This window comes from Streptomyces sp. C1-1, assembly GCF_050214755.1.
Lineage (GTDB): Bacteria > Actinomycetota > Actinomycetes > Streptomycetales > Streptomycetaceae > Streptomyces.
On record NZ_CP189826.1, the window covers coordinates 7037063 to 7493115 of the forward strand.

A 456053-nucleotide genomic window follows, 5' to 3' on the forward strand; every position below is an offset into this window, starting at 1 on the left:
GCAGCTGATCGTGACCGCACTGTACGTCGGCAAGGGCCTGCTTCATACGAAGTGATGGTTGGATTGCGGACCGACTGCCCCAGAAGCGAGAAAGCCCCCGCTGGGCGCTTCAGTGCCGGACAGGGTCCTCCTGCTGCGGGATGAGGCAGGGCGAATCCGTGCTTGCGTAGCCGTCAAAGTAGCCACGCTGGTGAACACTATGCCCGTCTGCGCAGGTCATAGCACTGCCAGGATCCTCCCGGCGTGCAGCCCGACTCGTCTGCCGCTTCCAATCCGGTTGGAAGCAAGGGCGGCAACTCCCTGCCCCCGGCCGGTTCCAGCGCTGCTGGGAGTCCGCTTCGACCAGAGCTTTCGCACAGCGAGTTCTGCCCACCGGAGGCTGGACAGTACAGGGTTTATCCTGAGCAAATCGGGACAAAAGGTTCCGATGTGTCCATCGTTGCGGCAAGGCTGCACGGCCCCATCGGTGATGGCCTGCGCCCGGGAAGCGCGTCTAGACGTCGAGGTAGCGGGCCCGTTACGGGGTCGGTGCCGCCCCTTCGCTTCTCCGGAGAAGCGAAGGGGCGGGCGCAGTCGGGTTCGTGAGCGCCGTGGAAGCTGTTTGTAGTTAACACTTCACGCATTGGTGTGCTGACCGTAGAATTCCGGATTCAGGGGGGATCAGCGGGACTTGTGCGGCCACCAGGACAGCATGGACGCCTGTGGCCGCGCTTTGCGTTGGCGGCAGTGGGGACTGCTGTACGACGTCGGTGCTCCGTTGGCCCAGAGGCGACAACATCAGGGGCTCAACGTGACGAACGCGGGTGGCCACGACGGCAGTCAGGAAGTCGACCGCCTCAAGGCGATGCTTGAGAGCTGGCGCACCTCACTCGTGGATCTGAGTGGCCGTAACCGGCTGCTCAATTTCCGCCACACCAAGTCGGCGACACTGGAGATCTCGACCCCGTCTGCGCAGCAGCTTGTCCAGGGCTTGTCCCGTGGCTGGGACTTCGCGCCTCTCCCGGACGACGAATCGGAAGCCGGCGAGGGAGTGCGCCCCCGAGACGTTGTCCTGGCAAAGAAGGGGGACCGCTCCGACGGCATCGTCACTCAAAAGACCACCGCGCCTTCTCTCCAGCGCGCGTTGAACAGTCTGCGCGGTAAAGCGACGCAGATTTTCAATGACTACGGCCTGTGGACGCTCAACCTCGGCGTCGGCATGCTGCGCTGGCGGGAGGACGGAGCCGAGGCAGGCAGCGATGCCCCTCTGGTTCTGAGGCCGGCGGTCATCGAGCGCACGCGTAACGGCCGGGTGCGCCTCAGAGCGAGTGACGACGAAGAACCCCGCCTGAATCCGGCCCTGAGAGTGAAGCTGCAGCAGTTCCACATCGACTGGACGCCGGTCGCCGAACAGGACCCGTCGGACCCGCAGGCGGTCCTGTCCGCCGCTGCTCGCGTGGTGGCGGACAAGTCCGGATGGCAGGTCTCCGACCGTGTGGTTCTCGCGCTCTTCGCTTCCCACAAGGAGTCGATGTATCAGGACCTGCTGGAGAACGAGGGGCGGGTCCTCGACAGTGATCTCGTGCGTGCGATCGCGCTCGGACCGGGTTCCGGACTCGCTTCTGACCGTTTCGACTTCGAGGAGATCGAGCTCGACCGGATCGATGATCTGAACCCGCCCGAGGACAGCCCGTTGGTGCTCGACGCCGACGCCTCGCAGCGGCAGGCTGTCGCCGCGGCCGTGGCCGGGCAGTCGTTCGTCCTGGACGGCCCGCCCGGAACAGGCAAGAGCCAGACGATCACCAACATGATCGCCGGGCTCATGCACGCGGGCCGCAGCGTGCTGTTCGTCAGTGAGAAGGCGGCGGCCCTCGATGTCGTCCTCGACCGGCTGAGATCGGTGGGACTCGACTCATTCGCCCTGGCCCTCCACAGCCACAACACCAGCCGAAAAGCGGTGGCCCAGGAGCTGGGCCGGGCGCTCGGGGAGAAGCTGCTCGCACCGCAACTGTCGCAGCAGACGCTTGCGCAGGCCAAGGAGCTCCGCCTGGCCCTCAGCGCCTACGCCGAAGCAATGAACGAGGTCCGCGACCCTCTGGGACTAACCCTGCACGACGTGCTCGGCCGAGTCGGCCAGCTCTCCGAGGCCCCGGTGGCGTACCTGAGTCACGGTGACGCCACCACTACGGTTGGAGAGGCGACGTTTCGCGCCGAGACGCTGGAAGGGGAAGACCTACGCCTGATCATCGAGGCGACGAAAGCCATCTCCAACGCTTGGGAGGCGGTCGCCGACCCGTCGTTCCCCTGGCGTGATCTGCGGGGCGACCTGCCGCACCCACGTCCTGTACTGGAGCAGGCGATGGCGGCGCGGGATTCGCTCGCGGCAGCCGTCGACCGGTATCGGGATCTCACCCCCGCGGGTCTGCCTGCGGCTGGCCAGAGCGGCGTCGACCGCCTGATTGCGCTTTTGCGCCTGCTCGACGTGCGAAGTCCCGTGCCAGAAGCCTGGCTGACCACCGACGCCTTCGCCGACGAGGTGGACGACCGGGTCGACGCCTTCCTCAAGGAACTGCGCACGGTTCAGCGTACGAGTTCCGCCGTCCTCGCGACCGTGGGGGAGCGCTGGCAGGAGCTGTCGACCAGGCTGAAGGCCGAGCCCGGTGAAGCCGAGAAGATGCTCTCCCGGATGGCGCCGCGCGGCCTCGACCTCGCCGGACTGACCGAGGGACAAGCGCGAGAGCTCGCCGGCGAGTTCGACGCAACTGCTGATGTGCTGGAGCGGGCCCTGCGAAGCCTCACCCAGGTCAGTCATATCACCGGTCTCGCGAATCCTGACGGCCTTGAAGAAGCACGTCATCTGTGTGACGTGATCGCTGTCGCCGGCACGGAACACCGTCCCCTCGAGCAGTGGTTGGTTCCTGAGGGCCCCGCGCTCGTGGAGGCGGCGGCGGTCGGAGTTGCTGCCGACGCACTGAGCGACTTCTTCTCTCGGCGGGACCACGTGATAGCCGCTCAGGCCCTCGCCACGGAGCACGCCGGCCCGGGGTGGGCCGAACTGCGGCCAGAAGTGAGCACGGAGCGGCCGGCGAACGAACAGGCCCTTGCCACACTGGAACCGCCAGGGATCGACATCGCCTCTTTGACCAGCCGCGAGGCCGCGGATCTGGCCAGGCGGTTCGACGCCCTCGCCGACGTTCTTGAGACAGCCGCAGGGGACGCCGACTCGGTGGCCGAGCGCCTGGGATGCGGCAGGCCGAAAGCGACGCCTGAGGCCGAGGACTTGGCCATGCTCGTGGACCTGACCACAGCCTCGGACCGTGCCCTCGAAGCTTGGTTCGATCCCCGCGCGCTGCTCGGTGTCCAGGCTGCCGTCGCGGAGATCTCCGCTGCCGCCGAGGAACTGAGAGTCGCCGAGGAAGCGGCCGGTGGCACCTTTGTGCCCGAGGCCGTCTCCACGCCCGAACTGCCCGAAGCCGTCCACCGGCTCATGGCGGGCCGGCAAGGACTCGCCGGCATGTTGTCCAGCGGCATCCGGGCCGTGGCTGCGCAAACGCGTCTTCGTCGAGCCGGCCGACGGCGGCGGAATCGCCAAGTGGATGAACGGCGGCGTCGCCGGACTGTCGTACGCCCTGACGCGCGCCATGCGCGAGGTGCTGCTCGGCACGAACCCGCCCGTTTCCCTCACCCGGCGGGCGGAGGCGTGCCTGGCCGAGCAGCGCGAGACCGACGCACCTGGCACCGTCCACCCGGGCGGCACGTTGATCACGCGCGTCGGCTCCGATGTCCGTTGGTGGACCTGGGCCGGCTACCGCGCCAACGCCACCCTGGCGGCCACCCTCCAGTCGGTCACTGACCCCCTGCAACGGCCCACCGACAGCTGGCTGCGCCTGCGTGAGAACCTCACCCCGGCCGCCTGGCGTGTGGCCCGAGAGGACGTCGGCGAGAACCTCGTCCTGCCCGACGTGGACCGTCGGGCCGTACGCGGCCTGAAGTTCTCCGCCGCCCTCCCGGAACGCCTCGCCGTGGCCACGGTGGCGGCCCGCTTGGCCGACTTCGAGAGCGCCCGCTCTGTGCTAGACGAGTCGGCGCGCTTTCAGTACGACGGCTGAATCGGAAAGCCGCCAAGGCCGCTTCGCTCTGGAGGTGGGACTTACGCCCGCCCAACTGCTCCGTCACTACTGAAACGCGGAGGCGTTTTGACGGCAGGAGAAGGAGCATCAAACGAGGGTTACACCGAACTCGCGGCTTTGGAGCCGGTTGGCAGTGTCCACCGTGGTGGCCTTGAGGCCGCGTGCGGCGAGTCGGGATCGGATCGCGTCCGCCTGTCGAGACCGCGCCCTGACCCCAATAGCGACGAAGCCTCCGTCTGGACCGCTCCAGTGCAGGATGTCGTCTTGTGCAGCCATCAAGGTAGCCACACAAGAGTCCTCCTTATATGTTTGCCCAGGTCATAGCGCCGCGGTGGCACTCCCCTGCGTACAGCCCGACTCGTCTGCCGCCCTCTCGTTTCGCAGGCCAGATGGCATGTCTACTGTCCAAACAAACCCTCGGGGTCGGGTCCGGCGGTCACCGGAACGTCGGGGGCCGGGCGCCCGTGGTGCTGCATGGCGGACACACCCGGGCCGGCGGTGGGTGAGGAGACGTGTACCGAGGCCGGCGGGGACTGCGCTTCGTCGAGGTGATGGTGGTTGTCCGCCGCTGTCAGCGCGGGGGCTGGGACGGGAGGGAGTCGGGGGAGGCATGGTCGGCCCTGGCCGCGTCGGCGAGGGCGGCGGCTGCGGCTTCCGCGGCCTGAGCCGTGTCACTGGCCGCTTCGGCAGCCATGTCGTCCGACGGTTTCTCGCGGGTGGCCGGCGACTGCGGCAGCGCCTCGCTGAAGGCGCGGGACACGCCCTGGAGTGCCGAGGTGACCTCGCTGGGGATCACCCAGAAGGTACTGCCCGCGCCCTGCGCGAGTTGAGGCAGCGTCTGGAGGTATTGCCAGGCGAGCAGCTTGGGGTCGGGGTCGTTGCGATGCACGGCCTGGAACACCTCGTCGATGGCGCGTGACTGGCCCTCGGCCTGGAGGATCGCGGCGGTGCGGTTGCCCTCGGCGCGCAGGACGGCGGCCTGCTTGTCGCCTTCGGCGGTGAGGATCTGCGACTGGCGTTGCCCCTCGGCGGTGAGAATCGCGGCCCGCTTGTCCCGCTCGGCCCGCATCTGCTTCTCCATCGCGTCCTTGATGGTCTTCGGGGGATCGATGGCCTTGATCTCCACACGGTTGACCCTCAGCCCCCACTTGCCCGTTGCCTCGTCCAGCACGCCCCGCAGCTGGCTGTTGATGGTGTCCCGCGAGGTGAGCGTCTTCTCCAGGTCCATGGAGCCCACGACATTACGCAAAGTCGTGACGGTCAGCTGCTCGACCGCCTGAAGGAAACTGGCGATCTCGTAGAAAGCCGCTCGTGGGTCGGTGACCTGGAAATAGAGGACGGTGTCGATCTCGACGACCAGGTTGTCCTCGGTGATGACCGGCTGCGGCTTGAAGGAGACTACCTGTTCGCGCAGGTCGATCAGCGGATGAACGCGGTCGATGTACGGGATGACGAGGCTGAGCCCAGGAGTCAGGGTCCGATGGTAGCGGCCGAGGCGCTCGACATTACGAGCGCGTGCCTGGGGCACGATACGGACCGCCCGCACCACGGTGAAAATCGCGAACAGTGCGACGATCAGGCCGACAATCAAGAACGCAGAGTTTTCCATGGTTTCAGTCCCGGGGGTAGACGATCGCGGTGGCGCCACTGATCTCTATGACGTCGACGGTCTTTCCGGCAGGAATGACCAGCGTCTCGTCGTAGGCGCGGGCCGTCCATTCCTCGCCGTCGATACGGATCCTGCCGCCCAGACCCGTCACCTCTGAGACGACATAGGCAGCCTTGCCGACCAGCGCGTCCACGCCGAAGCGCGCCGCTTGGGGCTGGATCAGGTGGCGCAGCGCGATGGGGCGCACGAACAGTACGGTGACCGTGGCGACGGCGGCGAACACCAGGAACTGGAAGGGTGCCGGCAACCCGACCGCGGCGGACCCTGCCGTGACCACCGCGGCCGCGCTCAGCATTCCGAGCGCGGCAGTCAGGGTGAGGATCTCCGCGACAGCCAGCACGGCTGCGATGATCAACCAGATCAGCCATAGATCCATTGCGTGCCTCTTCTGACCGGTGCGGGGCGGAGGGCCTTGATGCCCGCCAGTGGATCGCGACATGGGGTAGCCGCGATACCCCTGAGCAAGAAAATCCTGCCGCCCCATCGAAGCGGGCCAAGCCGACGCACCTCCCAACAGGCGGCGAATCCCTTTGCCTTCACTTTACCCACGGAAGGAAGATCACTACCCTCCTCGTGGACGAATCGAGGGCCGTCAATACGGTTCCTTGCGTGACCCATTGATCGAATGCGGATGGTGCGCCGTCCTTCAGGGGCGACGCCGCTCTTCGTCACCTGGGGAGGATGCGTCCGGCCCCCTTCGGAGGGCGGCCCCGGTCCTCCTGCGGTCGCCGTGATCGGAGGCGTACGACGCGAAGACACCGGCCGTGGCCGCCCCTGTGCGCAGGAAACGCTCGTCCAGGATGGCCGCCAGGTCGTCCAGTGCCCTGCGCAGCACCGAGGCGGAGAGCCGGACGTCGGGATGGCGGGAGTGCACCGCCAGTTCCGCGAGGCCGACGGCGTGACCGATCTGCCGGGGCAGCGAGGTGTTCTCGTCGCCGTCGTAGAAGTAGTACGACTCCGCGTACTGGAGGAAGTCGACCGTGATGACCGAGACGGCCGACGCCAGGCCGTCCAGCAGGGAGGCGCCCCCGTCCGAGTCGAGTTCCCGGGAGGTCGCCCCGCCGCGCACGTGGGAAAGGCGCAGCGCGAGCGTGCGGCGGCGGGCCAGAGCGGGGTAGATGCCGAGAATCCATGCCACGGTCGCCGACAGGAGGGCGAAGCCGACGAGCGCCTCCAGCGGGCCGACGACGCGCAGCCAGCCCACGGCCGGCGCAATGTCCCCGAGGCCGAGGGTGGCGAGCGTCACCAGGGAAACGTACAGCGCGTCCACCGGTCCCGCGTGCTCGGCCGGGACGAGACCGGCGGAGTAGGAGAAGCTCTGCGGCATGTGCGGCCAGTAGACCAGGGCCCACCCGACGGCCACGGCCAGCGCCCACACCGAGACGACGCAGACCATGCCCAGGGGGCCGGCGAGCCCGGCCGCGCGCCTTCGGGCGCTCAGGCGCGAGGACAAGCGCCACATCCCCGTCATCACCAGCCTGCTCAGGCCGCCGTGGCGGGTCGGGTGCCAGATCGTGTGAAACACGTCCCGGAGAATGGCTATCACGATGGCGGCACCGAGAAACGTCACAAACCACGTCATGCCCTGGCCCTTCCCACCGGGGGCGGCGGCCTCCCACGTGCTGACGTGGTCTCAACCCTGTGGGAGCGGCCGAGCACCCCGATGGGTGAGCGCGGCGCACCCCCCCGGGCCGCTCACCTGGCCGCGCCACTGGGGGCGTGGTGGCCGGGAGGGCGGGGCAGGAGCCATGGCACCCAGGCAGGGGGTCGGGCAACAGTGTTGCCGAGGTCGGGTTGTGAGGAGAACGGCATCACAGCTGCACAAAGATTGCCGGAAGCGGCCAATGTCAGGGTCGATGCCTGCATGTGAAGTTGCGTTCTACGACGGGGGAGAGCAAGGAGAGGCGGTGTATGCGGATGGCCTGGTTTCTCGGTCTCGGCACAACGGGGGCCGCCCTCCTTGCATTGTCGCTCGTCTTCGACGGCGTCCTGGAGGGGCTCTTCGACGGCGTTGGAGTGCCGGGCGGCATGTTCCAGGAGTGGCTGTCGCTTCCGGTCGTCGCCGGATTCGTGTCGATGCTCGGTTTCTCCGGCGCGATCGTGATGGGCGCCACAGGCTGGGAGCGGGGGCGCCACGGCGGTCGGCGTACCGGCCGGCCTCGCCATCGGCCGGCTCGCGTACCCGCTTCGGCCGTGCGCTGGTGAGCGACCGGTCCGGGGCGGCCCATGGCGTCGAACTCCGCATCTCCACCAAGGGAGTCGACCTCGCCGAGCTGCTGGAGGGCGTCACCCGGCGGGTCTGCGGCACACAGCCCGCGACCACGGCTTTTGTCGCGGCCAACGGAAAGATCGGAAGCGGCGGCTGATATCACCTCTGCGGCGACGACCCGCGTCCGGAGGCGTACACATGAACGATGCCCCTGGGCCCGGCCGCGACTGCTCCGGCGGCCTTCGTTCTGCTGAAGGTGTCCGAGAGGCTCGGGTGGGCCGCAATGACCTTGGTCGACGTTTCCCGGGGCGTCGGCGGCCGGACAGGACGTCAGCCCCGGGCCTCGACGGCCGTCACGTCTGGGCCGTCATGCGCGGGACGACGCCGGGGACTGTCGCTCACGCGTGACGCCCACCTCGACAAGAACCCCCTCGGCCGGTCTGACCAGGACATCGACGTCCACTGCGCCCTCGCCCGGTGCGATGGGCCGACGGCGGAAGCGTGAGACGGGTGGCGCAGGCTCCGTGTCGTTATCGCGGCCGTTACACGCGTTTGGCCCCTTCTTTGCAGGATGCAAAATATGATGGCGCTTCGTCGCGCGACCGTTACTTTGAGTGGTCGCTGACCGCTACTGCACCCATTCCGGGGGGGATGTGGGTATGAGTTCCGCACGTGATTTCGGCGCGCGCCGTCGCGCCCGCCGTCTCGCTGTCAGCACCGTGGTGGTGCTGGCGCTGGCCGGGCTGAACGGGCCCTGGCTGTACCGATTCGGGAGCGAGAAGTACCACACTTACAAGATCAACAGGCCCGAGTACAAGGCCGAGAACGGTCACTGGGACCTGGTGGACGTGCCGGAGGAGTTCCGGCAGAACACCATCCACGGGGCGCTGCTGCAGACCGGCAAGGTGCTGCTGGTCGCCGGCTCCGGCAACAACCTCGACAACTTCGACGCGAAGAACTTCCGTTCGGTGGTCTGGGATCCCGTCAAGAACACGTACGACGAGGTCAAGACCCCGGCCGACCTGTTCTGCACCGGCCACATCCATCTCGCCAACGGCAACCTGCTGTTCGCGGGCGGCACCAAACGCTACGAGAAGCTCAAGGGCGACGTCACCAAGGCCGGCGGCCTGATGGTCGTCCACAACGAGAACCCGGACAAGCCGATCACCCTGCCCGCCGGGACCCACTTCACCGGCAAGGAGAACCACAAGACGTTCGTCTCCAAGGACCCGGTCACCGTCAAGCCGGCGAAGAAGGTCTTCGACAGGAAGACCGGCAGGTTCCTGCGCACCGAGGCGAGCCTGGGCCGTACCTACGTCGAGGCGCAGAGGAAGGGCACCAAGTACGAGACCGGCGCCCAGGAGAACTACCGCATCCAGGGCCTGACCGGCTCCGACACCCACAACGTGTACGGCATCGCCAACAAACTCGGCCTCGACAAGAAGGACTTCCAGGGCATCCGGCAGGCGTACGAGTTCAACCCGTACACCGAGAAGTTCACCAAGGTCGCCCCGATGAACGAGGCGCGCTGGTACCCGACCCTGACCCGGCTCGCCGACGGCCGGGTGCTGGCCCTGTCCGGCCTGGACGACATCGGCCAGGTCGTGCCCGGCAAGAGCGAGATCTACGACCCGAAGACCAAGACCTGGCACTACAGCGGAAAGATCCGCCAGTTCCCCACCTACCCGGCCGTCTTCCAGCTGCCCGACGGCACCTTCTTCTACTCCGGCTCCAACGCCGGCTACGGGCCGAGCAACGTGGGCCGCACGCCGGGAATCTGGCAGTTCGACACCAACAAGTTCACCGAGCTGCCCGGTCTCGACGACGCGAACCTGATGGAGACCTCCGGCACGGTGATGCTGCCGCCCGCCCAGGACGAGAAGTTCATGGTGGTCGGCGGCGGGGGTATCGGGGAGTCGCCCAGATCGTCGAGGAAGACCCGGGTCATCGACCTCAAGGCGAACAGCCCGCACTTCACGGACGGGCCCCGGCTGGAGGAAGGCACCCGCTACCCGGAACTGTCGATCCTGCCCGACGACACCGTTCTGATCACCGGCGGCTCCCAGGACTACCGGGGCCCCTCCTCCGAGAACATCCACCAGGCACGCATCTACGACGCCAAGACCGGCAGGATGCGCCGCGTCGCCGACCCCGAGGTGGGCCGCAACTACCACTCCGGCTCCATCCTGCTGCCCGACGGCCGGGTCATCACCTTCGGGGGCGACTCGCTCTTCGCCGACAAGGCCAAGTCCAAGCCCGGGGTCTTCGAACAGCGTCTGGAGATCTACACCCCGCCGTACCTGTACCGCGTCTCGCGTCCCTCACTCACGAGCGGGCCGAGCACCGTCAGGCTCGGCCAGACCGCGACCTTCGCCACCAAGTACGCCTCGGTCGTCAAGACGGCGCGGCTGATCCACCCCAGCTCCACCACCCACGTCACCGACGTCGAACAGCGCTCCATCGCCCTCGACTTCAAGAAGACGAAGGACGGCAAGGGCATCCAGGTCACCGTCCCGAAGAACCGCGATCTGGTCCCGGCCGGCTGGTACATGCTCTTCGTCACCGACGACCAGGGCACACCGTCCAAGGCGCGGTGGGTGCGCGTGCCCTAGGCGCCCTGTCCCTTACCTCGGTCGCAGCTACCGCCCATCGTCTTGTCTCCGACGACCGGCTACCGGACTCGATTCCCAGCCTCCGTGGAGGCCATGGATGCCAGTCACGACATGGTTGCTCGACTGTACGACTGCTGGGGTGCGTCACGGGATCCGGATTCCGTTCGGGGACGGCTCCGCCTTGCCGGTCGCCTCAATCGGCATCCTGCCTGCGACGCGGGCCATGTGTCCGTGACCGGACGTACGCGACGTGCCTGGCACTCGTTCATGTGTACGCAGTTAGGCGGGAGTTGTACGCTGCAAAGGTGGAGGGAGATAAGTACCGCTTCGGTGAGTACGAGCTGGACATGGCTCGGCACCAGCTCCGGCGGGGCAGCGAACCGGTCCATGTCGAGCCCCGGGCCCTGGACCTGCTGCGACATCTGGTCGAGCACCGTGACCGCGTGGTGCCGAAGAACGAGCTGCTCGACGAGGTGTGGGGGGACCGCTTCGTCAGCGAGGCCGCGCTCACCACGGCGCTGCGGACCGCACGGCTGGCCGTGGATGACACGGGCAGCCGGCAACAGGTGATCAGAACGGTGCACCGGCGGGGTTACCAGTTCGTGGCTGAGGCGACGGTCATCGGGCCGGGGGCGCCGCCCGTCGAGCCCGGCAGAGAGGCCAGTGTGCAGCCGGCGGTGGTCGGTGGGCCGCTCGGCGCCGATCGTCAAACCATCCGGTTCTGCCGGGCAGGTGACGGCACGCGCATCGCCTATGCCGCCGTCGGCTCGGGCCCGCCCCTGCTCAAGGCGGCCAACTGGATGTCCCATCTCGACCTGGAGTGGACGACTCCGGTGTGGTCGCACTGGCTGAGAGGCCTCGCCCGTAACCGTCGGCTGATCCGCTACGACGAGCGCGGGTGCGGCCTCTCCGACTGGGCGGTGCCCGGCTTCACGTTCGACGACTGGGTCGACGACCTGGAGACCGTCGTCGAGGCCGCGGGGCTCGACAGATTCCCTCTGCTCGGGGTGTCACAGGGCGGGGCGGTGGCGGTCGCTTATGCCGTACGCCATCCGGAGCGGGTCAGTCGGCTGATCCTCGCCGGAGCCTACGCCCGAGGACGGCAGGTCCGGGCCCGAAGCGAGACCGAGGGTGCGGAGGCGGCCCTCGACCTGGATGTGGCCCGGGTGGGATGGATGCACCAGAACCCCAGATTCCTGCGGGTCTTCGCCTCTCAGTTCCTGCCCGATGGCACACCGGAGGACTGGGACGAGTTCACGACCTTCCAGCAGCAGACGACTTCGCCGGCCAACGGGGTTCGTTTCCTTGAGCAGTTCGCCCGGATCGACGTGTCCGACATCGCCCACGAGGTGGCGTGTCCGACGCTGATCCTCCACTCCCGGGATGACGAGCGGGTGCCGGTCTCGGAGGCCAATGAGCTGGCCGCTCTCATTCCCGACAGCCGGCTGGTGCTGCTCAAGAGCCGCAGTCACCTGCTCACCGCGTTCGAACCGGCCTGGGACGAGTTCCTGTCACACATCGACGCCTTCCTGACCGAGTGAGCCGCGTGGCCTCGGAATCCGGCAGCCAAGGCGTCGCCGGGCGGCGAAGAAGTCAGCGGCCGCGATCTTCCCCTGCGGCGCCTGCGTCCGAATCTTCTTGACGGAGCCTGCCTGGGCTGCTCCCGGAGCTGCTCGCCCTGATTCCCCGGGCGGGCCCCGCGCCGCCTACGTACGCGTCGGCGGTCTTTGGCCGTCTGCTGGTGCCGGTGCTCGGCGTCGTGGATTGCGGTGCGCGGAGCGAACATCCCGGCAGCCGTACCCACCCCGCTGGCGTCCGGCTCGCCGGACGTGGTGCTCACATGACTCCCCGTCAAACCGGCTCGCCCACTGAGAGAAGCACCCTCAGTCCGTCCTCAGCCCACCCTCAGAGGAGTCTCAGACCTCCACCAAGCCTGGGCCCTGCGGCGAACCCGATGCTTGAGCGGTGCCGGGCCAAGGAGCAGTCGGGGGCATCTCCCCCTGGTCCGGCACTCACCTCAGACACCGAAGACACATGAGAGAGAAGGACAGAAGATGCGACTCGACAACACCAGGACGTCCGGCCGCGACCGGACTCGCCGGGGGCTGGCGCTGCTGATCGCGACGGGGGCCGGGCTGGGCTCCCTGCTGCTGGGAACGCTTCCGGCGCAGGCCAACGACACCACCAAGACGGTGGCGGCGGACGGCCAGTCGATCACGTTCACCACGAGCGACAGCAGCCGCGACGTCAGTGGCAGCGTCACCTTCGTGGTCAAGGCGGACGGCAACTGGTCGATCGCGGGAAGCGGGCACAACTCGCACCTGCTCGTCCGCACCTTCCACTGGACCTGTGACCTGACGTGGGATGCGGCGAGCGTCTCGCACTCCACCGGCAAGAAGGCCGTACCCGGCAAGAAGACCCGCAGCATCAGCTCGGCTGCGTACGACCCCAACGTCCAGGCGGACTTCGCCGACATCGCCGCCCGGGGCAGGGCGGACTGCGACATCGTCATCGGCTAGTCGCACACCGTTCACAGGCCGGCACGCCGGCCCGGCAAGACCATCGGCGTCCGTGAAGCCGTCCGCCGGCCTCACGGACGCCGTATCGGTCAGTACGATCTCGTCCGCCGCGTCGACTTCAGGAGGCCGGGCGGCGGAACGATCCTTGACGAGATCCAGCAGGGCGTTTCGGAGGAGAGGGGGCAGGAGTTCTCGCAGAACGTCGGGATCTCCGTCGGCGTGGAGGTGTCGTGAAGCCCTTCGGCCTGGGGGCCGGCGCCTACGCGGAAAACACGATGAGCACGTCCCTCGAACTCGGCTACACCTCGCGCTACGGCGTGTCCACCTTCGAGAACGAGACGGTGAGCGACGCCTTCCAGCGACTCGGCGCTTCCGAGACCCGGCAGTGACTGCCCTCGCCCGTCGCTCATCTCCTCCCGTCGCCGCCGCGATGAAGCCGGACTGGCCGCGGCGGCACCGGTGTGTCTGCCCGGACCCCCTTCGGGGAGCCTCGCCTGCTTGCCCCGGCGGCATGGCCACGGATCGTGCGCGACCGAGGCCCCCGGCATTGCGGACCGGCTCCGCACGCGGGCGCCGATACAGCCGTGCACCGCGTCCTGCGGAGCTCTCCCGCTGCTGCGGGCGTTCCGTCTGCCGGACTACTCGGAAAGAAATGTGTAGAGGTGGGTGAGGAAGGTGGGCCAGGCCGGTTCGTCGGCGGTGAAGAGGTGGTTGCGGCTGTCGAGCAGGACCAGGCGGCTGTCGGGGATGAGCGTGGCCAGTTCCAGGGCCTGTGCGACGGGGACTCGCGCGTCGTCGCGGGCGTGGATGATCAGCGTGGGGCAGGCCACGTCGTGAGCGATGCCCGAGACGTCGGTGCGGGTGAACTCCTCCAGGAATCGCAGGCCGTTGGCGGACGAAGTCGTCTGCCGCTGGTAGACGGCGAACGCATCCCACTGCGCGGGAGTGGCGTCGGCGAGGAACTGGGAGGCGGAGTGGCGCAGGAAGCTGTTGTCCTGCGAACGCCATCCGGCACGGGCGATGTTGAGGTCGACCTCGGCGGCATCACGCTCGGCGTCGCTGCCCGCACGGATCTGCTGTCCCCGGGCATAGGCGGAGGTGAGGACGAGATGGCTGACCCGCTCGGGGCGAGCAGCGGCGTAGGCGACGGCCACCGCGCCGCCCTGTGACACCCCGAGCAGGGGGAAGCGGTCGAGCCCGACGGCGTCGGCCACGGCGTCGAGGTCGGCGACCAGGTTGTCGAGGGTGAAGCTGCTCATGTCCCATGAGGACAGCCCGCAGCCGCGCTCGTCGTAGCGGATGAGCTGTCGGCCGCGGGTGAGTCCGTCGAACCAGTGGGCCCACATCGGGTTGGTCCGGTCGAGGTCGAGGTGGGTCAGCCAGTTGGCGGTCTTCACCAGGGGCGGGCCCTCGCCGGTGCGGGCGTAGGCGATGCGGGTGCCGTCGGCGGACCGGCAGAAGCGGATGACCTCGTGGTCCGCCTCCGCCCCTGCCGGGATGCCGGGGGCCGTGGCCGTGGAGGCCGGAGGAGCGGGAGCCACCGTCGTCTGCGCGACGAACCGATAGCCGTGCGGGTGCATCGTGCGGATCATCTGCTGTCGTGTGTCGCTGTCACCGATGGCGAGACGGGCCGCGTGCAGCGAGGTGGTGAGTGCGGCCTCGCTGACCGCCTGTCCGCGTCCCATCCTGTCGCGCAGCTCCTTGTCGGGCACGACGCGGCCCCGGTGCTCGACCAGATGGCACAGGAGCTCCAGAGCCTGGGGCTCCACGTCGACCCGCTGTCCGTCGAGGCTGAGGCAGTGGCGGTCCGCGTCCAACGCGTACTGCCCGAACCGGTATACCGCGCTGTCCACACGAAAACTTTACAACGTCCCTGCAATCTACGGCAGTTGGGCACCCGCCTGGGCGCCCCCAGCACCGGGCCCCCGGGCACGGGCACCGCTCAGGAGCGCGCCGGCTCCCGTTCCCGCAGCCGGCGCCGGAGGATCTTCCCGGAGGCCGCCTTCGGTATCGCCTGGATGAACTCGACTCGGCGGATCTTCTTGTACGGGGCGACGTGGCCTTCGACGTGGGCCATCACCTCGGCGGCGGATATCGGCACCCCGGTCATGGGCACCACGAACGCCTTGGGTATCTCGTTGCCCTCCTCGTCGTCGACGCCGATCACGGCCGCATCGGCGATGCCGGGGTGCTGCACCAGGATGGCTTCGAGTTCGGCCGGCGCCACCTGATATCCCTTGTACTTGATGAGTTCTTTGACCCGGTCGACGATGAACCAGTTCCCGTCCTCGTCGACGCGGCCGATGTCACCGGTGTGCAGCCAGCCGTCGGCGTCGACGGTCGCGTCGGTGTCCTCCGGGCGGCCGAAGTATCCCTTCATCACCTGTGGTCCGCGAATCCACACCTCGCCCGGCTCGCCCGCCGCCACGTCCTGCCCGGTGTCGGGATCGACCAGGCGTGCCTGTGTCGACGGGAGCAGATGCCCCACGCAGGCCGTGGGCTCGTCGAGATTGCCGTCGGCGTGGATGTGCGAGGCGGGGGACAGCTCGGTCATGCCGTACGCCTGCCCGACCTCCACCCCCAGCCGGTCGGCCACCGCCGCCTGCAGTCCGGCGTCGAGCGGCGCCGCGGCGCAGATGATGCGTCGCAGGTGCGACAGGTCCAGGTTCCCGACCGCGGGGTGCTTGGCCAGCGCGAGCATCACCGGCGGGGCGAGATACGCGTGGGTGATCCGGTCGCGCTCCAGGCTGGTCAGGAACGCTTCGAGATCGAACCGCGCGTGCACGTACACCGTTGCGCCACGGCGCAGCGCGCTGTTGACCAGCGCGGTCAGCCCGAAGATGTGGAAGAAGGGCAGGATCGCGATGACGCGGTCGTTCTCGCCGACCTGGTGCAGGCCGTTCAACTGCTCCAAATTGGTGCACAGGTTGCGGTGGGTCAGCATCACCCCCTTCGGCACGCCGGTCGTGCCGCTCGAATACGGCAGTACGGCGACGTCCACGGCGGGATCGAGGTCGAACGCCGGCACGTCGCTTTCGTTCAGCAGCTCAAGCACCGAACGGTGACCGTCCACCTTGTCGCAGACCAGGATCTCGATGTCCCGGCCGGTCTGTCGTCGGGCCAGCTCGACCGCGGCCCGCGCGGTCTCGATCAGCACCGACACACTCACCATCAGTCGCGCCTCGGCGTCGATCAGTTGCTTGGCGATCTCGTCGGGTGTCGCCAGCGGCGACAGCGTGGTCACCGTCCCGCCCGCGGTGGTGGTGGCGTAGAGGACCACCGGGAACAGCACCGTGTTCGGCGAGTGCAGCGCGACCACGTCGCCCTTGCCGATACCCTCGGCCGCAAGGCCCGCCGCGATTCCCCGGACCAGCGCGGCCAGTTCGCCGTAGCTGAGCGTCCGTCCGCCGGCCGTGTCCACCAAGGCCGGCCGCGTTCCGCGCCGCGACGCCTCGCCGAGCACCCACTCGTGGAGGGGGCGATCGGTGACAGGGACATCCGGGTACTTGCTCGTGTAGATCATCGAAACTCCGTTTCTCGGTTTACCGTGCTGGTCACCACGGCAAGGGCACCGGCCTGTTGGCATGCCCCTGCTGTCTCCAGGAGGTGCTACGGCGAGATCTCGTTGACGTCGGCCAAGGTCTCGGGGTCGATGCCCTTCTCCTCCGCGGCCTTGACTTCCACGTCGGAGACCTCGCGGACGACGGACACCTTGGCGCGTGCGGTCTCTGGGAAGGTGCGGCCCACGTAGGAGCCGGAGCCCCCGGCGTTCAGCCTCAGGTTCGCGTTGGTGACCAGGGTGCCGTCATGGCGGATGGGGATCAGCTGGTGGGTGTCGGTCCACAGTGCGCCGGCGTGGTCGGTGGGCACATCGAACGTCACGCTCACGCTCTTGTTCTCGAAGGTGGACACGCCGTAGCGCGTGGTGTAGCCCAGCTCGACGGACGCGCTCACGGAGGTTTCCACGGAGACGCTCGCACCCACGCCGAAGGGCTTGGCCGATGCCTCCACGTCCGCCGTGACGCCGACGGTGATCCCGGTCGTGAGGGCGAACTCCTGGGCCCTCGCCTGCGAGACGCCTTCCTCGACCGTCTCGGCGATCTGTCCGCCGCCTGCGCTGCGGAAGCCGACGTGGCGGATGAGGTCGTACTGGCGCTTGCGCTGGATCTTGTAGAAGGGGGAGTCGGCCACCTTCCACGCCTCGGAGCGTGCATCGTCCATGACCATGAAGTAGGGCACGGTCACGGCCCGGTCGGTGACGATCGCCTGGGCCGGGGGCGCGTTGTAGGACTCCAGCCGCAGTTCGGGGGCGTAGTCGGTACGAAGCCGCCCCCGAAGGGCGCTGCCCAGCGTGCGCCACGCCCTGGTCCTGGAAGCGGTTCCGGCATGGAGCGTGCCGTTCCATCGGGTGGTGCAGCCGATCTCCAGGTCGCCGTAGCGTTGAGTGATCATCTGATGGTCCCCCTGTGGGTCATCCGGCAGGCTTCCGTCACGTGTGTCCGGCTCTTGCCGGCCCGGTCGTCGGTGTGCGGGCGGGCCGGCGGCGCCGCCCCTGCGTGAAATGGCCGGAGAGGACTGCCGCATCGCGTGTGTTCCGATGGTCGGGCCGGCCGTCGGGCCACCGCTTGGCGGAACTCTGTGGCTTTTCTGAGGAGAGGCTGAGGACAGGTGAAGAAGAGGGATGTAAGAGTTCCGTCATCTCTCCGGACGCCTGTGACGGCCGTACCTCCCCTTGAATGAGGGCGGACAGGAAACTCTCAAGGGGTGAGGCGCGTGCGGAAGTTGCCGGGCAGGTCCTGGTTCATCGGGGCGCTGGTGATGGCCGTCGCCGGGGTCGGCTTCGGGCTGTACTGGTTCCAGCCGTGGAAGCTGTGGCAGGACGAGACGGTGCAAGAGGCGCTGCCCGAGGCCGCGGGGACATTCGCTCCTCCCGCTGCGGCGTCTTCCGGGGCGCCTTCCCCTGCGCCGTCCGGGCCGCAGACGCTCGCGAGCGGTGAGCTGATCAGCCATGAGCACGCGACATCGGGCACGGTGAAACTCGTACGGCTGGCCGACGGCTCCCATACGGTCCGGCTGGAGAATCTCGACACCAGCAACGGGCCGGACCTGCGGGTGTGGCTGACCGACGCGCCGGTGAAGGAGGGCACGGCCGGCTGGCGTGTCTTCGACGACGGGCAGTACGTCAGTCTCGGCAAGCTGAAGGGCAACAAGGGCAGCCAGAACTACGCCGTCCCCAAGGACGTCGACCTGTCCCGGTACAGCAGCGTCAGCATTTGGTGCGACCGCTTCGACGTCTCCTTCGGCGCCGCCGAACTCGCCTCTGCTTGAAGGCGCGCGGTCCGCTCGTCATGCTCCGGTCATGGGTGAGCAAGCGCGGCCGAGAGGCGTTCCCCGGCGCTCCTACAACAGGCCCCCGATCCGCTGAAGTTCTTGGCGTGCGGTGTCCGGTTCGGCACGCTCACGGTCCAGGACCAGCAGGAGGAAGAGCCCTTCATGGGCCCGGCGGGTCAGCGGGCGGATGAGGCGGATTCGCTGTCGAGGGTGATCAGGATGTCTTCGAGCTGTTCCGGCTTGCGGCCGATCAGCTCCAGCGCGGACAGGTGGGCGCGTACCACGTCAGTGCCGCCTTGTGCGGCCCGGTCCAGGTCAAGCTCCTTGCTGACGCCGGCGGTGCCCGGCGCCATGCGGCTGACGTAGTGGACGATTGCGACGCCGAGCGCTCCGTCGAGACGCATCGCCCGGTTGAGCGCGACCCTGATGGTGAGCACGGTCCGTCCCCCTCGCGGCATACGGCGACCTCCGTGCCGACCGGGCTTCCCGGCGCTTCAGCCCCGATTGGCGCCCCTTTCCGGGCCATCGTGCGGGCATGGAGTGTGGCCACGACGGCCGAACCTATGGTCACCGCTCACCCCTCAGCCGCATCTGACATCGACCTCACTGACGGGGCCGTGATCGACCGGCCGTCTATGCGACTCGTCATCACGTATTGAGATGGGTGGGTCAGGTTGTCGGCACGGAAACGTGCACGTTGTTGAGGCTCCTCGTGTGCGAACACAGCGGCTCCCCACACGCTGCGCAGCTGATGAAACGATGCCTGCGCACGCGTCTGGTGGGTCGTTTGGGCGGGGGACCACAAGCCCAACCACCTCGAGTTCATGGGCCAATGCGCAGGCCCCGAAGGGCCGGCGCAGATTGCGCAACGGACTGCGTCGCCGTGCGCACACCACGCGACGCGTCGGGGCGCAGCTCGCTGCGCACCTCTGTGGTAGGAGCGATGTGGAGTTTGCGCAGCCGTGGTCGGGCCTGTGGTCGGGGTTGCGCAGCCGCTGCACCCCGCGTTGCTGCGCACCGTCTGCGCGGTCCATCTAATCGTACGGCGACCAGTGCCAGACCACCGTGCGGTCTGGCTCCCGAACGGGATGCCACACGGGCTGGGAAGGCCCGTGGGTGCGCAGGTCCGCCAGTGCCGCGGCCAGGACGGGCACCGTGCGCAAGAACATGGCCATCGCCGGGTCCTCGGCGGCCGCGTGCAGGGCGCGGATCCGGGTGGTGACGCCGGCGGGGCCCGTTCCGTCCAGGATGAACAACAGGCGCGGGAAGATCGGGTAGTACCGCCGCCATGCCTCCCGCGACGGTTCCTGGCCGAAGGGCGGACGGCGCTGACCCGGGGTGGTGGGGATGTAGTTGTGCAGGCGGTGATAGTTGGTGATTTTCGCGGCGAGGCGTTCGGGACCCATGGTCGCCCGGTCGACTTCGACGAACGCCCGCAGCAGCGGCCCGTCCTCGCCGTCACGGCCGCGCCGGTAGTACAGGAGGGCGTCGGGGATGACGGCCTCACCGCTGCCGAGGGAGTGGTAGACCTCGGGTATCCAGTCCAGCGGCCGGCACAGTTCGCCGCGGCGGCGCGCTTCGTCGACGAAGACGAGCGCGGTCTCGGTCACGGTCAGCGTGTGTCCCATCCGCAGACGTGCGGCTGTTGGATCGGAGACTGTCCTCGGTGATCGTCTTCCTCGCAGCTCCGGCCACTCCGACGCGATCTGCACGCCGTAGGAGGTGGGGAACCACACCCGCAGTCGTCCGGCCCGGGGCAGGGTGATGCGGTCGATGAGCCCCTCGTCGCGGAGTTTGGCCAGCCTCCGCCGGGTCTGCTCCGGGCGCACCTCCGGGGCGATCAGCCGGTGCATCTGTTCGGTGGTGGCCATGCGGTACTGCGTCAGCACGGCCAGCGCCAACCGGTCGCCGCCGCCGGTGTCCACATCGGTCATCGTCGGGCCCGCCTCTCTGCGTACGGGCGGCGCCGTCCCATCCGGCGCCGCGCATACGGCTACGGCAGCAGCCGCCCCCGACCACACCCGCGACCACGACGACCCGACCACGGTCACGATGCGACAACACCGCCCATGACCAGGCCGACATCCCCGCCGACAACCGACCGCCCGCCGGTGCGCCCACTACGGCGAATCCGCAGGTCACCACGGGCCATATGGCGTGGTCGGCAGCCCGACATCCCCCTCTGCACACCCCTGCGCTCGCCCTGAACAGAAAGAGAAGGTGACGGGGACGGCGGGCGGACGGGCGGGCGCGTGCCGCCGGGGGATCGGGGCGGGTGCATCTCATGTTGCGCGTCGGCGGGCGCCTCCGCGCTCCCGCGCCGCACGAAGCGACGCCCACGGGAAGCACCTTGCCGGGTGCGGGCGGCGGCTTCGATCATCACTACCAGCACCGTTGTGCTGTGGAGTGCAGCAGCCCCTCACGGTTGAGCCCTCGTCGCCACACCAGGTGGTAGAGGCCGTCCGTGGACTCGTCCCGGAATGGGGGATATCAACGGTGGGGAGGCCTCCTTGAGGCTCTACGGCGCAAGGTCGGCGAGCAGGACCTCCAGGACCGCCTCCTCCTCGACCCGCACCCCCAGTGCGGTCAGTGTCCTCGCCAGGTCGGCATCCCATGCCGCCTCGGCCGGTGTACCCGTCAACGGCGGGGCCAGGGGCGTGGCGGCTGCCGCGGCGCGGTAGTCGGCGGCGGTGTAGTGCCATGGCTGCCATGGCACGTGGCGCAGCAGCGTGCCGGCGATGCGTAGCCCGCCCCAGTCGAAGTCGCCGTGGTAGCGGAGCGTGGATCCCTGGCTGTGCAGGTGGCGCAGGAGGGTGAGGGCGGCGGCCGAGGGCTGGCCCTGGAGGCAGATCAAGGGCGCGCAGCCAGCGCCGTGGGTGTCGGCCGTGGTGGCCAGGACGGCCGGGTTCTCGCACACGGACACCACCTTGGGCGCCGTCCGCGGCGGTGCGTGGGTGAGCTGGCGCAGCGTCAGGACCACCGGTTCGCCCGCGTCCGCCAGCCAGTCCAGGGCGGGCGTGCCGCGCAGGCCCAGAGTCAGGACGGTGGAGGACAGGGCGTCTTTGAGCAGGCCGGCCGAGGCCCAGGCTTCCCGGCGCCACTCGGCTCCGCTGCCGTCCCGGAAGCCCGTCAGGGCGCGCACACCGGAGAGGACGACGGTGGCGAGCGGGGTGCCGTCGTCGAGGGCGTGGGCGTCGCCGAGTACGGCGTTCGCGAAGGCGGGCAAGGACACGGCCGGGTCGGCCGGTAGCGCCTGCAGTGCCGCCGCAGTGCCGGTGAGCAAGGTCTTCGCCGCCTCGGGGCTGCGGGCGAGACGGCGTACGAGGCCGTCCTGGCGCAACCGTTCGGTCCAGGCGGACAGTTCGGGCCCTAGCTCAGCCAGAGGGGTGTAGGCGTCCTGCCAAGCCCGCACCTCTCGTTCACGTACCTCGGCGAGGCGGGCGATCGGGCCGGTGAGGGCCGTCACGGCCGGGGCGAGACCTTTGGAGCTGATGGTGGAACGGCGCAGGACCTCGTCCACTGCTTCCAGGCGCACGCTCAGCGAGCGGCCGGTGCCCGGGCTGCGGCCCAGCAGGCGTTCGGCGGCCGCGCGCTGGGCGGGGGTGGGGGCCGCCAGGGTCACCGGGCCGGTGAGGGGCTCGTCGCGCTCCATGCGGCGGCGTACGCGCTCGACCAGCCAGCTCAGATCGGGGTCGCCGAGCAGGCGGTGGAGGCGGTCTCGGTCGATGGGCCGGCCGGGCTCCTCGGCGGGGCCGCTCATGGCCACAGCCCACCCTGGTCGTAGCCCGTACCGTCGGCGGGTGCGGAGGCAGGTGTCGGCTCCGCGACGGGGGCGGTGGCGGCCGGGGGGCCCGCCTGAGGGGGGAGTACCGCAAGGCCCTGCTCCGGTTCGCCGCCCCGCACGCGTTCGGCGCCGTCCCACTCCCACCGCGTCACCAGCACCGCCGCGATCTCGTCGACACGCGAGAGCTGGGCGATGGCGATGCCGGGGACTTGCGGGTAGCAGGCCCATTCGCGTTCGGAGGTCATCACCACGTCCAGGTCGAAGGCGTGCAGCAGGCCCAGGCACTTGGCGCGCGAGTCGTCGTCCACGCCCGCGAACGCCTCGTCCAGGGTGACCAGACGTGGCGCGTCGGGGGCGGCCGTGGCGTAGTGCGAGGAGGCGGCGGCGAAGAGGGGGACGGAGACGGCCAGGACGCGTTCGCCGCCGGAGGCGGGGCCGGTGGCCGAGACCCAGGTGCCGTGCTGGCGGCGTTCGATGCCGAACTCGTGCCAGGAGCGGTAGTCCAGGGCGGCGGTGAGGACCTCCAGCCAGCTGCCCGCCGCGTCGTCGGACTGCCTGCGGGCGATCTCGGCCTGCAGGAACTCGCCGACCGCCGCCCGGTCCTCGCCCGTCCAGGCGTCCGCGGACTGGCGCAGGCGTTCGCGGGCCTGGGTCAGTCCGGTCGGCGCCTTGCGCGAGGGGCGCCACACCAGGCGCAGCTTCATGCCGGTGGAGGTGGGCCGCTGCTGCAGTTCGGCGTTCATGGCCCCCACCTGGCGTTCGGCGGCCGCGATCAGCTCCTGCAGGGTGCCGGCGACCTCGGTCAGCAGGTGGGTCTCGAGGATCTCGCGTTCGTGTGCGGACAGGATCCGCGCCAGTTCACCCACCTCGGTGGCCAGGGCCGCGGCGAGTTCGGGGACGCTTCGGCGACGGCCCTGGTAGACGATGTCGACGACCATCGCGTCCTCGCCCATGTGGGCGGTGGCGGTGTGTCCGTCGCGGGAGAGGGCGTCCTGGAGTTTCTTGTACTCCTCGCTGAGCCGTTTCTGTACGCGCTCCCAGGCGCCGTCGGAGTCGTCGGTGCCGGACGGGCCCGACAGCTGCGCCTCGACGGCGCGGGCGAGTGCGATGGCCGGGGTGGCCGCCCACCCTCCCTCGTCCAGGGGTGGCAGGACCACCTCGGGCAGGGCGACCGTGAGCAGACCGGTGGCCGCGAACCGCTGCAACGCGGCGATCGCCTCACCGCGCGAGGCGGCGGCCTCCTCCACGTCCTTCTCCAACTGCTCGATACGGCCCTCCGCGCGACCGACCCGCCGGCCGGCATCGGCGTGCTCCTGGCGGCGACGGCGTTGCTCGTGCTCGCACGCCGTCAGCTCCTGCGCCGTGACGGCCAGGAGCCTCTCCAGTTCCGCCACGGCAGCGCCGACGGTGGAACGCAAGGTCGTGTGACGTTCCTCGGCGGCGACCGCGTAGCGGGCCGCGTCCTCGGCACGCAAGGCCAGTTCCGCCACCCGGACGCCGGCCTGCTCGGCTTCCGTGCGCTCTTCGGCCAGCACACGCCTGGCATCGGCGCGCTCGCGCAGGGCCGGCCACATGGCGGCCAGGACAGCGGTGTACTCGGCCAGCGCCTGACGGACCGCGGTCAGCGCGGGCCGGTCGGCGGGCAGGTTCACGGCGGCCGCGGTGTCGGTGAGTTCGGAGGCCGCCTCGGCCTCCTGACCGGCTGCCGCCACCAGGGCTGCGGAGTATTCGGCCTGTCGGGCGCGGGCCCGGTGAGCGGCGTCCGCGGCGGCCGCGGCCAGCGCGTGCGCATGGCGCAGGCCGGCCTCGTCGGGGACGGCGGCCAGTTCCGCGTCCAGCGTGCGCCGGCTGCGGGCCACCCTGGCCTGCTCGGCCTCGAGCCTCTCCACCTGGCCGGCCAAGGCGTCGAGTTCACCGCGTACGACGGTGATGCGGGCCCGGCGGGCCTCCTCTTGGGCGCCCTCGCCCACGTACACGGCCGCCTGCTTCGACCAGCTGCCGGTCAGGGCCCCGACGCGGAAGCGGCCGTCCACCGAGACCCAGGTGTCACCCGAACCGTCGGCGCCCAGGCCCACCGCGGCCAAAAGGCGGACCACCGTCTTCTCGCCCACCGCCACCGCCTGCGCGTCCCCGTGGTCCACGGCGGGCCGTAGCACGTCCCCGAGTGTGCTCCCGGTGAGAGGGGCCCCCGGCGACAGCAGGACGTCATGGCCGTCGGCGTGCAGGGCGGTGCCGTCGGGGAACACCCAGGCATCCAGCAGACCGGAGGCCTCCAACGCCGCCTCCAGAGCGGCGCGTTCACCGGAGGTGACGTGGTCGTGGAAGTCGACCAGGCGCCACAGCGGCGCCCCGGGTGCCTGCTCGCGCCTGCCGGGCGTTCGCGTGTGCGGCGCAGTGGGGCCGCGCTGGCCGCCTGCCTCCAGCTCGGCCAACTCCCGCGTCATCTCGGCGCGTCGGTCTGCCAGTTCCGTCAGCTGCCGGCCGAGGACCGCCGTCCGGTCGGCCAGTAGTGCGGCGCGTGTGCGATGGGCGTCGGCGGTGTGCACGCGCGCGGGGGAGGGTCCCTGCAGGTGAGTGACCCAGTCCTGCAGACCGTCCAGCAGGCCCGCCAGGTTCTGGATCCGCAGCTCCTCGCATCCGTCGATGTGCTCGCGTACAGCGGCAACCAGCTGCCGGCCTGCCTCGCCTGCGACGGTCTCGGCCTGCGCCTGCCGGTCGGCGGTGTGCACGGCCTCGGTCTGCGCCTCGTCCATCCGGCGGGCGGCGGCGCGCCGTTCGGCGGCGGCCTGTTCGGCGCGCGCGGCCAGCCGTTCTACGTGATCGAGGGTGCGGCGCCTGCGCGCCACCGACTCCTCGGCCACGCGACGCAGTTCGGCCTCCGGCGCGCTGTCGGTGTGCAGTTCGTCGTCGACGCGGGCGGCCGAGGCCGCCTCCCGCTCGCGGGTGAGCGTGTCCGCGACCTGCTGTTCGGCCCGCGCGAGCCTCTTGTCGGCGCTCTGCAGCCGGCTCACGGCGCGGGTGTGGGCCTGGGCGGCCTGTTCCCGGTCCGCCTCGGCGCGGGCCAGGTCCGATGCGGTGCGGCGGGCGTCGGCGGCGGCCTGCTCCAACTCGCGGGCGCTGCGCATCTCGGGGCCCTCGCGCAGCGCCGCCTCCTGCGCCTTCAGCCGTGCGACGGTCTCCTCCAGCCGCGCGATGCGTTCGGCGATGTGCTCGCGGTCCTCCTCGGCCTGTGATCGTTCGCCCCGGGCCTGCGCGAGGTCGCGGTTGAGTTGTTCGTAACGGGCGTGCTCGTGGCGTGGCAGCCGGGCTCGGCGGCGGGTGGCGACGCGGGCGTAGCGGCGGTAGTGGTCCAGGAAGGCGGAGGCGGCTCGCTCAGCCTCGGCGGCCGCCCGGAGTTCCTCCTTCTCCTCGTCCAGGGACCGGAACGCCTCGGCCGCATCGGCGATCACCGCCTGGTCCATGGGAGGCAGGGCCTCGGTCAGCGCACGTGACAGAGCCGCCTCGTTGGGCCGCTTCGACAACTGCGGCTGGCGCAGTTGAATGAGCAGGTCCACCAGGGCCGCATACCGCCGCTCACCCAGGCCGAACAGTGCCTCGTCCACCGCCCGGCGATAGGCGGTGGCCGTGTCGTACACCATGCCGTGCCCGGCCAGGGCCTCGGCGAGCCGGTCGCGCGACAGCGCGGTGCCGGTGGCGTCCAGCAGAGCGAGCTCCACCCCGATGCGCTGGTCGGTCACGGCGTACCAGTGACGGGCGATGCCTCGCCCGGCGACCGCCTTCAGCCCGCAGATGAGGGTGAGGAAGCGGTCCTGCCCGGTGGTCTCGTCATGACGGCCGAACTCGATCCACGTGTAGCCCAGCCGCTCGGGGTGCGGGTGCTGCCCGCCCAGCAGCAGGTTCCATTCCATGCGCTTGCCCGGGTCGGCGTCGGGCTCCACACGTCGCGGCGACAGGTCGCCGTCCAGGAGGAAGGGCAGGGTCAGGGCTAGGACCTTGGACTTACCGGTGCCGTTGTTGCCGCGCAGCAGCAGCCGGCCGTCGCGGAACCAGAACTCCTCGGTGTCGTAGTAAAAGAGGTCCACCAGGCCGATGCGCAGCGGGCGCCACCGGCCGGGCGCGGGTGCGGGCGGGGCGTGAAAGGCCGAATCATGGGCAGGCACGGTGCTCACGCCTTTCGCAGCGAGGTACGGGGAGCGGGGATGCCCGGTTGCCGCACGACGGTCTCACCGACCGCGTAGCGGGCCAGTGCGGGAAGGGGGACGATGCCGCCCGGCGCGGCGCTGACCAGGCCCAGCGCGAGCAGCTTGGCCAACGCCTGCTCGACCAGTTCACCCTCCGCGCCGGGCTGCTTGGCGCTCTTGGACCAGAATCCGCCGTGCTCCAGGGCCAGTTCCCGCACCCTGTCCTCCAGCTCGGCTCGGCTGACCGCGCCGGAGGAGGCCGCGAGGTGTTCGGCGAGCAACAGCGTGACGTGCCCGTGGGTGCCCTGCTCGGGCATCCGTACGTCGGTGAGGTCATCCTGCGGATCGACCATGGCGATGCCTTCGGCGCGCACCTCGGCAACCAGGCCGGTCAGTTCGGTGATGCGGGCGGTGATGAAGGCACGCTGACGGGTGAGGTAGGCAAGCTCCTCGTCGCTCAGCTCGGCGTAGTACAGCACCGGATCGTCCAGCAGGCGCCGGGTCAGCCGCTGGCGGACGGCACGGAAGCGCAGTTCGTCGCTGTCCAGGGCGCTTTCGGCGGTCAGTTCGGCCAGCCGTTCCTCGAAACCGCCGGCAGTGATCATCGATGGGCCGCGGCGGGCGGCCAGCAGGCCGGCCAGGACTCGACGCTGGACGTCGTAGAGGACATCGCCCGCCCCGGCGACGTAGGCCTCCTCGTCCCCGGCCACCCGCCGCAGTACCCCGTAGCGCATGAGCAGCCGCACCACCGCCGCCAGATCCAGGCGTTCCGCGCGCCGCTCCAGGGTGAACTCGATACCGGCGGCGACGAGATGGGGATCAGCGGCGTCCAGGACGACCTGCTCGGCGAGCCGGCCGAGCGCGACCTGCGCCTCGCCCCGCTCCAGCGCGGCCAGCGCCAGGCACAGCAGCACGTATCGGCGGCGGGTGAAGGGCGCGCGGGAGCGGGAGGCTTCGCGCGCCGGATGGGTGGCATCCGCCAAGGTGCCCGGTGTCCGGCCCAGGCGAGCCGCCTCCGCATCCACCCGCAGCGGCCAGCCGGTATTGCGATCGAACCAGTCACGCAAGTCACCTGCGTGCCGGCGCACCTGGCGGAACTCCTCGGCATGAGGGCCGTGGGCGAGCAGCAGGGGTTCCTTGAGCAGGGCGCGAGCGGCCTGGTGGAACTCGGCGGTGCGCCGGCCGTCCAGCACTTCGCCCAGCGGTGTGCTCATCGCTGCCCTCCCGGGTCGGTGTCGTCGGCGCGCACCAGGCCGGTCCGGGTCAGATCGGTGATCTCGACCAGGTGGTCGGGCCCGCTGAAGATGCCGCCGGGGGTGCGGATCTCGGCCCTCGTGCCGTCCGCCAGAGCGGTGAGCCGGATCTCCATGGTGCCGTCGTTGCTGGTGGCGACGGTGGCTGTCATGCCGGGGCGCCAGGTGGCCAGTGCGTCGCCGAGGAGGTGCAGGAACAGACCGAAGGCGAGCGGGTCGAGCCCGCCGAGCGCGGACAGCCGCGTCGTGCCGTCGGTCGCCAGACGGGCGCGAGCGGCCGTGATCTCCTGCGTCTGCCGGGCGGCGATCTCGGACAGGCGCCTGCGCTGCGCGGAGCGGTCCTGCACCCGGCGGGTCCTGCCGCGCCGCTCGTAGCTGCCGGTACGACGCAACTGGGGGCTGATGCGCAGGGGCTCGGCTTCCGCCCACGAGGTCGACGCGGTCACCGGGTGGGCCGCGCGCCGGTCCAGGGTGTCGGCGTCGACGGTGAGGTGACGTGCCGGATACAGCCCGAACGCCGCCCGCCACAGCCGGTGCCGTGCCTGATCGTCGGGAGCCTCGGCGAACCAGCGGGCCAGAGTGCGGAAGTCCGCCGAACGGTCCGAGCGCCCGGCACGCCGCTCGTTCAACTGCCGCACCACAGCCAGCAGCTGCGGAATCGCCCCCAGAGCGCGCCCGCGCAGCAGGCGTGCCTGCGACTCACGGCCGTCCGCCGATACGAACCAGGCGGCCAGACCCGACCATTTCGCCCCCCAGCGTTCGTACGCCAGCGTCTCCGCGCCCTGGGCCTCCTCCGGCGCGGCATCGGCCGACTCCCGGGTCGCCGCCAGCCGCAACAGCCCTTCGACCCGGCCTTGATCTTCCAACTCGCCGATGAGCAGCGCGATCCGTCCGCCCAGGGTGATCAGGTCCTGGATGAACCGCTCCAGGTACTGAATCAGACGGTCCTTGTAGGCGAGGAACACCTCCACCTCGACGTCGTGCAGGTCGATGGTGCGCTGCAAGGAGCCCATGAACGCCCGCGCGTTCTCCGCCAGTGCCTCGAACCGGCTCGTCAGCGCCGTCAGCGCCAGATGTGCCCTGGCCGCATCCGGCTCACCTTCTTCCATCTCGACGGCAATGACGAGCAGGGCCCGCAGCTGGGTGACGATGTCGTGCAGGGCCACCGCCTGCAGTGCGCCGCGCCGCCCCAACGCCTCGTCGTAGGTGGCCAGCGCCTGCTCGGCGGCCTCACCGGCCCGGGTGAGCTGGTAGATGAAGCGCTTGCGGTAGAAGTCCTCGACCGCGGTGACCCGGGAGGTATCGGGATCGGCCCGTAGATTGCCCCACTCCACGAGGCTGTCAAGCGCCTTGACCACGGTCTCCAACTCGGCGGGCCGATGCTCCGGCGTTAGCGCCGCGGACACGTCCTCGGGCCGCAGATGGATCGCGAAACGCTCCTTGGCGGCCAGAAATGCGCCCATCACCCGGCGGTACAGCACTGCGTTCGGCACGGTGAGGTGAGCGAAGGGCGAGTACCCCGCCCGCGGTCCGGAAGGCGTCGACATCATCGTCGTGCATTCTCCCCGACGAGGGCCCTGCTTCGGCACGCTTCGCCCGAGCTTCACCCACCGTCACGCCATGGTCGGCTGTGCCTCCGAAGCCGGACGTTAGCCTGAGGCTCCACCACACATTCTCAACCGCCGAAGGGCTGTGGGAGCGGAGGACCATGAACGGCGACCTCACCCGGGCGACGCTCAAGGAACTGGCCGGGCACCGTTCCTTCGAGCGCGGCCAGGGATACCTGAACGCGGTGACCGGCGTGGAGGTCGGGGACGGGTGGGTCACCGCGACCGTCCACGGCACGGAACGCTACGCCGTCGAGCTGAACCTGGACAGCTCTCAAGGGGTCCGGGGCGCGTGTGACTGCCCCTACGGACTGGAGGGCAACTTCTGCAAGCATCTCGTCGCCCTGGGACTCACCGTCCTCGCCCAGCGGGACGGCCTGCCGCGGCAGCGCGAGGCGGCCCGGCAACGGGAACAGACCCTCAACACCTGGCTGTCCACCTTCTCGAAGGACGAGCTGCTCGCCCTGGTGCACGAACAAATCGACCAGGACCGGCAGTTGCGCCGCCGCCTGGAACTGCGGGCCGCCAGCGCCCACGGGGACCTCGCCGGAGTCCGATCCCGCATACGGGAACTGCTCGACATCGGCCCGTTCGCCCAGTACGGCTACGTCGAGTATGCCGACGCCCGCGCCTACGCCGAACAGGCCATGCAGGTGGCAGCCGCGATCGACGCGGTGACCGAAGCCGGCCATGGTGATGAGGCGATCACCATGGCCGTGGAAGCCATGCAGCTGCTGACCCAGGCGGCGGACAGCGTCGACGACTCCGACGGCGGACTCGGGCAGGTCGGTGCCTGCCTCGCCGAGGCTCATCTCAACGCCTGCCGCATCGCCCGCCCCGACCCCGAGAAACTTGCGCGCTGGCTCATACAACAGGCCCTCGGCGACATCGACGGCGTCACCGACATCGACCCGCTCGACTACGAAGACGTGCTCGGCGAGCGAGGCATGTCCACCTTGCGGGAGCTGGCGATCGAGGCGTGGCGCAGAAGGCGCACCGGCTGGGCCGAGAGATCGCTGATGCAGCACCTGGCCAGGGCTGGTGGCGACGTCGACCTGGTGATCGCCGTACACGCGGCCGACCTGACGGCCAACGGGCACACGCATCTGCTCATCGCGCACGAGCTGGACGCCGCAGGACGCTCCGAGGAGGCCGTCGACTGGGCCGAACGCGGCGTTCGGGACGCGCCGGATCTCGGCGCGGTGGACACCGCCCTCGTCGACTACCTATGTGAGCGCTACCTACGATCCGCCCGGCTCGCACAGGCCGTCGCCCTGCGCCGCGCGCACTTCGGCGCCCGGCGCTCTCTGCTGACCTACCAGCAGTTGCGTGCCGTGGCTCGCGCCGCCGAGTGCTGGCAGGGCGAACGCCCCCAGGCACTCGCCCTGTTGCGCGGCGAGGCGGAACAGTCGACCGGGATTCGGTACGCCGGCCCGGTTCTGGTCGACGCCCTGATCGACGACCAGGACGACGAAGCCGCCTGGGAGGCCGCCCATGGCATCGGCGCCGACGGCCGACAGTGGCGCACCCTCGCCGATCGCGTCCGTGTCAGCCGTCCCGCCGACGCGCTCGGCGTGTACCTGCGCCTGGCCGAACCGCTCCTCGGGCAGACCGGCAACACGATCTACGAACAGCTCGTCGGCCTGCTGGTGAACGTCCGCGACTGCCACCGCCTGCTCGGCACGCAGGAGGACTTCACGGCGTACGTGACTGCCCTGCGCGGTGCCCACCGGCGAAAGCGGAACCTGATGCGCTTGATGGACGCGCACGGATTGTGAGCCCGATGGCGCTGCGGCAGCTCCGCCGCCCCGTCTCCCGCACAGCGGCTGGAGGTGGGTGTGCGGCGGAGCTGCCCGGTGACCTGCGGAGCCTTGCTCTTCCGGTCGGCTGCCTCTACGAGCGGCGGGTGCGGCGGGTCATGTAGAGCGCGCCTGCGCCGAGGGCGATCACCGCGGCGGCGCCGCCGGCTATCGGGCCGACCGGGGCGCTTGAGCCGGTCTCGGCCAGCGGCGGAGTGCTGTCGCTGGGCGAGGGGGTCGGCGTGGTGGGCGGTGTCGACTGCAGCGGCGGGACGTCCGGAGTGGTCGGCGGCGTGGTGGCCGAGGACGGCTTCGTCGGGGTGGCCGGCGGGGTCGTCTCCTTCGCGGGCGGCTGGCTCGCGGGAGGCGTGCTCGGGGTGGCCGGGGTCGACTCCGACGGCGTGGGCGAGCCGGGCTTGTCCGGGGTGCAGGGCTTGTCACCGCCGTTCCACGCGGCGATCAGGTGGTACGGGGTGACGATGTTGTCGGGCTCGTACGGGGCGGGGCCGTGCCCGTCCCCCGACTTGCCGTCGTAGATGATGTCGTCGCCGTACAGGTCGATCTGCCCGTAGCAGTCGGGCGTCTTCACGGCCAGCTTCTGCCAGGTCCGCTTGGCGTCGCCGCTGTTGTCGGCGACGTCGGCGGCCGTGAGGTACACCGTCGCGTGGTCGACGAGGGTCTGGTGGCCGGAGGTGTACCAGTTGGAGCCCTCGGTGGTGTACTCGGCCAGCGAGACCGGGTACTTGCAGCCGTCGCCGACGGTCTGCCCCGGGGCCAGGCGCACTTCTACGGTGCCGGGGACGGCGGTCCACTGGTGGAAGCCGCCCTGCGAGGTCCAGTCGGCGCCGACCGGCTTTCCGTCGGCGTCGACGATGCGGTACTGCACGGTGGCGGACTGGCAGTCGCCGGCCGTCGTGGCGCTCGCTGCGGTTGCCCCGAGCAGGGGAGTGGCGGCGGCGAGGAAAGCGGTTGCGGCGAGAGCGGCCGAGGTTCTGGAGCGAGGGGAGCGCGTCAAGATCTGCCTCTGTGGAATCAGGGGTGTGGGAGGTGAGTGGGCGCGCGGCCGACAGGCACGAAGACGAGGAGTTCGTGGCGGGGCCACTCGCGTCACTTCGCTCACTTCAGAAACAGTGAGTCAGCCGGATTCTCGCCGGTCCTCACAGCTCCCGTCAATCTCTCAACCATCCATAGGGTCGTTCATGGCGAGAACGCGTCGGGCCGCCCGCTGGGGCAGGAGGCGGACGGCCGCTATTGAGACGAAGTGGTGGTCGCCACGGGCGGTTACGGGCCCCCTCCATCTCGGACTTATCTGACTTCACACGCCCTGCATTCATCATCCGGGACTGGCAGAACTACCGGGCAAGCGCACCCACACGCATCGACGCTCTCCAAGTCGTCATCGACATGGGTGCGGAAACGTGCCCCATCCTCGGTCTCGGCTCGCACGTCGATCCTCATGCTTTTTTGAACTCCTTCCGGGCTCTGCTCCGTTGTGCGGGCGTGGGCCGGCGATGTCGGTCCGTCGGCGGGTTCGGGAGGTTGTACCTGTGTTCACGTCGTCCGTTCCGTCTGTGGAGACACCCGTCCGTCCTCGCCTCGGCCCGCAGGGGCTGCTGTGTCGGCGTAGGGCTGGTACCGACGCGGAGGGGAGGTCGGAGCGGGACGCAGGGGGCGTGCCACCCCGACTCCGGGCGCTCCCGGAGCCTCCCTGCTCCCCCCTGCCACCCGCCCTCCTGCCCCTGCCGGAAGGGTTCGAGCTGAACCGTCCCGCGTCCGCATCCGTCGTGCCTCCGCAGGCGGCGTCCGATCGTCTGCGATCCGGCGCAAGCGCGATCTGAGAGGCATGTTTTATGCGCTTTATGCGTTCTATGCGCAGACGCTCCATCTTGTTGGTCCTGTTACTTGTCGTCGTCGGGGCGACGGCCGCGACCGCCGTCGGGCTCAGCGGGCGGTACTCCGACGCCGACCGGCTCCATGGGGCGCCGGCCGCCGACGTGGGGAACGCGGAGCACACCATCACGCTGCAGAACAGGACCGACAGTCGTATCTGGGTGGGCAGTAATGTCAACGCCGATGGGTCGGCCGCGTTGACCGGGCTGCCCCTTCTCGAGCCGGGGCAGTCCGCCACCCTCACCGTTCCCGAGCGTGAGGGCGCCGGGCACTGGCGCGGGACCTTCTTCGCCCGGCAGGGGTGCTCCGGTGACGACGGCAGCACCTTCCACTGCGCGGTGGGTGACTGTGGGCCGTATGTGGATCACTGTTCTACTGGGCAACAGCCCACCAGCCTGGCCGAGTTCAACTTCGATCCCAGTGACTCGCTCGCACCCTGGTACGACGTCAGTTACGTCGACGCCGTCTCCGCCGCCGTCACCATCACCCCGAACGACATGACCCCGCCCGAGACGGGGGAGTGCGCGGCGGCGGGCTGTGCCGTCGATCTGCTGTCCGCCTGTCCGGCCGAGGATCTGGTCAAGGACCCGGCGTCGGGGAAGTCCTTGGTGTGCGTCAACCCCGATCGGGATGCCAAGACCTCCTACAGCGACTTCATCAACCAGAAGTGCCCTACCGCCTATGCGTGGTCGAAGCAGGACGCGGAGCCCGGGAACCGGACGATGTACCAGTGCACCAAGTGCAGCGGTATGACCGTCACCTTCAACGGGGCGAACACTCCGAGTACTTCTGATCCCGGTACCACCACGACCAACCCGGCCACCTCCACCCGCAAGGGCGTCAGCCTCAACCCCGTCGACGGGGCCTCGCAGGCGCTCGTCGACTCCGGGGCCTCCTGGTACTTCAACTGGGCATCGTCGACCGGGAGTGTGACCAAGCCGAGCGGTGTCGAGTACGTTCCCATGATCTGGGGGCCCGGCTCCGTCACCGACGAGCAGCTCGGCAGTGCCAAGAGCGAGGGCAGTGAGCTGCTCGGCTTCAACGAGCCCGACTCCGGCTCGCAGGCCAACATGACCGTCGAACAGGCGCTGGATCTGTGGCCCCGGCTGCAGAGCACCGGGCTGCGCCTGGGCGCCCCCGCCGTCGCCTCCGGCGCCGACACGCCCGGCGGCTGGCTGGACCGCTTCATGCAGGGAGCCGAACAGCGCGGCCTGCGCGTCGACTTCATCCCCCTGCACTGGTACGGCGCCGACTTCGGCCCCGACGCGGCGAACCAGCTCAGCCAGTACCTCCAGCGCGTCCACGACCGCTACCACAAGCCGATCTGGCTGACCGAGTACGGCCTGATCGACTTCTCCCAGGCCACCCCCCGTTACCCCAGCCGGCAGGAGGAGACGGCCTTCATCAACTCGTCCACGCGGATGCTGGACGGCCTGGACTACGTCGAGCGCTACGCCTGGTTCACGCTGTCCACCACGACCAGTCCGACCGGCCTGTACGACGGTGCGACCGCGAATGCCGCCGGTCAGGCCTACCGCGAGGCCGGCTGAAGGGAGCGGAGCTTCTCCTGGATCTTCGCGGCGTCCGGATGGTCGAACTCCGCGAAGATCCCCAGGGCCTGACGCCAGCTGCCGTCGGCCGCCTCCGGTTCGCCGGCGGCCAGTTGGACGTCACCGAGGTGGCCCAGGGTGTGGCCCTCTCCCCACCGGTTGCCGATGTCCCGATGGGCGGCGAGCGCCTGCCGGTAGTACGCGACCGCGCGGTCACGGGCCCCAAGCCGGTGGTGGACCGTGCCGAGCACGTCGAGGGCGACCCCCTCGACCCACCGGTTACCGCTCTCGCGCAGGACGGTCAGGGCCTGTTCCAGGCAGTCGACGGCGTCGTCGAACCGGCCCAGTCGCTGGTAGGCGTCTCCCAGGTTGCTCAGGGCGATGCCCTCGCCCCAGATGTCACCGACGACCCGGTCGAGGGCCAGGCCCCGGCGGCTGTACTCGACGGCCTTGTCCAGCCGGCCGGTCTGGAGGTAGGCGTCCCCGAGGTTGCCCACGGCGCGCAACCTGCCGTCCATGTCGCCGAGTTCGCGGCAGACGGCGATCGACCGGTGGAAGAGCTCGATGGCCTCGTCGAAGCGGCCGTTGCTGCGCAGCGCCGCGGCCGCGTCCGCGAGAGCCTGCGCTTCGCCCCGGCTGTCCTGCGCGGCGCGGGCCGCGGACAGGCCCGTGCGGGTGGTGTCGAGCCAGTCGCCGAGGTGGCTGCGGAGGTAGAAGAAGCCCCACAGGACGGCGGGCAGGCGCCAGGCGATGCCCGGCTGTCCGGAGCCGGCGGCCTGGTGGACCGCGCCGACCAGGTTGGACCGTTCGGTCTCGCACCAGTCCACCGCCTGGTCGAGGGTCGTGAACGACAGGGGGCGGCAGGAGGCCGGCGGTGGATCGAGGGGGATGGGGTTGCGGTTCGGGGTGATCAGGGGATAGGCCGCGGCCGCCGTATGCAGGTACCAGGACAGCAGCCGCTCCACCGCCAGGTCCCGGTCCCGCGGAGTCTCCTCGGCGCGGACGCGCTCGGCGGCGTACACCCGCAGCAGGTCGTGCAGGGTGTACCGGCCCGGGAAGTGCTCGGTGAGCAGGTGGGCCCGGGTCAGTTCGACGAGCAGGCCGCGGGTCTCGCGCGGGGTGAGCCCGGCGAGGGCGGCCGCCGCGGGAGAGGACAGATCCGGGCCGGCGTGCAGACCCAGCAGCCGGAACAGCCGTGCGGCCGGCGCGGACAGGGCCTCGTACGACAGGGAGAAGACCGTTCGTACGTCGATGGTGATGTCGTCGCCCGCGAACGCGTCCAGGCTGTCGTCGCTGTCCCGCAGCTCCTCGGCGATGGCGCTGAGCGGGAAGTCCGGGTGGGTGGCGGCGCGGGCGGCGACCACGGCGAGGGCCAGTGGCAGCAGGGCGCAGCGCGCGATGATCTCGTCCACCGCCTGCGGTTCCCGCTCCAGGCGTGCAGTGCCGAGCCGGCGGGCCAGGAACTCGTGGGCCTCGGCGGGCGTCAGCTGGTTCAGCGTCAGCGGGTGCGCCCCCTCACCGGCGACCAGGCCGGTGAGCTGGTTGCGGCTGGTGACGATGACGAAGCAGCCGGGGGAGCCGGGCAGCAGCGGGCGGACCTGTTCGGCGTCGCGGGCGTTGTCGAGCAGGATCAGGACGCGACGCTCCGCGAGCACGCTGCGGTACAGCGCCGTCTGGGCTTCCAGGCCGGCGGGCAGCCGCTGCGGGGGGACGCCCAGGGCGTCGAGCAGTACGCGGATCGCTTCCTGCGAGCACATCACCGAGCCGCTCGGGTCGAAGCCGCGCAGATTGATGCAGAGTTGTCCGTCCGGGAAGCGGTCGGCGACCCGGTGCGCCAGGTGCACCGCCAAGGTCGTCTTGCCCACGCCGGCCATGCCGCCGATCGCGCTGATGACGAGGGTGGCGGGAGCGCTCCCGTCCAGCGGCAACATGCCTAGTGTCGCCTTAAGTTCGGCCTCGCGTCCGGTGAAGGTGGGCAGGTCGGCCGGGAGTTGGGCGAGGCGCGGGGCGTAGGCGGGGCGTCGGGCGGGGGGCTCGGGGGTCTTCGTCTGCGGGGCGGGTGAAGCCTGTGCGGTGGCCTCGGTGGCCGATGCGGAAGACGGTTGCGTCTCCCGGTGCCGAGGCAACTCGGAGACCGGTGATTCCTGCGGGGAACTCTCGCCCGCCGTCGACCACGGAGAAGCCCCGACGCTCAGGCTCGCGTCCGTCGCCAGTATCCGTGCGTGCAACTCCCGCAGCGGCTCCCCAGGTTCGATGCCCAGTTCCGTCACCAGCGTGGCACGTGTCCTGCGGTACGCGGCGAGGGCCTCGGCCTGCCTCCCGGACCGGTACAGGGCCAGCATGAGCAGCCGGCACAGCTCCTCCCGCAGCGGATGCTCACCGGTCAGCGACATCAGCTCCGCGATCACCTGGCCGTGGCGGCCGAGCCGGACGTCGAGGTCCAGCCGGGTCTCCAGCGCGCTCAGCCGCTCCTCGGCCAGCCGGGCCCGTTCCGACTCTGCCAGCGGGCCGGGCAGGCCCGCCAGTGCCGCGCCCGGCCATCCGTCGAGGGCGTCGTGCAGCAGCTGCGCGGCGGTGGTTTCCTCGCCTTCGGCGGCCGCCTTCGCCGCGTCCGCCGTACGGCGTTCGAACACGGCCAGGTCCAGGGCCTGTTCCAGGATGCAGGCCCGGTAGCCGTCCCCGACCGAGACGATCGTCCGGGGCGGCTCCTCCGGGCCGCGGCCGGGTTCCAGGACCTTGCGCAGCCGCGAGACATAGGTCCGCAGGACGGACACGGCGGCCGTCGGCGGCTCGACGCCCCAGACGGCGTCGACGAGTTCGGCGAGCGAGACGGGGTGCCCGCGCCTCAGGAGCAGCGCGGCCAGCACGGCGCGCTGCTGCGGCGAACCGAGATCCAGCTCCCGGTCCGCGTGCCAGGCCCTGACGGGTCCCAGCACGGAGAAGCGTAAGTCAGTCGAGTTCGCTGCGTTCACCTTGCGGACTCTAGTGACACTTCATGTGCTCAGTGTTGCCCGGGTGTTGAACTGTTTCCTTCCGGGGACGTCACGAGGCGTGACATTCAGTACGTCGTGCCTGTGACCTGTCTCACACGGTGAACTTGACCGCCTCCAGCCACACGTCGTTGGTGAGGGTGCCGCCGAAGACGTACTCGGGCCGCGGTCCGACACAACCCCACTGTCCCCAGTCGGAGTTGTGGACGCGGGCGGACTGGCAGACCTGGCCGCCGCTGCCGACGTTGATGGCGAAGCCGAGCATGTTCGGCGCGCTCTTCCTGGCGTGGCCGATGTAGATGTCCTTGCCGTCGGCGGTGTTGGCCGTCCAGTGCGGCATCCACACGCCCTTGCCGTCGGTCGAACCGGGCTTGTGGACGAAGGCGTTGGCGGCCGTACCGCCCGTTCCTCGCACCGCAATGTTGAGCGCCTTGATCGACCGGTTCTGACCCGTCGTACCGGCCACCGTGCCGTCGCACACGGGCTTCTGCCAGCCCTGCCCGGACACGTACGCGCGATAGCAGATGTGCCGTCCGGGGTCGTTCCTGGCGAGCCGGTTCACGGCGCCGGCGGCGGTGTCCGCGGCGGGCTTGGCGGTCACGGTCGCCGTGGCCGCCGGGGGCCGTACCGTCACCGTGGACGTCACGCCGGTGGCGCCGTCGGTGTGCTTCTTCCCCTTCGCCCCGCGTTTGCCCTTCCCCGACGGCGAGGCGCTGGGCGAGGGGGACAGCAGGCTGGGCGAGACGGACACGGTCGGCGTCGGCGTCGGTGAAGGGCCGTGGCTCGACGGCGACTTGGTCAGCTCGTCGCTGGCGCCGGCGGCCTTGTTCTGTCCGCCGCCCGACCCTCCGCTGCCCAGCAGCACCAGCGGTACGACGACGAGCGCGGCCACACCGAGCGCCACCGGCCCCACGACCAGGGGGCGGTGGAGCAGGCCGGCCGCCCGGTACTCGTCGTCGGACTGGCGGGCGGCGTTGGTGCCGTCGGGCTTTTGGCGGCGCAGCAGGGCGCCGCCGACGGGCGGCGCCGGCGAGGCCTGCGGCCGACCGTATGGCTCCTCGTCGTCGAGGTCGTCGTCAGCCGCATCGACGGGTGCTTCGTCGAAGTCAGTGAGTCCAGGGCCGTGTTCCAGGCCATAGCCCGCGGCATCCTCCGGTTCGCCCAGTACACCGGCAGGGCCCTGTGGGCTGCCCGGTGCCGGCGTCGGCAGCTGATCCACCAGGCTGCTCGAACCGTCGGGGGCCACCTCGACAAAGGTGACCTGTTCGACCGAGGGGTCGGAAATGGCCGCAGTCACCGCGGAGTTGCGGCTGACGGCGTGCGCGTGCAGGGCGTCGAGGATCGCCGCGTCGACGGATTCCCCGTCCGTCGCCGACACGGAGACGCCGTCGATGGTGGCCGAACCGTCGGCGCTGATGACCACCGAAAGGTACGGCGCCGGTCCCGACGCCTCCGCGAAGGGCCCGCGCTTGCTGATGTCCACCGGATGCCCGGGCGCGGCGTGCTCGTGCACCGCGCCGGGGTCGTCCTTCTCTTCGTCCCGGCTCATGCCCATCCCTTCCTGGCGTCCCGGCTTGCGAGCTACAACGGCCGCCACTGGGTGCGCGGTTCAATCCCTGTGTCAGATGGGGGCGGTGTCGCCGGGTGGCCGGTCAGCGGACTGCCCGGGAGGGAGAAGTCGTCGACCGGGTCTGTGTGACCGCGGGGCGGGTTGCGCTCCCTGAGTTCGAGAGAGGCGCCTCCTGCGTCACATTGACGGTGAGGTTGAACGTCAGCGCTCGCATGTCGGATACGGGGTTCGACGGGGCGGAGTTGACGTCAGTGCTTGCGGTGGGCGGGGAAAAAGGGTTCTGTGACACCGCTGCCTGCTGGTGGTCACTGGGCGGCACGGCGGGATGGGCGGTGCTTTCCGCGAAGTTCACCGTGGCAGAGGGGCGGTCAGAGGGCGCCGGCGGGTGGGCCGTCGTCACGAAGTCCCCCATCGTGGAGGACTGCTGGGCGTCGTCGGAGAACTCGGTTGTGGAGAACGGGGCTTCAAGACGCGAGGTCGTAGCCTCGGACTGCCGGCCCGGGGCGTCCTGTGAGTGAGTCCCCGTCCGGTCGTGATCGGTACGGCTGCCTTCGGTCGTCTGCTTGCCGGTCGAGGGCCGGTCCACCGGACGCTGCTGCGTCGTGGCCGAAGCCGGGTTCGTCTGTGACGAGGCGTCCCTGCGCGAGGGCTCGGTCCTCCGGAGGAGGGCCTCCACGATCGGCAGTTTTCCGTCTTTGTACGCTTGCCGCAGCCGAGGGTCCTGCGAGATCCGTTCCAGGGCGGCGTGCAGGACTTGCTGGAGCTCCGGGACAGAGAACCCGGCCACCTTCTCGCGTGCCGACTTCCCGGCCTCGGAGGCGCCGACGCCGCGTCCGGGCGGCGGCTGCTTCGTCAACCGGGTGCGACCGGCCGAATCTGCTGCGCGGGGGGCGCTCCTGTCAGGGGAGTACGGGCCAGGATCCCCTTTTCGGCCCTGGTGGTTCGCCTGCTCCGGCCGGCTCCCGGCGGGCGCCGCCCCACCCGAGGAGAACCTCCTTCGCAGCCACTCCCGTAGTCGGGCCAAGGCACCTGACCGGTTGGGCTGCGGCTGTGCCGCACTCGCGCGCAGATCCTCGTCGATCAGTTCCCCTGCCAGTTGCTGCGCGGGCGTCGCGGGCGGAGGCCTGGTCCACCTCGACTCGGGACGCGCCGGCCGGGGGCCCGGACTGTCGATGGCCATGCTGGCCTCCCTCTCGCCTTTCGTGAACGACACCCTTTGGGGCATGGGTTCTGGCAGGAGACACGACGGGAGGCGCAGGCGAACGGTTCAATACGGGAGGGACCCCCCGGCGGGTGGCATGCCTACGGGGTCGATATGTTCGGTACGCCCCGCCTGTCTCAGCCTTGCGCAGGCGGAGGCGGCGGCCCGAAGGGGTCGAGGACGTCCACCGCGGGCTTCTCCTTGGCCCGGTGAGCGCCGGGCTTGCAGCCGGCGAAGGGCCCCATCGGGTCCCGCAGGGAGTTCATCGCCGGTACCAGGTAGTCACGGTGCCAGTTCGCGGGCCCGCACATCCCGGAGCCGGGACCGGTCAACTCGTTCCAGGCAAGCCGAAGTCCGTGAAGCTGGGCGACCGCTTCGGGATGTTCCCACCAGCGGGAGCACCAAGGGGCTGTGGACGTGACCTCTCTGCCGTACACCGGGAGCAGCACGTGGTGGGTCCACAGGGTCAGCTCCCGCAGTGCGTGGACGTATGCGGGCCCGTCCAGGTAGAGGATGAAGTTCGGTGGGTTCGCAGGCTCCTCCCGGGGAACCGCCTTCGTCTCGGGAGCGGTTCCCCGCTCGTCGGCGGGAACCGCGACAGTCTCGGTGGCCATGGCCGTCCTGCTTCCTCTCGTCCGCTTCGGCTGGGTCGGTACATGGTCGAAACGTGCGCCCATCGCATGCGGTTCATCCGACGATCGTGACTTCGAATTTTTGAACCCTTGCCGCGTCGGGTCCGTTATGCCCCCTGACCCCACGACGGAGTCCTCGGCGACGACAAGGGAAAGGGGCGCCAGTTTGCGGAGGGGAAGCGCCGGGACGCCATGTGGGACCTGGCACTGGAGACGCGGTGGTCGCTGCGCTCCATGAGCAAACAGGAAGAGTGATATGTCAGACAGCGATTCGAGCGGGCCGTACTACTCCGCCCACAGTCAGCAGAGCACCGCAAGCCATCACAGCGCTTCCTCGTCGGGGTATCCGTCCTCCACGGGAAACAGCGGTCAGAGCTATGCCGGATACGACGCCAGTGCGTCCGGCTACGCGAGTGATTCCGAAGGGTCCGACGTCGAGGACGCCCCGTCGCACGTGGGATCCTCCACGTCGTCGAGCTCCTACGCGCACGCGAGTCAGCAGGCCGCCAGCGCGAGGGCCCAGCAGTGGAACACCGCCGCGGTGGCAGTGCCTCTGGCGGGTCAGTCCATCGCGCAGGGCATGGTGGCGCACTATGCCGGCCAGGGCAACGACCCCGCGACCGTGAGGGCCGGAAACGCCTACGGCGGCACGATCGGCGCGACCGCGATGGCACCCATGGGGGCGGTGGCGCAACAGGCCTACTACGCAGTCCAGACGCATCGGCACCCGGAAGTGACGCAACCTGCCTTCAGCCCGGGCATTGCCGCCGGAAACGCCATCGCCACGGCCGGCTGGGGAGCCTACGGGTACGGTGCCTCGGGCGACGCCGCCCAGAACGGAACCGCGCCGTACTGGCAAGCGGGTGGTGCGGCGACCGCGGCCGTCGGGCACGCGATTGCGGGGCTGTCGACCCAGCAGATGCATTACCCCAGCGCCGAGCAGCAGAACTACGGCCCCGGCCTGCCCCAGTACAACCAGCAGGTCGACCCGCGATACCTCGCGCGCCAGGCGGCACAGCAGCAGGGCGGCGGATACGGCAACTCGGCCACTCAGGCCACCCAGCACTCCGGTCGCCACCAGGGCCAAGCCGCGCAGCGGCGCGGTCGTGGCGGTGGCGGCGGTGGTGGCGGGGCGGCGTGATCCGTCCGTGCCCGGGGGCCTGCCAGTCGTGCAGAACGGCTGGCAGGCGTCCAGGCGGCAGCGCGGTCTGTGAAGTCGTGACCGCCCGCCGCCGAGCGTAGGGAGCGGCAGAGGGCCGTTCCACGGTGCTCCACCCCGGACCGGGTGGGGCACCGACCCTTTGCGCGTCCTTCGCGCCGAGCGGCTGTGCGCACCACGTGCACAGCCGCTCTTCGTGCGCTCGGCCCCCGCCAACCCTCACGCGTCCGGCCGCACCACCCCCAGAATCTCCATCGACCCCGCCGGCGACACATACACCCACCGCCCCGGACGCGGGGCCGAGATGATCTTGCCGTCGCCGATGTAGAGGGCGACGTGGCTGGCGTCGGAGAAGTAGATGATGAGGTCGCCTGGGCGCATCTGGGAGACGGGGACGTGGGGCAGCCGGGCCCACTGCTCCTCGGAGGTGCGGGGGATGACGACGCCCGCGTGCAGCCAGGCCTGGGAGGTGAGGCCGGAGCAGTCGAAGGAGTCGGGGCCCTCGGCGCCCCAGACGTAGGGCTTGCCCAGCTGCTTCGTCGCGTAGGCGATGGCCTTTTGGCCGGCCGGGGTCGCCTTGGTGGAGACCTTGTCGAGGACGCCGGTGTCCTCCCACTTCGCCTGCGCCTTGTCCTGCGCCTGCTTCTCCAACTGGGCCAGCTTGCGAAGTTGTTCGGCCCGCAGCTGTGACTCCAGGGCGCGGGCGGTCGCGATGCGTTTCTCGATCCTGTCGCGGTTGTCGTCCATCGCGCGCCGGCTCGCCCGCAGGCCCTTCAGTTCGGCGGTGGCCTCGTCCGTACGGGTGCGCAGCTCCTTGCGGGTCGCCTCCAGCGCCGTCAGCCGGTCCTGCGTGCCCTGCTGTGCCCGCTCGGCCAACGCGGCGTCGTCCAGGGCGTGTTCGGGGTCGGCAGCCAGCGCGAACTGCATCTCGGCCGGCAGCCCGCCGCCCCGGTACTGGGCCCGGGCCGCGGCACCGAGCAGCGCCTTCAGCCGGGCCTCCTGCTGCTCGGCCTGTTTGATCCGGCCGTGCAGCGCGTCGACCTTCTTCCGCTGGGCGGTGGCCTTCTCGTCGGCGGCGTTGTACTTCTCGGTGGCCACCTCCGCCTGGTGGTAGAGGTCGTCGAGCTGTGCGCGCACCTCTTCGAGGGTGGCGGGGCCGGGGGCCGCGAGGGCCGCCGACTGCGTCGTCGCCGTCAGGGCGCACAACAGGGTGAGGGCCGCCGCCGTCCGGTGGCGGTGCCCGCGCGGAATCCGTCTCATGCCGTCCGAAACTCCCTTCACAGCCGACGTGGTGACGGCTTCGTCCACACAACGGGGGTGCCGTGCACCGTGGTTCAAGGCGTCGGGGACCGCGTGAACCGGGGTGGGCCGCGGTCCGTTGTGCCCTGTCGTGGGGGCCCACGCCGATGTCGAGGACAAGGGGACGCGATGGACGCGGAGTTGGTGCTGACAGCCCTGTGCACGGGGTTCGGACTCGGCTGTCTGCTGCTCGCCGCCCGCGGGCTCCTGACGGCCGGCCGGCTGTGGGCGCGCGGTCTGCGCGTGATGGGCGTCGTCACCGCGCGTACGGCGGCCGACCGGCGGCGCGGCGGACTCGTCGCCTTCTCCGACCACCTCGGGCGCGACCTCGTCCTCGATCCGGGGGCGTACGCGCCGCTGTGCGGGCTGCCGCAGCTCGGCCGTACCGTGCCCGTGGTCTTCGTACGCGAGCGGCCCGCGACGGCCAGGCTGTGGACGGTACGGCATCTGCTCGCCCCGTCGTTCGGCTGGTTCCTGTCCTCGACCGTCGCCTTCGGCACGGCGGTGGCGGTGTCCCCGTGACACCGCCACCCACACCGACCGCCTGACCGCCGTCCTCACGCCGGTGTCGCGTCCCGCTCCCAGCGGCTCTTCTTCGCCAGCGGCACCCCGCCGGTCGCGCGGGCCGCGGCGCGGGCCGTGATGGCGTTCGCCTCGGCCTTCGCCTGCGCCGAGATGGCATCGGCGCCCGGCTCCTTGTACCAGGGGCGCAGCCGGATGAGGGCCGGCCGGATGCCGGTGGCGAGCAGGAGGGCGGTGCCCTTGGGCAGGGCACGGATCTTGTCGGGCGGCAGGATCGACTCCTGCCGGTAGGAGTACGAGCGTTGCGTGCCGTCCTTGCTGCGGGACAGGCTCGGCGTGCGCACGTCGTGTTGGCCGACCAGCGTCGAGATCTTCTGCACGAAGTCGGCGTCGTCCAGGCCCGCGCCGAGGAGCTTGACGGTCGCCGCGCTCCACAGCGCGTCCATCCCCACCTCGCCCCACACCCGGGCGCCCTGCCGGTAACTCTGCAGCAGCGTCACCACGTTGATGCCGCGGGAGCCGAAGTGCGAGTAGAGGTCGGGCAGATCGGAGATGCGGCACACGTTGGCGGCCTCGTCGAGGACCGCGGTCAGCGGCGGGTCCAGGCGTCCGCCCATGCGCTCCGCGGCCACCACGCCCGCCCGCATCGTCGCGTCCGCGAGGCCCGCGATGACCCCGGCCGCCGAGCCGCCGCCGTCCTTGGACAGCAGGTAGAGGGTGTCCGTGCCGACGACATGCCGGTCCGGGCGGAACTCGGGGAGATACGGATCCGGGGTGACCCAGGCGAGGATCTCCGGGTCCAGGAGACAGGACACGGTCTGCCGGGCGGTCTCGTAGATGCCGTCCCGGGTCTCCACGGCGCCGCGCACCGTGCCCTGCAACTGCTCGGCCATCGCGATCAGCCCGGCGTCGCGCAGCAGGTCGATCGGGGTGCGGTCGGCGGGGTCGGCGAGCCAGCCCAGCAGGGCGGTGACCGGGGCGCCGCCGCGCGCCGAGGCCAGGAAGAGCGCGGTGAGCGTGTTCTGCGCGGCCGAGATCCAGAAGTCCTTCTTCGCGCTGTCGTCGTTGACGGACGCGACGAAGTGCCCGGCCAGCCGGCGGGCGCCCTCGATGGTGTGGCAGTCGCCGAGCAGGTTCCACCACATGGCGCGCTCGGTGTGGGCGATGCCCTGCGGGTCGAACGTCCACACCCGGCCGGCCTTCGCGCGTTCGGCGCGGGTGACGGCGTAGACGTCGGACTTGTTGGAGGTCAGCAGGACGGCGCCCTGGGCGCGCAGGACGCGGGGGACGGCGATGCCGGTCGACTTGCCGGCCCGCGGGGCCATCAGGTCGAGTTCGACGTCCTCGTAACTGCTGCGCAGCTCGGGCCCCTTGGGGTCGAGGTCGCCGAGCAGGTTGCCGGTCTCGTCGGGGTGGAGTTCGTCCCGGCCCTTGAGGCCGGGGCGCAGTTCGCGGGCCCGGGCCTCGATGCCCTTGGGGCACATGCTCGCCAGCTCGCGCCGGCCGGCCAGGCCCTTGGTGCGGCCCGCCCGCGCCAGCAGCAGTCGTACGACGACGACCGCGGGAACCGCGATCAGGGCGAGCAGGCCGAACATCCCGCCGTAGACCGCGGCCGGCGGGGTGCCCGGCCACAGGTTCCCGGGTCCGTCGCCGACGAGGTGCGAGGCCGTGGAGAGGGCGAACGGCGGCGCGTCCCAACCGTGTCCGGTGATCCCGGCGCCCAGCGTGCCGCCGGCCCAGCCCACGGTGAACACGGTGAGGGAGGCCGCGGCGACGGCCGCGATCGCCCACGGGGCGAGGTCGTGGACGCCGCTGGTCGAGGGCGCTCCGCCGGTCATGCGGTCCACCTCCCGGGCAGCTGCCGGGGTTCCTCCTGGGCGGCCCGCGCGACCTGCGCCGCGGTGTGCGCGACGGCCTGTTCCACGGCCGTCTCGTTGGGTGTCCAGCGGGTGTTGGTGTTGTGCAACCGGCGTTCGGCGTCGGTGATGGCGACCTTGATGGGGATGCCGGGCCGGCCGCCGACCTTGATCAGGAAACGGCCCCGGCCGGGCGGTTCCTCGTGCTCGCCGGAGACGCCCCAGCCGGGCGGCGAGGACCAGGACGACACCAGCTCGATCTCGCGCCGGGACAGGCCCACCACCTTGCCGAGGTCCTCCATCTCGGCCTTCGGCAGCCCCGCGCAGACCACCATCCCGGCCCGTTCGACGAAGCCGCGGGCCTTGGCGCGGTCGGAGTCGGTGCCGAGGGCCTCGGCGTCCTTCAGGGTGTGGGTGATCTTGGCGTCGCCGAGGCCCAGGGACCGGTTGAGGCGGGTCAGCGCGTCGATGCGGTCGACGATGCCGGAGGCGGCCCGCAGCGGGCGCCACAGTTCGTCGAGGACGGTGAAGAACCAGCGCCGGGGCGCCAGCCCGGCGTCCGCCAGGGCGTGCGAGGCGGCCACCGTGCCCAGCCCGTCCGACCAGGCGGCGAGCATCGCGGCCGCGGTCAGCTGGGTGTCGGCCTCGCCGATGCCGGAGATGTCGATGCACACCGCCGGCGCGTCCGGGTCGATCCGGGTCGAGGTCTCGGAGGCGAAGGTGTCGCCCAGCGGGCCGTCGAGGATGCCGAGCAGCGAGCGGTGCAACGGGTCGACGGCATCCCGGTAACGGGTGTCGTCGCCGCGGTCGAGGGTCACCGCCCGCACCCGGTCGGGCCCTTCGGTGAGCACCCGCAGCAGGTCCGGCAGCAGCGCCGGGCGACCCTCCGGGGTGCGCTCGCGGATGTGGTGCAGCACGGCGGAGAGCACGGACTGCTCGTGGTCGTCCATGGGGCGGCCGCGCACGATGGTGACCAGCGCGGCCACCATGTTCAGCACGCGGCCGTGCGTCTCGGCCTTCAGGACCTCGCCCGCCTCGCCGCCGATCCGCGCCGCTGCCGCGCCCATCGCGCCCGGGTCCAGGACGTTGATGCCGCCCCGGCCGCGCCCGATGGAGATCACCTGGCCGCCCAGCGCGCGCACGGTGTCGGCGTAGTCGGGCTTGAGGTCGCCGAGCACCAGCGGTACGACACCGGTGGCGCTGAGCCCGATCAGCATCCGGTTGACCAGCGTGGACTTGCCCAGGCCCGGCATGCCGAGCATGAACAGCGACGGGTTGGAGATGTAGCGGGCCCGCGTGAACCAGTTCAGCGGGTCTCCGCACACGGTGGCGCCGGTGAACAGGTGCTGCCCGAGCGGCACTCCGGTCATCGGCGACCCCGAACCGGCGGCGAACGGCCACATGCCGCAGGCCTGCACGGTGGTGGCCCGCCACATGGTCGGCGGATCCATGTAGCCGACCCGGCCGCCGCCGGGGCCGTACCAGCCGCGCGGCGGGATGTAGAGCTCCTTGGGGCGGGCGGTCTTCTTACCGCTGTCGGCCTTCTTTCCCCCCGGCTTCTTCTCCGCCCAGGACGGGTCGAGTTCCGCCAATGACGCCGCCGAAGCCGCCCCCGCCGGTGACCGCCACGCCGTCTCCTCGGCGAGCCGGTCCGCCCGCTCCGCCTTCTTCTCCTGGCTCCGGCGGCTCACAGCGCCTCCTGCAGCTCGTGCGGGATCAGGGTCTGCTCCCACGGAAGGATCCCGGCGGGCAGCGTGCAGGCGAACGCGGCCGCCTGCATCCGGTCCGCCGGCCGCATCAGCACCCGCGAGGCAGCGGTCAGGTTCCGTACGGCGACGGTCGCGTCCGCCAGCTGGTCGATGTCGTCGACGGTGACCGTCAGCATCAGCGAGAACTCCACGAGGCCGGCGCCCGACGCCTCCTCCGCAGCGGTCTGCTCGGCCGCCCGCATCTCCGAGGCGGCCCGCGCCTGCACCATGCCCCGCCCCGACGTGGCCATGAACTGGGCCGCGCGCCGGTCCGCCTCGACGATCCGCGCCGAGGTGGCCGGGTCGATGGGCCGGTAGACCAGCGCGACCCGCTTGCGGCGGGTGCCGGGCGACGCCTCCAGTAGACCCCGCAGCACCGAGGACCGTACGGTGCCGCGCGGCGCCAGCGTCAGCAGCCAGGTCCGGGACACCCCGGAGTCGTGCTGGTAGCTGCCCACGGTCTCCACGGCGGCGGCCGGCCCGGCGTCGTCCCACTCCAGGCCCGTACCGCCGTACGTGGCGCGGGCGTCGAGGACGTCGGCGGCGACCGCGGGGTCGTAGGCGACCCGCACGACCTCGGCGATCCGCTCCGCCGACAGCGGGTACGCGGCCCCGCCGCCGGCCGCGACGAGCCCGCTGAGCAGGCCGGGGATCCGGATGGCGAGGTCGGTGATCACGTCCTCCTTGCTGCGCTTCTGGCCCGCGGGCATGCCGTAGGTGAGGGTGACGTAGGTGTGCATCTCCGAGGAGGCGGTCGGATAGCGCTCGACGACCTCCTCCATCACCGCGCGGGCCGCGGGCGGTGCGTCGGGGCGGATGCGCGGCAGTACCTCGTGGGCGAGGGTGGTGCCCGGGTCGGGCGCGGTCTCCACGATCAGGGAGGCGCCGCGCAGCCCGGGCTCGTGGGACAGCCGGGCCAGCCACTCGCCCCACAGGGCGACCCACACGTCCACCTGGTCGGGGTCGACCAGCGAACCGCCGTCGGGATCGCAGCCCAGCACGATCGTGTACAGGTTGCGCGCCGGGTGGTGCAGGACGCCGAAAGGACGGTCGTAGGCGTCCCGGCCCTCGATGGCAGCCACCTTGTTCAGCAGCCCCGGCGGGCGGAACCGGCCGCCCGGCCGGGCGGACAGCGGCCCGGACACGTACAGGTGGGCGCCCTTGGCCTTGCGGCTGCGCCAGCCGATGCGCAGGGCGAGCAACTGGTAGACGTTGCGCCCGTCCTGGGTGCGCAGGGCCAGCGGCGTCAGGAACAGCACGACCGGGACGAGCACGACCAGCGCCGCGTACAGCGAGATCAGGGAGGCGAGCAGGGTGACGACGAGCCCACCGAAGACACCGAACGTGCCGACGAGCCCGAGCGGTCCGAGCCCCGGCCGCCGTGGCCGGCGCCAGTTCCCGTAGGTCGGATGAGTCACGGCTTCCGTGGACATGGGGTCCGGACTTCCCTTCATGAGGTGAGGTGATGGGGCTACGGCGCTGGGCCGGGGGAGTCGGTGACGGGGAGGGCCGCCGGACTCTCCGGGGGGAGCGGGAGTCCGGCGGCCCGTTCAGGGGACGGCACGCCCGGGGGGCGGGCCGCCGCCGGGTCAGCGGTGCGGGCTCGGGTTGTGGCCCTGGTCGCCGTCGGCACCGTCCAGGGAACCGGAGGCGGCTCTGCCGAGAACCTGCGCCGCGGTCACCGCCGCGGCGACCGCCACACCGGCCGGTCCTCCGGCAGCCGCCGCGGCCCGGCCGGCCCCGCTCGCCGCGCCTCCGCCGCCGGCAGCGGACCCGCCGCCACCGGCCGGGCCGGACTTGCCGCCGCCGGAGGATCCGCCCGCGCCGTTGGCGCCGGACGAACCGGAGCCGCCCGACGCGCCGGACGCGCCGCTCGGACCCGACTGGCCCCGGCTGCCGGAACCGCCCCCGGCGCCGCCGAGCGACCGGGCGCCGCTGGCCAGGCCGCCGCCCACCGACTGCATCGCCCCGGAGTACGCCGAACTGCCGCCGAGGGCCGCGGTGGCGGGCACCACGAGCTTCAGCAGCGCGGGCAGGGCGACCGCGGACAGAAGCATTACGCCGATACCGGCGATGCGTTGGTTGACGGCTGTCTCGACGGCGTCCTTGGAACCGGCCTGCCCCTGGTTGATCATCGCTGATCCGGCGTAGAGCACGAGCGCCGCCGCGGGCTTGTACAGGAGCCAGGCGATCATCCAGCCGATGTGCTTGCGCCACCAGCCGGCCCCCCAGTCGGTCATCGAGGCCGCCGCGGCCAACGGGAGGGTGCCGAGGAGCAGGATCATGACGCCGAGCCTGATGTACATCAGGATCGTCTGGATGATCCCTGCGATCAGCAGCAGGAAGGCGAGGACGAGGAGCAGGAACGGCTCGATCCCGGCCTGGTCGGAGCAGTAGCCGACCGAGTTCAGCGTGCCCTGCGTGCTCTGGTTGAACAGGTGGCTGGAGTAGCTGTCCGCGACATCGGCGGCGGCCATGACGATGGTGGTGGCCGCGCCCGAGACGAGGATGACCCGCAGGATGCCCTTCAGGGCGGTCGTACCCGCGGTGCCGCGCCGTTCCACGGCCATGCGGGCGGAGGCGAAGAGCAGCGAGCCGACGGCGAGGTAGACCACCAGCCACTGGGTCTGGCCGTTGACGTCCTTCGAGACGGTCGTCCCGGTCAGGGTGGGCACCCTGGTGATCAGGGCCGCGTACACGGAGACGGCGCCGTTGAGGATGGTCTTGGCGATCAGGGTGACGATGGTGCCGATCGGGTCGCCAAGGAAGTCGAAGAAGCCCTTGGCGAAATCGAGGAGCGGGCTTCCGGTCGAACAGCCCATGTCACACCCCCCACAGGACGAAGCCGTTGGTGTTGCCCTGGATGGTCGTCACCTGTGAGTGCAGTGAACCGTCGGCGTTCGGCACGACCTTCCAGTCCCCGTTGCTCCAGCGCACGAGGACGGCGGTCGCCGCGTAACCCTGCCCGGTCCGGAGCAGCAGCCTGACGTTCGCCGCGTCTGCGGTGTACGAGGTCACGGAGAAACCGGCGTACGAGGCGACGGCGGTGTTACCGGCCTGCTCGGCGCTGTCTATGTCCGCGACGGTCTGGCGCTGGATGGAGAACAGGTCCCGGCCGTGCCCCGCCACGACCTGCTGCCGCGCGACGGCCCGCCAGTCGGACCCGCTCATCCGGGAGGGGATGACGGTGGCGGCCAGCACCGCGCCGATGGGCGTGTGCGCGAAGCACCAGCGCAGGGACCCCGTCGTCCGGGTGGGCCCGGCCGAGCCGGAGACCGGCACGCGCGCGATGCCGAGCGTGTGCCAGCTGATGTCCTTCGGCGCCGACTCGGGCAAGGCGTCACCCCCGCTGTCATCGGTGTGGCAGCCCAGGGGCCGGCCGCCCCGCGAGGCGGAGGTGCCGGACAGCGGGCCGTCGGAGACCGCCGCGCCCATGCGGTCGCCGCCGGTGTCGTGCTCCGAGGTCAGAGCAGTGAACCCGCCCGCCAGCACCACGACGGCGAGGAACCCCGCCGACAACTGCCAGTTGCGTTGCTTCCAGTACGGCCCGGACTCCTCGGTCCGACGCTGCCTGCGCATGAGCATCACGACGTCCGCCGGCTCAGTTGAAGACGAAGCCGACCAGCGGCCCGGCAGTGGAGACCAGCACGCAGCCGCCCAGCACCATGCCGAGGCGGCTCATGTGCTCCGAGCTCTCGCCGCGCTTGAGGGAGACGGCCATCATCGCGCCGGTGATGAGCACGCCCAGCACGCCGGCCGCGGTGCCCGCCCAGGCGACGATGCCGAGGACGGTGTTGACCTTGGCAGCCAGGTCACCGGGAGCGTTGCTCGTCGGCTGGGGCACGGTGGAGGCACCGGGCGAGGGCGCGGCGACGATGACGTTGGCGGCTTCGACAAGCAATGAGGACATTCGGATCTCCGAGGAATCGGTGCCCCGCGTGAGCGGTGGGCGAAGGGATGGCTGTCGATCGGAAAGGTGCGGGACAGGCCTACGGCCCGAGGAGGGACAGGTCGCCGAGGAACGCGACGAGCGGACCGGCCGTCGTGGCGACCAGACAGGCCAGTGCGACGTAGAAGACACCGCGGAAGTGCGCGCCGCCCTCGCCCGGTTCACCCCGGTTGAGCTGCACCGCCATGTTGATGCCGACGACCATCAGCCCGAAGACACCGGCGGCCGAGACGCACCAGGCGAGGGCGTTGATGATCGTGTGCGCACCCTCGGGCGGGGTGTACGTGTCGGCCAGGAACCGGGCGACCGGCAGGGCACGCGTCATGACGCGGCCCCCTCGGCGTACAGCTCGCTTCCCACCAGCTCGGCGAGCCTGTCGAACTGCCGGGGCAGGACCTTCGGGCTGCCGCCGGTGCGCCACGCCGGTATCCACGGCACGCGCTGCACCCGTGCGGCCGATCGCAGCACACGGACCCGGCGCAGCAGGCCGAGCGGCAGCCGGCCGGGGGCGTCCGCGACGAGGACCACTGCCAGCAGTTCCAGCCCCTGCGGGGCGCGGCCGTCCTGCAGCGAACCCAACGCCTGGGACACCGACCGCAGTCCGCGCGCGCTGGTCCGCCCGACCAGGACGACCCGACGCGGCTCACCCCGGGACGGGTCGGGCCAGCGCGCCCCCACGTCCACACCGCCGAGCACCTCGACCAGCGAGGTCACCCCGGCGCCGCCGTGGGCCTTGACCCAGCCGACCTCGTTCCGCGACCGGCCCCGGGCCGCCCTCGGCCGCCGGGGCTCACTCCAGGCGTGCTCGGCGGCGGGGGCGGCGGAGAGGCGCCGGGTGCGGGGCTGGACGGCGGGCTGACCGCCGGTGCGGGTGGAGGCGGGGGTGGTGGCAGGAGGCGGGGCCGCCGCAGTCGCGGGGGCTGCAGTCGGCTGCGCGACGGCGGCCGCCGGCTGTACGGCAGTGGTGGCCGCGGCGTGGACGGGGACCGCGGACACGGTGGCCGGTACCGGGACCGGCGCCGGTGCGACGCCGACGCCGTGGCCGACGTGCGGGGGCTGCACCGCCGGACCGGCGCCCTCGCTCTGGGGTGCGGAAGGCGGGGGAGCGGGCTGCGGGGACCTCGGCCCCCGCACCCAACCTCCCCGGCCCGACGGCGTCGCCGAAGGTGTGCCCATGTGTGCCCCGCCCCCCTCTTGCCTCGTACGTCCGCTGCTCTGACTCATTTGGTTTCCACCGTTTTGAACTTATTTGTTCTGGAGCCCGTTTCGATCTGCCGAGCCCGACGGACAGCACAACGGGCCGTCCAGGCACAGCGGTTCAAGGCGAGGGGAAGAAGGCGGACACCCATGGGCGTGGAGACGGGCGAGAAGGGCGGCCCCGCGGCACCGGCACCGGTTCAGCCGGACGAGGAGGGCCAGTCGAAGGCCGTCAGGAACACGGCGATCGCGGCCGGCGGCGCGGGCTGCCTGCTGTTCCCGCTCGGTCTGGCCGGCGGGACCGTCATCGTCATCGTGTTCTGCGGGTTCGGGGTCCTGCTGGCCCCGCTGATCGCGATCTACCTGCTCTTCCACGGCATCTTCGGCGGCGGTGGCGGGGGCGGCGACGTACCCGGCCCCAGCGACGCGAGTTCGGTGCTGGCCGTCTTCCAGGGGGACGGCCACGGCGACCTGGACACCTCCACGGTCCCCGAGGACCTCGTCGACCCGATCCAGAAGGCCGGCCAACTGTGCAGCGCCATCGGGCCGATCGTGATCGCCTCCCAGATCGAGAAGGCGTCCGGCTTCAACGCCTCCCTGGTCGGCCCCGACGGCAGGCAGGGCATCTCGCAGCTGCCGCCCGACGTCTTCACGAAGTACGGCAAGGACGACGACGACAACGGCAAGACCTCCGCGCTGGACGCGAAGGACTCGATCATGGCGCAAGGGCGCTACATCTGCGCCATGGCCGACGAGGCCCAGAAGATGATCGACGCCAACGAGGCCACCGGCAGCGTCCTCGATCTCGCCCTCGCCGGCTACGACGTCGGGATCGACGCCGTCCGCGCCGCCAAGGGCGTGCCCAGGACCGCGGAGGCCCAGGGCTATGTCGCGGCCGTACGCGCCCAGTTCGCCAAGTACGCGGGGGTCGCCGCCATCCCGTCCGGGACGCCCACCCCCACCGGCATCCAGACCTCCCTGCCCACCGCCGTCCCCACCGAGTCCCTCACCCCCACGTCCACTCCCTGAGGAGGAACGCCATGGACCGCTACGAGGTGTACATCTCCGACGAGGGACTCGCCGCGATCGACGGCGAACCCCTGGTCCCCGAGCCGGGCCAGTCCGTGCACGAGGCCGTCCTGGACCGGCTGCAGCGGTACGCCGCCGAACGCGCCGAAGCCGTCGAGGCAACCGTGAACGACAGCCCCGATACCGGCCACTTCGTCCTGGAGGTCGCCCCGGACGGCTCCAGCCGGGTCCTCGCCTCCGCGGGAACACCGGAGCTCGATGAGGGGGCCGAGGACGAGCCGGACAAGGATCCCGAAGCGGGATCCCGGGTCGAGTTCGGGCCGGTTGCCGAGCCGGATTCCGCGACCGGGCTTGAAGCCGGCTACGAGCCCGAGCCGGAGGGCAAGGCTCATGCCGGAGCCGGAGCCGGAGCCGGAGCCGGAGCCGGAGCCGGAGCCGGGGCTGGGGGCGATGTCCGCGAGCTGAAGACGGAGTTCGGCGCCGAGGCCGGAGGCGGGGCCGCGGCCGGAGACGGCCCCGAGCCGGAGTCCGAGATCGCACCCCACGACGACTTCGCCCTCCCCGCCCGCCGGCCCAGGCCCGCCTCCCCCCTGGGCTCGGCTGTCGCGACCGCCGTCGCCCGTGCCACCGCCGCCGCGCGGGCGGCCGCCGAGGGCCGGGCGGCCATCCCGAGCCCGGCCATCCCGAGCCCGGCCATCCCGAGCCCGGTCGGCCCGAACCCAACCGCCCCGAACCCAACCGCCCCGAACCCAACCGCCCCGAACCTGGCCACCACCTCCGTGCCCGCCGTCGTACTTCCCGCGGAACTCGCCGGACCCGTCGGTCGTATCCACGCTCTCGCGACCGTCGGCCGGCTGGACGAGGCGCACCTGCTCGCCAACCGGCTGCGTGAGAGCCTCACCGAGGAGGCGGGCGCCGAGGATCCGCGCGCGGTGGAGGCGCGGGCCGTGGAGGCCTACATCGCCCACCTGCGCGGCGACCACCGGGAGGCCACCGTGCTGGCCCTGGCCGTGGCGAGGATCCGGTGCCGGGCCGGGGACCGGCGGGCGTCGGAGGAGGTGGCCCGGGCGGCGGCCGCCTGGCAGCGGATCGACGACGACCGCGCCGCCGTGGCGCACGGCCGCGAACTGCTGCACATGTGGGACCGGTTGCACCGCCGCGGTCTGCTGGCGTCCGAGGACGCGGAACTCGCCGACCGGGTCCGCAGACGCGTCGACGCTCTGGAGGCCGCCTACGTCTGACCACGCCCGCGCCCTCCCTTGACGCCCGCGACCTGCGCGTATATCGCCCCGTCCATCGTGTGGACCGATCGTCAATCACCGTGTGGCCCGCTCGTCGAACGAATGTGCATCGACCGTCGCGACACTCCGAGCTCCAGGCGGCCTTCGCCCCCGTCCGCGGACCGGGGCAGGCCGCCCCGAGGAGCAGGAGCACACCATGAACGTGACGGTCATCGGATCCGCGAGCGCGGTCTCCCCCGAGGAACGGGCGCTGCGGGACCTCTACCTGGAACACGGCCCGGCGCTCTACTCGTACGTACTGCGCATGCTGGGCGGAGACACCCACCGCACGGAGGACATCCTCCAGGAGACCCTGCTGCGCTGCTGGAACAAGCAGACCCTCGCCGACAGCGAGGGCATGGCGGTACGCCCGTGGATGTTCCGGGTCGCCCGCAACCTCGTCATCGACGCGCACCGGACGAGGACGGCGCGGCCGACGGAGATCAGCGGCAACTCCTGGCTGAGCGACATGTCCGCCGAGGTCGACGACATCGAACGGATGCTGTCGTCGATCGTGGTGCAGGACGCCTTGCGGTCGCTGACGCCGGCCCACCGCGAGGCGCTGCGGGCGACGATCTTCGCGGACCGCACCACGCAGCAGGCGGCCGAGGCACTGGGCGTCCCGCAGGGCACGGTGAAGTCGCGGGTCTACTACGCCCTGCGCAGCCTGAAGGCGGCACTCGAGGACAGCGGGGTGCGCTGAGCGCCCGCGCCTCAGACGGCCGGTCCCCCCGGTGCCGGTTCGGCCGGCTCGCCCAGCTCGCGCAGTTCGCGCCGTACCTCGTCCGCCTCCGCGTGGCCGAGTTCCTCCAGCAGGGCCAGCGCGGCCCGGCGTGCCGCGCGGGCGGCGTCCCGGTCGCCGAGGGCGAGACGGGCGTCGCCGAGATGACGCAGCACGTCGGACTCCAGATAGCGGTCGCCGATCCCGTGGAACAGCCGCGCCGACCTCTCGAAGTGCCCGATGGCCTCCGCGTGGTGGGCGAGATGGTGCAGGGCGTAGCCGAGCGTGTCCTGTGTCGAGGCCTCGCCGTAGGGGTCGCCGAGCTCCTGGTAGAACAGGACGGCCTCCTCACAGCGTTCGAGGGCCTTCTCGTGCTCCCCCAGCAGGATGTACGTCCACGCGACCTGGTTGAGCACACCGGCCTCGCCGCTGCGGTCGTCCTCGCACCGGTACAGCTCGATGGCCCGCGCGTAGTGGTCGAGTGCGGCGTGGCGGCGGTCCGTCCGGTTGCACAGATAGGCGAGGCCGCGATGCACCCGGGCCTGGCCGCCGGCGTGGTCCGCCGACCGGAACAGTTCCAGCGCGTCCTCGAGGTGACGCCGCGCCTGCGCGGCGTGGTCGAGCTGGGAGTGCGCGACGCCGAGCCCGCACAGCGAGTACGCCTCACCGATCACGGAACCGAGCGCCCGGGCCGACCGCAGCGCCGCGCCGTTGATCTCGAGGAGATCGTGCCAGTAGCCGAGCCGGTTGAAGTAGACGTCCAGGGCCGCCGCGGTGCGCCACGCGTGCGTGTCGAACCCGTGCGTGGCGGCGTGCGCGACGATCTCGCGCAGCACGTACCGCTCCGTGCGCAGCCACGCGGTCGCCTCCGCCCGGTCGTTGAACCGCAGTGGCGTGGCGTCCGTTGTGCTCGCCGGAAGGGGGATGGTCTCCCGGAAGGGGTCGAGGACCATGGAGGCGTCGTGCGCGGTGAACAGGAAGTGATCGTGCATCCGCAGCAGCGCCGCCCGGCACACCGCCTCGCCGTCCTCGTCCTCGGTGAGCTCCGCCGCGTAGGCGCGCAGCAGATCGTGGAAGACGTACCGGCCCGGAGCGCGTTCGATGAGCAGGCTGGCCCCGGTCAGCTCGGTCAGCAGGGTGCGGACCCTGCGCCGGTCCACGCCGGCCAGTGCGGCGGCCGCGGCGACGGTGATGTCCGGACCGGGGTGCAGGGCGAGCCGCCGGAAGAGACCGGCCGTCTCCGGCGACAGGGCGTGGTACGACCAGGAGAAGACGGCGCGTGCGTCGGTGCCGGCGTCGCCGCCGGCGAAGGCGTCCAGACTGCCGTGGTCCTGACGGAGTTCCTCGGCGATGCCGGCGAGCCGGAAGCCGGGGTTGAGGGCGGCCCGCGCCGCCACGATCGACAGGGCCAGGGGCAGCCCGGCGCACAGGCCGACGATGGCCCGGGCGGCCTCCGGCTCGGCGTCGACGCGGGCGTCGCCCAGCCGCCGGGCGAGCAGTTCGAGGGACTCCTCGGCGGACAGCGGGTTCAGCGCGAGCGGATGGGCGCCGTGCCGGGCGACCAGGCCGCTGAGCCGGCTGCGGCTGGTGACGATGACGAGGCAGCCGGGGGCGGCGGGCAGCAGCGGCGTCACCTGCTCGCTGTCGGCGGCGTTGTCCAGCACGATCAGCACACGCCGGTCGGCGAGAACACCGCGGTAGAGGGCCGCCCGCGCCTCCAGCTCCTCGGGGACCGCCTGCTGGGCGACCCCGAGCGCGACGAGGAACGTCTCGATCGCCTCGCCGGGGTTCATCCGCGAACCGGACGGGTCGTAGCCGCGCAGGTTGACGTAGAGGCTGCCGTCGGGGAAGCGGTGGGCGATCCGGTGCGCCCAGTGCACGGCGAGGGTCGTCTTGCCCGCGCCGGCCATCCCGCTGATCAGGCCGATCACGCTGGTCTGCGGATGCCCCTGGTCGGGCAGCAGCGCGGCGGCCCCGTCCAGTTGTGCCCGGCGGCCGGTGAACGTCGCGAGGTCGGTGGGGAGTTGAGACGGCCGTACGGCACTCACCCCATGACCGGGTCCGCCCGGCCCGTCATCGGTGCGGTCCGCGCCCCCCGCGTCCGTCGGCCCGCTCCCGCCCTCAACGAAGGGCACTTCGCCCGGCCCACCGGCTTCGGCCACCGCGCCGAAGCCGGCCCCCGCCGCACCGAAGAGATCGCCGGAACCGGTGGTCGGGCCGGAGCGGTGGCCGGCACCCGGCGCCGTGTCCGGGAGGCCGCCGCCGGCCGGAGCCTCCCGCCGGGAAGGCGGTGGCGTCGAACCGGAACCCCCGTCCGTGAGCAGCCCGGCGCGTACGGCGAGCAGCGACGGGCCGGGCTCGATGCCGAGTTCGTCGACGAGGGTGCGCCGGGTGCGGTCGTACACGGCGAGGGCCTCCGCCCGGCGTCCGCCGCGGTACAGGGCGAGGACGAGGAGTTCGCACAGCGCCTCCCGCAGGGGGTGCGCCTCGTACAGGGCGGTCAGTTCGGGCAGCACCCGGGCGTGCTGCCCGAGGTCGAGCTCGATGCGCAGCCGCGTCTCCAGGGCGGCCAGCCGCCGTTCCTCCAGCCTGCGCCGCTCGGCCTCGGCACGCGGTCCGGGCACCCCGGCCAGCGGGGTGCCCTCCCACAATCCGAGCGCACTGCGCAGCAGTTGTACGGCGGTACGGTCGTCGCCCCCGGTGTGCCGCGCCCCGGCCCGGGCGACGAGGTCCTCGAACCGGTCGACATCGCTGACGACGGCGTCGGCACGCAGGGCGTACCCGTCGCCCAGGGACACCACGAGGCGCGGCGCCCCGTCCGCGGGCCGGTCGGGTTCGAGGAGTCTGCGCAGCCGGGAGACGTAGGTGCGCAGCACGGAGACGGCGGCCGTCGGCGGGTCGGCGCCCCATATCCCGTCCACGAGTTCGCCGACGCCGACCGCCCGGCCCCGGCGCAACAGCAACAGTGCGAGGACGGCACGCTGTTGAGGGGGGCCGAGCGTCAGTTCCGTCTCCTGACGCCAGCCGCGCGGCGGACCCAGCAGAGAGAACCGGAACGACACCATTGCACTTGTGTCCACGCCGGGGACAGTAGCCGCAGAAACCGTGGCTCGTAACTTCGAACAGCTATTCCCGGACAGGCGTCAGGACAGCGCCGCCCCCGACACCGCCGTGGCCGTCACGGTGTTGTCGCACTCGGCGAACACCCCGTCGTCCAGGGCGACCTGGTGGAAGCCGGCACCCGGCAGGCCGATCACCATCGTCGGGTACGTCGTCGGCGTGGCGCCGGACTTGCAGTAGCCGTCGGCCTCGCCCTGGACCTGCACGAAGGTCAGCTTGAGCCAGGCCTTGCCACCGGGGGCCAGCTTGACCTGGCCGGCGGTGCCGGTGGGCGTCACCTTCAGCGGGGCGTTGTGCTGCGGGGAGCCGTTGCCGGCACCGGCCACCGTGGGGTGGCCCTGCAGGACGCAGGTCTGCTTGGAGGTGTTGGTGAACTCGAAGACCGCCGCGCCGGTTCCGGTGCCGACCGGACGGTTGGCGGCCTGGTGGGCGGTGACGTCCAGGGCGGTCGCCGCACAGGTCTTCACGGCCGTACCCGAAGAGCCGGAGCCCGAACCGGAGCCGGAGCCGGAGCTGGAGTGGGAGACGGGGGAGGCGGTCGCGGGCGGCGCCGACGGAGCGGAGCTCGGAGCCGAGGAGCCCGCCGTGGAGGAGGACGAGGCGGACGCCGAGGCGCTGGGCGTCTGCGAGGAGCCGCCGGTGCCGGACGCGGAGTCGCTCGACTGGCAGGCGGTCACCGCCAGCGCCGCGGAGAGCGCGGCCACCGCCAGCGCGGCCTTGCGGACAGTGTCGACGTGATGCATGAGGTTCCCCCGAAGTCGGTTCGCACGAGCCGGTCCCCGCCGGCTTTCGCCGAGGGAGACCGATCTCGGGCACCACGGGTTTCCCCTGTGCGTCACCTGTGACGCAGCGGTGACAGAACGCCGGTCAGGCCGCCGTCGCCGCCGCTTCCTCCTCCTTGGCGATGCCCACCGTCGCGTCCTGGTCGCCCTTGCCGCCCAGCGCGATCACGCTGAGCAGACAGCAGGCCAGGGCGGCGATGCCGCAGACGACGTACCCGATCGCGTAGCCGTTGCCGAGGGCCTCCAGGGCGATGGGCACCCCGCCGCCCGGCGGGGACGCCGGCGGGACCGAGTTGGAGGCGAGCGGGCCGCCCTCCGCCGCGACCTGCGCCGCCGCGGCCTTGGCCTGGGCGGACAGGTCGGAGGCGGCGAGCTTCTGGGTGAACTCGTCGGCGGCGCGGCTGAGCGCGATCGCGCCGATGACCGCCGGGCCGAGCGTGAAGCCGAAGTCGCGCAGCAGGCTGGTGGAGGCGCTGGCCATGCCCGCGTAGCGGACCTCGACCGTGTTCACGGCGGTCGCCGTGATCGAGGAGACGGTCAGCGCGAAACCGATGCCGACCAGGCCGATGGGCAGGATCAGCGAGGTCAGGGCGCGGTCGTGGACCGAGAGGGTGGCGGCCACGAAGTCGCCCGCCGCCATCAGGCCCAGACCGGAGCCGAGCACCCAGCGCGCGCTGACCCGCTCCAGCAGCCGGGAGATCAGCGGCATCAGCAGCAGCGTCCAGGCGTTGAGCAGAATGAACGCGAACGAGCCGCGCAGTGGGCTCTGGTGCTGGATCGGACCGAGCCGGATGCTGGTGGCGTACGCGGTGCCGAGGTAGCTGAACATGCCGACCACCGCGACGAACGACGCCACCGCGAACGCCCTGTTGCGGAACAGGTCCAGGCGCAACAGCGGTGCCTCGGCGCGCAGTTCGGCCACGACGAACAGGCCGACGAACACCACGGCGACGACGTAGGCGATCACCACCGGTGTCGCGGTCCAGCCGTCCGCCGGGCCCTGGATCACCGCGTAGAGCAGGGCGAACATGCCGACGCCGATGGTGATCTGGCCGGCCAGGTCGAGCGAACGGCCCTCCGGGGCGCTGGAGTTCTGGGCGAAGAGCTGGCTGAGCAGCGTGCTGACCAGCGCCAGGCCCGTGACCACGATGAACGCCCAGCGCCAGGAACCGTAGTTGCCGGTGATGCCGCCCAGTACGGGGGCGACGAAACCGCCGCTGGACAGGGCGGCGGCCCAGATGGTGATGGTGCGGGCCCGGTCCCGGGCCGAGTGGGTCCCGGCGGCGATCATCGCGAGCGACGTCGGGAACAGCGCCGCCGCGCCCAGGCCGGCGATGGCCTGACCCAACCAGAGAACGTGGATGCCGGTGCTGGCGGCGGCCAGCGCCTCGCCGAGCACGAGCAGCCCGCCGCCGCCGACCAGCAGCCGTTTGCGGCCGAACAGGTCACCGAGGACGCCGAACGTCAGCTCCAGCACCGACACCGGCAGCAGGAACGCGTCCGAGATCCAGGTCAGCTGCGAGCCGACGGGGTGCAGGTCCTCCTGGAAGAGACCGTTGAGGGTGGCCGGCATGGCCAGGGCGATCTGCGCCAGACAGACCGCGAAGCAGCCGGCCACCAGCGTGCCGACGGGCAGCCCGCCGGACGCCGGTTTCGTGGCGGTGCCGTCGGGGTGGGTGCGGGTTTCGGTGGACACGTGGGGCTCCCCTTCGAGCGGAGGACGGGGACGGGGGCGGCGCCGGGAACGCTGCGAATGTAGGGCAGTTTTTCAACACCGGTCAATGAGTTGCCCAATATCCGCGCACACGGGTGCCCACAGAGGAAGCCCAGCACGCCGTTCAGCTGCGCAAACCCCCGTCAGAGGGGATCACCACCCCGTCACTCGCCCCCGGTCGACTCCGTCAGCCGCCCCGCGACGTACTCCTCCCGCAGCGCGGTCTTGCGGATCTTGCCCGAGCCCGTCAGCGGGAAGCTGTCGACGAACACCCAGGTGCGGGGCGTCTTGTGGGGCGCCAGCTGGGCGCGGACGTGGTCGAAGAGTTCCTTCTCGCTCACCCGGCCCCCCGGGGAGCGGCGGACGAAGGCGGCGACCCGCTCGCCCCAGACCGGGTCCGGCAGCCCGACGACGGCGATCTCGGCCACCTCGGGATGAGCGGCGAGGACCTGTTCGATCTCGCGCGGGTAGATGTTCTCGCCACCTCGGATGATCATGTCCTTGAGCCGGCCCTCGATGCGGCAGTACCCGCGGTCGTCCATCGAGGCGAGGTCGCCGGTGTGCAGCCAGCCGTCTGCGTCCACGGCGGCGGCCGTGTGGTCCGGGGCGTCCAGATAGCCGGTCATGACGTGGTAGCCGCGGGTGCACAGCTCGCCGGTGACGCCGGCCGGCACGACCGCGCCCGACGCGTCCACGATCTTCACCTCGGTCCGCGGCAGCGGCCTGCCGACGGTGTGGGCGCGGTCGTACGGGGTGTCGTCGAGGCGGGTGATGGTGATGCCCGGGGAGGCCTCGGTCTGGGCGTAGACGACCGCCATCGGCACGCCGAAGGCCTGCTCAGCCCGGCGGACCAGCTCGGGCGGGACGGTGGCGCCGCCGGACAGCACGTACCGCAGCGAGGAGAGGTCGGTGTCGGGGAACGCCGGGTGCTCCAGCATGGCGAGGAGCATGGTCGGCACACCGCCGGTCATGATTGGGCGTTCGGACGCGGTGAGTTCCAGCATCAGCCCCGGGTCGAAGTATGGCGGCAGCACCTGCGTGCCGAGGCCGGCGATCGCCGAGAGGGTGGCCAGCACGCAGCCCGCGGTGTGGAACAGCGGCATCGGGTTGAGCGCGGCCTCGCCGGGCCGCAGACCGAAGGTACGGACGTAGGCCAGGCGGGCGTTGTTGGTGATGCCCCGGTGATGCAGGACCACGCCCTTGGGCACACCGGTCGTACCCGAGGTGTACTGGATCTGGGCCGGCGACGAGGCCGCGACCTCGGGCAGCGCCACGCCGGGGGAGCCCTCGGCGCAGAACTTCCCCCAGTCCTCGAACAGCACGCTCGTGCGCAGGTCGGGCAGGTCGGCGCGGATCTCGTCCAGGGTTCCCGCCATCGGGTTCCCGCGGAACTCCCGGCGCAGGAAGACACCGCTCGCGCGGGAGTGGCCCAGCACGTGCCGCAACTCAGCGGCTTTCAGCGCCGGGTTGACCGTGACCAGCGTGATGTCCGCGAGGGCCGCGGCGAGTTCGAGGATCACCCACTCCGGGATGTTGTTCGCCCACACCGCCACCCGCTCGCCGGGCGAGAACCGGCCCAGCAGGGCCCGTGCGGCGCGTTCGGCCTCGTCGAGCAGTGCGGCGTACGTCCACCGGCGCCGTTCGGCGGGCTCCGGGACGCCCTCGACCAGGGCGACCGTGTCCGGTGCCGACCCGGCCGCCCGGCGCAGCAGCGCCCCGACGGTCTCGTCGAGCAGTTCCTCGTCGGATGCGCCCTGCCGGTACGACGTCGTCACCATGGCGTCAGTATCCGGCGGGAAGCCGCGCCGAAGACAGCCCTTTTGACGCCTCGTCACTCCGGCGCGGACGGTTCGAGGGAGCGTGCCGTGACCTTCTCCAGGTGCCTGGTGAACACCTCACGGGTGTCCGGGGTGAGCGTGCGCAGGGCCACCAGTGCCGTGATCACCACGTCGCACAGCTCGCCCTGGACGTCCTCCCAGGTGTGGGTCACGCCCTTGCGGGGGTTCTGGCCGGTCACGCCGATCACCGCCTGAGCGACCTCGCCGACCTCCTCGGAGAGCTTGAGGACGCGCAGGAGGAGCCCCTCCGTGCCGCCGTGCGGGCGGTCGCCGTCCAGCCAGGTCCACAGGGCGTCGACGGAGGACCAGACGTCGGGGGAGGAGGTACAGGATGCGGAAGGGGAGTGCTGATCGGTCATGGGACCCACCCTGTCACCCGTCCGCCGAAGGGAGAGGTCACTCCCCGGACAGCGACTCCTGTGCGTCGAACCCCGCCGCCGCCTCCTCCCGCTCCGGCTTCTTCAGCCTGCGGTTCCGCGCGCCCACGACCATCGCCGTGACCGCGGCCGTCGCACCGAGCGCCGCCGGGACCATCCAGCCGCGGTCCAGGACGTGACCGAGGGCGTGGTCGAGGGAGAGCCGGCCGGGGCCGGTGACCGCGAGGCCGGTGGCGGCCAGGCCCAGGGTGGCCGCGTACTCGTAGCCGCCCTCCTGGTTGAAGAAGCCGTTCGGGGCGTGTACGGCGGCCGCACCGGCCATCGCGCCGGCCGCCGCCGCACCGGCCGCGGGCGTCGCCAGGCCCAGCGCCAGCAGCGTGCCGCCGCCCGCCTCCGCCAGGCCCGCCGCCGTCGCGCTCGCCCTGCCCGGGGCATAGCCGACGGACTCCATGAACTGGCCGGTCCCCTCGATGCCGTGGCCGCCGAACCAGCCCAGCAGTTTCTGCGCGCCGTGCGCCGCCAGCACACCTCCGGCCCCCAGCCGGAGCAGCAGCAGGCCCACATCACGTCGGTCGAAAGCAGTCACGATGACTCCCGGGAAGGACAGGAACGGACAACGGCAGCAGACACAGGACAGTCCCCTCCGCGTATCCACCGTCGCATCGCCGACACCCGGCGGACTTCCGCGCGCCGCCGTTCGGGTGGCGGCGGCAGGAGAGCGGTGTGAGTCTGGCTGCCATGACGATTCAACCGGCCAAACTCAGCGACCCGGTCGTGCGCGCCTTCGTCACCGCTGTCAACGCCCACGACCGCGACGCGTTCATGGCCCTGCTGACCGACGACGCGACCATGTCGGACGACGGCTCCGACCGCGACCTCGGCGACTGGATCGACCGGGAGATCTTCTCCTCCCACGGTCATCTGGACGTCGACAACGAGTCCCGGGGCGGTCGGGCGCTCGTCGCCCACTACCGCAACGACACCTGGGGCGAGATGCGCACCCGCTGGAGTTTCGACGTCACCGACGACGGCAGGATCGCCCGGTTCGAGACCGGGCAGGCGTGACACCTCCGGTGAAAGGGCTTGCCCTGGTGTGCACTCCAACTCCTAGCGTCTGTGTCCATGGAGACCAACAGGACTTTGGGACGCGGCGGGATCGAGGTCAGCGCCCTCGGCTTCGGCTGCTGGGCGATCGGCGGTGAGTGGTCCGACCTGGGCGGCCGGCCTCTCGGCTGGGGAAAGGTCGACGACGAGGAGTCCGTACGGGCGATCCACCGTGCCCTCGACCTCGGCGTGACCTTCTTCGACACGGCCGACGTGTACGGCACCGGGCACAGTGAGCGCGTGCTGGGCCGGGCACTCGGCAAGCGGCGCGGGGACGTGGTTCTCGCCACCAAGTGGGGCAACCTCTTCGACGAGACCACCCGCACTCTGAAAGGCGCGGACGTCTCGCCGGAGTACGTCCGCGAGGCGCTCACCGCCTCGCTCGCCCGCCTCGGCACCGACTATGTGGACCTGTACCAGCTCCACATCTCCGACGCCCACCCCGAACAGGGCGCCCGACTCCGCGCCGCCTGCGAGGAGTTGGTGCGGGAGGGCCTGATCCGCGCCTACGCCTGGAGCACCGACGACCCCGCCCGCGCCGCCGTCTTCGCCGAAGGCGACCACTGCGCCGCCGTACAGCACGCGCTGAACGTGTTCCAGGACGCCCCCGGCATGCTCGCCCTGTGCGAGGAGTCGGGCCTGGCGAGCATCAACCGCAGCCCCCTGGCGATGGGGTTGCTGGCGGGCAGGCGCCAGGGCGAGCTGCAGGCGGGCGACATCCGCAGCAGGCCGCCGGCCTGGCTGCCGGGCTTCGAGGAGGGCTCAGGAGCCGCGTCCGACTGGCTCTCCCGCGTCGACGCGATCAGGGAGATCCTCACCAGCGACGGCCGTACGCTAGCCCAGGGCGCCCTCGGCTGGATCTGGGCCCGCAGCCCCCGCACGGTCCCCATTCCCGGCTTCCGCTCGGTCGCCCAGGCCGAGCAGAACGCCGGCGCCATCGCCAAGGGGCCGCTCACCGCAGGGCAGTTGGCCGAGATCGACCGGATCCTGGGGAGGTGAGCGGCCCCGACGGGCCCGCCGGACAGGGTCAGCGGGCGACCTGACCGTCGTACGCCCCCACGCCGTACGGCTGTTGCTCCGTCAGTGTCAGCTGCCCCGCCTTGATGGTGGCCAGGCGCGGGGCGCGGCGGGCGATGGAGGAGTCGTGGGTGACCATGACGAACGTCAGCCCGTGCTCGCGCCACAGCCCCTCCAGCAGGGCCATGATGTCGTCCCGGGTGCCCTCGTCGAGGTTGCCGGTGGGCTCGTCGGCCAGCAGCACCTTCGGCTTCTTCACCAGCGCGCGGGCGATGGCGACGCGCTGCTGCTGGCCGCCGGACATCTCCGACGGGGCATGGCCCAGGCGCTCGCCGAGACCGACCGAGTGCAGCGCCTCGGCGGCGCGCTCCCGGCGCTCGGCGGGCTTCACGCCCAGCGGCACCAGCGCCGTCTCGACGTTCTCCTGCGCGGTCAGCGTCGGGATGAGGTTGAACGACTGGAAGATGATGCCGATGTTCTCGGCGCGCACCCGGGTCAGCTTGGTCTCGCTGATGCGGGCCAGGTCGACGCCGTCCAGCTCGACACTGCCCTCGGTCGGCCGGTCCAGGGCGCCGATCATCTGCAGCAGCGTGGACTTGCCGCCGCCGGTGGGGCCCTGGATGACGAGCTGGTCGCCGTCGGCGATGGTGAGGTCTACGCCGCGCAGCGCCTCCACCGTCTCCTTGCCCCGCGTGTAGCGCTTGGTGACGCCGGTGAGTCTGTACATGGAGTTCTCCACAGGAAGGTATGGGGTGGGGCGCCGCCTCCCGGGGGATGTACGGAGGCGGCGCCCGGTTCGGGGGCGGGGCTGTTACGAGACGCTGCGCAGGGCGTCCGCCGGACGCATACGGGAGGCACGCCAGCCGCCCATCGCGCCGGCGATCAGGCCGCCGGTGACCGCGAGACCCACCGCGAGCGCGATGGTGGTCAGGGAGACCGGGGCGGACAGGGCGATCTCCATGGAGCTGGAGGCCGACTGCTGACCCGGGCCGCCGCCGGGGCCACCGGGGCCGCCCATGCCGCCACCGCCGCCGGTGCTGCCGAGCTGCGCGGTCAGCTTCGGGCTGATCGCGGTGACCGCGTAGGCGGCGGCGAGGCCGAGCGCGATACCGAGAGCGCCGCCGATCAGACCGTTGACCATGGACTCGCCGACGACCTGCCGGGTCACCTTGCGGCTCGGCCAGCCCAGCGCCTTCAGGGTGCCGAACTCACGCACCCGGCGGGAGACGGCGGAGGAGGTCAACAGCGCCGCCACCAGGAAGGCCGCGGCCAGCACCGCGATCGACAGCCACTTGCCGACGCTGGTGGCCAGGTCGGAGGCGGTGGACAGGGAGCCGGAGACGGTGGACGCCAGGTCGGCGGAGGTGGTGACCGTCGTACCGGAGATGTTGGACTGGATGGCCTTCTTCACGGCCGAGATCTGCTGGGAGTCGGTCGCCTTGACGTAGATCGTGGTGACCTTGTTCTTCGCGTCGCCCAGCGTCTGCGCCCGCTTGAGCGGGACGAACACGTCGGTGGTCGACTCGCTGCTGTCGGGCGTCGCGATACCGATGACGGTGAACTTGGTGCCGGAGATCTTGAAGGTCGAACCGACCTTGTACTTCTTGGTCTTGGCGTAGGACTTGCCGACCACGGCGACCTTCGCGTTGGTCTGCGCGGAGGTGAAGGTCCTGCCCGAGGTGATCTTGGAGGTGGCCAGCGGGCCCAGATCCTGGTTCGTGACGTCGATGCCGGCCACGGAGTAGGAGTTGACGCTGAAGTTCGCGCCGCCGCCCTGGACCTGTGGCTGACCGCCGCCGCTGCTCGTGCCGCCGCCCGGTCCGCCCTGCTGCTGGGAGCCCGAGGAGGACGACGTGGAGGACTTGGCCTTGCCCTGGGTGAAGGAGCCGTCGACCTTGGTGACGTTCAGCGTGAGCGCGCCGACCGCGCTCGCCACGCCCTTCTGGGCGCCCACCTTGGTGACGAGGGAGGACGACAGGGCCTGACCGCCCTGGGTCATGACGCGGTCCGAACTCTGCTTGTTGCTGCTGCTCGACTTCGCGTCGAACTTGAAGTCCGGGCCCTGCGAGCTGCCCGCCTTGGGGGCCGACTGCGCCTTGGTCACGGTCATGTCCGTGCCGAGGCCGTAGAGCGATTTGAGGACCTTGTCCTGTGCCTGCGTCATACCGGCCGACACCGAGTCGACGGTGATGACCAGCGCGATACCGAGCGCCAGACCCAGTGCGATGACCAGGGCCGCCTTCTTTCTGCGGCCCAGTTCGCGCTTGAGATAGATGCCAAACATCCCGTTCCTCGAAGGTTCTTGGCGCCCGCTGTGGGCGCTGCCACAAGCTAGGGAGAAACCTTTGAGCCGGACTGAGTAAAGGATGTGTCGCAGCTGAGAAAACGGGGTATGACTTCAAATTTTCGTCAGACAGGTGATTCCTGAGCAGGAGAGAGGCTGCTGCCAGGAAAGCCCAGTTGAGTGGCCGGGGGTCCGGGGATTGCCCCTCAGAAGGATGCAGTACGGTCCCCGGATGCATGGTTCCTCTCCGCTCTCCCGGCGTGCCGTTCTCGGCTTGGCCGCCACCGCGTTCCCGCTTGCCGCGGCGACCCCCGCACATGCCGCGACCGTCGTCGGCGGGGCGCGTCTCGCCCGCCCCGGAGTCCAGGGCACGGGTCTGCCGAAGAAGCTCACCGCCGCCGCCTGGCTCGTGGCCGACGGCGACACCGGAGAGGTCCTCGCCTCCCGCGACGCGCACAAGCGGCTCGCTCCCGCCTCCACGCTGAAGATGCTGTTCGCCGACACGGTCCTGAAGAAGTTCGACCGCGCCGAGCGCTACAAGGTGACCGACGCGGACCTCGCCGACGTCCCGTCCGGATCCAGCCTGGTCGGTATCAAGCCCGGGATCACCTACACCGTCGAGCAGTTGTGGCAGGGCGTCTTCCTGCGCTCCGGCAACGACGCCGTGCACGTGCTCTCCCACATGAACGGCGGCATAGCGAAGACCGTCGCCGAAATGCAGGCCAGGGCCGAGGACCTGCAGGCCCTCGACACCCATGTCGTCAGCCCCGACGGCTTCGACCACAAGGGCCAGCTCTCCTCCGCCTACGACCTCACCCTCTTCGCCCGGCACGGCCTGAAGAACCCCGACTTCCGCGCCTACTGCCACACCAGGACCGCGGACTTCCCGGCCGGCGGCAAGAAGACCTTCCAGATCCAGAACACCGACCGCCTGCTGACGGGCGCGTGGGGCGTGAAGACGTACGACGGGCTGATCGGCGTCAAGAACGGCTACACCAGCCATGCCGGCAACACCTTCACCGGTGCCGCGACCCGCGGCGGCCGTACCCTGCTGGTGACGGTGATGCACCCCACCAGCGGCTACAACGCGGTCTACGAGGAGACGGCCGCGCTGCTCGACTGGGGCTTCAAGAAGAGCAGTTCAGTGGAAGCGGTGGGCAGACTGGTCGAGCCGCTGAGCGAGGGCGGGGCACGGGCGACGCCGAGCCACAAGACGGTGCGGGCGGCGGCCGGCGCTCCGGGCGCGGGCTCCGGCTCGCCCTCGGGCTGGCGGCTGCTGGAAGGTGCGGGCGGCACGGCCGCGCTGCTGGCCGGTGGGGCGTGGGCGCTGCGCAGGCGGCGCAAGAACGAGGGCGAGCACGCCGGTTGAGATGCGTGCGGCAGCCGTTCCGCGCACCGGTGCGTAACCCGCGGTCCCACGCGGGATCCACCCCCACCCGGTGCGGCGGAACGACTGCCGACTCCCCCCTCGGTTTGGCCTTGCGAGGCGTGCGAGCAGCCTGCGCCTACGGAACCTCACTGCTCCAAGTGTGAAGCTCTTGTGTAGGAGATTTGAGCATAGATCCACGACCGGTCGCAATGGTCCGGACGCTTCAATTCCGTTTGTGCAAGTTGACGAGTTGACGGTTCTTCCGTGCGCCAGGAACGCGCTCAGCCGCGCCCGATGTACGGCATCGTGGTCGCCAACACCGTCGCGAACTGCACGTTCGCCTCCAGCGGCAGCTCCGCCATGTGCCGCACGGTGCGCGCCACATCGGCGACGTCCATCACCGGCTCGGGCGCCACGGAACCGTTCGCCTGCACCACCCCCGCCTGCATCCGTTGCGTCATGTCGGTGGCCGCGTTGCCGATGTCGATCTGCCCGACGGCGATGCGATACGGCCGCCCGTCCAGGGACAGCGACTTGGTCAGGCCGGTCAGGGCGTGCTTGGTCGCCGTGTAGGCCACCGACAGCGGCCGGGGCGTGTGCGCGGAGATGGACCCGTTGTTGATGATCCGTCCACCCTGCGGCCGCTGCTCCTTCATCTGCCGGAACGCCGCCTGCGCGCACAGGAACGCCCCGTTGAGGTTGGTGTCCACCACATGCCGCCACGCGTCGTACGACAGCTCCTCCACCGGCACACCGCCCGGCCCGAACGTCCCCGCGTTGTTGAACAGCAGATCCACCCGCCCGAACCGCTCCACGGCGGCCGCGAACAGCGCCTCGACCTCCTCCGGCCGCGAGACGTCCGTGCGTACGGCGACGCAGGCGCCCCCGGGCACCAGCTCCGCCGTCCGCTGAAGCGTCTCCGGCCGCCGCCCCGCCAGCGCCACGGACCAGCCCGCCCGCAGCAGTTCCACCGCGACCGCCCGGCCGATCCCCGACCCGGCACCGGTCACCACCGCGGTCCTCGATTCCGTCTCAGTCATGCCCGGCAGCGTAGGCGAGCGTCCGGCATGCGGGACCGCCGCGTCCGCCATCCGGGTGTTGTGCACCCGACAAGGTGGGTCGGCGTCGGACTCCCGCGGACCCGCTCCCTCAACTGTGACGGGAGGACTGGATGACCATCACCACACGCCGTTCGCGGTGGCACACACCGGAGCTCCGCGCCGCCGCCCGGCAGCTCGGCCGCCGCGCATGACCACGACCGGCGTGCCGATCTCCACGGCCGCCTCCTTCGTGACGGAGGTGGGCAGCCAGGGGCTCAAGCCGGCGTGACGGCCGCCACCGGGTCGAGGGGGCCTTCCGGTGCCGGGTCCTCGCCGGGGTAGCGGACGCCGATCCGCTCCCGGATCGCGTCCAGCGTCCGCATCACCGCGAGCGTGCCGTCGAGCGGGACGAGCGGCGACTCGGTCTCGCCGGCGCGCAGGGCCCGCATGACCTCCGCGGCCTCGTGCCGGAGGCTGTTGCGCGGGCCGTCGGCCGGGTCGGCGGCGAAGTCCTCGGGGTCGCGGCCGTCCCGGTGCAGCACGAAGCGGTCCGGGAAGAAGAAGCCGTGCGGGATGTCGATACGGCCCTGCGAGCCGGTGATCGACGCCGAGGTCGCCGTACCGCCGACGATGGAGCAGTGCACCGAAGCAAGAGCGCCGCTCTCCCAGGAGAGCAGTGCTCCCGTCTGGAGATCGACGCCCTCCTCCGAGAGCACCGCTCTCGCCGTGACGTCCGACGGCTCACCGAGCAGCAGGTGCGCGAACGACACCGGATACACCCCGAGATCCAGCAGCGAACCGCCGCCCTGCAGCGGGTCGCGCAGCCGGTGCGCGGGAGGGAAGGGCCCGGCCAGCCCGAAGTCCGCCTGCACATGGCGCACCTCGCCGACGGCGCCGTCGTCGACCAGCGCCTTCAGCCGCCGCACCAGCGGATTGCAGTACATCCACATCGCTTCCATCAGGAAGCTCCCGCGCCCCCGCGCCAGCGCGACCAGTTCCTCCGCCTCGCGCGCGTTCAGGGTGAACGCCTTCTCGCACAGCACGTTCCGTCCGGCCTCCAGGCACAGGCCGGCGGCCGCACGGTGCGCCGAGTGCGGGGTGGCGACGTACACGACATCGATGTCCGTGTCCTCGGCGAGCGCGCCCCACTCGCCGTAGGCCCTCCCGATCCCGAACCGTTCCGCGAACGCGTCCGCCGACGCCTGCGACCGCGAGGCCACCGCGACGACCTCCGCGTCCGGCAGGTCCACCAGGTCCGCCGCGAACGCGGCGGCGATCCCGCCGGTCGCCAGAATCCCCCACCGCACGTTTTCCGCGGTCATGCCCACCCTCGCTCAAGTGACGTCCGGCACTGTGTACGAGCTGAGAGCATAGGTGCCGGAGCAATCGGAAAGGGAGGGGCCCATGCCCGAGCAGGGCGTACCGACATCCCCCATACAGCGGGCGGCCGGACCGGAGACGGAACCGGCCGCCGGTGCCGAGGCGCGCCGCACCGGCCTGCTCGTCGTCCTCGTCCTGGGCGGCCTCACCGCCACGCCCCCGCTGGCGATGGACATGTACCTCCCCTCCCTGCCCGAGGTCACCCGCTCCCTGCACGCCCCCGCCGCCACCGTCCAGCTCACCCTCACCGCCTGCCTGCTCGGCATGGCGCTCGGGCAGCTCGTGGTCGGCCCGATGAGCGACAAGTGGGGGCGCAGGCGGCCGCTGCTGACCGGCCTCGCCGTGTACGTCCTCGCCACCGCCCTGTGCGCCCTGGCGCCGACCGTCGGGGCCCTGGTCGCCTTCCGGCTGGCGCAGGGCCTGGCCGGCGCGGCCGGGATCGTCATCGCCCGGGCCGTCGTACGCGACCTGTACGACGGCGTGGCCATGGCCCGCTTCTTCTCCACCCTGATGCTGGTCTCCGGGGTCGCGCCGATCGTGGCGCCGCTGATCGGCGGGCAGCTCCTGCGGGTGACGGACTGGCGGGGCGTGTTCGTCGTCCTCACCGTCGTCGGGCTGCTGCTGGGCGGGCTGGTGTGGGCGAAGCTGCCCGAGACCCTGCCGGGCCCGGAGCGGCACGGCGGGGGAGTGGGCGAGGCGCTGCACTCCATGCGACGGCTGCTGGCGGACCTGCCGTTCAGCGGGTTCATGCTGGCCGGCGGCTTCGCCTTCGCGGCGCTGTTCGCCTACATCTCGGCCTCTCCGTTCGTGATCCAGGAGATCTACGGCGCCTCCCCGCAGACCTTCAGCCTGCTGTTCGGCCTGAACTCCGTCGGGCTGGTCGCGGTCGGCCAGATCAACGGCAAGGTGCTGGTGGGACGGGTGAGCCTGGAGAAGGTGCTCGGGGTCGGCCTCGCGGTCGTCATCGCGGCCGCCACCGCCCTCCTGCTCATGTCGGCGGGCGTCTTCGGCGAGACGGGACTCGTGCCGGTCGCCGCCGCGCTGTTCGTGCTCATGTCGGCCATGGGCGTCACCCTTCCCAACGCCCAGGCCCTCGCGCTGATGCGCACCAGGCACTCCGCCGGGTCCGCGTCCGCGCTGCTCGGCACGTCCTCCTTCCTCATCGGCGCGGTCGCCTCCCCGCTGGTCGGCATCGCCGGCGAGCACACCGCCGTCCCGATGGCCGTCGTCCAACTGGCGGCCGCACTGGTGGCACTGGCCTGCTTCATGGGAATGTGCCGTCCCTGGAACAGACGTGCGACGGCAGAGGGAGCAGAGAACTGAGCGCGCCGAGACTGCGGGCCGACACCCCCGAACGGGCCGGACTCGACCCCGGGGAACTGCGTCGCCTCGTCCGGGAGGTCCACGACCTCACCACCGGGGAGCACCCCTGGGCCGCCGGGGTCGTGGTGGTCGCCGGGCGCGGACCGGTGATCGCCGTCGAGGAGGCGGCGGGCTGGGCCGTGCGGTACTCCGCCTACGACCCGGACACCGACACCGGTATCGAACTGCCGAAGCGGGACCGGGTGCCGATGACCGTCGGTACCCCCTTCGACCTGGCCTCCCTCACCAAGCTGTTCACCTCCGTCGCCGCCGTGCAGCAGATCGAGCGCGGCACCCTCGGCATCGACGCGCGGGTCGGCGCGTACCTGCCGGAGTTCCGGGCGGCGGCCCGGCACGGGATCACCGTGCGGGAACTGCTGACGCACACGTCCGGGCTGCGGCCCGAACTCCCCCTGTACGACTGTGCCGACGACGCCGAACGGATGGCGATGCTGCGCGCCGAGGCTCCCGTCGGGGTGCCCGGCGCCTACACCTACTCCGACCTCAACATGCTGCTCCTGCAGTACCTCCTGGAGCGCCTCACCGGCCGGACCCTCGACGTCCTGATCCACGAGGGCATCACCCGCCCCCTCGGCATGACCGCGACCGACTTCGGGCCCTGCCCCGGCGCGGCCGCCACCGAGGACCAGCGGCGGCCGTGGGCCAAGGCGGACCGGGGAATGCTGCGGGGTGTCGTCCACGACGAGAACGCGTGGGCGCTGGGCGGGGTCGCCGGACACGCCGGGCTGTTCTCCACGGGAAGGGACCTGGCGGTCTTCTGCCGGACCCTGCTCGCCGGAGGGTCGTACGGGCCCGCGCGCATCCTCGGACCGGACTTCGTGGAGCTGCTGCTGAAACCTCCCGGGCTGGGGTTCGCGGTGGACCAGCCGTGGTTCATGGGGGAGTTGGCGGGGCGGGGGGCGGCGGGCCACACCGGGTTCACGGGGACGTCGCTGGTGCTGGATCCGGCTACGGACACGTTCGTGGTGCTGCTGGGGAACGCGGTGCACCCGAGGAGGCGGCCGGGGGACAGCGGGCCGCGGGCGGCTGCGGGGACGCGGGTGGCGCGGGCCGTCCTGGGGGCGCTGCCCCCAGAACCCCGCCGGCCCTGAACGGGCCTCGTCCTCACAAGCCGGACGGGCTGAGATGCCCGAACGGCGTCGGGAGGGGACGCCTTAGAATCTCCCGGTGAACGCCCCCGCATCCCCGGCCGAGACCCTCCGCGGCACCCTCGCCGACCTGCTCGACGGTCTGCCGCCCAAGCAGGCCGCGCAGGCCGTCGAGCGGCTGATCGCCAACTACCGGGGCGCCACCCCCACCGACGCCCCCATCCTCCGCGACCGGGCCGACGTCGCCGCCTACGCCGCCTACCGGATGCCGGCCACCTTCGAGGCCGTGCGGTCGGCGCTCGCCGCGTTCGCCGCGGCCGTGCCCGACTGGGAGCCCGGCAGCCACGTGGACCTCGGCGGCGGGACCGGCGCCGCCACCTGGGCCGTCACCGACATCTGGCCCGGCGGACGCGGCGTCACCGTCCTCGACTGGGCCGAACCCGCCCTCGCCCTCGGCAGGGAACTCGCCGCGGCCAACCCCGACCTGCGCGACGCCAGGTGGCAGCGCTCTCGGATCGGAGCGGCGCTCACCGTCGAGAGCACTGATCTCGTCACGGTCTCCTACGTCCTCAACGAGCTGACCGAGGCCGACCGCGCCGCCCTCGTCGACGCCGCCGCCTCCGCCGCCCAGGCCGTCGTGATCGTCGAGGCCGGCACACCCGCCGGCTACGCCCGCGTCATCGAGGCCCGCGGCCGGCTGATCGCCGCCGGCTTCCAGGTCGCCGCCCCCTGCCCGCACAGCGCCGCCTGCCCGATCGTCCCCGGCGAGGACTGGTGCCACTTCTCGGCCCGGGTCAGCCGCTCCTCCCTGCACCGCCAGGTCAAGGGCGGATCGCTGGCGTACGAGGACGAGAAGTTCAGCTACGTCGCCGCCGCCCGCTTCCCCGTCGCCCCCGCCCCCTCCCGCGTCGTGCGCCGCCCGCAGATCCGCAAGGGCCAGGTCCTGCTCGACCTGTGCGAGACCGAGGAACGGCTGCGCCGCACGACCGTCACCAAGCGGCACGGCGACCTGTACAAGGCCGCGCGGGACGCCGACTGGGGCGACTCCTGGCCGCCGCGCGCGGCACGGCCGTAGGCGCCGAGCCGATACCGTCGACCCATGGTCAAGAAGCCGGCCCCGGACGCCACCCGCCGCAGCGAGAGCTCCCGTCGCGCGATCCACGACGCCGCCCTCGCACTGGTCGGCGAGGTCGGCTACCCCAGGACGACCATCGAGGCCATCGCCGCACGGGCCGGTGTCGGCAAGCAGACGATCTACCGGTGGTGGGGGTCGAAGGCGGACGTCCTGCTGGAAGCGTTCCTCGACCTCAGCGCGCAGGCGGCGCGCGAGGCCGGCGGGGAGCCGTACGTCATCCCGGACACCGGTGACCTCGCCGCCGACCTCAAGGCCGTGCTGCGGGCCACCGTCGACCAGCTCACGGACCCCCGGTTCGAGGTGCCGTCCCGGGCACTGGCCGCCGAGGGCCTGGTCAACGAGCAGGTCGGCCGGGAGTTCGTCGCCAAGCTCCTCGAGCCCAGCCTCCAGCTGTACGTCGACCGGCTGCGCGCCGCCCAGGAGGCGGGCCAGGTGCGCCCGGAGATCGACCCGCGCATCGCCCTCGAACTGTTCGTCTCACCCCTGGCCCAGCGCTGGCTGCAGCACACGGGCCCGATCTCCTACGACTACACCGACACCCTCGTCGACTACGCCCTGCACGGCCTCGCGCCGCGCTGACCCGGTGGTCGCCTCGTCCCGCTCGTCCCGCCTGCCCCGATTCACGGCTCCCGACCCCCGATGCGCCAGATGGTGGGACCATAGGGCATGCTGAATCGCACGACGGCGAGGCGAGGGGATAGATGAGCGGGGACGTAGGCGGCCGGACCGGCCTGCAGGGCAAACTCTCCCAGTGGCTGCGCGGACGCCGCCCGAAGGAGGCCGCCGCGGAGGACCGCGGCCGGGAGGCCCTGCTGCTGGCCGCCGCCGAAGCGGGCCTGCCGCTCGCGCCCGCCGCCCACCCCGCGGCCGACTACCGCTGCTCCTGCGACCGCGTGGGCTGTCCCACCCCGGCCCGGCACCCGGTGTCCTTCGCCTGGCAGACGCAGTCCACCACCGACCGCGCGCAGATCGAACGCTGGGCCCGGCACCAGCCCCAGGCCAACTTCATCACCGCCACCGGCATGGTCCACGACGTCCTCGACGTCCCCGTGGAGGCGGGCCGGGAGGCGCTGGAGCGGCTGCTCGGCGCCGGGATCGAGGTCGGGCCGGTCGCCGAGAGCGACGACGGCCGCATGCTCTTCTTCACCCTCACCCGCGGCACCCCCGAGGACGAGGACGAGTGGTGGCCCTGCGAGCTGGACTGCCACCCCGAGACCATGGACGAGCACCCCGGCCTGCGCTGGCACTGCCGCGGCTCCTACGTCCTGGTGCCGCCCGCCCGGCTCCCCGGCGACCAGAGCGTGCACTGGGTGCGCGGCCCGGAGCACCCCCTGCCCGACCCGCTGAGCCTGCTCGAGGTCCTCACCGACGCCGGCGCCCGCCACGCCGGCGAGGAGGCCGACCACACGGGCGCGGCCTGGCCCCTGCGCCGCTGACGGGACCGACGGGCCCTAGCTGCCCTCGGCCGAGGTCATGCCCTCCAGCCGGGACAGGATGGTGACCTGGCCGTCGCCGGCCGGAACCAGGGCCACCTCGTTCGACATGAACTGCATGGTGAGGGACTGCTTGACCTCGCCCGTCGTCAGCGCCCGCACGGCCGCGTTCTGTGCGGGGATCGAGGAGTTCGGGGCCGCGGTCATCTTCTGGAAGCGGCGGTGGGCGAAGAACACCAGAGCGCCGCCGTCCTCGGTGCGCAGCGCGAGCGGGGCGTAGTCGCCGTCGCTCAGCGGCTGGTCGATGAACTGTGTGGCCAGGCCCGGCTTCTTGGCGTTCTTGGCGCGGGCCGTCCGCCACTCGCTGGTGTGCGGGCCGTCGGCGAAGGTCTTGCCGCCGCGCTTGAGGTAGGTCGCGTAGTCCTTGCTCAGGGCCTCGGGCGCGACGGCCAGCCCGGTGGAGTTCGCGGGCACGGCCTCGGCCCGGCCGTCCCCGTCGGTCTTGATCCGCGGCAGCGTACCGGGCTTGACCAGCGTCAGATACGCCACCTGCCACGGCCGGCCCAGTCCGTCGCGGGTGAACACCAGCAGCCAGCGCAGACTGCCGCCCTTGTTGCCCCGTGCCTCTGCCACGAACCAGCGCGGCCAGCCGGCCTTCTTCGGGATCGTGAACGTCGCGTCGGTCAGCTTCAGCGGCGAGTACGCCGGATTGCCGCCCGGGGCGGTCGTGTGGCCGGCCTTCAGCCTGGCCGCGTCGATGTCGCCGAGAGCGCCGGTCACATGGTCGGCGTCGAGCGAACTGTCGTACGCCTTGTCCGCCTTGTTGTACGCGGTCGTGAACGCCGTCAGTGCCTTGGCGGCCTCGGCCCGGGTGGCGGAGGGGAGCACCTCGCGCTCCCCGTGCACCACCACGCAACCGCTCGCCGTCAACGACAAAGCGGTCAACGAGGCCGCTATCAGTACGCGTCGGTCAAGCCTTGGACGCCTCAGACGGCTGCGATCCCTGCTCATCGCGATCCTTCACCTTCCCCTTCCCGGAGGCGAACCCTACCGGGGCGAAGAACAGCGCGAGCGTCGGGATCAAGTACAGCAGCCACACCGTGACCTGAAGCACCGTCGGGTCGGGCTGGAAGTTGAACACGCCCTTCAGCAGCGTGCCGTACCAGCTGTCCGGCGGGATGGTGCTGGAGATGTCGAAGGCCAGGTGCGTCAGACCGGGGATGATGTCGGCCTCCTGCAGGTCGTGGAAGCCGTACGCGAGCACGCCCGCCGCGACCACCACCAGCATGCCGCCGGTCCAGGTGAAGAACTTGGCCAGGTTGATCTTCAGGGCGCCGCGGTAGAACAGCCAGCCCAGCAGGACGGCCGTCGCCAGGCCCAGGGCCACGCCGATCAGGGGGCGCGGGGTGCCGTCGCTGGCCGCGTGGACGGACGCCCACACGAACAGGGCGGTCTCCAGGCCCTCGCGGCCGACGGCGAGGAACGCGGTGGCGACCAGCGCGCCCGTGCCCATCGCGAGGGCCGCGTCCAGCTTGCCGTGCAGTTCGGACTTCAGGTGCCGGGCCGTTCGGCGCATCCAGAAGACCATCCACGTCACCAGGCCGACCGCGACGACCGACAGGGTGCCGCCGAGGCCCTCCTGCGCCTGGAACGTCAGCTCCTGGGAGCCGAACTCCAGGACGCAGCCGAAGCCCATCGCGATCAGGACGGCGATGGAGATGCCGATCCAGATGGGCCGGATGGCGTCCCGGCGCCCGGTCTTGACCAGGTAGGCGATCAGGATGCAGACGACGAGGCTGGCTTCCAGGCCCTCGCGCAGGCCGATCAGGTAGTTGGAGAACACGGGCTACGCCTCCTTGGAGAACAGCGTGCTGCCCCACCAGTCGCCCTTGTCGCGGACGCCCGGCGGGACGGCGAAGACCGCCGAACCCACGTGCTGGATGTACTCGTTGAGCGCGTCCTGCGCCGACAGCCTGCGCTGGAGCGGGATGAACCCCTTGCGCACGTCGCGCTGGTAGGCCAGGAAGAACAGGCCCGCGTCGAGACGGCCGAGGCCGTCGGTGCCGTCGGTGAAGGAGTAGCCCCGGCGCAGGATCGTGATCCCGCCGTTGGAGTCGGGGTGCGCGAGCCGCACGTGCGCGGTGGGCTTCATCGCCTTCAGGAACGGCGCGTCGTGCTCCTTCGCCCTGCCGACCGGGGCGCCCTCGCCCTTGTCGCGGCCGAAGACGTCCTCCTGCTCCTGCAGGGAGGTGCGGTCCCAGGTCTCGATGTGCATCCGGATGCGGCGGGCGACCAGGTAGGAGCCGCCGGTCATCCAGTCCGGCCCGTCCTTCTCGCCGACCCACACGAACTTCTTCAGCCGGTCCGTCTCGGTGCCCGCGATGTTGCGGGTGCCGTCCTTGAAGCCCATCAGGTTGCGCGGGGTCTGCGCGTCGGGGGTCGTGGAGGAGGTCTTGCCGAAGCCGAGCTGCGACCAGCGGATGTTGACCGTGCCCATGCCGATGCGGGCCAGGTTGCGGATCGCGTGCACCGCGACCTGCGGGTCGTCGGCGCAGGCCTGGATGCACAGGTCGCCGCCCGTGCGGGTCTTGTCGAGGTTGTCGCCGGCGAACTGCGGGAGGTCGACCAGGGCCTCGGGCCGCTTGTCCTTGATCCCGAACTTGTCGCCGAACCTCTCGAACAGCGACGGACCGAAGCCGATGGTGAGCGTCAGGCGGGAGGGCTTGAGGCCCAGTGCCTCGCCGGTGTCGTCCGGCGGGGCCTCGGCCAGACCGCCGTACGCGCCCTCGCCGACCGCCTTGCCCGCCGTCATCCGGCGCGCCGCCTCGGTCCAGTCCTTGAGCATCCGCACGAACTCGGCGCGGTCGTCGGTCTGTACGTCGAACGCGGCGAAGTGCAGCCTGTCCTGCACCGGGGTGGCGATACCCGCCTGGTGGGCGCCGTGGAAGGAGACCGCGGCGCCCGTCTCGGCGGCGGCCGGGTCCACGTCGTTGCCGACGCGGGTCATCGCGACCGCGCCGCCGGCCGCGGCGGCGCCGAGCGCGAGCCCGGCCCCGCCCCAGCCGATCAGCGAGCGCCGGCTGGGCGCCTTGATGTCGCCCGCGTCGGCGGCGGTGGCTTCCTGCGTGTCCGTCATGGTCAGTCGTCCCCTACTTCACGACGGCGGCGGCGAGCTTGGACAGCGGCTCCGCGAGCGCGTTCACCGCGTCCGAGAGCTCCTTGCGCTGGGCCTCGGTCACGGTGTCGTACGAGACGAAACCGTCCGAGGTCTTGGTCGAGCGGTACTTGTCGAGCGTCGTGTCGAGTGCGGCGAACCGCTTGTCCAGCTCGGCGGTCAGCGCCTTGTCGTTCTTCTGGGCGACCGGCTTGAGCAGCTCGTACGCCTTCTGCGCGCCCTCGACGTTGGCCCTGAAGTCGCTGAGGTCGGTGTGCGAGTAGCGGTCCTCCTCGCCGGTGACCTTGCCGGTGGAGACCTCGTCCAGCAGCTCCTTGGCGCCGTTGGCCATGGAGGTCGGGGTGATCTCGGCCTTGCCGATCCGCTCCTGCCAGTCCTTGAGGTCGGTGACCAGCTGGTCGGCCAGGGCCTTCTGGTCGGCGCCGATCTTCTTGTCCTGCCACAGCGCCTTCTCCAGCGCGTGCCAGCCGGTCCACTTCTGGCCCTTCTCCAGGCCGTCGGCGCGGGTGTCGGTCTTGGGATCGATGTCGCCGAAGGACTCGGCGATCGGCTCGGTGCGCTCCCAGCCGACGCGGGAGGGGGCGTAGGCGTTCTGGGCGGCCTTCAGGTCGCCGGCCTTGATCGCCTTGGCGAAGACCCCGACCTTGGGGATGGTCGCGTCGGCCTGCTCCTGCGCGTACTCGCGGTAGGCGGCGACGGCCTTGTCGAGCTGCGGGTCGCGCTTGGCGGCGGCGCCCGAGCCGGTGACGGTGAGCTTCTGCCGGACGCCGTGGCCCTTCATGCCCGGACGGCACGCGATCTCGTACGAGCCCGCCTTCACCTCGGCGGTCAGCGTGTACTTGGTGCCCGGCCCGATGTTCTCCTTCTCCGACACGATCCGGTCGTCCGGGAAGAGGATCTCGACCTCGGTCGCCTGGGAGCCGGTGTTCTGGATGCTGAGCGTGACCTGGCCGGCCGGGATCGACGTGGCGGAGGTGTCGCACTTGGAGTCGGCGGCGGTCACCTTGATCGCCCCGTCACCGTCGGCCTCGCTCTTCTGCGTGCAGCCGGTGACGGCGGTCAGGGCCGCGGCCGTGGCTACGGCGGTGACGACGGAGAGTCTGGCGGCTCGCATGCAGGCTCCAAGTGATGGCGAAAAATCGCGTGTCCGGACCCACCAAGGGATGGTGAGGCTCGCCTAACTTATCTAAGGCTTGCCTGCGTGATACCCACCCATGCGGTGATTCAGCTCTCATGGACGCTGTATGAGCACGCCCCGGTCACGGTGGCCAAAAGCAGACCCCATGGAATGGTCAAGGAATGTTCAAGGGCCCGAGTGGTGCCGAGACCTGCCGTGCGCACCTCGCCGTGCGAGCGGTGTTTCAATTTCCTCGTGACTGACTACGACGTGCTGCGCGTCTTCTGCGCGGCCAACGGCGGCTACGGCAACGAGCTCGGTGTCGTCCGGGAGGGCTCGGTGATGCCCGAGCGGGCGGAGCGGCAGGCCTTCGCCGGGAAGCTGGGGTTCAGCGAGACCGTGTTCGTCGACGACCCCGAGCGCGGCGTGATCGACATCTACACGCCGACCCTGCGGCTGCCCTTCGCCGGTCACCCCTGTGTCGGCGTGGCCTGGCTCCTCGACGTGGAGGAGCTGGTGACGCCGGCCGGTGTGGTCGGGGCCCGCCAGGACGGGGAGTTCAGCTGGATCGAGGCACGGGCGGAGTGGGCCCCGCCGCGCACGCTGCGCCAGTACGCCACGGCCGCCGAGGTCGACGAGCTGCCCGTGCCGCCCAAGGGCGAGCGAAGCGAGATGGGGGTGCCCCCGGACGAAGTCTGGGGCGGGATCTACGCCTGGGCGTGGGAGGACGAGGCGGCCGGGCGGGTGCGGGCGCGTGCCTTCCCCGGCCGGGACGACGGGATCGACGAGGACGAGGCGACCGGCGCGGCGGCACTGCTGCTGACCGACCGGCTCGGGCGCGCGCTCAACATCACCCAGGGGGCCGGGTCGCAGATACTCACCGCCCCGCAGCCGTACGGATGGGTGGAGATCGGCGGACGCGTGTTCCTGGAGCGCCAGCCGGAGCGCTGAGGGCCCGTCAGGGCAGGGTGAGGACGTCCGCGCCCGTCTCCGTCACCACCAGCGTGTGCTCGAACTGCGCCGTGCGCCTGCGGTCCTTGGTGACGACCGTCCAGCCGTCGTCCCACATGTCGTACTCGTGCGTCCCGAGCGTCAGCATCGGTTCGATGGTGAAGGTCATCCCGGGCTGCATCACGGTCGTCGCGTGCGGGCTGTCGTAGTGCGGGACGATCAGGCCGCTGTGGAACGACGAGTTGATGCCGTGGCCGGTGAAGTCGCGGACCACGCCGTAGCCGAAGCGCTTGGCGTACGACTCGATCACCCGGCCGATGATGTTGATCTGCCGGCCCGGCTTGACCGCCTTGATCGCACGGTTGAGGGACTCGCGGGTGCGCTCCACCAGCAGACGGCTCTCCTCGTCGACGTCCCCGACCAGGTACGTGGCGTTGTTGTCGCCGTGCACCCCGCCGATGTACGCCGTCACGTCGAGGTTGACGATGTCGCCGTCGCGCAGCACCGTCGAGTCCGGAATGCCGTGGCAGATCACCTCGTTGACGCTGGTGCACAGGGACTTGGGGAAGCCGCGATAGCCGAGCGTCGAGGGGTAGGCGCCGTGGTCGCACATGTACTCGTGCGCCACCTTGTCCAGTTCGTCGGTGGTCACCCCCGGCGCGATCAGCTTCGCGGCCTCCTCCATCGCCCGCGCGGCGATCCGGCCGGCGACCCGCATCGCCTCGACCGTCTCGGGTGTCTGCACCTCCGGTCCGGTGTACGGCGCCGGCGCGGGCTTGCCGACGTACTCGGGACGGCGGATGTTTCCGGGCACGGAACGGATGGGGGACAGCTCCCCTGGTACGAGCAGCGACTGGCCAGACATGCCAGCGAGTCTAACGAGCCGGGACGGGGGAACATGTGGGAGGCGAGAGGAGCAGGTCATGGCGTTGTTCAAGAAGCGTACGGTCGGCAAGCCGGGTGAGTGGTTCTACTGCCTGGAGCACAAGAAGGTCGAGGAGGGGCCGGAATGCCCCGCCAAAGACCGGTTCGGGCCATACGCCTCCCGGCAGGAGGCCCAGCACGCGATGGAGACCGCCCGCGAACGCAATCTCCAGTGGGAGAACGACCCCAAGTGGCACGACGCCCCCGCGGGGAGCGCCGAGGAGGACTGATCAGGCCTGCGCCTGAGCCGGTGCGGCTGCGGTGCGGCCGTCACGCAGCCGCACCGCGTGCTCGTTCGTACGGACGTCGTACGTCATCAGCTTCGGCAGGCACAGGGCGAGCAGGCCCACCGCGCCCGCGCACAGCAGACCGCCCGACCACACGGACGCCCGCACGCCCCACCAGGCGGCGAACCCGCCGGAGCGGACCTGGCCTACGGTCGGGCCGACCGAGTACGACAGCAGTTCGATCCCGGCGAGCCGGCCACGCAGCTCGTCCGGGATCGTCTGGTTCCACATGGCCCCGCGGAAGATCCCGCTGACCATGTCGCAGCCCCCGGCCACGGTCAGGAACAGCAGGACGAGCCACACGTTGCCGACGACGCCCGCGCCCGCGATCGCCAGGCCCCACAGCGCCGCCGCCAGCACCACCGTCCGGCCGTGCCGGTGCACCCGCGAGGTCCAGCCGCTGGTCAGGCTGACCAGCATGGACCCCAGCGGGAGGGTGGCGTACATCAGGCCCAGCGACCAGTTCGCGTGCAGTTCGTCCGCGAGGAACGGCAGGACGGCCAGCGGCATCGCCAGGAACATCGCCGCGAGGTCGACGGCATAGGTGCCCAGCAGCTCCTTGCGGCTCCAGGCGTACCGGGCGCCCTCCGCGATCGCCCTGAGGGACGGCTTCGCGGCCTCGTGCGAGGCGGGCGAGGCGGCGATGGGGAGCATCATGGCCACCGACACGAGGAACGTCAGCAGGTCCGCGCCGTACGCCCAGCCGAGGCCCGCGTAGGCGACCACCACGCCCGCCAGCGCCGGGCCCGCCACACCGCCGACCGTCCAGCGCAGCGAGTTCAGCGCGGTCGCGGCCGGCATGTGCTCGTGGGCCACGATCCGCGGCCACAGGGAGTCGATCGCCGGACGCTGGACCGAGACCAGCGCCGAGGACAGGGCGGCCACCACGTACAGCGGCCACACGGCGGGCGACGGCAGCAGGGCGTTGAGCAGCAGCACGGCCGACAGCAGGCCCTGACCGACCTCCGTGCGGATGATGAGTTTCCGCTTGTCCAGGGCGTCGGCCAGCGCGCCGCCGTACAGCCCGAACACCAGCAGCGGCAGCAGCTCCACCGCCCCGATCGCGCCCACCGCCGCCGCGGAACCGGTCAGTTCCTTGAGCTGCACCGGCAGCGCGACGAACGTCAGAAAGCTCCCGAAGTTCGAGATCAGGCCCGACACCCACAGCCGCCGGAAGTCGACGGAGGCCCGCCAGGGGGCGAGGTCGGGGAGAAGCGCGCGCAGGCGGGAGGGGGGTTCAGGGGCGTCGTCGGTCACGTCGGCTCATGGTGGGCGCGCGGACCGCGGCGGGCAAACGGTTTTCGCGCCGGGCCACCAGCGCCCCACTGCCAGCGCCCCGCTACCACCGCGCCGGCGGCTCGGTCAGCGTCTCCGCCAGCCTCGACAGCCGGTCCCGGAAGCGGCGGCCGCCCCGCGGGACCGGCACCGCGTTCTCCCCGGCCGCCGCGCTGACCAGGTGCTGCACGGTGTCCAGGTCGAGCTCGGAGCCGTCCGGCACGGCCAGCGACTCGTGCGCCATCGACGTGAGGTCCCCCTCGCCGGGGCCGAGCGCCAGCACGGTCGCCCCCGCCCGCCGCGCGTCGTGCACCCGCTCCAGCAACGGCGCGGCCGGCTCTCCCGGACCCGCCGCCACCGACGGCCACGGCGACACCACCAGCAGCGTCTCGCCGCGCCGCGCCGCCGCCAACCGGCCCAGCCCGACGGCCAGATGAGCCGGATCCGAGGTGCGCGCGGCGTGCCGTACGAGCGTCGGCGCCAGCTCCGGCGTCCCCGACCACGCGGCCTCGTCGACGAGATGGGCCGCCAGATGCCACGGCTCGTACGCGGGCGTGCCCACCAGCAGCAGCCCGCCCCCGTGCGACACCACCGACCCGCGCAGCGCCCCCGCGAACCGGCGCGTGGCCCCCAACCACTCGGTCCCGGCGAGCACTTCGCGCAACAAGGCGACCCGTACGGCGTCCATGCGTCCGCATCCTGCCCCAACCGGTCACTCGTGACCCGCCGTTCACCGTGAATTCGCCCGCTTTGGGGACAGTGCCCGGATGACCGAAGCCTCCGTTCCGTTCCGCGCCGGCCGCGAGGGATACGCCAGTTACCGCATCCCCGCGGTGGTCGCCACCGCCGCCGGCACCCTGCTCGCCTTCTGCGAGGGCCGGGTGGCGTCCGCGAGCGACCACGGCCGCATCGACATCGTGCTCAAGAGCTCGACGGACGGCGGCCGCACCTGGGGCCCGCTGCGGGTGGCCGCAGCGAACGGCACCGGCCTCGCCGGCAACCCCGCCCCGGTGGTCCTCGACACCGGCCGCGTCCTCCTCGTCCACGTCCGCGCTGCCGCCACGGCCACCGAGGAACTCATCCGGCTGGGCAAGGTGAAGGACGCCGACGGCCGCCGGGTCTGGGTGCAGCACAGCGACGACGACGGCGTCACCTGGTCGGAGCCGGCCGAGATCACCGCGTCGGTGAAGCGACCGGACTGGCGCTGGTACGCCACCACGCCCGGCCACGCCCTGCAACTGAGCGCCGGCCGCGTCGTCGTCCCCGCCAACCACAGCCTCCCGCCCACCGGCACCGACCTCGGCACCGAGGCCAGGTACAACGGCGGCCACTGCCTGCTCAGCGACGACCGCGGCGAGACCTGGTCGATCGGCTACGTCGACGACAACACCGACGGCTACATCAACGTCAACGAGACCACCGCCGCCGAACTCCCCGACGGCAGCGTCTACTTCAACACCCGCAACGACTCACCGTCCCCCGGCAACCGCGCCGACGCCCACTCCGAGGACGGCGGCGAAACCCTGCGCACACCCTTCCGCCCGCAGGCCGGCCTCGACGGTCCGGTGTGCGAGGGCAGCCTGCTCCAGCTCCGCGACCCGGACGTGCTGCTCTTCTCCGGCCCCGCGTACCCCGACGCGCGCGCCCTGATGACCGTCCGCGCCTCCACGAACAACGGCACGACCTGGCGGCCGGTGTACACCATGGACGGCCTGCCCGCCGCCTACTCCGACCTCGTCCGGATCGACGCCTCGACCGTCGGAGTCCTCTACGAGACGGGGGACTTCGGCGCCTACGAGCGGATCGTCCTCCGGCGGCTGCCGGTGACGCGGCTCACCTGACCGGCGGGGCCGCCCGGGGCGGACGTAAGGTCGGCCCATGACCTCTAGCGACAGTGCTGCACAGACCCCGGCCAAGGCCCCCGCGAAGGACCCCTGGGACCTCCCCGACGTCTCCGGGCTCGTCGTCGGCGTCCTCGGCGGGACCGGGCCCCAGGGCAAGGGCCTGGCCTACCGGCTGGCCAGGGCCGGCCAGAAGGTGATCATCGGCTCGCGCGCCGCCGAGCGGGCGCGGGCCGCCGCCGAGGAGATCGGCCACGGCGTCGAGGGCGCGGACAACGCCGAGTGCGCGCGGCGCAGCGACCTCGTGATCGTCGCCGTACCGTGGGACGGACACGGCAAGACGCTGGAGTCCCTGCGCGCGGAACTGGCCGGCAAGCTGGTCGTCGACTGCGTGAACCCGCTCGGCTTCGACAAGAAGGGCGCCTACGCGATCAAGCCGGAGGAGGGCAGCGCCGCCGAGCAGGCCGCCGCCCTGCTGCCGGACTCCCGGGTCACCGCCGCCTTCCACCACCTGTCGGCCGTCCTGCTGCAGGACCCCGAGATCGAGGAGATCGACACCGACGTGATGGTGCTGGGGGAGGAGCGGGCCGACGTGGAGGCCGTCCAGGCGCTCGCCGGCCGCATTCCGGGCATGCGCGGCATCTTCGCGGGCCGGCTGCGCAACGCCCACCAGGTGGAGTCGCTGGTGGCGAACCTGATCTCGGTGAACCGGCGGTACAAGGCGCACGCCGGGCTCCGCGTCACGGACGTATAGGCCGATGGGGGACACTGGTCGCCGTAGCAGTGTCCCCCGAAGGAGCCGACTGAAATGCCCCGCCTTGGTGTCTACGCCCTGATCGTCTTCGTGCTCGCCGTGGCCGCGGCCGTCGTCGCCTTCGCACAGGGCAGCTGGCTGGGGATCGTGTGGGTGCTGCTGGCGGGTCTGTCCAGCAACATGTGCTGGTACTACATCAAGCAGGGCCGGGCGGCTCAGTCCCAGAAGCGGTAGAGGCCGTATCCGTTCGAGGTGTCCAAGTCGCTGACCCCGAGACCCCGCAGGATCGCGTCGATCACGTCGAAGAACTCCCGGTTGACCGACGGCACCCACAGCAGCGCGAACACGAACAGCAGGCCGAACGGCGCGAACGGCTCCACCTGCCGCTTCACCTTGTACGACAGCCACGGCTCGATCACGCCGTAGCCGTCCAGGCCCGGGACGGGCAGGAAGTTCAGCAGCGCGGCCGTGACCTGGAGCAGCGCGAGGAAGGCCAGCGCGTACCGGAACTGCGTCGGCACCCCGTCCAGGGCGTGCAGCCAGAACGGGGCGGTGCACACGGCGGCGAACACGACGTTGGTCAGCGGGCCCGCGGCCGAGATCAGACTGTGCCGCCAGCGGCCCCTGATCCGCTGGCGCTCGATGAACACCGCGCCGCCCGGCAGCCCGATCCCGCCCATGATCACGAACACCACCGGCAGCACGATGCTGAGCAGGGCGTGCGTGTACTTCATGGGGTTGAGCGTCAGGTAGCCCTTGCTGCCCACCGTGATGTCGCCGCTGTGCAGGGCGGTACGGGCGTGCGCGTACTCGTGCAGGCACAGCGACACCACCCACGCGGCCGTCACGAACAGGAACACGGCCACGCCCGGCTGCTCGGCGAACCCGGACCAGGTGGCCCAGCCGGTCACCGCCGTCACGGCCAGGATGCCGACGAAGACGGGACTGACCCGCCGGTCGCTGTGGCGGGTGGTCGCGGTGGTCATGGGGCTCCCTGGACTGGACGAGCACGGGGTGGGACTGCCCGACGGTACCGGGCACACCGGGAAAACGTCTCGCGGTGCGACTTCGGTTCCGGGAAAGGTGGGGCACGCGGCCCCGGCACATGTCCGACGAGGTCCGACGGCCGCCGCCACGCCACCCCTTCGCCCTCGAACCCGTGACCGCCCCCGAACCCGTGACCGCCGCCGATCCGACCGGAGACAATGGACCCCGTGCGCTATCGCATCCTCGGCACAGCTCAGGCACTCCGCCCCGACGGCAGCCCCGTTCCGGTCGGCGGGGCGCGGCTGCGCGCGCTGCTGACCGTGCTCGCGCTGCGACCCGGCCGGACCGTGCCGGTGCGGCTGCTCGTCGACGAGGTGTGGGACGGCGATCCGCCCGCCGACGCGCCGGGCGCGCTGCAGGCGCTGGTCGGCCGCCTGCGCCGGGCCCTCGGCGCGGACACCGTCGCCTCGGCGGAGGGCGGTTACCGCCTCGCCGCCGCGCCCGACGACGTCGACCTGCACCGTTTCGAGCGGCTGACCGGCGAGGGCACACGCGCGCTCGCCGACGGCGACCCCGCCAAGGCGGCCGTCGTCCTCGACGACGCCCTCGCCCTGTGGCACGGCCCCGCCCTCGCCGACCTCCCCGACCGCACCGCCGAGGCGGCCCGCTGGGAGGCCCGGCGCCTGGACGCCCTGCGCGCCCGCCACACCGCCGCGCTCGCCCTGGGCCACGCCGAGCAGTCGCTGCCCGAGCTGACCGGCCTGTGCGACGCGCACCCCCTCGACGAGCCCCTCCAGGCCCTGCGCCTGCGCGCGTTGCGCGACGCGGGCCGCACGGCGCAGGCGCTGGCCGCCTTCGAGGACGTACGACAGCTCCTCGCGGACCGCCTGGGCACCGACCCGGGGCCCGAACTGCGTGCCCTCTACGGCGAGTTGCTCCGGCCGGAGGAGCCTGGCCGGGAAGGAGACGGAGGTGGGGGGTCGGCCGACCCCGCTGGCCGGCCGACTCGTCCGCGGGCCTCCGCGAGCCGCGTGCCGGGGGAGACGGGCTCCCCTGACGCCGTACCCCACACCGCCGCCGCCCCGCCCCGCGGCAACCTCCGGGCCCGTCTCACCTCCTTCGTCGGCCGTGAGGCCGACATCGAGACCATCCGGGGGGACCTGGCCTCGGCGCGGCTCGTCACCCTGCTCGGCCCCGGCGGGGCCGGGAAGACGCGGCTGTCGCAGGAGGCCGCCGAGACCGTGCGGGACGTACGCGACGGCGTGTGGCTGGCCGAACTCGCGCCGGTCGACGACCCGGAGGCCGTACCGGAAGCCGTACTGACCGCGCTGGGGGCCCGGGAGACCGTGCTGTACGGCGCGGGAGCGGAGGCGATGCGGGCCGCCGCGAACGAGCGGCACGGCGACCCCGTGGAGCGCCTCGCCGAGCACTGCGGCCGGCGCCGGATGCTGATCGTCCTCGACAACTGCGAGCACGTCGTCGACGCCGCCGCGCGGCTGGTGGAGGAGCTGCTGGAGCGTTGCCCCGGGCTGACGGTACTGGCCACCAGCCGTGAACCCCTCGGTGTGCCGGGGGAGTTGCTGCGGCCCGTGGAGCCGCTGCCCGAACCCGTCGCGCTGCGGCTGCTCGCCGACCGGGGGGCCGCCGCACGTCCCGGGTTCCGGGTGGCGGACGACCCCGAGGCCTGCGCCGAGATCTGCCGACGGCTCGACGGTCTGCCGCTCGCCATCGAACTCGCCGCCGCCCGGCTGCGGATGCTGACGCCACGGCAGATCGCCGACCGGCTGGACGACCGCTTTCGCCTCCTCACCTCCGGCAGCCGCACCGTCCTGCCCCGCCAGCAGACCCTGCGCGCGGTCGTCGACTGGTCCTGGGACCTGCTCGACGAGGAGGAACGGGACGTGCTGCGACGGCTGTCCGTCTTCGCCGGCGGCTGCGACCTCGCCGCCGCCGAGGCCGTCTGCGGGCCGTGGGCCCTCGACGTGCTCGGCTCACTCGTCGACAAGTCCCTGGTGGTGGCGGCCCCTTCGGGCGAGGGCGGCATGCGCTACCGGCTGCTGGAAACCGTCGCCGAGTACGCCGGCGAGCGGCTCGACGAGGTGGGCCGGCGCCGGGAGACCGAGCGCGCGCATCTGACGTACTACCGCGAACTCGCCCGCACCACCGACCCGTTGCTGCGCGGCCCCGGCCAGCTCGACGCCATCGCCCTGCTGGAACGCGAGTACGAGAACCTGCGCACGGCCCTGCGGCACGCCGTCAACGAACGCGACGAGCAGGAAGGCCTGTGCCTGATCCTCTCCCTGGCCTGGTACTGGCAGATGCGCGACGTGCGGATCGAGACCCGCAACTGGTGCGTCGAGGTCATGGCCCTGGGCCCCGACCCCTTCACCACCCCCGTCCGGCGCGCCGAACCGGTCTGGCAGCGCTGCACCGAAACTCCGCCGCCCTGGTCCGGCGAACTGCTCACCGAGGCCCGGCGCGGCGTTCACCTGGCCCATCTGGCCTGCATGGACACCGAGTTGGAGGCCTGGGAGTCCCCGGCGGCGAAGGAGAAACTGCGCGTCATCACCGCGGTGTACGAGCCGGGCCTGCCGCAGACCTGCCGGGCACCGGGCATGCTCTGGTTCTACGCCGTGATGCTGAGCGGCAGCGTGGACATGCTGCCCGGCATCCTGGACGCCTGTGTCGAGACCTGCCGTGCCACCCCGGGCATGGAGTGGGACCTCGCGGCCACCCTGCAGATGCGGGCCAACCTCCTCGCCAACCGCAGCGACTGGGCGGGCGACGCGGCCCGCGACGCCGACGAGTCGCTGGAGATCTACCGGCGGATCGGCGACCTGTGGGGCACCGCCGAGGCGCTGTCCGCGCGCGGCGAGTCCCTGGAGCGCACCGGCGAGTACCGCCTGGCCGCCGCCGACTACGAGGCCGCGATCGAGCTCGCCCGGCGCCTCGGCGTCCGTTCCCACCGGGCCGCGCTCGGCGCCCGGCTCGGCAGCGCCCTGCTGGAGGCCGGCGACGCCGAGCGGGGCGAGCGGATCCTGCGCGAGGTGATCGACAGCCGGGACGGCGCCGGCAACGAGGCGATGCCGGCCGCCCGGATGTTCCTCGCCGGCCGTCTCGCCATGACCGGCAGGGTCGCCGAAGCGCGGGAGCAACTGCGGCTGCTGCGCGAGGAGTTCAAGGTCGCCCACTTCGTCGTCTTCGACGCCTTCATCCTCGGCTCGGAGGCCTGGGTCGAGGCGGTCGACGGCAACTACGACCTCTCCCTCGCCAAGACCCGGCAGACCCTTCAGCGGGCCGCCGACCCGCTGACCAAGGCCATCGCCCCGCACATGCACCCGCTCTACCTGGCCCTGGCCGCGATCGGTCTCGCCGAGACCGACGGCGGGCGCCGGGCCCGCGACGGCGCCCGGGTCCTCGGTGCCGCGGAGGCGTCCCTGCCGCCGCGCCACGCGGCGACGTCGCTGGAGCGCGAGGTGTACGCACGGGCCCGGCGGCACACCCGCGCCGCGCTCGGCGACGACGCCTACGAGGCCGCACACGCCGAGGGCGGTGGCCTCTCCCTCGCGGAGGCCACCGCCCTGGTGTGAACCGGCCGGACGAACGTCAGTTCTTCGTACGGAACTTGTGAATCGCGTACGGTGCCGCGATCGCGGTGATCGCCACCGACCAGCCCAGCGTCACCCACAGGTCGTGCGCGACCGGGCCGCCGACCATCAGCCCGCGCGCCGCGTCGGCGAGCGTGGACAGCGGGTTGTAGTCGGTGAAGGTCTGCAGCCAGCCCGGCATCGACTGCGTCGGCGCGAAGATGGACGAGCCGAACTGCAGGGGGAAGAGCACCAGGAAGCCCATCGCCTGCACGGACTGGGCGTTCTTCAGCACCACGCCCAGCGTGAGGAACACCCACATGATCGAGGAGGCGAACACCGCGGACAGGCCGACGGCGGCGAACAGACCGGCCCAGTGGTGGATGTCGAACCCGACCAGCACGGCGACGATCATCAGCACGGTGGTCGCGAACAGCATCCGCACGAGCTCCACCGAGATCTTCGCGAAGAGCACCGATCCGCGGCCGATCGGCAGGGACCGGAAGCGGTCCATGACACCGGAGTTGAAGTCCTGGCTGAAGCCGGTGCCGACGCCCTGGGACAGCGTCATGCTCATCATCGCGATCATGCCGGGGATGACGTACTGCACGTACCCGTCCTGACCGCCGCCCAGGGCCTGCCCGATGGAGCCGCCGAAGACGTACACGAACAGCAGGGTGAAGACGACGGGCATCAGCAGCGCGTCGAACATCGACTCCGGATCTTGCTTGATCCACAGCAGGTTGCGGCGGATCAGGGCGCCGGTGTGGCGCAGGTGGCCGCGCAGCGTGATACGGGCGTCGGCCACGGCGGCCGGAGCGGTTGCGGTTGCGGTTGCGGCGCTCATACGGCGACCTCCTCGCGGGTCTCGGCGGGCACGGTGTCCTGCGGGGCACTGGCACGGTGGCCGGTGAGGGACAGGAACACCTCGTCCAGGCTGGGCAGTTCGGTGGTGATGGAGGACAGGGTGATGCCCCGGGCGGTGACGGCCGCGACGACGGCGGTCAGCTGCTCGTCGCTGAGGATCGGCACGAGCACCGCGCCGCTCTCGGTGTCGACCGTGGTGGCGGCGAGCCCGGTGATGCCGAGTTCGTCGAGCGCGGCGGCGAGCGGGCGCAGCTGCAGCGGATCGGCCGGCCGCACCCGCAGGGCGCGTCCTCCGACCTTGGCCTTCAGTTCGTCGATGGCGCCGCCGGCGATGACCTTGCCCCGGTCCACCACGGTCAGCTCGGAGGCGAGCTGCTCGGCCTCCTCCATGTACTGGGTGGTCAGCAGGACGGTCACCCCGTCACCGACCATGGCCTTGACCTCGTCCCACACCTCGTTGCGGGTGCGCGGGTCGAGACCGGTGGTCGGCTCGTCCAGGAACAGCACCTGGGGCCGCCCGATCATGGAGGCCGCGAGGTCGAGCCGCCGCCGCATGCCGCCGGAGTAGGTGCTCGCGGGCCGCTTGGCGGCGTCCGTGAGCGAGAACCGCTCGAGCAGCTCGTCGGCGCGGGCGCGGGCCTCCTTGCGGGGCAGGTCGAGCAGCCGCCCGATCATGTACAGGTTCTCCCAGCCGGGCAGCTTCTCGTCGACCGAGGCGTACTGCCCGGTGAGGCCGATCACCCGGCGCAGCTGGCGGGGCTGGCGCAGGACGTCGTAACCGGCGACGGTCGCCTCGCCCGCGTCGGGGGAGAGCAGCGTGGAAAGTATCCGTACGAGGGTGGTCTTGCCGGCCCCGTTCGGCCCGAGCACACCCATCACGGTGCCCTCGCGCACGTCCAGGTCGACGCCGTCCAGCGCCTTGGTCTCGCCGTAGTGCTTGACCATCCCCCGTACGGTGACGGCGTTGCCGCCGCCGCTGGAGTTCTTGTCGATTCGCGTCATGCAGAAGACGCTCCCAGCCCCCACCGACAAACGACCGACAGGTCACCTACAGCGGCTGACGAACCGCTGACACCACCGACAAATCCCCGACGAGCACCGCAACCATCAATTGGGGAACCACGATGGCGAGCAACCAGGTCCGCGAGAGCGGCGCCGGTTCAGGCGCAAAAGGGGGCAGCCCGCCGACGGGGGAAGATCGGCGGGCTGCCTCTGTGCCGCAGTGGCTCTAGTGGACGCTGTGCTCCTCCAGCGGGAACGCCCCGCCGACCACGTCCTGCGCGAACTCCTTCACCGCGTCGCCCATGACCTCACGCAGGTTGGCGTACTTCTTGACGAACTTCGGCACCCGGCCCGAGGTCAGGCCCAGCATGTCCGTCCACACCAGCACCTGCGCGTCCGTCTCCGGACCCGCGCCGATGCCGACCGTGGGGATGTGCAGCACGCGTGTGACCTCGGCCGCCAGCTCCGCCGGTACCAGCTCCAGCACCACGGCGAAGGCGCCCGCGTCCTGGACGGCCTTGGCGTCCCGCAGCAGCTGCTGGGCCGCCTCCTCGCCGCGCCCCTGGACGCGGTAGCCCATCGCGTTCACGGACTGCGGGGTCAGGCCGATGTGGGCCATCACCGGGATGCCGGACTCCACCAGCAGCCGGATCTGCTCGTGCGAGCGCTCGCCGCCCTCCAGCTTCACGGCGCCCACCCCTGCGTCCTTCACCAGCCGGGTCGCCGAGCGCAGCGCCTGCACCGGCCCCTCCTGGTAGGAGCCGAAGGGCAGGTCGCCGACGATCAGAGCGCGCCGGGTGCCGCGCACGACGGCGGCCGACAGCATGGTCATCTCGTCCATGGTGACGGGCACGGTGGTCTCGTACCCGAGGTGACAGTTGCCCGCCGAGTCGCCGACGAGGAGTACCGGGATGCCGGCCTCGTCGAAGACGGACGCGGTCATCGCGTCGTAGGCGGTGAGCATGGGCCACTTCTCGCCCCGCTCCTTGGCGAGGGCGATGTCGCGGACCGTGATGCGGCGGGTGCCCTTCCCCCCGTACAGCGCCTTGCTGCCGTCGGAGGGGGTGTGCTGCGCGGTCTGGGCAGCCGAAAGCTGCGTCATGGCAACGGCTCCTTCAGTCATCTCGAGGCGCCCTGACGGCGTCCCCGGATCACCCCCATGGTGGCACCTCGTGGCGGGCCCGGCCAAGAGGACCTGCGTCACGTGACGGCGATCCTCGTGCCGGGCCCGGCCAAGAGGACCTGCGTCACGTGACGGAGATGGGTAAGGGCTGGGTAAGAATATTTTCGATACGGCACCGTCTCGTATCGGAATTGCTTAACGTAGGGGACATGACCACTCCTGCCGCCCCAGCTCCTCGCATACCCGAAGCGGTGCACCGGCGCCGCTGGGCGATCCTCGGCGTGCTGATGCTGAGCCTGCTGATCGTCGTCCTGGACAACTCCATCCTGAACGTCGCCATCAAGACCATCTCCACTCCGGCCCCCACCGGCCTGGGTGCCACGCAGAGCGAGCTGGAGTGGGCGATCAACGCCTACACCCTCGTCTTCGCGGGCCTGCTGTTCACCGCGGGGCTCATCGGCGACCGGATCGGCCGCAAGAAGGTGCTGCTCGGCGGTCTGGTCGTGTTCGGCGTCGGCTCCGCGCTCGCCGCCGAGTCCGGTTCACCCGGGCAGCTCATCGCCTTCCGCGCGCTGATGGCGCTCGGCGCCGCGTTCGTCATGCCGGCCACCCTCGCCGTCCTGATGAACGTCTTCGAGCGCGAGGAGCAGCCCAAGGCCATCGGCATCTGGGCCGGCGGTGTCGGCCTCGCCATCGCCATCGGCCCGATCACCGGCGGAGTGCTCCTGGACCACTTCTGGTGGGGCTCGGTCTTCCTGATCAACGTGCCGATCGTGCTCCTCGCCCTCGCGCTGATGGTCTGGCTGGTGCCGGACTCCCGCGACCCCAGGCCCGGCCGCCTCGACCCGGTCGGTGTGGTGCTGTCCGTCGTCGGTCTCGTCCTGCTCGTCTACGGCATCATCAAGGGCGGCGAGCTCGCCGACTTCACCGACCCGCAGGTGCTGGCGACCATCGGCGCCGGTGTCCTGATCCTCGCCGCGTTCGTGGTGTTCGAGAAGCGCAGCGACCACCCCTCCCTGGACGTTTCCTACTTCAAGAACAAGGTGTTCTCGGCCGCCATGGCCGCCATCGCGCTGGTCTTCTTCGCTCTGATGGGCGTTACCTTCTTCTCGGTCTTCTACACCCAGAGCGTGCGCGGCTACTCGCCGCTGCAGTCCGGTCTGCTGATGCTGCCGCTGGCCGCCGCGCAGATGATCTTCGCGCCGCGGGCCCGGCTCGTCGTCGACCGGTTCGGCCACAAGGCCACGACCGGGGGCGGCCTGCTGCTGCTCGCGGGCATGCTGGCCGCGTTCGCCGGATTCGAGGCGGACACCCCGATCTGGGTCCTGGAGGTCGTGTTCTTCCTCATGGGCACCGGCATGGCCCACGTCATGACCCCGACGTCCGTCGTCATCATGCAGGCCCTGCCGCGCGAGAAGGCCGGCTCCGCGTCCGCGCTGAGCAACACCTTCCGCCAGGTCGGCGGCGCCCTCGGCATCGCCGTCCTCGGCTCGGTGCTGTCGACGGCGTACCGCAACGGCATCGAGGGCAAGCTCTCCCTCCTGCCGGCCGGCCTCAGGGACGCGGCCGGCGAGTCCATCGAGGCCACGCTCGGCGTCGCCGCCAAGCTCGGCCCGCGCGGCAAGGGGCTCGTCGGACCGGCCAACGACGCCTTCCTGCACGCCATGCACGTCACCGCCCTGTGCGGCACGGTCGTCGCCCTGCTCGGCGCGCTGGTGGTGTTCCTGTTCCTGCCCGGCAAGCCGCCGGCCAGCCAGCAGGGCGAGGAGGAGCAGCAGTTGGTGGCGGCGGCGGAATAACACCTTCCGCGGCACCGGGTGGCAGCGGAGAGAATCGCTCCAGTACGAGGAAGGGACGCAGAAGTGAGTCTTGCCGACAGTCCAGCCGCTTCCGGGGCACCCGCACGGGGTCGCCCCCGCAGCGAGGCGGTCGAACGCGCCGTCATAGAGGGCGTGCTGAAGCTCCTGGAGGAGGGCGTGCCGCTCTCCGACCTCTCCATCGAGCGCATCGCCCGCACGGCCGGCGTCGGCAAGGCCACCATCTACCGCCGCTGGAGCGGCAAGGAGGAGCTCTTCGTCGACGTCGTACGAGCCGCCGAGCCGCCGGACCCCGAACTGCCCGGCACCTCCATGCGCGACGACCTGGTTGCCCTGCTGGAGCCGCTGCGCCAGCGCGGAGTCATGACCCGCAGCTCGGCGCTGCTGCACAACGTGTTCGCACAGATGAAGAGCAGCCCCAAGGTCTGGGCGGCCTACCACGCCTCCGTCGTCGCGCCGCGGCGCAGGGTGCAGATCGAGATCCTGCGGCGCGGACAGCAGAGCGGCGAACTGCGCGACGACGTCGACATCGACCTGCTGCACGACCTGTTCGTCGCCCCGATGCTGGTGCGCACCGTCATGCGCCCGCAGGCCGCGACGGAGCCCGACCTCTCCGAGGGCCTGTCGGAACAGATCGTGGACACGCTCCTCGAAGGACTACGGCCCGTCAGTTCGCCGTCCGCGTAAAGCCGAATGTGCGCGTTGTGTCACAGAGCACGCTTTCCGTCCGCACCTGCGGAACCCGTGACGTCGGACCCTTCGTCCCACTGCCCGTACGGCCGCCGCACGGCGGCAGGAACGACGCCGATCATCCCCTAGGGTCTTAAGGGGCCTCCCCCTTCTCGGGGGACGAACGGTGTGCACGGCAGGCAGTGAGGCGACGCGGTATGGCGCAGCAGGCATACATGACGGAGACGGACAACGGCGGCTCGGGGCCCGAGCGTCGAGGAGCCCGGTTCCGGCGCCTGATGCACCGTCTGATCTCCGGCTGGCGCGGCGACCCGAGAATCTGGCGCCGCGGCATCGTCCTCGCCGCGCTCGCGGTGGTCCTGGCCCTGGTCATGCTGCTGCACGCGCGGGTCCCCAACACCATCGGCAACCTGGGCAGTCTCACCGAGACCTTCCTGCCCTGGCTGGGCCTGCTGATCCCGGTGCTGCTCCTGCTCGCCCTGGTGCGCAGGTCGGCCACGGCCCTGATCGCCCTCGTCCTGCCGGTCGCCGTGTGGCTGAACCTCTTCGGCGGCCTGCTCACCGACAAGACCGGCAGCGGCGGCGACCTCACCGTGGCCACGCACAACGTCAACGCCGACAACCCCGACCCGTCCGGCACCGCCCGGGACGTGGCCGCCTCCGGCGCGGACGTGCTGGCCCTGGAGGAGCTGAAGGCCTCGGTCGTCCCGGTCTACGAGAAGGCGCTGGCGCCGACGTACAAGTACCACTCCGTGCAGGGCACCGTCGGCCTGTGGAGCAAGTACCCGATGAGCGGCGTCGAGGCCGTCGACATCAAGCTCGGCTGGACGCGAGCGATGCGGGCCACGGTCACCACCCCGCAGGGACCGGTCGCCTTCTACGTCGCCCACATGCCGTCGGTCCGCGTGAAGCTGAACGCCGGGTTCACCGCCCGCCAGCGGGACACCAGCGCCGACGCGCTGGGCGAGGCCATCGCCGACGAGAAGCTGCCGCGCAAGGTGCTGCTCGGCGACCTCAACGGCACCATGAACGACCGCTCCCTCAACGGCGTCACCTCCCAGATGCGCTCCACGCAGGGCGCTGCGGGCAACGGGTTCGGGTTCAGCTGGCCGGCCTCGTTTCCGATGGCGCGGATCGACCAGATCATGGTCCAGGACGTCGAACCGGTGAGCTCGTGGACGCTGCCGGCGACGGGCAGCGACCACCTGCCGGTGGCGGCCCGTGTGAACCTCGACACCAGTTCTTGACCCGCCGGAACAGTGGGCCTGAGAGGCTTTGTTCCGCCAGTGAACATACACTGGCGGAACACGCGTCCCTCTGACTTCCCGATCTCGGAAAGGAACAGGCCCCTTCATGCCCCTGGCCCTGCTCGCTCTGGCCGTCGGCGCTTTCGGTATAGGCACCACCGAGTTCGTGATGATGGGCCTGCTGCCCGACGTCGCGACCGACCTGCACGTCTCCATCCCCACCGCCGGTCATCTGGTCTCGGCGTACGCGCTGGGCGTGGTGATCGGCGCCCCGCTGCTCGCCGCGCTGACCGCGCGGATGTCCCGGCGCACGGTCCTGATCGGCCTGATGGCGCTGTTCGTGGCGGGCAACGCGCTCTCCGCGTTCGCCCCGGGCTACGACTCCCTGCTCGCGGCCCGCTTCCTGAGCGGCCTGCCGCACGGCGCCTTCTTCGGCGTGGGCGCGGTCGTGGCGACGAACATGGTCGCGCCGGAACGCAAGGCCCGCTCCGTCTCGCTGATGTTCCTCGGCCTGACGGTCGCCAACATCGCGGGCGTGCCGGTCGCCACACTCATGGGCCAGCACCTGGGGTGGCGGGCCACCTTCCTCGGCGTCAGCGCCATCGGCCTCGCGGCGATCGCCGCACTGGCCCTGCTGATCCCGCACGACCACACGCAGGCGCCGGCCGCCGGGCTGCGCCGTGAGCTGACCGCCCTGAAGTCGCTGCCGGTGTGGCTGGCCCTGGGCACGACGGTCGCCGGCTTCGGCGCGCTGTTCTCCGCGTACAGCTACATCACCCCGATGCTGACGGACGCCGCCGGATACGCCGAGACCAGCGTCACCCTGCTCCTCGCCCTCTTCGGCGTCGGCGCGACGATCGGCAACCTGCTCGGCGGACGCCTGGCGGACCACTCCCTGCGCGGCACGCTCTTCGGCGGCCTGCTGGCCCTGGCGGCCGTCCTGGCCCTGTTCCCGCTGCTGATGTCCGCCCGGTGGAGCGCGGCCCTCGCGGTCGCCCTGCTCGGCGCGGCGGCGTTCATCACCGGCTCCCCGCTGCAGCTGATGGTCATGGAGAAGGCCTCGGCGGCCCCGTCCCTGGCGTCCTCGGCCAACCAGGCCGCCTTCAACCTGGCGAACGCCGGCGGAGCCTGGATCGGCGGCGCAGCCCTGGCCGCGGGCCTCGGAGTCACGTCCCCCGCCCCGGCGGGCGCGATGCTGGCGGTGCTGGGGCTGGGCGTCGCGGGGGTGGCGTACGCGGTGGACCGGCGCCGGACCGTTCCGGCAGCGGGACGCGAACGCGTGGTCGCCTCCCACGTGCCGCAGCGTTCATCCAGCCCGTCCGGCGTTTGAGGACGAGGCCCGAAGGGCCGACGGGGGTCCGGGGGCGCAGCCGCGCCCCCACCCACCCGCACCGGCCTACTCGGCCTGAGCCCCCCGCAACTCCTCGAACCGCTCCAGATCCCGCAGCCAGGCCCGCGCGGAACTGTCGCTCGGCGCCCGCCAGTCCCCCCGCGGCGACAGCGAACCGCCCGCCGACACCTTCGGCCCGTTCGGCATCGCCGACCGCTTGAACTGCGCGAACCCGAAGAACCGCCGGCAGAACACCTCCAGCCACCGCCGGATCTCCGCCAGGTCGTAGGCGACCCGCTTGGCGTCGGGGAAGTTCGGCGGCCAGTCGCCGGCCTCCGGGTCGTGCCAGGCGTGCCAGGCCAGGAACGCGATCTTCGAGGGCCGGAAGCCGTAGCGCAGCACATGGAAGAGCGTGAAGTCGTGCAGCGCGTACGGCCCGATCTTCGACTCCGTCGACTGCATCTCCTCGCCCGGCACCAGCTCCGGGCTGATCTCGGTGTCGAGGATCGCGGCGAGGGTCTTGCCGGTCTCCTCGTCGAACTGGCCGCTGCTGATGACCCACCGGATCAGATGCTGGATCAGCGTCTTCGGCACCCCGCCGTTGACGTTGTAGTGGCTCATCTGGTCGCCCACGCCGTACGTCGACCAGCCCAGCGCCAGCTCGGAGAGGTCACCGGTGCCGAGCACGATGCCGCCGCGCTGGTTCGCCAGCCGGAACAGGTAGTCGGTGCGCAGACCGGCCTGCACGTTCTCGAAGGTGACGTCGTACACCGGCTCGCCCGCTGCGAACGGGTGGTCCATCTCCCGCAGCATCAGCCGCGCGGTCGGCGTGATGTCGAGCTCGGCCGAGGTGACGCCCAGCGAGTTCATCAGCTTGTGGGCGTTGTCCTTGGTGTGGTCGCTGGTGGCGAACCCGGGCAGGGTCCAGGCCAGGATGTCGCTGCGCGGCCGGCCCGCGCGGTCCATCGCGCGGGCGGCGACGATCAGCGCGTGCGTGGAGTCCAGACCGCCGGACACGCCGATGACGACCTTCGGGCCGCCGATCGACGCGAGGCGCTGCTGAAGGCCCGCGACCTGGATGTTGTACGCCTCGTAGCAGTCCAGGGCGAGCCGTTCGGCGTCGGCCGGCACGAACGGGAAGCGTTCGAGACGGCGCTTGAGGCCCAGGTCGCCCATGGGCGGCTCGAGTTCGAACGCCACCGTCCGGAAGTCACCGGTGCGGGCCCGGTGCGTACGGCGGTTCTCGTCGAACGTGCCCGTCCGCAGCCGTTCCTGCCGCAGCAGGTCGAGGTCCACGTCGGCCACCGCGTACTCGTCGCCCAGCGGGAAGCGCTCGGTCTCGGCCAGCAGCACGCCGTTCTCGTAGACCATGGCCTGACCGTCCCAGGACAGGTCGGTGGTCGACTCGCCGAGACCGGCCGCCGCGTAGACGTACGCGGCCAGACAGCGGGAGGACGCCGAGCGGCACAGCAGCTTGCGGTCCTCGGCGCGGCCCACCGTGATCGGGCTGCCCGAGAGGTTGACCAGGACGGTCGCACCGGCCAGGGCCGCCTCCGCGCTGGGCGGCACCGGCACCCACATGTCCTCGCAGATCTCCGCGTGCAGCACCAGACCGGGCACGTCCTCGGCCGCGAACAGCAGGTCCACGCCGAACGGCACCGTCTCACCGGCGACGCGGATCGACCCGCCGCGCTCGTCGGCGCCGTCGCCGATCTGCCGGCGCTCGTAGAACTCGCGGTAGTTCGGCGGATACGACTTGGGCACGACGCCCAGGACGCGGCCGCGGTGCACGATGACCGCGCAGTTGTAGACCCGGTTGCGGTGGCGCAGCGGCGCGCCGACGACCAGGACCGGCAGCAGCCCGGCCGTGCCGGCCACCACCTCCCGCAGCGCGCCCTCGACCTCGTCGAGCAGCGCGTCCTGCAGCAGCAGGTCCTCGATCGAGTAGCCGCACAGCACCATCTCCGGGAAGACGGCGACCGCGACACCCTCCTCTGCACACCTGCGCGCGTGACGCAGGACCGCCTCGGCGTTGGCGGGCGGGTCGGCGATGACGGTGTGGCCCGTGCACGCGGCGACGCGTGCGAAGCCGTGCTGATAGATCGACCAGAAGTTCAACGGTGCTTCCTCGGGTGAAGGCGGAGTCGAGGCAGGCGCCCAGTGTAATCGTCAAAGCGACGCGATGGGGGTGCGGGGGGTGGCTCGCACCACTCCCCGCACCCCCGGGCGCCTCGCGTCCTCAGCTCCGGTACCCCAACACCGTCATCATTCCCGCGTCCGCGTGGTAGACGTTGTGGCAGTGGAGCATCCACAGGCCCGGATTGTCGGCGTCGAAGTCGACCGTGAGCGTGCGCTTCGGCAGCACCAGCGCCGTGTCCTTGCGCACCCCGTCCTGCTGCCCCTTGGCCAGGGCGAAGGTGTGGCCGTGCAGATGGAGCGGGTGCCACATGGAGGTCCGGTTGTGGAACTCCAGCCGGACCCGTTCCCCGGCGCGCACGGGGTGGCGCTGCGAGGCGTCGTAGGGCTTGCCGTCGAAGGCCCAGTCGTAGTGCATCATCGTGCCGGTCAGCTGCAGCCTGATCGTCCGGTCCGGCGTCCTGGGCTTCAGCGCCACCGACTCGTCCACGGTGAGCTTGTGCGCGGCCAGGAGCCTTCCGTCGAGCTCCTGCGGGCGGGCCTTGGCGGTGGGCGCCGCGCCGCCGCCGGTGCGCAGGACGGCCATGGTGGAGGCCTCCTTGCCCTCGGCCAGCGCGGTCAGCGGGAACGCACCGTCGCCGGCCGTCACCACCACGTCGTACCGCTCGCCCATGCCGATCAGCAGCGCGTCCCCCTTCGCATGCCGCACGGGGTAGCCGTCGGTGTGCGTCACCGTCAGCTCGTGGCCGCCGAGGGCGACGCGGAAGGCGGTGTCCCCGCCGGCGTTGATGAACCGGATGCGGATCCGGTCCCCGGGGCGGGCCCGGAAGACCGAAGGCGCCTTCGCCGTACGCCCGTTGACGAGGTAATACGCATACGCCACATCGCCGGGGTCACCGCCCAGCAGGTCGCTGTGGGCGCCCATCAGCCTTCGGGAGGGGCCGGACCCGCCCGAGGACGCCGACGGCGACGCCTCCCCCCGCATCGACATGCCCGACATCCCTGACATGCCGTGGCCGGTGGACCCGGAGCCCGACCCCGAGCTGCCCATGTCCATGCCGCCCATGCCGCCGCGCAGTTCGTCGAGCACGGCGTCCGGCGTGGAGCCGTCCACCCCGTCGACCCAGTCGTCCAGCAGCACGATCCACTCCCGGTCGTACGACAGGGGCTCCCTGGGGTCGTCGACGATCAGCGGGGCGTACAGCCCCCGGTCCTGCTGGACTCCGGTGTGCGGGTGGAACCAGTACGTGCCCGGATGCTGCACGGTGAAGCGGTAGTCGAACTGCGCGCCGGACTTGATCGGACCCTGGGTCAGGCCGGGGACGCCGTCCATGTCGTTGCGCAGGGCGATGCCGTGCCAGTGCAGGGAGGTGCAGTCCGGGAGGTGGTTGGCCAGGGTCAGGGCGAGGGTGTCGCCCGCGGTGACACGGATCTCCTTGCCGGGCAGGTCACCGCCGTAGGACCAGGACCTGACCGTGCGCTCGCCGAGGTCCAGCCGGGTCTCGGCGGCGGTGAGGCGGACCCTGCGGACGGTGCCGCCGCTTCCGGCGCGCTTCTTCTCGGCGGCGGTCACCTCCTTGCCGTCCGGGGTGACATAGCCCTTGGGGGCGTTCACGGCGGAGCCGCCCCCGCTGAAAACGTTCGCGACCGAGTCCGAGCAGGCGGCGGCCAGGACTCCCGTCCCGGCGAGAGCGACGGACGCGCCGAGAACGGAGCGGCGTGTGGGAGTACGCATGATGTGCTGACACCTCGTCTGAAGGGTGCTGAAGATGGGCCGGACACGTCTGCCGCTTCGGGGTGCTCCTCGATGAGGGCATGCCGAGGCGGCCGGTGCGAGGCCTATATGCGCAGCACCGACAGACCGTCGAACGACGGTCTGCCGGGAGGTGGGTTCGGCCACAGGGCCCGTAGCAGGCGGGCGGGCCGGGGCGGGGAGAGCGGCGCGGGCAGGGTGCTGCCGAACGCCGCCGCCAGCAACAGGACGAGCGTGAAGGCGCCGAGGACGGCCAGGCACACGGACCCGGGGTCCATGCCGCCCATGGCGGCGGAGTCGGAACCCGTCACCGGCACGTGCGCGGACCCGGGCGCCGGCGCCGCCGCCGTCCGGTGACTGTGGTGCGTCCCGATGGGTGACGGGGACCCCGTCACCTGCTCCGCGGGATGTCCCAGGGTGTGCATGGTCACGATGCCGAGGAGCAGCACGGCGAGCAGCAGCAGCCGCCCGTACGTCCCGCTTCTCGATCCGGTCATGTGCGCACCCTACCCCCGCCGGGTATGCGAGCGCGCCCGCTCCCCGGAGGGAACGGGCGCGCGGTGGCCGCTGGTGTCGCGAGGACCTCAGTGGCGCTTGTACGAGTCCACGTAGCCGTTCGCGGGCGAGCCCACGCCGGTGACGTCGTCGTAACCCTTGACCGCGGACAGCGAGCTGTCCTTGCCGAGGCTGCGGACCGAGGTGACCAGGCCGTTGGTGGCGTCGTAGCCGTTGACGAAGTCCACGCGGGCCTCCGCCAGGCCGGAGCCCGTCGGGTTGTCGGTCACGTCGTGGTACACGCCCTTGCCGTAACGGGCGTAGATCTCCGGGTTGGCGAAGCCGATCGCCTTGCCGCCACGCGCCTCCTGGGCCAGGGCCTGGACGGCGGCGATGACCGGGGCCGCGAGCGAGGTGCCGCCGATGCGGTACTCGTCGTAGGCCTGGGTCTTCCCGTCGGGCATGGTCTGGGTCTGGCCGACCAGGAAGCCGGTGTTCGGGTCGGCGATGGCCGCGATGTCCGGAACGACGCGGTTGCCCTCGGCGTTGTTCGCCGTGGCGAGCGCGTCCGGGACGACGCCCTTCTGGTAGTACGGCTCGGCGACCGTCTTGCTGGTGCCGCCGCCCGCGCCCGAGGTGAAGGCGCCGGGGAAGTTGGTCCAGCTCTTGCCGTCGGCCGACAGCACGGCCTTCTCGGTGCCCCAGCCGGTTTCCCACTGGTAGTTGTTGCTCTTGCCCACCGCGAGGGAGGTACCGCCGACCGCCGTCACCCAGGCCGAGTTGGCCGGGGTGTCGACCTGCTTCGTCCCGGTGTTGGCGACCTCGTCGCCGTTGTCACCGGAGGAGAAGTAGAAGCCGATGCCCTCGACCGCGCCGAACTGGAACACCTGGTCGTAGGCGGCCGCGAGGTCCGGCGTCTGGTTGGCCTCGATGTCGCCCCACGAGTTGGAGACGATGTCGGCGAGGTGGTTGTCGACCACCTTGCTCAGCGAGTCCAGCAGGTCGGCGTCCATGCACGAGGCCGAGCCCACGTAGGTGACGTCCGCGGCCGGCGCGACCGCGTGCACGGCCTCGACGTCCAGCGTCTCCTCGCCGTACCAGCCGGCGGCGGAGCAGTCCTTGGTGTTCGTGTACTTCGTGGGCAGCACCTGGTGCAGCTGACCGGTCGTCCACTTGGCGTCGCCGTGCTTCGTCGCGTACGTCTGCGCGTCGAGGGCGATGGTCGGCGAGGCGTACGCGTCCGTGATGGCGACGCGGACTCCCTTGCCGGTGTAGCTGCCCGCGCCGTACGCGGCGCGCAGCTGCTTGCCGGTGTAGCCCTTGATGGCGTACGGGATCTTCGAACCGTACGCGTCGGGCAGCGTGCTCGCGATGTTCGAGCCGTAGTACGACGAGAACGGCCCGGAGTTGCGGAACACGGTCTCCGGCGGCGGCAGCTGGTCGTCGTGGCGCGACATGTGCGGCGCGTTGTCCAGGCCGGTGACGGTCAGGACGGCGCCCTTGAGGCTGTCCGGCACCGAGGCCGTCTTCGACGGCGCGCGGTAGGTCTTCGAGCCCTTGGTGAAGTTGTGCAGCTGGGTGCCGAACGCCTTCTCGGCGGCGGCCACGTCACCGGAGACGGAGACGTAGTGCCGCGTGACGCCGGTGACCTTCAGGCCGTTCGACGTCAGCCACGACTTGACCGCGGCCACCTGGGCCTTGGTCGCGCCGAAGCGGGTCTGCGCCTTCTTGGAGCTGAGGTACTTGCCGTAGAGCGGCGAGCTCGGGTCGGACACGGCCCTTGCGTAGGCCGCGAGGCCCGCCGCGTCCTTGCCGGCCAGATAGACCCGGAGGGAGAGCTGGGTGCCGTCGGAGGCATTGCCCTTGTCCGCCTTGGCCGTCGCCCACGCGGGCTTGGTGCCCACGAGCGCGTCCCTGGCCGGGTTGTCCGCGGCGTGCGCCGCGGGTATGCCGAGCGCCAACGCACCGGCGAGCATGGGCAGAGTTGCCGCCATGCTCGTGGCGCGCAGTCTGGCGCGGTTGGATCTCATGGAACCCCCTGCGATGCGGTTCTTCGCATGTGTGGTCGTCTCGTCGCGTGATCCGCGTAGACATCCCGCTCCGCGGCGGAGGCGCGGGCTGTGGATCAAGCGATGGGGGCCACTCTTTCGATGAACCGTTCATGCCAGGGGAAATCGGAGGCCAAGAGAACCCCAAGGAACCGTCATGAAGGGCGATTTGGTGCTTTCGTCCCTGCGGGAACGGGGCGAAACCGCTAGGAACGAGCTTTCGCGCCCCGCTCCTTGAGCATGTCCGCCATCAACTGGATCTCCGACTGCTGCGCGTCGACCATGCCCTGCGCGAGCCGCTTCTCCACCCCGACCGTGCACTTGGCGACACAGCCCTCGGCCATGTGGATACCGCCCTTGTGATGGTCCGTCATGAGCTGCAGGTACAGCACCTCGGCCTGCTTGCCGCTGAGGGTCTGCAGCTTCTTCAGCTCGGTGTTGGTGGCCATCCCGGGCATCAGCGCGCCGTCCTTGCCGGACGCCATGTCCCCCATGCCCATCCAGGTCATCGGCGGATCCGCCGACACCTTCGGCAGCTCCCACAGGTCCAGCCAGCCGAGCAGCATGCCGCGCTGGTTGGCCTGCGTCTGGGCGATGTCGTAGGCGAGCCGCCGCACTTCCTCGTTCTTCGTGCGGTCCCGCACGATGTACGACATCTCCACGGCCTGCTGGTGGTGCACCGCCATGTCCCGCGCGAACCCGGCGTCCGCGGAGTCGGCGGACGGCGTGCTCGGGCCGGAGCCGTCGTCCTCGGCGACCGCGTAGGTGACCGCGCCGGCCGCGACGAGCACCGCGGCGGCGGCCCCCGTGATCCAGCCGATGTGCCGCTTCACGTCACATCGTCCCGCCGGTGCAGGAGGCACCCGGCTCGGGCGTCTGCTTGCCCTGCACGTACGTCTGGAAGAACTTGGCGACCTTCGGGTCGCTCGCGCTCGTCACACCGAGCTGGTGCCCCCAGGCCGACAGCTCGATCGGCGAGGTCTGGTTCTCGTACGGGCTCATCAGCGAGTACGGCGTCTGCTTCACCTTCGACGCGAGCGTGTCCACGTCCGCCTTCTTCGCCTTGCTCGTGTACGTCACCCACACGGCGCCGTGCTCCAGCGCGTGCACGGCGTTCTCGTCGTGCACGGCCTTGGTGTAGACGTCGCCGTTGCAGTTGAGCCACACCTGGTTGTGGTTGCCGCCGACCGGCGGGCGCATCGGGTAGTTCACGGTCCCGGTGACATGCGTGCGCGACAGCTTGCCCGTCCAGGTCCGCACGCCGTCCTTGCCGGTGACGAAGTGGCCGGAGTCCCCGGAGTTGCCGCCCTTGCCGTCGCTCGCGGTGTCCTTCTTGCCGTTGTCGCCGCTCTGCGACTTCACGACGAAGACGCCGCCGACGATCAGACCCGCGACCACGACCACGCTCGCGCCGATCGTCAGGATCCGGTTGCGCTTCTCACGGGCCTGCTCGGCGCGCCGCATCTCTTCTATGCGCGCTCTGCGTGCCGCGCCGCTGCTCTTGTTGCCGGAAGCCATCGCGGTGTCCTTCTGGGGAAAGGGACGGTCGAGTGACTGATCGTAGTGGGGCGGGGGAGTGATCTCGTAGACGGGTCACAGCCAATCGATTCCGACCGATGCCGACCGATAATTTGAACCGCAGATGCGCATTATCTACGCTGGTTTCATGCGGCTGCTGCGCTCCACCGACCTCGCCCTGCGTTTCCTGATGCGGCTCGCCGTCGCGGGCGACTGCAGCCCCACGACCCGCGAGGTCGCCGCCGGCGTGGACGTGCCCTACACCCACGCGGCCAAGGTCGTCGCCGAACTGCAGCACATGGGGCTGGTCGACGCCCGGCGCGGCCGGGGCGGCGGCCTCTCCCTCACCGAACAGGGGCGTACGGCGTCCGTCGGCGCCGTCGTGCGCGCCTTCGAGGGCGACGGCGACGTCGTCGACTGCGAGGGATCGACGCCCTGCCCCCTGAACTCCGCCTGCCGCCTGCGTGGCGCACTGCGACGGGCCCAGGAGGCGTTCTTCGCCACCCTGGACCCGCTCACCGTGACGGACATCGTCGCGGAGCCGACGGGGCCGCTGCTGCTGGGGATCTCCCGGGCGTCGTGAGCTCTCAGGCCCGGCTCAGCCACAGGTCGGGGCCGAAGACCTCGTAGTGGATGTCGGCGGCGGCGACGCCCTTCTCGATCAGGCCGGCGCGCACCGCCCGCATGAAGGGCAGCGGTCCGCACAGGTACGCGCGCGTGCCCGCCGGTACGTCGACCGTGTCGAGGTCGACCAGGCCGGTGCGGGTGCCCCGCGTCGCGTCCCGCTCGTACCAGAAGTGCACGGCCGCGTCGGGGAGCTTTTCGGCGTACGCCTCGTGGTCGGCGCGCAGGGCGTGGTCGGCGGGGGAGCGGTCGCCGTGGACGACCGTGACCGGGGCGTGGTGACCGGTCTCCGCGAGCCGCGCCAGCATGGCGACCATCGGGGTCACGCCGATGCCGGCGGAGGCGAGCAGCAGGGGCGTGTCGGCGGCGTCCTCCAGGACGAGGTCGCCGTACGGGGCGGACAGCTCCAGGACGTCGCCCTCGCGCACGCGCGCGTGGAGGTGGTTCGACACCTCGCCGTCGGGCGCGTCCCCGCCGTGCCGGACCCGCTTGACGCTGATCTGCCGGAGGGTCGAGCCGGGCGCCCCGGAGAGGCTGTACTGGCGTATCTGGCGGGCGCCGTCGGGGAGGTCGGTGCGTACGGAGACGTACTGGCCGGCGCGGAAGTCGGCGACCGGCCCGCCGTCGGCCGGCCGCAGCCGGAAGGTGACGACGTCCGCGGTCTCGGCGAGGCGCTCGACGACCTCCCAGTTCCGCCAGCCCGGCTCCCCGGACTCCTCGTACAGGCGCTTCTCGATCGCGACGAGGGCGTTGGCCATCAGCCAGTAGACCTCGTCCCAGGCGGCCGCGACCTCGGGGGTCACGGCCTCGCCGAGGACGCCGGCGATGGCGGCGAAGAGGTGCTCGTGGACGAGCGCGTACTGCTCGGGCGTGACGCCCAGGGAGGCGTGCTTGTGGGCGATGCGGGCCAGCATCGCGTCCGGGCGCGTGTCCGGGTGCTCCAGGAGATGCGTCGCGAAGGCCGCGATCGAACCGGCGAGCGCCTGGCGCTGCGTGCCGGCCGCCTGGTTGCCGCGGTTGAACAGGTCGCGCAGCAGCTCGGGGCGGGCGGTGAACAGGCCGGCGTAGAAGCGCTCGGTGATCTCGTCGAGGTGCGCGCCGACGGCGGGGAGGGTGGCGCGAACGGTGGCGGCGGCTTGCTCGGACAGCATCGGGACTCCTCTTGGTCGTCCGAGCCCGGTCCTGCGAACTCGGCTGATCGGAACCGTAGTTAAACTTGCATTTGAGATGCAAATTATCGGGGAGTGGCGTCGCTCACGGATGGAGCGGGTCCGGGCGTTACGGATGTCGGTCCGAGCAGGCAAGATGGGCTGCGGAGCCGTACACCCGCCGCCGTGTGTGAGGCGTTCAGGCCGAGGCCGTCTCGACGATCAAGGTCGGCAACGCGCACGAAATGCTGTTGTGGTGTGATGCTCAGGTGCCCGACCGCCTCCTGTGGGACAGGGAGACAGGCGGCCTGACCAGCAAGGATGGGGAAGCGGAAGATGGACAAGCAGCAGGAGTTCGTACTCCGGACCTTGGAGGAGCGCGACATCCGGTTCGTACGCCTGTGGTTCACGGACGTGCTGGGCTTCCTCAAGTCCGTCGCCGTGGCCCCGGCCGAGCTGGAACAGGCCTTCGACGAGGGCATCGGCTTCGACGGCTCGGCCATCGAGGGCTTCGCCCGCGTATACGAGTCCGACATGATCGCCAAGCCGGACCCGTCCACCTTCCAGATCCTGCCCTGGCGCGCCGAGGCCCCCGGCACCGCCCGCATGTTCTGCGACATCCTCATGCCGGACGGCTCCCCGTCCTTCGCCGACCCGCGCTACGTCCTCAAGCGTGCCCTCACGCGCGGCTCCGACCTGGGCTTCACCTTCTACACCCACCCCGAGATCGAGTTCTTCCTGCTGAAGGACCGCCCCCTCGACGGCACCCGCCCCACCCCCGCCGACAACTCCGGCTACTTCGACCACACCCCGCAGAACATCGGCATGGACTTCCGCCGCCAGGCGATCACCATGCTGGAGTCGATGGGCATCTCGGTCGAGTTCTCCCACCACGAGGGCGCACCCGGCCAGCAGGAGATCGACCTGCGCTACGCCGACGCCCTCTCGACGGCCGACAACATCATGACCTTCCGCCTGGTCATGAAGCAGGTGGCGCTGGAGCAGGGCGTCCAGGCGACGTTCATGCCGAAGCCGTTCTCGGAGCACCCGGGGTCCGGCATGCACACCCACCTCTCGCTCTTCGAGGGCGACCGCAACGCCTTCTACGAGTCCGGCTCGGAGTACCAGCTCTCCAAGGTCGGCCGCTCCTTCATCGCGGGCCTGCTGCGCCACGCGGCGGAGATCTCGGCGGTCACCAACCAGTGGGTCAACTCCTACAAGCGCATCTGGGGCGGCTCCGAGCGCACCGCCGGCGCCGGCGGTGAGGCACCCTCCTACATCTGCTGGGGCCACAACAACCGCAGCGCCCTGGTCCGCGTGCCCATGTACAAGCCCGGCAAGACCGGCTCCGCGCGCGTGGAGGTCCGCTCCCTGGACTCCGGCGCCAACCCGTACCTGTCCTACGCGGTCCTGCTCGCCGCCGGCCTCAAGGGCATCGAGGAGGGCTACGAACTCCCGCCGGGCGCGGAGGACGACGTCTGGGCCCTCTCCGACGCCGAGCGCCGCGCGATGGGCATCGAGCCGCTCCCGCAGAACCTGGGCGAGGCCCTGACCCTGATGGAACGCAGCGACCTGGTGGCAGAAACCCTGGGCGAACACGTCTTCGACTTCTTCCTGCGCAACAAGCGGCAGGAGTGGGAGGAGTACCGGTCCGAGGTGACGGCTTTCGAGCTGCGGAAGAACCTGCCGGTGCTGTAAGGCAGGTCAGGGGGCGGTACCTGCCCTTTGGGTGTATGGGGCTGACGGTCGCAGACCGGCAGCCTCACCACGTCTCGCGAGCCCTGGGCCGTCAGGCGGATCTCACAGCGTCGTATTTGCAGATTTCACTGCATCGATCAAGGCCCGCGCACGGCGCGGGCGCGCCGCCTCTGCGGCGCGGCCTGCCTCCTAATGGCGCCGTAAGACGCTTGGCGGTGTCTCATGGCCGAGCGTCTTGAGCGGGTGGGCATGTGGTGATCCGTAGTCGCTCCTGAGGCCTGACCTCTCAAGACAGAGCCGGCCCCACATGCCTTCCCGCTCCGTGAAGCAGCGCCGGGGGTGGCGGTGCCGGTCCGCGCTCCTGCCTTCGTCCCGCGCGGACAGGCCCCGCCGCCCCCGGCTCGCACTCTCGTGGTCCAAGATCGGACATTAACAGGCAGGCTCACAAACCTGCCCGATCCGCGGGCCAGCGTAATGGGCGATAATCACTCGCGCCAAAGCAGCTCCGTAAGTTGTTCGGTGGCCCGGGAGGGCCGGATGTGGCTTCAAAGCAGCTTGCCGACCGTGGCTCGGCTGGAGTGGCCGTCCGGTCCTTCGGGGCGCCCTGGTCGCTGATTGAAATGCGCGGAACGCGTCGCTGTTTACGGAGCTGACGACGGGGTGTCCTACGGGCCCGACGGAAGGAAACTCGGCTGCGGGAGGGACGCGTGAGCAAACAGCGGGCCCGGATATGGGTCGGTATCGACGCGGGCAAGGGCCACCACTGGGCCGCGGTGGTCGACGAAACCGGCGCGACTCTGTGGTCGAAGAAGATCGAAAATGATGAGTCGGCGATCCTGACCGCACTCGGCGAGATTCTGGACCTGGCCGATGAGGTGCACTGGGCGGTGGACATCGCCAGCAGGTCCTCCGCACTGCTGCTGGCGCTGCTGACAGCCCACGGGCAGCAGGCTGTCTATGTGCCCGGCCGGACGGTCAACCGCATGGCCGGCGCCTATCGGGGCGAGGCCAAGACGGATGCCCGCGACGCCTATGTCATCGCCGAAACCGCCCGCCACCGCAGGGACTTCGCCACCCTCGACGTTCCCGCACAACTGGCCGCCGACCTCGCGCTCCTGACCGCTCACCGCACCGACCTGGTCACCGACCGGGTGCGGACGGTCAACCGGCTCCGCGATGTGCTCACGGGCATGTTCCCCGCTCTGGAGCGAGCCTTCGACTACTCGGCCCGCAAGGGCGCGCTGGTGCTGCTGACCGGCTACCAGACCCCGGCCGCCCTGCGCCGACGCGGCCTGGCCCGCCTGACCTCTTGGCTGGTCAATCGAGGTGTTCGCGACGCGGACAGCGTGGCCGCCACGGCGATGGAAGCCGCCCGGGCCCAGCAGACCACGCTGCCCGGCGAGGACTCCGCTGCACAGATCATCGCTGACCTGGCCACTCAGATCCTGGCCCTGGACGACCGGCTCAAGCGCATCGACCGGCAGATCCGCGACGCCTTCCGCACCCACCCACAGGCCGGGATCATCGAGTCGCTGCCCGGCATGGGGCCCATCCTCGGAGCCGAGTTCGTCGTCGCCGCGGGCGACATGACCGCCTACACCGACGCCGGCCACCTTGCCTCGGCCGCCGGGCTGGTCCCAGTCCCACGCGATTCCGGCCGCCGAACCGGCAACCTGCACCGGCCCAAGCGCTACAGCCGCCGCCTGCGCAGGGTCTTCTACCTGTCCGCGCAGACCAGCATCATCCGCGACGGCCCCAACCGGGAGTACTACCTCAAGAAGCGCGGAGAGGGCTGCAAGCACGTCCAGGCCGTCATCGCTCTCGCGCGACGCCGCACCAGCGTGTTGTGGGCTCTGCTACGCGACAACAGGGCCTTCACCCCTGTCCCGCCCACCGTGCAGGCGGCTTGACCCGTCACTGAAACTCCGCCGAACCCGTCGCGGATGATGAGGAGTCGCATCCCGCTACCGCTCACAGGGGACAAATGATCAAAATCGAATACCGGCAGACCGGCCCCTACGTGGACCAAGGCCAGGAGAACCGCGAAGGAGTGGACCTCGCCGTCGTCAGCCGTGCTGACCTGCGCTGGTACTACTTCCTGTCGGACCTTACGTTCACGATCGACGAGGCCGAGCTGAGCCCGCCGTGGTCGTGGACGCCCGTTTTCGACTTCATGTGGTCGATGAAGGGTGCACTCGAACACTTGGAGCGGGGCGAGCGGACGACGATCGGCTTCACGGAGAACGCTGAGCTGATCAGCTTCCTCCCGGAAGGCGAGGAGGTACGGGTCTCATGCACATACGCAGCCACAGAGGCTGTCTGTGGACTCGTCGATCTCAAGGACGCCTGGGTGGCCCTCCGAGAAGCCGTGCTGACGCAGCTCAGTGTTGAGTACCCAAGACTCGCGGCCAACCCAGTACTCGCGGAGCTCCGGCCCTGACTGCCTAACCCCGAGGCGGCCGGCACCTTGCTCTGGAGGACACAGAGCAAGGCAGCGTGGTTGAGGCCGGTGGGGGTGCAGCGAGGCACACGCGCGCCTCATCAGTCGGCATAGCCGCCGTCGTGGCTGACTTTCGTCGGCTGAGGCACGGACGATCCCCGACAGGAGGCGCCGTCCTCACAAGCGGAGGTCGCCCCATGGGCTTGACTCGGTCATTGAAACTCCAGCCCAAAGTTCACGGCCTGGAACAGCAGGTCCTCCCACTCAGCGTCGAGCAAAGCTTCGCTTCCTCTTCATTCCTTGTTGTGGACACGGAACACATTGTCTTTGCAATCCGCTGCAAGGTCCCACGCGCCCATGCTGTTCCCTCTCAGATCATTGTCCTCGACCACACCACCACCCCCCTCGTAGATCCATATCGCCTCATATCCGTTGCCCTTAATCCGGTTGGTGCGCAGGGTGGGGTTGCCACCCTCGCTGATCGCCACGCCCGCCCCAGTGTTGCCGGTGATGTCGTTGTCCTCCAGCGTCCCCAGACCGCTGTCATAGACGTAGACGCCGGCCTGCTTGTTGTCATGGATCTGGTTGTGGCGCAGGGTGGGGTTGCCACCCTCGCTGATCGTCACACCCTGCGTGGTGTTGCCGGTGATGTCGTTGTCCTCCAGCGTCCCCAGACCGCTGTCAAAGACATAGACGCCGGACTGCTTGTTGTCATGGATCTGGTTGTGGCGCAGGGTGGGGTTGCCACCCTTGCCGATCGCCACGCCCTGCGTGGTGTTGCCGGTGATGTCGTTGTCCTCCAGCGTCCCCAGACCGCTGTCAAAGACATAGACGCCGGACTGCTTGTTGTCATGGATCTGGTTGCGGCGCAGGGTGGGGTTGCCACCCTTGCCGATCGCCACGCCCTGCAGGGTGTTGCCGGTGATGTCGTTGTCCTCCAGCGTCCCCAGACCGCTGTCAAAGACATAGACGCCGGACTGCTTGCTGTCGTGGATCTGGTTGCGGCGCAGGCGTGGGTCGGCTCCGTTGCGGATGGCGACGCACGCGAGCCCCTGGCTGCTGATGTCGCAGCCTTCGAGTTCCAGCCGCCCCTGGGTGATGTCCACGCCGAACCAGTGCCCCGCCGCTGTCTGACGCAAGGTCAGGTTGGTGACCCGGCCGATGCTGGCCTGGAACATCAGTGCGTCGGCGTCGGCGGCGCGGATTTGGATCTCGGCGGCCGGGCCGTCGCCGAGGACCTCCAGCGGTTTGTCGATCACCAGGCCTTCCTCGTAGAGGCCTGGCCGGACCAGTATCCGGTCACCTGCTTGCGCGGCCTTGATCGCCGCACCGATGGTCGTGAAGTCTCCCCGGTGGTAGGGGTCGACCACATGGGTCGGCGGTTCGGACTTGGCCGTGCTCCTCTTGGCATCCGCTCCCATCCGTTCCGAAACCCCAGGTCCTTCTTCATGGGCCTCCGCGCGGCGGGCGGTGGGCGCCCGGGGGGCAGTGGGCGGCTTCCAGAAGGTGTCTCGCATGCGTGACGCCAACTGTGCGGTGGCCTTGCGGACCACTGGTGAGGTGAACGGCTCGAACCGCAGCTCACGCCAGTCGGCGTACTGGCGTGAGTACAGCACCCGGGCCATCTCGTCGGTTTCGCGCAGCTCGGGATCGTCCAACTCTTGGGCGCTGATGTAGTACACCGGCAGGATCAGGTCCTTGCGGCCCAAGTCGCGCTCCCGCTCCAGGAACCGTGTCACCTCCGACCGACAAGCGGGGCTACGGAACAGGCTCGGCGTAACAATCACCAGCAACAGTGTCACCGCGTCCAGCGCTTCGTCGATGCGCTGCTGCCAGTTCTGGCCCCAGGCGACATCGTTGCGATCCTGGAAGATCGCGAACTCCTCGCCCGTCTGTGCCCGCACCTCGGCACCAAGCCGTTCTCTGAACTGGCTGAGCAGGCCGTCATCATGCTGATCGTTGAAACGGACATAACTCATGAAAGCTGCAGGCTGACCGGACATGACATCCCTCCCCCACCACAACGTGCAAATACTGACACACAGGGAGTTGTGAGGTGTCCGATTCCTAAGGGCCGGGATCTCCAAGCGATGTACAGCAGCGCAGTACCGCAACCCCAGCAACTGTCCCCGTCAGGTAGCGCCTCTCCGGGGCTTCGTAACGGCCGATGTGACCGTCGCTGACCTATCTGGCTAGAGCTACGGATCAGAAGGCGTCTGACATCCACGGCTGACATCAACGACACCGCACGGAGGCGCACACCAACGACTCTGTTTGGCCGTCGCACCAGTCGACGGCAGCAGTCGGAGCGGGCTCGGATCGAACTCCTAAAGCGGTGGTCAGAGCGCCATGGATACATCCTGTCCGTTTAGCGCGAGGTGACGTAGGAGCTCCGATATTAACGGAGCTCCCGTGAGAGGCGGTCAGGAAGCGTTTGGCGCCGAAAGGGTGCGCTCGTACAGGGTGTTGACGGCCTTCCGTGTCCGGGAGTCACTGCTCGGCATGAGGTGCGTGTAAACCGGGAGTGTGAACCCCGGATCGTTGTGCCGGACGGCCTCACGGATTCCTTCGGCCATCCAGGTGTCCGGGTCCTGTTCGTGCATCAGCGACACGTACCCGGCGACCGAGAAGAGGGAGTCGAAGACGTCGTCGGCCTTGCGGGCGTCGGTCTGCCTCGCCTTCTCGTCCAGCACGCCGCGCAGTGCCGTCTCCATCTCCTCCCCGCAACGGATCAGCTCGTCGAACGCGTCGGGCGAGGACTCCACTGCGGCCATGGAGGCGTCGGGCTCGTAGGGCGGGAACGCCTCGCCGTTCACCGCGGCCGTGGCGCCGTGCAGGCAGTGCTCCAGCCGGGCCGCTTGTTCGAGGCGAGAGAGTCCCTCTGCGCGCAGGGTCTGCGACAGCGCGGACAGCCAGGCGTCGAGTTCGTCTGTCCGCACGCGTTCGAGTGCGCTCTCTGTCACGCCGTGCCCCCTGCCGCATTCAGCCCGGATGCCGGGCATACCGATGTGGTTCCCGTCCACGCCTCCCCCCAAGCGGGACTCCGCGACTATCGACCGATGTAGGCCGCAGACACCGCCGCCGTGCTGATGCGCTGTGGCGTTCCCGTGCCGTTCGCCGGGACGGTGTACAGGTCCGCGCCGTAGTCGCCCGGGAGGGCGTAGACCAGGGTGTGGGCGTCGCGCCAGACCGGCTGGTCGTCGACGCTGCGGGGTTCGGCCAGCGGGGTTTCCCGCATGGTGCGCAGGTCCAGGACGTACAGGCGCCAAGGGGCGTCCTTCGGGAGGCCCTCCACCCGTTTCTTGAAGGCGATCCGGGTGCCGTCGGGGGACAGGGACGGGCATTCGACATTGGGGTGGAGCGCGGTGAGCGTGCGGGCGCGGAGGTCGCCCCGGACCAGGTAGGTCCGGCCCTTCGTCGCCATGGTGGCGTAGAACGTACGGTCGTCCGGCGCGAACGTCACGCCCCAGAAGTTCAGGTCCGCCGCGCGGTAGACGCGGCCGCCCTTCAGGACCCGGTAGGCCTCCAGTGACGGGGTCAGCTTCCCGGTGCGGACGTCCACGATCGCCGCGCGGGTCGAGAAGTTCGTACCGGCGTACGAGTCGCCGCCCACGAAGGCCGTCCACGCCGCGAAGTGGCCCGTGGGGGAGACGCGGGCGCGGGACGGGATGCCGGGGACGTCGTACCTCGCCCGCTCCTTCAGGTGCGCGTCGAGGATGACCGCCCGGTAGGTGTCGGAGACCGCGCCGTGCACCGCCTGGAGGCACACTCCGGTGCCCGACGCGGCGTAGAAGCGCAGGCACTTGACGCCGGAGGCGGTGCGCGGGCCGGAGGGGTCGGTCGCCGGGACGCTCGTCAGCTCGTCGCGGTGCGGGCCCCACGCCATGTTGCGGAACACCATCCGGCCGGGGGTGGTCAGGGTGACGGTCCCCGACGTCACCCTGGGGCCGCCCGGCTGGGCCCGGTCACGGCGATCCGCGCGCGCCGAGGCGTGCAGGACCGAGGCCACGGCGACCGCCGCGAGCGCGGCCAGGGCCGCCAGCAGGACGAGGATGCGGTTGCGCAGGATCATGCGGGGACCTTCCGGGCGGCGGCGGGTCGTGGAGAGCGTGGGGCGGGGGCGCGGTCGGTGTCCGGGTCGGCAGGGGTCATGCGGGGGCCTTCCGGGCCCGTGGCGGGTCGTGGAGAGCGTGGGGCGGGGGCGCGGTCGGTGTCCGGGTCGGCAGGGGTCATGCGGGGACCTTCCGGGCCGTGGCGGGTCGTAGGAAGGCGACCGAGACCGCCGCGCACAGCGCCAGTGCCGCCGTCGACGCCAGCAGCGCCGTACGGTCGCCCCACAGCGACCACGCGGCGCCGAACCCCAGTGAGCAGGCGAAACGGGCGAGTGCCTGGCCGGTCTGCACGACCGCCAGCCCCGACGACCGCAGGTGCTCCGGCACGCCGTCCGAGGCCGCCGCCATCAGCACGCCGTCGGTCGCCGCGTAGAAGGCGCCGTGCAGGAGGAGGACGGCGTAGGGGAGCGCGGGGCCGTGCCAGGCGGTGAGCAGGAGCGCGTACGCGCCCAGCAGGGCGCCGTGGCCGGCGAGGAAGACCCGCCACCGGCCCACCCGGTCCGCCAGCCTCCCGAGCGGTACCGCGAGCAGCAGGAACGCTGCGGCCGTGCCGAGGGGGAGCAGGGCGAACCAGCGGTCGGGGACGCCCAGCCGGCGCTGGAGCAGCAGGTAGACGAAGGAGTCGCCGATCGTCGCCAGGCCCAGCAGGAGCGCGCAGATCGTGACTCGGCGGACGTCGCGGCGGCGCAGCAGGGCGAGAGCGGCGCGCAGGGTGGGACGCGGAGCGAGTTCGGCCGGCGGAGCCGGGTGCGCGTGCGGCGTGGGATCGACGTCCACTGTCGGTGGAACCGCCGGTCCCCCCGGCACGAACAGCACCAGGACCAGCACCCCCACCGCCGCCACGCAGAAGCTGACCGTGAACACCGCGTCGTAGCCGTCCACCGTCGCCCGCAGGATCAGGAACGCCGCCAGCGGGCCCAGCAGCGCGCCCGCCGTGTCCATCGCCCGGTGCACGCCGAAGGAACGGCCCCGCGTCTCCGGCGTCGACGACAGGGAGATGAGCGCGTCCCGCGGGGCCGTGCGCAGGCCCTTGCCGGTGCGGTCGGCGGCCAGGACGAGGCCGATGGGGGTGAGGGAGTGGGCCAGGAGCAGGAGCGGCTTGCACAGGGCCGAGATGCCGTAGCCCAGGCCCGCCACCCACTTGTGGCGGCCGCCGCCGCGGTCGGCCAGATGGCCCCCGGCCAGGCGTACGAGCGCCGAGAAGCCGTTGTAGATGCCGTCCAGGAGCCCGAAGCCCAGCGGGGACAGGCCGAGGCCCGTCACCAGGTACAGGGGGAGCACCGCCGTCACCATCTCCGACGAGACGTCGGTGATCAGGCTGACGGTGCCGAGCGCGAGGACCGTGGGAGCGACCGCGGCGCGGCGCCGCCCGGCGCGAGGAGGCCGGGCGGCGCCTTCCGCGGACGCCGGGGTCGTCGCCCGGCTGTCCGCTACGTACACGTCAGGACGCCCAGATACCGGTGATGTCCGTCGCGGAGGCCGCGTTGCCCGCGTGCGTGGACAGGCCCTGCGTGTCCTCCAGGGTGCGCAGCAGGTCGTAGTGGTTGTACGTGGTGGACGACGACGAGCCCGCCGTCACCGGCTGGCCGTACAGGACCGTCGGGATGCGGTTGCCCGACAGCCGGTTGTCCTCGTCGAAGGTGATGACGAGCAGGCTGTTGTGGGTCTTGGCCCAGGTGGCGTAGCCGCCCAGGTTGTTCTTCAGCCAGGTGTCCCCGGTGGACACCGAGCAGTCGTGCATGTCGCTGCACAGGTTGGGGGTGACGAAGGAGATCTGCGGCAGCGTCGAGTAGTCCGTGGGGAACTGCGCGAACGTCTTGGCGCTGGATGTCGGCACGTTCTTGAAGCCGAACCACGGGTCGTGCTTCTGGGCGTAGTTGCCGCTGCTGCAGGTGGTCGAGCCCTGGCTGGGCAGCGACTCGTTGTAGCTGGCCCACGTGCGGCCCGCCGCGATGGCCTCCGAGGCGAGGTTGGCGGCCGAGGAGAACCCCGGGGTGACGCAGCTGTCGTCGGTGACGCCCTGGGTGGAGCCGGAGAACAGGGCGTAGTAGTTCGGCTGGCTCGGGTGGGTGATTCCGTACGACTGGGTCAGGTTCGCACCGCCGGTCTTCAACGAGTTGATGTACGGCGCGCTGGAGGAGCCGATGACCTGGCTGTAGGCGTGGTTCTCCATGACCACGACGACCACGTGGTCCGGGGTCGGCACGGCCGAGGCCGCGGACGAGGAGCCGCCGAGACCGGTCCACAGACCGACGGCCGCGGCCGTGAAGGCGAGCGTGGACGCGAGTGCGGCGCGGCCGCGGCGGGCCCTCGGACGGGCAGGACTTGCGGTACTGCCGGACACATCAACCTCCGGAGGGGGGAAGGGCGGGGCTGGCGGTGCGGACAGAGCATGCACACGCCAACATTCCCGTACCCCACGGTGCCCAACCGGACGGATGAAGAGCGGGTGAACTAAAGCCGCTCGGCGGCCTGCCGCGCCAGCACCTCGTGCAGCGGTTCGAGCGCCCGGCGCCGGTACTCCTGGATCGCCCATCCGTTGCCGTCCGGGTCCTTGAAGTACAGGAACGTCGCCCCGTCCTGGTCGGCGAACCGCTGCGGCTCGCTGACCTCGAGACCACGTGAGGTCAGCTCCTCGTACGCGGCCTTCGCGTCCGTCACACAGAGCTGCATCCCGTGGTACGTACCAGGCTGCGGCATGCCGGTCGGCACCTGCAACCCGTCGACCAGCGCGATGGAACACCCCGAGCCGGGCGGGGTGAGCTGGACGATCCGCACCCCCTCCATCACCTCGCCGTCGAGGTCGACGTGGAAGCCGACCTTGTCCCGGTAGAACTCCTTGGCCCGGTCCACGTCCGAGACCGGCAGCAGGATCACTTCAAGACTCATGTCCATGGAAACGACTCCCTCGTCGTCGTACGGCTGCTCCTCACCGAAGCCGAAAACCGCCCGGGGCGCCACCGAATAGCGTGCCGAAAGCCGCCCGGGGCGCCGCCGAATAGCGTCCTGGGGCCACCGAATGGTGTCCGGGCGCCACCGATCAACGTCGGGGCGCGCGCCGCCGAATCGCCTCCTGAGGCCACCGAACAGCCCGAAGGCAGGGTCTCCGCCCGGGCGCTCGTGTCGGTGCCTGCGGTTAGGCTCGGGCCAGTACGACCTTGATCCGAGGGGAGGCCGCGGATGACGGCGCCGGGGCGCAGGAGCAGTACCTTCACACGGCTGCTGCGGCACGGCTTCACCGATGCCTCGGCCGCCGAGCGACTGCTGGACAGCGTCGAGCTGATGCCCGTGCGCGACGACCCGGTGCTGCTGGAGGCCCTGGGCGCCACCGCCGACCCGGACCAGGCGCTGCTCGGTCTCGTACGGCTGCTGGAGGCGCAGCCCGACCCGACCGCGCGCCGCGAGCTGCTCGACACCCTGATAGCGGCCAAGCCGCTGCGCGACCGCCTCCTCGGCGTGCTCGGCGCCTCCGCCGCGCTCGCCGACCACCTGGCCCGGCACCCCCGGGACTGGCACGCGCTCGTGACGTACGAGCCGCGCGACCTGCACCCGGGCGTGGAGGAGTTCGAGCGGGGCCTCGCCGAGGCCGGCGACCCGGTCTCCCTGCGGGTCGCCTACCGCCGCTGTCTGCTGTCCATCGCCGCCCGTGACGTCTGCGGCACCACGAACGTCGCCGAGACCGCCGCCGAGCTCGCCGACCTCGCCACCGCGACCCTGCGCGCCGCCCTCGCCCTCGCCCGCGCCGCCGCGCCCGAGGACGCCGCGCTGTGCCGGCTCGCGGTGATCGCGATGGGCAAGTGCGGCGGCCACGAGCTCAACTACGTCTCCGACGTCGACGTCATCTTCGTGGGCGAGGCGGTGGACGGCGCCGACGAGGGCAAGGCGCTCAGGGCCGCCACCAAGCTGGCCTCGCACATGATGCGGGTCTGCTCGGAGACCACCGTCGAGGGCTCCATCTGGCCCGTCGACGCCAACCTCCGCCCCGAGGGCAGGAACGGCCCCCTGGTGCGCACCCTCTCCAGCCATCTCGCCTACTACCAGCGCTGGGCCAAGACCTGGGAGTTCCAGGCGCTGCTCAAGGCCCGCCCGGTGGCCGGCGACATCGAGCTCGGCGAGGAGTACGTCACCGCCCTCGAACCCCTCGTCTGGCAGGCCGCCGAGCGCGAGAACTTCGTCGCGGACGTGCAGAAGATGCGCCGCCGGGTCGTCGAGAACATCCCCGCCGCCGAGGTCGACCGCGAGCTGAAGCTCGGCCCGGGCGGCCTTCGGGACGTCGAATTCGCCGTCCAACTGCTGCAGTTGGTGCACGGGCGGGCGGACGCGTCGCTGCGCAGCGGGACCACGCTGGACGCGCTGCAGGCGCTCGCCGCCGGTGGGTACGTGGGGCGGCAGGACGCCGTGCAGCTCGACGACGCCTACCGGTTCCTGCGGTCCATGGAGCACCGCATCCAGCTGTACCGGCTGCGGCGCACGCACCTCGTCCCCGAGGACGACGCCGACCTGCGCCGCATCGGCCGCTCCCTCGGCCTGCGCGTCGATCCCGTCGCCGAGCTGACCCGCGAGTGGCGGCGGCACGCGGCCGTCGTACGCCGTCTGCACGAGAAGCTCTTCTACCGTCCGCTGCTCGACGCCGTGGCCCAACTCGCGCCGGGGGAGTCCAGGTTGAGCCCCGAGGCCGCGCGGGAGCGGCTGGTCGCGCTCGGGTACGCCGACCCGGCCGCCGCCCTGCGCCACCTGGAGGCGCTGGCGTCGGGAGTGACGCGCAAGGCCGCGATCCAGCGGACCCTGCTGCCCGTGCTGCTGGGCTGGTTCGCGGACTCCGCCGACCCGGACGCGGGTCTGCTCAACTTCCGCAAGGTGTCGGACGCGTTGGGCAAGACGCCCTGGTACCTGCGGCTGCTGCGGGACGAGGGCGCCGCCGCGGAGAACCTCGCGCGCGTGCTGTCCGCCGGCCGGCTCGCCCCCGATCTGCTGATGCGCGCCCCGGAGGCGGTGGCGCTGCTCGGCGACGGCGACGGCGGGGGGCTGGAGCCGCGCGGGCGGGACCATCTGGAGCAGGAGATCCTCGCCGCGGTCGGCCGCGCTGACGGCGCGGTCCAGGCGGTCACGGCGGCGCGTGGCGTACGGCGGCGGGAGCTGTTCCGCACGGCCGCCGCGGACATCGTGGGTTCGTACGGCACCGAGACGCACCCCGCCGAGGCCGATCAGGGCGCCCTCGTGGACCGGGTCGGCGCGGCGGTGTCCGACCTGACCGCGGCGACCATCGCGGGCACGCTGCGCGCGGTGGTGCGGGACGGCTGGGGGGATGAGCTGCTGACCCGGTTCGCCGTCATCGGCATGGGCCGCTTCGGCGGCCACGAACTGGGCTACGGCTCCGACGCCGACGTCGTCTTCGTGCACGAGCCGCGCGAGGGCGTGGCCGAGCGGGAGGCCTCCGACGCGGCGAACAAGGTCGTCTCCGAGATGCGGCGGCTGCTGCAGATCCCCAGCGCCGACCCGCCGCTGCTGATCGACGCGGACCTGCGGCCCGAGGGCAAGTCGGGCCCGCTCGTGCGGACGCTGAACTCGTACGAGGCGTACTACCGCCGCTGGTCGCTGGGGTGGGAGTCGCAGGCGCTGCTGCGGGCCGAACCGGTCGCGGGCGACGAGGACCTGGGCCGCCGCTTCGTCGACCTGATCGATCCGCTGCGGTACCCGGCGCGGGGGCTCGGGGACGAGGCCGTACGGGAGATCCGGCGGCTGAAGGCCCGGATGGAGGCCGAGCGGATGCCGCGCGGCGCCGACCCCAAGCTGCACACGAAGCTCGGCCCCGGCGGCCTGTCCGACGTCGAGTGGACCGTGCAGCTGCTGCAGCTGCGGCACGGGTACGCGGAGCCGGGGCTGCGTACGACGCGGACGCGCGCGGCACTGGCGGCGGCGCATGCCGCCGGGCTGATCTCGGCCGAGGACGCGGAGATCCTGGACGAGGCGTGGGTCCTGGCCACGCGCGTGCGCAACGCCGTGATGCTGGTGCGCGGACGGGCCGGGGACACCTTCCCGTCGGACGGCCGCGAGGTGGCCGCCGTGGGGCGCTACCTGGGCTACGGCGACGGAAGGGTCGGCGACATGCTCGACGCCTACCGCCGCACGGCGCGCAGAGCACGGGCGGTGGTGGAGGAGCTGTTCTACGGGGGCTGAGGGAAGTCCGACGAGCCTCTGCGAGGGCCACAGGGCTCCGCGAAGGCTGAGCCAGGCCCGGGGATCACCTACCCAGCAGAGCCCGCGCGTGCCCCAGGAACCCCGCCAGCCCCACGTCGAACGCCCGGTCCGCCCGTCCCTCGCCCACCGCCGCGAGCACCTCCGCCAGCCGGGGCGTCGGGGTCCGATCCGTCAGCTCCCACATCGTCTCCGGGGCCGCGAGGTCCAGGGCCGAGCCCAGGACCAGGTTCTCCAGGGCGATGATCAGCGGCATCACCTCGGCCGGGGCGAAGCCCGCCGCCAGCAGGAGGGTCACCGCGCGCTCGTACTGCTCCAGGACCCGGGGCGCCCGCACGGGTGAGGTCATCAGCAGCGGGATCGCCTTCGGGTGGGCGGCGAAGGCCGCGCGGTAGGAGCGGGCCCAGGACTCCAGCGCCGTGTCCCAGGGGGCGAGGTCCAGCGTCCCGGGGTCGATCGCCTCGGCCACCCGCTCCCGCAGCAGCTCCACGATCCCTTCCCGGCCGTCCACATGGTGATACACCGAACCGGTCTGCGCCCCCAGCCGCTTCGCGATCTGCGGAACGCTGAACTCCCCCTGCTCGTCGACCAGTTGCAGCGCCGTCGTGGTGATGCGCTCGCGGTCGAGGAGCGGTGTGCGCGGCCGTCCCATGGTCTGCGGTCCCCCTTGAGGTCTTCCCGGATGCCCAGGAGGAGGCTACATTGCCGAAACCGAAACCCTTTAGGTTTACGGTCCCGGGTGCCATCCTTCCGCCCAGGGGCCGTCGGCCGACCCGCACGCCCGGAACCCTCCCCGTCCGCCGCGCCCGAAGGGCTTGCCCATGTCCGTCACCACCCCCGAGGAGAGAACGCCGGCCGCCACGGCGACTCTCCGCTCCGGTTCCCTCGGCAGCGCCGACATCGCGTTCTTCGTGGTGTCCGCCGCCGCCCCGCTCACCGTCATGGCCGGCGTCGCCCCGCTCGCGATCCTGCTCGGCGGCATCGGCGCCCCGGCCGGCTACCTCATCGCCGGTATCACCCTCGCGGTCTTCGCGGTCGGCTTCACCACCATGAGCCGCCATGTGAAGAGCGGCGGCGCCTTCTACGCCTACATCACCCGCGGCCTCGGCCGCCCCGCCGGCATCGGCGCCGCCCTGCTCGCCCTGATCGGCTACAACGGCATGGAGATCGGCGTCTACGGCCTCCTCGCCTCCGCCACCAGGGACACCCTGCACGCCGTGTTCGGCACCGGCGTCCCCTGGCTGCCGATCTCCCTCGTGGGCCTGCTCCTCATCGGCTACGGCGGCTTCCGCTCGATCGACTTCGGCGCCAGGCTGCTGGGCGTACTGCTCCTCGCCGAGACCGGCATCCTGGTGCTCCTCGCGGGAGGGGTGCTGGCCAAGGGCGGTGCGCACGGCCTGTCGGGCGCCTCCTTCGCCCCGGGCCACGTCCTGGTCTCCGGTACCGCGGTCGTCCTGGCCTTCGCCTTCGCCGCGTTCACCGGCTTCGAGTCGACCGTCATCTACCGCCGCGAGGCCCGCGACCCCAACCGCACCATCCCGCGTGCCACCTACGTGGCCGTGGCGTTCCTCGGTCTCTTCTACGCCTTCATCGTCTGGATCGTCATCCAGGCCTTCGGCAACGCCGACGTGATCGCGGCGGCCGCCAAGGACCCCGGCGGCCTGTTCTTCTCCGCCATCACCACCTACGTCGGCGGCTGGGCGGCCGACCTGATGCACGTCTTCATCGTCACCAGCGTCATCGCCTCGCTCCTCGCCTTCCACAACGCGATCAACCGGTACGCCCTCGCCCTCGCCGAGGAGGGCGTCCTGCCGAAGGCGCTGGGCCGCGTCCACGCCCGCCACCGCTCCCCGTACGTCGCCGGGATCGCCCAGACCGCCCTCGGCGCGGCCGTCGTCGTCGCCTTCTGGGCGGCCGGAGCCGACCCCTACCAGCAGCTGCTCCTATGGGTGAACACCCCCGGAATGATCGGTCTGTTCCTGCTTCAGCTGCTCGCCGCGATCGCCGTGCCCTGCTACTTCCGGCGGGTGAGCCACCAGGAGGGCGCCCTGCGCACGATCGTCGCGCCGGTGGTCGCGGCGGTGCTGCTCGCCACCGCGATAGGGCTCGTCATCACCCACATCGACCTGTTCACCGGCGCCTCGTCCACCGTCGACACCGTCCTGATCGTCACGGCCCCCGCCGTGTTCGTCGCGGGCCTGGTCCTGGCCTGGTGGCTGCGCCGCGAACGGCCCGAGGTGTACCGGGACTTCGCCGCCGAGCCCGCCGAATAGCCGTACGAGAAAAGGGAGTCCACCTCAGCCATGCTCGCCCCCGATCTGATCCTCACCGGCGCCGAGATCCGCACCCTCGACCCCGAACGTCCCTACGCCGGCGCCGTCGCCGTCCGTGACGGGGTGATCGCGGCGGTCGGCGACGAGGCGGACGTACCCGCGTGGCGCGGGCCCGGTACCGAGGTCGTGGCCCTGGAGGGGGCGCATCTCGTGCCCGGGCTCGTGGACGCGCACAGCCATCCCGTGTGGGGGCTGGACATGGCCACCGGGGTGGACCTGACGGGCGTGCGGGACCTGGCGGGACTGCGGGCCGCGCTCGCGGGGGCCGAGCGGATCGACGGGTGGGTCGTCGGATTCGGCCTCGACCACAACGCCTTCGAGGGGCGGCCGGTCGACCGGGCCCTCGTCGAGGACGTGACCGGCGCCGAGACCCCGGTCTTCCTCCGCCTCTACGACGGCCACTCCGCCCTCGCGACCGGCGCCGCGCTGGCCGCGGCGGGCGTCACCGGCCCGCGGGTCTTCGCCCAGCGCTCGGAGGTGGTCTGCGACGCCTCCGGGCGGCCCACCGGGCACCTCGTCGAGCACGCGGCGATGGACCTGCTCACGCGGGTGCTGCCCCGGCCCTCCTACGCGGCCCGCCGCGCCCGCTTGGTCGAACTGCTCACGGCGATGGCCACGACCGGCCTGACCGGGGCGCACGTCATGGACGCGGGGGACATGGAGCTGGTCGGCTCGGTCGCCCGGGAGACGGTGCTGCCCGTGCGGCTGCGGTTCGCCCCCTGGTGCATGCCCGGGGCGGACGCGGCCGCCCTGGAGGAACTGGTCGCGGTGCAGGGGCGCGGGGGCCGGCACTGGCGGGTCGACGGGGTGAAGTTCTTCATGGACGGCACCGTGGAGGGCGGCACCGCGTGGCTGGAGCACGCGGACTGCCACGGCCAGGGCACCGAGGCCTTCTGGCCGGACCCCGAGGCGTACGCGGCCGCCGTACGGCACCTGCACACCGCGGGCGTCCGCACCGCCACGCACGCCATCGGGGACGCCGCGGTACGGCATGTCCTGGACGTGGTGGCGGGGCTCGGCCCCGACGCCCGGGGCCGGCACCGCGTCGAGCACATCGAGACCGCGCCGGACGCGCTGCTGCCGCGGTTCGCCGAGCTCGGGGTGGCGGCCTCCCTGCAGCCGCCGCACACCGCGTACACCCGGGCCGACGGCACCGACGAGTGGTCCCGCCGCCTGGGCACCGCCCGCGCCGGGCACGCCTGGCGGCTGCGGGACCTGCGGGACGCGGGCGCGACGGTCGCCCTGGGCTCGGACTGGCCGATCGCCCACTACGATGTGCGGGCCGTCCTGGCGACGGCACGGGCGCCGAGGGGAGCGGCCTCCGCGCGGGTCGGCCTGACGGGTCTGGAAGCGCTGGAGGGCTGCACCAGCCACGCGGCGCGGGCGGCGGGGGAGGCGCGAGCGGCGGGGCGGATCGCCGTCGGGTACCGGGCCGACCTCACGGCCCTGGCCCTGGACCCCGTGAAGGCACCGGCGGACGAGGTGGCCGAGGCACCGGTACGACTGACGGTGACCGGAGGCCATGTGGTGCACCGAGCGAGCTGAACTACGCCTTCGCGGGCACTGGCCCGCTCTCCTCCGGCTTCGCCGGCACCGTCCTCGGCAGGGCGTACGGCAGCCTCCCGTACCACAGCCACGCCACCGCGAACCCGAACGCCAGGCAGAGCAGGCCGCCCACCGCGTCGAGCCAGAAGTGGTTCGCCGTCGCGACGATCACGATGAGCGTGGCCACCGGGTACAGCAGGCCCAGCACCCGCACCCACGGCACCTTGGCCAGCGCGAAGACGGTCAGTCCGCACCACAGGGACCAGCCGATGTGCATGGACGGCATCGCGGCGTACTGGTTGGACATGTGCTTGAGGTCGCCGGAGGCCATCGAACCCCAGGTCCGGTGGATCACGACGGTGTCGATGAAATGGCTGCCGTTCATCAGTCGCGGGGGCGCCAGCGGATACAGGTAGTAGCCGACCAGGGCCACACCCGTCGTCGCGAACAGCACCAGCCGGGTCGCCGCGTAGCGGCCGGGATGACTGCGGAACAGCCACACCAGCACACTCAGGGTCACGATGAAGTGCAGGGTGGCGTAGTAGTAGTTCATGCCGACGATCAGCCAGGACACCGAGTTCACCGTGTGGTTGACCGACTGTTCCATGGCGACGCCCAGCTCGTGCTCGGTCCTCCAGATCCAGTCGGCGTTGCGCAGCGCCTTGCCGCGCTGCTCCGGGACCGCGTTGCGGATGAGCGAGTACGTCCAGTAACTCACCGCGATCAGAAGGATCTCGAACCACAGGCGGGGCCGGCGGGGAGTGCGCAGCCGGCCCAGGAGGCGCGGGCTCGCGGGAGCCCCTTCTGCGGCCGTGGGGCAGTCCGGAACGGCCGCCTGCTCACGGTCTCCCAGACTGGTCACGGTCGAGTCACCCATGGGCACAGAGTCTGCCAGAAATGCCTTCCGCCACCGATCATCCCCCGGTTGGGTTCAGGTCGCACTTCCTACAACGCACGGACCCCCGCGCCTACTCCCGGAGTACCGACGAAACCCCGGATTCTCCGCCCTAGGGACGATTCCGGTCCCCAGGGGCCGAAGCGGTCGAACCCCGTACCACCAGCTCCGGCATGAACACGAACTCACTGTGGGGCGCGGGCGTTCCGCCGATCTCCTCCAGCAACGTGCGCACCGCCGCCTGCCCCATCGCGGGGACCGGCTTGCGGATCGTGGTCAGCGGCGGGTCCGTGAAGGCGATCAGCGGGGAGTCGTCGAAGCCGACCACCGAGATGTCCTTCGGAACGTCCAGACCGTGTTGCCGCGCCGCGCGTATCGCGCCGAGCGCCATCATGTCGCTGGCACACACGATCGCCGTGCAGTCACGGCCGATCAGCGCGGTGGCGGCGGCCTGACCGCCCTCCAGGGTGTAGAGCGAGTGCTGGACGAGGTCGTTCTCGATGGTCTCCGCGTTCAGACCGAGCTGGTCCTGCATCGCGCGCACGAACCCCTCGATCTTGCGCTGCACGGGCACGAACCGCTTCGGGCCGAGGGCGAGACCGATGCGCGTGTGCCCCAGCGACGCCAGATGCGTCACCGCCAGCGTCATCGCCGCGCGGTCGTCGGGGGAGATGAAGGGCGCCTGCACCTTGGGCGAGAAGCCGTCCACCAGGACGTACGGCACGCCCTGCGCGCGCAGGCGCTCGTAGCGCTCCATGTCGGCGGTGGTGTCGGCGTGCAGCCCCGAGACGTAGATGATGCCGGCGACCCCCCGGTCGACGAGCATCTCGGTCAGCTCGTCCTCGGTCGAGCCGCCCGGCGTCTGCGTGGCCAGCACCGGGGTGTAGCCCTGGCGGGTCAGCGCCTGCCCGATCACCTGTGCCAGGGCGGGGAATATCGGGTTCTCCAGCTCAGGGGTTATCAGCCCCACCAGACCCTCGCTGCGTTGCCGCAGCCGCACCGGACGCTCGTAGCCGAGCACGTCCAGTGCGGCCAGCACGGACTGGCGGGTGGTGGCGGCGACGCCGGGCTTCCCGTTGAGGACGCGGCTGACGGTCGCTTCGCTCACCCCCGCCTGAGCAGCGATGTCGGCAAGCCGTGTGGTCACGGCACCGGACTGTACCGGCCGTATCGTCATCGCGGTCCCTCTGTTCTGGTCGGTGCCCCTTGTCCCGCAAGGGGATGATTCCCGCGCCGGAGCCGGATGGCAAGAGCTTGCAGAGTCTTGCACAACCCGGCCGCGTCCCGCTCAGGCCTGGCGAACAAGGGTCTCGTGACGGTCGACACGGGGTCACGGCGGAGTAACTTCCGCATCCTCTTGCACTTTTTTTCTGCAAGGTCTTTCGCAACGCTTACAACGCTGTTACGTTCCCTGACGCCCGGCCGCCGCAACGGCGCAGTCGGCAACACAGCGGGAACGGCGGACGGGGCCGCTCCCGCACCACACGGGCTTAACCCTCAAGGAGAACTCATGCGGCGTGGCATAGCGGCCACCGCGCTGGTGGCGTCCCTCGCCCTCGCGGCGACGGCCTGCGGCGGAAGCGACAGCGGCAGCGACAAGAGCAGCGGGCCGGTCACCATCACCTGGTGGGACACCTCCAACGCCACCAATGAGGCGCCGACGTACAAGGCCCTGGTCAAGGAGTTCGAGGCCGCCAACAAGGACATCAAGGTCAAGTACGTCAACGTCCCCTTCGACCAGGCGCAGAACAAGTTCGACACCGCCGCCGGTTCCAAGGGCGCCCCGGACATCCTGCGTTCCGAGGTCGGCTGGACCCCCGCCTTCGCCAAGAAGGGCTACTTCCTGCCGCTGGACGGCACCGCGGCCCTCGCCGACAAGGACAAGTTCCAGTCCAGCCTGATCACGCAGGCCCAGTACCAGGGCAAGACCTACGGCGTCCCGCTGGTCACCGACACCCTCGCCCTCGTCTACAACAAGGCGCTGTTCAAGAAGGCCGGCATCACCGAGGCCCCCAAGACCTGGGACGAGCTCAAGGCCGACGCCGCCAAGGTCCAGGACAAGGCCAAGGTCGACGGCTACTGGGGCTCCACCCAGGCCTACTACGCCCAGAGCTTCCTCTACGGCGAGGGCACCGACACCGTCGACGCCTCCGCCAAGAAGATCACCGTGAACTCGCCCGCCGCGAAGAAGGCCTACGGCACCTGGCTGAGCCTCTTCTCCGGCAAGGGCCTGCACAAGGCCGACACCACCGCCGACGCCTACGCCCACATCCAGGACGCGTTCGTCAACGGCAAGGTCGCCTCGATCGTCCAGGGCCCCTGGGAGATCACGAACTTCTACAAGGGCTCGGCCTTCAAGGACAAGTCCAACCTCGGCATCGCCACCGTCCCGGCCGGCTCCACCGGCAAGGCGGGCGCCCCGACCGGCGGCCACAACCTGTCCGTCTACGCGGGCTCGGACTCGGCGCACCAGAAGGCGGCCCTGAAGTTCGTCAACTTCATGACCTCCGCCAAGTCGCAGACGGAGATCGCCCTGAAGAACTCCACGCTGCCCACCCGCGCCGACGCCTACACCTCCGAGGTCAAGGCCGACCCGGGCATCGCCGGCTACCAGGGCGTGCTGTCCGCCGCCCAGCCGCGGCCCGCGCTGCCCGAGTACAGCTCCCTGTGGGGTCCGCTGGACACCGAGCTGCCGAAGATCGCCGGTGGCAAGGAGTCCCTGGACAAGGGCCTGAGCAACGCCGAACTGGCCATCGCCAAGCTCGTGCCGGACTTCAGCAAGTAATGCCGAGCGGCCGTCGGATCCTCCTCCCCGGGGACGGATCCGACGGCCACCGGTCTGCGCCCAGCCTCTTCTCAGAGCCGTAGAACTTCCAGAAGGTGTCGAACATGACAGTCGCCATCGACCGCGCCACCGGCAAGCGCCGTGGCGAGCGCGGGCCGCGGCCCGGGCTGGGCCAGCGCCTCAAGCACAGCTACCAGAAGTACTGGTACGCGTACGCGATGATCACCCCGGTGGTGATCGTCCTCGGCGTCCTCGTGCTCTATCCCCTGGTATACGGCCTCTACCTGACGCTCACGGACGCCAACAGCCTCAACACCGCGCGCACGATCGGCGTCAACCACATCGACGCCACCTACAAGTTCATCGGCCTGGACAACTACAAGGACATCCTGTTCGGCCCGCTGTCCTACGACCGCTTCTGGTCGCACTTCATCTGGACGGTCGTGTGGACCGCCCTGTGCGTCGCCCTGCACTACAGCATCGGCCTCGGCTTCGCGCTGCTGCTCAACCAGAAGCTGCGCGGCCGCACCCTCTACCGGCTGCTGCTCATCGTGCCCTGGGCCGTGCCGACCTTCGTCACCGTCTTCGGCTGGCGGATCATGCTCTCCGACGGCGGCATCATCAACACCGCCCTCCACACACTGCACCTGCCGCAGCCGTCCTGGCTGGAGGACACCTTCTGGCAGCGCTTCGCCGCCATCGCGGTCAACACCTGGTGCGGTGTGCCGTTCATGATGGTCTCGCTGCTCGGCGGCCTGCAGTCCATCGACGCCTCACTGTACGAGGCCGCCGAGATGGACGGCGCGAGCGCCTGGCAGCGCTTCCGCTACGTCACCCTCCCGGGCCTGCGCTCGGTCAGCTCCACGGTCGTCCTGCTCGGCATCATCTGGACCTTCAACCAGTTCGCCGTCATCTTCCTGCTGTTCGGCCCGACCTCGGCCCCGGACGCTCAGATCCTCGTCACCTGGGCCTACTTCCTCGGCTTCGGACAGCAGCCGCGTGACTTCGCACAGTCGGCCGCCTACGGCATCCTGCTGCTGGCCATCCTGATCGTCTTCACCTCGTTCTACCGCCGCTGGCTGAACCGCAATGAGCAGCAGCTCGCGATCTGAGACAGGAGTTCCCATGAGTACGACCACTGTCCAGACCTCGTCCGCGGCGACCGACGACGGCCCGGCGCCGGCGGCCCCCCGCAAGATCCGCGGCCGCGGCGAGCGCGGCCTCGGCGCCTCGCTCGCCTCCCACGGCATCCTGATCGCCGGAAGCGTCGTCGCGCTCTTCCCGATCGCCTGGCTCGTCTTCCTCTCCCTCGGCCCCGACAAGGACGACTACCTCCACCCGGGTGGCATCTGGAAGAAGATGACGCTCGACAACTACTCGTTCGTCCTGAACCACACGAGCTTCTTCGACTGGCTGAAGAGCTCCCTGATCGTCTCGCTCGGCACCACCGTGCTCGGCGTCCTGGTCGCCGCCACCACCGGATACGCGGTCTCCCGCATGCGCTTCCCGGGCTACCGCAAGTTCATGTGGGTGCTTCTGCTCACCCAGATGTTCCCGGTCGCCGTCCTCATGGTGCCGATGTACCAGATCCTGGGCGACCTGGGACTCATCGACAGCTACCTCGGTCTCGTCCTCGTCTACTGCTCGACGGCGGTGCCGTACTGCGCCTGGCTGCTCAAGGGCTACTTCGACACCATCCCCTTCGAGATCGACGAGGCCGGCCGCGTCGACGGACTCAGCCCCTTCGGCACCTTCGCCCGGCTGATCCTGCCGCTCGCCAAGCCGGGCCTGGCGGTCGCCGCCTTCTACAGCTTCATCACCGCCTTCGGCGAGGTCGCCTTCGCCACCACGTTCATGCTGGACGACCAGAAGTACACGCTCGCCGTCGGCCTGCAGACCTTCATCAGCGAACACGACGCCCAGCGCAACCTGATGGCCGCGACCGCGGTACTGATCGCCATACCGGTCTCGGCGTTCTTCTACCTCGTGCAGAAGAACCTGGTGACCGGCCTCACCGCCGGCGGAACGAAGGGCTAGAACGCCGGTTCGGCAGCGCCCCGACAAAGGGTGCGAGGAACTGCGCGATCAGCCACGACGCCGCCGCACGCGACCCGAGACGGTCGCGGTGCCCATCCGACCCCGCAGTCACCGCGACCGTCTCGCCCCACCGGTGTAAGCACACCTGACCCCATGACCCTCCCCCACTCTCGAATCGGCTCGAGCGGGGGACCCCCACCCGTACCAAGGACGCCATGAGCCAGCAGCAATCCGTCATTGCCCCGGCCCCGTACCCCGCCGAAGCCAAGCGCACCGACTGGTGGCGCGACGCGGTGATCTACCAGGTCTACCCGCGCAGCTTCGCCGACAGCAACGGCGACGGCATGGGCGACCTGCAAGGCGTACGTTCCCGACTCCCGTACCTGCGCGACCTCGGCGTGGACGCCGTGTGGCTCAGCCCCTTCTACGCCTCCCCGCAGGCCGACGCCGGCTACGATGTGGCCGACTACCGCGCCGTGGACCCCATGTTCGGCAACCTCCTGGACGCCGACGCGCTGATCCGCGACGCCCGCGAGCTGGGCCTGCGGATCATCGTCGACCTGGTCCCGAACCACTCCTCCGACCAGCACGAGTGGTTCAAGCGAGCCCTGCGCGAGGGCCCCGGCTCCTCGCTGCGCGACCGCTACCACTTCCGCCCCGGCAAGGGTGCGAGCGGCGAACTCCCGCCCAACGACTGGGAGTCCATCTTCGGCGGCCCGGCGTGGACCCGCGTCACCGAGCCCGACGGCACCCCCGGCGAGTGGTACCTGCACCTCTTCGCCCCCGAGCAGCCCGACTTCAACTGGGACCACCCGGCGGTCGGCGACGAGTTCCGCTCCATCCTGCGGTTCTGGCTCGACATGGGCGTCGACGGCTTCCGTATCGACGTCGCGCACGGCCTGGTCAAGGCTGCGGGTCTGCCCGACCTCGGCGCCCACGACCAGCTGAAGCTGCTGGGCAACGATGTCATGCCGTTCTTCGACCAGGACGGCGTCCACGAGATCTACCGCCAGTGGCGCCTGATCCTGGACGAGTACAGCGGCGAGCGCATCTTCGTCGCGGAGGCCTGGACGCCGACCGTCGAGCGCACCGCCAACTACGTCCGCCCGGACGAGCTGCACCAGGCCTTCAACTTCCAGTACCTGGCCACCGCCTGGGACGCGGCCGAGCTCCGGGAGGTCATCGACCGCACCCTGGAGGCGATGCGGCCCGTGGGGGCTCCGTCCACCTGGGTGCTGTCCAACCACGACGTCACCCGGCACGCCACCCGCTTCGCCAACCCGCCCGGCCTCGGCACCCAGATCCGCCTGGCCGGCGACCGCGAACTCGGCCTGCGCCGGGCCCGGGCGGCGTCCCTGCTGATGCTGGCGCTGCCCGGATCGGCGTACGTCTACCAGGGCGAGGAACTCGGCCTCCCGGACGTCGTCGACCTCCCGGACGAGGTCCGCCAGGACCCCGCGTACTTCCGCGGCGCCGGCCAGGACGGCTTCCGTGACGGCTGCCGGGTGCCGATCCCGTGGACGCGGGAGGGATCGTCGTACGGCTTCGGCAGCGCCGGCAGCTGGCTCCCGCAGCCGGCCGGCTGGGGCGACCTGAGCGTGGAGGCGCAGACCGGCACCCCCGGCTCCACCCTGGAGCTCTACCGCGCCGCCCTCGCCACCCGCAGCGCCCACCCCGACCTCGGCGCGGGCGACTCGGTGGAGTGGCTCCGGGCCCCCGAGGGCGTCCTCGCCTTCCGGCGCGGCGAGTTCGTGTGCGTGGCCAACACGACCGGCGAGTCGGTGACCACCCCCACCTACGGCCGCGTCCTCCTCACCAGCGACGAGGTCACGAAGGCGGACGACGAGACGAAGATCCCGCCGGACACGACAACCTGGTTCACCACGGCCTGACCCGGCCCGGCGCCCGGCGCTGAAATTTCTTGCATCAACTTCACACGGCCCGCTGCCTTTTCAGGCAGCGGGCCTTTAACATCTCCGTCATCGCAAGTTGATTGAAAGTTTGCAGCAAAAACCTTCAACGGTGAAGGAACCCCACATGGCAGCACGCAGAATCGTTTCCACGGCCGTCGCCCTCTCCATGGGCGCCCTTGTCATGACCACGTCTACCGCGCAGGCCTCCCCGCCCGGCACCAAGGACGTCACCGCCGTCCTCTTCGAGTGGAACTTCGCCTCCGTCGCCAAGGAGTGCACCAACACCCTCGGTCCCGCGGGGTACGGCTACGTCCAGGTCTCCCCGCCCGCCGAGCACATACAGGGCTCGCAGTGGTGGACCTCGTACCAGCCGGTGAGCTACAAGATCGCGGGCCGGCTCGGCGACGCCACCGCCTTCAAGAACATGATCAACACCTGTCACGCGGCCGGTGTGAAGGTCGTAGTCGACACCGTCGTCAACCACATGGCCGCGGGCAGCGGCACCGGCACCGGCGGATCGTCGTACACGAAGTACAACTACCCCGGGCTGTACTCCTCGTACGACTTCGACGACTGCACCTCCCAGGTCTCCAACTACCAGGACCGCTGGAACGTCCAGCACTGCGAACTCGTCGGCCTGGCCGACCTGGACACGGGCGAGGAGTACGTCCGCGCCACCATCGCCGGCTATATGAACTCCCTCCTCGGCTACGGCGCCGACGGCTTCCGCATCGACGCCGCCAAGCACATCGACGCCGCCGACCTCGCCAACATCAAGTCCCGCCTGACCAACCCGAACGCCTACTGGAAGCAGGAGGTCATCTACGGCGCCGGTGAGGCCGTCCAGCCCACGGAGTACACGGGCAACGGGGACGTGCAGGAGTTCCGTTACGCCTACGACCTCAAGCGGGTCTTCAACAACGAGAACCTCGCCTACCTGAAGAACTACGGCGAGGGCTGGGGGTACATGAGCAGCTCGGTGGCGGGCGTCTTCGTGGACAACCACGACACCGAGCGCAACGGCTCGACCCTCAACTACAAGGACGGCGCCAACTACACCCTCGCCAACGTCTTCATGCTCGCCTGGCCCTACGGCGCCCCGGACATCAACTCCGGCTACGAGTGGTCGGACGCCGACGCCGGACCGCCCAACGGCGGCCAGGTGAACGCCTGCTGGCAGGACGGCTGGAAGTGCCAGCACGCCTGGCCCGAGATCATCCGCATGGTCGCCTTCCGCAACGCCACCCGCGGGCAGGCCGTCACGAACTGGTGGGACGACGGCAACGACGCCATCGCCTTCGGGCGCGGCGCCAAGGGCTTCGTGGCCATCAACCACGAGTCCGGCTCACTGAGCCGCACGTACCAGACCTCGCTGCCCGCCGGGACGTACTGCAACGTGCAGAACAACACGAGCGTGACGGTGAACTCCAGCGGACAGTTCACGGCGACGCTGGGCTCGAACACCGCCCTGGCGATCTACGCGGGCAAGTCGACCTGCTGACCGCACCCCGTACGACCGTCGCGGTCAGCGGGGGCGCGCTGACCGCGACGGTTCCGGCGAGGTCACTGGTGACCTACACCATCAGGCGGTGATCCCTCACTTCCAGGTGTCGCTGGTGGAGTACCCGGACGAACCGCCGGTTGTGTACGAGCGGTTCGTCCCGGACTCCCAGGTCACGTTCCCGGAGCCGTCCTTCTTGATGTACTTGTACGTGAAGGCCGTGCTCTTGGGCACGATCACCAGCTTGCTCCACGTCGGGTAGGACTCCGACGACAGCGGGATCGCGTCGGCGGTGTTCCAGGAGCCGAGGGAGGCGACGGAGCCGACGACGTAGACGTTGGTGCCCCAGTCGGTCGTGGCGTACTCGTTGAAGGTGACGTCGGTGGCGTCCGCGTCGGCCACGTTCCAGGAGTTGTTCAGGGAGATCGCCGAAGTCGTGGTCGTGGCCGACCTGTTGGCGTTGGACTCCCAGGTGACGTTCCCGGACGCGTCCTTCTTGATGTACTTGAAGGTGAACGACGTGTTGATCGGCACGCTCACCTCGCCCGACCACAGCGGGTACCCGGACGACGACAGCTTGACCGCCTTCGAGGTGTCCCAGCCGCCCAGCGCGGCGATCGAGCCGACGACGTAGACGTCGGAGCCGCTGGTCGTGGGGGCGTACTCCTTGAAGGTCGCGTTGACGGTGGAGCCGGAGGAGCCGGAGCCGCCGCCCGTGTCGCCGCAGCCCACCGTGCAGGTGTAGGAGGAGTTGTAGAAGGCGACCGCGCTCTTGGCGGGGACGGTGATCGAGGCGCTGCCGCCGGAGACGGTGACCTTGGTCGCCCCGCCGTCGACGACGTTGCTGTAGGTGCCGTCGGCCATGCCGGTGGTGAAGGTGTAAGTGGCGGACGAGGAGCCGTTGTTGAGAGCGAAGAAGCCCGCGCCCGAGCGGCCGAAGCCGATCACGTTCGACGACTTGGTCTGCCAGTCGGAGACCGCGGCCGTGGCCACCGCGTTGTGCCAGGCCACCATGCCGACCACGCCCGTGTCGCGGTCCAGGCAGTACCAGGAGCCGCTCGAGCAGTCCGTGTTGGTCACGAAGCCGGAGGAGTTGGGCGGGGCCTGGTCGCTCTGGGTCCACTCCCAGCTGGCGTAGACCGTGGGGGTCGACCACTTGTAGGCGAGCTGGAAGAGGTTGGCGAGCTTGTAGGTGCCGCCGTCCTTGTACGACATGTGCAGGCCGTTGCGCTCGGTGTCGTGGTTGGTCACGAAGGACACCGAGTCGGCCGCGGGGAGGATGCCGCTGCTCGCCAGGGAGGACAGGTCGCTCACGTTCCCCTGGAAGGCGGACTTCATCTTGCTCGCGTAGGTGAAGTCCAGGACGTCGCCGGAGGCGTAGTAGTCCGAGGGCTGCGGGGTCGAGCCCGGGTAGATCTCCTGGAAGACGTACGGCGCCGAACCCGCCGTGGTGCTGGTCAGCTTGGACTCGATGGCCGCAAGGTCGGCCTCGGGGATGTGCTTGGCCGCGTCCACCCGGAAGCCGTCGACGCCGAGCGCGAGCTGGGAGTTGAGGTAGTCGGCCAGGCCGGTGCGGACCGTGTCCGAGCCGGTCCTGAGGTCGGGCAGGCCGAGCAGTTCGCAGTTCTGGACCTGGGTGAGGTTGGAGTAGTCCTGGATGGTGAGGTCGGAGGTGGGGCAGTCCGAGGAGTCGTGGTAGTCGGCGCGGTTCCACTCCGGGGTGTCGTACTTGTTGGTGACCGTCGCGCCGTTGTAGCCGGTGCCGGTCTGGGCGGCGGTGTGGTTGATCACCGCGTCCGTGTAGACCTTGACGCCGGCCGCGTGGCAGGCGCTGATCATCGACGCGAACTTCGCCCGCGAGCCGAAGCGGCTGTTGAGGTCGTAGGAGTACGGCTGGTAGACGTCCCACCAGTAGTACGAGGACTGCTTGAGGGACTCGGCGGGCGGGGCCACCTGGACGGCGCCGTAGCCGGCCGGTCCCAGGACGTTCGTGCACTCCGAGGCGATGGAGTCCCAGTTCCATTCCCAGAGGTTGGCGATGACATCGCCCTTGGCGGTGGTGTCGGCGTGCGCGTCGGCGGCGGGCAGGGCGACGGCACCCGCGAGGGCCAGCGTGCCGGCGGCGACGGCCGTGGCCGTGCGCCGGAGGACACCCGGGGGTCGGTGTCTGCTCATGTGCGGCTCCGTTGAGGGGGTGTTGGTGTTTCAACCAGTGGTGAGCGTGGGGGAGTTGAGAAGGGCACGTCAAGATTGCAGTTGAAACTTCTTGCTGTGAATTTCAAGCCTCTTGCTGTAAACCTTTCGTCGGCGGTACGGTCACGCGGGGTCGGACCCACCAGAGCCGTCATCGCAAGGAGTTTCCGCCTGTGATACCGAGAGCGAGACGGGTCGCGGCCGTCACTGTCGTGGCCGTTGCCGCCGCCCTGATCCAGCCACTGGCCGCGCAGGCGGCCTCCCCGCCGCCGCCTCCCTCGGACGCGAAGCTCGCGGCCGAGCCCGCCCGGCACGACGACACCCGGGAGCAGTTCTACTTCGTCATGCCGGACCGTTTCGCCAACGGGGACACCGGCAACGACAAGGGTGGCCTGACGGGCTCACGGCTGAGCACCGGCTACGACCCCACCGACAAGGGCTTCTACCAGGGCGGCGACCTCAAGGGCCTGACGAAGAAGCTGGACTACATCAAGGGCCTGGGCACCACCGCCATCTGGATGGCCCCGATCTTCAAGAACCAGCCCGTGCAGGGCACCGGCTCCAACGCCTCGGCCGGCTACCACGGCTACTGGATCACCGACTTCACCAAGGTCGACCCGCACTTCGGCACCAACAAGGACCTCGCGACCCTCATCTCCAAGGCGCACGCCAAGGGCATGAAGGTCTTCTTCGACGTCATCACCAACCACACCGCCGACGTCGTCGATTACGAGGGCAAGTCCTACGACTACCTCTCCAAGGGTGCCTTCCCCTACCTGACCAAGGACGGGCGGCCGTTCGACGACGCCGACTACGCGGACGGCCGCAAGACGTTCCCGGCCGTCGACACCGACTCCTTCCCGCGCACGCCGACCGTGCCCGCCGGGAAGAAGAACATCAAGGTCCCGTCGTGGCTCAACGACCCGACGATGTACCACAACCGCGGCGACTCCACCTACGCCGGTGAGAACGCCACCTACGGCGACTTCTCCGGCCTCGACGACCTGTGGACCGAGCGCCCCGAGGTCGTCAGCGGGATGGAGAAGATCTACGAGCGCTGGGTCAGGGACTTCGGCGTCGACGGCTTCCGCATCGACACCGTGAAGCACGTGAACACGGAGTTCTGGACCCAGTGGGCGACCGCGCTCGACAAGTACGCGGCCGAGCACGGCCGGAAGAACTTCTTCATGTTCGGCGAGGTCTACTCGGCCGACACCTCCATCACCTCGCCGTACGTCACCCAGGGCCGTCTCGACGCCACCCTCGACTTCCCCTTCCAGGACGCGGCCCGGACCTACGCCTCGCAGGGCGGCAGCGCCCAGAAGCTCGCCTCGGTCTTCGGTGACGACTACAAGTACACGACCGACAAGGCCAACGCGTACGAGCAGGTCACCTTCCTCGGCAACCACGACATGGGCCGGATCGGGTACTTCCTGAAGCAGGACAACCCGAAGGCCACGGACGCCGAACTGCTCGCCAAGGACCGCCTCGCCAACGAGGTCATGTTCCTCAGCCGCGGCAACCCCGTCGTCTACTACGGCGACGAACAGGGCTTCACCGGCTCCGGCGGCGACAAGGACGCCCGCCAGACGATGTTCGCCTCCAAGGTCGCCGACTACCTCGACGACGACGAGATCGGCACCGACCGGACCGCCGCGAGCGACGCCTACGACACGAAAGCACCGCTCTACAAGCAGATCAGTGCTCTCAGCAAGCTGCGCGAGGCCAACCCCGCCCTGACGGACGGCGTCCAGACCGAGCGCTACGCGGCCGACGGCCCCGGCGTCTACGCGTTCTCCCGCACGGACGCCAAGTCCGGCCAGGAGTACGTCGTCGCCTTCAACAACGCCGGCGAGGCGAAGAGCGCCACCTTCACGACCGGCTCGGCCGACATGAAGTACCGCGCCATCTACGGCACTTCGGCCACCGTCACCTCCGGCGCCGACAACAAGGTCACCGTCACCGTCCCGGCCGGGTCCGCCGTCGTCCTCAAGGCGGCCGGCAGGCTCGCCCCGCCGGCCACGGCACCCACCGTCACCCTCAAGGCCCCCGACGCCGGCGCCACCGGCACGGTCGAGGTGTCCGCGGGTGTGGACGGCGGCAGGCTCGACCGGGTCGTCTTCGCCGCCCAGGTCGGCAACGGCAAGTGGCGCGTGCTCGGCTCCGCCGACCACGCCCCGTACAAGGTCACCCAGACCCTCGGCAAGGACGTACCGGCCGGAACGGCCCTGCGCTACAAGGCGGTGGTCGTCGACTCGGCCGGACACACGGCGTCCGCCACGGCGGCCTCCACCACCGGCACCCTGCCCGCCCCGGAGATCCCCACCGCCTCCTCCCGCGACTACGCGATCGTCCACTACAAGCGCACTGACGGCGACTACGACAACTGGGGCCTGTACGCCTGGGGCGACCTCGCCGACGGTGAGTCGACGAACTGGCCGGCCAGTCACCCGTTCGTCGGCCGCGACGCCTACGGGGCCTTCGCCTACGTCAAGCTGAAGCCGGGCGCCTCCAACGTCGGGTTCCTCGTCATCGACAAGGACGGCAACAAGGACGTCTCCGCGGACCGCTCCATCGACGTCACCAAGACCGGTGAGGTGTGGATCGAGCAGGGCAAGGACACCGTGCAGACCACCCGCCCGGACTACCCGGCGCAGGACAAGTCCAAGGCGGTCATCCACTACCACCGGGCCGACGGGAACTACGACGGCTGGGCTCTGCACGTGTGGACCGGCGCCGCGAACCCCACCGACTGGTCGAGCCCGCTGAAGCCGGTGCGGACCGACGCCTACGGCGCCGTCTTCGAGGTGCCGCTCACCGACGGCGCGACCAGCCTCAGCTACATCATCCACAAGGGCGACGACAAGGACCTGCCCGCCGACCAGTCACTGGACCTCAAGTCCAACGGCTACGAGGTGTGGCTGCTGAACGGCCAGGAGAAGTATCTGCTGCCGCAGCCCGCCGGCTCGGCCGCCGCCCTCGACCTGACCACCTCCAAGGCGGTCTGGATCGACCGCGACACCGTCGCCTGGAACGGCTCCGACGCCGCCGCCTCCACCCAGCTGCTGTACTCCCACGACGGCTCGATCGCCGTCAGGGACGGGACGCTGACCAGCGACGACGAGCGCTGGCTGCGCCTTGAGAAGACCACGCTCAGCGACGCCCAGAAGGCGAAGTTCCCGTACCTGAAGGACTACACCGCCTGGTCGGTCGACCCGCGCGACCGGGACCGGGTGCGCGGTGCCCTCGACGGCCAGATCGTCGCCTCGCAACGGGCGGCCAACGGCGCCGTGCTGGCCGCCACGGGCGTCCAGATCGCCGGCGTCCTCGACGACGAGTACGCCGACGCCACCCGGGCCGACCTGGGCCCGACGTTCCACAAGGGCCGCCCCACACTGTCCGTGTGGGCGCCGACCGCGCAGAACGTCTCGCTGGAACTCGACGGCTCCCGCAAGCGGATGCACCGGGACGACGCCACCGGCGTCTGGTCCGTCACCGGCCCCGCGTCCTGGAAGGGCAAGGAGTACCGGTACGTGGTGAAGGTGTGGGCGCCCAGCGTCCGCAAGGTCGTCACCAACAAGGTCACCGACCCCTACTCGGTCGCCCTCACCGCGGACTCCGGGCGCAGCGTCGTCGCCGACCTGGCCGACAAGTCCCTGGCACCCAAGGGCTGGTCGGCCCTCTCCAAGCCCAAGGCCGTGCCGCTCAGGGACGCCCAGATCCAGGAGCTGCACGTCCGGGACTTCTCCGTCGCGGACAAGACCGTGCCGGCCAAGGACCAGGGCAGCTACCTCGCCTTCACCGACAAGGGCAGCGACGGCTCGAAGCACCTGCGTCAGCTGGCGAAGTCGGGCACCTCGTACGTCCACCTGCTGCCCGTCTTCGACTTCGCGACCGTGCCGGAGAAGAAGGCCGGCCAGGCGAGCCCCGACTGCGACCTCGCCTCCTACGCGGCCGACTCCGACAAGCAGCAGGAGTGCGTGGCCAAGGCTGCCGCCAAGGACGCCTACAACTGGGGCTACGACCCGTACCACTTCACGGTCCCCGAGGGCTCCTACGCCACCGACCCGGACGGCACCGCGCGCACGGTCGAGTTCCGCAGGATGGTCGAGGCGATCAACCAGGACGGGCTCAGGGTCGTCATGGACGTCGTCTACAACCACACCTCGGCGAGCGGCGAGGCCGACACCAGCGTCCTGGACCAGATCGTGCCCGGCTACTACCAGCGCCTCCTGGCCGACGGCTCGGTCGCCAACAGCACCTGCTGCGCCAACACGGCCACCGAGAACGCCATGATGGGCAAGCTGGTCGTGGACTCCGTGGTCACCTGGGCCAAGGAGTACAAGGTCGACGGCTTCCGCTTCGACCTCATGGGGCACCAGCCCAAGGCGAACATCCTGGCCGTGCGCAAGGCCCTCGACGCGCTGACCCTCAAGAAGGACGGCGTCGACGGCAAGAAGATCATCATGTACGGCGAGGGGTGGAACTTCGGCGAGGTCGCCGACGACGCCCGCTTCGTCCAGGCCACGCAGAAGAACATGGCGGGGACCGGCGTCGCGACCTTCTCCGACCGGGCCCGGGACGCGGTGCGCGGCGGCGGCCCCTTCGACTCCGACCCCGGCGTCCAGGGCTTCGCCTCCGGCCTCTACACCGACCCGAACTCCTCGACGGCCAACGGCACTTCGGCCGAGCAGAAGGCCCGCCTCCTGCACTACCAGGATCTGATCAAGGTGGGCCTGTCCGGCAACCTCAGGTCCTTCGCCTTCACCGACACCGACGGCAAGGAGGTCAAGGGCTCCGAGGTCGACTACAACGGCCGGCCCGCCGGATACGCGGACGCCCCCGGCGACGCCCTCGCCTACGCGGACGCGCACGACAACGAGTCCCTGTTCGACGCGCTGACGTACAAGCTGCCCAAGGACACCTCCGCGGCCGACCGGGCCCGGATGCAGGTGCTGGCGATGGCGACGGCCACCCTCTCGCAGGGCCCGTCCCTCTCCCAGGCCGGTTCCGACCTGCTGCGCTCGAAATCCCTGGACCGCAACTCCTACGACAGCGGCGACTGGTTCAACGCCATCCACTGGAACTGCGCCGACGGCAACGGGTTCGGCCGCGGACTGCCCATGGCGGCCGACAACGAGTCCAAGTGGCCGTACGCGAAGCCCCTGTTGAGCACGGTGAAGGTGGGTTGCCCGCAGATCGAGGGCACCTCGGCCGCCTACCGTGACCTGCTGAGGATCCGTACGACCGAGAAGCTGTTCTCGCTCGACACGGCCGGACAGGTGCAGTCGAAGCTCTCGTTCCCCCTGTCGGGCAAGGACGAGACGCCCGGAGTGATCACCATGGAGCTGGGCGACCTGGTCGTCGTCTTCAACGCGACGCCGACCGAGCAGGAGCAGAGAATCGGTTCTCTGGCCGGTACGGCCTACCACCTGCACCCGGTGCAGGCGTCCGGCGCGGACCCTATCGTCAAGTCCTCGTCCTACGAGCGGGTATCGGGCACCTTCGCCGTTCCGGGGCGTACTGTCGCCGTCTTCTCCCGTACTGACTGACACGGCACTACTTTGGTGGGACAGGCCCCGAACCCCGGGGTCTGTCCCACCGGTGCTGTCCAGGGGCGGAGGATGGACGACAACGGCAACCTGACAGGTGCGACCGTGCTGGTCGTGGACGACGCGGCCGCCAGCCGGTACGCCATGGGCACGGTGCTGCGCCGGGCCGGCCATGAGGTCGTCCCGGTCGCCAGCGGCGGCGAGGCGCTGGTCGAGCTCGACGTACGGCTGCGCAAGGGCACCATGCCCGACGTGGCCCTCGTCGACGTGCACCTGCCGGACATGAGCGGCTTCGAACTGTGCCGGCGGCTCAGGGAGCGCCCGCACATGTCCGGCCTGCCCGTGGTGCACTTCTCCGCGCTCGCCGCGCCGCCCGCCGGGCGCTGCCAGGGCCTCCTCGCGGGTGCCGAGGCGTATCTGACGGTGCCGGCCGAGCCGGAGGAGATCGAGGCGGCGGTGCGGGCCGCGGTGCGCGCGGCCCGGCTGCGCGCCGACGACCAGGCGCTGGTGAAGCGGCTGCGGCTGCTGTCGGAGACGATCGTCACCATCCAGGCGGCCCGCTCGCTGCAGGAGCTCGCCGACGCGGCCGCCGACGGCACCGCGCGGCTCCTGGGCTGCCCGGCCGCGGTGTTCGTGCTCGACCGGGACGACGAGCTGTACCGAGGGCTGTACCGGGCGCGCACCCGGCTGTCCCTGCCGGACGAGGGCGCGCACCGGGCCGTGGCCGCGCTGCTGCGGCGCCTGACCCGCGGCCAGGCCGGCGTGCAGATCACCACCGTGCCGTCGCCGCTGTGGCCCGCCGGGTTCTTCCGGCCCGGCGTGCAGCACGACGCCCGCCTCGCGCTCGTCCTCACCCAGGAGGGCCGGGCGCCGGTGTGCCTGGCCACGCCCACCCGCGGCCTGCGCCGGGTCAGCCCCGAGGGCGAGGCCCTGCTGGCCCAGCTGGCCCAGGCCACCGCGCTGGCCGCCGAGCCGCTGCTGATGTACCAGGCCGAGCGCCATGTCGCCCTCACCCTCCAGCACAGCTTCCTGCCCGAGCCGCACCGGCTGCCGGAGCTGCCCGGCATCGACCTCGCCGTGCGCTACGTGCCCGCGTCCCGGGAGACCGAGATCGGCGGCGACTTCTATGCCGCGCTGCGCCTGGACGACGGTGTGCTCACCGCGGTCGGTGACGTCGTCGGGCACTCGCTTGACGCGGCCACGGTCATGGTGGAGATCCGGCACGCGCTGCGCGCCTACTGCGTCGACGAGAGCGACCCGGCGATCCTCGCCGAACGGCTGGACCGGATGCTCCAGCGCTTCCACCCAGACGTCACGGCCACCGTGTGCCTCGTGCTGATCGACCCCGCCACCGGGCGCACCCGCATCGCCAACGCGGGCCACATCCCGCCGCTGATCCTGCGGGACTCCGGGGAGGCCGAGTACGTCGAGGCGGCCGGCCCGCTGATCGGCGTGGGCCTGCCGCACCCGGCACCCACCGAGCTGCTCCTGAAGCCCGCCGACCGGCTCCTGATGGTCACCGACGGCCTGATCGAGACCCGCGGCGTCGACCTCTCGGCCTCCATGGAACAGCTGCGCGCCGCCGCCGTCGGCGCCCTGCCCGGCCTGGACGCCCTGTGCGACACGCTCCTCGCCTCCTTCGGCAGCGACCACGAGGACGACATCGCCATGCTGGCCCTGCAGCTCGGGAACTAGGGTGGACCTGTCGCCGCCGTAGAACAGGAGTGCCCATGCCGCAGATCACCGTCGACCACTCGAAGTACATCGACTTCGACCGGGAGGGCTTCGCGCGGGAGATGCACACCGCGCTCGTCGAGATCGCGGCCGCCAAGCCGGAGGCGTGCAAGACGCAGTTCCGCGCCTCGGAGGTCACCGCGTTCGGCTACGAAGACCCGGACGAACTCGGCCACACCGTCGTGCACGTCATGATCGGGCTGCTCGCCGGCCGCACGGAGGAGACGAAGGCGAAGCTGACCGAGACCGTGCTGGAGCTGCTGAAGAAGCATGTGACCGACGACGGCCACGCCGTCCTGCACGCCTCCGCCGAGGTGCGCGATCTGGACCCGTCGTACCGCAAGTTCGAACGCTGAGGGTGCGGACCCGGTTCAGGACCCGAGCGCGATCAGCCGGGCGGCGAGGTCCGCGAAGGCCCCGTCCGGCGGTTCGTCCTTGACCATGCGGCGCACGATCCCCGCCATCTCCTCGTCGTAGGCGGCGCTCACCGCGACCAGCGCGGCGAAGTCGTGCACCAGCTGTTTCTCCAGCTCGGCGCGCGGGATGCGCCGCCCGTCCAGCCAGATCAGCGCGGTCGACTCGGCGAGCGAGATCCAGGAGCGCACGACCAGCTCCAGCCGCGCGGGCGGGTCGTCGACGTCCAGGTGCGAAAGGATCTGGACATAGGCGGCCTGCCGCACGGCGTCGACGAGCGCGTTGGTCGCCGAGGAGCCGACCGCCGGGCCGCCGCGCATCAGCGCCGAGAAACCGGGGCCGTGCTCGTCGACGAAGTCGAAGAACCGGCGCATCACGCGCCGCAGCCGGTTACCGAGCGGTCCCTCGTGCGGCTCGTCGAAACGGCCCGCGAGATCCTGTGCGGCACGCTTCAACGCGGCCTCGTACAGGCTGAGTTTGCCGGGGAAGTAGTGGTAGACCAGCGGCCGGGAGATGCCCGCGGCGGCTGCTATCTCGTCGATCGAGACCTCGTCGGGAGAGCGTTGGCTGAACAGTTCGAGGGCGACGCCGATCAACTGCTGCCGCCGCTCCTCGACTCCCATCCTGCGGCGTACCCCGGTAGTCATGCGAACACCTTACCGATCGGATCCGGCCCCGAACGGGCCGGTCCGGCCATCGGCGTTCACATGTCCAACACAATTCGATCACTTCGTGCCCGCGACACGCAGATCAGCATCGAGTCGTCACGCTCCGCGTCCGTGAGCAGCTCGTCCCGGTGCTCCACCTCTCCCTCCAGCACCCGCTGTTGGCAGGTACCGCAGAACCCCTGCTCACAGGAGTACAGCGTGTCCGGCAGCTCGGCCCGCACCGCGGCCAGCACACTCGAGTCGGCCGGCACCGTCAACGTCCGCCCGCTGCGCCGGAGTTCGACCTCGAAGGCGGCGCCGCCGGACGTGCGTGGCGCGAACCGCTCGAGGTGCACCCGCCCGAAGCGCTCCGCCACGGCGGCCATCAGCCCTTCCGGGCCGCAGCAGTAGACAACCGCGTCCTCCGGCACCTCGAGCGCGTCGAGGTCCGGCACCCCGGTGACCACCGTGACCCGGTCCGGGCCGAGCTTCTCGACCGTCTCCACGTACGGCATCGACTCCCGCGACCGCCCGCAGTACAGCAGCCGCCACTCGGCGCCGTCCGGCAGCGCCCGCAGCATGGGCAGGATCGGTGTGATCCCGATGCCGCCGGCGACGAAGACGTAGGAGGGGGCCTCGACGAGCGGGAACCGGTTCCTCGGCCCGCGCACCTCCAGCTCCATCCCCTCCGCCAGCTGCTCGTGCACCTCGCGCGAACCCCCTCGCCCGTCCGCGACCAGCCGCGTGGCCACCGTGTACGAGGAGGTGTCCGCCGGGTCCCCGCACAGCGAGTACTGCCGCACCAGCCCCGACGGCAGCACCAGGTCGAGATGCGCGCCGGGCTCCCAGCGCGGGAGATCCTCGCCCTCCAGGCGCAGTTGTACGACGCCGTCGGCGACCGTCTCGTGCGAGGCGACCAGCAGCCGCAGGGCCCGGGAGCGGGGCCGGCCGGAGACGGGCGGGTCCAGCGCGGGCATCGGCCAGAGCGGGGAGGCCCGCACGCGGCGGCGCAGCGCGCGCCGGGTGAGCAGCGCGGCGGTGGCGAGGGCGGCGACGGTGAGCGGCTTGGGCATCAGGCGGCGCCCCTGTCTGCGGCCGTGGCGGCGGGGGAGGAGGCCAGATAGGCGACGGCCTGCTCGGTGGACCCCTCCTGGGAGGGGTGGTAGGCGCGGCTCAGGTAGCGCGGGACGGACCTGAGCAGGTCGCCGGTCGCGGGCAGGGTGCCCTTCCTGCCGCTGGCGTAGAAGTCCTTGAAGGAGGCCCTGCCGTCGACGAGTGTCGGGTCGTTCGCCATGAAGAAGCGGGAGCCGCGCTGCCACAGGAAGACCAGCGCGGTGAACGCGGTGGCCCAGGTGCGCACGCGCCGCCGGTAGCTGCCGTCGACGTGCATGAACAGGTCGAAGGCGACCGACCGGTGCTCGACCTCCTCGGCGCCGTGCCAGCGCAGCAGGTCCAGCATGGTCGGATCGGCGCCCCGCCGGTCCAACTCCTCGGCGTTCAGCACCCAGTCGCCAAGGAAGGCGGTGTAGTGCTCGATCGCCGCGATCAGCGCGACCCGCTCCAGCAGCCACCACCGGCGCGCCCGGCCGGGCGGCAGGGTCCGGTCGCCGAGCAGCTTCTCGAAGAACCAGTCGACCTGCGCGGTGTACGGCGTCGGATCGAGCCCCTGTTCCCTGAGGTGCGGCAGCACCTCGTCGTGGGCCTGCGAGTGCATCGCCTCCTGCCCGATGAACCCGATGACGTCCGCGCGCAGCCGCTCGTCCCGGATCAACGGCAGGACCTGCTTGTAGACGTGTACGAACCACCGCTCACCGGCCGGCAGCAGCAGATGCAGCACATTGATGGTGTGCGTGGTGAACGGGTCCCCGGGCACCCAGTGCAGCGGGGTGTCCTCCCAGGAGAAGGACACCTTCCGCGCCTTGAGGTCGACCCGCTCCGAGGCCTGCTTATGAGACATGGCGTCAATGTACTGACGAGTAAGTCCCGGCGGAACCCTCCTGCGCCGACTTGTTGACGCCAGTGTCAACTAGGGGACTTCCGTCAGCGCAGCCCGCCGATCACCCGGCCGTCGTCGAGGGTGCCCTTCAGTTCGGCCTGCTGCCCCTGCTTCGCCGGAGCCGCCAGCTCGTTGCCACGGGCCGAGGCCGTGATGCCGCCCGTCACGGCGACCGACGACGTCCCCGGACCCCCGGCCGCCAGCAGGTACCAGCCCCTGGTCTCCGACTTCCACAGCACCCCGGCCAGCACGTGCGGGTCCTTCGGGCCGCAGTCCGCGACGTTCTCGGCCTTCGCGGCCACCGCCCCGTATGTGCTGCCCGGGGTGCGGAACTGCGCCAGCACGCGCGTGCCGCCGCCCCGCCAGGTCTCCGCGCGCGTGCACACCCACTCCGCCGCCCCGCTTCCGTCCGGCAGCGGCTGCGCGGCGTACGCCCAGGCGTTGACGTCACGCACACCCGCCGAGCGCACCGCCGCCAGCGAGCAGGCGTACGGCGCCCAGGCCCGCAGCGTCCGGGCCGCGGACGCCTGCTCGGACGAGCCGGGGCGGCCGGTGGTGAGCCGGGCCGGGACCAGCTCACCGAGGTCGGTCAGCAGCCAGGTGCCCGTGCCGTCGGTCAGCTCCAGCGCGTTCCACGACGTACAGGCGCCGGTCTGCTGGGCCGGCCCCGCCAGCGGCGCCGTGATCCCCTTGGCGAGCGCGAGGTCCGTCGGCCCGGCGTCCGGCCTGAGCAGGTCCCGCGCTGCGGCCTTCGTCACCCAGGGCGCCGTCAGATAGCGGACGTTGCCGTCGGCCCGGCCCAGCACCACCGCGCTCGCCCCCGCCCGGTCGGCGCCGTCGACCCGCGCGAAGTCGAGGGCGGCGCCCTGGGTGCCGTCGGTCGGCTCGGCGTAGCGGACGACGCGCAGACCGTCGTAGAAGATGACCACCCGCGCGTTGTCGACCGTCCCCGCGTACAGGAGCTGCGGCGGGCCGGACGGGCCGCCGGACGGGGTGCCCGGCGTCGCGGAGACCCGGACGCGCTCGCCGGGGCGGGCCCAGACGGCGAGTGCGCGGCGCAACAGGGCCCGGTCGCCGGTGAGTTCGCCACGGGCGGGCCAGACGGAGAAGTCGGTGCGCGCCGAGGCCTCCCACGCGGTGGGGGCGACCTTGGTCAGCTCGGCCGGGTTCAGGGCGGCCTCGGCGGCCGGGTTCTGCGCGTAGGCGGGGGCGGCGGCGCCGTCGGGACCCCAGCCGTCGCCGGGCATACCGAGCAGCGCGCCCGTCACGGCCAGCGCGGCGGCGGCCACGAGCGCGGCCTTGGTGTGCTGTCGGCGCCGCATCAGATCGGTGGGCCGGGCCTGCAGCGAGCACGGGTCGAACTCGGGCGACTCCAGCAGGGGATGGTGGGCCGCCGGCACCTCGTCGGCCTCGCGCAGCGCCTCCTTCACGTCCTCGCAGCCGGTGGCCGCGAGGATCTCGCGTACCTCGGCGTCGGGCAGCCTCTCCAGGCCGCGCAGCACATAGGCCGCGCGGGCCGGGCCCGACAGGGCGGACAGGCGCTGGTCCAGGGCGAGTTCGTCGGCGCCGCCCGAGCGGGGGAACAGCCGCAGACCCCACACCTGGGGGAGCAGCGGCGGCAGTTGGGAGCGCTTGGGCAGCGCCGTGAACCGCAGCGGGAGCCCCGCCTCCAGCGCGTTGCGCAGCACCTGGAGACGGACCAGGGCGTACGCGGGGCCGCCGTCGCGGCCCTTCGACTGGGCCGGGATCACGGGGGCCTGGGTGCGGCCCTTGGGCAGGGCGCGCTGGGTGAGGGCGTGTGCGGTCACCACGCGCCGGTTGCGGCCGAGGCTCGGCGGCAGCACGAGGTAGGCGAGCCGGACCAGCCGGGGGTAGTGCTCGACGAGCGCGGCCTCGGCCCGCTCTACGTCGACGACCGGGTCGCTGGGGGAGGCGGTGGGGCGCGGGGCGACATCCTGTGACTGCACGTTCAGCAGAACGAGCGAATCGTCGGATGGTCACCGCCGCCCCGCCCGGCCGGCCGTCGCCGCGCCGCCCGCTCAGGCCTCCGGGTCGACCAGCGCCCGCGCGTAGTTGGCCATCGACCGCTGGTAGCGCGGCAGATGGGGCGCCAGGGCGCCCAAAACGAGGGACAGGCCCTCGCGGTCCCGGCCGAGATCGGACAGGCACAGCGCCAGACACGCTCGTACCGCGTCGTCCAACTCGTCCGACGGCGCGTCCAGTTCGGGCGTCAGCAGCTTGACGCCCTCCTCCGCCCGCCCGATGTTGCGCAGCGAACTGGACAGCTGGATCTTCGCCCGTCGGCCCTTGTAGCCGCTGGCCTCGCTCAGCCCGAGCGCCAGCGCCTCCCGGTACAGCGGAACCGCCTTGTCGGAGTGGCCCGTGGAGTCCCATGCGCAGGCCCGCTCGAAGGGGCCGAGCGGGCTGCCCTCCGGAAGTCCGGCGACGAGGGCGTCGATCACCGCCCGGAACTCTGCCGCCCGCTCCTCCGGATACTCGTCGAAAGTGGCCCAGGCTGCGGCCACGCGATCTTCCCAGTCCTGATTCACCGGCATACCCTCGCACACCTGTACCCGCTTCCCCAGCGGATTTGAGTGCCCCGCGCCCCGCAGCCGTATCGAAGGGGACGGGCCCTTGGGGGGCCTGGCCGGCGGCCAGGCCCCGGGCCACCAGAGCGACCCGGAGGAACAGATGAGGTTGACCCGACCGATGCTCGCCGCGGCCGGTGCCGTGGCCGTCCTGGCGCTGGCGGGCTGTGGATCCGGAGACAGCGACGCGGCCGCCAAGATCCCCACGGCCGCCACCGGCAGTCTGGAGAGCCTGGCGGCCAAGGTGAAGTGCAAGCCGAACATGCAGATCGACTCCGACGAGGTGCGCCAGGCCATCTGCGAGACCTCCCACGGCAAGTACGTCTTCGCCACCTTCGCCACCGACCGCGGCCAGCGCGAGTGGATCAACGTTGCCAAGGACTACGGCGGTTTCTACCTCGTCGGCCGCAAGTGGGTCGCGGTCGGCGACGACAAGGTCGTCAAGGCGCTGCAGACCACGCTGGGCGGCGAGGAGGAGATCGGCACCGACCACAGCGCGCACAGCGGTTGACCGGTCCGTGCGACATGAGAAGGCCGGTGGCGGGAGATCCCGCCACCGGCCTTCTTCGGTGGGTCAGCCGCTCAGGGCGTCACTGGCAACGCTGGCCCCGGTTGATGCAGTTGGCGATCTTGTTCGCGAGACCGCCGGTCGTGATGCTGATGAAGTCGTCGTGGTCCGTGGCCGCCTTGTGCAGCTGCTCCGGGAATCCGTCGACCGCGAAGGCGTTCTTGACCTGACCGTTCTGGATGGTCGGTGTCGGAACGTTGTAGACCAGGCGCATCGTCAGCTGCGGGATCGCCTTGAAGCCGTTGCCGCAGGCGCCGCTCGCGGGGTCCGCGAAGGCGACGTGCGTGCGGTGGTTGGCGCTGTCGATGTTCTGGCCGTCCCAGCAGCTCTGGAAGGCGAAGGTGCGGACCACCTTGCTGCCCTGCGGGCACAGCGGGTACTGCTCGGTGAGCTGGACCTTGTTCTCGAAGCCGGTGCAGCTCCAGTGCGCGTTGGCGTTGGCCAAACCGTTGGTGGTGGTCTTGGCGTCACCGGTGATGATGCGCAGGAACTGCGGCATCGCGACGACCTTGCTCGTCGGGTTGCCGACGTACTTGATCTGCACCGACTCGGCCTGCAAGATCTTGCCGACGTTGCCTTCCTTGCCACCGCCGAGCTGGTTCTGGTCGGCTTCCTGCGTCCCGTCCTGCAGACGCAGCACTGGCCAGTAGTAGGCCGACAGGTCGCTCTTGTTCTGGCAGCTGGTCCCGCCCTGCAGGAAGTTGTTGTTGTTGGAGAGGGCGTTGATCTTCTGGTTGCCGATGTAGTCGTGAGTGTGGTGGGCGCCGTTGTTCACGCCGGGCGCCACGATCACGTTGTCGGTGTTGCGGTTCTTGTTGGCGTTCACACCACACCGGGTGACGAACGTACCGGTGGAGGCGTTGGCGCCCTTCTGCGGCTTGGCCTGGACGTTCGCAGCGGCCTTCGTGATGTCCACGAAGTCGGCCGCGACCGGGCCGTTGCCGGCCTGACCGCCGATGTTCTGGCCTGCGCCGGCCTGCCCGTTGCCCTGCTGCTGGCCGCCATTGTTCTGCTGGCCGCCGTTGTTCTGGCCGCCATTGTTCTGCTGGCCGCCGTTGTTCTGCTGGCCACCGGCAGTGGTCTGGTTGGCGGTCTGCGTGGTGCAGGCGGCGAGTGCGCTCAGTCCCGCCGCGTCGACCTGGCCGCCCACTCGCTGGATGTCGATGCGGATCCGGTCGAGGGTCGCGGTCCGCTTGGCCTTGAGGGGGCCGACGATCGCGTTCTGCACGAAGCCGGCGTCCTGCGTCTGCGCCTGGCGCGTGGAGGCGAGCCGGGAGTAGGCCTCGGTGATCTGCTTGTCGAGGTTCGCGAGCTCCGTCGCCACACCCTGACGGGCCTTCTCGGGCACGTTCGTCAGCTTCTGCTGGACGTCCGGGCAGGCGATCGTGGCCACCTGGCCGGCGGCGGCCTTGGTCTGGTTCTGCCCCGAGTTGTTGGACTCGTGCGCCGAGGCGTAGAAGTTCGCCCAGATCAGCCCGCCCCCACCGAGCGCTAGGGCCGCCGATGCGGCTATGGCCTTGGTGGCCAGCGGCGTACGGCGTTTGCGTGTGTTGCGTCCCATGGAACTCCTCTGACTTCCTTGCGGGCTTGGCGGGGCATCGAGGCGCCCGACAGGAGTGAAGCGGCTCCCACTCATACGGGCGTGGTCCCAGAGGTGTTCAGCAGCCTCACGAACAAATCAGAGGTTTACTCGGCTTTTGCTTCCCAACCGCACTCTGAGCAGGGGAAGTTACGGAAAATCAGCGGCTGTTCACCGGCCCTGGTCCAGGTAGGCGAGGACGGCCAGAACGCGGCGATTGTCATCGTCCGACACCTCCAGGTCCAGTTTGGCGAAGATGTTGGAGGTGTGCTTGGCGATCGCCCGTTCCGTCACCACCAGCTGCCCGGCGATCGCCGCGTTGGAGCGGCCCTGCGCCATCAGTTCCAGAACCTCCCGCTCCCGGGGGGTCAGCCGGGCCAGCGGCCGGTCGTCGGCGGCCCGCCGGGACAGCAGCTGCTGGATCACCTGCGGGTCCATCGCCGTACCGCCCGCCGCCACCCTGCGCACGGCGTCCACGAACTGCTCCGCGTCGAACACCCGGTCCTTGAGCAGATAGCCCACCCCGCCGCTGCCGTCGGCCAGCAGCTCACGCGCGTACAACTGCTCCACGTGCTGGGACAGCACCAGCACCGGAAAACCGGGTCTTTCCCGGCGCGCCCGGAGCGCGCACTGCAGCCCCTCGTCGGTGTGCGTCGGCGGCAGTCGTACGTCGACCACGGCGACGTCCGGCGCCAGCTCGGCCAGGGCGCGGGCGAGCTCGGGGCCGGACTCGACGGCGGCCGCGATCTCGAAGCCGTACGCCTCGAGCAGCCGGACCAGTCCGTCGCGCAGCAGGAAGAGGTCTTCGGCTAGGACAACGCGCAAGGGATCTCCATGGTGACCATGGTGGGGCCGCCCGCGGGCGAGCCGACGGCCAGGACGCCGTCGAATGTACCGAGCCGCCGCTCGACCCCGGCCAGCCCCGAACCGGCCCCGATCACCGCGCCACCCCTGCCGTTGTCCGTGACGGTGACCCGCAGCCGGTTCCCGGTGTGGTGCAGGTCGATCCAGATCCGGTCCGCGCCGGAGTGCTTGACGGCGTTGGTCAGTACCTCGCTGACCGCGAAGTAGGCGGCCGACTCCACCGGCGCCTCCGCCCGCCCGCCCAACTCCACGGTCACCTCGGTGGGAATCGGCAGCCTGAGCGCCAACGCCTTCACGGCGTCGCCCAGTCCGCGTTCGGCGAGCACCGGCGGATGGATGCCGCGCACGAGTTCGCGCAGCTCGGCCAGGGCGTCCACGGAGGACTGCCGGGCCTGCGAGAGGAGCTGCTTGGCCTTCGCGGGGTCCTTGTCCATGAGCATCTCGATGGTGCCCAGGTCCATCCCCATCGCCACCAGCCGGGCCTGCGCGCCGTCGTGCAGGTCCCGTTCGATCCGCCGCAGTTCGGCGGCGGAGGTGTCGACGGCGTCCCGCCGGGTCTCGGTCAGCACCCGCACCCGCTCGGCCAACTCGGCCTGACTCGCGCCCAGTACGGCCCGGGTCAGCCTGAAGTGGGCGGTCAGCAGGCGTGGGGCGAAGGGCGTGAGGGTCAGGAGCACGACGGCCAGGGCGCCGGCGCCGAGGGCGGAGGACTGGTCGGTGACGTGCACGAAGCCGTACCAGTACCCGCCCCACGTCGACAGCGGCCGCCACAGCCCGGCGGCGACCGCGAGGCCCTCCAGCGGGTAGACGAGCAGCACCACCGGCAGCAGCGCGGTGACGTACCCCGCGGTCATGTCCACCTGCAGCCATCGCAGGTCCCGCCAGGTCGCCGGGTCCCGCAGCATCGCGTACGTCCGTGACCAGGCGTTGGCCCCGTCCGGGACGGGCCGGTAGGCGGACGGGATCTGTATGTCGCACCACCGCGCCGCCAGCGCGCGCCGACGGTCGGCGAACGCCCGTACCCGGGTGAGGATCCAGGGTGTGGTGACCACCCCGATGCCGAGGGGGACGAGCGCGATGGACAGCAGCGAGAGCGTGAAGCCCAGCACCGCCCCCGGAAGGCTCACCAGAGCCAGCACGAACCCCCGCCCCGCCGCGATCGCCACGGCCTGGGCCCTCGTGGAGAGAGAGCCGCTCTTCGTGTTGGTGTTCATCAGAGTCCTCTCGGGATACCCCCGGCTTCAGCCGGGGGAGGAACGAGACCCCTGCGGAGCAGGGCAGGTAAAGGGGCTGCGCCTCCGGGGCGAAGAACCGTCCACCATGGGACGGGGTGAGGTAGCCCACAACGATCAAGAGCTCTCAACTGTCAGTCCCAGGTACGTTCGGATGCATGACGACAGAAGCGACCACGGAGGCGGCCGGGCATTGCCGGTACACCTACCGTCTGCGCCTGTCGCCCACGGCCCGGAGTGCGCTTGAGGCCGAGTGGGACCGCTTGCGCTGGGTTTGGAATGAGTGCGTCGCCAAGTCCAAGCAGGTGCACCAGCACAACCGGGCGACCGGCGAGAAAGCGACGTGCGGGCCAGTGCAGCTCGCGGCGATGCTGACCGAGGCCCGCGCCCGCACGCCCTGGCTGGCCGAGGGTGCGTGTGTGCCTCAGCAGCAGCTGATACGCGACTTCGGCAAGTCCCGCGCCAAAGCCCTCAAGGACATCAAGGCAGGGTTGCCGATGCGGCAGCGGGCCGGGATGCCGACGTACAAGAAGAAGCGCGAAGCGCTTCCCACCCTCGAATACACCAGGCGCGGTTTCCGCCTCAAAGACGGCCGCCTGCATCTCGCCGGCGGGATCGTGGTGCGGCCCGTGTGGTCGCGGGAACTGCCCAAGCCGCCCAGCTCGGTGCGCGTGTACCGGGACAGTGTCGGGCACTGGTGGGCGTCGTTCGTGACGGCCGCCGTGATCGAGGAACTGCCCGCGACCGGCCGCGTGATCGGAATCGACTGGGGCGTCAAGGAGATCGCGACCACCACATCGGACGACCACGACCTTCCCCACCCGCAGCACGGCCGCACGGCCGCGCAGAAACTCGCCCGCTATCAGCGGATGATGGCCCGACGACGGCCGCCGAAGGGGCAGGCCGGATCGAAGGGCTACCGCGAGGCGCAGCGGCAGACCGCCAAACTCCACAAGAAGGTCGCGAACCAGCGGCAGGACACCGGCCGCAAGTGGGCCAAGTCCGTTGTCCGCGACCATGACGCGCTCGCGGTGGAGGACTTCCACCCCAAGTTCCTGGCGAAGTCGACCATGGCCCGCAAGGCTGCCGATGCCGCGATCAGCGCCACCAAAGCCGCCCTGGTCGAGATGGGACGCAAGCACGGCCGCGCCGTGCACCTGGTACACCCCGCGCACACCACCATGGACTGCGCGCAGTGCGGAGCGAGAACCAAGCACGCGCTACCTCTTTCGATGCGAACGTATGCCTGCACCGCGTGCGGCGCCGTGTCCCCGAGGGACAAGAACAGCGCCCGCGTGATGCTGGTCCGGGCTGGTCTTCAACCCGGCTAGTGCTGATCGTGTAAGACCTGCACCCCCGCCGGGGGGCAGGCAACGTGAGCTAGGAATCCCCCTCGTTTACGAGGGGGAGGAGTCAAGGCAGAGAGTCTGGCCGAGCGGGCGGGCAGGGGCACGGGGCCGGGCCCCCGGGTTCGGGGGTGGTGCCAGGTACACCCCGGGCCCGCAGCCGGATCACCGACCCAGCACCTTCGCCTCCACCTCCGGATCCAGCCCCTTGACCGCCTCGGTCGAACGCAAGGGGGCGGTCCCTCCGACGGACCGCAGCCAGTCCCAGGTGTCCGCGACCGTCTCACTCACCGGCCGGCACACCAGTCCCGTCCCCACCGCGCGGGACACGTCCGCCGCGTGCAGGGCGTCGTGCATGTCGGTCCCCGGCGGCACCCACACCGGCAACTCGGTCCACGGCGCGATGCCGGCGTCGAGGATCGCCTCGGGCGCCGTCCAGATGAGCTCCGCGGTGGAGCCGGTGGCCGCGACGCACGCGTCCAGCAACTCACCCATCGTGGCGTGCCCTTGCTCGCTCATCAGGTTGAACGGCCCGCTGAGCTCCTGCTCGACCGCGCCGAGGATCCACTCGGCCAGGTCGCGGACGTCGACGTACTGCAGCGGCAGCTCACGCGGGCCCGGCGCCAGCACGGGGCCGCCCCGGGCCATCCGGGTCAGCCACCACGGCAGCCGTCCGACGTTCTCGTGCGGACCGAGGATCAGCCCGGCCCGCACGAGCACGGAGCGCTCCGCGCCGAAGGCGTCCAGCACGGCCAGTTCACCGCCCCGCTTGTCGCGGGCGTAGTCGGTCTGTTCCGCGTCCGGCTCGGCGCCCTCGACCACGGCCGCGTCCTCGGTGTACCCGGCGGGCGGCGCCCACGTGTACACCGAGCAGCTGGACACGTACACGTACCGCCGCGCGCGGTCCCGCAGCAGCCGCGCCGCGTCCCGCACCGCGCGGGGCGCCAGCCGCCAGGTGTCGACGACCGCGTCCCACTCGCCGTCCGCGAGGGCGGCGAGTCCGCCGGGCGCGGTGCGGTCGCCCCGCAGCTCCCGTACGCCGGCCGGGGGCCGGTGCCGCCCCCGGTTGAGGACGGTCACCTCCCAGCCGCGCCCGAGGGCCGCCTCCACGACGGCCCGTCCCGCGAACTCCGTACCACCGAGCACCAGAAGTCTCATGCGGGTGACTCTGCCCGGTCGGGGCGCGGGACGGAACGGCGCTCTGCCGTCAGCAGAGGATCAGCCCGGCACCGGCCGGCCTCAACGGCTGGTCGGCGGGGTGTACTTGTAGCCGACCCGGCGCACGGTCTGGATCGCCTGCCGGTGTTCGGCGCCCAGCTTGCGGCGCAGCCGGGCGATGTGGACGTCGACGGTGCGGCCGTCGCCCACGTGCCCGTAGCCCCACACGGTGGTGACCAGCTGGTCGCGGGTGTGCACCCGGTTCGGGTGCGTGACGAGGTGGGCGAGCAGCTCGAACTCCAGGTAGGTGAGGTCGAGTTCGCGTCCGTCGACGGAGGCGGTGCGCTGCACGCCGTCGATGCGCACGAGCGGGTCGCCGGCCGTCTCGGGCAGGCCGGAGGCGGCGTCGGCGGGGGCGAGGTGCGGGCGGTCGGCCGGGATGAGGACGATGTAGCCGACCATCGGCGGCTGTCCCGGCAGGGTGGGCAGGGCGTGCTGCGGCGCGGGCAGCCAGGTGGCGCCCGGCGGCAGGAACTCCGCGACGTCGATCACCTCGTCGGGGTCGACGGCGCGCAGCCGGTGCCGGGCGGGAGCGGTGAGGGGGGTGACGGGGGCGGGGGACAGCGGACGGGTGGTCGCCATGAGAGGTCAGCTCTTTCGCGCGAGAGGTTCGGCGGGAAGGACGTACGCCGTTGCGCGCTGGCCGGAGGCCGGGTGAGGTACGGCTTCAGAGGGCCGGCGCGTGGGTCGCGCGGCAACACACCCGGTCGAAGTCGTGGTGCTGACGGGAAGGCCAGAAGGGCTCGAGGTCATGGCGACCCGTCGCGGTGTGCTTCTGGAAGCTGGCCATGGGCCCATTGAAGCAGACGGCGGCCCTCACGAGGAGCCGCCTCTCACTGCTTGGACGCCTTCTTGACGCGAGGGGGCGCCCACCGCGAACGGTGGGCGCCCCTGGAAGGCCTTGTGCGGGTGCGGGTCAGACCTGGCCGGCCTTCTCCAGCGCCGAGCAGCAGGTGTCGACGAGCAGACGCGTCACGACGTACGGGTCGACGTTGGCGTTGGGGCGGCGGTCCTCGATGTAGCCCTTGCCGTCCTTCTCGACCTGCCACGGGATGCGCACGGACGCGCCGCGGTTGGAGACGCCGTAGGAGTACTTGTCCCAGGGGGCGGTCTCGTGCAGGCCGGTCAGGCGGTCGTCGATGCCGGCGCCGTAGTTCTTGACGTGGTCCAGCGGCTTGGAGCCCTCGCCGAGCGACTCGCACGCGGTGATGATCGCGTCGTAGCCCTCGCGCATCGCCTTGGTGGAGAAGTTGGTGTGCGCGCCGGCGCCGTTCCAGTCGCCCTTCACCGGCTTCGGGTCCAGCGTCGCGGAGACGCCGAAGTCCTCGGCGGTGCGGTACAGCAGCCAGCGGGCCACCCACAGCTGGTCGGAGACCGTCAGCGGGGCCAGCGGGCCGACCTGGAACTCCCACTGGCCGGGCATGACCTCGGCGTTGATGCCGGAGATGCCGAGACCGGCGGCCAGGCAGTTCTCCAGGTGCGCCTCGACGACGTCACGGCCGAAGATCTCGTCCGCGCCGACACCGCAGTAGTAGCCGCCCTGCGGGGCCGGGAAGCCGCCCTTGGGGAAGCCGAGCGGGTAGCCGTCCTTGAAGAAGGTGTACTCCTGCTCGATGCCGAAGATCGGCTCCTGCGCGGCGAACTTCTCCGCCACCTCGACGAGCGCGGCACGGGTGTTGGTCTCGTGCGGCGTCATGTCGATGTTGTAGACCTCGCACAGGACGAGGATGTCGTCGCCGCCGCGGATCGGGTCCGGGCAGGAGAAGACCGGCTTGAGCACGCAGTCCGAGGCGTGGCCCTCGGCCTGGTTGGTGGAGGACCCGTCGAAGCCCCAGATCGGCAGCTCGGCACCCTTTGCGTCGTCGGCGAGGATCTTCGTCTTGGAACGCAGCTTGGCCGTCGGCTCGGTGCCGTCGATCCAGATGTACTCAGCCTTGAAGCTCACGGGCCACATCCTTCGGGGTATGTCCAGGCGCACTTGCGGGTGCTGCGGCGCTGCGGCACTGGGGCGCCGCTCTCGATGCCCGCGAGCCTGTCAACAGGCGATTTCCCGACCATTGCTCGAATGTGAACCCCGTGTTACCTGGCGCTGGTGTGGCGCGATTCACGGTGTGAGGACGCGTGCGACGGCCGAGCCGGTCACCCCTGCCCGGCCGCCGCCTCCCGTACGCCCTCCAGGAACCCCCTGATCGCGGCCAGTTCCCGTTCGTCGTACCCGCGCAGCAGCTCCGCCGTCCGCCCGATCAGCGGCCCGAAGAAGGCCCACCCGAGCGCCACCGCCTGCTCCTCCACCTCGATCACGACCCTGCGCCGGTCCCGCTCCGAGCGGACCCGCCGCACGTGCCCGGCCCGTTCCAGCCGGTCCACCAGGGCCGTCGTGCCGGCCGAGTTCAGGCCGAGCGCGGCGCCGAGCCGCCCGGCGGTCGTCTCCTCGCCCGCCCGTGCGGCGTCCATCAGCGCGATCAGCGCGCGTACGTCGGTCGGATGCATGTGGTTTCGGCTCGCGAACCTGCCGCTGAGCAGACCGAGTTCGACGGTCACCGCGCGCAGCAGATGGACGACGTCCAGTTCCGGGCCCTGGGGCTGCATGTCCTTCTCCGGTATCGTCTCGCTCACCGAGTATCTCGCTCGACGAGATAATAGAGGAGGCGGAGGCGATGGGCACCGCGTTCGACATGGACGGTTTCCTGGTCTCGTACGACAAGGTCATGGCGAAGTGGCCCGCCGAGCGCGAGGCGGTGATCGTTCCCACGCCCTTCGGGACGGCGTACGTCAACAGGTGCGGCCCGCTCCACGCACCCGCGGTCGTCCTGCTGCCCGGCGGCGGGGGAGCCACCTCGGCCTCCTGGTACGCCCAGGCCGCCGAACTCGCCCGCACCCACCGCGTCCACGCCGTGGACCTCCCCGCCTGCGCGGGCCGCGGCACCGAGGTTCGCGGCCGTCACCCCCGTACGGCCGCGGACCTGGTGGACTGGCTGGACGCGGTCCTGGACGGCCTGGGCCTGGAGGAGACCGACCTGGGCGGGCACTCCTACGGCGGCTGGATCGCCCTGCACCACGCCCTGCGCGCACGCGGGCGGGTGCGCCGACTCTTCCTCCTGGACCCCACCATGTGCTTCGCCGGATTCCGGCCGGCGTACCTGCTGCACGCCCTGCCGTCGCTGCTGCGGCCCTCGCCCCCGAGGGCCCGGGCCTTCCTGGAGTGGGAGACCGGGGGAGTTCCCCTCGACCCCGACTGGCTCCGCCTCCAGGAGACGGCCGCCGGCTTCCCCTCCGTGTCGAAGCCGGTGACCGGTCCGCGCCCGGCGCCCGAGGCGCTGCGCGGCCTTGACATGCCGGTCCTGCTGCTCCTGGCCGGGAGCAGCAGGACACAGGACCCGCACGAGGTGGCGGCGCGGGCGGCCGGACTGCTGCCGCGCGTCGAGACGGTCGTGGTCCCCGGCGTCTCTCATCACGCGCTGCCGCAGTCCGCGCCCCCCGGACTGGGCCGCCTCCTCACGGAGTTCCTGAATTCCTGACCCTCACCCCACCTTCTCGATCACTGCCCGCCGGATCAGGAACTTGCCGGGCTCACGGACCTGTTCGAAGGCCGCGTTGTTCAGCAGGACGCAGCTGCCGGAGACCGAAGTGACCTTCACCGTCGTGGACTTGTTGTTGTCCAGGTTGGTGACCTTCAGCGTCGTCCCCGCCGGGAACTGGTTGCTGGACGCGGCAGGCGCGCCGGCCTCGCCCGACAGCGTCACGGTGGAGCCCTTGCAGACCTGCTGGGCGGAGCCGGACGCGGCAGCGCCGCCCGCGTTCGCGTTTCCCGCGGGCGCCGAGGCGGCCTGCGAGGGCGGCGCGGACTGCGCGGGTGGGGCCGACTGCGCGGGCTGAGTGGACTGGGAGCCCTGAGCCGACTCCCCAACCACGCAACCGGACGCCTTCTGCTGCACCTTGATCTGCGCGATGACCGCCTCGCGGTTGGCGATCCGGGCCGCGGACTGGGCGTCGGGGTTGGCCCGCTGCCCGTCGATGAACTTCTGGTTGTTGCCGAGGGCGGTGGCGAGTCCCTGGCAGACGTTGGAGTCCGCGGCCGACAGAGTCCTCGGACTCTGCGCGGCGTTGGAGGTGCTCGCCATGACGAAGGCACCGCCGCCCGCCACCGCCGCCGCGCTCACCAGCAGCGCGATCTTCTTCTTCGTACCGAGAGTTCTCCTGCGCGACATGCGCGCCTCCTGAGAGGTAGGGGAGCGTACGCCGCTATGTACGAGATACCGAACAGACTTACTCAGCGGTTGCGGGAGTCACTGAAGTAACGTACGTCACAGGAGACTTGGAGGCGGCTCACAGGTTGCCGTCCTTGCCCTCCTCGTAGGCCACCACCGTGTCGTTCACGCGCTTGAGCAGCCCGTCCGTCTCCTTCGTCAGCGCGGCCTCCCCGGTCTCCGAGCCGTCGCCCCACTGCCCGTTGGCGAACACCACGGACCGTACGGTCATCAGCCGACGGAACACGCCCGCCGACCCTGGCGGCACGGTCGGCAGCCCCGCCTGCGGGGGCGGGTCGAGGGAGACCACCTGATACGTCAACGGATCCATGACGGCCATCCCGAACACCATTCCCGAGTCCTCCGCCCGCCGGAAACTCACCACGGTGACGGTGATCTGCGAGCGGCGGTCGGCGTCCGTGAACAGCGCCGCGGTCAACCGCAGGCACCCCTTGCCCTGTTGGACCACCGCCGCCAGCTGCTGCGACATCCCGCGGGCGCACTCCGTGGTGGTGGCCAGGTCCACCCGCTCGTAACGGGAGCCGTCCTTCAGGCGGACGCTCTTCGAGGGGAACGCCTGCTCGGGCCGGATCACGGGGCGGGCGAGCAGGGAGGGGAGGGAGGAAGGGGCGTCGGAGGGCAGGGCGGCGGAGACGGAGGGTGCGGCCGCCGCCCGGGGGCTCGCCGATGTCTTCGCGACGGCCCCGCCGCCCTTGCCGTCGCCGCCGGAGTACAGCACCATGCCCGCGCCGGCGGCGGCGACGAGCAGGACGCCCACCGCGGCGGCGGCCGCCGACCGTGCCCGTCGCGCCTTGCGCACGCGCTCCCGCTCCGCGGCCCACGGGTCGTACGGCTCGTACGGCGTTCCTTGATCACCGAAGGTCATGGCGGCGGAGGGTAACAGCAGTCGCGGCCCACGATCCCGTCGCCGGAGATACCGTCGGCTAACGGGACAGAGCGTCCCGAACGGCCTCCTCGGAACGTCCGACGACCGCCGTGCCGTCGTCCGCGGTGATGATCGGACGCTGGATCAGCCCGGGATGCCGGGACAGCGCCGTGATCCACCGCTCGCGCGAGGACGCGTCCCGCGCCCAGTCCTTGAGCCCCAGCTCCTTCGCCACGTCCTCCTGGGTGCGGGTGATGTCCCACGGTTCCAGCCCCAGGCGGTCGAGTACGTCCCTGATCTCGTCCTCGCTCGGCACGTCCTCCAGGTAGCGGCGGACGGTGTAGTCGGCTCCCTCGGCGTCGAGCAGGCCGATCGCGCTGCGGCACTTCGAACAGGCCGGGTTGATCCAGATCTCCATGGGGTCCACGGTACGTCAGAGGGTGGCCGAAAGCCCTTGTGGCCAGGGGCTTTTGTCAGTGGCGGGCAGTACACTAGAAGAAGTGTTCGAGGGTGTCGGGGGGTTGCCGGAACCCCCGTACCGACCCCCTCACCGCGACAGGAGGATGCCTGTGCCCGCTGCCGCACTGAAGCCGAAGCCGAAGCCGACCCAGTCCACCGTGACGCGCCCCGTCCTGCTCGACCTGCCGTACGAACCCCTGGAGAAGCGCCCGTTGCCGCCCGGGCGGCCGCGCGAGTGGTACATCACGCACAACCGCCGCCTCAAGGCGATGCGGTTGGCCATCGCCCTGCTCGACTCGGGCGTGTACGTACCGAACCAGGCCCGCAACGAGACGATCCGCAGCACGGCGGAGACGATCGGCGTACACCCGCCGTCGGACACGACGTGCCACATGGTGCGGGCACTGATGCGTTACTCGAGGTGAACCCACGGTGCCGGGCGCCGCTTTCCCGAGGGCGCCCGGCACGCCGCCTGCCAGGGCCGGCTACGCCGAGCCGATCCGAACGACAGACCCTAGGACGCCAGTTCCTTCTCCAACGGGGTCCGGAAGCGCGGGGTCACCCGGGCCGGTCCCAACCAGCCGCGCAGTCGGTCCACTTCGGCCGCGATCGCCGCCTCGCCCTCGCGGCCCACACCCCGGTCGTCGAGCAGGCGCCAGGCGATCTCCCCGTCGGCGCGCTGCGCCCAGCCGCCCACCACCCGGCCGTTCCACCACACCGTCGGCCCGACGTTCCCGCTGCCGTCGAACAGCGGCGGCCGCAGCTCCGGCGCCAGATACCAGTCCCGCGCCTGCCAGCCCATCGCCGTCGGGTCCAGCCCCGGCAGCAGCGCCGCCCAGGGCCCGACGGGGTCGGCCACCGGATCGACGTCGCCCTCGACGACGTACCCCGTGCCCTCGTCCAGGGACACCGGCCGCGCGCCGATCGCCGCCAGCGCGCGCCGTACGTCGGTCACCTTCCAGCCCGTCCACCACTTCAGGTCCGCCTCGGTGGCCGGCCCGCACGCCGCCAGCCAGCGTCCCAGGAGCTCCGCCTGGGCAGCCGCCAGGTCGAGTTCGGGATGGGCGGGGGCGAGCGCCCAGCGGAACTGGGTCGACGTCCAGGAGCCCAGTGGCCGGCCCCGCACCACCTTGCCCTCCACGCCCAGCACCCGCAGCAGCCGCGACGAGACGGTGTGCACGCCCTCGTAGCCCTTCCCGGCCGCGTACGCGAACCGCTCCCGCAACCGCGGCTCGTCCTCGGCCAGTTCGGTCGCCGTCGCCTGGCTGCGGCGGGCCAGCGCGGCCAGCGTCGACTCCTCGACCTCCTTCAGCCAGGCCGCGTCCGGCGCTCCGGCCGTCGCCATGTCCTTCACCAGCTTGGCCCGCTCGCGCGCGGCCACCGCGAGGCCCGTCGAGGCGTGGACGACCGCGGTGAGCGGAGTGGGGAAGACGAACACCGTGTGGCGCATGCCGTGCATCCGGACCAGTGAGCGGTCCTCGTACAGCGCCCGGTCCGTCTCGGGCACCGTCCTGGCCGGGTCCGCCAGGCGCGCGCCGACCGCCAGGTACACCGTCGCCGGGTCCGTGCCGTGCAGCGCGACGAGCGCGTCCGCGACCTCCTCCGGCGCCGTGCCCCGCGCCGGCCCCGCCAGCCGGTGCCGCAGCGCCAGCCGCGCCCGCCGCTCCGTCACACCGACGTACCGCTCCCTGCCGCCCATGCACCCTCCACCCCGTCGAAACCACCACCGAGCCGCACCCGACCCTGAACGCATCATCCCGAACCCCACTGACAACGACCCGGTCGTCCCGCATGACCCGCCCGCACCTGGACTCCCGCCCGTTACCCGCGACGCCCGCGCGCCCGCGTCCCGTCACCCGATTGCCGGACCCGGCATGCGCACCACCCGGCTGCCGCCTTCACTGCGATCAAGAGGCGACGAGCCGAGGTGATCACCGGAACCGTCCCTGGCGGACACGGCGGCGGGAGGCGAGATGGACGGCAGTCACGGCACACGGCGTCACGGCGCGCGGCGCGGGATGGGTGGGGCCACGTGGAGACGGCCACCGGCACCGGCACCCCTGCCCCACGACCGCACCGCACCTCCCCGGTCCGTCGGCACGCCCCCGGCCGGTCCCGGTCCCGCCGCACCCGCCCGGTCCGCCCCATGAGCACCTCCATCGCCCCCGCCGCCCCGGCCGACCGCGCGCAGCGCGGCAGGGCCGCCCGCAAGCGGGTGCCGCGCTCCGGTCACGCCGGCTGGCTCGCGCCCGTCGACCGGCCCGACCCCGTCGCCGTACTGGAGCGGCAGGGCCGGGACCGGCTGTCCGAGCTGCTGCCCATCCGGTACGGCAGGATGGCCGCCTCGCCGCTCGCCTTCCTGCGCGGGTCGGCCGCCGTGATGGCCGCCGACCTCGCCTCCCGGCCGCACACCGGTCTCACCGTGCAGCTGTGCGGCGACGCCCACCTGCTCAACTTCGGCCTGTACGCCTCCCCGGAACGCACGCTGCTGTTCGACCTCAACGACTTCGACGAGACCTTCCCCGGTCCCTTCGAGTGGGACGTCCAGCGGCTCGCGGCGAGCGTGGCCGTCGCCGCCCGTGAGAACGGGCACGCCGACGACAAGGCCCGCCGGGCGGCCCTGGCGGCGACCGCCGCCTACCGGACCACCATCGGGCGGCTGGCCCGGCGCGGCGAGCTGGAGGTCTGGTACGAGCGCATCGACGCCGACAGCCTGCGCTCGCTGGCCCGCTCCGCGCGCCGCCGCCGGCAGGTGGGCGCCAGCCTCACCCGCGCCCGCCGCCGCACCAGCCTCCAGGCCGTCGGCAAGCTCACGGAGGTCGTCGACGGCCGTCGTCGGATCGTGCTCGACCCGCCGCTGCTGGATTCCGCCGGCGTCTCCGACCTGGCCGCGGTCCGCAAGATGTTCAGCGACTACCGCTCCACCCTGTCCGAGGAACGCCGTCTGCTCCTGGACCGCTACCGCTTCGTGGACGCCGCCCGCAAGGTCGTCGGCGTGGGCAGCGTCGGCATGCGCTGCTTCGTCGTGCTGCTCGCCGGACGGGACCCCGACGACCTGCTGTTCCTGCAGATCAAGGAGGCACGCAACTCCGTACTGGAGGAGCACCTGCCGCACGGCCCGTACGTCCACCCCGGACACCGTGTGGTGTCCGGGCAGCGGCTGACGCAGGCCGCGAGCGACATCTTCCTGGGGTGGATGAGCGGACCCCAGGGCCGCGCCTTCTACTGGCGTCAGCTGCGGGACATGAAGGGCTCCGCGGACGTCGCCGGCATGAGCCCGTCCGAGCTGCTCGCCTACGCCCGCCTGTGCGGCACCGCCCTGGCCCGCGCCCACGCCCGCTCCGGCGACCGCATCGCCATCGCCGCCTATCTGGGCGAGGCCGACACCTTCGACCGGGCCGTGGCCGACTTCGCTCTCGCCTACGCCGCCCAGAGTTGCGACGACCACGCCGCCCTGGGCGCGGCGATCGCCGCAGGCGTGGTCAGGGCGGCGCCCGACGTGTGACGTCCGGCCTACGCTGGCCACGTGCAGCCTTCCGCAGACCAGTCCGACCACTACGAGGTCATCGCCCTCGCCTCCTCGGCCGGTGGTGTGAACGGCCTGCTCACCCTGCTCAGCGGCCTGGACGCCGACCTGCCGGTGCCGGTCCTGGCCGTGCAGCACCTGGACCCGCGCCACCGCACCGTCATCGCGGAGGTTTTGGGCCGCCGTACGAAACTGCCCGTGAAGCTGGCCGAGGACGAGGAGCACGTCCGGCCGGGCCACGTCTACCTCGCACCGCCCGACCGGCACCTCCTGGTCCGCCCCGGCGGCCGGCTCGCCCTCAGCGACAGCGAACTGGTGCACTTCGTCCGCCCCTCCGCCGACCTGCTGTTCGAGTCGGTCGCGGGGGCCTACGGACCGCGGGCCATCGCCTGCGTGCTCACCGGCACCGGACGGGACGGCGCCATGGGGGTGGACGCGGTCAAGTCGCGCGGCGGCACCGTCATCGTGCAGGATCCCGCGACCGCCGAGTTCAGGGGCATGCCAGAGGCGGCACTGGGTACGGGCACAGTGGACTTCGTGCTACCTCTGGACGAGATCGCCGCGGTGATCCGCGGACTGGTCGAGACCAAGAGGCAGTAACAGAGAAGTGGCGGACGCGACGATGGGCGACGGACAGCCGGACCTGGAGACCGACGAGGAACTGGAAGGACTCCTCGGCTTCCTCAGGGACGCCCGCGGCTTCGACTTCACCGGATACAAGCGCTCCTCGCTGGGCCGCCGCATCCGCAAGCGCATGGCGGACGTCCAGGTGGACACGTACACGGACTACCGCGACCGCCTGGAGGCGAATGCGGAGGAGTTCAACGCGCTGTTCAACACCATCCTGATCAACGTCACCTCCTTCTTCCGCGACCCCGACGCCTGGACCTTCCTGCAGCGCGAGGTGCTGCCCGAACTGCTCGCCCGGAGACGGGCCGACGACGAGATCCGGGTGTGGAGCGCCGGCTGCTCCAGCGGCGAGGAGGCCTACTCGCTCGCGATCATGTTCGCCGAGGCGATCGGCCTGGACGAGACCCTGGAACGCGTCAAGATCTACGGCACCGACGTCGACGACGAGGCGCTGCGCGACGCCCGCTCCGGCCTGTACCCGGCCAAGGTGCTGGCCACGCTGGGCCCGGAACTGCGCGACAAGTACTTCGAGCCGAACGGCGTCCGCTTCGGCTTCCGCCCGGACCTGCGCCGCCGGGTGATCTTCGGACGGCACGACGTCACCCGCGACGCCCCCATCTCCCGCCTCGATCTGCTGGTGTGCCGCAACACGATGATGTACTTCAACGTGGAGGCCCAGACCCAGATCGTCGACCGCTTCCACTTCGCCCTGCGCGAGGGAGGTTTCCTCTTCCTCGGCAAGGCCGAGATGCTGCTGAACGACGCCGAGCGTTTCGATGTGATGAGCATGCGGCAACGTGTCTTCCGGCGCCGGCCGGGCGAGGCCTCGGCGCCGTACCTGCCCGCCCCGGTGAAGATCAGGTCCGGGACGAGCAGCGAGCTGCACACCGTGGCCCGGCACCGCCAGATGCGCGACCTCATCCTCGACGCCACCCCCAGCGCCACCGTGGCGGTCGACGCCGAGGGCACCGTCATCCTCGTCAACAACAACGCGCGCGTGCAGTTCGGCCTCACCCCGAACGACATCGGGCGGCCCTTCCAGGACCTGGAGGTCTCCTACCGCCCCGTCGAACTGCGTTCGCTGATCGAGCAGGCCGCCCACGAGCGGCGCCCCCTGCGCGTCAACGGAGCCGAACGCAGGGTCGGCGAGGACCTGCAGTACTTCGACATCCTCGTCCAGCCCCTGGCCGGCCCCGACGGCCTGACCGCCGCCACCAACATCACCTTCACCGACGTCACCGTGGCCACTCGGCTCAAGTCCGAGATCAAACGGGTCCGCGAGGACCTGGAGACCGCGTACGAGGAACTCCAGTCCACCAACGAGGAACTGGAGACCACCAACGAGGAACTCCAGTCGAGCATCGAGGAACTGGAGACCACCAACGAGGAACTCCAGTCCACCAACGAGGAACTGGAGACCACCAACGAAGAACTCCAGTCCGGCAACGAGGAACTGGAGACCATGAACGAGGAGATGCGGGTCCGCACCGAGGAACTGGACGAGGCCCGCACCTTCCTGGAGGCCGTGCTGACCTCCATCGCCGCCGGAGTCGTCGTCCTCGACCAGAAACTGAAGGTCAAGAGCTGGAACCGCGGCGCCGTCGACCTGTGGGGCCTGCGCCCCGACGAGGTCGTCGACCAGCCCTTCTACGGCCTGGAATTCGGGCTGCCCACCGAGAAGCTGCGGGAGGCCGTCCAGACCTGCCTCGACAGCGGCGGGCGCGGCGAGCCGCTGGCCGTGCCGGCCGTGAACCGTCTCGGCAGGACGATCACCTGCCTGGTGCAGTGCAGCCCGTTCGACGGACACAACGGCGGGGTGGTCCTGCTCATGGAGGAGGAGCGGACGACGGGCTCCACGCCGGGAGCCCGGGCGTAGGACTCCAGCTCGGCCAGGCGCTGACCATCCGGCTCCCGCTCCCGGCGCCGCCGTCCGACCGACGTGGCCCAGGACGTCGTGGACCGCCGTCTGAGGCTGCCCGCGGAGGAGGAGGCGGCGAAAACCGGATGCACGCGCAGTGACCGGCTTCCTACGCTGGACACGCATAGCGGAGCCGCTCACCACCGGTTCCCGCAGGACGGGCATCACCCTGCGGACTCAGGGCTACTCTCTACGCACCGACGGCCGGGCGCACGTCCCCAGCGCCCCGTCGGGATCCAGATCGCTCCATCGACCCACGTTCACGGAGGCCCGTCATGGGCACCATCTTGATCGCCGGGACCGTAGTACTGGTCCTCTTAGGATTCGGAAACCACGTCTGGTGGCTGGCCGCGGCCGGCGCGCTGTTCCTGTACCTGCAGTACGGCCGCGACGCGTCGTCGTCGACGTCGTCGGGCGGGGGCGGCTCGTCCGGATCGGTGCCGGCCACCTACCAGGCCTACCGCAAGCGCCGTGACCAGCAGGCCAAGTGGGAACGCCGCTACCGTCGCGAGCGCCCCCTGGAGTCGCGCCGACAGGATCGCGACAAGTAACACCCAGGAGCCCACGGGCCCGGTGCGCCAGGTGGGACCTACAGGCCGGGCGCGCCCCACACCGGGAACCACCGGCTCAGGTCCTGCTCCATCCGCAGGTCGCCGCCGAGCGCAGCCTTCACCTGCAGCTCCAGCGCGTTGTCGCGCCGCTGCCCACCACCGGGCAGCGGCGCGAACGGGTAGAAGGTGCCGCGCTTGTAGAGGTAGACCAGCGCGAGCCGCTTGCCGCCCTCGCCCTCGAACGCGGCCAGGGAGCAAAGCAGTTGCGGCCCGAAGCCGTTGACCTCCATCGAACTGTTCACCGCGTGCAGGTCGTTGACCAGGTCGGACAGCTGGTCGGGGGAGCGGCGCGAGACCAGCCAGGAGTAGCCGAACTCGTCCTGGCTCAGTTCCACCGGGGGCCCGTCCCGGTCGGCGTCCGCGTCCAGCAGGGCCTGGACCTCCCGGTGCGTCTGCTCGAAGGCGGCGCCCTCGACCGTCGCGAAGCACACCGCCCCGGTGCCGGTCGGGGTGAAACCGGCCGCGGCCTCCAGCGTGACGGCCGCCGACGGCAGCGCGAAGAGCCGGTCCAGATCGGGCAGGACCGGCTTCGTGCGGCCGAGCAGGATGTCCAGGAGCCCCATGCATCACGCCTTTCCGGGGGTTTCGGAGGTGCCGGGGGTCGCCGCCTCGCCCAGCTCGGCGGAGATCCGGCCCAGTTGGTCGAGACGCTGTTCCAGCGACGGGTGGGTGGAGAAGAACCGCTCGAAGCCCGGCTCCTTGCCGGTGGCCGGCGTGAAGTAGAAGGCGTTGAAGGCCTGTGCGGTGCGCAGGTCCTTCGTCGGGATCCGGGCGATGTCGCCGGAGACCTTGGTCAGCGCCGACGCCAGCACCGAGGGCCGACCGGTGAGCAGCGCCGCCGCCCGGTCCGCGGCCAGCTCCCGGTACCTGGAGAGCGCCCTGATCAGCAGGAAGCTGATCGCGTACACCGCGGCGGACACCGCCATCACGGCGGCGAAGACGGCGGCGGTGTTCTGGTCCCGGCGCCCTCCGCCGAACAGCTGCGAGTAGAAGGCGAACCGCACGATCAGCCCGGCGATCACACCGAGGAACGACGCGATCGTGATCACGGCGACGTCCTTGTGTGCCACGTGCGACAGCTCGTGCGCGAGGACGCCCTCCAGCTCGGCCGGCTCCAGCCGCCGCAGCAGCCCGGTGGTCACGCAGACCACCGCGTGATCCGGATTCCGGCCGGTCGCGAACGCGTTGGGCATGTCCATCTCGGACACGGCGACGACCGGCTTCGGCATGTCGGCGATCGCGCACAGGCGGTCGACCACCGCGTGCAGCTCGGGATACTCCTCGCGTTCCACGACCCGCCCGCGCATGGCGAACATGGCGATCCGGTCGGAGAACCAGAACTGTGCGACGAACATCGCCGCGACCAGCACCACGACGAGCAGCCAGGACTTGAGCAGCACGATCAGTGCGGCCACGAAGCCCACGTACAGCAATCCGAGCAGGAACATCGTGACCGTCATCCGCACGGTCAGTCGCCGGTCGCTCCGGAAGCGGCTCTGCATCTGCCTCACCCCGCAGTCAGGCACTCGTCCCGCTGTCCAGTGTGCACCCGCCCACTCCCATGAAGTGGTCCCGAACGGCCCTAGGTGCTGCAAAAGGTCCCTGTGAGAGCCCTCTGCGGTCCCTCCCTAGTACGGAGCCCGGAACCGCACCCACCCCAGCAGCACGATCACCGCCGCCACGCACCCGAACACGATCGCCGTCGACACCCAGGACGAGCGGCGCGGCTCCACCGGCCCCGGGTCGGCGCGGAACGGCTGCGGCTCGGGCGGGTTCTCCCGCCACCGAGCGGCCAGCATCCGGGCCCGCGCCGAGGGCTCCTTGAACTCCGCACGGTCGGCCCACTTGATGTCGAACTCCCGCTCGTCATCCCCCGTTTGGGACATCCCCGTATCTCCCCGTCGATTCCGCGACCACTGTCGAACAGCCGTGCAGGAAACCATACGACGACGCTCCCGCCCCGGGAAACGGGACGACAACCCGTCCCGAACGCCCCCTGCGCCCTGACCACGGCTGACCTGCGCGGATGACGTATTCTCGCCCCACCCGCCTTGCCCGCGGCCGGGGGGATTCACGGCTGGGGCAGGCCCGAACCAATTGGGGATTCATGCGCATGAAATCCATGGGCGCCGTCGTCGTCGGCGCCCTGGCGCTTTCCGCCTCCGCCGTCGTCGCCCCGGCCGCCTATGCGACGGAGACCGGCGTGGTGATCCAGAAGCTGTCCGTGAACGGTGGCAAGCCGATCGTCCTCGGCACCTCCCAGAGCGAGTCGTTCACCCTCTCGGTGACCGCCTCGGACGACTCGGGGATCAGCAAGGACCTCGCGTTCCTCGGGATCGACCGGGAGGTCGGCGACGACTACTGGTCGTACCACGGCACCCCGACCTGCACCGCGGTCAATGCCACCACCTCCACCTGCAAGCTCACCTTCAAGCTCGACTCGGGCTGGGGCGTGCCCCGCAACACCCTCGCGGGCAAGTGGGACGTGACCGTCCAACTCCAGTCCAAGGACGGCGACCTCTACAACAACGGCGGCACCGACAAGCACCCGGTCCTGCGCCGGGGCACGCTCAGTGTCAACGCCGGCCCCGAGCCGGTCACCAAGGGCAGGCCGATCACGGTCACGGGCAAGCTGGCCCGCGCCAACTGGGACAAGCGCGTCTACGCGGGCTACACCGACCAGCCGGTGAAGCTGCAGTTCCGCAAGGCGGGCACCAGCACGTACACGACCCTCAAGACCGTCTACAGCAACTCGACGGGCAACCTCTCGACCACAGTCACGGCAGCGGCGGACGGATACTGGCGCTGGTCCTTCGCCGGTACGTCCACCACGTCGCCGGCCAACGCCACGGGCGACTACGTCGACGTGCGCTGACCCAAACGGCCGTCGGCCGTGCCCCTCCGGCGAGGAAGGACACGGCCGACGGCCCAGACCCGGCCCAGGGGAGCGGAAACCCGCTCTGACCTGGGGCGATATCACACGTCGAAGTACAGCTCGAACTCGTGCGGGTGTGGGCGGAGCTGCAGCGGGGCGATCTCGTTCGCGCGCTTGAAGTCGATCCAGGTCTCGATCAGGTCGGCCGTGAAGACGTCACCGGCGAGCAGGAACTCGTGGTCGCGCTCCAGGGAGTCGAGGACGGCCGGGAGCGAGGTCGGGACCTGCGCGACGTTGGCGTGCTCCTCGGGGGCCAGCTCGTAGAGGTCCTTGTCGATCGGCTCGGCCGGCTCGATCTTGTTCTTGATGCCGTCCAGGCCCGCGAGCAGCAGCGCGGAGAAGGCCAGGTACGGGTTGCCGGAGGAGTCGGGCGCGCGGAACTCGACGCGCTTGGCCTTCGGGTTGGAGCCGGTGATCGGGATACGCATGGCCGCGGAGCGGTTGCGCTGCGAGTACACCAGGTTGATCGGGGCCTCGAAGCCCGGCACCAGGCGGTGGTACGAGTTCACCGTCGGGTTGGTGAAGGCCAGCAGCGACGGGGCGTGCTTGAGGATGCCGCCGATGTAGTAGCGGGCGGTGTCCGACAGGCCCGCGTAGCCGGCCTCGTCGTAGAACAGCGGGTCGCCGTTGCTCCACAGCGACTGGTGCACGTGCATGCCCGAGCCGTTGTCACCGAAGATCGGCTTCGGCATGAAGGTCGCGGTCTTGCCGTTGCGCCAGGCCACGTTCTTCACGATGTACTTGAAGAGCTGCAGGTCGTCGGCGGCGGCGAGCAGCGTGTTGAACTTGTAGTTGATCTCGGCCTGGCCGGCGGTGCCCACCTCGTGGTGCTGGCGCTCGACCTTCAGGCCGGACCGCTCCAGCTCCAGGGAGATCTCGGCGCGCAGGTCGGCGAAGTGGTCGACCGGGGCCACCGGGAAGTAACCGCCCTTGTAGCGGACCTTGTAACCACGGTTGTTCTCGACGGCGCCGGTGTTCCAGGCGCCCGCCTCGGAGTCGATGTGGTAGAAGCTCTCGTTCGCCGAGGTGGCGAAGCGCACGCTGTCGAAGACGTAGAACTCGGCCTCGGGACCGAAGTACGCGGTGTCCGCGATACCGGTGGAGGCGAGGTAGGCCTCGGCCTTCTTCGCCACGTTGCGCGGGTCACGGGAGTACTGCTCGCCCGTGATCGGGTCGTGGATGAAGAAGTTGATGTTGAGCGTCTTGTCACGGCGGAAGGGGTCGACCCGGGCGGTCGACAGGTCCGCGCGCAGCGCCATGTCGGACTCGTGGATCGCCTGGAAACCACGGATCGACGATCCGTCGAAGGCGAGCTCCTCGTCCGGGTCGAACGCCTCGACGGGCACCGTGAAGTGCTGCATGACGCCCGGCAGGTCGCAGAAGCGGACGTCGACGAACTTGACGTCCTCGTCCGCGATGAACTTCTTGGCCTCGTCGGCGTTCTGGAACATCCAGCTCCTCCTACTCCCGACCGCCTGCCGGGGTGGTAGTTCGTTCGTGCGGCCAGTGCGGTGGCACACGCTGCCCTCGACACTAGGGATGGGTGATTTCTCGGGCGTGACCCATTTGTTTCGCACAAGTTAACCGGACGCCGTCCGGTTGACCCCACCTGTCCGTATCCCGAAACGCTGGCAGTACCGTGGACGCGTGGACAAGAGGGAAGCAGTTGGATCGTGGCTCTCCGGCCCCCGCGCGGCCGCCGAGGAAGCCGGTGTGGACTTCGGATACCGCGGTGAGCAGCTGGGCCTGCCGCAGGAGGGGCCGGGCTCGATCGCCCGCCCCGGCCGCAGGTTCGCCGCCCTGGCCGTCGACTGGGGGCTGTGCCTCTTGATCGCATACGGTCTCATCACGCACGGCTACCACCCCCAGTCGACCGGGAACTGGGCGCTTCTGGTCTTCTTCGTCCTGGGCGTGCTGACCGTCGGCACCATCGGCTTCACGCCCGGCAAGCGCCTGTTCGGCCTGCGCGTTGTCGCCCTCGGCACGGGCCTGCCCAGCTTCCCGCGCGGCCTGATCCGCACGGCCCTGCTGTGCGTCGCGATCCCGGCCCTGATCTGGGACCGCGACGGCCGGGGCCTGCACGACAAGCTGGCCGGCACCGTCGAGGTCCGCCTCTGAACCGCCGTACATGCGAAGGGGCGCCCGCGGCATCCGCGGGCGCCCCTTCGAGGTAGGAGGAGATCAACGGGCCTTGGGCCCGCCCTTCGGCAGCTTCATGCCCTTCGGCATCGGCCCCTTCGGCAGCGGCATGTTGCTCATCAGGTCGCCCATCGCGCGCAGCCGGTCGGTGGTGGCCGTCACCTGCGCTCCGGTCAGCACGCGCGGCAGCTTCAGCATGGCCGTTCGCAGCTTCTTCAGCTCGACCTGGCCCTCGCCCGTGCCGACGATGAGGTCGTGCACCGGCACGTCCGCGACGATGCGGTTCATCTTCCGCTTCTCGGCGGCCAGCAGGGTCTTGACCCGGTTGGGGTTGCCCTCGGCGACCAGGACGATGCCGGCCTTGCCGACGGCCCGGTGCACGACGTCCTGGCTGCGGTTCATCGCCACCGCCGGAGTCGTCGTCCAGCCCCGGCCGATGTTGTCCAGCACGGCCGCTGCGGCGCCCGGCTGGCCCTCCATCTGCCCGAAGGCGGCACGCTCGGCCCGTCGCCCGAACACGATGGCCATCGTGAGGAGGGCGAGGAACAGACCCAGGATGCCGAGATAGATGGGGTGACCGATCAAGAAACCGATCGCGAGGAAGACACCGAGGATGCTGATGCCGACAGCCGCGAGTACAAGACCGATCTTCTTGTCGGCCTTGCGGGTCATCTTGTAGGTCAGGGCGATCTGCTTCAGTCGCCCGGAGTTCGCAGCATCTGCTGCCGTGTCCTTCCTCGCCATGCCACGAAGTCTACGTGGCCCCGGGAGCGCCGACGACGGCGGTGCCCGGCGGGAAGGCCTCGTGAGGTGTCAGGGACGGATGGTCGTGGTCTGGTCGAGGACGCGCTGCGCCTCGACACGGTCCTTGGCGCGGCGGCGGTCCTCCAGCACGGAGGTCCAGGCGTTGCGCCGGGCGGTGCGCTGGCCGCTGCTCATCAGCAGCGATTCGACGGCACGGAGTGCATCGGTGAACGACGGGATGGCGGTGGCGCGAACGGGCGCGGCCTGCATGATGGAGGTCCCCTCGAGACTGACGGCTCTGGTGAGTGGTGCACGGGGTGTACAGCCAGGGTCACTGATTGGTGTTACCAGGGCGTGACCGACCGGTCAAACACCGATGAAACCCCGATTCGCGCCAGTTAAACGCCGACGCGGCCCCGATGCCGTCCTCAACTGCGAGGACGTCCGGGACCGCGTCAATCGGCCACTACTCAGCGGTAGTTGCTTGTGCGCAGATTCACACGTTTAGCCTGGCACTGCGTGCCATCACACCGCCTGCGAGGCGATGTAGGCGCCGCGCTTCTCGACGGCCATCCGGTAGAGCCGCCCGGCGCGGTAGGAGGACCGGACCAGCGGGCCGGACATCACGCCGGAGAAGCCGATCTGCTCGGCCTCCTCCTTCAGTTCCACGAACTCGTGCGGCTTGACCCAGCGCTCCACGGGGTGGTGGCGCACCGAAGGACGCAGGTACTGCGTGATGGTGACCAGCTCGCAGCCGGCCTCGTGCAGCTGCCGCAGCGCGTCGCTGACCTCCTCGCGGGTCTCGCCCATGCCGAGGATGAGGTTCGACTTGGTGACCAGGCCGAAGTCGCGGGCCTCGGTGATGACCTTCAGGGAGCGCTCGTAGCGGAAGCCGGGGCGGATGCGCTTGAAGATCCTGGGCACGGTCTCGACGTTGTGCGCGAACACCTCGGGGCGGGAGGAGAAGACCTCGGCGAGCTGCTCGGGGACCGCGTTGAAGTCGGGGGCGAGGAGCTCGACCTTGGTGTGCCCGCCCTCGCGGCCGGCGGTCTGGGCGTGGATCTGGCGCACCGTCTCCGCGTACAGCCAGGCGCCGCCGTCCTCCAGGTCGTCGCGGGCGACGCCGGTGATGGTGGCGTAGTTCAGGTCCATCGTGACCACGGACTCGCCGACGCGGCGCGGCTCGTCACGGTCGAGCGCCTCGGGCTTGCCGGTGTCGATCTGGCAGAAGTCACAGCGTCGGGTGCACTGGTCGCCGCCGATGAGGAAGGTCGCCTCGCGGTCCTCCCAGCACTCGTAGATGTTGGGACAGCCCGCTTCCTGGCAAACGGTGTGCAGCCCCTCGCTCTTCACGAGGTTCTGCATCTTCGTGTACTCGGGGCCCATTTTCGCCCGGGTCTTGATCCACTCGGGCTTGCGCTCGATGGGGGTCTGGCTGTTGCGGACCTCCAGGCGCAGCATCTTGCGTCCGTCGGGTGCGACTGCGGACACGACCGGCTCCCTAGCGATTGATTCTTCGGCGTGCTCAAGGGTACGCCCGTGGATTTGAAAGCCCGGCGGCGGTGCCGGCCCCTGGGGCTGCCGCCCCGGACCCCGCTTCGGCCTGAACGGCCTCGACCTCCAACGCCGGACGGGCTGGATTTATGCCGGCGTCTTCTCGACCGCTCGCGGCCTCAACTCGGCGTTCTCCAGGACGTCCCTGAGGTGCCGTTCAACGACGGGCAGTACCTCGGCGATCGTCACGTCCCGGCCCAGCTCGTCCGCCAGGGAGGCGACTCCGGCGTCGCGGATGCCGCAGGGGATGATCCGGTCGAACCACTTGTTGTCGGGGTTCACGTTCAGCGCGAAGCCGTGCATCGTGACGCCCTTGGCCACGCGGATGCCGATCGCGGCGATCTTGCGGTCCTCGCGGCGCTGGCCGGCGTTCGACGGGGCGTACTCGGGGCCGTTCAGCCGCGGGTCGAACTCCTCGTCGGTCAGACGGGGGTCGAAGTCGAGGGACAGCCCGCCGAGCGAGGGCCGCTGCTCGACGGGGTCGCCGAGCACCCACACCCCGCTGCGGCCCTCGACCCGCGTGGTCACGACGCCGAACTCCGCGCACGTGCGGATCAGCGCCTCCTCCAGGCGTCGTACGTGCGCGACGACGTCCACCGGGCGCGGCAGCTTCTGGATGGGGTAGCCGACCAGCTGGCCCGGTCCGTGCCAGGTGATCTTGCCGCCGCGGTCGACGTCGATGACGGGGGTGCCGTCGAGGGGCCGCTCGTTGTCCGCCGTGCGCCGGCCCGCCGTGTAGACCGGCGGGTGCTCCAGCAGGATCACGGTGTCGGGGACCTCGTCCGCGAACCGCGCCGCGTGCACCCGGCGCTGCTCGTCCCACGCCACCTGGTAGTCCACGGCCTCGGTACCGAACCCCATGCGGACGAACCGCAGCTCACTCACGGCAAGCGCCTCCCTAGAAGGTCGTAAGGCACGAAACGTGCCTACGCCACTGTACGACTGGCCGTCCCGCGTCAGCCGCGCGGCTAATCCTCACACGATCGGATGAACGAACGTGGAAGTGTGCGACCCCATGCTCACTCTCCGCTACATTCGCGCCGTTCCCAGAGGCCATAAGGGCTGCTCACAGGCAATCCGGGCACCTCGGCGGCCAGATCGGCCCCGTTGGTAGGCCCGAAAGGCAGGAGACCGCACCGCAGATGACGGAACGACCCGCGCAGCGCACTCCCAACCGACAGCTCGCCGCGCTCATCGCAGAAGCGGGGTTCTCCAACGCGGGGCTCGCCCGACGCGTGGACCAGCTCGGTCTCGAACACGGGCTTGACCTGAGATACGACAAGACGTCCGTGACCAGGTGGCTGCGTGGACAGCAGCCCCGCGGCACCACTCCCGCCCTCATCGCCGAGGTCTTCACCCGGCGTCTGGGGCGCCGGCTCACCGCCCAGGACCTCGGACTCGACGCCTGTGCGCCGGTGTACGCCGGCCTGGAGTTCGCCTCGACCCCCGAGGAGGCCGTCGACATCGTCAGCGGCCTGTGGCGCAAGGACTCCGGCTCGCACGCCGAACTGCGCAAGATCGCGTTCACGCCGGCCGGCCTGGTGGTGCCCAGCCGGGACTGGCTGATCGGCCGGGCCGACGACCGTGTCGCCCGCGGCGAACAGCCGCCGCCCGCCCCCGGCGCCGCCCGGACAGCGCCGGTCCCCAAGATCCCGGTGCAGGGCCGCCCGGTCGTCCCGCGCCAGCGCGGCCAGGGCGAGCGCGGGCCCGGCCAGCGGGTCACCGCCGGCGACATCGCCGCACTGCGTTCGGTCGGCGAGCTGTTCCGCACCCTCGACAACATGTACGGCGGCGGCCACGCCCGCCAGGCCCTCGTGCGCTACCTGGAGCACGAGTGCGAGCCGATGCTGCGCGGCGGCTACGGCGAGCAGACCGGCCGCAAGCTGTTCGCCGCGGCCGCCGATCTGACCCGGCTCGCGGGCTGGACCTCGTACGACATCGCCGCGCACGGGCTGGCCCAGCGGTACTTCGTGCAGTCGCTGCGGCTCGCACAGGCGGCGGGCGACCGGGCGTACGGGGCGTACGTGCTGGTCACCATGAGCCGGCAGGCCGTCTATCTCGGGCACGGGCGCGAGGCCGTGCAACTGGCGCGGGTGGCCCAGCAGGGCGTGGGCACCAACGCCCCGCCGGTCGTGCAGGCGCTGCTGCACGCGGCCGAGGCGCGCGCACACGGAGTGCTCGGCGAGGTGCGCAACTGCACCGCCTCGCTGGTACGGGCCGAGCGCGCGCTGGAGGCGGCGCGCTCGGGAGACGAAGTGCCGTACTGGGCGCGGTTCTTCGACGAGGCGCAGCTCGCCGACGAGTTCGGGCACGCCCACCGGGACCTGCAGCAGTTCCGGGCGGCGGCGCTGCACGCCGAACGCTCGCTGCAGCTGCGGGCGCCCGCGTACGCCCGCAGCCGGCTGTTCTGCCGCGTGGTGCTGGCCTCCGCCCGGCTGGGCCTGGGTGAGCTGGACCAGGCCTGTGCGCTCGGGGCGGAGGCGGCGGGCGCGGCGGCCGATATGCGGTCGGTGCGGGCGACGGAGTACGTCAGGGACTTCGAGCGCAGGCTGGAGCCGTACAAGGACTCGGCGCCGGTGCGCGGGTATCGCGACAAGGTCGCTGCGCTGGGCTGAAGGGGGGCGGGGGTCGCGCCGTGGCGGCGTGGGCGGTGTGCCGGGTGCGGCGCCGTCGGGGCTGGTCGCGCGGTTCCCCGCGCCCCTTTCGGGGCGCGTGCTAGGCGGCCTGTGTTGTGGGGAGGGGGTCGGACCTGTGCATCGAGCCCGCCGCTCCCAGGTCCGCCAGGATCGCCGTCGAAGCCCGGTGGGCCGAGTGCAGGGCTCCCTGGACGGTGCTGGTGTCCCGGTGGTCGCCGCACACGTACAGGCCGGCCATCAGGCGCACCGGACGGCGCAGGTCGTGGGGCGGGCGCATGGCGGGGACGGCCTCCGCGGTGTGGTGGACGGCGAGGGTCTCCCAGCGGCGGGTCGAGGTGCCGTAGAGGCGCGAGAGGTGCATGCGGACGGCGGTGTCGAGGTCGGCCGGGGGCGGCCCCAGGACCGTGGAGGAGACCAGGACCCGGCCCGCGGGGGCCCGGCTCGGGTCCACCGCGCTGACCACCGCCGTGTGGGCGACCGGGCCGCCGCGGTCGGCGTCCAGGAGCAGCGAGGCGCCCGTCGCCGGCGCCTCGTCCGCCGAGTGGTGGACCACCGTCAGCTGGTGGAAGTCCGGGACGCGCAGGCCCGGCAGCAGCTCGGCGGCTGCCCGCGCGTCGGTCGCCAGCAGCACCGCCCGGCAGCGGATCTCGCCGTGCTCGGCCGTGGTCACCGCGTTGGTGGACACGGAGGTGACCCGGACCCCGGTGTGCACGGTGCCCGGCGGCAGCGCGCGCCGCAGCAGCTCCGGCAGCGTCTCGGCGCCGCCCTCGGGCACGCACAGCCGCCCGGCCGCGAACGAGCGCAGCGCGAGATCCGCGCACCGGCTGGACGTCGTCAGCTCCGGGTCGCACAGCAGGGCCGCGAGCAGCGGACGGAGGAAGCCGTCCACGGTGCGGGCCGGCACACCGCGCGCGGCGAGGGCCTGACGGGCGGGCGACTCGGGCCGGGACAGCAGCCGCTCCACGGGCATGGCCGCGAGCCGGGTGAGCGCCGCGCCGAGCCGGGCCTGGTCGACGGCGTTGCCCAGCGGGGCGCTCGCCCGTGGCGCGGCCGTAGCGCGAGGGGCGCTTGCCAGGGCGCGTACGGCGTGGAGTGCGCCCCGTGCGCCCCCTGCGCCGGCCACTGCCCCCGCCCGGTGGTGCCGCCCGTCGCTGTGCAGCAGGACGCCCGGCGCGAACGGTCGCAGCACGAGGGCGTCGAGGCCGGGGGTCAGCCGTAGTTCCGGATACGCCGTCGACAGCAGTTGCCCGATGCGGTCGAGCCGGAACCCGTCGACCTTCTCGGTCGACATCCGGCCCCCCGCACCCGGGGCGGCCTCCAGAACCGTGGTCGTCACTCCTGCGCTGGTCAGCCGATGCGCCGCCGAGAGGCCGGCCACCCCGGCCCCCACGATCACGACGTCGGCCTGGTACGCGGGCTCAAGCACGTGCCCCTCCTCGAGGTTGCGCGGCCGGTGGAGACGTCATGCCCCCAACAGGCTCCAGGGATACCCGAGTTCGGGTCGAGGTTAGGGCCGCGATCGGTCAGGGGCAGTCGCGCATGCACAGGGCACGGTCGCACAACGGTCGCATGCGGTCACACGGTGGCTGCGCAGGGTGGCCCTCACAAGGCGGCGCGGATCGCCTGTTCGATCTCCGGGTACGTGAACGTGAAGCCCGACTCCAGCAGCCGCGTCGGCAGCACCCGCGCACTGCCCAGCACGTCCCCGGCCATCTCGCCGAGCACGGTCCGCAACACCTGCGCCGGCACGGCGAACAGTGTCGGCCGGTGCAGCACGCGCCCCATGGCCGCGGTGATCTCACGGTTCGTCAGCGGGTTCGGGGCCGTCAGGTTGAACGGCCCGGACAGCCCGTCGGTGTCGATGAGGTACCGGATCGCGGCCACCTCGTCGTGCAGCGAGATGTACGACCAGTACTGCCGCCCGTCGCCCATCCGCCCCCCGAGCCCCGCCTTGAACAGCGGGAACAGCCGCCCCCAGGCCCCGCCCTCCCCGGACACCACCAGACCCGTCCGCGTGAACACGGTCCGCACGCCCGCCTCCTGCGCGGGCGCCGCGGCCGCCTCCCACTCCACGCACAGCTCGGGCAGGAACCCGCGGCCGGGCGGCGCGCTCTCGTCGACGGCCCGGTCGCCGGTCTCGCCGTAGATCCCCATCGCGCTGCCGTTCACGAACACCCGCGGCCCGTCCTCCAGCCCGGCGATCGCCTCGGCCAGCGCCGCCGTGCCGAGCACCCGGCCGTTGCGGATCCGCTCCTTGTACTCGTCCGTCCAGCGCCGGTCGCCGACCCCGGCGCCGGCGAGGTTGACCAGGACGTCGCACCCGGCCAGGCCGGCCGCGTCCACGTACCGCCCCTCGGGGTCCCAGCACACCTCGTCCGCGGCACGGGCCGCCCGCCGCACCAGCCGCACCACCTCGTGACCGTCCGCCTTCAGGGACCGCGCCAGGGCGCCGCCGATCAGTCCGGACGCACCGGCCACCGCGATTCGAGATCGTTGCATGGACTCATTCTCCTCAGAGGACTCATAAGGTGGCCGTTATGGTCGTTCCCCACATACGTCACGCCACGCTCGACGACGAGGAGACACTGGGCCGCCTCGACCGCGTCACCTGGTCCCCGCTGCACTCCGTACAGCCGCGGCCCCGGCCGCCGTACGAGGCCTTCTACAACGAGCGGTTCGGCCCCCGCGACCACCTGGTCGCCGAACTCGACGGCACCGTCGTCGGCTATGTCCGGCTGGCCTATCCGACCCCGCTGGCCTGCAACTCCCACGTCCGGCAGATCCAGGGGCTCGTCGTCGCCGAGGAGGCGCGTGGAGCCGGCGTCGGGCGGGCGCTGCTGCGCGCCGTGCGGGAGGAGGCCCGCAGACAGGGCGCCCGCCGGCTCACCCTGCGCGTCCTCGGGCACAACGCCCCGGCCCGGAAGCTCTACGAGACCGAGGGCTTCGTGGTGGAGGGCGTGCTGCCCGGCGAGTTCCTGCTGGAGGGCGCGTACGTGGACGACGTCCTCATGGGGTGCAGTCTCTGACCTGGTCGCGGTTGGCCGCCTCGCGGCGCCTGCGGACGACCAGGAACAGCGCGCCTCCCGCCACCAGCAGGGAGATCAGGAAGAAGACGGGCACGGCAGCCTCCGGCGAGCGTGGGGGACCGGCCCTCCATCATCGGACAGCGGACCGCGCTACGACGTGACCAGATCGCCCGTGTCCACCGCCGCCGTCGATCCGGCCGCGCGCCGGGCGTCGGAGGAGACCTCGGCCGCCGTCAGGACGTAGCCGGTCTCGTTGTCGGACGTCGAGCGGGCGAAGACCACCCCGAACACCCGGCCGTCCGTGGTCAGCAGGGGGCCGCCGGAGTTGCCGGGGCGGACCGTGGAGCGGATCGAGTAGATCTCGCGGGTCACCGTGGCGTCGCCGTAGATGTTCTGCCCGGTGGCGTCGACACGGCTCGCGACCGTCGCCGCCTGCAGGTCGAGGTCGCCGTCCTGCGGATAGCCGGCGACGACCGCCGAGTCGCCGCGCCCGGCACCGCCGTCGAACCTCAGCACCGGCGCCCTGAGGCCGGGCACGTACAGCACGGCCACGTCCCTGTCCGGATCGAAGAGCACCACCTGGGCGTCGTACGACTGCCCGACCCCGCCGATGCGCACGGTCGGGTGGTCGATCCCGGCCACCACGTGCGCGTTCGTCATCACGTGCTCGCGGGCGTACACGAACCCGCTGCCCTCGCGGCCCTGGTTGCCGGAGACACCCTCGATCTTCACCGTGCTGAGCTTGGCGGCGCTGGTCGCGGCCGCCGTGACGCTGTCGCCGGTCGGCTTGGCCACCCGGGCCGTCGACTCGTTCTCGAACGGGTTGAAGACCTGCGGGAAGCCCGCCTGGGTCAGCGCGGAGGTGGCCCGGGAGAACCAGGTCGGGGTGGTGTCCGGCATGAGGTTCTGCACGGCGCCCAGCAGGGTCGAGTCCCGGATCGCGGTGGTGACCAGCGGCGACGAGGAGACGCCGACCACGCTCGCGGCGACCCACGCCACGATCAGGACGGCGACCGAGTTGGCCGCGGCCCCGCCGATGCCGTCGGCCACCCGCAGCGGCCCCCGGTCCAGCTCCCGCCGCAGCCTGAGCGCCAGCCGTCCGGCCAGCTCGTGTCCCACCACCGCCGGGACCAGCACGGTCAGCACCGCGGTGACCGTCGCCCGGGTCGTCCCCGCCGTCACCAGGTCCATCATCCAGGGCAGCACCCACACACCGACGACGGCTCCGCCGACGAACCCGGCGAGCGAGACGCAGCCGGCGACCAGGCCGCGCCGGTAGCCGGACGCCGCGTAGGCCAGAACCACCAGCATCAGCAGGATGTCGAGCAGGTCCACAGAGCCGCCTTTCTCTCAGACCCCTTAGTACGCGCGGGACGGTCCCGATGATCAGTCGTGCGCGTGCGTGTCTCCCCCCGCCCCCCTCCACCCGGAAAAACGTCACGGACCAGGAGGATGGTTCCACCGGGTGGCACAGCACACATCGCGGGCGAAGCCTTTCCGGCCGAGAGTGGACCCATGCGGGTCCGAAGATCGCGGGGGCCTCGAAGCCGACGCACCGCACGCATACGAGCCAGGCTGCGCCGAACACGGGCACTGAGCCCGCGGCGGGCGCTGCGCCTGCTGGGCGCGCCGCGCACGGGCACGACGCCTGCACAGGCCGCGCCGCCCGGAGACGACGGTCCGGCGGTGGAGGCGGCCGCGCCCAGGACCCCGGTCGGGTGTCGTGGCGTGCGGCGGGGGGTCCGGCTGCCGCGGGCCGCGCGGGTGGGGGCCGCCTGTTTCCTCGGGCTCGCCGGGGTTCTCGGGCTGGTGCTGTGCGTGGACGGGGTCCAGCACGCCGACGCGCGGCGTCCCGTCCCGCTCGCCCCGGCCCGCCCGGTGCCCGCCGCGCACACCGCCGCCAGGCCCCGCATCGTGCCCCGCTCGGTCTGGCTCGACGACCTCGCCCGGCACGCGCAGCCGCCCCCGCGCTACGACGACAAGGTCGTCGCCGTCTTCGTCCACCACACCGACTCGCCCAACGGCTACGACTGCGCCGACGCGCCCCGCATCATCCGCTACCTCTACGCCGGCCAGACCGGCGCCCGCCGCTGGGACGACATCGGCTACAACTTCCTCGTCGACCGCTGCGGCACCGTCTACGAGGGCCGCGCGGGCGGCGTCGACCGCCCCGTCACCGGCGCCCACACCCAGGGCTTCAACCACCGCACCGCCGGTATCGCCGCCCTCGGCACGTTCACCGCGGGCGTCCCCGTCCCCAAGGCCATGACCGACGCGATCGCCGCCCTCGCCGCCTGGAAACTGGGCCTCGCCGACATCGACCCCCGCTCCCGGGTCCGGCTGACCTCCAGCAACAGCCTCAGCCGCTACAGGGCCGGCACCACGGCCACCCTCCCCGCCCTCGCCGGCCACGACGACGGCTACATGACCTCATGCCCCGGCGCCGCCCTCACCGCCCGCCTCCCGGAGATCAGAGCCCTGGCGGCCCGGCTCCAGGGCAGGACGCCGTAACGTCACCGCCGCCCGAGGTACACCCGCACGGCCCGCTGCAGCACCTTCCCCTGGCCGCCGACCGGCCGTTCCCACTCGCCGAGGTACTCCACGGCCCGCCCACCGGTGCCCGACTTGAAGCGCAGCCGCCCCAGCAGCCGGTTCGGGGTGAGGACGGGGGTGATGGAGCGCAGGTCGTAGACGTCGGCGCCCGCCGCCCGCGCGTCGCACAGCATGCGCCACAGCAGGGCGCTGCTGGGCCGCAGTTCACGGCCCTGGCGGCCGGAGGCGGGATAGGAGTGCCAGGAGCGGGGACCGACGTTGATCATGAGGGCCGCGGAGAGCACGAAACCGTCGTGCTCGGCGAGGTAGATGCGCAGCCGGTCGTCGTCCTCGGCGTTGAGCGCCTTCCACATGCGCCGGAAGTACTCCGGCGGACGGGCCCTGAAGCCGTCGCGGGCGGCCGTGGCCGCATACAGGCGGTGGAAGTCGGACAGGTCGGCCGCCGAGCCCCAGGAGACCCGCACGCCCGCCCGCTCCGCCGTGCCCAACGCCTGCTCGAAGTGCGGGGCGAGGCCCTCCCGCAGATCCTGCGTCGACCGCCCGGCGAGCGGGATCCGGAAGCCGTAGCGGGGCTGCCCCAGCCCGAACCCGCCGCCGTCGCCCTCCTCGCACCGCCGCCACCCCAGCCGCTCCAGCCGCTCGGCCGCGTCCAGCGCGAACCCGTCGATACCGGCGGCCGGCAGATCGCGCAGATGCCGTACGCCCGGGTCGGCGATCCCCGCGGTGACGGTGTCCGCCTCCCAGTGCCGTACGACGAGCGGCGGTCCGATCCGCACCGCGAACGCCCCGCGCTCCTCCAGGTGGGCGACGAGCGGATCCAGCCGGCGCTCCAGCCGCGGGTCCGACCAGTCGATCGCGGGCCCGTCGGGGAGGTAGGCGAGGAAACGGCGCGTCCCGGGCAGCGGGCGGTACAGCACCAGTGCCGCCGCGACGAGCAGTTCGTCCTCGAACCAGCCGACGCTCTCCGCCACCCAGTCGGGCTTCACGTCGCCCCACTCGGGGATCTGCAGATGGCTCGCGTCCGGGTGCGTCCGCAGATGCGCGAGATGCTCCTCGCGCGTCAGCTCCCTCACGTACGGGCTGCTCATGGCCTCACAGGTTTCTCCCAGCCGCCTCACGGATCGTCCTGAGGCACGGTCCCTATCGTCATGCACACGCACTGACCGAAGGTGGGGAAGAAGTGAACAGTCACAGCATCGCCACGCACAAGACCGAGGGCCGGACCAGGGGCATGTTCGGCCCCTGGGCGGCGCTCTGCGCGGCCGCCGCCGTCGTCCTCGGCCCGGCGGCCGTCACCGCGTCCGCGCTCGACCGGGCCAACGCGGCCCCGATGCACCACGCGGTCGCCGACCAGACGCACGCCTACATCCCGTCGGACTCCACCCGCAGGCGCACCGCCGCGGTCTGAGCCGCTACCGCGGCCGGTCGTCCCCGGCGAGCCCCAGGAACCGCTCCCCGGACGGATCGACGTCCACCCCGAGCCCGTTCATCAGGCCCGCCAGCATGACGTAGTAGCCGGTCGTCGTGACGATCTCGACGACCTGACGGTCGGTGAAGCGGGCGCGCAGCGCGGTCAGCGTGGCCTCGGACAGGGTGTGCCGGGACACCAGCTCGAAGGCCGCGGTCAGGGCCGCCGACTCCGTCTCGTCGAACTCCCGGCCCGCGGAGCGCCGTTCGGAGATCGCCGCCAGCTGCTCGGGCGTCACACCCGAGGCGAGCGCGACCGGACCGTGCTGGACGGCCTCGTACTCGCACTCCGTGCCGGCCGCCACCGCCAGCACCACCAGCTCGCGCAGCCGGACCGGCAGCGTCGACTCGCGCAGCACGGCCAGGCCCATCTCGATCGCCGTGTCCGTCAGCGGCGGGGCGTGCGAGAGCATGCGGAAGGCGTTCAGCGGCACGGGCAGCTTCGCGACGCCGTCGGCCGGACGCTCCGGGTACGGGATGCGGGCCATGGTCCCCCTCGTCGAACGGATGGCGGGTCCCGGACGTCGGTCCCGGACCGTTCCCACATTTACGTCAGTCCCTGAACCGTTCCCACAGTTTCGGATACCGCTCCGCCAGCGCCGGGTCGCTCTCCAGGTCGACCGGCGTCCCCTCCGGCTCGGCAGGCGCCGGCGCGATGCCCAGGTCGGGCGCCACCGTCGCGGTGAGCTGCTCGTACGCCTCGTCGGCCGCGTACCCCAGCTCCTCCCCGTCGCCGTCGAGCTCCTCGTCGAAGTCGTCCAGGAGGTCGGCCAGCGCGTCGGGGTGGTGCACGGCGCTCTCGTACACCTCCCGGCCCTGTCCGATCAGCCAGCAGCGGAAGAAGTCGAAGGTGTCGTCTCCGGCCCCGTTCAGCAGCACGGCGGCCGCGCCCCACAGGTCCCAGGTGTAGGCGCGGTTGTAGCGGGCCTCGAAGTGACGGGCGAAGTCGAGGACCATCTCGGGCTCCAGCTGGAGCAACCGGTCCACGAGCAGGTCCGCCTGCTCCTCGGGGTCGCCCTCGGCGGCCTCGCGGGTGGCGTCCACCAGCTCCCAGAACTCCGTCTCGTCCATCACGGGTACAGCATCGGCCCTGGGCGGGTGGGGCGCACGTGGAGTGCGGCGGATTGTTATGTCCCGTACAGGGCGGCGAGCCGCGCGGCGTCGCTCGCGAACCGCTCCCGCAGGCTCGGCGGCGCCAGCACCTCCACCTCCGGGCCCAGCCCCGCGAGCTGCGCGTGGGCGACCTCCTCGGACTCCACGGGCAGGGTCACCGTGACCCGGCCGTCCGCACCGGGGGAGCCGGCGGCCGCCAGCGCCTCCCGCGCGGACGCGGGGTCGACGACGTGGGGAAGTCCTCGCACCCCGGCCGCCGACAGCCGTACGACGACCTCGGCCCGCAGGATCGACCGTGCGAACTGCTCCGCCCGCTCGTCCCAGAAGGCCGGCAGGTCGAACTCCTCGTCGCGCTCGAAGCGCTCCCCGCCGCCGTCGACGGCCGTGAAGCGGTCGATCCGGTACACCCGGTACGTCTCCCGCTCCGCGACCCGCGCGCACAGGTACCAGACCCCGGCCTTGAGCACGAGCCCGTACGGCTCCAGAGTCCGCTCGACCTCGGCGTCCCGGCCGCGGTAGCGCGCGGTGATCGTGCGGTCGTCCCACACCGCCTCCGCCACGGCGGGCAGCAGGGCGGGCGCCTTCGGCTCGGTGAACCAGTTCGGGGCGTCCAGGTGGAAACGCTGGGCCGCGGCGCGGGAGGCGTCCCGCAGCGACGGCAGGAGGGCCGCCGAGACCTTCAGCCGGGCGGCGGAGGCGGCGTCCTCCAGCCCCATCTCGCGCAGCGCGCCCGGCACCCCGGACAGGAACAGCGCCTCGGCCTCCGAGCGGGCCAGCCCGGTCAGCCGGGTCCGGTACCCGCCGATCAGCCGGTAGCCGCCCGCCCGCCCCCGGTCCGCGTACACCGGCACCCCCGCCTCCGACAGCGCCTGCGCGTCCCGCGTGACGGTCCGCTCCGACACCTCCAGCTCCCGCGCGAGCTCGGCGGCGGTCATGGAGGGCCGGGACTGCAGAAGCAGCACCATCTTGATCAGGCGGGCAGCGCGCATAGGGTCATCATTGTGCGTGTTCGGGTGCGGGTGGGTGGGGGCTGATCGCGCAGTTCCCCGCGCCCCTTAGAAGCAGGCCCGCTCAGGCACGCCTGTCTTCAGGGGCGCGGGGAACTGCGCGACCGGCCCCCACCGGCCCGCAGTCGACTTACAACCCGTACTTCTCCCGGGCCTCCTTCACGGCCGTCGCCTTCACCTCGCCGCGCCGCGCCAGCTGGGCGAGCGCCGCGACGACGATCGACTCGGCGTCGACACCGAAGTGCCGGCGAGCGCCCTCGCGGGTGTCGGAGAGGCCGAAGCCGTCCGCGCCCAGCGAGGACCAGTCCTGCTCGACCCACTGCGCGATCTGGTCCGGGACCTGGCGCATGTAGTCGGACACCGCGAGGACCGGGCCCTCGGCGCCGTGCAGCGCCTGACGGACGTAGGGGACGCGCTCCTCGCCCCGCAGCAGGGCCTCGTCGGCCTCCAGCGCGTCACGGCGCAGCTCCGTCCAGGAGGTGGCGGACCAGACGTCGGCCGCGACGCCCCACTCCTCGGCCAGCAGCTTCTGCGCCTGGAGCGTCCAGTGGATCGCGGTGCCGGAGCCCAGCAGCTGGATGCGCGGGGCGTTGGCCACCGGCGACAGGCCCGCCGACTCCGCCGTGTTGAAGCGGTACAGGCCCTTGACGATGCCCTCGTCGACACCGAGGCCCTGCGGCTTCGCCGGCTGCGGGAGCGGCTCGTTGTAGACGGTCAGGTAGTAGAAGACGTTCTGGTCCTCGCCCGGGGCGGCCTCGCCGTACATGCGGCGCAGACCGTCCTTGACGATCGTCGCCACCTCGTACGCGAACGCCGGGTCGTAGGTGAGGGCGGCCGGGTTGGTCGCCGCGATCACCGGGGAGTGGCCGTCGGCGTGCTGCAGGCCCTCGCCGGTCAGGGTGGTCCGGCCCGCCGTGGCGCCGACCAGGAAGCCGCGGCCGAGCTGGTCGCCGAGCTGCCACATCTGGTCGGCGGTGCGCTGCCAGCCGAACATCGAGTAGAAGATGTAGAACGGGATCATCGCCTCGCCGTGCGTCGCGTACGCGGTGGACGCGGCGATGAAGTCGGCCATCGAACCGGCCTCGGTGATCCCCTCGTTGAGGATCTGGCCGTTCTTGGCCTCCTTGTAGTACATCAACTGGTCGCGGTCGACCGGCTCGTACGTCTGGCCCTTGGGGGAGTAGATCCCGAGGGACGGGAAGAGCGACTCCATGCCGAAGGTGCGCGCCTCGTCCGGCACGATCGGCACCCAGCGCCGGCCCGTCTCCTTGTCCCTGACCAGGTCCTTGACCAGACGGACGAAGGCCATGGTGGTGGCGACGTTCTGGGAGCCGGAGCCCTTGTCGAAGGCGGTGAAGGCCTTCTCCGCGGGGGCCGGCAGCGGGGCCACCGGGTGCACCCGGCGGGCCGGGGCCGGGCCGCCGAGGGCCGCGCGGCGCTCCTGGAGGTAGCGCACCTCGGGGGAGTCGGCTCCGGGGTGGCCGTAGGGGACCACGCCGTCGACGAACTGGCTGTCGGAGATGGGCAGTTCGAGCAGATCCCGCATCGCCTTGAACTCGTCCACCGACAGCTTCTTCATCTGGTGGTTGGCGTTCTTCGACGCGAAGCCCTCACCGAGGGTGTACCCCTTGACGGTCTGGGCCAGGATCACGGTCGGGGCGCCCTTGAACTCGACGGCCGCCTTGTACGCCGCGTACACCTTGCGGGCCTCGTGGCCGCCGCGGGAGAGGTGGAAGCACTCGAGGATCTTGTCGTCGCTCAGCAGTTTCGCCATCTCGACGAGCGCCGGGTCCTTGCCGAAGAAGTCCTCGCGGATGTAGGCGGCGTCCCGCGTCTGGTACGTCTGCACCTGGGCGTCCGGTACCTCGCGCAGCCGGCGTACGAGCGCGCCGGTGGTGTCCAGCTGGAACAGCTCGTCCCAGGCGGAGCCCCACAGCGACTTGACCACGTTCCAGCCGGCGCCGCGGAACTGGGCCTCCAGCTCCTGCACGATCTTGAAGTTGGCGCGGACCGGGCCGTCGAGGCGCTGCAGGTTGCAGTTGATGACGAAGGTCAGGTTGTCCAGGCCCTCGCGGGAGGCGAGCGCGAGCGCCGCCGTCGACTCGGGCTCGTCCATCTCGCCGTCGCCGAGGAAGGCCCAGACGTGCGAGTCGGAGACGTCCTTGATGCCGCGCGCGGTCAGGTACCGGTTGAAGCGGGCCTGGTAGATGGCGGAGAGGGGGCCCAGGCCCATGCTCACCGTCGGGAACTCCCACAGCCAGGGCAGACGGCGGGGGTGCGGGTAGGAGGGCAGGCCGTTGCCGCCCGACTCGCGGCGGAAGTTGTCCAGGTGCGACTCGTTCAGCCGGCCGTCGAGGAAGGCGCGGGCGTAGATGCCGGGGGAGGCGTGGCCCTGGATGTAGAGCTGGTCGCCCGAGCCGTCGGCCTCCTTGCCGCGGAAGAAGTGGTTGAAGCCGGTCTCGTAGAGCCAGGCCGCGGAGGCGAAGGTGGCGATGTGGCCGCCGACGCCGTATTTGCTGCCCCGGGTCACCATCGCGGCCGCGTTCCAGCGGTTCCACGCGGTGATACGGCGCTCCATCGCCTCGTCACCGGGCACGGCCGGCTCGGCGGCGGTGGGGATGGTGTTGACGTAGTCGGTCTCGAGGAGCTTGGGCAGCGCGATGCCGGTGCCCTCGGCCCTCTCCAGCGTGCGGCGCATCAGGTACGCGGCGCGGTGCGGGCCGGCCGCCTTGGCGACCGCGTCCAGGGAGGCCTGCCATTCGGCGGTCTCCTCCGGGTCCCGGTCGGGGAGCTGGTCGAGCTCGCTCGGCTGGATGGCGTTGGGGTCGGTCATGTCGCCGCCTTCCTCAGTCGAAGGGGGTGCCCTCATCGGTAAGGGTTCGGGGGTGCCCTTTGTCTTTGGCAGGACAGGGCGCGGGGCCTCGGTTCAGGCCCGTCGGCGACAATAACTCCCTGATCGATGATCGATCAAAGGGTTCATGGGCAAAACTTCCCGATTCCGGGAAAGTAGGCACGGGGTGTCTTTCGGGCAGGCACCCGGTGCCGCGCTTTTTTCGGGGTTTTCGCAGGTGAGCGGTGCTGCGCTCAGGCTCGCGGAGCGCAGCCCAGCACGTGCGCCTTGACCAGTTCGGCGATCCTCGGATCCCGCCTGCGGAACGCCTGCACCAGCTCCTCGTGCTCCTCCGCGTACGACTGCTGAACGGTCCCCAGCCAGCGGATCGACAGTGCCGTGAAGACCTCGATGCCCAGGCCCTCCCAGGTGTGCAGCAGCACCGAGTTCCCCGCGGCCCGCACCAGCTCGCGGTGGAAGGCCACCGTGTGGCGCACCTGGCCCGTGCCGTCGGCATTCCGGTCCGCCTCGTACAGCGCGGCCACGTGCGGCTCCAGCGCCGAGCAGTCCTGCGCCAGCTTCTCCGCCGCCAGCTCCGCCGCGATCGCCTCCAGGCCGGCCCGGACCGGGTAGCTCTCCTCCAGGTCGGCCGCCGTCAGGTTCCGCACCCGGACGCCCTTGTTCGGCGCGGACTCGATCAGCCGCAGCGACTCCAGCTCGCGCAGCGCCTCCCGCACCGGCGTCTGGCTGACCTCCAGCTCGGTGGCGATACGGCGCTCCACGATCCGCTCGCCCGGCTTCCAGCGCCCGCTGACGATCCCCTCCACGATGTGCTCGCGGATCTGTTCGCGCAGCGAGTGGACGACGGGCGCGGTCATGAGAGCTCCTTAAGGGCGTTCGACGTTTAGACAATAAGGCCGTGAGCGCTTTCGGGAGAGGCGCACGGGGGCGCTTTCGTGCAGGTGAGACGAGACTTACACGCCGGGCCCCAGGCCGTCCGCGGCGGCGCCCCGCCGGTACGACGGCGCCCCCGCCCGGGAAGCTCCGGGCGGGGGCGCCGTCGTACGGACCCTGTGCCTTACAGACCGAGCTCGACCTCGAACTCGCCCGCCTCCAGGATCGCCTTGACCGCGGTCAGGTAACGGGCCGCGTCGGCGCCGTCCACCAGACGGTGGTCGTAGGAGAGGGTCAGGTAGGTCATGTCGCGGACGCCGATGACCGTGCCCTCCTCGGTCTCGATGACCGCCGGGCGCTTGACCGTGGCACCGATGCCGAGGATCGCGACCTGGCCCGGCGGCACGATGATCGTGTCGAAGAGCGCGCCGCGCGAACCGGTGTTGGAGATGGTGAAGGTCGCGCCGGACAGCTCGTCCGGGGTGATCTTGTTGCCGCGGACCTTGCCCGCCAGCTCCGCCGTGGCCTTGGCGATGCCCGCGATGTTGAGGTCGCCGGCGTGCTTGATGACCGGGGTCATCAGGCCCTTCTCGGAGTCCACCGCGATACCGATGTTCTCGGTGTCGAAGTAGGTGATCGTGCCCTCGGCCTCGTTGATCTTGGCGTTGATCGGCGCGTGCGCCTTCAGCGCCTGAGCCGCCGCCTTCACGAAGAACGGCATCGGGGAGAGCTTCACGCCCTCGCGGGCCGCGAACGCGTCCTTGGCCCGGGCGCGCAGCTTCATCAGACGCGTGACGTCGACCTCGACGACCGACGACAGCTGCGCCTGCTCGTGCAGCGCCTTGACCATGTTGTCGCCGATGACCTTGCGGATGCGCGGCATCTTGACGGTCTGGCCACGGAGGGGGGAGGCCTCCAGGCTCGGGGCCTTCCTGGCGGCCGGAGCGGCAGCGGCGGCGGGCGCCGGAGCCGCGGCGGCGGCCTTCGCGGCCTCGGCGGCGGCCATGACGTCCTGCTTGCGGATGCGGCCGCCGACGCCGGTGCCCTTGACGCCGGCCAGGTCGACGCCATGCTCGGCGGCGAGCTTGCGCACCAGCGGGGTGACGTAGGCGCCCTCGTCGGTCGCCTGGGCGGCGGCCGGAGCGGCAGCGGCGGCGGGCGCCGCGGCCGGGGCGGGAGCCGGAGCGGCCGGGACCGGCTGGGGAGCCGGGGTCGTGACCTGCTGCGGGGCCGGAGCCGTCGGGGCCTGCGGCGCCGGGGCGGCCGGAGCGGGCGCCGGAGCCGCGGGAGCGGCCGGGGCCGGAGCAGCGGCGGCGGGGGCCGGGGCCGGAGCGGCGGGGGCCGGGGCAGCGGCCGGAGCCGCACCCGGGGCGCCGATGACGGCGAGCTTGGCGCCGACCTCGGCGGTCTCGTCCTCGCCGACCGTGATCTCCAGCAGCACACCGGAGGTGGGCGCCGGGATCTCGGTGTCGACCTTGTCCGTGGAGACCTCGAGCAGCGGCTCGTCGGCCTCGACGGAGTCGCCGACCGACTTCAGCCAGCGGGTGACGGTGCCCTCGGTGACGGACTCGCCGAGCGCGGGCAGGACGACGTCCGTGCCCTCGGCGGAGCCACCGCCGGACGCGGCCTCGGCGGTGGGGGCCGGGGCCGGGGCGGCCTGCTCGGTGGAGGGGGCGGCAGCGGCCGGCTCCGGAGCCGCGGCGGGCTCGGGGGCGGGCTCGGCGGCCGGGGCGGCGGCGGGCGCGCCGGTGCCGTCGTCGATGACGGCCAGCTCGGCGCCGACCTCGACGGTCTCGTCCTCGGCGACCTTGATGGAGGCGAGGACACCGGCGGCGGGCGAGGGGATCTCGGTGTCGACCTTGTCGGTCGAGACCTCGAGCAGCGGCTCGTCGGCCTCGACGCGCTCACCCTCGGCCTTCAGCCAGCGGGTGACAGTGCCCTCGGTGACGCTCTCGCCGAGCGCCGGAAGGGTTACGGAAACCGCCATGGTTTCGGTTGCTCCTTACGAATTGCGGAAGTCTGAGTCGTCGCTTCGTCGACCGAGGGTCAGTCGTGCGAGTGCAGGGGCTTGCCGGCCAGGGCCAGGTGGGCCTCGCCCATCGCCTCGTTCTGCGTCGGGTGGGCGTGGATGAGCTGGGCGACCTCGGCCGGCAGCGCCTCCCAGTTGTAGATCAGCTGGGCCTCGCCGACCTGCTCGCCCATGCGGTCGCCGACCATGTGGACGCCGACCACGGCACCGTCCTTGACCTGGACGAGCTTGATCTCGCCCGCGGTGTTCAGGATCTTGCTCTTGCCGTTGCCCGCCAGGTTGTACTTCAGAGCGACGACCTTGTCCGCACCGTAGATCTCCTTGGCCTTGGCCTCGGTGATGCCCACGGAGGCGACCTCCGGGTGGCAGTAGGTCACGCGGGGGACACCGTCGTAGTCGATCGGGACGGTCTTCAGACCGGCCAGACGCTCCGCCACCAGGATGCCCTCGGCGAAGCCGACGTGCGCGAGCTGGAGCGTCGGGACGAGGTCACCGACGGCGGAGATCGTCGGGACGTTGGTGCGCATGTACTCGTCGACCAGGACGTAGCCGCGGTCCATCGCGACGCCCTGCTCCTCGTAGCCCAGGCCCTGCGAGACGGGCCCGCGGCCGACGGCGACGAGCAGGTACTCGGCCTCGAACTCCTTGCCGTCGGCGAGGGTGACCTTGACGCCGTCCTGGGTGTACTCGGCCTTCTGGAAGAAGGTGCCGAGGTTGAACTTGATGCCGCGCTTGCGGAACGCGCGCTCAAGAAGCTTCGAGGAGTTCTCGTCCTCGACCGGGACGAGGTGCTTGAGGCCCTCGATGACGGTGACGTCCGTACCGAAGGACTTCCAGGCGGAGGCGAACTCGACGCCGATGACACCGCCGCCGAGGACGATCGCGGACTTCGGTACGCGGTCCAGGACGAGGGCGTGGTCGGAGGAGATGATCCGGTTGCCGTCGATCTCCAGGCCCGGCAGCGACTTCGGCACGGAGCCGGTCGCCAGCAGGACGTGGCGGCCCTGGACACGACGGCCGTTCACGTCGACCGAGGTGGGGGAGGACAGGCGGCCCTCGCCCTCGATGTACGTCACCTTCCGGGAGGCGATGAGTCCCTGCAGGCCCTTGTACAGGCCGGCGATGACACCGTCCTTGTACTTGTGGACGGCGGGGACGTCGATGCCCTCGAAGGTGGCCTTGACGCCGAACTGCTCGCTCTCGCGGGCCTGGTCGGCGATCTCGCCCGCGTGCAGCAGGGCCTTGGTGGGGATGCAACCCCGGTGCAGGCAGGTACCGCCGACCTTGTCCTTCTCGATCAGGGCGACGTCCAGGCCCAGCTGCGCTCCGCGCAGGGCCGCGGCGTAACCGCCACTACCACCGCCGAGGATCACTAGGTCGAAAACGGTGCTGGCGTCGTTCGCCACGTCACGTCCTCCATGCATGTGCGCCACGCCGGTCAGCGGTGACCGGTCGGCGGCTGGTGTCCGGCCGCTCTTGTCTTCGGCCCTGTGGTGGGGGCCCTGTCCTGCCGTGGCCCATCTTCGCACTTGTCGGAGGTGAACGAGACGCCGGGCCGGTGTGTGAGACGTCCCACGTTCGTTTGAGCGCCCGTGGGAAAGGGGGCTCCGCCCTACCCGCGCGCGGAGCCCCCTTCCCTCACAGTGACATCAGCCCAGGTCGCCGGAGGCCGTCAGCTCCGCGAGCCGGACCAGGGTGCGCACCGCCGTGCCCGTGCCGCCCTTCGGCGTGTACCCGAACGGGCCGCCCTCGTTGAAGGCCGGGCCCGCGATGTCCAGGTGGGCCCAGGTGATGCCCTCGCCGATGAACTCGCGCAGGAACAGACCGGCGACCAGGCCGCCGCCCATCCGCTCGCCCATGTTGGCGATGTCGGCGGTGGGGGAGTCCATGCCCTTGCGCAGGTGCTCCGGCAGCGGCATCGGCCACGCCGGCTCGCCGACCTCCTCGGCGGCCTCGTGCACCGCCGTGCGGAAGGCGTCGTCGTTGGCCATGATCCCGAAGGTCCGGCTGCCCAGCGCCAGCACCATCGCGCCGGTGAGGGTCGCGACGTCCACGATGGCGTCCGGCTTCTCCTGCGAGGCCGCCCACAGCGCGTCGGCGAGGACCAGGCGGCCCTCGGCGTCGGTGTTGAGGACCTCCACCGTCTTGCCGCTGAACATGCGCAGCACGTCACCGGGGCGGGTGGCGGAACCCGAGGGCATGTTCTCCGCCAGCGCCAGCCAGCCGGTGACGTTCACCTCGAGGCCCAGACGTGCGGCGGCGACCACGGCGGCGAAGACCGCCGCCGCACCGCTCATGTCGCACTTCATCGTCTCGTTGTGACCGGCCGGCTTCAGCGAGATGCCGCCCGAGTCGTAGGTGATGCCCTTGCCGACGAGCGCCAGGTGCTTCTTCGCCTTGGAGGAGGTGTACGACAGCTTCACCAGCCGCGGCCCCGCGGCGGAGCCCGCGCCGACGCCGAGGATGCCGCCGTAGCCGCCCTTCTCCAGCGCCTTCACGTCGAGCACCTGCACCTTGATGCCGTGCTCCTTGGCCGCGGCCTGCGCGATCGCGGCGAACGCCTCGGGGTTGAGGTCGTTCGGCGGGGTGTTGATGAGGTCCCGGGCGCGGTTGAGCTCCTCGGAGACGGCGACGGCGCGGGCGAGCGCCGCCTTGTGCGCGGCGTCCCGCGGCTTGCCGCCGAGCAGCGTGGCCTCGGCGAGCGGCGCCTTGCCGTTCTTGTCCTTGGCGGCCTTGCCGTTCTCCTTGTAGGAGTCGAAGGAGTACGCGCCCAGCAGCACGCCCTCGCCGATCGCGCCCAGGTCGGAGGCGTCCCCGACCGGCAGCGCGAAGGCGGCCTTCTTGGTGCCGGCCAGCGCGCGGGCGGCGGCGCCGGCGGCCTTGCGCAGGGCCTCCCCGTCGTAGCCGGAGTCCTTCTCGGGCTCGGTGCCCAGGCCGACCGCCACGACCAGTGGGGCCTTGAAGCCCGACGGGGCGGGCAGCTTCGTCACCTCGCCCTCGGCGCCGGAGGCACCGAGGGTTTCCAGGACGCCGGCGAGCCTGCCGTCGTAGGCCTTGTCCACGGCCTCGGCGCCGGGGGCGACGACGAGGTCCCCGGACCTGGACACAGCGCCCTTGGCGACACCGACGACGATCGCGTCGGCCCGCAGGCCGGGCGCCGCGGCGGTGCTGAGAGTGAGAGCAGTCACGGTGGTGAAATCTCGCTTCCGATGTGAAGTTCCAGTGGCCGATACGTGTGGGTCGACCGGGCCCGACAGCCGACCCTAAATGCGGCGGCAGGGTGCGGTTTCCGCGGGGCCTTCCCCGGTGCGTCGAACACTGCGGACGAGCCTACGCGCGTGGCGCGGGTTCGCTCATGCCCGTGCGCATTCACCTGTGGGTCGCGCCGGGGTCATTTCCCCGTTCCGGCACCCGGTCGCCCCCGCCGTGCCCGTGGTGTTCATCCTTGGGGAGACGCCGTCCCCCACCCTGGAGCCAGTCCGTTGAGACGCCCGATCCTCCTGCTCGCCCTGCTCCTGCTGTCGGTGGGCTGCGCCACCCACTCCGACTCCGACTCCCCGGCGTCCGCCCCGCGTTGGCGGCCGCACCCCGGGGTGGCCTGGCAGTGGCAGCTCAGCGGCCGGATCGACACCTCCGTCGACGTCCCGGTCTACGACATCGACGGCTTCGACCAGTCCCGGGCCACGGTCGCCGCCCTGCACCGCAAGGGCCGCAAGGTCATCTGCTACCTGTCCACCGGTGCCTGGGAGGACTGGCGGCCCGACGCGAAGAAGTTCCCCCGCTCGGTGATCGGCAGGGGCAACGGCTGGAAGGGCGAGCGCTGGCTGGACATCCGCCGCACGGACGTACTGGCGCCGCTCATGGCGGCCCGCCTCGACATGTGCCGCGACAAGGGCTTCGACGCGGTGGAGCCGGACAACATGGACGGCTACCGCAACACCACCGGCTTCCACCTCACCGCCGCCGACCAGCTCCGCTACAACCGGCTGCTCGCGAAGCTGGCCCACGACCGGGGCATGGCGGTCGGGTTGAAGAACGACCTGGACCAGATCCCGCTGCTGGTGAAGGACTTCGACTTCGCGGTCGACGAACAGTGCGCCCAGTACGGCGAGTGCGCGGCCCTCAAACCCTTCATCGAGGCGGACAAGGCCGTCTTCCACGTGGAGTACGAACTGCCGACCAGCCGCTTCTGCGCGCAGTCCCGCCGCCTGAAGCTGAGTTCGATGCTCAAGAAGTACGAACTGGGACCGTGGCGGCGGGCGTGCTGATCCCGAACCCGGTCACCGTCGTGCCGGCCACGCGGTCGGCGAAGGAGCGGCGCGTGGGGGCGAGCACGGGAAGGGCGTTGAGGAGGAAGACGAGGACCGCGAGCGCCCACACCGTCACCGACGCCACGAAGTACCCCTCGACCAGCAGCACGCAGGCCACGGCGTAGATCGCGATGTCCGCCGCCGTGGTGACGGCGGCGCGCACCGCCGCCCGGCGCGCGGCGACCGGAGCGATCCGCAGCCCGAGCAGCCCCTTGCCGACGGTCCGGCCGGCGAAGGCGAGGCAGCCCCACTGGTAGAGGAAGGTCGCCACGATCAGCGCCCCGAAGGCCTCCTCCACGTCGAGAACCGCCTGGTTCCACAGCGAAAGGCCCAGGTGCTCCGAGGCGCCGACGACGTCGCCGCGCGAGGTCAGCAGATCGAGGCCGCCGTGGGTGGCCAGGTCGGGCACGTCGGTCACGAGCGCGGTCAGACGGTGGAAGGTGAGCACCGCCAGCCCGGTCGCCAGCGCCAGCACCAGCGAGAAGTCGATGAACCAGGCCACGGCACGACGAAGCTTCGGCACGAACGCCCCCCGATCACGATCACTTGTCCGTGTACGGCGGAAGAGACTACTGCCCCAGCGACAGCACCAGCAGCGACACCGTTGCCGCCGTCTCGGCCAGGCCCCCGAACACATCGCCGGTCACCCCGCCGAAACGGCGCGTGCAGTGCCGCAGGAGGAGTTCGGCGACGGCGAGCGCGGCGAGCACCGCGACCGCCGTGCGCACCGCGTCGTACGTCCCGAGCAGTGCCCCCGCGGCGGCCGCCGCCACGGTCACGACGGCCGCCGCGGCCACCGCGCCCCGCACCGGCACCACGCCCGCGACCGCCGCCCCCAGCCCCTCCGGACGCGCGGCCGGCACCCCGGCCCGCGCCGCCAGGGTGAGCGCCAGCCGGGCCGCGGCCGCCGAGACGACGGCGGCCAGCGCACCCCGCCCCCACGAGCCGCCGTACGCCTGGGCCAGCGCGGCCACCTGGGCGAACAGCACGAAGATGAGGGTGACGACCCCGAACGGCCCGATGTCCGACCGCTTCATGATGCGCAGCGCGTCCTCGGCGGGCTTCCCGCTGCCCAGGCCGTCCGCGGTGTCCGCGAGACCGTCGAGATGCAGCCCCCGGGTCAGTACGGCGGGTACGGCGGCGGAGGCGACGGCGGCGAGCAGGGCCCCCGCGCCGAGCGCCAGCAGCAGGAGGCCGGCCAGGGCGGCGCAGCCGCCGACGACCAGGCCGGCCACCGGGGCGCACAGCATGCCGGCGCGGGCCGCCTCCCGGTCCCAGCGCGTCACCTTCACCGGGAGCACGGTGAGGGTGCCGAAGGCGAAGCGGAGGCCGTCGAGGGGTGGGGTCTTGGACACCGGCGCAGGTTACCCGGCGGTCGGGAGAGCGACCGAGGCACCTGCGAATAAAGTGCGCGTATGGGACATTGGTTGCAGCGCAACATCATCGAGCCGGGCAAACTGCCGCTGCTTCTCGCGCTCACCGCGTTCGTGCTGACGTTCCTGGTCACCCGGCTCATCACCCGCCTCATCCGGGCGGGCAAGGGGCCCTTCGGCAACGTCAAGGCGGGCGGGATGCACATCCACCACGTCGTTCCCGGGGTCGTGCTCACGATCATCGGCGGCTTCGGGGCGGTCGCCAGCGACCGGCACGGGTTCGGGACGGCCGTCTGCGCGGTGCTCTTCGGCGTCGGCGCCGGGCTGGTCCTGGACGAGTTCGCGCTGATCCTGCACCTCGACGACGTCTACTGGAGCGAGGAGGGCCGCAAGAGCGTCGAGGTCGTGGCCCTCACGGCGGCCCTGGTCGGACTGGTCCTCGCCGGCTTCTCGCCGTTCGGGGTCAACGACATGAGCCAGCAGGAACTGCACGACCGCGGCGGCGTCATCTCGACCGTCGCCGTCAACTTCCTGTTCGCGCTGGCCGTCCTCAGCAAGGGCAAGGCCCGCATGGCGATCTTCAGCGTGATCGTGCCGCTCATCGGCCTGATCGGCCTCGTCCGCCTGGCCCGCCCCGGCTCCCCCTGGGCCCGCCGCTTCTACCGGCGCCGCCCCAAGGCGCGGGCCAGAGCCACCCTGCGCGCCTACCGCCACGACCGCCGCTGGGCGGGCCCCCGCCGCAGATTCCAGGACCTGATCGGCGGAAAGCCCGACGTCCAGGCACTGCCGCCGCACTGATGCCACCGCACCCCTCCGGCGTCAGCGCCTGACGCGAGCCATCACCCCGACGGGCGCCGACCGGTGCGGGCCGGAAGCGGGCAGGGGACCACCCGGCCGGCCCAGGAGCGCCCGCGACCGCCGGCGACGGCGGTGCCGCAGGCGCGAGACGACGATCGGCACGACCACCGCCACGATCGCCGCGAGATGCTCCTTGCCCGCGAGGTTGCCCTTGAGCATCACCTCCACCGCCATCGCCGCGGCCACCGCACCGGCCGTGCGGCGGGCGCCGTGGCGCCAGCCGACGTACACGGCGAGGCCGACCACGGCCGCCGAGGGACCGGTGTCCACGACACGGGCGTCCGAGGCGGGCAGGCCCAGCAGACTGTCGAAGCCCAGCCGGATGCCCACGCGCGCGTACAGCGTCCCGGCGAGGGTCGCGGCGTACGCGATGACGAGGGTGCGCGGACGGCCGAGGCAGATCTCCGCGATGCCGAACACGAAGAGGACCTGGACCAGGGCGCCCCACACGGGCAGGTCCAGCGCCGGCACGAACAGCGACAGCGGAGTGCGCAGCAGCGCAGGCCAGAGCGGATCCTCGGCCCGCACGCCCCCGAGGTACTGCACCGGCCCATAGCCCCAGGACTGGTTCTGCACGATCTGCACGACCGCCGTCAGCATGACCGCCCCGAGGGTCATCGGGATCGCCCGCAGACGCCGCCCGACCAGCGCCTCGCGCACGGTGACGTACAGGAGCCCCCATTCGGCACGGGCCCAGCGGGCGAGCCTGTTCATCCGGATGGTCCTCATCTGTGCGCTTTCCGGTGCTTATCTATGTGTTTCCAGATGCTTACGATGCATCCACTTCGGCAGCCCCGGCGCCTCCAGGAAGCCCTCGGCCCGCGCCGAGGCGATGCCGATGCGGGGCAGGTCCGCGCTCTTCTCGAACAGCAGGAAGCGCGGCTCCCAGATCGGCCGGTACTTGGCGTTCGCGCGGTACAGCGACTCGATCTGCCACCAGCGCGAGAAGAAGCTGAGCAGCGACCGCCACAGCCGCAGCACCGGCCCGGCGCCCAGCCGCGCACCGCGTTCGAAGACCGAGCGGAACATCGCGAAGTTCAGCGAGACCTGGGTGACCCCGATCTCCCCGGCGCGGCGCAGGAGTTCGAGGACCATGAACTCCATCAGCCCGTTGTCGGAGTCCCGGTCGCGCCGCATGAGGTCGAGGGAGAGCCCGTGCGGCCCCCACGGCACGAAGGAGAGCAGGGCCCGCAGCTCTCCGTCGCCGTCGGTGCACTCGAGCATCACGCACTGCCCGTCCTCGGGGTCCCCGAGCCGCCCCAGCGCCATGCTGAACCCGCGCTCGGTCGCCCCGTCACGCCAGTCGTCGGCCCGCTTCAGCAGGTACGTCATCTCGTCGGCCGGAATGTCCTCGTGCCGCCGGACACGGACGCCGTAGCCGGCCCGCTTCACCCGGTTGTAGGCCTGCCGCACGGTCCGCATGGCCCGCCCCTCCAGGGTGAAGTCGGCGACCTCGACCAGGGCCTCGTCCCCGAGCTCCAGCGCGTCGAGACCGTGCCGCGCGTACACGCACCCGGCCTCCTCGCTCGCGCCCATCACGGCCGGGATCCACCCGTGCGCGCGTGCCTCGGCGAGCCAGGGCTCGATGGCGCCGGGCCATGCCTCGGGATCGCCGATCGGATCGCCGGAGGCCAGCGAGACGCCGCCCACCACCCGGTAGGCCACGGCCGCCTTCCCGCTCGGCGACCAGACCACGCTCTTCTCCCGGCGCAGTGCGAAGTACCCGAGCGAGTCGCGCTCACCGTGCCTGTCGAGCAGTTCCCGCAGCCGCTTCTCGTCGTCCTCGGTGAGCGGGTCGACGGCGCGCCGGGAGCGGAAGGCGGCGTAGAGCACGGCGAGGACGAGGACCGTGCTGAGCACGTTGATGGCGACGTTCACCCAGTTCGGGACGTCGACGCCGGGGAAGCGGGACTCGTCCACGGCGACGGAGATCAGCCGGAAGGTGCCGTAGTGCCAGCGCTCCAGGAACGTCGAACGCGCCGCGTCCGGTGCCTGGTTGGTGACCGTCACCAGCAGTCCGGCGAGCAGGGAGGCGACCAGGGTGCCGCCGACGGCCACGGCGACGGCGAGCCTCGGGTTCGACCGGTCGCCCTTGGCGTAGAACTCCTTGCGCCCCACCAGCAGTGCGGCCACGAAGGCGGCGGTCAGGCCCAGGGAGATCCAGTTCTGGGCGTACTGGCGGATCTCCGCGAAGGTCAGGGCGAACGAGAACAGCGCCAGGAACGGCCCGGCCAGCGCCAGGTTGAGGATCCACGCGGCCCGCTTGCGGCGCCGCATGGTGATGGCGAGGAACGCCGTGAAGACACCGGAGGCGAAGCCGGCGGTCAGCAGGTACGGCGTGAAGAAGTTCTCCTGGTTGTGCCGCCGCACGTCCTGCCCCAGGGAGACCCACACGGCACTGAGGAAGTTGACGAACGCGACGGCCCGCAGGTACCAGACGGCGAAAGCGGCGGCCCGCCGCGAGGCAATTCGGGCATCTCCCATGGATGAGGATCATATGGGCGATGCCCGCCACAATCGTCCAACCTTGGTCTGCGACGGCACAACTTTCGACTGCTCTCGAACCCACTTCCGACGAAGTGCCACTCCGTACGCGCAGCCCCTACTCCGCCTTCTCCTCCGCCTTCTCCTCCGCCGTCTCCAGAACCTCTGGCCTCTCCGGCAGTTCCGCGGCCAGCGCCGCCGCGGCCTGGACCAGGGGCAGCGCGAGCAGCGCGCCCGCTCCCTCGCCCACCGTCACCCCGTGCGACAGCAGCGGCTCCAGCGCCATCCGGTCCAGCGCCTTCGCCTGCCCCGGCTCCCCGCTGTCGTGCGCGGCCAGCCACCAGTCCGGCGCCCGGAACGCGACCCGCTGCGCCACCAGTGCGCACGCGGCCACCACGACCCCGTCCAGGATCACCGGCAGCTTGCGCACCGCGCTCTGCAGCAGGAACCCGGTGATCGCGGCGAGGTCGGCCCCGCCCACCGTCGCCAGCAGCTGCAACTGGTCCCCGAGCACCGGCCGGGCCCGCCGCAGCGCGTCCCGGATCGCGGCGCACTTGCGCATCCACGCCAGGTCGTCGATCGCCTCGCCGCCCCGCCCGGTCACCACCGAGGCGTCGGTCCCGCACAGCGCCGCGACCAGCACGCCCGCCGCCGTGGTCCCGCCGACGCTCACATCGCCGAGCACCACCAGGTCCGTACCGGAGTCCGCCTCCTCGTCGGCCACCGCGACCCCCGCCCGGAAGGCCGCCTCGGCCTCCTCCAGGGTCAGCGCGTCCTCGATGTCGATACGTCCGCTGCCCCGCCGCACCCGGTGCCTGACCACCTCGTCGGGAAGGGACTCGGGGTCGCAGTCCAGCGCCATGTCGACGATCCGCACCGGCACGCCGAGCCGCCGGGCCAGCACCGACACCGGCCGGCCGCCCTCCAGGACGTCCCGCACCAGCCGATCGGCACCGCCCGCCGGCCGCGCCGAGACGCCCAGCTCGGCGATCCCGTGGTCACCGGCGAAGAGCACCACCCGCGGCTGTTCGATCGGCCGCACCGGCACCGCCGACTGCGCCGCGGACAGCCACTCACCCAGGTCGTCGAGACGGCCCAGCGACCCGGGCGGCACGATCTGACGCTCCCGGCGCGCCTCGGCGTCGCGGCGCACCCCGCCGTCGGGGCGCTCGATCAGATCGGTGAAGTCGTCGAGATTAAGCGAGCTCATTCGCCGAACAGTACCGGCACCGGTCGAACAGGGCGCCGCCACATGGCCACCACGAGCCCCCGGCGTCGTTGCCCCCCGGACCGGTATCCCCTACGTTCCCTGTTGTGTCCCTTTTGTGGGCAATTGCCGATCGGGGAATGCCGATCGGGGAATGCCGATCGGGGAATGCCGCACGGGAAATGCCGCAGGGGAAATGCCGCACGTCTTCGGGAGCCGCCGTGAACCGCCTCCGTACCCGCGTCAGCGACCTCGACCGACAACGACGCCATCGCTCGACGGCCCGCGCCGTCTTCCGCCTGCACCCCGAACCGGAGAGCTGGCTGGACATCGGGACCGGCGAGGCGCACTTCCCCGACACCGCGCGGGAGCTGTTCCCGTACACCGCCTTCGACGGTGTCGACCCCGACCCCCGCGTCCTGTGGGCCCGCGCGGTCGAGCGTCTGGAGGAGGCGCACGTCGGAGCCCTGACGGACCCTCATGTCGCGGCGCCCCTGCGCGCCCGCTACGACGTCGTCACCCTGCTCCGCGCCCCGGACTCCCGCGAGGAACTCCACGCGGCCCTCACGGTCCTGCGCCCGGCGGGCCTGCTCCTCCTGGAGATCCCGCACCCGCAGAGCGACGTGGTGCGCGCCGAACTGGAGTCACACGGCTGCGACATCGTCGCGACGACCCGGCTGGTCCTGGACCGCTTCGCCACCAACGCCCACCGCCTGATCGCCCGCGGCCCTTCCGGGAGACCCTGAACACCGGCCCCAAGGGGCGCGGGGGACCGCGGGGACCAGCTCCCACCGGCCCGCACCCGGAACCCGGTCCTCACCCCCGCAGCACCACGGCCTGCCCGGCCACCACCAGCACCACCTGCTCGCACTCACCCGCGAACGCCGCGTTGAGCCGCCCGAGTTCGTCCCGGTACCGCCTCCCCGACGCGGTGGCGGGCACGATGCCGGACCCCACCTCGTTGGACACGGCGACCACCGTCCGCCGCGCCCCCCGCACCGCCTCCACCAACTCCCGCACCCGCTCCCGCAGATCCCGCTCACCGGCGTCCGCCCACACCGCGTCGTCCCACGCCCCGACGGAGTCCATGGCGTCCGTCAGCCACAGCGACAGACAGTCGATCAGCAACGGCGGCCCGTCCTCGGTCAGCAGCGGCACCAGGTCGCACGTCTCCGCCGTACGCCACGAACCCGGCCGCCGCTCCCGGTGCGCGGCGACCCGGGACGCCCACTCGGTGTCCCCGCCGCGCGCCCCGCCCGTCGCCACGTACAGCACGTCGGGGAAGGCCTCCAGCCGTCGCTCGGCCTCCACCGACTTGCCCGAGCGCGCCCCGCCCAGCACCAGCGTCCGCCGCGGCACGTCGGGCACGTCCTCGTACACCCCCACCGTCAGCGTCGCCCCGTCCGGCACGGCCCGTGCCCCCGCCGTCGCGAGCCGCCGCCCCAACTCGGCGCCGGGGGGCACGTCGTGGTCGAGGTGCACGGCGACGACGTCCGTGGTCGGACCGACGGCGCCGACCGCGCGCAGCCTGGCCAGCGCGTCGGGCCGGCCCACGACATCGGCGAGCACCATGTCGTACGACTCCGCCGTCCCGTTCTCCAGCCCGGCCGGCGACCCCCCGGGCGGCAGGTACAGCAGCCGCTGCCCCTGTGGTCCGGTCACCGCGTACCCGGTCCCCGGCGCGTCCAGCGCCACCGCCCGCACCCCGTGCCCGGTCGGCAGCGTCGACTCCTGCCCGTCCGGCACCCGCCCCGGCTGCGGCAGGCCCGCCGGCACCTCCACGGGCGGCCCGTCGTGCGGATGCGACAGCAGCACCTGCCGCACCCCGCCGAGCGAATGCCCGGCCCGCGCGGCGGCGAACGCGGCACCGGGCGTCAGGTCGAGCAGCAGGGTGCCGTCCACCAGCACGGCGGTGGCCGCCCGCGCGTCGTCGCCGAGGGCCACCGCGCAGGCGGCACAAGGGCAGTTCGGGCGGGGGAGTCCCGCGGGGGCGCCGGTACCGAGCAAAGTCACTTCCACAGAAGTGATTTTCGCGTGTCTGCGCAGGTGCTGCCCGTCCGACTAGGCTTCTGGCTGGAGCCGGACCAAGATCCGGCTTCCGCTTTGCAGGTGATCGGAGACGGGAGGCGTACATGGTGGCATGGACGTGGCGGTTCGAGAAGGCCGACGGCGGGGAGGTCCAGCCCGCGGTGCAGCCCGAGGAGTTCACCACGCAGGGAGACGCCGAGTCCTGGATCGGGGAGCACTGGAAGGCGCTCCTGGAGGGCGGCGCGGACCAGGTCCGGCTGTTCGAGGACTCCACGGAGATCTACGGCCCGATGAGCCTGCACTCCGCGGAGGCCTAGGTCTCCGCGGGCAGGGGGCGGCCCGCTCGTGGTCGACGGCCGTCCCCTGCCGTCACTGTTCGCCCAGGGTGACGTCGGCCTTCGTCGCGCTTCCGTTCCGGGTGAACGTCACCGACGTCCTGTCCCCCGGGTTCTGTGCCGCCAGCGCCTCGGTCAGGGACGCGATCGTGGTGATGTCCGTGTCACCGAGCCCGGTGATGACGTCCCCCGGCTCGATCCCGGCCTTGTCGGCCGCCCCACCGCTCTTCACGTCGACCACGGCGACCCCGGCGGGCTGAAGACTGTCGTTGACGACCGTCCGGCCCGTGATGCCGAGCGCGGCCCGGCCCGAGTTGGTGACCTTGCCGCTCTTGATGATCTGGTCGGCGACCGTCCTCACCATCGAGGCGGGGATGGCGAACCCGATGCCGGGCGCCGCGCTGTTGCCGAAGCTCGGGTCGACCGCGGCCAGTGTCGGGATGCCGATGACCTTGCTGTTCAGGTCGACCAGGGCGCCGCCGCTGTTGCCGGGGTTGATGGCCGCGGACGTCTGCACCATGTTGGCGATCGTGGCGCCCGAGCCGCTGCCCTCGCTGACGGTCCGCCCGGTCGCCGAGACGATGCCCTGCGTCACGCTGGACGACAGCCCGAGCGGCGAGCCCATGGCCAGCGTGATCTGCCCGACCTGCACCTTCGAGGAGTCCCCGAACTCCGCCGCCTGCAGCCCGCTGGGCACCTCGTCCAGCTTGATGACGGCGAGATCCTGCTCCGGGTACGCGTACACCAGCCGCGCGCTCAGAGTGTCCTGGCTGTGGGCGGTGGTCACCTTGAACGTCTTCCCGTCGCCGACCACGTGCGCGTTGGTGACGATGTGCCCCTTGTCGTCGTACACGACCCCCGACCCCAGATCGCCTGCGGCCTGGATCTGCACCACCGACGGCAGCACGTCCTTGATCACCCGCTGGTAGTCGCTCTGCAGATCACTGCCCGACTTCTGTACGACGGCCTGCGCGGCCTGCGTACTCGACGCCTCGCGCGCCCCGGACGAACCTCCGCCGGAGCACCCGCCGACCAGAACCAGAACGGCGAGGGGGCCGAGCAGACGAAGGGCACGGGCACGGGTGGTCTCCACGCCCCGAGTCTCTCCACGGGGTGAACGTCCGGTTTGCCCTGCACACCCGAACGGGTTCAGTCACGCACTCCGCACAGATGCAGCAACGCGGCCACCCGGCGGTAGGGGTCCGTCCGTCCGGCCCGCTCCTCCACAGCCAGCAGCGTCTCCACGTCGGCCGACGGTTCCGCGTCGTCCGCCGCCGTGTCGGTGAACACCCGCACCCCGTACCAGGTGTGCAGCGGGGCCCCGATGCCGGCCAGCGTCGCGGTCAGGGTCTCCAGCCGGTCGGCCCGCACGTCGAGCCCCAGCCGGTTGCGGTACGCCACGGTGTCGAAGGCGGCCAGCGCCCCGCCCCAGTCGCCGTACAGCCCGGGCCGCATCGCCAGCGCGTCGCCGTTGCGCACGAGCAGCGACAGCAGCCCGCCGTGGGCCAGCATCCGCGCCACCCCCGCGAGCAGCGCGTCCGGCTCCTCCACGTACATGAGCACGCCGTGGCACAGCACCACGTCGAAGCTGCCCGGCAGGAAGTGCACCCCGGTGTCCCGGCCGTCGCCCTCGATGATCCGCACCCGCTCCCGGATGCCCTCCGGCTCGGCGGCCAGGGCCGCACGGGCGGCCGCGACCATCGTGGGGTCCTGTTCCAGACCCGTCACCTGGTGCCCGGCCCGGGCCAGCCGCAGCGCCTGGGTGCCCTGGCCCATCCCGACGTCGAGCACCCGCAGCCGCTGCCCGACCGGGAACCGCCCGGCTATCTGCTCGTCGAGCTGCCGGGCCACCAGCTCCTGTCGTACGACGTCACGCAGCCCGCCCAGTCTGCTGAGCCAGGCATCGGCCGCACCCCCGGTGAACGCCTCCGTGGTCAGGGCCGCGCTCCGCGCTTGACCTGCGGCTTGGGCAGCCGGAGCCGGCGCATCTGCAGGGAGCGCATGAGGCCGTAGGCGAGGGCACCCTTGCGGTTGTGGTCCGGGAACCGCTCGCCGAGCGCCTTGCGCAGCCGGATGCCGCTGACGAAGGAGTCGAGCACGATGAGCACGATCACGACCAGCCACAGCAGCAGCGCGATGTTCTGCAGCGAGGCCACCCGCACCACGCTCAGCACCAGGATCACCACGGCCATGGGCAGGAAGAACTCCGCCACGTTGAACCGGGAGTCGATCCAGTCGCGCGCGAACTTGCGGACCGGGCCCTTGTCACGGGCCGGCAGGTACCGCTCGTCACCGCCGGCCAGCGCCTGACGCTGCCGCTCCAGCGCGGCACGGCGGTCCTCGCGCTGGCGCTTGGCCGCGTCCTTGCGGGACGTCGAGGTGTTGGCCACGCTGCGGCGCTGGGACTGGGCCTCACTGCGCTTGGGCGTGGGGCGGCCCTTGGGGGCCTGCGGATCACGGGTCTGCTTGGAGTCGGTCAAGCCCGCCCTGTCGGCGGGGGCCTTCTCTTCCTTGGCACGGCTACGGAACACAAAACCCAAGGGTACGGGGTGCCCGGGGTTGGACCCCAGCCCCGCGGGGAACGATCCGGCAACACCAGTCGTCATGTAAGGGACAGAGGGGGCAGTTTCCCCAGGGGGACACCTACTCCCTACGCCGGAGCGGGAGGGGAAGCAGTCGTCCTTGGGGATGAGCGCATCCGTCCCCGAACAGTGCGTCAATGGATGCAGGGCCCGTACTGTGGGTTCTGTCGCAGAGCTGGAGCTGGAAGTCCGTCAGAAGGGGGCGCGCGAAGCCCATGAGCGGTGTCATGAAGCGTATGGGGATGATCTTCCGCGCGAAGGCGAACAAGGCCCTTGACCGGGCCGAGGACCCGCGCGAGACCCTCGATTACTCGTACCAGAAGCAGCTGGAGCTGCTCCAGAAGGTCCGCCGTGGCGTCGCCGACGTGGCGACCTCCCGCAAGCGCCTCGAGCTCCAGCTGAACCAGCTGCAGCAGCAGTCGTCCAAGCTGGAGGACCAGGGCCGCAAGGCGCTCGCGCTGGGCCGCGAGGACCTGGCCCGCGAGGCCCTGTCCCGCAAGTCCGCGCTCCAGCAGCAGGTGACGGACCTGGAGACGCAGCACGCGACGCTTCAGGGCGAGGAGGAGAAGCTCACTCTGGCGGCCCAGCGGCTGCAGGCCAAGGTCGACGCCTTCCGTACGAAGAAGGAGACCATCAAGGCCACCTACACCGCCGCCCAGGCCCAGACCCGCATCGGCGAGGCCTTCTCCGGCATCTCGGAGGAGATGGGCGACGTCGGCCTGGCGATCCAGCGCGCCGAGGACAAGACGGCACAGCTCCAGGCCCGCGCCGGCGCCATCGACGAACTCCTCGCCTCCGGCGCCCTGGACGACCCCACGGGCATGCACAAGGACGACATCACCGCCGAGCTGGACCGGATCTCCGGTGGTACGGATGTAGAGCTGGAACTGCAGCGCATGAAGGCCGAGCTCGCCGGAGGTTCGCCCCAGCAGGCCATCGAGGGCGGCACGGGCCAGTCGCAGTCCCAGCAGCAGCCGCAGGACACCCCGCGCTTCGACAAGCAGTAGGGGCCACATCCAGGAGGCCTACATGGGCGACATGGTCGTACGGATCATGGGGGAGGGCCAGGTGAGGCTGGCGGACAGCCATCTCACCGAGCTCAACAAACTGGACGACGAGCTCCTGCGGGAAATGGAGAACGGCGACGGCCCGGGCTTCCGCGCCACCCTGCAGGCCCTGCTGTCCAAGGTCAGGGAACTGGGCACCCCGCTGCCCGACGACTCCCTGGAACCCTCCGAACTGATCCTCCCTTCCCCGGACGCGACGCTGGAGGAAGTACGGGAACTGCTGAGCGACGACGGACTGATCCCGGGCTGAAGCTCCCCCTCGAGCGCCGGGCGACCGTGTTCAGCCCGTCCGGCGTTCGAGGACGAGGCCCGCAAGGGCCGAAGCGGGGGTCTGGGGGCTGCAAGCCCCCAGAGACGGTCACCCCAGGGACCCGCACCTGACGTTCCGGCCAGGACAACCCACCCGTACTGTTCAAGCGTGGGCACCCTGGAACGAACCCGATGCCGGCTCGCGGCGCACCCCCTCGCGCTGGACGCGGCCCTCGCGGCCGGCGTACTGGCCTGCATGGTCGTCGGCTCCTTCGTCGACCCGCGCGGCGACAACGGCGTCAGCTGGGGCGTGCGCACCCCCGACCCGCTCGCCCTGGTCCTGATGACCCTCGGGGCCCTCGCCCTGGTCTTCCGCCGCCGCGCCCCCAGAACGGTCCTCGCCCTCACGGGCGCCGTCTCCGCGATCGAGTGCGTCGTCGGCGACCCCCGCGCCCCCGTCGCCATGTCCGCGGTCATCGCCCTCTACACCGTCGCCTCCACCACGGACCGCCCCACCACCTGGCGCCTGGGCCTGCTCACCATGACCGTCCTGACCGGCGCCGCGATGCTCGGCGGCCCCCTGCCCTGGTACGCCCAGGAGAACCTGGCGATCTTCGCCTGGACCGGCATCGGCGCGACCGCCGGTGACGCCGTACGCAGCCGCAGAGCCGTCGTCCAGGCCATCCGCGACCGCGCCGAGCGGGCCGAACGCACCCGTGAGGAGGAGGCCCGCCGCCGGGTCGCCGAGGAACGCCTCCGTATCGCCCGCGACCTGCACGACGTCGTCGCCCACCACATCGCCCTGGTCAACGTCCAGGCGGGCGTCGCCGCGCACGTCATGGACAAGCGACCCGACCAGGCCAAGGAGGCGCTGGCCCACGTCCGCGAGGCGAGCCGCTCCGCGCTCAACGAACTGCGCGCCACCGTCGGTCTGCTGCGGCAGTCCGGCGACCCCGAGGCCCCCACCGAACCGGCCCCGGGCCTCGACCGCCTCGACGAACTCGTCGGCACCTTCCGCAGCGCGGGGCTGCACGTCGAGGTCGCCCGCGCCGACAACGGCACGGCCCTCCCCGCGGCCGTCGACCTCGCCGCCTACCGAGTCATCCAGGAAGCCCTCACCAACGTCCGCAAGCACGCGGGGGGTGAGGCGAAGGCCGAGGTCAGCGTCGTCCGCGTGGGCCCGAACATCGAGATCACGGTCCTCGACAACGGCAGCGGAGAGGACCAGGACCCCTCCGACGGCGGCGGCCACGGACTGCTCGGCATGCGCGAACGCGTCACCGCCCTGCGCGGCACCCTCACCACCGGCCCCCGCTACGGCGGCGGATTCCGCGTCCATGCGATCCTGCCGGTCAAGACCCGTACCGCCACCACCGGGGGAAGTGCATGACGATCCGTGTCCTGCTCGCCGACGACCAGGCCCTGCTGCGCAGCGCCTTCCGGGTGCTCGTCGACTCCGAGCCCGACATGGAGGTCGTCGGCGAGGCGTCCGACGGCGCGGAGGCGGTGCGGCTGGCGAAGGAGCGGCGGGCCGACGTCGTCCTCATGGACATCCGCATGCCGGGCACGGACGGCCTCGCCGCCACCCGAATGATCAGCACCGACGCTTCCCTCGCTCACGTCCGCATCGTCATCCTCACCACCTTCGAGGTCGACGACTACGTCGTGCAGTCGCTGCGCGCCGGCGCCTCAGGCTTCCTCGGCAAGGGCAGCGAACCCGAGGAGCTGCTCGCCGCCATCCGCGTCGCGGCGGGCGGCGAGGCGCTGCTCTCCCCGGCCGCCACCAAGGGCCTGATCGCCCGCTTCCTCGCCCAGGGCGAACCGGGCGACGACGACCGCGACCCGGCTCGCGCCGAACGCCTCGAGGCCCTCACCGTCCGCGAACGCGAGGTCCTCGTCCAGGTCGCCGGCGGCCACTCCAACGACGAGATCGCCGAACGCCTCGAGGTCAGCCCCCTCACCGTCAAAACCCACGTCAACCGAGCCATGTCCAAACTCGGCGCCCGCGACCGCGCCCAACTGGTGGTGATCGCCTACGAAACGGGCCTGGTGCGGCCGAGGGTGGACTGAGTGAAATTCTGGTCGCTTTCAGCGGTCAAAATCATGCACGACCACCCAGTAGTCGTCCTCCTCGACTGAAATGGCACACAGATGGCGGCCGTCGAGTGAAATGGCTACGAACTCGCGGGAGCCTGTCACGGAGGCGATCCGGGACGGAAGTCTGTTTCCCTCGACGAGGTCTCTCACCTGCACCCAGCCGATCTTGCTTCCACCTGATATCGGCGGAAGAATGAGAAACTCGTTCGTCTCGCTGTAGAGCGAAACCTGCGAGGCGAGACGATGCCATTCGGAGTCCAGCTCGTCGATTGCCCTGGGTGATGCGATCGGGATGGCCGATTCAGGTTCGACCTCGAATCCCGTTACGGCATAGATCGCGGTTTGCACCGGTGTCACGTTCCGTGATGCGTCGCCTTGAATCACCTGAAGGCCGCAGCGTTCCAACGTGTGGTGCCACTCTGGGCGGCCTGAATTCTCCATCTCGCAAATCCTGTTCAGCGTCCATAGAAAAGGTGGTGATCGCCGCCGTCTTTATTTATCTTGGCGTACCGCTCCATGTGCTCAGGGTAACCCAACTTGCCGTCGGCGCGTCTCGTCGGTGAGTTGTCCCAGCCGAAGTTGACGAAGTTCCTGGTGTCGTCGATCTTCGGTTTCCCGGCATGAAAATGTGGTCCCGCTGGATCGTGTGTGTGTTCTACCACGACGCGCGAACCATTTTCTGTCTCGAATTGCCGGAAGTTACCCCAATGGGCTGGTTCTGATGAGTATGTGAACCCGTGTGAATACTTCAAGGTCTCGTCGCCGGTGACGGTCCACTGGGCAATGGGCTCTTCGTCGTAAGGGACACCTGCGAGATCGAATGCCGCTCTCTCCGCGTCCTCCCGACGTTCGAAGGGGTTCCCTCTCTCCCCCTTCGGGACGCAAGGGGTCAGCCCGAGCGGGTCGATCGAGGTGTGAGGGTTCTGGACGTACGAGACCGGATTGGGTCCGGGAATGAGCCCAAGAGGGTCGGGGGCGGTGTAGCGGGCTGTTTCTGGGTCGTAGTGGCGGAAGTAGTTGTAGTGGAGGCCCGTTTCGGAGTCGGCGTACTGGCCTGGGAAGCGCAGCGGTGTGGCGGTGTTGTTCCAGGTCGTGGTGCCCCAGAGGGTGGTCCGGGCGTGCCCGGCGATCGTGCCGGCCTCGTCGACGAGTTCGGTGGGGGTGCCGATCAGGTCGGTGACGATGGCGTAGAAGCGGGCGTCGATCTCCTCCCGGGACGCGTCCGGCAGGAGTCTGCGTTCGGTCTGGGCCAGGGGGCGCAGGCCGTCGTGGTCCCAGGTGAGCGTCACGGCGGGCTCGGTGGAGCCCGGGACGTGGGTGACCTGTTCGCACAGGGTTGTGCCGTCCCACGTGAAGTCCACCTGCTCCAGGACCGTCTCGCCGTCCGCGGCCAGGCGCTGTTTGGCCGTGCGGCGGCCCAGGGGGTCGTAGCGGTAGCGCCAGGTCGTGCCGTCCGGCGTGACCACCGAGGTGAGGCGGTCCTCGGCGTCCCACGTGTAGCGCCAGGTGTCCGGCTTGCGGGACAGACGGGTCTTCTGGCGCAGCGTGACGCGGCCCGCGGCGTCGTGCTCGTAACGGACCTTGCCCGCGCGGGTGATGCGCGTGCCCGTGTAGGCGCGCTCCCCGGTGGCCTCCTGGCCCGGCATGGAGTCCGGCCACCTCGCGTGGGTCTGGTTGCCCGCGACGTCGTAGGCGTAGGACTCCGTCCAGCCGGCCGCCCGGACCGCCGTGACCCGGCCGGCCGCGTCCAGGGCGAAACGGCGGCTGCCGTTCAGGTCGTCGTCGACGCCGATCAGGTTGCCGTCGGCCCGGTAGCTGTAGACGCGGTGCTGGAGGCGCCGGTCGGCGGGGCCGGTGAGTTCCTGTTTCGTCAGGCGGCCCAGCGGGTCGAAGGTGTTCTCCAGCGTGGCCAGTTCGCCCATGTGCCGGGTCAGTTCGCGGCCGGCCGCGTCATGGGTGAAGGCCAGCGTGTGGCCCGCGGTGGTCAGCGCCGTGCGGTTGCCGGCCGCGTCGTACGTCCAGGTGCTCGTCGCCCCCGTGGGCGTCGTCCGGCTCGTGCGGCGGCCCAGACCGTCGTAGGTGTGGGTGAGGGTGCGGCCGTCGACCGTCTCGGACATCAGGCGGCCCGTCGCGTCCCGTCGAAGTTCCAGGACGGCATCGGGGTTGGCCGCGCGAGCCAGACCCCCCGCCGTGTCGTACGCGTACGTCGTGACCGCGCCCGCCGCGTCCTTGCGCACCACGCGCCCCAGCACGTCCCGCTCGAAGCGGACGACCTCGCCGGAAGCCGTCGTGGTGGCGGTCAACTGGCCCGCCGCGTCATGGTCGTACGAGACCGCACGGTCGTCGAAGTCCGTCTCCGTGACCAGGCGTCCGGCCGTGTCGTAGCCGTAACTCCACGTCAGGCCCTGCGGGTTGGTGACCTTCGTCAGGCGCAGTTCCGTGTCGTGGTCGAACTCGTACCGCACGCCGTCCGGGCCGGTGCGGGCCGACATCAGGTCGAAGTGCGTGTACTCGTACCGGGTGACCCCGCCCGCCGCGTCGGTGTGGCTCGTGCAGTTGCCCTCGCCGTCGTACGTCCACGACTCCGTCGTACCGTCCGGGGCGGTACGACGGGACAGCCGGCCCTCCACCGTCCACTCCAGGCGGGTGACGGCTCCGAGCGGGTCGGTGATCGTCGTGGGGCGGCCGAAAGCGTCCCGTTCCCAGCGGGTGACCGCACCCAGCGGGTCCGTGACCTCCAGCGGCAGGCCGGCGGCGTTGCAGCGGACCGTGGTCGTCGCGCCCAGCGCGTCCGTGATGGCCGCCAGGTTGCCGAGGGCGTCGTATGCGAAGCGGGTCGTCGCGCCGGAGGTGTCCGTCACCGCGGTGCGGTTGCCGAACTCGTCGAACTGCCTGCTGGTGTACGTCCCGTCGGCACCGCGCACCGAGACGGGCAGGCCCCGGTCGTCGTAGCCGACGCTGATGTAACCGCCGTCCGGGCGTACGGCCATCACGACGCGCCCGGCCTCGTCGTAGGCGTGGCTCACCGTCCGGCCCAGCGGGTCCGTCTCGGTCAGCGGGCGGTCGTGCCGGTCGTACGTGGTGCGGGTGACGGCGCCGTCCGCGGCCGTCACGGCCACCACCCGCAGATCGCCGTCGACCTGGTAACGCGTGATGTGATCCAGGGAGTCGGTCGCCGAGACGGTCCGGTGACCGGTGTCCGGATCGGGGTCGCCGTAGGCGAAGGTGTTGCGCAGGTGCCCCGCCTCGCCCGACTGGGAGACGCAGCGGTCCTGGTCGTCGTAGACGTACGCGTACGAAGAGTCGTTGGTGTCCTTCCAGGCGGTGATCCGGCCCGCGGGGTCGTTCGTGAACCGGGTCGGGATTCCGCACGAGTTCGTGACCGTGGCGAGGTGGCCGTGATCGTCGTAGCCGAAGCGGACCAGTTCGATGTCCCGGTCCGCGTCCGCCAGGTGCAGGGCGGTGATGCGATCGCCGGTGTGTTCGATACCGAGGCGGTAGCCGGCCGAGTGGACGATCGCCGTGGGGGCGGCCTCGTCGTCGTACTCGAAGGCGAGCCACTGGCCCGAGCGGTCGGAGATCTGGGCCAGGAGCGCGATGCCGTTGCCGTCGCCGCCCGGTGCGGCGAAGAACCAAGTGCGGCCCGACGCCGGGTCGGTGATGGTGTAGTCGCCCCACGTGTCGATCGTCAGCGGGTGGCTTTCGCCGGCCACGGGCAGGACCGGAACACCTGGAGCCGGATGCGGGTAGGCAAGGAGCGAGCCGTCCTCGCGGACGAAGACGACGCCCTCGGCGTCGATCTCCAGTCGCTGGTCGGCCGTCGAGGCCCACGCCGGGCCGAACCAGCGGCCCGCCCGGTACGACGACTCGAACTGCCGTGAGAAGACCAGAGGCAGCTTGGCGGGGAGCGTCACGTCCGTCTGCGGCAGCGACACACGGCCGGTTGCCATGTCGACGGGATCGCCGCCGAACACCTTGCACTTGATGCTCCGGGCGGTGTCCGCGAGCCGTTCGCTCACGCTCCGCCGTGCCGTCGCCGTCATGGCGTCCCTGGCGGCCGCCCTGCTGCTCGCCCCGATCGCGCCCCTCTCCAGCCCGCCGGCCCCCTTGCCGCCGACCAGGTTGGATATCAGATACCCGCCCGCGTCGGCCGGATCGCTGCTCCAGCCGCTGCCCAGGATCGCCTTCGGCAGGCGCTCGGGATGGGCGGCGGTGCCCACCAGCCCGGCCAGCAGCATGTTGCTGTTCGCCATGAACTGGGCCGGGTGGGTGAGGTTGTAGGGGTCCATGGGGTTGACCGAGCGGGCCAGCTTCACCGCGTCCACGCCACCCCTGACGAGACCGCCCATGCCGTGCAGCATGTTCAGCTCGGTAGCTGCCAGGGCGTCTTTCGCGTCGGCTCCCACCCGGTCGGTGAACTCCGGCTTCGCCGGGGCCTTTTCCAGCGCTGCCGCGATCAGTCGTTGGGCGTCACGGGCCGCGTCGGTGCGCTGACGGCGGGCCTCGGCCAGGATGCTCTCGGCCGTCTCGCGACCGGCCGCTCCGGTGTCGACGAACTTGCCCGGCTCGGTCGGCCTCTGCCCGGGGTCCTGCCCGTTCAATGCCTTCGCGTTGTACTGCTCGGCTGCCTGGTTGTACGCCCTGACCTCGGAGTTGTACGCGTCCGCCGCCTGTTTGCTGAGTCGCTGCGCATCCCGCCAGGCGTCGATCGCCAGCCGCGCCTGCCCCTGAGCCCAGCGCACGGTGCTCGCATACGCCTCCAGCGCCCGCGCCGCCGAGTCGCAGGCGTCGGCCGCCGTCAGCCACTGCTTGGGGTGCGGCTCGAACTTCGCGCGGAACGCGTCGGCGGCCTCGCCCTGCCAACTGCCGGCGTCCAGCGACCGCAGCCCCTGGCCGACGTTCTCGAACGCCCGGGAGAATCTCCCCAGGTGCCGGGCCCGGTCCTCCAACGCATCGGGACTGCCGTGGACCAGCTCCTTCGGGTCCTCGGTCTCGCCCAGGCGCCGCTCGGCGACCTCGCCGCCCAGCCGGTTGTCCACGCCCTCGCCGAAGTCGCGTACGCCCTCGGCCATTCCGTCCGCGCCGACCGCCGACAGGCCGTCCGCCGCCTTGTCCGCACCCCAGTCGACGGCCTCGCCGACACCCCGCTTCACACTGCCGGCGGCGCTCTCCAGGCCGTCCCCGAGATCGTCGACGAAACCCCCGATGCCCATCAGCCCTCACCTTCGCCGGACTCGGCGTCCGCAGCCGGCGTCCCGCCCCACTGCCATTCGGTCCGCGGGTCGAACGGCGCGTCCGGCGTCACCGTCGAGGTGTCCAGGTCCTTCGCGGTCTGCGCCCAGGCCGCCGCCACTTCCCGGTCGCCCTCGACGAAGGACCCCGGGCTGTCGTCCGCGTTCGCGGTCTGCGAGTAGCTGTTGTCCTCGAACGTCTCCGACCAGGAACGCTGTTCGGCCTGCTCGGCGGTCAGGTTCGGGTTGCCCGCCGCAGCCGTCCAGACGTTCTTCAAGGTGCCGGAGACGTACTGCTCCTGGTCGTGGTAGAGGCCCGCCGACAGGCCCAGACCCTCCGCGAACTCGTTGGCGTCCTGCATCAGTGAACGCAGACCCCAGCCCCACCGCTCGCAGAAGTCCGCGAACACCTGCCGCAGGCTGCCGTCCCCCACTTCCAGACCGCTCAGCTCAAGGTCACCGAAGCCGCGCCCGAGGTTCGCCTCGACGTCGAAGCCCTGCGTCTTCAGTTCGTCCATCGCCTGGTCGATGCCCTTGGTGATCCGCCGCAGAGCTTCGGGATCGACCTGGTAGCCGCCGCCGTCGCTCACCGCGTCACCCCCGCCGCGTCCACGGCGGCCTCGTCCGGAACGACCCCTCTCACCGGGGGCAGCACCATCCCGGTCGGACTTCCCGCGTCCACCGCGATCCCGGCCGGCCCGCCCAACCGCGGGATGACCTGATCCAGCAACCGCGCCCCGTACACCGGCACCCGCTCGGGCACCGCCTCACCGCGCGCCCGGGCGAAGCGCTCCAGGGCCGCGTCGTCCGTGAACGCGAACAGCCAGCGGATGCCGCCGGCCTCGACCGACAGCACCGAGTCGTCCACGACCGGTACCAGCACCTCGCTGCGCCGGAACTCTCCGACCGCCGCACGTGGATCGCCCTGCTGGTTCGCCGTCAGGTCCGTCAACCGCAGCCGCAGGGCATCGGCTCCCACGTCAGCCTCCGTCGTCCAGGTGATCGGTCATGTCATCGGTAGTCATATGAATGATCGATTCTGATAGTGGTGCGGTTCCAGGAGGCGCCCGGTCTCCGCGTTTCGGCCAAGGGACGGTTCCTTCGACCCTTTCCGTATCCTGTGACCTCGAACTGCTCTTCGGGGGAGAGGAACGGGGCGGTGACACTGCGCGAGGGCGATCCCGGGACGTTGGGTGAGTACCGGATCGTCGACCGGCTCGGGGCCGGTGGCATGGGCGTCGTCTACCGGGCGAGATCCCGGTCCGGACGCGAGGTCGCCGTCAAGGTGGTGCACGCCCAGTACGCCGCGGACCCGGTGTTCCGCGCCCGCTTCCGGCAGGAGATCGCGGCCGTCCGCAAGGTCAGCGGAGCCTTCACCGCACCGGTCGTGGACGCCGACCCGGAGGCCGAACTGCCCTGGATGGCCACCCAGTACGTGCCCGGGCGCTCGCTCGCCGACCACCTGCGGACGCACGGTCCGATGGTGGGCGCGGAGCTGCGGAATCTGGTCCTCGGACTGGTGGAGGCGCTGCGCGACATCCACCGCACCGGGGTCGTGCACCGCGATCTGAAACCGGCCAACGTCCTGATGGCCGAGGACGGCCCCCGGGTCATCGACTTCGGCATCTCGCGCGCGGCGGAGAACCAGACGCTGACCGAGACCGGGCACATGATGGGCACCCCGCCCTTCATGTCTCCCGAACAGCTCTCGGACGCCCGCTCGGTGGGACCCCCGTCTGACGTCTTCTCGCTCGGCTCCCTGGTGGTGTTCGCCGCCACCGGCCGCGGCCCCTTCGACACCGACAGCCCCTATCTGACGGCGTACCGCGTGATGAGCGAGGAACCGGCGCTGGACGCCGTGTCCCCGCCGCTGCGCGAGGTCGTCTCCCGCTGTCTGGCCAAGGAGCCGGGCGCCCGCCCCGGACTGGACGAGCTCTCCCACGCCTTCACCACCGCCCTGCCGGACGTGGCGCCGGGCGAGCTGCCCACGGTGCCCCATCGGCGGCCGGATCCGCAGCCGACGCTTCCGCCGGCCGGCGGCCCCGCCGCCGACCCCGTCGAGGAAGCCGACGAGGAGCCCAGGCCGGCCGCGGCGCAGGCCGCTCCGCGCGCTCCGCGTACCGGCAGACGGCGGCTGACGGTGCTGGTCGCGGCGGCCGGCGTGCTGGCGGTGGCGCTCACGGCCTACCTGCTGGGGCCGCTCAAGGGGAGTGCCGGCACGGTCGAGGAGGGGGCCTCGCCCAGTCCCTCCGCCACCCGCTGGGCCGCTTACCCGGCCGGATGGCGGCCGTGGCGGACGACGGTGTACGCGCCCGCCGACCAGGGGGTGAAGAAGAGCCGGGCGCCGGAGACCGGCGGCTTCGGCTCCGGGCCGAACCCGGTGTGCGTGCCGGGCGGCGGATCTTTCTACTGCGCGGGGGAAAACGCCCTGCCGATGCGTGTGGACGCCGCGACCGGCCGGACCCTCTGGCGGGCCGCCGCCCGGCCCGAGAACACCCCGCTCGACCGCTACGGGGCCCACGTCCTCGGCGTGCGCGACGGCGTGCTGCTCGTGCGGGAGACCATCGGGAACGCCGCCGGCGACGACGACACGACCACCGTCTCCGCCCTCGCCGTCGACAGCGGCAGGCGGCTGTGGTCCCGGCAGGTCCAGAACCAGTACGTCGAGACGGCAGTCGTCGGCGGCCTGGTCCTCACCCCGGACGGCTCCGCCGTCACCGCCCGCTCCCCGCGTGACGGCGCCGCACGGTGGAGCATCACGCTGCCCGCCGGCTACAACTGCACGTTCGTCCTCGACGGCGACCGCCCCTTCGCGGACTGCGCCGACTACCACACCCCGTCCGGCGCGCGGCGGCTGCTGTTCGCCCTCGATCCCGCCGACGGTGGGCTACGACGGCTGGGGTCCGCGCCCTCGGTCGCCGCGACCTACGCCGGGATGCTGGACGGACGCCTGGTGTTCCTCGAACGGCGCAGCACCGATCCGAACGCGGAGGACAACGCCTTCGTCCGAGCGGTGCTGATCGACCCCGCAGGCGGCCGGGCCCGCACCGTCAAGCTGTCCCAGCGGCAGGACGGGCACGTCGGTCTGGTGCAGGGCGTGTTGTGCTTCGTCACTTCCAACGGCCGGCTGACGGCCGTCTCGCCGCTGACCGGCAAGCCCCTGTGGAGCACCGCGACGACGCTGGAGCAGCCGGGCCCGCCGACCACCGACGGGCGCCGCAGCCTGTTCGTGGCCAGCGCGAGCGGACGGGTAGCCGCCCTGGACGCCCGCGCGGGCACGCTGCTGTGGGAGTCGTACCCGCGCGCGGGCCGCGTGGACAGTGTGAGCGGCTCGCTCGCGGACCCGGTCGCGCACAGGGGCACTCTGCTGGTGCCGACCCCCGACGGCACCCTCTTCACCCTCGACCCCGCGCACCCCGAGCGGAAACCCGCCTCGGGGTGACACGAAAGGCACTGCCTACGGCAGCGCCAGCATCCGCTCCAGCGCCAGCTTCGCGAACTTCTCGGTCTCCTTGTCGACCTCGATCCGGTTGACCAGGTTGCCCTCGGCCAGGGACTCCAGGGTCCAGACCAGGTGGGGCAGGTCGATGCGGTTCATGGTCGAGCAGAAGCAGACCGTCTTGTCGAGGAAGACGATCTCCTTGCCCTCGGGGGCGAAACGGTTCGCGAGGCGGCGGACCAGGTTCAGCTCGGTGCCGATGGCCCACTTCGAACCGGCCGGGGCGGCCTCCAGCGCCTTGATGATGTACTCGGTCGAGCCGACGTAGTCCGCGGCGGCGACGACCTCGTGCCGGCACTCGGGGTGCACCAGGACGTTCACGCCCGGGATGCGCTCGCGCACGTCGTTCACCGAGTCCAGCGAGAACCGGCCGTGCACCGAGCAGTGACCGCGCCACAGGATCATCTTCGCGGCGCGCAGCTCCTCGGCGGTCAGCCCGCCGTTCGGCTTGTGCGGGTTGTAGACGACGCAGTCGTCCAGGGACATGCCCATGTCCCGGACGGCGGTGTTGCGGCCCAGGTGCTGGTCGGGCAGGAACAGGACCTTCTCGCCCTGCTGGAACGCCCACTCCAGGGCCCGCTGGGCGTTGGAGGAGGTGCAGATCGTGCCGCCGTGCCTGCCGGTGAACGCCTTGATGTCCGCGGAGGAGTTCATGTACGACACCGGTACGACCTGCTCGGCGACGCCGGCCTCGGTCAGCACGTCCCAGCACTCGGCGACCTGCTCGGCGGTCGCCATGTCGGCCATCGAGCAGCCGGCCGCGAGGTCGGGCAGGACGACCTTCTGGTCGTCGGAGGTCAGGATGTCGGCCGACTCGGCCATGAAGTGCACACCGCAGAAGACGATGTACTCGGCCTCCGGGCGGGCGGCCGCGTCCCGGGCCAGCTTGAAGGAGTCGCCGGTGACGTCCGCGAACTGGATGACCTCGTCGCGCTGGTAGTGGTGGCCGAGCACGAAGACCTTGTCGCCGAGCTTCTCCTTGGCCGCGCGGGCACGCTCCACCAGGTCGGGGTCGGAGGGCGAGGGGAGGTCGCCGGGGCACTCGACACCCCGCTCGCTCTTCGGGTCGGCCTCGCGGCCGAGCAGCAGCAGGGCGAGCGGAGTCGGCTGTACGTCGAGCTCCGGGGTCTGGGCGGTGGTCACGACACGCACCCTTTCTGTTCTGCGGATGTTCTCTGCGGGAGTGCTTTTCGTCGAACTGACGCTATCTATCATAACCCGGTTCACGTCACTTTGACGATGGTCATAGCGTCGATGTGACATGAATCCTGGTGCCGCGGCGGCGGTGGCACTTCGGGTCGCTGTTCGCTTCCTCGCGGGTGTGCGAGCATGAAAGGACAGGGCGAACAACGAAGTAGTCGCTCGGCCCGGAATGAATCCGCGGCCCCGACGGTTACAACCGTCGGCAAGCAGTCTCCGTACAACCCGGGAGAGATGTAGATGTCCGTATCGGACGAGACCGGCACCGTCACCGACGGCATCATCCTGTCCGACGCCGCCGCGGCGAAGGTCAAGGCCCTGCTCGACCAGGAAGGCCGTGACGACCTGGCCCTGCGCGTCGCCGTTCAGCCCGGTGGCTGCTCCGGCCTGCGTTACCAGCTGTTCTTCGACGAGCGTTCCCTCGACGGCGACGTCGTCAAGGACTTCGGTGGCGTCAAGGTCGTCACCGACCGCATGAGCGCCCCGTACCTGGGCGGCGCGTCCATCGACTTCGTCGACACCATCGAGAAGCAGGGCTTCACGATCGACAACCCGAACGCGACGGGTTCCTGCGCCTGCGGCGACTCCTTCAGCTGAGCCGTCGCGCACGGCAGACGAACAAACACCGCGAAGGCGGCGGCCCCCTCCGACCGGGCCGCCGCCTTCGCGCGCTTCCGCGGCGTTCTCCGCTCCGCCGCGGCGCTTCCGCCCTACCGCACCCCGGCCGACGTCCGCGGCAGCCGCGCGCCGGGCTTCGCCTGCGGGATCTCCTGGCCGTCCGAGCCCACGACCTTCCGATCGCCCAGCGGCTCCTTCAGCTGCACCGTCCTCACCATCTCCTTGGCGATCATGATGCAGACCCTGTTCTTGTACGGCGTCTCGGTCACCGTCACGGTCACCTCGTCGGAACTCTCGCTCGCCGTCGCCGCGTAGTCGCCGCACACCCCGCCCGTGAAGGACACGGTCAGCGTCCTGCCGTCGGCGATGTAGCCCTCGACCTTCACGTCCCGGGTGGCCGGGGCGGAGGTCGAGGACGGGGTCGGCTCCGCTGAGGACGCGCCCGAGCCCAGGTACTTCGGGTCGATCGCCGGATACGTCACCGTGAAGGCGTCCGGCGCGCCCGCCGCCCGTACCTCGAACAGCCAGGACGGCACCAGCGCCGGCCGCCCGGACACGGTGTGCGAGGCCAGCCCGAAGACCGCCTTCTCGACGGTGACCGTGGTCTTCGCAGGCGTCGCCGTCGCCCCCGGGGTCCCCTGCCCGCAGGGCGCCTCCAGCCGGTCCTTCAGCGGTACGGGACTCGCGCAGCCGCCGATGCCCATGCGGTGGTCGGTGACGGGCGCCGAGTTCATCAGATCCAGCGTTTCGCGCGCCCCCAGCACGGGGTACGTGTCCCCCTTCACCGGCGCCTTCAACTGGCCGCTTCCGCCGACCACCTCGCCCTGCGCGCTCACCGTCAGCGCGGTGGTCCAGCCGTACGTGGGCAGTCCGCCGACCACCGGATCGGCGTTCACCATCCGCTGGGCGCCCATCACCCGGCTCGCGTCCACCTTCGCGTCGTCCTGACCCGCCGCCTTCAGCACCGGCGCCGCCGCCTTCTTCGCGGCCGCCTCGCTCACGGTGTCGACGGCCGGGTTGGCCGGGTCCTTGTGGCACACGGCGACATCGCGGCAGTCGTCGGTCCCGGCGGCGTACCGGTGGTAGGTCCACGTCCCGGGCGCCTGCTTGTCGACGACGAGACCGGGCCCGGACGGGTCCTTGCCGGGGCCGACCCGCCAGGCCTGCCCCTGCGCCACCGGCGCCCCGTCCAGCCCGAGCGCCTTCGCCAGCCGGGCGACCTCCTCCTCGGTGACCTCGCCGCCCGCCCGGTACACGGGCGCCGAGCCCGGTCCGCCGGGCAGAGTGCCGACGACCTTGTACGTCGCCCCGTACGGATTGGGCTCCCCGGGCGCGATCCCGTTCGAACCGCTGTCGCCGTAGCCGTCGAGGGCGAGCGGCGGGGGAGGGGTGCCGTCCCCGGAGGCCCCGGAGCCCGTACGGCCACCGGATCCGCCGGAGGCCGACGCGGCGAGGTAGGCCCCGCCACCGCCGACGAGCAGCACGGCGGCGGCGACGGACGCGACGAGCGCGGGGGAGCGGCGACGGGACGGACGCGGATGCTCGGCACCGGGATCGGGGGTGGCGTCCGGCACCGCGTCGTCCCCACCGTCGGCCGCGCCGCCTTCGCCTGCCGCGTCGGCAGCGCTGCCCTCATCGGCCCCCTCGGCCGTACCGTTCCCGGCAGCCGAGTCGGCAGCGCTGCCCTCATCGGCCGCGGAGGCCTCGCTCTCCTCGGCGGCCTCCTCTTTCTCAGCCGCCTCGGTGCCGCCGTCCGCCGGTTCCGCCGCCTCCGTGCCCTCAGAAGCGGCGTCCGGAGTCCCAGTGCCCTGCTCCGCCACGGCGCCCTGCTCCTCGGCGTCCTTGTCGGGTCGCTCCGTAGTCACCGCATCGCTCCTTCACGTGCTGTCCCAAAACCCTGACCCGGCCCTGTCAAAACGGCCGGAGAAGGGTCGTATCGCGCATCCCCTCGAAGGGGGACGGCGATGGGACGCGCCGGGGGAGCGCACGGTTCCCTCGCACGCGCCGATCCGGACCACCGCGCCGGTATCCGGACCACCGCACCGGCTCAGTCGCCGTAGTCGGACATCGCCTCCAGCAGCCTGGCCGAGGTGGAGGGCACCGTGACACCGTGGATGCGGGACGGGGAGACCGGAAGCGGAAGGACCCGGTCGGGAGCGGCCCAGTGCGGGACCATCCGGGCGCAGTCGCCCCACAGCGACGCCATGTCGCCTTCGAGGTCGACCGGGGCCGGTGCGTGGACCTTGAGGTTCGTCATACCGGAACCGTAAGCACCGATCCGCCCGTCGAGAAAGATCTACTATCGGGTAGTTCTGGCCACTTCGCAGCCTCGTCCCGGCCTGCTGGAGAGCTCCGCTACGACCCGGTAGCGTGAAGCGTCAACCCGCCTCCGACTCCCGCCACCGCACTTCCAACCAGCGCTATCGCGCACCCCCTTTAATTCACAGGAGAGTCAACGCCGTGCGCATCGCAGTCACCGGCTCCATCGCCACCGACCACCTCATGACCTTCCCCGGCCGCTTCGCCGACCAGTTCGTCGCGGACCAGCTGCACACGGTCTCGCTCTCCTTCCTGGTCGACAACCTGGACGTACGCCGGGGCGGCGTCGGCGCGAACATCGCCTTCGGGATGGGGCAGCTCGGCACGACCCCGATCCTGGTCGGCGCCGCCGGCTTCGACTTCGACGAGTACCGGGCCTGGCTGGACCGGCACGGCGTCGACACCGACTCGGTCCGTATCTCCGAGACCCTGCACACCGCGCGCTTCGTGTGCACCACCGACGCCGACCACAACCAGATCGGCTCCTTCTACACCGGCGCGATGAGCGAGGCCCGCCAGATCGAGCTGAAGACCGTCGCGGACCGCGTGGGCGGCCTCGACCTCGTCCTGATCGGCGCCGACGACCCCGAGGCGATGCTCCGGCACACCGAGGAGTGCCGCTCCCGGTCCATCCCCTTCGCCGCCGACTTCTCCCAGCAGATCGCCCGGATGAACGGCGACGAGATCCGGATACTGCTGGAGGGCGCCACGTACCTCTTCTCCAACGAGTACGAGAAGGGGCTCATCGAGACCAAGACGGGCTGGTCCGACGCCGAGATCCTGGCCAAGGTCGGCCACCGCGTCACCACCCTCGGCGCGCGCGGCGTCCGCATCGAGCGGATCGGCGAGGACCCGATCGAGGTCGGCTGCCCGGACGAGGAGCGCAAGGCCGACCCCACGGGCGTCGGCGACGCCTTCCGCGCCGGCTTCCTCTCCGGCCTCGCCTGGGGCGTCTCCCTGGAGCGCGCCGCCCAGGTCGGCTGCATGCTCGCCACCCTCGTCATCGAGACGGTCGGCACCCAGGAGTACCAGCTGCGCCGCGCCCACTTCATGGACCGCTTCACCAAGGCCTACGGCGACGACGCCGCCACCGAGGTCCGCAAGCACCTGGCCTGACTAGGACACCCGGCGGACCACGTAAGCGGCACCGCGGTCCGCCGGCTCCTCGCCCACGTACTCCTGCCCGCGCATCTCGCACCACGCCGGGATGTCCAGCCTGGCCGCCTCGTCGTCCGCCAGGACCCGTACGGTTCCGCCGACCGGGACCTCGCCCATGACCTTGGCCAGCTCGATGACGGGCAGGGGGCACAGCTTGCCCAGGGCGTCCACGACCAGGGCATCCCGGTGCCGCACGGTCGTGGGGGTCGGCGCCCCCAGCTTCTCCCGCACCGCCGCCACCGCGCCCGGCAGCACCTCGAGGAACCGCTCCACGTCCTCCGCCGCCGCCTCCGGCGGCAGGGAAACCCGCACATTCCCCTCACTCAGCACGCCCATCGCCTTCAGCACATGGCTGGGCGTCAGCGTGCTGCTCGTGCAGGACGATCCGGACGAGACGGAGAAACCCTGCCGGTCCAGCTCGTGCAGCAATGTCTCCCCGTCGACATAGAGACAGGAGAAGGTGACGATCCCCGGCAGGCGCCGTACGGCATCGCCCACCACCTCCACGTCCGGCACCAGTTCGGGCACCCGCACCCGGATCCGCTCCGTCAGCTCCCGCAGTCGTACCGCCTCCTGTGCGGCCTCGTCCCGTACCGCCCGCAGCGAGGCGGCCGCCGCCACGATCGCCGGAAGGTTCTCGAACCCGGCGGCCCGCCCGGACTCCCGCTCGTCGGCGGGCCCTTGGACGGCGAAACGCACACCTTTCCGGACGGCCAGCAGTCCGACTCCGGCCGGCCCACCCCATTTGTGGGCGCTCGCGGTCAGCAGCGACCAGTCACCCTCGACGGGCCCCCACCCCAGCGACTGCGCCGCGTCCACCAGCAGCGGCACCCCAGCCGCCCGGCACGCCTCGGCCACCTCCGCCACCGGCTGCACGGTCCCCACCTCGTGGTTGGCCGACTGCAGACACGCCAGCGCGGTGTCCTGCCGGAGCGCGGCGGCGTAGGCCACCGGATCCACGGCCCCCGCCCGGTCCACCGCCATGTGGGTGACGGTTCCGCCGCCGGCCTCATGCGTGTCGGCGGCATGGAGCACCGAGGAATGTTCGACGGCGGACACGATCAGGTGATGCCCGACCCGCCGCCGCCCCGCCAACACGCCCGCGACACCGGTGTGTACGGCCGCCGTGCCGGAGGAGGTGAAGACCAGCTCGTCGGCCCGGCATCCCACGGCCTCGGCGGCGGCCTCCCGCGCGGCGTCCAGCAGCAGCCGCGCCCGGCGCCCCTCCCGGTAGAGCCGGGAGGGATCGGCCCACCCCTCGTCCAACGAGGCCAACAACGCCTGACGAGCAACGGGATGGAGCGGAGCACTGGAGGCGGCATCGAAGTAGGGCACCCGCCAACGCTAACTCCCAGGGGCCGCGAGGCTGTGCCATCAGCGGCTCCGCCGCGGGCCCGACCAGCCACAACCGGCCCGCAGCCGCCAAACCAGCGAACCCCCACCCCACTAGGCACCCCTCCCCGCGAACCCTCGGAGAGCGTCGGCTAGGGTTTGGTCCGCATAAACATCCAAACCCCTGCCCGACGCAGGGCGGCGACCGACCACCGAAGAAGGCAGGCCGCAGCCAATACGCGCGGGCGAGACTCTCGGGAAGGCGCTACGTGAGTCCCAACGGCTCCGACCGCTCGCCGCGGCGCCCGATGCGGCGGAAGCTGCTGCAGGCAATGACCGCGGGCCTGGTCCTGGCGACCGCCACCGGTTGCACATACAAGGACTTCCCCCGCCTTGGTATGCCCACCCCGACCACGGAAGAGGCTCCGCGGATCCTCTCCCTGTGGCAGGGCTCCTGGGCTGCCGCGCTCGCCGTCGGCGTGCTGGTGTGGGGTCTGATCATCTGGAGCGCGATCTTCCACCGGCGCAGCCGGACCAAGGTCGAGGTTCCCCCGCAGACCCGGTACAACATGCCGATCGAGGCGCTGTACACGGTCGTCCCGCTCATCATCGTCTCGGTGCTCTTCTACTTCACGGCCCGTGACGAGTCGAAGCTCCTGAGCCTCACGGACAAGAAGCCCGACGTGACGGTCAACGTCGTCGGCTACCAGTGGAGCTGGGGCTTCAACTACATCACGCCGGTTCCCGGCGTGGCCGGCGACGCGAAGACCGACAAGAACCTCGCGGCGATCCCGGACCGGTTCAAGAACGAGTTCCCGGCGAACGCGGGCGGTGTCTACGACACCGGTACCCCCGGCACCCGGAACCCGCAGACCGGCAACCCGGGTCCGACCCTGTGGCTGCCCAAGGGCAAGACGGTCCGCTTCGTCCTCACCTCGCGTGACGTCATCCACTCCTTCTGGGTGGTGCCGTTCCTGATGAAGATGGACGTCATCCCCGGCCACACCAACTCCTTCCAGGTGACCCCCAACAAGGAGGGCACCTTCCTGGGCAAGTGCGCCGAGCTGTGCGGCGTCGACCACTCCCGGATGCTGTTCAACGTGAAGGTCGTCTCCCCGGACCGCTACGAGCAGCACCTCAAGGACCTCGCCAAGAAGGGGCAGACCGGTTACGTTCCCGCCGGCATCGCGCAGACGAGCCACGAGAAGAACCGGGAGACGAACAACCTGTGAGCATCCTCAACGAACCCCAGGGTGCCGCGGCAGCAGGGTCCCACTACGCGGACGAGCTGCCGGTCCGGCGCCAGAACCGCGGCGGTGTCGTGATCAAGTGGCTGACGACCACTGACCACAAGACGATCGGCACGCTGTACCTGGTCACGTCGTTCGCGTTCTTCCTGATCGGTGGTGTGATGGCGCTGCTGATGCGCGCCGAGCTCGCCCGCCCCGGTCTGCAGATCATGACGAACGAGCAGTTCAACCAGGCGTTCACGATGCACGGCACGATCATGCTGCTGATGTTCGCGACGCCGCTGTTCGCCGGTTTCACGAACTGGATCATGCCGCTGCAGATCGGCGCCCCGGACGTGGCCTTCCCCCGGCTGAACATGTTCGCCTACTGGCTGTACCTGTTCGGCTCGACCATCGCGGTGGGCGGCTTCCTGACCCCGCAGGGCGCGGCCGACTTCGGCTGGTTCGCCTACTCCCCGCTGTCGGACGCGGTCCGCTCGCCGGGCGTCGGCGCCGACATGTGGATCATGGGTCTGGCCTTCTCCGGCTTCGGCACCATCCTCGGCGCGGTCAACTTCATCACCACGATCATCTGCATGCGCGCGCCCGGCATGACGATGTTCCGCATGCCGATCTTCGTGTGGAACGTGCTGCTGACCGCGGTGCTGGTCCTGCTCGCCTTCCCCGTCCTGGCCGCCGCGCTGTTCGCGCTGGAGGCGGATCGGAAATTCGGGGCACACGTCTTCGACTCGGCCAACGGCGGAGCCCTGTTGTGGCAGCACCTCTTCTGGTTCTTCGGCCATCCAGAGGTGTACATCATCGCGCTGCCGTTCTTCGGCATCATCTCCGAGGTCATCCCGGTCTTCTCCCGCAAGCCGATGTTCGGCTACATGGGCCTGATCGGCGCGACCATCGCGATCGCGGGTCTGTCCGTGACGGTGTGGGCCCACCACATGTACGTCACCGGCGGTGTGCTGCTGCCGTTCTTCTCCTTCATGACGTTCCTCATCGCGGTCCCGACCGGTGTGAAGTTCTTCAACTGGATCGGCACCATGTGGAAGGGGTCCTTGAGTTTCGAGACACCGATGCTCTGGGCGACCGGCTTCCTGATCACCTTCACCTTCGGCGGCCTGACCGGCGTCATCCTGGCCTCGCCGCCGATGGACTTCCACGTGTCCGACTCGTACTTCGTGGTGGCGCACTTCCACTACGTCGTCTTCGGCACCGTCGTCTTCGCGATGTTCTCCGGCTTCCACTTCTGGTGGCCGAAGATGACCGGCAAGATGCTCGACGAGCGCCTCGGCAAGATCACGTTCTGGACGCTGTTCATCGGCTTCCACACCACGTTCCTGGTGCAGCACTGGCTGGGCGCCGAGGGTATGCCGCGCCGGTACGCCGACTACCTGGCGGCCGACGGCTTCACCGCCCTGAACACGGTGTCGACGATCGGCTCGTTCCTGCTCGGCATGTCGATCCTGCCGTTCCTCTACAACGTGTGGAAGACCGCCAAGTACGGCAAGCCGGTCGGCGTCGACGACCCGTGGGGCTACGGCCGTTCGCTGGAGTGGGCGACGTCCTGCCCGCCCCCGCGGCACAACTTCCTCACCCTGCCGCGGATCCGCAGCGAATCCCCGGCGTTCGACCTGCACCACCCGGAGATCGCCGCTCTCGACCAGCTCGAGAACGCACCTCGCGGTGAGAAGGCTCTGGCTGGTGGCAAGGAGGCCGGCAAGTGAAGATCCAGGGCAAGATGTTCATGTGGCTGAGCGTCTTCCTGCTCGTCATGGCGGTCGTCTATGGCGTGTGGTCGAAGGAGCCGGCCGGCACCACGGCCCTTTTCCTGGCCTTCGGTCTGAGCATCATGGTCGGCTTCTACCTGGGCTTCACCGCCCGGCGGGTCGACGTGGGCGCGCAGGACAACAGGGATGCCGACGTCGCGGACGACGCCGGCGAGGTCGGGTTCTTCAGCCCGCACAGCTGGCAGCCGCTGGCCCTCGGCGTGGGCGGCGCGCTGGCCTTCCTGTCGGTCGCGATCGGCTGGTGGCTGCTGTACTTCTCGGCGCCGGTCATCCTGATCGGCCTGTACGGCTGGGTCTTCGAGTACTACCGCGGTGAGAACCGCACCCAGTAGCACGCGAGGAACGCGTCGGGAGCCCGGACACTCCGTCAGGAGCGTCCGGGCTCCCTCGTTTGCAGCAACACCGTTCCCCCATACGCGTCACCCGGCGCGCCGTGCCCGACCCCGCTCCCTAGCGTCGGGGTCATGAACACATCTCCGCGCACCCGCACCGTCGTCAGCTGCACGATGCTGGTGATCGCCCTCGGCGCGGGCGTCACCGCTTGCGGCAGCGGCGGCAACCCGCTGACCTCGAAGCCGTACGACGCGTCGGACGAGATCTCCTTCAACGGGCCCTCCGGCGACCGGAAGAAGGCCGACCCGGACAAGCCCCTGGAGGTCACCACCGACGGCGACGGCCGCATCACCGACGTGACCGCCGTGGACGCCACAGGGCGCTACGTGACAGGCGAACTCTCTGCCGACGGCAGCCGGTGGCACAGCACCTCCCCGCTGGCCGCCAACGCCCACTACACGCTCCGCGTGAGCACCGAGGACGGCGACGGGGCACCCGGCCGCAAGGTCCTCGCCTTCGACACCAGTCAGCCGACCACCAAGAAGCGGCTGACGGTCGCCTTCGGCCCGGACTCGGGCACGTACGGCGTGGGCCAGCCGATCACCGCCAAGCTGGACAAGCCGGTCGCGGACAAGGCGCAGCGGGCCGTCGTCGAACGGGCCCTCAGGGTCGACTCCGTGCCCGCCGTGCAGGGCGCCTGGCACTGGGTGGACGACAAGGAGCTCCACTACCGCCCCAAGGACTACTGGCCCGCCCACGCCACCGTCTCGGTCCGCAGCGACCTCGACGGCGTCAAGATCGGCGACCGGCTGTGGGGCGGCAAGTCCAAGCCCCTGAAGCTCACCATCGGCGACCGCGTCATCGCCGTCACGGACGCCGCGTCGCACTCCCTGACGTTCTACAAGAACGACGAGGAGGTCAGGCAGATCCCGGTCACCACCGGCAAGCCGGGCTTCGACACCCGCAACGGCGTCAAGGTCGTGCTGGAGAAGCAACAGTACGTACGCATGCGCGGTACCACGGTGGGCATCGCCGAGGGCTCGGCGGACTCGTACGACCTGCCCGTCTACTACGCCACCCGGGTCACCTGGAGCGGCGAGTACGTCCACGCCGCCCCCTGGTCGGTGGGCTCCCAGGGGAACGCGAACGTCTCCCACGGCTGCACCGGCATGAGCACGGACAACGCCGAGTGGTTCTTCGACCACGTCCGCCAGGGCGACGTCGTCAAGGTCGTCAACTCCGAGGGCCACACGATGGAGCCCTTCGGCAACGGCTTCGGCGACTGGAACCTGGCCTGGAAGTCCTGGCGCAACGGCAGCGCGCTGGTCGCCGGGACACCGGACGGGCCGAGCCCGGCGGAGCGGGCCCGGCTGCGGCCGGAGAACGTCTGAGGAGGACCGGCTTCCTACGCGCTCTGACGAAGGTTCCTGCCGCGCATCAGGGAGGCCAGTGAGGACGCGAACTCCACGGGATCCACGGGCAGCGTCACCGCCGCGTCCGCGCGGCTCCACGTGGCCAGCCAGGCGTCCTGCGGCCGGCCGATCAGCAGCAGCACCGGCGGGCAGTCGAAGACCTCGTCCTTGATCTGCCGGCACAGGCCCATGCCGCCCATCGGCACGGCCTCGCCGTCCAGGACGCAGACGTCGATCCCGCCCTTGTCCAGCTCCTTGACGACGGCGGCCGGAGTCGCGCACTCCACGAACTCCACCACCGGGACGTCCGGCGCGGGCCTGCGCCCGGTCGCCAGCCGAACCTGCTCGCGAGTGTTGGAGTCGTCGCTGTAGACCAGCACCGTGGCGGTCGGCTGCATTGTTCCTCCGAGACGTCTGCGTCGTACGGAAAGGCCCGTTGCGGCGGATGTTACTCCGTTCAACACCACGTCAACACCGGTATGGACAGGAGCAACACTCCGAACGGCACCCCCCGGAGTGAGGGCGGGATAAGCGACCGACATAATGTCGGTCGTGGCGACAGCAACGACAGTAGAAACCGGGCACGCGCACCCGTCGGTCAACCGGCCGAACCTCACCAGCGTCGGAACCATCATCTGGCTGAGTTCCGAGCTGATGTTCTTCGCGGCCCTCTTCGCGATGTACTTCACCCTTCGATCGGTGACCGGTCCGGATCACTGGAAGGAGATGGCGAGCCATCTCAACCTTCCGTTCTCCGCGACGAACACCACGATCCTGGTGCTCTCCTCACTCACCTGCCAGCTCGGCGTCTTCGCCGCCGAGCGCGGGGACGTGAAGAAGCTCCGGGGCTGGTTCATCATCACCTTCGTCATGGGTGCGATCTTCATCGGCGGTCAGATCTACGAGTACACGGAGCTGGTGAAGAAGGACGGGCTCTCCCTGTCCTCCGACCCGTACGGCTCGGTGTTCTACCTGACCACCGGCTTCCACGGCATGCACGTGACAGGCGGCCTCATCGCCTTCCTGTTCGTCCTCGGCCGCACCTACGCGGCCAAGAGGTTCACCCACGAGCAGGCGACCGCGGCCATCGTCGTGTCCTACTACTGGCACTTCGTCGATGTCGTGTGGATCGGCCTCTTCGCCACGATCTACCTGATCAAGTAGCCGGGCCCGTCCCGCGTGCGCCCGCGCGGCGCACATCCAAAAGCATCGACGCAGAAGATCCTGACACCGGGGTAATCCGTGAAAAAGCTCTCCGCACGACGACGCCATCCGATGGCGGCGCTCGTCGTCCTACTCCTCGCGCTGGCATGCACCGGGGGGCTGTACGCCGTGTTCGCACCCGCGAGCAAGGCGCAGGCCGATGACACCGCCCAGTCCCTTGCCATCGACGAGGGCAAGAAGCTCTACGCCGTGGGCTGCGCAACCTGCCACGGAACCGGCGGTCAGGGCACCACCGACGGTCCGAGCCTGGTGGGTGTGGGCGCCGCGGCCGTCGACTTCCAGGTCGGCACCGGCCGTATGCCGGCCCAGCAGCCGGGTGCGCAGGTCCCGAAGAAGAAGGTCATCTACACGCAGGCCGAGATCGACCAGCTCGCCGCGTACATCTCCTCCCTGGGCGCCGGCCCGTCCGTCCCCACGAAGGCGCAGTACGGCCCCGACGGTGCCGACATCGCCAAGGGCGGCGAGCTGTTCCGCACCAACTGCGCGCAGTGCCACAACTTCACCGGCAAGGGCGGTGCGCTCACGCACGGCAAGTTCGCGCCGAACCTCGACGGTGTCGCGCCGAAGCACATCTACGAGGCCATGCAGACCGGCCCGCAGAACATGCCGTCGTTCCCCGACACCACGCTGTCGGAGCAGAACAAGAAGGACATCATCGCGTACCTGAACGCGGTCAACGGAGACGACACCGAGAGCCCCGGCGGCCTTGAGCTGGGCGGACTCGGCCCGGTCTCCGAAGGCCTGTTCGCCTGGATCTTCGGACTCGGCGCGCTGATCGCGGTCGCCGTCTGGGTCGCCGCTCGGACCGCAAAGGCCAAGAAGTCATGAGTAGCCAAGACATTCCAGAAGAGAACCTGCCCGCTGAGCAGGATGCGCACGGCGCCGTAGGCATCGCGGACGAGAAGGACCCGTTCGCCGACCCCGGCCTGCCGCCCCACGAGCACCGGATCCAGGACATCGACGAGCGGGCCGCCAGGCGGTCCGAGCGCACGGTGGCCATGCTGTTCACGGTGTCGATGCTGGCCACGATCGGCTTCATCGCCTCCTACGTGGCGATCCCGCACGACAAGGCCATCTACGTCTTCCCGATCGGCCACATCAACGCGCTGAACTTCGCGCTCGGCCTGACCCTCGGTCTGGCCCTGTTCGCGATCGGCGCGGGCGCGGTCCACTGGGCCCGCACCCTGATGTCCGACGTGGAGGTCGCGGACGAGCGGCACCCGATCGAGGCCTCGCCCGAGGTCAAGGCCAAGGTCATGGCCGACTTCAGGCAGGGCGCCAAGGAGTCCGCGCTCGGCCGCCGCAAGCTGATCCGCAACACGATGTTCGGCGCGCTGGCCCTGTTCCCGCTCTCCGGCGTCATGCTGCTGCGCGACCTCGGTCCGCTGCCGGGCACCAAGCTCCGCCACACGCTCTGGTCCAAGGGCAAGCTTCTCGTCAACATGAACACCAACGAGCCGCTGCGTCCCTCCGACGTCGCCGTCGGCTCGCTCACCTTCGCCAAGCCCGAGGGCCTGGAGGAGAAGGACGAGGACTTCCAGACCGAGATCGCCAAGGCGGCCCTGATGATCGTCCGGCTGCAGCCGGAGAACATCAAGGACAAGCAGGAGCTCGACTGGTCCTACCAGGGCATCGTCGCGTACTCGAAGATCTGCACCCACGTCGGTTGCCCGATCTCCCTGTACGAGCAGCAGACGCACCACGTGCTGTGCCCCTGCCACCAGTCCACCTTCGACCTCTCCGACGGTGCCCGGGTGATCTTCGGCCCCGCCGGTCACGCCCTGCCGCAGCTGCGCATCGGCGTGAACAGTGACGGTTACCTCGAAGCGCTCGGCGACTTCGAGGAGCCCGTCGGTCCTGCCTTCTGGGAGCGCGGATGAGCACCAACCAAAACACCGAGGCCCGGCGCGGCAAATCGCCGGCCGGCGAGCGCGTCGCCGACTGGGCCGACGGCCGACTGGGGATCTACTCCCTGGCCAAGACCAACATGCGCAAGATCTTCCCCGACCACTGGTCGTTCATGTTGGGCGAAGTGTGCATGTACAGCTTCATCATCCTCATCCTCACGGGTGTGTACCTGACGCTGTTCTTCCACCCGTCGATGAACGAGGTGGTGTACCACGGCAGCTACATCCCGCTGCAGGGCCAGATGATGTCCGAGGCGTTCAACTCGACCCTGCACATCTCCTTCGACGTGCGCGGTGGTCTGCTGATCCGGCAGATCCACCACTGGGCCGCGCTGATCTTCCTCGCGGGCATGTTCGTGCACATGATGCGCGTGTTCTTCACCGGCGCGTTCCGCAAGCCGCGTGAGGTCAACTGGCTGTTCGGCTTCCTGCTGCTGGTCCTGGGCATGTTCACCGGCTTCACCGGTTACTCGCTCCCGGACGACCTGCTCTCCGGCACCGGTGTCCGCTTCATGGAGGGCGCGATCCTGTCCGTGCCGGTCGTCGGCACGTACCTGTCGATGTTCCTCTTCGGCGGCGAGTTCCCGGGCGGCGACTTCGTGGCCCGGTTCTACTCGGTCCACATCCTGCTGCTGCCGGGCCTGATGCTGGGCCTGATGGTGGGCCACCTGATCCTGGTCTTCTACCACAAGCACACGCAGTTCGCGGGCCCCGGAAAGACGAACAACAACGTCGTCGGCATGCCGCTGCTGCCGGTGTACATGGCGAAGGCCGGCGGTTTCTTCTTCCTGGTCTTCGGCGTCATCACCGCCATCGCGGCGATCGCCTCGATCAACCCGATCTGGGCCATGGGCCCCTACCGTCCGGACCAGGTGTCCACCGGCGCCCAGCCCGACTGGTACATGGGCTTCTCCGAGGGCCTGATCCGTACGATGCCGGGCTGGGAGATCAACCTCTGGGGCCACACCCTCGTCCTGGGCGTGTTCATCCCGCTGGTGGTCTTCCCGCTGGTCCTGGTCGCGATCGCGGTCTACCCGTTCATCGAGTCCTGGGTCACCGGCGACAAGCGCGAGCACCACATCCTGGACCGTCCGCGCAACGCCCCGACGCGTACCGCGTTCGGTGCCGCGTGGATCTCCTGGTACTTCGTGCTGATGGTCGGTGGCGGCAACGACCTGTGGGCCACGCACTTCCACCTGTCGATCAACGCGATCACCTGGTTCGTGCGCGTCGGCTTCTTCGTGGTGCCGGTGCTCACCTTCGTCGCCACCAAGCGGATCTGCCTCGGCCTGCAGCGCCGGGACAGGGACAAGGTGCTGCACGGCCGCGAGTCCGGCATCATCAAGCGCCTGCCGCACGGTGAGTTCATCGAGGTGCACGAGCCGCTCAGCCAGGAGGCGCTGCACACCCTCACGGCGCACGACCAGTACAAGCCGGTCGAACTCGGCCCGACGGTCGACGCCAACGGCGTCGAGCGCAAGGTGAAGGGCTCCCAGAAGCTGCGCGCCAAGCTCAGCGAGGCGTACTTCGGCGAGGAGTCCCAGATCCCGAAGCCGACCGTCGAGGAGTACAAGGAGATCACGAGCGGCCACGGCCACCACTGATCGCTGCGCTCGCCACGCGCACACCAAGGGCCCCCGTCCGATCTTCGGACGGGGGCCCTTCCCCGTGCCCCGACCTGGATAGGGTGGGCACACACTGCGTTACGTCCACGACACGTCTACGACCATCAGGAGCGGCCCCATGAGCGCTGTGACCCCCGCTGGAGGCGACACCGCGGCGGGCCGCTCCTGGCCCCTGCTGCTGAACGGCCTGCTGAACGGCAAGGACCTGTCCACCGACGACACCGCCTGGGCGATGGACCTCATGATGCGCGGCGAGGCGACCGACGCGCAGATCGCAGGCTTCGTGGTGGCGATGCGGGCCAAGGGCGAGACGGTCGAGGAGATCAACGGCCTGGTCCGCACGATGTACGAGCACGCGAACGTCATCGAGGTGCCGGGCCCGACCGTCGACATCGTCGGCACGGGCGGCGACGGCGCGAAGACGGTGAACATCTCCACGATGTCGTCGATCGTCGTCGCGGGCACCGGGGCGCGGGTGGTCAAGCACGGCAACCGGGCCGCGTCCTCGGCGTCCGGGGCGTCCGACGTCCTGGAGAAGCTGGGCGTCAACCTGGAGCTGCCCGTGAAGCGGGTTCCCGAGGTGGCCCAGGAGGCCGGGATCACCTTCTGCTTCGCCATCAAGTTCCATCCGGCGCTGCGTCATGTGGGCGCCGCCCGGGGCCAGTTGGGCATCCGCACGGTGTTCAACGCGCTGGGCCCGCTGACCAACCCGGCGAAGGTGCGGGCGCAGGCGGTGGGCGTGGCCGATCCGCGCATGGCGCCGATCGTGGCCGGCGTCTTCGCCGAGCGCGGCAACTCCTCCCTGGTCTTCCGCGGCGACGACGGCCTCGACGAGCTGACGACGACGGCCACGTCGCGCGTCTGGATCGTCCGGGACGGCAAGGTCGCCGAGGAGTCCTTCGACCCCCGTGACGTCGGCATCGACCTGGTGCCGGTCGAGGCGCTGCGGGGCGGGGACCCGTCGTACAACGCGGAAGTCGCACGGCGGCTCCTGGACGGCGAGAGGGGCCCCGTGCGGGACGCCGTCCTGCTGAACTCGGCGGCCGCCCTGGTGGCCCTCGAGCCGACGGGGGCGTCCCTCGCCGACCAGTTGCGGGCCGGCATGGCGAAGGCCGCCGAGTCCGTCGACTCCGGCGCGGCCAAGCGCGTGCTGGAGCGCTGGGTGGCCGCCAGCAACGCGTAGCGGCAGTCGAGCGCGGTCCCGTCATCCGGACACGGGTTGCGGGACCGCGATCACTTCACGTACGTTCCTGTACCAGGTCATGAGTGACAGTCATGAGGCCCCGGCCGACTGTCCGGCAACCCTCCGTCCGTGGCGGGGTGCCCCGGGTGAAGACCAGGCCGTAGGCAGCGAGGTCTACGGCAAGCGCGGATCCCTCACGAACCGGGGATCCTGGTCGTCGAGGAGTCTTCCGTGAGCAAGCGAATGCGATAGGGCCGCAGAGCCCCGCCTCCGCGCACCCCTTTTCTCTTTCCGGCCCGCACGCGCGTGCCCTTTCACGGGAGTTCCCCCATGTCTGTCTCCACCGCTGCCTCCGCCCAGACCGTTTGCGCCCCTCTGTCCGTTCTGGGCAGGGATGTCACCGTCCCGCTCGTCACCGGTGGCGAGGTGACCTACGCGGCGCTCGACTACGCGGCCAGCGCGCCCGCCCTGCAGCGCGTCTGGGACGACGTCGCGGCCTACGCCCCGTACTACGGCAGTGTCCACCGCGGTGCCGGCTACCTCTCCCAGCTGTCCACCGACCTCTTCGAGAACGCCCGCGGGACGGTCGCCGAGTTCCTCGACTGCCGCGCCGACGACCAGCTGGTCTTCACCCGCTCGACGACGGACTCCCTCAACCTCCTCGCCCGCGCCCTGCCCGCCGACTGCCGGGTCTTCGTCTTCGAGACCGAGCACCACGCGAGCCTGCTGCCCTGGCAGGACGCCCACGTCAGCTACCTCGACGCCCCGCGCACCCCGCGGCAGGCGGTCGAGACCCTGGAGCGCGCCCTCGCCGAGCGGGACCCCCACGGCCCGGCCCTGGTCTGCGTCACCGGCGCCTCGAACGTCACCGGCGAGCTGTGGCCGGTGCGCGAGCTGGCCGCGGCGGCGCACGCGCACGGCGCCCGCATCGTCCTGGACGCCGCCCAGCTCGCCCCGCACCACCCCGTCTCCGTCCGTGACCTGGACGTCGACTGGATCGCCTTCTCCGGCCACAAGCTGTACGCCCCGTTCGGGGCCGGAGTCCTGGCCGGTCGCGCCGACTGGCTGCGCGAGGCCGACCCCTACCTCGCGGGCGGCGGCGCCAGCCGCAAGGTAACCCGGCGCGAGGACGGGGGAGTGGACGTGGAGTGGCACGAGAGCGCGGCCCGTCACGAGGCCGGCTCCCCGAACGTCATCGGCGCCTACGCCGTCGCGTCGGCCTGCAAGGCCCTCACGGAGGCCGGCTTCGACACCCTGGTGGCCCGCGAGCGGTACCTGATCGGCAAGGTTCGGGCGGGGCTGGCGGAGGTCCCGCAGGTGAAGGTGCTGTCCCTCTTCGGCGATGACGCCGACCGGGTCGGCGTCATCTCCTTCGTCGTCGAGGGCTGGAACAGCTCCCACTTCGCCGCGGCCCTCTCCGCCGAGTACGGCATCGGCGTCCGCGACGGCCTCTTCTGCGCCCACCCGCTGGTCCGCACCCTGCTCGGCTCCGACCCGCAGACCCAGGGCGAGTGCGGCGCCCCCGAGGCCGCGCCGGGCGAGAAGTCCCTGAACGCGATCCGGGTGAGCTTCGGCGCGGGCACTCCGGACGAGCACGTCGAGCGCTTCGTCGGCGCCGTGAAGGAACTGGTGAGCGCCGGCGCGAAGTGGACCTACCGCACGGAGGACGGCCGCTGCGTGCCGGCGGTCTGACCGGACGGTGTCAGGAGGCGGCGGTCAGGAGTCGAGACCGATCGCGAACGCCGCCTCCAGGTCGTGCTGGGAGTAGGTGCGGAACGCGACGTGCGTGTCCGTGGCCTCGACACCGGGGATCTTGCTGATCGAACCCGGGATGACCTCCGCCAGGTCCTCGTGCTGCTTCACCCGCACCATCGCGATCAGGTCGTAGGTGCCGGTCACGGAGAAGACCTCGCTGACGGAGTCCAGCGCGGCGATCCGCTCCGCGATCTCGGGGATCCGGTCCACGCTGGTCTTGATCAGGACGATCGCGGTGATCACGGCTGGTTCTCTCCCTCGGGGGCCGGAGCTGGGGCGGCCTTCACTTTAGTCGTACGTCGCAAACCCGCCCACGCGCCGACGAAGCCCAGCCCGAAGCCCACCAGGTGCGCCAGGTACGCCACCCCCGGCCCGTCCGGCGCCCGCCCCGCCGCCAGCCACTGCAGGCTCGCCCAGAACGGCAGCACGACCCACGCGGGGAAGCGCAGCGGGAGGAAGAAGAGGAACGGGAGCAGGCTTGTGACCCTGGCCCCCGGGAAGAGGTACAGAAAGGCGCCCAGGACCGCCGAGACCGCCCCGGACGCGCCGACCAGCGACTGCCCCGAGGTGGAATTGGCCGCCGCGTACCCCAGCAGGGCCAGGTAGCCGCAGCCGACGTAGAAGACGGTGAACCGCACGCGGCCCATGCGTTCCTCGGTCATCACACCGAAGACGAACAGGAAGAGCATGTTGCCCAGCAGGTGCACCCAGCTGCCGTGCACGAAGAGGGCCGTCGCGGGGGTCAGGGCGGCCCTGGGGGAGCCCGCGAAGAGCTCGGCGGGCACCACGCCCCAGCGGTGGAAATAGGCGCGCTGCGCGGCGAGGAGCGCGTCGCCGGAGCCGTAGGCGGGATTCAGGCCCGCCGCCGGGCCGGCCACGAAGACCAGGCAGCACAGCGCGATCAGCGCGTAGGTCACGGGCGCCGAGGGACGCCGGATCGATCTGCTGACGGTCGCGCTCCAGGTGCCGATCATGAACACAGAGCATGACGTAACAGGACGCAGCCGCACAGACCGCCTCGCCGCCGTGGACGCACCAGCGGCAGGTTGCCGCCAGGCCGTAGGGTTACGGCCACACGCTCCAGGGAAACTGGCGCGTCACGGACACTAGAAGGAAGAGCACAGTCACGATGACGGTTCCCCTGCCGACCGCCACGACGCGGTGGCGCTGCACCCTCTGCGGCAACCTCACGCGCTTCGACGTGACCCGCTCGTCGAAGGTCGTCGAGTACGTCCACCTCGACCTCGCCGGTGAGCCGAAGGTCGAGGAGCGCGAGGTGGTCAGTGAGACCATCGAGTCGGTGCGCTGCCGCTGGTGCAACGCGGTGGATCAGGTGGAACTCGTGGACAGGCCGGGCGCCGACTCCTGACGGGAGCGGCCCCGCACAGCTGATGGGGTGTGACGGATGGTGGAGACACAAGGCGGGGGGCCGGGCGACGGCGCCGCCGAGGTGCTCGACCGTCCGCTGCCCGACGGTGTGCGCCGCAGAGTCGTGCAGATCGTCTCCGACGGGTTCGGCGGCCTGACCGTCGCCGAACTGCCCGCCCAGCTCAGGCAGTACGCCCGGTTCGCCCCGAACCGGCGGGCCAAGTTCGCGGGCAACGCCATGGCGGCCGCGCTGGAGACCGATCCGCTGTTCCGGCAGCGCATCGGGGAGAAGCTGAGAGAGGTCCAGCCGGAGCTCGCCGGCGCCCTCGACTCCGGCTCGCCGCCCCCGGCCGCGGATCCGCTCGACGTGGCGGCCGCGGCCTATGTTCTGCGGCCCACCGGCTGGGTCAAGCTCGTCACCGCGGCCGGCGAGGAGGCCCAGCGGGCCGACGCCGAGCGCGCCGACGAGGAGAGCCGCGCCGAGCTGGAGCGGCTGCGCGAGGAGCTCGCCGCCGCCCGCGACCAGACGCGCGCCGAGACCGAGCGGCTGCGCCTGGAGCTGGAGTCCGCCAAGAAGGAAGCGGAATCGCTTCACCGCAAGCTGCGCGCCGCCCTCAGCGACGTCAAACGCGGCGAGGCCGCCCTGCGCAAGGTCCAGGGCGAGATCGAGGCCGTGCGCGCCGAGGCGCAGGCGCAGGTGTCCCTCGCCGAGACCGAGAGCCGGCGGCTCAAGGGGCGGCTCGGGGAGGCGGAGGCGGCCCTGGAGGCCACGCGCAAAGCAGCGCGGGAGGGGCGCAGTGTCGAGGACATGCGCGTCCGTCTGCTTCTGGACACCGTTCTCGACGCGGCGCAGGGACTCCGGCGGGAACTCGCCCTGCCTCCCGTGTCCGTGAGACCCGCGGAAACCGTGGATGCGGTGGAACCGGGACGAATGACCCCGAAGGACATCGCCGCTCGCGCCCTGTCCGAGCACGATCCGGCCGTTCTCGACCAGCTGCTGGCCCTGCCGCAGGCGCACTTGGTGGTCGACGGCTACAACGTGACCAAGACCGGCTATCCCCAGATGCCGCTGGAGAAGCAGCGCCTCAGGCTGCTGGGGCAGCTCTCGCAGCTCGCCGCGCAGACCGGCGCCGAGGTCACCTGCGTCTTCGACGGGGCCGAGCTGGCCGCTCCCGTGCTGCTCGCGCCGCCGCGGGGCGTGCGGGTGCTGTTCTCCAAGCCGGGTGTCACCGCCGACGAGTTGATCCGGCAGCTGGTGCGCGCCGAGCCGCCGGGGCGGCCCGTCATCGTCGCCTCCACCGACCGGGAGGTCGCCGACGGGGTGGCCCGGGCGGGCGCCCGGCCGGTCGCGTCTGCCATGCTTCTGCGGCGGCTGTCCTGAAGGTCGAATTTGCGGGCCCGATGCCCGAATTGGCGGTATCGTCACGCAACGTAGTGTCAACCGCGCATCACTGCATGTGAGTTGTGTGTAAAGAATGCATGCCGTGACGAGATTTTGCTCCTGAGGATTTGAACTGATCACGAGTAGGTCACTAGGGTCTGGCCTCGAACCTCCGAGCGGGTGATCACTCAAAAGAAGGAGTTCACCTCCGTGGCGTCCCACCGTCGACCCAAGCAGCCGAGCCGAGCGCGTGTGACCGTGCTCACCACAGCAGCCGCTGCAGCCGTTGCCTTCAGCGCGAACGCCGCCAACGCGGCGCCGAGCGAGAAGCCCTCCAAGGACGAGGTCAAGGCGAAGGTCGACAAGCTCTACGAGCAGGCCGAGCAGGCCACCGAGAAGCTCAACGGCGCCAAGGAGAAGCAGGAGAAGCTCCAGAAGGAGATCTCCACCATCCAGGACAACGTGGCGCGTGGCCAGGAGGAGCTCAACGAGCTCCGTGACTCCATAGGCCTGGCGGCCGCCGCGCAGTACCGCACCGGCACCATCGACTCCTCCGTCCAGCTGTTCCTGTCGTCGAACCCCGACGACTACCTGGACAAGGCGTCCACCATGGACCAGCTCAGCGCCCAGCAGGTGGATGCGCTGAAGAAGATCCAGGAGAAGCAGCGCGAGCTCGCGCAGCAGCGCTCCGAGGCCTCCGACAAGCTCAAGGACCTCGCCGCCACCCGTGCCGCGTTCGCCGCGCAGAAGAAGGACGTCCAGGGCAAGCTCGCCCAGGCGCAGAAGCTGCTCAACTCCCTGACCGCCGCCGAGCGCGCCGCCCTCGCCGCCGCGGACCAGCGGGCCAGCCGCAGCGCGAGCCAGCGGGTGGACCTCGGCAACACGACGGCCTCCTCCAACTGGGCCCTCGCCGCCTTCCACGCCGCTCAGACCCAGATCGGCAAGCCCTACTCCTACGGCGCCACCGGCACCGCCTCCTACGACTGCTCGGGCCTGACCTCCTGGGCCTACGCCCAGGCCGGCGTCACCATCCCCCGCACCTCCCAGGAACAGGCCAACGCGGGCACGAGGATCTACAGCCAGAGCCAGCTCAAGGTCGGCGACCTCGTGCTCTTCTACGGCGACCTGCACCACGTCGGCCTCTACGCCGGCAACGGCATGGTCCTGCACGCCCCCCGCACCGGCACCAACGTGCGCTACGAGTCGATGGGCAACATGCCGTTCCAGTTCGGCGTGCGGATCTGACGCCGGCACCCCGTCGACCCGGTCACAACACGACCCCCGAACGGGCGAATTACGACAACTCGCGCTGACCCCGCGCCCCGCCGATGACCTGCGTCAGAGGCGGGGCGTCACTGTGTGTGGCCGTGGAGGTCTTTGGCCGGGGCCCTTCCGCGCGGCTACTGTCTGCCGCGTTTCCCCGCCACGGCGGAGAGGCAGTTCCTGTCGCCAACGGAAGGAGCGCGGGTCGCGTGGGGTCCCATCGCAGCCTTGCACCGTCGTCCGGGTTCAACCGGGGCGCCGGCGCCGCCCTGTGTGTTCTGTCCGCCGCGGCCGCCGCCCTCGGTGCCGTGCCGGCGAACGCCGCGCCGCACGGCGACACCAAGGCCGAGGTGGACCGTCTCTACGAGGAGGCCGAGAAGGCCACCCAGGCCTACGACAAGGCCGACGAGACCGCCGGCACCCTGCGCCGAGAGGTGCGCGACGCCCAGGACAAGATCGCCCGCCGGCAGCTGCGCGTCAACTCCATGCGGGAGACGCTCGGTTCGCTGGCCGGCGCCCAGTACCGCTCCGGCGGCATCGACCCGACCGTCGCCCTGCTCTTCTCCGACGACCCGGCCGACTACCTCGACAAGGCCTCCGTCCTCGACCGGATCAGCGTCCGCCAGGCCGACCAGCTGAAGGACCTGCAGTCCGCGATGCGCGAACTCGCCCAGGAGCGCACGGAGGCCGCCCGCAAGCTCGCCGAACTGGAGCGCAGCCGCAAGGCGGTCATCTCGCACAAGCGGACCGTCGAGCACAAGCTCGCCCGGGCCCGCGAACTGCTCAACTCCCTGCCGTACGCCGAGCGCGCCGCCTACGACCGGGCCTCCCGCTCCGGCCGCGACGGCATCCCCGACCTCAGCGGTGTCGTCCCGCCCGACAGCCGTGCGGCCGCCGCCATCGCCGCGGCCCGCTCCGCGCTCGGCAAGCCGTACGTCTGGGGCGCCGCCGGTCCCTCCGGCTTCGACTGCTCGGGCCTGATGCAGTGGTCGTACGCGCACGCCGGCATCCATCTGCCGCGCACCTCGCAGGAACAGCGGTACGCCGGACACCAGGTCCCGCTCTCCCAGGCGCAGCCCGGTGACCTGGTCGTCTACCGGTCCGACGCCAGCCATGTGGCGATGTACGTGGGCAACGGCCAGGTGATCCACGCGCCCTATCCGGGCGCCCCCGTGCGCTACGACCCCGTCGACATGATGCCGGTGTCGTCCGTCACCAGGGTCTGACCACGGCGCCGAATCCGCCTTACGATCGGGAAGTGGCTGGTCGTGGGCGGGTGTCGAGGTGGCGGGCGGTGGCGCTCGCGCTGCTGCTCGTCTGCCTGACGGCCTGCGCCGGGCAGTCGGCCGGCGACAGCGGCCGGGCGGACCTGCAGCGTGTCCTCGACCGGCGGTCCACCGCCGTCCTCGACCGCGACCGCGCGGCCTTCCTGAGGACGGGCGCGCTCGGCTGGTTCGAGAACCTCCGCGGGGTGCCCCTGGCCTCCTGGTCGTACCGGGTGACCGGCCTGCACCGCAGCGGCGACGAAGCCACAGCCGACGCCGAGTTGCGCTACCGCATCCTCGGCTACGACAACGCCCCCGTCACCGTCGGCCGCACCCTCACCCTGTCCCGGCGGCCGGGCGGGCAGTGGTCCGTGAGCGCGGACGTCCCCGCCACGAAGGCCCCCCAACAGCTGTGGGACCAGGGCGAGGTGACCGTCGTCCGCGGCAGGCGCAGCCTCGTCCTGGGCACCGGCCAGTCCAGCGAGCAGCTGCACATGTACGCGGACCTCGCGGACCACGCCGTACCGGCGGTGTCGGGGGCGTGGGGCACCGACTGGACCCGGCGCGTCGTCGTCGAGGCGCCGAAGTCGCTGCAGGGCATGGCGGGCCTGCTCGGCTCGCCCGCATCCCAGTACCGGGGGATCGCGGCGGTGACCACGGGCGAGGTGGGCGGCCCGCCGACCGCGCCCGCGGACCGCGTCATCGTCAACCCGGACGCGTACGCCCTCCTCGGCCCCCTGGGCAAGCAGGTCGTGCTCACCCACGAGACCACCCATGTCGCCACCCGCGCCCACACCACCCCCGCCACGCCGCTGTGGCTGTCCGAGGGGTACGCCGACTGGATCGGCTACCTCGGCACCGGCCGCACCCCGGCCCAGGCGGCGCCCGAGCTGGCGCACGCGGTCGAGGACGGGCGGGTGCCGTCGGCGCTGCCGACCGACAAGGACTTCGGCTTCAGCGGCGACGCGACGAAGCTCGCCCAGGCCTACGAGGGCGGCTGGCTGGCCTGCCGGCTGATCGCCGCCCGGTGGGGCGAGGCGCGGCTCGGGGAGTTCTACCGAGCGGTCGGCGACCACAAGGTGCGGGATGGGTCGGTCGAGGGCGCGATGAAGAAGGTGCTCGGGACGACGCCGGAGAAGTTCACCGCGCAGTGGCGGGACTATCTGCGGGTCGAGCTCGGCTGAGCCGGGGCGGCCTCAACCGCCTTGCTCCAGGCGGTCGATGGCCTCCCGCAGCCAGGCCCGCTCCGCCTCGCCCGTGGCCCGCGCCACCCGCAGCATGCCCTCCCGGAAGAGGTCGCCCGTCTGCTCCGCGCGCACCGGTCTGCCGTCGTCGTAGAAGAAGCTGGACGGGGTCTCGAGGAACTCCAGCCGGCGGCGCAGGACGGCCGCCTGCTCGCCCCGGTCGGGGAGGTGGCGCAGGAAGGCCAGGACCGTGTTGAAGCGGACCTGGTCGGTGATCTCCGCCTGCTTGGGGTGGCGCAGGCGTTCCAGCAGGTCCTCGCGGCCCCTCCCGGTGAGGGAGAGCATGCGGCGCGGAGCCGCGCTCGCGCCGGGCTCGGTGTGCTGGTCGAGCTTGCCGGCGGCGACGAGGCGGGTGAGGGCCGGGTAGAGGGCGCCGTCGCTGACCGGGCGGACGTGGCCGCTGAGCCCCTTGATGCGCTCCTTCAACTCGTAGCCGTGCAGCGGCTGTTCGGCCAGGAAGCCGAGGATCGACAACTCCAGCAACGTTCTTCCCTCCTTGCGGGCGCGATGACCCCATGGTACCTCTTATCGAGCTACCTCTAATCGAGGTAGCTCATATCGAGGGGATCGTCTCATGAACGCTCATCGCAGGCAGCTCGTCACGCTCGCCCGCCCGGTCTACCTCTCGCTCCTCGCCACGGTCGCCGCCGGGATCATCAACACCGTCTGGGTCTCCCGGCTCGGCGGCGCGGCCGTGGCCGCCGTGGCCGTCGCGACCAACACCGAGAACGTCCTGCTCGGCGTTTCGCTGGTGTTCGCCTCCGGTACGACCGTGCTGGTCGCGCACGCCAGAGGCGCCCGGGACGCGGGGGCGGTGCGGGCGGCCGTGCGCGGCGGCTGGGCGCTGTGCGCGCTGGTGACGCCGGCGGTCGTCGCGGCCGGGCTGCCGCTGCGCGAGCCGCTGGCCCGGCTGGTGCTGGGCGGGGGCGACGGAGCGGCCGTCCCGCTCGCCGTCGCCTACTTCGCGATCTCCCTGCCGGGCATCGCCGTCTTCTTCGCGCAGAACCTCGTCGACGGCATCCTCAAGGGCGCCGGGGACACCAGGACCCCGATGCGGCTGGCGCTGCTCGCCAACGGGCTGATCCTGGTCTGCGACCCGTTCCTGATCCAGCTGTACGGGGTGCGGGGCGCCGCCGCCTCGACGGTGCTGTGCCGGTGCGTGGCGCTGGGGGCGGGCCTGGGCGTGCTGCGGCGCAACGCCCTGCTGTGCGCGGCCGCGGGGGCCCGGCCCGCCGAGGGGACCGGCAGGGCCCTGCGCCGGACGCTCACCACCGGGCTGCCGATGTCCGCCGACTTCACCGTCCGGCAGGGTGGGGCGCTGGTGCTGGTCGCCATCGTGGCGCGGCTCGGGGTGACGGCGGTGGCCGCCTACGCGATCGCGTACAAGGTCATGTACGTCGCCACCATGGCGTTCTACTCCGTGCGGCAGGCGGCGTCGATCCACACCGCCCACACGCGGGGAGCGGGGAAGGACGAGCGGCGGGCCATCGGGCGGGAAGCCGTGCTGCTCTCCGGGGCGGTCGCGGTGGCGGCGGTCGTGCTGCTGGGGGTCGCGGGACCCTGGGTCATGGCCGCCTTCGGCGCCGGCCCCGAGGTCGCCCACGCCGGCGTGCTCTTCCTGCGCTGCGTCGGACCGTACCTGCTGCTGATGGCCTGCTTCATCGCGCTGGGCGGCGTCTTCGAGGGCAGCGGGGGAGCGCCGGTGCTGCTGCGCGTGACACTGCTCGGCACGGCACTGCAACTCCCGCTCGCCTATGGGCTGTCGGGGCTCGGCCTGCCCGGCGTGTGCCTGGCGCTGGCGCTCGCGATGGCGGTGCAGTGCGCGGTGGCGGGGGCACTGTTCGTACGGGCCGCACGACGCCCCGGCGGCGGATCCGGGCGACTGCGAGAACCCTCTTCCGGCCCGGTCGAGCCGGGGAAGCCGACGGCGCCCTCGCGAGGGGCCGCCGCGTGACGGAGCGGGCTGTGGCATCGGCGCGAGAACGTGCCGGGGTCCGTGCGCCGATCCGTCGGGCCGCCCCGCGTCAGGCGGGGGTGGAGGGCTGCTTCGTGCGGGTCGCCTGAGCCGGCAGGGCGGGCACGGGCTCATGGGAGACCGTGGAGCGCCACAGCTCCCGCGCGCCCAGCACGGCGGCCACGACCAGCAGGCCGTTGCGCAGGAACAGCAGGGTGATGCCCCGGGTGTCGCTCGCGACGACGTGCTGGAACCACAACGGGAACTCCAGCACCGTCACGAAGCACGCGGCGAGCGCGAGGTAGGCGGGCGCCCGCATCCGGCTGTCGCGGAAGCACAGGCAGACGGCGGCCGTGCCGACGAGCCACACCATGTACTGCGGGCTGATCACCCGGCTGGTGACGGTGAACATCAGCACCGCAACGAAGGCCGCGTCGGCGAGCGTGTTCGGCAGGAAGCGGGTCGCCATCAGCCGCCACAGCAGCAGCCAGCCGAAGGCGACGCCCGTGAGGAACAGGGCGCCCGTGCTGACGGCCGTCACCCACGGGCCGAGGAACTCGATGGAGCCGTAGTTGAGCAGCACCTGGCCGTCCCAGCCGCCGAAGTGGCGGGCGACGTGGATGACCAGCGAGCCGAGCGACTCGACCTCGGTGCCCCGGTTCTTCTGGAAGGTCAGGAACTCGAACGCACCCGGCATGAACATCGCGAACAGTCCCGCCACCGCGGCGACGGTCCCCGCGGCCCAGCCCCACGTGCTCCGCCTGCGGACGCCGAGCAGCAGCACCGCCGGCCACACCTTCAGCATGGCCCCGACGCCCACCAGCACGCCCGCCGCCCGCGGATGCCGGGCCGCGGCGAGCAGCCCGGCCACGGCCACCGCGGTCACCATCACGTCGTAGCGGGCGTACACGGTCGGCCCGAGCAGCGGCACGCCCACCACCCACACCCAGGCCCCGCGCAGCGTCCTGCCGGGGCGCGGGCCCGCGTACATCAGCAGGGACAGGACCACCAGGTCGGCGAGGCAGGCCAGGACGAAGAAGGCCTGTGCGTACTGCAGGAACGGCAGCAGCGCGGGGGAGAGGATCGCCAGGGCGGCGGCGGGCGGGTACTGCCAGGTGACGTCGCCCACGGGGAACGTTCCGGTGCGCAGGACGTCGTACCAGCCCTGGTAGATCACCGAGACGTCGCTCGTGACGTCGGGGCCCGGGAAGACCCACACCTTGAACACCCACAACAGCAGCACCAGCCTGGTCAGACCCCAGGTCATCAGCAGGCCCGTGAAAGACCGCCTCGCACCCGCACCGTCCACCTGAGCCCCTGCCTGTCCGCATCGTCTTGAGGGGAACATGATGTCCTGCCCGGCTGTGTGCTTGCCATAAACGTGGCCGGACGCGGCTGTGCGGACGGGCCGGACCCGCCGGCGCCACGGCGTTTGGATAGGGTCGTCGGCGTGCGCAAGACCCTGATCGTGACGAACGACTTCCCGCCCCGCCCCGGCGGCATCCAGGCGTTCCTGCACAACATGGCGCTGCGGCTCGACCCCGAGCGCCTCGTCGTCTACGCGTCCACGTGGAAGCGGAGCAGGGAGGGTGTCGAGGCGACCGCCGCCTTCGACGCCGAGCAGCCCTTCACCGTCGTACGCGACCGTACGACGATGCTGCTGCCGACGCCGGCGGCGACGCGTACGGCGGTCGGGCTGCTGCGCGAGCACGGCTGTACGTCGGTGTGGTTCGGGGCGGCGGCGCCGCTCGGGCTGATGGCGCCGGCGCTGCGCAGGGCCGGCGCCGAGCGGCTGGTGGCCACGACCCACGGGCACGAGGCGGGCTGGGCCCAGCTGCCCGCCGCACGGCAGCTGCTGCGCCGGATCGGCGAGGCGACGGACACCGTCACCTACCTCGGCGAGTACACGCGCTCGCGGATCGCCTCCGCCCTGACGCCGGCGGCGGCCGGGCGGATGGTGCAGCTGCCGCCGGGCGTCGACGAGAAGGTGTTCCACCCGGCTTCGGGCGGCGACGCCGTCCGGGCCCGGCTGGGGCTGACCGACCGGCCGGTGGTCGTGTGCGTGTCCCGGCTGGTGCCGCGCAAGGGGCAGGACACCCTCATCCTCGCGATGCCGCGTGTCCTGGCCGCCGAGCCGGACGCGGTACTGCTGATCGTCGGCGGCGGGCCCTACGAGAAGGACCTGCGCAAGCTGGCCGAGGAGACCGGTGTCGCCGGCTCCGTGCGGTTCACGGGCGCCGTGCCCTGGTCCGAGCTGCCCGCGCACTACGGCGCCGGCGACGTGTTCGCCATGCCGTGCCGGACGCGGCGCGGCGGTCTCGACGTCGAGGGGCTCGGGATCGTCTACCTGGAGGCGTCGGCTACCGGGCTGCCGGTGGTCGCCGGCGACTCGGGCGGCGCTCCCGACGCCGTGCTGGACGGCGAGACCGGCTGGGTGGTGCGCGGCGGCTCGGCGGAGGAGGCGGCCGAGCGGATCGTCGTCCTCCTCGGGGACGCGGAACTCAGGCGCCGGATGGGGGAGCGGGGGCGCGAGTGGGTGGAGGAGAAGTGGCGCTGGGACCTGCTGGCGGAAAAGTTGAAGACGCTGCTATAGAGGCCTAGCCGGAACCCGATAATCCGCCCATGCTGCGCGCATGACAGCAAAACTGATGCAGCGTCAGCTGACTAGACGTCACATACTGGGCATGGCAGCCCTCCAGGCCGCGGCCGCGGCCGGTCTCACCCGCATCGGTCTTCAGTCCGCTCAGGCCGCCGAAGAGGCGGCGGCCGTCGACAACGCACCCGCCATCGTGATCGGTTCGGGCTACGGAGGCGCCGTCGCCGCCCTCCGCCTCGCCCAGGCCGGCATCCGCACCCTGGTCCTGGAGATGGGCCGCCTGTGGAACACCCCCGGCGCCGACGGCAAGGTGTTCTGCTCCACCGCCAACCCCGACCAGCGCTCCATGTGGTTCCGCACCCGCACCGAGGCCCCGCTGGCCACCTTCCTGTGGCTGGACGTCGTCAACAAGGACATCAGCCCCTACCCCGGCGCCCTGGACCGCGTGCACTACGACAACATGTCCGTCTACGTCGGCCGGGGGGTGGGCGGCGGCTCGCTGGTCAACGGCTCGATGGCCGTGACGCCCCTGAAGTCGTACTTCGCGGAGCAGTTCCCCACCGTCGACGCGGACGAGATGTACCGCACGTACTACCCGCGCGCCAACTCCATGCTCGGCGTCAACACCGTCGACCCCACGTGGTTCGAGTCGACGGAGTGGTACCGGTTCACGCGCGTGTCCCGCAAGCACGCCCAGAACACCGGTCTGAAGACCACGTTCGTGTCGAGCGTCTACGACTTCGCCTACATGCAGCGCGAGGCGGCCGGCACGGCCACGAAGTCCGCGCTCGGGCAGGAGGTCATCTACGGCAACAACTACGGCAAGCGCAGCCTGGACAAGACGTATCTCGCCGCCGCGCTCGGCACCGGGAACGTCACCATCAACACCCTGGAGAAGGTGCGCTCCATCAGCCGGGCGAGCGACGGCAGCTGGGTGCTGACCGCCGACCGCATCGACCTGACCGGCGCGGTCGTGGAGACCAAGCAGTACGGCTGCACGTATCTCTTCCTCGGCGGCGGCAGCCTCGGCACCACCGAACTCCTCGTCCGGGCCCGGGACACGGGGGCGCTGCCCGCGCTGAACTCCAGCGTCGGGGCCGGCTGGGGCCCCAACGGCAACACCATGGTGGGCCGCGCCAACCACCTCTGGGACACCACCGGCGCCAACCAGTCGACCATGCCCGTCATGGGCATCGACGACTGGGCCAACGCCGACAACCCCGTCTTCGCCGAGATCGCCCCGCTGCCGACGGGGCTGGAGACCTGGGTCAGCCTCTATCTGGCGATCACCAAGAACCCGGAGCGGGCGAGCTTCACCTACGACTCCGCGAGCGGCGGGGTCAAGCTGGGCTGGACGGCGGCACAGAGCGCCGTCTCGGTCGCCATGGCCAAGAAGCTGTTCGACCGGATCAACGCGGCCAACGCGACCATCTACCGCTACGACCTGTTCGGCTCCGGCAGCAAGGTCTTCGCCGACGACTTCTGCTACCACCCGCTCGGCGGCTGCGTGCTCGGCAGGGCCACCGACGACTACGGGAGGGTGAAGGGGTATCCGAAGCTGTACGTCACCGACGGCTCGCTCGTGCCGGGCAACATCGGCGTGAACCCGTTCGTCACCATCACCGCGCTCGCCGAGCGCACGATGGCACGGGTCCTCGCCGAGGACACCTGAACCGGCCGGCGCTCTACTTCGCGTAGATCGCCTCGATCTCGCCCGCGTAGTCCTTCGCCACCACGTTCCGCTTCAGCTTCAGCGAGGGCGTCAGGTGGCCCGACTCCTCCGTGAACTGGGAGGACAGAATGCGGAACTTCCGCACCGATTCCGCCTTCGACACCGCGGCGTTGCCGTCGTCGACAGCGTCCTGGATCGCCGCGAGCAGATCCGGGTCCTCGCGCAGCGACGCCGCGGTCACACCCTCGGGCTTGCCGTGCTCGGCGGCCCAACGGCCCAGGAACTCCTCGTCGATGGTGACCAGCGCGCCCACGAACGGCCGCCCGTCGCCCACCACCATGCACTCCGCGACCAGCGCGTGCGCCCGGATGCGGTCCTCGATCACGGCGGGGGCGACGTTCTTGCCGCCCGCGGTCACGATGATCTCCTTCTTGCGGCCGGTGATCCTCAGGTAGCCGTCCTCGTCGAGGGTGCCGATGTCACCGGTGTGGAACCAGCCGTCGGTCAGCGCCTCGGCCGTGGCGGCCTCGTTGTTCCAGTACCCCTTGAACAGGTGCTCGCCGTGCAGCAGCACCTCGCCGTCGTCCGCGATCCGGATCACCGAGCCCGGCAGCGGCTGGCCGACCGTGCCGATCTTCGTACGGTCCCAGGGGTTGAAGGCGGTCGCCGCACAGGACTCGGTCAGGCCGTAGCCCTCCAGGACCGTGAAGCCGATACCGCGGAAGAAGTGGCCCAGCCGCTCGCCCAGCGGGGCGCCGCCGGAGATGGCGTACTCGCCGCGCCCGCCGAGCACGGCCCGCAGCTTGCTGTAGACCAGCTTGTCGAACGTCTTGTGCTTGATCTTCAGACCGAGCGACGGGCCCGACGGGGTGTCCAGCGCCTTGCTGTAGGCGATCGCGGTGTCCGCGGCCTTGTCGAAGATCTTGCCCTTGCCGTCCGCCTGCGCCTTGGCGCGCGCCGAGTTGTAGACCTTCTCGAAGACGCGCGGGACGCCCAGGATCAACGTCGGCCGGAAGGACGCCAGTTCGTCGGTGAGGTTCTTGATGTCCGGGACGCAGCCGAGCTTGATCGGCGCCATCATCGGGGCGATCTGGACCAGCCGGCCGAAGACGTGCGCGAGGGGCAGGAACAGCAGCACGGAGCACTCGCCGGTGCGGAACAGGGGCCGCAGGCGCTCGACGATGTTGCCGCACTCGGCGAAGAAGCTGCGGTGGGTGAGCACACAGCCCTTGGGCCGGCCGGTGGTGCCCGAGGTGTAGACGATCGTCGCCGGGTCGTCGGCTCTCGCCAGCGAGCTGCGGTCCTCGACCATCGCGTCCGTGACGCCCTTGCCGAGCTCGCCCAGCTCCTCGACCGCGCCGGCCTCGATCTGCCAGACGTGCTTGAGGGCGGGCAGCCCGTCGCGCACCGACTCGACCGCGGCCGCGTGGTTGTCCAGCTCGACGACGACCGCGGTGGCGCCCGAGTCCGAGAGGATCCACTGCACCTGCTCCGGCGAGCTGGTCTCGTACACCGGCACGGTGACCGCGCCCGCGCTCCAGATCGCGAAGTCCAGCAGCGTCCACTCGTAGCGTGTGCGCGACATCAGGCCCACCCGGTCGCCGGGCTGCACGCCCGAGGCGATGAGGCCCTTGGCGGCGGCGTGTACCTCGGCCTGGAAGGCCGTGGCCGTCACGTCCTGCCACACACCGTCCACCTTGCGGGCGATGACGGCGACATCGGGGTGCTGCGCGGCGTTTCTACGGACGATGTCGGTGAGATTGCCGTCCGCAGGGACCTCGTACAAAGCCGGAAGGCTGAACTCGCGCAAGACTGCTGCTCCTCATAGGGCGCCGGCGCCACGACGTTGTGTGATGCGACGGTCGGTCCAAGGCTCGGGCAGGTACTCAGGCGATCACTGGTTGAAATCCTGAGCACGACTGGACTGCCCGGACGTTACCCGCCGGTATGGCTTCTTCGACAGGGGGTCCCGGCGAGATGTTCGCTGCGTCACACGGTTTGGTGTTCCTTCGCGTACGGTAGTCCACCCGCTAACTGACTGGCCAGTAACCGCAGGGCGGGCCGCCACTGTTCACGTACACCGCACACGCCTACCCTTGATCGTCATGGCATCCACACCGGCCGGCGGCCGCACGGCACGCGTCCATGTGGTCAGCGACGTGCACGGCAACGCCCGCGACCTGGCCCGGGCCGGCGAGGGCGCGGACGCCCTGATCTGCCTCGGTGACCTGGTCCTCTTCCTGGACTACGCCGACCACTCGCGCGGCATCTTCCCCGACCTGTTCGGCACGGAGAACGCCGACCGCCTCGTCGAACTGCGCACCGCCCGCCGCTTCGAGGAGGCGCGCGAGTTCGGGGCCAGGCTGTGGGCGGGCATCGGCACGGACCGGCGCACCGCGATCGAGAAGGCGGTGCGCAAGCAGTACGCCGAGATGTTCGCGGCCCTTCCGGCGCCGACGTACGCCACGTACGGCAATGTCGATATACCGGCCCTCTGGCCGGAGTACGCCCGGCCGGGAACGACCGTGCTCGACGGCGGACGCGTCGAGATCGGCGGCTGGACGTTCGGCTTCGTCGGCGGCGGTCTGCGCACCGCGATGCGCACCCCGTACGAGATCGACGACGAGGAGTACGCGGCGAAGATCGAGGCCGTGGGCGAGGTGGACGTGCTGTGCACGCACATCCCGCCGGAGGTGCCCGAGCTCGTCTACGACACGGTGGCCCGGCGCTTCGAGCGGGGCAGCGTGGCCCTGCTGGAGGCGATCAGGAGGACCCGGCCCCGCTACGCCCTGTTCGGCCACGTCCACCAGCCCCTGGTGCGGCGCATGCGGATCGGGGTCACCGAGTGCGTGAACGTGGGGCACTTCGCGGGGACCGGCAGACCCTGGACGCTGGAATGGCCGGTGAACGCGGGCAGGGGGTGAACTCGGGCGCTCACGTGCGCGGTAGCCTTCACGCTGCACACACGTGCGCACGAAAGACCCCTTTACCGGCCCGCATCTGGAGGAGCCACGGCGATGGCGGAACACACCAGCTCGAGCATCACGATCGAGGCGGCACCGGCCGACGTCATGGGGGTGATCGCCGACTTCGCGCGCTACCCCGACTGGACCGGCGAGGTGAAGGAGGCGGAGGTGCTGCAGACCGACGCCCAGGGGCGTGCCGAGCAGGTCCGTCTCGTGATGGACGCCGGCGCCATCAAGGACGACCAGGTGCTCGCCTACACGTGGAGCGGGCAGAACGAGGTCTCCTGGACGCTGGTGAAGTCCCAGATGCTGCGCTCGCTCGACGGGTCGTACATCCTCAAGCCCGCGGGGGCCGGCGCCACCGAGGTCACCTACCGGCTGACGGTCGACGTGAAGATCCCGATGCTGGGGATGATCAAGCGCAAGGCCGAGAAGGTCATCATCGACCGGGCCCTGGCCGGACTGAAGAAGCGCGTCGAGGCCGGGGAGAAGTAGGCGGAGGTCCGGCCGGGGCGCGCGCAGGTACCGTTCACCATCATGCGCACCATCCTGATCACCGGTCCCGGCGGCAGCGGCCGTAGCACCATCGCGGCCGCCACCGCCCTGGCCGCCGCCCGCGAGGGCACCCGCACCCTGGTGCTCAGTGCCGACCGCACCGACGCCCTGGGCACGGCCCTCGGCGCGGCCACGGGCCCGGCCCCCACGACCGTCGCCCCGAACCTCACCGCCTGGCGGCCCGACGCCACCGCCGGGTTCCGGGACGACCTCACCGGTTTCCAGGAACGCGCGGCCAACGTCCTGGACCTCCTCGGCGCCTCCCGGCTGGACGCCGAAGAGGTCACGCCGCTGCCCGGGGCGGAGGAGCTGACCCTGCTGCGGGCGCTGCGCGACGCGGCACTCGCCGAGGCGCACGACCTGCTGGTCGTCGACCTCCCCGCCACCGCGCAGGCCCTCGCCCTGCTCTCCCTGCCCGAGGAACTGCGCCGCTATCTGCGCCGGCTGCTGCCGCCCGAGCGGCAGGCGGCCCGCGCCCTGCGACCCGTCCTGGGCCGGCTGGCCGGTGTCCCCATGCCCTCGGAGTGGCTGTACGAGACCGCCGCCCGGTGGGACATGGAGCTGGGCGCCGTCGAGGCCGTGCTCGCCGACCGCGGCACCGTCGTACGGCTGGTCGCCGAGCCCGGACCGGCCGGGGCCGACGCCGTGCGCGCCGCCACCCTCGCCCTGGCCCTGCGCGGGCTGCGGCCCGACGCGCTGGTCGCCAACCGGGTGCTGCCCGAGTCCGCGGCGGACGGATGGCTGGCCGGGCCCCTCGCCCAGCAGCGCAAGGCACTGGAGGAATGGCGGGAGTCGTACGACGTACGGCCGGTCCACCACCTCGGCCGCGACCCGCGCGGCACCGACGACCTGGCCGCGCTGCCCGTACCCGGCGTCAACGACACGACCTCCACCGTCGAGTGGCCGGTCGTGGACCGGCTCGCCGCCGACGGCGTGCTCGTCTGGCACATCCCGCTGCCCGGCGCGATACGCGGCGACCTCGACCTGATCCGGCGCGGCGACGAACTCGTCGTCTCCGCCGGCGCCTTCCGTCGCATCGTGCCGCTGCCCTCGGCCCTTCGCCGCTGCACCGTCAACGGGGCCGCGCTGCGCGAGGGCGAGCTGCGGATCCGGTTCGCACCGGATCCGGCTCTGTGGCCCGGCAGGCAGTGAACGACATACGCCCGTTCGGGTAACGTCGTAGGGACGAACCGTAGTCAGGAGTCCGTCATGAGCGAAGAGCTCCCCCCGTCGGATGCCGGTGAGAAGGATGCCGTCGACGAGGTGCGGGCCACCGACGCCGACGCCTGGGCGACGGCGTGCGCCGAGGACCTCGCCGCGGAGAAGGCCCGCCGCCGGGCCGAGCACGGCCAGCCGCCGGTGTCGGCCGCCGAGGAACTGCGCAAGCTCGTCGACGTGGTGTCGGAGAAGCTGTCGTCGATCCAGTCGCCGCTGCTCGGCGCGGTCGCGGGGCCGGCCGCCCAGCAGGTGGTGAAGCAGGTCGTCCAGCAGGCCAAGGCAGCCGTCGAGCCCGTCATAGAGCGCAACCCCGACGTCTTCGACCACCTCGCCGCGGCCGGCGGCGAACTCCTCGCCGCCTACCGCTCCGCGGTCCAGGCCCAGGAACGGCGCTGGACCAGCCGCCCGACCGACCTGCACAAGGACCTCGACGAGAACCGCGGGGGCGACGAGGGCACCGGTCCCGGCCAGCGCATCGACCTCGACTGACGCCCCCGGGCGTCCCACGGCCTGTCCGCCCGGCGGACGGCTGGAACCCCGGTGCCGGGGCCTCGGGTACGGTTGGCCGTAGCGGGGCTCGACCGAACTGAGGGATTCATGGGACTCACCATCGGCGTCGACATCGGCGGTACCAAGATCGCGGCCGGCGTGGTCGACGAGGAAGGCAACATCCTCTCCACGTACAAGGTGCCGACCCCGGGCACGCCCGAGGCGATCGTGGACGCCATCGCCTCCGCCGTGGAGGGCGCGCGCGCCGGGCACGAGATCGTCGGTGTCGGCATCGGCGCTGCCGGTTACGTCAACCGGCAGCGCTCCACCGTCTACTTCGCGCCGAACATCGACTGGCGCCAGGAGCCGCTGAAGCAGCAGGTCGAGGCCCGCGTCGGTCTCCCCGTCGTGGTCGAGAACGACGCGAACGCGGCCGCCTGGGGCGAGTACAAGTTCGGCGCCGGCAAGGGCCACCGCAACGTCATCTGCATCACCCTCGGCACCGGCCTGGGCGGCGGCATCATCATCGGCAACAAGCTGCGCCGCGGACACTTCGGCGTGGCCGCCGAGTTCGGCCACATCCGGATGGTCCCGGACGGCCTGCTGTGCGGCTGCGGCTCGCAGGGCTGCTGGGAGCAGTACGCCTCCGGGCGCGCCCTCGTCCGGTACGCCAAGCAGCGCGCCAACGCCACCCCCGAGAACGCCGAGATCCTGCTCGGCCTGGGTGACGGCAGCCCCGACGGCATCGAGGGCAAGCACATCTCCATGGCCGCCCGCCAGGGCGACCCGGTCGCCGTCGACTCCTACCGCGAGCTCGCCCGCTGGGCCGGTGCCGGCCTCGCCGACCTCGCCTCCCTCTTCGACCCCTCCGCGTTCATCGTCGGCGGCGGGCTCTCCGACGAGGGGGAACTGGTCCTGGACCCGATCCGCAAGTCCTACAAGCGCTGGCTGGTGGGCGGCAACTGGCGCCCGGTGGCCGACGTCATCGCGGCCCAGCTCGGCAACGACGCCGGCCTGGTGGGCGCGGCGGACCTGGCCCGGGAACCCGACCCGATCATGTAGCCGACCGGATCACGTACATGATGAGCCCGCCGCGCCCCGCCTCGGGTCGGCGGGCATCGTCGTATGTTGATCTCATGGAGACGAGCGAGCAACTGCCCAACTCCCACACCGAGCCCGACGGTTCGGCCGTCATCCGGGTCCTGAGCTACAACATCCGCTCGATGCGGGACGACACCGACGCCCTCGCCCGGGTGATCGGCGCCTGCGCGCCCGACCTGGTCCTCGTCCAGGAAGCCCCGCGCTTCTTCCGCTGGCGCAAGAAGCTGGCCCACCTCGCGGCCGACGCCGGCCAGGTCGTCCTCACCGGGGGTGCCACGGCCGCGGGGCCGGCGATCCTGTGCCATCTGCGCGCCACCGTCGAGCGCACCGAGGACGTGCTCCTGCCCCTCACCCCGGGTCAGCACCGCCGGGGCTTCGCCACCGCCGTCGTCCGGTTCGGCGCGGCCCGCGTCGGCGTACTGAGCTGCCACCTCTCCCTGCAGCAGAAAGAGCGGCACGAGCAGGCGGGCATGCTCCTGGACCGGCTCGCGGGCCTGGGCGTGGACCACGCGATCGCCGGGGGCGACCTGAACGACCGGCCCACCGGACGCGCCTTCACCCGCCTCACCGAGGGCCTGCGGGACTGCTGGGCCACCGCCCCCTGGGGCGGCGAGTACACCTTCGCGCCCGGCGAGCCCTTCCAGCGCATCGACGCGATCTTCGCGACCAAGGGCATCGACGTCCTCGGCTGCGGCGTCCCCCTGGGCGTGCCCGGCGTGACGGAGACGGACCTGAGGGCGGCCACGGACCACCTCCCGGTCCTGGCCGCCCTCAGGGTCCCCGCCGCTTAGGGCTTACGGCCGCTGCCTTGCCCTGTCCACGACGGCCCAGCTGTCCAGGTACGACAGCTGGGTGTACGTCTTCATGGCGGCCCCGTCACCCGATGTACGGGTGTCGCGGAAGCCGAGGAAGCGGTACGTGACCGGGTCGAAGATGAAGTAGCCGCCGAAGCCCGCGGACCCCTTCGGCAGCGTCGGGTCGTCGTAGGTGATGGCCACGCCGACGCGGCCCTTGGCGTCCTTCTGGTGCGGGACGGCCTTCACCCCGGGCACCATGCCGAGCGCCTCGTAGGCCGCCGGCCGCAGCCCCTCCGGCATCACCGGGACGAGCTTGAGCAACCCGGCGAGACTGAAGTGGATCTGCGACCACTCCTGGTCGCCGATGTCGTCGAGTGACCGGACGCGGCCGCCGAAGGAGCTGTTCGCGATCGCGATGATCAGCTTCTCCGGGTCCGTCGGCAGCTTGCGCAGCGTGCCCCAGTCCTGCGGCGGCCAGACGCTCTCGCCCGCCTTCAGCGGCGGCGACCACCAGCCCTTGCCGATCTCCATGATCCACGACCGCTGCGAGCCGTCCACCGAGCGCCAGTTCTCGTCGACGTAGCTCTTCTGGTTCGTCTCCTTGATGATCTCCCTGGTGTAGATGAACTGGTCGTCGCGCGGGGTCACCGTCCGCTCGTGCTCGCGCTCGTACGCGGCGGCCCCCTTGAGCACCGTCTGCGCACTCACGTTGCGCATGGGGGGCGCGCTGACGGAGGGCGCGCCGGTGGCCGGCGGGTTGGCCGTGCGGTGCGCCGTGGTGCCGTCGTCGTGCCGCACCGCCACCAGGACACCGGCGGCCACGGCGGCGGCGAGCGCGCCGGTCAGAGCGACGCGCAGGACGGGGCGGCGGCGCGGCCGGACGGCCGGGGCGGGGCCGTTGATCGCGGCGACCAGACGCGCGCGCACCCGGCGGCGGGTCCCCTCGTCGAGCGGGGGAGCCCCCGCGTCGAAGTCGCGCAGTTCGCGCAGTTCGTCGATGTCACGCATGGGCGTCTGCCTCTCGGAAAGCCGTCGGATCGGTTCCGCCCAGTGCTTCGCGCAATCTGCTGCGAGCCCGGTGCAGCCGGGATCTGATCGTGCCGACCGGGACGCCGAGGGCCTCGGCGGCCTCCTCGTAGTCGAGGCCGGCCCAGGCCACCAGCAGGACGACGTCGCGGTGCCGGGCGGACAGCCCGTTCAGCGCGGCCGCCAGTTCCCGGCGCACCCCCGTGGCACCGGCCCTGGCGACCGCGCGGTCCGCGACCGGCTCCTCATGCTCCACCGGCTCCGGCAGCCGGGCGAGCGCCTTGTAGTGGCGCGCCTCGGCCCGGCGGTGCCGGCCCACGAGGTTGGTCGCGATGCCGAACAGCCACGGGGGGGCGTCGGCACGCGTGAGGTCGTACGTATGGCGTCGCTGGAAGGCGGTCACGAAGGTGTCCGCCATCAGATCCTCCGCCGCCTCGGGACCGAGCCGCCGCGCCGCGTAACGGTGTACGGCGTGGGCGTGCCGGTCGTAGAGCGCGGCGAACTGCTCGGGCTCGTCCCGGGACCGCGCGATCACGCGGGCATCGCTGTCCTCGCGATCCTCGTCGCGGGTGCCGGTGCCCGGTGGTCCGACGGTCATCGGGGCTCCTCTCGTTCGTCCGAACGTCTCGAAGGCTTGGGCTCGTTCAGGGTGTTCACCCCTCCTTCGCCGTTCGCCCCGGTCGAGTTCCCTTTCGGCTCCCGTGGCGTGTCCGGACGTGCGAAGGCCCGTCCGGAACATCTCCGGACGGGCCCTGGTGCCCCGCGTCGTCCCGGTGCCGGTCGCGTCAGACGACGGCTCCCCGTCCTGGGTCCCCGTCGTCCTCGTCGTCCGTCCGCATCCGCATCACCAGCGTGGCGAAACCGCCCAGGAAGCCGCCGACGCCGAGCGTGGCCAGCCACCAGGTCATGTCCCAGCCGAGCACCACCGCCAGCAGGAGCAGCACCGGCCCGCCGACCACACCGAGCCAGGCGAACTTGGCGGTCGTGTCGGCCATCGGCAGCGGCGGCGGCTCCGGCGGCTCGAAATGACCCTCGTCGTCCTCGTCGAAGTCGTCCTCGGACGGCTCGGGCGCCGTATGGTCGCGCGGGCCGACGCCGGGCGCGAAGGAGACCGAGCCGCCCAGCGGCTTCACGGGCTTCTCCGGCTTCGGAGCCGCCGCGGCCCCGGAGTCGTTCGGCTCGGGCTCCAGCAGCGCCAGGTCCTCGACCGACTTGAACGGCTTCGTGCCCGGCGGGTCCTTCGGCTCCTCGCCGTACCCCGCGACGATCGCCGCCCAGGCCGCCTCCTCGTCGAAGGGGACGCCCTGCTCGTCCGGCTCGCGGTCCTCGCGGTCCGAGTCGTGCTCAGCCACCTGCGGCCGTCCCTTCCTTGCCGACACCGGTTGCGAGCCGGCCGATGAACGCGAGGCTCTCCTCGAAGATCCGGTCCGCGTCATGGTCCAACGTCGCGACGTGGTAGCTCTGTTCCAGCAGGACCTCGCGCACGTCCCGGGACGAGACCCGGCCGAGGATGCGCGCCGAGTCGACCGGCGGCACCACGTGGTCCTGCGGGCTGTGCAGAAGCAGCAGCGGCTGGGTGACCTGCGGCAGCTCGGAGTCGACCAGCCGGAAGAAGTTGCGCAGGGAGTGGGCCGCGTGCAGCGGCACCTTGTCGTACCCCAGTTCCGCGCTGCCCTCCTTGGCGATGTCGCTGGCGATCCCCTTCGTCGTCCGCACGAGGTGCCGGGCCACCGGAAGGGCGTAAGCGGACAGGCCGTGCACCTTGTTCGCCGGGTTGACGACCACGACGCCGCTGACCGCGTCCCCGTGCTTCGCGGCCAGCCGCAGTGCCAGGGCGCCGCCCATCGACAGGCCGGCCACGAAGACCTGCTCGCAGCGCTCGACGAGGGCGCGCAGCTCGCGGTCCACCTCCGCGTACCAGTCCTGCCAGCCGGTGAGCTGCATGTCCTCCCAGCGGGTGCCGTGGCCCGGCAGCAGAGGCAGCGAGACCGTGAGGCCGCGCTCGGCCAGGTACTCCGCCCAGGGGCGCAGCGACTGGGGTGAACCGGTGAAGCCGTGGCAGAGGAGGACACCGACCTCGCCGCCTTCGTGGCGGAACGGCTCGGCTCCAGGAAGGACCGGCACCATCGGTCTCCTGTTCATGAGAGGGACGGTTCAGGGAAATGGCGTGAAGTCCAGGTTGTGCTTCACCGTACGCGACCGCACTGACACCGACCAGGGCCGTCGGCGCCTTTGACGGCGGGCCGGGTTAAGGTCTGATCGACGGAAACTGGAGGCACACGGGTGTTGTACGGCGCGATGAAGGTCGCTATCGGGGGACCGCTCAAGGTCACCTTCAGGCCTTGGGTGGAAGGCCTGGAGAACATCCCCGCCGAGGGGGCCGCGATCCTGGCGAGCAACCACCTGTCCTTCTCGGACTCGTTCTTCCTGCCCGCGGTGCTCGATCGCAAGGTCACCTTCATCGCCAAGGCCGAGTACTTCACCACGCCCGGTGTGAAGGGCCGCCTGACGGCCGCCTTCTTCAAGGGTGTCGGCCAGCTCCCGGTGGACCGCTCCGGCGCGCGCGGCGCGGGCGAGGCGGCGATCCGCAGCGGCCTGGAGGTCCTGGAGCGCGGTGAGCTGTTCGGGATCTACCCCGAGGGCACGCGCTCGCCCGACGGCCGGCTCTACCGCGGCAAGCCCGGCGGCCTCGCGCGCGTGGCGCTCGCCTCCGGCGCCCCGGTCATCCCGGTCGCCATGATCGACACGGAGAAGATCCAGCCGCCGGGCAAGGTCATGCCCAAGCTCATGCGACCCGGCATCCGCATCGGCAAGGCCCTGGACTTCAGCCGCTACCAGGGCATGGAGCACGACCGGTTCGTGCTGCGCGCGGTGACCGACGAGGTCATGTACGAGATCATGAAGCTCTCCGGCCAGGAGTACGTCGACATGTACGCGACGGCCGCCAAGCGGCAGATCGCGGAGGCGGCGAAGGCCGAGAAGGAACTGGCCAAGGAACAGGCCAAGGAGCAGACCGGGGAACAGGCCGACGAGGAGAAGCCCAAAGCCTAGGCTTTCGGTCGAGGGGGGTGGGGGACGTGCCCAAGCGCGAGCGCGTCATGCGCATGTCGGTCGAGCAGCCACTGTGGCGCGCGCTCACCGCGTACCGGGTGCTGACGATGCTGTACGCGGTCGGCCTGTTCGCCACCGCCTACGACGAGTACGACCATGAGGGCGTCGCCATCGGCTACTACGCCGTGCTGTTCGTCTGGACGCTCGCCACCCTGCCCCGCGTGCAGAACGCGGCCGCCTGCACCAAGCGCTTCCTCGCCGTCGACCTCGCCATCGCCCTCACCGGCATCCTGCTGACCCCGATCGCCGTCAACGACCACCACATCCAGAACGGCGGCCCCACCCTGCCGTCGATATGGACCGCCGGCTCGGTCCTCGCCTACGCCATCAAGGGCGGTTGGCGCTGGGCGGCCTTCGCCTCCACGCCGGTCGCTGTCGCCAACCTCGTCGAGCGCGGCGCCCCGGCCCGCGACACCGTCCACAACGTGATCCTCGTCTGGGTCGCCTCCATCGCCATCGGCTACGTCGTCGAGGTGGCCCGCGCCTCCGAGCGCACCCTCGCCCGCGCCCTGGAGATCGAGGCCGCCACGCGCGAACGGGAGCGGCTCGCCCGGGACATCCACGACGGCGTCCTTCAGGTGCTGGCCATGGTGCAGCGCCGCGGCGCGGTCCTCGGCGGCGAGGCGGCCGAGCTCGGCCGGATGGCCGGCGAGCAGGAGGTCGCCCTGCGCACCCTCGTCTCCGGCGGCCTGCTGCCCGTGTCGCGGGTGTCGGAGGACGCGGCCGAGGGCGCGGTCGTACGGGCCGTGGACGAGCCGTCGTACGACGAGGAGGGCCCGGTGGACCTGCGGGCGCTGCTCGCCCCGTACGCCGCCGCGAAGGTCGCCCTCGTCGAGCCCGGCGCCCCGGTGCTGCTGCCGGCGCCCGCCGCGAAGGAACTGGCCGCGGCCGTCGGTGCCGCCCTGGACAACGTCGGCAGGCACGCCGGCGAGGACGCGCGCGCGTGGATCCTCGTCGAGGACGAACCCGACGAGGTCGTGGTGACCGTCCGGGACGACGGGCCCGGCATCCCGGAGGGGCGGCTCGCCCAGGCCGAGGGGGAGGGGCGGCTCGGGGTCGCCCTGTCGATCCGGGGCCGGCTGCGCGACCTCGGCGGCAGTGCCGAGCTGATCTCGACTCCGGGGCAGGGCACGGAGGTCGAGCTGAAGGTACCCAAGAGCGCGAAGGCGGGGCACAGATGAGTGAGCAGCAGGGCCCGATCAAGGTCATGGTGGTCGACGACCACCCCATGTGGCGCGACGCCGTCGCCCGCGACCTGACCGAGTCCGGCTTCGACGTGGTCGCCACCGCGGGCGACGGCGAGCAGGCCGTGCGCCGCGCCCGGGCCGCCGTCCCCGACGTCCTCGTCCTGGACCTCAACCTGCCGCTGAAGCCCGGCGTCCAGGTCTGCAAGGAACTCGTCGGCCACAACCCGGCCCTGCGCGTCCTGGTCCTGTCCGCGAGCGGCGAGCACGCCGACGTGCTGGAGGCGGTGAAGTCGGGCGCGACCGGCTATCTGCTGAAGTCGGCGTCCACGGAGGAGCTGCTGGACGCGGTCCGCCGTACGGCCGTCGGCGACCCGGTCTTCACGCCGGGCCTGGCCGGACTCGTCCTCGGCGAGTACCGCCGCCTCGCCTCCGAGCCCGGTCCCGCCCCGGGCACCGACGAGCCCGGGGCCCCGCAGCTCACCGACCGCGAGACCGAGGTACTGCGCCTGGTGGCCAAGGGCCTGAGCTACAAGCAGATCGCCGAACGCCTGGTGATCTCCCACCGCACGGTCCAGAACCACGTGCAGAACACCCTCGGCAAGCTGCAGCTGCACAACCGGGTGGAACTCGTCCGGTACGCCATAGAACGCGGACTTGACGACGAGTAAACCAACCGCCCGGTGATTCACCGGAATTGCCGCTCCGACCCATCCCTGTGTGACCTGGATCACCATTAGCGTGGCTGCACCAGGCAACCGCGGCGAAGGGACATTTCCATGCGTGTCGGAGTACTGACCGGAGGCGGCGACTGCCCCGGGCTCAACGCCGTCATCCGGGGCATCGTTCGCAAGGGCGTACAGGAGTACGGCTACGACTTCGTCGGCTACCGGGACGGCTGGCGCGGTCCGCTCGAAGGCGACACCGTTCCCCTCGACATCCCCGCGGTGCGCGGCATCCTGCCCCGCGGCGGCACCGTCCTCGGCTCCTCCCGCACCAATCCGCTCAAGCAGGAGAACGGCATCCGGCGGATCAAGGAGAACCTCGCCAAGCAGGAGGTCGAGGCGCTCATCACCATCGGCGGCGAGGACACCCTCGGTGTCGCCGCGAAGCTGTCCGACGAGTACGGCGTGCCGTGCGTCGGCGTGCCGAAGACCATCGACAACGATCTGTCCGCCACCGACTACACCTTCGGCTTCGACACCGCGGTCGGCATCGCCACGGAGGCCATCGACCGCCTGCACACCACCGCCGAGTCCCACATGCGCGTGCTGGTCTGCGAGGTGATGGGCCGTCACGCCGGCTGGATCGCCCTCCACTCCGGCCTCGCCGGCGGCGCCAACGTCATCCTCATCCCCGAGCAGCGCTTCGATCTCGACCAGGTCTGCGCCTGGATCACCTCCCGCTTCAAGTCCTCCTACGCCCCGATCGTGGTCGTCGCCGAGGGCGCCATGCCCAAGGACGGCCACCTGGTGCTCAAGGACGAGTCGCTGGACTCCTTCGGGCACGTCCGGCTGTCCGGCGTCGGCGAGTGGCTCGCCAAGGAGATCGAGAGGCGCACCGGCAAGGAGGCCCGCACGACGGTCCTCGGGCACATCCAGCGCGGCGGCACCCCGAGCGCCTTCGACCGCTGGCTCGCCACCCGCTTCGGCCTGCACGCGATCGACGCGGTCCGTGACGGCGACTTCGGCAAGATGGTCGCGCTGCGCGGCACCGACATCGTCCGCGTCCCGATCGGGGACGCCACCGCCAAGCTGAAGACGGTGGACCCGAAGCTGTACGAGGAGGTCGGCGTCTTCTTCGGCTGAACCGGCCGAACCGGCAGAACCGGCAGAACCGGCACCCTGGGGTTATGGGTCGTATATTCGGCCCATAACCCATCGCAACGGGAGCGGTTCGTGGAGATTCTTGCCTTCGGAGTGCAGGCGGACGAGAAGCCCCTGATCGAGCGGGCCTTCGAGGGACAGCACGAGGTCCGGTGTCTCGACGTCTTCCTCAACGAGGACACCGCCCCGATCGCGGCCGGATACGAGATCGTCTGCACCAGTGTCAACTGCGGCCTGGGCAACCGCGTCCTGCAGACCCTCACGGTCGGCGGCACGCAGATGATCGCCCAGCGCTCCACCGGCTTCAACAACATCGACCTCAAGGTCGCCGAGCGGCTCGGCATGACCGTCGCCCGGGTCTCGTACTACTCGCCGTACTCCGTCGCCGAGTTCGCCTGGACCCTCGCCATGGCGGTCAACCGCCGCATCGTGCGCGCCTCCACGCGCACGCGTGACTTCGACTTCCGCCTCGACGGGCTGATGGGCCGCGACATGCACGGCCGCACCGCCGGCGTCCTCGGCACCGGCAAGATCGGCGAGGCGTTCGCCCGGATCGCCCACGGCTTCGGCATGCGGCTGCTGGGCTGGGACGTCGCCGAGAACCCCGCCTGCGTGGAACTCGGCATGAAGTACGTCCCCAAGGAGCAGCTCCTCGCCGAGTCGGACCTGATCACCCTGCACGTCCCGCTGATGCCGCAGACGCAGCACCTCATCGACGCCGACGCGCTCAAGGGGATGAAGGACGACGCGATCCTGGTCAACTCCAGCCGCGGCGGCCTGATCGACACCGTGGCCCTCGTCGCCGAACTGCGCGAGGGCCGCTTCACCGGCGTGGGCCTCGACGTGTACGAGGCGGAGGCGGGCCTGTTCTTCGTCGACCGCTCCCTGGAGGCGATCGAGGACGACACCCTGGCCCGCCTGGTCACCTTCCCCAACGTCCTCGTCACCTCGCACCAGGCGTACTACACCCGGGACGCCGTCGGCCAGATCATCGAGGCCACCGTGCAGAACGTCCTCGACTACCGGGCGGGCCGCCGCTCGGAGAACGTGCTCGTGCCGCGCACCTGAGCGACGAGGTCACCGACGACCGAGGCGCCGTTCAGCGTCAGGACCGACTCCGGGTGGAACTGCACGCCCGCGAAGCCCGGCCCGCGCAGGGCGTGCACCTCGCCGTTGCCGGCCCGGGCCACCTCGACGCCGTGCGCGGCCAGCTCCTCGGCCGCCTCGTCGGGGCAGTGCGCCACGAAGCTGTTGTAGAAGCCGACCGTCTCCTCCCGCCCGAACAGGTCGATCGCCGTCTGCGCGCCCTGGTACGGCACCTCCTTGCGGACGATCTCCAGCCCCAGCTCGGCCGCGATCAGCTCGTGCCCGAGACAGACGCCCAGCACACCGTGCCGGTGCGTGCTGATCACCTCGGCAGTCAGCTCGCGCAGGAACCGCATCTTCGGGTCGTCCAGGTCGCGGGGGTCGCCGGGGCCGGGCCCGAGGACGACGGGTCCCGCGTGCGCGAGAACGGCCTCCCGCAGGCCCGGCTCGTCGTAGCGGCGGACCGTCACGTCCAGTCCGCCGGCGCGCAGCACGTGCGCGAGCATCGCCGTGAAGGTGTCCTCGGCGTCCACGACCAGGGCGTGCCCGGTCAGCTCCGCGGCCTGCTCCTGCATCCGCAGCCAGAAGGGGGCGAGCGAGGCCCGGCGCCCGTCGAGCGCGGCACGCACGCGTGGGTCGTCGGCGAGACGCACGCGCGTGTGCTCCGTACGCGGCCGGGAGGGACGTACGCCCAGCGCCGCCAGTACCCCGGCCGCCTTCGCGTGGGTCTCCGCGACCTCGCTCGCCGGGTCCGAACCCCGTACGAGGGTGGCGCCGACCGGCACCCGCAGCCGGCCCTCGGCGTCGATGTCGGCGGTGCGGATGAGGATGGGGGAGTCGAGGGTCTGGGCGCCGCCGGAGTCTCGGCCGAGCAAGGCCAGCGCGCCCGCGTAGTAGCCGCGCCCCCCGACCTCGTGCCGCTCGATGACCCGGCAGGCGTTCTGCACGGGCGAGCCGGTCACGGTCGCCGCGAACATGGTCTCCTTGAGCACCTCGCGCGCGTCCAGCGAGGACTTCCCGCGCAACTCGTACTCGGTGTGCGCGAGATGGGCCATCTCCTTCAGCCGCGGCCCGATCACGACCCCGCCCATGTCACCGACGGTGCACATCATCTTGAGCTCCTCGTCGACGACCATCGACAGCTCCTCGATCTCCTTGGAGTCGGCGAGGAAGTCCAGCAGGTGCTCCGGGGTGGGGCCCTCGGCGGGATAGCGGTACGTCCCGCTGATCGGGTTCATCACGACCGTGCCGCCGGACATCCGGACGTGCACCTCCGGGCTGGCGCCCACCAGCGTCCGCTCGCCGGTGTGCACGACGAACGTCCAGTAGGCGCCCCGCTCGCCCTCCAGCAGCCGCCGGAACAGCGCCAGGGCGTCGGCGCGGGAGAACCCGGGGATCTCACCCTCGTACGTCCGCCGGACGACGAAGTTGGCGCCCTCGCCCTGCCCGATCTCCTCGCGCAGCACGCGTCCGACGATCTCCGCGTACTCCTCGTCGTCCACGTCGAAGCCGCCACGGTCGACGCGGACGTCGTGGGCGGGCAGGGTGGCGAGCGCCTCGTCCAGTGTCATGTCACACACCACTTCGGGCGTCAGCACCAGAAGGGGCGTGCCGTCGTCCCGCACGTCGAAGCCGCGTTCGCGGATCTGCCGGAAGGGGACGAGCGCGAGGCCATCGTCCGGGAGGTCGGCGAGCCGGTCGCACGCGGAGACCGGGCCGAGCAGCACCTCCACGGTGTTCTCGTCGTGGCCCGGCGTGCGGCGGCGCAGCAGGGCGAACGGTCGGGGATCGTCGAGCAGGTCGACCAGATGCATGAGTCCGTTTTCCTTCTCGCTGGAGAGGAACGGACCCCCGGGAAACGCCGAAGGCCGCCCCTCGGGCGGCCTTCGCGAAGTCTTGCGTACGCGCAGTCAGTGGGCCGCCGGATGAGCGGTCCACCACCAGTTCTGGGTCGAGTGCGCGAACATGCGACGCACCCTACCCCATGTCCGTACCGCGTACGCGGTGTCTCATTTGTTGGGCATGGTCCTGGAGCCGTGACACGACCCCGTAATGTTTGGGGGGTGACCGTGAACGCTAAGACCAGCGCGAGCGCTGGCAACACCTGGCGAGATCTGCCCGCGGCGCAGCAGCCCGAGTACCCCGACCTTGAGGCTCTGCGCGCAGTCGTTGCGGACCTCGAGTCGTATCCGCCGCTCGTCTTCGCGGGCGAGTGCGATCAGCTGCGCGCCCGGTTGGCGGCCGTCGCCAAGGGAGAGGCGTTCCTTCTCCAGGGCGGTGACTGCGCCGAGGCGTTCGACGCCGTGTCGGCCGACCACATCCGCAACAAGCTCAAGACGCTGCTGCAGATGGGCGCCGTCCTGACGTACGCCGCCTCGGTGCCGGTCGTCAAGGTCGGCCGCATCGCCGGCCAGTACTCCAAGCCGCGCTCCAAGCCGACCGAGACCCGCGACGGCGTGACCCTGCCGACCTACCGCGGCGACTCCGTCAACGGCTTCGACTTCACCGAGTCCGCCCGCATCCCGGACCCCGAGCGGCTGAAGCGGATGTACCACGCGTCCGCCTCCACGCTGAACCTGGTGCGCGCCTTCACCACCGGTGGCTACGCCGACCTGCGCCAGGTGCACGCCTGGAACCAGGACTTCGTGAAGTCGTCCCCCTCCGGTCAGCGCTACGAGCAGCTCGCGCGGGAGATCGACAACGCGCTGAACTTCATGCGGGCCTGCGGCACCGACCCGGAGGAGTTCAAGACCGTCGAGTTCTACTCCTCGCACGAGGCCCTGCTGCTCGACTACGAGTCGGCGCTGACCAGGGTCGACTCCCGCACGGGGCACCTGTACGACGTCTCCGGGCACATGGTGTGGATCGGTGAGCGCACCCGCCAGATGGACGGCGCGCACATCGAGTTCGCCTCGAAGATCCGCAACCCGATCGGCATCAAGCTCGGCCCGACGACGACGGCCGAGGAGGCGCTGCAGTACATCGACCGCCTCGACCCCGACCGCGAGCCGGGCCGGCTGACCTTCATCGTCCGCATGGGCGCCGACAAGATCCGCGACAAGCTCCCCGAGCTGGTCGAGAAGGTCACGGCGTCCGGCGCGGTGGTGGCCTGGGTGACCGACCCGATGCACGGCAACACCTTCGAGGCGGCCTCCGGTCACAAGACCCGCCGCTTCGACGACGTGCTCGACGAGGTCAAGGGCTTCTTCGAGGTCCACAAGGGCCTGGGCACCCACCCGGGCGGCATCCACGTGGAGCTGACCGGCGACGACGTCACCGAGTGCGTGGGCGGCGGCGACGAGATCTTCGTCGACGACCTGCACCAGCGCTACGAGACGGCCTGCGACCCGCGGCTGAACCGCAGCCAGTCGCTGGATCTGGCGTTCCTCGTCGCCGAGATGTACCGGGACCAGTGACGGCGAGAGCTGCCACCAGGGCATGAAGTGGGGCGCGGATCACATACGATCCGCGCCCCTTCCCACTTTTGCGGCCCCGGAGCGCCGGGTAAGGTTAGGTTAGCCTTATCGATCTAGGTGGGAGGTGAGTCCGCGTGTACGTGTGCAGCTGCTTCGGCGTGACCGAGGCGCAGGTCCAGCAGCACGCGGACGACGGTGCCTGCACCCCCCGCCAGATAGCCTCCGCCTGCAAGGCGGGCACGGACTGCGGCTCGTGCGTGCGCCGCATCCAGGCGATCCTCGGCCGAGGCGCCTGCCCGCGCCGGGAGACGGCGGACCAGGCCCGCCCGGCCCTCGCACAGCTCACGGACCTCGACGAAGCGGCCTAGCTCAGCTCTCCGGCTGTTCGATCAGCTGGGCGATGTACAGGGCCTCGCCGAGCTTCTCCACCAGTTCCAGCTGGGTGTCGAGGTAGTCGATGTGGTGCTCCTCGTCCTCGAGGATCGACTCGAAGATGTTCGCGGACGTGATGTCGCCCTTGTCGCGCATCACCTTGATCCCGCGCCGCAGGCGGTCGATCGCCTCGACCTCGATCTGCCGGTCGGCCTCGAACATCTCCTTGACGGTCTGGCCCACCCGTACGTGGAACAGCCGCTGGTAGTTGGGCAGCCCCTCCAGGAAGAGGATCCGGTCGGTGAGCACCTCGGCGTGCTTCATCTCGTCGAACGACTCGTGCCGGGTGTACTTCGCGAGTTTCGTCCAGCCGAAGTTCTCCTGCATCTTCGCGTGCAGGAAGTACTGGTTGATCGCGGTCAGCTCGCCGGTGAGCTGCTCGTTGAGGAATTCGATGACCTCGGGGTCGCCCTGCATCGCAGAGGCTCCTTCCGACCGGGGAACGGGCAGGTTGCGCCGCATGATTGCACCGGCGTGCGAGGCCGTCCAGTAAGTTCACGCTTAGTAGGAGTTGCCCGAATCGGGTGGGGGCCGGTCATGGGCATCGCCCCCGGTCTGTCAGGATGGAGACATGGGTCAGCCGGTGGAACGCGCATCAGGAGAAACCGGAGATTCCGTGCACCCGGGGCTGCCCCCCGGCCAGCGCCTGCAACGCGGCTGGCCGGTCACGCACTACGGGCCCGTCCCCAAGTTCCGGCCCGAGCGCTGGGAGTTCAGGGTCTTCGGCGCCACCGCGGACGGTGAGAAGCACTGCTGGAACCACGAGGAGTTCACGGCGCTGCCGTACACCTCGGTCGTCGCCGATCTGCACTGCGTGACGAAGTTCAGCATGCTCGGTGCCGAGTGGGGCGGCGTCCCCGCCTCCGCGATCCTGGAGATCGCCCCGCCCGCCCCCGCCGTCACCCATGTGATGGTCTGGGCCGAGTACGGCTTCAGCTCCAACCTCCGCCTCGACGACTTCGCCTCCGACCGCACCCTCTTCGCCACCCACAAGGACGGCGAGCTCCTGACGGCGGAGCACGGCTTCCCGCTGCGCCTGGTCGTCCCCCACCTGTACGCCTGGAAGGGCCCGAAGTGGGTGCGCGGCGTGGAGTACATGACCGCCGACCGCCGAGGCTTCTGGGAGGAGCGCGGCTACCACAACATCGGCGATCCGTGGAAGGAGCAGCGCTACTCCTACCAGGAGGAGCCGGGGGAGGGGCCCGAGCTCTGAGCCGGTCCCCGGACGCTCAGTGGTGTGCGTGGACCACGGCGTGCCCCTTGCCGCGCCCGATCATCCACTTGTTGACGGGTGTGGTGACCGCGAACGCGATCGCCAGGGAGATCGCCAGCGAGATCCAGAAAAGCGCGTCGCCGAGCCCGGCGTCCATCGCGTCCGGCCACAGCACGATCACGCCGTTGTCGATGAGCTCCATCACGGCGATCGACAGGGTGTCCGCAGCCAGCGCCACCCGGAAGGCGGTGCGGAAGCCGACGCCGGCCCTCAGGACCCCGCGCAGGGTGAGCGAGTAGCCGAAGAAGAAGGCGAGGGCGATCGCCAGGATCATCGTCGGGACGTTGCCCCAGCCGAGCGCGGTGCCGATCACCAGGCCCAGCACCTCTCCGATGGCGCAGCCGGTGAGGCAGTGGAGGGTGGCCTGCGCGGCCATGGACCAGCTCGCGGGGGCGTGTCCGTGGGAGGCGTGGCTCTCCTGCTCGTGGATGTGTTCGGTGTGTGCCTCGTGCTGCATGAGTGCCCCCAATGCCGGGTGACGGTTCCTGTACCGGACAGGAACCGTATACCCCCTGGGGGTATTCCGGAACGGGTCAGGAATCCCGCAGTTTTTTCAGTCGCTCCACGTCCGCCGCGTGCCCCTCCTTGCCGCCGGGGGTCTCGATGATCAGCGGGACGCCGTCGGTGGCGGGGTGGGTCATCAGGGCGCGGAACGGGTCCTCGCCGATGTGGCCGGCGCCGATGTTCTCGTGCCGGTCCTTGTGGGCGCCGACGACGTCCTTGGAGTCGTTGGCGTGGATCAGCTTCAGCCGGCCCTCGCCGACCGTGTCCACCAGCAGGTCGAGGGTCTGGTGCATGCCGCTGGGGCCGGTCAGGTCGTGCCCGGCGGCGAAGATGTGGCAGGTGTCCAGGCAGACGCCGAGCTTCGGATGGGCGTCCAGCGCCTCGAAGTACGGGCCGAAGTCCCAGGTGCGCGAGCACAGGGAGGCGCCCTGGCCCGCCGTCGACTCCAGGAGCAGGAACGGGTCGTCGTCGTGGGTCAGCTCGTCGAGCAGCGGAAGCAGGTGCTCGCGGACCTGCTTCAGGGCCACGGACCGCTCCCGGCCGCCGGTCGCGCTGCCCGTGTGCACCACCACGCCGAGCGCCCCGATCTCCCGCCCGCGCCGCAGCGAGTGCCGCAGCGACTCCACCGACCTCTCGACCGTCGCCTCGGTGTGCGAGCCGAAGTTGATCAAATAGGGGGCGTGGACGTACGCCGGAATCGCCTCGGCCGCGCAGGCCGCGCGGAACTCCTCGTCCTGCCGCGGACTGCCGGGCGGTGTGGCCCAGCCCCGCGGATTGGCCACGAAGACCTGCACGGTCTCGGCCCCGAGGTCGCGGGCGTAGCTCAGACCGACGGAGTTCAGGCCGCCGGCCACGGGGACGTGGCCGCCGACGGGGTTGCGGGGGAGGGTGGGGTACCGGCTCTTCACCCGTTCAGGGTGTCATGCCTCCGGTGGCCCTCCGTCACCGGATCTTGATGGTGATCGTCGAGCCCTTCGGCGCCGTCCGGCCGCCCTTCACGGACTGCGCCTTGACCGTGTCGCCGAACAGACCGAGCAGACCGCGGTCCTCGTCGACCTTGAATCCGGCGCCCTCCAGGGCCTTGTGCGCGTCGTCGACGCTGTCGCCGGTGACGTCCGGGACCTCGACCATCACCGGGCCCTTGGACAGCGTCAGCGTCACCGTGTCGCCCTCGGCGGCCCGGCCGTCGGCCTGCGGGGTCTGCGCGGCGACCTGGCCCTTGTCGTAGTCGGAGTTGATCCGCTCGGCGGCGACCTTCACCGTGAGACCGGCGTCCTCCAGGTCGGACCGCGCGGAGTCGAGGTCCTCGCCGGTGACGTCCGGGACGTCCACCGCGCTGCCCTTGCTGACGGTCAGCGCGACCGCCGAGCCCGCGTGCCGCGTCACGCCCGTCCCCGGCTCCGTGGAGATCACGGAGCCCCGCTCGACGCTGTCGCTGAACTCGCGGGTCACCATGCCCGCCTCGAGCCCGCTCTTCTTGAGCTGCGCCCTGGCCTCGGCCAGGGTCCGCCCCTGCACGTCGGGCACCTTCACGGTCTCGGGGCCGTCGGAGACGGTGATCGACACGGAGGCGTTGTCCCGGACCCGGGCGCCGGGCTCGGGGTCGGAGCTGATGACCGTGCCCCGGGCCACCGTGTCGCTGTAGGCGTGCTTGACCGTCCCCAGGTCCAGCCCGGCGTCGCCCAGCTGCTTCTCGGCCTGCGTCCGGGTCTTCGCCAGCACCGGCGGGACCTTGGTGAACTGGCCGGAGTTGATGTACCACACGCCCGTGCCGACGCCGAGGATCAGCAGGACCGCGACGAGGATCGCCAGCGGCCCGCGCCGGGAGCGCCCCTCGCGCGGGCGCGGCGGCAGCGGCGGGGGAGATTCCAGCCGGCTGGTGCGGTGCAACGAGGGCTCCTCGTTCACCGGCAGCGGCCGGGGCGTGTTCAGCGCGCGCGGGATGACGCTCGTACGGTCCTCGGAGATGTCCCGGTGTTCCGCCGCGACCGCCCGCGGCGGCACCGCGTCCAGCTGGTCCGTGCCGAGCGCGGCACGGACCTCGCGGGTCTGCGCGAGCAGCGCCACCGCGTCGTACGGACGGATGTCGGGGGTGCGCGCGGTCGCCGACGCGACCAGCTCGTCCAGCTCGTACGGCAGCCCCGGGACGACCGCCGACGGCGGCGGGACGTCCTCGTGCAGGTGCTTGTAGAGGACCGTGGCGGGGGAGTCCCCCTCGTGCGGCCGGTCGCCGGTGAGCATCTCGTACAGGACGACACCGCACGCGTACACGTCGACCCGGGGGTCGGCCGTGCCGTGCTCGATCTGCTCCGGCGCGAGGTAGGAGACGGTGCCGAGGACGGTCCCGGTGGTGTTGGTGACCGTGTCCACGGAACGCACGAGCCCGAAGTCGGCGACCTTCACCCGGCCGTCGTCCCCTATGAGGACGTTCTCCGGCTTCATGTCCCGGTGCACGAATCCGGCCCGGTGCGCGGCGCCGAGCGCGGCGAGCACCGGCTCCAGGATGTCCAGGGCGGCGCGCGGCTGCAGCGCCCCGCGCTCGCGCAGCACGTCGCGCAGGGTGCACCCGGCGACGTACTCCATGGCGAGATAGACGTACGACCCGTCGGTGCCCTGGTCGAAGACCTGCACCACGTTCGGGTGGGCGAGCCGCGCGACCGACTTCGCCTCCCGGATGAACCGCTCGACGAAGGAGCCGTCGGCCGCGAGCGAGGGGTGCATCACCTTCAGCGCGAGCACGCGGTCGAGGCGGGTGTCCAGGGCCCGGTAGACCGTGGCCATCCCGCCGACCGCGATCCGCGCGTCCACGCGATAGCGGCCGTCGAGCACCTGCCCGACCAGAGGGTCCTGAAGGGTCGTATCCACGCAGGTGAGTGTACGAGCCGTCACCGACAGGGCCGCCGGTTCCGGTGAGATCGGGGCGGTACTGCAGCCGAGCTGTGACGGACCTCGCACCGCCGTCCGGATCTGATCGAACATCCGTTCAGAACGCGGGGCGCTCCGGATCGAGCCGCGCGCGCCCCTCGTGCGGCGACGACGCCTCCGCGAAGTGCCGGCGCGGAATGCGGCCCGCCCGGAACGCCAGCCGGCCCGCCTCCACCGCGTGCCGCATCGCCTCGGCCATCAGCTGCGGCTCCTGCGCCCGCGTCACCGCCGAGGCGAGCATCACGCCCGCGCAGCCCAGCTCCATCGCGAGCGCCGCGTCCGAGGCCGTGCCGGCGCCCGCGTCCAGGATCACCGGCACGCGCGCGTGCTCGGTGATCAGCTGGAAGTTGTGCGGGTTGCGAATGCCGAGACCGGAGCCGATGGGCGAGCCGAGCGGCATGATCGCCGCGCATCCCACGTCCTCCAGCCGGCGCGCGAGGACCGGGTCGTCGTTCGTGTACGGCAGCACGGTGAAGCCGTCGTCGACCAGCGTCTCGGCGGCGTCCAGCAGTTCGATCGGGTCGGGCAGCAGGGTGCGCTCGTCGGCGATCACCTCGAGCTTGACCAGATCGGTGCCGAGCGCCTCGCGCGCCAGGCGTGCGGTCAGGACGGCCTCCTGGGCGGTGAAGCAGCCGGCCGTGTTGGGCAGGATGCGGATGCTCAGCCTGTTCAGCACCGACAGCACCGAGCCGTGCACCGACGGGTCCACCCGCCGCATCGCGACCGTCGTCAGCTCCGTGCCGGACGCCACCAGCGCGCGCTGGAGCACCTCCAGGCTGGGGGCACCTCCGGTACCCATGATCAGGCGGGACGTGAAGGACGTACCGCCGATGACGAAGGGGTCGTCGGCCATGGGTCAGCCTCCTTGGACGGCGGTGAGGACCTCGACGCGGTCCCCCTCGGAGAGGGGCGTCGCGGGCCACTGCGCGCGCGGGACGACGGTTTCGTTCAGGGCGGCGGCCACTCCGGAGGGGGCCGGGGTCAGGGTGCGTACGACGGCGTCCAGGGCCGTGCCGGGAGCGAACTGGCGCGGCTCCCCGTTGACGGAGACGTTCATGCGGGCTGCTCCACGCGCGCGAAGCGCTTCGGGGTGAACGGACGGGCCTCTTCGGGGAGTTCGCCGGTGGCCAGGACGTGGGCCATGGCGTCGCCGGTGACCGGCGTGAGCAGCACGCCGTTGCGGTAGTGGCCGGTGGCCAGCAGGAGTCCGGGCAGCTCGGTCGGGCCGAGCAGCGGCGCGTTGTCGGGGGAGCCCGGACGCAGACCCGCCCGCGTCTCCGTCAGCGGCAGCTCGGTGATCCCGGGGACCAGTTCGTGCGCGTCCCGCAGCAGCTCGTACACGCCGCCGGCGGTGACCGTCGTGTCCCAGCCCAGCTCCTCGCTGGTGGCGCCGACGACCAGCTCGCCGTTCTCGCGGGGCACCAGGTAGACCTGGCTGCCGCGCACCATCGCGCGCACGGTACGGCTCAGGAACGGCGCGTACCGCTTGGGCACGGTCAGCCGCAGCACCTGCCCCTTTACCGGCCGCACCGGCGGCAGTACGTCGTCCGGCACGCCAGGCAGCCGTCCGCTGAGGCTGCCGGCCGCCAGCACCACCTGGCCCGCGGCCAGCTCGGTGCCGTCGGCCGCGACGACGCCGGCGGCCCGGTCCCGTACGACCCGGAAGCGCTCGGCCCACATCCGGTGGAACACCACGCCGGCCCGTTCGCACGCGGCCACCAACGCCTGCGCCAGCCGCCGCGGATCGATCTGATGGTCGCCGTCCACCCGGAGCCCCCCGCGCACACCCGGCGCGAGCATCGGCTCCAGGCGCCGGCAGTCACGCCCGGACAACCACTCGGACTCCAGCCCCGACTGCCGCTGCAGGGCGTGCAGTTCGCGCAGGTGCGCACGGTCGTCGGCGTCGAGCGCGACGGCGAGCGTGCCGCACCGGCGGTAGCCGAGGTCGTGGCCGGTGGCCTCGGTGAGCTCGGCCGCGAAGTCCGGATAGCGGCGGGCCGAGGCCAGGTTGAGGCCGAGCAGGGTCTGCTCGCCGTAGTGCAGCTCCGTGACGGCGGCCAGCATCCCGGCGGCCACCTGGGCGGCCCCGCCGCCCGGCTCGGGATCGACCACGGCCGTCGCGAGGCCGCGCTGCGCGGCCCGCCAGGCCGTGACCAGGCCGATGATCCCGCCCCCGATGACGAGGACGTCTGAAGTACGTGACGACATGGGCGTCCAGCCCCTCCCTTCGCCGGCATGACCCGGATCAGGTTCGTACGGTCGGAGGCCGCCAGCCTCCCTCTCAGCCCGGTGCGTCCGGGCTCCCGCGAGTGCTTGTACGTGGGCCACCCTAGCCCGACCCCTCGCGCCTCGGTAAGAGAGCCTGCGGCCGCCGCCATGCTCACCGACGGTGTGGAACAGCTCACGGAGCACGACCCCTGACTGACGAATAGTCAGTGTCTATGGTGATCAGGTGAGCGAGCAGACGACGCAGTCGCAGCCCCGAGTGGTCGTGGTCGGCGCCGGCATGGCCGGTGTGCAGACCGCGGTCGCCCTGCGCGAACAGGGCTTCACCGGCACCGTCACCCTGATCGGCGCCGAGCCCCACCAGCCGTACGACCGGCCGCCGCTGTCCAAGGCCGTCCTGCTCGGCAAGTCCGAGGGCTCCGCCTTCGACGTCGACTTCGAGGCGCTCGGCATCGAACTGCGCCTGGGGCGCGAGGTGCTGGCCCTGCGCCCCGACGAGCACCGGCTGGACACCGAGGCCGGGCCGGTCCACTACGACGTCCTGGTCCTCGCCACCGGCGCCGAACCCTTCATGCTGCCGGGTGCCGAGGGCGTGCCCGGCGTGCATCTGCTGCGCACCCTGGACGACGCCGAACGGCTGCGGCCCGTGCTCGCCCGGCAGCACGACATCGTGGTCGTCGGCGCGGGATGGATCGGCGCCGAGTTCGCCACGGCCGCGCGCGAGGCGGGATGCGCGGTGACCGTCGTCGAGGCCGCGGACCGGCCGCTCGCGGGCGCGCTGCCCGCCGAGGTGGCCGGCCCGATGGCCGCCTGGTACGGGGACGCCGGCGTCGTGCTGCGCACGCACGCGCGCGTGGAGCGTGTCGAGCCCGGTGCGGTCGTCCTCGACGACGGCACCCGGGTGCCCGCGGGCGCGGTCGTGGTCGGCATCGGCGCCCGCCCCACCACCGCCTGGCTCGCCGGCTCCGGCGTCGAGCTCGGGGCGCACCGCGAGGTCCTGGCCGACGACCGCCTGCGCACCTCGGTGCCGGACGTCTACGCCGTCGGCGACTGCGCCTCCTTCCCCTCCGCCCGGTACGGCGAGCGCCTGCTCGTCCACCACTGGGACAACGCCCTCCAGGGCCCGCGCACGGTCGCCGCGAACATCGTCGGCGAGGCCACCGGCGAACCCCCGGCGGTCTACGACCCGGTCCCGTACTTCTGGTCGGAGCAGTTCGGCCGGTTCGTGCAGTACGCCGGGCACCACGCGTCCGCCGACACGACCGTGTGGCGCGGCGACCCCTCCGGACCGGCCTGGTCCGTCTGCTGGCTGCGCGAGGACCGCCTGGTGGCGCTGCTCGCGGTCGGCAGGCCGCGTGACCTGGCCCAGGGGAGGCGGCTGATCGAGGCGGGCACCCCGATGGACGCCGGGCTGCTGGCGGACCCGGCCAAGCCCCTGAAGGCGGCGACCGCGTAGCCCGTACGCCCCATGTCGGGCGGGCCCGACTTCCGACTGTCGGTCCCGGATGGCAGGCTTGATTCCGTGACCGAGATTGACGCAAAGATCGATGCTCTCGTCCCCGCCTGGCTCACCCTGCCCGATATCGCCGAAATGCTCGATGTCGAGGTGACGCGTGTGCGGCAGTTGGTCAAGGAGGGCCAGCTCATCGCCGTACGCCGTGGGGAGAACCGCGCGCTGCACGTCCCCGCCGCCTTCATCGACGGGGACAAGGTCGTCAAGGGCCTGACCGGCACCCTGACGCTCCTGCGGGACGACGGCTTCACCGACGAAGAGATGCTGGAGTGGCTCTTCACGCCCGACGACAGCCTGCCCGGCACGCCCGCGCAGGCCCTGAGCGAGAATCGCGGCACGGAGGTGAAGCGCCGGGCCCAGGCGCTCGCCGTCTGAACCAGCCCGCACAACCCGAACACCGTCCGGAGTACGGGCCGTGGCCGGTGCGGCCACGGCCGCGGACCGACGCGGCCCGCCGCACCGGTACCCGGCCCGTACACCATCCACACCCGGGGGACACCCGCATGCCCGTCACGTCCGGCGCCGACGCCCGCGCCCGGCTCTCCGACGCCCGGCTCTACCTCTGCACGGACGCCCGCAGGGCCCAGGGCGACCTGCCCGAGTTCCTGGACGCCGTCCTGGCGGGCGGGGTCGACATCGTGCAGCTGCGCGACAAGGGCATGGAGGCGGCCGAGGAGCTGGAGCACCTGGAGGTCCTCGCCGAGGCCTGCGCCCGTCACGGCAGGCTCCTCGCGGTCAACGACCGTGCGGACGTCGCCCACGCGGCCGGCGCCGACGTCCTCCATCTGGGCCAGGGCGACCTCCCGGTCCCCGCCGCCCGCGCGATCCTCGGCCAGGACGTGCTCATCGGGCGCTCCACGCACGCGGAGGCGGAGGCCGAGGCGGCCGCCGTCCAGGAGGGCGTCGACTACTTCTGCACCGGCCCCTGCTGGCCGACCCCCACCAAGCCCGGCCGCCACGCCCCGGGCCTCGACCTGGTCCGGCACACCGCCGCCCTGGGCACCGACCGCCCGTGGTTCGCCATCGGCGGCATCGACCTGGGCAACCTCGACGAGGTGATCGAGGCCGGAGCCCGCCGGGTCGTGGTCGTGCGGGCCGTCACCGAGGCGGACGACCCCGGCGCGGCCGCCGCGGAGTTCGCGAAGCGGCTGCGGCAGCCCTGACCGGAGCCTGACGGACCCGGGTGTCCAAGGGGTGGACAACAGTGCGACAAAACGGGCGAATTCCCGGTCCTCGGTTGGGGGACCGGGCGCCCCTGGTTAACCTGCGAGTATGGCCCTCGGAACCGCATCCACCAGGACTGATCGCGCACGTACGGTGAGCGACATCCTCGCGACCGGCAAGACGACGTACTCGTTCGAGTTCTACGCGCCGAAGACCCCCAAGGGCGAGAAGAGCCTGTGGAACGCGCTGCGCAGGGTCGAGGCGGTGGCTCCCGACTTCGTCTCCGTCACCTACGGTGCCGGCGGCTCCACGCGTGCCACCACGGTCAGGGAGACCCAGCAGATCGTCGTCGACACGACCCTCACGCCGGTCGCCCACCTCACCGCCGTCAACCACTCCATCGCCGAGCTGCGCAACATCATCGGCCAGTACGCGGACGCCGGCATCCGCAACATGCTCGCGGTGCGCGGCGACCCGCCCGGCGACCCCATGGGCGACTGGGTGCCGCACCCGCAGGGCCTGACCTACGCCGCCGAACTCGTCCAGCTCATCAAGGAGTCGGGCGACTTCTGCGTCGGCGTGGCGGCCTTCCCGGAGATGCACCCGCGCTCCGCCGACTGGGACACGGACGTCACCCGCTTCGTCGACAAGTGCCGGGCCGGCGCCGACTACGCCATCACCCAGATGTTCTTCCAGCCGGAGTCGTATCTGCGGCTGCGCGACCGGGTGGCGTCGGCGGGCTGCGAGACGCCCGTCATCCCGGAAGTGATGCCGGTGACGAGTGTGAAGATGCTGCAGCGGTTGCCGCAGCTCAGCAACGCTCACATCCCTTCCGCCCTGAAAGAGCGGATCCTCACAGCAAAAGACGATCCGGCCGCTGTACGCTCCATTGGCATCGAATTCGCCACGGAGTTCTGCGCGCGACTGCTGGCCGAGGGAGTCCCCGGACTGCACTTCATCACGCTCAACAACTCCACGGCGACGCTGGAAATCTACGAGAACCTGGGCCTGCATCACCCCCCGCAGGCCTAGACCGGCCGCACGGGTATACGACACACTGCGTAGCGGCGACTGGGAGAGGGGCGTACATGGGCTGGACGGTCCTCTACATCGCGTTCGGCATCGTCGCGCTGTGGCTGCTGGGCGAGGTGCTGCTGCAGTACAAGGCGCGGCTGCGCTGGCGACTGCTCGCCTTCGCCGGCTTCCTCGGCGTCGTGCTCGGTGTCCTGATCCCCTCGGTGATCGTCATCGGCCTGGGCGCAGCCGCGTTCGCGGTCGGCCAGACCTACGTCACCCTGTCGTTCCGCCGCGGCTTCTCGGCGGGCTGGGCGGTCAAGCGCCCCGAGGGCGACGGCCTCGGCGCCGGCCTCAAGGGCCGTCGCGGCAAGGCGGAGCGCCAGGACCCCACCCTGGAGGTGTCCGAGCTGGAGCCGGAGGCCGACACGGACTACGGCCCGGAGCGCGCCGCCTACACCCAGGACGGTGCCTCCTACGGCGCGGACGACGACTACGACCGCGACGACGTCTTCACCCCCGCCCGGCCCACGGCCGCCGAGACCACCGCAGTCTACGAGCCGCAGCCCCTGCCCGACGACACCGGTTCGTACGGCATATACAGCGACGCCGCGTACGCCGCCGCCGACCCGTCGTACGCCAACGCCGGCCAGGCCCAGGACCAGTACGCGACGGCCGCCCAGGGCGCCGACCAGACCTACGGGTACGACTACTCCGGCTACGGCCAGCAGCAGTACGGCTACGACACCACCGGCCAGCAGCAGTACGCCGCCTACTCGGACCCGTACATCGGCACCCAGACGTACGGCGGCGGCTACGACGCGAACTACGACCAGTACGGCCAGCAGGGCTACGGCCAGGAGCAGTACGGCAACGGCGGGTACGGCGAGACGCCGTCCGGCGGGGTCTGGGTCCCGCAGCAGCGCACCGACGAGACCTACGGCGGCGAGCTCCCGCAGGAGCAGCAGTACCCGTACCAGGACAACGGCCAGCAGCAGGGCGGCGCCGGGTACGACGAGCAGCAGTACCGCTTCTGAGGCCCCTCAGCGCCGACCGCTCACTGCGACCCCCGGAACTCCGGGCCCTCCACGATCAGGCCGGCCACCAGCGCGCCCGACATGCCCGCGTGCGGAAGCCCGCCGCCTGGGTGCGACCAGCCGCCGACGGTGAACAGGCCGGGAAGCGCGGTGGTGTTGGCCGGGTGCAGCAGGGCTCCCTCGCCCGCGGCGAGCGCCGGCGGCGGGACCGCGCCCCCCTCGGCGCCGGTCGCCTCGGCGACGTCGGCCGGGGTGCGCACCTCGTGCCACAGCAGGCGCTCGCGCAGATCCGGTACGGCCCGCTCGGCCACGTCGATCAGCTTCTCGGCCAGGTCGGCGAAGACCTCCGACTCCGCCCCGCTCCCGTCGGGCTGTGCCGGCACCACTGAGGTGAGCGTGATCGCCTCGTGGTCGGCGTCCGGGACCAGCCGCGGGTCGTCGGGACGCAGGACGGTGAGCGTGGGGCGGCCCGCCACCCCGGACGGGGTTCCGAACAGGGCGTCCAGCTCGGCCTCCCGGTCGGCCGCGTGCACCACGGTCCGGTGCGCCGTCCCCTCCGGGCGTCCGCCGCGCAGCGCCAGCAGCACCGTGAGACGGCTCGGCAGCCCGCGCCGCGCCGGGACATCGCCGTCGCCCCGGACGGCCGAACCCCGTACACAACGGCTCAGCGTCCCCGGCGCGACACCGGCCACCACGAAGTCCGCCTCCGCGACCGTCCCGTCCGACAGCTCCACCCCCGTCGCCCGGCCGTCCTTCTCCAGCACGCCCGTCACCTCGGCGCCGAAGCGGAACTCGACCCTGCGTGCCACGCACCGCTCGTACACGGCGCGCGCCAACTCCCGCATGCCACCGCGTACATACCAGAGGCCGAAGGCGTGCTCCATGTACGGCAGGACGGCCGCGCTCGCCGGTGTGACACGCGGGTCGAGGCCGTGGGCGAGGGCGTGGCTCTCCAGCAGGGCCGCGAGCCGGGGGTCCCGCAGCTCCCACGCGCCGACCTCGGCGAGCGTGCGCGCCCGCCGGGTGCGCAGCAGCCGCTTGTGGGCCACCGCCGGATAGGGCTCGCGCTCGGCCAGCACCGACCAGTCAGGCCACAGCGGCTCCTCCAGCAGCGGCCGCCGGGTACGGTCCCAGGCCTCGCGGGCCCGCACCAGGAAGTCGCCCCAACGCTCGCCAGCGGCCGCCCCGAGCGCCTCGTCCAGGGCGGCGACGACGCCCGCGCGCGAGGCGTTCGGCAGGGACACCCGCGTGCCGTCGGCGAAGACGTGCCGGGAGGACGGGTCGACCTGGACCAGCTCGACGCGGTCCTCCAGCGGCTCCTTGCCGGTCTTGACGAACAGATCGCGCCAGACCGCGGGCAGGGTCAGCAGTCCGGGACCTGTATCGAAGCCGAAGCCGTCGCGCTCGAAGCGGCGCACCGCGCCGCCGTACGTCTCCGTACGCTCGTACACCGTCACCCGGTGGCCCGCGACGGCCAGCCGGGCGGCGGCCGCCATCGCGCCCGTCCCGGCGCCGATCACCGCAATCCGTCCCATGCCCGCGACTTTATCGACCGCCACCGACAGTCACGGCACGGGAGGTGAACCGGGCTGTGCGGCGAGCCGCCGTTCCTCCCGCCGCTGGGCCCTGCGCCGCAGGAACCGCCGGATCCGGGAGACCAGGAACACCAGCACCACCAGCCCGGCCAGCAGCAGCGCGCCGGCGAGCGAGGCCGCCGCGAGCGGATGGAACATCGCGAACGTCACGATCCCGCCGACCCCGAGGTCCTCGGCGATGCTGATGACGATGTTGCTGAACGGTTCCGGAGAGGTGTTGACCGCCATCCGCGTCCCGGCCTTGACGGTGTGGCTGGCCAGCGCCGTGGAGCCGCCGATCAGGCCCGCCACCACGTCGTTCACCGAACCGCTGTGCCCGGCGAGCAGCGCCCCGACCCAGGCGCCCGCGACCGGCCGGACCACGGTGTGCACCGAGTCCCACACCGAGTCGACGTACGGGATCTTGTCGGCGACGGCCTCGCACAGGAACAGCAGGCCCGCCGCGACGAGGACCTCGGGCCGCTGGAGCGCCTCGGGGACGTCGTCGCTCACCCCGGTGGCACCGAACACGCCGAGCAGCAGCACCACGGCGTAGGCGTTGATGCCGCTGGCCCAGCCGCTGGTGAAGACGAGAGGGAGTACGGACACGGACGCGATCGTAACCAGTGGGCGAAGCGGCGTCCTGAGGATGAGCACGCAGACCTGAGTATCCGTACTCAGGGGGAGAGATGAGTACGCGCGCGGATGGGGGCCGACCTGCGCGAACGAGAAGGTGGAGACACGGAAAGGGGCGCGGCTCCGGCACCGGCGACACGGGGCGCCGGAACGGAGCGGCCCACGATCCGCTCCTTCCGCCGGCCGCGGTCGGCGGGAGCGAGGCACGGGGGAACCCGGGGGAACGACCGCAACGGGGGTCCCAAGGGGGGACACGGGGGAGTACGGAGAAGCGCCGGTTCGAGGTGGCCCGCGGGGGACGCGGCCACGACGGACCGGCGCTTTCCGTCGTGCTCAGTCCCGGTCGCGGCCGCTGACGCGGCCCTGCAGCAGCCGGGACAGCGCCGCGTGCACGTCGTCCAGGGAGCGCTCCGGCTGGAAGGACTGCCAGTCCAGGGCGGCCACCAGGACCATGCCGACCAGGGCCGACGCGGTCAGCGGCACATCGATCTCGTCGCTGAACTCGCCGCCCTCCACGCCGTCCCGGAGCACGCCCTCCACGACGGCCACCGCCTGCTGGCGCACCACCATCAGCGTGGACTGCCAGGCCCGGTTGGTGCGCCACAGCTCGGCCACGTAGAGCTGGGTGAAGGCCGGATAGCGCTCGATGAAGACCAGGCCCGCCCGGATCATCGCGTCCAGCGCGTCGACCTTGCTGCCGCCGTCCCGCGCCGTCTGCTCGGCCGCCTCGCGCAGGGAGGCGGTCAGCAGTCCGACGCCGTGCCGCAGCAGTTCCTCGAAGAGGACGGACTTGCTCGCGAAGTTGTAGTAGACGGTGCCCTTCGCGACCCCGGCCCGCTCCGCGATCTCGTCCACGGTGGTGGCGGAGAACCCCTGCTCGGCGATGAGGGTGACGGCCGCCTCGTAGAGCTTCTGCCGGGTGGCCTCGCGGCGCGTGCTGCCGCCGGTCGTGGGACTGCTGCGTTCCATGGCCCCGATTGTCACAGGTACGCGCGTGCGCAGGGCCTTCTTCGGGATCACAGGGTCAGCTCCGGGTGCAGCCGGTCCAGCGTCCACACCTGCCGGCGACGCGCCGACAGCGCGGTCAGCGCGAGGGAGCCGGCCGTGAAGGCGACGAGCACCACGCACGCGTGCCAGACGGGGACGAGACCGCCGCCGGTGATGAGCCTGCGCAGGGCCTCCACGATGTAGCTCATCGGCAGGAAGGGGTGGATCGCGTTGAAGAACCCGGGGCTGGTCTGCACCGGATACGTGCCGCCCGCCGAGGTCAACTGCAGCATCAGCAGGGCGAGCACGAGGATCCGGCCGGCCGCCCCGAAGCGCGCGTTCAGCCACTGCACGATCGCCGCGAAGCACGCCGTCACCAGGAACAGGAAGCCCACCGTGCCGGCCGCCCGGGCCATCTCCAGGCCGATCGCCCAGTGCAGGACGGACATCAGGGCCACCGTCTGCAGCACGCCGACGGCCACCACCGGCAGCCAGCCGGCCAGCGCTATCCGCCAGGCCGGGGCGCCCGTGGCGAGCGCGCGCCGGTTCATCGGCGGGATCAGCATGTACGCCACCATCGAGCCCACCCACAGGGAGAGGGGGATGAAGTACGGGGCGAACCCGGTGCCGTAGTTGGGCGCCTTGTGCAGGTCCTTGGATACCAGCCCGACCGGATCGGCCATCACCTCGGTGCGCCGGTCGCGGTCCTTCTTGTCGTAGTCGGGGATCTTGCCGGCACCGTCGTGCAGGCCGCCCGCGAGCTTCCCGGAGCCGTCGGCGAGCTTGTACATGCCGCCGTCGAGGGTCTGGGCGCCGGTCTCGAGCTCACCGATGCCCTTGTCCAGGGCCGAGGCGCCGGAGCCCGCCGTGCCGAGTCCCTGGTGCAGCTTCTTCGCGCCCGCGGCGACCTTCCCGGCGCCCTCGTTCAGCTTGTTGATCTTGGATACGGCGTCGGTGAGGTCCTCCGACAGGTGCGGCGCGCGGTCCGCGAGCGCCTGGGCCTGCCGCTGGAGGGTGGCGAGGTTGCCGTCGAGCTTCTTCAGGTCGCCGTCCTGGTCGGCGATCAGCGTGTTCAGGTCGTCGGCGATCGTCGCCACGTCGGCGGCGGCGACCTTCGCCTTCTTCAGGTCGGAGCAGGCCGGGTCCGGCAGTACGGGGTCCTCGCAGCGCGCCCGGTAGACGGCGTCGAGCGCGTCGGAGGCGGTGTGGGCGCCCTTGGCGGCGGCCGGGGCCGTCCGCACCAGGACGTCGAGGTTGTCGCGGATGCCCTTGGCGGAGTGGGCGACCAGCCGGGCGGTGTCGCCGATGGTCTGCTCGTTGTCCTTCAGGTACGGGCCCACCTTCTTGTCGACCGCGTTCACCTTGTCCGCGAGCGTCTGCGTGCCGGCCGCGACCTGCCGCGAGCCGTCCGCCAGGTCGCCGGCGCCCTTGTGGAGCTTCGTCAGCCCCTTGACCAGCTTTCCGCTGCCGCCCTCGGCGTCCTTCAGCCCGTCGGCGAGGTCCTTGGAGCCCTTCTTCGCCTTCCCTATGCCCCCGTTGAGCTGGTCGGCGCCCTTCGCGGCCTTCACGGTCGCCCCGTGGATGTCGGAGAAGGAGATGAAGATCCGGTCCAGGAAGGAGCGTGAGGCCTTCGTGGACGCGGCCGTGCGCACCTCGTTGAAGACCGTCTTGGAGATCTGTCCGACGATGTAGTTGTTGGCGTCGTTCGTGCGCACCCGCAGCGCGCCCGTCTCGGGGGCGTCGCCCGCGCTGGAGGCGATCCGCCTGCTGAAGTCGGCCGGCATGGTCAGCGACAGGTAGTACGTGCCGTTCTCCACGCCCGCGCGTGCCTGCGCGTCGCTCACCTCGTGCCAGTCGAAGACCTCACTGTCGCGCAGCCCCTTGGTGAGGTCGTCGCCGGCCGTGATCCGCTTCCCGTCGGCGGTGGCCCCCTTGTCGTCGTTGACGAGCGCCACCGGGATGCGGTCGAGACGGCCGTAGGGGTCCCAGAACGACCACAGGTACAGGGCGCCGTAGAGCAGCGGCAGCACCAGCAGGGCGACGAGCGCGGCCCGCGGCAGCTTCCCCCTGCCGAAGCGCCGCAGCTCAAGAGCGGCCAGTTTCGGCGAGCGCATCGGCCTTCTCCTTCCCCGACGTGCTCACGTTCATGGTGTCCTCCGGGGCCTGGCTGCAGACGGCCAGCACCGTGGTCCCGGCCCTGGCGACGGACCGCAGCAGCGCCCAGACCTCCGCCTGTTCGGCGTCCGAGAGCTTGAGGTCGGTGTCGTCGACGCCGAGCAGCCGCGGGCCGCCGATGAGCGCCAGGGCGACGGACAGGCGCAGCGCCTCAAGCCGCTCCAGGTCGCGTACGGCGGTACGCGAGCCCTTGGGCAGCGTCTCCGTGTCCAGCCCGGCGGCGGCGAGGGCGGCGTCTATCCGCAGCCGCGCCTCCAGCAGGCGCTCGGCGCGCGGCCGCAGCAGCTCCCGCAGCGAGTCGCCGAACCGGCGCTGCAGCAGGGCCCGTTCGCGCAGGTGCTCGCCGACGGTCAGGGCCGGGTCGAGGTCGGTCAACCCGGCGACGTTGGCCACGGCGCCGACCCGGCGGACGGCCGCCAGGTGCTTGGGCAGTTTGCAGTCGCCGACCGTGGCCACTCCCTCGGTGGGCCTCATCCGGCCCGTGAGCGCCAGCAGCAGGCAGGTGCGGCCGGACCCGGACGGGCCCTCGATCGCGAGCAGCGAGCCGGGCTCCGCGTCGAACGTGACGTCGCGGAAGGCCCAGCCGCGTGGGCCTTCGAGCCCGAGGCCGCGGGCCGTGACACCGATTCCGGGCACGGTTTCCCCCATCCCTGGATGTGTACAGCAATTGAACTGACTGGTCAGTGCAAAAACTACTCCGAACCTTCGATCGAAGCAAAAGCCCAGGTCGGAACGGATTGTCAGTGCCATACCCCACGATGGACACATACGGCATCCCGTATGTGGGCATGCCGTCACGCAGACGACAGGAGGTTCGTCATGGCCAGTTACCCCGCAGCAGCCGCCCGCCGGCGCCGCGCCACCGGCCCTGCCCCCTCACTGACCGGACCGGCCAGCGACGTGCACCCGGTGCTCCGCCGGGCCGCCGCCCCGCCCGCCGCCCTCGACCTGCTCGCCCAGGCCCGCGCCGGACTGGACGAGGCGGCGGTCCTCGAGACGCCCAACGAGCGCTACGCCACGGCCCACCTCGCCGCCCTGCGCACGGCCGCCGCGGTCCTCGCCGCGCGAGGCCGCCCGGAGCTCACCCCAAGGCGCCGGGCACGCATCCGGAGCGCTTGGGAAGTGCTCCCCGAGATCGCGCCCGAACTCACCGAGTGGAGCGCGCTGTTCGCCTCCGGGGCCCGGCGCCGCGCCCGGGCCGAGGCCGGTATCCAGGGCGCGGCAAGCCGCCGGGACGCCGACGACCTCATACGCGACGTGGCGATGTTCCTCCGCCTCGTCGAGCGGATGCTCGTCCTCCAGCCGGTCCTGCCGCAGCCCCGCCAGGACACGGACCACCCGGGGACGGAACCCGACACCGGCCGGGACTTCCCCGACACGGGGTGACGCGTCCCGCCGTACGAAACCTTCCGCAGGGCGCACCGCACGGTGACCAGGCAGGGCGTCCGAGGCAATAGGGTGGAGAACGCCTGAAGTCTTCCCCGCCGCGACAACCGGGCAGGGAAGGCAGCCCGTTCGCTCCGCCGTGCAACAGGCGGTGCCGCGCCGAGGAGTCAACTGCCGTGTCGGACCCGCTACGACCTCGCGCCTCTCTCCGTACCGCCGTGGTCTGGGAAGTCCTCCAGGACGCCCTCGACCGGCGGGTCAAGGCCACGGGCCGCGACGCGCTGGACGTCCTCGACACCGGAGGCGGCAGCGGCAACTTCGCGGTGCCCCTCGCCCGCCTCGGCCATCGCGTCACCGTCGTCGACCCCAGCCCGAACGCGCTGTTCGCGCTGGAGCGCCGCGCCGCCGAGGCCGGCGTCGCCGACCGGGTGCGGGGCGTCCAGGGCGACGCGCACGGCCTCTTCGACGTGGTCGAGCGCGGCAGTCACGACGTGGTGCTGTGCCACGGCGTCCTGGAGTACGTCGACGACCCGGCGGAAGGCCTGCGCAACGCGGTCGCCGCCCTGCGCCCCGAGGGCGTCCTCAGCCTGCTCGCGGCCGGCCTCGGCGGCGCCGTGCTCGCGCGAGCCCTCGCCGGCCACTTCAAGGAGGCCCGGCAGGCGCTCGGTGACCCGAACGGCCGGTGGGGCGAGGGCGACCCCGTGCCGCGCCGGTTCACCGCCGAGCAGCTCACCGCCCTGGTCGAGGGCGCGGGCCTCCGGGTCGGCGCCGTGCACGGCGTGCGGGTCTTCGCCGACCTCGTTCCGGGCGTGCTGGTCGACACCGAGCCCGGTGCCCTGGAGGCGCTGCTGAAGCTGGAGGAGGCGGCGGCCGAACTCCCCGCCTTCCACTCCGTGGCCACCCAGCTTCATGTGCTCGGTGAGACGCGAGGGGCCGACGAGGCCTGAGTCTCCTCCCGAGACGCGCCGCTGATCAGCGCGTTGGCTGCGCATGGAGTACGCCACAGGCCCCCCGTTCGGGGGCTTGGAGCCGTATGATCGAGGGAGATCACCCGGCATGACGGGTCGGTCGCTGGGGAATGGAAGATTCAGCGAGCCGGGCCGTCGATGGCGGATTCCGGTTGGCCAATTGGCGCAGAGGGGCGGGTTTCACGGGGGCGATTCCCTGCCTATCCTGAAGGGACCCCCGGGTCGCCCCGGCGACTGCACGATGAGGAGGACTCCGTGCCGCTCTCGGAGCACGAGCAGCGCATGCTCGAGCAGATGGAGCGAGCGCTGTACGCCGAAGATCCCAAGTTCGCGTCGGCGCTCGAGGGAAGCGGGCTGCGTACGTACACCCGGCGGCGGGTCTACCAGGCGGTCGCGGGCTTCCTCGTGGGTATCGCGCTCCTCATGGCTGGAATGGTCGCCAAGCAGGTCTGGCTCAGCGTGGTGGGCTTCCTCGTGATGCTGGGCTGTGCGGTACTGGCCGTGACCGGCTGGCGCAAGGCACCCAAGCCGGGTGAACAGCCCACCGCGGGCGCCCCGCAGGCGCGCCGCCAGGGAAGGCCGAAGCGCTCCATGATGGACCGGATCGAAGAGCGCTGGCAGCGGCGCCGCGACGAGCAGGGCCACTAGCGCTCCCCATACCGATGAGGGGGTGACCACCCACCGGGTGGTCACCCCCTCATGTATGCCTGACAGCCGGCCGCCGGGGGCGCTCACCCTGTGCCCGGCGGCAAGGCCTGTCCATCGGCGCCCGACGATCGGCCGTCAGGCGCTGCCCTGCACCCGCGGGCCGACCGTCGGGGCGAGCACCTGTGCCCGGGGCCGGCCGTCCGGGCGAGCACCTGCGCCCGGGACCGGCCGGCCGGGCGCTCAGCCTGTGGCCGGGGCCCGGGGTCGTCAGCCGCTCTGCTGGCCGGACGGGCGTCGAACCAGTGCGGTCCAGCGATCGGTCGTGCGGCGTTTGAAGGCGCTCCAGCGGTCGGAGGTGTCCCAGAGGGCGCGGACCGCCGACCGCGGCGCGAGCACCGCGCGCACCCGGGTCGTCCAGCTCGCCCGCGAGCGCAGCGCCGCCCGCAGCCTGCCGACGTCGTCGGCCAGCCCGGGCGCCGCGTGCGGCCGTGGCGCGAACAGCACCTGCTCCACCGCGCTCGCCACCCGGTGCACCGACTCCGCGGCGGCCGGTTCCAGCTCCCCGAGCCGCACGATCCGCGCCGCCGCCTTCCGCGGGGTCAGCGCGTCGTCCGGCACGATGCCGTAGTCCCAGGCCGTGTCGGTGAGCTCGCGCCACACGGCCAGCACATGCCCGGCGGCCACCTCGGCGGCGTACCGCGCCTCAGCCTCGACCGTCGTCGAGGAGCCGGTCAGCGTGACTTCACCGGCGCCGAGGCCGTGCGCGGCCCGCTCCTTGCGGCCGCGGGCCGACACCGCGCCCGAGGCGGAGTGCTGGGCCGAGGCCAGCCGGACCGTGCGCCGGCGGATGCGCCACAGCATGGGCAGCAGCGGCACGACGACCGCGAGCAGACCGAGGAGCGCCCATCCGGCGATCTCGTACCAGGCCGGACCGCCACCACCCGGCGTGGCCGTGTCCACCGGGAGGGCGTTGCCGCACTCCTGGAGCTTCTTCTGCTGCACCCCGCAGCTCGTGGTCGCCGACGGCGCCGCCGACGCGGACGCGCCCGCCGACTGCGAGCTCCGCGGCACGTCGGGAAGGCTGTTGCCCGGCGTGTCCGACTGCGTGTACGAGGGCGTCACGCCCCGGTTGGGGGTCGGCTCGAAGCGGGTCCAGCCCACGCCCTCGAAGTACAGCTCGGGCCAGGCGTGGGCATCCTTCAGGCCCACCGACACCGAACTGTCCGACTGCGGGGAACCGGGCGCGAAGCCGACCGCGACCCGGGCCGGGATGCCCAGGCTGCGGGCCATCGCCGCCATCGCGAAGGAGAAGTGGACGCAGAAGCCCTCCTTGTCCTTCAGGAACTTCGCTATCGCCTGCGGGCCGGTGCCGACCTGCACCTGGGTGCTGTACTGGAAGCCGCCGTTCACGGCGAACCAGTCCTGGAGCTTGACCGCCTGCTCGTAGTGGCTCGTCGAGCCCTCGGTGACCTTGCGGGCGGTCGTCCGCACCACGTCGGGCAGCGACTTCGGCAGCTTGGTGTACTCGTCCTTGAGCGCCTTGGGCGGCTCCGGAGCCTCGGCCAGCTGCTCCGCCGTCGGCTGCACGTCGAGGCTCTTGACCAGATAGGTCTTGCCGCGGGTGGTCTCGCCGTGGTCGCCGACGAGCGTCATGCCCACCGGTTCGTAGCGCCACTTGCCGCCGACCTGCACGCCGCTGGGCGGGTAGGGCATCGGCAGCCAGTCCTGGGCGTACCAGTCGGCGGCCGAGATTCGGGTCTGGATCTCCGCGCGCTTGACGTCGGGCCCGAGCCCGGTCGGGGTGGGGAGCTTGTCCGGTACGCCGGTGACATGCCGCTTGGAGGGCTTCCAGGTGCTGCCGTCGAAGTCGTCCAGGGACACGATCCGCAAGTACAGGTCGGCGACGTCGCCGTTGGTCTTCAGGGACAGGACCTGGCGGTCCTCGTCCACGTTCAGGCTGTCGCGCAGGGACACCAGGGGGTTGACCGCGGAGATCGTGCCCCCGCTGCCGTTGCCGGCGCCCACGCCCGTCCCGGCGCCGTCCAGCAGACCGCCGCTCATCGAGGGCAGAACGGCCGGCACCACGAGGGCGAGCCCCAGGGCGAGCACCCCGATGCGCCGCCCGGTACGGACCGGCGCCACCGCGCCGGGCTCCCCGCCCGGGGTGCGCGGCGCCCCGCCGAACACCCGCCCCCACTGCGAGAGCCGGTCCCGGCCCTCCGCGAGGAGCAGCATCAGATAGCCGGCCGCCGCCACCAGGAACCACAGCCAGTCCGTACCGCCGTCGGACAGTCCGGCCGCGACGGAGTACAGCGCGAGCAGCGGCAGCCCGGCGGGGGCCGCGCTGCGGAAGGTCACCGCGAGGGTGTCCACCGCCAGCCCTATGATCATGACACCGCCGAGCAGCATCAGCCGGATGCCGTGCGACTCCAGCGGCGCGGGTATCGCGTACCGCGCGATGTCGTCGCCGCCCTGCTGCAGCAGATCGGCGAAGTGCCGGAACGCCTCGGGGCCGGGCACGATCCCGATGAACGCCTGCCGCCGGGCGAAGACCAGCGTGAGCATCAGCAGGGTGACGACCGCCTGCGCCGCCACCGTCAGCGGCCGGGCCAGCGGCACCCTACGGGTCGCCGCGCCCACGCCGGTCTGCACGCCCAGCATGAGGGCCGCCTGCAGGATCCAGGTGGCGGGCGTCACCAGCGGCAGCAGGGCGCAGGACGCCATCAGCGTGGCCGCCCACGCGCACAGTGCCAGTCGTGCCCGCCCGCTCATGAGCCCGCCCCCTCGGCGTTCGCCGCGCTCGCCGCGGCCACGCCCAGGCCCGCGCGCTCGCGGTCCGCCTGCCGCCACAGCTCGCTCAGCGCGGTGCCGCGCGGCACGCTCAGGGCCGTCCAGCCCGCCTCCCGCAGCATCCGCAGCCGCTCCTCACGGCGGTTCAACGGCCCGGGCACGTCGGTGGGTTCCCGCACCCACGCGTCACTGTCCAGCAGGAAGGCGACCGCGCCCCCACTGCGCTGGCGCATCTTGGCGACGATCGCGGCCTGTTCCTCGTCCAGGTCGCCGAAGAAGGCCACCAGCAGCCCCTCGTTGCCGCCGCGCAGCACGTCGTACGCCCGGGACAGGCCCGCGCCGTCCGAGTGGTCGACGACCGCGAGGGTGTCCATCATCAGCCCGGCCGCGTCGGCCGTCTCCTGGCTCGCCCCCGCGAACCCGTCGGCGCCCTCGCCGGGCACCGAGTTGCCCGTGTCGGTCAACAGCCGCACGGAGAAGCCCCGTTCCAGCATGTGCACCAGGACCGAAGCGGCGCCCGAGACGGCCCATTCGAAGGCCGAGTCCGGGCCCGCGCCGCGGAAGCCGATGCCCCGGGTGTCCAGCAGCACCGTGCACCGGGCGCGCTGCGGCTGCTCCTCGCGGCGCACCATCAGCTCGCCGTAGCGGGCGGTGGAGCGCCAGTGCACGCGGCGCAGATCGTCGCCGTAGCGGTAGCCGCGGGGAATCACGTCGTCCTCGCCGGCCAGCGCGAGCGAACGCTGCCGCCCGTCGCCGTACCCCTTCGACTCACCGCTGAGGCGCACCGGCGGCAGCGCCTCCACGCGCGGGATCACCGTCAGGGTGTCGTAGGAGGAGAAGGAGCGGGTCAGCTCGCACATGCCGAACGGGTCGGTCAGGCGCAGCTGGAGCGGGCCCAGGGGGTAGCGGCCGCGCAGGTCGGAGCGGACGCGGTAGGAGACCTCGCGGCGACCGCCCGGCTCGACGCGGTCCAGCACGAAGCGGGGGCGCGGGCCGAGGACGTAGGGCACCCGGTCCTGGAGCATCAGCAGGCCCGTGGGCAGCCGGGAGACGTTGTCCATCCGCAGATGGACACGGGCCTCGCTGCCGGCGGGCACGCGCGCGGGGGAGAGGCGGCGACTGCCGGCGACCCGGTAGCGCGTGCGGTAGAGGAAGACCGCGCAGACCAGGGGCAGCGCGGCGAGCAGCAGGCCGACCCGCAGCAGGTCGCTCTGTCCGAGGACGTAGGCGCAGATCGCGGCCGCGATGCCGGCCGCGAGGAAGGAGCGTCCGCGGGTGGTCAGACCCGCCAGGGCGGTGCGGATGCCGCCCTTCTCACCGCGGTCGGCGTCCGCGGGCCCGCCCGCCCCGGTACTCATCACAGCCTCCGCGGCGGCTGCTGGCCGTATGCCGGCGTGCCGTGCCCGAGGCCGCCGAAGCCGCCCTGCTGGGGCGTCGCGGGCACCGGCGTGCGCTGCAGGATCTCCTGGACGACCTGCTCGGCGGTGCGGCGGTTGAGCTGGGCCTGGGCGGTGGGCAGCAGCCGGTGGGCCAGGACGGCGACGGCGAGTGCCTGGACGTCGTCCGGCAGGGCGTACTCCCGGCCGCTCAGGGCCGCGGAGGCCTTCGCCGCGCGCAGCAGGTGCAGCGTCGCGCGCGGCGAGGCGCCGAGTCTGAGGTCGGGGTGGGTACGGGTGGCCGTGACCAGGTCGACCGCGTAGCGCCGGACCGTTTCCGCGACGTGGACCGAGCGGACCGCCTCGATCAGCTTGACCATGTCGTGCGCGTGCGCCACCGGCTGCAGGTCCTCCAGCGGGGACACACCACCGTGCACGTCGAGCATCTGCAGCTCGGCCTCCACGCTCGGGTAGCCCACCGAGACCCGGGCCATGAAGCGGTCGCGCTGGGCCTCGGGCAGCGGGTAGGTGCCCTCCATCTCCACCGGGTTCTGCGTGGCCACCACCATGAAGGGGCTCGGCAGCTCGTAGGTCTGCCCGTCGATGGTGACCTGGCGCTCCTCCATCGACTCCAGAAGCGCGGACTGGGTCTTGGGCGAGGCGCGGTTGATCTCGTCGCCGATCACGATCTGCGCGAAGATCGCTCCGGGCTTGAACTCGAAGTCACGGCGCTGCTGGTCCCAGATGGACACGCCCGTGATGTCCGAGGGCAGCAGGTCCGGAGTGAACTGGATCCGCCGCACCGAACAGTCGATGGACCTCGCCAATGCCTTGGCGAGCATGGTCTTGCCCACGCCGGGGACGTCCTCGATCAGAAGATGTCCCTCGGCGAGCAGTACGGTCAGCGAAAGCCGTACGACCTCGGGCTTGCCCTCGATCACTCCTTCCACCGAACTGCGGACCCGCTCCACAGTGGCAGTCAGATCACTAAGGCTCGCTCGATCGTCATAGGTCGTCACCCGGCCCTCCTCGGCCCGTTCTTTCATGGGCCGATGCACAGATGTACGCCCCGGCCCACCCCGAATCACGGACACCACGCGGGAAAAGTTCCGCGCGGCGCCACACCCCGCATTCTTGCTGCCGTTACCGTTTCGTGTCACTCGACTGTGGACAAGTGGCCGCGATATGTCGGGTTTTACGGTGCTTGGGCTCCAGCATGCGCGCGTTTTGCGAAGAACGAGAAGGGCCGGGGACCGCTTACGCGGGGTCGATCTCGCGCAGCAGGCCGGTCTTCACGTCGAAGACGAAGCCTCGCACGTCGTCGGTGTGCAGCAGGAACGGCGAGGTGCGCACCCGCTGCATGGACTGGCGGACGTCCTGGTCGACGTCCGCAAAGGCCTCCGCCGCCCAGGCGGGGCGCTGGCCGACCTCCTCCTCCAGCTCGGTGCGGAAGTCCTCGGTGATGGTCTCCATGCCGCAGCCGGTGTGGTGGATGAGGACGATGCTGCGGGTGCCGAGCTTGCGCTGGCTGATGGTGAGGGAGCGGATCACGTCGTCGGTGACCACGCCGCCCGCGTTGCGGATGGTGTGGCAGTCGCCGAGCTGCAGACCGAGCGCCTTGTGCAGGTCGAGACGGGCGTCCATGCAGGCCACGACCGCCACGTGCAGCACGGGGCGGGCGTCCATCCCGGGGTCGGCGAACGCCTCGGCGTAGCGTTCGTTCGCCTCGACCAGGCGGTCGGTGACCGTGCCGCCTCGTATGGCGCCTTCGGATTCGGTGGAAACGGATGCGGAAGTCGTCATAGTCATGACGTTACTGGTCACCGCCGATCCGGTCTGCGTGTGAGGGTGGGAAAAGAGCGTCATCACGGTCCTCTTGTGAGGTAACCCACATAGGTGGCGGACGGAAAGCCGTACGGGTGATTTTCCCCGGTATGCCGCTTCGCACGCACCTCGGGGCGCGACGCGCAGGCCGGTTGATTGACCGCGAGACACCGTGGACTAAAGTGGCGCGAAGCGGGAGGCGAGGCTCTCCCTGCTGGACTGACATCCCCGGAGACCCGGCGACTTTCCGGGCTCTCCCCACGTGCGCGGCGCGTACGTACGGCTCGGCCTCCTCCCGCTCACGGCCGGCTGACGCTTCCGGCGCCGGCAAGGCCTCCCCTTCACGAGCGGGCGGGGACCCGGCGGTGCGTACGGCCCAGCCGGACCTGAGAGGGCCCCTTGAGCCAGAGTCGACACGTCCCGGTGATGCTCCAGCGGTGCCTGGATCTGCTGGCGCCCGCGCTGGAGCGGCCGGGAGCGGTGGTCGTCGACTGCACCCTCGGTCTCGGCGGGCACAGCGAGGCCCTCCTCCAGCGCTTCCCCGAGGCCCGGCTCGTCGCCCTCGACCGCGACAAGGAGGCGCTGCGCCTGTCCGGCGAGCGGCTCGCGCCCTTCGGTGAGCGCGCCACCCTGGTGCACGCCGTCTACGACGAGCTCCCCGACGTACTGGACCGGCTCGGCATCGCGCGCGTGCAGGGCGTCCTGTTCGACCTCGGTGTCTCCTCCATGCAGCTCGACGAGGCCGACCGCGGCTTCGCCTACGCCCAGGACGCCCCGCTCGACATGCGCATGGACCAGACGACCGGTATCAGCGCCGCCGAGGTCCTCAACACCTACCCGCCCGGCGAACTCGTCCGGATCCTGCGCGCCTACGGCGAGGAGAAGCAGGCCAAGCGGATCGTGTCCGCCATCGTGCGCGAGCGCGAGAAGCAGCCGTTCGACAACAGCGCGCGGCTCGTCGAACTCATCCGGGACGCCCTGCCGCAGGCCGCCAAGCGCACCGGCGGCAACCCGGCCAAGCGCACCTTCCAGGCCCTGCGCATCGAGGTCAACGGCGAGCTCTCCGTGCTGGAACGCGCGATCCCGGCGGCCGTGAAGGCGCTCGCCGTGGGCGGACGGATCGCCGTCCTGTCGTACCACTCGCTGGAGGACCGGCTGGTCAAGCAGGTGTTCGCGGCCGGCGCGGCCACCACCGCGCCGCCCGGGCTGCCGGTGGTCCCCGAGCGGTACCAGCCCCGGCTCAAGCTGCTCACACGCGGTGCCGAACTTCCCACCGAGGAAGAGGTCGCCGAGAACCGGCGGGCGGCACCGGCGCGGCTGCGCGGGGCCGAGCGCATCAGGGAGGACGCCGACAAATGAGGGGCGTGAGTGAGTTGGGAAACCGCACTCACTGGAGGCCGTGTGAGTAGGAAACCCGAACTGAGGGGGCGGGCCGCTCGTCTCGCCCGGCTCTTCCCCGGCCCGGGAAGCTCCGGGCAGGCGGCCCGCACCCCCTTCGTGCTCCTCGTCGTGCTCCTCCTCGGCGGCGGTCTGATCGGGCTGCTGGTGCTGAACTCCGCGCTCAGCGAGGGCTCGTTCAAGCTGGACGACCTGCAGAAGGACACCAAGAACCTCACCGACGAGGAACAGGCGCTCCAGCGGGACATCGACGCCTACTCCGCGCCGGACGCCCTCCAGCTCCGCGCCCGGGAGCTCGGCATGATCCCCGGCGGCGACCCCGCCTTCCTCGGCCCCGACGGCACGGTCAAGGGGGTCCCCTCGGCCGCCGCCCAGCAGTCCGCCGCGCAGATCCCGCTGGTCCTGCGCCCGCCGGAGACCCTCGCCCAGTCACCGGCCGACAGCGTCTCGCAGGCCGGCACCGCCACGGCGGTCCCCACGCCCGCGGTCGGCTCCTCCCTCACCCCCACCCCCACCACGACCCCCGGCAGGTGACGGAAGTGTCCGACAGGGAACCGCCGCGCCGTCGCGTGCCCGGCCCCGCGCGTCCCGTCCGCCCCGCCGCCGGCCGGCAGCGCCCCGGCCCCGGCGCCCGCCCGGCGGCCCGCCGCCCGGCACCGGCCCGGCCGCCGGCCCCCAAGCCGCTGCGTCTGGGCAGCCCGCGCCCCCGGCTGCGCATGGTCGGCCTGGCCCTCGCCCTCGTCCTGATCGCCTTCGTCGTACGACTGCTCCAGGTCCAGGCCGTCGACGCGAGCACCTACGCCGCCAAGGCGGACCAGAACCGCTACGTCGGCCAGGTCCTGCCCGCCGAGCGCGGCGGCATCACCGACCGTGACGGCGTGGCGCTAGCGACCAGCGTGGACGCCTACGACATCACCGCCGACCCCACGATGTTCACCCGCGAGCAGTTGAAGATCGACGACGGACCCGAGCAGGCGGCGGCGCTGCTCGCACCCATCCTCGGCATGGACCAGGACGCCCTGGTCAAGAAGCTCCGGCCGAAGAACAAGGCGCTGCGCTACACCCTGCTCGCCCAGCGGCAGACCCCGCAGGTGTGGACGCAGATCAAGGACCTGAAGGCCGCGCTGGCGAAGAAGGCGGACACCGCCGACGTCCTGGCCGGCGTCTTCTCCACCCCCAGCAGCAAGCGGGTCTACCCCAACGGCGCCCTCGCCGCCGGGATACTGGGCTGGGTCAACGCCGACGGCAAGGGCGGCGGCGGCATCGAGCAGGAGCTGAACAAGGTCCTGTCCGGCAAGGACGGCAAGATCCGTTACGCCCAGTCCGGCGGCCGGCTGGTACCCACCGCGGGCTCCACGGAGACCGCCGCGGTGCCCGGCCACGACGTCGAGCTCACCATCGACCGCGACATCCAGTGGGCCGCCCAGAGCGCGATCAGCGAGCAGGTGAAGAAGTCCGGGGCGGACCGCGGATACGTGATAGTGCAGGACACCCGCACCGGCCAGATCCTCGCGATGGCCAACTCGCCCGGCTTCGACCCCAACGACCTCTCCAAGGCGAATTCCGACGCCCTGCACAACTGGGCCGTCGAGGACGCCTACGAGCCCGGCTCCACCGCCAAGATCATGTCGATGGCCGCCGTACTGCAGGAGAACGTGGCCACGCCGCTGACGCACGTCGTCGTGCCCAACCGGCTGCACCGCGGCGACCGTCTCTTCAAGGACGACATCGACCACGCCACCTGGGACCTCACGCTCAACGGCGTGCTCGCCAAGTCCAGCAACATCGGCACCATCCTGGCCGCCGGCCAGCTCGGCAAGACGCAGGCACAGGCCAACCAGGTCCTCTACAAGTACCTGCGCGGGTTCGGCCTCGGCAGCTACAGCGGACTGGACTTCCCCGGCGAGACCAAGGGCATCCTCGCCCCGCCCGACAAGTGGTCGACCTCGCAGCAGTACACGATTCCTTTCGGCCAGGGCATGTCGCTCAACGCGCTCCAGGCGGCGTCGGTCTACTCGACGATCGCCAACGGCGGCGTCCGCGTCGCCCCCACCCTCGTGCGCGGCACGAAGGGACCCGACGGACGCTTCGTGCCGGCCGCGAAGCCCAAGAAGACAAGGGTCGTGAGCGCGAAGACGGCGAAGACGCTCGCCCAGATGCTGGAGTCGGTCGTGGACGACCGGGAGGGCACGGGCACCAAGGCGCGCATCCCCGGCTACCGGGTGGCGGGCAAGACGGGTACGGCCAACCGCGTGGATCCGGCCACCGGCAAGTACCGCGGATACACGTCCTCGTTCGCCGGGTTCGCCCCCGCGGACAACCCTCGCGTGACGGTCTACTGCGCCATCCAGAACGCGACGAAGGGCAACTACTTCGGCGGCCAGATCTGCGGGCCCATCTTCAAGGAGGTGATGGAGTTCGCACTGAAGACCCTCCAGGTGCCGCCCACGGGCGCCCAGCCCGCGCGACTGCCCGTCACCTTCACTCCCTGATCAGCGCAACCAGCCAGGAACCCTCCGTGACCATGATCACTCCCGACTCCGGCAACCCGGACACCCGCCGCCCCTCGCTTCGCCCGCAGCCGGGTACGCCCGGTACGCTCACCGCCGTGCCACACGCTGATCAGTCCCAAACCACCCAGAAGGGCGTTTCCGTGACATACCCGGGGCCGCCACGACCGGTTCAGGTCTCCGCCACACCCCTGACGGAGCTCGCCGATCAGCTGGGTGCCGCCGCGCCGGAGAGCACCGCCGAGGTCACGGGCATCACCCATGACTCGCGCGCCGTCCGCCCCGGCGACCTGTACGCCGCCCTGCCGGGCGCCCGCCTGCACGGTGCCGACTTCGTGAAACAGGCCGCCGGCCTGGGCGCGGTCGCGGTGCTGACGGACCCGACCGGAGCCGAGCGCGCCGCCGCGACGGGCCTCGCGGTCCTGGTCGTCGACGACCCGCGGGCGCGGATGGGCGAGCTGGCGGCGACGATCTACGGCCACCCGGGCCGTGACCTGCTGCAGATCGGCATCACCGGCACCTCCGGCAAGACCACCACCGCCTACCTCGTCGAGGGCGGTCTGAGGACCAAGAGCAACACCGGCCTCATCGGCACGGTCGAGATGCGCATCGGCGACGAGCGCATCAAGTCCGAGCGCACCACCCCCGAAGCCACCGACCTGCAGGCCCTGTTCGCCGTGATGCGCGAGCGCGGCGTCGAGGCGGTCGCCATGGAGGTCTCCAGCCACGCGCTGGTCCTCGGCCGGGTCGACGGCTGCGTCTTCGACATCGGTGTGTTCACCAACCTCAGCCCGGAACACATGGAGTTCCACTCCGACATGGAGGACTACTTCCGGGCCAAGGCGCAGCTCTTCACGCCCCGCCGCAGCAGGCTCGGCGTGGTCAACATCGACGACGAGTACGGCCGCCGGCTGGTCGGGGAGGCCACCGTCCCGGTCGTCACCTACTCCGCCGAGGGCCACCCGGACGCCGACTGGCGGGCCGAGGACGTCCGGGTCGGGCCGATGGACTCGACGTTCACGGTCGTGGGCCCCGAGGGCGAGCGGATCGAGGCCAGGTCGCCCCTGCCGGGCGGCTTCAACGTGGCCAACACCCTCGCCGCGATCGCCGCCCTCGCCGCGGCCGGACTCGACCCGCAGACCGCCGCCGACGGCGTCGCCGCCGTCCCGGGCGTACCGGGCCGTCTGGAGCGGGTGGACGCCGGACAGCCGTATCTCGCGGTCGTCGACTACGCCCACAAGACGGACGCCGTCGAGTCGGTCCTGCGCGCCCTGCGCAAGGTCACCGAGGGCAGGCTGCACGTCGTGCTCGGCTGCGGCGGCGACCGCGACACGACCAAGCGGGCGCCGATGGGCGCCGCCGCGGCCCGCCTCGCCGACACCGCCGTACTGACCTCCGACAACCCACGCTCCGAGGACCCCCTCTCGATCCTTGCAACCATGCTCGAGGGCGCCGCGTCCGTACCAGCACACGAACGCGGTGAGGTGCAGGTCTTCGAGGACCGGGCCGCCGCGATCGCCGCAGCCGTCGCCCGCGCGCAGCCCGGTGACACCGTGCTCGTCGCGGGCAAGGGCCACGAGCAGGGCCAGGACATCGCCGGTGTGGTCCGTCCCTTCGACGACCGCCAGGTGCTTCGAGAAGCCATCCAGCAGACCCAGGGATGAACTTGTGATCGCCCTCTCTCTCGCCGAGATCGCAGCAGTCGTCGGCGGGCAGACGCACGACATACCGGATCCGTCCGTCCAGGTCACCGCTCCGGTCGTCCGGGACTCCCGCGAGGTGCGGCCCGGCAGCCTGTTCGTCGCCTTCGTCGGCGAGCGCGTCGACGGCCACGACTTCGCCCGGCAGGTCGTGGAGGCGGGCGCGGTCGCCGTCCTCGCGTCCCGGCCCGTCGGCGTCCCCGCGATCGTCGTGGAGGACGTCCAGAGCGCCCTCGGCGCCCTCGCGCGGCACGTCGTACGACGGCTCGGCGCGACCCTCGTGGCCCTCACCGGCTCGGCGGGCAAGACCAGCACCAAGGACCTGATCGCCCAGGTCCTGCAGCGCAAGGCGCCGACGGTGTTCACGCCCGGCTCGCTCAACAACGAGATCGGCCTGCCACTCACGGCCCTGTCCGCCACCGAGGAGACGAAGTTCCTCGTGCTGGAGATGGGCGCCCGCGGCATCGGCCACATCCGCTACCTCACCGAGCTGACCCCGCCGCGCGTCGGCCTCGTGCTCAACGTCGGCACCGCCCACATCGGCGAGTTCGGCGGCCGCGAGCAGATCGCGCAGGCCAAGGGCGAGCTGGTCGAGGCACTGCCCTCCGCAGAGGACGGCGGCGCCGCGATCCTCAACGCGGACGACCCCCTCGTACGCGCCATGGCGTCCCGGACGAAGGCCAAGGTGGTCCTCTTCGGGGAGACCGACGAAGCGGACGTACGGGCCGAGAACGTGCGACTCACGGACACGGGACAGCCCGCGTTCAGGCTCCACACACCCTCCGGTGCAAGCGACGTGACCATGCGCCTGTACGGTGAGCACCACGTGTCGAACGCGCTCGCCGCGGCCGCCGTCGCCCATGAGCTGGGCATGTCCGCAAGTGAGATCGCCACCGCGCTCTCCGAGGCGGGCTCCCTCTCCCGCTGGCGCATGGAGGTCACCGAGCGACCGGACGGCGTGACCATCGTCAACGACGCCTACAACGCGAACCCCGAGTCCATGCGAGCCGCCCTGCGCGCGCTCGCGGCCATGGGCAAGGGACGTCGGACCTGGGCGGTGCTCGGCAAGATGGCCGAGCTCGGGGACGAGGCGCTCGCCGAGCACGACGCGGTCGGACGGCTCGCCGTCCGGCTCAATGTCGGCAAGCTCGTCGCGGTCGGGGGCAGGGAAGCGTCCTGGCTGCAACTGGGCGCATATAACGAGGGTTCGTGGGGTGAGGAGTCGGTGCACGTGTCCGACGCACAGGCGGCGGTCGACCTGTTGCGCAGCGAGTTGCGCCCGGGGGACGTCGTGCTCGTGAAGGCGTCCCGGTCGGTGGGGCTCGAAAGCGTGGCGCAGGCGCTGCTCGAGACCGGCGCCGAGGGTGGGGCTGATGCCCGATGATGAAGCAGATCCTGTTCTCGGGCGTCATCGGTCTCTTCCTGACGCTGGTCGGCACCCCGCTGCTGATCAAGCTGCTGGCACGCAAGGGCTACGGCCAGTACATCCGTGACGACGGCCCGCGCGAGCACGCCAGCAAGCGCGGTACGCCGACGATGGGCGGTATCGCCTTCATCCTGGCCACCGTCGCCGCGTACTTCCTGTCCAAGGTGATCACCGGTCAGCCGCCGACCTACTCGGGCCTGTTGGTGCTCGGCCTGATGTGCGGCATGGGTCTGGTCGGTTTCCTGGACGACTACATCAAGATCGTCAAGAGGCGTTCGCTGGGTCTGCGGGCCAAGGCGAAGATGGCCGGTCAGCTGATCGTCGGCATCAGCTTCGCGGTGCTCGCGCTGCAGTTCTCCGACGCCCGCGGCAACACCCCGGCCTCCACCAAGCTGTCGTTCATCACGGACTTCGGCTGGACCATAGGCCCGGTGCTGTTCGTGGTCTGGGCGCTGTTCATGATCCTCGCGATGTCGAACGGCGTGAACCTGACGGACGGTCTGGACGGCCTGGCCACCGGCGCCTCCGTGCTTGTCTTCGGCGCCTACACGTTCATCGGCGTCTGGCAGTTCCAGGAGTCCTGCGCCAACGCGCAGACCCTCACCAACCCGGGCGCCTGCTACGAGGTGCGCGACCCGCTGGACCTCGCGGTCATCGCCTCCGCGCTGATGGGCGCCTGCCTCGGCTTCCTGTGGTGGAACACCTCGCCGGCCAAGATCTTCATGGGCGACACCGGTTCGCTCGCCCTCGGCGGTGTCCTGACCGGCCTCGCCATCTGCTCCCGCACGGAGCTGCTGGTGGCCATCATGGGCGGTCTGTTCGTCCTCATCACCATGTCGGTCGTCATCCAGGTCGGCTCCTTCCGGCTCACCGGCAAGCGCGTCTTCCGGATGGCGCCACTGCAGCATCACTTCGAACTCAAGGGCTGGTCCGAGGTCCTCGTCGTGGTCCGCTTCTGGATCATCCAGGGCATCTGCGTGATCGTCGGACTGGGCCTCTTCTACGCGGGATGGGCAGCGGACAAGTGACCTCCTCGGTGCCTGAAGGCTCCTCCGGGTTCCAGGGCAAGCACGTCACCGTCGCCGGGCTCGGCGTCTCGGGCATCCCGGCGGCCAAGGTGCTGCACGCGCGCGGGGCGGTCGTCACGGTCGTCAACGACGGCGACGACGCACGCGCGCGTGAACAGGCCGCGGAGTTGGAGGCGCTCGGCATCACCGTGCGCCTCGGCGACGGCGCGACCCTGCCGGAAGGCACCGAACTCGTCGTGACCGCGCCCGGCTGGAAGCCGGACAAGCCGCTGTTCGAGGCGGCCCGCGCGGCCGGCGTCGACATCTGGGGCGACGTCGAACTCGCCTGGCGGCTCAGGGGCCCCGACGCGGCCCCCTGGCTCGCCGTCACAGGCACCAACGGCAAGACCACCACCGTCCAGATGCTGGCGTCGATCCTGAAGGCGGCGGGCCTGCGCACGGCCGCCGTCGGCAACATCGGCGTCTCGCTGCTGGACGCGGTGCTCGGCGAGGAGCGCTACGACGTCCTGGCCGTGGAGCTGTCGAGCTACCAGCTCCACTGGGCGCCGTCCCTGCGGGCCCATTCGGCGGCGGTGCTCAACCTCGCCCCCGACCACCTCGACTGGCACGGCTCCATGGAGGCGTACGCCAGGGACAAGGGCCGTATCTACGAGGGCAATCGGGTCGCCTGCGTCTACAACGTCGCCGACAAGGCCACCGAGGACCTGGTCCGCGAGGCCGACGTCGAAGAGGGCTGCCGGGCCATCGGCTTCACCCTCGGCACCCCGGGCCCCTCCCAACTCGGCGTCGTGGACGGCATCCTGGTCGACCGTGCCTTCGTGGAGAACCGGCAGAAGAACGCCCAGGAGCTCGCCGAGGTCTCCGACGTCACCCCGCCGGCCCCGCACAACATCGCCAACGCCCTTGCCGCGGCGGCCCTCGCGCGCGCCTTCGGGGTGCCTCCCGCGGCCGTACGCGACGGCCTGCGGAACTTCACGCCGGACGCGCACCGCATCGCGCACGTGGCCGACGTCGACGGCGTCGCCTACGTCGACGACTCCAAGGCCACCAACACCCATGCCGCGGAAGCCTCGTTGGCGGCGTACGAGTCCATCGTGTGGATCGCGGGCGGGCTCGCCAAGGGCGCGACCTTCGACGAGCTCGTCGCCAAGTCGGCAAAGCGACTTCGCGGCGCCGTGCTCATCGGCGCCGACCGCGCTCTGATCCGCGAAGCGCTCGCGCGACACGCGCCGGAAGTACCCGTCGTCGACCTCGACCGGACCGACACTGGGGCGATGCTCGCGGCTGTCCAGGAGGCCCAGCGGCTCGCGGTCGAAGGCGACACGGTGCTGCTGGCCCCCGCCTGTGCCTCGATGGACATGTTCGCCAACTACAACAAGCGCGGTGACGCGTTCGCGGAGGCGGTTCGCGAACTCGGCGCCTGACCGACGTAGCGGAGGCGTCTGATGCCCAGTAGCCGTACCGGACGGCCGCCCGTTCAGCGGGCCGTCGGACGCCCCGCCGGCCCCCGGCAGCCCCGCGAGAACCCGGTGCTGCGCGCCTACCTCAACGCCAAGCACGCCTGGGACCGGCCGCTGACCGCCTACTACCTGATCGCCGGCGGCAGTCTCCTGATCACCGTGCTCGGCCTGGTGATGGTCTACTCGGCCTCCCAGATCACCGCGCTGCAGATGTCCCTGCCGGGCTCCTACTTCTTCCGCAAGCAACTGCTCGCGGCCGTCATCGGCGGCGTCCTGCTGCTGATCGCCTCCCGGATGCCGGTCAAGCTGCACCGCGCGCTGGCCTATCCGATCCTCGCGGGCGCCGTCTTCCTCATGGTGCTGGTGCAGGTGCCGGGGATAGGGATGTCGGTCAACGGCAACCAGAACTGGATCTCGCTCGGCGGTTCCTTCCAGATCCAGCCCAGCGAGTTCGGCAAGCTCGCCCTGGTTCTGTGGAGCGCCGACCTGCTGGCCCGCAAGCAGGACAAGAACCTGCTCAACCAGTGGAAGCACATGCTGGTGCCGCTCGTGCCGGTCGCCTTCCTGCTGCTCGGGCTGATCATGCTCGGCGGCGACATGGGCACGGCGATCATCCTCACGGCGATCCTCTTCGGCCTGCTGTGGCTCGCCGGGGCGCCCACCCGCCTCTTCGTCGGCGTACTGTCGATCGCGGCCACCCTCGGTGTGATCCTCATCAAGACCAGCCCCAACCGCATGGCCCGCCTGGCCTGCATCGGCGCCACGGAGCCCAAGTCCGGGGTCGCCGACTGCTGGCAGGCCGTGCACGGGATCTACGCGCTCGCGTCCGGCGGAATCTTCGGTTCCGGGCTCGGTGCGAGTGTGGAGAAATGGGGACAACTCCCCGAAGCGCACACGGACTTCATCTTCGCCGTCACCGGTGAGGAACTGGGCCTGGCGGGGACGCTGTCGGTACTCGCCCTCTTCGCGGCTCTAGGCTATGCGGGTATCCGCGTGGCCGGACGCACGGAGGACCCCTTCGTCAGGTATGCCGCGGGAGGCGTGACCACCTGGATCACCGCTCAGGCGGTGATCAACATCGGTGCGGTGCTCGGCCTGCTGCCGATCGCCGGAGTCCCCCTCCCGCTGTTCTCCTACGGGGGATCCGCCCTGCTGCCGACCATGTTCGCCATCGGGCTGCTGATCGCGTTCGCGCGTGACGAGCCCGCTGCGCGGGCGGCGCTTTCCATGCGGCAACCCCGCTTTGGTAGAAAGCGGGCGGGAGGCGCCGTGCGGGACCGGGGGCCTCGGAGATGGAACACGATGCGACGGCGTGCCTCGGTGGCGCGCTCGTCCGGAGAGCGGTGAATTTCGGTGCATGTCGTACTCGCCGGTGGGGGGACCGCCGGCCACATCGAGCCCGCGCTCGCCCTCGCGGACGCCCTGCGCAGGCAGGACCCGACCGTGGGGATCACGGCCCTGGGCACGGAGCGCGGCCTGGAGACCAAGCTCGTTCCACAGCGGGGCTACGAGCTCGCGCTGATCCCGGCCGTACCCCTGCCGCGCAAGCCCACCCCCGAGCTGATCACCGTCCCGGGCCGGCTGCGCGGCACGATCAAGGCGACCGAGCAGATCCTGGAGCGCACCAAGGCGGACGCCGTGGTCGGCTTCGGCGGTTACGTCGCGCTGCCCGGCTATCTCGCCGCCAAGCGCCTCGGCGTGCCGATCGTCATCCACGAGGCCAACGCGCGCCCCGGCCTCGCCAACAAGATCGGCTCCCGGTACGCCGCCCAGGTGGCCGTCGCCACCCCGGACAGCAAGCTGCGCAACTCCCGCTACATCGGGATCCCGCTGCGCCACACCATCGCCACCCTGGACCGGGCCGCCGCCCGCCCGGAGGCACGGCACATGTTCGGCCTCGACCCCAACCTGCCCACGCTGCTGGTCTCCGGCGGCTCGCAGGGCGCCCGCCGCCTCAACGAGGTGGTCCAGCAGGTCGCGCCGTGGCTGCAGCAGGCCGGCATCCAGATCCTGCACGCGGTCGGCCCGAAGAACGAACTGCCGCACGTGCAGCAGATGCCGGGGATGCCCCCCTACATCCCGGTAAGTTACCTGGACCGGATGGACCTCGCGTACGCGGCGGCCGACATGATGCTCTGCCGCGCGGGGGCGATGACCGTCGCCGAACTCTCCGCCGTCGGGCTCCCGGCCGCCTATGTACCGCTGCCCATCGGCAACGGCGAACAGCGGCTGAACGCCCAGCCGGTGGTCAAGGCCGGCGGCGGACTGCTGGTCGACGACGCGGAACTGACGCCCGACTGGGTGCGGGCGAACGTCCTGCCCGTCCTCGCCGACCCGCACCGGCTGTACGAGATGTCCCGCGCCGCCGCCGAGTTCGGCCGCCGGGACGCCGACGAACTGCTCGTCGGCATGGTGTACGAGGCGATCGCCGCCCACCGTGCACAGCACTAGGACCGCATGAACGAAGGGCAGGAAGCGTGGCCGGACCGACCACCGCCGAGCGTGGTGAACGTCAGCAGGAGTCGTCCGGCCCGCCTCTCGTCCGGCGGTTGAGGCGGCTGAAGCCGCCACGCGTTCGTATGATCATCATTCTCGCCGTGGGGCTGGTTCTCCTCGGCGCGGGCACCGTCTGGGTGTTGTACGGCTCCTCGTGGACCCGGGTGGAGCGCGTGTCCGTCTCCGGAACCCGGGTCCTGACGTCCGCCCAGGTGCGGGCGGCCGCCGAGGTCCCCGTCGGGGCACCGCTGATTTCCGTCGACACCGACGAGATCGAGACGAGGCTGCGCGCGACACTGCCCCGAATCGACACGGTTGACGTGGTCCGTTCCTGGCCCCATGGAATCGACCTGAAAGTGGTTGAGCGCACTCCGGTTGTGATTGTCCAAAAGGGCGGAAAATTCGTCGAAGTGGACGATGAAGGTGTCCGTTTCGCCACGGTTTCCCGGGCGCCGGCAGGCGTGCCGACACTGAAATTGAGGCTCTCCCGGGGCACCGCCGCCGCGAGCCTGCGGCGCTTCGGCGAGGACCGTCTGGTGCGCGAAGCGGTACGGGTCGCCGGTGCCGTTCCGGCGGCCGTGACACGCGAGACCGCGACCGTCGAAGTGCGTTCCTACGACGACATCCTGCTGGTGTTGAGCGGGGGCCGGACCGTGGCGTGGGGGAGTTCCGAGAGGGGCGCGCTGAAGGCCCGTACACTCACCGCTCTCATGAAAGCGGCGCCCGGTGCGCGGCACTTCGACGTCTCGGCTCCCACCGCCCCTGCGTCATCCGGGAGTTGACGCACATCCGCGCAGGCCAGCACCCTGGTTGGGCAGCGCTATGGCTGATCACATAGGGTGAAAAGAAAAACGGGAGGTTCGGCGTGTTCGTTGAACGTGCGCCACTTGTCGACTTAGTGTCCTGTTCGGAAGACTCCAGCGAACAGTCACACTGGTAACCCTAAACTTCAACGTTAGGGTTCGGGGCGGCGCTACGGACCGTCCCAATCGGCATCAGTCGTCGGATCGCACTCACCCGCGAAACGGCGACACGTAACTCGAGGCGAGAGGCCTTCGACGTGGCAGCACCGCAGAACTACCTCGCAGTCATCAAAGTCATCGGTGTCGGCGGCGGTGGTGTCAATGCCATCAACCGGATGATCGAGGTCGGTCTCAAGGGCGTCGAGTTCATCGCCATCAACACCGACGCGCAGGCGCTGTTGATGAGCGACGCCGACGTCAAGCTCGACGTCGGCCGCGAACTCACCCGCGGACTCGGCGCCGGAGCCAACCCGGCCGTCGGCCGCAAGGCCGCCGAGGACCACCGCGAGGAGATCGAGGAGGTCCTCAAGGGGGCCGACATGGTCTTCGTGACAGCCGGTGAAGGTGGCGGCACCGGCACCGGCGGCGCGCCCGTCGTGGCCAACATCGCCCGTTCCCTGGGCGCCCTCACCATCGGCGTGGTCACCCGCCCGTTCACCTTCGAGGGCCGGCGCCGGGCCAACCAGGCCGAGGACGGCATCGCGGAGCTCCGCGAAGAGGTCGACACCCTCATCGTCATCCCGAACGACCGGCTGCTGTCCATCTCGGACCGCCAGGTCTCGGTGCTCGACGCCTTCAAGTCCGCCGACCAGGTCCTGCTCTCCGGTGTCCAGGGCATCACCGACCTGATCACCACGCCGGGTCTGATCAACCTCGACTTCGCCGACGTCAAGTCCGTCATGTCCGAGGCCGGTTCGGCCCTCATGGGCATCGGCTCGGCCCGCGGCGACGACCGCGCGGTGGCCGCGGCCGAGATGGCGATCTCCTCGCCGCTGCTGGAGGCGTCCATCGACGGCGCCCGCGGTGTGCTGCTGTCCATCTCCGGCGGTTCCGACCTCGGTCTGTTCGAGATCAACGAGGCGGCCCAGCTGGTGAGCGAGGCCGCCCACCCCGAGGCCAACATCATCTTCGGCGCGGTCATCGACGACGCGCTCGGCGACGAGGTCCGGGTCACCGTGATCGCGGCCGGCTTCGACGGCGGCCAGCCGCCGGCCCGCCGGGACAACGTCCTCGGCTCCTCCTCGGCCTCCGCCCGCCGCGACGAGCCCACTCCGGTACGGCAGCCCGAGTCCCGTCCGTCCTTCGGCTCGCTCGGCAGCGTCACGCCGAAGGAGGACCCGGAGCCCGCTCCCGAGCCGGCCGCGGACCTCCCGGTCTCCCCGCCGGTCCCGCCGTCGCGGTCCTACACGGACAGCGCCGCCGAGGAGCTGGACGTACCGGACTTCCTCAAGTGATCCTTCTGACGTGATGAAGCAGCGCGACACCGTGAGCGGCGCGCACTTCGCCTTCACCGACCGGTGGGGCGGGGTGAGCGCCGTTCCGTACGAGGAGCTCAACCTCGGCGGAGCGGTCGGCGACGACCCCGACGCCGTACGCACCAACCGGGAGCTGGCGGCGAAGTCCCTCGGCCTCGACCCGGCGAACGTGGTCTGGATGAACCAGGTGCACGGAGCGGCGGTGACCGTGGTCGACGGACCGTGGGGCGACCGTCCCGTGCCCGAGGTCGACGCGATCGTCACCACCCGGCGTGGACTCGCCCTCGCCGTCCTCACCGCCGACTGCACACCCGTCCTGCTCGCCGACCCGGTCGCCGGCGTCGTCGCCGCGGCGCACGCGGGCCGGCCCGGCATGGTCGCCGGCGTCGTCCCCGCCGCGCTACGCGCGATGACCGAGCTCGGCGCCGACCCCGCCCGGATCGTCGCCCGCACCGGACCGGCCGTCTGCGGCCGCTGCTACGAGGTGCCCGAGAAGATGCGCGCCGACGTGGCCGCGGTCGAGCCGGCGGCGTACGCCGAGACGAGCTGGGGCACGCCCGCGGTCGACGTGACCGCCGGAGTGCACGCGCAGCTCGACCGGCTCGGGGTGCGCGACCGGCGGCAGTCCCCGGCGTGCACGCTGGAGTCGACCGATCACTTCTCGTACCGACGCGACCGCACCACGGGGCGACTCGCGGGATATGTCTGGCTGGACTGAGGGACATGACGGACCGTAAGGACGAACTCGCCGCGAACCTGGCGAAGGTGGAGCGTCGTATCGCCGACGCCTGCGCGGCCGCCGGCCGGGGGCGGGACGAGGTGACCCTGATCGTGGTCACCAAGACCTACCCGGCGAGCGATGTGCGGATGCTGTCGGAGCTCGGCGTGCGGCACGTCGCCGAGAACCGGGACCAGGACGCCGCCCCCAAGGCCGCCGCTTGCTCGGATCTGCCGTTGACTTGGCACTTTGTTGGTCAGTTGCAGACCAACAAGGTTCGATCCGTGGTCGGTTATGCCGATATGGTGCAGTCCGTCGACCGCGCCCGGCTGGTGACCGCACTTTCCCGGGAGGCGGAGCGGCAGGAGCGCGAACTCGGCTGTCTGATCCAGGTCGCGCTCGACGCGGGGGAGAACGGGCGCGGGGAGCGCGGGGGTGTCGGACCGGACGGAATCAAGGAGTTGGGCGAACTGGTGGCAGGGGCGCCCGGGCTGCGGCTGGCGGGCCTGATGACCGTCGCGCCGCTCACCGGACCCTACGCGGGGCGCGAACAGGCGGCGTTCGAGCGGTTGATGGATTTGTCGACCGACCTGCGCCGGGCCCATCCGGCTGCGAACATGGTCTCGGCAGGGATGAGTGCGGACCTCGAACAGGCCGTGGCGGCCGGAGCGACACATGTACGCGTCGGCACTGCGGTACTCGGAGTCCGCGCACGGCTCGGGTAACGTCGCCAGGAAGTCGGACCACAGCAGAAAATATGGTCAATTCCGCCGATAGGCGGGCACAACGGCCTCGTGGATCGCGGGCACTTGGCAGTCGTCAGTCGATCCACCACAGAGCGGAGGACTCAGAGCATGGCCGGCGCGATGCGCAAGATGGCGGTCTACCTCGGCCTCGTGGAGGACGATGGGTACGACGGCAGGGGCTTCGACCCCGATGACGACTTCGAGCCCGAACTGGACCCCGAGCCGGAGCGGGACCACCGGCGGCACGAGCCGTCGCACCAGTCTCACGCCGCACATCAGTCCCAAAGGGACGAAGAGGTGCGAATCGTGCAGCCCTCCGCACCGCGCGAACCGGTCGCCCGTTCCGCTTCGCTACCCGCGGAATCCGGCCGTCCGGCGCGCATCGCGCCCGTGGCGTCCATCACACAAGAACGCGCAAGCCTGGAGAAGAACGCACCGGTGATCATGCCCAAGGTCGTGTCCGAACGAGAGCCTTACCGGATCACCACGCTTCACCCGCGGACCTACAACGAGGCCCGTACTATCGGGGAACACTTCCGTGAGGGCACCCCGGTGATCATGAATCTGACTGAGATGGATGACACAGACGCGAAGCGACTTGTCGACTTTGCGGCTGGTTTGGTGTTTGGTCTTCACGGCAGCATCGAGCGGGTGACGCAGAAGGTGTTCCTGTTGTCGCCTGCTAACGTCGATGTCACGGCGGAGGACAAGGCCCGTATCGCAGAGGGCGGGTTCTTCAACCAGAGCTGAGACGCACGACCGGAAACAGCAGTACAAGCAGGACCCAGCAGCACGGAAACAGGGGAGAGGGAAGCACCAGCAATGAGCGTGGTTCTGGATGTCGTCTACATCGCGCTGATGTGCTTCCTCATCGTGCTCATCTTCCGGTTGGTCATGGACTACGTCTTCCAGTTCGCCCGCTCATGGCAGCCCGGCAAGGCGATGGTGGTCGTTCTGGAGGCCACCTACACTGTCACCGACCCACCGCTCAAGCTTCTGCGGCGGTTCATCCCGCCGCTGCGCCTCGGGGGCGTGGCGCTCGACCTGTCCTTCTTCGTACTGATGATCATCGTCTACATCCTGATCTCGATCGTGAGCCGGCTGTGACCGATGTGACCACCGTCTTGCCGAATGCCGACGACTACGTTGAGGTGAAGAGATGCCGTTGACCCCCGAGGACGTGCGGAACAAGCAGTTCACGACCGTCCGCCTCCGAGAAGGCTATGACGAGGACGAGGTCGATGCCTTCCTCGATGAGGTCGAAGCCGAACTGACCCGCCTGCTCCGCGAGAACGAGGACCTGCGCGCCAAACTGGCCGCGGCCACGCGTGCTGCTGCCCAGAACCAGCAGAACATGCGCAAGCCCCCCGAGGGTCCCGGCGGTCCGCAGGACCAGCAGGGCGGTATGCCCCAGGGCGGCATGCCTCAGCAGGGCGGTATGCCCCAGCAGGGCGGCATGCCTCAGCAGGGCATGCGAGGCCCGGGCGCCCCGGTGCCCGCCGGCATATCGGGCCCGCCGCAGCAGCAGATGGGTGGCCCCATGGGTGGTCCGCCCCAGCTGCCGAGCGGTGCGCCGCAGCTGCCCGCCGGTCCCGGTGGACAGGGCGGCCCGCAGGGTCCCGGCCCCATGGGCCAGGGTCCGATGGGTCAGGGTCCGATGGGCCAGGGGCCCATGGGTCAGGGCCAGATGGGCGGCCCCATGGGCCAGCCCCCCATGCAGCAGCAGATGGGTGGCCCGATGGGCGGCCCCATGGGCGGTCCGATGGGCGGCCCCGGTCAGGGCCCCGGTGGCGACAGCGCCGCCCGTGTCCTCTCGCTGGCCCAGCAGACCGCCGACCAGGCGATCGCCGAGGCCCGTTCCGAGGCCAACAAGATCGTCGGCGAGGCGCGTTCGCGTGCCGAGGGTCTCGAGCGTGACGCCCGTGCCAAGGCCGACGCGCTGGAGCGGGACGCGCAGGAGAAGCACCGCGTCGCGATGGGCTCCCTGGAGTCCGCCCGCGCCACGCTGGAGCGCAAGGTCGAGGACCTGCGCGGCTTCGAGCGCGAGTACCGTACGCGTCTGAAGTCGTACCTCGAGTCGCAGCTGCGCCAGCTGGAGACCCAGGCCGACGACTCCCTCGCCCCGCCGCGCACTCCGGCTGCGGCCTCTCTCCCGCCGTCCCCGGCGCCTTCCATGGCACCGGCCGGCGCGAGCGCTCCGTCCTACGGCGGCAACCAGACCATGGGCGGTGCGCCGAGCCCCGCTGCCCCGTCCTACGGCGGCCAGCAGCAGATGTCCCCGGCGATGACCCAGCCGATGGCTCCGGTCCGCCCTCAGGGCCCGTCCCCGATGGGGCAGGCGCCGTCGCCGATGCGTGGCTTCCTGATCGACGAGGACGACAACTGACGGCCGCGGCACGGTGAGTAGTACGCCGTAGGCGTCGGCAGCGTTCAACAGGGCGGGGCCCCGGACCGAGATCCGGGGCCCCGCCCTTTGCCGTGTCCCGACCCGAGGCGACGACGCCGAAGGCCCGGCCCCGTGCGGGGCCGGGCCTTCGTGCGCGTGAGGCCCTATGCCTTGCGCAGGCGGAACGTCAGCGACAGCCCTTCGTCGGTGAACGGCTCGCCGAAGGAGTCGTCCGCCTCGCCCTGGGCGAAGTCCGTCGCCAGGACCTCGTCCGAGATCAGGCCGGAGTGCTCGCTCAGCGCCGCGATGACCGCGGGGTCCGTGGACGTCCAGCGCAGTGCGATCCGGTCGGCCACGTCCAGCCCGCTGTTCTTCCGGGCCTCCTGGATCAGCCGGATCGCGTCACGGGCCAGACCCGCCTGCCGCAGCTCCTCTGTGATCTCCAGGTCCAGGGCCACCGTCGCACCGGAGTCGGACGCCACCGACCAGCCCTCGCGCGGGGTCTCCGTGATGATCACCTCGTCCGGTGCGAGGGAGATCGTCTCCCCGTCGACCTCCACCGAGGCCGTGCCCTCCCGCAGGGCCAGCGACAGCGCGGCCGCGTCGGCGTTCGCGACGGCCTTGGCGACGTCCTGCACCCGCTTGCCGAACCGCTTGCCCAGCGCCCGGAAGTTGGCCTTCGCGGTGGTGTCCACCAGGGAACCGCCGACCTCGGACAGCGACGCCAGCGAGGTGACGTTCAACTCCTCGGTGATCTGGGCGTGCAGCTCGGTGTCGAGGGACTCGAACCCGGCCGCCGCGACCAGCGCCCGCGACAGCGGCTGACGCGTCTTCACGCCCGACTCCGCGCGCGTGGCGCGGCCGAGCTCCACCAGCCGCCGTACCAGGAGCATCTGCTTCGACAGCTCGGGGTCGATCGCCGTCAGGTCCGCCTCGGGCCAGGAGGCCAGGTGCACCGACTCCGGCGCGCCCGGGGTCACCGGCACGACCAGGTCCTGCCAGACCCGCTCGGTGATGAACGGCGTCAGCGGGGCCATCAGCTTGGTGACCGTCTCCACGACCTCGTGCAGGGTGCGCAGCGCGGCCTTGTCGCCCTGCCAGAAGCGACGGCGCGAGCGGCGGACGTACCAGTTGGACAGGTCGTCGACGAACGCCGACAGGAGCTTCCCGGCGCGCTGGGTGTCGTAGCCCTCCAGGGCCTTTGTCACCTGGTCCGTCAGGGCGTGCAGTTCGGACAGCAGCCAGCGGTCCAGCACGGGGCGGTCGGCCGGGGCCGGGTCCGCCTCGCTGGGCGCCCAGTCGGACGTGCGGGCGTACAGGGCCTGGAAGGCGACCGTGTTCCAGTAGGTGAGGAGCGTCTTGCGGACGACCTCCTGGATCGTGCCGTGGCCCACGCGCCGCGCGGTCCACGGCGAGCCGCCCGCCGCCATGAACCAGCGCACGGCGTCCGCGCCGTGCTGGTCCATCAGCGGGATCGGCTGCAGGATGTTGCCCAGGTGCTTGGACATCTTGCGGCCGTCCTCGGCCAGGATGTGACCCAGGCAGACGACGTTCTCGTAAGACGACTTGTCGAAGACCAGCGTGCCGACGGCCATGAGGGTGTAGAACCACCCGCGGGTCTGGTCGATGGCCTCGGAGATGAACTGCGCCGGGTAACGGCTCTCGAACAGCTCCTTGTTCTTGTACGGGTAGCCCCACTGTGCGAACGGCATGGAACCCGAGTCGTACCAGGCGTCGATGACCTCCGGCACGCGCGTGGCCGTCTTCCGGCACGTGGGGCAGGCGAAGGTGACGTCGTCGATGTAGGGGCGGTGCGGGTCCAGTTCGGACTGGTCGGTGCCGGTCAGCTCGGTGAGCTCGGCGCGGGAGCCGACGACCGTGAGGTGGTCGTCCTCGCAGCGCCAGATCGGCAGCGGGGTGCCCCAGTAGCGGTTGCGGGACAGCGCCCAGTCGATGTTGTTGTTCAGCCAGTCGCCGTACCGGCCGTGCTTGACCGTGTCCGGGAACCAGTTGGTGTTCTCGTTCTCCTGCAGCAGCCGGTCCTTGATGGCCGTGGTGCGGATGTACCAGGACGGCTGCGCGTAGTAGAGGAGCGCGGTGTGGCAGCGCCAGCAGTGCGGGTAGCTGTGCTCGTACGGGATGTGCTTGAGGAGGAGGCCGCGCTGCTGGAGGTCCTCGGTGAGCTTTTCGTCCGCCTTCTTGAAGAAGACGCCGCCGACCAGCGGGACGTCCTCCTCGAAGGTGCCGTCCGGGCGGACCGGGTTCACCACGGGCAGGCCGTAGGCGCGGCAGACCTTGAGGTCGTCCTCACCGAAGGCGGGGGACTGGTGGACCAGACCCGTGCCGTCCTCGGTCGTGACGTACTCCGCGTTGACGACGTAGTGCGCCGGCTCCGGGAACTCCACGAGCTCGAACGGACGTTGATACGTCCAGCGCTCCATCTCGGCGCCGGTGAAGGTCCGGCCGGTCGGCTCCCAGCCCTCGCCGAGGGCCTTGCCGACGAGCGGCTCGGCGACGACGAGCTTCTCCTCGCCGTTCGTGGCGACGACGTAGGTGACGTCGGGGTGGGCGGCGACGGCCGTGTTGGACACCAGCGTCCATGGGGTCGTCGTCCAGACCAGGAGCGCCGCCTCGCCGGCGAGCGGACCGGAGGTGAGCGGGAAACGGACGTACACGGACGGGTCGACGACCGTCTCGTAGCCCTGGGCCAGCTCGTGGTCCGACAGGCCGGTGCCGCAGCGCGGGCACCAGGGGGCGACGCGGTGGTCCTGGACGAGCAGACCCTTGTCGAAGATCGTCTTCAGCGACCACCAGACCGACTCGATGTACTCGGGGTCCATCGTGCGGTAGGCGTCGTCCAGGTCGACCCAGTAGCCCATGCGGGTCGTCAGCTCGGCGAAGGCGTCGGTGTGGCGGGTCACCGACTCGCGGCACTTGGCGTTGAACTCGGCGATGCCGTACTTCTCGATGTCCGGCTTGCCGCTGAAGCCCAGCTCCTTCTCGACCGCGAGCTCCACGGGCAGGCCGTGGCAGTCCCAGCCGGCCTTGCGGGCCACGTGGTAGCCGCGCATGGTGCGGAAGCGGGGGAAGACGTCCTTGAAGACGCGGGCCTCGATGTGGTGGGCGCCGGGCATGCCGTTGGCGGTGGGCGGTCCCTCGTAGAACACCCACTCGGGGCGGCCCTCGGACTGCTCCAGGGTCTTGGCGAAGATCTTCTGCTCGCGCCAGAAGTCGAGCACGGCGTGCTCGAGGGCGGACAGGTCGACCTGGGCGGGCACCTGGCGGTACGTCGGCGTTGTCATCAGCGGGCTTCCTCCGGCGGACTTGCTGCCTTCCGTCCGGAGGGACGAGAGCCGAATCTTCCCTGCGCCGGTTTCGGCGCGCTCCCGCGGTACCACCCTCCTTGGCCCGCCGGCGCGGGGTGTGCGCCGATGAGCCCCCTCATTGGGGTCGCGATGCCGGTTCTACCGGCCGCGGCTGCTCGGCTGCGGCTTTCTTCCGGCGGCTCCGGGGTGATCTTCACGTCGCGCTCGCCCCCGGGCTTCCACCGTCCCCGGGTCGCTCTGGGCTGCGTACGCCGCTACTCGTCCCCATCCACGCTTTTCGCTCCGCCCAGTGTACGGCGCCGCGCGGACAGCGGCCGACCGGTTTTCGGTGCTCCCGTGGCCGGGGTGCCGGGGGAGCGGAGATGCCCCGAATGGAGCGGTACGCGTGTTCGGATTCTGGGACGCACGGTCCGGCGGATTATGCCGCGAGGAGGTGGGCACAACGGATGCAGGCTCGCGGAGCGGCGTGCGCGAGCCGGGCGAATCGGGCGTGTGCCCCGTTGCCGCGGGACTCAAGTCGATTTATCGTCCCAGCACGATTCGCGTGCAAGATCACAATATGTGAAGGGGCCGCGGCCATGGTGGCGAAGAAGACCGCCGTACAGCAGTCGGCGTCCGGCAGGTCCACACAGGCCTCGGGCGGTGCGGCCAAGGATGTGAGCGGGAAGAAGAGCGCGCGGGGAGGGGCCGGCGGGCGTGCGGGCGGGACGGCGAAGGCGGAGCAGAGCGCGGAGCCGGTGAAGCGGGTGCGGGGAGCCGCGGCGGCGGCGAAGGGCACCGGGGCCGCGAAGACCGCGGCGTCCAGGGCGGCGCCGAGGAAGAGGGCGGCCGAGGCGGGGGGTGCCGAGAGGTCCGCGAGCACCGAGCCGACAGCTGCCGGGACGACCGGGACGACCGGGACGTCGAGCAAGCGGGCTGCGGGGAAGGCTGCGGGGGCCGGGAAGACGGCGGCCGGTGGGGCGACGGGGGCCGGGAAGACGGCGGCCGGTGGGGCGATGGGGGGCGGGAAGACGGCGGTCGGTGGGGCGGCTGCGGGTGAGGCTGCCGCGGGTAGGACGGCAGGGGCTGCGAAAGCGGCGGTCGGCAAGGCGGCAGGTGCTGCGAAGGCGGCGGCCGGTACGGCGGGGGCGGTCAAGAAGGCCGTCGTGAAGAAGACGGCGGCCAAGGAAGCCGCGGCCAAGGAAGCCGCGGCCAAGGAACCCGCGACCAAGAAGGCGGTGGCCAAGAAGGCGGTGGCCAAGAAGCCGGTGGCCAAGAAGGCGGCGGCGAAGAAAGCTGTGGCCGAGGAGGCGGCCGGGAAGGGGGCCGCCGAGAAGGGCACCGCCAAGAAAGCCGCCACGGGGAAGGGGGCCGCCGGCAAGACGGTGGGTGCGAAGGGTGCCGCCAAGGAGGCGGTGGCTGAGAAGGGCGTCGTCAAGGAGGCGGCGGGTGGGAAAGGTGCCGTCAAGAAGGCGGTGCGTGGGGGAGGGGGCGCCGGGAAGGCGGCGGCCTCTGTGAGTGCGGGCGAGAAGAACGAGAGCACGGCCAAGAAGGCGGGCGCGGCGCAGGCCGCGGAGCAGACGGGAGCCACGACAGTGGTTGCGAAGAAGACTCCTGGCACGGCCACGGCGGCGAAGACCCCCCTACCCAAGGCGCGCCTCGCCGCGGCGGTGGAGCCCGGCGAGCTGGCGGTGCGCCCCGGAGAGGACCCCTGGACGACGGAGGAGGTCGAGGAGGCGCGCGCCGAGCTGCTGTCCGAGCAGCAGCGGCTGGCCGACGAGATCTCGTCCTCCGAGGCCGCCCTGCAGGGCCTGATGCGGGACTCCGGGGACGGCGCGGGCGACGATCAGGCGGACACCGGCACCAAGAACATCACGCGCGAGCACGAGATGGCGCTCGCCGCCAACGCGCGCGAGATGCTCACCCAGACCGAGCACGCGCTGCAGCGGCTGGACGCGGGCACGTACGGTCTGTGCGAGAACTGCGGCAACCCGATCGGGAAGGCCCGTATGCAGGCCTTCCCGCGGGCCACCCTGTGCGTGGAGTGCAAGCAGAAGCAGGAACGCCGGTACTGAGGGCGTACGCGCGCGTGCCGTACCCTCGTCCTCAGTCAGGTACCTAGGTTGAGGGACTCACGTGGCAGAGGCGGAGCGCATCATCGGTACGCCGGATACCCCAGAGGCGGCGGGGTCCGAATCGCGGCAGGACACGGTCGCGCGCCCCGAGGGCAAGCGCAGGATCGCCGTGCTGTTCGCGGTCGCCGCCTTCGCGTACCTCCTCGACCTCGGCAGCAAGCTGCTCGTGGTCGCCAAGCTGGAGCATCACGCCCCGATCGAGGTCGTCGGGGACTGGCTGAAGCTGGAGGCGATCCGCAACGCGGGCGCGGCCTTCGGCTTCGGGGAGGCCTTCACCGTGATCTTCACGGTGATCGCGGCGGCGGTGATCGTGGTGATCGTCCGGCTCGCCCGCAAGCTCTACAGCCTGCCCTGGGCGATCGCGCTCGGCCTGCTGCTGGGCGGTGCGCTCGGCAACCTCACCGACCGGATCTTCCGCTCACCGGGCGTCTTCGAGGGCGCGGTCGTCGACTTCATCGCGCCCAAGGGCTTCGCCGTCTTCAACCTGGCCGACTCGGCGATCGTCTGCGGCGGTGTGCTGATCGTGCTTCTGTCGTTCAGGGGGCTCGACCCGGACGGCACCGTCCACAAGGACTGAGCCCCGGTTTTCCACAGGCCCGGTCGGGGCGGCCGGCGGTGTCCGGCATACTCGACGGGTGAGCACGATTCCCGAGATCCGTACCCTGCCCGTGCCCGACGGCCTGGAGGGCGAGCGCGTCGACGCCGCCATCTCCCGCATGTTCGGCTTCTCCCGGACCAAGGCGGCCGAGCTCGCCGCCGCGGGGAAGGTCATGGTCGACGGATCGGTGGTCGGGAAGTCGGAGCGGGTGCACGGCGGCGCCTGGCTCGAGGTCGAGATGCCGCAGGCGCCCGCGCCCGTGCAGGTCGTCGCGGAGCCCGTCGAGGGCATGGAGATCGTGCACGACGACGATGACGTGGTGGTGATCGTCAAGCCGGTGGGCGTGGCCGCGCACCCGTCGCCGGGCTGGACCGGACCGACGGTCATCGGGGGCCTCGCCGCGGCCGGCTACCGCATCTCCACCTCCGGCGCCGCCGAGCGCCAGGGCATCGTGCACCGCCTCGACGTCGGCACCTCCGGCCTGATGGTCGTCGCCAAGTCCGAGTACGCGTACACCTCGCTCAAGCGTCAGTTCAAGGAGCGCACGGTCGACAAGCGCTACCACACGCTCGTACAGGGCCACCCGGACCCGACCAGCGGCACCATCGACGCGCCCATCGGCCGCCACCCCCAGCACGACTACAAGTGGGCGGTCACGGCCGACGGCAAGCCCTCCGTCACGCACTACGACCTCATCGAGGCGTTCCGCGCCGCCTCCCTGCTCGACGTGAAGCTGGAGACCGGCCGCACCCACCAGATCCGCGTCCACATGGCCGCCCACCGGCACCCCTGCGTCGGTGACCTCACCTACGGCGCCGACCCGACCCTGGCGAAGCGGCTGCACCTGACCCGGCAGTGGCTGCACGCCGTCCGGCTCGGCTTCGAGCACCCCGGCGACGGACAGTGGGTGGAGTTCGCCAGCGACTACCCGGCCGACCTGCAGAAGGCGCTGGACCTGGTCCGCGAGGAGACCTACGGATGAGCGGCACCCCGGCGTACCGGGTGCGTGTCGCCGAGGACCCCGCCGACCTGGAGGCCTGCTTCGCCGTACGCAAGGAGGTCTTCGTCGGCGAGCAGGGCGTGCCCGAGGACATCGAGTACGACGAGTACGACGCCGTGGCCGTGCATGTGCTGGCCGTGCGGGAGGACGGGTTCACGCTCGGCACCGGGCGGCTGCTGCACGGGGAGGCGGCCGCGGCCAAGGTCGGCGGCGACCTGTCCGCGGGGTCGCTCGGGCGGCTGGCGGTCGCCCGGGAGGCGCGCGGGCTGGGCATCGGCGTCGCCCTCGTGCGGGCCATCGAGGACGCGGCACGCGCGCGGGGACTGACGGCCGTGGACCTGCACGCGCAGACCCACGCCCTGGGGTTCTACGAGCGGCTGGGGTACGAGGCGTACGGGCCGGAGTACCAGGAGGCGGGCATCCCGCACCGGGCGATGCGGCGCGCTCTGTAGCAGGGAGCCGAAAAGCCTGGTGGGTCGGCGTCGTGGCAGGCTGGAGGTCTGCCCGTCGGACGTCGATCTTCCGGAGCGCTGACCGTGGATCAGTTGGCCCTGCTGTTCGTGCTGTTGCTCGGGGCCGTGCTGAGCGTGCCGGTGGGGGACCGGTTCGGGCTGCCCGCGCCGGTCCTGATGACCCTGCTCGGCATGGTCCTCGCCGTCGCCGACTTCGTCCCGGACGTCAATGTCCCGCCGGACCTCATCCTGCCCCTGCTGCTGCCTCCGCTGCTGTACGCGGCGGTACGGCGGACCTCGTGGCGGCAGTTCGCGGCGAACCGCCGGCCGATCTTCCTGCTGGCGGTGGCACTGGTCTTCATCACCACCGTCTGCGTGGCCGTGGTGGCGAACGCCGTCGTGCCGGGGCTGCCCGTCGCCGCCGCCGTGGCCCTCGGCGCCCTGGTCGCGCCGCCCGATCCGGTGGCCGCCACGGCGGTCGCGGGCCAGCTCGGGCTGCCGCGCCGGCTGGTGTCCATCCTGGAGGGCGAGGGCCTGTTCAACGACGTGACGGCGATCGTGCTGTACCACGTGGCGGTGGCCGCGGCCGTCAGCGGGGAGTTCCACGCGGGACGGGCGATGCTCGACCTCGTCCTGTCCGCCGTGGTCGCGGTCGCGGTGGGCGTCGCCCTGGGCTGGGGCGCCAACAGGCTCCTCGACCTGCTCGGCGACGCGACCCTCCAGGTCAGCCTGACGCTGCTCGTGCCGTACGCCTCGTACGTCCTGGCCGAGGAGATGCACGGCTCCGGTGTGCTCGCCGTGCTCACCACCGCGCTGTTCCTCGCCGAGTACGCCACCGACCCCGACGACGTGATGACCCGGCTCGCCGGGCACACCTTCTGGGACATCGTCGACACCCTCGTCACGGGCGTCGCCTTCGGGCTGATCGGCCTGGAGCTGCACAACGCCATCCGCACGGCGTCCGGGCGGTGGGGCGAGCTGCTGGCCTGGTCGGCCGCGATCCTGGGCGTGGTCGTCCTCGTACGCCTGGTGTACCTGCTGCCGGCGACATGGCTCACCCGGCGGCTGCACGCCAAGCGCGACCACGACGAGGACATTCCGACGAGCTGGCGGGAGACCGTCGTCATGTGGTGGTCCGGCATGCGGGGCGTTGCCTCGGTCGCCCTGGCCCTGGCGATCCCGCTGAAGACGGACGACGGTTCGGCCTTCCCTGACCGGGACGAGATCATCTTCATCGCCTTCGGCGTGATCATGGGGACGCTGGTGCTGCAGGGGCTGACCCTGCCGTGGCTGGTCAAGAAGCTCGACGTGCAGGCCGACACCGAGCGCGAGAAGAAGTTCGAGCGGGAACTCGCCGTGCGTGCGGCCAAGGCGGCCAAGCACAGGCTGCGGGAGATCGAGGAGGTCGAGGAACTGCCGGAGGACCTGTCCGAGCAGATGCTGCGGCGGGCCTTCGAGATCGGGGTGCGGATCAGCCCGGATCTGGGCGAGGAGGAGCGGCGCGAGGCGCACGAGATGCGGGTGCGCAGGCTCAAGCGGATGCGGCGGATCCAGGCAGAGCTGCTGAGCGCGGCGCGGCACGAGGTGCTGGCGGCGCGGAACGAACCGGGGGCCGATCCGGAGGTCGTGGACCGGGTGCTGCGCCATCTCGACGTACGCAGCCTGCGATGACGGCAATGCGCTTGCGGGACGGGGGCGTTCGGTGCCTAGGGTCGGATCATGTCTCGCAACGTGGTGATCAGCGGTGGTGGTACGGGGATCGGGCTCGCGGCGGCCCGGTTGTTCGCGGCGGACGGGGACCGGGTGCTGTTGCTCGGGCGGCGCGCCGAGGTGCTGAAGAGGGCCGACGTGCCCGGCGCCTCGACGTACGCCGCCGACCTCGGTGACCCGGCCGCCGTGCGCGGTGTCGCGGACTTCGTGGCACGGGAGTTCGGGACGGTGGACGTCCTGGTCCACGGCGCCGGGGGCAGTGGGCAGTTGGAGCCGCCGGCCGAGAGCGGCGATCCGCTCGACCGGGTCGCCCACGACTGGACCGTCAACTTCCGCATCAACACCCTGACCGCAGCGCTCCTGACCGAGGCCCTCAAGGACCGGCTCGCCTCTCCCGGTGGGCGGGTGCTGTTCGTCAGCTCCATCGCCGCCTACCGGGGGTCGGGCAGCGGGGCGTACGGGGGCGCCAAGGCGGCGCTGCACCCGTACGCCCACGATCTGGCGCGTGAGTTGGGGCCGCGCGGGGTCACCGCGAACGTGGTCGCCCCCGGGTACATCGAGGACACCGAGTTCTTCGGGCCGCGGATCGACCCGGCCCGACGCGAGCGGCTCGTCGCCGACACCTCGAACAAGCGCGCCGGCACCCCCGGTGACGTGGCCGCGACCCTGCACTGGCTGGCGTCACCGGGAGCCGGACATGTGACCTCACAGGTCATCCAGGTCAACGGGGGTGCCGAGCGCGGGCACTGACCGGCCGGGCCGAGCCGTGCGGGGCCTCAGCCGCGTCCCGTTCGCGGTGTCTCGTGGGCATAGTGGCGGCGGCCGGCGCCGTCCTGGGACGGCAGCAGACCCGGCGGCAGCACCGCCTCCGCCGTGTTGACGCGGGGCAGGGCGTGCGGGTGGCGCTCGTTCAGCCAGCGGATCATCTGCTCGCGGACCGTGACCCGCACCGTCCAGATGTCGTCCGCGTCCTTGGCCGTCACCAGGGCGCGGACCTGGATGGTGTTCGGCGTCGAGTCGGTGACCGCGAGGCCGTAGTCACGGCCGTCCCAGGCGGGGCACTGCCGCAGGATGTCGCGGAGCTTGTCGCGCATCTCCTCGACCGGCGCCGAGTGGTCCAGGTGCCAGTAGACGATGCCGGTCATCTGCGGGGTGCCGCGCGACCAGTTCTCGAACGGCTTCGAGGTGAAGTACGACACCGGCATGGTGATCCGCCGCTCGTCCCAGGTCCGCACGGTCAGGAAGGTCAGCGTGATCTCCTCGACGGTGCCCCACTCGCCGTCCACCACGACCGTGTCGCCCAGGCGCACCATGTCGCCGAAGGCGATCTGCAGCCCGGCGAACATGTTGCTCAGCGTCGACTGGGCGGCGACACCGGCGACGATGCCGAGGATGCCGGCCGAGGCCAGCAGCGAGGCACCGGCCGCACGCATCGCGGGGAACGTCAGCAGCATCGCGGCCACGGCCACCACGCCGACGACCGCCGAGACCACCCGCATGATCAGAGACACCTGGGTGCGCACCCGGCGGACCCGGGCGGCGTCGTGGTGGGCGCGGGCGTAACGGGTGTAGGACGTCTCGACGATCGCCGCCGCGATCCGGATCACCAGCCAGGCCGCCGCCCCGATCAGCACCAGGGTCAGCAGCTGCCCGACGGCCACCCGGTGTTCCCTCGTCAGCCGGGCCTGGTCGTAGGAGCCTCTGAGCAGGGCGGCGCACAGCACGAGCTGGTAGGGGAACCGGCCGCGCCGCAGCAGTCCCCACAGTTGTGTCTCGCTGTCTCGTTCGTCGGCCTTGCGCAGCAGCAGGTCGGTGGCCCAGCCGATGAGCAGCGTGAGCACGACCGACCCGCCGATCACGATCAGAGGGCGGAGTACGTTCTCCATGCCTGCGAACCTAACCGGCGTCGCGGGGTCATGAACATGTGACTTCCGACGGGAAACGGGTACGGGCGCCGGACGGCGCCGTCGGTCCCGGCTGGCACCATGGCCTCATGAACATCATGCTCTTTCACTCGACCTACGGCCTGCGGCCCGCGGTGCGCGAGGCCGCGGACCGGCTGCGCGGCGCCGGACACGAGGTGTGGACCCCTGACCTCTTCGACGGGCGCACGTTCGAGACGGTCGAGGAGGGCATGGCCTTCAAGGACGAGATCGGCAAGGACGAACTGCTCAAGCGGGCCGTGCTGGCGGCCGCGCCCTACTCGGAGCGGGGCCTGGTGTACGCAGGATTCTCGCTCGGTGCCTCGATCGCGCAGACCCTCGCGCTCGGCGACGGCAAGGCCCGCGGGCTGCTGCTCCTGCACGGCACGTCGGACATCGCGCCGAACGCCTCGGTGGACGAGCTGCCCGTCCAGCTGCACGTGGCCGAGCCGGACCCGTTCGAGACGGACGACTGGCTGAGCGCCTGGTATCTGCAGATGGGCAGGACGGGCGCGGACGTGGAGATCTACCGGTACGCGGGCGCCGGGCACCTCTACACCGACCCCGGGCTGCCGGACTGGGACGAGGAGGCCGCCGAGGCCACCTGGCGGGTGGCACTCGGCTTCCTCGAAACGCTCTGATCAGACCGGGTCGTACGTCCGCTCGACCTTCTGCGTGCCCGACCGCGTGCGGTACGAACGCACCCAGGTCGAGGTCGCGTTCTTGTCCGTGCGGTCGGACAGGACGTAGTAGTCCATCTGCGCGCGGTCGGCGGTGATGTCCAGGACGCCGTAGCCGTGGCGGTCGGTGTCGACCCAGTGGACGTGCCGGTTGGCGGCCCTGATGACCGGCGCGGCGACCGCGGAGACGGTGCCCTCGGGGACCTTCACGATGTCGTCGAGGTTGTCGGAGGTCACCGAGGTGACCACGAACTCCGTGGCGGCCGAGGCCGACAGCGGGTAGGTGCCGGCGTCCACCGGCACGTCGTTGGCCCACGCCATGTGGATGTCGCCGGTGAGGAACACGGTGTTGCGGATGGCGTTGGACCGCAGATGGGCGAGGAGTTCGCGGCGGTCGTCGGTGTAGCCGTCCCACTGGTCGGTGTTGACGGCGAGACCCTCCTGGGGCAGGCCGAGCAGCTTGGCGAGCGGCTTGAGCAGGTCCGCGGAGAGCGAGCCGACGACGAACGGCGCGATCATCACCGAGTTGCCGACCAGCCGCCAGGTGGTGTCGGAGGCCTTCAACCCCGCCTTGAGCCAGTCGAGTTGGGCGCGACCCGTGATCGTACGGTCCGGGTCGTCCACCGAACCGGAGCCGGAGGTCGCCTGCTGGGAGCGGAAGGAGCGCAGGTCCAGCAGCGCCAGGTCGGCCAGCTTGCCGAAGCGCAGCCGGCGGTAGGTCGTGCCCGCGATCGCCGGGCGCACCGGCATCCACTCGAAGTAGGCCTGCTTGGCGGCCGCCTTGCGGTCGGTCCAGGCGCCCTCGGCACCCTCGGTGTGGTTGACCGCGCCGCCGGACCAGGCGTTGTCGGCGAACTCGTGGTCGTCCCAGATCGCCACGACCGGCGCCTTCAGGTGCAGGGCCTGCAGGTCCGGGTCGGTCTTGTACTTGCCGTGCCGGGTGCGGTAGTCGGCGAGCGTGATGATCTCGTTCGTGGGCGCGTGCGGGCGGACGACCTCGCCGCGGGCCGCGTACTCGCCGGACTTGTACTCGTAGATGTAATCGCCGAGGTGCAGCCAGGCGTCCAGGTCGCCGCGGGCCGCGAGGTGGCGGTACGAGGCGAACCAGCCGCCCTCCCAGTTGGCGCAGGAGACCACGCCGAAGCGCAGGGAGGCCACGGCCGCGTCCGCCGCCGGCGCGGTGCGGGTGCGCGCCACCGGGGAGTCCGTGCCGCCGGCCGAGAAGCGGAAGAAGTAGTCGGTGGCCGGCTGCAGGCCCCGTATGTCCGCCTTCACGGTGTGGTCGGAGGCGGCGGTCGCCGTGATGGAGCCCTTGGCGACGATGTTCGTCAGCGCCCGGTCCGTGGCGACGACCCAGCCGACCTCGGTGTCCGGGCCGAGGCCGGAGCCGGGCGTCGCCTCGGCGGTGGGCGTGACGCGGGTCCACAGCAGGACGCCGTCGGGCAGCGGGTCGCCGGAGGCGACGCCGTGCAGGAACTGCGGGGTCTCCGCGGCCGCCCGAGCGGGCAGGGCCGCGGCGAGAGGCCCGGCCAGGACAGCGGTCGCCGCCGCGGCCTTGACGACCGTACGGCGGCGCGGGGAAAGCGGGTTGGGGCTCTCGTCGGTTCTGTATCGACTGGTCACGAGCGATCAGGTTACTGATCGGTAGACGCCCGAGCGGGCGAACTCGCGAAAGTTCGCCCGCTCTTCTCCCGGAGGTCGGTCAGGCCTTGAGAGCCGCGCCGACCACCTGGTTGAACTGCGCAACCGTCATCGGCGGGTTGCCCTGGCTGTCGACCGTGAGCATCTTGCCGTTCATGACGAAGCTCGGGGTGCCCGTCACGCCGTCCTTGTTGGTGTCCCAGGTCTTGGACATGGCGAGCGCCCAGGCGTCGTACTTGCCGCTCTTGACGTCGTTCTGGAACGTCTTGTTGTCCTTCAGGGCCGGGACGGTCTGGGCGACCTTGATGAGGTAGTCGTCGCTCTTGAACTTGTCGGCGGACTCGTCCGGGTGCCACTTCTTGGAGTACAGCGCCGTCTTGTACTCGAGGAAGGCCTCGTCGCTGACGTTCAGCGCGGCGCCCATGGCGCTCATGGCGTTCTTGGAGCCCTCGCCGCGCGAGCCGATCTTGCCCTTGCCCAGGGAGTCGCCGTCGAGGAAGGTGCCACCGATGTACTGGATCTTGAACTTGCCGTCGTCGATGTCCTTCTTGACCGTGGAGCCGACGGTCTGCTCGAAGGTGGCGCAGATCGGGCAGCGCGGGTCCTCGTAGACCTTGAGGGTCTTCTTGGCGCTCGCCTTGCCGATGACGACGGTCGTGCCGTTCGTGCCGGTGGTGTTGGCCGGTGCGACGACCTTGTCGCTCTTCACGGCCTCCCAGTGGCCGGGCTTGTTGGCCTGGACGACGGCGTAACCTATGCCGCCGGCCGCCGCGAGGACCGCGACGACCGAGGCGGCGACGATGATCTGGCGCTTGGCCTTGGCCCGCTTGGCCTGGCGCTCGCGCTCCTGACGCAGCCGCTCCCGGGCCGCCGTCTTCGCCGCCGCGCTGTTCCGCTTGCTCATATCGATGATCTCCGTGTGGGACGCGCACATGCCGTACGCGTGATACGTGGGTGGGGAGGTGTCGTACTCAGTGCTCTTCGGAGCCGTGGATCAGGCGAGAGCGGTCGAGCACGGTGGTCCCCGTCGTCCCAGGGAGTGCACGAGAAGCCGGTCGCGGACGACGGCCGTACGGGTCCGGGGGCGCCGTACGCGCGCGACCACCGTCGTCGGCCGGACGGTCACCGCGGCGACCGCCAGCAGCAGCGGCCGGAACGTCGTCGCGGTCACGGCCCGTACCAGCTCGGCCAGGGCCCGCTCGCCGCGGCCCAGCCAGGCGGCGGCCAGCAGCCCGACGCAGACGTGCGCGCCGAGCAGCAGCCAGGCCGTCCCCGGGGCGGCGTGCGCGAGCAGGGCCGTGAGGCGGTCGGTGCCCGTGCCGGTGACGCGGGTCAGCGGGGTGCCGATCTGGGTGTTGCTGCCGCACAGCAGATCCCAGCCGACGGAGCGCAGGGGCCCGGCGACCGGGCCGCCCGCCCGGCCGTAGCAGACGTGCTGGCCGGTGGTGAAGACCGTGTCGGCCGCCAGCTCCAGCGGGATCAGCAGGGCGGCGATCGGCCCGAAGCCGCGCTCGCGGCCGGCCAGGGCGTAGGAGACGGCGAACACGGCGACGGCGACGGCGGCCACCGTGTTCAGCGGCAGCGGGACCCGGGACAGCAGGACGTGCGACGCGGTGCCGAGTGTCACGACCAGTGTCGTGAACACCGCCGCGCGCAGCGCCCTGAGCCGGATCCCGGATATGTCCATGGTGTGGAGAGTCTGTCACGTGGTCCTGTAAGGGACCCCTAAAAGCGGGCTGTGAGATTACGGACCGTTAGAGACCCGGAATCCTGCCGTTGCGGAACAGGTCCACGAAGATCTGGTGGTCCGCACGCGCGCGTGCGCCGTAGTCGTGCGCGAAGCCGACCAGGAGGTCCGCGAAGCCCGCCTCGTCGGCGGCGATCGCCGCGTCGATGGCCCGTTCCGTGGAGAACGGCACCAGGGACTCGCCGGAGGTGTCGTCGGCCGCCGCGTGCATCGTCGCGGTGGCCCGGCCGAGGTCGGCGACGACGGCCGCGATCTCCTCCGGGTCGTCGATGTCGCCCCAGTCCAGGTCGACCGCGTACGGCGACACCTCGGCGACCAGCTGCCCCGCGCCGTCGAGCTCGGTCCAGCCCAGCCACGGGTCGGCGTGCGCCTGCAGGGCGCGCTGCGAGATCACCGTGCGGTGGCCCTCGTGCTGGAAGTAGTCCCGGATCGCCGGGTCGGTGATGTGCCGGGAGACGGCCGGGGTCTGCGCCTGCTTGATGTAGATCACCACGTCGTTCTCCAGGGCGTCGCTGTGCCCTTCGAGAAGGATGTTGTACGACGGCAGACCGGCCGAACCGATGCCGATGCCGCGGCGCCCGACCACGTCCTTGACGCGGTAGGAGTCCGGGCGGGCCAGCGAGGAGTCCGGCAGCGTCTCCAGGTAGCCGTCGAAGGCCGCGAGGACCTTGTAGCGGGTGGCCGCGTCCAGCTCGATGGAACCGCCGCCCGGGGCGAAGCGGCGCTCGAAGTCGCGGATCTCCGTCATGGAGTCCAGCAGCTCGAAGCGGGTCAGCGAGCGGGCGGCGCGCAGGGCGCCCAGCAGCGGGCCCTCGGCGGTGTCCAGCGTGAAGGGCGGCACCTCGTCGCTCTTGGCGCCGGTCGCCAGCGCGTGGACCCGCTCGCGGTACGCGCCCGCGTACACCCGCACCAGCTCGGTGATCTGGTCGTCGCTGAGGGCCTTCGCGTACCCGATCAGCGCGACGGAGGCGGAGAAGCGCTTCAGGTCCCAGGTGAAGGGTCCGACGTAGGCCTCGTCGAAGTCGTTGACGTTGAAGACCAGGCGGCCGTTGGAGTCCATGTACGTGCCGAAGTTCTCCGCGTGCAGGTCGCCGTGGATCCACACGCGCGAGGTGCGCTCGTCGAGGTACGGGCCGCCCCGCTTCTCGGCGTCCAGGTCGTGGTAGAAGAGGCACGCCGTGCCCCGGTAGAACGCGAACGCGGACGCCGCCATCTTGCGGAACTTCACGCGGAACGCGGCCGGGTCGGCGGCCAGGAGCTCGCCGAAGGCGGTGTCGAAGACGGCGAGGATCTCGTCGCCGCGCTGCTCGTCGTTGAGCTGGGGTACCGACATCGCGAGGTGCCTCCTGGTGCATGGATGTGTACGACAGCGTTTCTGTCGTCTCCAACGGTCGAGGGTGCGCGGAAGTGCCCGCGGCCCTCGCTGTGAAGGTACGCGGGGGAGCCCCTCGAGTGTCAGTGCCGAGGCATAGACTTCGACGCTGACCCCAGAACTGTCCGAGCGCCCGTCACCGACTGTTTTCCATGGAGGCCACACCGTGTCAAAGCCGCCGTTCACGCACCTGCACGTCCACACCCAGTACTCGCTGCTGGACGGTGCCGCGCGGCTCAAGGACATGTTCAACGCGTGCAACGAGATGGGCATGACGCACATCGCCATGTCCGACCACGGCAACCTCCACGGGGCGTACGACTTCTTCCACTCCGCGAAGAAGGCAGGGGTCACCCCGATCATCGGCATCGAGGCCTATGTCGCCCCGGAGTCCCGGCGCAACAAGCGCAAGATCCAGTGGGGCCAGCCGCACCAGAAGCGGGACGACGTGTCCGGTTCCGGTGGTTACACCCACAAGACGATGTGGGCGGTGAACTCGACGGGTCTGCACAACCTCTTCCGCCTCTCCTCGGACGCCTACGCCGAGGGCTGGCTGCAGAAGTGGCCCCGGATGGACAAGGAGACCATCTCCCAGTGGTCCGAGGGGATCGTCGCCTCCACCGGCTGCCCCTCCGGCGAGGTGCAGACCCGGCTCCGCCTGGGCCAGGAGGAGGAGGCCCTCAAGGCGGCCGCCGACTACCAGGACATCTTCGGCAAGGACCGCTACTTCCTGGAGCTAATGGACCACGGCATCGACATCGAGCACCGGGTCCGGGAAGGCCTTCTCGAGATCGGCAAGAAGCTCGGCATCCCCCCGCTGGTCACCAACGACTCGCACTACACGTACGCGCACGAGGCGACCGCCCACGACGCCCTGCTGTGCATCCAGACCGGCAAGAACCTCTCCGACCCCGACCGCTTCAAGTTCGACGGCACCGGCTACTACCTGAAGTCCACGGACGAGATGTACGCCATCGACTCCTCGGACGCCTGGCAGGAGGGCTGCCGCAACACCCTCCTGATCGCCGAGATGGTCGACACCGCCGGCATGTTCGAGGCCAAGAACCTCATGCCGAAGTTCGACATCCCCGACGGCTACACCGAGGTCACGTGGTTCAAGGAGGAGGTGCGCCGCGGCATGGAGCGCCGCTTCCCCGGCGGCATCCCCGAGGACCGCCAGAAGCAGGCCGACTACGAGATGGACGTCATCATCTCGATGGGCTTCCCCGGCTACTTCCTCGTCGTCGCCGACTTCATCATGTGGGCCAAGAACAACGGCATCGCGGTCGGCCCCGGCCGAGGCTCCGCGGCCGGTTCGATCGTCGCGTACGCCATGGGCATCACCGACCTCGACCCGATCCCGCACGGCCTGATCTTCGAGCGCTTCCTCAACCCCGAGCGCATCTCCATGCCCGACGTCGACATCGACTTCGACGAGCGTCGGCGCGTCGAGGTCATCAGGTACGTGACCGAGAAGTACGGCGCCGACAAGGTCGCCATGATCGGCACCTACGGCAAGATCAAGGCCAAGAACGCGATCAAGGACTCCGCGCGCGTGCTGGGCTACCCCTACGCGATGGGCGACCGCATCACCAAGGCCATGCCCGCCGACGTCCTCGGCAAGGGCATCGACCTCAACGGCATCACCGACTCCTCGCACCCCCGCTACTCGGAGGCGGGCGAGGTCCGGGCGATGTACGAGAACGAGCCCGACGTGAAGAAGGTCATCGACACCGCCAAGGGCGTCGAGGGCCTGGTCCGGCAGATGGGCGTGCACGCCGCCGGCGTGATCATGTCCAGCGAGACCATCACCGAGCACGTCCCGGTCTGGGTGAGGCACACCGACGGCGTGACCATCACGCAGTGGGACTACCCGAGTTGCGAGTCGCTCGGCCTGCTGAAGATGGACTTCCTCGGCCTGCGCAACCTGACGATCATGGACGACGCCGTCAAGATGGTGAAGTCCAACAAGGGCATCGACCTCGAGCTGCTGAGCCTCCCGCTGGACGACCCCAAGACCTTCGAACTGCTCCAACGCGGCGAGACCCTGGGCGTCTTCCAGTTCGACGGCGGTCCCATGCGCTCGCTGCTGCGCCTGATGAAGCCCGACAACTTCGAGGACATCTCCGCCGTCTCCGCGCTCTACCGTCCCGGCCCGATGGGCATGGACTCGCACACCAACTACGCCCTGCGCAAGAACAAGCTCCAGGAGATCACCCCGATCCACCCCGAGCTGGAGGCGCCGCTCAAGGAGGTCCTGGACGTCACCTACGGCCTGATCGTCTACCAGGAGCAGGTGCAGAAGGCCGCCCAGATCATCGCCGGCTACTCGCTCGGCGAGGCCGACATCCTCCGCCGCGTGATGGGCAAGAAGAAGCCCGACGAGCTGGCGAAGAACTTCACCATCTTCCAGGCCGGCGCCCAGAAGAACGGCTACAGCGACGAGGCGATCCAGGCCCTGTGGGACGTGCTGGTGCCGTTCGCCGGCTACGCCTTCAACAAGGCGCACTCGGCCGCGTACGGCCTGGTCTCGTACTGGACCGCCTACCTGAAGGCCAACCACCCCGCCGAGTACATGGCCGCCCTGCTGACGTCCGTCAAGGACGACAAGGACAAGTCGGCGGTCTACCTCAACGAGTGCCGCCGCATGGGCATCAGGGTGCTCCCGCCGAACGTCAACGAGTCGGTGCACAACTTCGCCGCGCAGGGCGACGAGGTGATCCTCTTCGGCCTGGAGGCCGTGCGCAACGTCGGAACGAACGTCGTCGAGTCGATCATCAAGGCCCGCAAGGCCAAGGGGAAGTACGCCTCCTTCCCCGACTACCTCGACAAGGTCGACGCCACCGCCTGCAACAAGCGCACCACGGAGTCGCTGATCAAGGCCGGCGCCTTCGACACCCTCGGACACACCCGCAAGGGGCTCACCGCCCAGTACGAGCCGATGATCGACAACGTGGTCGCGGTCAAGCGCAAGGAGGCCGAGGGCCAGTTCGACCTCTTCGGCGGGATGGGCGAGGAGGAGACCGACGAGCCCGGCTTCGGGCTCGACGTGCAGTTCACCGACGAGGAGTGGGACAAGACCTATCTGCTCGCCCAGGAGCGCGAGATGCTCGGTCTGTACGTCTCCGACCACCCGCTCTTCGGTCTGGAGCACGTGCTGTCCGACAAGGCCGACGCGGGCATCGCCCAGCTCACCGGCGGCGAGCACGCGGACGGCGCGGTCGTCACCATCGGCGGCATCATCTCCGGCCTGCAGCGCAAGATGACCAAGCAGGGCAACGCCTGGGCGATCGCTACCGTCGAGGACCTCGCCGGCTCCATCGAGTGTATGTTCTTCCCCGCGACCTACCAGCTGGTGTCGACCCAACTCGTCGAGGACGCCGTGGTGTTCGTCAAGGGCCGCCTCGACAAGCGTGAGGACGTGCCCCGGCTGGTGGCGATGGAGCTGCAGGTCCCCGACCTGTCCAACGCGGGCACCAACGCGCCCGTGATCCTCACCATCCCGGCCACCCGGGTCACCCCGCCGATGATCAGCCGCCTCGGCGAGATCCTCACCCACCACAAGGGCGAGAGCGAGGTCCGCATCAAGCTCCAGGGCCCGACGAAGACGACCGTGCTGCGGCTGGACCGGCACCGGGTGAAGCCCGATCCGGCGCTCTTCGGCGATCTGAAGGTGCTGCTCGGCCCGTCCTGCCTGGCCGGCTGAGCACGCTACGCACGCGCGAGGGGCGCACTCTTCACGGAGTGCGCCCCTCGACATGTGCCTGGGTCTCAACAACCCGTTATGCAGATGTCAGTTGTGACCGAAGCTCTTGTGCCGCCCCTTGCGGGCCATGTCGCCCGGGGTGACCTGCGGGAAGTCCTGCTCGGCCGGCGACTCCATCGAGATCTGCTCGGCCGACTGCTGAGCACGCCCGGTCTGCGGCTGCTTACGGTTCTGCTTCTTGTTCTTGGCCATGGTGATCTGCCTCCTGTGGGGGATCTAGGGGCCAGGGCCGGGACCAGATTCACATAGGCTGACAACAAGCGCATGTCGGATAATTACCGTCTGTGACAGGGCTTATCGGGGAGCGAGGACGGAGGCCGCACTCCGAAACGCCACGCCGAAGATCGAGTTCGGGCCGTTAACACCTGCGTAGTCGGGCAGACTCGAAGGAAGCCCGAAGCAAACCTCCCGGAAAGAGGGTGGATCGCGTGGACCGCTGCATCGTCCTGGTGGACGCCGGGTATCTGCTGGGGGCCGCCGCCAGTCTCCTTGCCGGGGAGCCCTCCCGCTCCCGCATCACCGTCGACCACACCGCCCTCATCCAGGGCCTGCGAGAGCGCGCCGAGTCCGACACCGAACGGCCCCTGCTGCGCATCTACTGGTTCGACGGCGCCCCCGACCGGGTGCCCCAGCCCGAGCACCGCCGACTGCGGGTGATGCCCCGCGTCACCGTCCGGCTGGGCGCCCTGACCCGCAGCGACGGACGCTGGGCCCAGAAGGGCGTGGACGCCGCCATGCACGCCGAGCTCACCGAGCTCGCCCGCAACCGCGCCTGCTCCGACGTCGTCCTGGTCACCGGCGACGGCGATCTGCTGCCGGGCATGATGGCCGCCAAGGAGCACGGGGTCGCCGTACACCTGTGGGCGGTGCAGGCCGCCGACGGGGACTACAACCAGTCGGAGGACCTGGTCGCCGAGGCGGACGAGCGGCGGGTGCTCGACCGGACCTGGATCACCAAGGCCGTACGGGCCAAGGAGCTCGGCGGGATCTGCGCGCCGCCGCCCGTGCCCCGGCCCGAGATCGCCGCGATCCTCTCCGCGCCGTTGCCGGACTCCGCGCTCACCGCGACCGAGCGGCCCGCCGATGAGCGCGAGCACGCAGCGGCGGCCACCGTCGCCGACAACGGCACGCAGGAGCGGGTCCCCGCACCCAAGGGCGTGCCCACCCCCAAGGACCTCGCCGCCCTGCGCGCCCCCGGCGTCCAGCCGAGCCCGCAGCCCGCCAACGCGACTCTGCGCTGGTCCTCCGACAAAGGCTGGGTCGACCGGCCCGTGGCCGAGCCCGCGGAGGCCGCCTCGATGCCGACGCTGGCCCAGCTCACCACGGCGGAGCAGCGGTGGGCCGACCGGGAGGAGGACATCACGACCGTCGGCGGCGACCCGTTCGAGGTCGGTCAGGTGTTCGCGCGGCGCTGGATGGAGCGGCTGGGGGACCAGAGCCATCTGCAGAAGCTGTCGGGCATGTACCCGCGGATCCCGCACCGCATCGACGGCGAGCTCCTTCGGTACGCGGCCCGATTCGGACTGCTGGCCCACAAGGACGACCAGATCGACGAGCACGACCGTTACGCCATCCGGGCGGGGTTCTGGCGGGAGATCGACGTACGGACGGCGGCCGAACACGCGCCCGCCGGTGAGTGAACCCCGTGCGGTGACGGGCGGCCCCAAGGGCGGGTAAAGGCCTGCGACCCCGTACCCTCGTCCTTTGTGAGTACGCGCGCGGCACAGGCACATCGGCACGGTCGTGATGTCGTGTGCGCGGTGCGCGGGCTGACCAAGACCTATCCGGCCGTACGAGGGCGCAGGGGTGTCCCCGGCGCCCCGGCGGTGCGGGCCACCGACGACGTGCGGCTGGATGTGCGCCGCGGTGAGATCTTCGGGCTGCTCGGGCCGAACGGGGCCGGCAAGTCCACCCTGGTACGGCAGCTGACCGGGCTGATGCGCCCCGACGCGGGCAGCGTCGAGATCCTCGGGCACGACATCGTGCGGCACCCCGAGCGGGCCTCCCGGATCCTCGCCTACCTCGGCCAGGAGTCGACCGCGCTCGACGAGCTGACGGTGTCGCTGGCCGCCGAGACGACCGGGCGGCTGCGCGGCCTGGAGGCACGGCAGGCGCGGGCCGAGCGGGACGCCGTACTGGAGGAGCTCGGGCTCACCGGCATCGCCGGGCGGGCCCTGAAGAAGCTGTCCGGCGGGCAGCGGCGGCTGGCGTGCTTCGCCGCCGCGCTGGTCGGCGAGCGGCCGCTGCTGGTGCTGGACGAGCCCACCACCGGGATGGACCCCGTCGCGCGCCGGGCCGTGTGGGCGGCCGTGGACCGGCGGCGGGCCGAGCGCGGCACGACCGTGCTGCTCGTCACCCACAACGTCATCGAGGCGGAGACGGTCCTGGACCGGGTCGCCGTGCTCGACCAGGGACGGGTGATCGCCTGCGACACCCCCGCCGGGCTGAAGGAACGGGTCGCCGACGAGGTCCGGGTCGAGCTGGTGTGGCGCGAGACGGCGCCGCTGCACGTCCCGGAGGTCGCCGCGCTGCGCGAGCGGGCCGTCGAGGCCGGACGGCGCTGGACGCTGCGCCTCGCCCCCGAGGAGGCCCGCGCGGTCGTCGCCACCGTCACCGGCGGCGCCGCCTTCGCCGCACTGGACGACTTCACGCTCGCGACGCCCAGCCTGGAGGACGTGTACCTGGCACTGGGCGGCGCCGCGCGAGGGCTGGTGAAGGTGTGAGCGGGAAACAGGCCGTGTCCGTACAGGTACGAGAGAGCGCGTCCGTGGGGGACGGCGTGCGCGCCGCAGGGAAGGAGCGCAGCTCGTCGTGAGTGTCGTACCCGCCGAGATTCTGCCCGGCGCCGTCGCCGACGAGGACGACTCCGCGCGCGGGGCCGCCGAGCTCGGACCGCGCGCGCGGATGTGGCCGTCGCTCGTCGCCGTCTACCGCGCGCAGCTGTCGCGGGCCCGCGTCGCGCGGATTCCGCTGCTGTTCGTGGCGACCTTCCAGTCGGTCGGCATCCTGGTCATGATGCGCGGGGTCGTGGACGCGGGCGGCCATGACGCCCGGTTCGTGGTCGCCGGGTCGTCCGTGCTGGTCGTGGCCTACGTCGGGCTGAACCTGCTCGCGCAGTACTTCGGGCAGCTGCGGGGCAGCGGCGGGCTCGACCACTACGCCACGCTGCCGGTGCCGCCCGCCGCGGTCGTGCTGGGGGCGGCGGGGGCCTACGCCTCCTTCACCGTGCCCGGGACCGTGGTGACCGCCGTCTTCGGCGGGGTGCTGTTCGGGCTGCCGCTGTCGCATCTGTGGGTCCTGGTGGCGGTGGTCCCGCTCGCTGGCGCCGCCCTGTCCGGGCTGGGGGCGGCCCTGGGGCTGCTCGCGCCCCGGCCCGAACTGGCCACGCTGCTCGGTCAGCTCGGGATGTCGGCCGCGCTGCTGCTGGGGGTGCTGCCGGCCGACCGGATGCCTGAGGCCGTACGGTTCACGCGGGACCTGCTGCCGTCGACGTACGGAGTCGAGGCCTTCGCGCGGACCTTCGGGCCGCATCCCGACTGGGCGTTCGTGGCCGGTGACCTCGCCGTGTGCGCGGGCGTGGGGGTGGCTTCGCTGGCCGTGGCCACCTGGGCGTACCGCCGGGCGGCCGTCCGGTGACGCGCCGCACAGGCGGGCCTGGCACGATGTCAGGGTGACCGCACCGTTGACGCCTCCTCCACCGCCGCATGAACAGTCCGCGCAGAACGCGTGGCAGCCTCCGGCTGCCGGGCATTCGGCTCCCGCGCCGCATGACGCCGCCTGGCACGGTACGTACGGACAGGACGGGCCCGGAATGAAGACGGAAGTGCGGGAGGCCGCCGTCGTCACGGTGGCGGTGGCGCTCGGCGGTGTGCTGCTCGGGCTGCTGTGGTGGTGGCTGGCGCCGCACGTGCCGCTGGTCGGCGACGTCGTCGACAAGAGCTGGGTGGTCTACCTCTCGGACAGCGAGGGGGAGCAGGCCATCGGGGTGGACGGAACGTTCACGCTGCTCGCGCTCGCCTTCGGCGTCGTCAGCGCCCTGGCGGTCTTCCTGTGGCGCCGGCGCGGCGGAGTGCCGCTGGTCGTGGCCCTGGGGGTCGGAGGGCTGCTGGCGTCCCTGCTGGCCTGGCGGATCGGCGTGTGGCTCGGTCCCGCCCAGGACGTGATCGCCCACGCCCGGCAGGTGGGCAAGGGAGTCACGTTCTCCGCGCCGCTCAAGCTGGGCGCGAAGGGGGCGCTGCTGACCTGGTCGCTGGCCGCTTTGATCGTGCACCTCGGCCTGACCGCGCTGTTCGGACCCCGGGACCCGGAGCCGTACCTGCAGAACCCCGCCCCGAAGGACCCGTACGGGGCCCCGCTGCCGTAGAAGGTGCCGGGACCCCGCTGCCGTGGGGACTTACGCCGGACGGTGGCCGTGGTTGGAGCGGCCCTTTTTGACGCGCCACTTGCGTTTGCGGGTTTTCTTCGACATGTCCCTCGTTCTTAGCCGAGCGGGGGACGGCCGTCGAGGGGTCACGCACGTCCGACGGGGGCCACCACCGCGTCGGTGAGCTTCGTCAGGTCCTCGGGGGAGAGTTCGACCTCCAGGCCGCGGCGCCCCGCCGAGACGCAGATCGTGCCGTGGGCGGAGGCGGAGGAGTCCAGGACGGTGGGCAGCTTCTTGCGCTGGCCGAGCGGGGAGATGCCGCCCCGGACGTAGCCGGTGGTGCGTTCGGCGAGGGCCGGGTCCGCCATGGCCGCCCGTTTGCCGCCCACCGCGGAGGCCAGCGCCTTGAGGTCGAGGCTGCCCGCCACCGGGACGACCGCCACCGTCAGGGTCCCGTCCACGTCGGCCACCAGCGTCTTGAAGACGCGGTCCGGGGAGACGCCCATGGCCTGTGCCGCCTCCTCGCCGTAGGAGGGGTGGGCCGGGTCGTGGTCGTAGGCGTGGATCGTGAACGCGACGCCCGCGGCGGTCAGGGCCACCGTCGCGGGCGTGCCGCCCTGCTGTTGCTTCTTCGACTTCTTCGCCATCCCGGCCTTCGCAGTGACGTCAGTTGAGGCTCGTGCGGCCGCGGGTCAGGTCCGCCGCGGGCAGTGAGGGCAGGTTACGGATGATGGCCGTCTCGGAGCGAAGGAGTTTCAGTTCGTCGCGCAGCCGGGACGCGGTGTCCGGGGCCTGGAGCAGACGCTGCTTGGTGGGGGTGTCCAGCATCATCGCCGCCGCGACCAGGTAGGAGACCACCGACGGCTCGTCCGGGAGTTCCGCGCCGGTCGACAGGGAGCGTTCGCGCGCGCCCGCCAGCCGCTTCTGGTACTGGCGGAAGGCCCGCAGCACACCCTCCGCGAGCGCGCCCGCCTCGTCGCCCTGCTCCTCGGCGAGCCCCTCCAGCTCGGCCGTGAGGAACGGGCCCGAGGTGTCCACCGAGAGCAGCCGCACCCGGGTCGTCCCGGTGGCCAGCACCTCGAAGGTGCCGTCCTCCCGTTCCCGGATCGTCGCGGCGTCCGCCACGCAGCCCACGTCGTGGAAGGAGATCGTCGGGTCGGCGCCGAAGCCGGCCGCCGGGCCCAGCTCGGGCACGGACGTCGGATCCGGCATGCCGGGGGCGCTCGGGGCCACCTCGTGGCCGTCGCGGATGGCCACGACGGCGAACCGGCGCGACTCCTCCTCGGGAGTCTTCAGCAGCTCACGCATCATCGCGCGATAGCGCTCCTCGAAGACGTTGAGCGGCAGTACCAGCCCGGGGAAAAGCACCGAGTTCAGGGGGAAGAGCGGAAGACGGACGGTGGTCACGGCGCAAGAGCCTAATGGTCGCCGGAGCCGACGCGTCCGCCGCGCTCACTTCGTGGATCGCGCGGCCCCGGCCCGGGGCCCGCCGGGCACCGGCCGACGACGTCGGCACGCACCTTCAGGAACAGGGCCAGCGGGTCCTCCGACAGGTGGTCCCAGGGGAAGGAGGTGGCGTACGGGCCGATGAGCCGCAGCTGGCCGAGGGCGTCCTGCCAGCGCTCCAGGCCGACGAGGACGTACGTGAGCTTGTTGCGGATCTCGGCCGGCCACGGCGTGGCCGCCGGGAAGCGGGCCGAGAGAGCGATCGCCCGGTCGGCGGCCGCGTGCAGCCGCTCCTCGGGCACCGCCGGGCCGGCACCGCCGGTGAAGCACGCGAGGGCCGCCCGCGACGGCAGCGCCTGCAGGAGCGAGTCGGCGGGCGCGTCCTGCGCGGCCCGGTCGGCGAAGTCGAAGCACTCGCGGTACGAGCCCTGCCAGGAGGTGGCCAGATAGCGCAGGGCGGCCACGTGGCAGCCGTAGTGGCGCGGGGCGCGGCGCAGCGCCGCCTCCCACAGTTCGCCGAAGTACTTGTGGCCGGCGGCCGTGCCGCGCGCGTGGTCCAGCGCGATCCGCCACGGCACCGGGTCGCGGTCGGTGGCCCGCGCGGCGGCCGTGATCAGGGAGCTCACCTCGCGCAGCAGCTCGGCGCGGGCCGGGGAGTCCCAGGCGCGGTCCACCGCCAGCTGGGCCCGCAGCAGCAGCACGTCCGGGTCCTGCGGCGCGTCGGCGTACCACCGCTCCAGCCACTCGACCCGGGCCCGGGCGAAGGCCGACAGCCGTCTGGCGTACCGGTCGCGGTACTCCCACTCGGCATGCGCGCGTGTGCCCGCGAGCAGTGCCGAGACCGGTGCGTACTCGCCGTGCGCCGCCGCGACGAGCGCCGGTCCGAGGCGGTCGTCGGGCGCGTCGAGGAGCACCTCGGTGTCCGCGGGCAGCCCGGAGGCGTCGGCGGTCGGCCCGGACGCGTTCGCGGGCGGCGCGGTGCGGGGGCGCGGCGCGGAGCCGGTCCGGGCCGCGCGGTTGAACGGGTGCTGCAGTGCCATGGTGTCGACCATTGAAAGGCCGCTGGTCAGGCGTGCGCCAGCCGGAGGGGACAACTCACGGAAAGTTGTACGCCGGGCGGTCAAGAGCCGGTAAAGGTCGAATGTTGAACAAATGGCCGATGTGTGCACGCCTTGTGATGATCAGTTACGGCGCAGCATGCGCGTCGCCCCGGCCGCCACCGTCGTCGCCAGCACCCAGCCCAGGAGGACCATCACTGCGGCCAGCCACTGCCAGCCGCCGCTGAGCTGCCAGACGCCGACCTGGCCCAGGTCGATGACCGGCAGCAGCAGGTCCAGGGCGAACAGCGCCGGGTTCCACGGCGGATGCGCCCCGGCCTGCAGCGGCGGATGGCTCGCGTGCGCGAAGGCCAGTGAGCCCGCCGCCCACAGCACCGCCATCCACACCGCGGCCCGCCCCGGCCGGTACCCGTAGGCCACGGTCCAGTCCTGCGCGTAACCCCACAGCTTGGCCGCGAGCGGCAGGCTCTCCCGGCGCCGGCGCTGTTTGGCCAGCAGCACCTCGCGCGCGTCCTCGTCCTCGCCGCCGGCCCGCAGCACGGAGGCCAGGCGCTCGTACGGCTCCGGGTTGTACTCGGCGGTCGCCGCGGCCACCCAGTCCAGTCGCTCCGTGAGCGGGAAGGGCCCCAGCGGTACGAGGTTCTCGTACTGGAAGCCGCCCATGTGCAGGTTGCCCGGGCCCGGCCAGGCGCTCGCCCGGTCGACCAGGTTGACCACCCGAGCGCCCGACAGGGCGACCTTGCCGCGCTGCGGACGCTCGCCGAGGAAGCGCAGCTCCGGCGTCTGCACCCGGCGCAGCGACAGCTCCTGGTCGTCGGTGAGGACGAACCGCGCCCGCTCCAGGTCGACCGCGTCCCCGAACCGCCCGTCGTCCAGCCGCACCCCGCCCCGGCACTCGAACCGCTGGATCCGGGTCCCGCGCGCGGGAGTCGCCCCGTTCGGCGTCGACGAGCCGACGCCCGCCGGGGTCAGGTACAGGGTGCGCCCCACGGTCAGCTGGGGCGCGTTGAGCGCGTGCCGGGTGTACGGGCTGCTCAGCCGGGCGCCGCGCAGGCTCAGGCTGACGCCGACCTTGGCGCTGCGCAGGCTCAGCTCGCCCTCCGACTCCAGCAGCTCGGCCTGCAGGTCCTGGCCGACCGTCATGCCGTCCGCGGCGATCGAGCGGCCGGCGCGGTCGGGGTGGACGATCGCCTGGTTGAGCATCAGGTCGGTGCCGATGTGGGCGTCGGTGAGACGTACGCCGCCCGGGAACCGGCAGCGCGGCAGGTGCAGATCACCCTCGGTGTGCACCCGGGCCGCCTCCAGACGCGGCACCGAGCAGTCCACCAGCCGCACGGTCGTGAAGCGGGCCTCGGGCACCAGCAGCTCCCGCTCGAAGCGACAGCCGCGCATCTCGACGTACGGCACCACGATCCCGCCGGAGAGCTCCAGGGTGCCGCTGACCTGCACCCCGCGCAGCTTCAGCGCGGAGACGCGGCCCGCGAGCGCCGGCGGGCCGTCGAGCAGCAGCCAGGCCACGATGCGTGCCCGCACGGTCCGCTCCGGCCCCCAGCGGTGCCCGCCGTGCGGGTCGTCGACGGCCGCGTCCCCGCTGCTCAGGTCGTACGTGCTGCCGTTGCGGAAGGCCTGCCACATGCCGGCCTCGGCCGCGGTCAGGTCGTCCGGCAGGTCTCCGGCACCGATGCCGGCCCCCTCGGTCACAGCTCCTCCTGTCCTGTGTTCGCACAACTGTTCATGCCCGTTGCGTCACACCCGAATCACTGGACGTACTGTGCCCTGCGGTGGGAAGCGGTGGTTCTGTATCAGCCATTGATACGCGCGGACGACGGCGAACCCGGGTCTGAGAGAATTGACCCCGTGATCTCCCGAATCGATCTGCGCGGCGACGCCCTTCCCGAGGGCCCCGCCCTGCGCGACCTGCTGCCCCGAGCCGACTTCGACGTTCAGGCCGCGCTGGAGAAGGTGCGTCCGATCTGCGAGGCCGTGCATCATCGGGGCGACGCGGCGCTGATCGACTTCGCCGAGAAGTTCGACGGCGTCCGGCTGGAGCGGGTGCGGGTGCCCGCCGAGGCCCTCGCGAAGGCCCTCGACGAACTCGACCCGGCCGTGCGCGCGGCCCTGGAGGAGTCCATCCGGCGTGCCCGCCTCGTCCACCGCGAGCAGCGCCGCACGTCCCACACGACCCAGGTCGTGCCCGGCGGCTCCGTGACCGAGAAGTGGGTGCCGGTCGAGCGCGTCGGCCTCTACGCGCCGGGCGGCCGGTCGGTCTACCCGTCCTCCGTGATCATGAACGCCGTCCCGGCCCAGGAGGCCGGCGTCGAGTCGATCGCCCTCGCCTCCCCGGCGCAGGCCGAGTTCGGCGGCCTGCCGCACCCGACGATCCTCGCCGCCTGCGCGCTGCTCGGCGTCGACGAGGTGTACGCCGCCGGCGGCGCGACCGCGGTCGCGATGTTCGCGCACGGCACGGAGTCCTGCCCGCCCGCGAACATGGTCACCGGCCCCGGCAACATCTGGGTCGCCGCCGCCAAGCGCTACTTCACCGGCCGGATCGGCATCGACGCCGAGGCCGGCCCGACCGAGATCGCGATCCTCGCCGACGACACCGCCGACCCGGTGCACGTCGCCTCCGACCTGATCAGTCAGGCAGAGCACGACCCGCTCGCCGCCGCCGTCCTGGTCACCGACTCCCTCGCGCTCGCGGACGCCGTCGAGAAGGAGCTCGAGCCGCAGGTCGCCGCCACCAAGCACATCGAGGACCGGATCCGTCCGGCGCTCGCGGGCCGGCAGTCCGCGATCGTGCTCGTCGACGGGATCGACGAGGGCCTGCGGGTGGTCGACGCCTACGGCGCCGAGCACCTGGAGATCCAGACGGCCGACGCCACCGCGGTGGCCGACCGGGTGAAGAACGCGGGCGCGATCTTCATCGGCCCCTGGGCCCCCGTCTCCCTCGGCGACTACGCGGCCGGCTCCAACCACGTGCTGCCGACCGGCGGTTGCGCCTGCCACTCCTCGGGTCTGTCCGTGCAGTCCTTCCTGCGCGGCATCCACATCGTCGACTACACCGAGGACGCGCTGGCCGAGGTCGCGCACCACGTGGTGACGCTGGCGGAGGCGGAGGACCTGCCGGCACACGGCGCGGCGATCAAGGCGAGGTTCGGCTGGAAGGTACCCGAGAGCAAGTGAGCGACGTGCGGATCGACGATCTTCCCGTACGGGACGAGCTGCGTGGCAAGTCGCCCTATGGCGCGCCCCAGTTGGACGTCCCCGTACGGCTGAACACCAACGAGAACCCCTACCCGCTGCCCGAGCCGCTGGTCGAGCGCATCGCCGAGCGCGTCCGTGAGGCCGCCCGGAACCTCAACCGCTACCCGGACCGCGACGCGGTGGAGCTGCGGACCCAGCTCGCCAGGTACCTGACGGACACCTCCGGCCACGCGGTCGGCCTCGCCAACGTCTGGGCGGCCAACGGCTCCAACGAGGTCATCCAGCAGCTGCTGCAGACCTTCGGCGGACCGGGCCGTACGGCGATCGGCTTCGAGCCGTCGTACTCGATGCACGCGCTCATCGCGCGCGGCACCGGCACGGGCTGGATCTCCGGTCCCCGCAACGAGGACTTCACCATCGACCTCGCGGCGGCGCGGGAGGCCATCGCCGAGCACCGGCCGGACGTCGTCTTCGTCACCACCCCCAACAACCCCACCGGCAACGCCGTCCCGCCCGAGACGGTCCTCGCGCTGTACGAGGCCGCTCAGGCGGCGAAGCCGTCCATGGTGATCGTGGACGAGGCGTACATCGAGTTCAGCCACGGCGACTCGCTGCTGCCGCTGATCGAGGGCCGGCCCAACCTGGTCGTCTCCCGGACGATGTCGAAGGCCTTCGGCGCGGCCGGCCTGCGCCTCGGCTATCTCGCCGCGCACCCGGCGGTCGTCGACGCCGTCCAGCTGGTACGGCTGCCGTACCACCTCTCCGCGGTCACCCAGGCGACCGCGCTGGCCGCCCTGGAGCACACCGACACGCTGCTGAAGTACGTCGAGCAGCTGAAGGCGGAGCGGGACCGGCTGGTGAGCGAGCTGCGCGCGGCCGGCTACGAGGTCGTGGAGTCCGACGCCAACTTCGTACAGTTCGGGCGGTTCGAGGACTCCCACGCGGCCTGGCAGCGGATCCTCGACCGGGGTGTGCTGGTCCGCGACAACGGCATTCCGGGGTGGCTGCGGGTGTCCGCAGGAACCCCGGAGGAGAACGACGCGTTCCTCGACGCGGTACGTGCGATGAAGAAGGAGCAGAGCTCATGAGCCGCGTGGGACGCGTGGAGCGAGTCACCAAGGAAACCTCGGTGCTCGTCGAGATCGACCTCGACGGGTCCGGCAAGGTCGACGTGTCGACGGGCGTCGGCTTCTACGACCACATGCTCGACCAGCTCGGCCGGCACGGTCTGTTCGACCTCACCGTGAAGACCGAGGGCGACCTGCACATCGACTCCCACCACACCATCGAGGACACCGCCCTCGCGCTCGGCGCCGCCTTCAAGCAGGCGCTCGGCGACAAGGTGGGCATCTACCGCTTCGGCAACTGCACGGTCCCGCTGGACGAGTCCCTCGCCCAGGTCACCGTCGACCTCTCCGGCCGCCCCTACCTCGTGCACACCGAGCCCGAGAACATGGCGCCGATGATCGGCGAGTACGACACCACCATGACCCGGCACATCCTGGAGTCCTTCGTGGCCCAAGCCCAGATCGCGCTGCACGTGCACGTGCCGTACGGTCGGAACGCGCACCACATCGTGGAGTGCCAGTTCAAGGCGCTGGCACGGGCCCTGCGATACGCCTCCGAGCGCGACCCGCGCGCGGCCGGCATCCTCCCCTCCACGAAGGGCGCGCTGTGAACGGCCTGTCGACCCTCCTGATCGTCGTCGGCCTCTTCCTGGTCGGCGGCATCATCTCCTTCGTCAAGCAGGGCATGCCCAAGCAGCTCGTCGTGCTGCTGTCGATCGGCGCCGCGATGTGCCTGGTCGCGGGGATCATGAGGCTGGAGGTGTGGAATTGAGCGCACCCAGGAAGGTCGTGGTCTTCGACTACGGCTTCGGCAACGTCCGCTCCGCCGAGCGCGCCCTCGCGCGCGCGGGAGCCGACGTCGAGATAACGCGTGACTTCGACCGGGCCATGAACGCCGACGGCCTGCTGGTGCCCGGCGTCGGCGCCTTCGCCGCCTGCATGAAGGGCCTGAAGGAGGCCCGCGGCGACTGGATCATCGACCGCCGGCTGTCCGGCGGGCGCCCGGTGATGGGCATCTGCGTCGGCATGCAGATCCTCTTCGCGCGCGGCATCGAGCACGGCGTGGAGACCGAGGGCCTCGACGAGTGGCCCGGCACCGTCGAGCCGCTGCAGGCGGAGATCGTGCCGCACATGGGCTGGAACACCGTCGAGACGCCGGCCGACTCCGAGCTGTTCGCCGGCCTGGACGCCGACGCCCGCTTCTACTTTGTGCACTCCTACGCCGTCCACGACTGGGCACTGGAGACGCACAACCCGACCATGCACGCCCCCAAGGTGACATGGTCCACGCACGGCAAGCCCTTCGTGGCCGCCGTCGAGAACGGCGCCCTGTGGGCCACCCAGTTCCACCCCGAGAAGTCCGGCGACGCCGGAGCCCAGCTCCTCACCAACTGGATCGGAACACTGTGAGCAAGCTCGAACTCCTCCCCGCCGTCGATGTGCGCGACGGCCAGGCCGTCCGCCTCGTCCACGGCGAGTCCGGCACGGAGACCTCGTACGGCTCCCCGCTGGAGGCCGCCCTCGCCTGGCAGCGGTCGGGCGCCGAGTGGCTGCACCTGGTCGACCTGGACGCCGCGTTCGGCACCGGCGACAACCGCGCGCTGATCGCCGAGGTGACGAAGGCGATGGACATCAAGGTGGAGCTGTCCGGCGGCATCCGCGACGACGACACCCTCGCCGCCGCCCTCGCCACCGGCTGCACCCGGGTCAACCTCGGCACGGCCGCCCTGGAGACCCCGGAGTGGGTCGCCAAGGTCATCGCCGAGCACGGAGACAAGATCGCCGTGGGCCTCGACGTCCGCGGTACGACCCTGCGCGGCCGCGGCTGGACCCGCGACGGCGGCGACCTCTACGAGACGCTGGAGCGCCTCAACAAGGAGGGCTGCGCGCGGTACGTGGTGACGGACATCGCCAAGGACGGCACGCTGCAGGGCCCGAACCTGGAGCTGCTGAGGAACGTCTGCGCCGCGACGGACCGCCCGGTCGTGGCGTCCGGCGGCGTGTCGTCGCTCGACGACCTGCGCGCCATCGCCGAACTGGTGCCCCTCGGTGTCGAGGGCTCCATCGTCGGGAAGGCCCTGTACGCGAAGGCGTTCACCCTGGAAGAGGCCTTGGAGGCGGTAGCCAAGTGAGCGATGTACGCCGGGTTGCGACCGGTGCCCCCTGGGAGGACGCGTTCGGCTACTCCCGTGCGGTGGAGCTGCCGAACGGCTTGGTGCTGGTCTCCGGCTGCACGTCCATAGTGGACGGCGAGATCGCCGGGGGCGGCCCGTACGAGCAGGCGATCAACGCCTTCAACGTCGCGCTGGCGGCGCTGAGGCAGGTGGGTCTCGGCCGTGAGGACGTCGTGCGTACGCGCATGTACATCACGCATGCCCGGGATGTGGAAGACGTCGGGCGCGCCCACAAGGAGCTGTTCGACGACGTGCGGCCCGCCGCTTCGATGATCATCGTCTCCGGTTTCGTGGACCCCAGCCTGGTCGTCGAGGTCGAGGTGGAGGCGTTCCGAGGAGCAACCTCATGACCCTGGCGGTCCGAGTCATCCCTTGCCTGGACGTGGACAACGGCCGGGTCGTCAAGGGCGTCAACTTCCAGAACCTGCGCGACGCGGGCGACCCGGTCGAGATGGCCAAGGTGTACGACGCCGAGGGCGCCGACGAGCTGACGTTCCTGGACATCACCGCGTCGTCCGGCAACCGCGAGACGACGTACGACGTGGTGCGCCGCACGGCCGAGCAGGTGTTCATCCCGCTGACCGTGGGCGGCGGCGTGCGCACCGCCGAGGACGTGGACAAGCTGCTGCGCGCCGGTGCCGACAAGGTGGGCGTCAACACGGCCGCCATCGCCCGCCCCGACCTCATCCGTGAGATCGCCGAGCGGTTCGGCCGGCAGGTGCTGGTGCTCTCGGTGGACGCGCGCCGCACGCCGGAGGGCACCTTCGAGGTCACCACCCACGGCGGCCGGCGCGGCACCGGCATTGACGCCGTCGAGTGGGCGCACCGGGCGGCCGAGCTGGGTGCCGGCGAGATCCTGCTGAACTCGATGGACGCGGACGGCACCAAGGACGGCTACGACCTGGAGATGATCGCCGCGGTCCGCAAGCACGTGACGGTCCCGCTGATCGCCTCGGGCGGCGCCGGCAAGCTGTCCGACTTCCCGCCGGCCATCGCGGCGGGCGCGGACGCGGTGCTGGCCGCGTCGGTCTTCCACTTCGGGGATCTGCGGATCGGCGAGGTGAAGCAGACGCTGAAGGAGGCGGGCCACCCGGTGCGCTGAGCCCCCGCAGGCGTCGTAAGCCCCGGTCACCTGGTGATCGGGGCTTGCGTATGCCGAGATGCGAAAGATAAGTTGCGCAAAATCCATTGTGCAATTTTCCTTTCCTTTCTAGGGTGGGCGCATGGCAGACAGGGAGAGAGACCGCCGGATCCAGGACGTGGGCACGCTCAAGGCTCTCGCCCACCCCCTGCGGATGCAGCTGTACCGGGGCCTGACCATCGCGCGCGTGGCGACTGCGTCCCAACTGGCCGAACAGGTGGACGAGGCCGTCTCCCTGGTCAGCTACCACCTGCGCAAGCTCGCCGAGCACGGCCTCATCGAGGAGGCCGAGACCCAGAGCGCGGACGGCAGGGAGCGCTGGTGGCAGCCCGCCTCCGACGGTGTCAGCGTCCGCGACGAGGACTTCCGCGACGCCCCCGAGAAGGCCGCCGCGCACACCGCGGCCAGCCGCCTCTTCTTCGAGCAGCGCGCCGACATGTACCGCCGCTTCCTCGACGAGCGCGCCCACTGGAGCGCCGCCTGGGCCACGGCCCACGACTCCTCCGAGTGGCTGCTCAAGCTCACCTCGGAGGAACTGGCCGCACTGTCCAAGGAGATGCACGCCCTCGTCCGCACGTACGAGGAGCGCGGCCGCGCCGCCGACGCGGCGGGCGACACCGAGGGCCGCGAGAACGTCGCGGTGCACACGTACGGCTTCCCCTTCCGCGTCTGAGAGGACGGTCCGCGTGCCCACCACGCTCGCCTCCACCGCCGCCCCGGTCACCGGCCCGGCGCACCGCGACGCCAACGTCCTGCGCTGGCTCGGCGCGTACGTCTCGTCCGCGATCGGCGACAACGTCTACTACATCGCCCTGTCCTGGGCCGCCGTACAGTCCGGCACCCCGGCCCAGGCCGGCCTGGTCACCGCGGCCAGTGCGCTGCCGCGCGCCCTGCTGATGCTCGGCGGAGGCGTGATCGCCGACCGCTACGGACCGCGCCCGACCGTCCTGGTCTGCACCGTGGCGCGCGGCGTCCTCGTACTGACCGCGGCGGCCCTGCTGCTCGCCACCAGCCCCGGGCTGTGGGTGCTGGGAGCGGTCGCCGCGGTGTTCGGCGTCGTCGACGCCGTCTTCCTGCCCGCCGCCGGCGCCCTGCCCGCCCGGATCACCGATCGAGGCCAGCTCGCCCGCGTCCAGGGGATGCGCGGTCTGGCCACCCGGCTCGCCAACGTCCTCGGCGGTCCGCTCGGTGGTCTCGGCATCGCCCTCGGCGGCACCGCGGGCGCGTTCGGGCTGGCCGCGCTGCTGGTCGGGGCGTCCCTGCCGCTGCTGCTGACCGTCCGGGTCGGCACGCCGGCCCCGGACGACACCCCCGAACGGGCCTCGGCCCTGGCCGAACTGCGCGCCGGGCTGCGTCATGTCGCACAGGACAGAGTGCTGCGCCCGCTGGTGATCGCCGCGGCCCTCAGCGACCTCGGTTTCGTCGGCCCGATGAACCTCGGCCTGACCCTGCTCGCCCAGGACCGCGGCTGGGGCTCCTCCGGCATGGGCTGGGTGCTGGCGGGCTTCGGCACCGGCGCCGGGACCGCCTCACTGCTGCTCACCTGGCGCGGCCGGGTGCCCCGGGCAGGCATCGTGGCCGCGGTCACCAACCTCTTGAGCGCCGTGGCCATCGGCTCGCTCGCCCAGACCTCGACCGTCGCCGCGGGAACCCTCGTGGCCGTGTGCATCGGGCTGCTCGCCGGGCTGGCGGGGGCCGTGACCGGGGCGCTCATACAGACCGCGGCGGGCCCGGCCTACGTCGGCCGGGTCACCGCCGCCTCCACGCTCGTCGGCTTCGGCGTCGCGCCGCTCACCTTCCCCGTGGTCGGCTGGGCGGCCGACCTGTGGGGCATCGGGCCCGTCTTCGCGGTGTGCGCCGCGGTCAGCGCCCTGGGCGGCGTCGTCGCCCTGTGCGCCGGCTCCCTGCGCCGCGCCGAGCTGCCCCGGTGACGGGTCGGCTCAGATGCCGAGCTGTTTGGCCTCGTGCAGCTTGCTGATCGCGTCCTTGTCGCCGTCCAGCTCCACCGTGGCGGTGCTCTGCCGCCCCATCGAGAACAGCAGCAGCTCCGACGGTTCCCCGGTCGCCGTCACGACCGGGGTGCCGCGGTGCGCGACCACCGTCTGGCCGTCGGGGCGCCGCAGCACCAGCCCGGTGGGGATGGTGCGCCCGATCAGCCGGGCGGTGCGCTCCAGCCGCGACCACAGGGCGTCCTGGAAGACCTGGTCGAGCTCGCGCGGCGTCCAGTCCGGCTGCGCCCGGCGGACGTCCTCGGTGTGGACGTAGAACTCCACCGTGTTCGACATCTCGTCGACCTGCTTGAGCGAGAACGGCGAGAAACGCGGCGGCCCGGTGCGGATCAGCTGGATCAGTTCCTCGTACGGCTTTTCCGCGAACTCCGCCATCACCCGCTCCAGGCGGGGCGCGAGCTGTTTGATCAGGATGCCGCCGGCGGCATCGGGGCGGCGCTCGCGCACCACCACGTGCGCGGCGAGGTCACGGGTCCGCCAGCCCTCGCAGAGGGTCGGGGCGTCCGGGCCCTCCGCCTCCAACAGGTCGGCCAGAAGAAGTCGTTCACGCTTGGCGAATGTCGACATGCAGCCAGCCTACGACCGGACGACGGGTCCGCGTAGTGGACGCCGCGCCGTCACTGTCCGTGGCGCACGGCACAATGGCCCCATGACCAGTACGCCCCCGCCCAGCCGTCTCGACCCGGCGGTCGCCGCGCGCCTGAAGCGCAGCCCCGACGGGCTCGTCCCCGCCATCGCCCAGCAGTACGACACCGGTGAGGTGCTGATGCTCGGCTGGATGGACGACGAGGCGCTGCACCGCACCCTCACCACCGGCCGCTGCACCTACTGGTCGCGCAGCCGCCAGGAGTACTGGGTGAAGGGCGACACCTCGGGGCACTTCCAGTGGGTCAGGTCCGTGGCCCTGGACTGCGACGCCGACACCGTGCTGGTCAAGGTCGACCAGGTCGGCGCCGCCTGCCACACCGGCGCGCGCACCTGCTTCGACGCGGACGTACTCCTCAAGGACGCCGACCCCGGTGTTTCCGGCCCGGATCAGTAAGGTCATCCGCCATGGACCTCGAGACCTTCCGCAAGCTCGCCACCGACCGCCGTGTCATCCCGGTCACGCGCAAGCTCCTCGCCGACGGCGACACCCCGGTCGCGCTCTACCGCAAGCTCGCCGCCGAGCGGCCCGGCACCTTTCTGCTGGAGTCCGCGGAGAACGGCCGCTCCTGGTCCCGCTACTCCTTCGTCGGCGTGCGTTCCGCCGCCACCCTGACGGCCCGTGACGGCGAGGCCCACTGGCTGGGCACCCCGCCCGTCGGCGTCCCCGTCGACGGCGACCCGCTCGCCGCCCTGCGCGCCACCATCGAGGCGCTGCACACCCCGCACCAGGAGGACCTGCCGCCCTTCACCGGCGGCATGGTCGGCTACCTCGGCTACGACATCGTGCGCCGGCTGGAGAAGATCGGCCCCGGCGAGCGGGACGACCTCGAGCTGCCCGAGCTGACCATGCTGCTCACCAGCGACCTCGCCGTGATGGACCACTGGGAGGGCTCGGTCCTGCTGATCGCCAACGCGATCAACCACAACGACCTCGACACGGGCGTGGACGAGGCCCACGCGGACGCCGTGGCGCGGCTCGACGCCATGGAGGCGGACCTGTCCCGTGCCGTCCCCCAGCCGCCCGCCGTGCTGCCGCCCTCCGAACTCCCCGAGTACACGGCCCTGTGGGGCGGCCCCGACTTCCAGGACGCCGTCGAGGACATCAAGGAGCGCATCCGCGCGGGCGAGGCCTTCCAGGTCGTCCCCTCGCAGCGCTTCGAAACCCCGTGCACGGCGAGCGCGTTGGACGTCTACCGGGTCCTGAGGGCGACCAACCCCTCCCCGTACATGTACCTGTTCCGCCTCGATGGCTTCGACATCGTCGGCTCGTCCCCCGAGGCCCTGGTCAAGGTCGAGGACGGACACGCCATGGTCCACCCGATCGCCGGCACCCGGCACCGCGGGGCCACCCCGCAGGAGGACCAGGCCCTCGCCGACGAACTGCTCGCCGACCCCAAGGAGCGCGCCGAGCACCTGATGCTCGTCGACCTCGGCCGCAACGACCTGGGGCGGGTCTGCGAGCCCGGCTCCGTCGAGGTCGTCGACTTCATGTCCGTCGAGCGGTACTCGCACGTGATGCACATCGTCTCGACGGTCACCGGCAAGGTCGCCGCGGGCCGCACCGCCTTCGACGTCCTGACGGCGTGCTTCCCGGCGGGCACCCTCTCCGGCGCGCCCAAGCCCCGGGCGATGCAGATCATCGACGAACTGGAGCCGTCCCGGCGCGGGTTGTACGGCGGCTGCGTCGGCTACCTGGACTTCGCGGGCGACTCCGACACGGCCATCGCCATCCGTACGGCCCTGCTGCGGGACGGCACCGCGTACGTGCAGGCCGGAGCCGGCATCGTGGCCGACTCCGACCCGGTCGCGGAGGATCAGGAGTGCCGCAACAAGGCGGCCGCGGTCCTCCGCGCGGTGCACACCGCGAACAGGCTTGGCTCGTAGGGCGGTTCAGCCGGTGCAGGCGGCGGTCCCGTTCGGCACGCCGAGGCCGGACGGCCCGTCGTAGCCGGCGGTGCCGGTGCCGCCGCAGCTGCCGCTGGAGCCACTGGTTTCCCGGATGTGTCCTGTGACTTGCCTGAGGTGTGCATGGCGAAGCCATGGCCCGGCCATGGGTTGACAGCCCCGGGTGACGCGTCCGGCCGAAGGCAGGCGATAGTGGACTACGTGACTGCCGTACCGCACCCCCGTTCCGAAGCCGCAGGACCCGCCCGGGCCGGCCGCGTCTCCCTCGCCGTGGCCCTGTCGGCCGGCGCGCTCGGCGCGGCCGTGGCGCTGCTGGCCACCCGGCAGCGCTGGGCGGAGGGCACCGCGACCGTGGCCGGCGCCCCCTTCTCGCTGACCGCCAAGGGCAGCGACGTCACGGGCGTCCCCGCGGCCCTCGCCATAGTGGGCCTCGCCGCTCTCGTCGCCGTCTTCGCCGTCCGCGGCGCCGGCCGCACGCTGGTCGCGGTCCTGCTCGCCCTCTGCGGCGCGGGCACCGTCGCCGCCGCCCTGCTGGGCGTCTCCGACAGCTCCGCGCTCGACGAGAAGGCCGCGCGGGCCGCGGGCGACACCTCGGCGACCGTGCACGCCCTCTCCCACACCGCCTGGCCCTACGTCGCCACCGCCGGCGGCGCGCTGATCCTGCTGGCCGGGCTGCTGGCGCTGCGCTACGGGCGGCACTGGCCGGCGATGTCCGGCCGCTACGAGCGGGGCGGCGCGGCGCGGCCGCGCCGGTCGGCCGCGAGCGTCGACCCCGACCGGCCCGAGGAGCTGTGGAAGGCACTGGACCGCGGCGAGGACCCCACGGGGGCGTAACGTTCCGCGGGAGCGGTGCTCCGCCGGGCGGATCGCGCCGTCCCCGGCCGAAGCGCTGGGGCCACCCCCGAGGAGCGCACGCGTACGCGTGCGGGACAATGTGGATGAGCATCCGGCTCAGACACGTAAACAGCAACGAGGAGCAAGTCATGGCGGGCAGCAGCCACGGTCACACCCCGGCCGCCTGGACCGGTGTCATCATCGCCTTCATCGGTTTCTGCGTTTCGGGTGCCTTCATGGTGATGGCTCAGCCCGTGGGCTTCTGGGCCGGCATGGCGCTCGTGGTGATCGGCGGCATCGTCGGCTGGGTCATGAGCGCCATGGGCCTCGGCCAGGCCAAGGACACGCACGAGAAGTTCCAGGCCGCGCTGGCCGACAGCCAGGCCGCCGCGGCCGCGAAGGGCTGACGCACGCAGGAGTCCGCACCGGACCGATGGGAGGGGCGATCCGCATCCGGATCGCCCCTCACGCGTGCGTGGCGGCCTTCCGGGGGGAGAATGCGAGACGTGAACGCCGAGAGTCAGACCGTGACAGCGACCGGCACCGGCACCGGATCCGTGGCCGCGCGCCTCGCCGTGCCCGTCGGCATCATGGCGGCCGTCGTCGGGGCCTTCGCGTACGTGGGCGCGGTGAACCCCAACGAGCCCGGCCACTACCCCGTCTGCCCCCTCTACCGTGTCACCGGCCTCTACTGCCCGGGCTGCGGCGGCCTGCGCAGCGCCCACGCCTTCGTCCACGGGGACTTCGCGGCGGCGGTGCACGACAACGCCCTGGCCACCGTCGGCTATCCCCTCTTCGCGGTGCTGTGGACCGTATGGGTGGTGCGCGCCGCGCGCGGGCGCCCCTCGCGGCTCACTCTCGGCCCGGTGCACATGTGGGCCCTGGGCGCATTGCTGCTGGTCTTCAGCGTTGTCCGGAACTTGCCGTTCGGTGGCTGGCTGCGCCCTTGATCAACCTGTGGACGTCCGGATAGAGGGACCGGCGTCAACCGGATGCGAGGCCTACGCCCTCCTGCGGATACCATCGCAGTGACCACCGGTTTTCCGCCGGTCGAAAGCTGCAACTCTCAACCGTCTGGAAGGGGGGCCGCTCGCGTGAGTGTGCTCGACGAGATCATCGACGGAGTACGTGCCGACCTCGCGGAGCGGCAGGCGCGCGTCAGCCTCGACGAGCTCAAGGAGCGCGCGGCGAAGGCGCCCGCAGCCAAGGACGGGGTGGCCGCCCTGCGCGGCGACGGCGTGAAGGTGATCTGCGAGGTCAAGCGCTCCAGCCCCTCCAAGGGCGCGCTGGCCGCGATCGCCGACCCGGCGGGCCTCGCCGCGGACTACGAGGCGGGCGGCGCGGCCGTCATCTCCGTCCTCACGGAACAGCGCCGTTTCGGCGGTTCGCTGGCCGACCTGGAGGCCGTCCGCGCGCGCGTGGACATCCCGGTCCTGCGCAAGGACTTCATCGTCACGTCGTACCAGCTGTGGGAGGCCCGCGCGTACGGCGCCGACCTCGCGCTGCTGATCGTCGCGGCCCTCGAACAGCCCGCCCTGGAGTCCCTCATCGAGCGCGCCGTCTCCATCGGCCTCACCCCGCTCGTCGAGGTGCACGACGAGGACGAGGTCGAGCGGGCGGTGGACGCTGGCGCCAAGATCATCGGCGTCAACGCGCGCAACCTCAAGACCCTCGAGGTGGACCGCACCACCTTCGAGCGCGTCGCCCCCGAGATCCCCGGCCACCTCGTCAAGGTCGCCGAGTCCGGCGTCCGCGGACCCCACGACCTCATCGCCTACGCCAACGCCGGGGCCGACGCCGTCCTGGTCGGCGAGTCCCTGGTCACCGGCAAGGACCCGAAGACCGCGGTGTCGGATCTGGTGGCGGCGGGCGAGCACCCCGCACTCCGCCACGGACGCGGCTGATCATTCGGTAGAGTGGCGCCGATGACTCTCACCCTGACGACCGTGGACCGGTACGCCCGCCTCGCGCGCGGCTGCCGCCCTCGCGGCTGCCGCGCCCCGGCCCGCCGCGTACACGGCCGCAGGGTGCGCTACGTCATCGGAGACGAACCCGGGCAGGTCAACGGCCGTCGATGGCAGCGCGCCCTCTAGGGGCGCGGGGCCCCATGCGGTTTGCGGCTACCGCCGCGCGAGCGCGACACGCCACAGACGGCCTTTCGCCGTCGAACAAGCCCCGCCCCCACGGCGACTAGGTATCTCCCAAACTCACCGTGAGGTTCAGTCATGCCCAGCGAGTTCTTCATCCCCGACCCCGACGGTCACGTACCGAGCCCCGAAGGCTACTTCGGCGACTTCGGCGGCAAGTTCATCCCCGAGGCCCTCGTCGCCGCCGTCGACGAGGTGGCCGTCGAGTACGACAAGGCCAAGCACGACCCCGAGTTCGCCCGCGAACTCGACGACCTGCTGGTCAACTACACCGGCCGCCCCAGCTCCCTCACCGAGGTGCCGAGGTTCGCCGAACACGCAGGTGGTGCCCGGGTCTTCCTGAAGCGGGAAGACCTCAACCACACCGGCTCCCACAAGATCAACAACGTGCTCGGCCAGGCCCTGCTCACCAAGCGCATGGGCAAGACCCGGGTCATCGCCGAGACCGGCGCCGGCCAGCACGGCGTGGCCACCGCCACCGCCTGCGCCCTCTTCGGTCTCGAGTGCACGATCTACATGGGCGAGATCGACACGCAGCGGCAGGCCCTGAACGTGGCCCGCATGCGCATGCTCGGCGCCGAGGTCATCGCAGTGAAGTCGGGTTCGCGCACCCTCAAGGACGCCATCAACGAGGCGTTCCGCGACTGGGTCGCCAACGTCGACCGCACTCACTACCTCTTCGGTACGGTCGCGGGCCCGCACCCCTTCCCGGCCATGGTCCGCGACTTCCACCGGGTCATCGGCGTGGAGGCCCGCCGCCAGCTGCTGGAACGCGCCGGCCGCCTCCCCGACGCCGCGATCGCCTGCGTCGGCGGCGGCTCCAACGCCATCGGCCTCTTCCACGCCTTCATCCCGGACGAGGGCGTCCGCCTCATCGGCTGCGAGCCGGCCGGTCACGGTGTCGAGACCGGCGAGCACGCGGCCACCCTCACCGCCGGCGAGCCCGGCATCCTGCACGGCTCCCGGTCCTACGTCCTGCAGGACGAGGAGGGCCAGATCACCGAGCCGTACTCGATCTCGGCCGGTCTGGACTACCCGGGCATCGGCCCGGAGCACTCGTACCTCAAGGACAGCGGTCGCGGCGAGTACCGCGCGGTCACCGACGACGCGGCGATGCAGGCCATGCGCCTGCTGTCGCGCACCGAGGGCATCATCCCGGCGATCGAGAGCGCCCACGCCCTCGCGGGCGCCCTGGAGGTCGGCAAGGAGCTGGGCAAGGACGGCCTGATCGTCGTCAACCTCTCCGGCCGCGGCGACAAGGACATGGACACCGCCGCGCGCTACTTCGGCCTGTACGACACCGACGCCGAGGTCGCGGCCAACGCCGCCGACACCGCGGAGATCGAGGGGGACGCCAAGTGAGCGGGAACATCCAGCTGCTGTCCGACACCCTCGCGGGCGCCAAGGCCGAGGGCCGCGCGGCGCTCATCGCCTACCTCCCGGCCGGCTTCCCGACCGTGGACGGCGGCATCGAGGCGATCAAGGCCGCCCTCGACGGCGGGGCGGACGTGGTCGAGGTCGGCCTGCCGCACAGCGACCCCGTCCTCGACGGTCCCGTCATCCAGACCGCCGACGACATCGCCCTGCGCGGCGGCGTCAAGATCGCGCACGTCATGCGCACGGTCAAGGAGGCCCATCAGGCCACCGGCAAGCCGATCCTGGTCATGACGTACTGGAACCCCATCGACCGCTACGGTGTCGAGCGCTTCACCGCCGAACTCGCGGAGGCGGGCGGCGCCGGGTGCATCCTGCCCGACCTGCCCGTGCAGGAGTCGGCACTGTGGCGGGAGCACGCCGAGAAGCACGGGCTCGCCACGGTCTTCGTGGTCGCGCCCAGCAGCAAGGACGCACGGCTCGCCGAGATCACCGCGGCCGGCAGCGGCTTCGTGTACGCCGCCTCGCTCATGGGCGTCACCGGCACCCGCGAGTCCGTGGGCGCGCAGGCCCACGACCTGGTCGAACGCACCCGCGCCACCGGCACCGGCCTGCCCGTCTGCGTCGGGCTCGGCGTCTCCAACGCCGAGCAGGCCGCCGAGGTGGCCGGCTTCGCCGACGGCGTGATCGTCGGGTCCGCCTTCGTGAAGCGGATGCTCGACGCGCCGGACGAGGCGGCCGGCCTGGAGGCCGTCCGCGAACTCGCCGGCGAGCTGGCGAAGGGCGTGCGCCGACAGGCGTAATCCGTCCGGAAAGAACACAAGGGATCATTCGGTCACTCGAACGGGTGGACCTGGGACCGGGGAGGCGCGCTGCGCCTCCCCGGTTCGTTCCTGGGGTGTGAGCGAGAAGAAGCATGAGGGAAAGCGCCGCGCCCGGGAGCGGCTGGCGGCCGAGCGCGAGAAGCAGAAGGCCGCCGAGAAGCGGCGGCGGGCCCTGATCGTCGGCGCGAGCGTGGTCTGCGTACTGGGGCTCGCGGCGGTGATCGGCGTGATCGCGGCGAACGCCGGAAAGGACAAGGGCACCAAGAGTTCCGGCCCGGCCACGGCGCCGTCCGGGGCGCAGGGCAAGGACGGCCTCGCGATCCCCGTCGGCAAGGACGGCGCCAGATCCACGCTCACCGTCTGGGAGGACTTCCGCTGCCCGGCCTGCCGGGCCTTCGAGACGACGTACCGCCCCACGCTCCACGAACTGGCCGACTCCGGGCGGCTCAGGATCGAGTACCACCTGGTCAGGCTGATCGACGGCAACCTCGGCGGCACCGGCTCCCTGCGCGCCGGCAACGCCGCCGCCTGTGCCCAGGACGCGGGGAAGTTCCGCGACTACCACGACGTGCTCTACGACAACCAGCCCGAGGAGACCAACGACGCCTTCGGCGACAACGCCAAGCTGGTCGAACTGGCCGGCAAGGTGAACGGGCTCGACACGGCGGCCTTCCGCGCCTGCGTCGACAAGGGCACGCACGACGGCTGGGTGGACAAGTCGAACGCCGCCTTCAAGTCGAGCGGCTTCACCGGCACCCCGACCGTGCTGCTGAACGGCAAGAACATCTACCAGGACCAGTCGATGACCCCGGCGAAGCTGAAGCAGCTGGTGCAGCAGGCCGACAAGGGGTAAGGCGCGACGGGCGCATTCACACCCGCCCGTTATGGACCCGTAGCCGGGCTGCTTGCCGTGGGCCCGGCCCGGCACGGTAGCGTCGACCCTGCCATGGAAGAACTTGCCTACATTCCGAGCCCGTCACGCGGGGTGCTGTACCTCGGCCCCATTCCGCTGCGCGGCTATGCCTTCTGCATCATCATCGGCGTCTTCGTCGCGGTCTGGCTCGGCAACAAGCGCTGGATCGCCCGCGGCGGGCGTGCCGGAACGGTGGCCGACATCGCTGTCTGGGCGGTGCCCTTCGGCCTCGTCGGCGGCCGGCTCTACCACGTGATCACGGACTACGAGCTGTACTTCAGCCAGGGCCGTGACTGGGTGGACGCCTTCAAGGTGTGGCAGGGCGGCCTCGGCATCTGGGGCGCGATCGCGCTCGGTGCGCTGGGCGCCTGGATCGGCTGCCGCCGCCGGGGCATCCCGATGCCCGCGTACGCCGACGCGGTCGCACCCGGCATCGCCCTCGCGCAGGCCTGCGGCCGCTGGGGCAACTGGTTCAACCAGGAGCTGTACGGCAAGGAGACGCACGTTCCCTGGGCGCTGCACATCACGTCCTCGACGGACGGCCGCGTGCCCGGGTACTACCACCCCACCTTCCTCTACGAGTCCCTGTGGTGCATCGGCGTGGCGCTGCTGGTCATCTGGGCCGACAAGCGCTTCAACATGGGGCACGGGCGGGCGTTCGCGCTGTACGTCGCGGCGTACTGCGTGGGCCGGGCGTGGATCGAGTACATGCGGGTCGACGACGCGCACCACATCCTGGGGCTGCGGCTGAACGACTGGACCGCGGGGATCGTGTTCCTGCTGGCGGTGGTGTACATCGTCGTGTCGGCGAAGAAGCGGCCCGGGCGGGAAGCGGTGGTCGAGCCCGGCGTGGCCGACGCTGCCGCTGATGCCTCCGGCGGTGAGGAAGCCTCCGGCGGTGAGGCCGACGCCGAGGCGAAGGAAGCTGACTCCGCGGAGGCGGAGGCGAAGGACGACGCCGAGTCGGCCAAGAAGAGCTGATCTGTTCGTTCGACGGCGGGTCCCGGCGGGTTGGCAACGCCGGGACCCGCCGTCGTCGTTCTCGCCGTTGCGGCGGAAAGAAATGAGATGTCAGCGGCGGTTGGTCAGGGACAGAGTGCGTTGGGCCGCCGCCACCACCGCCGCGTCGATGAAGCGGCCGTCCGGCAGGGCCTGGGCGCCCTTCTCGCGGGTCGCCGCCTTCACGATCGTCTCCGCCTCCTCGATCTCCCGCTCGGTGGGGAGGTAGGCGCGTTCGATGATCGGGAGCTGGCGGGGGTGGATGGCGGCGCGGCCGAGGAAGCCGAGGGTGCGGCCGTGGGTGCAGGAGGCGGCCAGGCCCTCCAGGTCGCGGATGTCGGGGTGGACCGACTGCGGCGGCGGGGGCAGCCGCGCCGCCCTCGCCGCCACGATCACCCGGGAACGGGACCAGTCGAGACCCGCGTCCCCGCGTACGCCGAGGTTGGCGCGGAGATCCGACTCGCCGAGGGAGATGCCGCGCAGGGACGGGTGGGCGGCGGCGATGGCGTAGGCGTGCTCCACGCCCAGGGCCGTCTCCAGCAGCGCGTACAGGGCCGGGGCGCCGCCGGAGACCGAGGCGCGGGCGGTGGCCTTGGCGATGCGGGTCACCTGGGCCGGGGAGGTCACCTTGGGCAGCCGCAGGCCCGCCAGGCCGGGGAGCGGCGCGATCGCCTCCAGGTCCCGGGCCGCCAGGGGGCCGTCCAGGGCGTTCACGCGGACGTGGACCGGGACGGGCTGGCGGCAGGACAGCAGGTCGGCCGTGGCCTCACGGGCGTAGGCCTTGCGGTCCGGGGCGACCGCGTCCTCCAGGTCGACGATGACGACGTCGGCGCCGCAGACCAGCGCCTTGGCGACCACGCGGGGACGGTCGCCGGGCACGTACAGCCAGGTGAGCGGGGTCGGTGGCGTCATACGGCGCCCTCCTCGCGAAGGGCCGTCAACTCGGCCGCCGTCAGGCCCAGTTCGGTGAGGACCTCGGTCGTGTCCGCCCCGTGCGCGCGGCCCGCCCAGCGGATCGCGCCGGGCGTGTCGGAGAGCCGGAAGAGGACGTTCTGCATGCGCAGCGGCCCCAGGTCCGGGTCGTCGAGGGTGGTGACCGTGTCGAGGGCCTGGTACTGCGGGTCGGTCAGCACGTCCCGTACGTCCTGGATGGGGGCGACGGCCGCCTCCGCCTTCTCGAAGGCCGCCAGCACCTCGGTGCGGGTGCGGGCGGCGATCCAGGTGCCGACCGCCTCGTCGAGGACGTCGGCGTGCGCGGCGCGGTCGGCGCCCGTCGCGAACCAGGGCTCGTCGATCAGGTCGGGCCTGCCCACCAGACACATCAGCCGCTCGGCGACCGACTGCGCCGAGGTGGAGACGGCGACCCAGGTGCCGTCGGCCGTGCGGTAGGCGTTGCGCGGGGCGTTGTTGGCGGAGCGGTTGCCGGTGCGCCGCTGGACGTAGCCGAGCTGGTCGTACCAGGTCGGCTGGGGGCCGAGGACGGTGAGGATCGGCTCGATGATCGCCATGTCGACGACCTGGCCCTCGCCGGTGCGGTCGCGGGCGGCGAGGGCCGTCATGACGGCGTACGCCGTCGCCAGGCCGGCGATGGAGTCGGCGAGGCCGAAGGGCGGCAGCGTCGGCGGGGCGTCGGGCTCGCCGGTGATCGCGGCGAAGCCGCTCATCGCCTCGGCGAGGGTGCCGAAGCCGGGACGGTGGGCGTAGGGGCCGAACTGGCCGAAGCCGGTGACGCGGGTGAGCACCAGACGGGGGTTGGCGGCGGAGAGCTCCGGCCAGCCGATGTCCCATTTCTCCAGGGTGCCGGGGCGGAAGTTCTCGATCAGCACATCTGCCTCGGCCGCGAGCCGCAGCAGCGTGGCCTGGCCGCCCGGCCTGGACAGGTCGAGGGTGATGGTGCGCTTGTTGCGGCCGAGGATCTTCCACCACAGGCCGATGCCGTCCTTCGACGGGCCGTGCCCGCGCGACGGGTCGGGTCTCCCGGGATGCTCGATCTTGATCACCTCCGCGCCGAAGTCGCCGAGCATGGTGGCGGCGAGGGGACCGGCGAAGAGGGTGGCGAGGTCGAGGACGCGCAGACCGGCGAGCGGGGCGGTGCGGGGGGCGGGGGATGTGGTCATGACGTGTACTGGGCCTCGATCTCTGAGCGGTACGGCATCGACGCGGAGGCGCCCGGGCGCTGGACGGAGAGGGCCGCCGCGGCGGCGGCCCACCGCAGGGCCTCACGGATCGGCCGCTCCTGGCCGAGTGCGGTGGCGAGCGCGCCGACGAAGGTGTCGCCCGCTCCGGTGGAGTCGACGGCGGTCACCTGCGGCGCGGGGACGGCGAGGGGTTCGGCGCCGCGCGCGACGTACAGGCTGCCCGCCGCGCCGAGCGTGACGACCACGGCCGGGACGCTGTCCAGCAGGGCGATGGCCGCCTCGACGGCGTCGGTACGGCCGGTGAGGGTGATCGCCTCGTACTCGTTGGGCACCAACAGGTCGGTGGTGGCGAGGAGTTCGGCCGGCAGGGGCTGGGCGGGCGCGGGGGTGAGGATGGTGCGGACGCCGTGGGCCCGGGCGGCCCGCGCGCCCGCGACGACCGCCGGCATCGGGACCTCCAACTGGAGCAGCAGGGTGTCGGCGGAGGCGATCAGGGCTTCGTCGCCGGGGACGAGGTGGTCGACGGTGCCGTTCGCGCCGGGGATCACGACGATCGCGTTGCCGCCCTCGTCGTCCACGACGATGTGGGCGGTGCCGGAGGGGCCCTCGATGGTGCGGAGCAGATCGGTGTCGACACCCATGGGGGTCCCCCCGCCCGAGCGAAGCCGAGGGTGGGGGAGTTCGAGGGTGGCGCGCAGCCGGGGGCCGTACGCGTCGGTGCCGACCGCGCCGATCATCGAGACCGTGGCGCCCGCGTGGGCCGCGGCGATCGCCTGGTTGGCGCCCTTGCCGCCGGGGATGGTGCGGAACTCCCGTCCCGTCACCGTCTCTCCGCGCTGCGGTGCCTTCTCGACGTAGGTGACGAGGTCCATGTTCGTGCTGCCCAGCACGACGATGTGGGTCATGGGCGGGATGCCTCCCGGTGGGTGAGGTGGGCCAGGGTGTCGAAGCCGATGCCGTTGAAGTCGCCGACGGAGGTGGCGAGCCGGTTCTTGAGGGGGGCCGTCCAGTGGTGGGGGAGCGCGGAGGGGGTGCCGGCGAGGAGGGCGGCGATGCCGCCGGCGGTGGCGCCGTTGCTGTCCGTGTCCCAGCCTCCGCCGACCGCGCGGGAGACGGTGCCGGTGAAGTCGCCGTCGGCGTGGGTGAGGGCGGCGGCGATCAGGGCGGTGTTGGGGACGGCGTGGACCCAGTGGTGGGTGTCGCCGTAGGTGGCGTGGAGTTCGTCCACGACGGTGTCGAAGTCGGTGTGCTCGTGGGCGAGTCGAAGGGCGTGGCGGATCGCCTCGGACAGCCGTGAGCGGGGTGGGATCACGGTGAGGCCGGTGCGCAGACAGGTGTGGACGTCGTGGGTGCCGGTCGCCGCGCACGCGATGGTGGCCGCCGTGAACATCGCCGCGTAGACGCCGTTGGCGGTGTGGGTGAGGGTGGCGTCGGTGTGGGCCTGTTCCGCCGCGGCGGCAGGATTGCCGGGGTTGGTCCAGCCGTGGACGTCGGCGCGGATGAGGGCGCCGACCCACTCCCGGAAGGGGTTGCGGTGGCGGGCGGTGTGCGGGGGTTCGATGCCGCTGAGGAGATTGCGGCAGGCGACGCGCTCGGCCGTGAAGGTGCGGCCGGCCGGGAGTTCGTCGAGCCAGAGCCGCGCCACGTCGTCGAGGGTGAAGCGGCGGCCGTGGCGTTGCAGCAACAGAAGGTTGAGGAGCGGGTAGTTGAGGTCGTCGTCCTCCGGCATGCCGTCGATGTTCTCGGCGAGTGAGGTGGGGGCGGAGCGGCGGTTCCAGGGGTGGGCGCGCAGCAGGTCCTCGGGGACGCCCTTCGCCGTGAAGTACGTGCCGAGGGGCCAGTTGCCGGTGGACCGGGCCAGCCCGCGGATGGCTTCGAGGGGGAGTTTCTCCACGGGCTTGCCCAGGAGACAGCCGACCGCCCGGCCGAGCCAGGCGGCTTCGAGACCCGTCGCTGTCGGGGCCGGGTCGCTCACCGGCGTCGGCCAGTCCGGGCACAGCGCCCTGATCCCCGCCAGGTCCGTCGGCTCGGCCTCCGCCAACCGGTCCGGCAGATCGGCGAGTTCGTCCAGCAGGTCCTCGGCGAGTTGTCTCAGGTAGCGCGAGGGCCGGTCGGCCGACGCGCCTGCCGCGGTCGGGGCGTCCCTGCCGCCCGCCGCCCTCCACCGCGCCGCGATCGCCGCGGGCTCCCGGCCGTCCAGCCGTGCCTGGCGGAGTTCGTGGCCGAGCAGGTCCTCCGGCTGGACCCAGGTCAGTCGGAGCATCTCAGGCCTCCGATCTCGGTGAAGGCCGACTCGTGGGCCCTGCGGCGGCGCACGTCCCGTTCGAAGATCTCCCGGGTGACGTCGGTCAGAGACGCGGCCGGCTCCCACAGGTCCAGGCGGCTCGCCTCCGCCACCGTCTTCGACCATTCCTCCGGGACCGGGGAGCCCAGGGCGCCGGCCAGCGCGCCCGCCATGGTCGCGATGGAGTCGCAGTCGCGGCCGTAGTTGACGGCGCCCAGGACCGCGTGGCGGTACTCGCCGCCGGACACCAGCAACATGCCCAGTGCGACGGGGAGTTCCTCGATGGCGTGGAGGCGGGAGGGGCGGCGCGCGCCGAGTGAGGGCCGGCGATAGTCGGGGCCCACGGTGTCGTACGGGGTGACCGCCTCGCGGAGGGGGACCAGGGCGGACTCGAAGTCCGTGTGCCGGGCGGCCACTTCGCAGACCTGCTCGATCGCCGTGCGGGTGCCGTCCTTCGCCAGGGAGAGCGCCGCGGCGACGATCGAGTCCGGGGTCGCGTCCGGGGCGCAGGCCGCGGCCACCGCCGCCGCGAAGACGCCCGCCGCCTCTCGGCCGTACGACGACTGGTGGGCGCCCGCGACGTCGATCGCCTCGGCGTAGGCGCCCGGCGGGTTGGCCGCGTTGACCAGGCCGACCGGAGCCATGTACATCGCCGCGCCGCAGTTGACGATGTTGCCGACGCCGGCCTCGCGCGGGTCGGCGTGGGCGTAGTGGAGGCGGGTCACCAGCCACTTCTCGGCGAGGAAGAGGCGGTGCAGGGGCAGGGCCTCCCGCTCGAGTTCCGGAATCCAGCGGGGGTTGTTCATCAGGTCCGGGACCAGGTGGTCGGCGATCGCGTAGGCGTCCAGGTGGTCGCGGACGGTCGCGTAGACCCGTACCAGGGCGTGGGTCATCAACGTGTCGTCGGTGATGTGGCCGTCGCCCTTGTGGTACGGCGCGAGGGGGCGGGCCGTGCGCCAGGCGTCCCCGTTCCAGGGACCGACGACGCCGTGGACGCGGCCGCCGTGGCGTTCGAGGATCTGGGCGGGGGAGTAGCCCTCGACCGGGCCGCCCAACGCGTCGCCGACCGCCGCGCCCACGAGGGCTCCCGAGATGCGGTCCTCTAGATTTGTTTCTGGGTGTTTGGGCGTCATGACCCGAATCATCCCCCCGGCGGGGCCGGTTGTGCGGCTTCCAGGAGTTCGGCGAGTTCCACGAGGTCGGTACCGGTGAGGCGGGGAAGCGCGCAGCCGGAGAGCGTGCGGCAGGCGTCCCGCCAGCCGGCGGGGATCGACGCGCCGCCGCCCAGCGCGCCGGTCAGGGCGCCCGCCAGGGCCGGGGCGGAGTCGGCGACCCGGGACAGACAGGCCGCGGCCGGTACGGCCTCGGTGATACGGCCCCGGGCGGCGACGGTCAGGGCCAGGGCCACCGGGACCGTCTCGGCGGCCGCGATGCCGTAGCTGTAGACGTGGTCGACGATCTGGTGTTCCAGGAGGGGGACCAGGGCGAAGGCCGATTCGGTGTCGTGGGCCAGCTTCAGGGCGTGGCGGGCGTTGCGGCCGATCTCGGTGCCCTCGGGGAGCTGGACCAGGGCCGCCGAGACGCAGGTCGCCGCGTCCGCGCCGGTCAGGGCGAGGCAGACGGCCGCCGCCATCGCGCGGGCGCCGTGCACCCCGTCGCCGTCCTGGGTGTAGCGGGCGTCGAACTCGGCCAGGTCCGCGGCGAGTCGGGGGTCGCCGGGGTGGGCGACGGCGAGGACACAGGCCCGGACGCAGGCCGCGTCGTCGAAGTAGTGGGGGTTGTCGTGGCCGGTGGCGGGCGGGCGCAGGCCGGCGGCGAGGTTGCCGAGGCCCGCGCGGACGGAGATGCGGGCGCGGAGGGGGAGGACGGCGGACTCGACCTCCGGGGCGCGTTGTGCCGCGGCGGCCACCTCGCTCGCCAGGGCGTTCCAGGTGAGGTCGATGGCGGCCCTCGTACGGCGTTCCCGGCCGAGGTCGGCGAGGACGGTGTCGTCACCGGCGCGCAGGAGGGCTTCCGCGGCGAAGGCCGCCCATTCCGCGTCGTCGGAGGGGCCGAGGTGGAGGGGTTCGGGGGGCTGGTTGAGGGCGAGGGGGACGGGGAGGGTGGTCGTGGCGTTGGTCTCGGCGAAGGTGTCGAGTTCCCGGGTGAGGCGGCGGGTCCAGTCGGGCATGCGGGCGGCTCTGTGGCGGGCGGCGGGCCAGCCGGCGGCGTCGCCTGCGGCGAGGCCGAGGAGGAGGCCGACGGTTCTCCGGGGCCGGGTTCCGGTGCGGGCCTCGGCCTCGCCTTCGGCGGATTCGTGTCGATCCGCACCACCCGTGCGGCTTTCGTCGTCGGGTGCGGGTGGCCCCTGCGGTACGTCCCCGCCCCCGGCGACCGCGGGCTCGTACGGCTTCGGTGTGATCGTCTTTCCGGCCGGGGCTTCGTACGGCTTCGGTGTGATCGTCGTTTCGACCGCGGGTTCGTACGGGGTCGGCGTGATCGTGGGTTCCGTGGTCGTGCCCTCGTCCCAGGGGAGCGGGGGCGTCATGGGGTCGTCTCCGTCGTGGTCGTCGTCAGCAGGTCGGCCACCTCCAGGACGTGGTGCCCCGCCATCGCCGGCAGGCACCTTCCCCGGACCGGGCCGATCGCCGCCGCCCACTCCTGAGGGATCTCGGTCTCGCCCCGCGTCGCCCCCGCCAGTGCGCCCGCGACCGCGGCCGTCGTGTCGGCGTCGCGGCCCATGTTCACCGCGGTGAGGACCGCGTCGCGGAAGTCGCCGTCGGCCGCCGCGTACGCGCCGAAGGCCAGGGCCACGGCTTCCGGGGCCAGGTCGGTCCAGGGGTAGCCGCCGATGACGACCGCCGAGCGGACGGCCCGTTCGCCGCGGTGGGCCACCGTGACCGCGCGGCGCAGGGAGCGGGCCGTCCAGGAGTCGTCGGGGACGACCGCCAGGGCCGCGGCCACCACGGCGGTCGGCGGCGCCCCCGCCATCGCCGCGGCCACCCCGGCCGCCACCGCCTGGCCGCCGTAGATGCCCTCGCCCTCGTGGCTCACCGAGCCGTCGATCGCCGCCAGCCGGGCCGCCTCGGCCGGGCGGCCCGCTGCGAAGACGCCGAAGGGGGCCGCGCGCATGGCCAGTCCGTCGCTCCAGGCGTGCCGGTGCTGGGCCGAGATGGGGGCCGCGAGACCGCGGCGGAGGTTCTGCAGGGTGCCGCGTTCGCTGAAGCCCGCTCCGCGGAAGGGCCCCTCCGCGCGGTCCGCGATCCACTCGTGCCAGGCCGCCTCCACGTGGGCCGGGGTGAGGGCCGAGCCGTGGCGGGCCAGGAGCAGACTCGAGAAGATCGCGTACTCCGTGTCGTCCGTACCGGCCGGTTCGTCCGCGACGTAGCCGGTGATACGGCCCCAACGGGCCCGGATCTGAGACGGTTTGAGGTTCTCGGCGGGTGCCCCGAGGGCGTCTCCGACCGCCAGACCGAGCAGTGCGCCGCGTGCGCGTTCGCGGATCGATGCCATACGGGGCCTCTCCGGGAGGGGGGTCCCTTCAGGGCGCGGAGCCCTTCGTCCGCACAGGACGGGGAACCCTTTGCGGATAAGTCCCACCATCGGCGGTTGACCCCAGCCTCCAAGGGGCTCATGTCACCCGGTCGACATCGCAAAAGCGCAGGTTAGCCCAGCCTTTCCTTGCTGGCGGACGGGAATGCGAAGGCGTAGGTTCCGTGTTGTCGAAGAGTAGACGTTGTCCAAAGTTAGCTTTGGCTTAGCTTCCCTGGGGGACCCCCGCTATGGCGATCATCGAGACCGAGGCCACGCTCCACGAGGCGCACCGCGACAACCACACGCACCGGGACGTCAACGGAGGGTGGCTGCGGCCGGCGGTGTTCGGCGCCATGGACGGGCTGGTCTCCAACCTCGCGCTGATGACCGGTGTGGCGGGCGGGGCCGTGAGCCCGAACACCCTCGTGCTGACCGGCCTCGCGGGCCTCGCCGCGGGCGCCTTCTCGATGGCCGCCGGAGAGTACACCTCCGTCGCCTCGCAGCGCGAGCTGGTCGAGGCCGAGCTGGCCGTGGAGCGCGCCGAACTGCGCAAGCACCCGGCCGACGAGGAGGCCGAGCTCGCGGCGCTGTACGAGGCCCGGGGCGTCGAGCCCGCGCTGGCCCGGGAGGTCGCCCGGCAGCTGTCGAAGGACCCCGAGCAGGCCCTGGAGATCCACGCCCGTGAGGAGCTCGGGATCGACCCCGGGGACCTGCCCTCGCCGCTCGTCGCCGCCGTGTCGTCGTTCGGCTCCTTCGCGCTGGGCGCCCTGCTGCCCGTCCTGCCGTACCTGCTCGGTGCGACCGCGCTGTGGCCGGCCCTGCTGCTCGCGCTGTTCGGGCTGTTCGCGTGCGGTGCGGTGGTGGCCCGGGTGACCGCGCGGAGCTGGTGGTACAGCGGGCTGCGGCAGCTCGCCCTGGGTGGTGCCGCGGCGGGTGTGACGTACGCCCTGGGCAGCTTCTTCGGAACGACCGTAGGATAGTGCGGCTGGTACTTATGCGTTGGGCCGCATAAGTAGCCGTTACTCGCTGGTTTCGAATGCTTAACCACCGGGCATGAGCCGTAAGCGCTGTGGGCAATGAAGCCTGCCGCGCACTCGCGGGAAGGGCGACGCAGCCCTCCCCGCCTTCCGGGTCGACGGACACCGATCTGTCCCGTTCGGCCCCCATAGCTTCCACCGCGGGCGCGGTACCCGGTCGCAGCCGCGCGGTGTCCGCATGTTGGAACGGATTATCCCGGTTCCCGAGAACCGCTCCATCATGTAACCTGCACGAAATTTTGCACTCCGCAGAGGGCCAACGTCGTCCCTCGGCAATCTGCATGCCACTTGAGACGACGACGGGAGAGCCGATGCGTACGCCGCGCCAGCCGTCCCAGCATTCCGCGAATGGCCAGAACTGGTCCTTCATGGATGCTCGCCCTGCTGCGCAGGGTATGTACGACCCCCGCTTCGAGCGCGACGCGTGCGGCGTCGGCTTCGTGGCCACCCTCACCGGCGAGGCGTCCCACACCCTGGTCGAGCAGGCCCTGACCGTCCTGCGCAACCTGGAGCACCGCGGTGCCACCGGCTCGGAGCCGGACTCCGGCGACGGCGCCGGCATCCTCTCCCAGGTGCCCGACGCCTTCTTCCGCGAGGTGGCCGGATTCGAGCTGCCCGAGGCGGGCGGCTACGCCGTCGGTATCGCCTTCCTGCCCGAGGACGGGACCGCCGAGGCCGTCTCACGCATCGAGACGATCGCCGCCGACGAGGGCCTCACGGTGCTCGGCTGGCGCGAGGTCCCGGTCGCCCCCGAGCTGCTGGGTGCCACCGCCCGTTCGACGATGCCCGCCTTCCGGCAGATCTTCGTCACGGACGGCGCGTCGCAGGGCATCACCCTCGACCGCAAGGCGTTCGCGCTGCGCAAGCGCGCCGAGCGCGAGGTCGGCGTCTACTTCCCGTCGCTGTCGGCCCGCACCATCGTCTACAAGGGCATGCTGACCACCGGCCAGCTGGAGCCCTTCTTCCCGGACCTGTCCGACCGCCGCTTCGCGTCGGCCATCGCGCTGGTCCACTCGCGCTTCTCCACGAACACCTTCCCCTCGTGGCCGCTCGCGCACCCCTACCGCTTCGTCGCGCACAACGGTGAGATCAACACCGTCCAGGGCAACCGCAACTGGATGCGCGCCCGCGAGTCCCAGCTGGTCTCCGACCTGTTCGGCGACAAGGGCCTGGAGCGCGTCTTCCCGATCTGCACGCCGGACGCCTCCGACTCCGCGACCTTCGACGAGGTGCTCGAACTCCTGCACCTGGGCGGCCGTTCGCTGCCGCACTCCGTGCTGATGATGATCCCGGAGGCGTGGGAGAACCACGACTCCATGGACCCGACCCGGCGCGCTTTCTACCAGTTCCACTCCACGATGATGGAGCCCTGGGACGGCCCGGCCTGTGTCACCTTCACCGACGGCACCCAGGTCGGCGCGGTCCTCGACCGCAACGGCCTGCGCCCCGGCCGCTACTGGGTCACCGACGACGGCCTCGTCGTCCTCGGCTCCGAGGTCGGCGTCCTCGACATCGACCCCGCCAAGGTCGTCCGCAAGGGCCGCCTGCAGCCCGGCCGCATGTTCCTCGTCGACACCGCCGAGCACCGCATCATCGAGGACGACGAGATCAAGGCCGGTCTCGCCGCCGAGCACCCCTACGCCGAGTGGCTGGAGGCCGGGGAGATCGAGCTCTCCGACCTGCCCGAGCGCGAGCACATCGTCCACACCCACGCCTCGGTCACCCGCCGCCAGCAGACCTTCGGTTACACCGAGGAAGAGCTGCGCGTCATCCTGGCGCCGATGGCCAAGGCCGGTGCCGAGCCCATCGGTTCGATGGGCACGGACTCGCCGATCGCCGCGCTGTCCTCGCGCCCGCGCCTGCTCTTCGACTACTTCACCCAGCTGTTCGCGCAGGTCACCAACCCGCCGCTGGACGCGATCCGCGAGGAGCTCGTGACCTCGCTGCGCTCCTCCCTGGGCCCGCAGGGCAACCTGCTCGACCCGACGGCCGCCTCCTGTCGCTCGGTCACCCTGCCCTTCCCGGTGATCGACAACGACGAGCTGGCCAAGCTCATCCACATCAACGCCGACGGCGACATGCCCGGCTTCAAGGCCGCGACGCTCTCCGGCCTGTACCGGGTCTCCGGCGGCGGCGACGCCCTCGCCGCCCGCATCGAGGAGATCTGCGCCGAGGCCGACGCGGCCATAGACAACGGCGCCCGCCTGATCGTCCTGTCGGACCGCCACTCCGACGCCGAGCACGCGCCGATCCCGTCGCTGCTGCTCACCGCGGCCGTCCACCACCACCTCATCCGCACCAAGCAGCGCACCCACGTGGGCCTGCTGGTCGAGGCCGGTGACGTCCGCGAGGTCCACCACGTGGCCCTGCTCATCGGCTACGGCGCCGCGGCCGTGAACCCGTACCTGGCGATGGAGTCGGTCGAGGACCTGGTCCGCGCCGGCACCTTCCTGTCGGACATCGAGGCCGAGCAGGCCATCCGCAACCTGATCTACGCCCTCGGCAAGGGCGTCCTGAAGGTCATGTCCAAGATGGGCATCTCGACCGTCGCCTCCTACCGCGGCGCCCAGGTCTTCGAGGCCGTCGGTCTCGACGACGCCTTCGTCGAGAAGTACTTCAACGGCACGGCCACCAAGATCGGCGGCGTCGGCATCGACGTCATCGCCAAGGAGGTCGCCGCCCGCCACGCCAAGGCCTACCCGGCCTCCGGCATCGCTCCCGCGCACCGCGCGCTCGACATCGGCGGCGAGTACCAGTGGCGCCGCGAGGGCGAGCCCCACCTGTTCGACCCGGAGACGGTCTTCCGCCTCCAGCACTCCACGCGCACCGGCCGCTACGACATCTTCAAGAAGTACACCGAGCGCGTGAACGAGCAGTCCGAGCGCCTGATGACGCTGCGCGGCCTGTTCGGCTTCAAGTCCGGCCGCGAGCCGATCTCCATCGACGAGGTCGAGCCGGTCTCCGAGATCGTCAAGCGGTTCTCGACCGGCGCCATGTCGTACGGCTCCATCTCGCGCGAGGCGCACGAGACCCTCGCCATCGCCATGAACCAGCTGGGCGGCAAGTCCAACACCGGTGAGGGCGGCGAGGACCCGGACCGTCTCTACGACCCGGCCCGCCGGTCCGCCATCAAGCAGGTCGCCTCCGGCCGCTTCGGCGTCACCAGCGAGTACCTGGTCAACGCGGACGACATCCAGATCAAGATGGCCCAGGGCGCCAAGCCCGGCGAGGGCGGCCAGCTGCCCGGCCACAAGGTGTACCCGTGGGTCGCCAAGACGCGTCACTCGACGCCGGGCGTGGGCCTGATCTCCCCGCCGCCGCACCACGACATCTACTCCATCGAGGACCTGGCCCAGCTGATCCACGACCTGAAGAACGCGAACCCGCAGGCGCGGATTCACGTCAAGCTGGTCTCCGAGGTCGGCGTCGGCACGGTCGCGGCGGGTGTGTCCAAGGCGCACGCGGACGTCGTGCTCATCTCCGGTCACGACGGCGGCACGGGTGCGTCCCCGCTGACCTCGCTGAAGCACGCGGGCGGCCCCTGGGAACTCGGTCTCGCCGAGACCCAGCAGACCCTGCTGCTCAACGGCCTGCGCGACCGGATCGTGGTGCAGACGGACGGCCAGCTCAAGACCGGCCGTGACGTCGTCATCGCCGCGCTGCTCGGCGCCGAGGAGTTCGGTTTCGCGACCGCGCCGCTCGTCGTCTCCGGCTGCGTCATGATGCGCGTCTGCCACCTGGACACCTGCCCGGTCGGCATCGCCACCCAGAACCCGGTCCTGCGCGACCGCTTCTCCGGCAAGGCCGAGTACGTCGTCAACTTCTTCCAGTACATCGCCCAGGAGGTCCGCGAGATCCTCGCCGAGCTCGGCTTCCGCTCCATCGAGGAGGCGGTCGGCCACGCCGAGGCGCTGGACGTGACCCGCGCGGTGAACCACTGGAAGGCGCAGGGCCTGGACCTGGAGCCGCTGTTCCACGTGCCCGAGCTGCCCGAGGGCGCGGTGCGCCACCAGCTGATCGAGCAGGACCACGGCCTGGCGAAGGCGCTCGACAACGAGCTCATCAGGCTCGCCGCCGACGCCCTGGCCGCGGACTCCGCGAACGACGCCCAGCCGGTGCGCGCCCAGGTCGCCATCCGCAACATCAACCGCACGGTCGGCACCATGCTCGGCCACGAGGTGACGAAGAAGTTCGGCGGGGCCGGTCTGCCCGACGACACCGTCGACATCACCTTCACCGGTTCCGCGGGCCAGTCCTTCGGCGCCTTCCTCCCGCGCGGTGTCACACTGCGCCTGGAGGGCGACGCCAACGACTACGTCGGCAAGGGCCTGTCCGGCGGCCGCGTGATCGTGCGTCCCGACCGGGCCGCCGACCACCTCGCCGAGTACTCGACGATCGCGGGCAACACCATCGCCTACGGCGCGACCGGCGGCGAGCTGTACCTGCGCGGTCGTACCGGTGAGCGGTTCTGTGTCCGCAACTCCGGTGCGCTGGTGGTCTCCGAGGGCGTGGGCGACCACGGCTGCGAGTACATGACCGGCGGTCACGCGGTGGTGCTCGGCCCGACGGGCCGCAACTTCGCGGCCGGCATGTCCGGCGGCATCGCCTACGTGATCGACCTCGACCGCGACAACGTCAACGTCGGCAACGTCGACGCCGTCGAGGCGCTGGACGACACCGACAAGCAGTGGCTGCACGACGTCGTGCGCCGGCACCAGGAGGAGACCGGCTCCACGGTCGCCGAGAAGCTGCTGGCCGAGTGGGACACCGCCGTGGACCGCTTCAGCAAGATCATCCCCAGCACGTACAAGGCAGTGCTCGCCGCCAAGGACGCCGCCGAGCAGGCGGGACTCTCCGAGTCCGAGATCACCGAGAAGATGATGGAGGCGGCGATCAATGGCTGACCCGAAGGGCTTTTTGAACCACGGCCGCGAGGTCGCCAAGTCCCGTCCCGTCGAGGAGCGCGTCAAGGACTGGAACGAGGTCTACGTCCCCGGCTCCCTGCTGCCGATCATCAGCAAGCAGGCCGGCCGGTGCATGGACTGCGGCATCCCGTTCTGCCACAACGGCTGTCCGCTGGGGAACCTGATCCCCGAGTGGAACGACTACGCCTACCGCGAGGACTGGACGGCGGCCTCCGAGCGCCTGCACGCCACGAACAACTTCCCGGAGTTCACGGGCCGTCTGTGCCCGGCTCCCTGTGAGTCGGCGTGTGTGCTCGGCATCAACCAGCCGGCCGTCACCATCAAGAACGTCGAGGTCTCGATCATCGACAAGGCGTGGGACGCCGGCACGGTCGCCGCGCAGATCCCCGAGCGCCTGTCGGGCAAGACGGTCGCCGTCATCGGTTCGGGCCCGGCCGGCCTGGCCGCCGCCCAGCAGCTGACGCGGGCGGGCCACACCGTCGCCGTCTACGAGCGCGCCGACCGCATCGGAGGCCTTCTCCGCTACGGCATCCCCGAGTTCAAGATGGAGAAGCGGCACATCAACCGCCGTATCGAGCAGATGCGCGCGGAGGGCACCCGCTTCCGTACCGGCATCGAGATCGGCCGCGACCTCAAGGCGACCGACCTGAAGAAGCGGTACGACGCGGTCGTCATCGCCGCCGGTGCCACCACCGCCCGTGATCTTCCCGTCCCCGGCCGGGAGTTGAAGGGCGTCTACCAGGCCATGGAGTACCTGCCGCTGGCCAACAAGGTCCAGGAGGGCGACTACGTCACCTCGCCGATCTCGGCCGAGGGCAAGCACGTCGTGGTCATCGGCGGTGGCGACACCGGCGCCGACTGCGTGGGCACCGCCCACCGACAGGGCGCGGCCTCCGTCACGCAGCTGGAGATCATGCCCCGCCCGGGCGAGGAGCGGAACCCGGGCCAGCCCTGGCCCACGTTCCCGATGCTGTACAAGGTGACGTCCGCGCACGAGGAGGGCGGCGAGCGGGTCTACTCCGTCTCCACGACCCACTTCGAGGGCGACGAGGACGGCAACGTCCAGTGGCTGCACCTCACCGAGGTCGAGTTCGTCGACGGCAGGCTGACCCCGAAGCCGGGTACCGAGCGCAAGATCCCGGCCCAGCTGGTGACGCTGGCCATGGGCTTCACCGGAACCGACCGGGAGAACGGCCTGGTCGAGCAGTTCGGCCTGGAGCTGGACGAGCGCGGCAACATCGCCCGCGACGCCGACTTCCAGACCAACGTGCCGGGTGTCTTCGTCGCCGGTGACGCCGGCCGCGGTCAGTCGCTCATCGTGTGGGCGATCGCCGAGGGCCGCTCCGCCGCCCGCGGCTGCGACCGCTTCCTGACCGGTGCGAGCGACCTGCCGGCCCCGATCCGGCCGACGGACCGCTCCCTGATGGTCTGACGGCCGGTCACCAAAGCGTCCCGTACAAAGGCGTACGGAACTGAGCGCGACGCCCGCCCCATTGTCCCCGACCGGACGCGGGGCGGGCGTCGCGATGCTTTCACGGCCTCGAGACGACCGTGCGACCGATGGAACAAAGGGAAGGGGCATGTTGCTTCCGCACTTCGGTCGCACATACCGGCGGCTGGTGGGGGATGAGCGTGGGGCCCTGAGCCGGGTGCTCAGATCGTCAGCTCCGCGGCCTTCGCCATCGCCAGGATCACCAGCAGCGCCAGCAGGGCGAGGCAGGCGCCGACCTGGACGAGGGTGCGGCGGCTGTCACGCGGGGCGTAGGCGTACGCCAGTGTCACCACGCCGCCCGCCAGCAGGCCGCCGAGGTGGCCCTGCCAGGAGGTGGCCCAGGCGGAGACCACCAGCCACAGCAGCAGGCCCGCCATGAAGCGGTTGACGGCGTTCATGTCGGCACCCAGGCGCCGGGCCATGACGTAGTACGCGGCCCCGAGCCCGAAGATCGCGCCGGACGCTCCCAGCGTGGGCGTGGTCGGCGCGATCAGCAGGACGAGGACCGAACCGCCCAGCGCCGACAGCAGGTACAGCGCGAGATAGCGGACCCGGCCGAGCTGCATCTCGACCACCCGGCCGATGTTCCACAGCGACACCATGTTCATCACGATGTGCAGGATGCCGAACGTGCCGTCGGTGGGCGGCAGATGGAGGAACGCGCCGGTCAGCAGGCGGTACCACTCGCCGTGGGCGACACCCTCGGGAAGGTAGCCGGCAGGCACCGTGCCCAGCATGTCGAACCGGTCCACGATCGACGGCCGCACCATCTCGCCGAGATACGTCAGCACGTTCAGCGCGACGAGCACGTACGTCACCGTCGGCGCCGAGGCGATCCGGCCGCCGAACGCCGTCCGGGCCTGCCGTACCGACCGGGCCCCCTCCCGCACGCACTCCGGGCACTGGTGGCCGACGGCCGCCTCCCGCATGCAGTCGGGGCAGATGTAACGGTCGCAGCGGGTGCAGCGGACGTGGCACTCCACCCTGGGATGGCGGTAGCAGGTGGTGACGGTGGACTCGGACTCCACGGCCGGCTCCTCGGAGGCGCAATGGGACGGATGGTGAGCCGGTGGGGTCGGCGGCGAACAAAATAACGAACGGATGTGACGGATGGGAGAGTAGGGGCCATGGTTGCGATCAGTCTGAAGAAGGTCGAAGAGACCGCCCCCGCCCTGGTCAGCCTCTACAAGAGCGCCGGGGTGTCGCTCGAGAAGCACGGGCTGGGCGGGCTGCGGGCCGCGGTGTACCTCGTGGTCGACTACTCGGGGTCGATGAAGCCGTACTACAAGGACGGCAGTGTGCAGGCGCTCGCCGACCGGGTGCTCGGCCTGTCCGCGCACCTCGACGACGACGGTCGCGTGCCGGTCGTCTTCTTCTCGACGGACGTCGACGCCGAGACCGACATCGCGCTCGCCGGCCACCAAGGGCGGATCGACGAGATCGTGGCCGGGCTCGGGCACATGGGCAAGACCAGCTACCACCTGGCCATGGACGCGGTCATCGACCACTACCTCGACAGCGGCTCGACCCACCCCGCGCTGGTCGTCTTCCAGACCGACGGCGGCCCGATCAACAAGCTCGCCGCCGAGCGGTATCTGTGCAAGGCGGCCAGGCTGCCGCTGTTCTGGCAGTTCGTGGGCTTCGGCGACCCGGGCAGCAGGCAGTTCGACTTCCTGCGCAAGCTCGACGAGCTGGCGGTGCCGCACAAGCGGGTGGTGGACAACGCCGGGTTCTTCCACGCGGGGGAGGATCCGCGGAAGGTGTCGGACGCGGAGCTGTACGACCGTCTCGTGGCCGAGTTCCCGAAGTGGCTGATGGCCGCGCGGGACCTGGGGATCCTGCCGCAGGCCTGACCGCACCGTTGGCTCGGCCGGGGCGGGCATGCCACCCTGAAAATGATCCGACGGGGAGGCGACGAACGTATGGACGGCGCACGTGCGGAGAACGACAGGGCTTCCGTCGACCGGAGGCCCGCGGGCAAGGGCGAGAAGGTCGCCGACTGGGCCGACGGGCGGCTCGGTCTGTACGCGCTGGCCAAGGCCAACATGCGCAAGGTCTTTCCGGACCACTGGTCCTTCATGCTCGGCGAGGTCTGCCTGTACAGCTTCATCATCCTGATCCTCACCGGCATCTACCTGACCCTGTTCTTCGAGCCCAGCGGCGTCGAGGTCGTCTACCACGGCTCGTACGTGCCGCTGAACGGCGTCAGCATGACCCGGGCGTACGAGTCCACGCTCGACATCAGCTTCGACGTGCGCGGCGGACTGCTGATCCGGCAGATCCACCACTGGGCGGCGCTGGTCTTCGTCACCGGCATGCTGGTGCACATGATGCGGGTGTTCTTCACCGGCGCCTTCCGCAAGCCCCGCGAGGTCAACTGGCTGTTCGGCTGGACCCTGCTGATGCTCGGCATCATCACCGGCCTGACCGGCTACTCGCTCCCCGACGACCTGCTCTCCGGCACCGGCATCCGCTTCGCCGACGGCGCGATCCTGTCGATCCCGATCGTCGGGACGTACCTGTCGATGTTCCTGTTCGGCGGCGAGTTCCCGGGCCACGACATCATCTCGCGGCTCTTCCCGGTCCACGTCCTGCTGCTGCCCGGACTGATGCTGGGACTCGTGGTCGCCCACCTGATCCTGGTCTTCTACCACAAGCACACCCAGTACCCGGGGCCCGGACGCGACCAGAAGAGCGTGGTCGGCATGCCCTTCCTGCCGGTCTACATGGCCAAGGCGGGCGGCTTCTTCTTCCTCGTCTTCGGCGTGCTGGCGGTCATGGGCGGCATCGCGAGCATCAACCCCGTGTGGGCCTTCGGGCCCTACCGTCCGGACCTCGTCACCACGGGCGCCCAGCCCGACTGGTACCTCGGCTTCTCCGAGGGCCTGATCCGGGTGATGCCGGGATGGGAGATCAACGCCTGGGGCCACACCCTGGTGCTGGGCGTCCTCATCCCCTTCTCGCTCTTCCCGCTGCTCCTGCTCGTCCTGGGTCTGTATCCCTTCGTCGAGGCGTGGATCACGGGCGACCGGCGCGAACACCACATCCTGGACCGGCCGCGCAATGCCCCCGTGCGCACCGGGCTGGGCGTGGCCTGGCTGGCGCTGTACGTGGTGTTGCTGATCGGCGGCGGAAACGACATCGTGGCCATGCATCTGCACCTGTCCATCAACGCGATCACCTGGTTCGTGCGGGTCGCCTTCTTCGTGGCGCCGGTCGTCGCCTTCGTCGTCACCAAACGGGTCTGCATGGGCCTGCAGCGCCAGGACCGGGACAAGGTGCTGCACGGCAGGGAGACCGGCACCATCACCCGGCTGCCGCACGGCGAGTTCGTCGAGGGGCACGAGCCGCTTCCGCAGGACGAGCTGTTCACCCTCACCCAGCACGAGCAGCACCCGCCCTACGAGATCGGGCCGCGCGTGGACGCCAACGGGGTGCGCAGGCCGGTGACCGTCGCGCAGCGGGTCCGCGCCCAGCTGGCCCGCGCCATGTTCGGGCCCGGGACGCATGTCGAGAAGCCGACGCGGGAGGAGTACCGGGAGCTCACCAGCGGCGACCACCACCACTGACGACCAGCTCCCGGCACTCGCGCGGGCCGCCCCAGGCGGTGCGCAGCGCGCGGGCCTTGGTCAGCCACAGGGACAGGTCGCACTCGGCGGTGTACCCGATCGCGCCGTGCAGCTGGAGGGCCGTCCGGGCGGTGGCGTACGCCGCCTCGCACGCGCCGACCTTGGCGGCGGCGGCATCGGCCGGCTCCCCGGTGAGCGCGGCCCCGAACAGCAGCGGGCGCGCGAACTCCAGCGCGATCTTCGCGTCGGCCAGACGGTGCTTGACGGCCTGGAAGGAGCCGACGGGGACGCCGAACTGGGTGCGCTGCCCGACGTAGGCCACGGTCCGGTCGAGGAGGGCGAGACCGACACCCAGGGCCTGGGCGGCGGTGGCCAGACGGGCGTGCACGAGGGCGAGGCCGGGCGGGGGACCGGTGGTGAGGAGTTCACCGCCCGCCGACAGCGGGGTGAGGCGGCGGGCGGGGTCGAGGGAGCGGCGGACCGGGCCGTGACCGGGGGCGAGACGCAGACCGTCGGACGCCAGGGCCAGGCGGGTGTCCGCCACGTCACCGTCCAGGGCGTACGACCCCCCGTACGCCACCGTCGCCATCGCCTCCCCCGAGGCCAGCGCGGGGAGCAGACGCTTGGCGGGGCCGGTGTCCTCCAGGCCCGCCAGCAGCACGGCCGCCACGACGGTCTCCACCAGCGGCCCCGGCACCGCGTGCCGGCCCAACTCCACGAAGGCGACGACCAGTTCGACGGGCCGTAGGCCGAGTCCGCCGTACTCCTCTGGAACCGCGAGCCCGAACACGCCCGCGTCGGCGAGACGGCCCCACAGCGCGCGTCCGCCGCCGTGCTCGCCCCGGCTCCAGTCCCGCACCACCGACGGCGTGTCCGCGGCCGTCAGCATGGCGTCCAGGGACCCGGCGAACGCGCGCTGCTCGGCGTCGAGGAGGAAGCGCATCACCGGCGTCCCTTCGGCAGGCCCAGCAGGCGTTCGGCGACGATGTCGCGCTGGATCTCGTTCGTGCCCGCGTAGATCGGGCCGGCGAGGGCGAAGACGTACCCCTCGGACCAGGCGGTGTCCGCCGACTCGCCCTCCTCGCCCAGCAGATCGAGCGCCGTCTCGTGCAGCGCGATGTCGTACTCGGACCAGAACACCTTGTTCATGCTGGACTCCGCCCCGAGGGAGGCGCCCTCCAGGAAGCGGGCGGCCGCCGCGTGGGTGAAGAGCTGGTAGGCGCGGGCGCCGATCAGGGCGTCGGCCACCCGGTCGCGCTCGTGCGGCGGACCGCCCCTCTCCTGCCACAGGTCCAGCAGGCGGGCGGCCGAGGCGAGATAGCGTCCGGGGGAGCGCAGTTTCAGGCCCCGTTCGTTCCCCGCCGTCGACATCGCGATCCGCCAGCCCTCGCCGGGCGCCCCGATCACGTCCTCGTCGGGCACGAACACCTCGTCCAGGAACAGCTCCGCGAAGGCAGGTCTCCCGTCGAGCCGTCCGATCGGGCGGACGGTGACGCCGGGGGCCCGCAGGTCGAACATCAGGTAGGTCAGGCCCTGGTGCGGCTTCGGGGCTTCGGGGTCGCTGCGGAACAGCCCGAAGGCACGGTCGGCGAAGGCGGCCCGCGACGACCACGTCTTCTGCCCGCTCAGACGCCAGCCGCCGGCCACCCGCACGGCCCTGGACCTCAGGGAGGCCAGGTCCGAGCCCGCCTCAGGCTCCGACCACGCCTGGGCCCAGACCACCTCACCGGTCGCCATCGCCGGCAGCACCCGGGCCCGCTGCTCCGGCGTGCCGTGGTCGAAGAGGGTCGGCGCGAGCAGGCTGACGCCGTTCTGCCCGACGCGCCCGGGCGCGCCCGAGGCCCAGTACTCCTCCTCGAAGGCCAGCCAGCGGATCAGGCCCGCGTCCCGTCCGCCGTACTCCACGGGCCAGTCGACGACCGACCAGCGGTCCGCGGCCAGTTCGGCCTCCCAGACCCGGTGGGCCGCGAAGCCCTCCTCCGTCTCCAGGGACGGCAGCGGTTCGCGCGGCACATGGGCCGCGAGCCAGGCCCGCGCCTTGGCGCGGAAGGCCTCGTCGGCAGGCGAAGCGGTGAGGTCCACGGTCGTTACGCTCCTTCCCTAACAAGCATTTGGTAGATTAGCGTGGCCCTATGACAACGGTCGAGACTCCGGCCTACGTGCCCGGGCACGGACTGCTGACGGGCCGCACGGCCGTCATCACCGCCGCGGCCGGCGCGGGCATCGGCGGCGCGACCGCGCGGCGCTTCCTGGAGGAGGGCGCGCGCGTGCTGATCAGCGACGCGCACGGACGCCGGCTGAAGGAGTACGAAGCCGAGCTGGCCCGGGAGTTCGGCGCCCGGGCGGTCGGCGCGGCCGTGTGCGACGTGACCGACGAGACCCAGGTGCGGGCGCTGTTCGACACCGCCGTGCGCCGGCACGGACGGCTGGACGTCGTCGTCAACAACGCCGGTCTGGGCGGTACCGCGGACCTCGTCGACATGACCGACGAGCAGTGGTCGAGGGTGCTGGACGTGACGTTGAACGGCACGTTCCGGTGCACCCGGGCGGCCTTGGGGATCCTGCGCGAGCAGGGCGGCGGCGGGGTCGTCGTCAACAACGCCTCCGTCGTGGGCTGGCGCGCCCAGGCCGGGCAGGCGCACTACGCCGCCGCGAAGGCCGGGGTGATGGCGCTGACCCGGTGCGCGGCGATCGAGGCCGCCGAGTACGGGGTACGGGTCAACGCGGTCTCGCCGAGCCTCGCCATGCACCCGCACCTGGTGAAGGTGACGACGCCCGAGCTGCTGGGGGAGCTGACCGCACGCGAGGCCTTCGGGCGGTACGCCGAGCCCTGGGAGGTGGCCAACGTCATCGTGTTCCTGGCGTCCGGCTACTCCTCGTACATGACCGGCGAGGTCGTCGCCGTCAGCAGCCAGCACGCCTAGGACGAGAATGTACCCGTGCCGACCAAGAAGAAGCCCCAGGTGACCGCCGCCGCCGAGCGGCGCCGCGAACTCCTCGGCACCGCCGCCGAGGTGTTCGCCGAACAGGGCTACAACGCCACGACCGTACGCAAGATCGCCGACCACGCGGGCATGCTCGCGGGCAGCCTCTACTACCACTTCGACTCCAAGGAATCGATGCTGGAGGAGATCCTGCGCACCTTCCTCGACGAGCTGTGGGCCGGCTACGACGCCGTGCTCGAGGCCGAGTCGGGGCCGCGGGAGACGCTGGAGGCCCTGGTCACGGAGTCGTTCCGGGAGATCGACCGGCATCGCGCCGCGGTCGCGATCTACCAGAAGGAGAGCCGGCAGCTGGTGGCGCAGGAGCGGTTCGCGTTCCTCGCCGAGTCGCAGCGCAGGTTCGAGAAGGCGTGGCTGTCCACGCTGGAACGCGGAGTCGCCGCCCGGGTGTTCCGGGCCGACCTGGACGTCCGACTGACCTACCGGTTCGTGCGCGACACCGTGTGGGTGGCCGCGTCCTGGTACCGGCCGGGCGGACAGCACAGCCCGGAGGAGATCGCCCGGCAGTACCTGTCGATGGTGCTGGACGGGATCGCCGTACGCACCTGACCCAGTGGGGAGTCGCCATGGCCGAGGCCTACATCGTCGAAGCGGTCCGAACGCCCGTGGGGCGGCGCGGAGGTGGGCTGAGCGGGGTCCACCCGGCCGATCTCGGCGCGCACGTGCTCAAGGAACTGATGACGCGGGCGGGCGTGGACCCGGCCGCCGTCGAGGACGTCGTCTTCGGCTGTCTGGACGCGGTCGGGCCGCAGGCCGGGGACATCGCGCGGACCTGCTGGCTGGCGGCGGGGCTGCCCGAGGAGGTGCCGGGCGTGACCGTCGACCGGCAGTGCGGCTCCTCGCAGCAGGCCGTGCACTTCGCCGCGCAGGGAGTGCTGTCCGGGACCCAGGACCTGGTGGTCGCGGGCGGGGTGCAGAACATGTCGATGATCCCCATCGCCTTCGCCACCCGGCAGGCCGCCGAGCCGCTCGGGCTCACGCAGGGCCCCTTCGCCGGCAGCGAGGGCTGGCGGGCGCGGTACGGGGACCAGCCCGTCAACCAGTTCGTGGGCGCGGAGATGATCGCCGCGAGGTGGGGGATCACCCGGCGGGACCAGGAGGAGTTCGCCCTGCGCTCGCACCGTCGGGCGCTGCGCGCCATCGACGAGGGCCGGTTCTCACGGGAGACCGTGGCGTACGGCCAGGTCGCCGTGGACGAGGGGCCGCGCCGGGACACCTCGCCGGAGAAGATGGCCGGGCTGAAGCCGGTCCTCGACGGCGGCACCATCACCGCCGCCTGCTCCTCCCAGGTCTCCGACGGGGCGGCGGCCATGCTGCTGGCCTCGCAGCGGGCGGTGCGCGAGCACGGACTCACGCCACGCGCGCGCGTGCACCACCTCTCCGTGCGCGGCGAGGACCCGATCCGCATGCTCTCCGCGCCCATCCCGGCCACCGCCCACGCCCTGGAGAAGACCGGCCTGACCATCGACGACATCGACCTCGTCGAGATCAACGAGGCCTTCGCGCCGGTCGTCCTGGCCTGGCTGAAGGAGACCGGCGCCGACCCGGACAGGGTCAACGTCAACGGCGGCGCGATCGCCCTCGGCCACCCTCTCGGCGCGACCGGCACCCGGCTGATGACGACCCTGCTGCACGAACTGGAGCGCACCGGCGGCCGGTTCGGCCTGCAGACCATGTGCGAGGGCGGCGGACAGGCCAACGTGACGATCATCGAGAGGCTGTGAGCCGCTCCCGCACCTTCTCCGCCTCCTTCATGATCCGCTCCACCAGCTCGGCGCACGACGGCAGGTCGTCGATCACCCCGGCGACCTGCCCGGCCGCCATCACCCCGAGATCCGTACGGCCGTCCACCATCGCCGCCCTCAGCAGCATCGGGGTGTTCGCGGCGAGCAGCACCTGGCTCCAGGACAGCTCCTTGCCGTGTTTCAGGGCGAGCCCGTCGCGCACCATCCGCCGCCAGGTCAGCCCGGACAGCTTCCGGAAGCCGGCCGCCCGGCGCACCGCGTGCAGCAGCGCCCGCGCGCGCCCGGCGTCCTCCAGCCCGCCGACCAGGTCCGTGCGCAGCATCCGGTGCGGCAGCCCGTCCACGGCCCTGGTCACCGTGACGTCCTTGACGCCCGCCGCCAGATACCGCGCCTTCACCGCGTCGGGGACGGTCGAGTCGGAGGTGAGCAGGAACCGCGTGCCCATCGCGACCCCCGCCGCCCCGTAGGCCAGCGCCGCGACCAGCCCCCGCCCGTCGAAGAAGCCCCCCGCGGCCACGACCGGTATCCGTACCGCGTCCACCACCTGCGGCAGCAGGACCGTCGTCGCCACCTCGCCGGTGTGCCCGCCGCCCTCGCCGCCCTGCACGATGACCGCGTCCGCACCCCAGGCGGCGACCTTCTCCGCGTGCCGCCGGGCACCGATGGAGGGGATGACGACGACGCCCGCCTCCTTGAGCTCGGCGATCAGCCCGGGGGAGGGCGCGAGCGCGAAGGAGGCGACCCGGACACGTTCCTCGATCATGACGCGGACCCGGTCGCCCGCGTCCGCCGCGTCGGCGCGCAGATTGACCCCGAACGGCGCGTCCGTACGGGAGCGGACCTCGCGCACCGCCTCCCGCAGCCGGTCGACGGTCATGGTCGCGGAGGCCAGGATGCCCAGCGCGCCCGCGTTCGCCGTCGCCGCGACCAGCCGGGGACCGGCCACCCAGCCCATGCCGGTCTGCACGATCGGATGCCGGACCCCCACCAGCCGGGTGAGCGCCGTGTCCATGGCTAGGCGACCTCCCCGGCACGGGCGTTCGCCGGGTCGAGCACCTCGCGGACGAGCCGCAGTTCCTCGGCGGTGGGCTCGCGCGTGGGCGGTACTTCGTCCGGGACGGCCAGGTCGAACGAGGTCGCCTCCCTGACCTGCGCCACCGTGACCCCCGGATGCAGCGAGGCCAGCCGCATCGAGTGGTCCGGGGTCGCGAAGTCGAAGACGCCCAGGTCGGACACGACACGCGGGACCCGGTGGAAACGCGCGCCGCCCGCGCGGTCGTACCCCACCCCGCACACCATGTCGACCTTCTCGACGAAGACCCGGCGCGAATGCCGGGGCACCCAGTAACTGGTCGGGTTGTTCAGGGTGTTGACCGGCGCACCGCGCACCCCGAGCAACTGCCGCTTCGGCCGCTCCCAGTCGCCGATGCAGGAGATGTTCTGGTTGCCGAACCGGTCGATCTGGCTCGCGCCCATCATCACGTGCCGCCGGCCGCCGGTGACGAACTCCAGGTGCCGCCGGTACGGCAGCCATCCCTCCGGTGTCCCGTCCGGGCGGACCAGCGTCGCCTCGCCGTCGGTCAGCAGCAGGTCCGGCGCGAAGGTGAGCCGGGCCAGCCGGGCACCGAGGGCGGGGATCAGGCCCATCGGACTGGCCAGCACCTCGCCGTCGTCCCGCCAGGCCTCGGCGCACGCGATCACGCAGTACTCGGCACGGGTGACGGTCATGATCCCTCCCTCCCGGGCGAGTCGAGCCGGCGTTCGGCGTACTCCGGCCAGGGCGTGGTGGCGTACTCCTGTTGGGCGGCCTCGTCCCGGCCGTAGTCCGGTACGCAGGACGTGAAGTGCGCGCCGCCCGGTGCCTCGACGACACCGGTGACCGCGTGCCGCCTGATCAGCAGCGTCTGCGGCGCCGCCTCCTTGGTCAGCTCGGCGGTGTCCACGATCCGTTCGCACGACACGTACGCCTCGTCCGCCGCCTCGCAGAACAGGTCGTCGAAGTACGGGTCCGGGCCCAGGTACTGTCCGTTGCCCAGCCGGTCGGCGCGGTTGACGTGCACCAGTGCCGCGTCCAGCCGCAGGGCGGGCATCGCCACGAACGTCTCCCCGTCGTCGTAGGGCGAAGTGACTGTGCGCAGACCGGGGTTGACCCGCATCACGTCCGAACCGAGGCCGGCCCGCACCGGCAGGAAGGGCAGCCGGTTCGCCGCCGCGCGCAGCCCCCACATGAACATCGCCTCGTCGATCTCCATGAGTTCGATCGCGCCGCGCTCACGGGCCGCGCGGTAGTGCGGTTCGAGGGGGATGGAGTCGAGGGTGACGAAGGCGGCCACCAGCTTCCGTATCCGTCCGGCGGCCGCCAGCATGCCGACGTCCGGACCGCCGTAGGAGACGACCGTGAGATCCCTGACGTCGGACCGCAGCAACGCCCTGACCAGGGCCATCGGCTTGCGGCGCGAACCCCAGCCGCCGATGCCGAGGGTCATGCCGCTGCGCAGCCGCGCGACGGCCTCGTCCGCGGTCATGGTCTTGTCGCCCACTCAGCCGCCCTCCTTGCCGAACGTGTCCCGGACCCGGTCGGCGACCCCGACCGTGCTCGCCTCGTACGTGAAGCCCTGCTCGAAGCGGTAGCTGCGGCGCACGTCGACGGGGTCGATGCCGTTGATGGCGGCCTTCGCCAGACGCAGCAGCTCCCCGTCCTTCGCGGCGATCTCCCGCGCCAACTCCAGCGCCGCGTCACGGAGTTCACCGCGGGGCACCACCCGCCACACCGAGCCGTGCGCGTGCAGCTCTGCCGCGGTCGCGGTGCGCGAGGTGTAGTAGAGGGCGCGCATCAGGTGCTGCGGGACCAGCCGGGCCAGGTGTGTGGCGGCGCCCAGGGCGCCGCGGTCCAGCTCGGGCAGCCCGAACACGGCGTCCTCGCTCGCCACGATCGCGTCGGCGTTCCCGACGAGTCCGATGCCGCCGCCCAGGCAGAACCCCTGCACGGCCGCCACCACCGGCACCTCGCACTCGTACACCGCCGCGAACGCCTCGAAGCAGCCCCGGTTCGCGCCCGCCAGTGCGCCCGGGCCGCCGGCCTGGATCTCCTTGATGTCCACGCCCGCGTTGAAGCCCCGCCCCCGGGCCTCGAGGACCACGCAGCGCACCCGCGGGTCGCGCCCGGCCGTGCGCACGGCGTCGGCCAGGGCGAACCAGCCCTGTACCGGAAGGGCGTTCACCGGCGGGAAGTCGACCGTCACGACGGCGATCGCGTCTTCTTTCAGCCCCTGCGGACCTTCCGGTCCCTTTTCCGGGGACGAGGTGGAGACACCCATGGAAGCATCAGCTACCTTTCCACCAAACGTTTGTTAGGTGGAGGGTAGCGGCGAATGGACTGGGACGGGAAGGTCGCGGTCGTCACCGGCGGCACGCGAGGCGTCGGCGCCGGGATCGCGCGGGCCTTCGCGGAGGCCGGCGCGCAGGTCGTGATCTGTGCCCGCAGGCCGCCCGAAGTGCCCCTGAAGGGGGCGGAGTTCATGCCGCTGGACCTGCGCGACGCGGATGCCGTGCACGACTTCTTCGCCGCGCTCGCCCGCGTCGACGTCCTCGTCAACAACGCGGGCGGCACGCCCTACCGGCGGCTTACGGAGGCGGACGCCCATCGGCACGCCCGGGTGATCGAGCTGAACCTCGTCGCTCCGCTGACCGCCTCCCTCGCCGCGTACGGGCACCTGCGGCGCAGCCGTGGGTCGGTGGTGATGATCGGCAGCGTGAGCGGCGGCCGGCCCTCACCCGGCTCGGCGGCCTACGGGGCGGCCAAGGCGGGGCTGGAGAGCCTCGCCCGCTCGATGGCCGTGGAGTTCGCGCCCGAGGTGCGCGTCAACACCCTCGTCGTCGGCATGGTCCGTACCGAGCTGTCCCATCTGCACTACGGCGGCGAGGAGGGCGTCGAGGCGGTCTCCCGGACGGTGCCGCTCGGCCGGCTGGCGACCCCCGCCGACGTGGGCGCCGCCGCCGTCTTCCTCGCCTCCGACGCCGCCGCCTACATCACCGGCGCGAGCCTGCTGGTGCACGGAGGCGGAGAGCGGCCCGCCTTCCTCGATGCCGCAACCGCCAACAAGGAGACGTGAGATGAGCGGAATCTGTCATGGCCGGGTCGTCGCCGTCACCGGCGCCGGACGCGGGCTCGGGCGGGCGCACGCACTGGCCTTCGCGGCGGAGGGCGCGCGGGTCGTCGTCAACGACCTGGGGGTCGGCCTGGACGGTGCGCCGGGCCCCGGCAGCCCCGCGGGACGGGTCGTCGACGAGATCCGCGCGGCGGGCGGCGAGGCGGTCGCCCACGGCGGCGACATCGCGACCGCCGAGGGCGCGGCCTCGCTCGTCACGACCGCCCTGGAGGCCTACGGCCGCCTCGACACCCTCGTCAACAACGCCGGCTTCCTGCGCGACCGGATGCTGGTCAACCTCGACGAGGACGACTGGGACGCCGTGATGCGCGTGCACATCAAGGGGCACTTCCTGCCGCTCAGGCACGCCGCCGCGCACTGGCGGGCGGAGGCCAAGGCGGGCCGGACCCCGGTGGCCAGGGTCGTCAACACCAGCAGCGGAGCCGGCCTGCTGGGGTCGGTCGGGCAGGGCAACTACAGCGCCGCGAAGGCCGGGATCGTCGGCCTGACGCTGGTCGCCGCGGCCGAACTGGCCCGCTACGGCGTCCAGGTCAACGCGATCGCCCCCGCGGCCCGCACCCGGATGACGGAACGGACGTTCGCCGGGACGATGGCCGCCCCCGAGGCCGGCTTCGACGCCATGGCCCCCGAGAACGTCTCGCCGCTCGTCGTCTGGCTCGGCTCCGCCGCGAGCGCCGGCGTGACGGGCCGGGTCTTCGAGGCGGAGGGCGGCCGGATCACCGTGATGGAGGGCTGGCGGCCCGGGCCGAGCGCCGACAAGGGGGCACGCCGGACCCCCGCCGAGGCGGGGGAGGAGGCTCTGAAGCTGCTCGCGCTGGCCGAGGCGCCGGGGGCGGTGTACGGCGCCTGAGCGCGCTCAGTGGGACATCCGGGCGGCGGCCCTGCGCTGCTGCTCCGTCATCACCTGCAGGAAGCGGATCGCCGTATCCAGCTCGTCCGTGCTGAACTCCTCGCACGCCTCGGCGATCTCGCGCGCCCATTCCTCGAAGAACGCGAAGAACTCGGCGATCTTCTCCCGGTTCAGCTCGACGAGCACCCGCCGCTTGTCCGTCGGGTGCTTGATCCGGCGCACATACTCCTTGGCCTCCAGACGGTCGACCAGACCGGTCACGGACGCGGGGGCCAGCCCGGTGTGCCCGGCGAGCTCCTTCGCGGTGAGCGGGCCGTGCCGCTCCAGGAGGTCGAGGGTCTTCTCCTCGGTGGGGTTCAGTCCCTGCCTGGCGGCCACCGCGGAGTGGAACATCACCGTCATCCCGCTGTGCTCGCGGCCCACGGCGAACAGCCGCAGCAGCGTCTTCGCCCGCCGCTCGTCGTCCCAGGGGACGACCGACTCCAGGTTCGGCACCAGGTCCTGTCCGCCGGTCTCACTGCCGCTCATGGACCCACCCTAACAAATATTTCGTTCGGCCGAACTAAGCACTTGCGCTCGGGGCTGTCCCGGTGCAAGTCTTTCGTTCGTCCGAACGAAATAAATCCGGGACTCTCAGGGGGACCCCCATGACCACCACCCTTGCCGCGGCGCCGCCCGGCGCCGAGCCGTACCCGCGCCGCTGGGCCGCCGCCGTCGTGATGATGATCGCGGCGCTGATGGACCTGCTGGACGTGACCATCGTGAACGTGGCGATCCCGTCCGTCGGCCGCGACCTGCACGCCTCCCAGAGCGACCTCCAATGGCTGGTCTCCGCCTACCTGCTCGGCTTCGCGGCCACGCTCATCGTCTCCGGCCACCTCGGGGACCGCTTCGGCCGCCGCGGCCTGTTCCTGGCCGGCACCGCCGGATTCGGGCTCGCGAGCCTCGCCTCCGGCCTGGCCCAGACACCGGGTCAGCTGATCGCCGCGCGAGCCGTGCAGGGCGTGATGGCGGCGGTGCTGATGCCGCAGGTGCTCGGTTCGTTCCGCACCCTGTTCCGCGGCAAGGAGCGCGGGGCCGCCTTCGGGATGTACGGGGCCGTCGCCGGGTTCGCCTCGGCGGTGGGGCTCCTGCTCGGCGGCCTGCTCACCGACGCCGACCTGTTCGGCTGGGGCTGGCGCTCGGTGTTCCTGGTCAACGTGCCCGTGGCCGTGGGGACGCTGGTGGCCGCGCTGGTGCTGGTGCCGCCGACCAGGGAGCGCTCGGCCGGGCGGCCGGACGTGCCGGGGAGCCTGCTGCTGGCGGCCGGACTGATCGCGATCGTGCTCCCGCTGGTGCAGGGGCGGGACAACGGCTGGCCGCTGTGGGGCTGGCTCTGCCTCGCCGTCGGCGTCTGCGCCGTCGCCGGACTCAGCGTGTTCGAGGCCCGCAGGCGCGAGGGGGGTACGACGGTGCCGTTGCTGCCCGCGCGGGCGTTCCGGCTGCCCGCCTTCTCGGTGGGGGTGCTCGTGCAGCTGCTCTTCTCGATCGGCATGCAGGGCTTCTTCCTTGTCTTCGCGATCTGGCTGCAGGGCGGCGAGGGCTACACGCCCATGCAGGCCGGCGTGGTGGCCGTGGCCTTCTCGGTCGGCAGCTTCCTGACCGCGCCCGCCGCCGACGGACTGGCCGTGCGGTACGGGCGGCTGGTGCTCGGAGCCGGCGCGCTGCTGATGGCCGGCGGCTTCGGCTGGGTGTGGGCGGCGGTCGTCGACGCGGCGGACGTGCACACCGGCGCCTGGCCGCTGGTGCCGGGGCTGGTGCTCGCCGGGGCCGGGCTGGGGCTCCTGGTGGTGCCGCTGGTGAACGTGGTGCTGTCCGCGGTGCCGGGCGAACTGGCGGGCGGGGCGTCGGGGATCTTCGCCACGGCCCAGCAGTTCGGGGGCGCGCTCGGGGCGGCCGCCGTGGGGACCGTGTTCTTCGACCACGCCGCCTCGGGCCTGCGGGACGCGCTCGGGGCGGCGATGCCCTGGGTGGTCGGCGGGTTCGTGGTGAGCGCGGCACTGTGCGGGGCGCTGCCACGCCGGTCCGTCGCCGCCTGACGCCTACGTGTCGCACTCCAGTACGGTCCTGCACAACCCGCAGCGCGCCCGGACCCGTCCCTTCACCGGCACCCTGATCCGCTGGTGGCAGGTCGGGCAGGGGAACGACACCCGGAGCGGGCCGTGGCCGTCGGGGGTGAAGCTGTAGGGGACCTCCGGATGAGCGGGGCCGGCCCGGTCCTGGGCGTGGCGGCGGTCGCGGGCGTAGCGGCGGCGGCCCGCCCAGCCGGCCGCCGTCAACGGGGGCTGCTGCTCGTCGCGGCGGGCCTGGGCCATGCCCCGGGTGTAGGCCTCGTAGGCCTGCGGGCTGGTGAACCACACGGACGGGTCCTCGTGGAAGACCAGGGCCCGTTTCGCCAGGACGTAGCCGAACTCCTCCGGCGTCAGATAGCCCAGCTTCTGCGAGGAGGCCGCGTCCTCCCGGTAGGCGTCCAGCAGCAGCCAGCCCGCGCCCAGGTAGGTCGTCGCCGTGTCGGTGAGGATCTCGTTCTCGCGGGTGCCCGGGAAGGACAGGTCCAGGCGGTGCAGATACACATGCATGATCTCGTGGGCCAGGGCGGCGCCGATGTCCCGGCGGTGGGTGCGGAAACGGTCGTTCAGCTCCACGAAGTACTCCGGGCCCGCGGCGAGTTCGACGTTCGCCGCGTGCGTCATCTCGCGGAAGCCGACGATCATCCGGGCGTCCGGGAGACGGTAGTGGCGCACCAGCTCGCGGGCCACGCGCTGGGTGCCCAGATGGAGGTCGTCGGTGTCGCAGAAGGCCACGTCGGCCGGGAGCACGCTGGCCGAGAACGTCTGGATGGTGTCGTAGGACAACCGCCTGTAGAGCGCGGTGATGGCGGCCCGCACCGTCTCCAGGTGTGGGTAGCCGTGCTCGACCGGTCCGCCGTTCGCCACGCCTGAACCCCCAAGACGCCCTGAACCCGATTCCACTCTACGGGCAGGAGAGCGGATTTTCGCTGGTCGGGTTCCCGGCGCCGGGCGGCGGGACGGGCCGCAGCCGCGGGGGCTTCGCGGACGCCTCCTCCAGCTCCAGCAGCCACACGTCGTTCTCGCCCTCGCGCAGCACCGGTCCCGGCACATACAGCGACCGCTGCGGGCCGGCCGACCAGTAGCGGCCCAGGCCGAAGCCGTTGATCCACGCGAAGCCGCGGGTGCGGCCCGGCAGTTCGAGCAGCGCGTCCCCGGCCCCCCGCACCGTGACGGTGCCCCGGTACAGGCCGGGGGCGCCGTCCTCGGCGTACGGCGCGAAGGGCACGTCCCCTATGTCGTCCAGCGCGTCCAGTCGCAGCCCACGCGCGCGTACCCCGTGCAGATACTGCCGCTCGTGCAGCAGGCCCCCGGTGATGCCCTTGGTCTCGCCGCTGCGGGGACCGTAGTTGACCCGGCCCAGGGACTCCACCCACAGCTCCACGCGCGCGTGCCCGGCGACGGGCTCCTTGAGCTGCTCGTCGCCCTCGGCGAGCACCCCGGCCCGCTCCCCGTCGACGTACACCACGGCCAGGTCCCGCAGACCGCGCGCGAGCAGCGGAAGGGGCTGCCGTGGCCCGGGCACCGTCACCGCGTACCGCACCAGGCCCCGGTCGACGTCCAGCTCCTCGAAGGTGGGCGGCACGGGCGACGCCGTCTCCGGGCCGCCGCGCGCCTCCAGTACGGCGTCCAGGGACGCCCGCCCGGTCAGCCGCACCTCGGCGGGCCCGCCCAGCGCCGGGGGAGCGGGCGGCACCTCGGGCAGCGGGCCCCCGGCGTACTCGGCGAGCACCTCCCGGAACCGCCGGAACTTCTCGGTCGGACGGCCGAACTCGTCGACGGGGGCGTCGTAGTCGTAGGAGGTCGTGTCCGGCTCCAGCGGGCCGTCGTGCAGGGCGCCGCCGCCCCGGTTGGCGCCCGCCCAGCCGGCGAAGCTGGTGCCGCCGTGCGCCATGTAGAGGTTGACGGAGGCGCCGCACTCCAGGATCTCGCGCAGCGCGGCCGCCGCGTCCCCGGCGTCCCGGGTGACATGTGTGCCGCCCCAGTGGTCGAACCAGCCGCACCAGAACTCCATGCACATCAGCGGCCCCTCTGGGCGCAACCGGCGCAGGGCCGCGAACGCCTCGCGCGCGTGGGAGCCGAAGTTCACGGTGGCGAGGACGCCCGGGACCGAGCCGCCGGACAGCATGTGGTCCTCGGGTCCGTCGGAGGTGCACAGCGGGACCGTGACGCCCTGCTCACGCAGCAGCTCGGTCAGCCGGCGCAGATACGCGGCGTCCGAGCCGTAGCTGCCGTACTCGTTCTCGACCTGGACCATGATCACAGGGCCGCCGCGGTCGATCTGCCGGGACGTGATCTGCGGCAGCAGCGCGGCGAACCAGCGCCGCAGATGCGCCAGGAACCGCTCGTCGCGGGTACGCGCGCGCGTGCCCAGTTCGCCCGTCAGCCAGTACGGCAGCCCGCCGTTCTCCCACTCGGCGCAGATGTACGGCCCGGGCCGCACGATCGCCCACAGCCCCGCCTTCCGGGCCGCGTCCAGGAACCGGCCGAGGGCGGCCACGTCCTCGTGGACACCGGGCCTCGGCTCGTGCAGGTTCCACGGCACATACGTCTCCACGCAGTTGAGGCCCATCGCCCGCAGCATCGCCAGCCGGTGACCCCAGTGCGCCTCGTGCACCCGGAAGTAGTGCAGCGCCCCGGACAGCACCCGCACGGGCCGCCCGTCCAGCAGGAAGTCCGCTTCCCCCACCGTGAACTCGCTCATGCGCCCCACCCTCACCCCTGGCGGTGATCACGTCCATGGACAAAGATCGGCGCTGCTTGGACGAAAACGACGCCACCGGGCGGGGGAGCGGGAGGAGCGCGCCGATGTACCACACCTGGATGCGGTTCTTCAGCCCCGGCCCCGCCCACCACCGGCTCGGCCTGGTCTGCCTCGGCGTCGGCCTGCAGTACGGCGCGCTGCCCACCGTCGGCCCCCGCACCCTCGACCACCACGTCGCCGTCGTCATCAACGCCGGCACCGGCTGGTACCGGGCCCCCGACGGACGCCGTACGACCGTCACCGCACCCGCACTGCTGTGGCTCACCCCCGGAGTGCCCCACCACTACGCGCCCGACCCCGACGGCGGCTGGGACGAGGGCTTCGTCGACTTCACCGGGCCCGCCACCGCCACGTACACCGAACTCTGCTACATAGAGCCGCACCGCCCCGTGGTGGCCCTCTCCGACGCCGCCGGGCCGCGCGCCGTCATCGGCCGCATGGCCCGCGCCGCCCGCCGCGGCAACCCCCTGCTGGAGGTCGAGACCGGTGCGGCCGTCCACGAACTCCTCGTGGCCCTGCGCCGCGCCCGCGCCGACCTCGCCCCCGACGGCGACGACGTCCTCAGGGCCCTGGCCCGCGACGCCTGTCTGCCGCTGACGGTCGCCGACCACGCCGCACGGCACGGCATGACCCCCGCCGAACTGCGCACCGCCGTCCGGCGCGGCGCCGGCTGCAGCCCCAAGGACTACCTGCTCGGCATCCGTCTCGGCCGCGCAAAAGAACTCCTCGCCGCCACCGAGCTGCCCGTCGCCGCCGTCGCCCGCCGTGTCGGCTACGACGACCCGGCCTACTTCTCCCGCCTGTTCACCCGCCGCGTCGGCACGGCGCCGATCCGTTTCCGCGCGCAGCAGTACCGCGCCGTCCCCGGTGGCTGGAGCAACCAGGTGCCCGATCCCGGGGATCCGCCCATGATCGAACGCGCCCCCGCCCCGTAGGCTGTGCGCCCATGACCACCAGCAACAACGCGGCCGGCGACGTCGACCCGGCCGTTCTCGCCGAACTGGCCCGGCTGCGCGACAGCATCGACAACATCGACGCGGCCGTCGTCCACATGCTCGCCGAACGCTTCAAGGCCACCCAGCAGGTCGGCCACCTCAAGGCCGCACACCAACTGCCGCCCGCAGACCCGGCCCGCGAGGCCCGCCAGATCGAGCGCCTGCGGGGCCTGGCCGAAAGCGCCAAGCTCGACCCGGCCTTCGCTGAGAAGTTCCTGAATTTCATCATCGCCGAAGTCATCCGCCACCACGAGCGCATCGCCGAGGACGCCGTCAACGGCAGCGCAAAAACGGCGAATTGACCTCGGTAGATGCGGCAAATGAGGTGACAGGCGAGCCGCCCGGGGGCATGCTGCGCTGTGCACAGCTCGTCAGCTGACGGACACGCCCCGTCAGTGGTTCGGTCATAAACTGGTTGTCCCACGCGGGAGGGACGTCGGGCCATGCCGGATGCCAAGATCCTCATCGTCGACGACCACGAGGACACGCTGTACGCGCTGGAGAGCGCCCTGGCCCCGCTGGGCTACCAGCTCGGCCGCGCCACCAGTGGCGACGAGGCGCTCAAGCAGGTGCTCCGCGGGCAGGTCGGCCTCCTCGTCCTCGACGTCCGCATGCCCCGGGTCAGCGGCCTCGAGGTGGTGCGCTACATGCGCCGCGTGGAACAGACCCAGCACATCCCGGTCATCCTGGTCACCGGCTTCGGCCCCGACCACGAACTGACCGCCGCCGCCTTCGGCCTCGGGGTCGCCGACCTCGTGATGAAACCCGTGGACCCCTGGGCCCTGCGCACCAAGGTCCGCTACCTCTACGACGCCCACCGCGCCCGGCTCGCCCTCGAACAGGAGATCCGCGAACTGCGCGCCCTCGTCAAGGAGTACCCCGGCACCACCGGAACGGACGAGCCCGAACCCGGCGCCGCCCTGCCCCACCCGGACGCCCGGGTGCCCCCGCAGCGGGCGTCCGAGGCGCACGACGGGGAGCTCGAGCAGGACCGGACATAGACCGCGTACCGATCCGCCTCTGTGCCGTGTCAGCACCATCGGGCAGCATTACCCGCATGTCCGTACTGACGCGCGACGAAGCGCAGACCCGTTCCAGGCTCCTCGACGTCCACCGCTACTCGATCGAGCTCGATCTGACGACCGGCGACGAGACCTTCGACTCCCGCACCGTCATCCGCTTCGCCGCGCGCACGGACGCCGCCACCTTCGTCGAGCTCAAGCCCGCCGAGCTGCTCGCCGCCACCCTCGACGGACAGCCCCTGGACCCGGACAGCCTGGACGGCAACCGCCTGCCCCTGGACGGCCTCACCGCCGGCGAGCACGAGCTGCGCGTCGAGGCGCGCATGCGCTACTCCCGCACCGGCGAGGGCATGCACCGCTTCACCGACCCCACCGACGGCGAGACCTACGTCTACACCCAGCTGTTCATGGACGACGTCCAGCGCGTCTTCGCCGCCTTCGACCAGCCCGACCTCAAGTCCGTCTTCGAGCTGACCGTGACGGCCCCCGACGGCTGGACGGTCCTCGCCAACGGCATCACCGAGCGCCTCGACGACGGCCGCTGGCAGGCCGCCCCCACGCCCCTGATCTCCACCTACCTCGTCGCCGTCGCCGCCGGCCCCTGGCACTCCGTGCGCACCGAGCACCGCGGGCTGCCCTTCGGCCTGCACTGCCGCCGCTCGCTCGCCCCCTACCTGGACACGGACGCCGACGAGCTGTTCGACATCACCCGGCGGTGCTTCGACCGCTACCACGAGAAGTTCGAGGAGCCCTACCCCTTCGACTCCTACGACCAGGCGTTCGTCCCCGAGTTCAACGCCGGCGCCATGGAGAACCCGGGCCTGGTCACCTTCCGCGACGAGTTCGTCTACCGCTCCGCCGTCACCGACACCGAGCGCCAGACCCGGGCCATGGTCGTCGCCCACGAGATGGCCCACATGTGGTTCGGCGACCTGGTCACCCTGCGCTGGTGGGACGACATCTGGCTGAACGAGTCCTTCGCCGAGTACATGGGCTACCAGACCCTCACCGAGGCCACCCGCTTCAGCGACACCTGGACCGACTTCGGCGTCGCCCGCAAGGCCTGGGGCTACGACGCCGACCAGCGCCCGTCCACCCACCCCGTCGCCCCCGAGAACGTCGACGACACGGCCTCCGCCCTCCTCAACTTCGACGGCATCTCCTACGCCAAGGGCGCCTCCGCGCTGCGTCAGCTGGTCGCCTGGCTCGGCGAGAAGGACTTCCTGGCCGGCATCAACACCCACTTCGCCCGCCACCGGTTCGCCAACGCCGGCCTCGCCGACTTCATCGACTCCCTCGCCTCCGCCACCGAGCGCGACGTCCACGCCTGGGCCGACGCCTGGCTGCGCACCACCGGCGTCGACACCCTCAGGCCGGTGGTGACCCGCGGCGACGAGGGCACGTACACCCTGGAGATCGAGCACACGGGCAGCCGCCCGCACCGCGTGGCCGTCGGCCTCTACGACCAGGACGTCGCCGACGAGAGCCGCCACCTGGTACTGCGCCGGCGCCTCGACCTCGACGTCCCGCAGACCGGGCCCCACCCCCTCGGCAAGCGCCCCGCGCTGCTCGTGCTCAACGACGGCGACCTCACCTACGCCAAGATCCGCTTCGACGCGGAGTCCTTCCAGACCGTGCGGTCCAACCTGTGCGGCCTGCCCGACCCGCTCACCCGCGCGGTCGTCTGGAACGCCCTGCGCGACAGCGTCCGCGACGGCGAACTCCCGCCCACCGCCTACCTGGAGGCGGCCCGCGCCCACCTCCCGCACGAGACCGACCTCGCCCTCGTCCAGGGCGTCCTCGCCTTCGCCACCGCCCAGATCGCCGGCCGCTACGTCGCCACCGAGGACCGCCCCGCCGCCCTGGCCACCCTCTCCTCCCTCTGCCGCGACCTCATCCGCCGCACCGAGGACGGCGACAACCCCGGCCTGCGCCTGATCGCCGTGCGCCACTTCATCGACGTCGCCGCCCAGCCCGACACGATCGCCGCCTGGCTCGCCGACGGCACCGTCCCCGGCGGCCCGGAACTCGACCCCGAGCTGCGCTGGCGGGTCCTCGCCCGTCTCGCCGTCCTCGGCGCCGTCGACGAGGCGGAGATCGCCCTCGAACTCGACCGCGACCCCTCCGCCAGCGGCCAGGAGGGCGCCGCCCGCTGCCGGGCCGCCCTGCCCGACGAGACGGGCAAGGCCAAGGCATGGGAGGCGATGTTCGGCAGCGACGACCTGTCCAACTACCTCTTCATCGCCACCGCCCAGGGCTTCTGGCAGCCCGAACAGGCCGACCTGGTCGGCGCGTACGTCCCCCGCTACTACGAGGACGCCGTCGCCGTCTCCGCCCGCCGCGGCCCCGCCATCGCCGACGCCGCGGGCCGCTCGGCCTTCCCCGCGCACGCGGTCGACGCGGAGACGCTGCGCCTGGGCGAGGCGTGCCTGCGCGACGCCGACCCCATCCCGGCACTGCGCCGCAAGCTCGTCGACCAACTCGACGACCTGCGCCGCGCACTGCGGGTGAGGCAGGGCTAGGGACACAGGCCCAAGACGCCGGGGCCGCCTCGGCCCGTCGCCACCGCGACGGGCCGAGGCGGCCCCAACACGTTTTCCCCGCACGGGAGTACCCCCCTTCGGGTTCCGATCGTTGAACTATTCGGGCACGCGCGCCCATCCACGTACAAGCTGGAACTCCCTCTGCTCGCGCGTCCCGGAGGAACCCATGAGCACACCGAGCCTCGCCTCGGGCCCCGGAGGCCCGAACGCCCTGCGCCCCCTGCTCGAGACCGTGCTCGACGCACTCGCCCACGGCGCGCGCGAACGCGGCGGCCCGCTGCCCGCAGGGGGGCCCGACGCCGTCGCCGCGCGGGTGCGGGCCGCCGTCGGTGACGTACTGCCGCGGGACGGCGATCCCGACGCCCTGCGCACCCTCGTGCACGTCCTCGCCGCGGGCGCCGCCGACCCGGCCGACCCCCTGTGCGCCGCCCATCTGCACTGCCCGCCCCTCGCCGTCGCCGTGGCCGCCGACCTCGCCGCGAGCGCGCTCAACCCGTCCCTGGACTCCTGGGACCAGGCGCCCGCGGCCTCGGAACTGGAAGCCCTCGTGACCCGGGCACTCGCGCGGGAGGTCTACCCGGGCCCGCCCGACGCGCACGGCGCCGACGCCCTGGCCACCACCGGCGGCACCGAGTCCAACCAGCTCGCCCTGCTCCTGGCCCGCGAGACCCTCGGCGCCGGGCTCCGGCTCGTCTGCGGGGCCAACGCCCACCACTCGCTGCCCCGCGCCGCCCGGCTCCTCGGCCTGCCCGAGCCGGTGATCGTGCCCGCACCCGCCGGCACCCTCGACCCGGCCGCCCTGGACGAGGCCCTCACCGCCGTTCCCGGACCGTGGCTCGTCGCCGTCACCGCCGGCACCACCGACGCCGGCCTCATCGACCCCCTGCCCGAGATCGCCCGCCTGTGCCGGGCGCACCACGCCCGCCTGCACGTCGACGCCGCCTACGGCGGAGGCCTGCTGTTCAGCGTCCGCCACCGCCACCTGCTCACCGGCCTGGCGGCCGCCGACACCGTCACCCTCGACCTGCACAAGCTCGGCTGGCAGCCGGTCCCCGCCGGCCTCCTCGCCGTGCGCGACGCCCATGACCTCGGTGCCCTGCACCAGCGCGCCGACTACCTCAACGCCCCCGACGACACCGAAGCCGGCCTGCCCGACCTCCTCGGCCGCTCCCTGCGCACCTCCCGCCGCCCCGACGTCCTGAAGACCGCCGTCACCCTCAAGACGCTGGGTCGCACAGGCCTCGGCGCCCTCGTCGACCAAGTCTGCGACCGCGCCGGGGAGTTCGCGGCGCTCGTCCAGAACCACCCCGGCTTCGAGCTCTACGACCGCCCCACCATCAGCACGGTCCTGTTCCGGCCCGCCCGGGCCGCCGACGAGGCGGTGGCCGCCGTCCGCAGGCACCTCCTCGACCGGGGCCGCGCCGTCCTCGGCCGGGCCCGCCTCGACGGCCGCCTCTGGCTCAAGGCGACGATCCTCAACCCCCACACCCGCCCGGCCGACCTGACCACCCTGCTCACGGCCGTCACGGAAGCCCTCCGAGCAGGAGAACCAAGCCCACAACGCGCGCAGGACCTCGCGGAAGGAAACACCCCCCGATGAGCACCGCCCCCAACCCCCACCCCCCGCACCACGAGCCCGACGCCCCCCGCGACCTGGTCGGCATCGGCATCGGCCCCTTCAACCTCTCGCTCGCCGCGCTCGCCCACCCCCTCACCGGACTCGACGCGGTCTTCTACGACCAGCGCCCCGCCTTCGACTGGCACCCGGGCCTGCTCATCGACGGCGCCCGCATCCAGGTCCCCTTCCTCGCCGACCTGGTGACCCTGGCCGACCCCACCAGCCCGTGGACCTTCCTCAACTACCTCAAGGCCCGCGGCCGCCTGTTCCCCTTCTACTTCGCCGAGCGCTTCCACATCCAGCGCGCCGAGTACGACGCCTACTGCCGCTGGGTCAGCGACCAACTGCCGGGCCTGCGCTTCGGCCACCAGGTAGACGCCGTCCGCTGGAACCCCGAACGCGACCTCTTCGAGGTCGACTTCACCCAGCTCGACAGCGACGGGGAGGCCGAGGCCCTCGGCCGCACCTACACGCGCAACGTCGTCCTGGGCATCGGCACCGAGCCGTACGTGCCCGACCCCCTCAAGCCGCTCGTCGAGGCCCCGGCCGTCCCGGTGTTCCACGCCGCCGACTACCTCGCCCACCGCGACACGATTCTCGCCGCCGGCCATGTCACGGTGATCGGCGCGGGCCAGTCCGGCGCCGAGATCTTCCTGGACCTGCTGCGCACCCGCCCCGCGGGCCGCGAACGGCTGCACTGGCTCGGCCGCACCGAGGCGTTCGCGCCGATGGAGTACTCCAAGCTCGGCCTCGAACACTTCACGCCCGACTACACCAGCTACTTCCACGCCCTCCCCGAAGGCGTCCGCGACCGTCTGGTCACCACTCAGTGGCAGCTGCACAAGGGCATCGACGCCGACACCCTCGCCGCCATCCACGACGAGCTCTACCGCCGCACCCTGCACGGCGGCTGGCCCGACGCCGTCCTCACCCCCGGCGTCCGCGTCCGCACGGCGGGCAGGATCGCGACCACCAAGGTCGAGCTCCATCTGGAGCACACCCAGCAGAACACGCGATCCCGCCTCACCACCGACGCCGTCGTCCTCGCCACCGGCTACCGCGAACGCCCCCTCGACCGCATCCTCGCCGGCCTCGATCCCTACCTGCGCCGCGACAGCCGCGAACGCCCCCGGGTCGACGAGTCCTTCCGCCTGGTCTGCGACCCCTCCGTCACCGGCTCGGTGTACGTCCAGAACGCCGGACGCCACACCCACGGCGTCGGCACCCCCGACCTCGGCCTCGCCGCCTGGCGCAGCGCGGCCCTCCTCAACACCCTGAGCGGCTGTGAGGCCTACCCGCTGCCCGGGCGAACGGCCTTCACCACCTTCGGACTCGACGAACAGCAGCCGCCCACGCGCGTCGTCCCGCCGGCCCGGCAGGCGCAGGTCCTCACCCCGCTCGTGGACGGCACGCGGGAAACGCTCCGCACGCTCTAGAAGACCGGCGTGCCGTTCCTCGTCAGCTTCCAGTCCACCGACGCGAAGTCCTTCGGGTCCAGCACGCCCTTCGCCGTCACCCACTCCGCGATCCGCGTACGGATCTCCGTCGACTCCGACCACAGCTCCTGCGCGGACGCCACATGCGGGAAGGCCCCGCCGCCGTTGGCACGGTAGTTGTTGACCGCGAACACGAACTGCTGCGCGTCGTCCAGCGCGGCACCGCCGAACGTGAGGTTCCTGATCCGCGAACCGGCCGCCTGGGCGATGTCGATCTCGTACGACAGCCCCGACACGTAGTCGTAGTTGTAGTCCGGGCGGTTGCCGGCGTTGGTCAGCTTCTCCACGTCGACCGCCGCGTCCGGCGCCGTCTGCACGAAGTACTCCGCCGAGTACTCCAGGTACGCCCGGAGCTGAGCGCCCGTCAGCAGCTTGGCGACCAGCGTGTTGTCGTAGACGTAGAGGGACGACAGGTCCCGGATGGTGACATCGCCGGCCGGGATCTGCGACGTCCGCGAGAACGGCGAGGCCTGTGCGATCACCGGCAGCGAGGCGTACTGCGTGCCCGCCAGCGCCGACTTCACCACGTCCTCCTGCACCTTCGTGATCAGGTCGATGATCGGCGCGTCCGTGTAGCGGGCCTCGACCGTCGTCAGCGTCTCGGTCGCCCGGCCGACGACCTGGTTGACGTACTCGACGACCTTCGCGTGCTCGTCCGTCAGCAGCTTGGTGATCTTCGGGTCGTCGGCGACCGTGTTGGAGTTCAGCACCTTCGACGACACCGACTCCACGGTCCACCGGCCCCGCGCGAAGACCAGCTCGACGTCGAACACCGACAGGCGCTCCGCGAACGCCAGCGGCTCCGACAGCACCACCGTCCTGCCGGTGACCGAGTTGGTGACCTTCAACTCGGGGATCTCCACGTGCGCGTGGCCCACCAGGATCGCGTCGATGTCCGGGACCTGCTGCGCGACCAGCGCGGCCGAGTTCTCGACGTACGGCACCTGGTCGCCGTAGGAGGACGTGCCGGAGGAGCCGCTGTGCGCGGACACGATCACCACGTCCGCGCCCATCGACTTCAGCTTCGGCACCCACTTCGCGGCCTGCTCCTCCAGCCCCGGGAACTGCAGCTTCCCCTGCACATAGGCCTTGTCCCAGATCGCGATGCCCGGGTTCGTCAGACCGAGCACCGCGACCTTCACCGGCGGCGCTCCCGGCACCCGGAACTTCTTGATGAGGTACGGCGGGAAGGCGGGCTTCTGCGTCTTCGCGTCCAGCGCGTTCGCCCCGAGCAGCGGGAAGCGCAGCTGCTCCTCGAACTTCCGCAGCGTCTCGATGCCGTAGTTGAACTCGTGGTTGCCCAGGGCCGCTGCGTCGTACCCGATCGCGTTCATGGCCTGTGCCATGGGGTGCACCGGGCCGCCCTCCGCGGTGATCGGGTCCACCTTCGCGTAGTAGTACGTCAGCGGGGTGCCCTGGATGGTGTCGCCCGCGTCCAGCAGCAGCGTGTTGCAGCGGCCCTTCTCCTCGCGCACCTGGTTCACGAGCGTCGAGACGCGTGCCAGGCCCTGCGCGTTGCCGGCCTTGTCGGAGTACTCCGCGTCCTTGTAGTAGTCCCAGTTGAAGACGTGCCCGTGCAGGTCGGTGGTGCCCATGACGGTGAGCGCGTACCGCTTGGCGGGCTTCTTCGCCGTCGTGCCCGGCGCCGCCTGCGCCGCCGGAGCCGCCGCCGCGCTCACGATCGCCACCCCCGCTCCGGTCGCGGCCGACTTCTTCAGGAACTTCCGCCGGTTCAAGGGCATGTCTCGATCTCCTCGGGAAAAGGTCAACAACGCGCGTAGATTCTGACCCGAGCATGGCAAGCGGCAACAGACCCGCCAGGTTTCGATCCGGTGACCTCTCTCGCGCCTACGCACCCCGGCGACGGGCCGGGAAGTGACAGAGTGGGGCGTATGACCACGCCCGCACCGGACGAGACGCGCCCCGCCCCCTACGGCACCCCGGACGCCCCCCGCATCGCCGTCCGCGGCGAGGCCCACCTCGAAGTCGACCCCGAGATCGCCCGCATCGGCGTCACCGTCGCCTCCCGCGGCAAGGACCGCCGGGCCGCCCTGGACGACCTCACCCGCCGCAACGCCACGGCCCTGGAGCTGATCAAGTCCTACGGCGAGGCCGTGGAGCACGTCGAGACCGGCGCCTTCTCCATCAGCCCCGAACTGAAGGACAAGGGGCGCGGGGAGCGTGTCCACGCCTACCACGGCCGCGTCCACATCACCGCCGAGCTCACCGACTTCACCGCCCTCGGCGAACTCACCACCCGACTGGCCGACTTGGAACTGACCCGGGTGGACGGCCCGTGGTGGGCACTGCGCCCCGGCTCCCCGGCCCATCGGGAGGCCCGGCAGCTGGCGGTGCGGGAGGCCGTCCAGCGGGCGAGGGAGTACGCCGAGGCGCTCGGCACGTCGCTCGTCGCCCTGGTCGAACTGGCGGACATCGGCGCCGAGGACGCCCAGCCCTATCGCGGCCGGATGCGTTCCATGGCCTACGCGGCGGGCGCCGAGGACGCCCCCGCCGCGCTCGATCTCGAACCCCAGCGGCAGACCGTGCAGGCCGCGGTGAACGCGCGGTTCACCATGGCTCCGCCGCGACTCTAGAAGGTCGCGGAATGCTCATCGGAGCACCCCTGCGCACAATTCAATAGTTGTCAACAGCCTTTCACTCAGAGGTTGTTGAGTAGTCACCCACGACCAATTCCCTACCCGCCGGTAAGGCCTAGGGTCGAATCATGCGCCGAGCAAAGATCGTTTGTACTCTGGGACCCGCGACCGACTCGTACGACCAGATCAAAGCCCTGGTCGAAGCCGGAATGGACGTCGCCCGACTCAACCTCAGCCACGGTACGCACGCCGAGCACGAGGAGCGTTACCAGCGCGTCCGCAAGGCCGCCGACGAGACCGGCCGCAGTGTCGGCATCCTCGCCGACCTTCAGGGCCCGAAGATCCGGCTCGGCCGCTTCGCCGAAGGTCCCGTACTCCTTGAACGCGGCGACGCCTTCACCATCACCGTGGAGGAGGGCGCCGAGGGCGACCGCCACTCCTGCGGGACCACCTACGCCGGCCTCGCCGCCGACGTCACCGCCGGTGAGCGCATCCTCGTCGACGACGGCAAGGTCTGCCTGGAGGTCACCTCCGTCGACGGCCCGCGCGTGCGCACCCGGGTCGTCGAGGGCGGGATGGTCTCCGACCACAAGGGCCTCAACCTGCCCGGCGTCGCCGTCTCCGTGCCCGCCCTGTCCGAGAAGGACGAGGAGGACCTGCGCTGGGCCCTGCGCACCGGCGCCGACGTCGTCGCGCTGTCCTTCGTGCGCAGCGGCCGGGACATCGAGGACGTGCACCGCATCATGGACGAGGAGGGGCGCAGGCTGCCCGTCATCGCCAAGGTGGAGAAGCCGCAGGCGGTGGAGGCCATCGACGACATCGTCGCCGCCTTCGACGGCGTCATGGTCGCGCGCGGCGACCTGGGCGTGGAGATGCCCCTGGAGCAGGTCCCGATCGTGCAGAAGCGTGCCATCAAGCTCGCCAGGCGCAACGCCAAGCCGGTGATCGTGGCGACGCAGATGCTGGACTCGATGATCGACAACTCCCGCCCGACGCGCGCGGAGGCCTCGGACGTCGCCAACGCGGTCATCGACGGCACGGACGCGGTGATGCTCTCCGGCGAGACCAGCGTCGGCAAGTACGCCGTCGAGACCGTCCGCACGATGGCGAAGATCGTCGAGGCCGCGGAGGAGGACGTCCTCGCCAAGGGCCTGCCGCCGCTGACCGAGAGCAACAAGCCCCGCACCCAGGGCGGCGCGGTGGCCCGCGCGGCCGCGGAGATGGGGGACTTCCTGGGCGCCCGGTTCCTGGTCGCCTTCACCCAGTCCGGCGACACGGCCCGCCGCCTCTCCCGCTACCGCTCGCCGATCCCGCTGCTGGCCTTCACCCCGGAACCGGCCACCCGCTCCCAGCTCAGTCTGACCTGGGGCGCGGAGACCTTCCTCGGCCCCCACGCGGACTCGACGGACGCCATGGTCGGCCAGGTGGACGAACTTCTGCTGAAATACGGCCGCTGCGAAAAGGGCGACATCGTGGTCATCACCGCGGGCTCACCGCCCGGAATTCCGGGCGCGACGAACATGGTGCGGGTTCACCACATCGGAGAGGACGACAGTCCCAAGTGAAAAGCCGCCCGAAAAGGCGACCTTGGAAGAGAAGGAAAAGTACCCCGGGTCGGATTCGAACCGACGCTGGATGGTGTTTGAGACCATTGCCTCTACCGCTGGGCTACCGGGGCTCCCTGTGAAACAAAGGTCGGCGGTCACCCGCCGTGCCCCCACCTTACCGCAGCTGGGTACGCTCTTGTCAGCAGTACCCCTGCCCTGAACAAGGAGCCCCCGTGACCTCCCCCGAGTCGCCCCAGCCCGTAGACGCGCCCGACGACGACAAGTCGCACGTGCCTCCGCTGACGACCCGTGTCGTCATCGCCGAGGACGAGGCCCTCATCCGGCTCGACCTCAAAGAGATGCTGGAGGAAGAGGGCTACAGCGTCGTCGGCGAGGCCGGCGACGGCGAGCAGGCCATCGAGCTCGCCCGCGAGCACCGGCCCGACCTCGTCATCCTGGACGTGAAGATGCCGAGGCTCGACGGCATCTCCGCCGCCGAGAAGATCGCCGAGGAGCGGATCGCCCCGGTCCTGATGCTCACGGCCTTCTCGCAGCGCGATCTGGTCGAGCGGGCCCGGGACGCCGGCGCCATGGCCTACCTCGTCAAGCCCTTCAGCAAGAGCGACGTCGTACCGGCGATCGAGATGGCCGTGTCCCGGTTCACCGAGCTGAAGGAGCTGGAGAAGGAGGTCGCCGACCTCACCCAGCGCCTGGAGACCCGCAAGCTCGTCGACCGCGCGAAGTCGATCCTGCAGACCGAGTACGGCCTGACCGAGCCGGCCGCGTTCCGGTGGATCCAGAAGACCTCCATGGACCGCCGGATGTCCATGCAGCAGGTCGCCGAGGCGGTCATCCAGGACGCCGACGAGAAGAAGGCCGGCAAGAGCTGACCTTCGCCCGCGACAGCGGTGAGGCCCGCGTCCCCGGAAACCGGGGGCGCGGGCCTCGTCGTACTGCCGAAAGGCCTCAGTCCTCGCCGAGGTAGGCCTTGCGCACCGACTCGTCGTGCAGCAGGTCCTGACCGGTGCCGGACAGGACGATGTTGCCGACCTCCATGACGTGACCGTGGTCGGCGAGCGAGAGCGCCGCCTGGGCGTTCTGCTCGACCAGCAGGATGGTCGTGCCCTGGGACTTCAGCTCGGCGATCGTCGCCATGATCTTCTGCATCATGATCGGCGACAGACCCATGGAGGGCTCGTCGAGCATCAGCAGCTTGGGCTGGGACATCAGGGCCCTGCCCATGGCGAGCATCTGCTGCTCACCGCCGGAGAGGGTGCCCGCGGCCTGCTTGCGGCGCTCTCCCAGGATCGGGAAGAGGTCGTAGGCGCGCTGGATGTCCTTCTCGATGCCCGCCCGGTCGCTGCGCAGGAACGCGCCCAGACGCAGGTTGTCCTCGATCGTCATGCGGGGGAAGATGTGCCGCCCCTCGGGGGAGTGCGCGAGGCCGAGGGAGACGATCTGGTGGGCCGGGGTCTTCTTGAGCGACTTGCCGTCGAACCTGATCTGGCCGCCCACCGGCTTGAGCAGCCCGGACAGGGTGCGCAGGGTGGTGGTCTTGCCGGCGCCGTTGGTGCCGATCAGGGTGACGACCTCGCCCGCGTCGACCTTGAAGGAGATGCCCTTCACGGCCTCGATCTTGCCGTAGGCGACGCGGAGGTCCTCGACCTCCAGGAGTGCGGTCATCGGTCGTTCTCCTTGCCGGGCGCGGCGTCCCTCGGGGCGTCGGCGTGTACGTCGGCGGCCTCGTCGTCGCCGGGGGAGCCGTCGAAGGGCTCGCCGAGGTAGGCGGCGATCACGCGCTCGTCGCCCTGCACCGTCGCGCTGTCGCCCTCGACGAGCTTCTCGCCCTGGACGAGTACGGCGACGCGGTCGCAGAGGTTGAAGATGAACCGCATGTCGTGCTCGATGACCAGGACGGCGATGCCCATGTCACGGATGGCGAAGACGAGTTCCTCCGTGGCCCGCGTCTCCTGCGGGTTCATGCCCGCGGTCGGCTCGTCGAGCAGGAGCAGTCCCGGCTCGCTCGCGAGGGCGCGCGCGATCTCCAGCTTGCGCTGCTCGCCGTAGGGAAGGTTGCGGGCGAGGTGGTCCGCCTTGCCGGCGAGGCCGACGAACTCCAGGAGCTCCATGGCCCGTTCCCGCGAGGCGTTCTCTGCCCGGTGGAAGCCGGGGAGGCGCAGGACGGCGGACCAGAATCCTTCCTTCGTCCGGGTGTGGCGGCCGACGAGCACGTTCTCCAGCACCGTCATGTTGGCGAACAGACGGATGTTCTGGAAGGTGCGCGCGATACCGGCCGCGGTGACCTTGAAGGACTTCGGAGGCAGGACCTCGTCCTTGTAGCGGACCTCGCCCTCGGTGGGGATGTAGAGGCCGGTCAGGCAGTTGAAGAAGGTCGTCTTGCCGGCGCCGTTGGGGCCGATGAGGCCGACGATCTCGCCGCTGTTGACGGTCAGGTCGACATCGCGTACGGCGGTCAGACCGCCGAAGCGCATCGTCACGCCGCGGGCGTCGAGGACGACCTGGCCGGGGGCGGTGGCGCCCGGGGTGGTGCCCTGGGTGGTGGTGTCGGTGGTCATGTGTGGTCAGGCCCCTGTCTTGCTGAGGACTGTGGGCGCTTCGGCCTCTTCGTGGAACTCCAGCTGGCGGCGCCGGTTGGCGACGAGGCCCTCCGGGCGGAAGCGCATCAGCAGGATGAGCGCGACACCGAAGGCGAAGAGCTGGTAGTCGCCGAGGAACTGGAGCTTGTTCGGGATCAGGTAGAGCAGGGACGCGCCGATCAGCGGACCGCCGATGGTGCCCATGCCGCCGAGGACGACCGCGGCGAGCAGGAAGGCGGAGTTCGGCGGGATGGGCCCGGCGAACTGGTACTGCTCGGGGGTGACGGTGTAGGTCACGTGGGCCTGGACGGTGCCGGCGAGACCCGCGAGGGAGGCGCCGACGGCGAACGCGATCAGCTTCACGCGGAAGCCGTTGATGCCCATGGCCAGCGCGGCGGTCTCGTCCTCGCGGATGGCGACCCAGGCGCGGCCGATACGGGAGTCGCCGCTGCGCCGGAAGACGAGGACGACGACGGCCGTGATGAGCAGCATCAGCAGGAAGTAGTTGGCGAACCGGCCGATGGTGAAGCCCGCGATGGTGTGCGGCGCGCCGAGGTCGAACCCGAGGATGGTGAGGTTCGGGATCGAGGAGATGCCGTTGGAGCCGTTGGTCAGGCTCGGTCCCGAGGTGCCGTCGAGGTTGTTGGCGGTGATGCGGAAGATCTCACCGAAGCCGAGCGTCACGATGGCCAGGTAGTCGCCGCGCAGTCGCAGCGTCGGGGCGCCGATGAGGACGCCGAAGACCAGCGAGGCCGCGGCGCCGACGAGGACGGCCGCCCAGAACGGGAAGTGCACACCGAACGGCGAGCTCGGGGAGCCGGAGACCAGGGCCGCGGCGTAGGCGCCGACACCGAGGAAGGCGACGTAACCGAGGTCGAGGAGGCCGGCGAGGCCGACGACGATGTTCAGGCCCAGGGCGACGGTGGCGAAGATCAGGATGTAGACGCCGATGGTCGCGTACTGGTCGTCGGTCTGGGTGAAGGGGAACAGGGCCGCCGCGATGAAGGCGCCCCAGACGGTGATCGTCTGGTGCCGCGAGGTGATCTGGGCGGCCTGGGCGACGAGACCGGACTTGTTCAGGGCGGCGAAGCCGAAGCCGGCCGTGATCAGGAAGCCGACGAAGAGCTCGTCGTACTGGGTGCCGATGCCGTACGTGAAGACGAGCAGGCCGAGCGCCATGACGACGGCGATGACCAGGATCTCGACGTAGGTCGGGAGCTTGCCGACGGGCCGCGGGGGACGGGCGGAGAAGGCGGTTTTGATGGTCTCCCACTCGTGGGAGGACTTGTTCTTGAACTGCTCCCAGGAGTCGTCGTCGGGGTCGATCGGGTCGGGCTCGGGGTGTTCGAACGGCAGGGCCAGGGCGCCGATGAACGCGGCGAGCGTGGCGATCGCCACCACGTAACCGCCCGGGTCGAGGTTGACGACGCCGCCGAGCTCGACGCTGATCGCGATGACCGTGTACCAGGCGGTGGCGAAGGCGGCCAGGGCGGCGAACTTGAGCGCCGCGTCACCGCCGGAGGGGACGACGTACTTCAGTCCCTTGACGCCCTGGCCGGCCAGCGCGAAGAGGGTGGTCAGCACGCCGCCGATGAGGACGAGGACCTGCAGGCCGCCCGGGTAGCCGTAGACCGTGAGGTCGCCGGGGAAGGCGGAGGTCCAGGTCCACGACATGAAGGTGGAGATGATGGTGAGTACGCCGCCGCCGACGGCGAGTGCGCGGCCGATGTGCGGCGGGATGCCGATGAGGCCGGCCGGGGCGGGAGCCGCGGGGGTGCCCGGGGTCTCGGGCGCGGTGGTCTGTGTGGTCATCGGTGTCACGCCCTGTCCGCGACGCGCTCGCCGAGCAGACCCTGTGGCCTGAAGAGGAGCACGAGGATGAGGAGTACGAAGGCCCAGACGTCTGCCCAGGACTGGCTGCCGAACTTTTCCATGCCCGGGATGTTGGAGATGTAGGCGGAGGCGAGGGTCTCGGCGATACCGAGGACGATGCCGCCGATCATGGCTCCGTAGATGTTGCCGATGCCGCCGAGGACGGCCGCGGTGAACGCCTTGAGGCCCAGGATGAAGCCCATACGGAAGTTGACCTCGCCGTACTTCAGGCCGTACGCGACGCCGCCGATCGCGGCGAAGGTGGCGCCGAGGGCGAAGGCGATCACGATGATGCGGTCGGTGTTGACACCCATGAGCTTGGCGGTGTCCGGGTCCTGGGCGGTGGCCTGCATACCGCGTCCGGTGCGGGTCTTCATGACGAAGTAGGCGAGGACGGCCATGCTGATGGGCGCGGCGACCAGCAGGAAGATGTCGCCGGTCTGGATGGTGACGTCACCGATGTGGAACGGCCCGCCGTCGATCTGCGGGAACGTCACGGAGGACTTCGCGTCGGGGTACCAGGCCCAGACCGCCTGCTGCAGGGCGAGCGAGAGGCCGATGGCGGTGATGAGGGGGGCGAGACGGGGTGCGTTGCGCAGGGGACGGTAGGCGAACCGTTCCGCCCCCACGGCGACCGCGACGGCGACGATGATGGCCCCGACGATCATCAGCGGCAGGGCGACCGCCATGGAGGTGCCGTCCGGCAGGACGTACAGGTAGACCGTCAGCGCGCCGAACGCTCCGGTCATGAAGATCTCGCCGTGGGCGAAGTTGATGAGCTGGACGATGCCATAGACCATCGTGTAGCCGATGGCGACCAGCCCGTACATGGATCCCAGTAGCAGGCCGTTGACCAGCTGCTGCGGCAGTTCGTTCACCGCATGTCCTCCGAGACTATTCGGATGATTTTCGACGGATGGAGCCGGATGCGAGAACGCGCGGGGCGCCAGTGGAACAGCGCCCCGCGCGGCTCGTGAGTGGTGCGGGAGTGGGGTCAGCCGGTGAAGGTACCGGACTTGACGGGCGCCCAGGCACCGTTCTTGACGGCGTAGACGGTGAGCTGCTTGTTGGTGGCGTCACCGAACTCGTCGAAGGAGACCTTGCCGGTCACTCCGTCGAAGGAGACGTTCTGCATGGCGGCGGTGACCTTGGCACGGGCGTCCGAGGGCAGCTTGCCGTTGTTGGCGTCGACGACCGACTTCACGGCCTGGATGATCGCCCAGGTCGAGTCGTAGGAGTAGCCGCCGTAGGCGCCGTACTCCTCCGAGTAGCCGCCCGCCTTGTAGTCCGAGACGAACTTCTTGGCGGAGGGCAGGGTCTCGACCGGCGCGCCGACCGAGGTGGCGAGGTCGCCGGTGCTCTTGGCCCCGGCCAGCTTGATGAAGGTCGGGTCGAAGATGCCGTCGCCGCCGGCCAGCGGGATGTTGGCACCGGCGGCCTTGATCTGCTTGCTGAGCGGGCCGGCCTGCGGGTACTCACCGCCGTAGTAGACGGCCTCGGCACCGGAGTTCTTCACCTGGGTGGCGACCGAGGAGAAGTCCTTGGTGTCGGGGTTGATGTGCTGGGTGCCGACGACCGTACCGCCGAGCTTCTTGTACTCCTGGGTGAAGGTGGCGGCGAGGCCGGCGCCGTAGGTCTTCTTGTCGTCGATGACGAAGACCTTCTTCTTCTTGGCCGTGTTGTAGATGTACTCGGCGGCGAACGGGCCCTGGATGGCGTCCGTGGTCGCGGTGCGGAAGTACGACTTGAACGGGCGGACCTTCTTGGTCTGCCAGGCGTCGCCCTGGGTGAGCGCCGGGTTGGTGTTGGCCGGGGAGACCTCGACCAGCTTCGCGTCGTCGAACACCTTCTGCATGGACTGCGCCACGGAGGAGTTCAGCGGGCCGACGACGCCCAGGACGCTCTTGTCGGCGACGAAGGCCGAGGCGTTCTGCTGGCCGGACGAGGCCTGAGCCTGGTCGTCCTTGGCGACGAGCTTGAAGGTGACCCCGCTGACGGTCTTGTCCTTGTTGGCCGTCTTGACGGCGAGGTCCGCGGAGTTCTTGATACCCAGGCCCAGCGCGGACAGGTCGCCGGTCAGCGGGGCGTCGACTCCGATGGTGACGGTGGTGCCGCCGCTGCCGGAGCTGCTCTTGTCGCCGCTGTCGCGCGAGCCGCAGGCGGTGAGGGTGAGTGCTCCCGCCGCCAGCGCGGCGGTGATGGCGATGAGCGAACGTTGACGCACGATCAGTCCTTTCCCTGGCACGGCCCTTCCCCGTGGAAGTGGCCGAGTCCCTGCGCCGTGCCGAAGTGCTTTTTCGGCTGCACGGTGACTGGCCGTGACTCTAAGCGGGTGGAGGAACCCGGGAGGAGGGTCTGGGGGAGGCTGTGACTCCTTCGTTATGACACGAGGTAATGCAGAGCGGTGCTCTGTGGGCAGTACAGCAGAATTCCGGCCGATTCGCCCAGTCCGCATTCTGAGAACCTGCAGGACCCGACGTGATCTGTCATGTGCTTCGAGGCTTTTGGTAATTACCTGGGACCGTGCTTGCAGATGCCTTGCAGGGCGGTGGAGAGGTGTTGCGCATAGCGCTGTCCGAGGATGTAACTGTGGACTTCCATTGCGCGCGTATTACGCAGAGTTACGTCCAGGAAAGGCAGTCCGGCGCTTTCTGGCGCTTTCCGGCAATCCGTGACGTGCATGGTGATCACGACGTTCCGTGTCTCGCCCGCCCGGGCCCGAAAGGGAGCGAGCGGTTCCGACGTCAGTGAGATCCCGGGGTAGGGCTGGCTGATCGAACGCACCGTGACCGGCGGGCCGGACTCGACACTCAGAGCGACCGCGAAGCTGAAGCTGCGGGGGCGCACCCCCTTCGGCGTGGCCACCGGTTCCAGATAGGTGACGTCCACGACCTGGGACGGGTACGGCGGCGCCGCGGGCGCCGGTGGGTGCGGCCGGGTCAGATACAGATATCCGCCGGCCGCGAGCAGGACGGCCACCACGGCCGCCGCCAGGGCGCCGCGGCGGTGCCGGTCGTACCACTGCCCGAACCGGCCGCGCGGGCGGCGGGGGAGCGAGGGGGAGTCCTCCTCCGAAAGATCCCGGGCACGGGTGCCCTCGCCGGGCTCGACGGGGCCGACGCCGCTCATGACCAGGGCCCGTTGCTCGGTCCGCCGGTGCGGTACCAGTCGCGGCAGCCCGCGCGCGCCTCGCGGCCGATCAGCTCGTCGGCCGCGCGGGCGCCGTGCCGCTTCTTCTCCACCCGGGCGGCGTCCACCACCTCGCGCAGGATGTCGTACTGCCCGTTGGACAGGCCCATCGTCTGGTAATCGCCGTAGCTGTGGCTGTCGAGCACCTCGCGCGACCAGTGCGCGACGACACGGGTGCACAGGTCCTCGGGCGAGGTGGTCGTCGCGGCCGGCGTGGGCGAGGTCGTGCGCCCGGCGGCCGAACCGCTCGCGGAGCCCGAGTCCCCGCACCCGGCGCACAGCCCGCCCGTCACCAGTACCAGCGCCAGCCCGCAGCCGAGCACGAGCCCCGGCCGGGTGGCTCCTCCCGTTCTCATGGCACGACGCTATGGCCTGATCGCCGGGTGCGGCCAGAGGTGGGCCGCTCTCAGCCCGCGGTGCCCGCCGGCACCTCGTCGCCCTGCCGCACGTCCCGCAGCAGGCAGGTCAGCCGAGCGGTGCAGACACGCCGCCCCTCCTCGTCGCTGATCACGATCTCGTACGTCGCCGTCGACCGCCCCCGGTGCACGGGCGTCGCCACCCCGGTCACCATCCCGGAGCGCACGCCCCGGTGGTGCGTGCAGTTCAGGTCGACGCCGACCGCGATCTTGGAGCTGCCGCCGTGCAGCATCGACCCGACGGAACCGAGCGTCTCGGCGAGCACGGCGGAGGCGCCGCCGTGCAGCAGTCCGTAGGGCTGGGTGTTGCCCTCCACCGGCATGGTGCCGACGACACGGTCGGCGGAGGCCTCCACGATCTCCACGCCCATGCGCGTCCCGAGATGTCCGGCGGAGAACAGGGCCGGCAGGTCCACGCCGAGGGCGGCGTACTCGTCGATGACCTCCTGCGGGAACCTCACATGCTGCTGTTCGCCCATGGGCCGTGCTCCGTTCGTCCGTGATCAGCCGTGCAGCCTGACTGAGCAAACGCTCAGTCGGTCGACGATTGTTCCAGACGCACGACCACGGACTTGCTGGCCGGGGTATTGCTGGTGTCCGCGGTGTGATCCAGGGGGACCAGGACGTTGGTCTCCGGGTAGTAGGCGGCCGCACATCCCCGCGCCGTCGGGTAGTGCACCACCCGGAAGCCCGGCGCCCGCCGCTCCACCCCGTCCCGCCACTCGCTGACGAGATCGACGTACGAACCGTCGGCGACCCCCAGCGTCCGCGCGTCCTCCGGGTTGACCAGGACCACCCGGCGGCCGTTGCGGATGCCCCGGTAGCGGTCGTCGAGGCCGTAGATCGTGGTGTTGTACTGGTCGTGCGAGCGCAGCGTCTGCAGCAGCAGCCGGCCCTCGGGCAGCCCGGGGTACTCCACGGGGGCCGCCGTGAAGTTCGCCTTCCCGGTCTTCGTGGGGAAGCGGCGCTCGTCGCGCGGGGCGTGCGGGAGCGCGAAGCCGCCGGGACGCGACACGCGCGCGTTGAAGTCCTGGAAACCGGGGACCACACGCGCGATGCGGTCGCGGATCGTGGCGTAGTCCTTCTCGAAGTCCTCCCACGGCACCGTGCTGCCCTCGCCCAGGACGCGGCGGGCCAGACGGCACACGATGGCGGGCTCGGACAGCAGATGCCCGCCGGCCGGCTCCAGGCGGCCACGGGAGGCGTGCACCATGCCCATGGAGTCCTCGACGGTCACGAACTGCTCGCCGCCGCCCTGCAGATCCCGCTCGGTACGGCCGAGGGTCGGCAGGATCAGGGCACGCGCGCCCGTGACCACGTGCGAGCGGTTCAGCTTGGTCGACACGTGCACCGTGAGGCGGGCGCGCCGCATGGCGGCCTCCGTGACCTCGGTGTCGGGGGAGGCGGAGACGAAGTTGCCGCCCATGGCGAAGAAGACCTTCGCCCGGCCGTCCCGCAGCGCCCGGATGGCCTCGACGACGTCGAAGCCGTGCTCACGGGGCGGCGCGAAGCCGAACTCCTTCTCCAAGGCGTCCAGGAAGGCGGGCGCGGGGCGCTCGAAGATGCCCATGGTGCGGTCGCCCTGCACGTTCGAGTGACCGCGCACCGGGCACACGCCCGCGCCGGGACGGCCGATGTTGCCGCGCAGCAGGAGGAAGTTGACCACCTCGCGGATGGTCGGCACGGAGTGCTTGTGCTGCGTCAGCCCCATCGCCCAGCACACGATGGTGCGCTTCGAGGCGAGCACCATGCCGAGGGCCCGCTCGATCTCCTCGCGGGTGAGACCGGTCGCGGCGAGCGTCTCGTCCCAGTCCGCGGCCTCCGCCGCCGCCGCGAACTCCTCGTAGCCATGCGTGTGTTCGCGGACGAACTCCTCGTCGACCGCGCCCTGCGTCTCGAGGATCAGCTTGTTGAGGAGCCGGAAGAGGGCCTGGTCGCCGCCGATGCGGATCTGCAGGAACAGATCGGTGAGGGCGGCCCCCTTGAGCACGCCCTGCGGCGTCTGCGGGTTCTTGAACCGCTCCATACCGGCCTCGGGCAGCGGGTTGACGGTGATGATCCGGGCGCCGCCCGCCTTGGCCTTCTCCAGGGCGGTGAGCATGCGCGGATGGTTCGTGCCCGGGTTCTGCCCGGCCACGATGATCAGGTCCGCCTTGTACAGATCCTCCAGCAGGACGCTGCCCTTGCCGATGCCGATCGTCTCCGACAGCGCCGACCCGGACGACTCGTGGCACATGTTCGAGCAGTCCGGCAGGTTGTTGGTGCCGAGCTCGCGCGCGAACAACTGGTAGAGGAACGCCGCTTCGTTGCTGGTGCGGCCCGAGGTGTAGAAGACCGCCTCGTCCGGGGAGCCGAGCGCGGCGATCTCCTCGGCGACGATGTCGAAGGCCCGCTCCCAGCTCACCGGCTCGTACCGGTCCCCGCCCTCGGGCAGGTACACGGGATGCGTCAGCCGCCCCTGCTGGCCCAGCCAGTACCCGCTCCTGCCCGCCAGGTCGGCCACGGTGTGCGCGGCGAAGAACTCCGGGGTGACCCGGCGCAGGGTGGCCTCCTCGGCCACCGCCTTCGCGCCGTTCTCGCAGAACTCCGCCGTGTGCCGGTGCTCCGGCTCCGGCCAGGCGCAGCCCGGGCAGTCGAAGCCGTCCTTCTGGTTGACGTTCAGCAGCGTCAGCATCGTGCGCCGCACGCCCATCTGCCGCTGTGCCATGCGCAGGGTGTGTCCGATGGCCGGAAGTCCCGCCGCCGCGTGCTTGGGCTCGGCGACCTGCGGCGCGTCCTGAACCGGATCGCTCTTGGGCGGCTTGGTGGCCATGGCGCCATCTCCTTCACCTGCACATGTGGGTACGCCTTCGATCCTCGCACGCGCCGCCGACAGTGCCGCCGAAGGTGCCGCGACCCCCGATGGCGGCCGACTGTCAGTGGCACGTGGCAGGATCGGGTCCGTGGCAGAGACAGCATCGAAGAAGACCGAGACGACCCCCGGCGGCAAGCGGCCCCGCCTCATGCTCATGGACGGGCACTCGCTGGCGTACCGCGCGTTCTTCGCGCTGCCCGCGGAGAACTTCACGACGGCGACGGGCCAGCCGACGAACGCGATCTACGGCTTCGCGTCGATGCTGGCCAACACCCTGCGTGACGAGGAGCCCACGCACTTCGCGGTGGCCTTCGACGTCTCCCGCAAGACCTGGCGCTCCGAGGAGTTCACCGAGTACAAGGCGAACCGCTCCAAGACGCCGGACGAGTTCAGGGGCCAGGTCGAGCTGATCGGCGAGCTCCTGGACACCATGCACGTCTCGCGTTTCGCGGTCGACGGCTTCGAGGCCGACGACGTCATCGCCACCCTCGCCACCCAGGCCGAGGCCGAGGGCTTCGAGGTGTTGATCGTCACCGGCGACCGAGACTCCTTCCAGCTGGTCACCGAGCACACCACGGTGCTGTACCCGACGAAGGGCGTCTCGGAGCTGACCCGGTTCACTCCGGAGAAGGTCTTCGAGAAGTACGGCTTGACGCCGGCGCAGTACCCGGACTTCGCGGCCCTGCGCGGCGACCCGTCCGACAACCTGCCGGGCATCCCGGGCGTCGGCGAGAAGACGGCCGCGAAGTGGATCAACCAGTTCGGCTCCTTCGCCGACCTGGTGGAGCGCGTCGACGAGGTCAAGGGCAAGGCCGGCCAGAACCTCCGCGACCACCTGGAGGCCGTCAAGCTCAACCGCCGCCTGACCGAGATGGTGCGCACGGTGGAACTGCCCAGGACGGTCACCGACCTGGAGCGCGCCCCGTACGACCGCAAGGCCCTCGCGATGGTCCTGGACACCCTGGAGATCAGGAACCCGTCCCTGCGCGAGCGACTGCTGGCCGTCGACCCGGGCGCCGCCCAGGCCGAGGAGACCCCGGTGATCGCCGACGGCGTGGAGCTGGACGGCACGGTCCTCGGCACCGGCGAGCTCGCCCCCTGGCTCGCCGCGCACGCGGACGCGCCCCTCGGCGTGGCCACCGTCGACACCTGGGCGCTCGGCACCGGATCGGTCGCCGAGGTCGCCCTCGCCACGGCCGACGGCCCGGCGGCCTGGTTCGACCCGTCCCAGCTGGACGAGGCCGACGAGACGGCATGGGTCGCCTGGCTGGCGGACGAGGCGAAGACCAAGGTCCTCCACAACGCCAAGGGCGCCATGCGCGTGTTCGCCGAGCACGGCTGGAGCGTCGCCGGCGTCTCCATGGACACCGCGCTCGCCGCCTACCTGGTCAAGCCGGGCCGCCGCTCCTTCGACCTGGACGCGCTGTCCCTGGAGTACCTGGGCCGCGAGCTGGCCCCGGCCGCGGCCGCCGACGGCCAGCTGGCCTTCGGCACGGACGACGGCGCCGAGGCCGAGGCCCTGATGATCCAGGCCCGCGCCGTCCTGGACCTCGGACAGGCCTTCACCGGCCGCCTTCAGGAGGTGGGCGCGGCAGACCTCCTCCAGGACATGGAGCTGCCCACCTCCGCGCTCCTGGCCCGCATGGAGCGGCACGGCATCGCGGCCGACCGCGCCCACCTCGAGGCGATGGAGCAGATGTTCGCGGGCGCCGTCCAGCAGGCGGTGAAGGAGGCGCACGCGGCGGCGGGACACGAGTTCAACCTGGGCTCGCCCAAGCAGCTCCAGGAGGTCCTCTTCGGCGAGCTGGCCCTGCCCAAGACCAAGAAGACGAAGACCGGCTACACCACCGACGCGGACGCCCTCGCCTGGCTCGCCACCCAGACGGACAACGAACTCCCGGTGATCATGCTCCGCCACCGCGAGCAGGCGAAGCTCCGCGTCACGGTCGAGGGCCTGATCAAGACCATCGCGGCGGACGGCCGCATCCACACCACCTTCAACCAGACCGTCGCCGCGACCGGCCGCCTCTCCTCCACCGACCCGAACCTGCAGAACATCCCGGTCCGCACGGACGAGGGCCGGGCCATCCGCCGGGGCTTCGTCGTCGGCGAGGACTTCGAGTCCCTCATGACGGCCGACTACAGCCAGATCGAACTGCGCGTGATGGCCCACCTCTCCGAGGACGCGGGCCTCATCGAGGCCTTCACCTCGGGCGAGGACCTGCACACCACGGCCGCCTCACAGGTCTTCGCGGTCGAGCAGACCGCGGTCGACGCGGAGATGCGCCGCAAGATCAAGGCGATGTCGTACGGCCTCGCCTACGGCCTGTCGGCCTTCGGCCTCTCCCAGCAGCTGAACATCGACGCCGGCGAGGCCCGGGCCCTGATGGACGCGTACTTCGAGCGCTTCGGCGGCGTCCGGGACTATCTGCGCCGGGTCGTCGACGAGGCACGGGCCACCGGCTACACGGCCACCCTGTTCGGCCGCCGCCGCTACCTGCCCGACCTCAACAGCGACAACCGCCAGCGCCGCGAGGCGGCCGAGCGCATGGCCCTCAACGCCCCCATCCAGGGCACGGCGGCCGACATCGTCAAGATCGCCATGCTCCGCGTGGACGGCGCCCTGCGCGAGGCCGACCTGAAGTCCCGCATGCTCCTCCAGGTCCACGACGAAATCGTCCTGGAGATCGCCCCCGGCGAGCGCACCCACGTCGAAGAACTGGTCCGCCGCGAAATGTCCGACGCGGTCCACCTCAGGGTCCCCCTGGGCGTCTCGGTGGGCGCGGGCCCGGACTGGGAATCAGCAGCCCACTGACGGCCCACTGACGACTACACCCCCCGGCCCGCACTCGCACCCGCCCACGCGCGGGAGCGGGTCGTGGGGGTGCGGCGCAGCCCGCCGCGTGCGCTTCCTGCAGACGTTCCACTTCTCCAGCAGCCAGACGCCCCGTGGGCGGCGGGCTCGCCGCACCTCCACGACCCCGACCCGCCCCCCGGCCCCTTGGCTGCCAGGCGCAGCCCCCGTCACCCACGTGGCCCCCGCGAACACGCCCTCCGGCACCCCCGCCGTCAGGATGCGGGCATGGGTATACGCATGCTCAACCGCCGCACGGCGAAAGCGCAGGCACATGCCGACCCGGCGCCCGCCGAGCCGTCCACGCCGGTCCCGGTCTTCGCGGCCGACGCAAGCACCGCCCGCATCCCGACAGACCTGGCGACAACCCTGCGCCGCCGCGCGACGACCCTGTACCGCCGCGCGAGAACCCTGCGCCGTCGCGCGACGACCCTGTACCGCACCGCGGCACACCTGGCCGGCCTGCTCACCGACCGCCTTCCGCGCCGCCCCGGCCCACGCCGACCACGCTGACCGGCTCCGGGCCGCCGTCCGCACCCCGCACCGGACGCCACACCCGCACGCCGATCGCGTAGAGCAGCACCCCCAGCACCAGCCCGGCCCCCACCCCGAAGCACAGCGTCGGAATCAGCTCCCAGGGCCGAGCCCGCGCCCCCCACTCCCCCCACCACACGGTGGCCCGCCGCGCCCCGGCCGCGACCGCACACCCCGCGATCACACCCCAGGCCCACCACCGATCCCGCCCCGCCAGCACGGGCACCGAAGAACACGCCGGCCCCAAAACGTCCACCCGCACCCGGCGCAGGGCCCGAACCCCCCACACCCCGATCACCACGGCCGCCAGCACCGACCCCCCGTACTGCAGATACCAGTACAGCGGCGACCCCGCGATCTCCGTCCCCAGCACGGGAAACCACCGCATCCCCCACCGGTCGGCATGCGTGAACGCATCCCACACCACATGCGTCAGCGCCCCCAGAACCGCCGACGCGTACCACCGCACCGCCACCCCCGCCGCGACCCGCGAGCGCGGCACCCCGCACCGCAACAGCACGGCCGGCCGCGCCTGCAGGCCCCGCGGAAGCAACGCCACCAACGGCTCGCGCACCAGCAGCCACAGCCCGACCAGCACCCAGGCCACGACCACGTCGACGGTGAACACGCCGGCGAACGAATGGGTTAAGCCGCCGAAGTCCATCGCACCGGGCACGGCACTCGCCGCGAAGTAGGTCATGTCGGGGGAGAAGGATCCGGCCACGAGCACGGCCGGAACCAGCCGCCCCCGCCCGCTTCCGTCGCCGCGCACAACGGGCAGGACGGCCGCCGCATGGCTCAGGGTGAACGGCAACAGGGCTCCTCGTGAAAGACGTCGACCGGTCTGCCACCGGCCGTAGATGGCCATCTGGTGAATGGCGGGCACGAACGGGTGCCCACGGCAAGCAAGTTGTCGTAGGGTCGCCTGGGTCACAGCAGGGCACCGGGCTGCTCGGCAGAACAAAGAACCGGAAAGCACAACAGAAGCACAGAACACCAGCACCGAGCAGGCGAAGAAAAGAACACGGAATCGCCCCACAAGGGCAACCAGCCCCGTGGGTCGATCGTCACATCAAGGCGAGCAGGCAGACAGAGAAGGGCGCTCGGGCGTCCACGGGAGGGGTTCACTCTATGGCGGCGCAATTCGGCAGGAGGCTGGCCAAGGGAGCGGCGACCACCGCCGTGGCGGCGCTGGCGGTCGCGGCCCTGTCCGCGTCGCAGGCGCCCGGAGTCACGGTCGACGGCCACGGCAGACAGACCGCTTCGGACGCCACGCCGACACCCGACGCGACCGCCGACGCCGGTTCGGCGACCGGCAACTCGCCGTACTACACGGACCTGCCGCCGCTCAACAGCCCCAACCCCAGCCCCTCGCCGTCCGCGTCGGGCACCCCCGTGGTCCAGGGCAGCGGTGAGGCGGGCATCCCCGCGACCGTCCTCGACGCCTACAAGAAGGCGGAGACGGCCATGCGGGCGGCCAAGCCGGGCTGCAACCTGCCGTGGCAACTCCTCGCCGCCATCGGCAAGGTCGAGTCGGGACAGGCCCGCGGCGGCCGCGTCAGCGCGGACGGCACCACGCTCTCCCCGATCCTCGGCCCGCAGCTCGACGGCAACGGCTTCGCGCTGATCAAGGACACCGACGGCGGCAAGTACGACGGCAACAGCTCCTACGACCAGGCCGTCGGGCCCATGCAGTTCATCCCGTCCACCTGGGCCTGGGCCGGCCGCGACGGCAACGGGGACGGCAAGAAGGACCCCAACAACGTCTACGACGCCGCCCTCGCCGCCGCCCACTACCTGTGCCGCGACAACTGGGACCTGTCGAACCAGACGGACCTCAACAGCGCGATCCTCAGCTACAACAACTCGCAGGACTATCTGAACACCGTCCTGTCGTGGCTGGAGTACTACCGCAAGGGCACCCACTCCATCCCGGACGGCACCGGCACGGTTCCGTCGAACCGCAGCGACAGCGGCGGCAACAAGACCACCTCCAAGCCGTCGACGCCCAAGCCGCCGACCGGCAAGCCCTCCACGCCGGGCACGAGTCCCAGCCCGACGCCGGGCGGTGGCAATGGCGGCAGCCCGAGCCCGTCAACGCCGCCGTCCCCGCCCGCCACGCCCACCGACACGGTGGACCACCTGGCGGACGCGGGCACCGCGAAGCTCACCGCCATGGCGGGCGACCAGTTCACCAAGAAGATCAGCACCAAGGCCGTCACCAAGGCGGGCAAGACCGTCGCCAAGGTCCGGGTCCGCTTCACGATCGTCGGCGACACCGACACCACCTTCGCCGGCGGAGAGAGCGTGGCCACCATCGTCACCAACGCCTCCGGCGTGGCCGTGGCACCCGCGCTGCAGGCCGGCGAGAAGACCGGTGACCTCACCGTCCGCGCGACGGTCGTCGGCCGCGCGGTCGCCGCCCTGGACTACGGGGCCACCGTCACCGAGCGCGTCGCCGACACGCTCGCCCGCACCGGCGACACCGCGCTCACCTGCACACCGGGCGGCGAGTTCGCCGACCAGGTCGAGGTGAAGGCCACCTACAAGAGCGCCGTCGCGGACAAGGTCGCGGTCACCGCCACGCTGATCAAGTCCAAGGACGACGCGACCGAGAACGACAAGGGCCCCTACTTCAAGGACGCGGACGGCAAGACCGTACGCACCCTCACGGGCCTGAAGACGGACGCGGACGGCAAGCTCCAGCTGCCCAAGATGTACGCGGACGACACCACGGGCACGTTCGTCCTGCGCATCACCACCGCGGGCGGTGCCACGCTCGACGTCCAGCTGACCGTGGCGGCGGCCGACACCTCGGCGAGCCCGTCGCCCAGCCCGTCGGCGAGCGCGAGTTCGTAGGCGGCGCCACCACCCCGTCCTCGACGACGACTACGGCGCCCCTCCTCGGAGGGGCGCCGTAGTCGTGCGCGACCTGTTCTCATCTCGCCCGCCCGTTGCTACGGTGCCGGATCTGACGAAGTATCAGCTCCAGGTTCCCCTCCAAGCCGTCGGGAGGCAGGCATGCGCGCCCTGATCGCCGCCGCGACCGGTCTCGCCGTCGCGTTCGCGCTGGTCCTCACGATCACCGCGATGGGGACCGCAACGGGAAAGACGTCGCCGAAGCCGCTGCTGACGACGGTGCCCGCACACCCGTAGCCGTCCGCCCGGGAGGCCGAGATGCGCCGCAAGGCCAGTCTGGTCCTGCTCGCCTTCGCCGTGTTCTTCGCGGCCCTGTCCCCGCTGCTGCGCTGGTACGCCTTCCCACGCCTGGCCAAGATCCCGGCCGGCCAGTACCAGGACATGGTCCTGGAGGCGAAGAACGCGACCCTCCTCGACTACGGCACGATGAAGGCGAAGAAGGTCTCCAAGGTCACCATCGTGCAGACCCTCAAGGGCGACGTGGCGGCCGCGAAGAGGATCGGCAGCGCGGCGGGCCGGGACGTCGTCGTCTGGGACGGTCTGTCCTACGTCCAGGGGCCCGACGGCAAGATGGTCTCCGAGATCCCCGAGCGCTACATCTTCGACGCCCACAGCCAGGCCCCGGTCCACGCCACCGGCGAGATGGTCGACGGCGACCCGGTGAAGCGGACCGGCATCGAGTTCAAGTGGCCCTTCCTGACGCAGAAGAGGGACTACGAGTACTTCGACGCCCAGACCCGCACCACCAACCCCATCCACTACAAGGGCACCCAGGACTTCCGCGGGGTGAAGGTCTACTACTTCGAGCAGACCATCCCCTGGACCAAGGTCCCCTTCCCCAAGACCATGCCGGTCAAGGGCATCACCCCCGAGTCGGTCGCCAAGACCGGCACCACCCGCTGGTACACCACCGTCCGCAGGTTCTGGGTCGAGCCCGTCACCGGCGCCCCCGTCTACGGCGAGGAGATCCACAAGGAGGAGCTGCGCGGCGGCACCCTGCTCGGTGGCCGGGACAAGGTGACGGCCTTCGCCGGTCACGTGAAGATGCGCGAGGACTACATCAGGCACACGGTCGCGCTGGTCAAGTCCAACCGCACCCTCGTCCTGCTGATGACCTCGTACCTCCCCTGGGGCTTCCTCGTCCTCGGCACCCTGCTGCTCGCCCTCTCCCTGTGGCTGGAGGCCCGCGGCCGCCGCCCGGCCGACCCGGCACGCGCCGAGTCCGCCGCGCCCGAACCCGTCAGCGCCTGAGCCGCGCGTTGGTGTGCCGCGTCGGCTCGGCGGTCGCCGGGTCCTCGGGCCACGGATGCTTCGGATACCGGCCGCGCAGCTCGGCGCGCACGCCCTTGTAGCCGTCCCTCCAGAAGGAGGCGAGGTCGGCGGTGACGGCGACGGGCCGCCCGGCGGGGGAGAGGAGGTGCACGAGCAACGGCACGCCCGCCACCGCGGGCGACTCGTGCAGACCGAACATCTCCTGCAACTTCACGGCGAGGACGGGCTGTTCGGGATTGCCGTAGTCGATCCGGATCCTGGACCCACTCGGTACGGCGATGCGCTCGGGCGCCAGCTCGTCGAGCCGCCCGGCCTGGCCGGAGGCCCAGGGCAGCAGGCGGGCGAGCGCCTGTCCCGCGTCGATCCGTCCCAGGTCGGCCCGCCGCCGCGCCCGCCCCAGCTCGGGCTCCAGCCACTCGTCCACGCGCGCGTGGAGCGCGTCGTCGCCGACGTCGGGCCACGGCTCCCCGAGACGCAGCCGCAGAAAGGCGAGCCGCCGACGCAGTACGACGGCCTCCGGCGACCACCGCAGCAGCCCGAACCCCTCCTCCCGCAGCCCCTCCAGAAGCGCACTTCGTACGAGGCCGGGGTCGGCGTCCGGCAAGGGCCGCACCGCGAGCTCGATCGCCCCCAGCCGCCGCACACTCCGCGCCACGACGTCCCCGTCGGCCCAGCGCACCTCCTGCGCCTCGGCGTACAGGGAGCCGGCGGCGCGCCGCGCCAGGTCCTCGTCGATCACGGCCGCGAGCCGCACGCGCGCGTGCCCCTTGCCGACGGGACGGTCCGCCACGGCGACCGCGATCCAGGGCGCCCCACGCAGCGGACTGCCGTCACCGAGCTCGGCCCGGGTGCCGGAGGCCATGAGCCAGGACCCCCCATCGGCCTTGGCGACCCGCTCAGGAAAGGCCAGCGCCACCACAAGCCCCACGAGCCGGTCGTCCGCCCAGCTCGCCAGTGAGGGGTCGTCCGTGCCCGGCGTCGACGCCCCCTCCGCGTTCGCCCGGAGTCGCCGTACCTCCGTGCGCCAGCGGGCGGCGTACGGGTCGCCGGCTCGGCGGGCGGTTCGCAGGGCGGCTGTCAGGTCGTCGCCGTACTCGCGGGGTGGTTCCTCCGACAGGAGCGCCACCACCTCGGCGCCCTGACCGGAGGTGTCCAGGAGCGCTCGGCCCAGGCGTGGGTGCAGGCCCAGGCGGGCCAGGGCGGCTCCCCGTCGCGTGGCGCGACCGTCGGCGTCCACCGCGCCCACCGCCGTCAGGACGGCCCGTGCCGCCGCCATCGCCCCGCCCGGCGGCGGATCCAGCAGCGCCAGCCCGGACGCCTCCGGATCGCCCCAGCACGCCGCCTGCAGCGCGAACGCCGTCAGGTCGGCCACCTTTATCTCCGGCGCCGGGAAACGCGGCAGCCGCGCGTCCTCGGCCTCCGCCCAGCAGCGGTACACCGCACCCGGCGCCTCACGCCCGGCCCGCCCCGCCCGCTGCCGCCCGGCGGCCTGCGAGGCCCGTACCGTCGTCAGCGCGCTCAGCCCCCGCGCGTGGTCGACGCGCGGCTCACGCGACAGCCCCGAGTCGACGACCACCCGTACACCCGGAACCGTCAGCGACGACTCCGCCACCGAGGTCGCCAGCACCACCCGGCGCCGGGTGCCGGGGGAGAGCACCGCGTCCTGCACGGCGGCCGGCGCGCGCCCGTGCACCTGGAGCACCTCGGCGCCGCCCAGGTCCCCCAACTGCCCGGCCACGCGCGCGATCTCGCCCACGCCCGGCAGGAAGCACAGCACGTCCCCGTCCCGCTCGGCCAGCGCCCGCCGCACCGTCGACGCCACATGCGCCAGCAGCGCCGGGTCCACCCGCATGCCGTGCGGCGGCCGCACGGGCCGGGCCGGCGGCGACCAGATCACCTCGACCGGGTACGAGACGCCCTCCGCCTCGATCACCGGCGCCCCGCCCAGCAGCCGCGCCCACCCCTGCGCGTCCGTGGTCGCCGACGCCGCCACCAGCCGCAGCTCGGGCCGCAGCGTCTCGCGGACGTCCCACAGGAAGGCCGCCACGGTGTCGGCGTCCAGGTGCCGCTCGTGGCACTCGTCGAGCACCACCACGTCCACCCCGGCCAGCTCCTGGTCCCGCTGCAGCCGTTGCAGCAGCACACCGGTCGTGACGACCTCCACGCGCGTGTGCCGCCCGACCACCCGCTCGCCGCGCACCGTGTACCCGACGCTCTCGCCGGGCCGCTCGCCCAGCAGCCACGCCATCCGCCGCGCGGCGGCACGGACGGCGATGCGGCGCGGCTCCGCCACGACCACGCGACGGGCCCCGCCCCGCCCGAGCAGCCCGGCCAGCTCCAGCGGCACCAGCGTCGTCTTGCCGGTGCCCGGAGGGGCCACGAGAACGGCCGTGCCGTGCCCCTCCAGGGCGTCGTCGAGAGCGGGCAGCGCCGCGCGAACGGGCAGCGCGTCCAGGGCGTCGTAACGGATCACACGTTCAGTCTCGTACGCAGACGAAGATCGCCGTCCCCGGGATCAGGTTCCCGCGCAGCGGCGACCAGCCGCCCCACTCCGAGGTGTTCCAGGCAGGCCACTCCGGCTCGACCAGGTCGACGAGCCGGAAGCCGCCCGCCACCACGTCCCGGACCCGGTCGCCGATCGTCCGGTGGTGCTCCACGTAGACCGCGCGGCCCTCCTCGTCCTGCTCGACGTACGGGGTGCGGTCGAAGTAGGAGGCCGACACGCTCAGCCCCTCCGGTCCCGGCTCGTCCGGGAAGGCCCAGCGGATCGGGTGGGTCACCGAGAAGACGAACCGCCCGCCCGGGCGCAGCACCCGCCGCACCTCCGTCAGTACCCGTACCGGGTCGGCGACGAAGGGCAGCGCCCCGTACGCCGAGCACGCCAGGTCGAAGGACGCGTCCGCGAAGGGCAGCGCGCCGGCGTCCGCGCACACCAGGGGGAACGCGCCGCCGATGCGCAGGGCGTGCTGCAGCTGGCGGTGCGAGATGTCCAGGGCCACCGGGCGGGCGCCGTGCGCGGCCAGCCAGCGCGAGCACTGGGCGGCGCCCGCGCCGATCTCCAGGACGTCCCGGCCCTTCAGGTCCTCCGGCGGACCCAGCAGCTCGGCCTCCACCTCGTCGAGCCCCTCGGGGCCCCACACGAAGCGGTCGTCGCCCAGGAACGTGCCGTGCTCGACCTGGTACTCGTCGGCGTTCCGGTCCCACCAGCCCCGGTTGGCCCGGGCGCTCTCCGCGACACCGGCCGTGCGCCGGGTGGCCTCGGGCTCGACCTCGTGCTCCGACTCGTGGCCGGGCCGGTGCACGGACTCGTGGCCGGACTCGTGCTCGGAAGAAACGGACTCTTGGATGATCGGCTCCCTCGTCGTACTCTTCCCTCCAACCCGACGCCCACGGGTGTCACGGAAGGGGTGTCGCAGGCCTGCGTGGCCTCGCGAGACAGTTCTTGTGCCGGGTATGGGGCGATCCGCCCCGGGTGTGCGCCTTCGCGCATTGACCCTGCCCGGCTGCCCCCGTATGCTACAAGTTGCGCTGCGGGCCTGCGCACCTCAGACGTAGCAGGCTGCGCTCGCATCTGTTGTATGTCCCCTCGGTTGTCGAGGCGCCATCACCGATTTCGGTGGGGCGCTTCCTTGGCTGTCCGGCTTCTTCAGAGCGAAACGGGCTCCCGGCGTAAGCAGTACCTACGACTTCAATGTCCGTACCGGAGCCCTTTCCCACATGACGAGCAGCACCGAGACCACCGCCACCACCCCGCAGGTAGCGGTCAACGACATCGGTAACGAGGAAGCCTTCCTCGCCGCGATCGACGAGACGATCAAGTACTTCAACGACGGCGACATCGTCGACGGCGTCATCGTGAAGGTCGACCGGGACGAGGTCCTGCTCGACATCGGTTACAAGACCGAAGGCGTTATCCCGAGCCGCGAGCTCTCGATCAAGCACGACGTCGACCCCAACGAGGTCGTCGCCGTCGGTGACGAGATCGAGGCCCTTGTTCTCCAGAAGGAGGACAAGGAAGGCCGCCTGATCCTCTCGAAGAAGCGCGCCCAGTACGAGCGTGCCTGGGGCACCATCGAGAAGATCAAGGAAGAGGACGGGATCGTCACCGGTACCGTCATCGAGGTCGTCAAGGGTGGTCTCATCCTCGACATCGGCCTCCGTGGCTTCCTCCCGGCCTCCCTGGTCGAGATGCGCCGCGTTCGCGACCTCCAGCCCTACGTGGGCAAGGAGCTCGAGGCCAAGATCATCGAGCTGGACAAGAACCGCAACAACGTGGTCCTGTCCCGCCGTGCCTGGCTGGAGCAGACCCAGTCCGAGGTCCGCCAGACGTTCCTCACGACCCTCCAGAAGGGTCAGGTCCGCTCCGGCGTGGTCTCCTCGATCGTCAACTTCGGTGCCTTCGTGGACCTGGGTGGCGTCGACGGTCTGGTCCACGTCTCCGAGCTGTCCTGGAAGCACATCGACCACCCCTCCGAGGTCGTCGAGGTCGGCCAGGAGGTCACGGTCGAGGTCCTCGACGTCGACATGGACCGCGAGCGCGTCTCCCTGTCGCTGAAGGCGACCCAGGAAGACCCGTGGCAGCAGTTCGCCCGCACCCACCAGATCGGCCAGGTCGTGCCCGGCAAGGTCACGAAGCTGGTTCCGTTCGGTGCGTTCGTCCGCGTGGACGAGGGCATCGAGGGTCTGGTCCACATCTCCGAGCTGGCCGAGCGCCACGTGGAGATCCCGGAGCAGGTCGTCCAGGTCAACGACGAGATCTTCGTCAAGGTCATCGACATCGACCTCGAGCGCCGTCGCATCAGCCTCTCGCTGAAGCAGGCCAACGAGTCCTTCGGTGCCGACCCGGCCTCGGTGGAGTTCGACCCGACCCTGTACGGCATGGCCGCGTCCTACGACGACCAGGGCAACTACATCTACCCCGAGGGCTTCGACCCCGAGACCAACGACTGGCTCGAGGGCTACGAGAAGCAGCGCGAGGAGTGGGAGCGCCAGTACGCCGAGGCGCAGACCCGCTTCGAGCAGCACCAGCAGCAGGTCATCAAGAGCCGCGAGGCCGACGCTGCCGCTGCCGCCGAGGGTGGCGACGCCGCCGGTGCGGCTCCGGCCGCGGGTGGCGGTTCGTACTCCTCCGAGGGTGCGGACACCTCCGGTGCGCTGGCTTCCGACGAGGCGCTCGCCGCGCTTCGCGAGAAGCTCGCGGGTGGCCAGAGCTGAACGCTTGCCGCTGAGGCATAGCCGGTAACTGAGGGGCCGTACCTTTCGAGGTGCGGCCCCTTGGCGTTGCCCCCGGCTTGTGGTTCGGCTGCCCGGCCGGCGGGGGCTTGTCGCGCAGTTCCCCGCGCCCCTCGACGGCGTGGCGGTGCCCTTGGCCGGGAAAAGGCCGTGAGAGAGGGCTGATCAGGGGCGTGAGCGGGAATGCCCCTGCTCCAGGGGGCGTTGATGTGTACGAACACGAGGAGGAGCGGTCACTGTGCTTGATCCGCAGGGTTTGTACGCATGGGAGCCGAAGGGCCTGGCAGTCGTCGACATGGCGCTCGCCCAGGAGTCGGCCGGCCTTGTCATGCTCTACCACTTCGACGGATACATCGACGCGGGCGAGACCGGCGACCAGATCGTCGAGCGGCTTCTCGACTCGCTGCCCCACCAGGTCGTCGCCCGCTTCGACCACGACCGGCTCGTGGACTACCGCGCCCGCCGCCCGCTGCTGACCTTCGAGCGCGACCGGTGGACCGAGTACGAGGAGCCGAGCATCGACGTCCGGCTGGTCCAGGACGCCACCGGGGCGCCCTTCCTGCTGCTGTCGGGCCCGGAGCCGGACGTGGAGTGGGAGCGCTTCGCGAAGGCCGTCGAGCAGATCGTGGAGCGGCTCGGCGTACGCCTGGCCGTGAACTTCCACGGCATCCCGATGGGCGTCCCGCACACCCGCCCCGTCGGCCTGACCCCGCACGGCAACCGCGGCGACCTGGTTCCCGGGCACCGCAGCCCCTTCGACGAGGCGCAGGTCCCCGGCAGCGCGGAGTCCCTCGTGGAGTACCGCCTGATGCAGGCCGGGCACGACGTCCTGGGCGTCGCCGCGCACGTCCCGCACTACATCGCCCGCTCCCCGTACCCGGACGCGGCGCTGACCGTCCTGGAGGCCATCACGGCCGCCACCGGCCTGGTCCTCCCGGGCATCGCGCACGGCCTGCGTACCGACGCCCACCGCACCCAGACCGAGATCGAACGGCAGATCCGCGAGGGCGACGAGGAGCTCACCACCCTGGTCCAGGGCCTGGAGAACCAGTACGACGCCGTCGCCGGCGCCGCCAGCCGCGGCAACATGCTCGCCGAGCCGGTGGACATCCCGTCCGCCGACGAGATCGGGCAGGAGTTCGAGCGCTTCCTGGCGGAACGGGAAGGCGACAACTGACTGCCGAGGGTCCGGCACGCACGGCCGGAGGCGGGCCGTAAGCTTCGGGGCATGCTGAGGGTGGGCCTGACCGGGGGCATCGGTGCCGGTAAGAGCGAGGTGTCGCGGCTGCTCGTGGCGTGCGGGGCCGTGCTGATCGACGCGGACCGCATCGCGCGCGAGGTCGTCGAGCCGGGAACCCCCGGACTGGCCGCCGTCGTCGACGCCTTCGGTCCGGACGTGCTCACCGCGGACGGCACCCTCGACCGCCCCGGGCTCGGGTCGATCGTCTTCGCGGACCCGGAGAAGCTGGCGCTGCTCAACTCGATCGTGCACCCCCTGGTGGGCGCGCGGTCCCGGGAACTGGAGGAGGCCGCCGCCGAGGACGCCGTCGTCGTCCACGACGTGCCGCTCCTCGCCGAGAACGGCCTGGCGGGGCTGTACGACGTCGTGATCGTCGTCGACGCGAGCCCCGAGACCCAGCTCGACCGGCTCGTGCGGCTGCGCGGCATGACCGAGGAGGACGCCCGCGCCCGCATGGCCGCCCAGGCGACCCGGGAGAAGCGCCGGGAGATCGCGGACGTCGTGATCGACAACGACGTACCGCTCGAGGAGCTGCGGCGCCGGGTGCGGGACGTATGGGCCGATCTCGAGCGTCGAGCGCACGCTCCGGGGGACTCGTCCCGGCAGCCCGGGGAATAGCACGCCTGTCCGGGCGCGTTGAACCCCTCCAGTGAGGGAAGGACTCTGCCGTGCCCGAGACCAGCGGTTCGACCGGACGTACTCCGGAGACGCATGTCATCGACTTTCGTGCCGCCGAGCAGCTGCTCAACGCACGGGACCCGCGGGGCGCGGTGAAGCTGCTCGACGGTGTCATCGCCGCGCACCCCGAGAACACCGCCGCCCGACTGCTGCGCGCGCGTGCCTTCTTCGCCGCCGCGCAACTGCGGCCCGCGGAGCTGGAGTTCACGATCGTCCTGGAGCGTGAGCCGGACAACTCGTTCGCGCACTTCGCGCTCGCCCGCACCTACGAGCGCCAGGGCCGCGGCGACCAGGCCAAGCGCCACTTCCGCCTCGCGGCCGCGCTGGACCCCAACCCGCAGTACCTGAAGGCGGCCCGCTTCGACGAGCCGGCCTGAGCCAGGGCCTGTCGTCCGGATCAGAGAGGCGTCGCCGGGCCCTAGCGGCCGCCGGGCGGCCGGTACGGCGGGATGTTCCGGCCCGGCTGGTAGTGCGGGCCCTCACGCATGTGCTTGACGATGAACGCCAGGTCGACGGTGATCACCAGCCACAGCACTCCGCAGGCGGCCGCCCATCCGGGCCGTCCCACCAGCGCGAACGCGGCCGTGCCGAAGACCGCCCAGACCAGCCCCCACACGCTCAGCCAGAACCGCGCCCGCAGGGCACTGCGCGCGGTCATGGGTTCACTGCCGGTACGCATCGCCTGATCACCGTTCCTTCCTGCAACGTACTCTTCGATGCGGACATCACCAAAAGGGGGTTCATGTGCTGCCGGCTGCGGACGAACTGGCCGAGGTGCTGCTCGATCTCGCGGTACCCCATGAGGACATCGGCGAACTCGTACGGATGAGCCGACGGGTGACCGACGACCCGGAGCTGCGGCAGGCGCTGGAGGCGTCCGTGGCGGAGCTCGTCCGGGGCATGGGTGAGATCGGCACCGGCCTCGACCTGCCCGAGCTCGACTGGCCCTCGGGCCCTCTGCAGCGCTGCTTCCCCGTGTACGTGTTCGTCGCGGCGCTGCCGTACACGCGCGCCTACCACCGCGGGCGGGGCGTCCCGGACGACGTGTCCCGGCGGACCCTGGCCGACCTCGGACGGCACATGGCGGTGCACCGGCGGCGGTACGGCGCGGCGGGTGTGCACGCCGTGTGGTGGTTCGGCCACCACTTCCGGGGCGAGCTGTACCAGCTGGGCCGGCTGCAGTTCGAGCGGGCACGGCTGGGCCGGCGCACGGGGACCGCGCTCGCGGCGGCGGGACTCGACGTCGGTCCGGGTACGCCGTGTCTGAACCTCCACATTCCCGACTTCCTCGGCCCGCTCACGCCGGCCGCCTGCGACCGTTCGCTGGCGATGGCGGCGGAGTTCTTCGCCCGCTGCTACCCCGAGGAGAAGTACCGGGTCGCGACCTGCCACTCCTGGCTGCTGGACCGGCAGTTGACGCGGTACCTGCCCGCCGGCTCCAACATCGTCCGGTTCCAGGAGCGGTTCCGGCTCGCCCGCGAGGACAAGGAACCGGCGGACACCGACCCGGTGGAGTTCGTGTTCGGCGACCCGGAACTGCCGGTGGCGACCCTGCCCCGGCGCAGCGCCCTGGAGCGGGCCGTCGGGGACCATCTGCGGGCGGGCGGCCACTGGTTCCACGGGCACGGCTGGTTCGAGCTGTGAAAGCGGCGCGGGCACCGATGAGTTCGGGCGGGCGCCCGGGTCTACCCCTGTGACAGCGACACCGACCGCTCACCGCAGGAGAACCCCATGTCCGAGACCACCGCCCCCGTCGCCTCCGCCTCCTCCGCCGCTTCCGTCTCCGTCCGCGGCCGCCGCGCCCGGATCGCCCTGCGCACGGTGCAGGTGCTGCTCGCCGTGTTCTACGGCGTCGCGAGCGCCCTGCCGAAGCTGATCGGCAACCAGTACGCCGTCGACGCCTTCGACAAAATCGGCTGGGGCGGCGCGGGGATGTACACCATCGGCGCGCTCGAACTCGCCGGTGCCGTGGCCCTGTTGATCCCGGTGCTGCAGTCCGTGGCCGCGGTGGCGCTGAGCGCGCTGATGGTGGGCGCGTTCGTCGTCCAGATGGTCGTCTTCGGCGGTGAGAACGCCGCGACACCGCTGATCCTGATCGTGCCGCTCGCCGTGATCGCCTGGGCGCGGCGCGGCTCCAACAGGGATCTGCTGGATCTCGTACGACGACGGGGCTGAGCCCCGCTGACGAAGAGGGGCGCCCGGCCCGTGCCGGACGCCCCCTCCGTGTGCCCCGTGTCAGTGGCCCCCCGGTCGTCCCGTGCCGCCGCCCATGATCCCGCGCAGCCGTTCCAGCTCGCGCCGGTCGCGCTTGGTCGGCCGTCCGGTGCCGCGGTCGCGGATGCCGATCGGGGCGACGGCCTCGCGCGGCGGCGGGGGAGGCGAGTTGTCGACGTAGCACTGAACGGCCACGGGGGCACCGACCCGCTTGCGGATCAGCCGCTTGACGATCACGATCCGTTCCCGGCCCTCGTGGCGCAGCCGCACCTCGTCGCCGACGCGGAGGCTGTGCGAGGGCTTCACGTTCTGGCCGTTCACCCGCACGTGGCCGCCCTTGCAGGCGGCGGCGCCGAGCGAACGGGTCTTGATCAGGCGGACGGCCCAGATCCAGCTGTCGACGCGCACGCTCTCGCCGTTCGCCGGCCCGGCCGCCTCGGCGGCGGCGATCGCGGCGGCGACCTGCGGGTCGACGGCCGACCCTGCGCCGTCTCCCTGGGGGGCGGCCTGGTCGCCGTCGGTGTCCGGGGTGGCGGTCGTCCCGTCCTCAGCCCGTGACCCGGCGGGATGCCGTCCGGTGTCGTTCTCGTCAGCCTGCGGAGCCATGTCCTCGACCTTAACCCCCTCGGGCCGGGTGTTCCGCGCGGTTTTCCGACGGAGCGGGCGACGTACCGTTGATCCATGGACAGCCTGGTCGAGCTCGACTCCCGGATCGCCGGATGTGCCGCGTGTCCTCGGCTCGTGGAGTGGCGGGAGGAGGTCGGGCGGACGAAGCGGGCGGCCTTCCGGGACTGGACGTACTGGGCGCGGCCCGTGCCGGGGTTCGGTCCCTCCGACGCCTCGCTGCTGATCGTCGGTCTCGCCCCCGCCGCGCACGGCGGCAACCGCACCGGCCGCATGTTCACCGGGGACCGCTCCGGGGACGTGCTGTACCGGGCGCTGTACGACGTGGGGCTGGCCTCCCGGCCCACCTCCGTCGCCGCTGACGACGGCCTCGCACTGCACGGAGTCCGCGTCACCTCGCCGGTGCACTGCGCCCCGCCCGAGAACAAGCCCACGCCCGCGGAACGCGACACCTGCCGGCCCTGGCTGGTCCAGGAGCTGCGGCTGCTGCGGCCCACGCTCCGGGCGGTGGTCGTGCTCGGCGCGTTCGGCTGGCAGGCGGCGCTGCCCGCGTTCGCCGAGGCGGGATGGGCGGTTCCCCGGCCCCGGCCCGTGTTCGCGCACGGTACGCGCGTGCCGCTGGACGGCCTCGACCTCTTCGGCTGCTTCCACGTCAGCCAGCGCAACACCTTCACCGGCAGGCTCACCCCGGACATGCTGCGGGACGTGCTGCGCGCGGCGGGGGAGGCGGCGGGCCTGCCCGTGAAATGAGGAGGCGGTCGGGGCCGCGGGGGAGTTACGGTGCCCGGATGCCCCTCCACCCGGAGATCGAACCGTACGACCACGGCCTGCTCGACGTCGGCGACGGCAACCGCGTGTACTGGGAGACCTGCGGAAACCCGCGGGGCAAGCCCGCCCTCGTGCTGCACGGCGGACCGGGCTCCGGCTCCAGCCCCTACTACCGGCGCCTGTTCGACCCGGCCGCCTACCGGATCGTCCTGCTCGACCAGCGCGGCAGCGGACGCTCCACACCGAGGGCGAGCGCCTACGGCACCGACATGAGCGTCAACACGACCGCCCACCTCATGGCCGATCTGGAGCTGCTGCGGCGGCACTTGGGGATCGAGCGGTGGCTGGTGTGGGGCGTGTCGTTCGGGTCGGTGCTGGGACTGCGGTACGCGCAGACGCACCCGGGCGCGGTGTCGGAGGTGGTGGTGACCGGGGTCGCGACCGGGTCCAACGCCGAAGTGGCCCTGCTGACCAGGGGAGTCGGCCACTTCTTCCCGGAGGCCTTCGAACGGTTCCGGGCCGGTCTGCCCGCCGCGGACCGGGACGGCAACCTCGCCGCCGCCTGCAACCGGCTGCTGGAGTCGCCCGACCCGGAGGTGCGGGCGAGGGCGGCGCGGACCTGGACCGACTGGGAGACGGCGACGGTTCCCGCGCCGCCGAGGTCCGTCCCGCGGTTCGAGGACCCGGAGTTCCGCTACGGCTTCGCCCGCACGGTCACGCACTACTGGGGCAACGACCACTTCCTCGGCGAGGGCAACGACGAGGGCGTCGTCCTGCGGGACGCCCCTCTGCTGAAGGACGTGCCGGGCACCCTCGTGCAGGGCAGCCTCGACTTCGGCAACCTCCTCGGCATCTCCTGGCGGCTCCATCACGCCTGGCCCGGCAGCGAGTTGGTGATCGTGGACGACGTGGGCCACAGCGTGGGCGGCTCCGGCATGGCCGAGGCGCTGGTGGCGGCGACGGACAAGTACGCCCGCCGCTGATCCGGTGCCTGTCCCGGCCGCGATCCCGCTCGCGATCCCGCTCCCGGGTCAGGCGTCCGTGTCCCCGAAGAGATGCCGCACCGTGGAGCGGTAGTTGGTGCGCACATGGGTCAGCGCGTGCGTGCGGGCGCGCTCGGGGTCGCCGGAGGCGATCGCCTCGTACAACTCGCGGTGCTCGATGAGCAGTTGTGGCCATTCCTCGTTGCGCCGGGTCATCCAGCGCAGCCGGCCGGCGACCGGTTCCAGGGCGGCGGTGAGCAGGCTGTTGCCCGCCATCGCCACGATGCGGTCGTGCAGACGGCTGTTGATGTCCGTGATCAGCTCGGCGTCCCCGGCCTCGGTCGCGGCGGCCGCGCGCTGAAGGAGCTCCTCCACCTCGGCCAGATCCTCCGGGGTGGCGTTCGACGCGGCGAGCCCGGCCGCGTACACCTCCAGGGCCTCGCGCAGTTCGAACAGCTCCCGGACGTCGTTCGGCGTGAGCCGGCGTACGACCGTGCGGCGCGGGGTCTCGAAGTGCACGAACCCCTCGGCGACCAGCGCCCGGATCGCCTCACGGACGGGCACCCGGGAGACACCGTAGCGGTCCGCGAGCTCCCGCTCGACCAGCCGGTCGCCGGGCAGCAGGCGGCCCGCGATGATCTCCTGCCGCAGGTTCGCCAGGACGCGCTCACGGACCGCGCCCAGGGGTTCGATCTTCGTGGGGGAGCTCATGGAGCCATTGTCCCCGGTGGGGGTGCCCGCTCCGGCCCGCGGGGTGTTTTACGGAGCGTTAACGACGGCGACATCGGTCAGAACCCTTGACGGAGGGACCATGACCGCAGTTTGGTATACCAAACGGCCGCACCCGTTCCTCCCTCCCCCGTTCTGGAGGCCCCGTGTCCCTCGCCGACCGCGCCGCAGCCACCGGCGCCCCAGCGTTCGTCCCCGATCCCCGTCTCACCAACGAAGACCTCGCGCCCGCCGGGAAGAGGAACTGGAAGGTCTTCGACCTGTTCGCCATGTGGATGTCCGACGTCCACAACCTCGGCAACTACACCTTCGCCGCCGGCCTGCTGGTCCTCGGCATGAACGTGTGGCAGGTCTTCACCGCCCTGCTCATCGGCTTCGTGCTCATCTACATCGGCATGAACTGGATGGGCAGGATCGGCCAGCGCCACGGCGTGCCCTTCCCGGTCGTCAGCCGCATCAGCTTCGGCGTCTGGGGCGCCAACATCCCGGCCCTGATCCGGGCCGTGATCGCCATCATGTGGTACGGCATCCAGACCTACCTGGCCTCCGTCGCCGTGAACGTCATGCTGCTGGCGGCCTGGCCGGGCCTGGAGTCCTGGACCCGGCACTCCTTCCTGGGACTCGACGCCCTCGGCTGGTGCTCCTTCGTCTCCCTGTGGCTGATCCAGGCGCTGATCATCAGTCAGGGCATGGAGTCCGTAAGGAAGTTCCAGGACTTCTGCGGTCCCGCCATCTGGCTGGTGATGATCGCGCTGGCGGTGTGGGTGCTGTGGAAGGCGGACTGGAGCATCTCGCTCACCTCAACCCCGCACCCGGTGCCGGTCGGCGAGCAGTGGCGGCAGTGGTTCGGCGCGATCGGCCTGATCCTGGCGACCTACGGCACGCTGATGCTCAACTTCTGCGACTTCTCCCGCTTCGCGCCGGACTACCGGACCGTCCGCCGCGGCAACTTCTGGGGGCTGCCCGTCAACTCGACCGCCTTCGTGGTCGTCTCGGTCATCGTCACGGCCGGCTCGCTGAAGGTGTTCGGCACGGCCATCACCGACCCGGCCGAACTCGTCGCCAAGATCGGCAACACCTGGGTGCTGGTCGTCGCGGCCTTCACCTTCGCCGTGGCCACCATGGGCGTCAACATCGTCGCCAACTTCGTCTCCCCGGCGTACGACCTGGCCAACGTCTGGCCGCAGAAGATCACGTTCAAGGTCGGCGGCATGATCAGCACGGTCGCCGCGCTGGTCGTCACCCCCTGGAACCTCTTCTCCAACCCGACCGTCGTCAACTACTTCCTCGGCGGCCTCGGCGCCTTCCTGGGCCCGCTGTTCGGCGTCATCATGGTCGACTACTACCTGATCAAGCGCGGCCGCGTGAACGTGGACGAGCTCTTCGACGCCCGCCCGGGCTCCCGCTACTACTACCGCAAGGGCGTCAACCCCAAGGCGCTGTGGGCGTTCCTGCCCTCGGCCGCGGTCGCGGCGGTGCTCGCACTGGTGAAGACCTTCAGCGACGTCGCCCCGTACTCGTGGTTCATCGGCACGGCCCTCGGGGCCGGGCTGTACCTGCTGATCTGCCGGGCCGAGCGGGCGTCCGAGCCCGAAGCCGTGGAGGTCTGACGGACGTGCGGATCGTCGTCACCAACTGCAACACCACGCAGGAGATGACCGAGGAGATCGTGCGAGGTGCCCGGGCCGCCGCAGGCCCGGGCACCACCGTGCTCGGACTCACCCCCGCCTGGGGACCGGAGTCCGCCGAGGGCTGGCTGGACAGCCACCTCTCGGCCGCGGCCGTCATCGATCTGCTGCGGACCTACGAGGGTCCGGCGTACGACGCCGTCGTGATGGCCGGCTTCGGGGAGCACGGCCGCGAAGGCGTACGGGAGTTGGTGGACGTACCCGTCGTCGACATCACCGAGGCCGCGGCACACCTGGCCTGTCTGCTCGGGCGGCGCTACGGCGTCGTCACCACGCTGGAGCGGTCCTGCGGGCAGATCGAGGACAGCCTCGAACTGGCGGGCGTGGGACGCAACTGCGCGGCGGTCGTCGGGACCGGCCTGGGCGTGCTCGACCTCGGCGACACCGACCGCACGGAGGCCGCGTTCGTGACGGCCGCCGAGCGGGCGCGGGAGGCCGGGGCCGAGGTGCTGGTGCTCGGGTGCGCGGGGATGACGGGACTGCAGCGGGCGGTCGGGGAGAAACTCGGGCTGCCGGTGGTGGACGGAGTCGGTGCGGCGGTGAAGCTGGCGGAGTCACTGGTGGGGCTGGGGCTGACGACGAGCAGGGCCGGCGGCTACGCGAAGCCGGTGCCCAAACGGCGGGTGTGGGGGCGGATCCCCGAGGATGATCGCCCTCGCCCACAATGAGCGGCATGAACCTTCCCGACGCACTCACCCCGGTGGCCGAGGGCCTCCACCTGTGGGCCCCGCGGCACACGGGCACCTGGGGCTTCGCGAACTGTCTGCTCATCACCTCCGGCGAGCAGGCGGCCCTGGTCGACACGCCCTACGACCGGCCGATGACCGAAGCGCTGATCGCCGCCGCCCGCCCGGTCCTGCCGGCCGGCGCGGCGGGGGTGGGGACGATCGTCAACACCCATGTCAACGGCGACCACACCTTCGGCAACGGCCTCTTCCCGGGCGCCGAGATCATCGCCACCAAGGCGAGCGCGGAGCACCTGTGCCGGGAGCCCTCGCCCCAGCAGATGCACTTCCTCACCACCGGAACACCGGCCGACCAGCCCCTGGGCTGGTACGCCCGCGAACACTTCGGCCGCTACCGGTACGAGGACGTCGACGCCGTGCCCCCGACGGTCACCTTCAGCGGCCGCCACGAACTGCGGGTCGGCGACATCCAGGCCGAACTGATCGAGGTGGGCCCCGCGCACTCCGCGGGCGACCTCATCGTCCACCTGCCCGCGCAGCGGGTGGTCTGCGCCGGGGACGTCCTGTTCGCCGACGACCACCCCGTGCACTGGGACGGCCCGCTCGCCCGGATCGCCGCGGCCTGCGAGACGATCCTCGCGCTGGAGCCGCAGACCGTCGTCCCCGGCCACGGCCCCGTGATGAGCCCGCAGGACGTCCGGGACCACATCACCTACCTGCGGCGGCTCGAAGCCCTCGTCCACACCCGTCACGCGGCCGGCGTCCCGGCGGGCGAGGCGGCCGCGGACATCCTGGACACCGGGTTCTACGACCACCTGGGCCTGCGGGAACGGATCGTCATCCTCACCGCGGTCGAGTACCGGCACCTGAACGGCGAGACCGGCGAACCGGATCTCGTCGGCCTGGCGGCACAGGCCGCCGGCTGGGCCTTCGCGCGACGGGAGTCCGCACCCTGACTCACGGCCGCCAGGCGTACCGCACGTCCGGTTCGCGCTCCTCGTTGCCGCTGCCGTCCGTGTACTCGACGGCGACGAAGCCGTGCCGCTCGTAGAACCGGTGGGCGGGCTTGTTGACCTGGAAGGTCCACAGCTCCAGGCCTCCCGGACTGCGCTCCTTGGCCAGCGCCACGAAACGGTCGCCGATGCCGCGCCCCCGCCAGTCGGGGGAGAGGTAGAGCTGGGAGAGCTCGTCACCCGCGAGCACCATGACTCCCACGATCCGGTCGGCGACCTGGGCCACCCAGGTCTCGCGCGACGGCACCACCACGTCCCGGAAGTACGCGCGCACTTCGCCGGCGGAACGCGGACTGACCACCGTCGGCAGCGCGGCGGCGAAGGACTCCAGCCAGACGTCGGCCGCGGCGCCGGCATCGGGGGCGGTGGCCCGCCGGAGGACGGCGGGCGCCTGCGAAGGACTCACGACGACACCGCCCCGGGCACCACCGCGGTGGCCGTGATTTCCACCAACTGGCCGCTGTAGCCGAGGCAGTTCACGCCGATCAGCGTCGAGGAGTGCGGTCCGACGCTGAGCCCGGACGCCTCGACGACGTCCCAGACGGCGGACAGCACCGCGGTCTCACCGCTCACGACATACACGTCGGTCGCCACGACATGCGCGAAGTCGCTGCCGACGGCGCGCAGTTGCTCCTCCAGATTCACCAGCACCCGCTCGGCCTGCCGTACGGGATCCCCTTCGCCGACCAACTTCCCCCGGAGTCGAGGGGCACGGACCCCGCGAGAAAGGCGAGCCTGGTCCCGGCCTCCACGACGGAGGCGTGGGAGTAGGCGGGCGGTGGAAAGAGGGAGGGGACGGTGACGCGGCGGATCACGAGGTCGGCTCCTTGGGTGGACACGGGGCGGCCGCGTCGATGGTCGGGGCCCGACCGTCGGCAGCGCATCCCATTTTTCGCCCGCCTCAGCCCGAGACCGCACGATTCACGCGTGCCGGCCGCCCTTCGCGTCCGGTGTCCGGCGAAGAAGCGGCAGCAGCCCGATCGCCACGAGTACCGAGGCGAGGCCGACGCCGGCGACGGCGGCGGTGAGGCCACCGGTGACGGACTCCAGGGCGATGACGGCGAGCGGGCAGAGGAACTGCCCGAGGAAGAACGACGCGGTCCACAGGCCGGTGCCGCGGCCGCGGTTGCCGTATTCCAGCTCGGACATCGCCCAGGTGAGCAGCGAGGGCAGCAGGAAACCGGTGCCGATCCCGCTGAGGAAGGTACCGATGATCAGAACCGCCACGTTGTGGGCCAGGCCGATCACCACGAGCCCCGCCCCGCACAGGGCGAAGATCGCGGGCAGCCTGCGCTCCGGCCGGCCGATCATCGAGGCGAAGATGACGCATCCGGTGACGGTGGCGGCGCTGGCGATCGCGGTGATCAGGCCGATCAGGCCACTGGACCCCACCCCCAGGCCGTTCATCAGATAGGCCGTCTCCGCCGGGACGATGTAGAAGACGACGCCGCCGAACACCGAGAGCAGGCAGATGCCCGCCAGCCGCAGCCACGACGAGTGCCGCCGCCCGGCTGCGGGCGCCTCGTCCACGGCCGCGTCCGGTCGCGGCTGCCGCAGGAACACGGCCATCGCGGGGGCGAGGAGCAGCCCGACGGCGTAGAGCTGGAACGGGGCCCGCCAGTCCGAGGAGCCCATCCCGCCGCCGAGGATGAAGAAGGCGGTGGCGGAGATGGTGGCGCACACCGACTGCAGTGCCAGGTACCGGTCGCGCGCACGGCCGGTGTGGTAGTCGCCGATCAGTGTGGTGCAGGAGGTCATGATGAACGCCTCGGCGACACCGAGGAGGGCGCGGGCGGCCACGATGGCACCGAGCGAGTCCAGCCACAGCGGTGCCGTGCCGAACAGCGCGTACAGGACGGTCGCCACGACCAGCGGAGCTCTGCGTCCCAGACGGTCGATCAGGACACCTGCCAGGGGGGCGAGCAGGGCGAGCGCGAGCGCGGGGATCGTCAGGATCATCGGGACCAGCGCGTCGGCGTGCGCCACCGTCGCGAAGTGGTCCTGGAGCGTCGGCAGTACCGGAGCGAGCAGCACCGCGCCGAGAACGGGCAGACAGCTGCCGGCCATCAGGACCACCAGGCGCAGCCGGCCCCCGGATCCGGATCCGGATCCGGTCACGGGTACGGGTTCGGTGCTCTGGGCGGCGAAACCGCCGGCGGGCACGGACGGGGAAGCGAAACCGGGCACGCAGGGCCTCCACAAGGGCGGTGACGGGCCACGCGGCTGAGCACGGTGCATGCTCGCCGGCCCCCGAGGGGAATGCGCCCTTCGAGAGGGGGCGTCAGGACTTGCACGACTATGGGCCAGGGCACTCCCGATGCCTAGCCTCCGCGTCATCGCATTCCTGGATCACGTTCATCCACCCTGTGGATGGGCGAGGTTCGCTCGTCCCGAGGCTCGCTCCCGACCGACCAGGGCACCAACTGCTCACGGACTGCTCACGCGCGGCGACCGGCTCACGGGCGGCGGACCTCTAACGCGTGGCGTCGGCGGGTTCGTCGGGATCGGTGAGTCCTCGAGGGTGCCTGTGGTGGACACGGGAAGGAAGACGGTCTCTCGACGTGCTCTTCGCGGTACCCCGTTCTCCAGCCGCTTCCGGCCGACGGCATCGCAGCCGCACCCGATTGCGTTCATAAAGAACCCGGCCCACCCCCCGACCGTCACACCCCCGAAACACAATCGGCCCGTCCGCCACGGCAACGCCGTTTACCGTGGACACCACACCCCACCAGCCCGGCCACCGTCGCCCGAAGGCACACCCCGCCCTCGTCCGGACAGGAGCCCCGTGTCCCGCCCCGCCGTCGCGTTTCGTCCTCCGCCCTGGCTCGCCCACGCCCTCCGCGCCCAGCGCGGCCCCGTCTCCTGGAGTGCCGTCACTCGCGGCGCGCTGTCGGCCGGACCACTGCTCCTGATCGCCGTCCTCCTCGACCGCACCGCCCTCGGCGTCATTGCCGCCATCGCCGCCATGCTCGCCGGGATCGCCGACCGCCCGGGCAGCCGGCGGGCGTCGGTGAAGCGGATCGGGGTGCCCGCGCTCGCCGGGGCCGGCGGACTGCTCGTCGGGACGTACGCCGGGGTGCACGCCGACCCCGTCGCCCTCGCCGCCCTCTTCACCGGGATCGGGCTCCTCGCCGGTGGCGTCAGCGCCGTGGGGCCCGTGGCCTCCGGCGCCGGGACGCAGCTGCTCGTCGCGTCCGCCGTCGGGGCCGGGATGCCGGCGCCCGAGGCCGGCTGGGCGCGGGCGCTCGCCTTCGTCGTCGGCGCCGGCTGGCTGCTCGGTCTGCGGCTGCTCCTGCCCACCCCCGGCGCCACCGCCGGCGACTTCCGGTTCGACGGGGAGCGGGCCGCCGTGGCGGCGGTGTACGCCGCCGTCGCCGACCTGCTCGACGCAGCCGGGACCGAGGCGGCCGTCGCCCGCCGCGTCGCGCTGACCGCCGCCCTCGACCACGCGCAGGACGCCCTCGCCGGACCCCGGCTGCGGCGGTACGCCAGCTCCTCGGCCGAGCGGCGGCTGCACGCGCAGTACGCCGCCGCACTGCCGCTGGCCGAGGCGGCGACCGCGCTCGCCTGGGCCGGGGAACCCGTCGTCGGGCGGACCTCAGAAGGGCCCCGCCGGCTCGCCGCCGCCGTACGGGAGAACACGCACACCGGGCCCCTGCCCGCACCGCACCGGTCCGTGCCCGCCCTCCGCGCTCTCGACGACGCCCTGCTGCACGCCGCCGACGCCTTCGACCGGGGCAGCGGCGGCGATCTGCACACGCGCAGGCGGTCCGTCCGGGACCTGCTCCGGGTCGCCTTCGGGGTCGGCGGACGCGAGTACGGCCTGCGGGTCGGGCTGTGCTTCGGGGCCAGCGCCGCCGTCGCGCAGGCGCTGCACCACGCCCGCTGGTACGGGCAGCACACGCACTGGTACTGGCTGCCCGCCACGGCCGTCTTCCTCGTCAAGCCCGACCTCGGGCCGCTCGCCTCCAGGGTGCTGAGCCGAGCCGCCGGCACCGTGCTGGGGGCGCTGCTGTTCGCCGGGTTCGCCGCCGTGCTGCCCCGCCCCGAGGGGCTCGTCGTCCTGGTCACCCTCTGCGGCGCCCTCATCCCCGTCGCCACCCGGCACTTCGCCGCGCAGACCACCGTCGTCACCGTCCTGGTACTGGCCCTGGTGATGGTGGGTGGGGAGCCGCAGGCCTCCGTCAGCCGGATCGGCGAGACGCTGCTGGCCTGCGCGATCGTGCTCGTCGTCGGCCATCTGCCGATGCCCGGCCAGCGGGGCGGGGGAGTGCGGGCCCGGCTGGCGGCGGCCGGCGAAGCCACACAGGCGTATCTCGCCCACGTGCTGAGCGAGTCGGCCGACCGCGCCACCCGCTGGACGCTGCGCCGCGAGGCCTACCGGGCGCTCGCCGAGGCCCGTACCGCCATCGCCCTCACCGCCGCCGAACTGCCCCCGCTCGCCCGGCACTCGGAGGGCGCGGACGAGGTCGTCGCCTCGCTCGAACGGCTCGCGGACGCCACCACCGCCTGCGCCGTCCACCTCGACGACTCCGGGCACCTCTCGGCCGGCGACCGGGAGCAGATCGCCGCGCTGCTGGCGGAGCTGGCGAAGGACGGCGAGCGTGCGCGGCTACGGCTGCCCGAGCTGCCCCTGGCCGGGTAGGACGTCAGTCCAGCAGCCGCCGCTCCTTCGCCACCGCCACCGCGCCCGCCCGCGTCTCCACCCCCAACTTGCCGTAGATCCGCCCGAGATGGGTCTTCACCGTCGCCTCGCTGATGAACAGCGCCCGCGCGATCTCCCGGTTGCCGAGGCCCCGGGCCAACTGGCCGAGGATCTCCCGCTCACGGGCGGACAGCACCGGGTGCGGGCTGCGCATCCGGGCCAGGAGACGGTCGGCGACGGGGGCCGACAGAGCCGTACGGCCACGGGCCGCGCTGTGCACCGCCGCGAAGAGTTCCTCGGGGCGCTCGGCCTTCAGCAGGTAACCGGTGGCGCCCGCCTCGATGGCCCGGGTGATGTCGGCGTCGGTGTCGAACATCGTCAACACCAGGACACGCGGCGGCGACTGACCTGCCGTCAGCTGCCGTATCGCGGCCACTCCGTCCATGCCGTCGCCGAGCTGCAGGTCCATCAGGACCACATCGGGGCGCAGCCGGGCGGTCAGGGCGAGCGCCTCCTCCCCGCTGCCCGCCTCACCGACCACCTCGATCCCCTCCGCGCTGGCCACCAACGCGCGCAGCCCCGCGCGGACCACCGCGTGGTCGTCGCAGAGCAGCAGACGGACGGGCCCGCTCACGTGGCCGGCTCCGGGGGCGAGTCGCAGGGCGTCGCGTCGTGCACCGTGCTCATACGGCGGCCTCCTTCGGGGCCAGCGGGATCGCAGCCGTCACGACCGTCCCCTCGCCCGGTGTCGACTCCACCGTGAGGGTGCCACCCGACTGGCGTGCCCGGATGCGCATGGCCGGCAGCCCGTGGCCGCGGGTCCGGCCGGGGTCGGCGGTCGGCCGGGCGGCAGAGGTCGGCACCCCTTCCGGCCCCGGCACCCCTTCCGGCCCCGGCACCGCTGCCGGGACCGGAAGGGCGGGTGGGGCCGGCAGGGCTGCCGGGGGCGTATGGGCGGGTGGGGCCGGCAGGGCTGCCAGGGCCGGATCGAAGCCCCGTCCGTTGTCGGCGACGTCGAGGGAGATCTGCTCGTCCAGACAGGTCAGGGTCAGTGCGGCCCGGGTCGCCGCGGCGTGTTCCCGTACGTTGGCCAGCGCGCCCTGGGCGATGCGCAGGAGGGCCGCCTCGGTGCGCTCGGGGAGCGGGCCGGGAAGGTTGCCGTCGAGGCGGAAGCCGACGGTCAGGCCCGGGCCGCTCTCCCGCTCGGCGAGGGCGGCGAGGGCCTCGGGCAGGGACTGTCCGGCCAGGTCGGCGGGGGCGAGGTCGTGGACGAAACGGCGGGCCTCGGCGAGGCTGCGGGCGGTGACGCCGGCCGCCTCGCGCACATGCGCGCGGGCCGTCTCCGGGTCCGTCGCCCACACGCGCTGCGCGGCCTGCAGCAGCATCCCCTGACTGGACAGGCCCTGCGCGAGCGTGTCGTGGATCTCCGCCGACAGCCGCTGCCGCTCCGCCAGGACGCCCGCGCGCCGCTCCGTCGCCGCCAGGTCGCGGCGCGTGCGGACCAGGTCGTCGATCAGCGCGCGCTGTCGTGCCCCCTGCCGCTGCAGATGGACGAAGACAGCCGTCGCGACCGCGGCGACGGCGATCGGCGCCACGACCATGTTGGGGTTCAACGGCCCTTCCGACGCCCGGACTTCGGACACCACCACCAACGCCGTGAGGACGGCGGCCAATGGCACCGCGACGCGTGGCGGCAGCGCGTACAGGCCTGCGAACAGCAACGGCATCGCACACCAGGTGGCGCTCGGCGCGAGCGCCAGCAGGGCCACCCAGAGCGCCGACACCGATGCCAGCCAGACCAGATGGCGTGCGCTGGGCGGGGTCCCGGCGCGCGGGGGCGGGGCGAGGAGGTGGCCGAGGGCGTACAGCAGCGCGAAAGCCACGAAGAGCCCCACCACCCAGGCGGTACGGGACCCCGCCTGGTCGCGGCTGAGGAAGCGTACGAAGGAGGAGCCCAGCAGCAGGAGAAACGCGGCATGCACGACCCCGGCCAGACGCCGCTCGTCCGCATCGGAGGCCCCGGTGCTCCCCGAGCCCGGACAGTCGGCGTTGCCTCGCCTGTCCGGACTGTCGGCGTTCCCCGCGCCCCGGCCTTCGGTGTTCTCCATGGTTCGTGTCTAACGTGGCCGATCCCGTCCCGCATCAACCGATCGGCTGACATCGTCTTCGCCCGAACCGACCGGCGGACGGCTGCTGTCGGCCGATCCGGAGGTCCCGTCCCCGCACCGAGGCTTGCGGCAGCCCCTTGCTCCACCGCCTCGGAAAGGCCGGACCATGCCCGCCAGGAACCTCACCGCCAACCGCGCCGCCCTCGGCCATCGCCTCGGCTACGCACTGCGCCACCCCGATCGAGTGCCCCGCCATCTGGCCCGCGCCGCACGGGACTTGTGGCTGAGTCACCGCCACCCCGACCACGTCGACTACTACCGGGCCGTGATGCGTTCGGACACCCGCGACAGCCCGGACGCCGCCGTCGGCAGCCGCACCCGCGAACGCTGGCTGGCACTCGGCGCGATGCAGTTCGACTACCTCGTCGGCCACGGACTGCGCCCCGAGCACCGCATGCTGGAGATCGGCTGCGGCAACCTGCGCGGCGGCTGGCGGTTCATCCGGCACCTGGAGCCCGGGCACTACCACGGCATCGACATCTCACCGGACATCCTCTTCGCCGCCCAGGACACGATCGTGGAGATGGGCCTGGAGAAGCGGCTGCCCACGCTGACCCCCGTCCGCGACCTCACCTTCCGCTTCCTGCCCGACGCGCACTTCGACGTCGTACACGCCCACAGCGTCTTCTCGCACTCGCCCCTGCACGTCATCGAGGAGTGCCTGGCCCACGTCGGGCGGGTGCTGGCACCCGGCGGCTGGTTCGACTTCACCTTCGACCGCACGGAGGGGGAGGAGCACCACGTGCTGAGGGAGGACTTCTACTACCGGACGCGGACGCTGGTGCGACTGGCCGGGAAGTACGGGCTGCGGGCACGGTTCATGGAGGACTGGGAGGCCCTGCCGCACGGCCAGTCGAAGATCAGGGTGACGGAGGGCTGAACCGCCGGGGCCGCCGCCGCTACTGCCCCACCCGTGCCCACACCGGCGCGTGGTCCGACCCGGGCTTCCCGCGCCGTTCCGTGGGGTCCGGGCCCACCGACGGCAGGTGCGGGGTGCCGTCGCCGGGCAGGCCCGTGCCGGCCGCGGTCACCCGGTGGACCAGGCGATGGCTCAGCAGGATGTGGTCGATGAGTTCACGTCGGCCCGAGTTGATCCGGGAGTAGCGCTGCTCGGGCGGGATCAGCGGGGCCACGTCCCACAGCCGCTCGGCGTCGCCCTGGTCCGGGCGGTCGTAGCCGGCGGTGCCGATCTCGGAACCGGGCGGCCCGAGCAGTATCTGCGTGGTCGCCGCCTGCACCTCGTCGTTCATATCGCCCAGCACGACGACGTCCCGCGCCCGGCCGTCCCCGGCCAGCAGCTCGTCGGCGAGGGCACGCAGGGTGGCGGCCTCGGCGGCGCGGCGGTAGAGGGCGTAGGCGCCGTAGCGGGCGCGTTCACCCTCGTCATGAGGGAAGAAACGGTTCCCCGGATACTCCAGCAGCTTCGACTTCAGATGGGCCACGGCCACCCGCAGCGGACCGGCGTCCGTCGTGACCTCCACGGCCAGGAAGCCGCGCCCGGCCGCCGAGAGCTCCGTGCCGGAGTCGTTCACCTGCACGGGGTGGAGCCCCGGCGGGAAGGCGTTGGTGTCGGCCAGCACCCGCAGGGGCGCGCGGCTGATGACGCCGACCCGGATGTGCCGGCCGTCCTCGTGCTTGGAGAGCGCGCTGTGCCAGTCACCGCCGACCAGGTCCAGCAGGTCCTGCAGCGCGTCCGGGTCGCCGACCTCCTGCACGCCGAGCAGCGTCGGATCGAGCTCCGTGACGACGGCGGCGAGCTCGGCGAGCTTCGTCCGGTACGTCGCCTCGTCCGGGGGGCCGCCGGGGTCGCCGGGACGGAACAGGTTCTCCAGGTTCCAGGTGCCGAGGAGCATGACAGGCCCCTTTCCAGAGCCGTCGGGCGAGCCGGGTGAGCCCAGGATCCTCGTCCGGCCGTTTCCGCGATAGAGCGACGCCAGGATGCGCGGTTCGGCTCACGCGCCCCGACAACCGCGGCATACGTTGACGGGATGACCGAGACTCCCGCCGATCTCATCATCACCGGATGCACCGTCCTCGTGCACGACGATCAAGAACGGATCGGCTTCGAGGAGGAAGCGGCCGTCGTCGTACGGGACGGGGTGGTCGAGGCGGTCACGACCGCGGCCGCCGTCGAGGGCATCCCCGCCGGCGAGCGTCTCGACGCCCGCGGCCAGGTCGCCATGCCCGGCCTGATCAACTGTCACACGCACGCGCCGATGGCCGCGCTGCGCGGTGTCGCCGAGGACCTGCCCGTCGACGAGTGGTTCAACGACGTCGTCTGGCCGGTCGAGTCCAACCTCACCGAGCGGGACGTCGCGCTGGGGGCACGGCTCGCCTGCGCCGAGATGATCCGGGCCGGCGTCACCTGCTTCGCCGACCACTACTTCGCCATGGACGCGGTCGCCGCGGTGGTCGACGAGTGCGGCATGCGGGCCCACCTCGGCCAGGCCTACTTCTCCTCCCAGGGACCCCGGGGCCGGGAGGACTCCCTGGACTTCGCGCTACGGCACCGCGGTGGCGCCGCCGGCCGCATCACCACCGCCCTCGCCCCGCACGCCCCCTACACCGTCACCGACGCCGACCTCACCGCGACCGCCGAACTCGCCCATGAGCACGGCCTGCCCGTCCACCTCCACGCCGCAGAGAACCGCGACCAGACCGACGTCAGTCTGGAACAGCACGGGGCCACCCCGATCGAGGTCCTGGCCCGCACCGGCATCCTCGACACCGACGTGCTCATCGCCCACGGCACCGGCATCACCGACCGCGACCTGCCCGTCCTGCGGCGCGCGAGCGGTCGTGTCGCGGTGGCCACCGCGCCCCGCGGCTACCTCAGGTTCGCCTGGCCCACCACCACCCCGGTCCGCGCACTGCGCGAGATCGGCATCCCCGTCGGCCTGGCGACGGACGGCGCCGCCTCCAACAACTCACTCGACGTATGGGAGTCGATGACGCTCACCGCCCTCGTGCAGAAGTCGAGCACGGGCGACCCACGCTGGCTGACATCCCGTCAGGCCCTGCACCACGCGACCCTCCAGAGCGCCCGGGCGGTGGGCCTGGCAGACACCGTCGGCACCCTCGCGCCCGGCCGCCGCGCGGACATCGTGCTCGTCGACCTCACCGGCCCGCACGCCCAGCCCGTCCACGACCTCGCCGCCACCCTCGTGCACAGCGCCCGCGCCGGCGACGTCCGCACGACCATCGTGGACGGGCGGATCCTGATGCGGGACCGGGAACTGCTCACCCTCGACGTGCCGTCCGTGGTACGGGAGTTGGGGGAGCGGATGCCGGCGCTGCTCGACCGCGGACACGGGCGGCGCATCCAGGACTACCGGACCTGACGCGGGACAGCGGGCGAGAAAGTCCGTGCGGCGGCGATGAGTTCCCCCTCCGCCTTCGGTCACCACACCGAAGGGACCGTTGCACAGGAGGGGCCATGTCGCTTCCGGAGATCGTCTCGCGCGAGCAGTGGCGCGCGGCGCGCGCGAACCTGCTCGTCAAGGAGAAGGCCGCCACGCGCGCGCGTGACGCGCTCAACGCCGAACGGCGCAGCCTGCCGATGGTCGAGGTGGACAAGGAGTACGTCTTCGAGGGCGGCGACGGCAAGGCCACCCTGGACGACCTCTTCGAGGGGCGGCCCCAGCTGGTCGTCCACCACTTCATGTTCGCGCCGGAGTGGGACGCCGGCTGCCGCGGCTGCTCCGCGTTCCTGGACCAGGTAGGGCATTTGGCGCATCTGTGGGCGCGAGGGACGACGTTCGCGGCCGTCTCCCGGGCGCCGTACACCAAAATCCTGCCGTTCAAGGCGCGGATGGGCTGGACGCTGCCCTGGTACTCGTCCTTCGCCGGTGACTTCAATCACGACTTCGAGGTGACCCTGGAGCAGGACGGGCAGCTCGTCGAGCGGCCGGGTGTCAGCTGCTTCCTGCGGGACGGAGAGCGGCTCTGCCACACGTACTCGACGTACGGGCGCGGGCTCGACGGGCTCGGTTCCACGACGAGCCTTCTGGACCTGACCGCGCTGGGCCGGCAGGAGGACTGGGAGGAACCGAAGGGGCGTGCGTCGGCTCTTGGGGCGCCTGTGGGCGGCGCACGCGTCCGCCATCACGATGAGTACGAAGACTGATACGGAAAGCGACCAATGTGATCGCAAAGTTACGGGATCCTCACACTCCGCGCTGAACAAGTGTCAACTACGTCTCAGTCCCGCTACTGAGCGAGGCTTTCCGGCCCCCGAAGGCGTTAACTCCTACAAGCACAACGCTTTCTGGAGGTGCGAGATGGTGAACGGGCGAATGGTGCTCGAACGCTTTCCCGCAGGTGGGCCGCGAGGCTCGTGGCCGGCGGAGGAGTTCGCGCACGCGCGACGACTGGAAGGACTGGCCGCCGAGGTCGTCATGGACCTCGCGACGGACATGTTCCTGGTGATCGTGCGTGGCGACACGGCCGCGGACGCGGTCGCCTGAGACGCGTCAGCCCGCCTCG

General features: G+C 71.3%; 398 protein-coding genes, 1 tRNA gene, 4 pseudogenes and 2 riboswitches (1 of these 405 cut by a window edge). Of the genes and pseudogenes, 205 read left to right on the top strand and 198 right to left on the bottom strand.

The window, feature by feature from the left end; all coding sequences use genetic code 11:
• Nucleotides 1–844 precede the first annotated feature (844 nt).
• Both ACQF4J_RS31990 and ACQF4J_RS31995 read left to right on the top strand, forming a co-directional pair.
• Nucleotides 845–1849 (top strand): annotated as a pseudogene (locus ACQF4J_RS31990) (DUF4011 domain-containing protein); the annotation flags it as partial.
• A gap of 1669 nt (nt 1850–3518) precedes the next feature.
• Nucleotides 3519–4088, top strand: a pseudogene (locus ACQF4J_RS31995) (DEAD/DEAH box helicase); the annotation flags it as partial.
• Between the two features lie 592 nt (nt 4089–4680).
• On the opposite strand, the gene ACQF4J_RS32000 reads toward ACQF4J_RS31995, so the two are convergent.
• From ACQF4J_RS32000 to ACQF4J_RS32010, 3 genes are all read right to left on the bottom strand, one after another.
• Complete coding sequence (locus tag ACQF4J_RS32000) at nt 4681–5718, bottom strand: SPFH domain-containing protein (protein ID WP_427167398.1); 1038 nt, start codon at nt 5716–5718, stop codon at nt 4681–4683.
• 4 nt (nt 5719–5722) lie between these two features.
• Nucleotides 5723–6154: an NfeD family protein gene (locus ACQF4J_RS32005; protein ID WP_427167400.1), complete on the bottom strand. Its 432-nt coding sequence runs from the start codon at nt 6152–6154 to the stop codon at nt 5723–5725.
• A gap of 270 nt (nt 6155–6424) precedes the next feature.
• Nucleotides 6425–7303 carry a potassium channel family protein gene (locus ACQF4J_RS32010; RefSeq protein WP_427167402.1) on the bottom strand — a complete coding sequence of 293 codons (879 nt, stop codon included), beginning with the start codon at nt 7301–7303 and terminating at the stop codon, nt 6425–6427.
• A gap of 386 nt (nt 7304–7689) precedes the next feature.
• Here ACQF4J_RS32010 and ACQF4J_RS32015 point away from each other — a divergent pair, with 386 nt between their 5' ends.
• The 6 genes from ACQF4J_RS32015 to ACQF4J_RS32040 all read left to right on the top strand — a co-directional run bounded on the left by ACQF4J_RS32015 (nt 7690) and on the right by ACQF4J_RS32040 (nt 13507).
• Complete coding sequence (locus ACQF4J_RS32015; RefSeq protein WP_427167404.1) at nt 7690–7983, top strand: hypothetical protein; 294 nt, start codon at nt 7690–7692, stop codon at nt 7981–7983.
• Nucleotides 7980–8144, top strand: coding sequence for a hypothetical protein (locus ACQF4J_RS32020; protein WP_427167406.1), 165 nt, complete (start codon nt 7980–7982; stop codon nt 8142–8144). Before ACQF4J_RS32015 ends, ACQF4J_RS32020 begins: the two co-directional genes overlap by 4 nt.
• Nucleotides 8145–8646: 502 nt before the next feature.
• Nucleotides 8647–10599, top strand: a complete 1953-nt coding sequence (locus ACQF4J_RS32025) for a galactose oxidase-like domain-containing protein (protein ID WP_427167408.1) — start codon at nt 8647–8649, stop codon at nt 10597–10599.
• A 290-nt stretch (nt 10600–10889) separates the two neighbouring features.
• Nucleotides 10890–12140, top strand: a complete 1251-nt coding sequence (locus ACQF4J_RS32030) for an alpha/beta fold hydrolase (protein ID WP_427167410.1) — start codon at nt 10890–10892, stop codon at nt 12138–12140.
• Between the two features lie 513 nt (nt 12141–12653).
• The gene (locus tag ACQF4J_RS32035) at nt 12654–13118 is read left to right on the top strand and encodes a hypothetical protein (RefSeq protein WP_427167411.1); all 465 of its coding nucleotides are present in this window, start codon (nt 12654–12656) and stop codon (nt 13116–13118) included.
• Nucleotides 13119–13348: 230 nt separating this feature from the next.
• Entirely contained in the window at nt 13349–13507 is a 159-nt protein-coding gene (locus tag ACQF4J_RS32040; protein ID WP_427167413.1) for a hypothetical protein, read from the top strand.
• A gap of 249 nt (nt 13508–13756) precedes the next feature.
• On the opposite strand, the gene ACQF4J_RS32045 is transcribed toward ACQF4J_RS32040, so the two are convergent.
• The 3 genes from ACQF4J_RS32045 to ACQF4J_RS32055 all read right to left on the bottom strand — a co-directional run bounded on the left by ACQF4J_RS32045 (nt 13757) and on the right by ACQF4J_RS32055 (nt 17570).
• The gene (locus ACQF4J_RS32045; RefSeq protein WP_427167415.1) at nt 13757–14971 is read right to left on the bottom strand and encodes an alpha/beta fold hydrolase; all 1215 of its coding nucleotides are present in this window, start codon (nt 14969–14971) and stop codon (nt 13757–13759) included.
• A gap of 89 nt (nt 14972–15060) precedes the next feature.
• Nucleotides 15061–16641 (bottom strand): AMP-binding protein, encoded by a 1581-nt coding sequence (locus ACQF4J_RS32050; RefSeq protein ID WP_427167416.1) that lies wholly within the window; start codon nt 16639–16641, stop codon nt 15061–15063.
• Between the two features lie 86 nt (nt 16642–16727).
• Complete coding sequence (locus ACQF4J_RS32055) at nt 16728–17570, bottom strand: hypothetical protein (protein ID WP_427167417.1); 843 nt, start codon at nt 17568–17570, stop codon at nt 16728–16730.
• A gap of 312 nt (nt 17571–17882) precedes the next feature.
• Between ACQF4J_RS32055 and ACQF4J_RS32060 the strand changes: the two genes are divergently transcribed.
• Nucleotides 17883–18446 (top strand): DM13 domain-containing protein, encoded by a 564-nt coding sequence (locus ACQF4J_RS32060; RefSeq protein WP_427167418.1) that lies wholly within the window; start codon nt 17883–17885, stop codon nt 18444–18446.
• A gap of 179 nt (nt 18447–18625) precedes the next feature.
• Here the strand turns inward: ACQF4J_RS32060 and ACQF4J_RS32065 are convergent, their stop codons facing one another.
• The 6 genes from ACQF4J_RS32065 to ACQF4J_RS32090 form a co-directional block, all read right to left on the bottom strand.
• Nucleotides 18626–18886 carry a hypothetical protein gene (locus tag ACQF4J_RS32065; protein WP_427167419.1) on the bottom strand — a complete coding sequence of 87 codons (261 nt, stop codon included), beginning with the start codon at nt 18884–18886 and terminating at the stop codon, nt 18626–18628.
• A 597-nt stretch (nt 18887–19483) separates the two neighbouring features.
• Nucleotides 19484–20383 (bottom strand): replication-relaxation family protein, encoded by a 900-nt coding sequence (locus ACQF4J_RS32070; protein WP_427167420.1) that lies wholly within the window; start codon nt 20381–20383, stop codon nt 19484–19486.
• A 584-nt stretch (nt 20384–20967) separates the two neighbouring features.
• On the bottom strand, nt 20968–22209 hold the full coding sequence (locus tag ACQF4J_RS32075; RefSeq protein ID WP_427167421.1) for a TIGR02679 family protein: 1242 nt from the start codon (nt 22207–22209) through the stop codon (nt 20968–20970).
• Nucleotides 22206–26393 carry a TIGR02680 family protein gene (locus tag ACQF4J_RS32080; protein WP_427167422.1) on the bottom strand — a complete coding sequence of 1396 codons (4188 nt, stop codon included), beginning with the start codon at nt 26391–26393 and terminating at the stop codon, nt 22206–22208. Before ACQF4J_RS32080 ends, ACQF4J_RS32075 begins: the two co-directional genes overlap by 4 nt.
• Nucleotides 26394–26398: 5 nt before the next feature.
• Nucleotides 26399–27628, bottom strand: coding sequence for a TIGR02678 family protein (locus ACQF4J_RS32085; RefSeq protein WP_427167423.1), 1230 nt, complete (start codon nt 27626–27628; stop codon nt 26399–26401).
• Nucleotides 27625–29217 carry a TIGR02677 family protein gene (locus ACQF4J_RS32090; RefSeq protein ID WP_427167424.1) on the bottom strand — a complete coding sequence of 531 codons (1593 nt, stop codon included), beginning with the start codon at nt 29215–29217 and terminating at the stop codon, nt 27625–27627. The genes ACQF4J_RS32085 and ACQF4J_RS32090 overlap by 4 nt, the downstream gene beginning before the upstream one ends.
• Nucleotides 29218–29375: 158 nt before the next feature.
• On the opposite strand from ACQF4J_RS32090, the gene ACQF4J_RS32095 reads away from it, so the two are divergent.
• Entirely contained in the window at nt 29376–31052 is a 1677-nt protein-coding gene (locus tag ACQF4J_RS32095) for an SWIM zinc finger family protein (protein ID WP_427167425.1), read from the top strand.
• A 115-nt stretch (nt 31053–31167) separates the two neighbouring features.
• On the opposite strand, the gene ACQF4J_RS32100 is transcribed toward ACQF4J_RS32095, so the two are convergent.
• Nucleotides 31168–32088 (bottom strand): hypothetical protein, encoded by a 921-nt coding sequence (locus tag ACQF4J_RS32100; protein WP_427167426.1) that lies wholly within the window; start codon nt 32086–32088, stop codon nt 31168–31170.
• A gap of 874 nt (nt 32089–32962) precedes the next feature.
• Between ACQF4J_RS32100 and ACQF4J_RS32105 the strand changes: the two genes are divergently transcribed.
• Nucleotides 32963–34513: a glycosyl hydrolase gene (locus tag ACQF4J_RS32105; protein ID WP_427167427.1), complete on the top strand. Its 1551-nt coding sequence runs from the start codon at nt 32963–32965 to the stop codon at nt 34511–34513.
• On the opposite strand, the gene ACQF4J_RS32110 is transcribed toward ACQF4J_RS32105, so the two are convergent.
• The 3 genes from ACQF4J_RS32110 to ACQF4J_RS32120 form a co-directional block, all read right to left on the bottom strand.
• Complete coding sequence (locus tag ACQF4J_RS32110; RefSeq protein ID WP_427167428.1) at nt 34495–37449, bottom strand: AfsR/SARP family transcriptional regulator; 2955 nt, start codon at nt 37447–37449, stop codon at nt 34495–34497. The two genes, ACQF4J_RS32105 and ACQF4J_RS32110, sit on opposite strands and share 19 nt — an antisense overlap.
• A 148-nt stretch (nt 37450–37597) precedes the next feature.
• Entirely contained in the window at nt 37598–39052 is a 1455-nt protein-coding gene (locus ACQF4J_RS32115; RefSeq protein ID WP_427167429.1) for a hypothetical protein, read from the bottom strand.
• Nucleotides 39053–40411: 1359 nt separating this feature from the next.
• Nucleotides 40412–40888: a DUF4913 domain-containing protein gene (locus tag ACQF4J_RS32120; protein ID WP_427167430.1), complete on the bottom strand. Its 477-nt coding sequence runs from the start codon at nt 40886–40888 to the stop codon at nt 40412–40414.
• A gap of 274 nt (nt 40889–41162) precedes the next feature.
• Between ACQF4J_RS32120 and ACQF4J_RS32125 the strand changes: the two genes are divergently transcribed.
• Nucleotides 41163–42047, top strand: coding sequence for a hypothetical protein (locus ACQF4J_RS32125; protein ID WP_427167431.1), 885 nt, complete (start codon nt 41163–41165; stop codon nt 42045–42047).
• A gap of 237 nt (nt 42048–42284) precedes the next feature.
• Here the strand turns inward: ACQF4J_RS32125 and ACQF4J_RS32130 are convergent, their stop codons facing one another.
• Complete coding sequence (locus tag ACQF4J_RS32130) at nt 42285–43325, bottom strand: NlpC/P60 family protein (protein WP_427167432.1); 1041 nt, start codon at nt 43323–43325, stop codon at nt 42285–42287.
• 168 nt (nt 43326–43493) lie between these two features.
• On the opposite strand from ACQF4J_RS32130, the gene ACQF4J_RS32135 reads away from it, so the two are divergent.
• A complete protein-coding gene (locus ACQF4J_RS32135) occupies nt 43494–43886 on the top strand; it encodes a hypothetical protein (protein WP_351572362.1) in 393 nt (130 codons plus the stop codon).
• Nucleotides 43887–43921: 35 nt separating this feature from the next.
• Here the strand turns inward: ACQF4J_RS32135 and ACQF4J_RS32140 are convergent, their stop codons facing one another.
• From ACQF4J_RS32140 to ACQF4J_RS32175, 8 genes are all read right to left on the bottom strand, one after another.
• Nucleotides 43922–45724: a type IV secretory system conjugative DNA transfer family protein gene (locus tag ACQF4J_RS32140; protein ID WP_351572365.1), complete on the bottom strand. Its 1803-nt coding sequence runs from the start codon at nt 45722–45724 to the stop codon at nt 43922–43924.
• Nucleotides 45721–47193: an ATP/GTP-binding protein gene (locus ACQF4J_RS32145; RefSeq protein ID WP_427168651.1), complete on the bottom strand. Its 1473-nt coding sequence runs from the start codon at nt 47191–47193 to the stop codon at nt 45721–45723. The genes ACQF4J_RS32140 and ACQF4J_RS32145 overlap by 4 nt, the downstream gene beginning before the upstream one ends.
• Before the next feature lie 236 nt (nt 47194–47429).
• On the bottom strand, nt 47430–48923 hold the full coding sequence (locus ACQF4J_RS32150) for an SCO6880 family protein (RefSeq protein WP_427167433.1): 1494 nt from the start codon (nt 48921–48923) through the stop codon (nt 47430–47432).
• Between the two features lie 156 nt (nt 48924–49079).
• On the bottom strand, nt 49080–50312 hold the full coding sequence (locus tag ACQF4J_RS32155; RefSeq protein ID WP_351572374.1) for a hypothetical protein: 1233 nt from the start codon (nt 50310–50312) through the stop codon (nt 49080–49082).
• Nucleotide 50313: 1 nt separating this feature from the next.
• Nucleotides 50314–51069 (bottom strand): hypothetical protein, encoded by a 756-nt coding sequence (locus ACQF4J_RS32160; RefSeq protein WP_351572377.1) that lies wholly within the window; start codon nt 51067–51069, stop codon nt 50314–50316.
• 22 nt (nt 51070–51091) lie between these two features.
• Entirely contained in the window at nt 51092–51400 is a 309-nt protein-coding gene (locus ACQF4J_RS32165; protein ID WP_351572380.1) for a hypothetical protein, read from the bottom strand.
• Between the two features lie 79 nt (nt 51401–51479).
• Nucleotides 51480–51764, bottom strand: coding sequence for a hypothetical protein (locus ACQF4J_RS32170; RefSeq protein ID WP_351572383.1), 285 nt, complete (start codon nt 51762–51764; stop codon nt 51480–51482).
• A complete protein-coding gene (locus ACQF4J_RS32175; RefSeq protein WP_427167434.1) occupies nt 51761–52501 on the bottom strand; it encodes a hypothetical protein in 741 nt (246 codons plus the stop codon). Before ACQF4J_RS32175 ends, ACQF4J_RS32170 begins: the two co-directional genes overlap by 4 nt.
• Before the next feature lie 285 nt (nt 52502–52786).
• Here ACQF4J_RS32175 and ACQF4J_RS32180 point away from each other — a divergent pair, with 285 nt between their 5' ends.
• From ACQF4J_RS32180 to ACQF4J_RS32190, 3 genes are all read left to right on the top strand, one after another.
• Complete coding sequence (locus tag ACQF4J_RS32180) at nt 52787–53665, top strand: lytic transglycosylase domain-containing protein (RefSeq protein ID WP_351572389.1); 879 nt, start codon at nt 52787–52789, stop codon at nt 53663–53665.
• Between the two features lie 11 nt (nt 53666–53676).
• Nucleotides 53677–54906, top strand: coding sequence for a hypothetical protein (locus ACQF4J_RS32185; protein WP_427167436.1), 1230 nt, complete (start codon nt 53677–53679; stop codon nt 54904–54906).
• 196 nt (nt 54907–55102) lie between these two features.
• On the top strand, nt 55103–55648 hold the full coding sequence (locus ACQF4J_RS32190; RefSeq protein WP_427167437.1) for a sigma-70 family RNA polymerase sigma factor: 546 nt from the start codon (nt 55103–55105) through the stop codon (nt 55646–55648).
• 11 nt (nt 55649–55659) lie between these two features.
• Here ACQF4J_RS32190 and ACQF4J_RS32195 read toward each other — a convergent pair whose 3' ends face one another.
• Nucleotides 55660–58746, bottom strand: coding sequence for an AfsR/SARP family transcriptional regulator (locus tag ACQF4J_RS32195; RefSeq protein ID WP_427167438.1), 3087 nt, complete (start codon nt 58744–58746; stop codon nt 55660–55662).
• Between the two features lie 63 nt (nt 58747–58809).
• The gene (locus ACQF4J_RS32200) at nt 58810–59253 is read right to left on the bottom strand and encodes a DUF4232 domain-containing protein (protein WP_351572400.1); all 444 of its coding nucleotides are present in this window, start codon (nt 59251–59253) and stop codon (nt 58810–58812) included.
• On the opposite strand from ACQF4J_RS32200, the gene ACQF4J_RS32205 reads away from it, so the two are divergent.
• The gene (locus tag ACQF4J_RS32205; protein WP_427167439.1) at nt 59219–59524 is read left to right on the top strand and encodes a hypothetical protein; all 306 of its coding nucleotides are present in this window, start codon (nt 59219–59221) and stop codon (nt 59522–59524) included. The two genes, ACQF4J_RS32200 and ACQF4J_RS32205, sit on opposite strands and share 35 nt — an antisense overlap.
• Nucleotides 59525–59653: 129 nt before the next feature.
• On the opposite strand, the gene ACQF4J_RS32210 is transcribed toward ACQF4J_RS32205, so the two are convergent.
• From ACQF4J_RS32210 to ACQF4J_RS32225, 4 genes are all read right to left on the bottom strand, one after another.
• A complete protein-coding gene (locus ACQF4J_RS32210) occupies nt 59654–61264 on the bottom strand; it encodes an MFS transporter (protein WP_351572406.1) in 1611 nt (536 codons plus the stop codon).
• A gap of 182 nt (nt 61265–61446) precedes the next feature.
• Complete coding sequence (locus tag ACQF4J_RS32215; RefSeq protein WP_427167440.1) at nt 61447–63060, bottom strand: AMP-binding protein; 1614 nt, start codon at nt 63058–63060, stop codon at nt 61447–61449.
• A 53-nt stretch (nt 63061–63113) separates the two neighbouring features.
• On the bottom strand, nt 63114–63479 hold the full coding sequence (locus ACQF4J_RS32220; protein ID WP_351572412.1) for a MazG-like family protein: 366 nt from the start codon (nt 63477–63479) through the stop codon (nt 63114–63116).
• Between the two features lie 37 nt (nt 63480–63516).
• The gene (locus ACQF4J_RS32225) at nt 63517–64083 is read right to left on the bottom strand and encodes a DoxX family protein (RefSeq protein ID WP_427167441.1); all 567 of its coding nucleotides are present in this window, start codon (nt 64081–64083) and stop codon (nt 63517–63519) included.
• A gap of 152 nt (nt 64084–64235) precedes the next feature.
• On the opposite strand from ACQF4J_RS32225, the gene ACQF4J_RS32230 reads away from it, so the two are divergent.
• Both ACQF4J_RS32230 and ACQF4J_RS32235 read left to right on the top strand, forming a co-directional pair.
• Nucleotides 64236–64562, top strand: coding sequence for a nuclear transport factor 2 family protein (locus ACQF4J_RS32230; protein ID WP_351572418.1), 327 nt, complete (start codon nt 64236–64238; stop codon nt 64560–64562).
• A gap of 57 nt (nt 64563–64619) precedes the next feature.
• Nucleotides 64620–65600 carry an aldo/keto reductase gene (locus ACQF4J_RS32235; protein ID WP_351572421.1) on the top strand — a complete coding sequence of 327 codons (981 nt, stop codon included), beginning with the start codon at nt 64620–64622 and terminating at the stop codon, nt 65598–65600.
• 28 nt (nt 65601–65628) lie between these two features.
• Here the strand turns inward: ACQF4J_RS32235 and ACQF4J_RS32240 are convergent, their stop codons facing one another.
• Nucleotides 65629–66345 carry an ABC transporter ATP-binding protein gene (locus ACQF4J_RS32240; RefSeq protein ID WP_427167442.1) on the bottom strand — a complete coding sequence of 239 codons (717 nt, stop codon included), beginning with the start codon at nt 66343–66345 and terminating at the stop codon, nt 65629–65631.
• Between the two features lie 84 nt (nt 66346–66429).
• Nucleotides 66430–67902: an ABC transporter permease gene (locus tag ACQF4J_RS32245; RefSeq protein WP_427167443.1), complete on the bottom strand. Its 1473-nt coding sequence runs from the start codon at nt 67900–67902 to the stop codon at nt 66430–66432.
• Between the two features lie 232 nt (nt 67903–68134).
• Here ACQF4J_RS32245 and ACQF4J_RS32250 point away from each other — a divergent pair, with 232 nt between their 5' ends.
• Nucleotides 68135–69271 carry a D-alanyl-D-alanine carboxypeptidase family protein gene (locus ACQF4J_RS32250; RefSeq protein ID WP_351572428.1) on the top strand — a complete coding sequence of 379 codons (1137 nt, stop codon included), beginning with the start codon at nt 68135–68137 and terminating at the stop codon, nt 69269–69271.
• A 281-nt stretch (nt 69272–69552) separates the two neighbouring features.
• Here ACQF4J_RS32250 and ACQF4J_RS32255 read toward each other — a convergent pair whose 3' ends face one another.
• Together ACQF4J_RS32255 and ACQF4J_RS32260 are read right to left on the bottom strand one after the other, a co-directional pair.
• On the bottom strand, nt 69553–70311 hold the full coding sequence (locus ACQF4J_RS32255) for an SDR family oxidoreductase (RefSeq protein WP_351572431.1): 759 nt from the start codon (nt 70309–70311) through the stop codon (nt 69553–69555).
• A 275-nt stretch (nt 70312–70586) separates the two neighbouring features.
• Nucleotides 70587–71633: a Gfo/Idh/MocA family protein gene (locus tag ACQF4J_RS32260; protein WP_351572434.1), complete on the bottom strand. Its 1047-nt coding sequence runs from the start codon at nt 71631–71633 to the stop codon at nt 70587–70589.
• 82 nt (nt 71634–71715) lie between these two features.
• On the opposite strand from ACQF4J_RS32260, the gene ACQF4J_RS32265 reads away from it, so the two are divergent.
• From ACQF4J_RS32265 to ACQF4J_RS32285, 5 genes are all read left to right on the top strand, one after another.
• Nucleotides 71716–73014 carry a multidrug effflux MFS transporter gene (locus tag ACQF4J_RS32265; RefSeq protein ID WP_427167444.1) on the top strand — a complete coding sequence of 433 codons (1299 nt, stop codon included), beginning with the start codon at nt 71716–71718 and terminating at the stop codon, nt 73012–73014.
• Nucleotides 72966–74165, top strand: coding sequence for a serine hydrolase domain-containing protein (locus ACQF4J_RS32270; RefSeq protein WP_351572440.1), 1200 nt, complete (start codon nt 72966–72968; stop codon nt 74163–74165). Before ACQF4J_RS32265 ends, ACQF4J_RS32270 begins: the two co-directional genes overlap by 49 nt.
• Nucleotides 74166–74241: 76 nt before the next feature.
• Nucleotides 74242–75237 (top strand): small ribosomal subunit Rsm22 family protein, encoded by a 996-nt coding sequence (locus ACQF4J_RS32275; RefSeq protein ID WP_351572443.1) that lies wholly within the window; start codon nt 74242–74244, stop codon nt 75235–75237.
• Between the two features lie 24 nt (nt 75238–75261).
• Nucleotides 75262–75876, top strand: coding sequence for a TetR/AcrR family transcriptional regulator (locus ACQF4J_RS32280; RefSeq protein WP_351572446.1), 615 nt, complete (start codon nt 75262–75264; stop codon nt 75874–75876).
• 122 nt (nt 75877–75998) lie between these two features.
• Nucleotides 75999–76733 (top strand): bifunctional DNA primase/polymerase, encoded by a 735-nt coding sequence (locus ACQF4J_RS32285; protein WP_351572449.1) that lies wholly within the window; start codon nt 75999–76001, stop codon nt 76731–76733.
• Nucleotides 76734–76748: 15 nt separating this feature from the next.
• Here ACQF4J_RS32285 and ACQF4J_RS32290 read toward each other — a convergent pair whose 3' ends face one another.
• Genes ACQF4J_RS32290 through efeO form a run of 4 tightly spaced genes read right to left on the bottom strand, consistent with a single transcriptional unit; the run spans nt 76749 to nt 81019 of the window.
• The gene (locus tag ACQF4J_RS32290) at nt 76749–77741 is read right to left on the bottom strand and encodes a hypothetical protein (protein WP_427167445.1); all 993 of its coding nucleotides are present in this window, start codon (nt 77739–77741) and stop codon (nt 76749–76751) included.
• Nucleotides 77701–78573 (bottom strand): iron uptake transporter permease EfeU, encoded by an 873-nt coding sequence (gene efeU, locus ACQF4J_RS32295; RefSeq protein WP_427167446.1) that lies wholly within the window; start codon nt 78571–78573, stop codon nt 77701–77703. Before efeU ends, ACQF4J_RS32290 begins: the two co-directional genes overlap by 41 nt.
• Before the next feature lie 3 nt (nt 78574–78576).
• The gene (efeB, locus tag ACQF4J_RS32300) at nt 78577–79866 is read right to left on the bottom strand and encodes an iron uptake transporter deferrochelatase/peroxidase subunit (protein WP_351572458.1); all 1290 of its coding nucleotides are present in this window, start codon (nt 79864–79866) and stop codon (nt 78577–78579) included.
• Nucleotides 79867–79879: 13 nt separating this feature from the next.
• Nucleotides 79880–81019, bottom strand: a complete 1140-nt coding sequence (efeO, locus tag ACQF4J_RS32305) for an iron uptake system protein EfeO (protein WP_427167447.1) — start codon at nt 81017–81019, stop codon at nt 79880–79882.
• 258 nt (nt 81020–81277) lie between these two features.
• On the opposite strand from efeO, the gene ACQF4J_RS32310 reads away from it, so the two are divergent.
• Complete coding sequence (locus ACQF4J_RS32310) at nt 81278–81973, top strand: PhzF family phenazine biosynthesis protein (protein WP_351572464.1); 696 nt, start codon at nt 81278–81280, stop codon at nt 81971–81973.
• 7 nt (nt 81974–81980) lie between these two features.
• Here the strand turns inward: ACQF4J_RS32310 and map are convergent, their stop codons facing one another.
• On the bottom strand, nt 81981–82838 hold the full coding sequence (gene map / locus ACQF4J_RS32315; protein ID WP_351572467.1) for a type I methionyl aminopeptidase: 858 nt from the start codon (nt 82836–82838) through the stop codon (nt 81981–81983).
• Nucleotides 82839–82896: 58 nt separating this feature from the next.
• Between map and ACQF4J_RS32320 the strand changes: the two genes are divergently transcribed.
• Complete coding sequence (locus tag ACQF4J_RS32320; RefSeq protein WP_142151561.1) at nt 82897–83127, top strand: hypothetical protein; 231 nt, start codon at nt 82897–82899, stop codon at nt 83125–83127.
• On the opposite strand, the gene ACQF4J_RS32325 is transcribed toward ACQF4J_RS32320, so the two are convergent.
• Together ACQF4J_RS32325 and ACQF4J_RS32330 are read right to left on the bottom strand one after the other, a co-directional pair.
• Nucleotides 83128–84441 carry an MFS transporter gene (locus tag ACQF4J_RS32325; RefSeq protein ID WP_351572469.1) on the bottom strand — a complete coding sequence of 438 codons (1314 nt, stop codon included), beginning with the start codon at nt 84439–84441 and terminating at the stop codon, nt 83128–83130.
• Between the two features lie 82 nt (nt 84442–84523).
• The gene (locus tag ACQF4J_RS32330; protein WP_351572473.1) at nt 84524–85147 is read right to left on the bottom strand and encodes a hypothetical protein; all 624 of its coding nucleotides are present in this window, start codon (nt 85145–85147) and stop codon (nt 84524–84526) included.
• Between the two features lie 79 nt (nt 85148–85226).
• Here ACQF4J_RS32330 and ACQF4J_RS32335 point away from each other — a divergent pair, with 79 nt between their 5' ends.
• The 3 genes from ACQF4J_RS32335 to ACQF4J_RS32345 are packed head-to-tail and all read left to right on the top strand — an operon-like array spanning nt 85227 to nt 87288.
• A complete protein-coding gene (locus ACQF4J_RS32335) occupies nt 85227–86300 on the top strand; it encodes a sialidase family protein (RefSeq protein WP_351572476.1) in 1074 nt (357 codons plus the stop codon).
• Between the two features lie 37 nt (nt 86301–86337).
• Nucleotides 86338–87054 carry an NADPH-dependent F420 reductase gene (gene npdG, locus ACQF4J_RS32340; RefSeq protein ID WP_351572479.1) on the top strand — a complete coding sequence of 239 codons (717 nt, stop codon included), beginning with the start codon at nt 86338–86340 and terminating at the stop codon, nt 87052–87054.
• A 54-nt stretch (nt 87055–87108) separates the two neighbouring features.
• Entirely contained in the window at nt 87109–87288 is a 180-nt protein-coding gene (locus ACQF4J_RS32345; RefSeq protein WP_351572482.1) for a hypothetical protein, read from the top strand.
• On the opposite strand, the gene ACQF4J_RS32350 is transcribed toward ACQF4J_RS32345, so the two are convergent.
• Nucleotides 87270–88040: a site-2 protease family protein gene (locus ACQF4J_RS32350; protein WP_351572489.1), complete on the bottom strand. Its 771-nt coding sequence runs from the start codon at nt 88038–88040 to the stop codon at nt 87270–87272. The two genes, ACQF4J_RS32345 and ACQF4J_RS32350, sit on opposite strands and share 19 nt — an antisense overlap.
• Before the next feature lie 219 nt (nt 88041–88259).
• Between ACQF4J_RS32350 and ACQF4J_RS32355 the strand changes: the two genes are divergently transcribed.
• Nucleotides 88260–91631 carry an AfsR/SARP family transcriptional regulator gene (locus tag ACQF4J_RS32355; protein WP_427167448.1) on the top strand — a complete coding sequence of 1124 codons (3372 nt, stop codon included), beginning with the start codon at nt 88260–88262 and terminating at the stop codon, nt 91629–91631.
• Between the two features lie 16 nt (nt 91632–91647).
• On the opposite strand, the gene ACQF4J_RS32360 is transcribed toward ACQF4J_RS32355, so the two are convergent.
• From ACQF4J_RS32360 to panB, 3 genes are all read right to left on the bottom strand, one after another.
• Nucleotides 91648–92475: an ABC transporter permease gene (locus tag ACQF4J_RS32360; protein ID WP_351572494.1), complete on the bottom strand. Its 828-nt coding sequence runs from the start codon at nt 92473–92475 to the stop codon at nt 91648–91650.
• Nucleotides 92472–93497, bottom strand: coding sequence for an ATP-binding cassette domain-containing protein (locus ACQF4J_RS32365; RefSeq protein ID WP_351572497.1), 1026 nt, complete (start codon nt 93495–93497; stop codon nt 92472–92474). The genes ACQF4J_RS32360 and ACQF4J_RS32365 overlap by 4 nt, the downstream gene beginning before the upstream one ends.
• 226 nt (nt 93498–93723) lie before the next feature.
• The gene (panB, locus tag ACQF4J_RS32370; RefSeq protein ID WP_351572499.1) at nt 93724–94599 is read right to left on the bottom strand and encodes a 3-methyl-2-oxobutanoate hydroxymethyltransferase; all 876 of its coding nucleotides are present in this window, start codon (nt 94597–94599) and stop codon (nt 93724–93726) included.
• Nucleotides 94600–94829: 230 nt separating this feature from the next.
• Between panB and ACQF4J_RS32375 the strand changes: the two genes are divergently transcribed.
• From ACQF4J_RS32375 to ACQF4J_RS32390, 4 genes are all read left to right on the top strand, one after another.
• On the top strand, nt 94830–96419 hold the full coding sequence (locus ACQF4J_RS32375; RefSeq protein WP_351572502.1) for an MFS transporter: 1590 nt from the start codon (nt 94830–94832) through the stop codon (nt 96417–96419).
• A gap of 63 nt (nt 96420–96482) precedes the next feature.
• Entirely contained in the window at nt 96483–97124 is a 642-nt protein-coding gene (locus ACQF4J_RS32380; RefSeq protein ID WP_351572505.1) for a TetR/AcrR family transcriptional regulator, read from the top strand.
• Nucleotides 97125–97405: 281 nt separating this feature from the next.
• Nucleotides 97406–98374 carry an endonuclease/exonuclease/phosphatase family protein gene (locus ACQF4J_RS32385; RefSeq protein ID WP_427168652.1) on the top strand — a complete coding sequence of 323 codons (969 nt, stop codon included), beginning with the start codon at nt 97406–97408 and terminating at the stop codon, nt 98372–98374.
• A 106-nt stretch (nt 98375–98480) separates the two neighbouring features.
• Nucleotides 98481–99704 (top strand): MFS transporter, encoded by a 1224-nt coding sequence (locus ACQF4J_RS32390; RefSeq protein WP_351572510.1) that lies wholly within the window; start codon nt 98481–98483, stop codon nt 99702–99704.
• A 66-nt stretch (nt 99705–99770) separates the two neighbouring features.
• Here the strand turns inward: ACQF4J_RS32390 and ACQF4J_RS32395 are convergent, their stop codons facing one another.
• From ACQF4J_RS32395 to ACQF4J_RS32420, 6 genes are all read right to left on the bottom strand, one after another.
• Complete coding sequence (locus tag ACQF4J_RS32395) at nt 99771–101822, bottom strand: NAD(+) synthase (protein WP_427167449.1); 2052 nt, start codon at nt 101820–101822, stop codon at nt 99771–99773.
• A 121-nt stretch (nt 101823–101943) separates the two neighbouring features.
• Nucleotides 101944–103575: a multicopper oxidase family protein gene (locus ACQF4J_RS32400; RefSeq protein ID WP_351799905.1), complete on the bottom strand. Its 1632-nt coding sequence runs from the start codon at nt 103573–103575 to the stop codon at nt 101944–101946.
• 104 nt (nt 103576–103679) lie between these two features.
• A complete protein-coding gene (locus tag ACQF4J_RS32405) occupies nt 103680–104090 on the bottom strand; it encodes a hypothetical protein (protein ID WP_351572516.1) in 411 nt (136 codons plus the stop codon).
• An 87-nt stretch (nt 104091–104177) separates the two neighbouring features.
• Entirely contained in the window at nt 104178–106118 is a 1941-nt protein-coding gene (locus ACQF4J_RS32410) for a S53 family peptidase (RefSeq protein WP_351799911.1), read from the bottom strand.
• A gap of 224 nt (nt 106119–106342) precedes the next feature.
• Nucleotides 106343–106969 carry a DUF305 domain-containing protein gene (locus ACQF4J_RS32415; RefSeq protein ID WP_427167451.1) on the bottom strand — a complete coding sequence of 209 codons (627 nt, stop codon included), beginning with the start codon at nt 106967–106969 and terminating at the stop codon, nt 106343–106345.
• Between the two features lies 1 nt (nt 106970).
• Nucleotides 106971–107654, bottom strand: coding sequence for a DUF3105 domain-containing protein (locus ACQF4J_RS32420; protein ID WP_351799917.1), 684 nt, complete (start codon nt 107652–107654; stop codon nt 106971–106973).
• 148 nt (nt 107655–107802) lie between these two features.
• Here ACQF4J_RS32420 and ACQF4J_RS32425 point away from each other — a divergent pair, with 148 nt between their 5' ends.
• Nucleotides 107803–108237, top strand: coding sequence for an RrF2 family transcriptional regulator (locus ACQF4J_RS32425; protein ID WP_351572534.1), 435 nt, complete (start codon nt 107803–107805; stop codon nt 108235–108237).
• A gap of 4 nt (nt 108238–108241) precedes the next feature.
• Here the strand turns inward: ACQF4J_RS32425 and ACQF4J_RS32430 are convergent, their stop codons facing one another.
• Nucleotides 108242–109429, bottom strand: a complete 1188-nt coding sequence (locus tag ACQF4J_RS32430; protein WP_427167452.1) for a globin domain-containing protein — start codon at nt 109427–109429, stop codon at nt 108242–108244.
• Nucleotides 109430–109762: 333 nt separating this feature from the next.
• Between ACQF4J_RS32430 and ACQF4J_RS32435 the strand changes: the two genes are divergently transcribed.
• The 3 genes from ACQF4J_RS32435 (at nt 109763) to ACQF4J_RS32445 (ending at nt 113564) form a co-directional block, all read left to right on the top strand.
• Nucleotides 109763–111124: a glutamine synthetase family protein gene (locus ACQF4J_RS32435; protein WP_351572540.1), complete on the top strand. Its 1362-nt coding sequence runs from the start codon at nt 109763–109765 to the stop codon at nt 111122–111124.
• Between the two features lie 707 nt (nt 111125–111831).
• Complete coding sequence (locus tag ACQF4J_RS32440) at nt 111832–113034, top strand: IS110 family transposase (protein WP_427167453.1); 1203 nt, start codon at nt 111832–111834, stop codon at nt 113032–113034.
• A gap of 74 nt (nt 113035–113108) precedes the next feature.
• Entirely contained in the window at nt 113109–113564 is a 456-nt protein-coding gene (locus ACQF4J_RS32445; protein WP_427167454.1) for a hypothetical protein, read from the top strand.
• A gap of 293 nt (nt 113565–113857) precedes the next feature.
• Here the strand turns inward: ACQF4J_RS32445 and ACQF4J_RS32450 are convergent, their stop codons facing one another.
• The 6 genes from ACQF4J_RS32450 to ACQF4J_RS32475 all read right to left on the bottom strand — a co-directional run bounded on the left by ACQF4J_RS32450 (nt 113858) and on the right by ACQF4J_RS32475 (nt 120571).
• On the bottom strand, nt 113858–115567 hold the full coding sequence (locus tag ACQF4J_RS32450) for a right-handed parallel beta-helix repeat-containing protein (protein ID WP_427167455.1): 1710 nt from the start codon (nt 115565–115567) through the stop codon (nt 113858–113860).
• Between the two features lie 420 nt (nt 115568–115987).
• A complete protein-coding gene (locus tag ACQF4J_RS32455; RefSeq protein WP_427167456.1) occupies nt 115988–116527 on the bottom strand; it encodes a hypothetical protein in 540 nt (179 codons plus the stop codon).
• A gap of 86 nt (nt 116528–116613) precedes the next feature.
• Entirely contained in the window at nt 116614–117636 is a 1023-nt protein-coding gene (locus ACQF4J_RS32460; RefSeq protein ID WP_427167457.1) for a TolB family protein, read from the bottom strand.
• A gap of 157 nt (nt 117637–117793) precedes the next feature.
• On the bottom strand, nt 117794–119116 hold the full coding sequence (locus ACQF4J_RS32465) for an MFS transporter (protein ID WP_351799981.1): 1323 nt from the start codon (nt 119114–119116) through the stop codon (nt 117794–117796).
• 1 nt (nt 119117) lies between these two features.
• Nucleotides 119118–120020, bottom strand: coding sequence for an alkaline phosphatase family protein (locus tag ACQF4J_RS32470; RefSeq protein WP_351572551.1), 903 nt, complete (start codon nt 120018–120020; stop codon nt 119118–119120).
• A 110-nt stretch (nt 120021–120130) separates the two neighbouring features.
• Nucleotides 120131–120571 (bottom strand): VOC family protein, encoded by a 441-nt coding sequence (locus ACQF4J_RS32475; protein WP_351572554.1) that lies wholly within the window; start codon nt 120569–120571, stop codon nt 120131–120133.
• A 285-nt stretch (nt 120572–120856) separates the two neighbouring features.
• On the opposite strand from ACQF4J_RS32475, the gene ACQF4J_RS32480 reads away from it, so the two are divergent.
• A complete protein-coding gene (locus ACQF4J_RS32480) occupies nt 120857–123853 on the top strand; it encodes a bifunctional [glutamine synthetase] adenylyltransferase/[glutamine synthetase]-adenylyl-L-tyrosine phosphorylase (protein ID WP_427167458.1) in 2997 nt (998 codons plus the stop codon).
• 64 nt (nt 123854–123917) lie between these two features.
• On the opposite strand, the gene ACQF4J_RS32485 is transcribed toward ACQF4J_RS32480, so the two are convergent.
• Nucleotides 123918–124523, bottom strand: a complete 606-nt coding sequence (locus ACQF4J_RS32485; protein ID WP_427167459.1) for a TetR/AcrR family transcriptional regulator — start codon at nt 124521–124523, stop codon at nt 123918–123920.
• A gap of 169 nt (nt 124524–124692) precedes the next feature.
• On the opposite strand from ACQF4J_RS32485, the gene ACQF4J_RS32490 reads away from it, so the two are divergent.
• Both ACQF4J_RS32490 and ACQF4J_RS32495 read left to right on the top strand, forming a co-directional pair.
• Entirely contained in the window at nt 124693–126144 is a 1452-nt protein-coding gene (locus ACQF4J_RS32490) for an APC family permease (RefSeq protein WP_427167460.1), read from the top strand.
• A 30-nt stretch (nt 126145–126174) separates the two neighbouring features.
• Nucleotides 126175–127749 (top strand): amidohydrolase, encoded by a 1575-nt coding sequence (locus ACQF4J_RS32495; RefSeq protein ID WP_427167461.1) that lies wholly within the window; start codon nt 126175–126177, stop codon nt 127747–127749.
• 1 nt (nt 127750) lies between these two features.
• Here the strand turns inward: ACQF4J_RS32495 and ACQF4J_RS32500 are convergent, their stop codons facing one another.
• Together ACQF4J_RS32500 and ACQF4J_RS32505 are read right to left on the bottom strand one after the other, a co-directional pair.
• Nucleotides 127751–128626 carry a phosphatase PAP2 family protein gene (locus ACQF4J_RS32500; protein ID WP_351572568.1) on the bottom strand — a complete coding sequence of 292 codons (876 nt, stop codon included), beginning with the start codon at nt 128624–128626 and terminating at the stop codon, nt 127751–127753.
• 130 nt (nt 128627–128756) lie between these two features.
• Nucleotides 128757–129791: a LacI family DNA-binding transcriptional regulator gene (locus tag ACQF4J_RS32505; RefSeq protein ID WP_200704136.1), complete on the bottom strand. Its 1035-nt coding sequence runs from the start codon at nt 129789–129791 to the stop codon at nt 128757–128759.
• Nucleotides 129792–130154: 363 nt separating this feature from the next.
• On the opposite strand from ACQF4J_RS32505, the gene ACQF4J_RS32510 reads away from it, so the two are divergent.
• From ACQF4J_RS32510 to ACQF4J_RS32530, 5 genes are all read left to right on the top strand, one after another.
• The gene (locus ACQF4J_RS32510) at nt 130155–131429 is read left to right on the top strand and encodes an extracellular solute-binding protein (RefSeq protein ID WP_351572572.1); all 1275 of its coding nucleotides are present in this window, start codon (nt 130155–130157) and stop codon (nt 131427–131429) included.
• A 104-nt stretch (nt 131430–131533) separates the two neighbouring features.
• Nucleotides 131534–132541, top strand: a complete 1008-nt coding sequence (locus ACQF4J_RS32515) for a carbohydrate ABC transporter permease (RefSeq protein WP_351572575.1) — start codon at nt 131534–131536, stop codon at nt 132539–132541.
• Between the two features lie 13 nt (nt 132542–132554).
• Entirely contained in the window at nt 132555–133466 is a 912-nt protein-coding gene (locus ACQF4J_RS32520; protein WP_351572578.1) for a sugar ABC transporter permease, read from the top strand.
• A 215-nt stretch (nt 133467–133681) separates the two neighbouring features.
• The gene (locus tag ACQF4J_RS32525) at nt 133682–135358 is read left to right on the top strand and encodes a glycoside hydrolase family 13 protein (RefSeq protein ID WP_351572581.1); all 1677 of its coding nucleotides are present in this window, start codon (nt 133682–133684) and stop codon (nt 135356–135358) included.
• A gap of 145 nt (nt 135359–135503) precedes the next feature.
• Nucleotides 135504–136880 carry an alpha-amylase gene (locus ACQF4J_RS32530; RefSeq protein ID WP_351799992.1) on the top strand — a complete coding sequence of 459 codons (1377 nt, stop codon included), beginning with the start codon at nt 135504–135506 and terminating at the stop codon, nt 136878–136880.
• Between the two features lie 96 nt (nt 136881–136976).
• On the opposite strand, the gene ACQF4J_RS32535 is transcribed toward ACQF4J_RS32530, so the two are convergent.
• On the bottom strand, nt 136977–139055 hold the full coding sequence (locus ACQF4J_RS32535; RefSeq protein ID WP_427167462.1) for a carbohydrate-binding module family 20 domain-containing protein: 2079 nt from the start codon (nt 139053–139055) through the stop codon (nt 136977–136979).
• Between the two features lie 191 nt (nt 139056–139246).
• On the opposite strand from ACQF4J_RS32535, the gene pulA reads away from it, so the two are divergent.
• From pulA to ACQF4J_RS32550, 3 genes are all read left to right on the top strand, one after another.
• On the top strand, nt 139247–144625 hold the full coding sequence (gene pulA, locus ACQF4J_RS32540) for a pullulanase-type alpha-1,6-glucosidase (RefSeq protein ID WP_427167463.1): 5379 nt from the start codon (nt 139247–139249) through the stop codon (nt 144623–144625).
• 72 nt (nt 144626–144697) lie between these two features.
• A complete protein-coding gene (locus ACQF4J_RS32545; RefSeq protein ID WP_427167464.1) occupies nt 144698–146320 on the top strand; it encodes a SpoIIE family protein phosphatase in 1623 nt (540 codons plus the stop codon).
• 35 nt (nt 146321–146355) lie between these two features.
• Entirely contained in the window at nt 146356–146715 is a 360-nt protein-coding gene (locus ACQF4J_RS32550; protein ID WP_351572595.1) for a 5-carboxymethyl-2-hydroxymuconate Delta-isomerase, read from the top strand.
• 15 nt (nt 146716–146730) lie between these two features.
• On the opposite strand, the gene ACQF4J_RS32555 is transcribed toward ACQF4J_RS32550, so the two are convergent.
• The 5 genes from ACQF4J_RS32555 to ACQF4J_RS32575 all read right to left on the bottom strand — a co-directional run bounded on the left by ACQF4J_RS32555 (nt 146731) and on the right by ACQF4J_RS32575 (nt 151971).
• A complete protein-coding gene (locus ACQF4J_RS32555; protein ID WP_351572598.1) occupies nt 146731–147420 on the bottom strand; it encodes a TetR/AcrR family transcriptional regulator in 690 nt (229 codons plus the stop codon).
• Between the two features lie 56 nt (nt 147421–147476).
• Nucleotides 147477–148493: a PDR/VanB family oxidoreductase gene (locus ACQF4J_RS32560; protein WP_351572601.1), complete on the bottom strand. Its 1017-nt coding sequence runs from the start codon at nt 148491–148493 to the stop codon at nt 147477–147479.
• Entirely contained in the window at nt 148493–149377 is an 885-nt protein-coding gene (locus ACQF4J_RS32565) for a metal-dependent hydrolase (protein ID WP_351572604.1), read from the bottom strand. Before ACQF4J_RS32565 ends, ACQF4J_RS32560 begins: the two co-directional genes overlap by 1 nt.
• An 83-nt stretch (nt 149378–149460) precedes the next feature.
• A complete protein-coding gene (locus ACQF4J_RS32570; protein WP_427167465.1) occupies nt 149461–151383 on the bottom strand; it encodes a hypothetical protein in 1923 nt (640 codons plus the stop codon).
• A gap of 72 nt (nt 151384–151455) precedes the next feature.
• Nucleotides 151456–151971 (bottom strand): tetratricopeptide repeat protein, encoded by a 516-nt coding sequence (locus tag ACQF4J_RS32575; RefSeq protein WP_427167466.1) that lies wholly within the window; start codon nt 151969–151971, stop codon nt 151456–151458.
• A gap of 136 nt (nt 151972–152107) precedes the next feature.
• Between ACQF4J_RS32575 and ACQF4J_RS32580 the strand changes: the two genes are divergently transcribed.
• A complete protein-coding gene (locus ACQF4J_RS32580) occupies nt 152108–152515 on the top strand; it encodes a hypothetical protein (RefSeq protein WP_427167467.1) in 408 nt (135 codons plus the stop codon).
• Nucleotides 152516–152594: 79 nt separating this feature from the next.
• Here the strand turns inward: ACQF4J_RS32580 and ACQF4J_RS32585 are convergent, their stop codons facing one another.
• The 3 genes from ACQF4J_RS32585 to ACQF4J_RS32595 form a co-directional block, all read right to left on the bottom strand.
• On the bottom strand, nt 152595–154133 hold the full coding sequence (locus ACQF4J_RS32585; protein ID WP_427167468.1) for a DUF1996 domain-containing protein: 1539 nt from the start codon (nt 154131–154133) through the stop codon (nt 152595–152597).
• 189 nt (nt 154134–154322) lie between these two features.
• Entirely contained in the window at nt 154323–154976 is a 654-nt protein-coding gene (locus ACQF4J_RS32590; protein ID WP_427167469.1) for a LuxR C-terminal-related transcriptional regulator, read from the bottom strand.
• Nucleotides 154961–156229 carry a sensor histidine kinase gene (locus tag ACQF4J_RS32595; RefSeq protein WP_427167470.1) on the bottom strand — a complete coding sequence of 423 codons (1269 nt, stop codon included), beginning with the start codon at nt 156227–156229 and terminating at the stop codon, nt 154961–154963. Before ACQF4J_RS32595 ends, ACQF4J_RS32590 begins: the two co-directional genes overlap by 16 nt.
• A 176-nt stretch (nt 156230–156405) precedes the next feature.
• Between ACQF4J_RS32595 and ACQF4J_RS32600 the strand changes: the two are divergent.
• Nucleotides 156406–157600: pseudogene (locus ACQF4J_RS32600) on the top strand (RNA-guided endonuclease InsQ/TnpB family protein); the annotation flags it as partial.
• A 158-nt stretch (nt 157601–157758) separates the two neighbouring features.
• Here the strand turns inward: ACQF4J_RS32600 and ACQF4J_RS32605 are convergent.
• The 4 genes from ACQF4J_RS32605 to ACQF4J_RS32620 all read right to left on the bottom strand — a co-directional run bounded on the left by ACQF4J_RS32605 (nt 157759) and on the right by ACQF4J_RS32620 (nt 161400).
• The gene (locus ACQF4J_RS32605) at nt 157759–158751 is read right to left on the bottom strand and encodes an NAD-dependent epimerase/dehydratase family protein (protein WP_427167472.1); all 993 of its coding nucleotides are present in this window, start codon (nt 158749–158751) and stop codon (nt 157759–157761) included.
• An 81-nt stretch (nt 158752–158832) separates the two neighbouring features.
• The gene (locus ACQF4J_RS32610; RefSeq protein WP_427167473.1) at nt 158833–159393 is read right to left on the bottom strand and encodes a winged helix-turn-helix domain-containing protein; all 561 of its coding nucleotides are present in this window, start codon (nt 159391–159393) and stop codon (nt 158833–158835) included.
• 334 nt (nt 159394–159727) lie between these two features.
• Complete coding sequence (gene glnII, locus ACQF4J_RS32615; RefSeq protein WP_427167474.1) at nt 159728–160756, bottom strand: glutamine synthetase; 1029 nt, start codon at nt 160754–160756, stop codon at nt 159728–159730.
• 194 nt (nt 160757–160950) lie between these two features.
• Entirely contained in the window at nt 160951–161400 is a 450-nt protein-coding gene (locus ACQF4J_RS32620) for a MarR family transcriptional regulator (protein ID WP_427168653.1), read from the bottom strand.
• Nucleotides 161401–161468: 68 nt separating this feature from the next.
• On the opposite strand from ACQF4J_RS32620, the gene ACQF4J_RS32625 reads away from it, so the two are divergent.
• Nucleotides 161469–162329, top strand: a complete 861-nt coding sequence (locus ACQF4J_RS32625; protein ID WP_427167475.1) for an alpha/beta fold hydrolase — start codon at nt 161469–161471, stop codon at nt 162327–162329.
• Nucleotides 162330–162332: 3 nt separating this feature from the next.
• Here ACQF4J_RS32625 and ACQF4J_RS32630 read toward each other — a convergent pair whose 3' ends face one another.
• From ACQF4J_RS32630 to ACQF4J_RS32640, 3 genes are all read right to left on the bottom strand, one after another.
• Nucleotides 162333–163019: a hypothetical protein gene (locus ACQF4J_RS32630; RefSeq protein ID WP_200702753.1), complete on the bottom strand. Its 687-nt coding sequence runs from the start codon at nt 163017–163019 to the stop codon at nt 162333–162335.
• A 118-nt stretch (nt 163020–163137) separates the two neighbouring features.
• Complete coding sequence (locus ACQF4J_RS32635) at nt 163138–163944, bottom strand: hypothetical protein (RefSeq protein ID WP_427167476.1); 807 nt, start codon at nt 163942–163944, stop codon at nt 163138–163140.
• 58 nt (nt 163945–164002) lie between these two features.
• A complete protein-coding gene (locus ACQF4J_RS32640; protein ID WP_351572637.1) occupies nt 164003–164362 on the bottom strand; it encodes an arsenate reductase family protein in 360 nt (119 codons plus the stop codon).
• 151 nt (nt 164363–164513) lie between these two features.
• Here ACQF4J_RS32640 and ACQF4J_RS32645 point away from each other — a divergent pair, with 151 nt between their 5' ends.
• On the top strand, nt 164514–164828 hold the full coding sequence (locus tag ACQF4J_RS32645) for a hypothetical protein (protein WP_351572640.1): 315 nt from the start codon (nt 164514–164516) through the stop codon (nt 164826–164828).
• Nucleotides 164829–164917: 89 nt separating this feature from the next.
• Here the strand turns inward: ACQF4J_RS32645 and ACQF4J_RS32650 are convergent, their stop codons facing one another.
• Nucleotides 164918–166102 carry a winged helix DNA-binding domain-containing protein gene (locus ACQF4J_RS32650; RefSeq protein ID WP_427167477.1) on the bottom strand — a complete coding sequence of 395 codons (1185 nt, stop codon included), beginning with the start codon at nt 166100–166102 and terminating at the stop codon, nt 164918–164920.
• A gap of 447 nt (nt 166103–166549) precedes the next feature.
• Here ACQF4J_RS32650 and ACQF4J_RS32655 point away from each other — a divergent pair, with 447 nt between their 5' ends.
• From ACQF4J_RS32655 to ACQF4J_RS32670, 4 genes are all read left to right on the top strand, one after another.
• Nucleotides 166550–167908, top strand: a complete 1359-nt coding sequence (locus tag ACQF4J_RS32655) for a DUF2252 domain-containing protein (protein ID WP_351577897.1) — start codon at nt 166550–166552, stop codon at nt 167906–167908.
• 21 nt (nt 167909–167929) lie between these two features.
• Nucleotides 167930–168529: a chemotaxis protein CheB gene (locus ACQF4J_RS32660; RefSeq protein ID WP_351577899.1), complete on the top strand. Its 600-nt coding sequence runs from the start codon at nt 167930–167932 to the stop codon at nt 168527–168529.
• 22 nt (nt 168530–168551) lie between these two features.
• A complete protein-coding gene (locus ACQF4J_RS32665) occupies nt 168552–170435 on the top strand; it encodes a CheR family methyltransferase (protein ID WP_427168654.1) in 1884 nt (627 codons plus the stop codon).
• A 317-nt stretch (nt 170436–170752) separates the two neighbouring features.
• The gene (locus tag ACQF4J_RS32670) at nt 170753–171028 is read left to right on the top strand and encodes a hypothetical protein (RefSeq protein ID WP_351577905.1); all 276 of its coding nucleotides are present in this window, start codon (nt 170753–170755) and stop codon (nt 171026–171028) included.
• Nucleotides 171029–171066: 38 nt separating this feature from the next.
• Here the strand turns inward: ACQF4J_RS32670 and pspAB are convergent, their stop codons facing one another.
• From pspAB to ACQF4J_RS32685, 3 genes are all read right to left on the bottom strand, one after another.
• Nucleotides 171067–171651 (bottom strand): PspA-associated protein PspAB, encoded by a 585-nt coding sequence (gene pspAB, locus ACQF4J_RS32675; protein ID WP_351577908.1) that lies wholly within the window; start codon nt 171649–171651, stop codon nt 171067–171069.
• Between the two features lie 3 nt (nt 171652–171654).
• Complete coding sequence (htpX, locus tag ACQF4J_RS32680) at nt 171655–172590, bottom strand: zinc metalloprotease HtpX (RefSeq protein WP_351577911.1); 936 nt, start codon at nt 172588–172590, stop codon at nt 171655–171657.
• 126 nt (nt 172591–172716) lie between these two features.
• Nucleotides 172717–172974, bottom strand: a complete 258-nt coding sequence (locus ACQF4J_RS32685; RefSeq protein WP_142151495.1) for a hypothetical protein — start codon at nt 172972–172974, stop codon at nt 172717–172719.
• 227 nt (nt 172975–173201) lie between these two features.
• Between ACQF4J_RS32685 and ACQF4J_RS32690 the strand changes: the two genes are divergently transcribed.
• Nucleotides 173202–173963: a hypothetical protein gene (locus tag ACQF4J_RS32690; protein ID WP_351577914.1), complete on the top strand. Its 762-nt coding sequence runs from the start codon at nt 173202–173204 to the stop codon at nt 173961–173963.
• Between the two features lie 101 nt (nt 173964–174064).
• Here ACQF4J_RS32690 and glnA read toward each other — a convergent pair whose 3' ends face one another.
• On the bottom strand, nt 174065–175474 hold the full coding sequence (glnA, locus tag ACQF4J_RS32695) for a type I glutamate--ammonia ligase (RefSeq protein ID WP_142151494.1): 1410 nt from the start codon (nt 175472–175474) through the stop codon (nt 174065–174067).
• Nucleotides 175475–175670: 196 nt separating this feature from the next.
• Here glnA and ACQF4J_RS32700 point away from each other — a divergent pair, with 196 nt between their 5' ends.
• Entirely contained in the window at nt 175671–176141 is a 471-nt protein-coding gene (locus ACQF4J_RS32700; RefSeq protein WP_351577958.1) for an RDD family protein, read from the top strand.
• A 63-nt stretch (nt 176142–176204) separates the two neighbouring features.
• Here the strand turns inward: ACQF4J_RS32700 and ACQF4J_RS32705 are convergent, their stop codons facing one another.
• From ACQF4J_RS32705 to lipB, 4 genes are all read right to left on the bottom strand, one after another.
• Nucleotides 176205–176906: a DUF4191 domain-containing protein gene (locus tag ACQF4J_RS32705; protein ID WP_351577961.1), complete on the bottom strand. Its 702-nt coding sequence runs from the start codon at nt 176904–176906 to the stop codon at nt 176205–176207.
• Nucleotides 176907–176975: 69 nt separating this feature from the next.
• The gene (locus ACQF4J_RS32710; protein ID WP_351577964.1) at nt 176976–177176 is read right to left on the bottom strand and encodes a hypothetical protein; all 201 of its coding nucleotides are present in this window, start codon (nt 177174–177176) and stop codon (nt 176976–176978) included.
• A 255-nt stretch (nt 177177–177431) separates the two neighbouring features.
• The gene (gene lipA / locus ACQF4J_RS32715) at nt 177432–178397 is read right to left on the bottom strand and encodes a lipoyl synthase (RefSeq protein WP_351577967.1); all 966 of its coding nucleotides are present in this window, start codon (nt 178395–178397) and stop codon (nt 177432–177434) included.
• A 150-nt stretch (nt 178398–178547) separates the two neighbouring features.
• Nucleotides 178548–179345 carry a lipoyl(octanoyl) transferase LipB gene (gene lipB / locus ACQF4J_RS32720; RefSeq protein ID WP_351577970.1) on the bottom strand — a complete coding sequence of 266 codons (798 nt, stop codon included), beginning with the start codon at nt 179343–179345 and terminating at the stop codon, nt 178548–178550.
• A 257-nt stretch (nt 179346–179602) separates the two neighbouring features.
• Here lipB and ACQF4J_RS32725 point away from each other — a divergent pair, with 257 nt between their 5' ends.
• On the top strand, nt 179603–181075 hold the full coding sequence (locus tag ACQF4J_RS32725; RefSeq protein ID WP_351577973.1) for a regulator: 1473 nt from the start codon (nt 179603–179605) through the stop codon (nt 181073–181075).
• A 100-nt stretch (nt 181076–181175) separates the two neighbouring features.
• Here the strand turns inward: ACQF4J_RS32725 and ACQF4J_RS32730 are convergent, their stop codons facing one another.
• Nucleotides 181176–182522 (bottom strand): NAD(P)/FAD-dependent oxidoreductase, encoded by a 1347-nt coding sequence (locus tag ACQF4J_RS32730; protein WP_351577976.1) that lies wholly within the window; start codon nt 182520–182522, stop codon nt 181176–181178.
• A gap of 176 nt (nt 182523–182698) precedes the next feature.
• A complete protein-coding gene (locus ACQF4J_RS32735; protein ID WP_351577979.1) occupies nt 182699–183595 on the bottom strand; it encodes a TIGR01777 family oxidoreductase in 897 nt (298 codons plus the stop codon).
• A 38-nt stretch (nt 183596–183633) separates the two neighbouring features.
• Here ACQF4J_RS32735 and ACQF4J_RS32740 point away from each other — a divergent pair, with 38 nt between their 5' ends.
• On the top strand, nt 183634–184122 hold the full coding sequence (locus ACQF4J_RS32740; RefSeq protein ID WP_351577982.1) for a GNAT family N-acetyltransferase: 489 nt from the start codon (nt 183634–183636) through the stop codon (nt 184120–184122).
• Here the strand turns inward: ACQF4J_RS32740 and ACQF4J_RS32745 are convergent.
• Both ACQF4J_RS32745 and ACQF4J_RS32750 read right to left on the bottom strand, forming a co-directional pair.
• Nucleotides 184103–184216, bottom strand: a complete 114-nt coding sequence (locus tag ACQF4J_RS32745) for an LPXTG cell wall anchor domain-containing protein (protein ID WP_107416168.1) — start codon at nt 184214–184216, stop codon at nt 184103–184105. The two genes, ACQF4J_RS32740 and ACQF4J_RS32745, sit on opposite strands and share 20 nt — an antisense overlap.
• Before the next feature lie 56 nt (nt 184217–184272).
• Nucleotides 184273–185457 (bottom strand): MarP family serine protease, encoded by a 1185-nt coding sequence (locus ACQF4J_RS32750; RefSeq protein ID WP_351577985.1) that lies wholly within the window; start codon nt 185455–185457, stop codon nt 184273–184275.
• Nucleotides 185458–185850: 393 nt separating this feature from the next.
• Here ACQF4J_RS32750 and ACQF4J_RS32755 point away from each other — a divergent pair, with 393 nt between their 5' ends.
• Nucleotides 185851–186633: a peptidoglycan recognition protein family protein gene (locus tag ACQF4J_RS32755; protein WP_351577987.1), complete on the top strand. Its 783-nt coding sequence runs from the start codon at nt 185851–185853 to the stop codon at nt 186631–186633.
• Between the two features lie 2 nt (nt 186634–186635).
• Here the strand turns inward: ACQF4J_RS32755 and ACQF4J_RS32760 are convergent, their stop codons facing one another.
• The gene (locus ACQF4J_RS32760) at nt 186636–187763 is read right to left on the bottom strand and encodes a lipid II:glycine glycyltransferase FemX (RefSeq protein ID WP_427167478.1); all 1128 of its coding nucleotides are present in this window, start codon (nt 187761–187763) and stop codon (nt 186636–186638) included.
• A 92-nt stretch (nt 187764–187855) separates the two neighbouring features.
• Here ACQF4J_RS32760 and ACQF4J_RS32765 point away from each other — a divergent pair, with 92 nt between their 5' ends.
• Entirely contained in the window at nt 187856–188083 is a 228-nt protein-coding gene (locus ACQF4J_RS32765) for a hypothetical protein (protein ID WP_351578105.1), read from the top strand.
• A 4-nt stretch (nt 188084–188087) separates the two neighbouring features.
• On the opposite strand, the gene ACQF4J_RS32770 is transcribed toward ACQF4J_RS32765, so the two are convergent.
• From ACQF4J_RS32770 to ACQF4J_RS32805, 8 genes are all read right to left on the bottom strand, one after another.
• The gene (locus ACQF4J_RS32770) at nt 188088–188630 is read right to left on the bottom strand and encodes a carboxymuconolactone decarboxylase family protein (RefSeq protein WP_351577993.1); all 543 of its coding nucleotides are present in this window, start codon (nt 188628–188630) and stop codon (nt 188088–188090) included.
• A gap of 64 nt (nt 188631–188694) precedes the next feature.
• Entirely contained in the window at nt 188695–189213 is a 519-nt protein-coding gene (locus ACQF4J_RS32775; RefSeq protein ID WP_351578099.1) for a DUF4240 domain-containing protein, read from the bottom strand.
• Between the two features lie 56 nt (nt 189214–189269).
• Entirely contained in the window at nt 189270–190244 is a 975-nt protein-coding gene (locus ACQF4J_RS32780) for a helix-turn-helix transcriptional regulator (protein ID WP_427167479.1), read from the bottom strand.
• 148 nt (nt 190245–190392) lie between these two features.
• Entirely contained in the window at nt 190393–193095 is a 2703-nt protein-coding gene (gene aceE / locus ACQF4J_RS32785; RefSeq protein ID WP_427167481.1) for a pyruvate dehydrogenase (acetyl-transferring), homodimeric type, read from the bottom strand.
• Between the two features lie 251 nt (nt 193096–193346).
• Nucleotides 193347–193970 (bottom strand): GntR family transcriptional regulator, encoded by a 624-nt coding sequence (locus ACQF4J_RS32790; protein WP_200705735.1) that lies wholly within the window; start codon nt 193968–193970, stop codon nt 193347–193349.
• A gap of 200 nt (nt 193971–194170) precedes the next feature.
• Nucleotides 194171–195973 (bottom strand): 2-oxoglutarate dehydrogenase, E2 component, dihydrolipoamide succinyltransferase, encoded by a 1803-nt coding sequence (gene sucB / locus ACQF4J_RS32795; RefSeq protein WP_427167482.1) that lies wholly within the window; start codon nt 195971–195973, stop codon nt 194171–194173.
• A gap of 59 nt (nt 195974–196032) precedes the next feature.
• The gene (gene lpdA / locus ACQF4J_RS32800) at nt 196033–197421 is read right to left on the bottom strand and encodes a dihydrolipoyl dehydrogenase (protein ID WP_351578005.1); all 1389 of its coding nucleotides are present in this window, start codon (nt 197419–197421) and stop codon (nt 196033–196035) included.
• Nucleotides 197422–197664: 243 nt separating this feature from the next.
• Nucleotides 197665–199203, bottom strand: a complete 1539-nt coding sequence (locus ACQF4J_RS32805) for a leucyl aminopeptidase (protein ID WP_351578008.1) — start codon at nt 199201–199203, stop codon at nt 197665–197667.
• Nucleotides 199204–199497: 294 nt separating this feature from the next.
• Here ACQF4J_RS32805 and ACQF4J_RS32810 point away from each other — a divergent pair, with 294 nt between their 5' ends.
• The gene (locus tag ACQF4J_RS32810; RefSeq protein WP_427167483.1) at nt 199498–200283 is read left to right on the top strand and encodes an endo alpha-1,4 polygalactosaminidase; all 786 of its coding nucleotides are present in this window, start codon (nt 199498–199500) and stop codon (nt 200281–200283) included.
• Here ACQF4J_RS32810 and ACQF4J_RS32815 read toward each other — a convergent pair.
• Together ACQF4J_RS32815 and ACQF4J_RS32820 are read right to left on the bottom strand one after the other, a co-directional pair.
• Entirely contained in the window at nt 200243–200848 is a 606-nt protein-coding gene (locus ACQF4J_RS32815; RefSeq protein WP_351578015.1) for an RDD family protein, read from the bottom strand. The genes ACQF4J_RS32810 and ACQF4J_RS32815 overlap by 41 nt on opposite strands.
• Before the next feature lie 46 nt (nt 200849–200894).
• Nucleotides 200895–201680, bottom strand: coding sequence for an adenosylcobinamide-GDP ribazoletransferase (locus ACQF4J_RS32820; RefSeq protein WP_351578018.1), 786 nt, complete (start codon nt 201678–201680; stop codon nt 200895–200897).
• A 60-nt stretch (nt 201681–201740) separates the two neighbouring features.
• Between ACQF4J_RS32820 and ACQF4J_RS32825 the strand changes: the two genes are divergently transcribed.
• On the top strand, nt 201741–202496 hold the full coding sequence (locus ACQF4J_RS32825) for a hypothetical protein (RefSeq protein ID WP_351578021.1): 756 nt from the start codon (nt 201741–201743) through the stop codon (nt 202494–202496).
• A gap of 21 nt (nt 202497–202517) precedes the next feature.
• On the opposite strand, the gene ACQF4J_RS32830 is transcribed toward ACQF4J_RS32825, so the two are convergent.
• The 3 genes from ACQF4J_RS32830 to cobT all read right to left on the bottom strand — a co-directional run bounded on the left by ACQF4J_RS32830 (nt 202518) and on the right by cobT (nt 206250).
• Entirely contained in the window at nt 202518–203270 is a 753-nt protein-coding gene (locus ACQF4J_RS32830) for a hypothetical protein (protein ID WP_351800037.1), read from the bottom strand.
• Between the two features lie 33 nt (nt 203271–203303).
• Complete coding sequence (locus tag ACQF4J_RS32835; RefSeq protein ID WP_427167484.1) at nt 203304–205040, bottom strand: phosphatidylglycerol lysyltransferase domain-containing protein; 1737 nt, start codon at nt 205038–205040, stop codon at nt 203304–203306.
• 118 nt (nt 205041–205158) lie between these two features.
• Nucleotides 205159–206250, bottom strand: coding sequence for a nicotinate-nucleotide--dimethylbenzimidazole phosphoribosyltransferase (gene cobT / locus ACQF4J_RS32840; protein ID WP_427167485.1), 1092 nt, complete (start codon nt 206248–206250; stop codon nt 205159–205161).
• Between the two features lie 218 nt (nt 206251–206468).
• Between cobT and ACQF4J_RS32845 the strand changes: the two genes are divergently transcribed.
• A complete protein-coding gene (locus ACQF4J_RS32845; RefSeq protein ID WP_351800040.1) occupies nt 206469–206993 on the top strand; it encodes a methyltransferase domain-containing protein in 525 nt (174 codons plus the stop codon).
• Nucleotides 206994–207063: 70 nt separating this feature from the next.
• Here the strand turns inward: ACQF4J_RS32845 and ACQF4J_RS32850 are convergent, their stop codons facing one another.
• The gene (locus ACQF4J_RS32850) at nt 207064–208266 is read right to left on the bottom strand and encodes a bifunctional adenosylcobinamide kinase/adenosylcobinamide-phosphate guanylyltransferase (RefSeq protein ID WP_351578041.1); all 1203 of its coding nucleotides are present in this window, start codon (nt 208264–208266) and stop codon (nt 207064–207066) included.
• Between the two features lie 113 nt (nt 208267–208379).
• Between ACQF4J_RS32850 and ACQF4J_RS32855 the strand changes: the two genes are divergently transcribed.
• Nucleotides 208380–208592 (top strand): hypothetical protein, encoded by a 213-nt coding sequence (locus tag ACQF4J_RS32855; protein ID WP_142151467.1) that lies wholly within the window; start codon nt 208380–208382, stop codon nt 208590–208592.
• Between the two features lie 52 nt (nt 208593–208644).
• On the opposite strand, the gene ACQF4J_RS32860 is transcribed toward ACQF4J_RS32855, so the two are convergent.
• The 3 genes from ACQF4J_RS32860 to ACQF4J_RS32870 all read right to left on the bottom strand — a co-directional run bounded on the left by ACQF4J_RS32860 (nt 208645) and on the right by ACQF4J_RS32870 (nt 211216).
• Complete coding sequence (locus tag ACQF4J_RS32860) at nt 208645–209703, bottom strand: S1C family serine protease (protein ID WP_427167487.1); 1059 nt, start codon at nt 209701–209703, stop codon at nt 208645–208647.
• A 56-nt stretch (nt 209704–209759) separates the two neighbouring features.
• Nucleotides 209760–210461, bottom strand: a complete 702-nt coding sequence (locus ACQF4J_RS32865) for a class I SAM-dependent methyltransferase (protein ID WP_351578047.1) — start codon at nt 210459–210461, stop codon at nt 209760–209762.
• An 83-nt stretch (nt 210462–210544) separates the two neighbouring features.
• Nucleotides 210545–211216: a DUF3043 domain-containing protein gene (locus ACQF4J_RS32870; RefSeq protein ID WP_351578050.1), complete on the bottom strand. Its 672-nt coding sequence runs from the start codon at nt 211214–211216 to the stop codon at nt 210545–210547.
• Between the two features lie 191 nt (nt 211217–211407).
• Here ACQF4J_RS32870 and ACQF4J_RS32875 point away from each other — a divergent pair, with 191 nt between their 5' ends.
• The 4 genes from ACQF4J_RS32875 to ACQF4J_RS32890 all read left to right on the top strand — a co-directional run bounded on the left by ACQF4J_RS32875 (nt 211408) and on the right by ACQF4J_RS32890 (nt 214578).
• Nucleotides 211408–212199, top strand: a complete 792-nt coding sequence (locus ACQF4J_RS32875; protein WP_351578052.1) for a PspA/IM30 family protein — start codon at nt 211408–211410, stop codon at nt 212197–212199.
• A 31-nt stretch (nt 212200–212230) separates the two neighbouring features.
• Nucleotides 212231–212509, top strand: coding sequence for a PspA-associated protein PspAA (gene pspAA, locus ACQF4J_RS32880; protein ID WP_351578102.1), 279 nt, complete (start codon nt 212231–212233; stop codon nt 212507–212509).
• Nucleotides 212510–212677: 168 nt separating this feature from the next.
• Nucleotides 212678–213898 carry a sensor histidine kinase gene (locus tag ACQF4J_RS32885; RefSeq protein ID WP_351578055.1) on the top strand — a complete coding sequence of 407 codons (1221 nt, stop codon included), beginning with the start codon at nt 212678–212680 and terminating at the stop codon, nt 213896–213898.
• On the top strand, nt 213895–214578 hold the full coding sequence (locus ACQF4J_RS32890) for a response regulator transcription factor (RefSeq protein ID WP_351578058.1): 684 nt from the start codon (nt 213895–213897) through the stop codon (nt 214576–214578). The genes ACQF4J_RS32885 and ACQF4J_RS32890 overlap by 4 nt, the downstream gene beginning before the upstream one ends.
• Before the next feature lie 18 nt (nt 214579–214596).
• On the opposite strand, the gene ACQF4J_RS32895 is transcribed toward ACQF4J_RS32890, so the two are convergent.
• From ACQF4J_RS32895 to ACQF4J_RS32910, 4 genes are read right to left on the bottom strand one after another with little or no spacing between them, the layout of a single operon-like run.
• Nucleotides 214597–215046, bottom strand: coding sequence for a hypothetical protein (locus ACQF4J_RS32895; protein WP_351578066.1), 450 nt, complete (start codon nt 215044–215046; stop codon nt 214597–214599).
• A gap of 14 nt (nt 215047–215060) precedes the next feature.
• Nucleotides 215061–219818 (bottom strand): putative T7SS-secreted protein, encoded by a 4758-nt coding sequence (locus ACQF4J_RS32900; RefSeq protein ID WP_351578069.1) that lies wholly within the window; start codon nt 219816–219818, stop codon nt 215061–215063.
• Nucleotides 219818–220426: a hypothetical protein gene (locus ACQF4J_RS32905; RefSeq protein WP_427167488.1), complete on the bottom strand. Its 609-nt coding sequence runs from the start codon at nt 220424–220426 to the stop codon at nt 219818–219820. The genes ACQF4J_RS32900 and ACQF4J_RS32905 overlap by 1 nt, the downstream gene beginning before the upstream one ends.
• A complete protein-coding gene (locus tag ACQF4J_RS32910) occupies nt 220423–220815 on the bottom strand; it encodes an SseB family protein (protein WP_351578075.1) in 393 nt (130 codons plus the stop codon). The genes ACQF4J_RS32905 and ACQF4J_RS32910 overlap by 4 nt, the downstream gene beginning before the upstream one ends.
• A 180-nt stretch (nt 220816–220995) precedes the next feature.
• On the opposite strand from ACQF4J_RS32910, the gene ACQF4J_RS32915 reads away from it, so the two are divergent.
• Nucleotides 220996–223278, top strand: a complete 2283-nt coding sequence (locus ACQF4J_RS32915) for a serine/threonine-protein kinase (RefSeq protein ID WP_351800053.1) — start codon at nt 220996–220998, stop codon at nt 223276–223278.
• Between the two features lie 15 nt (nt 223279–223293).
• On the opposite strand, the gene nadA is transcribed toward ACQF4J_RS32915, so the two are convergent.
• Nucleotides 223294–224478, bottom strand: coding sequence for a quinolinate synthase NadA (nadA, locus tag ACQF4J_RS32920; RefSeq protein WP_351800056.1), 1185 nt, complete (start codon nt 224476–224478; stop codon nt 223294–223296).
• 297 nt (nt 224479–224775) lie between these two features.
• Here nadA and ACQF4J_RS32925 point away from each other — a divergent pair, with 297 nt between their 5' ends.
• The gene (locus ACQF4J_RS32925; RefSeq protein ID WP_020137379.1) at nt 224776–225132 is read left to right on the top strand and encodes an iron-sulfur cluster assembly accessory protein; all 357 of its coding nucleotides are present in this window, start codon (nt 224776–224778) and stop codon (nt 225130–225132) included.
• Nucleotides 225133–225245: 113 nt separating this feature from the next.
• Here the strand turns inward: ACQF4J_RS32925 and ACQF4J_RS32930 are convergent, their stop codons facing one another.
• Together ACQF4J_RS32930 and ACQF4J_RS32935 are read right to left on the bottom strand one after the other, a co-directional pair.
• Entirely contained in the window at nt 225246–227018 is a 1773-nt protein-coding gene (locus ACQF4J_RS32930; protein WP_351800059.1) for a hypothetical protein, read from the bottom strand.
• A gap of 182 nt (nt 227019–227200) precedes the next feature.
• Entirely contained in the window at nt 227201–227410 is a 210-nt protein-coding gene (locus ACQF4J_RS32935) for a hypothetical protein (protein ID WP_249840917.1), read from the bottom strand.
• Between the two features lie 203 nt (nt 227411–227613).
• Between ACQF4J_RS32935 and ACQF4J_RS32940 the strand changes: the two genes are divergently transcribed.
• The gene (locus tag ACQF4J_RS32940; protein WP_351578087.1) at nt 227614–228588 is read left to right on the top strand and encodes a carbohydrate kinase family protein; all 975 of its coding nucleotides are present in this window, start codon (nt 227614–227616) and stop codon (nt 228586–228588) included.
• On the opposite strand, the gene ACQF4J_RS32945 is transcribed toward ACQF4J_RS32940, so the two are convergent.
• Entirely contained in the window at nt 228589–229965 is a 1377-nt protein-coding gene (locus ACQF4J_RS32945) for a cysteine desulfurase/sulfurtransferase TusA family protein (protein ID WP_427167489.1), read from the bottom strand.
• A gap of 266 nt (nt 229966–230231) precedes the next feature.
• Here ACQF4J_RS32945 and coxB point away from each other — a divergent pair, with 266 nt between their 5' ends.
• From coxB to ACQF4J_RS32965, 4 genes are all read left to right on the top strand, one after another.
• The gene (coxB, locus tag ACQF4J_RS32950; protein ID WP_351578093.1) at nt 230232–231194 is read left to right on the top strand and encodes an aa3-type cytochrome oxidase subunit II; all 963 of its coding nucleotides are present in this window, start codon (nt 230232–230234) and stop codon (nt 231192–231194) included.
• Complete coding sequence (ctaD, locus tag ACQF4J_RS32955) at nt 231191–232927, top strand: cytochrome c oxidase subunit I (RefSeq protein ID WP_427167490.1); 1737 nt, start codon at nt 231191–231193, stop codon at nt 232925–232927. Before coxB ends, ctaD begins: the two co-directional genes overlap by 4 nt.
• A complete protein-coding gene (locus ACQF4J_RS32960; RefSeq protein ID WP_351562361.1) occupies nt 232924–233322 on the top strand; it encodes a cytochrome c oxidase subunit 4 in 399 nt (132 codons plus the stop codon). Before ctaD ends, ACQF4J_RS32960 begins: the two co-directional genes overlap by 4 nt.
• A gap of 132 nt (nt 233323–233454) precedes the next feature.
• Nucleotides 233455–234714 carry a L,D-transpeptidase gene (locus tag ACQF4J_RS32965; RefSeq protein ID WP_351562358.1) on the top strand — a complete coding sequence of 420 codons (1260 nt, stop codon included), beginning with the start codon at nt 233455–233457 and terminating at the stop codon, nt 234712–234714.
• 14 nt (nt 234715–234728) lie between these two features.
• Here ACQF4J_RS32965 and ACQF4J_RS32970 read toward each other — a convergent pair whose 3' ends face one another.
• Nucleotides 234729–235133, bottom strand: a complete 405-nt coding sequence (locus ACQF4J_RS32970) for a hypothetical protein (protein WP_351562355.1) — start codon at nt 235131–235133, stop codon at nt 234729–234731.
• Nucleotides 235134–235278: 145 nt separating this feature from the next.
• Here ACQF4J_RS32970 and ACQF4J_RS32975 point away from each other — a divergent pair, with 145 nt between their 5' ends.
• The 6 genes from ACQF4J_RS32975 to ACQF4J_RS33000 all read left to right on the top strand — a co-directional run bounded on the left by ACQF4J_RS32975 (nt 235279) and on the right by ACQF4J_RS33000 (nt 242366).
• Complete coding sequence (locus tag ACQF4J_RS32975) at nt 235279–235899, top strand: aa3-type cytochrome oxidase subunit III (protein WP_142151448.1); 621 nt, start codon at nt 235279–235281, stop codon at nt 235897–235899.
• 78 nt (nt 235900–235977) lie between these two features.
• On the top strand, nt 235978–236787 hold the full coding sequence (locus ACQF4J_RS32980) for a cytochrome bc1 complex diheme cytochrome c subunit (RefSeq protein ID WP_351562353.1): 810 nt from the start codon (nt 235978–235980) through the stop codon (nt 236785–236787).
• Nucleotides 236784–237839, top strand: coding sequence for a cytochrome bc1 complex Rieske iron-sulfur subunit (locus ACQF4J_RS32985; RefSeq protein ID WP_351562350.1), 1056 nt, complete (start codon nt 236784–236786; stop codon nt 237837–237839). Before ACQF4J_RS32980 ends, ACQF4J_RS32985 begins: the two co-directional genes overlap by 4 nt.
• Nucleotides 237836–239470 (top strand): cytochrome bc1 complex cytochrome b subunit, encoded by a 1635-nt coding sequence (locus ACQF4J_RS32990; RefSeq protein ID WP_351562347.1) that lies wholly within the window; start codon nt 237836–237838, stop codon nt 239468–239470. Before ACQF4J_RS32985 ends, ACQF4J_RS32990 begins: the two co-directional genes overlap by 4 nt.
• 139 nt (nt 239471–239609) lie before the next feature.
• Entirely contained in the window at nt 239610–240674 is a 1065-nt protein-coding gene (gene trpD / locus ACQF4J_RS32995) for an anthranilate phosphoribosyltransferase (RefSeq protein WP_427167491.1), read from the top strand.
• 75 nt (nt 240675–240749) lie between these two features.
• A riboswitch (SAM riboswitch) is annotated at nt 240750–240866 on the top strand.
• 138 nt (nt 240867–241004) lie between these two features.
• Nucleotides 241005–242366, top strand: coding sequence for an aminotransferase class V-fold PLP-dependent enzyme (locus tag ACQF4J_RS33000; protein WP_427167492.1), 1362 nt, complete (start codon nt 241005–241007; stop codon nt 242364–242366).
• Nucleotides 242367–242390: 24 nt separating this feature from the next.
• On the opposite strand, the gene ACQF4J_RS33005 is transcribed toward ACQF4J_RS33000, so the two are convergent.
• On the bottom strand, nt 242391–242672 hold the full coding sequence (locus ACQF4J_RS33005; protein WP_089101146.1) for an Lrp/AsnC family transcriptional regulator: 282 nt from the start codon (nt 242670–242672) through the stop codon (nt 242391–242393).
• A complete protein-coding gene (locus tag ACQF4J_RS33010) occupies nt 242669–243403 on the bottom strand; it encodes a rhomboid family intramembrane serine protease (protein WP_351562338.1) in 735 nt (244 codons plus the stop codon). The genes ACQF4J_RS33005 and ACQF4J_RS33010 overlap by 4 nt, the downstream gene beginning before the upstream one ends.
• Before the next feature lie 155 nt (nt 243404–243558).
• Here ACQF4J_RS33010 and ACQF4J_RS33015 point away from each other — a divergent pair, with 155 nt between their 5' ends.
• The 5 genes from ACQF4J_RS33015 (at nt 243559) to ACQF4J_RS33035 (ending at nt 248890) form a co-directional block, all read left to right on the top strand.
• Entirely contained in the window at nt 243559–243798 is a 240-nt protein-coding gene (locus tag ACQF4J_RS33015; RefSeq protein WP_009309707.1) for a hypothetical protein, read from the top strand.
• A 36-nt stretch (nt 243799–243834) separates the two neighbouring features.
• On the top strand, nt 243835–245178 hold the full coding sequence (locus ACQF4J_RS33020) for an NYN domain-containing protein (RefSeq protein WP_351562335.1): 1344 nt from the start codon (nt 243835–243837) through the stop codon (nt 245176–245178).
• A 210-nt stretch (nt 245179–245388) separates the two neighbouring features.
• A complete protein-coding gene (locus ACQF4J_RS33025) occupies nt 245389–246423 on the top strand; it encodes a C40 family peptidase (RefSeq protein ID WP_351562332.1) in 1035 nt (344 codons plus the stop codon).
• Between the two features lie 227 nt (nt 246424–246650).
• Nucleotides 246651–247667: an NlpC/P60 family protein gene (locus ACQF4J_RS33030; protein ID WP_427167493.1), complete on the top strand. Its 1017-nt coding sequence runs from the start codon at nt 246651–246653 to the stop codon at nt 247665–247667.
• A 32-nt stretch (nt 247668–247699) separates the two neighbouring features.
• The gene (locus ACQF4J_RS33035; protein ID WP_427167494.1) at nt 247700–248890 is read left to right on the top strand and encodes a hypothetical protein; all 1191 of its coding nucleotides are present in this window, start codon (nt 247700–247702) and stop codon (nt 248888–248890) included.
• A gap of 12 nt (nt 248891–248902) precedes the next feature.
• Here the strand turns inward: ACQF4J_RS33035 and ACQF4J_RS33040 are convergent, their stop codons facing one another.
• The gene (locus ACQF4J_RS33040; RefSeq protein WP_427167496.1) at nt 248903–249433 is read right to left on the bottom strand and encodes a PadR family transcriptional regulator; all 531 of its coding nucleotides are present in this window, start codon (nt 249431–249433) and stop codon (nt 248903–248905) included.
• 91 nt (nt 249434–249524) lie between these two features.
• Between ACQF4J_RS33040 and ACQF4J_RS33045 the strand changes: the two genes are divergently transcribed.
• A complete protein-coding gene (locus ACQF4J_RS33045) occupies nt 249525–250904 on the top strand; it encodes an MATE family efflux transporter (RefSeq protein WP_351562314.1) in 1380 nt (459 codons plus the stop codon).
• 70 nt (nt 250905–250974) lie between these two features.
• Here ACQF4J_RS33045 and ACQF4J_RS33050 read toward each other — a convergent pair whose 3' ends face one another.
• On the bottom strand, nt 250975–252213 hold the full coding sequence (locus tag ACQF4J_RS33050) for a glycosyltransferase 87 family protein (protein ID WP_427167497.1): 1239 nt from the start codon (nt 252211–252213) through the stop codon (nt 250975–250977).
• Nucleotides 252214–252354: 141 nt separating this feature from the next.
• Here ACQF4J_RS33050 and ACQF4J_RS33055 point away from each other — a divergent pair, with 141 nt between their 5' ends.
• Nucleotides 252355–253497, top strand: coding sequence for a glycosyltransferase family 4 protein (locus tag ACQF4J_RS33055; protein ID WP_200698931.1), 1143 nt, complete (start codon nt 252355–252357; stop codon nt 253495–253497).
• 91 nt (nt 253498–253588) lie between these two features.
• Nucleotides 253589–255172: a GMC oxidoreductase gene (locus ACQF4J_RS33060; protein ID WP_427167498.1), complete on the top strand. Its 1584-nt coding sequence runs from the start codon at nt 253589–253591 to the stop codon at nt 255170–255172.
• Between the two features lie 13 nt (nt 255173–255185).
• Here ACQF4J_RS33060 and ACQF4J_RS33065 read toward each other — a convergent pair whose 3' ends face one another.
• Nucleotides 255186–256982, bottom strand: a complete 1797-nt coding sequence (locus ACQF4J_RS33065; protein WP_351562305.1) for an AMP-dependent synthetase/ligase — start codon at nt 256980–256982, stop codon at nt 255186–255188.
• Between the two features lie 295 nt (nt 256983–257277).
• Between ACQF4J_RS33065 and ACQF4J_RS33070 the strand changes: the two genes are divergently transcribed.
• The 6 genes from ACQF4J_RS33070 (at nt 257278) to ACQF4J_RS33095 (ending at nt 262292) form a co-directional block, all read left to right on the top strand.
• Nucleotides 257278–258096, top strand: a complete 819-nt coding sequence (locus ACQF4J_RS33070) for a metallophosphoesterase family protein (protein ID WP_351562302.1) — start codon at nt 257278–257280, stop codon at nt 258094–258096.
• 93 nt (nt 258097–258189) lie between these two features.
• Complete coding sequence (locus ACQF4J_RS33075) at nt 258190–258633, top strand: SRPBCC family protein (protein WP_351562300.1); 444 nt, start codon at nt 258190–258192, stop codon at nt 258631–258633.
• A 42-nt stretch (nt 258634–258675) separates the two neighbouring features.
• Nucleotides 258676–259845: an ArsA family ATPase gene (locus tag ACQF4J_RS33080; protein ID WP_351562297.1), complete on the top strand. Its 1170-nt coding sequence runs from the start codon at nt 258676–258678 to the stop codon at nt 259843–259845.
• 57 nt (nt 259846–259902) lie between these two features.
• Nucleotides 259903–260400 carry a DUF5304 domain-containing protein gene (locus tag ACQF4J_RS33085; RefSeq protein WP_351562295.1) on the top strand — a complete coding sequence of 166 codons (498 nt, stop codon included), beginning with the start codon at nt 259903–259905 and terminating at the stop codon, nt 260398–260400.
• Nucleotides 260401–260508: 108 nt separating this feature from the next.
• On the top strand, nt 260509–261462 hold the full coding sequence (locus tag ACQF4J_RS33090; RefSeq protein ID WP_351562292.1) for an ROK family glucokinase: 954 nt from the start codon (nt 260509–260511) through the stop codon (nt 261460–261462).
• 74 nt (nt 261463–261536) lie between these two features.
• Entirely contained in the window at nt 261537–262292 is a 756-nt protein-coding gene (locus ACQF4J_RS33095) for an endonuclease/exonuclease/phosphatase family protein (RefSeq protein ID WP_351798742.1), read from the top strand.
• A gap of 3 nt (nt 262293–262295) precedes the next feature.
• Here the strand turns inward: ACQF4J_RS33095 and ACQF4J_RS33100 are convergent, their stop codons facing one another.
• The 4 genes from ACQF4J_RS33100 to ACQF4J_RS33115 form a co-directional block, all read right to left on the bottom strand.
• On the bottom strand, nt 262296–263306 hold the full coding sequence (locus ACQF4J_RS33100; protein WP_427167500.1) for a CU044_5270 family protein: 1011 nt from the start codon (nt 263304–263306) through the stop codon (nt 262296–262298).
• Nucleotides 263299–263922, bottom strand: a complete 624-nt coding sequence (locus tag ACQF4J_RS33105) for an RNA polymerase sigma factor (RefSeq protein WP_351798736.1) — start codon at nt 263920–263922, stop codon at nt 263299–263301. The genes ACQF4J_RS33100 and ACQF4J_RS33105 overlap by 8 nt, the downstream gene beginning before the upstream one ends.
• Nucleotides 263923–264109: 187 nt before the next feature.
• Complete coding sequence (locus tag ACQF4J_RS33110; protein WP_351562282.1) at nt 264110–264676, bottom strand: hypothetical protein; 567 nt, start codon at nt 264674–264676, stop codon at nt 264110–264112.
• Nucleotides 264669–265448, bottom strand: a complete 780-nt coding sequence (locus ACQF4J_RS33115) for an alpha/beta hydrolase (RefSeq protein WP_351562379.1) — start codon at nt 265446–265448, stop codon at nt 264669–264671. Before ACQF4J_RS33115 ends, ACQF4J_RS33110 begins: the two co-directional genes overlap by 8 nt.
• A 174-nt stretch (nt 265449–265622) precedes the next feature.
• Here ACQF4J_RS33115 and ACQF4J_RS33120 point away from each other — a divergent pair, with 174 nt between their 5' ends.
• The 5 genes from ACQF4J_RS33120 (at nt 265623) to ACQF4J_RS33140 (ending at nt 270513) form a co-directional block, all read left to right on the top strand.
• Complete coding sequence (locus ACQF4J_RS33120) at nt 265623–266375, top strand: lysophospholipid acyltransferase family protein (RefSeq protein WP_427167501.1); 753 nt, start codon at nt 265623–265625, stop codon at nt 266373–266375.
• 26 nt (nt 266376–266401) lie between these two features.
• The gene (gene macS, locus ACQF4J_RS33125; protein ID WP_351562277.1) at nt 266402–267616 is read left to right on the top strand and encodes a MacS family sensor histidine kinase; all 1215 of its coding nucleotides are present in this window, start codon (nt 266402–266404) and stop codon (nt 267614–267616) included.
• The gene (locus ACQF4J_RS33130; protein ID WP_351562275.1) at nt 267613–268290 is read left to right on the top strand and encodes a response regulator transcription factor; all 678 of its coding nucleotides are present in this window, start codon (nt 267613–267615) and stop codon (nt 268288–268290) included. Before macS ends, ACQF4J_RS33130 begins: the two co-directional genes overlap by 4 nt.
• 108 nt (nt 268291–268398) lie before the next feature.
• Nucleotides 268399–269427, top strand: a complete 1029-nt coding sequence (locus ACQF4J_RS33135) for a 6-phosphofructokinase (RefSeq protein ID WP_351562272.1) — start codon at nt 268399–268401, stop codon at nt 269425–269427.
• Nucleotides 269428–269517: 90 nt separating this feature from the next.
• On the top strand, nt 269518–270513 hold the full coding sequence (locus ACQF4J_RS33140; protein ID WP_351562269.1) for a 2-hydroxyacid dehydrogenase: 996 nt from the start codon (nt 269518–269520) through the stop codon (nt 270511–270513).
• Here the strand turns inward: ACQF4J_RS33140 and ACQF4J_RS33145 are convergent.
• Both ACQF4J_RS33145 and ACQF4J_RS33150 read right to left on the bottom strand, forming a co-directional pair.
• Nucleotides 270465–272345: an anthranilate synthase family protein gene (locus ACQF4J_RS33145; RefSeq protein WP_427167502.1), complete on the bottom strand. Its 1881-nt coding sequence runs from the start codon at nt 272343–272345 to the stop codon at nt 270465–270467. The two genes, ACQF4J_RS33140 and ACQF4J_RS33145, sit on opposite strands and share 49 nt — an antisense overlap.
• 96 nt (nt 272346–272441) lie before the next feature.
• Nucleotides 272442–272498, bottom strand: coding sequence for a trp operon leader peptide (locus tag ACQF4J_RS33150; protein ID WP_071528813.1), 57 nt, complete (start codon nt 272496–272498; stop codon nt 272442–272444).
• 96 nt (nt 272499–272594) lie between these two features.
• Between ACQF4J_RS33150 and ACQF4J_RS33155 the strand changes: the two genes are divergently transcribed.
• Entirely contained in the window at nt 272595–273947 is a 1353-nt protein-coding gene (locus tag ACQF4J_RS33155) for a class II 3-deoxy-7-phosphoheptulonate synthase (protein ID WP_351562263.1), read from the top strand.
• 134 nt (nt 273948–274081) lie between these two features.
• Complete coding sequence (locus ACQF4J_RS33160) at nt 274082–274315, top strand: (2Fe-2S)-binding protein (protein ID WP_351562261.1); 234 nt, start codon at nt 274082–274084, stop codon at nt 274313–274315.
• Nucleotide 274316: 1 nt separating this feature from the next.
• On the opposite strand, the gene bfr is transcribed toward ACQF4J_RS33160, so the two are convergent.
• Nucleotides 274317–274796: a bacterioferritin gene (gene bfr / locus ACQF4J_RS33165; RefSeq protein WP_133042876.1), complete on the bottom strand. Its 480-nt coding sequence runs from the start codon at nt 274794–274796 to the stop codon at nt 274317–274319.
• Between the two features lie 154 nt (nt 274797–274950).
• Here bfr and ACQF4J_RS33170 point away from each other — a divergent pair, with 154 nt between their 5' ends.
• Entirely contained in the window at nt 274951–275592 is a 642-nt protein-coding gene (locus tag ACQF4J_RS33170) for a sulfite oxidase-like oxidoreductase (protein ID WP_351798728.1), read from the top strand.
• Nucleotides 275593–275608: 16 nt separating this feature from the next.
• Here the strand turns inward: ACQF4J_RS33170 and ACQF4J_RS33175 are convergent, their stop codons facing one another.
• The 6 genes from ACQF4J_RS33175 to thiO form a co-directional block, all read right to left on the bottom strand.
• A complete protein-coding gene (locus ACQF4J_RS33175) occupies nt 275609–276109 on the bottom strand; it encodes a DUF4396 domain-containing protein (protein ID WP_351562255.1) in 501 nt (166 codons plus the stop codon).
• A 76-nt stretch (nt 276110–276185) separates the two neighbouring features.
• Nucleotides 276186–277064, bottom strand: coding sequence for a deoxyribonuclease IV (locus ACQF4J_RS33180; RefSeq protein WP_351562252.1), 879 nt, complete (start codon nt 277062–277064; stop codon nt 276186–276188).
• A 34-nt stretch (nt 277065–277098) separates the two neighbouring features.
• The gene (gene pknB, locus ACQF4J_RS33185) at nt 277099–279021 is read right to left on the bottom strand and encodes a Stk1 family PASTA domain-containing Ser/Thr kinase (protein WP_351562249.1); all 1923 of its coding nucleotides are present in this window, start codon (nt 279019–279021) and stop codon (nt 277099–277101) included.
• A 118-nt stretch (nt 279022–279139) separates the two neighbouring features.
• A complete protein-coding gene (locus tag ACQF4J_RS33190) occupies nt 279140–279934 on the bottom strand; it encodes a thiazole synthase (protein ID WP_427167503.1) in 795 nt (264 codons plus the stop codon).
• 3 nt (nt 279935–279937) lie between these two features.
• The gene (gene thiS, locus ACQF4J_RS33195; protein ID WP_351562243.1) at nt 279938–280138 is read right to left on the bottom strand and encodes a sulfur carrier protein ThiS; all 201 of its coding nucleotides are present in this window, start codon (nt 280136–280138) and stop codon (nt 279938–279940) included.
• A complete protein-coding gene (gene thiO / locus ACQF4J_RS33200) occupies nt 280135–281289 on the bottom strand; it encodes a glycine oxidase ThiO (RefSeq protein ID WP_351562235.1) in 1155 nt (384 codons plus the stop codon). The genes thiS and thiO overlap by 4 nt, the downstream gene beginning before the upstream one ends.
• Nucleotides 281287–281398, bottom strand: a riboswitch (TPP riboswitch). (Overlaps the previous gene by 3 nt.)
• Nucleotides 281399–281533: 135 nt before the next feature.
• Between thiO and ACQF4J_RS33205 the strand changes: the two genes are divergently transcribed.
• The 5 genes from ACQF4J_RS33205 to ACQF4J_RS33225 all read left to right on the top strand — a co-directional run bounded on the left by ACQF4J_RS33205 (nt 281534) and on the right by ACQF4J_RS33225 (nt 286035).
• Nucleotides 281534–282763, top strand: a complete 1230-nt coding sequence (locus ACQF4J_RS33205; protein ID WP_351562232.1) for an NAD(P)/FAD-dependent oxidoreductase — start codon at nt 281534–281536, stop codon at nt 282761–282763.
• A 66-nt stretch (nt 282764–282829) separates the two neighbouring features.
• Nucleotides 282830–283195 carry an Rv2175c family DNA-binding protein gene (locus ACQF4J_RS33210; protein WP_142151406.1) on the top strand — a complete coding sequence of 122 codons (366 nt, stop codon included), beginning with the start codon at nt 282830–282832 and terminating at the stop codon, nt 283193–283195.
• Nucleotides 283196–283323: 128 nt separating this feature from the next.
• Nucleotides 283324–283983 carry a thiamine phosphate synthase gene (gene thiE, locus ACQF4J_RS33215; RefSeq protein WP_351562229.1) on the top strand — a complete coding sequence of 220 codons (660 nt, stop codon included), beginning with the start codon at nt 283324–283326 and terminating at the stop codon, nt 283981–283983.
• 109 nt (nt 283984–284092) lie between these two features.
• Nucleotides 284093–285016: a methylenetetrahydrofolate reductase [NAD(P)H] gene (gene metF / locus ACQF4J_RS33220; protein WP_351562226.1), complete on the top strand. Its 924-nt coding sequence runs from the start codon at nt 284093–284095 to the stop codon at nt 285014–285016.
• A 56-nt stretch (nt 285017–285072) separates the two neighbouring features.
• A complete protein-coding gene (locus tag ACQF4J_RS33225) occupies nt 285073–286035 on the top strand; it encodes a hypothetical protein (protein WP_427167508.1) in 963 nt (320 codons plus the stop codon).
• Between the two features lie 20 nt (nt 286036–286055).
• Here the strand turns inward: ACQF4J_RS33225 and ACQF4J_RS33230 are convergent, their stop codons facing one another.
• The 5 genes from ACQF4J_RS33230 to ACQF4J_RS33250 form a co-directional block, all read right to left on the bottom strand.
• Nucleotides 286056–287570, bottom strand: coding sequence for a phytoene desaturase family protein (locus tag ACQF4J_RS33230; protein ID WP_427167509.1), 1515 nt, complete (start codon nt 287568–287570; stop codon nt 286056–286058).
• Between the two features lie 30 nt (nt 287571–287600).
• A complete protein-coding gene (locus ACQF4J_RS33235) occupies nt 287601–288218 on the bottom strand; it encodes a DUF4126 domain-containing protein (protein ID WP_351562218.1) in 618 nt (205 codons plus the stop codon).
• A 360-nt stretch (nt 288219–288578) separates the two neighbouring features.
• A complete protein-coding gene (locus ACQF4J_RS33240) occupies nt 288579–289214 on the bottom strand; it encodes a TetR/AcrR family transcriptional regulator (protein WP_351562215.1) in 636 nt (211 codons plus the stop codon).
• 47 nt (nt 289215–289261) lie between these two features.
• Complete coding sequence (locus ACQF4J_RS33245; protein ID WP_427167510.1) at nt 289262–291346, bottom strand: YhgE/Pip family protein; 2085 nt, start codon at nt 291344–291346, stop codon at nt 289262–289264.
• On the bottom strand, nt 291318–292055 hold the full coding sequence (locus ACQF4J_RS33250) for an ATP-binding cassette domain-containing protein (protein WP_427167511.1): 738 nt from the start codon (nt 292053–292055) through the stop codon (nt 291318–291320). The genes ACQF4J_RS33245 and ACQF4J_RS33250 overlap by 29 nt, the downstream gene beginning before the upstream one ends.
• A 171-nt stretch (nt 292056–292226) precedes the next feature.
• Between ACQF4J_RS33250 and ACQF4J_RS33255 the strand changes: the two genes are divergently transcribed.
• From ACQF4J_RS33255 to ACQF4J_RS33265, 3 genes are all read left to right on the top strand, one after another.
• A complete protein-coding gene (locus ACQF4J_RS33255; RefSeq protein WP_351562207.1) occupies nt 292227–292793 on the top strand; it encodes an SAV_6107 family HEPN domain-containing protein in 567 nt (188 codons plus the stop codon).
• Between the two features lie 176 nt (nt 292794–292969).
• Entirely contained in the window at nt 292970–293740 is a 771-nt protein-coding gene (locus ACQF4J_RS33260) for a methyltransferase (protein WP_385239349.1), read from the top strand.
• Between the two features lie 276 nt (nt 293741–294016).
• Complete coding sequence (locus ACQF4J_RS33265; protein WP_351562203.1) at nt 294017–294409, top strand: DUF3040 domain-containing protein; 393 nt, start codon at nt 294017–294019, stop codon at nt 294407–294409.
• 267 nt (nt 294410–294676) lie between these two features.
• Here ACQF4J_RS33265 and ACQF4J_RS33270 read toward each other — a convergent pair whose 3' ends face one another.
• From ACQF4J_RS33270 to ACQF4J_RS33285, 4 genes are all read right to left on the bottom strand, one after another.
• Complete coding sequence (locus ACQF4J_RS33270; protein ID WP_427167513.1) at nt 294677–297181, bottom strand: transglutaminase TgpA family protein; 2505 nt, start codon at nt 297179–297181, stop codon at nt 294677–294679.
• Nucleotides 297178–298557, bottom strand: coding sequence for a DUF58 domain-containing protein (locus ACQF4J_RS33275; protein ID WP_351798715.1), 1380 nt, complete (start codon nt 298555–298557; stop codon nt 297178–297180). The genes ACQF4J_RS33270 and ACQF4J_RS33275 overlap by 4 nt, the downstream gene beginning before the upstream one ends.
• Entirely contained in the window at nt 298557–299594 is a 1038-nt protein-coding gene (locus ACQF4J_RS33280) for an AAA family ATPase (RefSeq protein ID WP_351562196.1), read from the bottom strand. Before ACQF4J_RS33280 ends, ACQF4J_RS33275 begins: the two co-directional genes overlap by 1 nt.
• Before the next feature lie 238 nt (nt 299595–299832).
• Nucleotides 299833–300378, bottom strand: a complete 546-nt coding sequence (locus tag ACQF4J_RS33285; protein ID WP_351562193.1) for a beta-class carbonic anhydrase — start codon at nt 300376–300378, stop codon at nt 299833–299835.
• A 420-nt stretch (nt 300379–300798) separates the two neighbouring features.
• Here ACQF4J_RS33285 and rsmH point away from each other — a divergent pair, with 420 nt between their 5' ends.
• From rsmH to ACQF4J_RS33365, 16 genes are all read left to right on the top strand, one after another.
• On the top strand, nt 300799–301758 hold the full coding sequence (rsmH, locus tag ACQF4J_RS33290) for a 16S rRNA (cytosine(1402)-N(4))-methyltransferase RsmH (RefSeq protein WP_351562190.1): 960 nt from the start codon (nt 300799–300801) through the stop codon (nt 301756–301758).
• Nucleotides 301759–301800: 42 nt separating this feature from the next.
• Nucleotides 301801–302331, top strand: coding sequence for a septum formation initiator family protein (locus tag ACQF4J_RS33295; protein ID WP_427167515.1), 531 nt, complete (start codon nt 301801–301803; stop codon nt 302329–302331).
• A 5-nt stretch (nt 302332–302336) separates the two neighbouring features.
• Nucleotides 302337–304289, top strand: coding sequence for a peptidoglycan D,D-transpeptidase FtsI family protein (locus tag ACQF4J_RS33300; protein WP_351562184.1), 1953 nt, complete (start codon nt 302337–302339; stop codon nt 304287–304289).
• 161 nt (nt 304290–304450) lie between these two features.
• Nucleotides 304451–305971, top strand: a complete 1521-nt coding sequence (locus ACQF4J_RS33305; RefSeq protein WP_427167516.1) for a UDP-N-acetylmuramoyl-L-alanyl-D-glutamate--2,6-diaminopimelate ligase — start codon at nt 304451–304453, stop codon at nt 305969–305971.
• Between the two features lie 4 nt (nt 305972–305975).
• The gene (locus tag ACQF4J_RS33310) at nt 305976–307391 is read left to right on the top strand and encodes a UDP-N-acetylmuramoyl-tripeptide--D-alanyl-D-alanine ligase (RefSeq protein WP_351562179.1); all 1416 of its coding nucleotides are present in this window, start codon (nt 305976–305978) and stop codon (nt 307389–307391) included.
• A complete protein-coding gene (gene mraY, locus ACQF4J_RS33315) occupies nt 307388–308461 on the top strand; it encodes a phospho-N-acetylmuramoyl-pentapeptide-transferase (protein ID WP_174267309.1) in 1074 nt (357 codons plus the stop codon). Before ACQF4J_RS33310 ends, mraY begins: the two co-directional genes overlap by 4 nt.
• Complete coding sequence (gene murD, locus ACQF4J_RS33320) at nt 308443–309885, top strand: UDP-N-acetylmuramoyl-L-alanine--D-glutamate ligase (RefSeq protein ID WP_351562176.1); 1443 nt, start codon at nt 308443–308445, stop codon at nt 309883–309885. The genes mraY and murD overlap by 19 nt, the downstream gene beginning before the upstream one ends.
• 21 nt (nt 309886–309906) lie before the next feature.
• Entirely contained in the window at nt 309907–311268 is a 1362-nt protein-coding gene (ftsW, locus tag ACQF4J_RS33325) for a putative lipid II flippase FtsW (RefSeq protein ID WP_351798709.1), read from the top strand.
• A 6-nt stretch (nt 311269–311274) separates the two neighbouring features.
• Complete coding sequence (murG, locus tag ACQF4J_RS33330; RefSeq protein ID WP_142151385.1) at nt 311275–312372, top strand: undecaprenyldiphospho-muramoylpentapeptide beta-N-acetylglucosaminyltransferase; 1098 nt, start codon at nt 311275–311277, stop codon at nt 312370–312372.
• A 26-nt stretch (nt 312373–312398) separates the two neighbouring features.
• Nucleotides 312399–313199, top strand: coding sequence for a cell division protein FtsQ/DivIB (locus ACQF4J_RS33335; protein WP_427167517.1), 801 nt, complete (start codon nt 312399–312401; stop codon nt 313197–313199).
• Between the two features lie 278 nt (nt 313200–313477).
• Nucleotides 313478–314674 carry a cell division protein FtsZ gene (gene ftsZ, locus ACQF4J_RS33340; protein ID WP_351562163.1) on the top strand — a complete coding sequence of 399 codons (1197 nt, stop codon included), beginning with the start codon at nt 313478–313480 and terminating at the stop codon, nt 314672–314674.
• Nucleotides 314675–314684: 10 nt separating this feature from the next.
• A complete protein-coding gene (pgeF, locus tag ACQF4J_RS33345; protein WP_351562161.1) occupies nt 314685–315413 on the top strand; it encodes a peptidoglycan editing factor PgeF in 729 nt (242 codons plus the stop codon).
• Nucleotides 315414–315418: 5 nt separating this feature from the next.
• Entirely contained in the window at nt 315419–316138 is a 720-nt protein-coding gene (locus tag ACQF4J_RS33350) for a YggS family pyridoxal phosphate-dependent enzyme (protein ID WP_351562158.1), read from the top strand.
• Nucleotides 316139–316267: 129 nt separating this feature from the next.
• Nucleotides 316268–316909 (top strand): cell division protein SepF, encoded by a 642-nt coding sequence (locus ACQF4J_RS33355; RefSeq protein ID WP_200698983.1) that lies wholly within the window; start codon nt 316268–316270, stop codon nt 316907–316909.
• Nucleotides 316910–316981: 72 nt separating this feature from the next.
• Nucleotides 316982–317266, top strand: coding sequence for a YggT family protein (locus ACQF4J_RS33360; RefSeq protein WP_007448661.1), 285 nt, complete (start codon nt 316982–316984; stop codon nt 317264–317266).
• Nucleotides 317267–317318: 52 nt separating this feature from the next.
• Nucleotides 317319–318545 carry a DivIVA domain-containing protein gene (locus tag ACQF4J_RS33365; RefSeq protein ID WP_351562153.1) on the top strand — a complete coding sequence of 409 codons (1227 nt, stop codon included), beginning with the start codon at nt 317319–317321 and terminating at the stop codon, nt 318543–318545.
• Nucleotides 318546–318709: 164 nt separating this feature from the next.
• Here ACQF4J_RS33365 and ileS read toward each other — a convergent pair whose 3' ends face one another.
• The gene (gene ileS, locus ACQF4J_RS33370; protein ID WP_351562151.1) at nt 318710–321847 is read right to left on the bottom strand and encodes an isoleucine--tRNA ligase; all 3138 of its coding nucleotides are present in this window, start codon (nt 321845–321847) and stop codon (nt 318710–318712) included.
• Nucleotides 321848–322449: 602 nt separating this feature from the next.
• On the opposite strand from ileS, the gene ACQF4J_RS33375 reads away from it, so the two are divergent.
• From ACQF4J_RS33375 to ACQF4J_RS33400, 6 genes are all read left to right on the top strand, one after another.
• A complete protein-coding gene (locus ACQF4J_RS33375; protein ID WP_427167518.1) occupies nt 322450–323925 on the top strand; it encodes a TraR/DksA family transcriptional regulator in 1476 nt (491 codons plus the stop codon).
• A gap of 61 nt (nt 323926–323986) precedes the next feature.
• Nucleotides 323987–324562: a signal peptidase II gene (gene lspA / locus ACQF4J_RS33380; RefSeq protein ID WP_351562144.1), complete on the top strand. Its 576-nt coding sequence runs from the start codon at nt 323987–323989 to the stop codon at nt 324560–324562.
• Between the two features lie 58 nt (nt 324563–324620).
• Nucleotides 324621–325565, top strand: a complete 945-nt coding sequence (locus ACQF4J_RS33385) for an RluA family pseudouridine synthase (protein WP_351562142.1) — start codon at nt 324621–324623, stop codon at nt 325563–325565.
• Complete coding sequence (locus tag ACQF4J_RS33390; protein WP_427167520.1) at nt 325562–326035, top strand: GNAT family N-acetyltransferase; 474 nt, start codon at nt 325562–325564, stop codon at nt 326033–326035. Before ACQF4J_RS33385 ends, ACQF4J_RS33390 begins: the two co-directional genes overlap by 4 nt.
• A gap of 84 nt (nt 326036–326119) precedes the next feature.
• Nucleotides 326120–327706 (top strand): Na+/H+ antiporter, encoded by a 1587-nt coding sequence (locus ACQF4J_RS33395; RefSeq protein ID WP_351562137.1) that lies wholly within the window; start codon nt 326120–326122, stop codon nt 327704–327706.
• Nucleotides 327707–327754: 48 nt separating this feature from the next.
• On the top strand, nt 327755–328495 hold the full coding sequence (locus ACQF4J_RS33400; protein ID WP_351562135.1) for an SDR family NAD(P)-dependent oxidoreductase: 741 nt from the start codon (nt 327755–327757) through the stop codon (nt 328493–328495).
• Between the two features lie 26 nt (nt 328496–328521).
• Here the strand turns inward: ACQF4J_RS33400 and ACQF4J_RS33405 are convergent, their stop codons facing one another.
• A complete protein-coding gene (locus ACQF4J_RS33405) occupies nt 328522–329631 on the bottom strand; it encodes a mechanosensitive ion channel family protein (protein ID WP_351562133.1) in 1110 nt (369 codons plus the stop codon).
• A gap of 107 nt (nt 329632–329738) precedes the next feature.
• On the opposite strand from ACQF4J_RS33405, the gene ACQF4J_RS33410 reads away from it, so the two are divergent.
• On the top strand, nt 329739–330308 hold the full coding sequence (locus ACQF4J_RS33410) for a dienelactone hydrolase family protein (protein ID WP_351562131.1): 570 nt from the start codon (nt 329739–329741) through the stop codon (nt 330306–330308).
• On the opposite strand, the gene ACQF4J_RS33415 is transcribed toward ACQF4J_RS33410, so the two are convergent.
• The 4 genes from ACQF4J_RS33415 to ACQF4J_RS33430 all read right to left on the bottom strand — a co-directional run bounded on the left by ACQF4J_RS33415 (nt 330309) and on the right by ACQF4J_RS33430 (nt 335068).
• On the bottom strand, nt 330309–331970 hold the full coding sequence (locus ACQF4J_RS33415) for an alkaline phosphatase D family protein (protein WP_427167522.1): 1662 nt from the start codon (nt 331968–331970) through the stop codon (nt 330309–330311).
• 79 nt (nt 331971–332049) lie between these two features.
• A complete protein-coding gene (locus ACQF4J_RS33420; RefSeq protein ID WP_351562125.1) occupies nt 332050–332892 on the bottom strand; it encodes a thioredoxin domain-containing protein in 843 nt (280 codons plus the stop codon).
• 90 nt (nt 332893–332982) lie between these two features.
• On the bottom strand, nt 332983–333675 hold the full coding sequence (locus ACQF4J_RS33425) for a hypothetical protein (protein WP_351798702.1): 693 nt from the start codon (nt 333673–333675) through the stop codon (nt 332983–332985).
• A gap of 67 nt (nt 333676–333742) precedes the next feature.
• Nucleotides 333743–335068 carry a DUF2252 domain-containing protein gene (locus ACQF4J_RS33430; protein WP_351562122.1) on the bottom strand — a complete coding sequence of 442 codons (1326 nt, stop codon included), beginning with the start codon at nt 335066–335068 and terminating at the stop codon, nt 333743–333745.
• Between the two features lie 205 nt (nt 335069–335273).
• Here ACQF4J_RS33430 and dnaE point away from each other — a divergent pair, with 205 nt between their 5' ends.
• Nucleotides 335274–338813 (top strand): DNA polymerase III subunit alpha, encoded by a 3540-nt coding sequence (dnaE, locus tag ACQF4J_RS33435; RefSeq protein ID WP_351562121.1) that lies wholly within the window; start codon nt 335274–335276, stop codon nt 338811–338813.
• A gap of 87 nt (nt 338814–338900) precedes the next feature.
• Here dnaE and ACQF4J_RS33440 read toward each other — a convergent pair whose 3' ends face one another.
• Entirely contained in the window at nt 338901–339065 is a 165-nt protein-coding gene (locus tag ACQF4J_RS33440; RefSeq protein WP_427167525.1) for a hypothetical protein, read from the bottom strand.
• A gap of 236 nt (nt 339066–339301) precedes the next feature.
• Here ACQF4J_RS33440 and ACQF4J_RS33445 point away from each other — a divergent pair, with 236 nt between their 5' ends.
• From ACQF4J_RS33445 to ACQF4J_RS33460, 4 genes are all read left to right on the top strand, one after another.
• Nucleotides 339302–340513, top strand: a complete 1212-nt coding sequence (locus ACQF4J_RS33445; protein WP_351562117.1) for an NYN domain-containing protein — start codon at nt 339302–339304, stop codon at nt 340511–340513.
• Between the two features lie 66 nt (nt 340514–340579).
• Nucleotides 340580–341596 (top strand): ABC transporter ATP-binding protein, encoded by a 1017-nt coding sequence (locus ACQF4J_RS33450; protein ID WP_351562115.1) that lies wholly within the window; start codon nt 340580–340582, stop codon nt 341594–341596.
• 88 nt (nt 341597–341684) lie between these two features.
• Entirely contained in the window at nt 341685–342509 is an 825-nt protein-coding gene (locus ACQF4J_RS33455) for an ABC transporter permease (protein ID WP_351798697.1), read from the top strand.
• A 34-nt stretch (nt 342510–342543) separates the two neighbouring features.
• On the top strand, nt 342544–343236 hold the full coding sequence (locus ACQF4J_RS33460; protein ID WP_351798694.1) for an AAA family ATPase: 693 nt from the start codon (nt 342544–342546) through the stop codon (nt 343234–343236).
• A 146-nt stretch (nt 343237–343382) separates the two neighbouring features.
• Here ACQF4J_RS33460 and ybaK read toward each other — a convergent pair whose 3' ends face one another.
• The 4 genes from ybaK to ACQF4J_RS33480 form a co-directional block, all read right to left on the bottom strand.
• Nucleotides 343383–343883 carry a Cys-tRNA(Pro) deacylase gene (gene ybaK, locus ACQF4J_RS33465; protein ID WP_351562106.1) on the bottom strand — a complete coding sequence of 167 codons (501 nt, stop codon included), beginning with the start codon at nt 343881–343883 and terminating at the stop codon, nt 343383–343385.
• A gap of 19 nt (nt 343884–343902) precedes the next feature.
• On the bottom strand, nt 343903–344643 hold the full coding sequence (locus tag ACQF4J_RS33470) for an LON peptidase substrate-binding domain-containing protein (RefSeq protein WP_351562103.1): 741 nt from the start codon (nt 344641–344643) through the stop codon (nt 343903–343905).
• Nucleotides 344644–344654: 11 nt separating this feature from the next.
• Nucleotides 344655–345734: a hypothetical protein gene (locus ACQF4J_RS33475; protein WP_351562097.1), complete on the bottom strand. Its 1080-nt coding sequence runs from the start codon at nt 345732–345734 to the stop codon at nt 344655–344657.
• 129 nt (nt 345735–345863) lie between these two features.
• Complete coding sequence (locus tag ACQF4J_RS33480) at nt 345864–347441, bottom strand: oxidoreductase (protein WP_351562095.1); 1578 nt, start codon at nt 347439–347441, stop codon at nt 345864–345866.
• Nucleotides 347442–347597: 156 nt separating this feature from the next.
• Here ACQF4J_RS33480 and hisD point away from each other — a divergent pair, with 156 nt between their 5' ends.
• The 10 genes from hisD (at nt 347598) to ACQF4J_RS33530 (ending at nt 355257) form a co-directional block, all read left to right on the top strand.
• A complete protein-coding gene (gene hisD / locus ACQF4J_RS33485; protein ID WP_351562092.1) occupies nt 347598–348923 on the top strand; it encodes a histidinol dehydrogenase in 1326 nt (441 codons plus the stop codon).
• The gene (locus ACQF4J_RS33490) at nt 348920–350032 is read left to right on the top strand and encodes a histidinol-phosphate transaminase (protein ID WP_427167527.1); all 1113 of its coding nucleotides are present in this window, start codon (nt 348920–348922) and stop codon (nt 350030–350032) included. Before hisD ends, ACQF4J_RS33490 begins: the two co-directional genes overlap by 4 nt.
• Nucleotides 350029–350622, top strand: coding sequence for an imidazoleglycerol-phosphate dehydratase HisB (gene hisB / locus ACQF4J_RS33495; RefSeq protein ID WP_030932889.1), 594 nt, complete (start codon nt 350029–350031; stop codon nt 350620–350622). Before ACQF4J_RS33490 ends, hisB begins: the two co-directional genes overlap by 4 nt.
• The gene (locus ACQF4J_RS33500) at nt 350619–350783 is read left to right on the top strand and encodes a hypothetical protein (protein ID WP_058925873.1); all 165 of its coding nucleotides are present in this window, start codon (nt 350619–350621) and stop codon (nt 350781–350783) included. The genes hisB and ACQF4J_RS33500 overlap by 4 nt, the downstream gene beginning before the upstream one ends.
• On the top strand, nt 350780–351421 hold the full coding sequence (gene hisH / locus ACQF4J_RS33505) for an imidazole glycerol phosphate synthase subunit HisH (protein ID WP_351562086.1): 642 nt from the start codon (nt 350780–350782) through the stop codon (nt 351419–351421). Before ACQF4J_RS33500 ends, hisH begins: the two co-directional genes overlap by 4 nt.
• Nucleotides 351418–352143 carry a bifunctional 1-(5-phosphoribosyl)-5-((5-phosphoribosylamino)methylideneamino)imidazole-4-carboxamide isomerase/phosphoribosylanthranilate isomerase PriA gene (gene priA, locus ACQF4J_RS33510; protein ID WP_200701129.1) on the top strand — a complete coding sequence of 242 codons (726 nt, stop codon included), beginning with the start codon at nt 351418–351420 and terminating at the stop codon, nt 352141–352143. Before hisH ends, priA begins: the two co-directional genes overlap by 4 nt.
• Entirely contained in the window at nt 352140–352535 is a 396-nt protein-coding gene (locus tag ACQF4J_RS33515; protein WP_351562083.1) for a RidA family protein, read from the top strand. The genes priA and ACQF4J_RS33515 overlap by 4 nt, the downstream gene beginning before the upstream one ends.
• Entirely contained in the window at nt 352532–353287 is a 756-nt protein-coding gene (gene hisF, locus ACQF4J_RS33520; RefSeq protein ID WP_351562080.1) for an imidazole glycerol phosphate synthase subunit HisF, read from the top strand. The genes ACQF4J_RS33515 and hisF overlap by 4 nt, the downstream gene beginning before the upstream one ends.
• Before the next feature lie 121 nt (nt 353288–353408).
• Entirely contained in the window at nt 353409–353999 is a 591-nt protein-coding gene (locus ACQF4J_RS33525; RefSeq protein ID WP_427167528.1) for an ArsR/SmtB family transcription factor, read from the top strand.
• Nucleotides 354000–354012: 13 nt separating this feature from the next.
• On the top strand, nt 354013–355257 hold the full coding sequence (locus ACQF4J_RS33530) for an MFS transporter (RefSeq protein WP_351562075.1): 1245 nt from the start codon (nt 354013–354015) through the stop codon (nt 355255–355257).
• 9 nt (nt 355258–355266) lie between these two features.
• On the opposite strand, the gene ACQF4J_RS33535 is transcribed toward ACQF4J_RS33530, so the two are convergent.
• Complete coding sequence (locus ACQF4J_RS33535; RefSeq protein ID WP_351562072.1) at nt 355267–355902, bottom strand: TIGR03085 family metal-binding protein; 636 nt, start codon at nt 355900–355902, stop codon at nt 355267–355269.
• Between the two features lie 82 nt (nt 355903–355984).
• On the opposite strand from ACQF4J_RS33535, the gene hisI reads away from it, so the two are divergent.
• The 11 genes from hisI (at nt 355985) to lgt (ending at nt 364961) form a co-directional block, all read left to right on the top strand.
• Nucleotides 355985–356377 (top strand): phosphoribosyl-AMP cyclohydrolase, encoded by a 393-nt coding sequence (gene hisI / locus ACQF4J_RS33540; RefSeq protein ID WP_351562069.1) that lies wholly within the window; start codon nt 355985–355987, stop codon nt 356375–356377.
• Nucleotides 356378–356388: 11 nt separating this feature from the next.
• Nucleotides 356389–357867, top strand: a complete 1479-nt coding sequence (locus tag ACQF4J_RS33545) for an anthranilate synthase component I (protein WP_351562066.1) — start codon at nt 356389–356391, stop codon at nt 357865–357867.
• Between the two features lie 213 nt (nt 357868–358080).
• Nucleotides 358081–358722 carry a TIGR02234 family membrane protein gene (locus tag ACQF4J_RS33550; protein ID WP_351562063.1) on the top strand — a complete coding sequence of 214 codons (642 nt, stop codon included), beginning with the start codon at nt 358081–358083 and terminating at the stop codon, nt 358720–358722.
• Between the two features lie 149 nt (nt 358723–358871).
• Nucleotides 358872–359129, top strand: coding sequence for an HGxxPAAW family protein (locus ACQF4J_RS33555; RefSeq protein WP_351562376.1), 258 nt, complete (start codon nt 358872–358874; stop codon nt 359127–359129).
• Between the two features lie 90 nt (nt 359130–359219).
• A complete protein-coding gene (locus ACQF4J_RS33560) occupies nt 359220–359672 on the top strand; it encodes a DUF2752 domain-containing protein (protein ID WP_351562060.1) in 453 nt (150 codons plus the stop codon).
• A gap of 144 nt (nt 359673–359816) precedes the next feature.
• The gene (gene trpC / locus ACQF4J_RS33565; RefSeq protein WP_351562058.1) at nt 359817–360626 is read left to right on the top strand and encodes an indole-3-glycerol phosphate synthase TrpC; all 810 of its coding nucleotides are present in this window, start codon (nt 359817–359819) and stop codon (nt 360624–360626) included.
• A 21-nt stretch (nt 360627–360647) separates the two neighbouring features.
• The gene (trpM, locus tag ACQF4J_RS33570) at nt 360648–360815 is read left to right on the top strand and encodes a tryptophan biosynthesis modulator TrpM (RefSeq protein WP_351562055.1); all 168 of its coding nucleotides are present in this window, start codon (nt 360648–360650) and stop codon (nt 360813–360815) included.
• Between the two features lie 132 nt (nt 360816–360947).
• Nucleotides 360948–362231, top strand: coding sequence for a tryptophan synthase subunit beta (gene trpB, locus ACQF4J_RS33575; RefSeq protein WP_351562052.1), 1284 nt, complete (start codon nt 360948–360950; stop codon nt 362229–362231).
• A complete protein-coding gene (gene trpA, locus ACQF4J_RS33580) occupies nt 362228–363046 on the top strand; it encodes a tryptophan synthase subunit alpha (RefSeq protein WP_351562049.1) in 819 nt (272 codons plus the stop codon). The genes trpB and trpA overlap by 4 nt, the downstream gene beginning before the upstream one ends.
• A gap of 97 nt (nt 363047–363143) precedes the next feature.
• Entirely contained in the window at nt 363144–363920 is a 777-nt protein-coding gene (locus ACQF4J_RS33585; protein ID WP_351562046.1) for a DsbA family protein, read from the top strand.
• Nucleotides 363921–364013: 93 nt separating this feature from the next.
• On the top strand, nt 364014–364961 hold the full coding sequence (gene lgt, locus ACQF4J_RS33590; protein ID WP_427167529.1) for a prolipoprotein diacylglyceryl transferase: 948 nt from the start codon (nt 364014–364016) through the stop codon (nt 364959–364961).
• 90 nt (nt 364962–365051) lie between these two features.
• On the opposite strand, the gene ACQF4J_RS33595 is transcribed toward lgt, so the two are convergent.
• From ACQF4J_RS33595 to ACQF4J_RS33625, 7 genes are read right to left on the bottom strand one after another with little or no spacing between them, the layout of a single operon-like run.
• Nucleotides 365052–365891: an HpcH/HpaI aldolase/citrate lyase family protein gene (locus ACQF4J_RS33595; RefSeq protein ID WP_351562040.1), complete on the bottom strand. Its 840-nt coding sequence runs from the start codon at nt 365889–365891 to the stop codon at nt 365052–365054.
• Complete coding sequence (locus ACQF4J_RS33600; protein ID WP_351562037.1) at nt 365888–367096, bottom strand: CaiB/BaiF CoA transferase family protein; 1209 nt, start codon at nt 367094–367096, stop codon at nt 365888–365890. Before ACQF4J_RS33600 ends, ACQF4J_RS33595 begins: the two co-directional genes overlap by 4 nt.
• Nucleotides 367093–368022, bottom strand: a complete 930-nt coding sequence (locus ACQF4J_RS33605) for a ribokinase (RefSeq protein ID WP_427167530.1) — start codon at nt 368020–368022, stop codon at nt 367093–367095. The genes ACQF4J_RS33600 and ACQF4J_RS33605 overlap by 4 nt, the downstream gene beginning before the upstream one ends.
• A complete protein-coding gene (locus ACQF4J_RS33610; RefSeq protein ID WP_427167531.1) occupies nt 368019–369380 on the bottom strand; it encodes an ADP-ribosylglycohydrolase family protein in 1362 nt (453 codons plus the stop codon). The genes ACQF4J_RS33605 and ACQF4J_RS33610 overlap by 4 nt, the downstream gene beginning before the upstream one ends.
• On the bottom strand, nt 369368–370534 hold the full coding sequence (locus ACQF4J_RS33615) for an ADP-ribosylglycohydrolase family protein (RefSeq protein WP_427167532.1): 1167 nt from the start codon (nt 370532–370534) through the stop codon (nt 369368–369370). Before ACQF4J_RS33615 ends, ACQF4J_RS33610 begins: the two co-directional genes overlap by 13 nt.
• 8 nt (nt 370535–370542) lie before the next feature.
• The gene (locus ACQF4J_RS33620; RefSeq protein WP_427167533.1) at nt 370543–371928 is read right to left on the bottom strand and encodes an ADP-ribosylglycohydrolase family protein; all 1386 of its coding nucleotides are present in this window, start codon (nt 371926–371928) and stop codon (nt 370543–370545) included.
• Nucleotides 371925–372893: an ADP-ribosylglycohydrolase family protein gene (locus ACQF4J_RS33625; RefSeq protein WP_351562023.1), complete on the bottom strand. Its 969-nt coding sequence runs from the start codon at nt 372891–372893 to the stop codon at nt 371925–371927. The genes ACQF4J_RS33620 and ACQF4J_RS33625 overlap by 4 nt, the downstream gene beginning before the upstream one ends.
• Before the next feature lie 269 nt (nt 372894–373162).
• On the opposite strand from ACQF4J_RS33625, the gene ACQF4J_RS33630 reads away from it, so the two are divergent.
• From ACQF4J_RS33630 to ACQF4J_RS33640, 3 genes are all read left to right on the top strand, one after another.
• A complete protein-coding gene (locus tag ACQF4J_RS33630) occupies nt 373163–373894 on the top strand; it encodes a VIT1/CCC1 transporter family protein (RefSeq protein WP_351562020.1) in 732 nt (243 codons plus the stop codon).
• 368 nt (nt 373895–374262) lie between these two features.
• Entirely contained in the window at nt 374263–378855 is a 4593-nt protein-coding gene (gene gltB, locus ACQF4J_RS33635; RefSeq protein WP_351562017.1) for a glutamate synthase large subunit, read from the top strand.
• Nucleotides 378848–380308 (top strand): glutamate synthase subunit beta, encoded by a 1461-nt coding sequence (locus ACQF4J_RS33640; RefSeq protein ID WP_351562011.1) that lies wholly within the window; start codon nt 378848–378850, stop codon nt 380306–380308. The genes gltB and ACQF4J_RS33640 overlap by 8 nt, the downstream gene beginning before the upstream one ends.
• Before the next feature lie 221 nt (nt 380309–380529).
• Here the strand turns inward: ACQF4J_RS33640 and ACQF4J_RS33645 are convergent, their stop codons facing one another.
• Nucleotides 380530–381396 carry a rhomboid family intramembrane serine protease gene (locus tag ACQF4J_RS33645; RefSeq protein ID WP_427167534.1) on the bottom strand — a complete coding sequence of 289 codons (867 nt, stop codon included), beginning with the start codon at nt 381394–381396 and terminating at the stop codon, nt 380530–380532.
• Nucleotides 381397–381495: 99 nt separating this feature from the next.
• Here ACQF4J_RS33645 and ACQF4J_RS33650 point away from each other — a divergent pair, with 99 nt between their 5' ends.
• Both ACQF4J_RS33650 and ACQF4J_RS33655 read left to right on the top strand, forming a co-directional pair.
• A complete protein-coding gene (locus ACQF4J_RS33650; RefSeq protein ID WP_351562005.1) occupies nt 381496–382221 on the top strand; it encodes a vWA domain-containing protein in 726 nt (241 codons plus the stop codon).
• Nucleotides 382222–382290: 69 nt separating this feature from the next.
• The gene (locus ACQF4J_RS33655) at nt 382291–383937 is read left to right on the top strand and encodes a cytochrome bc1 complex cytochrome b subunit (RefSeq protein WP_351562004.1); all 1647 of its coding nucleotides are present in this window, start codon (nt 382291–382293) and stop codon (nt 383935–383937) included.
• Here ACQF4J_RS33655 and ACQF4J_RS33660 read toward each other — a convergent pair.
• Nucleotides 383912–384880, bottom strand: a complete 969-nt coding sequence (locus tag ACQF4J_RS33660) for an acyl-CoA dehydrogenase family protein (RefSeq protein ID WP_351562001.1) — start codon at nt 384878–384880, stop codon at nt 383912–383914. The two genes, ACQF4J_RS33655 and ACQF4J_RS33660, sit on opposite strands and share 26 nt — an antisense overlap.
• The gene (locus ACQF4J_RS33665) at nt 384880–386019 is read right to left on the bottom strand and encodes an acyl-CoA dehydrogenase family protein (protein WP_351561998.1); all 1140 of its coding nucleotides are present in this window, start codon (nt 386017–386019) and stop codon (nt 384880–384882) included. Before ACQF4J_RS33665 ends, ACQF4J_RS33660 begins: the two co-directional genes overlap by 1 nt.
• 50 nt (nt 386020–386069) lie before the next feature.
• Between ACQF4J_RS33665 and ACQF4J_RS33670 the strand changes: the two genes are divergently transcribed.
• Genes ACQF4J_RS33670 through ACQF4J_RS33680 form a run of 3 tightly spaced genes read left to right on the top strand, consistent with a single transcriptional unit; the run spans nt 386070 to nt 388663 of the window.
• Nucleotides 386070–386861 (top strand): SDR family oxidoreductase, encoded by a 792-nt coding sequence (locus ACQF4J_RS33670; protein WP_351561995.1) that lies wholly within the window; start codon nt 386070–386072, stop codon nt 386859–386861.
• 15 nt (nt 386862–386876) lie between these two features.
• Nucleotides 386877–387488, top strand: a complete 612-nt coding sequence (locus tag ACQF4J_RS33675; RefSeq protein ID WP_058925909.1) for a TetR/AcrR family transcriptional regulator — start codon at nt 386877–386879, stop codon at nt 387486–387488.
• Nucleotides 387489–387505: 17 nt separating this feature from the next.
• Nucleotides 387506–388663 (top strand): acetyl-CoA C-acetyltransferase, encoded by a 1158-nt coding sequence (locus ACQF4J_RS33680; protein ID WP_351798659.1) that lies wholly within the window; start codon nt 387506–387508, stop codon nt 388661–388663.
• Here the strand turns inward: ACQF4J_RS33680 and ACQF4J_RS33685 are convergent.
• The 4 genes from ACQF4J_RS33685 to ACQF4J_RS33700 are packed head-to-tail and all read right to left on the bottom strand — an operon-like array spanning nt 388647 to nt 392001.
• Nucleotides 388647–389696 carry an NAD(P)H-dependent flavin oxidoreductase gene (locus ACQF4J_RS33685; protein ID WP_427167535.1) on the bottom strand — a complete coding sequence of 350 codons (1050 nt, stop codon included), beginning with the start codon at nt 389694–389696 and terminating at the stop codon, nt 388647–388649. The genes ACQF4J_RS33680 and ACQF4J_RS33685 overlap by 17 nt on opposite strands.
• Before the next feature lie 2 nt (nt 389697–389698).
• The gene (locus ACQF4J_RS33690) at nt 389699–390412 is read right to left on the bottom strand and encodes a CoA-transferase subunit beta (RefSeq protein WP_351798654.1); all 714 of its coding nucleotides are present in this window, start codon (nt 390410–390412) and stop codon (nt 389699–389701) included.
• Nucleotides 390409–391224, bottom strand: coding sequence for a CoA transferase subunit A (locus ACQF4J_RS33695; RefSeq protein WP_351561984.1), 816 nt, complete (start codon nt 391222–391224; stop codon nt 390409–390411). The genes ACQF4J_RS33690 and ACQF4J_RS33695 overlap by 4 nt, the downstream gene beginning before the upstream one ends.
• On the bottom strand, nt 391225–392001 hold the full coding sequence (locus ACQF4J_RS33700) for an enoyl-CoA hydratase family protein (protein WP_351561981.1): 777 nt from the start codon (nt 391999–392001) through the stop codon (nt 391225–391227).
• A 54-nt stretch (nt 392002–392055) separates the two neighbouring features.
• On the opposite strand from ACQF4J_RS33700, the gene ACQF4J_RS33705 reads away from it, so the two are divergent.
• Nucleotides 392056–392796: an SDR family oxidoreductase gene (locus tag ACQF4J_RS33705; protein ID WP_351561978.1), complete on the top strand. Its 741-nt coding sequence runs from the start codon at nt 392056–392058 to the stop codon at nt 392794–392796.
• Between the two features lies 1 nt (nt 392797).
• Nucleotides 392798–393703 (top strand): SDR family oxidoreductase, encoded by a 906-nt coding sequence (locus ACQF4J_RS33710; protein ID WP_427167536.1) that lies wholly within the window; start codon nt 392798–392800, stop codon nt 393701–393703.
• Between the two features lie 6 nt (nt 393704–393709).
• On the opposite strand, the gene ACQF4J_RS33715 is transcribed toward ACQF4J_RS33710, so the two are convergent.
• Nucleotides 393710–394231, bottom strand: a complete 522-nt coding sequence (locus ACQF4J_RS33715) for a MarR family winged helix-turn-helix transcriptional regulator (protein WP_351561972.1) — start codon at nt 394229–394231, stop codon at nt 393710–393712.
• Between the two features lie 119 nt (nt 394232–394350).
• Between ACQF4J_RS33715 and ACQF4J_RS33720 the strand changes: the two genes are divergently transcribed.
• Complete coding sequence (locus tag ACQF4J_RS33720; protein WP_351561970.1) at nt 394351–395781, top strand: MFS transporter; 1431 nt, start codon at nt 394351–394353, stop codon at nt 395779–395781.
• Nucleotides 395782–395784: 3 nt separating this feature from the next.
• On the opposite strand, the gene ACQF4J_RS33725 is transcribed toward ACQF4J_RS33720, so the two are convergent.
• Nucleotides 395785–396678 (bottom strand): hypothetical protein, encoded by an 894-nt coding sequence (locus ACQF4J_RS33725; protein WP_351561967.1) that lies wholly within the window; start codon nt 396676–396678, stop codon nt 395785–395787.
• Between the two features lie 37 nt (nt 396679–396715).
• Nucleotides 396716–398515 carry a glycoside hydrolase family 35 protein gene (locus ACQF4J_RS33730; protein ID WP_427167537.1) on the bottom strand — a complete coding sequence of 600 codons (1800 nt, stop codon included), beginning with the start codon at nt 398513–398515 and terminating at the stop codon, nt 396716–396718.
• Between the two features lie 104 nt (nt 398516–398619).
• Here ACQF4J_RS33730 and ACQF4J_RS33735 point away from each other — a divergent pair, with 104 nt between their 5' ends.
• The 6 genes from ACQF4J_RS33735 to ACQF4J_RS33760 all read left to right on the top strand — a co-directional run bounded on the left by ACQF4J_RS33735 (nt 398620) and on the right by ACQF4J_RS33760 (nt 406189).
• Nucleotides 398620–399510, top strand: coding sequence for a helix-turn-helix domain-containing protein (locus tag ACQF4J_RS33735; protein ID WP_427167538.1), 891 nt, complete (start codon nt 398620–398622; stop codon nt 399508–399510).
• Between the two features lie 11 nt (nt 399511–399521).
• A complete protein-coding gene (locus ACQF4J_RS33740) occupies nt 399522–399872 on the top strand; it encodes a chorismate mutase (protein ID WP_142151315.1) in 351 nt (116 codons plus the stop codon).
• Nucleotides 399873–400013: 141 nt separating this feature from the next.
• Nucleotides 400014–400571, top strand: coding sequence for a response regulator (locus ACQF4J_RS33745; RefSeq protein WP_351561960.1), 558 nt, complete (start codon nt 400014–400016; stop codon nt 400569–400571).
• 56 nt (nt 400572–400627) lie between these two features.
• Nucleotides 400628–403114, top strand: a complete 2487-nt coding sequence (pepN, locus tag ACQF4J_RS33750; protein WP_351561958.1) for an aminopeptidase N — start codon at nt 400628–400630, stop codon at nt 403112–403114.
• A 187-nt stretch (nt 403115–403301) separates the two neighbouring features.
• Nucleotides 403302–404735: a pyridoxal phosphate-dependent decarboxylase family protein gene (locus ACQF4J_RS33755; protein WP_351798637.1), complete on the top strand. Its 1434-nt coding sequence runs from the start codon at nt 403302–403304 to the stop codon at nt 404733–404735.
• The gene (locus ACQF4J_RS33760; RefSeq protein WP_351561952.1) at nt 404732–406189 is read left to right on the top strand and encodes a lysine N(6)-hydroxylase/L-ornithine N(5)-oxygenase family protein; all 1458 of its coding nucleotides are present in this window, start codon (nt 404732–404734) and stop codon (nt 406187–406189) included. Before ACQF4J_RS33755 ends, ACQF4J_RS33760 begins: the two co-directional genes overlap by 4 nt.
• On the opposite strand, the gene ACQF4J_RS33765 is transcribed toward ACQF4J_RS33760, so the two are convergent.
• Nucleotides 406186–407991 carry a bifunctional metallophosphatase/5'-nucleotidase gene (locus ACQF4J_RS33765; protein ID WP_351561949.1) on the bottom strand — a complete coding sequence of 602 codons (1806 nt, stop codon included), beginning with the start codon at nt 407989–407991 and terminating at the stop codon, nt 406186–406188. The two genes, ACQF4J_RS33760 and ACQF4J_RS33765, sit on opposite strands and share 4 nt — an antisense overlap.
• Nucleotides 407992–408141: 150 nt before the next feature.
• Here ACQF4J_RS33765 and ACQF4J_RS33770 point away from each other — a divergent pair, with 150 nt between their 5' ends.
• Nucleotides 408142–408843, top strand: coding sequence for an SIMPL domain-containing protein (locus ACQF4J_RS33770; RefSeq protein WP_351798634.1), 702 nt, complete (start codon nt 408142–408144; stop codon nt 408841–408843).
• Between the two features lie 131 nt (nt 408844–408974).
• Nucleotides 408975–410411 carry a pyruvate kinase gene (pyk, locus tag ACQF4J_RS33775; RefSeq protein WP_351561943.1) on the top strand — a complete coding sequence of 479 codons (1437 nt, stop codon included), beginning with the start codon at nt 408975–408977 and terminating at the stop codon, nt 410409–410411.
• A gap of 40 nt (nt 410412–410451) precedes the next feature.
• Here the strand turns inward: pyk and ACQF4J_RS33780 are convergent.
• Nucleotides 410452–410524: transfer RNA gene (locus tag ACQF4J_RS33780), tRNA-Leu, on the bottom strand.
• Between the two features lie 102 nt (nt 410525–410626).
• Here ACQF4J_RS33780 and ACQF4J_RS33785 point away from each other — a divergent pair.
• Entirely contained in the window at nt 410627–411283 is a 657-nt protein-coding gene (locus ACQF4J_RS33785; RefSeq protein WP_351561940.1) for an ANTAR domain-containing response regulator, read from the top strand.
• A gap of 76 nt (nt 411284–411359) precedes the next feature.
• On the opposite strand, the gene ACQF4J_RS33790 is transcribed toward ACQF4J_RS33785, so the two are convergent.
• The 9 genes from ACQF4J_RS33790 to ACQF4J_RS33830 form a co-directional block, all read right to left on the bottom strand.
• Entirely contained in the window at nt 411360–412076 is a 717-nt protein-coding gene (locus ACQF4J_RS33790) for an ABC transporter ATP-binding protein (RefSeq protein ID WP_351561935.1), read from the bottom strand.
• On the bottom strand, nt 412073–412969 hold the full coding sequence (locus tag ACQF4J_RS33795) for an ABC transporter ATP-binding protein (RefSeq protein ID WP_351561930.1): 897 nt from the start codon (nt 412967–412969) through the stop codon (nt 412073–412075). Before ACQF4J_RS33795 ends, ACQF4J_RS33790 begins: the two co-directional genes overlap by 4 nt.
• 6 nt (nt 412970–412975) lie before the next feature.
• Nucleotides 412976–414802 carry a branched-chain amino acid ABC transporter permease gene (locus tag ACQF4J_RS33800; RefSeq protein ID WP_351561927.1) on the bottom strand — a complete coding sequence of 609 codons (1827 nt, stop codon included), beginning with the start codon at nt 414800–414802 and terminating at the stop codon, nt 412976–412978.
• A 5-nt stretch (nt 414803–414807) separates the two neighbouring features.
• On the bottom strand, nt 414808–415740 hold the full coding sequence (locus tag ACQF4J_RS33805) for a branched-chain amino acid ABC transporter permease (protein ID WP_351561924.1): 933 nt from the start codon (nt 415738–415740) through the stop codon (nt 414808–414810).
• Nucleotides 415741–415856: 116 nt separating this feature from the next.
• On the bottom strand, nt 415857–417086 hold the full coding sequence (locus ACQF4J_RS33810; protein WP_351561921.1) for a branched-chain amino acid ABC transporter substrate-binding protein: 1230 nt from the start codon (nt 417084–417086) through the stop codon (nt 415857–415859).
• Nucleotides 417087–417373: 287 nt separating this feature from the next.
• Entirely contained in the window at nt 417374–417991 is a 618-nt protein-coding gene (locus ACQF4J_RS33815; protein ID WP_427167540.1) for a Tat pathway signal sequence domain protein, read from the bottom strand.
• Nucleotides 417988–418407, bottom strand: a complete 420-nt coding sequence (locus tag ACQF4J_RS33820; RefSeq protein ID WP_351561915.1) for a hypothetical protein — start codon at nt 418405–418407, stop codon at nt 417988–417990. The genes ACQF4J_RS33815 and ACQF4J_RS33820 overlap by 4 nt, the downstream gene beginning before the upstream one ends.
• Before the next feature lie 50 nt (nt 418408–418457).
• Nucleotides 418458–418946: a hotdog fold thioesterase gene (locus ACQF4J_RS33825; RefSeq protein ID WP_351561913.1), complete on the bottom strand. Its 489-nt coding sequence runs from the start codon at nt 418944–418946 to the stop codon at nt 418458–418460.
• Between the two features lie 53 nt (nt 418947–418999).
• Entirely contained in the window at nt 419000–421279 is a 2280-nt protein-coding gene (locus ACQF4J_RS33830) for an FdhF/YdeP family oxidoreductase (protein ID WP_351561911.1), read from the bottom strand.
• Nucleotides 421280–421409: 130 nt separating this feature from the next.
• Here ACQF4J_RS33830 and polA point away from each other — a divergent pair, with 130 nt between their 5' ends.
• Nucleotides 421410–424136 carry a DNA polymerase I gene (gene polA, locus ACQF4J_RS33835; protein ID WP_427167541.1) on the top strand — a complete coding sequence of 909 codons (2727 nt, stop codon included), beginning with the start codon at nt 421410–421412 and terminating at the stop codon, nt 424134–424136.
• 267 nt (nt 424137–424403) lie between these two features.
• Complete coding sequence (locus ACQF4J_RS33840) at nt 424404–424688, top strand: hypothetical protein (RefSeq protein ID WP_351561907.1); 285 nt, start codon at nt 424404–424406, stop codon at nt 424686–424688.
• On the opposite strand, the gene ACQF4J_RS33845 is transcribed toward ACQF4J_RS33840, so the two are convergent.
• Nucleotides 424642–425523 (bottom strand): DUF4184 family protein, encoded by an 882-nt coding sequence (locus ACQF4J_RS33845; protein ID WP_427167542.1) that lies wholly within the window; start codon nt 425521–425523, stop codon nt 424642–424644. The genes ACQF4J_RS33840 and ACQF4J_RS33845 overlap by 47 nt on opposite strands.
• A 317-nt stretch (nt 425524–425840) precedes the next feature.
• On the opposite strand from ACQF4J_RS33845, the gene ACQF4J_RS33850 reads away from it, so the two are divergent.
• From ACQF4J_RS33850 to ACQF4J_RS33860, 3 genes are all read left to right on the top strand, one after another.
• The gene (locus tag ACQF4J_RS33850; protein ID WP_351561901.1) at nt 425841–427568 is read left to right on the top strand and encodes a lytic transglycosylase domain-containing protein; all 1728 of its coding nucleotides are present in this window, start codon (nt 425841–425843) and stop codon (nt 427566–427568) included.
• Between the two features lie 162 nt (nt 427569–427730).
• Nucleotides 427731–427865, top strand: coding sequence for an SPW_0924 family protein (locus tag ACQF4J_RS33855; RefSeq protein ID WP_427167544.1), 135 nt, complete (start codon nt 427731–427733; stop codon nt 427863–427865).
• Between the two features lie 21 nt (nt 427866–427886).
• On the top strand, nt 427887–428879 hold the full coding sequence (locus ACQF4J_RS33860; protein ID WP_351561898.1) for a DUF3068 domain-containing protein: 993 nt from the start codon (nt 427887–427889) through the stop codon (nt 428877–428879).
• Here ACQF4J_RS33860 and hrpB read toward each other — a convergent pair.
• Both hrpB and ACQF4J_RS33870 read right to left on the bottom strand, forming a co-directional pair.
• Nucleotides 428869–431373, bottom strand: a complete 2505-nt coding sequence (hrpB, locus tag ACQF4J_RS33865) for an ATP-dependent helicase HrpB (protein ID WP_351798624.1) — start codon at nt 431371–431373, stop codon at nt 428869–428871. The two genes, ACQF4J_RS33860 and hrpB, sit on opposite strands and share 11 nt — an antisense overlap.
• A gap of 4 nt (nt 431374–431377) precedes the next feature.
• A complete protein-coding gene (locus ACQF4J_RS33870; RefSeq protein ID WP_427167545.1) occupies nt 431378–432202 on the bottom strand; it encodes a class I SAM-dependent methyltransferase in 825 nt (274 codons plus the stop codon).
• A gap of 415 nt (nt 432203–432617) precedes the next feature.
• Here ACQF4J_RS33870 and rpsA point away from each other — a divergent pair, with 415 nt between their 5' ends.
• From rpsA to ACQF4J_RS33890, 4 genes are all read left to right on the top strand, one after another.
• Complete coding sequence (gene rpsA / locus ACQF4J_RS33875) at nt 432618–434114, top strand: 30S ribosomal protein S1 (RefSeq protein ID WP_031166273.1); 1497 nt, start codon at nt 432618–432620, stop codon at nt 434112–434114.
• A 256-nt stretch (nt 434115–434370) separates the two neighbouring features.
• Nucleotides 434371–435309 carry a PAC2 family protein gene (locus ACQF4J_RS33880; RefSeq protein WP_351561891.1) on the top strand — a complete coding sequence of 313 codons (939 nt, stop codon included), beginning with the start codon at nt 434371–434373 and terminating at the stop codon, nt 435307–435309.
• A gap of 51 nt (nt 435310–435360) precedes the next feature.
• Nucleotides 435361–435990 (top strand): dephospho-CoA kinase, encoded by a 630-nt coding sequence (coaE, locus tag ACQF4J_RS33885; protein ID WP_351561888.1) that lies wholly within the window; start codon nt 435361–435363, stop codon nt 435988–435990.
• Between the two features lie 50 nt (nt 435991–436040).
• Nucleotides 436041–436427 carry a tetratricopeptide repeat protein gene (locus ACQF4J_RS33890; RefSeq protein WP_351561886.1) on the top strand — a complete coding sequence of 129 codons (387 nt, stop codon included), beginning with the start codon at nt 436041–436043 and terminating at the stop codon, nt 436425–436427.
• A gap of 41 nt (nt 436428–436468) precedes the next feature.
• Here ACQF4J_RS33890 and ACQF4J_RS33895 read toward each other — a convergent pair whose 3' ends face one another.
• Nucleotides 436469–436729 (bottom strand): DUF6343 family protein, encoded by a 261-nt coding sequence (locus ACQF4J_RS33895; RefSeq protein ID WP_427167546.1) that lies wholly within the window; start codon nt 436727–436729, stop codon nt 436469–436471.
• Between the two features lie 65 nt (nt 436730–436794).
• On the opposite strand from ACQF4J_RS33895, the gene ACQF4J_RS33900 reads away from it, so the two are divergent.
• Nucleotides 436795–437694 (top strand): acyltransferase domain-containing protein, encoded by a 900-nt coding sequence (locus tag ACQF4J_RS33900; RefSeq protein WP_351561880.1) that lies wholly within the window; start codon nt 436795–436797, stop codon nt 437692–437694.
• Nucleotides 437695–437781: 87 nt separating this feature from the next.
• Entirely contained in the window at nt 437782–438225 is a 444-nt protein-coding gene (locus tag ACQF4J_RS33905; protein WP_351561878.1) for a DoxX family protein, read from the top strand.
• 60 nt (nt 438226–438285) lie between these two features.
• Here the strand turns inward: ACQF4J_RS33905 and ACQF4J_RS33910 are convergent, their stop codons facing one another.
• On the bottom strand, nt 438286–438870 hold the full coding sequence (locus tag ACQF4J_RS33910) for an RNA-binding S4 domain-containing protein (protein WP_351561876.1): 585 nt from the start codon (nt 438868–438870) through the stop codon (nt 438286–438288).
• A 75-nt stretch (nt 438871–438945) separates the two neighbouring features.
• Here ACQF4J_RS33910 and ACQF4J_RS33915 point away from each other — a divergent pair, with 75 nt between their 5' ends.
• Both ACQF4J_RS33915 and pip read left to right on the top strand, forming a co-directional pair.
• Nucleotides 438946–439638, top strand: coding sequence for a uracil-DNA glycosylase (locus ACQF4J_RS33915; protein WP_351561874.1), 693 nt, complete (start codon nt 438946–438948; stop codon nt 439636–439638).
• A gap of 38 nt (nt 439639–439676) precedes the next feature.
• Entirely contained in the window at nt 439677–440639 is a 963-nt protein-coding gene (gene pip / locus ACQF4J_RS33920) for a prolyl aminopeptidase (protein ID WP_351561871.1), read from the top strand.
• 48 nt (nt 440640–440687) lie between these two features.
• On the opposite strand, the gene ACQF4J_RS33925 is transcribed toward pip, so the two are convergent.
• A complete protein-coding gene (locus tag ACQF4J_RS33925) occupies nt 440688–441350 on the bottom strand; it encodes a GntR family transcriptional regulator (protein WP_351561868.1) in 663 nt (220 codons plus the stop codon).
• A gap of 164 nt (nt 441351–441514) precedes the next feature.
• Here ACQF4J_RS33925 and ACQF4J_RS33930 point away from each other — a divergent pair, with 164 nt between their 5' ends.
• Genes ACQF4J_RS33930 through ACQF4J_RS33940 form a run of 3 tightly spaced genes read left to right on the top strand, consistent with a single transcriptional unit; the run spans nt 441515 to nt 444698 of the window.
• The gene (locus tag ACQF4J_RS33930) at nt 441515–442978 is read left to right on the top strand and encodes an NCS1 family nucleobase:cation symporter-1 (RefSeq protein WP_351561865.1); all 1464 of its coding nucleotides are present in this window, start codon (nt 441515–441517) and stop codon (nt 442976–442978) included.
• Between the two features lie 5 nt (nt 442979–442983).
• Nucleotides 442984–443724: an aspartate/glutamate racemase family protein gene (locus ACQF4J_RS33935; RefSeq protein WP_351561862.1), complete on the top strand. Its 741-nt coding sequence runs from the start codon at nt 442984–442986 to the stop codon at nt 443722–443724.
• Nucleotides 443725–443729: 5 nt separating this feature from the next.
• Entirely contained in the window at nt 443730–444698 is a 969-nt protein-coding gene (locus ACQF4J_RS33940) for an MBL fold metallo-hydrolase (RefSeq protein ID WP_351561859.1), read from the top strand.
• 1 nt (nt 444699) lies between these two features.
• On the opposite strand, the gene ACQF4J_RS33945 is transcribed toward ACQF4J_RS33940, so the two are convergent.
• The 3 genes and pseudogenes from ACQF4J_RS33945 to ACQF4J_RS33955 form a co-directional block, all read right to left on the bottom strand.
• A complete protein-coding gene (locus ACQF4J_RS33945; RefSeq protein ID WP_351561857.1) occupies nt 444700–445161 on the bottom strand; it encodes a GNAT family N-acetyltransferase in 462 nt (153 codons plus the stop codon).
• A pseudogene (locus tag ACQF4J_RS33950) lies at nt 445158–445570 on the bottom strand (RidA family protein). The gene ACQF4J_RS33945 and the pseudogene ACQF4J_RS33950 overlap by 4 nt, the downstream one beginning before the upstream one ends.
• A gap of 106 nt (nt 445571–445676) precedes the next feature.
• Complete coding sequence (locus ACQF4J_RS33955) at nt 445677–446942, bottom strand: MFS transporter (protein WP_427167547.1); 1266 nt, start codon at nt 446940–446942, stop codon at nt 445677–445679.
• Nucleotides 446943–447540: 598 nt separating this feature from the next.
• On the opposite strand from ACQF4J_RS33955, the gene ACQF4J_RS33960 reads away from it, so the two are divergent.
• Complete coding sequence (locus ACQF4J_RS33960) at nt 447541–449400, top strand: FUSC family protein (protein ID WP_427167549.1); 1860 nt, start codon at nt 447541–447543, stop codon at nt 449398–449400.
• 4 nt (nt 449401–449404) lie between these two features.
• Here the strand turns inward: ACQF4J_RS33960 and ACQF4J_RS33965 are convergent, their stop codons facing one another.
• Together ACQF4J_RS33965 and ACQF4J_RS33970 are read right to left on the bottom strand one after the other, a co-directional pair.
• Complete coding sequence (locus tag ACQF4J_RS33965) at nt 449405–450034, bottom strand: response regulator transcription factor (RefSeq protein WP_351561845.1); 630 nt, start codon at nt 450032–450034, stop codon at nt 449405–449407.
• A gap of 49 nt (nt 450035–450083) precedes the next feature.
• Nucleotides 450084–451508, bottom strand: a complete 1425-nt coding sequence (locus ACQF4J_RS33970; RefSeq protein WP_351561842.1) for a sensor histidine kinase — start codon at nt 451506–451508, stop codon at nt 450084–450086.
• Nucleotides 451509–451674: 166 nt separating this feature from the next.
• Between ACQF4J_RS33970 and ACQF4J_RS33975 the strand changes: the two genes are divergently transcribed.
• On the top strand, nt 451675–452448 hold the full coding sequence (locus tag ACQF4J_RS33975; RefSeq protein WP_351561834.1) for a class I SAM-dependent methyltransferase: 774 nt from the start codon (nt 451675–451677) through the stop codon (nt 452446–452448).
• Nucleotides 452449–452467: 19 nt separating this feature from the next.
• On the opposite strand, the gene ACQF4J_RS33980 is transcribed toward ACQF4J_RS33975, so the two are convergent.
• Nucleotides 452468–453421: an endonuclease/exonuclease/phosphatase family protein gene (locus ACQF4J_RS33980; protein ID WP_427167552.1), complete on the bottom strand. Its 954-nt coding sequence runs from the start codon at nt 453419–453421 to the stop codon at nt 452468–452470.
• Between the two features lie 135 nt (nt 453422–453556).
• Between ACQF4J_RS33980 and ACQF4J_RS33985 the strand changes: the two genes are divergently transcribed.
• The 3 genes from ACQF4J_RS33985 (at nt 453557) to ACQF4J_RS33995 (ending at nt 456034) form a co-directional block, all read left to right on the top strand.
• Nucleotides 453557–454909, top strand: coding sequence for an amidohydrolase (locus ACQF4J_RS33985; protein WP_427167553.1), 1353 nt, complete (start codon nt 453557–453559; stop codon nt 454907–454909).
• Between the two features lie 95 nt (nt 454910–455004).
• Nucleotides 455005–455694 carry a DUF899 domain-containing protein gene (locus ACQF4J_RS33990; protein WP_427167554.1) on the top strand — a complete coding sequence of 230 codons (690 nt, stop codon included), beginning with the start codon at nt 455005–455007 and terminating at the stop codon, nt 455692–455694.
• A gap of 154 nt (nt 455695–455848) precedes the next feature.
• Nucleotides 455849–456034 (top strand): hypothetical protein, encoded by a 186-nt coding sequence (locus ACQF4J_RS33995; RefSeq protein ID WP_200704200.1) that lies wholly within the window; start codon nt 455849–455851, stop codon nt 456032–456034.
• A gap of 6 nt (nt 456035–456040) precedes the next feature.
• Here ACQF4J_RS33995 and ACQF4J_RS34000 read toward each other — a convergent pair whose 3' ends face one another.
• Nucleotides 456041–456053, bottom strand: partial view of an ABC transporter ATP-binding protein gene (locus ACQF4J_RS34000; protein ID WP_351798786.1) — the 3' portion only. Its footprint extends 1850 nt past the window's final position; the window shows 13 of its 1863 coding nt (coding positions 1851–1863); the start codon falls outside the window, past its right edge; its stop codon occupies nt 456041–456043.

What these genes read in the sequence shown, in the direction of transcription:
- ACQF4J_RS32000 (WP_427167398.1), bottom strand. Translation starts at nt 5,718, where the DNA reads ATGGAAAACTCTGCGTTCTTGATTGTCGGCCTGATCGTCGCACTGTTC.
- ACQF4J_RS32005 (WP_427167400.1), bottom strand. Translation starts at nt 6,154, where the DNA reads ATGGATCTATGGCTGATCTGGTTGATCATCGCAGCCGTGCTGGCTGTC.
- ACQF4J_RS32015 (WP_427167404.1), top strand. Translation starts at nt 7,690, where the DNA reads ATGCGGATGGCCTGGTTTCTCGGTCTCGGCACAACGGGGGCCGCCCTC.
- ACQF4J_RS32025 (WP_427167408.1), top strand. Translation starts at nt 8,647, where the DNA reads ATGAGTTCCGCACGTGATTTCGGCGCGCGCCGTCGCGCCCGCCGTCTC.
- ACQF4J_RS32035 (WP_427167411.1), top strand. Translation starts at nt 12,654, where the DNA reads ATGCGACTCGACAACACCAGGACGTCCGGCCGCGACCGGACTCGCCGG.
- ACQF4J_RS32050 (WP_427167416.1), bottom strand. Translation starts at nt 16,641, where the DNA reads ATGATCTACACGAGCAAGTACCCGGATGTCCCTGTCACCGATCGCCCC.
- ACQF4J_RS32055 (WP_427167417.1), bottom strand. Translation starts at nt 17,570, where the DNA reads ATGATCACTCAACGCTACGGCGACCTGGAGATCGGCTGCACCACCCGA.
- ACQF4J_RS32070 (WP_427167420.1), bottom strand. Translation starts at nt 20,383, where the DNA reads ATGACCGATGTGGACACCGGCGGCGGCGACCGGTTGGCGCTGGCCGTG.
- ACQF4J_RS32075 (WP_427167421.1), bottom strand. Translation starts at nt 22,209, where the DNA reads ATGAGCGGCCCCGCCGAGGAGCCCGGCCGGCCCATCGACCGAGACCGC.
- ACQF4J_RS32085 (WP_427167423.1), bottom strand. Translation starts at nt 27,628, where the DNA reads ATGAGCACACCGCTGGGCGAAGTGCTGGACGGCCGGCGCACCGCCGAG.
- ACQF4J_RS32090 (WP_427167424.1), bottom strand. Translation starts at nt 29,217, where the DNA reads ATGATGTCGACGCCTTCCGGACCGCGGGCGGGGTACTCGCCCTTCGCT.
- ACQF4J_RS32095 (WP_427167425.1), top strand. Translation starts at nt 29,376, where the DNA reads ATGAACGGCGACCTCACCCGGGCGACGCTCAAGGAACTGGCCGGGCAC.
- ACQF4J_RS32115 (WP_427167429.1), bottom strand. Translation starts at nt 39,052, where the DNA reads ATGAGCCGGGACGAAGAGAAGGACGACCCCGGCGCGGTGCACGAGCAC.
- ACQF4J_RS32120 (WP_427167430.1), bottom strand. Translation starts at nt 40,888, where the DNA reads ATGGCCACCGAGACTGTCGCGGTTCCCGCCGACGAGCGGGGAACCGCT.
- ACQF4J_RS32125 (WP_427167431.1), top strand. Translation starts at nt 41,163, where the DNA reads ATGTCAGACAGCGATTCGAGCGGGCCGTACTACTCCGCCCACAGTCAG.
- ACQF4J_RS32130 (WP_427167432.1), bottom strand. Translation starts at nt 43,325, where the DNA reads ATGAGACGGATTCCGCGCGGGCACCGCCACCGGACGGCGGCGGCCCTC.
- ACQF4J_RS32135 (WP_351572362.1), top strand. Translation starts at nt 43,494, where the DNA reads ATGGACGCGGAGTTGGTGCTGACAGCCCTGTGCACGGGGTTCGGACTC.
- ACQF4J_RS32140 (WP_351572365.1), bottom strand. Translation starts at nt 45,724, where the DNA reads ATGACCGGCGGAGCGCCCTCGACCAGCGGCGTCCACGACCTCGCCCCG.
- ACQF4J_RS32145 (WP_427168651.1), bottom strand. Translation starts at nt 47,193, where the DNA reads ATGGATCCGCCGACCATGTGGCGGGCCACCACCGTGCAGGCCTGCGGC.
- ACQF4J_RS32150 (WP_427167433.1), bottom strand. Translation starts at nt 48,923, where the DNA reads ATGTCCACGGAAGCCGTGACTCATCCGACCTACGGGAACTGGCGCCGG.
- ACQF4J_RS32155 (WP_351572374.1), bottom strand. Translation starts at nt 50,312, where the DNA reads ATGGGCTGTTCGACCGGAAGCCCGCTCCTCGATTTCGCCAAGGGCTTC.
- ACQF4J_RS32160 (WP_351572377.1), bottom strand. Translation starts at nt 51,069, where the DNA reads ATGCGCAGGCAGCGTCGGACCGAGGAGTCCGGGCCGTACTGGAAGCAA.
- ACQF4J_RS32165 (WP_351572380.1), bottom strand. Translation starts at nt 51,400, where the DNA reads ATGTCCTCATTGCTTGTCGAAGCCGCCAACGTCATCGTCGCCGCGCCC.
- ACQF4J_RS32170 (WP_351572383.1), bottom strand. Translation starts at nt 51,764, where the DNA reads ATGACGCGTGCCCTGCCGGTCGCCCGGTTCCTGGCCGACACGTACACC.
- ACQF4J_RS32180 (WP_351572389.1), top strand. Translation starts at nt 52,787, where the DNA reads ATGGGCGTGGAGACGGGCGAGAAGGGCGGCCCCGCGGCACCGGCACCG.
- ACQF4J_RS32185 (WP_427167436.1), top strand. Translation starts at nt 53,677, where the DNA reads ATGGACCGCTACGAGGTGTACATCTCCGACGAGGGACTCGCCGCGATC.
- ACQF4J_RS32190 (WP_427167437.1), top strand. Translation starts at nt 55,103, where the DNA reads ATGAACGTGACGGTCATCGGATCCGCGAGCGCGGTCTCCCCCGAGGAA.
- ACQF4J_RS32215 (WP_427167440.1), bottom strand. Translation starts at nt 63,060, where the DNA reads ATGGTGACGACGTCGTACCGGCAGGGCGCATCCGACGAGGAACTGCTC.
- ACQF4J_RS32220 (WP_351572412.1), bottom strand. Translation starts at nt 63,479, where the DNA reads ATGACCGATCAGCACTCCCCTTCCGCATCCTGTACCTCCTCCCCCGAC.
- ACQF4J_RS32230 (WP_351572418.1), top strand. Translation starts at nt 64,236, where the DNA reads ATGACGATTCAACCGGCCAAACTCAGCGACCCGGTCGTGCGCGCCTTC.
- ACQF4J_RS32235 (WP_351572421.1), top strand. Translation starts at nt 64,620, where the DNA reads ATGGAGACCAACAGGACTTTGGGACGCGGCGGGATCGAGGTCAGCGCC.
- ACQF4J_RS32240 (WP_427167442.1), bottom strand. Translation starts at nt 66,345, where the DNA reads ATGTACAGACTCACCGGCGTCACCAAGCGCTACACGCGGGGCAAGGAG.
- ACQF4J_RS32245 (WP_427167443.1), bottom strand. Translation starts at nt 67,902, where the DNA reads ATGTTTGGCATCTATCTCAAGCGCGAACTGGGCCGCAGAAAGAAGGCG.
- ACQF4J_RS32250 (WP_351572428.1), top strand. Translation starts at nt 68,135, where the DNA reads ATGCATGGTTCCTCTCCGCTCTCCCGGCGTGCCGTTCTCGGCTTGGCC.
- ACQF4J_RS32255 (WP_351572431.1), bottom strand. Translation starts at nt 70,311, where the DNA reads ATGACTGAGACGGAATCGAGGACCGCGGTGGTGACCGGTGCCGGGTCG.
- ACQF4J_RS32260 (WP_351572434.1), bottom strand. Translation starts at nt 71,633, where the DNA reads ATGACCGCGGAAAACGTGCGGTGGGGGATTCTGGCGACCGGCGGGATC.
- ACQF4J_RS32265 (WP_427167444.1), top strand. Translation starts at nt 71,716, where the DNA reads ATGCCCGAGCAGGGCGTACCGACATCCCCCATACAGCGGGCGGCCGGA.
- ACQF4J_RS32280 (WP_351572446.1), top strand. Translation starts at nt 75,262, where the DNA reads ATGGTCAAGAAGCCGGCCCCGGACGCCACCCGCCGCAGCGAGAGCTCC.
- ACQF4J_RS32285 (WP_351572449.1), top strand. Translation starts at nt 75,999, where the DNA reads ATGAGCGGGGACGTAGGCGGCCGGACCGGCCTGCAGGGCAAACTCTCC.
- ACQF4J_RS32290 (WP_427167445.1), bottom strand. Translation starts at nt 77,741, where the DNA reads ATGAGCAGGGATCGCAGCCGTCTGAGGCGTCCAAGGCTTGACCGACGC.
- efeB (WP_351572458.1), bottom strand. Translation starts at nt 79,866, where the DNA reads ATGACGGACACGCAGGAAGCCACCGCCGCCGACGCGGGCGACATCAAG.
- efeO (WP_427167447.1), bottom strand. Translation starts at nt 81,019, where the DNA reads ATGCGAGCCGCCAGACTCTCCGTCGTCACCGCCGTAGCCACGGCCGCG.
- map (WP_351572467.1), bottom strand. Translation starts at nt 82,838, where the DNA reads ATGTCTGGCCAGTCGCTGCTCGTACCAGGGGAGCTGTCCCCCATCCGT.
- ACQF4J_RS32320 (WP_142151561.1), top strand. Translation starts at nt 82,897, where the DNA reads ATGGCGTTGTTCAAGAAGCGTACGGTCGGCAAGCCGGGTGAGTGGTTC.
- ACQF4J_RS32330 (WP_351572473.1), bottom strand. Translation starts at nt 85,147, where the DNA reads ATGGACGCCGTACGGGTCGCCTTGTTGCGCGAAGTGCTCGCCGGGACC.
- ACQF4J_RS32335 (WP_351572476.1), top strand. Translation starts at nt 85,227, where the DNA reads ATGACCGAAGCCTCCGTTCCGTTCCGCGCCGGCCGCGAGGGATACGCC.
- npdG (WP_351572479.1), top strand. Translation starts at nt 86,338, where the DNA reads ATGACCTCTAGCGACAGTGCTGCACAGACCCCGGCCAAGGCCCCCGCG.
- ACQF4J_RS32345 (WP_351572482.1), top strand. Translation starts at nt 87,109, where the DNA reads ATGCCCCGCCTTGGTGTCTACGCCCTGATCGTCTTCGTGCTCGCCGTG.
- ACQF4J_RS32350 (WP_351572489.1), bottom strand. Translation starts at nt 88,040, where the DNA reads ATGACCACCGCGACCACCCGCCACAGCGACCGGCGGGTCAGTCCCGTC.
- ACQF4J_RS32355 (WP_427167448.1), top strand. Translation starts at nt 88,260, where the DNA reads ATGGACCCCGTGCGCTATCGCATCCTCGGCACAGCTCAGGCACTCCGC.
- ACQF4J_RS32360 (WP_351572494.1), bottom strand. Translation starts at nt 92,475, where the DNA reads ATGAGCGCCGCAACCGCAACCGCAACCGCTCCGGCCGCCGTGGCCGAC.
- ACQF4J_RS32365 (WP_351572497.1), bottom strand. Translation starts at nt 93,497, where the DNA reads ATGACGCGAATCGACAAGAACTCCAGCGGCGGCGGCAACGCCGTCACC.
- panB (WP_351572499.1), bottom strand. Translation starts at nt 94,599, where the DNA reads ATGACGCAGCTTTCGGCTGCCCAGACCGCGCAGCACACCCCCTCCGAC.
- ACQF4J_RS32375 (WP_351572502.1), top strand. Translation starts at nt 94,830, where the DNA reads ATGACCACTCCTGCCGCCCCAGCTCCTCGCATACCCGAAGCGGTGCAC.
- ACQF4J_RS32385 (WP_427168652.1), top strand. Translation starts at nt 97,406, where the DNA reads ATGCACCGTCTGATCTCCGGCTGGCGCGGCGACCCGAGAATCTGGCGC.
- ACQF4J_RS32390 (WP_351572510.1), top strand. Translation starts at nt 98,481, where the DNA reads ATGCCCCTGGCCCTGCTCGCTCTGGCCGTCGGCGCTTTCGGTATAGGC.
- ACQF4J_RS32400 (WP_351799905.1), bottom strand. Translation starts at nt 103,575, where the DNA reads ATGCGTACTCCCACACGCCGCTCCGTTCTCGGCGCGTCCGTCGCTCTC.
- ACQF4J_RS32405 (WP_351572516.1), bottom strand. Translation starts at nt 104,090, where the DNA reads ATGACCGGATCGAGAAGCGGGACGTACGGGCGGCTGCTGCTGCTCGCC.
- ACQF4J_RS32410 (WP_351799911.1), bottom strand. Translation starts at nt 106,118, where the DNA reads ATGAGATCCAACCGCGCCAGACTGCGCGCCACGAGCATGGCGGCAACT.
- ACQF4J_RS32420 (WP_351799917.1), bottom strand. Translation starts at nt 107,654, where the DNA reads ATGGCTTCCGGCAACAAGAGCAGCGGCGCGGCACGCAGAGCGCGCATA.
- ACQF4J_RS32425 (WP_351572534.1), top strand. Translation starts at nt 107,803, where the DNA reads ATGCGGCTGCTGCGCTCCACCGACCTCGCCCTGCGTTTCCTGATGCGG.
- ACQF4J_RS32430 (WP_427167452.1), bottom strand. Translation starts at nt 109,429, where the DNA reads ATGCTGTCCGAGCAAGCCGCCGCCACCGTTCGCGCCACCCTCCCCGCC.
- ACQF4J_RS32435 (WP_351572540.1), top strand. Translation starts at nt 109,763, where the DNA reads ATGGACAAGCAGCAGGAGTTCGTACTCCGGACCTTGGAGGAGCGCGAC.
- ACQF4J_RS32445 (WP_427167454.1), top strand. Translation starts at nt 113,109, where the DNA reads ATGATCAAAATCGAATACCGGCAGACCGGCCCCTACGTGGACCAAGGC.
- ACQF4J_RS32450 (WP_427167455.1), bottom strand. Translation starts at nt 115,567, where the DNA reads ATGTCCGGTCAGCCTGCAGCTTTCATGAGTTATGTCCGTTTCAACGAT.
- ACQF4J_RS32460 (WP_427167457.1), bottom strand. Translation starts at nt 117,636, where the DNA reads ATGATCCTGCGCAACCGCATCCTCGTCCTGCTGGCGGCCCTGGCCGCG.
- ACQF4J_RS32475 (WP_351572554.1), bottom strand. Translation starts at nt 120,571, where the DNA reads ATGGACATGAGTCTTGAAGTGATCCTGCTGCCGGTCTCGGACGTGGAC.
- ACQF4J_RS32480 (WP_427167458.1), top strand. Translation starts at nt 120,857, where the DNA reads ATGACGGCGCCGGGGCGCAGGAGCAGTACCTTCACACGGCTGCTGCGG.
- ACQF4J_RS32485 (WP_427167459.1), bottom strand. Translation starts at nt 124,523, where the DNA reads ATGGGACGGCCGCGCACACCGCTCCTCGACCGCGAGCGCATCACCACG.
- ACQF4J_RS32490 (WP_427167460.1), top strand. Translation starts at nt 124,693, where the DNA reads ATGTCCGTCACCACCCCCGAGGAGAGAACGCCGGCCGCCACGGCGACT.
- ACQF4J_RS32495 (WP_427167461.1), top strand. Translation starts at nt 126,175, where the DNA reads ATGCTCGCCCCCGATCTGATCCTCACCGGCGCCGAGATCCGCACCCTC.
- ACQF4J_RS32500 (WP_351572568.1), bottom strand. Translation starts at nt 128,626, where the DNA reads ATGGGTGACTCGACCGTGACCAGTCTGGGAGACCGTGAGCAGGCGGCC.
- ACQF4J_RS32510 (WP_351572572.1), top strand. Translation starts at nt 130,155, where the DNA reads ATGCGGCGTGGCATAGCGGCCACCGCGCTGGTGGCGTCCCTCGCCCTC.
- ACQF4J_RS32515 (WP_351572575.1), top strand. Translation starts at nt 131,534, where the DNA reads ATGACAGTCGCCATCGACCGCGCCACCGGCAAGCGCCGTGGCGAGCGC.
- ACQF4J_RS32520 (WP_351572578.1), top strand. Translation starts at nt 132,555, where the DNA reads ATGAGTACGACCACTGTCCAGACCTCGTCCGCGGCGACCGACGACGGC.
- ACQF4J_RS32525 (WP_351572581.1), top strand. Translation starts at nt 133,682, where the DNA reads ATGAGCCAGCAGCAATCCGTCATTGCCCCGGCCCCGTACCCCGCCGAA.
- ACQF4J_RS32530 (WP_351799992.1), top strand. Translation starts at nt 135,504, where the DNA reads ATGGCAGCACGCAGAATCGTTTCCACGGCCGTCGCCCTCTCCATGGGC.
- ACQF4J_RS32535 (WP_427167462.1), bottom strand. Translation starts at nt 139,055, where the DNA reads ATGAGCAGACACCGACCCCCGGGTGTCCTCCGGCGCACGGCCACGGCC.
- ACQF4J_RS32545 (WP_427167464.1), top strand. Translation starts at nt 144,698, where the DNA reads ATGGACGACAACGGCAACCTGACAGGTGCGACCGTGCTGGTCGTGGAC.
- ACQF4J_RS32550 (WP_351572595.1), top strand. Translation starts at nt 146,356, where the DNA reads ATGCCGCAGATCACCGTCGACCACTCGAAGTACATCGACTTCGACCGG.
- ACQF4J_RS32555 (WP_351572598.1), bottom strand. Translation starts at nt 147,420, where the DNA reads ATGACTACCGGGGTACGCCGCAGGATGGGAGTCGAGGAGCGGCGGCAG.
- ACQF4J_RS32560 (WP_351572601.1), bottom strand. Translation starts at nt 148,493, where the DNA reads ATGCCCAAGCCGCTCACCGTCGCCGCCCTCGCCACCGCCGCGCTGCTC.
- ACQF4J_RS32565 (WP_351572604.1), bottom strand. Translation starts at nt 149,377, where the DNA reads ATGTCTCATAAGCAGGCCTCGGAGCGGGTCGACCTCAAGGCGCGGAAG.
- ACQF4J_RS32575 (WP_427167466.1), bottom strand. Translation starts at nt 151,971, where the DNA reads ATGCCGGTGAATCAGGACTGGGAAGATCGCGTGGCCGCAGCCTGGGCC.
- ACQF4J_RS32580 (WP_427167467.1), top strand. Translation starts at nt 152,108, where the DNA reads ATGAGGTTGACCCGACCGATGCTCGCCGCGGCCGGTGCCGTGGCCGTC.
- ACQF4J_RS32585 (WP_427167468.1), bottom strand. Translation starts at nt 154,133, where the DNA reads ATGGGACGCAACACACGCAAACGCCGTACGCCGCTGGCCACCAAGGCC.
- ACQF4J_RS32595 (WP_427167470.1), bottom strand. Translation starts at nt 156,229, where the DNA reads ATGAACACCAACACGAAGAGCGGCTCTCTCTCCACGAGGGCCCAGGCC.
- ACQF4J_RS32605 (WP_427167472.1), bottom strand. Translation starts at nt 158,751, where the DNA reads ATGAGACTTCTGGTGCTCGGTGGTACGGAGTTCGCGGGACGGGCCGTC.
- ACQF4J_RS32610 (WP_427167473.1), bottom strand. Translation starts at nt 159,393, where the DNA reads ATGGCGACCACCCGTCCGCTGTCCCCCGCCCCCGTCACCCCCCTCACC.
- ACQF4J_RS32620 (WP_427168653.1), bottom strand. Translation starts at nt 161,400, where the DNA reads ATGCAGCCCCAGGGCCCGGAACTGGACGTCGTCCATCTGCTGCGCGCG.
- ACQF4J_RS32625 (WP_427167475.1), top strand. Translation starts at nt 161,469, where the DNA reads ATGGGCACCGCGTTCGACATGGACGGTTTCCTGGTCTCGTACGACAAG.
- ACQF4J_RS32630 (WP_200702753.1), bottom strand. Translation starts at nt 163,019, where the DNA reads ATGTCGCGCAGGAGAACTCTCGGTACGAAGAAGAAGATCGCGCTGCTG.
- ACQF4J_RS32635 (WP_427167476.1), bottom strand. Translation starts at nt 163,944, where the DNA reads ATGACCTTCGGTGATCAAGGAACGCCGTACGAGCCGTACGACCCGTGG.
- ACQF4J_RS32640 (WP_351572637.1), bottom strand. Translation starts at nt 164,362, where the DNA reads ATGGAGATCTGGATCAACCCGGCCTGTTCGAAGTGCCGCAGCGCGATC.
- ACQF4J_RS32650 (WP_427167477.1), bottom strand. Translation starts at nt 166,102, where the DNA reads ATGGGCGGCAGGGAGCGGTACGTCGGTGTGACGGAGCGGCGGGCGCGG.
- ACQF4J_RS32655 (WP_351577897.1), top strand. Translation starts at nt 166,550, where the DNA reads ATGAGCACCTCCATCGCCCCCGCCGCCCCGGCCGACCGCGCGCAGCGC.
- ACQF4J_RS32665 (WP_427168654.1), top strand. Translation starts at nt 168,552, where the DNA reads ATGGGCGACGGACAGCCGGACCTGGAGACCGACGAGGAACTGGAAGGA.
- ACQF4J_RS32670 (WP_351577905.1), top strand. Translation starts at nt 170,753, where the DNA reads ATGGGCACCATCTTGATCGCCGGGACCGTAGTACTGGTCCTCTTAGGA.
- pspAB (WP_351577908.1), bottom strand. Translation starts at nt 171,651, where the DNA reads ATGGGGCTCCTGGACATCCTGCTCGGCCGCACGAAGCCGGTCCTGCCC.
- htpX (WP_351577911.1), bottom strand. Translation starts at nt 172,590, where the DNA reads ATGCAGAGCCGCTTCCGGAGCGACCGGCGACTGACCGTGCGGATGACG.
- ACQF4J_RS32685 (WP_142151495.1), bottom strand. Translation starts at nt 172,974, where the DNA reads ATGTCCCAAACGGGGGATGACGAGCGGGAGTTCGACATCAAGTGGGCC.
- ACQF4J_RS32690 (WP_351577914.1), top strand. Translation starts at nt 173,202, where the DNA reads ATGAAATCCATGGGCGCCGTCGTCGTCGGCGCCCTGGCGCTTTCCGCC.
- glnA (WP_142151494.1), bottom strand. Translation starts at nt 175,474, where the DNA reads ATGTTCCAGAACGCCGACGAGGCCAAGAAGTTCATCGCGGACGAGGAC.
- ACQF4J_RS32705 (WP_351577961.1), bottom strand. Translation starts at nt 176,906, where the DNA reads ATGGCGAGGAAGGACACGGCAGCAGATGCTGCGAACTCCGGGCGACTG.
- ACQF4J_RS32710 (WP_351577964.1), bottom strand. Translation starts at nt 177,176, where the DNA reads ATGCAGGCCGCGCCCGTTCGCGCCACCGCCATCCCGTCGTTCACCGAT.
- ACQF4J_RS32725 (WP_351577973.1), top strand. Translation starts at nt 179,603, where the DNA reads ATGACGGAACGACCCGCGCAGCGCACTCCCAACCGACAGCTCGCCGCG.
- ACQF4J_RS32735 (WP_351577979.1), bottom strand. Translation starts at nt 183,595, where the DNA reads ATGCAACGATCTCGAATCGCGGTGGCCGGTGCGTCCGGACTGATCGGC.
- ACQF4J_RS32740 (WP_351577982.1), top strand. Translation starts at nt 183,634, where the DNA reads ATGGTCGTTCCCCACATACGTCACGCCACGCTCGACGACGAGGAGACA.
- ACQF4J_RS32760 (WP_427167478.1), bottom strand. Translation starts at nt 187,763, where the DNA reads ATGAGCAGCCCGTACGTGAGGGAGCTGACGCGCGAGGAGCATCTCGCG.
- ACQF4J_RS32770 (WP_351577993.1), bottom strand. Translation starts at nt 188,630, where the DNA reads ATGGCCCGCATCCCGTACCCGGAGCGTCCGGCCGACGGCGTCGCGAAG.
- ACQF4J_RS32775 (WP_351578099.1), bottom strand. Translation starts at nt 189,213, where the DNA reads ATGGACGAGACGGAGTTCTGGGAGCTGGTGGACGCCACCCGCGAGGCC.
- ACQF4J_RS32780 (WP_427167479.1), bottom strand. Translation starts at nt 190,244, where the DNA reads ATGCGCGCTGCCCGCCTGATCAAGATGGTGCTGCTTCTGCAGTCCCGG.
- aceE (WP_427167481.1), bottom strand. Translation starts at nt 193,095, where the DNA reads ATGACCGACCCCAACGCCATCCAGCCGAGCGAGCTCGACCAGCTCCCC.
- ACQF4J_RS32790 (WP_200705735.1), bottom strand. Translation starts at nt 193,970, where the DNA reads ATGACCGCGCCCGTCGTCCACTCGCTGCGCGAACAGATCCGCGAGCAC.
- sucB (WP_427167482.1), bottom strand. Translation starts at nt 195,973, where the DNA reads ATGGCGGTTTCCGTAACCCTTCCGGCGCTCGGCGAGAGCGTCACCGAG.
- ACQF4J_RS32825 (WP_351578021.1), top strand. Translation starts at nt 201,741, where the DNA reads ATGGGACATTGGTTGCAGCGCAACATCATCGAGCCGGGCAAACTGCCG.
- ACQF4J_RS32830 (WP_351800037.1), bottom strand. Translation starts at nt 203,270, where the DNA reads ATGAACAGGCTCGCCCGCTGGGCCCGTGCCGAATGGGGGCTCCTGTAC.
- ACQF4J_RS32835 (WP_427167484.1), bottom strand. Translation starts at nt 205,040, where the DNA reads ATGGGAGATGCCCGAATTGCCTCGCGGCGGGCCGCCGCTTTCGCCGTC.
- cobT (WP_427167485.1), bottom strand. Translation starts at nt 206,250, where the DNA reads ATGAGCTCGCTTAATCTCGACGACTTCACCGATCTGATCGAGCGCCCC.
- ACQF4J_RS32855 (WP_142151467.1), top strand. Translation starts at nt 208,380, where the DNA reads ATGGTGGCATGGACGTGGCGGTTCGAGAAGGCCGACGGCGGGGAGGTC.
- ACQF4J_RS32870 (WP_351578050.1), bottom strand. Translation starts at nt 211,216, where the DNA reads ATGACGACTGGTGTTGCCGGATCGTTCCCCGCGGGGCTGGGGTCCAAC.
- ACQF4J_RS32875 (WP_351578052.1), top strand. Translation starts at nt 211,408, where the DNA reads ATGAGCGGTGTCATGAAGCGTATGGGGATGATCTTCCGCGCGAAGGCG.
- pspAA (WP_351578102.1), top strand. Translation starts at nt 212,231, where the DNA reads ATGGTCGTACGGATCATGGGGGAGGGCCAGGTGAGGCTGGCGGACAGC.
- ACQF4J_RS32890 (WP_351578058.1), top strand. Translation starts at nt 213,895, where the DNA reads ATGACGATCCGTGTCCTGCTCGCCGACGACCAGGCCCTGCTGCGCAGC.
- ACQF4J_RS32895 (WP_351578066.1), bottom strand. Translation starts at nt 215,046, where the DNA reads ATGGAGAATTCAGGCCGCCCAGAGTGGCACCACACGTTGGAACGCTGC.
- ACQF4J_RS32900 (WP_351578069.1), bottom strand. Translation starts at nt 219,818, where the DNA reads ATGGGCATCGGGGGTTTCGTCGACGATCTCGGGGACGGCCTGGAGAGC.
- ACQF4J_RS32925 (WP_020137379.1), top strand. Translation starts at nt 224,776, where the DNA reads ATGTCCGTATCGGACGAGACCGGCACCGTCACCGACGGCATCATCCTG.
- ACQF4J_RS32935 (WP_249840917.1), bottom strand. Translation starts at nt 227,410, where the DNA reads ATGACGAACCTCAAGGTCCACGCACCGGCCCCGGTCGACCTCGAAGGC.
- ACQF4J_RS32965 (WP_351562358.1), top strand. Translation starts at nt 233,455, where the DNA reads ATGAACACATCTCCGCGCACCCGCACCGTCGTCAGCTGCACGATGCTG.
- ACQF4J_RS32970 (WP_351562355.1), bottom strand. Translation starts at nt 235,133, where the DNA reads ATGCAGCCGACCGCCACGGTGCTGGTCTACAGCGACGACTCCAACACT.
- ACQF4J_RS32975 (WP_142151448.1), top strand. Translation starts at nt 235,279, where the DNA reads ATGTCGGTCGTGGCGACAGCAACGACAGTAGAAACCGGGCACGCGCAC.
- ACQF4J_RS32985 (WP_351562350.1), top strand. Translation starts at nt 236,784, where the DNA reads ATGAGTAGCCAAGACATTCCAGAAGAGAACCTGCCCGCTGAGCAGGAT.
- ACQF4J_RS32990 (WP_351562347.1), top strand. Translation starts at nt 237,836, where the DNA reads ATGAGCACCAACCAAAACACCGAGGCCCGGCGCGGCAAATCGCCGGCC.
- trpD (WP_427167491.1), top strand. Translation starts at nt 239,610, where the DNA reads ATGAGCGCTGTGACCCCCGCTGGAGGCGACACCGCGGCGGGCCGCTCC.
- ACQF4J_RS33000 (WP_427167492.1), top strand. Translation starts at nt 241,005, where the DNA reads ATGTCTGTCTCCACCGCTGCCTCCGCCCAGACCGTTTGCGCCCCTCTG.
- ACQF4J_RS33010 (WP_351562338.1), bottom strand. Translation starts at nt 243,403, where the DNA reads ATGATCGGCACCTGGAGCGCGACCGTCAGCAGATCGATCCGGCGTCCC.
- ACQF4J_RS33015 (WP_009309707.1), top strand. Translation starts at nt 243,559, where the DNA reads ATGACGGTTCCCCTGCCGACCGCCACGACGCGGTGGCGCTGCACCCTC.
- ACQF4J_RS33020 (WP_351562335.1), top strand. Translation starts at nt 243,835, where the DNA reads ATGGTGGAGACACAAGGCGGGGGGCCGGGCGACGGCGCCGCCGAGGTG.
- ACQF4J_RS33045 (WP_351562314.1), top strand. Translation starts at nt 249,525, where the DNA reads ATGAACGCTCATCGCAGGCAGCTCGTCACGCTCGCCCGCCCGGTCTAC.
- ACQF4J_RS33060 (WP_427167498.1), top strand. Translation starts at nt 253,589, where the DNA reads ATGGCAGCCCTCCAGGCCGCGGCCGCGGCCGGTCTCACCCGCATCGGT.
- ACQF4J_RS33070 (WP_351562302.1), top strand. Translation starts at nt 257,278, where the DNA reads ATGGCATCCACACCGGCCGGCGGCCGCACGGCACGCGTCCATGTGGTC.
- ACQF4J_RS33075 (WP_351562300.1), top strand. Translation starts at nt 258,190, where the DNA reads ATGGCGGAACACACCAGCTCGAGCATCACGATCGAGGCGGCACCGGCC.
- ACQF4J_RS33080 (WP_351562297.1), top strand. Translation starts at nt 258,676, where the DNA reads ATGCGCACCATCCTGATCACCGGTCCCGGCGGCAGCGGCCGTAGCACC.
- ACQF4J_RS33085 (WP_351562295.1), top strand. Translation starts at nt 259,903, where the DNA reads ATGAGCGAAGAGCTCCCCCCGTCGGATGCCGGTGAGAAGGATGCCGTC.
- ACQF4J_RS33090 (WP_351562292.1), top strand. Translation starts at nt 260,509, where the DNA reads ATGGGACTCACCATCGGCGTCGACATCGGCGGTACCAAGATCGCGGCC.
- ACQF4J_RS33095 (WP_351798742.1), top strand. Translation starts at nt 261,537, where the DNA reads ATGGAGACGAGCGAGCAACTGCCCAACTCCCACACCGAGCCCGACGGT.
- ACQF4J_RS33100 (WP_427167500.1), bottom strand. Translation starts at nt 263,306, where the DNA reads ATGCGTGACATCGACGAACTGCGCGAACTGCGCGACTTCGACGCGGGG.
- ACQF4J_RS33105 (WP_351798736.1), bottom strand. Translation starts at nt 263,922, where the DNA reads ATGACCGTCGGACCACCGGGCACCGGCACCCGCGACGAGGATCGCGAG.
- ACQF4J_RS33120 (WP_427167501.1), top strand. Translation starts at nt 265,623, where the DNA reads ATGAAGGTCGCTATCGGGGGACCGCTCAAGGTCACCTTCAGGCCTTGG.
- ACQF4J_RS33130 (WP_351562275.1), top strand. Translation starts at nt 267,613, where the DNA reads ATGAGTGAGCAGCAGGGCCCGATCAAGGTCATGGTGGTCGACGACCAC.
- ACQF4J_RS33135 (WP_351562272.1), top strand. Translation starts at nt 268,399, where the DNA reads ATGCGTGTCGGAGTACTGACCGGAGGCGGCGACTGCCCCGGGCTCAAC.
- ACQF4J_RS33145 (WP_427167502.1), bottom strand. Translation starts at nt 272,345, where the DNA reads ATGCATCTGGTCGACCTGCTCGACGATCCCCGACCGTTCGCCCTGCTG.
- bfr (WP_133042876.1), bottom strand. Translation starts at nt 274,796, where the DNA reads ATGCAGGGCGACCCCGAGGTCATCGAATTCCTCAACGAGCAGCTCACC.
- ACQF4J_RS33170 (WP_351798728.1), top strand. Translation starts at nt 274,951, where the DNA reads ATGGGTCAGCCGGTGGAACGCGCATCAGGAGAAACCGGAGATTCCGTG.
- ACQF4J_RS33175 (WP_351562255.1), bottom strand. Translation starts at nt 276,109, where the DNA reads ATGCAGCACGAGGCACACACCGAACACATCCACGAGCAGGAGAGCCAC.
- ACQF4J_RS33190 (WP_427167503.1), bottom strand. Translation starts at nt 279,934, where the DNA reads ATGGCCGACGACCCCTTCGTCATCGGCGGTACGTCCTTCACGTCCCGC.
- thiS (WP_351562243.1), bottom strand. Translation starts at nt 280,138, where the DNA reads ATGAACGTCTCCGTCAACGGGGAGCCGCGCCAGTTCGCTCCCGGCACG.
- thiO (WP_351562235.1), bottom strand. Translation starts at nt 281,289, where the DNA reads ATGTCGTCACGTACTTCAGACGTCCTCGTCATCGGGGGCGGGATCATC.
- thiE (WP_351562229.1), top strand. Translation starts at nt 283,324, where the DNA reads ATGCCCGTCACGTCCGGCGCCGACGCCCGCGCCCGGCTCTCCGACGCC.
- metF (WP_351562226.1), top strand. Translation starts at nt 284,093, where the DNA reads ATGGCCCTCGGAACCGCATCCACCAGGACTGATCGCGCACGTACGGTG.
- ACQF4J_RS33225 (WP_427167508.1), top strand. Translation starts at nt 285,073, where the DNA reads ATGGGCTGGACGGTCCTCTACATCGCGTTCGGCATCGTCGCGCTGTGG.
- ACQF4J_RS33230 (WP_427167509.1), bottom strand. Translation starts at nt 287,570, where the DNA reads ATGGGACGGATTGCGGTGATCGGCGCCGGGACGGGCGCGATGGCGGCC.
- ACQF4J_RS33240 (WP_351562215.1), bottom strand. Translation starts at nt 289,214, where the DNA reads ATGGAACGCAGCAGTCCCACGACCGGCGGCAGCACGCGCCGCGAGGCC.
- ACQF4J_RS33245 (WP_427167510.1), bottom strand. Translation starts at nt 291,346, where the DNA reads ATGCGCTCGCCGAAACTGGCCGCTCTTGAGCTGCGGCGCTTCGGCAGG.
- ACQF4J_RS33250 (WP_427167511.1), bottom strand. Translation starts at nt 292,055, where the DNA reads ATGGGGGAAACCGTGCCCGGAATCGGTGTCACGGCCCGCGGCCTCGGG.
- ACQF4J_RS33255 (WP_351562207.1), top strand. Translation starts at nt 292,227, where the DNA reads ATGGCCAGTTACCCCGCAGCAGCCGCCCGCCGGCGCCGCGCCACCGGC.
- ACQF4J_RS33270 (WP_427167513.1), bottom strand. Translation starts at nt 297,181, where the DNA reads ATGAGCGGGCGGGCACGACTGGCACTGTGCGCGTGGGCGGCCACGCTG.
- ACQF4J_RS33275 (WP_351798715.1), bottom strand. Translation starts at nt 298,557, where the DNA reads ATGAGTACCGGGGCGGGCGGGCCCGCGGACGCCGACCGCGGTGAGAAG.
- ACQF4J_RS33285 (WP_351562193.1), bottom strand. Translation starts at nt 300,378, where the DNA reads ATGACGACTTCCGCATCCGTTTCCACCGAATCCGAAGGCGCCATACGA.
- mraY (WP_174267309.1), top strand. Translation starts at nt 307,388, where the DNA reads ATGATGAAGCAGATCCTGTTCTCGGGCGTCATCGGTCTCTTCCTGACG.
- murD (WP_351562176.1), top strand. Translation starts at nt 308,443, where the DNA reads ATGGGCAGCGGACAAGTGACCTCCTCGGTGCCTGAAGGCTCCTCCGGG.
- ftsW (WP_351798709.1), top strand. Translation starts at nt 309,907, where the DNA reads ATGCCCAGTAGCCGTACCGGACGGCCGCCCGTTCAGCGGGCCGTCGGA.
- ACQF4J_RS33350 (WP_351562158.1), top strand. Translation starts at nt 315,419, where the DNA reads ATGACGGACCGTAAGGACGAACTCGCCGCGAACCTGGCGAAGGTGGAG.
- ACQF4J_RS33355 (WP_200698983.1), top strand. Translation starts at nt 316,268, where the DNA reads ATGGCCGGCGCGATGCGCAAGATGGCGGTCTACCTCGGCCTCGTGGAG.
- ACQF4J_RS33360 (WP_007448661.1), top strand. Translation starts at nt 316,982, where the DNA reads ATGAGCGTGGTTCTGGATGTCGTCTACATCGCGCTGATGTGCTTCCTC.
- ACQF4J_RS33365 (WP_351562153.1), top strand. Translation starts at nt 317,319, where the DNA reads ATGCCGTTGACCCCCGAGGACGTGCGGAACAAGCAGTTCACGACCGTC.
- ileS (WP_351562151.1), bottom strand. Translation starts at nt 321,847, where the DNA reads ATGACAACGCCGACGTACCGCCAGGTGCCCGCCCAGGTCGACCTGTCC.
- ACQF4J_RS33375 (WP_427167518.1), top strand. Translation starts at nt 322,450, where the DNA reads ATGGTGGCGAAGAAGACCGCCGTACAGCAGTCGGCGTCCGGCAGGTCC.
- ACQF4J_RS33390 (WP_427167520.1), top strand. Translation starts at nt 325,562, where the DNA reads ATGAGCGGCACCCCGGCGTACCGGGTGCGTGTCGCCGAGGACCCCGCC.
- ACQF4J_RS33400 (WP_351562135.1), top strand. Translation starts at nt 327,755, where the DNA reads ATGTCTCGCAACGTGGTGATCAGCGGTGGTGGTACGGGGATCGGGCTC.
- ACQF4J_RS33405 (WP_351562133.1), bottom strand. Translation starts at nt 329,631, where the DNA reads ATGGAGAACGTACTCCGCCCTCTGATCGTGATCGGCGGGTCGGTCGTG.
- ACQF4J_RS33410 (WP_351562131.1), top strand. Translation starts at nt 329,739, where the DNA reads ATGAACATCATGCTCTTTCACTCGACCTACGGCCTGCGGCCCGCGGTG.
- ACQF4J_RS33420 (WP_351562125.1), bottom strand. Translation starts at nt 332,892, where the DNA reads ATGAGCAAGCGGAACAGCGCGGCGGCGAAGACGGCGGCCCGGGAGCGG.
- ACQF4J_RS33425 (WP_351798702.1), bottom strand. Translation starts at nt 333,675, where the DNA reads ATGGACATATCCGGGATCCGGCTCAGGGCGCTGCGCGCGGCGGTGTTC.
- ACQF4J_RS33430 (WP_351562122.1), bottom strand. Translation starts at nt 335,068, where the DNA reads ATGTCGGTACCCCAGCTCAACGACGAGCAGCGCGGCGACGAGATCCTC.
- ACQF4J_RS33440 (WP_427167525.1), bottom strand. Translation starts at nt 339,065, where the DNA reads ATGGCCAAGAACAAGAAGCAGAACCGTAAGCAGCCGCAGACCGGGCGT.
- ybaK (WP_351562106.1), bottom strand. Translation starts at nt 343,883, where the DNA reads ATGGCGAAGAAGTCGAAGAAGCAACAGCAGGGCGGCACGCCCGCGACG.
- ACQF4J_RS33475 (WP_351562097.1), bottom strand. Translation starts at nt 345,734, where the DNA reads ATGGTCGACACCATGGCACTGCAGCACCCGTTCAACCGCGCGGCCCGG.
- hisB (WP_030932889.1), top strand. Translation starts at nt 350,029, where the DNA reads ATGAGCCGCGTGGGACGCGTGGAGCGAGTCACCAAGGAAACCTCGGTG.
- hisF (WP_351562080.1), top strand. Translation starts at nt 352,532, where the DNA reads ATGACCCTGGCGGTCCGAGTCATCCCTTGCCTGGACGTGGACAACGGC.
- ACQF4J_RS33525 (WP_427167528.1), top strand. Translation starts at nt 353,409, where the DNA reads ATGGCAGACAGGGAGAGAGACCGCCGGATCCAGGACGTGGGCACGCTC.
- ACQF4J_RS33535 (WP_351562072.1), bottom strand. Translation starts at nt 355,902, where the DNA reads ATGTCGACATTCGCCAAGCGTGAACGACTTCTTCTGGCCGACCTGTTG.
- hisI (WP_351562069.1), top strand. Translation starts at nt 355,985, where the DNA reads ATGACCAGTACGCCCCCGCCCAGCCGTCTCGACCCGGCGGTCGCCGCG.
- ACQF4J_RS33545 (WP_351562066.1), top strand. Translation starts at nt 356,389, where the DNA reads ATGGACCTCGAGACCTTCCGCAAGCTCGCCACCGACCGCCGTGTCATC.
- ACQF4J_RS33555 (WP_351562376.1), top strand. Translation starts at nt 358,872, where the DNA reads ATGGCGGGCAGCAGCCACGGTCACACCCCGGCCGCCTGGACCGGTGTC.
- ACQF4J_RS33560 (WP_351562060.1), top strand. Translation starts at nt 359,220, where the DNA reads ATGCGAGACGTGAACGCCGAGAGTCAGACCGTGACAGCGACCGGCACC.
- trpM (WP_351562055.1), top strand. Translation starts at nt 360,648, where the DNA reads ATGACTCTCACCCTGACGACCGTGGACCGGTACGCCCGCCTCGCGCGC.
- trpB (WP_351562052.1), top strand. Translation starts at nt 360,948, where the DNA reads ATGCCCAGCGAGTTCTTCATCCCCGACCCCGACGGTCACGTACCGAGC.
- lgt (WP_427167529.1), top strand. Translation starts at nt 364,014, where the DNA reads ATGGAAGAACTTGCCTACATTCCGAGCCCGTCACGCGGGGTGCTGTAC.
- ACQF4J_RS33595 (WP_351562040.1), bottom strand. Translation starts at nt 365,891, where the DNA reads ATGACGCCACCGACCCCGCTCACCTGGCTGTACGTGCCCGGCGACCGT.
- ACQF4J_RS33600 (WP_351562037.1), bottom strand. Translation starts at nt 367,096, where the DNA reads ATGACCACATCCCCCGCCCCCCGCACCGCCCCGCTCGCCGGTCTGCGC.
- ACQF4J_RS33605 (WP_427167530.1), bottom strand. Translation starts at nt 368,022, where the DNA reads ATGACCCACATCGTCGTGCTGGGCAGCACGAACATGGACCTCGTCACC.
- ACQF4J_RS33610 (WP_427167531.1), bottom strand. Translation starts at nt 369,380, where the DNA reads ATGCTCCGACTGACCTGGGTCCAGCCGGAGGACCTGCTCGGCCACGAA.
- ACQF4J_RS33615 (WP_427167532.1), bottom strand. Translation starts at nt 370,534, where the DNA reads ATGACGCCCAAACACCCAGAAACAAATCTAGAGGACCGCATCTCGGGA.
- ACQF4J_RS33620 (WP_427167533.1), bottom strand. Translation starts at nt 371,928, where the DNA reads ATGACGCCCCCGCTCCCCTGGGACGAGGGCACGACCACGGAACCCACG.
- ACQF4J_RS33625 (WP_351562023.1), bottom strand. Translation starts at nt 372,893, where the DNA reads ATGGCATCGATCCGCGAACGCGCACGCGGCGCACTGCTCGGTCTGGCG.
- ACQF4J_RS33630 (WP_351562020.1), top strand. Translation starts at nt 373,163, where the DNA reads ATGGCGATCATCGAGACCGAGGCCACGCTCCACGAGGCGCACCGCGAC.
- gltB (WP_351562017.1), top strand. Translation starts at nt 374,263, where the DNA reads ATGCGTACGCCGCGCCAGCCGTCCCAGCATTCCGCGAATGGCCAGAAC.
- ACQF4J_RS33640 (WP_351562011.1), top strand. Translation starts at nt 378,848, where the DNA reads ATGGCTGACCCGAAGGGCTTTTTGAACCACGGCCGCGAGGTCGCCAAG.
- ACQF4J_RS33650 (WP_351562005.1), top strand. Translation starts at nt 381,496, where the DNA reads ATGGTTGCGATCAGTCTGAAGAAGGTCGAAGAGACCGCCCCCGCCCTG.
- ACQF4J_RS33655 (WP_351562004.1), top strand. Translation starts at nt 382,291, where the DNA reads ATGGACGGCGCACGTGCGGAGAACGACAGGGCTTCCGTCGACCGGAGG.
- ACQF4J_RS33660 (WP_351562001.1), bottom strand. Translation starts at nt 384,880, where the DNA reads ATGCGCTTCCTCCTCGACGCCGAGCAGCGCGCGTTCGCCGGGTCCCTG.
- ACQF4J_RS33670 (WP_351561995.1), top strand. Translation starts at nt 386,070, where the DNA reads ATGACAACGGTCGAGACTCCGGCCTACGTGCCCGGGCACGGACTGCTG.
- ACQF4J_RS33680 (WP_351798659.1), top strand. Translation starts at nt 387,506, where the DNA reads ATGGCCGAGGCCTACATCGTCGAAGCGGTCCGAACGCCCGTGGGGCGG.
- ACQF4J_RS33685 (WP_427167535.1), bottom strand. Translation starts at nt 389,696, where the DNA reads ATGGACACGGCGCTCACCCGGCTGGTGGGGGTCCGGCATCCGATCGTG.
- ACQF4J_RS33690 (WP_351798654.1), bottom strand. Translation starts at nt 390,412, where the DNA reads ATGACCGTCACCCGTGCCGAGTACTGCGTGATCGCGTGCGCCGAGGCC.
- ACQF4J_RS33700 (WP_351561981.1), bottom strand. Translation starts at nt 392,001, where the DNA reads ATGGGTGTCTCCACCTCGTCCCCGGAAAAGGGACCGGAAGGTCCGCAG.
- ACQF4J_RS33705 (WP_351561978.1), top strand. Translation starts at nt 392,056, where the DNA reads ATGGACTGGGACGGGAAGGTCGCGGTCGTCACCGGCGGCACGCGAGGC.
- ACQF4J_RS33710 (WP_427167536.1), top strand. Translation starts at nt 392,798, where the DNA reads ATGAGCGGAATCTGTCATGGCCGGGTCGTCGCCGTCACCGGCGCCGGA.
- ACQF4J_RS33715 (WP_351561972.1), bottom strand. Translation starts at nt 394,231, where the DNA reads ATGAGCGGCAGTGAGACCGGCGGACAGGACCTGGTGCCGAACCTGGAG.
- ACQF4J_RS33720 (WP_351561970.1), top strand. Translation starts at nt 394,351, where the DNA reads ATGACCACCACCCTTGCCGCGGCGCCGCCCGGCGCCGAGCCGTACCCG.
- ACQF4J_RS33730 (WP_427167537.1), bottom strand. Translation starts at nt 398,515, where the DNA reads ATGAGCGAGTTCACGGTGGGGGAAGCGGACTTCCTGCTGGACGGGCGG.
- ACQF4J_RS33735 (WP_427167538.1), top strand. Translation starts at nt 398,620, where the DNA reads ATGTACCACACCTGGATGCGGTTCTTCAGCCCCGGCCCCGCCCACCAC.
- ACQF4J_RS33740 (WP_142151315.1), top strand. Translation starts at nt 399,522, where the DNA reads ATGACCACCAGCAACAACGCGGCCGGCGACGTCGACCCGGCCGTTCTC.
- ACQF4J_RS33745 (WP_351561960.1), top strand. Translation starts at nt 400,014, where the DNA reads ATGCCGGATGCCAAGATCCTCATCGTCGACGACCACGAGGACACGCTG.
- pepN (WP_351561958.1), top strand. Translation starts at nt 400,628, where the DNA reads ATGTCCGTACTGACGCGCGACGAAGCGCAGACCCGTTCCAGGCTCCTC.
- ACQF4J_RS33755 (WP_351798637.1), top strand. Translation starts at nt 403,302, where the DNA reads ATGAGCACACCGAGCCTCGCCTCGGGCCCCGGAGGCCCGAACGCCCTG.
- ACQF4J_RS33760 (WP_351561952.1), top strand. Translation starts at nt 404,732, where the DNA reads ATGAGCACCGCCCCCAACCCCCACCCCCCGCACCACGAGCCCGACGCC.
- ACQF4J_RS33765 (WP_351561949.1), bottom strand. Translation starts at nt 407,991, where the DNA reads ATGCCCTTGAACCGGCGGAAGTTCCTGAAGAAGTCGGCCGCGACCGGA.
- ACQF4J_RS33770 (WP_351798634.1), top strand. Translation starts at nt 408,142, where the DNA reads ATGACCACGCCCGCACCGGACGAGACGCGCCCCGCCCCCTACGGCACC.
- pyk (WP_351561943.1), top strand. Translation starts at nt 408,975, where the DNA reads ATGCGCCGAGCAAAGATCGTTTGTACTCTGGGACCCGCGACCGACTCG.
- ACQF4J_RS33790 (WP_351561935.1), bottom strand. Translation starts at nt 412,076, where the DNA reads ATGACCGCACTCCTGGAGGTCGAGGACCTCCGCGTCGCCTACGGCAAG.
- ACQF4J_RS33795 (WP_351561930.1), bottom strand. Translation starts at nt 412,969, where the DNA reads ATGACCACCGACACCACCACCCAGGGCACCACCCCGGGCGCCACCGCC.
- ACQF4J_RS33800 (WP_351561927.1), bottom strand. Translation starts at nt 414,802, where the DNA reads ATGACCACACAGACCACCGCGCCCGAGACCCCGGGCACCCCCGCGGCT.
- ACQF4J_RS33815 (WP_427167540.1), bottom strand. Translation starts at nt 417,991, where the DNA reads ATGAGCGGCGTCGGCCCCGTCGAGCCCGGCGAGGGCACCCGTGCCCGG.
- ACQF4J_RS33820 (WP_351561915.1), bottom strand. Translation starts at nt 418,407, where the DNA reads ATGAGAACGGGAGGAGCCACCCGGCCGGGGCTCGTGCTCGGCTGCGGG.
- ACQF4J_RS33825 (WP_351561913.1), bottom strand. Translation starts at nt 418,946, where the DNA reads ATGGGCGAACAGCAGCATGTGAGGTTCCCGCAGGAGGTCATCGACGAG.
- ACQF4J_RS33830 (WP_351561911.1), bottom strand. Translation starts at nt 421,279, where the DNA reads ATGGCCACCAAGCCGCCCAAGAGCGATCCGGTTCAGGACGCGCCGCAG.
- ACQF4J_RS33840 (WP_351561907.1), top strand. Translation starts at nt 424,404, where the DNA reads ATGGGTATACGCATGCTCAACCGCCGCACGGCGAAAGCGCAGGCACAT.
- ACQF4J_RS33850 (WP_351561901.1), top strand. Translation starts at nt 425,841, where the DNA reads ATGGCGGCGCAATTCGGCAGGAGGCTGGCCAAGGGAGCGGCGACCACC.
- ACQF4J_RS33855 (WP_427167544.1), top strand. Translation starts at nt 427,731, where the DNA reads ATGCGCGCCCTGATCGCCGCCGCGACCGGTCTCGCCGTCGCGTTCGCG.
- ACQF4J_RS33860 (WP_351561898.1), top strand. Translation starts at nt 427,887, where the DNA reads ATGCGCCGCAAGGCCAGTCTGGTCCTGCTCGCCTTCGCCGTGTTCTTC.
- rpsA (WP_031166273.1), top strand. Translation starts at nt 432,618, where the DNA reads ATGACGAGCAGCACCGAGACCACCGCCACCACCCCGCAGGTAGCGGTC.
- coaE (WP_351561888.1), top strand. Translation starts at nt 435,361, where the DNA reads ATGCTGAGGGTGGGCCTGACCGGGGGCATCGGTGCCGGTAAGAGCGAG.
- ACQF4J_RS33895 (WP_427167546.1), bottom strand. Translation starts at nt 436,729, where the DNA reads ATGCGTACCGGCAGTGAACCCATGACCGCGCGCAGTGCCCTGCGGGCG.
- ACQF4J_RS33905 (WP_351561878.1), top strand. Translation starts at nt 437,782, where the DNA reads ATGTCCGAGACCACCGCCCCCGTCGCCTCCGCCTCCTCCGCCGCTTCC.
- ACQF4J_RS33910 (WP_351561876.1), bottom strand. Translation starts at nt 438,870, where the DNA reads ATGGCTCCGCAGGCTGACGAGAACGACACCGGACGGCATCCCGCCGGG.
- ACQF4J_RS33915 (WP_351561874.1), top strand. Translation starts at nt 438,946, where the DNA reads ATGGACAGCCTGGTCGAGCTCGACTCCCGGATCGCCGGATGTGCCGCG.
- pip (WP_351561871.1), top strand. Translation starts at nt 439,677, where the DNA reads ATGCCCCTCCACCCGGAGATCGAACCGTACGACCACGGCCTGCTCGAC.
- ACQF4J_RS33925 (WP_351561868.1), bottom strand. Translation starts at nt 441,350, where the DNA reads ATGAGCTCCCCCACGAAGATCGAACCCCTGGGCGCGGTCCGTGAGCGC.
- ACQF4J_RS33940 (WP_351561859.1), top strand. Translation starts at nt 443,730, where the DNA reads ATGAACCTTCCCGACGCACTCACCCCGGTGGCCGAGGGCCTCCACCTG.
- ACQF4J_RS33970 (WP_351561842.1), bottom strand. Translation starts at nt 451,508, where the DNA reads ATGGAGAACACCGAAGGCCGGGGCGCGGGGAACGCCGACAGTCCGGAC.
- ACQF4J_RS33975 (WP_351561834.1), top strand. Translation starts at nt 451,675, where the DNA reads ATGCCCGCCAGGAACCTCACCGCCAACCGCGCCGCCCTCGGCCATCGC.
- ACQF4J_RS33980 (WP_427167552.1), bottom strand. Translation starts at nt 453,421, where the DNA reads ATGCTCCTCGGCACCTGGAACCTGGAGAACCTGTTCCGTCCCGGCGAC.
- ACQF4J_RS33985 (WP_427167553.1), top strand. Translation starts at nt 453,557, where the DNA reads ATGACCGAGACTCCCGCCGATCTCATCATCACCGGATGCACCGTCCTC.
- ACQF4J_RS33990 (WP_427167554.1), top strand. Translation starts at nt 455,005, where the DNA reads ATGTCGCTTCCGGAGATCGTCTCGCGCGAGCAGTGGCGCGCGGCGCGC.
- ACQF4J_RS33995 (WP_200704200.1), top strand. Translation starts at nt 455,849, where the DNA reads ATGGTGAACGGGCGAATGGTGCTCGAACGCTTTCCCGCAGGTGGGCCG.